Source organism: Janthinobacterium sp. SUN120 (assembly GCF_030397735.1).
In the GTDB taxonomy this organism is placed as follows: Bacteria; Pseudomonadota; Gammaproteobacteria; order Burkholderiales; family Burkholderiaceae_D; genus Janthinobacterium; species Janthinobacterium kumbetense.
In genome coordinates, this window is record NZ_JAPUBW010000002.1 from 341,920 (window position 1) to 803,292 (window position 461,373).

Below are 461,373 nucleotides of genomic sequence, written 5' to 3' on the forward strand. Positions count from 1 at the left end.
GGCCGTCGATCTCCACCGTGTATTCCAGCGTGCCAGGCGCGGGCGATGGCTGGATCTGGAAGACGGTTTGCGCCGCCGTCGACGTGGCCGCCACGCCGCCCGCGCCCAGCGGCGCGATCCAGCCGGGAAAGCGCGCCACCACCTGCGGCGACAGGCTGATGCCCATGTCGGCCCAGGTGCGCGGCGCCAGCACGTCGCCGCGCCGCACCACCAGCGGTCCCATGGACGTCGTGACGAATTTCGCCACCAGGCCTTCCGGGCCGAAGAACTGGCCGATCTCCAGGTTGCTCGCCTCGATGCGCGCCGTGGGCGCAAACGGATATTTGTTCGCCAGCGATTTCTGGAACGGTTCATACACTTGCGCCGCCCAGGTCTTGTTGATATCGAGTTCGGCCGGCGCGACGATGACGGCAAAGGTCTGCATCAGCGGGCGCACGAGGATGGGACGGATCGCCTGCTTTTGCGCGTCGCTCATCCCCGTGAGCAGCTGCTCGTCGACCAGTTTCAGGGCGTCGGCCAGTTCGGAACCGCTGCCTTCCAGGGTCTGCTGCATGAACTGGCGCGCGCCCGGCCCCGGATCGCCCTGGTTCTTCAGCAGGTTCAAGCGGCTGCGCAGTTTCGACAGCGCTTCCAGGTAGGCGCGCATCAGGGACGCATTGTTGTCCCTGGCCGCCACCAGCTTGCCCACGCCGGCAAATTCGCGGCCCACGGGGCCCATGGGCTTGTCCAGCCGGGCCGGGTCGAGCTGCGCATTGAGACCGGGATTGGACGTCAGCTGCGACGGCGCGCGGCGCAGCACGGTTTCCTTGAACCAGGCGACGAGGCCCCGCTCGGCCTTGCGCAACTGGGCATTCTGCAGCGCCGGGTTGTCCCACGAGGTTTCCTCGTAAATCGTCGTCAGCAGTCTGGCGACCGGCGACGACTGCGGGTCGCCCAGGCGGTTCATCGCCTGCACGGCGCCGTCGAAGCCTTTCAGGTCGGCGACGGCGACGCCCTGCACGAATTTTTGCCACTCGCGCGCGTAGTCGGCCTTGTACATGGCCACCAGGTTTTTCTCTATCTGCTCCGGACTGCCTTCCAGGGTCAGGTCGTCGGTGGTGGCGCTTTTCAGCACCCAGTCGGCGCTTTGCAGCTCGCGGTTGGCGGCGTCGCGAAACGCGCCCTCGACGAACTTTTCCCACGCCTGGCGCGTAAAGGCGCCGGAGACGGCGTAGCTGCCCGCCAGCAGCGCCTGGTCCTGTTCGCCGACGATGCGCGCCACCGTCATGCCGGGAAAGCGCGTCGAGGCGCGCGCCTTGACATCCGCATACACGCGCTCGCGCGCCGGCATGCCGCGCACCACGCGGCGCAGGTTTTCGCGCGCCTGGTCGACCAGCGCCAGCTTCTGCTCGATGCGCGGCCAGGACGGGTCGCCGACCTGCGCCAGGTAAAACGTCAGCAGCCGTTCGGCGCTGCGTATCATCTGTTCGCGCGGCATGGCGCCCCGATTCCCCTCCAGCCAGCCGCGCCAGAAGCGCGTCAGCTGGTCGTTCAGGTGGCTGCTTTCCGCATGCGACTTATCGGCCAGCATCAGATAGGTTTTCAGCGCATTGTAGGCATCTTCCACGTTCGTCGCGCTGGCCGCCTGGTACTGCACGCTGCGCGCCGCGGCGGAAGGCGTGACGGAAGCGGCGGCCGGCGTCTGCGGGGTGCGCGCCGTGGGCTGCAACTGGTCGGCGCTGGCGTTCATTTCAAACAGCAGGGCTTCCAGCGCGCCCGCCACGGGGGTGAGCATGACCTGGCGCGCGCCGGAAAAGTACTCTTCGCGCAGCTTGCGTTCGAGCAAATCCCCCTGGTACAGGCCCAGGCGCAAGGACCAGGGCCGTTGCGTGCGGTACGCTTCCAGCTGCTCGATGCGGTCCTGCAATATCTCCAGCGCTTCCAGGCGCGACTGCAAGTCCAGGCGCCGCTCCTGCAGCTTCACCACTTTGTTCAGATCGGCCTCGACGTTGGCCACCAGTTGCCGGTTGCCCAGGTAGGACCAGCTCCAGCCGCCCAGGCAAGCGCCCAGCGACACGGTGGCGGCAAAGAACACGGCATATTTGAAGCGCAGCCTGGCGCGGTTGGCATAGTTGGCCACCAGGTGCTTGTCGGCAAAAATGACCTTGCGGAACAGCTCCAGCAGGAAATAGCCATGCTGGCGCGCGCCCGATGGCACCGTGGCCGGGGCCGGCGCGAAAGCCAGGTCGAAGCGGCGCGCCACCTGCTGCGAGGAAGCACTGACGGGCTCGCCCTCCTGCAGCGCGCTGGTAAAGTAAAAGCCGCGGAACACGGGCTGGAACTGGAACGGGTTTTCCTCGAACAGGGTGGCGATGAAGGCGCGCAGGGCCGGCTTGATGGCGGCGAATTCGAGCGGAAAGGTGAAGACGCCGGGCGCCATCGTCTTACGTTGCCGGTGCGCCATATTGGCCAGGCTCAGCTCCGTCAAGCCATCGTGCAATTCATCGAAACCCTGGTCGAAGAACGCCAGCAGGTCGGCCGTCGGCAACTTGCGCTGGTAAGGCATGGTGGCGCCCCAGACGCGTTCGCGCTCGCTGCGTTCGGCATCCGCGAAAAACTCCGTGAAGCCGGCGATCAAGTCCGCCTTGGTAAACACGATGTACAGGGGCGCGAACACTTCCAGGCGTTCGATGACGTCCTGCACGCGCTTGCGCAGGCTGCGCGCCAGTTGCATGCCGACATCGGGGTCGCCGCGCAGTTCGGCGATGCTGACGGCGATGAGGATGCCGTTGATGGGCGCCTTGCGCCGGTATTTTTTCAGCAGGTCGAGAAAGCCGAACCACTCGCCGCGGTGCTCGTCGACGACGGAGTAGCGTCCCGCCGTGTCGAGCACGATGCCGTCCGTGGTGAAAAACCAGTCGCAGTTGCGCGTGCCGCCCACGCCTTGCACGATCTTGCCGTCGGCGAAGGGAAATTGCAGTCCCGAATGCAGGATGGCGCTGCTCTTGCCGGCGGCCGGATTGCCGATGATCATGTACCACGGCAATTCATACAGGGCGGCGGCGCCCGACTTGATGCCCAGCTTGGATGTCTTGATGGTCTCGATGGCGGCCAGCATGCCCGTGCGCACGGCGCCCAGTTCGCCCTGCTGCGTGCTGCTGGCCGTCGACGCCGAGGCCGCCTGCGCGGCGGCGATCTCGGCCTCGTTGAGGATGGCCTGGCCCAGCGCCTGCGCATCGCGCCGCGCGCGGCGCCGGCGCCACAGCCACAGGCCCAGCCAGATGACAAAAGCCAGCAACAGCAAGGCCAGCGCCCAGATCAGCGCCACTTCCAGCACTTCGGCGCCCAGGTACAGGAATACGGCCAGCGCCACGAAGCCAAGGATGGTCAGATTGCGGCTGTCGGTGAGGAAATGCCAGATTCGTCGCAGCATGATGAGCCCAGGGTGAGGTCGCAAAGCAGGAGGAACGCCGCCGCGCAGCGAGGCGGAGTCGGCCCATGCTGACAGCAATGCGGCGCGCCTTTGTTGACATATGACAAGTACCAGGCGCCAGCGCGCGGCAGGCGCCGCTGTGTCCTTGACGCTGCGCAAGCAAGCTTGCAGCTGTGAAAATCCGGCCGCCGCGCGGCGCTAGAATGGCTGGCGCGGCTTACTTGCCCAGCACGCGCGGTTGCGGCAATTCCGTGTGGCCAAAATCCATCATGGTCCAGCGCCCGCCCCAGCGCAGGCCCACCGATTCGGCCGTCACGCCATATAAGCGGTAGCCGCGCATGGCCCAGGCATTTTTTTCAGAAATGATGAGCTTTCCTTCATGCATGAATGCGCAATCGGCTGCCAGGCCATACTGGTGATAGCTTTGAAACGCCCTCGCGTTCGTCACGTTCGGGCCGGCCGCCGCCAATTGATCCTGGCGCGCGGGACTGCGATAGCCTTCCAGCAAGACCATGTCGTAACCATGCACGTCCTTCATGATCTTGAAGACCAGCAGCAAACGCTGCGCGTAATCGTGGTCGAGCAATTGCCAGTTGCGGCTGGCGCCGCCCAGCAGCGGGCGCAGCTGCGTCACTTCCGCCGTGGAAAACAGCAACGGCGGCAAGGCCGGCGGCGGCACCAGCTGCTCGCCTTTCAGCAAGTCGTTGACCTGGTCATTGATGACGTGTTGCTGGTCGGCATAGCCGCGCAGGGCGATGCGGTCGCTGGACAGCCAGGCCAGCAGCGGCGGCACGATGACCAGCACGCTGCCCGCCAGGCTCAGCCAGCGGTGCCGCCACAGCAGTTGCCAGGCGCGCGCCATGCCCGAGCCCGTGTAGCGTTGCACGCGCTGCCACTGCGCGCCGCTGCCGCCCTTCAGGTGCTGCGCGCGCCGCTGCATGCGCCAGCCCAGGTTGACGAGCGTGTGCAGCACGATGGCGCGGCCGCCGGGAAACAGCAGCAGCCAGCAGGCAAAACAGGCCAGCAAGAAATACATCAGGACCAGGGCGACGAACATGGGGCGCTCCGTAAGGGGAATAGCCGGGGCCGGGCAGCGTGCTCGGCGGTATCGCTAGATCGTAGGCGTCCGCGGCCCGCATGAGCGCGGTTTACATCAAGGTCAGTCGAATTTGATCCACTGCGGAGGTGATATTTTGTCTTTACTGAAAACCGGGGATGGCCAGGCGCGCGGTCCCGACCTGCTGGGCAAGGCCGGCGCGGCTGGCGCGCGCATCGAAGGCAAGGGCATCCTGTCGCAGCTCGAACACGGCGTCGCCGCGCCCGCAGCCATGCCGGCCCTGCGCTGGCGTCCCGGCTGGCGGCATGGGGCCGTTGGCGCGCTGTGCCTGGCGGTACTGATCACGGCCGTGTTTGCCTACGACACGGAGGTCTTGCCGCGCCCCCGGCCCCGGCCGGCAGCGCCCGTCACGGCCATGGCGCCGCCCGCAGTGCCGGCGCCAACGGTGCCGCCACAGGCGGCGCAGGCGGCCACCATCGTCAATACGGCGGCACCGCCCTTGCCTGCGATGGCCGCCACGACAGCAAGCGCGCCGCGCAAGACGCCGCCGCCCGTGCGCCAGGCGGCCGCGCGGCCGCAGGGAGCGAGGCCCGCTGCCGCGCCCGGCGACAGCGACGTCGCCTTGCTGACGGCGATGGTGGCCCATGCGCACCGGCAAGAAGGCACGGCGGCGCCCGTGCGCGACGTGGTGCTGCGCAGGCAGAAACAGGAGCAGGAGCAGGAAACGGCGGAACTGTTACGGCGCTGCAAGCAGCTGGGCTTGATCGAAGGCATGCTGTGCCGCTCGCGCATCTGTTCGGGCCGCTGGGACAGCGATCCCGCCTGCCATTGAGGAACTCATGTGTGTCTCGGATGCGTGGCCGCGTCCATGCGGCCTTGCAAAAAACCTTCCATCAGCGCCAGCAATGCCTGCGGCTGCTCCTGGTGCGGCGTATGGCCGCACTGCTCGACCATGGCGGGCACGGCGTTGAGCGCCTGCGCCACGATCGTGTCGACCTGGGCCGCGCTGCCGTACTGGTCCTCGCTGCCCTGCACCACCAGCGCCGGGCATTCGACGGAAGGCAGCAGGTACTCGATGTTCCAGAACTGGAAACCATAGCTGAGCCAAGTATCCGACCAGGCCTTGAAGATGGTCTCCGTCTTGTCGCCATGGTATTTCGCCAGCGCGCGCAGCTTGCCCGCGCCAAACGCCGCGTCCGCCACGCGGATGCCCTCGAGCGTGATGCCCTCGACAAACACGTGCGCCGCTTCGGTGATGATGCCGCGCAAGCGGGGTGGTTGCTGCGCCGCATAGATCAGGGCGATGCTGCCGCCATCGGAATGGCCGACGAGAAAATGATCCTGTCCCGGCAGCAGTGCCGCCAGCACTTGCGGCAGCTCGCACAGCGCATAGTCGTGCAAATAATGGAGCTGCCGGCGCGCCGCCAGCGGCGACGACTGCCCATAGCCGTGGCGGTCGTACAGCAAGCCGCGGCACCCCGTCGCCTGGCATAGCTGCGCGGGAAAATCTTTCCACATCGCACAGCAACCGAGTCCCTCATGCAGGAATACCAGGCAGGGCTTGGCGGGGTCGCCTTCGATCAATTCGTAATAGATATCGGTTTCGGCACTCAGGTTCAGTATCGGCATGGGCTAGGCTCGCAACGGTTTCCGCATCGGCAGGTCGGCTGGGCCTATTGTGCCATTGTCCTGCGCGGCATGCGTGGCGCCCCGCAAAAATAGCCTGCGGGAAAAGATCTTGCCGTTTGCCTGCAAGGTGTTTGCGCCAGCACAAGCGAGCGCCGTTTTTCCGGTGGCGCCGCCCCCTTTTTGCCCGCGCGTTTGCCTAGAATAGCTTACTCCCACAGCATGGAGCAGGCGGCTACCTTATCAGCCAGGACGTGACACTGGCCGTCACGGCAACAGATAGGGCGTCTTGCCGCACGACGACAGGCGCGGCGTCCAAACTATCGATCAGGAGTACATCATGGAAATGAAAGTAGAACATCGCACCGGCAGCAACCTGGCACTGGAAGAAACCGAGCTGCCGATGGAACAGGAAGGCCAAAGCGCCAAAGGCGCGGCCGCGCAGGACTTGAACCTGAGTCCCGCCGCCTTCACCACCTACTACACGTGGACGGCCAACGGCGTGCATCCTTCGGTCAACTTCGCCAATGCCAACGTGAAAGCCAATTCGCGCGTCTTCCTCAACATCAGCGAATACGGCGCCACTGCCCAGGATCGTTTCATTGGCGCCGCCCGCATGGCCGTGTACAACATTGCGCCATACAACGGCGGCTTCCGGGCCTGGGTGGAAATCTCGTGGGGCAGCCCGCTCAAGGTGCGTTTCGACGTGTTTGTCGATCCCTGATCCGGGAAACACTGCGCGCCCCCTGCCACCAGCGGGCCGGCGTCGCGCACGCCGCTAACACGGCATGGCCAGCGTGAACGGAAACCGTGCGCGCATGACAAAAGGGCCACGTGTTGCCACGTGGCCCTTTTGTATTGCGTGTAAAACTGAATCAAGTAGCTCTTGCACTTACACTGCCGAGCACTGAACAGCTAATTTCCCTATATCACATAACTATTTTCGATTAACCGCGATTACTGTTCGATATTCAACGGCAGTTACGAAGCCTCGCATTTGAATAAACGCGGCGACCACCGCAATAACCAGGAACGAAAGTCGAGTTGACAAGGTAATTGTTCCGAGCAACCATGGGTTCGGAAACGCTTCCATGATTTTCGGGGCAGCAGTAACAGAGGCGACGATTTTGTCGACTATGAACAAGATGAACACTAGCATCGCGTTCAGGATCACTTCTGACTTTAAAGCCGCAAGCGCTTCCTGCGCAATCACATATTTCGGACGATCAACATCGTTCCTAAGGTCCGTTAGCTCTTTCGACATATTGTCGACATATGTAAATATTCCCCAGGACGCGGCCAACATCGTCGGCATCAAGAAGTTAAACGCAATAAAGACACCTTCGATTGCAGCATTGATTCGATCAACGGAGAAATAAATGGCAGCATGACTTAAAGAATAAACCACAAAAAAAACAAGCAAAAGCTTCCAAAACCCCGCACGACTCATTTTCCGACTTTCTGCACTATTTCCGCGATCATTTCGGCATCACTAACATAGCTATCGCGTGTCGATGGCACTTCAGAAAAACCAAGTTGATTTCCGTCGAAAGCCGTTCGCTCCTCCTGAACGTTTACCGCTATGGTATCAATATTATCCGAACTCGAATAGGTTTTTTTCCCGCCTTGTCGCCCTTCGGTCGTAAGAGCCCATGCACCTTCTCCTTCTTCAATGTATTCCAAATAATCCGCTACCGGCATTTTTGGTACTGTAAGGTCACCAGATTCGTTGTTTAATGTGATTACTACTTGATCCTGCTGGAAAAGATCTTTCATTGCAGCAAGTGCATCGCGAGCCCGAAGATTTGTTTCTAAGATGTTAGGAGAAATTAGTCTCAACTCCAGCTTATATATACGTTTGTGCTCAGCAACGATCTCCCAAAATTTCTCCTTCCGCGTACATGCCTCAACAAACGCTCGATGGTTGAAATTTGCCATAATAGGCTCGCGAAGTCCAGCCTGCAATGCGCGCATGGTTTGCTCTGGCGTACCAAACCGGTAGTCTTTACGAACAAAAATATACTGACCAATTACATCGAAGATCGTGAGAAGTGGAATCCAATCGTCTTCACGAGTTTCCACAATATCACCAGGGATTTTTTTTCCAACGTGAGCTTGCTTAAGTCTAGCGACCTTTCCAATAAAAAATCGCTCGCGTTCGATTGATGTATTAGGACTAGATTTGACCTCAACAAATCCCAAGAAACCATAATGCACGCCGTTGAGTTGAAATTCACGATCTCCCTGCAGGGCTACCAAAGCAGCTCGTCCTTTTACATTCGGCAATGGCTCCACCGTAATTGAGTGCTGCGGCTCTTCGACTAAGGAATAGCGTAGAACCAGAAAGTCTTTCTTGTCATCCATGTTCGAAATAGTTAGTTTAACAATCAAGTTTCAAACTATACATGATAGTTCTGGAGTGCAACAAAAAACATCACAAATTTCGTGAATGAATTCGAATCGTCCAGAGTTCAACGGCCAGTTAGCGCCCCAATAGAACTTCTCTCGTACCCTCGGAATAGCAGGCGCACAAGGGCGCTCCCGGCGCCCGGAAAACTAGTCCCGAAACGCAAAAAGCCCAACCGGTAAAGGCTGGGCTTTTCGATACTACTGATGTTCTGGCTCCCCGACCTGGACTCGAACCAGGGACCTGCGGATTAACAGTCCGTCGCTCTACCAACTGAGCTATCAGGGAAAGGAGGCCGAATTATATACGTCAAAATTTCCCATGTCCAGTCGTTACGACATGGTTGCTGCATGAGCAGCAAAACAGGCTACCGGCGAGCCAGCCTCGCCGGATGGCTGCGCCCGTCTGCGCGGTGCCACGCAAGATAGTAGAATAGCCAGGCCTTGCCGATATGGAAGGCGCACAACGGCATGCCGGCAACGGGGCGTCAACCACGCCGCCGCGCGGACATGCGCTTGCAAGCTCACCTTGCCCCTGGCTTACTGCTCTCACCCGACATGACAGAATCAAGCGCAACCCTGGTGGACAAACCCGGCAGCGGCGACAGCTCGGCGGAAATTGCCGAGCATATGGCGGCCGCCATCGTGGCGCGCCAATTGCCGCCCGGCACCCGGCTGCGTGAAGAAGCGCTGTGCCGGCTGTATGGCGTCAGCCGCACCAAGATCCGCGCCGCCCTGCTCATTCTTTCAAAAGATAAACTGATCCGCATGGTGCCCGACAAGGGCGCCTTCGTCAGCCAGCCGACCGAGGCGGAGGCGCGCGACATCTTTGCCGCGCGGCGCGTCATCGAAGCGGCCCTGGCGCGCGAATTCGTCGCGCGGGCCAAGCCTGCCGATTACCGGATGCTGGAGCGCCACCTGAAGGCGGAACGCCTGGCGCTGGCGCAAGCGACGCCGCTGCGTTCGCAACTGCTGGGCGACTTCCACGTCTTGCTGGCCGATATCGCCGGCAACGCCGTCCTGCGCGACATCGTGCGCGAACTGGTGGGCCGCAGCTCGCTCATCACCATGCTGTACCAGTCCGGCCACGCCGCCGCCTGCTCGTACGACGAACACGGCCGCTTTCTCGAGGCGGCGCGCAACGGCGACGCGGACCTGGCGGCGCGCCTGATGGTCGAGCACCTGTCGCACGTGGAAGCGGCCTTGCGCTTCGACGGCAGCGCCAGCGACGACAGGAAAGACCTGGTGGCCGCGCTGCTGATGTAGGCCCCGTCATCAAAAAAGGCCGCCCCTGCAGATGCATGGGCGGCCTTTTTGCGATTGCCGCTTTTTCGATAGCAGTACCGGACGCGCGGCTCCGGCCCTGCCCTCCCCGCTATTCGCCCAGGTAGATAAACTTGAACAGGAAGATGGCGGCGATGATGTAAGCCACCACGGACACTTGCTTGCCCTTGCCCGTCAACAGTTTCAATACCGCATAGGTGATGAAGCCGAACGCAACGCCGCTGGCCACGGAATACGTAAAGGGCATCATCAAGGCCGTGATGGCGGCAGGAATGCTTTCCGTGCTGTCATCCCAGTCGATGAAAGTCAGTTCGCGCAGCATCAGGCACGCCACGTACAGCAGCGCCGGCGCCGTCGCATACGGCGGCACCGTGTGCGCCAGCGGGGCGAAGAACAGGCTGCCCAGGAACAGCAATGCAACGGCCACGGCCGTCAAGCCCGTGCGGCCGCCCGCTTGCACGCCGGCAGCACTTTCCACGAAGGCCGTGGTGCTCGACGTACCCAGGCAGGCGCCTGCCGCGATCGCCGTGCTGTCGGCCAGCAAGGCCTTGTTCATGCGTTCCATCTTGCCGTCTTTTAACAAGCCGGCACGGTTGGCCACGCCCATCAGGGTGCCCGTCGCATCGAATAATTCCACCAGGAAAAATACCAGCACCACGTTGACGATGCCGATCGACAACGCGCCCATGATGTCGAGCTTGAACAAGGTCGGCTCGATAGCGGGCGGCGTCGAAACGATGCCGTTGAACTGGTTGCCGCCAAAGAAGAAGCTGGCAACGGTGATGGTGAGGATGCCGATCAGGATGGCGCCCGGCACTTTCAGGCGGTCCAGCGCGACGATGATGAAGAAGCCGAGGATGGCCAGGATGGGCGCCGCCTGGTGCAAGTCGCCCAGGGCGATGATGGTGGCCGGGTTCGACACCACCACGCCGGCGCTTTTCAGGGAAATGATCGCCAGGAACAGGCCGATACCGACGGTGATGGCCGTGCGCAGCGCGGGCGGGATGCTGTTGATGATCATCTCGCGCACCTTGAACAGGCTGACCAGGATGAACAGGCAGCCGGAAATGAAGACGGCACCCAGCGCCACTTCCCAGCTCATGCCCATGCCCTTGACCACCGTGTACGAGAAATACGCATTCAAGCCCATGCCCGGCGCCAGCGCGATCGGGTAGTTCGCGTACAGACCCATGATCAGGGTGCCGATGGCGGCCGCCAGGCAGGTGGCAACAAAAACGGAGTCTTTCGGCATGCCCGCGTCGCCGAGGATGGACGGGTTGACGAAGATGATGTAGGCCATCGTCAGGAACGTGGTCAGGCCGGCCAGCAGCTCCGTGCGCACATTGGTTCCGTTGTCCTTCAGTTTGAAATAGCGTTCCAGGAACTGCATGATTAACCCCTTGTTTTGGTAAAACCGGGCGCCTGCGTGTGGCCAGTGCGCCTCTTTTTATGACGAAATGACTACTTTCCCGCTGCGCCGGCCGGCTTGAAGGCCCACCAGCGGCTGCCCGCGAAATTCCAGACCAGCCCGATTCCCGTCGCCAGCACCTGCGCCAGCCAGTAATACCAGCCCAGCTGGTGTACCAGCAGCCACATCAGGCCCGTATTGATGCACCAGCCGATGCCCAGCAGGGTGAAATACTTGCTGGCCGCCTCGCCATGGCCCTTGTCGCTCTTGAACGTGAAAAAGTAATTGAGGAGGTAGTTGACGATGGAACCGAGGATGTAGCCGATGCCGGACGCGGCGGCGGCATTGATGCCGGCCCATTCCACGCCGCCCCACAGCACGCTGTATTGCACGGCCGTGCCGGAAGCGCCGACGGCGGCGAAACGCAAAAATTGGTGATGCAGGGAATGGGACATTGTCAATTTTCAAATAAGACGAAAACAATTGCCGGGATCGGGCCAGAATAAAAAATGGCTACGATTGCTCGTAACCATTTTTCAGCCTGCATTTTACTGCAAGTTGCGCCCAACGTTCATATTCGCCGCCGTTTCGACACTTATTCCTTGCGCTGGCGGCGCCGGCGCAGCAATACAAACAGCGCGATCAACAGCAAGATTCCCACGATGCCGCCCGGCAGCATGAACGGTTGTACCCGAGCCAGCACGGGTTTCTCGCCGCCGCTGCGCGCCTGCGCCACATACGCGGGCGTAACGGACACATCCGGGTTGCCATACTGCTTCAGCACGTAATTGGCGATCGAGGCGATCTGCTCGTCCGTCAAGGGTTGCACATACGAACGCTGGTCGAAACGGGGCATGAACGCTTCGTGCTCTTCCCCTTCGATCTTGCGCTCGACGCCGAACAGGATGGCCGAGACCAGGTTGGCCGGCGTGCTGCCGCCCGTCGCCGTGTTGTTGAACAGGGCGGGATAGGCCTGGCCCGTGCTGCCGGCGCCGCTGGCCGAATGGCAGCTGGCGCAATAGCCGGAAAACAGGATCGCGCCGCTGTTGAGCGAATGGCGCTCCGTGGAACTGGCCATGCCGCGCAGCAGCGGCTCTTCGCTGGCGGCGCTGCCATGGCTGAAGGCAGCTTGCGTCTGCCCCGGCGCGCGCACGGGCGGCACCGTGCGCAGCCAGGCCACGATGGCGGCCACGTCGTCGTCGCGCAAAAACTGCAGGCTGTTCTGGATGGCTTCGGCCATGCCGCCCGCCGCCTGCCCCTTGCCTTCCACGTGGCCCGTCTTCAGGTAAGCCGTGAGTTCCGCATCCGTCCACGCGCCGATGCCGCTGACCTTGTCGGACGTGATGTTCGGCGCATGCCAGGAACCGAGCGACGCGCCCGCCAGGGTCTGGCTGCCGATTTCCGCCATCAGCGCGTTGCGCGGCGTATGGCAGGCGCTGCAGTGCGCCAAGCCTTCGGCCAGGTAGGCGCCGCGATTGATCTGCGCGCTCTTCGTGGGGTCCGGCACGAAACGTTTATTGTCCAGGAACAAGGTATTCCAGCCCAGCATGGACAGGCGCACATTGAACGGGAATGGCAAGGCCGTCTGGCGCGCCGGAGCGTCGACGGGTTGAACAGCCTGCATGAAGTAGTAATACAGGTCGCCCACGTCCGCATCCGTCAACTGCGCATAGCTGGTGTAGGGCATGGCCGGATACAGATGGCTGCCATCGGCGCGCACGCCTTCGCGCAGCGCGCGCGCAAAGTCGGCTTCCGTGTAGTGGCCGATGCCGCCTTGTTTCGACGGCGTGATATTCGTCGCGTAGATCGTGCCCAGGGGCGAATCGATGGCGTAGCCGCCCGCGTACGGCTTGCCGCCCGCTGCCGTATGGCAAGCCATGCAGTCGGCCGCGATGGCCAGGTAGCGGCCCCGCTCGAGGCGCGCATCGGGCTTGGCGGCCACCGGCGCGGCCGGGCGGTCCGGCGTCAGCGTGACGGGCGGCGCCGAGGCAGGCACGGCAGCGATGACGCCGCCGGCCAGCAAGGCCAGGCCGAGAGCGAAGGACAGGCGGCGCATCATGCTGCCTCCCTTGCCAGGGTGCGGGCGATGTCGTCGGCCGCGCGCAAACCGAGCGCGGCCATGCTGAGGGTGGTGTTGACGACGCTGGCCGACGGCATGGCGCCGCCGCCCGGCAGCCACAGGTTGGCGTGATCGTGGGCGCGGCAATTGCCGTCGACCACGGAATCGGCGCGATTGGAACCCATGATGACGCCGCCCATGATGTGGTTATTCGCGTTCAGGCTGTCGGTGATATGGAATTCCACGGCGCCGAACAGCTTGCCGATGTGCTCCAACTGCGCATGCGCGGCCTTCGCGCCATCGCGCACATAGTCGCCCACGTCATAGTAGATGTCCGGGCAGGCCAGGCCCAGCGGGTCCTTGCGCGTCTTGCTCAAGGTCAAACGGTTGTGCGCTTCCGGCAGCGGCTCCAGGCTAATCGACAGGTCTACGCCGAACGCGGCGCGGCGGCGGATTTCATCGTCGAGGTCCTTGCCCACCAGGCCCAGCTTCAAGGATTGCTGGGTAGCAGGTCCAACGCGGGTGATATTGTTCAAGATCATCTTGTTAGCCGAATACTGCGCGCGGAAGGCGCCGTCGCGCGGACCCACCAGGCAGCTGCTCTGCGCGGGGCCGCGGCCCGTCCAGATCGGTTCATTGGCGAGGAAGGTACAGTGGAAACCCGAGTGGTCCATCATGTTGCGGCCCACCTGGTCGGAACTGTTGGCGATGCCGTTCGGATTGTTCTGGTTCGCCGCCAGCAGCAGCAAACGCGGTGTTTCGATGCCATTGCAGGCAATCACGAAGGCCTTGCCCGTCGCCATGTGCGACTGTTTTTTCGCGTCATACCAGTGCACGGCCGTCACGCGGTTGTTGTGGTCCGTGTCGATGCGGTAGACGACGGCCTCGGCCAGCACACCAGCGCCCTTCAGCTCGGCCCGCTCCACGTGGTGGATGCCGTTATACATGGCGCCGATGGGGCAGATCGGCTGGCAATTGTTATTGCCGCAGCAAGTCGGGCGTCCCTGCCACGGGCGCGTCGAGCGGCCTTGCGGAATCGGCACGGAACGGTAGCCGTGCGGGTTGACCACTTCGGCGAAGCGCTTGTCGCCATAGCCCCAGGGCACCATGTCCATCGGATACGGCGCGCTGCGCTCGCTGGGCGACTGCAGCGCGGGATCGTTGGGGCCGGCCACGCCCATTTCCTGCTCGGCGCGGCAATAGTACGGTTCCAGCTCATCGTAGGAGATGGCCCAGTCGCGCCCTACCCCGTAATCGCTTTTCATGCGCATGTCGGAAGGCAAATGGCGCCAGCACGATGCGGCCCAGTGCCAGGTCGTGCCGCCCACCGTGCGCAGATAGCCCTGCTGGAAACTGCTGCCGCTGGGGCCGGACAATTCCACATAGTTGTTTTTTGGGAAATACAGCGGCGCGGGCGCGTTGTCCGCCTGCGGATACAGGCCCTGGAAGTCGGAACCGACGCGATTCTCGAACGGCATGTTGCGCCAGTTTTCCACGGCTTGGCCCCGCTCGATGCGCAAGCCCGCTTCCAGCATGATCACGGAGTGACCCTGTGCGGCCAACTGGTCGGCCATCATGGCGCCGACGACGCCGGTCCCGACGATGACGACATCGGCGACGACGTCGCCATTACTCTTGAATTGGGGTGATTTCATTTTGCTTGCTTGCCTTTGGTTTCGGGAGTGCCGGTGGTGGCCGGGGCCGGTACGGGTTTTGGCGCCACGGGCGCGGAGACGCCCACGGCGGGCGGCGCCTTCAACCACCACAGGGGGCCGTAATTGCAGTAAGTCGGCACGACCTGGCCATCGGCCACCGTGCGGTACATCAAGGCTTCCGCATACGCGACGACGATGGACTTCGTGCCCTGCGCGGGATGGCCGGCGACGGTGCCCGTGTACCAGGCGGCAACGATGGCCAGCGCCAGCTCGCGCAGACCCGCATCGGCGGCGCTGGCGGCCGCCAGCAGGGCCTTGGCTTCCTGGCCCGTGACGAGCAGCGCACCCAGCTGCGGCAAGCGGTCGGCGAAGCCCGGCACGTTGGTGCGCATGGCTTGCTCGATGCGCGCCGCCGTCGCGGCGGACAGGTCGCGGTGGCCCGTGATCGTCTGCGACAAGGTGTAGAACAGCATGGTGGCGGGCGCCAGGCCGGTGGCCGGAGCGCTGGCCGGCGCCGACATGGCGGCGGACAGGGGATTGCTCCAGAAACCGGCCTGCGCCAGCAGGGCAGCCAGGCCGATCAGGGCGTGGCGGCGGCTGATGCGAGGACGGGATGAAACGGATGTTGCAGATGGTTCAGTGCCTGGATGGTTCATGAGACTCCCGCAAGACTTGTTATTTTATTGACTTCGATGATTGCGCTACATTGCATTTGCGCATAGATGGAACCGGTTCCATATTATCCTACAGAAGTAAATAGTCTGCCAATGTAGTACTACTACTGAGACACTGCCCTGGGCAATTCCGGCATGGATTCAGGCATTCTGCGCAGGCAAAACGCCAGTCCCGGCTGGCTGCCCAGGCGGTAATGGAAGTCGAGCACGCTGCCGCCGGCCAGGCTGGGCTTGCCGGGCAAGGCCAGGGGCAGGTTCAGGCTGCACTCATGGTCGCCCAGGACGATGTCGCCATGCACGCGGATGCGCGTCAGCAATCGCGGCGCCTGCTCCAGCACCTCGGGCAGGCGGATGCTGGCGGCCGGCAAACTGTCGCCCCCTTCATCCTGCCAGGCGCGCAAGGCGCCCGCATCGAGGGTAAACACGCGGCCCCAGTCGGTGCACGGCGCATCCGGCGCGCGCCGGTCCAGGCCCAGATGCACGGTGACGGCCGCCGGCAGCAGCGTCGCCGCGGGCGCTTGCGCATGCAGGTTGCGCAGGATGGCCACCTGCGGCTCCTTGCCCAGCGCCGTATTCATGGTTTCGCTGACGATCACGTCCGGCATGGCGCCGGCAGGAATGCGGCAAACGGCCGCGTCGGCACAAAGGTACTCGGCGACGTGGCTGTCCAGGCCCAGAACTGCGATCAGGTCGCGCGCATACGCCAGGGTCTCGGCATGCACGTCGAGGATGGAAAACTGCACCAACTGCGCATCCAGCACGGCCATCACCGGCAAGGCCAGCAGGGCGAACGGGCCGCAACCCGCATACAGCACCCGCACGGGCTGCCCGCCGCTCACGTCCAGGCGCTCGCGCACGGCCTGCGCCAGGCCCTGGATGAAGGCGGCGCTGCGGTACGGCTCGCGCGCGCACAGTCCCGCCTGCACGGGCGAGATGGCCCAGCCGCTGGGCAGAAAACTTTCGCCATCGCGCAAGCCGTCCTGCCGGTCCATGGCCAGGCGCGAATGGCGCTCGACGAGCTGGCGCAGCTGCACCGTTTCACCGACCAGGCTGGCCAGGGAGCGCTGCGGATCGCACAGCGCGGCCGCAATGGCGGCCAGTTCCGCGCGCGCCGAATTCACGCGCGACTCCACGGGCAAGGCGGGATAAAGACAGAATGCATGGCGGCCTCCTTGAAATGATTGCAAGTACGCGGAAAAATTGGCAGCATAGCAAATAAATACATGCCTGCTCATTTGCCGCCATCGCAACCACCTACCGGAGCACCGATGCACGCCTTGCCGCTTTCCGCCCTCGCCAGCCTGCCCGCCCCCTACCAGTTGCGCGTCCAGCGCGACGACGACGAGGGCTTTGCCGCCGCGCTGTACGGCTCCACGCGCGACGACTTGCGCCAGATGCCGGCCGCGCCCGCCGTCATCGAACAGCTGATCGCCATGCAGCAGCGCATGCAAAGCCACGGCTATCGCCAGGCGTATCCGCACGCCGTGTACCTGGTGCTGCAGCACGGCGACACGCCCATCGGACGCCTGATCCTGGAGCGCCGGAATCAGGTGCTGCACCTGGTCGACATCGCCATCCTGCCCGCCGCGCAAGGCCAGGGGGCCGGCAGCGCCGTGCTGCGCGGCCTGCAGGCGCAAGCCGCTGCGCAGCAATGGCAGATCCACCTTGCCGTCAACAAAAGCAACGCCGCCGCGCGCGCACTGTACCAGCGGCTGGGCTTTCGCCTGCGCGGGGAAAACGAGGTGCAGGAGCAACTGGAATGGAGCGCGCCATAGTGCCGGCGCAACATACCCCCAGCACCTGGCTGCAACTGCCGCTGCGCTTCGACGTGGCGCGCATGCAGGGTGACAGCGACCAGTTCGCCGCCGGCGAGTGGATCAGCCATTTCAACACGGGCGCCTATGACACGGGCTGGAGCTGCATACCGCTGCGCTCGCCCGGCGGAGCAGCCGGCGATATCATGCCCGTCAACGGCCCCGCCTATGCCGCCACGCCGCAACTGGCACGCTGCCCCTGCCTGCGCGAGGTGCTTGCCAGCTTCGCATGCGAGCTTCACGCCGCGCGCCTGATGGCGCTGGCGCCGGGCACCCTCATCCGCGAGCACCGCGACGCCGGCATGTCGCTGGCCGATGGCCTGGTCCGCATCCATATCCCCATCCACACCTCGCCGCAGGTGCTGTTTACCATCGATGGCGAGACCGTCCACTTCACGGCCGGGCACGCCTGGTACATGGATGCCAGCTGCCTGCACGCGGTGCACAACCGGGGCCCGACGCCGCGCATCCACCTCGTGCTCGACTGCATCGGCAATGCCTGGCTCGAAGCGCTGTTCGCCTCGGCCGGCTTCGTGCCGAAAGCGCCCCACAAGTATGGCGACCCCAGCATCAACGATGGCAATGTGCGGGCCGTCATCGCCCAGTTGCGGCTATCGCCCTCGCCCGCCAGCCTGGCGCTGGCCAGCGCGCTGGCTGCCCTGGCCGACGGGAACGCGCCGTGAGCGCCGCGCCAGGCCTGGCCCAGCAGGAGCGCTTGCTGGCCAGGGGCGAGACGGTGCCGTGGCACGAGGGCATGGACCTGCGCGGCTGGTATCCACTGTACGTGGAGCGGGGCGAAACATGGGCGGACGCCGCCATGTGCTGGCGCGAGCTGGGAAAAACACCCTTCAGCGACGCCTTCTTTGTCAATACCCTGACGCGCCAGCCGCACGGCGAGCGCCGCGTCTGCCGCACACCGCTGGCGGCGCTGGCGACGCTCGGCGATGGCCTGGCGCCCGACGCCTTCATCTTCCACGTCTCGCGCTGCGGCTCGACCCTGCTGAGCCAGCTGTTGGCGTCCTTGCCGCAATGCATAGTGATGTCCGAGCCGCCCATCATCGACTCGCTGCTGCGCCTGCATCACGACAGCGCCGACCCGGCCGCCAGCATCGCCCTGCTGCGCCAGGCCATCCTGGCCCTGGGCCAGCGCCGTTCCGGCGCACAGACGCACTTCTTCATCAAGTTCGACTGCTGGCACATCCACAGCCTGGACTTGCTGCGGCAAGCGTTTCCCGGCACGCCTTGCCTGTTCGTCTACCGCGAACCGCTGGCCGTGCTGGCCTCGCACCAGCGCCAGCGCGGCCCGCAGATGGTGCCCGGCATGCTGCACCCGGCACAGCTGCCGCTGCCCGCACACCAGCTGGCGCCGGGCGATCTCGATGGCTATACGGGCCTCGTGCTGGCCAGCCTGTTCGACGCCGCCCGGTCCCATGCGGCGGCAGGCCAGCTGCAGTTAATTAACTATAAGCAATTGCCCGACATCCTCTTCAGCGATGTATTGCCCCGCTTCGGCATCGCCGCCACAGCGGCGCAGTTGCAAGCGATGCGCGCGCAAGGAGGCGTGCATGCGAAGTACGGCACGGCTTACCACGGCGATCCGCCCGCGCCCGCGGCAAGCGGCCTGGCCGCCATCGCCGCGCAATTGCAAGCCGCTTATCTGGCGCTGGAAGCGTTGCGGCTGCATGCCGGGCAAGGTCAATGATTTTCATAAAAACAACTTTTTAACGAGGAGACATGTCGACGTACCCGCTGGAAACCATGCGATAAATTAGCTGTTCAACTGCGGCGCAGAATGCGCCGGTGCAAGCAACCTGAAACCGACCCTGACACCATGATAAAAAAAATGACATTGGCAGTGCTCTTGACCGCCCTGATTCCCTTCTACGCATGCAAGGCGCAAGCCACGGCGGCAGCGACACCCGCTTCCGCGGAAGTCACCACCACCCTGACACCCGATATTGGCGGCATCAAGCAAGTGGTGGAAATCAAGACGGACGACGCGAACAAGCCCGTGCTGCTGTTTTTATCCGGCGGCCCGGGAAGCTCCATGATCAAGGGGGCGGATGCCTTTACGAATCTCCTGAAAAGCAGATTTACGATTGTGCAATGGGACCAGCGGGATGCCGGAAAAACCTTGAAACTGAATCCCTCCCCCACGCAGCCGTCCGTCGGGCAGATGGAGCAGGACACGTATCAAGTCATCCAATTTCTGCGCAAGGAGTTAAAGCAGGACAAAATATACTTGCTGGGCAGTTCCTGGGGCAACGTCCTGGGCTTTGATATCGTCAAGCGTCACCCGGAACTGCTGCATGCCTATTTCGCGTCGAATCCGGTCGTGAGCCAGCTGGAAAGCGAGAAAGAATTGCTGCAAGCCTTGAAAGTGCATTTCAAGGACAATGCCGTCGCCAGCCAGGAGCTGAACAGCATCAGTTTTCCGTTTGCGAGTGACGAAAGCATGTTCTATTTAAGGAAATGGCTTTTCTACAAGGATGGCAAGGCATTTGCGACGAGCGAAGGTTTCAAGACGGGTTTTCTGCAATGGTCAAAGACCTGGTCGCCCGTCTGGAACGAGGTCATGAACATTGATTTGCCCAAGACCTTGAAGAGCGTCGACTGCCCCGTGTATTTCTTCGTCGGCAAAAACGATATCCAGACCTCGACCAGGATCACGCAAGCGTATTTCGACACCTTGAAGGCGCCAAGGAAGGGCTTGTTTTTCTTCGAGCATTCCGGGCATCAGATACACCAGGATGAACCGGTGCAATTTCAAGAAGCCATCATCAAGACCTTGGATGCGACTGCCAAGCCCTGATGCAACGCCCCATGACATGGGGCCCTTTTCGGGGGCCGACAGGCTGGCCGGCACACTGCTGGCCTAGTCGCCGGCAATGCTCGCCGCGGCCTTGCGGATCAGCGACGCCACGGCATGGGCTTGCGAAATGTAAATGGCATGGCTGCCGGCAACTTCGACCACCGTCGAGCCCGCCCGTTCCGACATCTGGCGCTGCATCGCCGGTGCAATCATCTGGTCCCCGGTCGCGACCAGGTACCAGCTGGGCTTGCTCCTCCACGCTGGCGCGCTGACCACGCCCGTCAAGGCAGCCATCCCCCAGGGCACTTGCGATGCCGCCATGAAGTTGGCCTTGTGCCTGGGGACATCGGCGGCGAAGGCGGCCGCAAATTTTTTCTGGTCGAGCAGCAGGAAGCCATCGTGCGGCGGCAAGATCGGCGGCACCGGCGCGCCAGGCGGGGCATTCTTCAGCAAGGAATCGACAGACTCCCCTTGATCCGGCACAAACGCCGCGATGTAGACCAATGCCTTGACCCTGGGATCGTTCCCCGCTTGCGTGACCACGGCGCCCCCGTACGAATGACCGACCAGGACCACGGGACCCGGTACTGCGGCGATGACCCGGCCCGTCGCGGCCACGTCGTCCGCCAGCGATAGCGTTGGGTTTTGCACAATGGCAACGTGACAGCCTTCGTCACGCAATGCCTGGTAAACGCCTTCCCAGCCGGACCCGTCGACAAAACCACCATGCACGAGCACGATCGTCGCCGGTCCGGCGCGTGCGATGTCATCCATGTCAGCCCCTCCCGGAAATTGCAAGCGATGACAGAGCCGCCAACGCCTTGTCTCTTCCAGCATAGCGCCAGATGCCTGGTGGTCCATGCGGTGGATCAAGAGCAGGCGACACGGGCGTCTGCGCCGGCCCAGAAACGCAAAAAGCCCAACCGGTGAAGGCTGGGCTTTCTGCTACTGCGTGTTCTGGCTCCCCGACCTGGACTCGAACCAGGGACCTGCGGATTAACAGTCCGTCGCTCTACCAACTGAGCTATCAGGGAAAAGAGGCCGCATTCTATAGGGGAAATTTTACGATGTCCAGATTTCCCCGAGAAAAATGTACATTTCCCGGCTGCGCCTTGCCCGTCGGTCAGCCGGGATGCCCTTGCGGGTAGTAGTCAAAGACCAGCACCCGGCCCAGCCATGGCTTGAGCTGCTCGACAAAGGCCAGGTGGGCCGCATGGGTCAGGTACCCGTCGCGGGCGGCGGCATCATCGAAGGTCAGGGTAAAGCAATCGGTAAAGCCGTCATCGAGGCCTTCCGGGCTGACGTTCGGCCCCCATTCGAATTGCCGCACGCCGGGAATGCGGTGTTTCAGCTGGGAAAACTCATAAACGAGCTCGGCGTGTTTGGCAGACGTGATGCCATCGAGAAAGTCGCACAGGACGATGTGGCGCAAGGCGGAGGTACAAGTCATGGGAAGGTGCTCCTGAAGTGATGCATTCAGGATAGCGCAAAACGCGATCACGCACAGGCCAGCCCCGCTGGCGGCGCCGGAAAACAAAAAAGGCCATGTTTTTCAACATGGCCTTCCGAATTCTGGCTCCCCGACCTGGACTCGAACCAGGGACCTGCGGATTAACAGTCCGTCGCTCTACCAACTGAGCTATCAGGGAAAAGAGGCCGTATTATATAGGCCAAACTTGGCGCTGTCCAGATTTCCATAGGGAAAATCTTATCTTGCCTCAAGTTGCGCACCGGCGGCGCAAAAACAAAAAAGGCCACGTTTTTCAACGTGGCCTTCCGAATTCTGGCTCCCCGACCTGGACTCGAACCAGGGACCTGCGGATTAACAGTCCGTCGCTCTACCAACTGAGCTATCAGGGAAAAGAGGCAATATTATATGTCGCTTGTTCCATATTTGCAAGACCGCTACTGCATCTTCACAAACATGGCCATCGCCGACTTTCTACCGCCATCAGCGCCGCACTTGCATGCAGCGCCGAAGAAGCAAGATCTTAAAGCACTTTGGCGATCGCGTCAATAACGATGTCGATATTGCGCGAATTCAATGCTGCCACGCAGATACGGCCCGTGTCGACGGCGTAGATCGATTGCTCGCGCAGCGACGCCACCTGCTCCTTGGTCAAGCCCGAGTACGAGAACATGCCGATTTGCTGGCGCACGAATTCGAAGTCGTGGCCTGGCGCCTTGGCTTTCAGTTTTTCCACGAAGGCGTTGCGCATTTCGCGGATGCGCACGCGCATGCCGGCCAGTTCCTCTTCCCACAGCTGGCGCAGTTCCGGCGTGGCCAGGACGGTGGCGACCACCTTGCCGCCGTGTACCGGCGGGTTCGAGTAGTTGGTGCGCACGACGCGCTTCAGTTGCGACAGCAGGCGTGCCGCTTCGTCGGCGCTGGCGGCGACGACGCTCAGGGCGCCCACGCGCTCGCCGTACAGCGAGAACGATTTCGAGAACGAGTTCGATACCAGCAGCGGGCCGCCCGCGTCGGCGAAGCGGCGCACCACGGCGCCGTCTTCGGCGATGCCGTTGGCGAAGCCTTGATAGGCCATGTCCAGGAACGGCACCAGGCCGCGCGAGGTCACCACGCTGATGATCTGATCCCACTGGGCCACGCTCAGGTCGGCGCCGGTCGGGTTGTGGCAGCAGGCGTGCAGCACGACGATGGAGCCGGCTGGCATGGCGTTCAGGCTGGCCAGCATGCCGTCGAAGTTCACGCCATGGGTGGCGGCATCGTAATACGTGTAGTTATTCACGACGAAACCGGCGTTCTCGAACAGCGCGCGGTGATTTTCCCAGCTTGGGTCGCTGATGTAGACCTGGGCACCCGGCGCGAAGCGCTGCAGGAAGTCGGCACCGATCTTCAACGCGCCCGTGCCGCCGATGGCTTGCACGGTCACGGCGCGGCGCTCTTGAATTACGGCGCTATCGGCGCCAAATACGAGTTCTTGCACAGCCTTGTCGTAGGCGGCGAGGCCTTCGATCGGCAGATAGGTGCGTGGGGCGGCCTGTTCGATCAGGATGGCTTCCGCCTTGCGTACGCAAGCTAACAGAGGCACTTTGCCGTTGTCGTCATAATAGACGCCGACGCCCAGATTGATTTTGGCGGGATTCTGGTCCGCGTTAAATGCTTCGGTGATGCCCAGGATCGGGTCGCGTGGGGCCATCTCGATGGCGCTAAACAGACTGGCAGAAACAGTTGGGTTCGTCATGATAAGATTGGATTCGATTGGAAGCAGGTTCACAGCGGAGTTGTAGACAGCGCCCCAAAATACAACGCCAGGGCCGCCAGCAGAGCACTATTCTAACAAAGGTCTGATTCACATGCCCGAATTATCTACCGCCAGCGAGGCGGAAAGCGCAATTATCTCTTTCCCGGACTCCCCCTTCAAGCTGCACCAGCCCTTCCCTCCGGCCGGCGATCAGCCCACGGCGATCGCCCAATTATCCGAGGGGATTGCCGACGGACTGGCCTTCCAGACCCTGCTGGGCGTGACCGGTTCGGGCAAGACCTATACCATGGCCAACGTCATCGCGCGCATGGGCCGGCCCGCCATCGTCTTCGCGCCGAACAAGACGCTGGCGGCGCAGCTGTACAGCGAGTTCCGCGACTTTTTCCCGCAAAACGCGGTCGAATACTTCGTCAGCTACTACGATTACTACCAGCCCGAAGCCTACGTGCCGCAGCGCGACCTGTTCATCGAAAAGGATTCGTCGATCAACGAACATATCGAGCAGATGCGCCTGTCGTGCACCAAGTCGCTGATGGAACGGCGCGACGTCATCATCGTCGCCACCGTCTCGGCCATCTACGGTATCGGTAACCCGAACGAATACCACCAGATGATTTTGACCCTGCGCGTCAAGGACAGGGTCGCGCAGCGCGACGTCATCGCGCGCCTGATCCAGATGCAGTACACGCGCAACGAAGTCGACTTCGGCCGCGGCACCTTCCGCGTGCGCGGCGACACCATCGACATCTTCCCCGCCGAGCATGCGGAACTGGCCGTGCGCCTGGAAATGTTCGACGACGAGATCGAATCGATCCAGCTGTTCGACCCGCTGACGGGCCGCGTACGGCAAAAGATCCCCCGCTTCACTGTGTATCCGGGTTCGCACTATGTGACGCCCCGCTCCACCGTGCTGCGCGCCGTGGAAACCATCAAGGACGAGCTGCGCGAGCGCCTCGAGTTCTTCCGCAAGGAAAATAAACTGATCGAGGAGCAGCGGCTGGAACAGCGCACGCGCTTCGACCTGGAAATGATGGCGGAAATCGGTTTCACCAAGGGTATCGAGAACTATTCGCGCCATTTGAGCGGCGCGCTGCCGGGCGAACCGCCGCCCACCCTGGTCGACTACCTGCCGCCCGACGCCTTGATGTTCCTCGACGAATCGCACGTGCTGACGGGCCAGCTGAGCGCCATGTACAACGGCGACCGCTCGCGCAAGACCAACCTGGTCGACTACGGCTTCCGCCTGCCGTCGGCGCTGGACAACCGGCCCTTGAAATTCGAGGAATTCGAGCAAAAGATGCGCCAGACCGTGTTCGTCTCGGCCACCCCGGCCGAATACGAAAAGACGCATTCCGACCAGGTGGTCGAGCAGGTGGTGCGCCCGACGGGCCTGGTCGACCCGCAGATCATCGTGCGCCCCGCCAGCAGCCAGGTGGACGACCTGATGTCGGAAATCGTCGAGCGCATCAAGAAGGATGAGCGCGTGCTGGTGACGACTTTGACCAAGCGCATGTCGGAGCAGTTGACGGAATACCTGGGCGACCATGGCATCAAGGTGCGCTACCTGCACAGCGACATCGAGACGGTGGAACGCGTGGAAATCCTGCGCGACCTGCGCCTGGGCACCTTCGACGTGCTGGTAGGGATCAACCTGCTGCGCGAGGGCCTGGACTTGCCGGAAGTGTCGCTGGTGGCCATCCTCGATGCGGACAAGGAAGGCTTCCTGCGCTCCGAGCGCAGCCTGATCCAGACCATCGGCCGCGCCGCGCGCAACCTGAACGGCACGGCGATTTTGTATGGCGACCGCATCACGGACTCCATGCGCCGCGCCATCGACGAGACGGAGCGCCGCCGCGCCAAGCAGATCGCCTTCAATACGGCCAACAACATCATCCCGATCGGCGTGAAGAAATCGATCCGCGAAATGATCGACGGCGTCTACAGTCCGCAGGAAGCGCGCGAAACCCTACAAGTGGCGCAGGAAGCGGCGAAGTTCGAAGCCATGAGCGAAAAGCAGGTCAGCAAGGAAATCAAGCGCCTGGAAAAACTGATGGTCGACCACGCCAAGAACCTGGAATTCGAAAAGGCGGCGCAGGTGCGCGACCAGCTGCACATCCTCAAGCAGCAACTGTTCGGCGCACCGGGCACCGACAACGTGGCGTCGATCCTGGGCAAGTAAATGTCACGCCATGCGTGGGGGCTGGCCGGTCGCGCATGCCATTGCGTCATGCAGCAACAGCGCCCCGCCTCGCCCCTTCAGGGATAACTGGGCCGGCGCATGTGGAACAGGCTGTCCGGTCCGATCTCGAAATAATCGGCCGGACCGCCGCCGCGCAATATCGGCGCGGCGGCGGCCGTGTCGTACACGCCATCGGTCAACAGGTGGCGCGCGATATGCACGCCCACCACTTCCCCCAGCACCAGCCAGCTGCCGACACCATCTCCCTTGACGCCTTGCAGTTCGATGATCTGCGTGCGCCGGCATTCGAAGGAGACGGGGCTTTCGGCCACGCGCGGCACGTTGACGAGGCGCGAGGCGGCCGGCGTCAGGCCGGCCAGCGCGAATTCGTCGACTTCGGGCGGCGCCGGCGCGCAGCTGGCATTCATCGCCTCGGCCAGCGGACGCGTCGCCAGGTTCCACACGAATTCGCCCGTTTGTTCGATATTGCGCAAGGTATCCTTGCGGCCAATGCTGGAAAATCCGATCAGCGGCGGATGGTAATTGAAGGCGTTGAAAAAGCTGTACGGCGCCAGGTTCAGCACGCCCTCGCCGCTGCGCGAGGCGATCCAGCCGATGGGCCGCGGCCCCACGATGGCGTTGAACGGGTCATGCGGCAAGCCATGGCCCTGTGCGGGTTCATAAAAGTGAATGGGGTCAAGCACGCGCGTTCCTAAAGTAGTCAGAGGCGCCCGGGATGGAACGCCTGGAACGACAGCTTACTGGAATTGCCGCCACCGCGTTGCCAGCCCGCAGCGCCAGGTGCGTTCGCGCACGCAGCATGATAATTGTATGGCGCGCCGCAGCACGCCTCGCTTATGATGGGGCAACTCAACCCCGATCATTGCGCCACCGCCCATGCCTACCCTCACGCTGCACCAGAAAGTGTTCTTGCTCCTCCTGAGCGTCGTCACCATCGGCTTCGGCTGGATACTGGCGCCCTATGCGGGCGCCATCTTCTGGGGCGTCGTCCTGGCGATCCTGTTCGCGCCCGTGTACCGCTGGCTACTGCGAAAAACCCGGGGCCGCGCCGGCGTGGCGTCGCTGCTCACCTTGCTGTTGATCATCGTCATCGTGATCCTGCCGCTGTCGCTCATTTCCGTGTCGCTGGTGAACCAGGCGGCCAGCGTCGTGGAAATGGTACGTTCGGGTGAAATCACGGTCGCCATGTTCTTCGATAAGATCATGGCGGTGCTGCCGCAATGGCTGATCAACTTGCTCGACCGCTTCAACCTGACCAGCCTGGCCAGCCTGCAGGACAAGCTGGCCGAGGGCGCCACGCAAGTGAGCCAGGTGGTGGCGGTGAAAGCCATCAATGTGGGTCTGTACACCTTCGAATTCCTCACCAGCTTGTGCATCATGCTGTACCTGCTGTTTTTCCTGATGCGCGATGGCTCGGCCCTGTCGGCCCGCATCAAGGGTGCCGTGCCGCTGAGCCGCAAATACAAGCAACGCCTGTTCACCAATTTCACCACGGTGATCCGCGCCACGGTGAAGGGCAACATCCTCGTGGCGATTGCCCAGGGCGCCCTCGGCGGCCTGGCATTCTGGTTCCTCGACGTGCCCGCGCCCCTGCTGTGGGCCGTGCTGATGGCCTTCCTGTCGCTGCTGCCGGCCGTCGGCGCCGCCCTCGTCTGGGCGCCCGTTGCCGTCTACTTCCTCGCCACGGGCGCCATCTGGCAAGGCGCGGGCCTGGCCGCCTTCGGCGTCTTCGTCATCGGCCTGGTCGACAACGTGCTGCGCCCCGTTTTGGTGGGCAAGGACACCAAGATGCCCGACTACGTGGTGCTGCTGTCGACCGTGGGCGGCATGGCCCTGTTCGGCCTGAACGGCTTTGTCATCGGCCCCGTGGTGGCGGCCCTGTTCATCGCCTCGTGGGATCTGTTCGTCTCGGCCAGCGAATTCCAGGCCGAGGATTGAAGCGTGGCAATCGGGAGCGTCAGCACCCCATCCGGCAAAAATAATGGCGACGGAAGCCGGCTTGCCGGCGGTGCCACTTGCGCTTCCAGAAACAGGCCGGAACAGCCTGGCGGCAGAGTGCCCGCCAGCGCTGACCAGGCTCGGCAACTATCCACATGAGATCGCATTTCCCATCATTTACCATGATGCAACAGTGTGTATTTAGCAACAGATGCAAAAATATAGTTTTTGACGCAGCAGGTGCCGCGGCGTAGTGTCGGTCGTCCCGACAACCACGTAATGAGGAGCCTCCCATGGCAAATCCACTGTGCTTAATGATGCCGGCGCTGCCCGGCACCAATCCGACCGCCATCGCCGCAACATTGCTGGAATACCAACCGAAGATCAATGCCGCCCTTACCACTATCGGTACCGTGCACTTTGCCCGCTTCACCCTGCTTGACCGCTCCCAGCCCAATCTGCTGCCCAACATTCAATCGGCGGGCACTTCCGATAGCCTGGTCATCGGCGTGATCACCGAGTATGACGGCAACTTCAACGACTACATCGAAGATTTCGTGGGCCAACTGGGCGAGGTATTCGACGCGCTGCTGCAATTTGTCGTGGGCGGCAAGGCGCTGATTCCTGTGGCTAACCATGTGGCTGCATTTGAAGCCTTCATCACGGCCAACGACGCCGCGCAGCACGTGCCCAATAACGGCCTGTACAGCGCCTATCCGCAGACCGTCCAGAAAATCATCGCCGCATTCCGAACCTGAGCCGAAAGCCACGCCGGGGCTGCGCAAGCGGCCCCACCACCCTGCCAGCCACAACCCCAGCCCCCGGAGACAGCATGGCCGATTCCACCATCGATTACGACGACGTGCAAGGCACGATCCTGCGCGGCTACCGCGTCAACCTGGCGCGCCATTTCATCTTCAGCATCACGGATGCGGCGCAGGCACGGCGCACCATCGCGGCCCTGCTCGACGGCAGCGACGGCTTGCCGTCCATTACCACGGCGCGGCACATCCACCCCAAGCCGCCCTGCTTCCTGAATCTCAGCTTTACCGCTCCCGGCCTGTCGGCGCTGGGCGTTGCCGCGACCGACCTCGCCACCTTTGACCAGGCATTTCAACGGGGCGCGGCCGATCCGGCCAGCGTCAATGCCGTGGGCGACGTGGGCGACAGCGCCCCCGAGCACTGGCTCGGCAACCTGGGGCCGGCTACCCAGCATGGCCAGGTGCATGCGCTGCTGAGCCTGTGGGTCAGCGAATCGACGGAAGTGCTGCAGGCGACCTCGGCCACACTACGCCGCGCCTTTGCCGCCGGCTGGCGCGAACTGTATGCGCACGACGGCGTGGCCCTGCCAGACAACCGCGTGCATTTCGGCTACCGCGACAGCATCGCCCAGCCGGACGTCGATGGCGCCCCGCAGCGCAAGCGCGAACACGACCCTGACCCGCTCAACAGCGTCAAGACGGGGGAATTCCTGCTCGGCTATCCGAATGAAAACGGCGGCACCTACGCGGTGCAGCCGCCGCAACTGTCCACCAATGGCAGTTATGCCGCCTTCCGCATCCTGGAGCAGGACGTGCCGCTATTCGACAGCATCCTGAGCCAGGGCGCGGCCAGTTCCGGGCTCTCGACCGAAATGGTGGCCGCCAAGATGTGCGGGCGCTGGCGCAACGGCAATCCGCTCGTGCTCAGGCCGGACGAGGCCGGGCCCGTGCTGCCGGACGCCAGCCTGAACCGCTTTCACTATGTCGATGCGCAGCCGGACCTCGATGACACGCTGGGCCTGAAATGCCCGATCGGCGCGCATATCCGGCGCAACAATCCGCGCGACGAAGCCGTCGTGGGCGCCCCCTCCCGCCACCACCGCATCGTGCGGCGCGCCATGCCCTACGGCAGCGAATATGATCCGGCAGCACCCATCGCGGAGCAGCGCGGCCTGGTCGGCTATTTCATCAATGCCAGCCTGCGCAATCAGTTCGAATTCCTGATGAAGCAATGGAATAATGACGATGCCTTCGTCAAATCGGCCGTCGGCCCGGCCGGTCCCGAGGCGGGCGATGCCACGTTCAACATCAGCGGCCAGGACGTGTTCCTGGGCATCAACGACCCGGCCGTCAGTTCCTTCACCTTGCCCGGCGTGGGCGCGAAGGGAAGCGGCAATACCGAACTGCAGCATTTCTCGCGCAGCGTCATCACGCGTGGCGGCGTGTATTGCTTCTTCCCCAGCATCACGGGATTGCGCTACCTGGCGAACCTCGGCTAGGCGGGCGCGCCACGCGGGCAAGCGGGAATGGCGCGTACCGCTTGCATTGATCCTGTCATTGCACTATCGTTGGCACACGCGCGAGTTGCCAACCTTTCACAATGACAGGAGTTCCCACCGTGTCGCTGATCCTCTACGGCCATCCCTTTTCCTCGTACACGCAGAAGGTACTCATCGCGCTGTACGAGAACGCCATCCCGTTCGCCTTCCGCTGCCTGGCGCAGGAGATGCCGGAAAACCTGCAGCAATGGCTCGAGCGCTGGCCACTGCGCAAGTTTCCGCTGCTGGTGGACGGCGAGCGCAACGTCGCCGAGACCAGCATCATCATCGAATACCTGCAACTGGCCCATCCCGGTCCGCTGCGCCTGCTGCCGGACGACCCGATGCAGGCGCTGGACGTGCGTTTTCTCGACCGCTACTTCGACCTGCACGTCATGACACCCGTGCAGCATGCCGTCGGCGCCGCCCTGACTGGCGATCCGGCAAAGACCCATGAAGGCCGCGCGTTTGCCGGCGAAAAGCTGGACCTGGCCTACGCCTGGCTGGAACAGCACCTGGACGGCAGGACGTGGGCCGCCGGCGACCGCTTCAGCCTGGCCGACTGCGCCGCCGCCCCCGCGCTGTTCTATGCGGACTGGACGCAGCCGATTCCCGCAACGCTGCCCCTGCTGCGCGCCTACCGCGCGCGCCTGCTGGCCCGTCCTTCGTTCGCCCGCGCGGTGGAGGAGGCACGTCCGTACCGCCACCTCTTCCCCCTGGGCGCGCCGCAGCGCGATTGACCCTGTTCAGGCAAACACGGGACGGAAAAAACTGCGCTCGTAGCTGACGATGCAGCGCGTCTCTTCCGCATAGCGAAAGGCGGCCTGGCATTCGGCGTCCTGCATCGAGTCGCTGCGGTATTGCTCGTACAGGGCCAGGCTGGGGAACGAAAACATGGCCAGCGCCACGTTGCTGGCGCCTTCGGACGGCAAAAAGTAGCCGTGATGCTGGCCACCGAAGCGTTCGACGAGCGGTATCCACAGCTTGCCGTAGGCTTCGAATTCCCGCAATTTATATGGGTCGATGATGTAACGCAGGTAACAAGTAATCATGCGGTTTCCTTGTGAAGATTCAGATCCGTCAGCATGCCGGACTCCCAGGAGCCGATGGCGGCCAGTGGCGTGCCAGGCAAGAAGTCCAGCGCGCAGGGATAGGCAATGGCGTGTTCGGCAAGCACGCCGAGTCCCGGCCAGCCGTAGAACAGCAGCTTGCCCTTGCCGATGCGGCCCAGCGCGCCGCCGTCGGGCAGCCAGCGCAAGGCGTCGCCCGTGCCGCCGCCCGCCTCCACGGCCACCGTGGCCAGCCGGCGGCCATCGTCCAGCGCATGCACGGACAGACACTCTTGGCCGTCAGCGTAATGCAGCACTGCCAGGAGCGTGCCATCGGGCGACGGCGCGCACGACGCCAGCTTCGGCAGCGACAGCACCACGCGGCCGGCGCCCGCCTGCAGCGGCCAGTCCCACACGCTGCAATAGTCGGGCGGCTGCACTTGCCCCTCTTCCACCGATTTGACGCCATGCAGGAGCAGCAAACGCCGTCCGCCATCGATAGCCCACATGCCGCGCAGCATCTCGCCCGGGTGCGCCTGCGTGAAGAGCACCTCGCCCGTTTGCGCGTCGCGCACCCGCAGGCGGCCATCCCAGCCGCCGTCGGCAAGATACTGCCCGCAAGGCGACCACGCGGGACCGCAGCCTTCGCCCTCCTTCTTGTTCTGTAAGTTCAGCAGCAACTGGCCAGCGAGGGCATCCACCACCACCATCTGGCCCGTCGTACTCTTGATGGCCAGCCGGCTGCCGTCGGGCGAAAAAGCCATGTCCGACATGTGCGCGATGAATTTGCCGCGCCACAGCTTCTGGCGCGCCGCCACGTCCCACAGGACCAGGTCGCGTCCCAGCACGGCCAGTCGCGTGCCATCGGGCGAAAAGCGCACGCCATAGCTGCAGCCCAGCTTCAGGGGCTTCAGCCTTGCCGTCATGGGCGCACCAGCCGGTACACGACGCTATCGAGGTCGTAATGGCGCTCCATGCCCACGTACTGCATGCCCAGGCGCGTCATGACCTTGATCGAGGCGGCATTGTCCGGGTGGGCCACGGCCACCACTTCGGGCGCGCCGACGACGTCGAAAGCATGCGCAACGATGGCATTGGCCGCCTCGCTGGCGTAGCCCTTGCCCCAGCCGGCCCGCGTCAGGCGCCAGCCGATTTCGTGCGGCTGCGCCTTGTCGCCGCCGATATGCTGCAGGCAGGCCAGCCCCACCAGCACCTCATCTTCGGTGCGGATCAAGGCCCACCACGAATAGCCCCACTCGACCCAGCGCCCCATGATGCGGGCAACGGCAGCACGTGTATGTTCCTCCGTCTCCGGCTGGCCCGCATTGAGGTAAGTCATCACTTCGGTATCCGAGTTCATGGCGTGCATGGCGTCGTAATGCTTCTCGGTGACGGGTTCGAGGCGCAGGCGCGCCGTGTGCAAGATGGTCATGGCATTTCCTTGGACGAAAAAAAAGACGATACACGATCGTCTTTTTTTAGCAAGAGTGCACGCACAATTACTTGCCTGCTTCGCCCTTCTTGATCCACGCCGCCAGCTGGTGCGGGCGCAGGCCGTCGTAGTCTTCGAACGGCTGGTGGATCCATGGATTGTGCGGCAATTCGTCCAGGAAGTAGTCGGGACGCACGACGGAGCAGCCTTTCAGCCAGATCACGGCCGATTTGACTTCGGTCACGTCAGGGAAGTTTTCCTTCAGGTGACGCGTGACTTTATCCAGGGTGACGCCGGAATCGGCCAGGTCGTCGACCAGCAGGATGCGGCCAGCCAGCGGGCCCTTGGTCATGGTCATGTACTTGGCGATATCGAGGTCGCCGCGCACCGTGCCCGCGTCTTCGCGGTAGGAGCTGGTCGACAGGATGGCCAGCGGCAAATCAAAAATGCGCGAGAACACGTCGCCGGGACGCACGCCGCCGCGCGCCAGGCACAGTACCTGGTCGAATTTCCAGCCCGATTCGTAGACCTTGAGCGCCAGGCGCTCGATCAGGCGGTGGTATTCTTCCCAGTTGACCCAGAGATGTTGATCGTTCGATTGTGGGGTAGTCATGATAGTGGAATCTTATTATTAGCGTGATTAAAAAAATCCGCCTTGCGGCGGATTGTGTCCAGCAGCTTACTCGAATGGGTGGCGCAGCACGATCGTTTCTTCACGATCCGGACCGGTCGAAACCATGTCCACCGGCACGCCGACCAGTTCTTCGATGCGCTTGATGTAAGCGCGGGCCGTTGCCGGCAGGGCCGCCAGCGATTTCGCGCCGACCGTGCTTTCCGTCCAGCCTGGCATCTCTTCGTACACCGGTACGCAACGGGCGGCTTCTTCAGCGCCCGATGGGAAGATGTCCGTGGCCACGCCGTCAATGGTGTAGCCGGTGCACAGTTTCAAGGTTTCGATACCGTCCAGCACGTCCAGCTTGGTCAGGCACATGCCCGTCACGCCGTTGATCTGCACGGAGCGGCGCAGTAAGGCGGCGTCGAACCAGCCGCAGCGACGGGCGCGGCCCGTCACGGTGCCGAATTCATGGCCGACTTGCGCCAGGTGGTGGCCGACGCCCGCATCCGTTGGCAGTTCCGAAGGGAACGGGCCGGAACCGACACGCGTCGTGTACGCCTTGGTGATGCCCATGATGTAGTGCAGCATGCCAGGACCGACGCCCGAACCGGCGGCGGCATTGCCGGCCACGCAGTTCGACGAGGTGACGAACGGATAGGTGCCGTGGTCGACGTCGAGCAGGGAACCTTGCGCGCCTTCGAACAGCAGGTTCGCGCCAGCCTTGTGCGCCTTGTACAGCGCGCTCGACACGTCGGTGACCATCGGACGCAGACGCGGCACATAGGCCAGCGCGTCGTCGAGGGTCTTCTGGTAATCGATGCGCGGAGCCTTCAGGTAGTGCTCCAGCACGAAGTTGTGATAATCGAGGTTTTCCGCCAGTTTTTCGGCGAAACGGGCTTCGTTCAGCAAGTCGGCGACGCGGATGGCGCGGCGCGCCACCTTGTCTTCGTAGGCCGGGCCGATGCCCTTGCCTGTGGTGCCGATCTTGGCCGCGCCGCGCGCAGCTTCGCGGGCCAGGTCGAGTGCCGAGTGGTAAGGCAGGATCACCGGTGCGGCGTCCGACACTTTCAGGCGCGAGGCGACTTCGACGCCGACGGCTTCGAGCTTGTCGATTTCGCGCAGCACGTCCGGCACGGAAACGACCACGCCGTTACCGATGTAGCAGGCGACGCCTGGGCGCATGATGCCCGACGGGATCAGCTGCAGCGCGGTTTTCACGCCGCCGATGACCAGCGTGTGGCCTGCATTGTGGCCGCCCTGGAAGCGCACCACACCCTGGGCGTGATCGGTCAACCAATCGACGATCTTGCCTTTACCTTCATCGCCCCATTGGGTGCCGATGACAACAACGTTCTTTGCCATAATTTTCTTTGACATCACTCAACCTAAGTTTTTAAGAATCCAGCTACTACCATTATCGGCAAGTACCAGCACGCGATCGCACTCGAACTCGTCTTGTTCATTACTGTGACCCGGCATACTCTGGATCACGACCTCGCCCGCCTTGCGCAACTCGGCGATTTTTTCCTTCAATTCTGGCGCGCTGCCCCACGGCGCGCGGATCGAATGCTTCCGTTCCGCGGTCGGCAACAGGCGCGCCAGTTCGCGCAAATCGAGCGAGAAGCCGGTCGCGGGACGAGCCCGGCCGAACGCTTCGCCGACGTGGTCATAACGGCCGCCGCGCGCAACCGCGTTCGGCAAGCCAGGTACATACAGCGCAAACATCGCGCCACTTTCATATTGGTAGCCGCGCAGGTCGGCCAGGTCGATCGCCACTTCGGCGCGGCCCAGCGCAGAGCCTGCCAGCGCGGCCAGTTCGGCCAGCGCCTTGAGCACGCCCGGCAGCGGCGGCAGCACTTCGCGCGCACGCGCCAGCACGTCGATATCGCCATACAGGTTCGGCAAGGCCAGCAGCGCATCGCGCGTCACGGCGTCGTAGCCGGCCGTCAGGGCGCGCAAGCCCGGCGCATCCTTCGCGCGCAGCAGGGTGTACAGCGCAGCCTCGTCGCGCACGGCAGCGGCGTCTTGCGCAATGATAGCGCGCAACAGGCCGACGTGCGACAAATCCAGGCGGACCGCGTCGAAACCGGCCAGTGCCAGCGAAGCGAGCGCCAGTTCCTGGATCTCGGCATCCGCTTCCAGGCCGGCGTGGCCATAGATCTCGGCGCCGATCTGCAGCGGTTCGCGGGTAGCGTGCAGGCCCGACGGACGGGTATGCAGCACGCTGCCGGCGTAGCACAGGCGGGTGACGGTGGCACGGTTGAGCAGGTGGGCGTCGATGCGCGCCACTTGCGTCGTCATGTCGGCGCGCAGGCCGAGCATGCGGCCCGACAGCTGGTCGACCAGTTTGAACGTGCGCAGGTCGGTATCCTTGCCAGCGCCAGTCATCAGCGATTCCAGATACTCGAGCAGCGGCGGCATGACCAGTTCATATCCGTACAGACGGAAATTATCCAGCATGAGGCGGCGCAGCTCTTCGATCTTGCGCGCTTCCGACGGCAGAACATCGGCAATATTTTCGGGCAAAAGCCAATTCGGCATGAGGGAGCGAGATACGGAAGAAAGTTGAAAAAATGCATCATGCGAGGCAGCGGCGGGCGCGCCAGGCAAGAGGCCGAACCTGATATTTTACGCGAAAACACGGGCCTTTAGGGATAAGTTGTCCGAAACGCTGCCGCACAGCCCTAAAAACACCGCATTTTACGCCTTCCCGCAACAGCATGCCGGGCACAAAAAAACGGGGCCGGCATTCACGCCGGCCCCGCTGCTGCCGCACCCGACCTTGCGGCCGGGAGCAGTCTCGATGCTGCCTTACTTCTTGGCCGGACCGGCTGCGCCGCCACCCTTGAAGTACTTGAAGAATTCCGAACTCGGATCGACCACCATCACGTCGCCCTTGTCCTTGAACGTGGCGCGGTAGGCTTCCAGGCTACGGTAGAACTTGTAGAACTCCGGATTCTTGCCAAACGCTTCCGCATAGATCTGCGACGCCTTGGCATCGCCCTCGCCGCGGATCTTCTCGGCTTCGCGATACGCTTCGGCCAGGATCACCGTGCGCTGCTTGTCGGCGTCGGCGCGGATTTTCTCGGAGTCAGCCGAACCGGTCGAACGCAGCTCATTGGCCACGCGCACGCGCTCGGACTTCATGCGCTCGTACACGGAGTTGTTGATCTGCTCGACGTAGTCGACGCGTTTCAGGCGCACGTCGACGATTTCCACGCCGATGGCCTTCGCTTCCGCCGAAACCTTCGCCAGGATCGCTTCCATCACCTTGCCGCGCTGGCCCGAGATCACTTCGCGCACGGTGCGCTTGGTGATTTCATCGTTCAGCGCCGCCTTGACGATTTGCGACATGCGGTTGCGGGCCGGCTTTTCATCGCCGCCAAAGCTGCGGAAATACAGCCGTGGATCGGCGATGCGCCATTTCACATACGCGTCGACGAGGATGTTCTTCTTCTCGGCCGTAATGAAGCGTTCCGGCTCCGGCGTATCCAGGGTCAGGATGCGCTTGTCCAGGTACAGCACGTTCTGGAACGGCGGCGGCAGCTTGAAATACAGGCCCGGCGTGCTGATGACTTCCTTGACTTCGCCGAGGGCGAAGACGACCGCATACTTACGCTGGTCGACCACGAACACGGTCGAGGACAAGAGCATGATCGCGATAAAGCCCGCGATCAGGGCGGCTACGATACGGTTCATTAGCGGCTCTCCCGTTCACGCGAAGAGCGGCTGTCGCGGCGCGTATTGACTTCTACTGTCGGCATGGCTTCCTGTGGCAAAACGGTATTGGCTGCGGGTGTCGCGGCAGCACGGGCGGCGGCAGCGGCAGCGTCGGTGGCAGCCGTCTGGGCGATCAGCTTGTCGAGCGGCAGGTACAGCAGATTGCTGCCCGTCTTCGCGTCGACCATGACCTTGCTGGCACTGCTGAACACTTGCTGCATCGTCTCGAGGTACATGCGGTCGCGCGTGACGACCGGCGCCTTCTGGTACTCGACCAGCACCTGCTTGAAGCGCGAGGCATTACCGGCGGCGTTCTCGGTCACCATCGCGCTGTACGCGGCAGCTTCCTCCATCAGGCGGAATGCGGCGCCGCGGGCTTTTGGAATGACGTCGTTGGCGTATGCCTGGCCTTCATTCTTCTGGCGTTCGCGGTCCTGGCCTGCCTTGACGGCATCGTCGAAGGCGGCTTGCACCTGCTCCGGCGGCTGCACGGCCTGCATCGTCACGTTGGTGATGACGGCGCCGACCTTGTAGCGGTCGAGGATCTGCTGCATCAGCTGCTGCGTATCGTACGCCACTTTTTCGCGGCCTTCATACAGCACGAAGTCCATCTTGCTGCGGCCGACCACTTCGCGGATCGCCGTTTCGGCGACCTGGCGCAAGGTATCTTCCTGGTCGCGCGTGTTGAACAGCCACGCGACGGGGTCTTTCAAGGTGTATTGCACCGCGAACTGGATGTCGATGATGTTTTCATCGTCCGTCAGCATCAGCGATTCGCTGGCCTGCTTGTTGCGCAGCGACTGGCGGTAACCCACTTCCACCGTGCGCACCTGCGACACGTTGACGGTTTCGTCAGTCTGGAACGGGTACGGCCAGCGCCAGTTGAAACCGGCCGGCGTGGTGTGGCTGTATTTGCCGAACGTGAGGACGACGCCGTTCTGGCCCTCTTGCACGATGAAGGCGCCGCTGGCAAGCCAGATGAAGACGGCGATCACGCCGACCACGCCGGCGGTGATGCCGGCACCCTTCATGTCGGGACGCGGACCACCGCCGCCACCGTTGTTATTGCCGCCGTTGTCGGGACGGTTCTTCTGTCCGAAAAAGGCGTTCAGGCGCTGATTGAAATCGCGCCACAACTGATCGAGGTCCGGCGGACCTTCGCCGGGCTTTTTGCCTTCTTGGGCTTTCTTGCCGTCGTCCTTGCGATTGCCCCAGCGGGGATCGTTCAGGGACAACTTCAAGCCTGTTTTTTTGAGTAGGGAGACAAGCATAACTATCGTGTTCCGACTTGGGAGTGGGTGGAAATCCTATCGTCCTCGCCAGGCTCTTCGTCCTGGTCCGGGGCGGCGCCATCGTGCTGGTCGTACTGACCGTCAAACTGATCTTCCTGCAGTGCTTCATCGCTCTGATACAGGTGGGCCGAACCGGGCGCCTTCCTGGCCATCTCGACAATCGCATCGCGCAGCAGGTCGAGCCCGCTGCCCTTCTGCGCACTGACGAACACGCGACTGATCGTAGCATATTCATCGCGCTCCACCGAAGGCTCCAGCCCGGCCGCATCGATCTTGTTCCACACGAGGATTTGCGGAATGTGATCGGCGCCGATCTCTTTCAAGACCAGGTTGACCTGCTCGATCTGCTCCATGCGCACCGGCGACGCGGCGTCGACGACGTGCAGCAGCAAATCGGCATGGATGGTTTCTTCGAGCGTGGCGCGGAAGGCCGCCACCAGCTGATGCGGCAATTCGCGCACGAAGCCGACCGTGTCGGAGATCACCACATTGCCCACTTCCTGGCCCAGGTAAACCCGGCGCGAGGTGGTGTCGAGGGTGGCGAACAACTGGTCGGCGACGTACACGCCGGCCTTGGTCACGGCATTGAACAGCGTCGACTTGCCGGCATTGGTATAGCCGACCAGGGACACGGAAAATGTGTGATTGCGGCCGCGCGCGCGGCGCTGCGTTTCGCGCTGCTTGTGCAGCTTTTCCAGGCGCGCGCGCAAGGCCTTGACGCGGTCGCCGATCAGCCGGCGGTCGGTCTCGAGCTGCGTCTCGCCGGGACCGCGCAAGCCGATACCGCCCTTTTGCCGCTCAAGGTGGGTCCAGCCGCGGATCAGGCGCGTGGCCAGATGCTGCAGCTGGGCCAGTTCGACTTGCAGCTTGCCCTCGTGGCTCTTGGCGCGCTGCGCGAAGATGTCGAGGATCAGGCTGGTACGGTCGAGCACGCGCACATTCAGGCGCTTTTCCAGATTGCGCTGCTGTGCTGGCGAGAGGGCGTGGTTGAAGATGACGATTTCCAGGCCATCGTTGACGACGACGTCGCCAATTTCATCGACCTTGCCGCTGCCGACGAAATACGCGGAATCCGGACTGGAACGCTTGGCCGTGATGGCGGAAATCGGGTCGGCGCCAGCCGAACGCGACAACAGCATGAGTTCCTCCATGCTGGCGGCGAAGTCGCTGTGACCGAAGTCAACCCCGACTAGTGCCGCGCGCATGATGGCAACTGATGAGTTGTGGCGGACGCCGACGCCGATGCAAACGCATCAGCGCCGCTGGCGCGGACGGGGGCGATGGAGGGTGAAAGGCGCTGGGCCGTCAAGCTCAACGCTTTACTCCGCTTCAGATTCAATATTGAGATTGACGGCACGGGCCGGCACCACTGTCGAGATGGCATGCTTGTACACCATCTGTGTCACCGTATTGCGCAGCAATACGACATATTGATCGAACGATTCGATATGGCCCTGCAATTTAATGCCATTGACCAGGTAGATCGAGACAGGAACATGCTCTTTGCGTAATGCATTGAGGAATGGGTCTTGTAACAGTTGCCCTTTGTTGCTCATAACAGCTCCGTTGTTTATGTTGTTGTGTAAGAATTGGAGGCGACTCGCTTGATTTCAAGTGCTCTCACACCTTTCAAAGAAAGAAAGATGCGTCATAGCTACTGTAACCTGTTTTCGCGATCGCTGTCGCGCATGGCGCATTAACACTTTATTATTTCCGTGCAAAAGCCATTGAATTGGCTGTCGGCGCCGCATTATCTCTGCGGCGCCTTAATATGCACTTAATTTTACTTGCTTGGCGTGCGTGCGAACGGGTTTTTACCCGTGCGCAATTCGATACGCAGCGGCGTGCCGACCAGCGCAAACGTATCGCGGAAATGTTTTTCCAGATAGCGTTTGTAAGGATCGCCGACGGCGTCGAGCGCATTGCCGTGAATGACGATCACAGGCGGGTTCATGCCGCCCTGGTGGGCATAACGCAGCTTCGGACGAATCGAGCCCTTGCGGCGCGGTTCCTGCTTCTCCACGGCCTCGATCAGGGCGCGCGTCAGCTTCGGCGTCGACAGGTCGCACATGGCGGCTGCATACGCGGCGTTGAGCGATTTCATCAACGGACCGATGTTGGTGCCCTTCAGCGCGGAAATGAAATGCATCTGCGCGAACGACAGGAAATCGAGCTTGCGGTCGATATCGATCTTGATTTCGTCGCGCTGGTGCGATTGCAAGCCATCCCATTTATTCACGGCCACGACCAGCGCGCGGCCCGATTCCAGGATAAAGCCGGCGATATGCGCATCCTGTTCGGAAATATCTTGCTGTGCGTCAAGCATCAGCACGACCACGTTGGCTTCGGAAATCGACTGCAGGGTTTTCACCACCGAGAATTTCTCGATCGCTTCAAACACCTTGCCGCGGCGGCGGATACCGGCCGTGTCGATCAAGGTGTATTGCTGGCCGTCGCGCTCGAACGGGATTTCGATCGAATCGCGCGTCGTGCCCGGCATGTCGAAGGCGATCACGCGCTCTTCACCCAGCAGGGTGTTGATCAAGGTCGACTTGCCCACGTTCGGACGGCCGACGAGGGCGATCTTGATGCCGCGGTCGGTCTTTTCCAGCTCTTCAGGCTCATCCGGACGCTGCGCGAACGCCAGGTCCAGCATCACTTCGACGAGGTCGTTGACGCCGTCGCCGTGCGCCGACGAGATCGCATACGGATCGCCCATGCCCAACTCATAGAATTCGGACACGACGGCCGTGTAGCGCATGCCTTCGCTTTTGTTGACCACCAGCAAGACCGGGCGGCCGCTCTTGCGCAGGAAGTCGACGATGGTCTTGTCATGCGGGGTCAGGCCCTGACGGCCGTCCACGATGAATACCACCACGTCGGCCTCGGCCACGGCCTGCTTGGTCTGCAGTGCCATCTGGTGCATGATGCCTTCCTTGGCGACGGGTTCGAAACCACCCGTATCGATGACCAGGAAGGGACGTTCGCCGACACGGCCTTCGCCATAGTGACGATCGCGCGTCAACCCAGGCAAATCCGCCACCAGCGCATCGCGCGAGCGAGTCAGACGATTGAATAAAGTCGATTTCCCAACATTGGGTCGACCTACTAGTGCAATTACCGGCTTCATTGTATTACTCGACCGCGAGAGCGGTCACTGTCCCTGATTGGGTTTGAAAAATCAAATTCGAACCGGCAACAACGGGAGCCGAAACAATCGGGCTACCGTCGGTGCTGACACGACCTATTAATGCGCCATCTTCCCGTGACAGGAAGTGGATATAACCTTGATAGTCGCCGACGGCGACGCTGCGGCCGTAGGAGGCCGGCGTCGACAGGCGGCGGCGCGCCAGCGCCTCATTCTTCCAGGCGCTCTGGCCGCCTTCGCGGCTGAACGCCACCACGGCGCCCTGGTCATCGGCAACAAACACGAAACGCTGGTCGACGGCCACGCCCACATCGGACGAGATCGGCTTGGTCCAGCGCGGCACGCCCGTGGCGGCATCGAAGCAGCCTGCCTTGCCCTGGTACGTGACGACGCACACTTCGCCTTCGAACGCCACCGGCGTGCCGGCGATGTCGGAGACGCGCTCCAGTTCGGTAGCGCCGCGCGGTTCGCTGACGACGATCTCCCAGCGTACCACACCGGTGGCCGCCGTCAGTGCCAGCAGCTTGCCGCCCGGCTGGGCCACGTAGATGTTCGCGCCGCCCAGCACCATGCCCGGCGCATTGCGCAAGGTCAAGGCCGGCGTGGCGCGCTGTACCGTCCACTTGCGCTCGCCCGTCTTGGCGTCGAAGCCGACGATGCGGTTGTCCACGCTGCGCACCACGACCACGCCCTGCCCCACGACGGGCGCCGTCAATACTTCGCTGGACGCCTGCGCCTTCCACAGTTGCTTGCCATCGGCATCGAACGCCAGTACGGCGCCCTTGGCGGCGCCCACGGCCACCAGCGCGCCATCGCTGCCGGCGCTGGAGGTGATGTCGCTGCCGGCCTTGATGCGCCACGTTTCACGGCCGCTGGCCGCATCCAGGCGCGCCAGCGCGCCATCGGCATTGACCACGTACAGGCTGTTGCCGGCCAGCGCAGGCGTAAACGCGTACACGCCGGCCTTGCCGATCGAATACTTCCAGGCGTCGCGTACGGCGATGCTCGATTTTAACTCGACCAGCTTGGCCGGTTCGACTTTCGGATCTTTCGAGGCGAACGGGTTCCAGGACGAGCAACCAGCCATCAGGGCCAACAGACTTGCAGCTACCAGCTTTTCAGTGACACGCATAAGTGTTATCCAACCTTTTTCTTGTACTTGTAAGGGCAAGGCCGGCGGCGCACAACGCCGCGCGGCCACGCCATCAGTGTTCCTGTCAGGCGGCAGCCTTGTCAGCCTTGGCCTTGTCTTCCGGTACCGTACCGCCGATCGCTTCCAGTTTGACCTGGATCAATTGACGGCCTGGATTGTTCTTGTCCGTCGCAGCCAGCGCGGCCAGGTAAGCCGTGCGCGCCTCGGCCAGCTTGTTTTGCGCCACGAGGACGTCGCCCTTGCGGTCGGCCACGGCGCCGGCAAATTGCGCCACGGAAGCCGTCGCCAGCACTTTCAGCGCTTCATCGTAGGCTTTTTCATCCAGCAGGACGCCGGCCAGGCGCAGCTTGGCGATGGATTTGTACTCTTCCGTGCCATGCTCGGCCACCCATTGCAGCTGGGTCTTGGCCGTTTTCAGGTCATTCGCGTCGAACGCCACCTTGGCAGCGGACAGGGCGCTCATCTGTGCATACGCCGTGCCGCTGAAACGCGATTGCATGTCGCCGGCCGCGCGCATCACCTTGGCCTTGTCCTTGGCGGCGATGGCGTTTTGCAGTTCGTCGTACAGCTGGCCCGCTTGCGCAGCCTGCGTGCGCTGGTAGTACTGCCAGCCGGCCCAGCCGCTGTAGCCTGCCAGCGCCACGATCAGGACCCAGGAGGTCAGATTGCCATTGCGCTGCCACCAGGCCTTGAGGGTTGCCAGTTGTTCTTGTTCTTCGTGATCGTATGCCATGGGTCGTCAGTTTTAATGAGTAGTTGATCGAGGGTAGAACGGTATTGCGTCAAATCAATGGTGATGATGCACGTGGCCGCCAGGACCGTGGTCATGGCCGCAATCGTGGTCGCCGATGATCTGGTCCACCACGTAGTCGACGACATCGTCGAACGGCACCGTGTTCTGTTGCGCACCGGCATCGGCTTCGCGCATGGCTTTCACCGTCGCAACGTTATTGGCGATTTCATCGTCGCCCATGATCACGGCAAACGCCGCGCCGCTGGCATCGGCCTTTTTCATTTGCGTCTTGAAGCTGCCGCCGCCGTTGCTCGCTGCGCAATGTAGCACAACGTCCAGGCCCGCATCGCGAATCCGCTCGGCCAGCACGAAGGCTTGCAAGCCCGCCTGCTCGCCCTGATGCACCAGGTAGACGTCGCACTGGGCCGGGGCTTCAGGCTCGGCTGCATCCTTCATCAGCAGCACCAGGCGTTCCACGCCCATGCCGAAACCGACGGCGGGCGTCGATTTGCCGCCGAACATTTCCACCATGCCGTCATAGCGGCCACCGGCGCAGACCGTGCCTTGCGCGCCCAGCTTGTCGCTGACCCACTCGAACACGGTGCGGTTGTAGTAATCGAGGCCGCGCACCAGGCGTGGATTGATGGTGAACGGAATGTTGTTGTGATTTAAGATCTTCTGCACGCCATGGAAGTGGGCCAGCGATTCTTCGCCCAGGTAGTCCAGCAGCTTCGGCGCACCATTGACCAGGTCCTGCATGGCAGGGTTCTTGGTGTCGAGGATGCGCAACGGATTGCTGTGCAGGCGGCGCTTGGCTTCTTCGTCGAGCAGCTCGCTGTGGCTTTCCAGGTAGGCGATCAGGTCGGCGCGGTGGCGCAGGCGCTCGGCCGCGTCGCCGATCGAATTCAGTTCCAGGCGGATGCCTTCCAGGCCCAGGTCATCCCACAGGCGGCGCGACAGCATGATGATTTCCGCGTCGATATCCGGGCCCGTGAAGCCGATGGCTTCCACGCCGAACTGGTGGAACTGGCGGTAGCGGCCTTTTTGCGGGCGCTCGTGGCGGAACATCTGGCCCTTGTACCACAGGCGTTTCGGGCCTTCGTAGACGAGATTGTGCTCGACCACGGCGCGCACCACGCCGGCCGTGCCTTCAGGGCGCAGGGTCAGGTTGTCGCCGTTCATCGAATCGGTGAACGAATACATTTCCTTTTCAACAATATCGGTCACGGCGCCGATGGCGCGCGCGAACAATTTCGTTTCTTCCACGATCGGCGTGCGGATTTGCTGGAAACCATAGCTTTGCAGCACGGATTGCGCCGTGTTTTCAAACAATTCCCACAGCGGGGCGTCCGCGGGTAGCACGTCATTCATGCCTTTCACCGCGGTAATTTTATCGAATTTCTTATTTTCGGACATAGTGTTCTTCTTTGCTTTTGATCGGATCAGGCTCAGGCTCAGGCTCAGACGGCAACCGTGTTTCCATAGTGACTCTTTACATAATTCAAGACGATGTCCTGGAATTCCTCGACGATGCGTTCGCCGCGCAGGGTGACGACTTTTTCGCCGTCGACAAACACGGGCGCGGCCGGCGACTCGCCCGTGCCGGGCAGGCTGATGCCGATGTTCGCATGCTTCGATTCGCCGGGACCGTTGACGATGCAGCCCATGACGGCCACGTTCATCGCTTCCACGCCCGGATACGACTTTTTCCACTCCGGCATCTGCTCGCGCAGATACGTCTGGATGTTGTCGGCCAGCTCCTGGAAGGTGGTCGACGTCGTGCGGCCGCAACCGGGACAGGCGATCACCATGGGCGCGAACTTGCGCAAGCCCATGGTTTGCAGGATTTCCTGGCCGACGATGACCTCGCGCGTGCGGTCGCCGCCCGGTTCCGGGGTAAGCGAAATGCGGATGGTGTCGCCGATGCCCTCTTGCAACAGCACGGCCAGGGCCGCCGTCGAAGCGACGATGCCCTTGCTGCCCATGCCCGCTTCCGTCAAGCCCAGGTGCAGCGGATAGTCGCAGCGCTGCGCCAGCTCGCGGTACACGGCGATCAGGTCCTGCACGCCAGAAACCTTGCACGACAGGATGATCTTGTCGCGCGCCAGGCCCAGCTCTTCGGCGCGCACGGCGTTTTCAATGGCCGACGTCACCAGCGCCTCATACATGACGGCTTGCGCCGGCCACGGTTCGACGCGGCCCGCGTTTTCATCCATGATGCGCGCGAGCAAGGCCTGGTCCAGGCTGCCCCAGTTCACGCCGATGCGCACCGGCTTGTCGTAACGGCAAGCCGCTTCGATCATTTGCGCGAATTGCGTGTCGCGCTTGGCGCCCTTGCCCACGTTGCCCGGATTGATGCGGTACTTCGACAGCGCGCGCGCGCAATCGGGGTAATCGTTGAGCAGGGTATGGCCGTTATAGTGAAAATCGCCCACCAGCGGCACGTCGATATCCATCTTGTCGAGCTGCTCGCGGATGTAGGGCACGGCCGCGGCCGCTTCCGGACGGTCCACCGTCAGGCGCACCAGTTCCGAACCGGCACGCGCCAGTTCCTTGATCTGGATCGCCGTGCCGATGGCGTCGGCCGTGTCCGTGTTCGTCATCGACTGCACCACCACGGGGGCGTCGCCGCCCACCCAGATCTGGCGCTGGCCGTGCGCGATCAGCACCTTGCGGCTGTCGCGCCGGCCGGATGGACCGGAGCCGATCGCTGTTTTCGAGGTAGCCATAATATTATCTTCTGAGTTTGCGTGAACGATTACTGCAATTATTTGATGCTGACACGGGAAATCGTGCCACCGGCAACGGTCGGCAAGTCCAGCTTGGCGCCGCGCAAAGTTGCCTGCACGACACCCGGCTTGCCCACCACCAAGGTGGCCGGACCGGTGATGTCGAACGTTTCCGTGCTGCCCGCCTTGACCATGCGCGAAATCAGCGGCGAGGTGCCGGGACGGCGAATTTCCACCCAGGAATCTTGCTCCACCTTCAGCACCAGCGCATTCGCGCCCACGGCGGCGGTAACGGCAGCCGCCGGCGGCGTGACGGCGGCCGTGGCCGCTGGCGTCACGGCTGGCGTCGTTGCCGGCGCAGCTGCTGGCGGCACGGCGGCGGCCGGCGCCGAAGCGATGGCGGAGGCCGGTGCGCCCGTCTGCGTATCGTTGCCTGGCGGCGGCGGCACGGAAATCAGGGGCACGGACGGCGACTGCACGGGCGTCAAATCCTGGCCCGGCTTGATCAGGGTCGTTTCCACGGGGCCCACTTCCGCATGCGCCGCTTCTTTCTCGACATGCGCGGACAGCAGGCTGGCCGGCACATAACCGAGCTTATAGGCACCAAAGGCGGCCGCCACGACGACAGCCACGGCGCCGGCGATCCAGAGGGGAGTCTGGTTCGACGAACGCTGCGTCATCGACGGGAAGCGCGATTCGGAAAACGTGGCGGAAATCTCGCGCCGCACGGGCGCGGCCGGGTCTTGCGCCGGCGCCGGATGGACTTCGATCATGGCCACCAGCGGCGCCGCGTCGAGGCGCACCACCTTGGCGTAGGCGCGCACGAAACCGCGCACCACGGCCACGTTCGGCAAGGCCGCCATGTCGCCCTCTTCCAGCGCGATCACCTGGCGCGGCGCCAGCTTGAGCTGGTCGGCCACCTGTTCCACCGGCCAGCCCAGCGCTTCGCGCTGCGCCTTCAACTGTGCGCCTGCCAACGCAAGATTGCCCTGGGGCTGCTGCTGAGGCGTTTCTGCCCACTCTGAATTCATTGGTATCCCTGTCTCACTCATCAAACGCCCCATTTTGATAAGCAGCATATTCGGGGGAGCCGGAATGGTGGTTGCGCAAATGCGCCCCCAGGCCAGCTTCCGCACCCGCATCCCCGAGCTTATGCTGCACCTTGATCCCGAGCCACAGCACATCGGCCGTCTGGCTCTCCATTGTTGCTATCCTGCCGAGCCGCTGCAAATAATAAGCCGCTTGCCGGTAGTCTTGCTGTTGGTAATACACGCGCACCAGGCCGGCGTTCGTCACTGCCACGTCCGGTGCGATGCGCACGGCGCGCATCAAATATGCGCCCGCACGCGGGTAATCGTTCAGGGCCAGGCTGCAAGCGCCCCCATTGTTGAGCGCTTTTTCCGGCGACACATACGCCGCATCGGCCAAGGCCGCATCGAAATACGCCAGCGATTGCGCGGCGCGTCCCGTCTGGCACAAAAACAGGCCGTAATTATTGCTCAACTCAGGATTGTGGGGCGCAAGGCGCAAAGCGTAAAGGAAATCTTTCTCAGCAGGCACAGTTTGCCGCTGGGCCGCAAGGATCAGGGCACGCACGCCATAGGCTTGCGCATCGTTCGGCGCCAGTTGCACGGCTTGTTCCGCTTCCGCCAGAGCCACGTCGAGCTGGCCTTGCGCATAATACGCGCTGGCCAGCTGCAAGCGCAGCGCGGCACGCTCCCGGGTACTCGCCAGCGTCTCCTGACGCAAGGCGGCGCCCGCATCGACGGGAGCGGAAGCACAGCCGACCAGCAGCACGGCCAGGCAAACAGCGGCCACAGCGAGCGAGCGTTGGTAAGCCATGCCTTCCCTCATCAGGAGCGGATTTCCACGATCTTGCCGAAATTGGCGCCAAATTTCTGTTGATACTCAGTCATCTTTTCCATGCGTTCCTGCACCCGCGTGCGGTCCTTGACTTCGCCGGCCAGCTGGCCGCAGGCCGCATCGATATCGTCGCCGCGCGTCTTGCGCACGGTGGTGATGATGCCGCCATCCATCAGCACCTGGGCAAAGGACTTGATGCGCGGGTTTTTCGAGCGGAACAGGCCCGACTCGGGGAAGGGATTGAACGGGATCAGGTTGAACTTGCAGTTCACGCCGAACTCGCGGTCTTGCACCAGCGCCAGCAGTTCGCGCGCGTGCTCGTCGCTGTCGTTGACACCGTCCAGCATGCAGTATTCGAACGTGATGAAATCGCGCGGGGCGAATTCCAGGTAGCGCTTGCAGGCCGCCATCAATTCCTTCAGCGGGTATTTCTTGTTCAGTGGAATCAAACCGTCGCGCAAGGCATCGTTCGAGGCGTGCAGCGAGACGGCCAGGGCCACCGGCACTTCCTGCGACAGCTTGTCCATCATCGGCACCACGCCCGACGTCGACAGGGTCACGCGGCGGCGCGACAGACCGTAGGCGTTGTCGTCGAGCATCAATTTCAGGGCCGTGACGGTCGGTTCAAAGTTCAGCAGGGGCTCGCCCATGCCCATCATCACCACGTTGGTGATCTGGCGCTCGCCTTTCGGGCCCGGTTCGATGCCCTTGGTGCGGCGCAATTCGAATTCCGCCATCCACAGCTGGCCGATGATCTCGCCCACGGACAGGTTGCGGTTGAAGCCTTGCTTGCCCGTCGAGCAGAAACGGCAGTTCACGGCGCAGCCGGCCTGGGTCGAGATGCACAGGGTGCCGCGGTTTTCTTCCGGAATGAACACGGTTTCCACGGCATTGCCATTGCCCACGTCGACCAGCCACTTGCGCGTACCGTCCGTCGACGTATGGTCGCTGATGATGGCCGGGGCGCGCACTTCGGCGCGCGTGGCCAGCTTGTCGCGCAGCGACTTGGCCAGGTCCGTCATGGCGTCGAAATCGGAAGCGCCGAACTGGTGTATCCAACGTTGCAATTGTTTCGCACGAAACGGTTTCTCTCCCAACTCGGCGCAGTAGGCGATGAGTTGCGCGGGATCAAGGTCCAGCAAGTTGGTGAGGGTCGTCGTATTCATGATCATGTCTATTCTAAAAATCCGTCCCCGCGCGCATCCGGAGCGAAAACTCCACAGCGCAGCGGGAACAGGGGGTGATAAGTTATTTCACAGATAACGCCAGGAAATAACGTTATCTAAGGCAATTAAGCCTTCAGTTCTGGGAAGAAGTAAGCGATTTCCACTTTAGCAGCTTCGACAGCGTCGGAACCGTGTACGGCGTTAGCGTCGATCGAATCGGCGAAATCGGCGCGGATCGTGCCTTTTTCTGCTTTCTTCGGATCGGTCGCGCCCATCAGGTCACGGTGGGCCAGAACGGCGTTTTCGCCTTCCAGGGCTTGGATCATGACTGGACCGGAAACCATGAAGTCGACCAGATCCTTGAAGAAGCCGCGTTCTTTGTGCGCTGCGTAGAAGCCTTCAGCTTGTTCGCGCGACAGTTGGGTCATGCGTGCTGCAACGATTTTCAGGCCAGCGTTTTCAAAACGGGAGTAGATTTGACCGATTACGTTTTTTGCAACTGCGTCTGGTTTGATGATCGACAGGGTGCGTTCGATTGCCATGTGTGAAAACTCCAATAAAAAGTAAGGTTTAAAACGGTAAATTGATAACTCAATCAACCTTTGATTTTACCATACTCCACCCCATATCACCCAGGCAGGCAGGGGGCATCTTGCCGCCCTGCCCCCGTTTAATGAAATCTTAAGCTGCTTTTTTGGCAAATTCCGGCCCTCATGCTATCCTTGGGCAAAGCAGTAATTTGAATTGACAACACGGAGGCACTATGAATCAGAACATGCAACGCACCTTTGACCTGTCGGGGGGCATGCAGCAAGTCCGCCATCAGGTCTTGCGCAACACTTACTGGCTGCTGGCGCTGTCCATGATCCCGACCGTGCTGGGCGCCTTCATCGGCGTGCAGATGCATTTGCCGATGCTGACCGGCGGCATGGGTTTCATCATCTTCATGGCCGTCGCATTCGGCTTCATGTACGCGATTGAAAAGACCAAGAACTCGGGCCTGGGCGTCGCCGTCCTGCTGGGCTTTACCTTCTTCATGGGCCTGATGCTCACGCCCATCCTGACGCGCACCCTGGGCTATTCGAACGGCGGCATGCTGATCATGACGGCATTCGGCGGTACGGCCACCATCCTGGCCGTGATGGCAACGATCGCCACGATCTCGAAGCGCGACTTCTCCGCCATGGGCAAGTGGCTGTTTGCTGGCGTGATCGTGCTGATCCTGGCATCGGTGGCGAACATCTTCCTGGGCCTGTCGGCACTGTCGATCGTGATCTCCATGGTCGCCATCGCCATCTTCTCGGCTTACATCCTGTATGACGTGCAGCAAATCATCAACGGCGGCGAGACCAACTACATCTCGGCCACCCTGCGCATCTACCTGGACGTGTACAACATCTTCACCAGCCTGCTCTCCTTGCTGGGCTTCGCCGGCGGCAGCCGCGACTAAGCGCTGCGCTTATGCGCATGAAAATAAAAGCCGACCCACGGGTCGGCTTTTTTACGTCTGTCGCATCTATTTGCCCCTTTCCGCCACCTCCAGCAGGCAGGCGCGGGCGCGGTCCAGGGTCGGGTTGTCGCGCTGGGCCGCGTACACGGCGTAGGCGGAATGCGAGAATTCGGGCGCATCGCGCACGCGGAACAGGAGGCCCGCATCGAGATAGGGTTGCGCGCTGCCGATGCGGAAATAGCTGGCACCGCCCACGTCCAGCAGGTAGACGAGCGCCAGCGGCCCCAGCGAGATCGAGATGGGCGGGCTGCTCAGCTCCGGATACGCGGCCTGGTGATTGGCGGCGAAACTGGGGCCCCAGTCCACGTACACATACGTATCGGCCTGCATCTGGCCGTCATCGCGCGTGGTCACCATCACCAGCTTTTCCTCGGCCAGCAATTCGCTGGCCAGGCCCGGACGCTGGGGCGGGTTGTACAGCACGGCCAGGTCGAGCGAGCCGTCGTGCACGGCGTCGAGCAGGCGCGCGGGACTGTCGACTTCCGCGCGCAGGGCGATCTCGGGGCAGTCGCGGCTCATGCGTATCAGCCAGTCGCCGAGCAGCGGCTGCCACAAGCTCAGCTCGCAGCCGATGCTGACGGCGTCGTCGCGCCCCGGCGGCAGGGCCACCTGGTGGCGCGCCCGCTCCCACACCTGCACCATGGTGGCCGCGTGGCGCATGAAGCGCTCGCCGGCCGGCGTCAGGCGCGCGCCCGCCTTGTTGCGCACGAACAATTGGCGCCCCAGCTGCTGCTCCAGGGTGCGGATGCGGGCGCTGACGGCCGTTTGCGTCACGTGCATGCGTTCGGCGGCCATGATGAAGCTGCCGCAGGAAGCCACTTCCAGGAAGGTACGCGCTTGATTGATATCCATCAATCCATCATATCAGTTGCCGCACATCTCAACTGACACGCTCATAGCCGCCCAACACGCCCTGCTTCGACAAGACCCATTGCCACAGCTGCAAGTCGCGCGCGCGGAAGGCGCCCGCGCAGGACAGCAGGTAGTATGACCACATGCGGTGGAAGCGTTCGCCCAGCTGGGCGGCAAAGCGGGGCCACGCCTGCTCGAAATTCGCATGCCAGGCCATCAGGGTCTTGTCGTAGTCGGCGCCGAAGTTGTGCAAGTCTTCGGCCACGAACAAATCGTCCATGGCGTCGCCGATCTGGCCCAGCGACGGCAAGTCGCCGTTCGGGAAGATGTATTTGTCGATCCACGGGTCGCACGTGGAATGGCGCTTGTTCTTGCCGATCGTGTGCAGCAGGAACAGGCCATCGTCTTCCAGGCAGCGGTGCGCCACTTCCATGAAGGTGCGGTGGTTCTTGTGGCCCACGTGTTCGAACATGCCGATGCTGACGATGCGGTCGAATTTTTCATTGGTGTCGCGGTAATCCTGCAGGCGGAAGTCCAGGCGCTCGCCGCCCGGCATGCCGCGCGCATACGCGGCCTGCTCTTTCGAAATCGTCACACCTACGCACTGCACCTGGTATTTCTCCGCCGCATAGCGCATGAAACTGCCCCAGCCGCAGCCGATGTCGAGCACGCGCATGCCCGGTTCCAGCCCGAGCTTGCGGCAGATCAAATCGAGCTTCGCTTCCTGCGCCTCGGCCAGGTTGCCGGCATCCTTCCAGTAGCCGCACGTATAGGTCATGCGCGGATCGAGCATGGCCGCATAGAAGGCATTGCCCAGGTCATAGTGTTCCTTGCCCACCATCCAGGCGCGGCGCTCCGTCTGCAGGTTGAACAGGCGCGCGTACAGGGCGTGAAAGGCCAGGCGCATGGGGCGCACATCGTCGGCCACCCTGGCGCGCAGCAAATGGCAAAAGAATTCATCGAGCTGCTGCGCATCCCAGTCGCCGTCCATGTACGCTTCACCCAGGCCCAGGTTGCCGCTGGCGAAGGCGCGCTCCGGCACGCCCGGTTTGCGCAGCTGCATGTCCCAGGCGGCGCGGCCATTCAAATGGATGTCGGCCTTCGCCAGCAATTCGGCCGCTTCGCGCGTCAGCCGCGTGTCCACGGTGATTTTCGGTGTTTGCTGCAACTGCATTGCTGCTTGTGTCGTGTGCTGCGTGTTCATGCCCTGCCGCCTCCAGATGGTTGTCGGTGCTGGCGCGCGCCGGCAAACCCCATCAGCGGTCCGGCGCCGCGCCAGCCATAAAATTATCCGCCCGCCATCGCCATCTGGATAATGAAACATCATGGTCATTCATATCAAAATAATTGCTGCAAAATGATTTGAATCAATTATTTTGTGGAAATATTTTATACAAGTATGGCCCCGTAACATGCAAAAAGCCGCCCGTAAGGCGGCTGTTCGCGGCAGGTTCGCGCCAAGTGGCGCCACGATCAAAAGTCGTGATTCGATGGATACTTGCTGTAAAAATCGTTATCCCATTTGAAATTGGTAAACGCCACCGTCATCGATACGTCGAGCGCTTCGACGAAATGCCAGCAGCCAACGGGCAGGAACAGGATCTCGCCCGGCGCCAGCACGCATTCGCGCACTTGCACGTCGGCCATCAGCGGATAGCGACGCAGGTCGATGTCGCGCCCGTCGACGGGCGTAAAGCAGTGGCGCTGGTTGTACACGCGCGCCACCTCGCAGGCGGCCATGATGCGCAGGCGCTTGCGCCCCTTGACCTGGGCCATGAAGTTGTTCGTCAGGTCGTGGTGGAATGGCGTCACCGTGCCGGCCGGGCCAAACCACAGGAAACCCGTGGGAGCCCCACCCTGCTCCAGGTATTCGGGCAGCTGGCCGATATCGTCCCACAGCTCGCGCAAGGCTTGGCGGTTCTGCGAATTGTTATTCGCCGTCATGTAGAAATCGTTGGTCGCACCGCTGCTCTCGACCAGGCTGGCGTACTCGCCGAACGCCATCTTGCGCTTGTGCGCCACGCTGTTCATTTCATACTGGGCATCCGCTTCGCGGCCGAACTGCACTTCCACTTCGCGCTGCGCGTAATGCTCGCGGAAATACGCGGGACTCCATTTCGCTATGGCGGGCCAGTCGTCCATCATGCCCGTGATGATGACGGGCTGGTTGGTGGAATAGTATTCGTCCAGGAATTCCTGCGCGGACAGCTTGTCGCGGCGCGGAATCTCGGGGGTGCGCAGGTGGTTCAGCTTGCGCTGGATGTCGATCACCCAGTCGCGCTTGGCCAGGCGGTTCGACAGGCGCACGGCGCCCGCCAGGTAGGGACTCTGCAGCGCCAGCTCCACTTCGCGGCGCGCCAGGGGCTCCGCGATGCCGGCCTGCTGCAGCACCGGCATCAGCGCCGACGGATGGCTGCCCAGCATGAGGTTTTCCGCGATCCAGCTGCGCCACTCGCGGCTCAGCTCCTGTTCCTGCTGCTGCTCCTGTTGCTGCTTCTGCTTGACTCCGAATGTCGATACCGCCGCCATCGCCCGCCTCCCGTGTTTTTATATGAATAGGCGGCCGGACAGCATGGCTATCCGGCCGCGTCTTACGCTACATCAACATTACCGCACTTTCCATACCTCGGTTGCCAGCACGCCATTCGCGTCGCCATCGAGTTCCCACGAGAACGCGCCGCGCAAGCCCTGGTCCTTGACGTATTTCACCTTGGTGCCGATGACGGTCGGATCGTCATAGCTCCACCACTGGCCGCCCGCCCCCGTGTACAGGTACAGCTGCTTGGTCACGGGATGGTAGTAGCGCGTGCCGGCCTTGGCGACGAGGATTTTGTAGTCCTCGATGCCCGACTCGTAGGTGCCTGGCGCCGTGCCCGTGGCCGCCTGGTACAGGCCATCGCCATTCGGTCCCGGCGCCACGCCCGTCCAACCGCGGCCATAGAACGGTATGCCCAGCAGCAGCTTGTCGCGCGGCACGCCGGCGGCAATCATGTACTGCACCGCCTTGTCGCCCACGTATTCGCGCGCCATGCCTGTCGACGGATCGGCAGGGTCGGCAAACAGCTGGGCGTTGAAGTTGGTGCTGTTTTCCCAGCCGCCGTGGAAGTCGTAGGTCATCAGGTTGATCCAATCCATGTACTGCGAGTACAGGGCCGGTTCCGTGTTGTCGATCTTGTCCTTGCCGGCACCGACCGCGGCCGTCAACAGGTAGCGCTTGCCGTTGGCTGCGCCGAGCGCATCGAGCTGGGCACGGAATTCCGCCATCAGCAAGGTGAAATTGCGCTTGTCGTTGGGGCTGACCGTGTTGTACGGCTGGCCGCCGCCGACCGGATATTCCCAGTCGATGTCGATGCCGTCAAAGATATTCGCCGCCGCGCCCACGCCGCCGCGACCGCCCTGCACCGGCAAGTTGCCCTTGATGTAGATGTCGATGCACGAGCGCACCATCTGCTTGCGCAGCGCATCCGTGGCGGAACCGACGGAGAAGTTCTTCGACCAGCTCCAGCCGCCCAGCGAGATGAACAGTTTCAAGTTCGGGTGCGCCGCCTTGAGCTTTCTCAACTGCAGGAAGTTGCCCGACAAGGGAGCATCCCAAGGAATCGCCTGGCCATCGACGGTGCGTTTCGGCGTGCGGATGTAGTCGGCCTCGGCATCGCCGCCCGTGCCCGCATCCGGCGAATTCGGATTCGTCGCGCCCGGCTCCGTCTTGGTGATCATGGCGCATTCATAGCCGCCGTTTTTCGGATAGATATTGCCGAAAGCGTAGTTGATGAAGGTCAACTTGTCGGCCACGCCGCTGGTATGCACGTTCGCCACTTCATAGTCGCGGCCATACACGCCCCATTGGGCGAAATAGGAACCGACTTCGCGGCCCGTTGGCGTCGGGGTCGGCGTCGGCGTTGGCGTTGGCGTTGGCGTCGGAGTAGGTGTCGGCGTAGGCGTTGGGGTCGGCGTCGGAGTAGGCGTTGGCGTCGGGGTAGGCGTGGTGCTGCAGATCTCCAGGCTGGTCCACGGCTTGCCCGTGCCGGCGGCGCCGCTGCTGGTCGACGGATTATCGCCCTGCGTCCAGTAATTGGCGCGGTAATTCGTGCCCGCATAGCTGACGGTGGCGCCCGCGCTGTAGGCCGTGCCGGCCACCCACGCCAGCGCGCACGTGCCGCCGGTTGGCGTTGGCGTCGGGGTGGGCGTTGGATTTGGCGTAGGCGCCGGTGTCGGCGTTGGTGTGGGCGTCGGGGTCGGCGTTGGTGTCGGAGTAGGAGTTGGCGTGGTGCCGCCATCGCACGTGCCGCCTGCGCTCCACAGGCTAGGCGTGGCGACGGGGTTCCAACCCGAGCCCACGTGATCGGTCTGCGTTACCAGGGCCGTATAGTTGGCGCCCAGGTAGGTGACCACCGTGCCTGCGTTATACGTGCCGCCCTCTTGCCACGGCACGCACGCGACCACCGTGCTGGCCGCCAGCAATTGCGAACCGGCCGGCGCGCCGGCGTCACCACCGCCGCCGCAGGCCGCCAGCACGCCACCGCTGGCCAGACATACCATCATGTTCCTGATCGTTTTCTTGAGTATTAAATTTTCCACGTTGTCTCCTGTTCAGGTTTGCGGAAATACCACTCTGCTTCAATGAAAAAGCTACCCTGTGATTTTGTTTTTTGCAGTTGCAAGAACAGCATGCTGCTGAAAAAATAGGCGGTCAAGTGGTTTTGAAGTGGCCTCAAAGTGGGCAATACCACTTTACACAGAAAGCATAACGGCGGAGACGGACGGCGCGTTGTCCTACTGGACAAGCAAAAAAAGGCAGAGGAAGGATGAAAAAAGACGCTGGATCGGGAAAAGACAGACCAGTTTTATAACACGCTGTAAGTGGTATTGCTGTGGAGTCAGGAGAAAAGGCAGAATTTGTGTAAGCGCCCTGAATAGCCTCGGCGCGCCTGAAAAACGTTCAGAGCAAGGCGCCTTGCCGAAGACAGTACGAATAGTACGGCTAGGCAAGGCAACGCAGCTATGGACGTTTTATCAGGTGTGCCCTCAGATCAAATCAAAGACCGCCATCGATTCCACGTGCGAAGTATGCGGGAACATGTTCACCACGCCCGCCTTGCTCAGCACATAACCCGCTTCCAGCGCCAGGATGCCGGCGTCGCGCGCCAGGGTCGACGGGCTGCACGACACATACACGATGCGTTTCGGCAGCAGGTCCGGACGCACTTGCGACAGGCCGACCAGCGCCTGGCACAGGGCCATGGCGCCATCGCGCGGCGGGTCGACGAGGATGCGGTCGAACTTGCCCAGCGCGATCAGGTCGTCTGTCGTCACTTCGAACAGGTTGCGCGTGGAGAACGAGGTTTTTTCCGCCAGGCCATTGGCCAGCGCGTTTTCCAGCGCCCGCTCCGTCAAGGTGGTGCTGCCTTCGATGCCCACCACTTCGCTGCCTTGCGTGGCCAGCGGCAAGGTGAAATTGCCCAGGCCGCAGAACAGGTCGGCCACGCGGTCCGTCGGCTGCACTTCCAGCAAACGCAGGGCTTTCGATACCAGCACGCGGTTGATGTGGTGGTTCACCTGGGTAAAATCGACGGGCTTGAACGGCATCTTGACGCCGAATTCCGGCAGCAGGTAGTGCAATTGCTTGTCCAGCGGATAGAACGGCACGGCCGTTTCCGGGCCTTTCACCTGCAGCCACCATTGCACGCCGTATTCGTCGGCAAAGGCCTTCAATTTCGTTTCGTCATCCGCCGTCAACGGCGCCATGATGCGCAAGACCATGGCGGTGACGTCTTCGCCCACGGCCAGCTCGATCTGCGGCATCTGGTCGAAGATCGATAGCGAAGCAATCAATCCACGCAGCGGCAGCAGCATGGCGGAGATGTGCGGCGGCAAAATTTCACAGCTATCCATGTCGGCCACGAACGCCGATTTCTTTTCATGGAAGCCCACCAGCACGGCGTCTTTCTTCTTGACGTGGCGCACGGACAGGCGCGCGCGGTAGCGGTAACCCCACGTCGGGCCATACATGGGGCGCATGATGCTTTGCGGACGCACCTTGCCGATATGCCACAAGTTGTCTTCCAGCACGCGCTGCTTGATCGCCACCTGCGCCGACGGCTCCAGGTGCTGCATCGAGCAGCCGCCGCAATTGTCGAAATGCTTGCATTTGGGCGTCACGCGCATGGACGATTCGCGGTGCAGCGCCGTCATGCGGGCCATTTCCCAGTTCTTCTTTTTCTTGAACGTCACAAAGCTGACGCGCTCGCCCGGCAACGCGCCTTCGACAAACACGACCTTGCCCGGCGAGCCGTCTTCGTTCTCAATATGGCCAACGCCACGGGCGTCCATGTCGAGCGATTTGATTTCGATGATATTTTCTTGCATAGCGATCAATAGGTAAGAGTGGGCCAGGACGCAGGGCCGCGCTGGAACTTGAAAGAATGGGGGAAAGGTCAGGCGCCGCGAGCGGGGCGTATGATAGCAGATCGCGACAGGCAAAAGCCGCTCAAGCCCTCACCGGGCAACAAGCCTGAGAAAATGCGCGGGGCAAGGCGCGTGGCCGAAGACAGTACGCCAGTACGGCGAGGCCATGCAACGCCGCCATGGGCGTTTTATCAGACTTGCTACAGTAGGGAGTCGCGCACCACGCCGCGTGCGGCCATAGCCCGTTTGAGCTTGATCAAGGCTTCCTGCTGGATCTGGCGCACCCGCTCGCGCGTCACGCCCATTTCCTCGGCCAGGGTTTCCAGGGTGGCGGGGTCGTCGTTGTCGAGGCCGAAACGGCGCATGATGACCACCCGCTGCTTGTCGGGCAGCTTGGTCAGCCAGTCGCGCACCAGCACCGTCATTTCATGGTGTTCCGCGCGCGCGTCGGGGCTGTCTTCGCTGGCGCCGGGCAACATGTCCATCAGCGACGATTGCGGGTCGTTGTCGAGCGGCGCGTCCAGCGACGTGGCGTGCTCGGACAGGGCCAGGATATCCTGCACCTCTTCCACGGGACGACCCACCAGATGGGCGATGTCTTCCGCGGTGGCATCCTTGCCGTCGTGGTGCTGGGCTTCCAGGTGGTACTTGCCGCGCAGAATTTGATTCAGTTCGCGCACCATGTGCACGGGCAGGCGCACCGTGCGCGCCTGGTTCATGATGGCGCGCTCGATGCTCTGGCGTATCCACCAGGTGGCGTAGGTAGAGAAACGGAAACCGCGCTCGGGCTCGAACTTGTCGATGGCCCGCATCAGGCCGATGTTGCCTTCCTCGATCATGTCGAGCAAGACCACGCCCCGGTTGATGTAATGCTTGGCGATCGACACGACCAGACGCAGGTTGTGCTCGATCATGGTTTGCCGGGCTTCGAAATTGCCCTGCTTGGCGAGGGTGGCGTAATGCACCTCTTGCGCCGCCGTCAGCAGGGGCCGCGTGCCGATCTGGTTCAGATAGTGCTGGGTGGTATCGGTCGACAGCTCGGCCGCCAGCACTTTTTTCAATTCGTCAACACTTTCGACCAGCACGCTGACGCTGGCCACCTCGCCGCCCTCGCCCGCGTCGACGGCGTCGATGCCGTCAAGTTCGCCGGCATCGTCCGTCACGACTTCGTCTGCCCCGTCTTCCGGCAGTTCCGGGTCATCGTCCAGCTGGTCGTGCGGCGCGTGTGTCATTGCTTTACCTAACGGTTAGGCAGGAATTTCGAAGGGTCGACAGGCTTGCCCTGCTGGCGAATTTCAAAGTGCAGCTTCACGCGGTCGGCATCGGAATCGCCCATTTCGGCGATGGCCTGGCCTTTGTTGACGTTCTGCCCTTCCTTCACCAGGATGCTGCGGTTATGCGCATACGCCGACAATAAACTATTACTGTGCTTCACGATGACAAGATTACCATAACCACGGATTCCGCTCCCGGCATACATGACTTTTCCCGCGCCGGCGGCCACCACTTGCTGGCCCGCCTTGCCGGCGATATCGACGCCCTTGTTCTTGCCTTCGTCGAAAGTGCCGATGACCTTGCCTTCGGACGGCCACATCCAGCTGATCTTGTCGTCGCCGGGCGCCGATGCCGCAGGGGCTGCCGCGGCGGCGGCCGGTGCGGCGGCGACGGTTGCCGCCGGGGCTGGCGCAGGCTTGGCGTCGCCCGTGCCGCCATCGGCGCGCAATTCGGCCAGGGTGGCGTCGGAATACGCGCGCTTCTCGCCGCGCGGGCCCGTTTTCTTCGGTACGACAGGCGCGGCAGGCTTGACTTCCGTCGCTGGCGGCATGACGATGGCCGACGTTTGCGCGCCGCCCGTGTCGCCATTCGGCGGCAACACGCGCAGCACCTGGTCGACCTTGATGTCGTTCGGGTTGCTCAAGTCATTCCAGGCCACCAGGTCGCGGTAATTCTGCCCGTGCTCGAGGGCGATGCGCAACAGGGTGTCGCCACGCTTGACCGTGTAATAGGCCGGATCGCGGTCGCGCGGATCGCTGGCAGCGGCGCTGCTGCTCGAGGGGTGGCGCTCGACGACGGGCGCCTGGACGCCCGTCGTGCCGCAACCGCTCAACAGCGCGGCCAAGGTGATGCCACATAGAAGTATGTTACTTTTCTTAATCATTCGCATGTATTTATATGTCCTGCTTGCTAGCTGATCCGGGGATCATATGGTGCCCGGGCGCAAAGGTACGAAATGGCAATCTTCCAGGGTTTGGCTAGTCCATTCCATTTTCCCCACCCGGGTAATGAGTTGTAAGTGTTGCAATTTAGCCCCCACCGGCGCAACCAGACGCCCGCCGGGCGCCAGCTGTTCCAGCAGGGCTTGCGGGACTTCCAGGCCGGCTGCGGCAAGGATGATCCCGTCGAAGGGCGCCGCCTGCGGCAGGCCAAGCATACCATCTCCGTACTGCAAGCGCAGATTCGACACGCGCAGCGGGCGCAAATTGGCCTTCGCCAGCTCGTGCAGGGGCCGGATGCGCTCGATCGAATACACCTCTTTTGCCACCAGCGACAGCACCGCCGCCTGGTAGCCGCAGCCCGTGCCGATTTCCAGCACGCGCTGCAACGCCCCGCCCTGGCGCATCACTTCGATCATGCGCGCCACGATGTACGGCTGCGAGATGGTCTGGTGGTGGCCGATGGGCAGCGAGGCGTCGATATACGCCTGCGACGCCAGCGCCTCGTCCATGAACATGTGGCGCGGCACGGCTTGCATGGCGTCCAGCACCGCCTGGTCCTTGACGCCCTGTTTCGCGATGCGCGCCACCATGGCCCGGCGCACGGCCTCCGAAACGAGCGGATTTTGCCGCGGCGGCGACACCGCCGCCGGCTGCGCCCGCTCATTGGCGATGGCCTGGGCCCGCGACGGCGCGATGGCCGCGTGCGCGCCATACGGCTGCGCAACGCCGCGCGCCGCGCTCTGCGCCGCATTCTGCGTGGCAGTCTGCGGCGTGGCGATCCTGGACTGGGCCAGCGACTGCCCCCCGCCCTGCCTGGCGGGCTTGCCGGCCAGCGAATCGAGGGACAGGGGGAAGGTGCGCGGCTTATCGGTCATGGTTGTCGGTCATCGTGAGCGGTCATGCCAGGCCTTTTGCCAGTGCATCGAGTTGGGTGGTATGGGTGAGGTCGATCTGCAGCGGCGTGATCGACACTTGCCCATGTTCAACAGCATGGAAGTCCGTGCCCGGACCGCCTTCCTTGGCGGCGCCGGCGGGGCCGATCCAGAAGATTTCACGGCCGCGGGGATCGAGCGCGCGGATCACGGGTTCGGCCGAATGGCGCTTGCCCAGGCGCGTGGCCACCACGCCTTGCATTTGCTCGTAAGGAATGGCGGGGATGTTCACGTTCAGCAGATACGGTTTCTGCAGGGCGTCAAACTGGCGCTCGACGATTTCCCTCGCCACGCGGGCGGCCGCGTCCAGGTTGGCCCAGCCAAACTGCGACTGGGAAAAGGCGATGGCGGGAATACCGAACAAAAAGCCTTCCGTGGCGGCGGCCACGGTGCCCGAATACAGGGTATCGTCGCCCATGTTGGGGCCGTTGTTGATGCCCGAGACCACCAAATCGGGGCGCTCGATCAGCATGCCCGTCAGCGCCACGTGCACGCAGTCGGTGGGCGTGCCGTTGACAAAATAAAAGCCGTTGGCGGCCTTGTGCACGGACAAGGGCCGGTCCAGGGACAGCGAATTGGACGCGCCCGAACGGTTGCTGTCGGGCGCCACCACGACGATGTCGGCAATAGGGGCGAGCGCGTCGGCCAGGGCCGCCAGGCCAGGCGCCAGGTAGCCGTCGTCGTTACTGATAAGAATTCTCATAACGAGATTTTACCTGAAGCAATGCCAACACTGCGCGTACCGCACGCCGATAGACAGCATTATTTGTGCCGCCGCGCGGACATGGCGCGCCGCATCAGCGCTGCTCGATGCGCGCCTCGGACAGCGCCCCTTCCAGCGCCTGCACTTCATCCTCCTGCAAGGCCAGCAAGGCATTCAAATCGCCTTGCAATTTGTACATTCTTTTCAGCTGCGCCATGCCGCGCCTGCGCAGCTTGCCCGGCACGCCCGGACGCAGCAGGCAAGACTTCAAATGTTCGGCCAGTTCGCCCGCCTGCGCATACTGTTCGCGCTCGATCATGCCTTGCAGCATAGAAATCATGCTGGCCAGGGTCTCCGGCTCGGCCCCTTCATGCCCGTTGGCGCGGCCGGCCAGGATGGTTTCCTGCAAATGCCGCGCGCCGTCCAGCACGCTGTCCGCATGTCCCGTGACGGGTGCGTTCAAGAGCCGGTCACTGCCGCTGAGCACGGCGTCTTCCAGCAGGCGCGCCGCCGCGCTGTCGCCCTGCTGCTGCAAGGTGCCGGCCAGTTGCGTCTTGCTGTGCAAGGTATCGAGGTGGTCTTCACCCAGCAGGCGCGCATGCACTTCCAGCACCTGCTCCTGCACGCTGCGCGCCGCATCGAGTTCACCGCGCCGCAGCAGCGCCTCGGCCAGCTTGCGCTGGCTCATCAGGGTTTCCGGATGATCGAGCCCGTGCGTGCGCTCGCGCGCCGCCACCTGGTCTTCGTGCAATTGGCGCGCGCCGGCCCAGTCGCCCTGCCCGGCGACGATGTCGGCCAGCAAATCGCGCGTGGACAGGGTGGCCGCATGGTCGCTGCCCAGGCGCCGCTCCTGCGCCTGCAGCACGGCAGCGAACAGGCGCCGCGCCCCTTCCAGGTCGCCTTCGCGCCCCAGCGCCTGCGCCAGGGCCAGCTTGCTGCGCAAGGTATCGCCATGCTCGGCGCCAAACAGGCGTTCGCGCGCAGCCACCACCGTGGCCAGCACTTGCTGCGCCTGCGCCAGCCGGCCCATGCGCAGCAAGGTGGCGGCGCGGCCATCCATCGCTTCCAGGGTCAGCGGATGCTCGCCGCCCAGCTGGCGCGCATAGCTTGCCAGCACCGTGTCCTGCAGCAGCAGCGCCGCCGCCAGTTCGCCCTGCAGCAACAGGGTTTTCGCCAGGCAGGCCCGGGCGGCCAGGGTGTCGGGATGTTCGCTGCCCAGCACGCGTTCGCGCACGTCGAGCACGTCCTCTTCCAGGAAGCGGGCTTCCTCGAGCTTGCCCAGCTGGCGCAGCAGGCGCGCCATGCCGCTCTTGCACGCCAGGCTGTCGGGATGCTCCTCGCCCAGCAGGCGCACGCGGATCTCGACGCTCTGGCGGAAGGCATCGAGCGCCTGCCCGCTGCGCCCATCCTTGCGATACAGCTCGCCCAGGCGCGCCAGGTCGCGCGCCAGCGGCAGAGCCACGGCGCGGCCCGGTTCGGCCTGCAAGGCCTGGCGCGCTTCGCTGATGGCGCCCAGCAAGGCGATTTCACGGCTCGATTGCCATGGGAAGTAGCCGCCCGTCAGCCAGTGCAAAAAGGCTTCGAAGGTGCGCGTGAGGGAAAAGCGGTCGCCACCCTGATCGATGCGCACGGCCAATTGCTCGCCATAGGCAAATGTTTTCGTCTGCTGCAGCTGGACTTCGTCGAAATAACTGTCGAGGGCGATCTGCGGCAAGCCGTAGGAAGTGCGCAGCAGGCGCTCGAACATGGGCTGGAAACCGGCGATGCCCTTGTGCGCGTCGCCGCGGCGCCATTCGGCCCGCTGCGCCCCGTCGCCCATTTCTATGCGCGAGGGCAAGGGGTACACGAGCAGCGGTCGCTGTTCGTCTTCATGGCTGCGGCGGTACTCGATGGCCCGCGTGACGAGCGCGTCGACGCCTTCCAGGCTTTGCCGGTTCGGCGTGAAGACCACCACCAGCTTTTTCGGCAGCAAGGTGGTGCAGATGCCGGCGCTGTCCGTGCGGCCCGTGCGCGAATCGACCAGCACGTAACGGAAATGCTGGGCCAGGGTATCGGCGAAGCAGCGGAACAGGGCCGGACAGCTGTCGAACAGCTGATCCCAGCGCATCTGCGCCAGGCGCTCGCTGTAGCTGGCGTCGAAGCGCCCCGCGCGCATCAGGTACAGCGGACTGCCCTGGTCGACGCGCACCACGTACTGCTGCCAGTCGATGGCGTCGAGTACGCGCTGGGCCAGCGCCGCATCCTCGCGCCCCCCATCTTCCCGGCCCCTGGCCTGCGCGCCGGCGCGCGCGCCCGCCGTTTCCAGGCTGATGCGCTCGAGCTGCTGGCGGCACGCCTCGAAGAACTCGAGCACGCCCGGTCGCTCCTCGTGCTGTTCGAAATAATGGTGCAGGCCCGGCGCTTCCATGTCCCAGTCCAGCATCAGCACGGGCACGCTGGCGTTTTCGCGGCGCGCCAGCAACACGGCGATGTTCGACAGGGCCATGGTGCGGCCGGTACCGCCCTTGTAGGAGTAGAAGGTGACGACTTCGCCAGGGGCGCTCAAAGGCGGCAGGGAGAGGCGTTGGCATTCCATGACAGGACCTTTTACGTGATTAACGTGGAAAGTGGGGAGGCGGAATGGCGCGCCATTCCGGCGGAATAGCGGGCAACACGAAACGGCTGCAATCGTGGCCGGGCGGTGTTGACCGCTTGAGCAAGTGGTAATGCGTGGCGATGCGCTGCACGATGCGTTCGATGTCGGGCAGGTATTGCGGATTTGATTTCAGGTCGCCGCTGGCCAGGGTATAGCCGGAAAAATCCACGTACAGGCCCGATTCCGTGATTTGCGGCGGCAAGCCGTCCGGATGGCGCGTCATGATGATGGGAATGATCAGGTGGCTGGGCAAGTCGTACCAGGCGCGCCGCTCCTGCTCGATCAGCTGCATGGCGGCAAATTCGCGCCGCGTGTAGCCGTGCGCTTCATATTTGGGCGTGTACAGCATGATCATGCACACGCTCTGGCACATGGCGCGCGCCACGCGCAAGTCGATATCGTCGCCGCCCCCCAGCTGTTCGCTGTCGATGAACAGGACTTCCTCGCGGTCCAGGTGCGGTTCCAGATAGCAAGCCAACGCCTCGATGAGGTCATTCTTGAACTTGTTCATGAACGCATATTGGCCGTGCGCGTAGCTCAAGAAACAGCCGTAGCGGATCTCCATGGCATCCCCCTGTTCCCCGTGCGGCCCTGCCATCGCCGCGCCTTGACCCTGCAAGGCATGAGCTCACTGTAGACCGCTCGGCAACAAGCCTGTTTGCGCTGGCGCAAAGATGTGTCTGGCGTCCTGGACATGAGGAAAAATGCCAGAAACTGGCGCGATCGCGCCGATTTCTGGCATACCAGGCGCGCAAGCGGGCGCCGCGCGAAAAACGCTACTCGCTTGATAACAAAGGGAAATATGCCGGCGCGCGGATGGCGCCGGCAGGCAGGACTTAAGCGAGGACTTAAGCGCCCTTGGCGGGCAGGTTGCGGAAGAACTCCACCACTTCGGCCGTGTCGCGCGTGCGCTTGAACGGCGGCAGGCTTTGCCAGATGCGCTTGCCGTACGGCTTGGAAATGAGGCGCGGATCGCAGATCATCAGCACGCCCCGGTCGCCCTCGTCACGGATCAGCCGGCCCGCGCCCTGCTTCAGGTTGATGATGGCTTCCGGCAGCGAATGGTGCATGAAACCGTTCTTGCCCTGCTTTTCCATCACTTCGATGCGCGCCGCCAGCACCGGATCGTCGGGCGGCGCGAACGGCAGCTTGTCGATGATCACGAGCGACAGCGCGTCGCCGCGCACGTCGACGCCTTCCCAGAAGCTCTGGCTGCCGATCAGCACGCCATTGCCGGCCGCGCGGAACTGGTCCAGCAATTCCGTGCGGCCCTTTTCTCCCTGCACGAACAGGGGGAAGTTCAAACCGCGCTGCTTGAATTCGTCGGCCAGGCGCTCGGCCGCGCGCTTGACGGCGCGCAAGGTGGTGCACAGGAAGAAGGTGCGCCCGCCCGCCGCCTCGATGATGGGCAAGGCGCAGTCGATGACGGCATCCGTGTAGCCCAGCGAATTCGGTTGCGGCAGGTTTTGCGGCACGAACAGCAAGCCTTGCTGGCCATAGTCGAACGGCGACGGCCACGTATGCGACGGTTCGCCCGTCAAGCCCATCTGTTCAGAAAAATGCTTGAAGTCGTTTTTCACGGCCAGGGTGGCGGACGTGAAAATCCAGCTGCGCGGCGTGCCTTCGCGCTGGTTATTGAAGATCGGCGCGATCGACAATGGCGTTTTATGCAATTGCAGGGAGCTGGAAAACGCTTCCACCCAGAACACGGCTTCCTCGCCGGCCGCAACCTTGGCTTTCGGATCGAACTTCCAGCCGCTCAGCTGCTGCGCCAGTTCGACGCCGCGCACGCGGCACTGCTCCAGCGTTTCCGCCCGTTCCGCCTGGGTTTCCAGCACGGCGACCATGCCGTCAAGTTCGTCCTTGAGGGTGTCGAGCGCGGGGAAAAAGTCGCTCGACGGGGCGATCTGCGGCAAGGACAGGCGCACGATATCCTGCGGGAAGGTCAGGCGCAGGTCGCGCGCCGCCTTTTCCACCACCGTGACGGTCTTGGCCCAGTCGATGCCGCGCGCATGCGCGAGGCCTTCGGCCAGGACGTCGCGGCACAGTTCCAGGATTTGCGACGTCGACACTGTATTGCCAAAGAACAAAGTGGCCGTATCGGGCAGCTGGTGCGCCTCATCGAAGATGATGGTGTTGGCCGAGGGCAGCAATTCCGCCACGCCCGTATCCTTCAGGGCCACGTCGGCAAAGAACAAGTGATGGTTGACCACCACCACGTCGGCCTGCTGGGCTTCCTTGCGGGCCTTCATGACGAAGCAATCCTGGTAATACTGGCACTCGGCGCCCATGCAGGTGTCGCGCGTGGACGTCACCAGGTTCCAGATCATGGCGTTTTCCGGCACCTTGGTCAGCTCGGCCTTGTCGCCCGAGCTGGTCATCTTGATGAAGCGCGAAATTTCGCGCAGGTGGCCCACGTCGTCGCGCGACGTCATGCGCCCGTTCTGCAGGGTGCGTTCCAGGTGATAGTGGCAGACGTAGTTCGAGCGGCCCTTCAGCAAGGCGACGGACACAGGCGCCTGCAGCGCGGCGCGCACGGTGGGGATATCGCGCAGGAATAGCTGATCCTGCAAGTTTTTGGTACCGGTGGACACAATGGTCTTGCCGCCCCACATCAGGGCCGGCACCAGGTAGGCGAAGGTCTTGCCGGTGCCCGTGCCCGCCTCGGCGATCAGGGTCGTCTGGCTGTCGATGGCGCTGGCGATGGCTTTCGCCATTTCCGTTTGCGATCGGCGCGGCTTGTAGCTGCCCACGGCCGGACCGAGCGGGCCGCCGGCGCCAAACAGGCGCTCGATGTCGGCATCATGCTTGCCAGGCGGCGCCTGGAGCTCGGCGGGCAGACTGGCTGGCAGATCGGCAGGCTGGCCATCTGGGCTTGCGGGCAATAAATTGTGATCGGTCAAAATATACTTAGGTGAAGGCTGGACTGGACGCTACTGGCGCCCCTCAGGCGGGAACGTCGGGCACCAACTGCATTTTCAGCAAGGTGATGTGATCCTTCAATTGCAATTTGCGTTTTTTCAGGCGGCGCAGTTGCAGCTCGTCATGGTGGCCATCGAGTATCAGCAACTCGATGACGGCATCGAGGTCGCGGTGTTCCACGTTGAGTTCAATCAGGCGCCGCTCTATTTGCTGTGCATCGCTCATGTGTTGCGTTCCAGGCAGTGTTGGTAACGGTGTTGGGAAACCGGCGCGCGCAGCGTACGCAGGCAGCCAGTGGGCGTAGTTTAACCTGCCGCGCGGCTTAGGGCACGCCCTTTCCGGCCTCCCCCCTGCGCGGCGGTGTTATTTGGCCGGCGGCACAGGCACAGCAGCGGCCGGCGTGCTGGCAGCGGCGGCCGCCTTGGCAGCCTTGGCCTGCGCTTCGGCCTGGCGCTCGGCCAGGCGTTGCGCCACCCGTTTCTGGCGCGCCACGGCGTCAGCCTGCTTGCGGGCATAGGCTGCTTCGCGGGCGGCGCGGCGCGGGGCATCGGCAGCGTCGGCGGCAGCCTGTTTCGCCACCTTCGCCGCGTGCTCAGCCTCGCGCTCGGCCACGCTCTTGCCTTCCGGCTTGGGCGGCGCCGGCTCGGGCGCGACCACTTTCACGGGCTTGGGCAAGGCCGCGGCACGCTGCTCGGCATCCAGGCGCGCACTTTCCTGCGTCCGGGCCAGGTCGATATCGCGCAGGCGCACGGACTCGGCGCGCTTGAAGTAATTCGCTTCCGCTTCGACGGCGCGCAGGCGCACGAGGATCAGGCGGCGCTTTTCCTTGGCCTTGTCCAGGCAGTTATTCACGAAAAACTTGTCGTAGCACTCCAGTTCGCGCGCGGCAAACTCATCTTCTGCCGCCGCGCGCTCGCTGGCGACCAGCTTCAGCTTGGCGTCCGCCTCGTCCACCGACAAGGTGGCAGGCACCTGCGGCGCGCCGACCTCATCCAACGCCGCGGCACCCTGGTGCGCGCAGGCGGACAACGTCAGGACCAGGCCCAGCGCCGCACCCAGCTTGTATAGTGTATTTGCCATCATGTTCCTTATCCCTGCCTCAAACGATCGCGTCGGCCGCGCCGCGCTGTTCTTTTTCCATGTATTCGCGCGATTGCATCTCGATGATACGCGAAACGGTACGGTGAAACTCGTTGGCCAGCATGCCGTTCGTGTACAGCTCATCAGGCGCCACTTCGGCCGACATGATCAGCTTGACCTTCTGGTCATAAAACACGTCGATCAGCCAGGTAAAGCGGCGCGCTTCGGACGACTGCGCCGCCGACATGGCCGGTATGCCGGACAATATTACCGTATGGAAGCGGCTGGCGATTTCCAGGTAATCATTCTGCGAGCGGGGACCGCCGCACAGGGTGGCGAAATCGAACCAGATGATGCCGCCGGCGCGGCGCAGGCAATGGATTTCGCGGCTCTCGATGCGGATGCGCGCGTCTTCGTCTGCCGTCTCGGCGATGCGCGTGTAAGCGTCGCGCAAAGCCTTGTCGGTCTCGGCGCCCAGCGGCGTGTAGTAACTTTCCACCTGTTCCAGCGCTCGGCCGCGGTAATCGACGCCCGCGTCAACGTTCATCACGTCGAGCTTGTCCTTAAGCAGCGCGATGGTCGGCAGCATGCGGTCACGGTGCAGGCCGTCCGGATACAGCAGGTCCGGGTCGTAATTCGAGGTCATGATGAAGGACACGCCGTTGGCGAACAGGGCCGACAGCAGGTTGTACAGGATCATCGCATCGGCGATGTCGGAGACGTGGAATTCATCGAAGCAGATCAAACGGTATTTCTTGGCGATGCGCTTGGCCACCTCGTCGAGCGGGTCGGCCACGCCTTTCAATTCATCGAGCTGCTGGTGCACGCCGCGCATGAATTCGTGGAAGTGCAGGCGCGTCTTGCGCACCAGGGGCACGACCGAGTAAAAACTGTCCATCAGGAACGATTTGCCGCGCCCCACCCCACCCCACATGTACACGCCTTTCGGCACGGCAGGACGGTTCAGCAGGCGCTTGAAGGTGCTCGAGCGCTGGCCCTTGTAGGCCACCCACTCGTCATAGCACAGCTGCAGGCGGTCGACCGCGCGCCGCTGGGCGGCATCGGCCTTGAAATCACGCTTCTGCAGCGCATGCTGGTAAAACTCTTCTACGTTCATGGGATTCGCTTTAACGCACAGGGGCGCCGGCGGAAAAAATCCGCGAGCGCCCCCGTAGGACTAACTACAATTAAAAGTTCAACGTGCGCTTGTCAACCGCCAGTGCCGCTTCCTTGGTCGCTTCCGACAGGGATGGGTGAGCGTGGCAAATGCGCGCGATGTCTTCGGCCGAAGCCTTGAATTCCATCGCCACGACGGCTTCGGAAATCAGTTCGGACGCCATCGGGCCGACGATGTGCACGCCGAGGATTTCATCGGTGGTCGCATCGGCCAGGAATTTCACCATGCCCGAGGTGTCGCCCAGCGCGCGCGCACGGCCGTTGGCCATGAACGGGAAGGTACCGGCCTTGTAGGCGATGCCTTCCGCCTTCAGGGTTTGCTCGGTCTTGCCGACCCACGCGATTTCCGGCGAGGTGTAGATCACCCAGGGAATCGTGTTGAAGTTGGTGTGACCGTGCTGGCCGGCGATACGCTCGGCCACGGCAACGCCTTCTTCTTCCGCCTTGTGCGCCAGCATCGGGCCGCGCACGACGTCGCCCACTGCCCACACGTTCGGCAGGTTGGTCTTGCAGTCGCCGTCGACGGCGATGAAGCCGCGTTCGTCCAGCTGCAGGCCGACCTTGTCGGCACCCAGGCCATTCGTGTTCGGCGTACGGCCGATCGAGATGATCAGCTTGTCGAACACGGCTTTTTGCGCTTCGCCCTTGGCGTCCACGAATTCCACGGTGACGTCTTTCTTGCCTGGCGTGATCGCACCGATCTTGCAACCGAGGTTGATCTTCAAACCTTGCTTGGTGAACAGCTTCGACGCTTCCTTGGCGATCTGCTCGTCGACAGCGCCCAGGAAGACCGGCAGGCCTTCCAGCACGGTGACGTCGGAACCCAGGCGGCGCCAGACGCTGCCCATTTCCAGGCCGATCACGCCGGCACCGATGACGCCCAGCTTGGCTGGTACGGCGTCGATGGCCAGTGCGCCCGTGTTCGACAGGATCAGTTTCTCGTCGAAGGGTGCGCCCGGCAGTTCGCGCGCGTTCGAACCCGTGGCGATGACCACGTGCTTGGCCGTCAGGGTTTCGTTGGCTTCGCCCGTCACGCTGATGTCATACGTGCCAGCGGCGGCGGCAGCGAAAGCGGCACGGCCGTGGAAGAAGGCGATCTTGTTCTTCTTGAACAGGTACAGGATGCCGTCGTTGTTTTGCTTGACGACGGTGTCTTTGCGCTTGAGCATCTGGCCCAGGTTCAGCTTCAGGCCGGCGACGTCGATGCCGTGCTCGGCGAAGCTGTGGCCCGCGTGTTCGAAATGCTCGGACGATTGCAGCAGCGCTTTCGACGGGATGCAGCCGACGTTGGTGCAGGTACCGCCAGGCGCGGCGCCGCCCTTGGCGTTCGACCACTCGTCGACGCAAGCGACGGAAAAGCCCAGCTGCGCTGCGCGGATGGCGGCGATGTAGCCGCCAGGACCCGCACCGATGACAACTACGTCAAATTGTTTAGTACTCATGTTTTGTTATTCCAATCTCTTCGTCTGGTACGAAAATCCACAATAGAAGGTAAATCACCACGCCGAAGCCGAAGGTCAATGTAAACAGGACGAAGACGAGGCGCCAGATCCACGCTTCCATGCCGGAAGCGCGACCCAGGCCGCCGCAGACGCCGCCGAGCCAGCGGTCGTTGCGCGACCGGCGCAGGCGGTTGAATTCCTGCACCAGGTCGTTCGCGGGGCCGGAAGCGGCGCCGGACGCGTTGTCCGGCTTGTCCAGGTTGATATTGCTCAGGAGCTTGGCTTTCGCTTGCGCGAATTCCGCGTCGCTCAGGGCACCTGCCAGGTGCAACTCGTGCAGACGCTTGATTTCTTCAGAGACGTTCATGGGAATCCTCTTTCATTGAGATCAGCCAGCTGCGTCTTCTGGCAAGGGGTATCAGCTACATTTCCCCGGCGGCTACGCCGGGGGACTACAGTGCTTACAGGTCCAGCAGCAGGCGTGCAGGATCTTCCAGCGCTTCTTTCATCGCCACCAGGCCCAGGACGGCTTCGCGGCCGTCGATGATGCGGTGGTCGTAGGACATGGCCAGGTAGTTCATCGGACGTACCACGATCTGGCCGTTTTCGACAACCGCGCGGTCCTTGGTCGCATGCACGCCCAGGATGGCCGATTGCGGCGGGTTGATGATCGGGGTCGACAGCATGGAGCCGAAGGTGCCGCCGTTCGAGATCGAGAACGTGCCGCCCGTCAGGTCGTCCAGGGTCAGCTTGCCTTCCTTGGCTTTCGCGCCGAATTCACCGATTTTTTTCTCGATGTCGGCGATCGACAGCTGGTCCGCGTTGCGGATGATAGGCACGACCAGGCCGCGTGGCGAACCGACAGCGATGCCGATGTCGAAGTAGCCGTGGTAGACGATGTCGTTGCCGTCAACGGAGGCATTGATGATCGGGTATTTTTTCAGCGCGGCGACGGCGGCCTTGACGAAGAAGGACATGAAGCCCAGCTTGACGCCGTGCTCTTTCTCGAACTTGTCCTTGTACTTGTTGCGCAGGTCGATGACCGGCTGCATGTTCACTTCATTGAACGTGGTCAGGATGGCGTTCGTCGATTGCGATTGCAGCAGGCGCTCGGCGATACGTGCGCGCAGGCGGCTCATCGGCACGCGCTCTTCAGGGCGGTCGCCCAGGCTGGCGGCCGACGGCGTGGCAACTTGCTGCAGCGCTGGCTTGGCAGCGGCTGGCGCCAGTGGCGCAACAGCTGGCTTGGCGGAAGCGGCCAGGGCGTCGCCCTTGGTCACGCGGCCGTCTTTGCCCGAACCGGCGACGTCGCCAGCGGACAGGCCTTTTTCGGACAGGATCTTGGCGGCGGCAGGCATGGCGACATCGCCTTTGGTCGCAGCGGCTGGCGCGGACGCGGTAGCGGCGTCTTGCGCGGCGGCAGCCAGGGCTGGTGCAGGCACGGCCGACACTTCCATCGGGCTGACCTTGGCCGAGCCGTCGGTGTCGATGATGGCGATGACTTCGCCGGCGACGACGGTAGCGCCGTCAGCCTTGATAATTTGAACGATCACGCCAGCGGCTGGCGCCGGCAGTTCCAGCACCACTTTATCGGTTTCGATATCGATCATGTTTTCGTCGCGCGCAACTGCTTCGCCGACTTTCTTGTGCCATGCCAGCAGGGTCGCTTCTGCAACCGATTCCGACAACTGGGGAACTTTGACTTCGATTTGTGCCATGTAAAACTCCGTTTATTTTGTTATTGCGGCGCCGCCCCTGCGTAGCAAGGGCGGCGCTCCGTCACGATGTATGCGAACAGGCGCCATGCATACGCACGGCCCCCGTCATCCTGCCACTTACTTGGTCAGGATAAAACCCTTCAGCTTCGAGAATGCCGTTTCCAGCAGATCTTTTTGCTGGGCGTAGTGCTTGTCATAGTAACCGACAGCAGGCGACGCCGAAGCAGGACGGCCGGCGTAAGCCAGACGCTGACCCGATTCCAGGCCTTCGAAGATGTTGTGCTGGATCTGGAACCAGGCGCCCTGGTTTTGCGGCTCGTCCTGCGCCCAGACGACTTCGACCAGGTTCGGGAACTTCTTCAGTTCAGCAGCGAACGACTTGTGCGGGAACGGATACAGCTGTTCCAGGCGCACGATGGCCGTGTCGGTCTGGCCGCGGGTCTTGCGTGCGTTGACCAGGTCGTAGTAGACCTTGCCCGAGCAGGCGACCACGCGCTTGACTTTCTTGGCGTCGATTTTGTCGTCGACTTCGCCGATGACGGTCTGGAAACCGCCTTTGGCCAGGTCGGTCAGCGGCGAACCGGCATCCTTGTTGCGCAACAGCGACTTCGGCGTCAGGATGACCAGCGGCTTGCGGAACTGGCGCACCATCTGGCGGCGCAGCAAATGGAAGATCTGCGAAGCCGTCGTCGGCTGCACCACTTGCATGTTGTTGTCTGCGCACAGCTGCAGGAAACGCTCTGGACGCGCGGACGAGTGCTCAGGACCCTGGCCTTCGTAACCGTGCGGCAGCATCATGACCAGGCCGGAAGCGCGGCCCCACTTCACTTCGCCGGAGCTGATGAATTGGTCGATGACCACTTGCGCGCCGTTGGCGAAGTCGCCGAACTGGGCTTCCCAGATCGTCAGCGTGTTCGGTTCAGCGGTCGAGTAGCCGTATTCGAAGGCCAGTACGGCTTCTTCGGACAGCACCGAGTCGATGACGGTGAACGGCGCCTGGTTGTCCGACACGTTTTGCAGCGGAATGTAGGTGCCTGCATCCCAACGCTCGCGGTTTTGGTCATGCAAGACGGCGTGGCGGTGCACGAAGGTGCCGCGACCGGCGTCCTGGCCCGTCAGGCGGATGGCGTAGCCGGACGATACCAGCGAAGCGTAGGCCAGGTGTTCGCCCATGCCCCAGTCCAGGTTCATTTCGCCACGGCCCATGGTGCCGCGGTCGCCCAGTACTTTTTCAACCAGCGAGTGGACCTTGAAGTCTTCCGGCACGGTGGTGATGCGGGTGGCCAGGCGTTTCAATTCCGTCATCGGCACGGCGGTGTCGGCCGAATCGGTCCATTTCTTGTTCAGGAACGGCAGCCAGTCGACGGCGTACTTGTTCTTGAAGTTCGAGATGACCGGATCGACGGTATGCTTGCCGGCGTCCATGGCGTCGCGGAAAGCGGCCACCATCTTGTCGCCGCCATCGGCAGGGATCACGCCTTGCGCTACCAGCTTGTCCGCGTACAGCTTGCGGGTGCCTGGATGCTGGCCGATCTTCTTGTACATCAGCGGTTGCGTCAGTGCCGGCGTATCCTGCTCGTTGTGGCCCAGCTTGCGGTAGCAGATGATGTCGAGGACGATGTCCTTCTTGAATTCCATGCGGTAGTCGAGCGCGATCTGCGTCGCCAGCACCACGGCTTCCGGATCATCGGCGTTGATGTGCAGGACCGGTGCTTCGATCATCTTGACGACGTCCGAGCAGTACAGGGTCGAGCGGGCATCGCGCGGATCCGAGGTGGTGAAACCGATCTGGTTGTTGATCACGATATGCACCGTGCCGCCCGTATGGTAGCCACGGGTTTGCGCCAGATTCAGCGTTTCCATGACCACACCCTGGCCGGCGAAAGCAGCATCGCCGTGCACCAGGATAGGCAGCACTTGCGCGCCCTGCGCGTCGCCGCGGCGATCCATGCGGGCCTTGACGGAACCTTCGACCACAGGGTTGACGATTTCCAGGTGCGACGGGTTGAACGCCAGCGACAGGTGAACTGGGCCGCCTGCGGTGGAGATGTCCGACGAGAAGCCTTGATGGTATTTCACGTCGCCGGCAGGCAGGTCGTCGCCATGCTTGCCTTCGAATTCTTCGAACAGTTCCTGCGGCGCCTTGCCCAGGGTGTTCACCAGCACGTTCAGGCGGCCGCGGTGGGCCATGCCGATCACGATTTCCTGCACGCCTTTTTCGCCGGCGCGCTGGATGGTTTCATCCATCGAGGCGATGAAGGTTTCGCCGCCTTCCAGGGAGAAGCGCTTCTGGCCCACGTAGCGGGTGTGCAGATAGCGTTCCAGGCCTTCAGCCGCGGTCAGGCGGTCGAGGATGTGGATTTTTTTCTCTGGGGTGAAATTCGGGGTGGAGCGGATCGCTTCCAGTTTCTCTTGCAGCCAGCGCTTTTCGGCCGGGTCGGAGATGTACATGAATTCGGCGCCGATCGAGCGCGTGTAGGTATCGCGCAGATAGTTCAGCAGATCGCGCAGGGTGGCGGTCTCGGGGCCAAAATAGGTATTGCTGATGTTGAACACGGTGTCCATGTCCGCGTCGGTGAAACCGTAGAAGCTCGGCTCGAGCTCAGGGATCATCGGACGTTCCTGGCGTTGCAGCGGATCCAGGTTGGCCCAGTGCGAACCGAGGTAGCGGTAAGCGGCGATCAGCTGCGTGGCGGCGACGCGCTTGCGGCCCATTTCAGCATCGAAGGAAGCGGTCACGGTGCGGATCGGACCAGCTTTTGCGCGCTCGGCGAACGAGGCGACGACGGAGGCATGCGCCACGTCAGGCTTGTTGGTGCCATCGACGGCAGGCACGTGCTGCATCGCGTCGAAGTAGGAACGCCAGTTATCGGGTACCGAGCCTGGGTTGTTCAGATACGCCTCGTACAGGTCTTCCACGTACGGAGCATTCCCACCGAACAGGTAGGAGTTGGTCGTTAATTGCTGCATATATTGCTCACCTTTCTTCGCGCTTCGCGAGGAATTAGCGGGTTAATCTAACCTTCCGCGACACGGCCTGACCGGTTAGCGGATTGCACATCAAGTTGTGGGGAAGGGCTTTTTTATTGCACCAGCATTCTGCATACCGTCATTTAGAATAGCACGCGGTATTGTAACGCAACAACCGCTAGTTGAATTTTATTTGGCAAGCAAATGTAAGCTGTGTTGTTGATTTTCCCGGGCTTGCAAGCCTGTCACTATTGCGCTTACGGCACATCGGCGGCCCTGCCGGCGTGCCGCTTGCGTCCAACTGGTCTGCCCGGCAACGGCGCCGCCGCGATGGCCGCCAGCCAATCGGGATCGCCGGCAAACCACTCCACCAGGAAGTCGAGCATGGTGCGCAGCAAGGGCGACATGTGCTGTCGCGAGGTGTAGATGCCGTAGATGCCCATGTCCTGCGGCTGATACGCGGGCAGGAGCTCCACCAGCTGCCCGCTGGCGATCAGCGGCGCGGCCGAATAGCGCGGCTGCATGGCGATGCCCGCCCCCGCCACCGTGGCCACCAGCAGGACCAGCGACTCATTCGCCGACAGGCGGCCGCTGACGGGGACAGTGAGCGCTTCCCCGTCGTGCGTGAACTGCCACAGGCTCTTGCCGAAATACGTGTACGTCAGGCAGTTATGCAAGGCCAGGTCTTCCGCCCGGCGCGGCGTGCCGTGCGCCGCCAGGTACGATGGTGCGGCGCACACCACCGAAGCGCAGCTGGCCAGCTGGCGCGTAATCAGGTTCGGCTCGAGCGCGTTCGTGATGCGGATCGCCAGGTCGATGCGCTGCTCCACCAGATTGACGGCGCGGTTCTCCATCTGCAGGTCGACGGCGGCGCGCGGGTAGCGCCGCAGGTAAGCGGTCACTGCGCCGGCCAGCGCCGTCTGCGCCAGCGATTGCGAGCAGGTGATGCGCAGCAAGCCGTGCGGCGTGTCGAGGCCCTCGGGCGAGGTGACGGCCATGGCGCCGGCCACTTCCAGCATCTGCCGGCAGCGCGCCAGGGTGGCCTCGCCCGCATCCGTCAGGCTCAAACGGCGCGTGGTGCGATGCAGCAAGCGCGCCCCCGCCCACTGCTCCATCTCGGCCAGGTAGCGCGTCACCATGGCGCGCGACATGTCGAGCGCGTCGCTGGCGGCCACCATGCTGCCACGCTCGGCGATGGCGACAAATACTTGTGCGGCGGTGATGCGGTCCATGCGGGTACTCCCTTGATTCATCCGATTCATGCAACTAAGTATTGCAATCTACCCTATTTCCCGTGTCTGGTCGAAAGGATAATATGCAAGAGAGTATCTAATATTGAAAGAATAATATGCTTGCACGCGCCGCCCTCCCCTTTCACCCCTCCCGCACGCTGGAGACCTTCCAACTGGATGTGCTGGGCCGCGCACCGTCCACCTCGCTGCTGCTGAGCGGCGTGGCGGACGCCATCCTCGTCAATACCCAGTTCCTGCGCGACGATGCGGCGCAGTTAGCGCACACCATCGCCGCCAGCGGCAAGCGCCTGACCACCATCTATATCAGCGCGGCCGAACCGCAAGCCTATTTCGGCCTGGGCGTGCTGCAGCAAGCTTTTCCGCAAGCCCATATCCTCGCCAGCGGCGCCACGGTCGAGGCGATACGCCGCCAGGCCGGCGCCAGGGTCGCCCACTGGGGCGGCATCCTCAAGCACAATGCGCCACACCGCATCGTCCTGCCGCAACCCTATGACGGCGACAGCCTGCAGCTGGAGGGCCGGCAGGTCGCCCTGCGCCAGCTGGAAGCGGCCTTGAACTGAGGCTGGACCAGCGCTCTTACAAGGCGGCCAGGAAGCGTTCATACTCTTGCGCGCTGCGCGCCAGCCGCCCGGCATAACCCGTTTCCTTCGGCCCGTCTTCCGCACCATAGAAGGCAAAGAAGCGGCGGTTGTCGGCGCCGATATACGCCAGGGTGACATCGAACGGCGCCAGCAGCTGCGCCAGGGTGACGTTCCACTTGCCTTCCGGCGTGAAGTCTTCCTGGCGGATGCCTGCCGTGACGGCCAGCGCCACCTTGCGGCCCTTGAAGGCGTCGCCGCCCGTGCCGTAGGCCCAGCCATACGCCAGCACGTCATCGAGCCACCGCTTCAGCAAGGGCGGACAGTTAAACCAGTACACGGGGAACTGCAAGACCACATTGGCGTGCGCCTCCACCAGCGCCTGCTCCCGCGCCACATCGATATTTCCATCCGGATAAGCCCGGTGCACATCGTGGAGGGTGTAGCGCTCAGGATACTGCGCCAGCTCCTGCAGCCAGCGCTTGTTGGCGACCGATGTATCGATCGAGGGATGGAAGACGATAACGAGGGTTTTCTTCATGCTGCTTTCCTGAATATGGGATGAATGCACCGGACCCGCATGCACAGAAAAGCAGGCAAACCGGTACCCTGCCCCAAGGCGCGCAGCACATGGCCGCGCGCCTGCAGGGGCAAAAACAGCATAACCATAGCGAGTACTTTTCACAAGTACGCACATTGACTACCTATACAGCATAAAAGGTAAGTTACTTGACTCTAGAAATCCCCTTTACCAGGCGTACTTGGATCAGGCAGGCTGGTGCCGTTCACCCCACTCGCACAAAGTATGCAGCACGGGGATCAGCGAGGCGCCCTTGCTTGAGAGGGAATATTCCACCTTGGGCGGTACTTGCGGATATTCCTTGCGCACGATCAGCGCATCGGCTTCGAGTTCCTTCAGGACGACGCTGAGGGTCTTGAAGGCGATGCCGCCGAGATGCCGCTTGAGTTCGTTATGCCGCAGCACCGTGTTTTCCGCCAGCGCGTACAGGATCAGCATCTTGTACTTGCCGCCGATCAGCGACAAGGTATAGCCAAATGCCGTATCGCCCAAGGCCACGCCGCTGGGGGCGCATGTTTCGTCATTCATCGCGTTATGTTTTCTGTTGAAGCCAGGCCTGAGCATACCAGCCCGGCTTGCGGCCGGCGGTGCGGACAGGCATAAAAAAAGCGAGCCGCAAGGCTCGCTTTTGTGCGCCGGGCCGCAAGGCCCGGCAAGAACAATACGCGGTAACTTAAGCGCGCTTGTCCAGTGGCAATACTTCGCGCGTGGTCGAACCGACGAACAGCTGGCGCGGACGGCCAATTTTTTGCTCTGGGTCGGCGATCATTTCGTTCCACTGGGCGATCCAACCGATCGTACGGGCCATGGCGAAGATACCGGTGAACAGCGATACCGGGATGCCCAGTGCGGATTGCACGATGCCCGAGTAGAAGTCGACGTTCGGGTACAGTTTGCGCGAAACGAAGTATTCGTCGTTCAGTGCAATCTTTTCCAGTTCCATCGCCAGCTTGAACAGCGGGTCGTCTTGCAGACCCAGCTCTTGCAGCACTTCGTAGCAGGTTTCACGCATCAGCTTGGCGCGTGGATCGAAGTTCTTGTACACGCGGTGACCAAAGCCCATCAGCTTGACGCCGGAGTTCTTGTCCTTGACTTGCGCGATGAAGGCAGGGATGTTCTCGACGGTGCCGATTTCTTTCAGCATGTTCAGCGCCGCTTCGTTGGCGCCGCCGTGGGCAGGGCCCCACAGGCAGGCGATACCGGCAGCGATACAGGCGAACGGGTTGGCGCCCGACGAACCGGCCAGACGGACAGTCGAAGTCGATGCGTTTTGCTCGTGGTCCGCGTGCAGGATCAGGATGCGGTCCAGAGCGCGCACCAGCACGTCGTTGACCTTGTACTCTTCGCACGGGTTGGCGAACATCATGTGCATGAAGTTGGCGCTGTACGACAGGTCGTTGCGTGGGTACACGAACGGCTGGCCGACCGAGTACTTGTAGGTCATGGCGACCAGGGTAGGCATCTTGGCGATCAGGCGGATGGCCGACACTTCGCGGTGACGCGGGTCGTTGATGTCCAGCGAGTCATGGTAGAACGATGCCAGCGCGCCGACGGTGCCCACCAGGACCGACATCGGATGCGCGTCGCGGCGGAAGCCACGGAAGAAGAATTGCATCTGTTCGTGCACCATCGTGTGCTTGGTGACGGTGTCGACGAACTTGGCTTTCTGCGCTGCGTTCGGCAGTTCGCCGTTCAGCAGCAGGTAGCACGATTCCATGAAGTCGGCGTTGACGGCCAACTGTTCGATCGGGTAACCACGGTACAGCAGCTCGCCCTTGTCGCCGTCGATGTAGGTGATCGACGAGTTGCAGGCGGCCGTCGACATAAAGCCTGGGTCGTAGGTGAACTTGCCGCTACCGGCGTACAGTTTGCGGATGTCGATGACGTCCGGGCCAACCGTGCCTTTGTAGATTGGAAATTCAAGCGATGGGCTGCCATCGGAGAACGACAGGGTAGCTTTTGTGTCAGAGATATTCATGGGCTCTTCCTTCTCGGGAGTGAGTCGAAATTAAAATCAAAAATTCTGGCTGCAATTCGCACCGCAATTCGGCAGTGCTACAGCGCGCCACTCGCACCGTTTGCAATATATCGCCCAGGCGTCTAGGCAATGCGCAGTCGTTGCAGCAGTGCGCGCACATGCGGCAGATCGACTTCGCCTTCCGGCTCTTTACGGGCCAGTACCAGATCCATTAACGCATTGTCCGACAAATCCAGCAAACGCGTCAGCGCGTCAACTTCTTCATCGGTCAATTCGGTTTCATACGCATCGAGAAAACGGGTCAGGATAATGTCGTTTTCCAGCAGGCCACGGCGTGAACGCCAGCGCAGGCGGGCGCGGTTGGCCGGGTCGGCCTGATGCGAGGACAAAATTGATTCTGTCATTTGGTTTACCACTTTACGTGTGCCTTGCGGCACGGTGCTGCTTTGCAGGCGCCGCCTGCAGGCAAGAGAGGATACCCTCTTCCCGCAAACGGCGCCCGGCGGACGCGATCAGGGTGATCAGATCGCGCGGCGGACCATCAATTCCTTGATCTTGCCGATCGCCTTGTTCGGGTTCAACCCTTTCGGGCAGACGTCGACGCAGTTCATGATCGAATGGCAGCGGAACAGGCGGTACGGGTCTTCCAGGTTGTCCAGACGCGCGCCGGTGGCTTCGTCGCGCGAGTCGGCGATGAAGCGGTAGGCTTGCAGCAGGCCGGCCGGGCCGACGAATTTGTCCGGATTCCACCAGAACGACGGGCACGACGTGGAGCAGCATGCGCACAGGATGCACTCGTACAGGCCATCGAGTTCTTCGCGCTGTTCCGGCGACTGCAGGCGCTCTTTTTCAGGCGGGATCGAATCGTTGATCAGGAAAGGCTTGATCGAATCGTACTGCTTGAAAAATTGCGTCATGTCGACGATCAGGTCGCGGATGACTGGCAGACCTGGCAACGGACGCAGCACGATAGGCTCCGACAGTTCGTTCAGATTGGTCGTGCATGCCAGGCCGTTCTTGCCGTTGATGTTCATCGCGTCCGAACCGCACACGCCTTCGCGGCACGAGCGGCGCAGGGCCAGCGAGTCATCGACGTCCGCCTTGATGCGCTGCAGTGCGTCGAGCAGCATCTTGTCGGTGTCTTTCAGTTCGACCGTCAGGTCTTGCATGTACGGCTTGGCATCCTGGTCAGGATCGTAGCGGTAGATTTTGAATTTGAGAGTGCGTGCCATGGTATAGCCTTAGAAAGTACGTGGTTTCGGTTTGAAGGTATCAACCGTCAGCGGCTTGGTCACGACTGGCTTGTATTCCAGTCGGTTGCCTTCCGAATACCACAGAGTGTGCTTCATCCAGTTGTCGTCGTCACGTTGCGGATGGTCATCCTGGGCGTGGGCGCCGCGCGATTCCTTGCGGGCAGCTGCCGAAACGATGGTTGCTTTCGCCGTTTCGATCAGGTTGTCCAGCTCCAACGCTTCCACGCGGGCCGTGTTGAAGACCATCGATTTATCCTTGAAGGAGACGTGCTTGCGGCGCTCGTCAAGCTTCATGATTTCTTCGACGCCCTTGTTCAGCATCTCGTCGGTACGGAACACGCCACAGTACTTCTGCATCGTTGCGCGGATGTCGTTCGCCACGCCCTGCACGGTTTCCGTGCCGGTCGAGTTTTCCAGGCGCGCCAGGCGGCCCATGGCGAAATCGGCAGCGTCGGCTGGCAAAGGCTTGTTTTCCTTGGCTTTCAGGCCGCTGTTAACGATGTGGTTGCCGGCCGCGCGGCCGAAGACCACCAGGTCGAGCAGCGAGTTCGTGCCCAGGCGGTTGGCGCCGTGCACCGAGACGCAGGCGCATTCGCCGATCGCGTACAGACCGTTGACAACCTTGGCCGAATTATCCGGGCCGGTCGGGGTGACGACCTGGCCGTGGATGTTCGTCGGGATGCCGCCCATCTGGTAGTGAATCGTCGGCACGACAGGAATCGGTTCCTTGGTGGCGTCGACGTTGGCGAACTTGTGGCCGATTTCCAGGATCGACGGCAGGCGCTTGGCGATGGTGTCGGCGCCGATATGGCGCAGGTCCAGCATCACGTGGTCCTTGTTCGGACCGCAGCCGCGGCCTTCCTTGATTTCCTGGTCCATCGAACGCGAGACGAAGTCGCGCGGCGCCAGATCCTTCAGGGTCGGCGCATAGCGCTCCATGAAGCGTTCGCCTTCGCTATTGATCAGGATGCCGCCTTCGCCGCGCACGCCTTCAGTGATCAATACGCCCGCGCCGGCCACGCCGGTCGGGTGGAACTGCCAGAATTCCATGTCTTGCAGCGGCAGGCCGGCGCGTGCCGCCATGCCCATGCCGTCACCCGTGTTAATGAAGGCGTTGGTCGACGCGGCGAAGATGCGGCCTGCGCCACCCGTTGCCATGACCGTCGTTTTTGCTTCCAGGATCATGCATTCGCCGGTTTCCATTTCCAGCGCGACAACACCGATCACGTCGCCTTCGGCGTCACGGATCAGGTCGAGCGCCATCCATTCGACGAAGAAGTGCGTACGGGCGCGCACGTTGCGCTGGTACAGGGTGTGCAACAGGGCGTGACCGGTACGGTCGGCTGCCGCGCAAGCGCGCTGCACCGGCTTTTCACCGAAGTGGGCCGTGTGGCCGCCGAATGGACGCTGGTAGATGGTGCCGTCAGGGTTGCGGTCGAATGGCATGCCGAAGTGTTCCAGCTCGTACACGACTTTCGGTGCTTCGCGGCACATGAATTCGATGGCATCCTGGTCGCCCAGATAGTCGCCACCCTTGACGGTGTCGAACATGTGCCAGAACCAGTTGTCTTCGGCCATGTTGCCGAGCGACGCGCCGATACCGCCCTGCGCCGCAACGGTGTGCGAGCGGGTCGGGAAAACTTTCGACAGAACTGCGACGTTCAGACCGGCTTCCGCCAGTTGCAACGACGCGCGCATGCCGGAACCGCCGGCGCCAACGATTACCGCATCAAAGCGGCGGGTAGGGATTGCAGATTTATATGCTGCCACGATTACACACTCCAGAGTATCTGTACCGTCCAGCCGGCACAAGCGATCAACCACAGCATGGTGGCAATTTGCAGGGTCAGACGGAGGCCAGCGCTTTTCACGTAGTCCATCCAGATGTCGCGTACGCCGACCCATGCGTGGTAGAACAGGGCGACGAAGGTCACCAGGCTGAACAATTTAAACCACTGCTGTGCGAACAGACCAGCCCAGCCTTCATAGCTGAAGTTGCTGCCGGTCAGGAAAGAAATAAGCAGGATGGCAACATAGGCCACCATGACGATGGCGGTAACGCGTTGCGCCAGCCAGTCGCGCAAGCCGTAATGGGCACCGACGACGAGGCGTTTCGGTCCGATATTATTGTCTGCCATGTTTAAAATACTCCAAACAGTTTCAAAGCGACCAAAGCCGTCAGCACCAGGCTCACGACCAGTACGGAGGACGCGGTCTTGCGTGCCGAATCTTTTTCGATGGCAACGTGCACGTCCATGAACAGGTGGCGGATGCCGGCGCAGAAGTGGTGCAGGAAGGCCCAGACCAGACCCAGGGTGATCAGCTTGACGAACCAGTGCGAGGCGATGCCCTGGAAGTAGGCATACGACATTTCGGAACGCAGGCTCAGTTCCAGCATGTACAGGATGCACGGCAGCAAGGCGAAAATGATGAAACCGCTGATGCGATGCAGGATCGAGACGATGGCGCCGACAGCCATGCGGTAGTTCGACAATTCGGTAACATGAATGTTACGGAATTGCGGCCGTTCTTTTTTTGGTACTTCTCTTACGGCTTCAGACATAACAAAAACCTCCCCTTTGAATTTCAACTAAATATTGAAGCCGCGATTTTCGCCGATTTTCGCAACCCATACCAATATCTATTGTTACATATAACCAAAATGGTTTTTTACTACAAAATACCGCGCTACTTTCCGTAGTTCACGTAATTTAATTACAGAATCGCTGGCAAAACACGGCCCGCCGGGGCGGGCCATGCTGTCGCTGCGCTTTCCGTTGTCTCCGTTGCCCGCCTTGCGGCAGGCATCTTGCAAGCGATGCACTTCAGCCTTGCTGCTTGTTCGGACGCCCGCGGGCGCCCCGCCGCTTCAGCTGAGTTCATTCTGATAATGATGACGACTGGTCAGGTACAAGCCCCGGCGCAGTTCGACCGGCTTGTCGCCGTAGGTAAACGACACGCGCTCGGAACTGAGCAAGGGCGTGCCGAGGTCGATATTTAACAATTGCGCGGCGCCCGCGTCGGCGCACACGGCGCGGATCTGTTCGGACGCGCGGATCATGCGCGTGCCGAATTCCGTTTCGAACAGGCCATACATGGGACCCTTGTATTCCACTAGGCGCTCGGCCGTCAGACCCTTGAAGATCAGGCCAGGCAACCACAATTCCTCGACGATGGTCGGCACGCCGTCGAAATACTGCACGCGCTTGATGAAGATGACGGCGTCGCCGGACTTCAAGTCCATCAGGCGCGCCACGTCGGCCGGCGCGCGCACGCGCTTGACCTCAATAAACTTGCTTTCGGGATAATGCGGCACGCCTTCGTCCGGCACCAGGCGCAGGAAGCGGAAATGCGCGCGCGCCTCATGGTGGGTGGAAACAAAGGTGCCCTTGCCCTGGCGGCGCATGACGAGATTCTCGGCGGCCAGTTCATCGATGGCCTTGCGCACCGTGCCCTGGCTGACCTTGAAACGGCCCGCCAGCTCGACTTCGCTGGGAATCAGTTCGCCCGGCTTCCATTCGCCCGATTGCAGGCTCTGCGTGATGAGCGCCTTGATCTGCTGGTACAGGGGACTGAAGGTGGGCGAGGCATTCGCGGCAGGCGCTGGCACGGCGGCGGTGGCAGTGGTATTGACGCTGGCAACAGGGGCGGCGGCGGTGCTGGCCGCTGCGGCAACAGGCGTGGCCGGGGTGCCCGCGGTCGGACTGACCGCCCCGCTTGCAGCAGTGGCATTGTTGGTCAGATTGGACGAGGCGGAATTCATAGTCCGACATTTCAACACAAATCACTGCCCGCGTCCAGTAAAACACACGCAGTTATCTGTCTTATATAAGACATAAGATATGATTGACAGATAGAGATCGGAGGCCTAAACTGCCCTCGATAAAACTTGTGAGCCAGCGTTTTATGTTGTCGGCCAGCCACTCTGGCCTCGTGCAGCACAAGCGTGACGGCAGCGTACACCAGCAATTCGGTGGCGCGGGCCGGTTTTGGTATCATTATAGTTTTTCCGGATAAGCGTAAGCCCAGCTTCAAGCCCGTTTTCTTTCCCATTTTTGGAGATTCATCATGGCTAAAACCCCAATGCGTGTTGCAGTGACCGGCGCCGCCGGCCAGATCGGCTACGCCCTGTTGTTCCGCATCGCCAATGGCGACATGCTCGGCAAAGACCAGCCTGTCATCTTGCAACTGCTTGAAATCCCGGACGAAAAAGCCCAGAAGGCGCTCAAGGGCGTGATGATGGAAATCGACGACTGCGCATTCCCGCTGCTGACGGAAATGACCGCCCATTCCAATCCGCTGACCGCCTTCAAGGATGTCGACGTGGCCGTACTGGTTGGCGCGCGTCCACGCGGCCCAGGCATGGAACGCAAGGACCTGCTGGAAGCGAACGCCCAGATCTTCACCGTACAAGGCAAGGCGCTCGACGCCGTCGCTTCGCGCAATGTCAAAGTACTGGTGGTCGGCAACCCAGCTAACACCAACGCCTACATCGCCATGAAATCGGCGCCATCGCTGCCAGCGAAAAACTTCACCGCCATGCTGCGCCTGGACCACAACCGCGCGCTGTCACAAGTGGCTGCCAAGACCGGCACCGCCGTGAAAGACATCGAAAAGCTGACCGTGTGGGGCAACCACTCGCCAACGATGTACGCCGACTACCGTTTCGCCACCGTGAACGGCAAGGCTGTCAAGGACCTGATCAACGACCAGGAATGGAACGCCAACACCTTCCTGCCAACCGTCGGCAAGCGCGGCGCGGCCATCATCGAAGCGCGCGGCCTGTCGTCGGCAGCGTCGGCAGCGAACGCCGCCATCGACCACATCCATGATTGGATGCTGGGCACCGCCGGCAAGTGGACTACCATGGGCGTTCCTTCGGATGGCTCGTATGGCATTCCTGAAGGCACCGTATTCGGCTTCCCGGTCACCACCGACAACGGTGAGTACACCATCGTTCAAGGTCTGGAAATCGATGCATTCTCGCAAGAGCGCATCAACCTGACCCTGAAAGAACTGACCGAAGAGCGCGAAGGCGTGAAACACCTGCTGGCCTAAGTCCAGTATTGGCGGCGCGGCCTGAGCGCCGCCCGCCAAGAAGGCCGCCCGCGACATTCGCGGCGCGGCTGTTTTCTCAAGTAGTTTTTACCTGCAGAAATGCCTTAAGCATGCACCCTTCCGAGGTTTTATTCCAAGGCAAACGCCAGCCGCTGTTGCTCGCCGCTTGCGACCACTACGCCGGCTCTGAAAAGCTGATGCGTAAATCGATTGCTTTGCAACAAGAGCTTGGCCCCCTGTTCGACATCACGTTCGACTGCGAAGACGGCGCCAGCGCCGGCAATGAAGAATCCCACGCCCACATGATCGCCGGCCTGCTGGCCAGCGACGAGAACCAGTTCAACCGCATCGGTGTGCGCGTGCACGACGTCGACAGCCCGTTTTTCGCGCGCGACGTGGAAATCATCTGCAGCGCCGCGTCCCGCCTGGCCTATATCGCCGTACCCAAGGTGGGCGGCGTGCAGGATGCCATGCTGGCCATCGACCTGATCAACCTGCACGCGCGCCGCGCCGGCCGCGACAACCTGCCCGTGCATATCCTGATCGAGACGCATGGCGCGCTGCGCGACGCCTATGCGATCGCCGCCCTGCCCCAGGTCGAATGCCTGTCCTTCGGCATCATGGATTTCGTTTCGGCCCACTACGGCGCCATTCCCGCCGCCGCCATGCGCACGCCGGGCCAGTTCACGCATCCGCTGGTGGTGCGCGCCAAGCTCGAAGTGGCCGCCGCCTGCCACGCGCACGGCAAGGTGCCGTCGCATAACGTGACGACGGACGTGCGCGATTCGGCCGTGGTGGCAAATGACGCCCAGCGCGCGACAGCCGAGTTCGGCTACACGCGCATGTGGAGCATCCACCCGGACCAGATCAAGCCCATCATCAAGGCCTTCACGCCGCGCCTGTCCGAAGTCAACGAAGCCAGCAATATCCTCAATGAAGCGCTGCGCGCCAACTGGGGACCGATTGCGCAAAATGGCCGCTTGCACGACCGCGCCAGCTACCGATATTATTGGACCGTTTTGCAACGCGCCAAACTGGCAGGCCTCGGCCTGCCCGAGGCGGCCGCTGCATTACTCAACGCCCCCTCTTCCAGCACCACTGAAAACTGACAGGAATTACACGATGTCCCTCTCCAAATTAGCCATTGCCTGCAGCGTCGCGCTGGGCGCCATGACCCTCACGCTGGCGCCGGCCAGCTTCGCCGCCACGGATACCAAGGAGCCGGCAAAAGCCAAGGCCGTCAAGGCCAAGCCGAAAGCCAAGGCCACCAAGGCCAAAGCTGCCGCCAAGGAAGCGCATCCGCTCGCCATGTCGGTGGTCGACAAGGAAGAATCCGATGAGCCGGACACCGCCGGCTCCGCTTCCACCGATTTCAATTGTGAACTTGGTAATAAAATTACCATCTACACCAATGCGACTGACGACAAACACATCGCCCTGCGCTGGAAGAAGCGCCTGCACCGCCTGAGCCGCGTGGGCACCACCACCGGCGCCAACCGCTTCGAGAACCGTTTATATGGTCTCGTCTGGATCGGCATCCCGGCCAAAGGCATGCTGCTCGATTCCAAGCAGGGCCGCCAGCTGGCCAATGAATGCAAGGATGCGGAGCAAGCCAAGCCAGCGGCAGTGGTGGAAGCCGCGCCATCGCTGGGCGTGCTGCCGGCAACCGGCGGCTGATGTGAGCAGCAAGGGCCTCTTCGGGGGCTCAGTCATGTTTTGTAATTTGAATAATCAATAAATAGACGATACCCAACAAGGAGAGGTCATGTCCCGCAACACTCTGAACACGCTCAAGGACTTTAATATTTCGGATAGCAAGAAGGGCAAGCTGTACTCCCTGCCTGCGCTGGAAAAAAGCCTGGGCATCAATGTCTCCCGCCTGCCAGTGTCGATTCGTATCGTGCTCGAATCGGTATTGCGCAACTGCGACGGCAAAAAAGTCACCGAAGAACACGTCAAGCAATTGGCGAGCTGGGGCCCGACCGCCGAGCGCACCGACGAGATCCCGTTCGTAGTGGCGCGCGTCGTGCTGCAAGACTTCACCGGCGTGCCGCTGCTGGCCGACCTGGCAGCGATGCGCAACGTGGCCGCCAAGATGGGCATCAACGCGAAGAAAATCGAACCGCTGGTGCCGGTCGACCTGGTGGTCGACCACTCGGTGACCATCGATCACTACCGCGAAAAGAAAGCGCTGGACCTGAACATGAAACTGGAATTCTCGCGTAACAACGAGCGTTACCAGTTCATGAAATGGGGCATGCAAGCCTTCGACACCTTCGGCGTCGTGCCACCAGGCTTCGGCATCGTCCACCAGGTCAACCTGGAATACCTGGCGCGCGGCGTGCACCACGCAGGCAAGAAAGCCGGCGACGTGTACTACCCTGACACCCTGGTCGGCACCGACTCGCACACCACCATGATCAACGGCATCGGCGTGGTCGGCTGGGGCGTGGGCGGCATCGAGGCGGAAGCCGGCATGCTGGGCCAACCGGTCTACTTCCTGACGCCAGACGTCATCGGCGTGAACCTGTCGGGCGCGCTGCGCGAAGGCTGTACCGCCACCGACCTGGTGCTGACCATCACCGAATTGCTGCGCAAAGAGAAAGTCGTCGGCAAGTTCGTCGAATTCTTCGGCGAAGGCACGGAATCGCTGACCTTGACCGACCGCGCCACGATCGCCAACATGGCCCCGGAATACGGCGCGACCATGGGCTTCTTCCCTGTCGACGAAGCCACCATCGATTACTTCAAGGGCACCGGCCGCAGCAAGGCTGAAATCGCCGCGTTCGAAGGCTACTTCAAGGCGCAAAACCTGTTCGGCGTGCCAAAAGCGGGCGACATCGACTACACCCGCGTGGTGGAACTGAACCTGGCGTCGGTCGCTCCGTCGCTGGCCGGCCCGAAACGCCCGCAAGACCGTATCGAAATCGGCAACGTCAAGGCGAACTTCGCCGAGCTGTTCGCCAAGCCAACGACCGAAAACGGCTTCAACAAGAACCCGGCCGACCTGGCTGCCGTGTACGAAACGACGAACGGCGTAAAAGTGTCGAACGGCGACGTGCTGATCGCCGCGATCACCTCGTGCACCAACACCTCGAACCCGAGCGTGATGCTGGCTGCCGGCCTGCTGGCCAAGAAAGCCGTGGAAGCCGGCCTGAAAGTTGCTCCGCACATCAAGACATCGCTGGCCCCTGGCTCGCGCGTCGTGACCGAGTACCTGACGGCCGCCGGCCTGCTGCCATACCTGGAAAAACTGGGCTTCGGCGTGACCGCCTACGGCTGCACCACCTGTATCGGCAATGCGGGCGACCTGACGCCCGAGCTGAACGCTGCCATCGCCACGCACGACATCGTCGCGTCGGCCGTGCTGTCGGGCAACCGTAACTTCGAAGCGCGTATTCACCCGAACATCCGTTCGAACTTCCTCGCTTCGCCACCGCTGGTCGTCGCTTACGCCATCGCCGGCAACATGACGCGCGACCTGATGACGGAACCGGTCGGCAAGGGCAAGGGCGGCAAGGACATCTACCTGGGCGACATCTGGCCGACCTCGGCTGAAGTCTCGGCCATGATGAAGTTCGCCATGAACGCCAAAGTGTTCAAGGACAACTACGCGGACGTCAAGGGCGCGCCAGGCAAGCTGTGGGAGAAAGTCACCACCGTGTCCGGTCAAGTCTACAACTGGCCGAAATCGACCTACATCGCGGAACCACCGTTCTTCGACAACTTCTCGATGACGCCAGCGGCAGTGGCCACCGGCATCGAAGGCGCGCGCGCACTGGGCGTGTTCGGCGATTCCATCACCACCGACCACATCTCGCCAGCCGGCTCGATCCAGGAAAACGGTCCTGCAGGCAAGTGGCTGAAGGAAAACGGCGTCCTGAAAGCGGACTTCAACTCCTACGGCTCGCGTCGCGGCAACCATGAAATCATGATGCGCGGCACGTTCGCCAACGTGCGCATCAAGAACCGCATGATCCCTGCGAAAGCGGACGGTTCGGCGGTCGAAGGCGGCATCACGATCCACCAGCCTTCCGGCGAAGAAATGTCGATCTACGACGCAGCGATGAAATATGTTGCTGAAGGCACGCCAACCATGGTCTTCGGCGGCGAAGAGTACGGCACGGGCTCGTCGCGCGACTGGGCAGCCAAGGGCACCCAGCTGCTGGGCGTGAAAGCCGTGATCACCCGTTCGTTCGAGCGTATTCACCGCTCGAACCTGGTGGGCATGGGCGTGCTGCCGCTGCAATTCATCGGCGACGACAGCGTGCAAACGCTGGGCATCACCGGCAAGGAAACCTTCGACCTGAAAGGCCTCGAAGGCGAAATCAAGCCACAGCAACTGGCTACCCTGGTGATCCACCGCGCCGACGGCTCGAGCCAGGAAGTCAAAGTCCTGCTGCGCATCGATACGCCGATCGAAGTCGATTACTACAAGCATGGCGGTATCCTGCCATTCGTACTGCGTCAACTGCTGGCCGAGTAATCAGCCCAGCTGTGAGGTAAGATAAAAGCGCCGGTTCCGACCGGCGCTTTTTTTCGTCCCGGCACCCCGTTTTTCCTTGAAATTCAGACTATTGGCATGATCTAAGGACAGCTTACGTATTGCGTGCGGCTGAATCCTCTACAATACGGTTATAAGGGTTTATCATTGTTTGACTGATCCATTTTTTTCACTTTCCGAGACTCTTATCCCGCTATGCGTCGTCCTTCCAAAGATTCATCCCACAAACTGACTGCCGACAGCCAGCGCCTGGTCACCTTTGCCCAGGCGATCGTACAGGCAGCCAGCCGTCTCGAAGAGCGGTCCTGGGAACACAGCCTGGATACGCAGCTCCAGAAATTACTCAAAACCGGCCACCAGGACACCATCGACAACACCCTGGGCAGCCTGTTCAAGGAAGACTTGAACGCCTACGACGTGCTGATGGACTGCGTTGAAGCCGTCAGCGAATCGACCGTCGTCACGCATGAAGACGTGCGCTACGACGCCCTGCTGGTGGCCGTGCCCATCCTCGCGTGGACGCGCTTTTCCATCGCCTCCGGCCCCATGGCCGGCGACGCGCACGGCGTATTGTCCGCGCATTTCGCCGCCCACCTGCTGGCCGATGGCACGAAAATGGCCATGGCGCCGACCCTGTATTCGATCGACCAGTTGCCGCGCAGCCACGTCGAAACCTATGCCAAGACGCAGAAGCTGGCACTGGCCGCCCTGAAAGGCACGGCCGTCAAGCCCTCGAGCAAAGAGGCGGAAACGGCGCCCTTCCTGGCCGATACGCGCTACCTGCTGGTGGCCGTGGTGGCCCCAAGCGGCGCCCCCCTGTTCCGCTGGCAGACGCCGGCCAGCCAGCCCGACTTCATCAAGGAGCGCAGCGCCGCCCTGGAACAATGGCGCGCGCAGGCGACGCCGACGATTGCCCGCCTGCTGCCGGGCTGCGGCCTGGAACTGCTGCTGCCGGAAGCGTACTACGTGGCCTGCCGCGAAGCGGACAAGCTGATACGCCCCGTCTCCGTGCGCGCCGCCGTGCACTACCTGACGCACACGCTGGCCATCGAGCCGTCGGAACTGCGCGCCGTCATCGCCGGTTTCGGCGAGGAAGCGGCCGATGGCCAGGTGGACGAGTACCGCATCGCCTTCACCCTGCGCCAGGCGCCGGATGTCATCTACGGCATCGTCTGGCCTTTGTACGGCCAGGAAGACGAGGATGGCACGCCGATCGAAGGCCTGATCCAGGTCGGCATCGCCGCGCTGGACAAGCAAAAGACGCCCGTCGATGAAATTATCGAGCATCTGAACGCCGCCGGCGTGACGCAGATCAAACGCCACGCGGAACGTTTTGTCGGCGAATACTGCGACGATTGCGGCGCGCCCCTGTTTGCCGACCCGGTGGGCGAGTTGGCGCATGCGGAAATGCCGGAAGATACGCCGCAAGGTACCGAGCATTTTCATTAATTGATGCAGCATGGGGCCGGAAGTTTTCTTCCGGCCTTTTTTTCGCCCCGACCGCCGATGCCTTCCAGCCCAGTCTCGCTCTCTCCCCTGCGGCCAGCATTGCTGGCGCTATCGTTTCCCATACTGGCAATGTTGCTGGCGAGCGCATTCATCGCCATGCGCGTCATGGGCACGCTGGGTCCGTTGGGTTTGTTCTGGATGCTGCCGCTGAGTTTTTGCGTGATGGCGGCCTTGCCATGGATCTTGCTGTCGCCGCACGGGCGCCGCAGCATCGGCCTGCAAGCGCCCTCCGGCAAGGCGCCGTATGCGCTGGCCTTGATCTGCGGCGCGGCAGCCGCGCTCCTGTGCTTTGCCCTGGGCATGCTGCTGTATGGCGCCACGCCGGACAACTGGTTTGTCAGCATAGCGGCCAGCTTTCGCCGCACGGCGCCCACGGCGGGGCTGAGCATCTGGATGCTGCACCTGATGATCACCGTGCCGGCTTGCATCTTCAGCCCGATCGGCGAGGAAATCTTCTTTCGGGGCGTGCTGCAAAAGGCGCTGGAGGAAAAACTGTCCGTGCGCAGCAGCACCTGCGTGGAAGCAGGACTGTTCGGCCTGGCACACCTGTGCCATCATGGCTTGAGCATGACGGCTGCCGGCCTGTCGCTGAATGCGGCCTCGGCGGCGGGGTGGGTGACGCTGATGTTTGCGACAGCCTGCCTGTTCGCATGGTTACGGCGCCGCCATGCTTCGCTATGGCCAGCGATGGCGGCGCACGCGGCATTCAATCTGACGATGAATGCCGTGATTTTCCAATTTCTGTGGCCAACATTACCACTGTGAAAACGGATGGCGGATCAGGTTGGCGTTGTAGTAGCGCGCATCGCCCGACACTTCCGCGCCGATCCAGTCGGGTTTCTCGAACGGCTGATCTTCCGAGGCCAGTTCGATCTCCGCCACCACCAGGCCCGCATTGGCGCCCAGAAACTCGTCGACTTCCCACACCATGCCCGCGTGTTCGATGCGGTGGCGAACCTTTTCGATCAGCGGCTGTTCGCACAGGCTGTCGAGCAGTTCGGCCGCGTCGGCCAGCGGAATCGGATACTCCCACTCGCCGCGCGTCGCGCCCACGTTCGCCCCCTTGATGGTCAGCATCGCCTGCTCGCCTTCGATGCGCACGCGCACCACGCGCTCGCGCGCGGACGACAAATACCCCTGGCGCAGCAGGACCGACTGGCCCAGGCCGCGCCAGGCGTCGCCGGCAAGCAGAAATTTACGCTCGATTTCGATACCCATGAACAACGCCGTTCAATCCAGCGACAGCAGGATAGGCTGCAGCATGGCCGCGCCCAGGGCCGCGCTGCGCGCGCCGTTCCAGCCGACGGCCGGATCCGGCAAGTCGGCGTTTTCCTTGAACGGCATTTCCAGGGTCAGCGCCAGGCAGCCGAAGTGGTGGCCGACGTACTTCGATGCCAGGGTCAGCATGTCCGACTTGTACTTGCTGGCGGCATAGCCGAACTTGTCCTGGAAGTCCGGACTGGCCTGCTTGTAGCGCTCGATGAAGGCTTTCTGGTGCGCCGCTTGCGCCGGCGTGAAGTTTTCCAACATTTCATTGCCGGCCACAAAGTTGTACGGCAGCGCTTCATCGCCGTGGATGTCGAAGAACATGTCGACGCCCGTTTCGTGTATCTTGTTTTTCACGCACAGCACTTCCGGGCTGGACTCCAGCGATGGCGTCATCCATTCACGGTTCAGGTTGGCGCCTGCCGCATTCGTGCGCAGGTTGCCGCGGATGGAGCCATCCGGGTTCATGTTCGGCACGATGTGGAACACGGCGCGCTGCAAGAGCTTGCGCGCGATCGGGTTGGCGTCGTCCAGCAGCGAGTCGATCAAGCCTTCGACGAACCATTCGGCCATCGATTCGCCCGGATGCTGGCGCGCGATGACCCAGATTTTCTTTTCCGCCTGCGGATTGCCGATGGTAACCATGTTCATGTCGCGGCCGTCGACCGTGCTGCCCAGGTCGGACACGCGCGCCAGCGGATGCTCGGCCACTTCGCCCAGCAGGCGCAGATGGCGTTCCCACGAATACGGCTCGAAATAGGCGTAGTACACGCTGTCGAGTTCCGGCGTGTGCGAAATCGTCATGACCTGGCCGTCGAACGAGGTCGGCACGCGGAACCAGTTTTCGCTGTCGTAGCTAGCCACGGCCTGGTAGTCTTCATAGCCGGCCGGATAGGTGGCCTGGCCCGCGTTCAGGAAGCGCATCGTGCATGCCTGGCCGCGCGCGCCCTGCAGGCGGAAGTGGAACCACTGGTGGATGTCGGCGTGGCTATCCTTGCGCAAGTTCAGGTCGATGGCGCCGGCACTGGTGGCGCTCACCACGTCGATGGCGCCCGAGTCGAAGTTCTGGCTGATTTTAATGGTCATGTAATGATCCCGTCCGAATGTAAGTGTTCCGGCGTTGCCTCGTGGGCTGGCGCCGTTGCGCTAAAAAACGCAGTGTAAGCTATCCCGCTATTTTCCGCCCTTTGGCACCGTTCGCAAAGCCTAGCCCGGCGTTTTATGCACCAATCCGGGGCATCGATGGAAAAGTGCCGGGCAAAAGCGCGAAAAATCGGTCAGCTGTTGCATCTACCGGACAAAAAACTGCTTTGTAACAACGGCTGACACATTGGCGCCCGGTCGCCCCCCTATAATTCTTGCTTTCATAGAGTCGCCAGGAAAGAGTCGTGGACAAGAAGTTAACTAACATCCAGGAAAGAAAGTTACGCGAGGCTCAGGCGCGGCGCGAGCACATCATCGACGTCGTCAAAGATCTCATCAAGAAGGGCGGCGCGCGCGCCGTCTCCATCCGCAAGGTAGCCGAGGCGGCCGGTTTTTCCACCACCGTCGTGTACGCCCTGTTCCGCGACAAGGCCACCCTGATCGCCCAGGCCATGGACAAGGATTTGCTGGAACTGGTGCGCGCCATGCGCACGGCGTGCGCCACCAGCGATGATCCGTGGCAGCGCATCGCCCTGGTCGGCCGCGCCTACATCGAGTACGGCTTCCAGCATCCGGACGAGTATTCGCTGATCTTCATGGAATTGCGGCCGCACGCGGAAATCGACGCCGTCGAAGTCGAACACGGCAATATCGAGCAGGATCCGTACGCCTATGCGCTGCACCTGTTTACCGAACTGGCGCAAGCGGGCCAGGTGCGCCAGGACGAGCCGGCGCTGCACACGATGACGCAAGTCTTCTGGCAATCGCTGCACGGCCTCGTGTCGCTGCGCATCGTCATGGATGCGGGCGACCCGTGGACGCCGCACCCGGAAATGAATGCGCATATCGACGACTTGCTGGCTGTCGTCACGGCAGGCATCCGTCTGCGCTTTGCACCGGCTTCCTGACGTTTGATCCAGCACAAACCGTCCCGACAGAAAAGGCGGACAGTGGAGTGAAGCCGCCTGCGCTGGTGCAGCGCGGCTCGTGCGAAGGAGGGCGAGATGAACGAGGCCTATGCCACGGACCGGCTTGACAAACAGCAAAGCGCGCACAATGCTGTCCGTATGGAAGCGCGGCTGACAAAACTGGAAGCGGACCGGGAACACGACCGGCAATGGTTCAAGACGCTCGAGCAGCGTCTTGGCGACGGCCTCGACAATGTACGCACGGAGTTGCGCAACGAATCGCAGTTGCTGCGCGCCGACCTGACGCAGTTTCGCGGCGACTTGCGCGGCGACTGCCACGCCTTGCGCACGGAACTGGGGGACATCCGAAAGCACATGCACACCCACTTCCTGTGGTTCATGGGCATACAGGCCACCACCACGTTTGCCCTGCTGGGCCTGGGCGCCAAGGCGCTGCATATGTACTGAGGAAAAGCAACAAGGCAGGCGCGGTGCCGCACCGCCCTGCCTGTCTTGAGGTTAGCGAAGCTGCTACGCTGCCAGCATGCTCTGCGTTTCCTGGTAGCGCGTGTGCCACGACAGCGCCTGCTCCAGGATGTGCGGCGTATGGCCGCCGCGCTGGCATGCCGCGTCGTAATAGGCACGCAGTTGCGCGCGGTAGTCTGGGTGCGTGCAGCGTTCGATGATCAGCGGCGCCCGTTCGCGCGGCGCCAGGCCGCGCAAGTCCGCGTAGCCCCACTCCGTCACCAGCACGTCGACGTCATGCTCCGTATGGTCGACATGCGAGACCATCGGCACGACGCTGGAAATGCGCCCGCCCTTGGCCGCCGATTTCGATACGAACATCGACACTTGCCCATTGCGCGCAAAGTCGCCCGAGCCGCCGATGCCGTTCATCATGTGCGTGCCGCACACGTGCGTGGAATTGACATTGCCGTAGATATCAAACTCGAGCGCCGTGTTCAGGGCGATGATGCCCAGGCGGCGCACGATCTCGGGATGGTTGCTGATCTCTTGCGGGCGCAGCACGATCTTCGAGCGGTAATGGTCGATATTGTCCATCAGCTTCTGGTGCACGGCGGCCGACAGGGTGATCGACGAGGCCGATGCAAACGCCAGCTGGCCCGAGTCGAGCAGCTCGATGGCGCTGTCCTGCAGCACTTCCGAATACATCGTCATATTGCGGAAAGGCGAGCCGATCAGACCATGCAGCACGGCGTTGGCGATGGTGCCGATGCCCGCCTGCAGGGGCAACAATTCCGGGCCCATGCGCCCGGCCGCCACTTCGCCTTGCAGGAAGGCGATCACGTGGCCGGCGATCGCTTGCGTTTCCGCATCGGGCGGCAAGGCGTTCGACGGGCTGTCGGGACTGTCCGTGATGACGATGGCGGCGATGCGGGCCGGGTCGATGGCGATGGCCGTGCTGCCCAGGCGCTGGTCGACGCGCGTGAGGGGAATCGGTTCGCGCCCCGGCAGGGTTTGCGGAATATAAATGTCGTGCAAGCCTTCCAGCGCCAGCGGCGTGGACAGGTTGATTTCAATAATGACTTGGGTGGCCTGCTGGGCAAACGCGGCGGAGTTACCCACCGACATGGTCGGGATGATGGCGCCGGCCGCCGTAATGGCGGTGGCCTCGATGACGGCGATATCGACGGCCGCCAGGTTGCCCGAGCGCAGCTGCTCGGCCGTTTCCGACAGATGCTGGTCGATGAACATGACTTCACCGTTGTTGATCTTGCCGCGCAGCACAGGGTCGACCTGGAACGGCATGCGGCGCGCCAGCACGCCCGCTTCGGCCATCAGGCCGTCGCTGCCATTGCCCAGCGAAGCGCCCGTGATCAGGGTCAGGCTCAACGGGTCTTGCAGGGCGCGTTCGGCCAGCGCGCGCGGCAGAGCCTTGGCGTCGCCGGCACGGGTAAAGCCGCTCATGCCGACACGCATGCCGTTGTGGAACAATTTGGCTGCCTCATCGGCGCTCATGATTTTGCTGAGCAAGCCTGGGTGGCGGATACGGTCCTCGTACATCGTGATGCTCCTGATATTCTTAATATTCTCAAACTGGATGGCTGTCATACACCAACCCCATAAGTGGATTCAGTATAAAATCCCGCTTACATGCATGGCATGAATTAATTTCGTCACATCCAGTCGATATTTTCATGCCCCGCCAACGCCGAGCCCCTCTTGGATATCCGTTCCCTGCGCTATTTCGTCGAAACCGTGCGCCTGTCGAGCTTTACGCAGGCGGCGGAATCGCTGCACCTGACACAGTCCACCATCAGCAAGATGGTGCGCCAGCTGGAAGACGAGGTGGGCGCACAATTGCTCGTGCGCGACGGGCGCAAGCTGACCCTGACGGACACGGGCCGCATCGTCTACCAGCACGGCCAGGAAATGCTGGCCAATATGCGCCAGCTGACGCTGGAGGTGCGCGACACCCAGGCCTTGCAGCGCGGCAGCCTGACGGTCGGCATCCCGCCCATGATCAACGTGCTGTTCACGCCCGTATTGAAAGCCTTCCGCGCGCGCCACCCGAACATCAGCCTGACCCTGCAGGAAGACACGGGCCAGCAGATCGAGCGCCAGGTGGCGGCCGGCGAGCTGGAAATCGGCATGACGGTGCTGCCGGCCGACCCGGAACTCGATCTCGTGGCCGTGGAAGTGGCCAACTACCCGATCTGGGCCCTGGCCGAGCCGGGCACATTCCAGAAGCAGCGCACGACACTGCCCTTCAAGGCGCTGGCCGACTTGCCGCTGGTGTTATTAAAGGATGATTTCGCGCTCACGCGCAGCCTGCGCCAGCATTTCGCGCAAGCGGGCTTCACGCCGACCATCGCCGCGCAGAGCGGGCAATGGGACTGGCTGGTGGCGATGGCCTCGGCCGGCCTGGGCGTGGCCCTGCTGCCCGAGCCGTTCATCCACCGCCTAGCCGGCGAACGGCTGGAGGCGGTGCGCATCGTCGAGCCGGAGGTGGCGTGGCAGGTGGCGCACGTCTGGAGCGGGCGCTACCTGTCGCATGCGGCGCGCGCCTGGCTCGAGGTATGCCAGGACGTGCTGGGCACGCCGTTCGCGCACTGACGTAAAAAAGGGTGGCCGAGGCCACCCTTTTGATTGATCGCGCCACCTTGCTTACTTGGCGGCGTCGTCCTTGTACATGCTGGCGTACTTCCAGCCGAAGTACAGAATGAAGGTGTAGCACAGGGCCGGCACGAGGAAGGACAGCTGCAAATTGATGTGGTCGGCCAGGAAGCCCTGGATGAACGGCACGATGGCGCCGCCGACGATGGCCATGCACAGGATGCCCGAACCTTGACCCGTCTGCGCGCCCAGCTTGTTCAGGGCCATGCTGAAGATGGTCGGGAACATGATGGAGTTAAACAGGCCCACGGCGATCAATGCCCACATGGCCGTGTGACCGCTGGAGAACACGGCGACGAGGATCAGCGCAATGACGACGGCGGCGTTGAAGGCCAAGGTCTTGCCCGGGCTGACATAGCGCATCACGGCAAAGCCGACGAAGCGGCCCAGCATGGCGCCACCCCAGTAATAGCTGACGAAATACGCGGCGTCGGCGTGGCTCAGGCCAGCGATATGGCTCTCGCCCAGGAAGTTGATCAGGAAACTGCCGATGCTCACTTCACCGCCCACATACAGGAAGATGGCCAGCGCGCCCAGCACCAGATGGCGGTGCGACCAGATCGAGACCTTGTGGCCATCCTGCGCCACGGCGGCCGCATCGTCGGCATGCGAAATCTTCGGCAATTTCGCCAGCGCGAACAGCACGGCCAGGATCACCAGGGTCGCAGCCAGCACCAGGTACGGGCCTTGCACGGAAGCGGCTTCCTTGGCGCGGTAAGCCAGTTGCTCGGCTGCCGGCAGCAGGTCGAACTGCTGCACCGTCAGCACGGTGCCCGACAAAATCAGCATGCCGCCCAAGGCCGGCGCCACGGTGGTGCCCAGCGCGTTGAACGCCTGCGTCAGGGTCAGGCGGCTCGACGCCGTCTGCGGGTCGCCCAGTTCCGTCACGTACGGATTGGCCGCCACCTGCAGCACGGTGATGCCCGCCGCCAGGATGAAGAAGGACAGCAGGAACAGCGCATAGCTGCCGGTGGACGCCGGGTAGAACATGGCGCAGCCGGCGGCCGCGATCAGCAGCCCGGCGACGACGCCGCGCTGGTAGCCGATTTTCTTGATCAGCATGCCGGCCGGCAGCGAAACGATGGCGTAGGCGCCGAAGAAGCAGAACTGCACCAGCATCGCCTGGACATACGTCAAGGTGTAGATCGAGCGCAGATGGGGAATCAGCACATCATTGAGCGAGGTCAGCAGTCCCCACATGAAAAACAGCACCGTGACAATGATCAGGGCGCCTGTATTGTTTTGCGTGCCGGCCCGTGCGGACGGTACGCCCTGGCCTTGCTTTACATATTCCATACCTTCTCCATTTTTCAATTCCAAGTTGATCGCGCCAGGCATGGAAGCGTTTCCACCCGGGCAGCACCAGGACGCGCAAGCGCCACGCAGATATCAGCGTGGGCCATGACTGCTATCAGCAATACGGGGCAGGCATGGCATCTCGCGCGTGCGGCCGACCGTTTCTCGTCAGAACGATGTCTTGTGGGCGCGGCACGCCTGCGGGCTGCGTCTGAAAACAACATCCTGGACAAAAACGTCTTGTAGTAAAACTACAATCCTGCGCCGGCATTATGCCTTAAAGCCCCGTATTGCGCAGCTTTCGCGACCATTATTTGAAAAATGAATAGCTGACATTTGAAATCAAAAGTAGCCTTATAACTTGGAATCGCTATACTTATATTGCAGTGCAGCACAACGCGGCACGCCACTCAAGGAGTCTGCCATGTCTACCGCATTTACCTACCACACCACGCAAAACAGCAATATCGTCGCCACCCTCGTCCACGCCGCCAAGCGCGTGGGCGCCTGGCTGAACCAAAGCAGCGACCGCCGCGAACGCGCTTATGAAGAAGCCTACCTGGCTGAATCGACCGACCGCTACGATCTGGAATACCGCATGCGCGAACTGGCCCGTGCCAACCCGCAGCCAAGCTGGATGAGCGGCCTGAGCCGTTAATGTCCTGAACCGGAAGCAAGCAGTACCAGCAAGACCATTACCAGACCCATCCTGCTCGCCTCGCGCTTGAGCACGGGATGGGTATGCGGCAACAGGCGGCCGCCCGGCACGACACCGGGAAGCGTCACCATGTTGCAGTGCATCAGGTCATTTTCATGACCATCTGCACGTTTTACTATCAATTCATCTAGTTTTACTACGTACTTCTACGGATCGCTCAATGCGGGATCATGCCCGTGAACACGTACGCCTGCAGCATGGTGATGATGCCGATGATGACGGCAAACAGCAGACTGTGCTTCAAGGTAAAGCGGAACAGGTCCGATTCCTTGCCCACCAGGCCAGTCGCGGCGCAGGCGACGGCGATCGACTGGGGCGAAATCATCTTGCCCGTCACGCCGCCCGTCGTATTGGCCGCCACCAGCAAGGTGTCGGACACGCCGATCTGGTGCGCCGTCGTGTTTTGCAGGGAGCAGAACAAGGCATTCGACGACGTATCGGACCCCGTCAGGAACACCCCCAGCCAGCCCAGGAACGGCGAGAAGAACGGGAAGGCGGCGCCGCTGCCGGCCAGCAGCAGGGCCAGGGTGGACGACATGCCCGAATAGTTGGCCACGAAGGCAAACGCCAGCACCAAGCCGATCGACAGCACGGGACGGCGCAATTCCACGAGCGTTTCGACAAAGGCCTTGATGCCATCGCGCGGCTTCATGCGCAGCATCCACATCGACAGCACGGCCGTCAGCAAGATCGCCGTGCCCACGGCCGACAGCAGGTCGAGCTTGAAGACGGCGTCATACGCTTTCGGCTCCGCCACGATGGGCATCGTCTTGATCACCAGTTTATCGAGGTAAGGCACGTGGATCTTGACGACCAGGCTGGATAACGCTCCGCCGGCGGCGAACAGGGACTTGAAGCCGGGCAGGCTCCAGACGGTGACGATGGCCGTCAGCAGGCCGAACGGCGCCCAGGCGCGCGCCGTCTGCACCAGCGTGTAGGGCGAGGCAGCGCGGCTGCCGCTGCCGCGCAAGTCCGCATTGCCTGCCCCGCCGCCAAAACCGGACAGCGCGGCGGCGCCGCCACCGACGGCGTTGACCACCTTGGCATTCTTCGGCTGCCACACTTTCAGGAACAGGGTCAGCGACACCAGGCTGACGAGGGCCGAGGTGATGTCCGGCAGCTCCGGCCCGATATGGTTCGACGTGAAGTACTGGGTGACGGCAAAGCTGGCGCCCGTCACCAGGGCGGCCGGCCACACTTCGCGCACGCCGCGCACGCCATCCATCATGAAGACCAGCCAGAAAGGCACGGCCAGCGACAGCAGCGGCAACTGGCGGCCCGCCATCGCGCCGATCAGGAACGGGTCGATGCCCGTCACCTGGCCCGCCACGATGATGGGGATGCCCATGGCGCCAAAGGCCACGGGCGCCGTATTGGCGATCAGGCACAGGCCCGCCGCATACAGCGGGTTGAAGCCCAGGCCCACCAGCAGCGCCGAGGTGATCGCCACGGGCGCGCCGAAACCGGCCGCCCCTTCCAGGAAGGCGCCGAAGGCAAAGCCGATCAAGAGCACCTGCAGGCGCTGGTCGTCCGTGACCGACAGCACCGAGGCGCGGATGATCTCGATCTGCCCCGTTTTCACGACGATCTTGTACAGGAAGACGGCCGTGACGATGATCCAGGCGATCGGCCACAAACCATACGCAAAACCATAGCCGGCCGCCGCCAGCGCCTGCGGCACGGGCATGCCGTACGCAAAAATCGCCACGGCCAGCGCCAGCGCCAGGGTGACGGCGGCCGCCACGTGGCCCTTGATGCGCAGCGCGGCCAGGGCGATGAAGAAGAAAATGATGGGAACGGCTGCCGCCAGGGACGACAGCCACAGGCTGCCGAGCGGTGTATAAAGTTGGGTCCAGGTTTGCATGTCGGGTCTCCTCCGGTGGATGCGGGTTGATTGAAAAAACGGCTTTTGATGTAATTGTGTGTAGCGTGTTTTTTGCGGTGCTTCGGTGCTGCCGGGCCGGGCTATTCCTCCTGCCCGCGCGCATTGAGCAAGTCGGCCAGGCTGCGCGGCGCCGGCGTCAACGGCTTGCGGTGCTGCGTCCAGCCCAGCTGCTTGCCCGGCGTCAGTGCGCGCAGCCGCGTGGCGGCCCAGCGGAACAGGCGATAACTGATTGGGCGCGCGAAGGCGCCGCTCCAGAAACGCCAGACCAGGCTTTCGCCGCGGCTGAACTTGGCCCCCTGGCCGCGCAGCGGATGGCTGACTTCCTCGTTCGGATTGCGGTTCGCCTCCGTGCGCAGGCGCACCAGCAGTTGCGGAATCGGGATGCGCACGGGGCACACTTCGCCGCAGGCGCCGCACAGGCTCGACGCGGTGGCCAGGTCGGCCGTCGCAGCCAGTCCCAGCAAGTGGGGCGAGATGATCTTGCCGATCGGCCCCGGATACGTGGTGCCGTAGGCGTGGCCGCCGATGCGCGTGTAGACGGGGCAATGATTCATGCAGGCGCCGCAGCGTATGCATTGCAGGGTGGCGCGCAGCTGCTCGTCGGCGTAGGCCTGGCTGCGGCCGTTGTCGAGCAAGACCAGGTGCACTTCGCGCGGCCCATCCTGTTCACCGGCGCGGCGCGGGCCGGAAATCAGGTTGAAATACGTGGTGATGGCCTGCCCCGTGGCCGAGCGCGTCAGCAAGCTGGCCAGCGGCACGATATGTTCGAGCTTGGCCACCACCTTTTCCATGCCCATGATGGCGATGTGCACGTCCGGCACGGATGTCGTCAGCCGGCCATTGCCCTCGTTTTCCACCAGCCACAGGGTGCCCGTGTCGGCCGCCGCGAAGTTCACGCCCGACAGGCCGATGTCAGCTTCGACGAAGGCCTGGCGCAACGCGCGCCGCCCCGTCTGGATCAGGCTGTCGACGTCTTCCGTGTAGGGCGCGTCGGGAATGTGCTCGGCGAACAGGCCGGCGATATCGGCCTTGGTCTTGTGAATCGCCGGCATGACGATGTGCGACGGTTTTTCGCCGGCCAGCTGCACGATGTACTCGCCCATGTCCGACTCCAGGCAGGTCATGCCGCGCGCTTCCAGGTAGTGATTGAGCTCGATTTCCTCGCTGGCCATCGACTTGCCCTTGATGAAGCGCGTCGCCTTGGCCTTTTGCGCGATGGCGTGGATGATGGCGTTGGCCTGCTCGCCATCCTCGGCCCAGTGCACCTGCACGCCGGCCGCCGTCAGCCTGTCTTCCAGCTGCACCAGCAAGTCGGGCAGGCGCGCCAGCGCGTGCCGGCGCACGGCTTCGCCTAGGTCGCGCAAGCGTTCCAGCTCGTCGCCGTCGGGGAACTGCGCCGTGCGCTTGTCCTGCAAAAAATCCATGGCGCCGCGAAAGCTCTGGCGCAGCTTCGGGTCGTCCAGCGCGGCGCGGGCGCGCGCATGGAAGTCCGCCGGTTTGACGAATTGCAGTGGCTTGGCGTTCATGGCTGGCCTCCTTCACGGGCTGGCAAGTCATCGACGATCAGCACCCACAGCCAGCGCGGGCCATGCGCGCCATAGGCGAGGGTTTGCTGGATGTCGGACGTTTTCGAGGGACCCGACACCAGCACCAGGTTCGATGGCATGCCGTCCGCCCAGCGTTCGGCGCGCGCCGCCGCATGCAAGTCCGCATGCAGGGTGCTCGCATACACGAGGCAAATGTGCAGCGGCGGCGCCAGCGACACCGTGCGCGGCGTGGCCGCGTCGGGCGCGATGACCAGCGTGCCCGACGCGGCGATGCCGGAACGGGCGACGGTAAAACCCGCGTCGACAGTGTCGAACAACTCGCCCTTCCACTGCACCAGCGGACGGTCAAAAGACAGCGCCTCGACGCCGTCCGGCAAGGCGGCCCGCAAGGCCTGCCCTTCGGCGCTGCCGATATCGAGCAGCACACGGCGCGCGCCGTGTGCTTCCAGGCGCTGCGCCAGCAGGGCAGGCCAGGCATCGCCGCGCACGCAATCGACTTCCGCATGCGCGGCCTGCAGGGCGGCCTGCAGGGCGGCGATCCGGCCCCGTGGCGACAGCGGCGCTTGTGCGCGGCGCGCCAGGTAGTGCTGGTCGATGGCCGTATCGATGACGTCCACCGCCTCGGGCATGGACGGCGCCGCGGCGCGCAGGCGTCCCAGCATGCGTTCGCGGGCAGTCAGGGCGGCGCTCATGCTTCGCCTCCCGTGCGGCGCCACAAAAAGCTGGCCAGGTGTTCGACGGGCAGCGGCGCGCCCTGGTGTTGCGCGGCATGGCCGATATTGAGCAGGCAGCCGCAATCGGCCGAGACGAGCCGGTCGCAGCCCGTGGCGCAGGCCGAGGCGATCTTGTCGCTGACCATGGCGCCGGAAATATCCGGGTGCTTCAGTGAAAACGTGCCGCCGAAGCCGCAGCATTCCGATTCGCGCTGGTGTTCGATGCGCGTCACGCCGGGCAAGGCGTCGACCAGTGCCACGCCGTGCACCCGCGCGCCCATTTCGCGGCGCGCGCCGCACGAGGTGTGCAGCACCACGCTTTCCTGCGCCTGCCCTGCGCCTGCCAGACCGGCCACATCGAGTTGCAGCACGCAGACGAGAAATTCGCTCAGTTCATACACGCGTTCGGCAAGTTCGGCCGCCTTGGGGCCGGCGACGGGGTCGTCCTGGAACAGTTGCGGCCAGTGGTGGCGCATCATGCCGGCGCAGGAGCCGGACGGCACGATCACGGGCCAGGGCTGCGCGAACAGGTCGAGCTGGGCGCGGGCCACGGCACGCGCCTGTTCCGGGTTGCCGCTGCTGTAGGCGGGCTGGCCGCAGCAGCTCTGGCCGCGCGGATAATGCACCAGCAAGCCTTCCCGCTCCAGCAGGCGCACCGCGTCGAGCCCCGCCTGCGGCACGAACAGGTCGACCAGGCAGGTGGCGAACAGGTACACCTGGAGCGGTGCGGGTGGATAGCGGCGTGGCTGGCGCGGATCTGGCTGCATGAGTGTGTCTCCCCGGCGCTCTGTGTGTTGCTGCGGCGCCGCTGTGTGTTGTTAAGAATGACTGGTTCACGCATAATTCCAGCTTCCGCAAGCCACTTCAAATTGCTCGGACCACTTTAAAACAACACCGGAAGACATCGATGGCGACAGGCATGCAAACGCGGGGCAGGGTCGAGATGGTGATGCGCCGGCTGGAAACCGCCCTGCTGGACGGCAGCTTGCCGGCGGGCGCGCAGTTGCCGGCCGAGCGCCTGCTGGCGCAGCAATATGCCGTCTCGCGCAACACCGTGCGCGAAGCGGTGCAGCGGCTGGCGGCGCGGGGACTGGTGCGCAGCCGGCGCGGCGCCGGCGTGTTCGTGACGGATCAGCTGCGCACGGGCATGGCGTCGCCGTGGAGCCAGCTGGTGGCCGACCACCCCGCCCTGCGCGACGACATCCTGGAATTTCGCCGCGTGCTGGAAGGGGCGACGGCCTACTTTGCGGCGCAGCGGGCCAGCGGGGACGAGCGCGCGCAAATCATGGCCCTGCTGGCCGAACTGGAACAGGCGCGCGCCAGCGACGACAAGCACGGCGAGGCGCAGGCCGATGCGCGCCTGCATGAAGTCATCGCGCAAGCGTCGCACAACACCATGTTCCTGCACTTGCACACCAGCATCATCGGCATGCTGCGCGACCACATCACCATCAATGGCACGGGCTTGCGCCAGCAGGACGAGGCCACTTCGCTGCAACTGCTGTCGCAGCACCGCACGCTGTGCGAGGCCATCTGCGCCAGCCAGCCCGAAGAGGCGCGCACGGCCATGCAAGGCCACATCGATTTCGTGCGCACGCGCGTCACCAGCGACGAATAAGGGTCACTGGTAGGACCAATCTGATATACAGCATGGTGGGGCAACGCGTCGTGGCTTGTCGCAGGGCCGGGCAAGAATGGGGTCCCGATTCGCTATCCGACAGGTTTCCATGCATTTGCATCATGCAATTGACGATATCCGCAAGCCGGCGCCGCTTCCCTTGCTGGCGCTGCATGCCGGCGCCAGCGCCGCCTTTGCCGCCGCGCTGCTGCCGCCCGCCGGCTGGCCGCTGGCCCTGGCGTGCTGCCTGCTCATCCTGGCCATGCTGCTGCGGGCCGTGCGCGCACCTGCCGCACAGCTTGGCCGCGCCGCCTCCGGCACCGCGCTGCTGGCGCTGGACCTGCTCGTGTTCCTGCTCTGCTATGCCTTGCGCGAGGCCGACGCCGATTGGCATGCGACCGCCTTTTGCATCCTGCTCGCCGCACCCTATGCCGGCATCACGCGGCACCTGCTGGGCGGCGCCGGCCTGGCCATTGCGGCGAGCCTGGCCTGGCTGGGCCTGCAGGATGACGTTCAGGCCGGCAACGCCGCCACCTTGCTGCTGCTCAACCTGACCGGCCTCTGCGCCGGCCATGGCCAGCAGAGCCAGCACCGCGCGCACGCACTGCAACACGCCGTCCTCGCTGAACAGGCCGTGCGCGACCACCTGACCGGCTGCTACAACCGCCGCTACCTCGACGAGCACTTGCTGGGCGCCGAACTGGCGCGCTCACAACGCCATGGCCTGTGCCTGACGGCCATCCTGTGCGATCTCGACCACTTCAAGCGCATCAACGACGCCCACGGCCACGCCGCGGGCGATGCCGTGCTGCGCACCTTTGCCGGCCTGCTCGGCAACGCCACGCGCCGCGGCATCGACAGCGTGGTGCGCCACGGCGGCGAGGAGTTCCTGCTGATCCTGCCCGAAACGGACCTGGCTGGCGGCGTGCGCCTGGCCGAACGCCTGCGCGACGGCCTGGCGCAGCACATCGGCACGACGGCCAGCTTCGGCGTCGCCTCCCTCGCGTGTGCGCCCGGCAGCCGGGCGCCCGGCGCCGCCGCCCTGGTCGCTGCTGCCGACCGCCTGCTGTACCAGGCCAAGCACGCGGGGCGCAATTGCGTCAGGGCAGCCAGGCTGGATACCCTGTAATTGCCATCGAATCAATGTTACCATTCGTTAACTTGTGTACTTATCAGTACACATCCTGCCACTGAATAGAACGGAATCATCATGTCTGCACCCGCGCCCCGCCCCTCCACCATCATGCGCCAATGGCAAATGCTGCGCCTGATACCGCAGGCGCCACGCACCATCACCGTCGCCCAATTGCACGACAAGCTCAAGGCCATCGACTTCGCCATCGGCGTGCGCACGATCCAGCGCGACTTGCTGGACCTGGCCGAGATTTTCCCGCTGACCAATCCAGCCGACAGCAAGCCGTTTGGCTGGTGCTGGATGGAAAATGCGGCGCGCATGGACATGCCGGGCCTGTCGACGCCTGCCGCGCTGACCCTGGCCCTGATGGAACAGCACATGCGCCATGCGTTGCCGCCATCCACCCTGGACAGCATGCAGCCATATTTCAGCGCGGCACGCCAGACCCTGAACGCGGCCAGCGAGCGTGCCAACGCGTCCGCCTGGCTGAGCAAGATACGCGTCATCGCCCCCATGCAGCGGCTGCTGGCGCCCGACATCGACGAAGCTTGCCAGCGCACCGTGTATGAAGCGCTGATGCAGAACCGCCAGCTCAAGCTGAGCTACAAGAAGCGCGACAATGACAACCTCGTCAGCTATGACGCCGTCCATCCGCTGGCCATCGTGCAGCGGGGCCAGTTGCTCTACCTGGTATGCCTGTTCGCCGACTACCACGACGTGCGCACCCTGGTCCTGCACCGCGTGCAACAGGCGGAAATGCTCTTCCTTGCCGCGCGCGCGCAGCCAGGCTTCGACATCGATGCGTATATCGCCTCCGGCGCCATGGGTATCCGCGAGGGCGAACCGCTGCAGCTTGAAGCCGTGTTTGCCCGCCGCAGCGGCGAGCACCTGTACGAGACGCCGCTGAGCGCGGACCAGCAATTGCAGGAACGCGCCGACGGTTCGCTGCACCTGACCGCCACCGTGCCCAGCACGCGCGAACTGCAATGGTGGCTGCTGGGCCTGGGCGATGGCGTGGAAGTGCTGGCGCCCGCCGCGCTGCGCGAACAGATGAGAAGCACCATCGCCAGCATGGCCAGCCGCTACGCCGCCTGACGATGGCCCCCGGCGGCGGCGAAAACTGCTACCATCGCGCGCCGCCACTCCTTTCGTCCGCCCATGACCGTCCTTAGCCACACTCATCCGCTGGTACTGCAGCTGGAAAACGACTTGCTGCCCCTGTTTCGCGCCGCCCTGCCGTCACTGGCGGCCGCCGCGCCGCAGGTGCTCGCTTCCGTCTTCGCCTTTTCCAGCGGCACGACCAGCGCCTTCCAGGATTATCATTTCGGCATTTCCTGCCTGCTCGCAGACGTGCCCGAGGATGCGCCGGAAGAAGTCGCGCTGCTGGTCAGCGTCACGGGACTCGACGCCGGCGCCCGGCTCAGCGCACAGGTCGTCTGGGGCCAGCCCTCGGGCCGGCTGGAAATGCAGGCCGGGCTGGACGCCGACAGCCTGCAAGCCTTGCATGCGGCCCTGCCAGGCTTGCTGGCCGGCTTGCAACAGGCCGCCAGCCGGGGCAGGCCGGAAATGTGACAGGAGCATGAAAAAGTGCCAGGAAACAACAACTTACGATTTCCGTAGCGCAACTTTATTGACTTCCACTAGCCCTAGCCCCTATCCTTTCAGTTACGTTTGGTGAGAATGTGTGCATGTTCAGACGAACATGCAAACGGCCTCGCCTTGCCTTCACAAAAGTCCATTCCGCATTTTTATTGCAACCATCAGGGCAACGCGCCTGGACGGCCGCTGCCGGCAAATACGGAGCTGACTGCCATGCCATCGCACCACCGTTTCCCCGGATCATCCTTGCTGGGCTGCGCCTTCCTGCTGGCGGCCGCCCTGCCCGTGCAGGCCCAGACCACGGACAGCACTGGCGCCACCTTCAGCGCCAATGCCAGCCTCACTTCGCAATACATTTCGCGCGGCTTCCGCCAGACCTGGGGCAAGCCGGCCCTGCAGGCGGGCGTCGACTACGCGCACCCGAGCGGCTGGTCGCTGGGCACCTGGGCTTCCACCGTCAGCGACCGCTATATCCAGGATGCAAGCGTCGAATGGGACCTGTACGGCGGCTACGGCGGCACGGCGGGCGAGCTGGGTTACAGCGTGCTCGCGTATTACTACAAGTATCCGGGCGCCGTGTACCGCGCCACAGGCGTCAGGTACGACTATGGCGAACTGTCGCTGGGCCTGACCTACCGCATGCTGTACGCCAAATACAACCATACCGTCACGCGCGACTTCTTCGGCATCACGCATGCGCGCGGCACGGGTTACCTGGACGTGGGCGCGAATGTCGACCTGGGCAATGCCTGGACCTTGAACCTGCACGCTGGCAATGGCCGCGTGGCGGGCACGGGCAATGCCATGTGGAACTGGCGCGATGCCAAGGTGGGCGTCACGCGGGCCTTCGACGGCGGCTGGAGCCTGAGTGGCGCCGTGACGCGCGCCTGGGGCGCCACCGACGCCTACGACCATTACACGCTGGGCATCCCGAATGCGGCCGGCCAGTTCGACACCTCGAACCCGGCCGCGGCCACCTTCGTGCTGGCCGTCAGCAAGACTTTCTAGGCGCGCTACCCGCGACGCCCGAGACACCGATACCCCTCCCCATCAAGGAACAGCCTCATGCAACTATCACTGAACAGTAAAATCTGCGTCGCCGCCACAGCGCTCGCCATCCTCAGCCTCGGCGTCACGGCGGCCGTGATCGGCTACAAGAGCAGCGCCAGCGCCGAGGCGGCTGCTTTGGAACTGGCGCGCACGTCGGCACGCGAAGTGGCCGGTGCGCTGCAGGCGCGCATCGCCAGCAACCTGTCGAGCGTTTCCAGCCTGGCCGGCGCCATGCGCGGCACCAAGGGCGCGAATTTGCCCCTGCAGCGCGACCAGATCAATGAACTGACCAAGGCGACGTTGACCAGCTCGGAAGACTTGCTGGGCTCGGCCGTGACGTGGGAGCCGAATGCGCTCGACGGCAAGGATGCGGAGTTTGCCAACCAGAAACCGAACTACGACGCCAGCGGCCGCTTCATGCCCTACTGGACACGGGGCGCCGGCGGCAAGCTGCAAGTCGAACCCATCGTCTTCGACCCGAAAGCGGGCGCCAACGACTGGTACGACGTGCCCAAGCGCACCGGCAAGACTTACTTTACGGAACCGTATATCTATCCCGTCGACGGCAAGGATGTGCTGATGGCTTCGCTGGTGGCGCCCATCATGATCGACGGCAGCTTCAAGGGCACGGCCAGCGCCGACTTCATGCTCACGCGCCTGGCGAAAATCCTCGCCGACCTGAAAGTGATCGAGGGCGGCAAGCTGGCCCTGATCTCGAACGGCGGCCTGTACGCCAGCCACCCCGAACCTGCACGGCTGGGCAAGAAGGCGGACGACGTGCCGGCCGCCGGCCTGGAAAAGGTACGCCAGGGCCAGGCGTATGAATACGAAGACGACAAGGGCTACATCCACTTGCTGCAGCCGCTGCAGATCCACCCCGACATCGCGCCGTGGAGCGTGGAACTGAATTTCCCGAAAAGCGTGGCCACCGCCTCGGCGCGCGACCTGATGGTCTACACGCTGATCGTTGCCCTGCTGTGCGCGGCAGCCACGGCTGGCATTTTGATTCTCGTCGTCAACCAGCTGACGCGCCCCCTGCGCACCCTGGGCCGCACCATGACGGACCTGTCCAGCGGCGACGCCGACCTGCGTGTCAAGCTGGAAGTCAAGGGCACCGACGAGCTGGCCGTCATCGGCAAGGGTTTCAACGCCTTCGTCGAAAAGATCCACGCCGTGCTGCTGCAAGTGCAAGCCAGTGCCGACAACGTGGCGCGCGCCAGCGCGGAAATTGCGCAAGGCAATAACGACCTGTCGGCCCGCACGGAACAGCAAGCCAGCTCGCTGGAAGAGACGGCCGCCTCCGTGGAAGAACTGACGGGCACCGTCAAGGAAAATGCCGACCATGCGCGCCAGGCGAATCAACTGGCTGCTTCCGCATCGAGTGTGGCACAGAAGAGCGGCGAAGTGGTCGGCAAAGTCATAGAAACCATGACGTCGATCAATGACTCGTCGAACAAGATTGTCGACATCATCAGCGTCATCGACGGCATCGCCTTCCAGACGAATATCCTGGCGCTGAACGCGGCCGTGGAAGCGGCGCGCGCGGGCGAACAGGGCCGCGGTTTTGCCGTCGTCGCCACGGAAGTGCGCAACCTGGCGCAGCGCTCCGCCGCGGCGGCCAAGGAAATCAAGCTGCTGATCGACGATTCCGTGGGCAAGGTGGCCGCCGGAAGCAAGCTCGTCGATGAAGCAGGTGCCACCATGGAGCAAGTGGTCGACAGCGTGCGCAAGGTCACCGCCATCATGGCCGACATCAGCGTCGCCACCACCGAGCAAAGCGACGGCATCGCCCAGGTCAACCAGGCGCTGGCGCAGATGGATGGCGTAACGCAGCAAAACGCGGCCCTCGTCGAGGAAGCGGCAGCGGCCGCCGAAAGCCTGCAAGACCAGGCCAGCCATCTGGCCGAGGTGGTCAGCGTGTTCAAGCTGGGTGAGCAGGCGCGCCAGGCAACATCGACAGCAACGCCGGCTGCAGCGCCCGCAGCGCCGCGCGCCGTGACGCCCAAGACAGCCGCGCCAGCCAAACGCCTGAGTGTTGCCAAGCCGCAAGCAGTACAGCATGCGCCGGCCAAGGCGCCGGCAGGCGATGACTGGGAAGAGTTTTAAACCGGCCATTTCCGGCGGCAGCCGGCGCCAGATTCAGGCGCCGGCACGAATTTTATAAACGGCCATATCAATACCTGCCTCGCGCCGGATTCGGCGCGGCACCCGCCTGTTTCTCCTCGACGCCATTGAATGGCCGCACCTGAGATTACCTTCCTTTATTTCCCGCCACGTCAGCACCAGGAAAATGGTCAACCGCTCCTGCCGGAATTTATCCGATGACCATTTTCAATGCAGGCATTGCGGCCAATTTCAGATTTCAGAAAAATAAGATACGCATGTACTTTATAATATCGCCGCGTATACGGCACGCTTCCAGCCGGTTGAAGATTTACAGGAATCACGGATGAAAAAAGTATTGGCTTTATTAATGGTATCGGGCACAGTGGTATTGACTGGTTGCGGTGGTGGCGGAAACAGTAGTGCTAATGGTAATGCTAACGGTAGTGCTAACGGCAATGCAGACGTAGCGGTCCCGCCAGTGGTGGTAGCGCCCCCGCCAGTGGTGGTCGCACCTCCGCCTCCTCCCGCACTGGCCGCCTATGTTGGCACCTGGACACCCGCTTGTAACGACTCTTTCCGCCAGCGCCTCGTCGTCGCCCTCAAGAACGATGGCAGCGGCGCCCTGGAAATATCGACCTACGATGAAACCTTCAGCACTGCCGATTGCAGCGGCCCCGTGCAATTTACGGAAACCACGAGTGAAAAGATTACCGCGACGCCGGATGGCGCAGGCAATATCCAGCTCAAACTGACGGCGGACAGCCCTGCCTCGGACATCCGCATCGACAAGGTCGTATCGTCGCTGCCAGCCCACACCATCCAGATTACGGGCCCGGCCGTCACCACGGTGCTGGTCAATGGCAAACCCAATTGGCGCATCACCGATGGCAGTGGCGACACCACGGACATCCCGGATACCGGCATACAACAGGCAGTAAGTGACAACGGCGGCTTTTATTTGCGCGGTAATGAATTGTTTACCGTGATGCAAAAAGACGGTGCTTATGTGCTCGATATGCACTATGTAAAACAATAAATCAGTCAGTAATCAGCCAATAATCAGCCATTGCGCCGCGTGAGCGGCGCAATGCGCACCAGTTACACCACATCCTCCCTTCAGTCCCGCAAACCATTTCAGCGCATTGCCGCGACATGATCCAAATCAAGTCAGCGATAGATTCGGTGAGAATTCCTTCCTATTAATAATCCTATAATCAGGCCGCGTTGACGGCACGCACCACTGCCGGATAAAAAGGACTCTGAATGAAAAAATTATTGGCAGTATTGGTCGGCTCGGCCGCGGCACTCCTGACCGGCTGCGGTGGCGGCGGTGGGGGTAGTTCGGCGCAGCAGCTTGCCGGCGATTCCGGTTCCACCTCGCCACTGGCCGCATATCTCGGCACGTGGCAATCGGCGTGCGACGATCACGACCGTCAAGTGCTCGTCATCGCGCTCAAGAGCGACGGCAGCGGTTCGCTGGAACTGACGCCGACCGGCGAAACCTACTTCAAGGCCGATTGCACCGGCCCCGTGGTCGCGACGGACGGCATGAGCGCGAAAATCACCGGCAAGTCGGACGGTACAACCGACATGCCGATCAAGCTGGCGGAAAATGCCGCGGCAACGAACTTGCGCGTCGACAAGGTCACCTCGTCGGTGCCGGCCTATACTTTCCAGCGCAGCGGCGCCACCGTGCAATATGTATTGCGCGATGGCAAGCAGCAATGGTGCGTCAAGGTGGACAATGGCGAATCTTGCATGTGGGATGAAGGCATGCAGGCGGCGCTGAGCGTCCCCGGCGGCCTGTCCTTGCGCGGCAACGACCTGTACTCGGTGGTGCTGGACCCGAAAAAGGGCGTGTATGTCCTGGACGTGCACTACGTGAAAAAATAAGCGCCTGATCAGCTGCGGGGCCGCCCGGCCCCGCAGTTGCCATGGCGCATCTTCTCGCCCGCCGCTTCATGGACTCGCAAGCGTGAACGGGAGTCTGTGTAAAATCAAACAGACATTGCAAAAATAAAAAGCTATCCTGTAGAAAAACAGGAGCTTGCCATGTCACACCATGCCTTTCCCCTGCCCTCCCACGCTGCACTGGATGCCCTGCTGCAGCCCCAGGACAGCGCTTTCCACCCGATCGAAGGCTTGCGGCGCTTGCGCGACGCGGGACTGGACCAGCTGCCCCTGCCCGGCCACGGCGCCACCCTGCAGCGCTGGCAAATGCTGGCCGCCATCGCCGCCGTCGACCTCTCCCTGCTCAAGCTGTATGAAGGTCATACCGATGCGCTCGCCATCCTGGCGGAAATCGGCGGCTCCGCCATGCCGGCCGGCAGCAGCTGGGGCGTCTGGTGCGCGGACCTGCCGGGCGCGCGCGTCCGCTTGCGGCAGACGGCCGAGGGCCGCCATGTACTCGACGGACGCAAGGCCTGGTGTGCCGGGGCACAGGGCCTCAGCCATGCTTTGGTCAGCTGCTGGAACGACGCAGGCCAGGCTTGCCTGACGTCGGTGCCCCTGTCGCAGCCCGGCGTGCACCTCACGGACGAAGGCTGGCAAGCCATCGGCATGCATGCCTGCGCCAGCGTCGACGTGACTTTTTCTGCCGCGCGCGCCTTTCCCGTGGGCGCGCCGGGCGCCTATCTGCAGCGGCCCGGCTTCTGGCATGGCAGCGCGGGCATCGCGGCCGCCTGGTATGGCGCGGCCTGCGCCGTCGCCAGCCACCTGCATGCACGCGCGCAACACGCCGCCCCCGACCCCGTCCGCCTGGCGCAGCTGGGACAAATCGATTGCGTCTTGCGCGCCACCGGCGCCCTGCTGCGCGAAGGCGCCGCCGAAATCGACCAGCACCCGCAACGCGACGCCATGGGACTGGCCCTGCGCCTGCGCCTGGCAACGGAAGACGCCGCCACCCTGGTCTTGCACCTGGCCACGCGGGCGCTGGGCGCAGCCCCCCTGTGCCGCGATGCCCGTTTCGCCCGCCTGGCTGCCGACCTGCCCGTGTTCCTGCGCCAGAGCCACGCGGAGCGCGACCAGGCCGTGCTGGGCGGCATCGTCGCCGGCGCAGAAGACCATCCTTGGTCGCTGTGACAAAAAAAATCGCCGGACCGGATGGACTCCGGGCCGGCGATCAGGGCTAGCCTGAAGGCTGACTGATTACTTGAGCGGCATGGCGATACCGAACATCACCGACTGGGTACGTCCGCTATCGATGTTCAGATTGCTGTTGTAGTCCAGCGTGATGGTCATGCCGTTCGACAGCAGCAGCTTGACACCCAGGCCCGCCGTCCAGTTGCCCGTCTGCTGCGGCACCGTGCGGATCACGTACACGGGACCGTCAGCCACCAGGTCGGCATACGCCAGGCGCGCATCATCGGCGCCCTGGAACTGGTGGCGGTACTCGAGCCGCGCACGCGGGAACCACGTGCCCAGACCACCGACATAGATACCCTCGGCCCGCACGCCCAGCGCGCCGATGCGCGAACGCACCGTCTGCTTGAAGTAGCTCAGGGCGTTGATGCCCGCCGCCTTCTCCGTGTACGGATCGAGCTTGGCCGACATCAGTTCCACGCGGCCATACGGCGACCACATCCAGGTTTCCTGACGCATCTCGATACCGCCCACCAACGCGCCGAACACTTGCTTGCCGTCGCGTTCGCCCGTGGCGAAACCGCTGCCATCGGTCAAATAGCGCGACGCGTCGTATTGCAGGGTGCCGTAGCCGAGCACGCCGTCAAGGAAAACGCCCTTGCTCGGACGCAGGCTGCCATACACGGCCGCCACGGCGCTATCGGCCGTGCTGCGGCTGCCGTTCTGGCCCACATCGCTGCGGTCATGGCTGAAACCGGCACCCACGCCCAGGGTCGCCAGGTCGCTCAAGCGGTAATCGCCACCCACGCTCACGCCATTCGTGCGGAAGCGGAAGCCCGTGTCGCGGCCATTCACATAGTGCTGGCCGAAATCGACCGCGCCACCGAGCCACAGCGACAACGCCTGTTTCTGCGTGTCCGGCTTTTGCGGCATGTCCGGCAAGCCATTCGTTGCCTGGCTGACATCCGTGCCGCCCACCGCCTTATCGCTGCTGAAACCGGCATCGGGCTGGCGCAGGGACGCCTTGCGCATGAACGGTTTCACGGCCGTGCCGAACACGCGGTCCGCTTCCTGCTCTTGCCAGCGCGCCAGCGCCGCCGTCGGATTGCCGCTGTCGTTCGGCGGCGTCAGGCTCAGGCCAAAGTTCGACCGTCCCCAGCCATCGCCATGCAGGCTTTCCAGGCGCTGCGTGAAGTTCGACAGCTGCGCCGTGGCGAAGCGCCGCGCCGCATCGGCTTGCGCCGCTTGCAAGCCGATCACTTCCGGATCGAGCGACGGGTCGCGCCGCGCCGTGACGGTGACGTTGACCACGCCCGGCTTCGAGGTGGCAAAGGCATTGCTCAGGGTGTAGCTGACGACGGCCGCGCCGGCAAACTTGCCCGAAGCCGCAAAGCTCAGCTGGTACGACGGCTTGCCGGCCGTGCCCACGTCGCGCACCACCACCTTGCCCGCCTCGGCCGGCGCCACGCTCAGCACATTGGCCGCCGTGAACGGGCCGCCCGTGGCGCCCGCCGTCAGGTCGACCGTCACCGTCAGGCCCGCCACCACCGTAGCGCTCTGGCTGACCACCTGCGGCATCGGATTGACGCTGATGGTCGCTTTCACCGGCGCCGAGGTGCCGAACACGTTCGACACGGTGTAGCCGATGCTGATGTCGCCGCTGGTGTTGATGCCTGGCGTGTAGACGATGTCCATGCCATTGACGACTGCCGTGCCGCTGGCCGGCTGCGTGGTGATGGCCACGGCCGTGAACGGGCCGCCGGTGGCGCCCTGCGTCACCTGCAGGGTCACCGGTGTGCCGGCCAATACCGTCGCCGTCTTGGCGACAGGCACCGGCACCGGCTGCGGCGCCACCGTCACGCTGACCGTGGCCGGCGCGGAGGTGCCGCCTGGACCCGTCGCCGTGTAGCTGAAGCTGTCAGGACCGAAGTAGTTGGCATTCGGCACATACGTCACCTTGAAACTTGCGCCGACGGCGGCGCGCGCCATGCGCGCCGAGGCACCGCTCGAGACCACCGTGACGCGCCCGTGCTGCGGCGGCGTGACGATGGTCACGTCCGTGATCGGGCTGCCATCCGTGGAAGCGATGGTCAGGCTCACTTCCTGGTTGGCCGAGGTGGTCGCCGTTTCATTGGGCACCGGCGGCGGCGCCTGGTTCACCTGCAGGGTCAGCGCTTGCTGCACCGTGAACTGGTGCGCGTCCTTCGCCTGCAAGGTGAAGGCGAAGCTGCCCGCCACGGTCGGCGTGCCGCTGACGATGCCGGTCGCCGCATCGAGCGCCAGGCCGGCCGGCAAGGCGCCGCTGCTCAGGGAGTACACGTAGGGCGCAACGCCGCCGGCCGCCGTGAATGGCTGGCTATACGCGTCGCCCGCGCGGATCGCCGCCAGGCTGGCCGGCGTCAGGGTCAGGGTGGGAGCAGCTACCGTCAGCGTGTAGTTTTTGCTGAGGCTGAATGGTGCCCCCACGCCCGTGCTGCTGTCGGTGACCTTGATGCTGAACGGGAAACTGCCCGCCGCATTCGTCGTGCCGGACAGCACGCCCGTAGCCGTATTCAGGCTCAGGCCCACGGGCAAGGTGCCGACCACGGCATAGCTGTACGGCGCCGTGCCGCCCGTCCCCGCCAGGGTCGTGCTGTAGGCCGCTTCCGCCGTCGGATTGGGCAAACTGGCCGGGTTCAGCGTCAGTACCGCCGAAGCGACGGACAGCGTGTAGCTCTTCGCTCCCGTGAATTGACGCGAATCCGTCACTTGTACCACCAGCGCAAAATCGCCAGCCGCCGTGGGCGTGCCGCTCAATACGCCGCTGGCGTTCGAGCTCATGCCGGCAGGCAGGCTGCCCGTGATCGCGAACGTGTACGGACCGACACCGCCGCTGGCCGTCAGTTGCTGGCTGTACGCGGTGGCAACGGTTGCCGCCGGCAAACTGGCCGGGGTGACGCCGATGGCCGAGGTCACGGTCAAGGTATACGTTTGCGTCGCCTGGGCATTGACCCCAGCGACCGCGGCTTGCGTCGCGGTGATGGTGCTGGTGCCGGCGCTGACGGCAGTGATGACGCCGGTGCCGCTGACAGTCGCCACGCCCGCGTTCGAGCTGGCATAGCTCAAGGCGCCATAACTGCCGCCCGCCAGGCTGGATGTCGCCGCATTGCTGAAGTTATTGCCCAATGGAACGGATGCCGCGGTCGGTGTCGCAAACGTGATGACACCGGTCGGGATATACGTAAATTGGTCCGCCGCGCCGCTGGCGCTGGTGCCGCCAACCGTGGTCACCTTCACGTCCACCACGCCCAGGCTGCCCGATGGACTCGTGGCCGTGATCTGCGTGGCGCCGTTGACGACAAAGCTGCCGGCATTGGCGCCGCCGAATCGCACTGCCGTGGCACCTGTAAAGCCGGTACCGGTGATGACCACGCTGGTGCCGCCGGCGATGGGGCCGAAGGCAGGTGAAATGCCGCTGACTGCCGGCGCCACCACATACGTGAACTGGTCCGCCGCGCTGGTGGCGCTCGTGCCACCGACGGTGGTGACGCGCACGTCCACCGTGCCGGCGCCAGCTGGCGCCGTGGCCGTGATCTGCGTGGCGCTATTGACGGTGAAACTCGTCGCCGCCGCACCGCCAAACGTCACTGCCGTCGCGCCGCCAAGGCCCGCGCCGCTGATAACGACATTGCTGCCGCCCGTCGTTGGACCGGAGGCCGGGGAAATACCGCTCACCACCGGCGCCCCCACATACGTGAACTGGTCGTTCGCGCTGGTGGCGCTGGTGCCACCGATGGTGGTGACGCGCACGTCCACCGTGCCCGTGCCGGCTGGCGCCGTGGCCGTGATCTGCGTGGCGCTGTTGACCGTGAAGCCCGTCGCCGCCGTGGCGCCGAAGGTCACCGCCGTCGCGCCACTGAAATTCGTGCCGCTGATGGTAACCGTAGTGCCGCCAGTAGCCGGGCCGGACGTGGGCGAAATGCTGCTCACCACCGGTGCGGCCACGTACGTAAATTGATCCGCCGCGCTGGTGGCGCTGGTGCCGCCGACCGTCGTCACGCGCACGTCCACCGTGCCGGAACCTGCAGGGGCCGTGGCCGTGATCTGCGTGGCACTGTTGACGGTAAAGCCCGTCGCTGCCGTACCGCCGAACGTCACCGCCGTCGCGCTGCCAAAACCCGTGCCGCTGATGGTGACCGTGGTGCTGCCCGCGGCGGGACCGGCCGTGGGCGAAATGCTGCTCACCACTGGTGCGCCCACATACGTGAACTGATCGTTCACGCTGGTGGCACTGGTGCCGCCGGTGGTGGTGACGCGCACGTCCACCGTGCCGGAACCGGCTGGCGCCGTCGCCGTGATCTGCGTGGCGCTGTTGACAGTAAAGCCGGAGGCGGCCGAGCCACCGAACGTCACTGCCGTCGCGCTACTGAAATTCGTGCCGCTGATGGTAACCGTGGTGCCGCCGGCAGCCGCGCCGGCCGTGGGTGAAATGCTGCTCACCACCGGTGCGCCCACATACGTGAACTGGTCATTCGCGCTGGTGGCGCTGGTGCCGCCGATGGTGGTGACGTGCACGTCCACCGTGCCCGTGCCGGCTGGCGCCGTCGCCGTAATCTGCGTGGCGCTGTTGACGGTAAAGCCCGTTGCTGCCGTACCGCCGAACGTCACCGCCGTCGCGCCACTGAAATTCGTGCCGCTGATGGTGACCGTGGTGCCGCCGGTAGCCGGACCGGCCGTGGGCGAAATGCTGCTCACCGCCGGTGCTGCCACGTACGTAAATTGGTCCGCAGGGCCGGTGGCGCTGGTGCCGCCTATGGTGGTGACGCGCACGTCCACCGTGCCCGTGCCGGCTGGCGCCGTCGCCGTGATCTGCGTGGCGCTGTTGACGGTAAAGCCCGTCGCTGCCGTGCCGCCGAACGTCACTGCCGTCGCACTGCCAAAACCCGTGCCGCTGATGGTGACCGTGGTGCCGCCAACAGCCGGGCCGGAGGTCGGCGAAATGCTGCTCACCACCGGTGCGCCCACATAGGTGAACTGGTCGTTCGCGCTGGTGGCGCTGGTGCCGCCGGCCGTCGTCACGCGCACGTCTACCGTGCCCGTGCCGGCTGGTGCCGTCGCCGTGATCTGCGTGGCGCTGTTGACGGTAAAGCCGGAGGCGGCCGAGCCACCGAACGTCACCGCCGTCGCGCCACTGAAATTCGTGCCGCTGATGGTGACCGTGGTACCGCCAGCAGCCGGGCCGGAGGTGGGCGAAATGCTGCTCACCACCGGTGCCGCCACGTACGTAAATTGGTCCGCCGCGCTGGTGGCGCTGGTGCCGCCGACGGTGGTGATGCGCACGTCCACCGTGCCCGCGCCGGCTGGCGCCGTCGCCGTGATCTGCGTGGCGCTATTGACCGTAAAGCCCGTCGCTGCCGTGGCGCCGAAGGTCACCGCCGTCGCGCCACTGAAATTCGTGCCGCTGATGATGACCGTGGTGCCGCCGGCAGCCGGGCCGGCCGTGGGCGAAATGCTGCTCACCACCGGTACAACCACATAGGTAAATTGGTCCGCTGCGCTGGTGGCGCTAGTGCCGCCGACCGTCGTCACGCGCACGTCCACCGTGCCGGAACCGGCTGGCGCCGTGGCCGTGATCTGCGTGGCGCTGTTGACGGTAAAGCCAATCGCTGCCGTGCCGCCAAAGGTCACCGCCGTCGCGCCACTGAAATTCGTGCCGCTGATGGTGACCGTGCTACCGCCTGCGATGGGGCCAGCAGTAGGCGACAGGCTCGTCACCGTCGGCACCGCCACGTAGGTAAATTGATCAGCCGCGCTGGTGGCGCTGGTGCCGCCCGACGTGGTCACGCGCACATCCACCGTGCCCGTGCCGGCTGGCGCCGTCGCCGTGATCTGCGTGGCGCTGTTGACCGTAAAGCCGATGGCGGCAGTAGCGCCGAATCTCACCGCCGTCGCGCCACTGAAATTCGTGCCGCTGATGGTGACCGTGGAGCCGCCAACAGCCGGGCCGGAAGTGGGCGAAATGCTGCTCACCACCGGTGCTGCCACGTAGGTGAATTGATCCGCCGCGCTGGTGGCGCTGGTGCCGCCGACCGTCGTGATGCGCACGTCCACCGTGCCCGTGCCGGCTGGCGCCGTCGCCGTGATCTGCGTGGCGCTGTTGACCGTGTAGCCGGTCGCCGCCGTGGCGCCGAAGGTCACCGCCGTCGTGGTGGAAAAGTTCGTGCCACTGATGACGACCGTGGCGCCGCCGCCTGCCGGCCCCGCAGTAGGCGAAATGCTCGTCACTGTTGGCAACGCCACAAAGGTGTACTGGTCGTTCGCGCTGGTGGCGCTGGTGCCGCCGGCTGTCGTGACGCGCACATCCACCGTGCCCGTGCCGGCTGGCGCCGTCGCCGTGATCTGCGTGGCGCTGTTGACCGTGTAGCCGGTCGCCGCCGTGGCGCCAAAGGTCACTGCCGTCGCGCCGGTAAAGTTCGAGCCGTTGATGGTGACCGTGGTACCGCCACCGCCTGGGCCCGCCGTCGGCGAAATACTGGTGATCGCTGGCGCCGGAACATAGGTGAACTGGTTTGACGGATCGGCGGCGTTGGTGCCGCCTGGCGTCGTGACGAATACGTTCACGACACCGGTGCCGGCTGGCGACGTGGCGGTGATGGTCGTGGAATTGAGCACGGTAACGCTGAGGCCATTGTTGCTGCCGAATTTGAGCGCCGTAGCGCCGGTAAAGCCGGTACCGGTAATGGTGACGGCGGTGCCGCCGCTAACCGGACCGAGCGCCGGCGATACGCCGGTGATGGCAGGCGGCGGCTGGGCGTTGATCACCAGGGAATAGCTTCTGGACGTGTTGTATGGTCCATTGCCGCCCGTGCTGTCCGTCGATTTCATCACAAAGTTGTAGGTGCCCAAAGCACCGGGCGTACCCGAGAGCAAGCCGCTGCCCGACAGGGTGATGCCCGCCGGCAGGCTGCCCGATTCCACCACATACGCAAAGGGCCCGGTGCCATTCGCGGTCGACATCTGCTGGCTGTAGGGCACCGACAATCCGCCTGCCGCCAGCACCGTGGGCGTGATGGACAGGGTGGGCACGGCGATCGACACGGAGTAATTCTTGGTGACCGTCAGCGGCGTGCCTGAGGTCGAGTCGGTCACCTTGATGCCGAACACATAGGCGCCGGTCGCCGTCACGGTGCCGGAAATCACGCCGGTCGACGACACAGTGATGCCAGGTGGCAACGCACCAGAGACAAGCGCGTAGTTGTAAGGCGCGACACCGCCGGTCGACGACATCGCCTGGCTGTACGCCACGCCGATCACGGGCGCCGATATGCTGCCCGGTGTCACGGTGAAGGCAGCCGCAGGGGGCAGGACGGTCACCGTAAAAGTCACCGCCTTGCTGTCTTCATCCCACAGGACAAAGCTGTCGGACAGCGCTCCGTCGCCATTATTGATGTAGGTCGCAATACCGGTACCGTTATTGACGAGACCAGTAATCGTGCCGTGCAAGGCAGTCGCGCCATTGTCCGTCAGGCCAAATGAGCTACACAGCGACAAATCGATGACATAGGAGTCGCCTGATGCGACGGTAAAACTCCTCTGATTGGGAATACATTTCGTGCTCGGATCGCCGTTGGCTGCCTGCGCCGGGCCTGCGCCAAGCGCCAGCATCAGCAGGCACAGCGCAACGCAGCAATGCAGGAAACGGCCAAACGCTGATGCCAGGCCTACCCGGCGAGCCGCTGCCGGCCTTCGAGTTCCTACGACAAAAGCAAGGAACAAAAAATGTGCCGGACGGGCGACGATATCGTTGCAAATACGCAACATGATTTCTCCAATACAGAGTTTTTTAGTCAAAAAGAACCATGGATTCAGGCTGCAAGCGATCCCCATTCAGGGCCCTTCCATAGAGCCAACAGATGTTGACGCTTGCCATACGACAACGTATGCTACCTCGAGTTTTCAATAAAGTAACTATAACAAAAAGGGTTTTTCAAAAAACAATATTGATTGCAAATGGAAAATATTATTTCCTTAACATTCAATAACATTCCAACAGCGGGAGAACGATGATGGCTGAAGTGTATTTGGGACAAATCATGATGAGCGGATTTGCGTTTGCACCGCGTGGATTTGCAGCATGTAACGGGCAATTGCTGCCAATTACGCAGAATCAGGCGCTGTTTGCCCTGTTGGGTACCTTTTACGGGGGGAACGGCACGACCAACTTTGCGTTGCCAAATTTACAAGGCAGCACCCCTGTCGGCTCGGGCAGTTCGGTGGACGCTTCCTGGCAACCAGTCCCCTACCAAGTGGGCGCTCGTAACGGCGCGGAAGCTATCACTTTGACACTGAGTCAGATTCCACCGCATACGCACGCGGCCAATGCGCTGACCACGCCAGGCACCACCAAGAATCCGACCAACACCCTGTATGGCGGCAGCGGCACGGAAGCCATCTATGGCACGGCAGGCCCGCAAGTGCCCTTGAACAACCTGGTCTTGGCCCAGACAGGCGGCAGCCTGCCGCATAACAATATGCAGCCATTCCAGGTACTCAATTTCAATATCGCCCTGAACGGCGTCTTCCCATCGCGCAACTAACATGCCAGCCACTTCCCACGGAGCAAAGTCATGACTACACCTTATGTCGGCGAGATCCGCCTGTTTTCCTTTCCCCGCATACCGCAAGGCTGGTTCGCCTGCGACGGCAGCCTGAAGTCCATCGCCAATAACGAGGTGCTATATACGCTGCTGGGCACTACCTATGGCGGCGACGGCGTCAATACATTCGGTGTACCCGACCTGCGCGGCCAGGTGCCCTTGCATCAGGGCACCGGCCCTAGCCTGACACCCCGGGTCATGGGGCAAAAAGGGGGCAGCGAAACGGTGACCTTGCTGCCAACCCAGATGCCTGCGCATACGCACGTCTTCAGTGCGATCAGCACACTGGCGACGAGCAACACGCCAGGGACCAGCGCACAACTGGCGGCACCGGTCAATAACGACAAGATGTACACGAGCAGCCTGGCTGGCCTCACGACCTATGACATGGCGCCCGCAGCAACGGGCACTGCAGGCAGCAGCTTGCCGCATGACAACACCATGCCCACCCTGACCGCCTCGTTTTGCATCGCATGGGCAGGCATTTTCCCATCCCAGCAATAACAGCCAGCACGCAAGCGCAGCCCATAAAATCGATCAGGAGAACCTACCGTGACATCACCATATCTTGGCGAAATACAAGTCTTTGGCTTCAATTTCACACCTGCCGGGTGGGCAAGCTGTAATGGCGCCACCCTGCAGATCAGGCAATTCAGCGCCCTGTTTTCATTAATCGGCACGCAATATGGCGGCGATGGGGTCAACACCTTCCAGTTGCCCAACTTCACCGGACGCGCGCCCTGCAGCCAGGGCCAGGGGCCAGGCTTGACGCAGCGTGTGATGGGCGAAACGTTCGGCAGCAATACCGTCCAGCTGAATATCACGGAGATTCCCAACCACACCCATCAACTGACCTTGAGCCGCCAGACCAATGCCACCCTGCAGCGCAACGTGCCGCAAAATGGCGATGGCCTGACCAGCATCACGGGCACGAACGCGTTCGTGCCCGCGGCAACGCCGAACGTCACCTTGTCGCCACTGACCATCGGCAGCGCGGGTGGCGGCCAGGCGCATGAAAATCGCCAGCCCTTGCTGGCGGTAAATTTCTGCATCGCCCTGCAGGGCGAGTTTCCCGCGTTTGATTGAAACTTGAACGCTCCGGGCAGGCGGCGCCATCTGGCTCCCGCCTGACCCTGCCTGCCCCGCATCAGCGGCATTCTCAGTTGAACACGGCCTGATACAGAAAGCCGTGGTTGTCACGCGCCACCGGCACCAGGAAGATACCCACCTCGCCAAACGCATCATGCTGCAGCTGAAAGATTTTCTGGCTGAAGAGGATGGGGGAACTGTTATGGAATAACAAGCTGAACGGCGCCCGCAACAGGCCTTCCAGTGTGGCCGACGGCAGCGGGCGCGCTTCCTTCAGGATGAAAGCGGCATTCCCGTCGCCGACCGCGATAAACGTGTCGTTGACGCGCGCGGCAAAGTGTTCCAGGGTCAATACATTCATCATTGCAGGCATTCCATTTCATGGGCTGTGTGATTGAAGCAATGATTTATTCTAATGGAAGCATTGCTGCTTTTACACAGTTTTTGACATGAACGCCGTCACCACCGCACTCGGCGGCAATGCGGCGGCCAGGGTCATCCGTCCCGGCCGCCTGTGAGTGCCTGCCACGCGGCATTCTCCGCCTACCGCATCGCCTCTTCCAGCCCCGGCGCAAACCCGGCGCCGTGCTTGACCTGCGCGGTGGACGCCTTCAGCGTGGCGCCGATCGGCTCGGCGCGGCCCGCCAGGCATTGCCCCAGGAAGTTTTCCGTCACCGCATTGAAGGCAATGTTGTTCACGGGCCGGGCAAAGCCATGGCCTTCGTCGGGGAACAGCACGTAGGTGACGGGAATATTCTTCGCCGCCATGGCCGCCACGATCTGGTCCGATTCCGCCACGTTGACGCGCGGGTCGTTCGCGCCCTGGCCGATCAGCAGCGGGCGCTGGATGTTCTGCGCAAAGTTCAGCGGCGAGCGTTCCTTCAGCAGCGCCTTGCCCTCTTCCGTGGTCGGGTCGCCCATGCGCTTGTAGAACTGCTGCTTGCCCGCTTCCCAGTACGGCGGAATGGTTTGCAGCAAGGTAAACAGGTTCGACGGGCCGACGATGTCAACGCCGCAGGCAAACGTCGTCGGCGTAAACGCCATGCCGGCCAGGGTGGCGTAGCCGCCATACGAGCCGCCCATGATGGCCACCCTGTCGGCTGTCGTCACGCCGCTCTTCACCGCCCATTGCACTGCGTCGAGCAAGTCGTCATGCATCTTGCGGCCCCACTGCAGGTCGCCGGCCGAGATGAATTGCTTGCCGAAGCCCGTCGAGCCCCGGTAATTCACGGACAGCACCGCATAGCCGCGGTTGGCCAGCCATTGATGGTAGCTGTTATAGCCATAGGTATCGCGCGCCCACGGGCCGCCATGCACCAGCAGGACCATCGGCACCGCCTGCGACGGCACGCCGCCGGCGCCCGCCTTCGATGCCTGCGGCAAGGTCAGATAGGAGACCAGGGTCAGGCCGTCGCGCGCCTTGATTTGCTGCGGATACATGGGCACCAATGGCGCGCCTTCCAGCTCGGGCCGCGTGACATACAGCTGCGTGAGCTTTTTGCTCTTGCGGTCGTACAGCCAGCTCGATGCCGGCGCCGTGACGGCATCGACGCCCACCAGCCATTTGTCATCGGCGTCCGTGCGCGACGTCACGTTGAACTGGCCCTTGGCATGCTTCTTCAGGAAGGCCAGGTCGGCCTTCAGGTCATCCGTCAGCGGCAGGTATTCGTGCTGCAGATAGTCAACGGAATACGCCTGCACCTTGCCTGTGCGCGTGTCGTACAGTGCGTCGGAAATGTCGGCCCGCGGGTCTTGCGCCACCACCGTGGTCTTGCCGCTGGCCACGTCCTGCGCCAGCAGCGCCGAGGTATTGCGGCCGCGCGAATCGGTCCAGTACAGGGTCTTGCCGTCGACCGTAAAGGCCAGCGGCGCCGTCGTCTGCGAATCTTCCAGACCCACTTCCGCCAGCGGCGTGCTCTCGACCTTGCCGTCCGTGATGCGGAAATACTGCATGCCGCCGTCGGCGCGCGCCTTGCTGGCGATGCGCAGATTGAGCAGTTCATCGGCCAGATAGCCGCCGTAGCCGTCGTTCTGCGCCACCAGGGTCAGCTTGCCGCTGGCCAGGTCCAGGCTATACACGTCATGCCAGCGCGCATCACGGTTATTGATGCCGATCAAGATACGGTCCTTCACCTTGCTGCTGATCTGGATCACCCGCACGCGGGTCTTCTCGAACGGCGTGTAACTGACCTGCTTGCCGCTCACGACATTCACGCCGTACAGCAGGAAATTTTCATCGCCGCCCTTGTCCTGGATAAACAGCAGGGTTTTCGAATCGGGCGACCAGAAGCTGCTGCGGATGGGCCGCACCTTTTCTTCCGTCAGCGGGCGCGCCTGCGCCGGATTGCTGGCCGGCGCCACCCACACATTGAGCACGCCGTCGCGCGGCGCGATCCACGACAGCCACTTGCCATCCGGGCTGAGGCGCCCGCCGGATTTGCTGGGATTGCCAAACAGCTTGGCCCGCTCGATCAGCGGCGTGTCATTGGCAGGGGCTTGGGCGTGCGCCGGCAGTGCGCTGGCGAACAAGAGGACAGGCAGGACATAGCGAATCATGGACACCTCATGGTTGATGAATGAAGGGAAACTTCACACGTGCATGTGCCAGCACATCATAGGCCAAAGCAGTATTGCCAGGTTGACTACGCGACAGGGGACGAAAATCGGGGGACAGGAGGGTGGAAACGGGAGATGAAAAGCACAGCAGATGATGCATGCTGTCATGGCGACGGCGCGCAAAAAGAAAAAGGCCACTCCGAAGAGTGGCCTAAGTCCTTGAATCTAATGGTCGGGGCGAGAAGATTCGAACTTCCGACCCCATGCACCCCATGCATGTACGCTACCAGGCTGCGCTACGCCCCGACGAGGTGGGAATTATAGCAGAGGCTTTTAGGTTTTTGCCATGCTTTGCGCATGATTCATATCGAACTGCGCAAACTTTTTTGCATGGCCCTGGCAAGCGGCCTATTCGTTCAGCAGCAGCGCCGTCAGGACGATGCGGAAGCCCGCGATCAGCGGCTCGACTTTCACGTCCGGATTGTGAATGAAGCGCACGGGCAAGCCCTGGTAAATGGCGACGAGGGCATTCAGGCGGCCTTCCAGCATCTCTTCATCGGCCGGCAAGCCGCGCTTGATGCGCGCATCGCGGATGATGGAGAGAAACAACTGGCGCGAACGCTGGTCCGAGCATTGCAGCATGTCGGCGATCACCGGATTGCGCGATGCTTCGGCGAAGATTTCCAGCGGCATCATCCACGTTTTCGGGTCCAGCGCTTCGAGCACGTGCTCGCCCGCATTGTCGATCACGGCCTGCAGCGGGTCTTCGCGCTGCGCCAGGTCCTGCATCAGGTTCGACACCCGCTCCGTATTCTGCATGACGAAGGCGGCGATGATCGCATCCTTGCTGTCAAAATAATTATAGATATGGCCCGCGCTCATGCCGGCCGCTTTCGAGATCTCGGCCATGCTGGCGCCGTGGAAGCCGCGGCGGCTGAAACAGCTTTCGGCCGCATCGAGCACCTGCTTGCGCCGCGTGTTGGCGCGCTCGGGATCCGGATGCTTCTTTTCAACTTGGTTCATGATTTTCCAGTAGCGCGCCGGCCCTGCCCTTGCGGGCAAGGCCGGCGTCGGCGTCCCCGTGATTATTGGACGCCGCCAGCCGCCGCAACGGCTGTCTGCTCAGGCTGCCAACCGCCGCCCAGCACCTTGTACAAGGTCACCAGGTTGGTCGATTTGGCCAGGCGCGCCGTGATCAGGCTTTGCTGCGCCGTGTACAGCGCGCGCTGGGCCACCAGGGCGTTCAGGTAGGACTCGGCGCCCTGCTTGTAGCGCGCGTCGTGGATGGTGTAGCTCTTCGTCGACGCCTCGACCAGCGAGACCTGCGATTGCAGGCGCTCGTCGATGGTGCCCCGCTGGGCCAGCGCATCGGACACTTCGCGGAAGGCGACCTGGATCGCCTTTTCGTATTGCGCCACGGAAATTTCACGCTGCACCTTGGCGATATCGAGGTTGGCGCGGTTCACGCCGCCATCGAAGATCGGCAAGCTGATCTGCGGAATGAAACTCCACGTGCCGCTGCCCGCCTTGAACAGGCCCGACAGGTTGTCGCTCAGCGAACCGGCCGTGGCCGTCAGCGAAATGCGCGGGAAGAACGCCGCGCGCGCCGCGCCGATGTTGGCGTTGGCAGCGCGCAAGGTGCGCTCGGCCGCCAGCACGTCGGGACGGCGTTGCAGCACGTCCGACGGCACGCCGGACGGGATGTCCGCCAGGGCCGTCACGGCGCCGAACTCGCCTTGCGGCAGCAGGTCGGCCGGCACGGGGCCGCCCACCAGCAGGACGAGCGCGTTTTGATCCAGCGCAACCTGGCTCGTGTAAACCGCCACGTCGGAACGGGCCGACTCGACGCTGGTCTGGGCATCGTACTTGTCCAGGCCGGAAGTCGCACCGGCACTGAAGCGGCGCACGGCCAGGTCATACGACGACTGCTGGCTCTTCAGGGTGTCCTGCGCCACGCGCAGGCGCTGCTGGTCGGCCACCAGGTTCAGATAGGTGCTGGCCACTTCGGCCACCAGGCTGATCTGCTGTGCGCGGCGGGCTTCTTCCGTGCCCAGGTATTGCTCCAGCGCACTGTCGGACAGGCTGCGCACGCGGCCGAAGAAGTCCAGCTCGTAAGCCGACACGCCCAGGTTCGCCGTGTACTGGCGGTTGATGGACGCTTCGCCGTTGGCGCTGGCGTTCTTCGGCACGCGGCTGGCCGTCTGGCCGCCGGACGCCGACAGGGTCGGGATCAGCGCGGCGCGTTCGATGCCGTAGGTGGCGCGCGCCTTCTCGATGTTCAGGATCGAGACGCGCAGGTCGCGGTTGTTGGCCAGCGCCAGTTCCAGTACCTGGCGCAGGCGCGCATCGGCAAAGAACTCGCGCCAGGCGACGTCCGCCACCGGCTTGGCGTCGGCGGCGGCCGTGTCGGCCTTGTAGGAAGGGCCCGTCGGCCACGCCGTGGGCGCCGGCGCTGCCGGACGCTCGTACGTGGGAGCCAGGCTGCAACCGGCCAGCAAGGCCAGTGCCGCCATGGAGAGTAGCGTTTTTTTCATATTAATGCGCATCCTTAGAAAGCGTGACGGCTGGCGAGCCAGGCGTCGCCGGCGTGGCGGGCGCGTCCGGCTTCGAGAAGAAGCCGCGCACCAGCACGAAGAACACCGGCACGAAGAAGATACCGAGGAACGTGGCCGTCAACATACCGCCCAGCACGCCGATACCGATGGCGTTCTGGCTGCCGGAACCGGCGCCGCTGGATATGGCCAGTGGCAACACGCCCAAGCCGAAGGCAATCGAGGTCATCAGAATCGGACGCAGACGCAGACGCACCGCATGCAAGGTCGCGTCCAGCAGCGACATGCCCGATTCCTGCATTTCCTTGGCGAATTCGACGATCAGAATCGCATTCTTCGCCGACAGGCCCACCACCGTGAGCAAGCCCACCTGGAAGTACACGTCGTTCGACAGGCCGAACATCCACGTACCGAGCACGGCACCGATCACGCCCAGCGGTACCACCAGCAGCACGGAGAATGGAATCGACCAGCTTTCATACAGCGCGGCCAGGCACAGGAACACGATCAACAGCGACAGCGCGTACAGCTGCGGCGTCTGCGAACCGGATTCGCGCTCTTCCAGCGACACACCGGTCCAGCTGAAGCCGATGCCAGGCGGCAGCTTGGCCACCATTTCTTCCATCGCGTTCATGGCGGCGCCCGTGCTTTGGCCCGGCGCCGGCGTACCCAGGATCTCTACCGACGGCAAGCCGTTGTAGCGTTCCAGGCGTGGCGACGCGTAAATCCACTTGCCGGTAGCGAAGGCCGAGAACGGCACCATCTGGCCAGCGGTATTGCGCACGAACCACTTGTTCAAGTCTTCCGGCAGCATGCGCGAACTCGCGTCACCCTGGATGAACACTTTCTTCACGCGGCCACGGTCGAGGAAGTCGTTCACATATGAACTACCCCAGCCGACGCTCAGCACGCGGTTGATTTCCGAGATCTGCAAGCCCAGCGCGGTCGCTTTCTGCTGGTCGATGTCGATCTTGTACTGCGGCGTATCTTCCTGGCCGTTCGGGCGCACGCCCACCATGGCCGGATTCTGCGACGCCATGCCCAGCAGCTGGTTACGCGCCGCCATCAGGGCGTCATGGCCGACACCGCCGATATCCTGCAGCTGCATGTCGAAACCGGTGGCGTTACCCAGTTCCAGCACGGCAGGCGGTGCAAACGTAAACACCATCGCATCCTTGATCTGCAACAACTTGCCCATGGCACGACCGGCCACGGCCGGCGCTTTTTGCGCCACGTCCTTGCGCAGCGACCAGTCTTTCAGGCGCACGAAGGCGATACCCGTATTCTGGCCGTTACCGCCGAAGCTGAAACCGGCCACGGCAAACACGGAAGCGACGTTGTCTTTCTCGCTGTTCATGAAGTGGTCTTCGACCTGTTCGATCACTTTCAGGGTGCGCTCTTGCGTGGCGCCCGTCGGCAATTGAATCTGCGTAAACAGGATGCCCTGGTCTTCTTCCGGCAGGAAGGAGGTCGGCAGGCGCATGAAGATGAACACCAGGCCGGCCAGCAACAGCACATACAACAGCATCGAACGGGCGCGGTGGCGGATCATGCTGCCGACCAGGCCCTGGTACTTGTTGCTGCTGCTATCGAAGCTGCGGTTGAACCAGCCGAAGAAGCCCTTGTTCGTCGCATGATGGCCTTTTTCGACCGGTTTCAGCAAGGTGGCGCACAGGGCTGGCGTAAACACCAGCGCGACGACGACGGACAGCACCATCGACGAGACGATCGTGATCGAGAACTGGCGGTAAATCACACCCGTCGAACCGCCGAAGAAGGCCATCGGCACGAACACGGCCGACAGCACCATGGCGATACCGACCAGCGCGCCCGTGATCTGCGTCATGGACTTGCGCGTCGCTTCCAGCGGCGACAAGCCCTCTTCGCTCATCACGCGCTCGACGTTTTCCACCACCACGATGGCATCGTCGACCAGCAAACCGATGGCCAGCACCATGGCGAACATGGTCAGCGTATTGATCGAATAGCCAAACGCGTTCAGGATGCCGAAGGTACCCAGCAACACGACCGGCACGGCCATGGTCGGGATCAGGGTGGCGCGGAAGTTCTGCAGGAACAGATACATCACCAGGAACACCAGGATCACCGCTTCGACCAGGGTCTTGACCACTTCTTCGATGGACAGTTTCACGAACGGGGTCGTGTCGAACGCCACCTGGTAGCTCATGCCTTCAGGGAATTGCTTGCTCAGGTTGCCCAGCATGGCTTTCGCCGCATTGGCCGTATCGAGCGCATTGGCGCCCGTCGCCAGCTTGATCGCCACGCCGGTTGCCGCATGGCCGTTGTAGCGGGCCACGGTATTGTAGTTCTCGCGGCCCAGTTCCATGCTGGCCACATCCTTCAGGTACACCATGGCGCCGTTGGTCGTGGTTTTCAGCAAGATGGCGCCGAACTGCTCCACCGTTTGCAGACGGCTTTGCGCCGACACGGTCGCGTTCAGCTGCTGGCCCTTGATGGACGGCGTGCCGCCCAGCTCACCGGCCGACACTTCCGCATTCTGCGCCTGCACGGCCGTGATCACGTCCGCCGGGGTCAGGTTAAAGCTTTGCAGCTTGGCCGGATTGAGCCAGATACGCATGGCGTACTGCGAACCGAACAATGTCACGTCGCCCACGCCGGGCACGCGGCTCAGCGGATCGACGACGTTGGCGGCCACATAGTCGCTCAAGTCGGTCTGGTCCATCTTGCCGTTTTCGGAAATGAAGCCGAACACCATCAGGAAGTTCTTCGTCGCTTTCGACACGACCAAGCCTTGCTGCGTGACAGCCGTCGGCAGCAGTGGCGTGGCCAGCTGCAGCTTGTTCTGTACCTGCACCTGGGCGATGTCGGGATTGGTGCCGCTGGTAAACGTCAGCGTGATGCTGATGCCGCCAGTGGCATCGCTCGACGAAGCCATGTAGCGCAAGCCGTCGATACCCTTCATCTTTTGTTCGATGACCTGGGTAACGGCGTCTTCCACGGTCTTGGCGGAGGCGCCAGGATAGGAGCCGCTGATCGAAATCGACGGCGGAGCAATGCTCGGGTACTGCGCGATCGGCAGGCTGAGGATCGAAATCACGCCGGCAAGCATGATGACGATCGCGACCACCCAGGCAAAAATCGGGCGGTCAATGAAAAAACGGGCCATTAATATTCTCCTGAATTAGTGGGCGCTGGCAGCCGATGCTGCGGCAGAGGCGGCAGCGGCAGGCGCGTCAGCGGCCTTGGCCGGTACGGCAACGGCTGGTGCGCCTGGCTTGACTTTTTGCAAGCCTTCCACGATCACGCGATCGCCTGCGGCCAGGCCGGACGTCACCAGCCAGTTGGTGCCGACGGTGCCGCTGGTGGTCAGAACGCGTTGCTCGACCTTGTTTTCCTTGTTCAGGATCAAGGCGGTTGCCTGGCCCTTCTGGTTGCGCGTCACGCCCACTTGCGGCACGGTGATGGCTTTTTCATCGACGCCCGTTTCCAGCTGGGCACGTACGTACATGCCTGGCAGCAATTCGCCTTTCGGGTTCGGGAACAGCGCGCGCAAGATCACGTTGCCGGTGGTCGGATCGACCGTCACGCCAGCGAACTGCAGCTTGCCCGGTTCGCTGTACTTGCTGCCATCCGGCAAGATCAGGTCGACCTTGGCCTGACCTTCGCCCACTTTTTTCAGCGAGCCGTCGGCCATCTGGCGTTTCAGGCGCAGCAGGTCCGTGCTCGACTGGGTCACGTCGACATAGATGGGATCGAGTTGCTGCACGGTGGTCAGCGCGTCGGCCTGGCCCGCCGTGACCAGCGCGCCGGCCGTCACGCTCGAGCGGCTGGTGCGGCCGCTGATCGGCGCCGTCACGGTGCTGTATTTCAGGTTGATGTTCGCCGTTTCCAGCGCCGCGGTGGCGGACTCGACGTCTGCCTTGGCTTGCTCGAACGCAGCGACGGCATCGTCGTATTCCTGGCGGCTCACGCCTTCGATGGCGACCAGTTCCTTGTAGCGCGAGGCTTTCGGACCGGCCGTCAGCAAGTTGGCCTTGGCTTTCGACAGCGCGGCCTTGGCTGAATTATAGGCAGCCTGGTAGGTGGCGGGGTCGATCTGATACAGGGCCGTGCCCGCTTTCACATCGCTGCCTTCGACGAACAGGCGCTTCTGGATCAAGCCGCCGACTTGCGGGCGCACATCGGCGACCTGGTAGGCATTCGTACGGCCGGGCAATTCGGCGCTCATCGGCAACGCGGCCGGATTAACAGTAAACACGACCACCTGTGGCGCTTGCTGCGCGTGAGGTGCTTCCTGTTTTTTACTGCAGCCGGCCATGATTACAGTGGCGCACAGAACGGCAATAGCGCCGCTCGTACGCGGCGACGTCAAGGAAAATGTTGGTTGCATCTTGGACTTTCTGAAAAAGAAGCTGGCTAGTGTCGTTAGAAATGACTAAATTTATTAACGCAGATCAAAGAATGAACGATCATTCTAAAATCGTCAAGCATCGTTACAATTGAAACATAGTAACTTTCAAGCGAATTAAATTATCAATGAGGCAATTAAATGAAGGCAGCAACAGCGTCGGCACACCCGCCAATTCGAATGGGAAGCGGGCGGGCGGCGGCAAAACGGCAAAGCGGGAAAGTTGGATTGAATGATTACTGTAGCAGGGTAATGCGTTTTTTGCTGAGACCGTGATCGCGTACGCAACACTGCCTTGCGCGCCCCCGCCCTGCCACGATGAATATTTACCAATGGTATCGAAAAGACATGTCGCGCCGGACGCGCTAGTATAGTGATCACGGCGTGGCAAAGCGGGGGCGCAACGATGACGGCACAGGCGCGAAACACAGGGCAGCACGATGGCGCGAACGGCCCGGACGCGCCGCCACTGCTGTCGACGGGCGTCGCCGGCCTCGACGCCATACTCACCGGCGGCATGCTGGCCGAGCGCCTGTACCTGGTCGAAGGCGCCCCCGGCACGGGCAAGACCACCCTGGCGCTGCAATTTCTGGCCGAAGGCGCGCGCAGCGGCGTGCCCGTGCTGTATATCGCCCTGGCGGAATCCGCGATCGAGCTGCGCGGTGCGGCCCTGTCGCATGGCTGGGACCTGGCCGGCATCGCCATCGAAGAAGTGGCGCCCGGCGACGATATCCTCGACCCCGAGCGCCAGTACACCATCTTCCACCCGTCGGAAATCGAACTGGCCTCGACCAACCAGCGCATCCTCGCCGCCATCGAAAAGCACCGCCCTGTCCGTCTCGTGCTCGATTCGCTGTCCGAACTGCAGCTGCTGGCGGAAAATCCTCTGCGCTACCGGCGCCAGGTCGTGGCGTTGAAACAATACCTGGCCAGCCGGCACTGCACCACCCTGCTGATCGATGACCGTTCCGCGCTGGACGACGGCTTGCAAGTGCGTAGCGTGGCGCACTGCGTGATTTCGCTGGAGCTGCAAAACCAGGCCTACGGCAATGACCGGCGCCGCGTGCGGGTGGTGAAATACCGGGGCGTGCCGTTTCGCAGCGGCACACACGACTACAAGATCGCCCATGACGGCCTGGTCGTCTTTCCCCGCCTGGTGGCGGCCGACACGCGCCGCGATGGCGACCATCGGCGCCTGTCGAGCGGCGTGCCCGAACTCGACACCATGACAGGGGGCGGCCTGGAAGAAGGCATGAGCACGCTCATTTCCGGCCCGGCCGGCAGCGGCAAGTCCACCCTGGCGGCGCAATTCGTGCACGCGGCCATAACGCGCGGCGAACCGTGCGCCATGTTCCTGTTCGAGGAAGCGCGCAGCAAGCTGCTGAACCGGGCCGACAACGTGGGCATGCGCCTGCAGCCGGCACTCGATTCCGGCCTGTTGAGTGTGCAGCAAGTCGATCCGGCCGAGCTGACACCGGGAGAATTCGCCCAGGCCGTGGTCGACGCGGCAGAACGGGGCGCCCAGGTCATCGTCATCGATAGCCTGAACGGCTACATGCATGCCGTGCCCGACGAGCGCTTCCAGAGCACCTACCTGCACGAACTGCTCAATTACCTGGGCCAGCGCGGCGTGGCCACCCTGCTCGTCGGCGTGCAGCAGAACATGCTGGGCACAGCGATGACCACCTCGGCCGACGCCAGCTACCTGGCCGACGGCGTCATCATGCTGCGCTATTACGAAACGGAGGGCGAGGTGCGGCAAGCCATTTCCGTCTTCAAGAAGCGCGGCAGCGCGCACGAGCGCAGCATCCGCCGCTTCGAGATCAGCCCGCAGGGCATCCGCATCGGCCCGGCCCTGGCCGGCTTTCACGGCATCCTGTCGGGCTTGCCCACCATCGGCGGCACGCCCTTCCCCTAGGAGTTGCCATGGAGCAGCGTATCCTGATCTACGCGCCTGGCGGCCAGGACGCCGCCCTGGCCGCCAGGGTGCTCGCCGGCGAGGCCATCGCCAGCCACGCCTGCCGCTCCGCCGGCGAACTGGCCGAACAGCTGGCGCTGGGCGCCGGCGGCGTGCTGACGGTGGACGAATCCTTGCCTGCAGGCGTGTACGCCGTGCTTGACGCCTACGCCCGCCAGCAACCGGACTGGTCCGATTTGCCCATCATCCTGCTGACGCACGCGGGCCTCGATTCCCTGCCTTTGCGGCAAGCCGTCGCCACCCTGGGCAACCTGACCCTGCTGGAGCGCCCCGTACACATATTGACCCTGATCACCTCGGCCCACGCCATGCTGCGCGCACGCCAGCGCCAGTACCAGGTGCGCGAGACGCAGCGGCGCAAGGATGAATTCCTCGCCAGCCTCGGGCATGAACTGCGCAATCCGCTGGCGCCCATCAAGACCTCGGTGGCCCTGCTCAAGCACCTGTATCCCGCATCGGAGCAGGTCTGCAAGGTCAGCGGCGTAATCGAGCGCCAGGTAACGCACCTGACGCGGCTGGTGGATGACTTGCTCAACGTGGCGCGCATCACCAGCGGCAAGGTACTGCTGCAGCGAGAAAATATTGAATTACAGCAAGTACTCGACCATGTGATCGAACTGTGCCAGCCCGCGGCCGACAGCCGGCACATCAGCATCACGCAGGTGCTGCCGCCGCATGCCGTGACCTTGCACGCCGACTATGCCAGGGTGGTGCAGATCTTTGCCAATATCGTGTCGAATGCCGTGAAGTTCACGCCGGAAGGCGGCCACATCCACATGACGGCGCGCCTGACGCAAGGCTTGCTGCAGGTGACGGTCGAAGACAATGGCATCGGCATCGAGCCGGATGCCATCCCGCGCATCTTTTCCATGTTTGAACAGGGGCGCACGGTAGAAGGCCAGATGGCCAGCGGCCTGGGCATTGGCCTGAGCCTGGCGCGCCAATTTACCGAGATGCATGGCGGCAACATCGAAGCGTACAGCGACGGCCCCGGCCGCGGCAGCCGCTTCATCGTCACCTTGCCCGCCAGCGCCGGCGACGCCCAGGCAGCCGCCCCGGCCATGCCGGCGGCCGCCCGCAGCGAGACGCCCGCCGGCGCTGGCCAACCCGTGCAAGTGCTGGTGGTGGACGACAACCTCGATGCGGCCGATGCCTTGCAAAGCCTGTTCCAGCTCGAGGGCTATGCCGCCAGTGTCGCGTATGGCGGCGCGCAAGCCCTGGCGGCCGTCGACAGGTCGTGGCCGCAACTGGTCGTGATGGACCTGGGCATGCCGGACATGGATGGTTATGAGGCGGCGCGCCAGATGCGCCAGCGTGCGCAGGGGCGCGAGGTGCTGCTGATCGCCCTGACGGGTTGGGGAGAGGCGCGCTCACGCACGGAACAAGCCGGTTTCGACCATCACCTGACGAAACCGGTGGACTTCGCCGCCATTGCCGCCCTGCTGGAACAGCGCCTGGCGCGGCGAACGGGGACCGCTACGCGGACAAAATAGCGTTTATTTCCACTTGCCGCGCAATTCCTGCACCTTTTGCTGCAGCAATTCCGGCGTGGCGGCCTCGGGCGCCACGGGCATGCCCACGGCCAGCGACAGGCGCGAGCGCAAGCCTGCCTTGAAGGCGCGCTCGAACAAATGGCCATTGCGATGGCTCAACAGATGTCCCCACAAGCCGCGCAGCGCCAGTGGAATCACGGGCACCTTGCTGCGCTCAACGATCTTCGCGATGCCGCCCTTGAATTCGCTGATCTGGCCCGTGCGCGTCAGCTTGCCTTCGGGGAAGATGCACACCAGCTCGCCCTCGTGCAGCGCTTGCGCGATATCAATGAAGGCCTTTTCCATGAGGAAAGGATCTTCCTTGGCCGGCGCGATGGGAATCGCCTTGGCCGTGCGGAAAATCCAGCCCATCAGCGGCATCTTGAAGATGCGGTGGTCCATGACGAAACGGATGGGCCGAGGGCTGGCCGCCATGATGACGATGGCGTCCACATAGCTGACGTGGTTACACACCAGCACGGCCGCCCCTTCCGTCGGGATGCGCTCGCCATCGACGACTTTCACGCGGTGCACGGTCTGTATCAGTATCCACGCGAGGAAGCGCATGAGGAATTCCGGCACCAGCGAGAAGATGTAGGCCGCCACCAGCGCGTTCAGGATGGCCGTGACGAGGAACAACTGCGGAATCGTAAACCCCTGGCCCAGCAGCACGATGGCCACGCCGGCGGCCGCCACCATGAACAGGGCGTTCAGGATATTCATGCCGGCGATCGTGCGCGAAATGTGTTTCGGGTCGCAGCGCGTCTGGATCAGGGCGAACAGGGGCACGATGAAAAAGCCGCCGAAGACGCCGATCATGACGATGTCGAGCAAGATGCGCGGCACGCCGGCCTGGCTGACAAAGGCCAGCGCATCGACCACTTGCGTATTCGCATACGCATTGCTGGCGAAATACAGGTCGATGCCGAACAGCGACAGGCCGATGGAACCGAACGGCACCAGGCCAATTTCGATCTTGTGGCCGGACAAACGCTCGCACAGCAGGGAACCCGTGCCGATGCCGACGGAAAACACGGTCAGCAACAGCACGAACACGCTGTGGTCGCCATGCAGGAAATCCTTCGAATACACGGGGAACTGCGCCAGGATCAGCGCGCCATAGAACCAGAACCAGGAGTTGCCCAGCATGGCCAGGAAGACGGGACGGTTCTTGCGCGAAAAATTCAGGTTGCGGAACGATTCGGCGACGAAATTCAGGCTCACCTTCAAGTCCGGCTCGGGTGCCGGCGTGCGCGGCACGCGGTAGCTGGCGATGAGGCCGAAGACGGCCACGGCAATCGTCGCGCCCGCCACCAGTTCCACGCCCAGCGGCTTGTGCACGATCAACACGGCGCCGAGGATTTCGCCCAATAAAATGCCGACAAAGGTACCCATCTCGATCAGGCCATTGCCGCCGACCAGTTCCTCGGGTTTGAGCTGCTGCGGCAGGTAGGCATACTTGACGGGGCCGAACAGGGTCGAATGCACGCCCATGCCCACGACGGCGGCCACCAGCAGCCACAGGGTATGCGTCATCCAGCCCGCGGCGGCCACGGCCATGATGGCCAGTTCCATCCATTTCACGAAACGGGCCAGGCCCGCCTTTTCGAACTTGTCGGCCAGCTGGCCCGCCGTGGCTGAAAACACGACATAGGGCAGGATGAACAGGCCGGGAATCAGGTTGGTGATGGTGGACGGGTCGAGCGTGGTCCAGCTCAGCGCATCGTAGGCGAGGATCACCATCAAGGCCGTCTTGAACAGATTGTCGTTGAAGGCGCCAAAGAACTGGGTCCAGAAGAAGGGCCCGAAACGGCGCTGCGACAATAAGGAAAACTGGCTGCTTTGACTCATGGCATGGGGAACTGGCAATTAAGGAATTGCTAAAATACAGCACTATCTTGCGCACGACAATCTGAATGTCGACATCTTGCTTGACATCAATATGAAAAGCCCGCTCCGGCCCCATGCTTGCCTTGCCGCCGCACGCACTTCCTGGCACTTGCCCTGACACAACAGAAATCGCTTGTTTCTTGATAATAAGGTAATGTGCGCATACATCGGGCGCCTTCGCCCTGCCCTTTCAGGAAAGCTGCCCCATGTTTGGATTGATCACGCTGTTCATCCTTGGCTTGCTGATTACCGCCTTCGTGCTGGTGCTGCAGTACCGCCGCAGAGTGGCGGATCTGGAATTGCTGACGGCGCGCCTGCGCAAGGAAGTCGACGGCATCCAGCAGCGCCTGCGGACGCTGGAAGGCCAGGGCGAAGCGCCTGCTGCCGTTCCCGTCGTAGAGAGCGCTGCGCCGCTGCCGGTACCAGTACCGGCGCCTGTTGCGGTTGCCCCGCCAGTGCCTGCGCCGCCTGCCGCCCCCGTGCCGCAAGCGGCCGCGAGCGAGCCCGTCGCACTGGCAAAGGCTGCGCCAGCCGCCCCATCCGCACCAGCACCATCGGCTCCGCCGCCCCCCGCCAAGCTCTCCCCTGCCGTCCCGAATACCCCGTCCTGGATCGCGCACCCGGACGGCCTCGTTGCCAAGGCGAAAAACTGGCTATTCACGGGCAACCTGGTGGCCAAGCTGGGCTTGCTGATCCTCTTCCTCGGCGTCAGCTTCCTGCTCAAGTACGTGTCGGCCCAGGTCACGCTGCCCATCGAGCTGCGCCTGGCCGGCATCGCGCTGGCCGATATTGCCCTGCTGGCCTGGGCCTGGCGCATCCGCCTCAGCCGTCCAGGCATCAGCCTGCCGCTGCAGGGCACGGCGCTGGCGATATTGATGCTGGTCACGTTTGGCGCCTTCCGTCTGTATGAACTGATCCCGGCCGGCCTGGCGTTTGCCGTGCTGTTCGTGCTGACGGCGTTCACGTGCCTGCTGGCCGTGCTGCAAAACGCCGTCTGGCTGGCCGTGTTCGGCATCGTCGGCGGCTTTGCCGTGCCCCTGCTGGTATCTACTGGCAGCGGCAACCATATCGGCCTGTTCAGTTATTACGCGCTGCTCAATGCGGGCGTCTTCGCCATCGCCCTGAAACGCGCCTGGCGCGTGCTGAATGTCCTGAGCTTTGGCTTTACCTTTGTCGTTGCCACCACCTGGGGCCTGCTGCGCTACTCGCCCGAGCACTACCTGTCGACGCAGCTGTTCCTGATCCTGTTCGTGCTGTTCTATATCGGCATCGCGATCGCCTACTGCGCGCGCCAGGCGCCGCGCCTCAAGCATTACGTGGATGGCACCCTCGTCTTCGGCACGCCGCTGGCGGCGATGGGCCTGCAATACGGCCTCGTCCGGCACTTTGACTTTGGCCTGGCGTTTTCCGCGCTGCTTGCCGGCCTGTGCTACACGGGACTGGCCGTGGCGCTGTGGCGCCGCGCAGGTTTCAAACTGCTGGCCGAAGCCTTCCTCGCGCTGGGCATCGTCTTCGGCACCCTGGCCATCCCGTTCGCCCTCGACGGCCGCTGGACGTCCGCCGCCTGGGCGCTGGAAGGCGCGGGCATCGTCTGGGTCGGCTTGCGCCAGCGCCAGACGCTGGCCTGGGCCTTTGGCTTGCTGGTGCAGGGGGCCGCCTGGCTTGCCTTCCTCGGCGCCATGCAGGGACTCGATACGGCGGCGGCCTTGCAGGCCAACATCTGGCTCGGCTGCGCGCTGCTGGCCGCCGCCGCGCTGGTGATGGCCTTCAACTTCCGCCACCACGGCAGCCACTTGCATCCGGAGTTCATGAGCAGCCTGTCCGTGCTGTTCCTGACGGCCGCCACGGTCTGGCTGCTGGGCGGCATCTGGAGCGAAATCCTGCTGCGCACGGATGCCGCCACGCAACTGAACCTGCTGACCGTCAGCGCGCTGGCTGTGGCAGCCCTGCTGGTGGCGCTGGCGCGGCGCGAACAATGGCATGCGCCGCGCGCGCTGCTGCTGGCCGTGCAGGTCCTGGCCGGCATGGTCATGCTCAGCCGCGCCAGCTGGGCCTGGGACCAGCATCCGGCCAGCCTGTTCGGCGGCTCCTTCCTCAGCGCCCTGCTGCTGGGCGCCGCCGCCTTTGCCAGCGCCCGTTTCCTTGCGCTGCGCGCGCGCGGCGGCGACGAGCTGCTGGCCCTGGTGGCGCGCCCCCTGCTGGCCTGGAGCGGCTTGCTGTGGTTTGCCGCCATCCTCGTGCCCTTCACCAGCTGGCTGCTGCGCCTGATCGACGGCAACCTGGAGCTGCAAGCGCACGCGGGCGAACACTGGCTGGCGCTGTACCTGATCGCCGTCTGCGTCACGACGCCCGCGTTCGCCCTCCTGGCGCGGCGCCTCGATTGGCCGCAGCTGCGCTGGATCAGCGCGGCCGCCTGGATTGGCCTGGGCTTGTGGAGCGCCAACCTGCTGCTGGCGCTGTACCTGCGCGACTACCTGCCGACCGGCTTGAGCTGGCTGGCCCTGGCCAGCGCCCTGGCGGCAGGAGAATACCTGCTGCTGGCCTGGCCGCAAGCGGGCCGGCAATTCGACGCGCGCGCGCTGCGTTTCCTGCATACGCTGCGCACGGCCGCGCCATGGTTGATGCTGTGGCCGCTTGGCGCCATCCAGGTCAGCGCCTGGCTGGCGCAGCATGAAGGCAGCGTCAGCCCTGCCTGGTCCCGCTACTTGCCGGCCTGGGCCATGATGCTGGTGCTGGCCGGGCTGATCCGCCGCTGCCGCGCTGGCGCCTGGCCGGTGGCGCCGATTGCGGCGTGGTACCAGCGTTATCTGATACCGCTGGCGGCGGCATGGTCGCTGCTGTTGATCGCCGCGTGGAACGTCTTCGACGACGGCGCCATGGCACCGCTGCCGTACTTGCCATTGCTCAATCCGCTGGACCTGAGCACGGGTTTTGCCGTCCTGCTGGCCGTTGCCAGCTACCGCTTGTTGCCGGCGGGCCAGATGCCGCTGCCCGCCGTATGGCAGGCGCGCTTGCCCGTCCTGGCCGCGTGCCTGCTGTATGGCTGGTTCAACCTGATGCTGCTGCGCACGGTGTCGCAGTACCTGGGCGTGCCCTACACATTTGACGCCATGCTGGCCTCGCAGTTCGTGCAAGCGATGCTGTCGCTGGTGTGGAGCGTGACGGCCCTGCTGCTGATGCGCCACGCGGCGCGCCAGCAGCGGCGCCAGCAATGGAGCCTGGGCGCCGTGCTGCTGGGCCTGGTCGTCCTGAAACTGTTCCTGATCGACCTGTCCAACGTGGGCGGCATCGAGCGCATCGTCTCCTTCGTGGGCGTCGGCTTGCTGATGGTCTTGATCGGCTACCTGGCGCCCTTCCCCAAGGCTGCCGCGCCCGCTTCAGCCGAACCGCAACAAGGAGCCGCATGAAGCCCTCATTGATCTGCTGCAGCCTGCTGGTGGCAGGCGCCGCGCTGGCCGCGCCCGGCCAGGACCGGCCACAGGACTATGCCTGGAGCATGCCCGTGCAGGTGCCGGCCGGCGCCGGCATCGTCCAGCTGATATTGCCCAGGGACGTCTACCTGCACGCCAGCTCGGCCAGCCTGGCCGACCTGCGCCTGTTCGACGCGGACGGCAAGCGCCTGGCCTACGCCATCGGCGCGCCGCCCGCGCAATCGGCCACGCAACGGACTGCCATTCCCGCCCGCATTTTCCCCGTGACGGGCGCGCCGGCAACTGGCGATGGCTTGCAAGGCATCGATATCCGCACGGCGGACGATGGCCGTTTGCTGTCGGTCAGCACGCGCGCCGGCACGGCAGCGACCACGGCGGCGCTGCAGGCGCTGATCCTCGACCTGGGCAAGCAAACGCAAGACAAGCGCATCGCCGCCTTGCGCTTCACGCCGCCGGCCCGCACGGACAATTACAGTGCGCAAGTGCTGCTGGAAGTGAGCGATGACCTGAAGCAATGGGACGCCATCGGCACCACCACCCTGAATTGGCTCAGCAACAGCGACACGCAGACCCTGGCCAACGACAACATCGCCTTTGCGCCGCGCGCCTTCCGCTATGCGCGCCTGAGCTGGCAAGCGGGCGAACCGCTGGCCTTTGCGGCGATCACGGCGCAAGCCGTCAGCGAAACGGAGATCGCTCCAGCGCGCGCCTCCATCGTGCTGCAAGGCTTGCCCGGCAAGCAGGCAAATGAATGGCGCTACGCCACGCCCCTCGCCATTCCCGCCGACAGCATCGCCCTGCAATTGACGCGCAACAATGTGGTGCTGCCCGTGACCCTGGGCGTGTATCGCCAGAACAGCTATATTCCCCGGCACCGGCTGCACCTGCGCCACCAGGCGCGTCCCGCGCAAGGTGCGTATTTCGATCCCCTGCTGAGCACGACGTTTTACCGCATCGGCCTCGATGGCAAGGAGCGGATCTCGGGCGACCTGGCCATGCCCGTGACGCAAACGGGTGAATGGGTGCTGCAGACGGCCACGGAACTCCAGCTCGACGCCAGCGATGCGCCCGCCCTGCGCCTGGGCTGGGCACCGGCCACCGTCGTTTTCCTGGCCAGCGGCAAGCCGCCTTATCAACTGGCATTCGGCAACAGCAACGCCGCCGCCGTGGCGCAACCGCTGTCGCAGGTGGCGCCCGGCTTCAAGACGGACGAATTGCTGGCACTCAAGACGGCCAGCGCCGGCCCGCTCCACCCCAACGGGGGCGCGGCGGCACCCGCACGCGCCACAAAAGACGGGGCACCGTGGCGCCTGGCCGCATTGTGGGGCGCACTGCTGCTGGGCGTGGGCGTGCTGGGCTTCTTTGCCTGGCGCTTGCTGACGCAAATGAAACAGGAACAACAGGAACAAACGGAGCTGCAGAAATCAGGCCAACAGCAAACGGGCCAGCAATAAATGAGCCCGCAAGCAGTGGGCCGGCAAGCAATGGAGGATGGCGCAAACAAGCGCGGCCAACGGCCAGACTAGCGGCCAGAAAAACCAGGCGCCACGAATGGCTTTATTGTGGCGTACTGACTTATTGACCTGCTGGCTTCACTGCTTGCTGGCTGGCTTACAGGCTTGCTTGCTTGCTGGCTGGCGGTTGGCTGGCTGGCTGGCTTACAGGCTAGCAGGCTTGCTTATCGACCGGCTTGTACGCTTACTGCCGCAGCAACGCCTTGAACGTCTGCGGCATCCAGGGACGCGCCGCCAGCATGAAGCTGATGGCCAGACGCTCATCGCCGGGCAGGCGCGCGTCTTCCTGGTGTTGCTGCGAAAATTCCACCGCCACTTGCTTCAGGCGTTCCAGCAAGGCCGCCGTGGATTTTTTCGACAGCATCACGTTCACCAGGCGCAACAATTCCGTTTCGCCATCGAATTGGGAATTCAAATAGTCACCATAGGCTTCCTTTTTGAAATACGTATGGATGGGACCGTTCGGTATCCACGCAAACGTACGCGCGACCAGCAGTTTGACCCGGTTATTCGGCAGCAGTTCCAGAAAACCGATCTTGTCGAGGCGCAGCAGGTATTTCACGGCTTGCGCCTCGCTGATGTCGTAGATGGCGACGATCTGTTCCAGCGGCAGCAGGTTCAGGGCAGAGACAGCCACCACGAACAGCCGGGTGTCCTCGATGATTTCCTTTTCCTGCGCATATGTCAGTCCCGTGATCAGGGTGGGCGCGGCCTGGGCAGACTGCACGGCCAGCGCCAGCTGCTGGAAATCGCTGCCGATGGCCACCAGGATCTGGTCCAGACGCTGCAAGGTAAATTGCTTCTGCGAAAACATCCGCTTGACGCTGGCTTCGGATACGCCGATGCGCTGGGCCAGCTCGGCATACGTGACGGCGCGCGCTTTCAACAGACGTTTCAAGGCTTCGATCAAGGCGTGGGTTTGCGGCATGCATTTCCTTTATAAAAATGGCATCGGTTCTGGCGGCAAAAAAGTAGCGCAATACGCTACCTGCGGTATGCCTGCCCGCTACGAGTAGCGTTTTCATTGACCAATTGCCCACAGTCTACAATGATGGCGTTGCCACTTGGCACACTTGAAGGAGAAACACATGAAACGCCTGCTGCCCCTCTGCCTGTCCCTGTCGCTGTTGACGCTCTCCATGGCCGCTCCCGGCCTGGTTCACGCCGCCGCCTCGGAGAACCTGTCGAAAGGCTCGCAAAACCTCAGCCAGGGTTCCGCCATCGTCGTCGCCGGCTCCATGTCGATGCTGGTCGCCTCCGGCCAGGTGGTGGTCGCCAGCGTGGAAACGGTGGGCGAAGGCATCGTCATCGTGCTGAAAGGCGCGTCCGAAGCGGGCGGCGCTTCCATCCAGATGAGCACGCAAGCGGCCAAGGGCCTGTCGCTGGCGGCCGGCACCGTGGTCAACGTGGTGGCGCTGTCCACCGGCCACATGCTGGTTCTATCCGGCAAGGCCATCGCCTTTATCCCGAACGAACTGGGCAAGGCGCTGCTGCACCACTCCAAAGTGTAACCACCAATGAAGAACGGAAATCCCATGAAACATCTGCTCGCCACCGCCCTGCTGTGCGCCGCCACCATGGCGCCGCTGGCCCAGGCCGCCAATTCCGACACCACCAACGCATCCGACAACGCCAGCATGGCGTCGGCCATCGTGCTCGTCGGCTCCATGTCGGTGCTGGCCGCCGCCGGTGAAATCGTCATCGACAAGGTGGAAGACGTGGCCGACGGCAGCGTCCTCGTGCTGAAGAGTGCAGCCAGGGGCGCCTCGCAGGCGGCCACGGCCTCCGTCAAACTGAGCCAGAAAGCCGCGCAAGGTCTGTCGCTGGCGGCCGGCACGGCCATACAGGTAGTGGCCGTCTCGACGGGCCACATGCTGGTACTGTCGGGCAAGGCCATCGCCTATGTGCCGGATGCGGCCGGCAATGCCATCCTCCACCATTCGAAAGCGTGAACCCATGAAACGCCTGACTGTCATGATCATCAGTCTGGCCCTGGCCGGCGCCGCCCATGCGGGACGCTCGTGCGAGGAAAAGCCAACGGATGCGACCACCCTCGTCAAATCGATGGACCTGGCGCAAAAGACCCTGCAGGCGCTCGATGGTACGGGCGCGCAAGTGGCGCTGGTGGCACGCGCCGGGCAAGACCTGTCGAAGTACAATTTGCGCTATTCGCACATGGCGCTGGCCTGGCGCGACCACCCGAAGGGCCGCTGGCTGGTGGTGCATGAACTCAATGAATGCGGCACGGCGCAATCGTCGCTGTACAACGAAGGCTTGGGTAATTTCTTCATGGATGACGTATTCATGTATGAAAGCCTGATCCTGATTCCCGGCCAGGATACGCAGCAGCAGCTGGTGCGACTGTTGACGTCGAACACGCCCAAGCGCCTGCATGAGGCGCACTACAATATGCTGGCCTATCCGTTTTCCACCAAGTACCAGAACTCGAACCAGTGGGTGCTGGAAACCCTGGCCGCCGCCAGCAATGAGCCGGGCAAGATCGAAACGCGCGCCGAAGCGCAAGGCTGGCTGCGCAGCGCCAGCTACGCGCCGCAAACGCTCAGCATACCGGCCGCCACGCGCCTGGGCGCGCGCATGTTCCGCGCCAATATCGCCTTCGACGATCACCCGTTCGAGCGCCGCATGACGCGCCAGATCGACGTCGTCACGGTGGACTCCATCGTGCGCTTCATGCGCCAGCGCGAACCGCAGGTGCAGGAAATCGTCGTACGGGGAAATTAAGGGCGCGGCAGCAGGCGAAACAGCGGTCCGATCAGCAATACCAGCACTACCATGCGCGCCACGTGGAAAGCCGTGACGATGGGGACGCCCAGATGCAGGGCCTTGGCCGTCAGCGACATTTCCGCGATGCCGCCGGGCGAGGTGGCCAGGACGGCCGTGCCGGGATGGATGCCCAGCCAGTGCGACAGGCCCAGTCCGAAGGCGGCCGCCAGCAGCAACATCAGGACGCTGCACAGAGCCACGCCGGCCAGGTAGCGGGGAGCAGCATGCAGGAAGGCGGGAGTGAAGCGCGTGCCCAGGGCGATGCCGATGAACAGCTGGCCCGCGCGTATCATCCATTCGGGCAGGCGCGACAGATGGATGCCGCAGGCCGTCAGCAGCAGCGCGGCCAGCAGCGGGCCGATGACCCACGCGTTGGGCAGCCGGCCCCGTTTTAATGCGAGGGCCGCCAGCACCGTGATGCCGACCAGCAGCGCCAGCCCGCCATAGTCGACCAGCGCGGCGCCCGGCACGAAAGTCTCATGCCCTTCTGCCAGGCCATGGCTGCCCCAGTAGCGCACGCCGAACGGAATCGTCGCCACCACCAGCATCATGCGCAGGCTGTGCGCGGCGGCCACCTTGCCCACGTCGGCGCCATGGCGCTCGCTCTGCACCGCCATCTCGGATGCGCCACCCACGGCCATGGCAAAGAAGGCGGTGGCATGGTCGACGCCGGAGAGGCGCCGCAGCAGCATGGCGCCGGACGCGCCCAGCGCCAGCGCGAACAGCACGGCGCCGGCGATCCATGGCGTATAGACGGTGAGCACGGCCAGCACGGGCGCCGTGAAATACAGACCCAAGGCCGTGCCGATGGCCCACTGTCCCGCTTCCCGCACGCGCACGGGGCAAGCCAGTTCGCGCCCCGCCAGGCGCAGCGCGGCCGTGGCAAACAGGGGGCCGATCATCCACGGCAGCGGCGTGTGCAGCCACAGGCAGATGGCGGTGCCCAGCAAACCCGTGGCCAGCGCTGCGCCGACTGCGCGCCAGCGCGGCCACCACGGCACCGTTAAAACACCCAGAGCTTATCGGCCGGCATGTGCAGCCAGTACTTGCCCGCCTCGAGCTTGTGGCGAGAATACGCGCGCAAGCTGATGTTCTCGGCGCCGCCGCGCTCGAACAGACACTCCCAGCGGTCGCCCAGATACATGCACGTCAGCAGCGGCAGTTCGATGGCGTTGTCGACCTGCGTGGCGCTGATCTTCACTTCCTCGACGCGGATCATGGTCGTCACTTCCGTGCCCGCGTTGGCGCCGCGCGCCACGCCCTGCATGGGCGCGCCATCGACCAGCAGGCGCACCTGCTTGCCTTCGCGCTGCACGACCTTGCCGGGCAGGCGGTTGTTACTGCCCATGAATTCCGCCGTGAACAGGGTGTCCGGCGTTTCATACATGCTTTGCGGCGTACCCTGCTGCTCGATCTTGCCGTTATTGAGCAGCAGGATACGGTCGGAAATGGCCATCGCCTCGCCCTGGTCATGCGTCACCATCAGGGCCGACAGGCCCAGGCGCACGATCAGTTCGCGCAGGAAGGCGCGCGCTTCCTCGCGCAGCTTGGCGTCCAGGTTCGACAGCGGTTCATCGAGCAGGATCACGGGCGGGTTGTACACCAGCGCGCGGGCGATCGCCACGCGCTGCTGCTGGCCGCCGGACAGCTGGTGCGGATAGCGCTCGCCCAGATGTCCGAGTCCCAGCTGCGTCAGCACTTCCTTGATGCGTGCGGCGATTTCCGTGCTGCCCATCTTGCGCAATTTGAGGCCGTAGGCGACGTTGTCGAACACGGTCTTGTGCGGCCACAGCGCGTACGACTGGAACACCAGTCCCAGGTTGCGATGCTCGGCCGGCATCTCGAAATGCTTCGCGCCGTCGAAGACATTGCGCTCGCCGATCTGGATGGTGCCCGCCTTCGGGCTTTCCAGCCCGGCGACGGCGCGCAGCAAGGTGGTCTTGCCGCTGCCCGAAGGCCCCAGCAGCGCGACCACTTCACCTTTTTGCAGGTGCATCGAGACACCTTTCAGGATCTGGTTGGCAGATGCGCCCGTGCCGTAGTCCAGGTACAGCTCATTGACGGTCAATTCATTCATGATGTGGTCTCAGTCTATTCTTAGTTATGCAGCTCAGTTATGTAACTTCACGCCAAAGCGCAGCGCGATGCCCAGGCCGATGGCCACCAGGGTGATATTGATGAAGGACAGCGCCGCCACCAGGTCGGTCGAACCGCCCGCCCACAGCGACACCAGCATGGCGCCGATCACTTCCGTGCCCGGCGAGAGCAGGTATACGCCCGTCGAATATTCGCGCTCGAAGATCAGGAACACCATCAGCCAGGCGCCCAGCAAGCCGTATTTGATCAGCGGCAGGGTCACGTCGCGCGTCACCTGGCCACGGCTGGCGCCGACGGCGCGCGCCGCCTCTTCCAGCTCCGGTCCCACCTGCAGCAGCGCCGTGGAAATGAGGCGCATGCCGTAAGCCATCCACACCACTGAATACGCGAGCCACAGGGCGAAGATCGTCGAGCGCACTTCGCGCAGCACAGGAATCACATGGCCGCTCAGCCACAGGGCCACGCCGTTGTCCATGCCTTTCAATATGCCGTCGAGCCAGGCCGGCACGAACAGGAACACCCACAGGAACGACAGGCCGGCCAAGAGGCCTGGCACGGCGCGCGGCACCAGCACGCTGTAATCGAGCAGGCGCGTGATGCCGTCCTGCTTGCGGTGCATGGCCAGCGCGATGAAGCTGTAGCAGCCCACGGCCAGCGCGCCGCCGACGACGCCGATCAGGATGGTGTTGACGATGCCGCGCACCAGCGAAGGCTGGTCGAAAATATCGCGGAAATGCTGCAACGTCAGCACGTCGGCCAGGTGCACGCCCTCGCCCCAGTACTGCACGAAGGAGCGCAGCACGATGCCTGTCAACGGCAGGATGATGGTGAAGACCAGCCAGCCGGCCAGCAAGGCAAACGCCAGCCACTTCCAGCGGCCCAGCGGCATGGCCTTGCTGCGCGCGCCCTTGCCCTTGATCGACACGTATTTGTTGGCGGATTTGAGCAGCCAGCGCTGTATCATCACCAGCGGCATGGTCACCATCACCAGGCAGACGGCGACGGCGGCCATCAGGTGGTACGACGGCGTGCCCAGTTTGTTCGTCAGCTTGTACAGATAGGTCGGCAGCACCAGGTGGCCTTCCGGATCGCCGAGCACCAGCACCAGGCCGAACACTTCGAAGCCGAGGAAGAACACCAGCACGCCCGCATACGCCAGCGCAGGCATGATCATCGGCAGCGACACATTGAGCATCACCTGGATCGGCGAAGCGCCGGCCACGCGGGCCGCTTCTTCCACGTCCGAGCCCAGGCTTTTCAGGGCCGACGAGGCATACAGGTAGACGTGCGGCACGTGCGTCAGGCCGGCGATGATGACAATGCTGGTGAAGGAATAAATATTCCAGGGCACGAAGCCCAGCAGCTCCTTGGCCCAGATCGAGTAGAAGCCCACGGGTCCCATCGAGACGACGTAGCCAAAGCCCATCACCATCGGCGAGACAAAGATCGGCACCAGCAGCATGGGCGCAACCCAGCCGCGGCCCGGCAAATCCGTGCGCACCATCAGGAAGGCCAGCATGCCGCCCAGCGGCACGGCGATGACGGTCAGGCCGAAGGCCAGCATCAGGCCATTCTTAAAGGCCATGGCGAAATCGGGATCATCGAAGATGAAACGGTAGGAATCAAAGCCGAATTCGCGCACCGGCATGAAGAAGGGCGCGTTCAAAAAGCTCTGGTAAAAAATCAGGAACAGCGGCAGGAAAATGGCGACCAGGGTAATCGCCACGACCACGCCGCGCGGCCAGTTCAGGCGCGACAAGGGAGAGCGCGACCGTGCAGGCAGCGGCAAGATAGCAGTTTGCATGATGAATCCAATGAATGAAGGGTACGGCATCCGTCCGCGGGCACGCGCCTGCGGACGGCCAGGACGGCGTTATTTCTTGCCGGCTGTTTCTTTCCATTGCTTCAAGAAGGCCATGCGCTTGGCTGGCCCCAGGAATTGCAGGATGATCGGGTGCACGGGAATCGGCTTGACGTTGGCCGTACCGATTTCCTTGATCAGCTCCGCCGAGGTGGTCTCGCCCGTGACGTCGGCGCGGATGGCGAACAGCTTGGCGCCGTTGGCGATGATGGTCTGGCCGCGGTGCGACAGGATGTAATCGAGCCACAGCTTGCTGGCGTTGACGTTCTTCGCATTCTTGTTAATGAACTGCACGCGCGACAGGATCAGGGTGTAATCCTTGGGCAGCACCACGCCGATCGACGGGTCGGTCTTGGCGCGCACCAGCGCGTAAGAGCCCAGCACGTTGTAGCCGATCAGGTTTTCACCGGACGAGATACGCTCCATCATGGTGCCCGTCGACGACTGCACGCGCACCTTGGCCGTGCCGAACGCGTTTTGCAGTGCCAGGAATTGCGGGTATTCCTTGGCATCCTGCGCCATGAACATGAAGCCTACGCCCGATTTTTCGATGTCGTAGGTGGTGACCTTGTCCTTGAACTTCGGCGTGGCGATCAGCTTGACGAAATCGTCGTGGTTCTTCGGCACTTCCTTCGGGTCGAGCAAACGCTTGTTATAGACGATGGCGGCCGGCTCGAACGTAGTGCCGTAGGCCTGGTCGTCCCACATGGCCCAGCCGGGAATCTTGGCCGCTTCGACCGACTTATATTTCAGGGCGTAGCCATCCGAGGCCAGGCGCATCTGCAAGTCCATCGCCGAAGACCACATCACGTCGGCCGTGTTGCCGCCGGCGGCCACTTCGGAAATGAAGCGGTTATACACTTCGGTGGAATTCATGTCGTTGTATTCGACCGAGATGCCTGGATACAGGGCGCTGAAGTCCTTGATCAGCGGCGCGGCGGCCTTGCTGTCGGTGGCGCTGTAGATCACCACCTTGCCTTCCTTCTTGGCCGCGTCGATGATCTTCTGGTAGTCGGCCGGATAACCTGCCGGTACCTGGGCGAAAGCGGCGCCGGCCAGGCTGGCAAACGCGGTGGCAAGGGCGGCTTGAAGCAGGGTCTTGGTTTGCATGGGGTTGTCTCCGTCTATGAATAGGTTTTTTATTTAATGGGATGTCGATCAGCGCATCAGGCCAAGCTCATTTGCCTGCCTGGCATACTCGTCGACCGCCTTCCTGACATACGCCGTCAGCTTCGGCCCCGTCAGGGCGAATGGATACAGGCCAGCCTGCGCGCGCCATTCCGCGAACTGCGGCGTGGCCATGACACGGTCAAAGGTGGCCACCCAGCGCTGGTAGTCCGCCTCCGGTACCTGGGGCCCCATCCACACGCCGCGGATGATGGGCCAGACCACGTCGACGCCTTGCTCGCGCGCCGTCGGCACGCCGGCCAGCACGCCGGGCAGGCGCTTCTCCGACAGCACGGCCAGCACGCGCGCGTGGTTGGCGCTGGCGTTCAGGGTGGCTTCGGACGTGTCGCCCGAAACCACCTGCACATAATCGGCCTGCATCGCCGTAAACACTTCGCCGCCGCCTTCGAGCGCGACAAAACGCAGCACTTTCGGATCGATGCCGGCGTGGCGCGCCACCAGCGCCATCTTCAACCAGTCCTGGCTGCCGATGGTGCCGGAGACGCCGATCAGCACCTTGTCCGGATGCTGCCGCAATGCCGCGATCAGGTCGCCCAGCGTCTTGTAGGGCGAATCGCTGCGCACGGCGATCATGCCGTAGTCGGCGCCCAGCGCCGCCACCCAGCGCACGTCGCCCGCCTTGGCATTGCCGAACTTGCCCTGCGCCAGATTCAGCAGCGAACCGCCCGAAAAGGCCACCAGGGTGTTCGGCTCCGCGCGGCGGCGCTGCGACCCCATCGAGTGCCAGGCCACGGCGCCGATGCCGCCGGGCAGATAACTGATGCGCATCGGCGCCATGGCGGCTGCCGCGCCCTCCTGCGCCAGGCCTTTTTTCGCCAGCTTGCAGGTCAGGTCCATGGCGCCGCCCGGCTTGGACGGCACCACGCACTCGGCCGGCGCCGACGCCTGCGCCCCCGCGAGGGCGGGCAGCAGGCACAGCAAGGACAGGAACAGGGAGCGCAGCATCGTCATGCCTTAGAAGCGGTGCTGGATGCCGGCGATCAGGCCGCGCTGCGTGTCGCCGAAACCGGCATCATCACGCGACAAGCTGACCAGCTGGTTGTGCTTGGCCTTGGCGTAGGCGCCGGCCACGTACAGGTCGGTGCGCTTGGACAGCGCATAGCGCACGCGCGCCACGTACATGATCGGATCGGCATTGAGGTTGGCGGCCACGTTTTTCACGTCCTGGTAGTAGATCACGCCCGTCAGGGTGATCACCGGCGTGGTCTTGTAGCTGACACCGCCCCAGTACAGGGTGCCGCGCACGTCGGCCTTGCCGGAGGCAGCCGGATCGAGCTTGTAGTCGCGCGCCGCCGCCTGCACTTTCCACGGGCCGTCGTCATACATGGCGCCCAGGTGGTACACGGTGGTCTTGTCGCGCGCGCCGCCGGCGATGGCATTGCCGTTCACCTGCTCATATGTGGCCAGCAGGCTGACAGGACCGGTCTTGTAGGTGACGGCCGTGGACAGCTTGGCGCTGTCCGAGTTGCCCGTCGACTGCTCGCCGAAGCCGTACGATGCGCCGTAGCTGAAGTCGCCCGTCTTGCCCGAGTACTTGACCATGTTGTCGAAGGCCGTCGTCATGCCGTACTTGCTCGGACCAGTCGCGTTGGCCGAAGTGGCCCACGAATAGAACGGCGCATAGGCCATCGGATCGAACGGCAGCACGAAGTCATACACGGTGGTGAACGAACGGCCCAGCACGACGCGGCCAAACGCGCCTTCCAGGCCCACATTGGCCTGGCGCTTGAACAGCGCACCGTCGGCCGCGCCCGTGTCGACCAGGATGCCGCCTTCCAGATTGAAGACAGCTTTCAGGCCGCCGCCCAGGTCTTCGCTGCCCAGGATGCCCCAGCGCGAGGTGTTCATGCCGCCCGAGCTCACTTGCGTCATCGAGCTTTTGTTCGGACCGGCGTTGCTGGTGGTGCTGACGCCGGCGTCCAGGCGGCCGTACAGCGTGACGTTCGATTGTGCCTGGGCGCTGCCAGCGGCGGCCAGGACAGCCAAAGCGGCCAGCGAGTATGCGGTCTTCTTCATGTAGAGTATCTCCCTTAGATATAGTTATTAGTGATATGCCTGATCAATTTCATGAATCAGGATCACACTATATGAGCGCGATCCTTTCAATTCGCTTTCAGACTGACAGGTGTCGCCAGCCAGCCACAAAGGGGACAAACATATTCATCGCCGCCCCTGTCGGCGCGGCGCCGGCAGGCTTACACTGCATCCATTTCAACGAATGGCGGAGACCATGCGCATATTATTAGTGGAAGACCATCTGGAGCTGTCGCACTGGCTGGCAAAGGCCCTGCGCGACGCGCACCTGACGGTGGAGACCGCCCACAACGGCGCCGATGCCGACGCCCTGCTGCACACGCAGGAATACTCGCTGGTGCTGCTCGACCTGACCCTGCCGAAGATGGATGGCCTGGACGTGCTGCGCCGCCTGCGCGCGCGCGGCGGCACGCGCGGCAAGACTCCCGTCATGATACTCACGGCGCGCGGCGGCCTGGATGAAAAAGTGCAGGGCCTGAACCTGGGCGCCGACGACTACATGGCCAAGCCGTTCGAACTGGCCGAACTGGAAGCGCGCGTGAAAGCCCTGCTGCGCCGCAGCCAGGGCAATGAAGCCCTCGTGCATGCCTGCGGCGCCCTCAGTTTCGACACCGTCACGCGCATGTTCAGCTATGCCGGCGCCCCGTTTCCCCTGACGCCGCGCGAACACGCCGTGCTCGAAGCGCTGATCACGCGCTCGGGGCGCGCCGTGTCGAAGGAAAAACTGTTCGACGAAGTCTTTGCGCTGGCCGACGACGCCAACCTGGACGCCATCGAACTGTATATCCACCGCGTGCGCAAGAAGCTGGAAAGCGGCGTGGAAAGCGGCTCGCCCGACGGCGCCGTCATCACCACCCTGCGCGGCATCGGCTACCTGCTGCAGCCGCGCAGCGCCATGGCGCCGGCCGCGCCGAAATGACGGTGCGCGCCCCACGCCCGCCCCTGCTCGAACGCCTGCGCCGGCGCTGGGCGCAGGGCCGGCCGCTGGGCAGCCTGCGCAGCCAGCTGCTGCGCTGGCTGCTCATCCCCCTGGTGATGCTGGTGCTGCTCGACGCCGTCTTTGTCTACCGCAACGCGCTCGACGCGGCCGACATGGCCTACGACCGTTCCTTGCTGGCGTCGACGCGGGCGCTGGCCGAGCGCGTCTCCATCGTGGGCGGCAAGGTGGTGGCCGAAGTACCCTACGTGGCGCTCGACAGCTTCGAAACCGACACCCTGGGCCGCATCTACTACAAGGTGACGGGCATCAATGGCGAACTGGTGTCGGGCTATGGCGACTTGCCGCCCGTGCCGAAAAACGTGCCGCGCTCGCAGAATTATCCTGCCCTGGTGCGCTTCTACCACGCCGACTACCACGGCAAGCCGATCCGCATCGCCGCCCTGCTGCAACCCGTGTACGACGACTCGATGCGCGGCATCGCCCTGATCCAGGTGGCCGAGACGCTGGACGCGCGGCGCGGCCTGTCGAACCAGATCCTGTTCGACACCCTGAGCTGGCAGGCGGCGATGATACTGGTGATGGGCGCCCTCGTGTGGTTTGCCGTGCGCCTGGTGCTGCGCCCGCTGATGCGCTTGAAAACGGAGGTCGAGACGCGCACCCTGTCCGACCTGTCCGACGTCGACCCCACGCTGGTACACAAGGAAATGCGCCCTCTGGTGAGCGCCATGAACGGCTCCATGTCGCGCCTGCAGCAGCTGATCGCCAGCCAGCGCCGCTTCATCGCCGACGCCTCGCACCAGTTGCGCACGCCGCTGACGGTGCTGAAAACCCAGGCCGAACTGGCCATGCGCGAGTGCGACCGCCAGGCGGGCGCGCCGCCGGACATCGCCGCCTTGCGCGACATCGTGCGCTCGATCGCCGCCACCACCGATTCGACCGTGCTGCTGGCCAACCGCCTCCTGACCCTGGCGCGCATCGAGCATGGCAGCGACAGCCTGGCGATGGACACCGTCCCCTTGCGCAACGTGGCGCAGCAGGTGGGACTGGAAATGGCCATGGCCGCCGTCGGCAGGCAAATCGACCTGTCGCTGGAAGCGCCCGACGAAGCGCCCGTGCATGGCCAGGCCCTGCTGCTGCATGAACTGGTGGCCAACCTGGTCGACAACGCCCTGCGCTACACGCCGCAGGGCGGCAGCGTGATCCTGCGCGTGCGCGCGGCGCAAACGGAGAACGGCCAGGAACACGGCGCCGTGCTGGAGGTGGAAGACAGCGGCAAGGGCATCCCGCCGGCCGAGCGCGAACGCGTATTCACGCCGTTCTACCGCGTCGGTACGGCGCTCGAGAGCAATCCAGGCGGCGCGGGGCTAGGTTTAGCCATCGTACGCGACATCGCCGCCCTGCACGGCGCGCGGCTGGAACTGGCGACGGCGGAAAATGGCCACGGATTGAAAGTCAGCGTGCATTTCGGCGTGGCCGCATGATGGCCTGCATAGATAGTCATTCGACACGAATCGTTGCCCAAAAACAACACGTAGTTTATTTCTAATATTTTTTAAATAATTGCCTTACATAAACATATTCATCCCTATACAATTCGGCTCCCATTAAGCGGCGAGACGGTCTCTCCGCATTAATTACCTAGGATTAATATGAAAAAGCAATTGTTTGCAGCAGTCGTAAGCGCCGCCCTGGCATTCCCATTGTTCGCCCAAGCTGAAGGTTTCTACGCTGGTGCCAACGTCGGTCGTTCGGAATTGAAATTGAACGTCGATGGCCAAGGTTCGGAAAAAGATCACAAAACCGGCTACAAAGCCTACGCTGGTTACGATTTCACGCCCAACTTCGGCGCAGAAGCTGGCTACGTCAATTTTGGCAAAGTGAAACTGTATGGGGAAGATGCATCGGCTAACCTGGAAAGCAGCGCGTTTTACGTGGCAGCCACCGGCACCCTGCCATTGAATGAACAATTTTCGCTGTTCGGCAAAGCCGGTGTAACGCAAAATCGTGCAAAACCCAGTAACAATAAAGACTTCTTTGATTTCGATGGTTCCAAAAACAAGACCGCAGCCGTCTTTGGCATCGGCGCTGCTTACCACTTCGATAAAAAATTGTCGCTGGTAGCGGAATACGAGAACTTCGGTAAAGTATTCAGCGTGGATGGCGGCAATATGAAAGCCGACCTGCTGTCGATCGGCCTGCGCTACAAGTTCTGATTCGCGCTCGCGCGCATCAACATCCAGCCGTTGTAACGGCTGATAAGAAACCGGCTGCACAGCCGGTTTTTTTATGCGCGCATGGCGTGCCACGGGCGCCGATGTTAAGATCGCGCCCTGAGATTTTAATGAAGGCCCACTGCCATGATGACCAAAGAAGACGTAAGCGAACTGTTCGCCAATATCGCCGAGAACGCGCCCTGGGACTTGTCCCAGCCGCTGCTGTGGGGCTATTACTTCACAAACCCCACTTCCGAACCGCTGGAGCAGGCCGCCACCGTGCTGGCGCTGCAGGGCTACCGCCCCGTGGAACTGTACCAGCCGGAACTCGACGATCCGGCGGCACCGCCCGTGTGGGTGCTGCACGTGGAAAAGGCCGAAGTGCATGGCGTCGACAGTCTGCACGCGCGCAATGGCGAACTGATGGCGTTTGCCCAGGAAAACCAGCTGGCCAGCTATGACGGCATGGATGTGGGTCCCGTCGGCGCGCCCGACGTGCCGCAGCATTAAGATAGTCATCGGATGAAAAAACGGCGCCCGCGGGCGCCGTTTTGCATAGATCGCCTGAAAACGCTCAGCTGAGGTTTTCCAGGCGGATCTTGGTGACCGTACCCACCACGCTATTTAACGCTTCCATCTTCTCGATGGCGGCCGTGACATTCTTTTCCTGCGTCTGGTGCGTCAGCATGATGATGTCCGTATGCGTCTCGCCTTCGGCCGGCTCTTTTTGCAGCATGGCGTCGATCGAGATGCTGCGTTCGGCCAGGATGCGCGTCAGGTCGGCCAGCACGCCCGGCTGGTCGGCCACGTGCATGCGCAGGTAGTAGCTGGTGGTGATTTCCGACATCGGCAAGATAGCGATATCGGTCATCGCGTTCGGCTGGAACGCCAGGTGCGGCACGCGGTGTTCCGGGTCGGCCGTGGCCAGGCGGGTGATGTCGACCAGGTCGGCGATCACCGACGACGCGGTCGGCTCGGCGCCCGCGCCGCGGCCCGAGTACAGGCTGGCGCCGACGGCGTCGCCATGCACCAGCACCGCGTTCATGGCGCCTTCCACGTTGGCGATCAGGCGCTTGGCCGGGATCAGGGTCGGATGCACGCGCAGCTCGATGCCTTCCACGCCATTGACGGTGGCGCGCTTGGTGATGCCCAGCAGCTTGATGCGGTAGCCCAGCTGCTCGGCGTAGCGGATGTCGACGGCATTGAGGTTGCTGATGCCTTCCACGTAGGCCTTGTCGAACTGCACCGGGATGCCGAAGGCGATGGCCGACATGATGGTGGCCTTGTGCGCGGCGTCGACGCCTTCGATGTCGAAGGTGGGGTCGGCTTCCGCGTAGCCCAGTTCCTGCGCCTGTTTCAGCACGGTGGCGAAATCGAGGCCCTTGTCGCGCATCTCGGACAGGATGAAATTGGTGGTGCCGTTGATGATGCCGGCGATCCATTCGATGCGGTTGGCCGTCAAGCCTTCGCGCAACGCCTTGATGATGGGGATGCCGCCGGCGACGGCCGCTTCGAAGGCCACCATCACGCCCTTGTCCTGGGCGGCGGCGAAGATTTCATTACCGTGCACGGCCAGCAGGGCCTTGTTGGCCGTGACCACGTGCTTGCCGTTGGCAATGGCCTGCATCACCAGGGTTTTCGACAGGTCGTAGCCGCCGATCAGTTCGACGACGATGTCGATCTCGGGATCGTTGACGATCAGGTAGGGGTCATTGACGACCTTGCAGCCGCCGGCGACGAGCGCTTCGGCGCGCGCCACGTCGCGCACGGCGACGGCGACGACTTCAATGCCGCGGCCCGCGCGGCGCTTGATTTCTTCCTGGTTGCGTTTCAGGACGCTGAACGTGCCGTAACCGACATTGCCCAGGCCCAGCAGGCCGATCTTGATGGATTTCATAGTGTGCTTGACTGCTCATAAGTGGCGCCCCCTTGGGCGGCGCCAGGTTGATCGGTATTGCTACTGTCTGGCTCAGCCCCGGCTGTGGCGCTTGCGGTAACCTTCGAGGAAGCGCGCAATGCGGCCCATGGCCTCGGTCAGGTCATCGGAATTGGGCAGGAAGACGACGCGGAAATGGTCAGGCGCGATCCAGTTGAAGCCCGTGCCCTGCACGATCAGGACCTTCGCTTCGGCCAGTAATTCATAGGCAAACTGCTGGTCGTCGGCGATCGGGTAGATCTCCGGGTCCAGACGCGGGAACATGTACAGCGCGGCCTTCGGCTTGACACAGGTGACGCCCGGAATATCGGTCAGCAGCTTGTGCGCCAGGTCGCGCTGTTTCAACAGGCGCCCGCCGGGCCCTACCAGGTCTTGTATGCTCTGGTAGCCGCCTAACGCCGTCTGGATGGCAAACTGCCCCGGCGCGTTGGCGCATAGCCGCATCGAGGCCAGCATGTTGAGGCCCTCGATGTAATCTTTTGCGTGGCGCTTTTCGCCCGAGACCACCATCCAGCCGGAACGGTAGCCGCAGGAGCGGTAATTCTTCGACAAGCCGTTCATGGTGATGAACAGCACGTCGTCGGCCAGCGAGGCGATCGACACGTGCTCGGCTTCGTCGTACAGCACCTTGTCGTAGATCTCGTCGGCGAAAATGATCAGTTGGTGCTGGCGCGCCAGTTCCACGATCTGCAGCAGCACTTCCACCGGATACAGCGCGCCCGTGGGATTGTTCGGGTTGATGACGACGATAGCCTTGGTGTGCGGCGTGATCTTACGGCGCATGTCCTCGATGTCGGGATACCACTCGTTCTGCTCGTCGCACACATAATGCACGGGATTGCCGCCCGACAGGCTGACGGCGGCCGTCCACAGCGGGTAATCGGGCGCCGGCACCAGCACTTCGTCGCCGCTGTTGAGCAGGGCGTTCATCGACATGACGATCAGTTCGGAAGCGCCATTGCCCAAATAAATGTCATCGATGGTGACGCCGGCGATGTTCTTGCCCTGCGTATAGTGCATGACGGCCTTGCGCGGCGCGAACATGCCTTTCGAATCCGTATAGCCGGCGGCATTTTGCAGGTTGAGCATCATGTCGCGCACGATCTCGTCCGGCGGATCGAAGCCGAATACGGCCAGGTTGCCGATATTGAGCTTGGTGATCTTGTGGCCTTCTTCTTCCATTTGCCTGGATTTTTCCAGGACCGGGCCGCGGATGTCGTAGCAGACATCCGCCAATTTATTCGATTTCTGAATCGGTCGCAAAATAAATCCCTGTCGTGATGCGGCGCGGTAAGCAGAACTTGCAGCATGATAGCCGCGCCAGAACTATGAACCCGTGAAACTGCGATGCGAAAGACTGCAAGGCGAAAACAACCATTCTCGCCGAAAACAGGCCATTTTATCAAATTAAACATGGCCAACCCCAGCATTTGACGCCGATTCTGCCACGCCGGCACCTCCGGAGGGCAATCCGGCACGCGCCATCTTCATCTTCCCTTAATCTGGCAGCATTACCATGGCGCAAGCAGGCAGTCCCACTGTGGCGCCGAAGATTGCAATTTGGAAAGGATATTGCTTTTCAGTCGCTCTTTTCTGTCATTTATGGCATGCTTACGCCCTTGGCCGCGGCACGCAGTTTGGCCGCGCGCGCACCGATCAACCGACACGACCAGCCCCCGATATCGCCATGAAACTCCATGCCAGCAGCACCCAACAATACCAGACTGTCACCGGCTATGACGAAAACGGCGTCGAGATCAATGCCCAGCCCTACAACTACAGCCTGATCGTCATGCCGGAAATGCCCCCGCGGGCGTGGGAAGTGGACAGTTTCGAGCAATTGAACGAGGCGCATTTCGCGCAAATCCTGGCCGATGCGCCCGACGTGGTCATCCTCGGCACGGGCGAGCGCCAGCGCTTCGTGCATCCGAAACTGACGGCCGCGCTGACCATGCGCCGCATCGGCGTCGAATGCATGGATAGCCAGGCTGCCTGCCGCACCTACAATATCCTCATGGGCGAAGGCCGCAAGGTCACGCTGGCACTGATCCTGGCCCCGGCCGCGGGCAAGGCCGCATGAAAATCAATGTCAACGAACTGCACTCGTCGCGGGTGCTGATGTGGTCCCTGCTGGGCATCTTCATCGTCGTCACCCTGTATGCGCTGGGCGTGCGTACCCTGGTACCGCCCGACGAGGGCCGCTACGCCGAGATGGCGCGCGAAATGTTCGTCACGGGCGACTGGATCACCACGCGCCTGAACGGCATCAAGTACTTTGAAAAGCCGCCGCTGCAAACCTGGATGAATGCGCTGACCTTCGCCGCCTTCGGCCTGGGCGAATGGCAGGCGCGCCTGTGGACTGGCCTGTGCGGCATCATCGGCGTGTGCATGACGGCTTACGCGGGCAAGAAAGTGTTCGGCCCGCGCGTGGGCCTGTATGCGGGCCTGGTGCTGGCATCGAGCCTGTTCTGGCTCGCTTCCGGCCAGATCAATTCGCTGGACATGGGCCTGTCGGGCATGATGACCCTCACCCTGGGCAGCCTGCTGATCGCCCAGCGCGACGACGCCACGGAGATCGAGCGGCGCAACTGGATGCTGGCCTGCTGGGCCGCCATGGCGCTGGCCGTGCTGGCCAAGGGCCTGATCGGCATCGTGCTGCCGGGCGCCGTGCTGGTGCTGTATTCGCTGTGTGCGCGCGACTGGCGCATCTGGACGCGGCTGCACCTGGTCAAGGGCTTGCTGCTGTTCTTTGCCATCGCCACGCCGTGGTTCGTGCTGGTCGCCCTGCGCAATCCGGAACAGCCGCATTTCTTCTTCATCCACGAGCATTTCCAGCGCTTCCTGATGAAGGGCCACAAGCGCGAAGGTGCCTGGTATTACTTCCTGGTGCTGCTCATTCCCGGCATCCTGCCATGGATAGGCGTGCTGCCGCAAAGCCTGGCCGCCGCCTTCAAGCGCCAGGAAGGCGCCTTCCAGCCCCGCTTGATGCTGCTCGTCTGGGCCGTCTTCATTTTCTTCTTCTTCAGCTATTCGACTTCGAAGCTGCCTGGCTACATCGTGCCCATCTTCCCGGCGCTGGCCCTGCTGGTGGCGCTGTACCTGGAATCGGCCTCGCGCCGCCAGCGCCTGTTCGCCGCCGGCCTGCTGTGCGTGCTGGGCGCGGCCATCCTGATCGGCGGACCGATCGCCTTCAGCAAGGCCAGCGCGCGCGATGCGGAAGCCCTGGTCGCGCTGAAGGGCTACCAGCCATGGCTGATGGCGGCCGGCTTCTTCGCCCTGGCCGGCGGCGCCCTGGCCTTGCTGCATGCGCGCCAGTTGCGCCGTGACATGACGGTGCTGACCATCGCCGGCGCCGGCTTCCTGGCCACGCACTGCATCCTGGCCGGCTCCGAACTGTATGGCCAGAACCGCGCAGGCACCGACATGCTGCCGCAGATCCAGGCCGAACTGACAGCCGATACCAAGCTCTATTCGGTCGGCATCTACGAACAATCGCTGACGTATTACCTGCAGCGGCCCGTGATCCTCGTCGATTACTGGGATGAGTTTACGTTTGGCCTGAAACAGCAGCCCGAACTGTCCATCCCGAACATCGAGCCTTTCATCACGCAATGGACGAACGATGCCAATGCCGGCGTGCACGACATGGCGATTATCAGCCTGTACCGCTACAAGGAATTGCAGGGGCGTGGCGTGCCCATGCGTGTGATTGCCGAAGATGCACGCCGCATGGTCGTTGCCAACAAGTAAATATTTAAAGGGGCGCGAGGCTGCACGGATCGCGCCCCCGGCCAGCTTGCCCCGCCCCTGCATCAGCAGGATTTTTCACCGCTGAAAGGCTGCGCCGCCATACTGACGATATAAAATAGCCATGCCTGCCGGCGCCTTTTGACGGCACTGGCAGCCTCGGCGATGCCGATACCCTGACACAATACAGATCCAAGAACTGCGCCCCATGACTTCTACCCTGCCCTTTTTGCCCTTTTCCAAACCCACCATCGATGAAGCGACCATCGCCGCCGTCGGCGAAGTGCTGCGCTCGGGCTGGATCACCAGCGGCCCGAAAGTGCAGGCCTTCGAAGCCCAGCTGTCCGAGTATTTCGGCGGGCGCCCCGTGCGCACCTTCAATTCGGGCACGTGCACCATGGAAATCGCGCTGCGCATCGCTGGCATAGGCCCCGGCGACGAAGTCATCACCACGCCCGTGTCGTGGGTCGCGACGGCCAACGTCATCATCGAAGTGGGCGCCACGCCCGTGTTCGCCGACATCGATCCCGTCACGCGGAATATCGACCTCGACAAACTGGAAGCGGCCATCACCCCGCGTACCAAGGCCATCATCCCCGTCTACCTGTCCGGCTTGCCCGTCGACATGGACCGCCTGTACGCGATTGCTGAAAAGTACAATTTAAGGGTCGTGGAAGACGCTGCACAAGCGTTCGGCTCCACGTGGAAGGGCAAGCGCATCGGCGCGTTTGGCGACTTCGTCTCGTTCAGCTTTCAGGCCAATAAGAACATCACCACGGGCGAAGGCGGCTGCCTCGTCCTCAACAACCTGGAAGAAGCCAAGCTGGCCGAGAAGTACCGGCTGCAGGGCGTGACGCGCAGCGGCGTCGACGGCATCGACGTCGATGTACTGGGCGGCAAGTACAACATGAGCGACATCATGGCCGCCATCGGCCTGGGCCAGTTTGCCAATATCGAGGCCATCACGACCCACCGCCGCGCGCTGGCACGCCACTATTTCGCGCAATTCGGCAGCGACTTCGAAGCGCTGAGCGGCGCCCAGCTGCCCGTGCAGGACTTTGAAAACAGCAACTGGCATTTGTTCCAGATCATCCTGCCTGACAATGGACCCGGCACGCGCGCCGCCTTCATGCAGCAAATGGCGCAGCAAAACGTGGGAACGGGCTATCATTACGCACCGATCCACCTGTTTACCATGTACCGCGAACGCGGCTTTACCGAGGGCATGTTCCCCGTCTCGGAAAAGATCGGCCGCCTGACCGTGACCTTGCCGATGTTCTACGCCATGACGACACAGGACGTGGAACGCGCCGTCGCCACCGTCAAATCCATTCTCATCAAATGAGCAGCGCGCCGATGAAACCTGAACTGTCCATTATCATTCCGATCTACAACGAGCAAGATGGCCTGGCCAGCCTGTTCGCCCGCCTGTATCCGGCCCTCGACGCCCTCCAGACGAGCTACGAGATCATTTTCATCAACGATGGCAGCCGCGACAATTCGGTACCCATCCTGGCGGAACAGTTCCGTCAGCGCCCGGACGTCACGCGCGTAATCTTGTTCAACGGCAATTATGGCCAGCACATGGCCATCCTGGCCGGCTTCGAGGCATCGCGCGGACAGATCATGATCACGCTCGACGCCGACCTGCAGAACCCGCCCGAGGAAATCGGCAACCTGGTGGCGAAGATGCGCGAAGGCTACGATTATGTGGGCTCGATCCGGCGCAAACGGCAAGATTCCGCCTGGCGCACGCTGGCCTCGAAGATGATGAACCGCCTGCGCGAAAAAATCACGAATATCAAGATCACCGACCAGGGCAACATGCTGCGCGCGTATGGCCGCAACGTGATCGACCTCGTCAACCAATGCGCCGAAGTCAATACCTTCGTGCCGGCACTGGCCTACACATTTGCCCGCAAGCCGACGGAAATCATCGTCGAACACGAGGAACGGGCGGCCGGCGAATCGAAATACTCGCTGTACAGCCTGATCCGCCTCAATTTCGACCTGGTCACGGGCTTTTCGCTGATTCCGCTGCAAATCTTTTCCATGCTGGGCATGGCGCTGTCGCTGGGCTCGGCATTGCTGGTGGTCTTCCTGCTGGTACGCCGCTTCCTGCTGGGCGCGGAAGCCGAAGGCGTGTTCACCCTGTTCGCCATCGCCTTCTTCTTCATGGGCGTGATCCTGTTCGGCATCGGCTTGGTGGGCGAATACGTGGGACGCATCTTCCAGCAAGTGCGCGCCCGTCCCCGCTACGTGGTGCAAACCATCTTGCAGGACGGCATGACACAGGCGGAAGCCGAGGCGCCATCGTATGTGCGCCTGGAAAAGCGCCAGGTGGGCCGCTGATGGGCGCCCCGCGCGCCGTCGTCTTCGGCTACCACAATGTAGGCGTGCGCTGCATCAAGGTGCTGCTGGCCGGCGGCGTCGACATCGCCCTCGTCGTCACGCACGAAGACAGCCCCACGGAAAACCTGTGGTTCGAATCCGTCGCCAGCCTGTGCCAGGCGGAAGGCATTCCGTACATCACGCCATCGGACGCCCGCGCGCCCGAGTTGCTGGCGCAGGTGCAGGCGGCAACACCGGACATGCTGTTCAGTTTTTACTACCGCCACATGTTGCCGGCTAGCATCTTGGAAGTCGCACCCGCCTACAATATGCACGGCTCGCTGCTGCCGGCGTTCCGCGGCCGCGCGCCCGTCAACTGGGCCGTGTTGCATGGCGCCCCGCAAACGGGTGCCACCCTGCATGAAATGACGGTCAAGCCCGATGCCGGCGCCATCGTCGCGCAAACGGCCGTGCCCATCCTGCCCGACGACACGGCCTTCGAAGTCTTCGGCAAGGTCACCGTGGCGGCGGAACAAACCCTGTGGAACGTGCTGCCGGCTTTGCTGGACGGCACGGCGCCGCGCCAGCTCAACGATTTGCGCCAGGGCGGCTATTTTGGCGGCCGCAAGCCCGAAGATGGCAGGATAGACTGGAAGTTACCCGCGCAGCAGGTTTACAACCTGCACCGGGCCGTCGCGCCCCCCTATCCCGGCGCCTTCACCGAAGTCAATGATGTCATTTACATTATCGAAAAAGCCCGTTTGAGCAAGCTTTCCGCAGGAAGTTTGCCACCGGGCTTGGCGGTAGTGGATAATTGCATCTTTGGCGTCTGCGGAGACGGCCGCATGCTGGCCATTTCCGCGCTGAGGGCTGCCGGGGAGCCGATTTCGGCTCAACAATTGCAAGCAAGTCTGACCACCCGCGTCAGCACACACTGATTTAACTCAAGAGAATCTCACATGAAAAAAGTCCTCATCTTAGGCGTCAACGGCTTCATCGGCCACCACCTGTCCAAACGCATCCTGGAAACCACCGACTGGCATGTCTACGGCATGGACATGAACACGGACCGCATCACGGAATTGCTGGAAGATGACAACTACAAGTCGCGCATGCACTTCTTCGAAGGCGACATCACGATCAACAAGGAATGGGTCGAATACCACGTCAAGAAATGCGACGTCATCCTGCCCCTGGTCGCCATCGCCACGCCTTCGACCTACGTCAAGCAGCCGCTGCGCGTCTTCGAACTGGACTTCGAAGCCAACCTGCCGATCGTGCGCTCGGCCGCCAAGTACGGCAAGCACCTGGTCTTCCCGTCGACCTCGGAAGTGTATGGCATGTGCCATGACGAGGAATTCGACCCGGAAAACTCGGAACTGATCTGCGGCCCGATCAACAAGCCGCGCTGGATCTATTCGAACGCCAAGCAGCTGATGGACCGCGTCATCTGGGGCTACGGCATGGAAGGCTTGAACTTCACCCTGTTCCGTCCGTTCAACTGGATCGGCGCCGGCCTGGACTCGATCCACACGCCAAAAGAAGGTTCCTCGCGCGTGGTGACGCAATTCTTCGGCCACATCGTGCGCGGCGAGAACATCTCGCTGGTCGATGGCGGCGCGCAGAAACGTGCATTCACCTACATCGACGACGGCATCGATGCGCTGATCCGCATCATCGCCAACAAGAACGGCATCGCCAGCGGCAAGATCTACAACATTGGCAATCCGACCAATAACTATTCGATCCGCGACCTGGCCGGCATGATGCTGACCCTGGCCGCCGAATACCCGGAATACGCCGAAGGCGCGAAACACGTGAAAATCGTGGAAACGACCTCGGGCGCCTACTACGGCGCCGGCTACCAGGACGTGCAAAACCGCGTGCCGAAAATCACGAATACCTGCGAAGAGCTGGGCTGGGCGCCGACCACCACCATGGCCGATTCCCTGCGCAACATTTTCGACGCCTACCGCAGCCAGGTAGCCCAAGCCAAAGCACTGATGGATTAATGTTGAGCAAGCCGTTCCTGACCCTGAAAATCGACGTCGATACCTATCGCGGCACCCGTGAAGGCATGGGCAATCTGGTGCGCATGCTGGCCGCGCACCAGGCCAAGGCCACCTTTCTGTTCTCGCTGGGCCCCGACCACACGGGCTGGGCCCTGCGGCGCGCCTTGAAGCCCGGCTTTTTCAGCAAGGTATCGCGCACCTCGGTGGTCGAGCACTACGGCTTGAAAACATTGATGTACGGCACTTTGCTGCCGGGACCCGATATCGGCAAGCAATGCGCGGCGCAATTGCGCGCCGTGCGCGATGCCGGTTTCGAGTGCGGCATCCACACCTGGGATCACACCCTGTGGCAAGACAACGTGGCCAAGCGCAACGCCGCCTGGACCATCAACATGATGCGCAAGGCCGCCAACCGCTACGAACAAGTGTTTGGAACAAAGCCGCACACGCACGGCGCGGCCGGCTGGCAAATGAATGTCAGCGCCTTTGTCGAACACGACACGGCCGGCTACCGCTTTGCCTCCGATGGCCGCGCCATGCTCGACGCGCGCGGCGCCATGGTGCATCCAAGCAATGGCCCGCACCGCGTGCGCAACGGCAACACGATCCTGCAATGCGTGCAATTGCCCACCACCCTGCCCACCCTGGATGAATTGCTGGGCTGCGAAATCGACGGTAAGCTGATCACCACCGGCAATGTTGCGGCGCATATCCTGTCATTGACGGCCGACAATCCGCGCGATCACGTATATACCTTGCATGCGGAACTTGAAGGACAGAAACTCGCCCCCATTTTCGAACAACTGCTGGCTGGCTGGAAAGCCCAGGGCTACCAGTTTGCAGCGATGGGCGATTATTATGAAAAGATAAAAAATACGGACTTGCCCGTTTGTCCCGTCACCTGGGATGAGTTGCCAGGCCGTTCGGGACGCCTGATTGTGCAGGGCAAAGCGGCCTGAATGCTGTATTGTTGCACCTGGATGCGTTGCCAGATTAAAAACAGCGCTGATGATCACCGTTCAGGAGAGAACCTGTGGCTGATAGCCAATCCCTCGTTAGCATACCCGACTTTAGCGCCGCGATGACCAGCGGCAAGACCTTTCAGTTGCTGGGCCGCCCGGCCAAGGCCACGGTGCTGTTTTTTTATCCGAAGGACAACACCCCTGGTTGCACCACGGAAAACATCGCCTTTCGCGATGCGTATTCGCAATTCGTCGCTGCCGACGTGGAAATCTACGGCATCAGCCGCGATTCCCTGCGTTCGCACGAAAGCTTCAAAGCCAAGCTGGAGCTGCCATTCGAGCTCATTTCCGACCCGGACGAAGCCGTTTGCCTGCTGTTTAACGTCATGAAGATGAAACAGATGTACGGCAAGACGGTCCGTGGCGTCGAGCGCAGTACGTTTGTGATTGACGCCCAGGGCCGATTGGTGAAAGAATGGAGAGGCGTGAAGGTCGCAACTCACGTGGAAGAAGTGCTGGAATTCGTAGCGCATCTGAATTGATCGTCCATTTTGATCCAATGCGCGTTGCCGGCTTCCAGCGAGCTTAGTTCAACCGCAGTTCAGTTCACGGTACCTATCGCCATTTTGAGTCAACGAAGCGCCTCCATCCACTCCGCCAGGCGGGCCTGCAGCCCGCCGATGGCGTCCATGACCGGCCATGCTGCCGGCCTTCCGGCAGTTACTCGTCCTGTAGCATTGTTGTTCCCCCGCATCCACCCCATGAGAAGTGCCGCCAGAAGCTGGCTGCCCATGGGCGATTCATTCCAGAAATTTTTTGATTGAGATCCTGATGCCACTGCCAAAATTACCGAGCAAGCCAGCCACCATCCTGGCCACCCAAGATTACCCAACCGCAGGCGCAGCGCGCCCGGCCACCAAAACCCCGGCAGCCAAGAAAGTGGCTGCACCGATCATTGAAGCGGCGATCGCCGAAGTTGCCAAGCCAGTCCGCAATGCGGCCACGAAGATCAAGCAAGTGGCGGCCCTGATGGTCGCCAAGCCGGTACAGGCGCCCGCACCGGCGCCAGTGACCGCAGCCCCTGCTCCTGCCGCGAAAACCAAGCCGGCAGCCAAGGGCAAGGTCACGCCGCTGAAATCCGTCAAGCAAGTCGAGCAGCCGCATCCGGCCAAGCACAAGGCGGTCGAAGTCCAGCTCAAGTCGTCCGCCAGCCGCGCCGCCGATCAGCGCGGCATCAGCAAGCTGTTCGTGCTCGACACGAACGTGCTGATGCACGATCCATCGTCGCTGTTCCGCTTCGAGGAACACGATGTGTACCTGCCGATGATGACCCTGGAAGAGCTGGACAACCATAAAAAGGGCATGACGGAAGTGGCGCGCAATGCGCGCCAGGTCTCGCGCACCTTGGACGCCCTGATCAGCAACACGGATGACGACGCCATCGAGCACGGCATCCTGCTGTCCAAGCTGGGCAACAAGGATGCCAAGGGCCGTCTGTTCTTCCAGACGCGCCTGCAAAGCGCCGACCTGCCGGCTGGCTTGCCAGTAGGCAAGGCCGACAACCAGATCCTGGCCGTCGTGCGCTCGCTCGAGTCGGAACAGGATGGCCGTCCCGTCGTGCTGGTGTCGAAAGACATCAACATGCGCATCAAGGCGCGCGCCCTGGGCTTGCCAGCCGAAGATTACTTCAACGACCATGTGCTGGAAGACACGGACTTGCTGTACTCGGGCATCGTGCAATTGCCGGACGACTTCTGGAACAAGCACGGCAAGGACATGGAATCGTGGCAGGAAAGCAAGAACGGCTACAGCTCCACCTTCTACCGCGTGACGGGCCCGTTCATTCCATCGTTGCTGGTCAACCAGTTCATCTACCTGGAACCGAAAAACGGCGAAACGCCGTTCTATGGCCAGGTGAAACAGATCAACGGCAAGACGGCCGTGCTGCAAACCCTGCGCGACTTCAGCCACACGAAGAACAATGTATGGGGCGTGACGGCGCGCAACCGCGAGCAGAATTTCGCGCTGAACTTGCTGATGAATCCGGAATGCGACTTCGTCACCCTGCTGGGCCAGGCCGGCACCGGCAAGACCCTGCTGGCCCTGGCCGCCGGCCTGGCGCAGGTGCTGGAAACCAAGCTCTACAATGAAATCATCGTCACCCGCGTGACGGTGCCGGTGGGCGAAGACATCGGTTTCCTGCCAGGCACGGAAGAGGAAAAGATGTCGCCATGGATGGGCGCCTTCGACGACAACCTGGAAGTGCTGAACAAGTCCGACTCCGATGGCGGCGAATGGGGCCGTGCTGCAACGCAAGACCTGATCCGCTCGCGCATCAAGATCAAGTCGCTCAACTTCATGCGCGGCCGCACCTTCGTCAACAAGTTCCTCATCATTGATGAAGCGCAAAACTTGACGCCGAAACAAGTCAAGACCCTCGTCACGCGCGCCGGTCCCGGTACGAAGATCCTGTGCCTGGGCAACATCGCACAGATCGACACGCCGTACCTGACGGAAGGCTCGAGCGGCCTGACCTACGTGGTCGACCGCTTCAAGGGCTGGACCCACAGCGGCCACGTCACCCTGGCGCGCGGCGAACGCTCGCGCCTGGCCGATCACGCCAGCGAAGTGCTGTAAGTGGTAGCGGGCGGCGCGAGCTGCCCAGTCATTCGAAAGCCCCGGCTGCAGCGATGCAACCGGGGCTTTTTTACGTTTGCAGCGCCTGGCGGCCGCCCCGCACGGCCATGCGCCCCGCGCAGCGGACTATCTCCAGGATTTCAAGCGATGCTTTTCTAGACTCGAAAATAGACACGCCACACAATCATTGTTCGGTAAACCGCCAGACGGTCAATCCATACAGCGAGCCCAGATTGTCCATTTCCTCGTTCTGTTGATAACGACGCAGTTCCGGCACCACATCCAGCGACTGCCATAACCCGGCCTTGGGACAGGGATCGCCAGCCTTGGCGCGCAGCTCGTGGGGTGCCATTGGGTCGGCGCCTTCGGGTGCGTAATCCTTTCTTGCCTGCCTGGCGAAATCAACCAGATCCTTGGGATAGAACTGCGCGCTGGCATAACTGCTGTCGTCGATGTCGAGTAGAAAGGTGATGGCTGCGGCTTCCCAGGACCAATAGCCCCAGAAGGAAATATCCCGCGTATGCGCATCGTAATAAGGCTCGCGCCGGCTGGCGTGGTACCAATCTTCCAAATACTCGGCCATCAAAGCAGGACGATCTTTTTCCGATGCTGAAAAAATTTTCAACGTCTTAAAATATGGCAAATGTCGTAAACAAGAGTCGGGTGGTTCCGGTCTGTTACTGACAAAGAACCCAAGCATCCGCTCCAGCATCCCATCTTTTTGATAATTATTAAAATCAATGATTGGCACTAAAAGTGGAATTTTATTACTCCAACCCAATAAAATACCAAAACACATCATCCTATTTACGCGCTCAAAATCTTTTCCAGGCAATTCGAAATGTGGAAAACCCTTATCAGTTTCTGATGTTTGCCGAGAATCATAAATATTATTATACTTAGCATAGGATTCCCAATAATTCAGCACTTCTGGATAAAAACCTCTTATTTCTTTAATTTCAATTCCAGCACTATACTGAACAGAGAGGAAATCTATTGCATCCCAAGACCGTCTTCGGCTGGCTATCATAAGTCTAACAGGTTCAATTTTACTCAGATGAGTTTGACTTTTATTTAGACTCTCGCCCACAACATCAAAAGTCTCCACTATATCCTCATACTTTTCCTTATAAATATCATATGATAATAATTTCTCTCTTTTCTTCTCAAAAAAATCGCTGAGCTCAATAATTTTTCTCATAAATTAAATCCACGTTTTATTTGTTCATGATATTATCTGGAATATTCAATATCAACTGTATTGCATGCTTACTCCCGTTTGATTTTTTGTGCTGCGCCAATTGCCTTCCAGTTACCAAACAAATCCAGCGCTCATAAGGATGCCTACAATTTTTATCAGATGCTTGGTATTTCTCATATTTCCTTATCAGCCTTTTAATAACCATACCTTGCGCTGTTAGATTTTCTTTTTCAAGAGCATCGACAATCCAGGTGTGACTCATCTGGGCAGCCAGCTTTGTTTCACGATTGGCTTTGTTCAGTCCGCTTCTTATGCTACCCGTATTCCCAGAACGTCCCACATTTACGATCTTATCGGCATACTCATCGCGCCCATCATTATCAAATATATTAGGTCTTTTATTTTTCAGAGGATTGGCAGCCTCATCTTCTCGCAATGCATTAAATTTTTCCCTCATTTCATGAGGCAACGCATTGATCAAGCTAAAGGAATCAAAGATGCTTGACTTTGTTTCACCAACTACAAATGGTTGTATTAAATTCAGGGGATTTGACCACAGGTGATCAAGGCCGTTGTGCGACATGCTGTGTTCTTCAGTTAGGACACCCCCATTATTGGCTTTATGAAAAGAAATATGCTTGTTTTTCACCGAGTAGTCAGTAATGTGTTCCGCAGGCACCCCGCTACGCCAATTTTTCTTTTTCTCGCCTTTTTTCTTGGTATTAACCTTGGTGGTATTCGGCGTGGCCTTGTTTTCCTTCGCGTCCTTGTTTTTCTTCGCCAGCAGTTTCTTGTCGGCCCCTGCGGCGACCTTTCCTTCTTTCTTGGCAACGGTCGTGGCCACGTCCTGTCCCTCTTGCCGCACGACCTTGCCCGAGGTCGTCCCTAGCGCGGCCGTGGTGTGGGGAAGTTCATTTCCCATCATCTTCGCGTGCACTTTTTTCAGGTCGGCAAACGCATCGTCGATCATGCGCGGCCCCTGCTTCTGCAATGCCTTGAGTTCGCCGATGAGCTGCCTGATTTCCGGGCCGCCGGCCATGGCTTTAATCACCCAGCTGTCGATGCCGTCGATGAAGGTCTCGATGGCACTGTTGAACAGGCCTCTGCTATCCTTGCTCAGCGCGCCCCAATCGATCTTGCGCATGAATTTTTCAACGTTGCCGCGCAGGGTGGGCGACACCGCTTCAAGCACGCGGCCGAAATGGCTGCCTTGCTTCATGAGTTTAAAGCCCACTTTCAGACTGTCGCCCACTGCCGGCACGCAGCCGACCAAGGTGATCACCAGTTCCACCCAGCCGCCCACCGCCGCCGGCGACCTGGAAATCTGGATCACGCCAAGGATCAGATCGCGCGCATCCATAGCCTGGCCGACGCCCGGAATCACGCCGAGGATGCCAGTGACGATGATGTGCGATGGCGAGGACCCTGCACCTGTCACCAGTTCGGCCAGCCAGCCGCCGATACCGTCGTCGGCTTCACGCAAGGCGCGTCCGGCTGGCGAAACGATATTACTCATGCCTGACCCTCGCCATTGTCGTGCCGTTCACGATAATTTTTTTCAGCTTCCCTGTCTTCAGGCGTCTCTTCATCGGCATAGCGGTAATCGTCATAGTGGAAATCGTATTCCAGCGTAGTGCTCCCCGCGCCGGGCGGTCGCTCAGCGGCCATTTCGGCTAATTCATCAGGAAAATAGTTATCTTTATAATATGCATCTTCCTGCGCCAGATACTTTTCGAGGACGGCTTGCGCCTCTTCATCGGTACGCGGTTTGGCGCCGATCACCTGATTGGTTTTTTGTTTCTTGCGCGGTTCGGCGTCCCGTTCATCCTCGCCGTACAGCACCACCGCACCGCTGTTCGGAATATCGTCCAGGCGGGCAAAGCCATGCGCATCCAGCTTGCCTTCCATCGTGACGCCATTGGCAAACAGGAGCCTGTACGGTGCGCCAACCATGGGTTGCAGATCGTCCCAGCGGTAATTCAGTTCCAGGAAATTTTTAGCCTGGCCGGCCTGCGGCAGATAGGGCAGCTTCGCTGTGCTGCTCGCCGGCCCTGTCAACTCCTTCATGCTGGCCTTGAACTCCATCTTGCCCGGCCCGTGGATCTCGATATTGCCGCCTTCGAGTTTGATGCAGGCGTCCTGCACCGTCATCAACACGTGCTGCTTGGCCGCGATGGCGACGCTTTTGGCGGTGCTCGTCACAGTGACCGCCTTGTCGGCGGTCAGGCGCGTTTCGCCGGACTGGCTCTGGCTGCTGACCTTTCCGCTGGCGGCATGCAGCCTGATGCCGGTTTCCTGGTTCGGCTTGCCGGCGTCGCTGGCCTTGCCGTAGGTGAACAGGCTGATGCCGGACTGTACAGCGTAGAAATAGTTGCCTTGCGCGCCAAAGTTGATGTCCTGGCCGGCCACGATGCTGGCGTTATTTCCGGCGCTGAAGATGGCATGGGCCGGCGTGGTAGCGGCGATACCAGCCGGGCTGGACAGTTGCAACAGCGGCGCGCTGTAGGCGATGGCCTGTGCCTCGCCGCTGCTGTCGGTGGCCTTGAGCACGTCTATGCTGTGCCGCATTTGCTGCAGCGCAGGCAAGGCGTCCGGCGACGCTTCAGCCTGCTCATGCTCGTCCTTCAGGGCGGCGTTGTGTTTTTGCGCCGTTTGCGCCAACGTCACTTGCAGCGCCAGGCTGTGTGCGATTTGCGCCACCGCCTCGCTTGCATCCATCAGGCTGCCGCCGCTGCGCTGATGCGTCGACAGCAACAAACCTTGTCCGGCGCGCAGCGTGGCGCTGTGCTCGGTCTTCAGTTCGGCGCCAAAACCTGCCGGCGCCAGGCGCTGGTTGTCCGTCTGGTGCCGCAAATGCCCCAGATTCAGTTCTGCCGTACCCTGGTGCGCGGCGGCGTGGCGTTGCAGCGACAGGCGAGACTGGCCGGGGCTGTCATCGAACACCAGCTGGCTGTAGGCGCCGCTGCCCAGGCCGCTGCTGCTCATCGTTTGCGACTTGATGCCGGATAAGGCCGCCGGATGGGCGTGGCCAGCCGCGATGCCGGGAAACCAGGCCGGGGCGTTGCCGGTCGCTACGCCAGCGCCTTGGACCACCCGGTTTTGCTGCGCGTCCGGCTGGCCCTGGCCGTTATAGACCGTGCCGATGACGACCGGACGATCGATGTTTCCTTCTAAAAAATCAATCACCACTTCCTGGCCGACGCGGGGCACGGCATGGCCGCCCCAGTTGGCGCCCGCCATAGACGCCAACGTCGTTGCCACACGCACCCAGGTACCGGCGCTGTCATCGCCGGGCGCGCCGGTATGGCTATCGGCATGCGGGTGTGGCAGGCGGCTGTGGCTGAGCGTGCCCCGCTGCCAGTGAAATTGCACCTTGATGCGATGGTCGCGATCAGTATGGATCACGGCGCCGGGAGGCCCGACCACGATCGCCGTCTGCTGCCCTGCCACGGTCGGGCGCGGATGCAGCAGACGACCGTGCTGGTCTGCGCCTGTGGCGCGATAAGGAACACTGCGGCGGATCGCATCGATGCGGTTACGGTAGAGGGGCCGCTCGGCGATGCCCGCCACTTGGTGCAGGCTGCTATCCTGCTCCTTGCCGATCGCCATGGCCAGCGGACAGGTGCTGAGTCTCTCCGTGATGCTGGCCTGCAAGTCGGCACTCAGGTTGTTGTGCATCAAATGGACCGTGCGCACGATCAAAAAATGGCGTTCGTCGTCGCCGGCCGCGTCGAACAGCGCATGGCCGTGCAAGCTGAAAGTGGTGCCGGGCGACAGCGTGCGCATGGTGCCGGCGCCGACGTGGACCTCCTTGCCGGCCTGTAGCGCTTGCAACTGCCTGACGGCGATGCGCTGCCCCTGTTCGCGCGACGCGTAAGCATAAGCGCCCGGCGCGTCACGGCTGAGCAAGGTCGTGCCGGATGCGTCGCCATGGGCGGCGACCGGGCACTGATCCAGTGAACGGTAATCCCAACTGCCCATTTCGATGGCATTGGTTTGCTGGCGCCACTCGGTGCGCCAGCGGTCGATGCTGTCGACCTTCATCACGGCGCCCGGCTGGGTAAAGTTGACGGCGGACTGGACATTTGGTGGAAACGCACCATTGTGGTCCGCGATGACCAGCGTGTGGCGGCCCAGGGACGGGCTGCTGGCGTCGCCCGTATGCTCAAAATAGTAAAACAGGCCCTCTTCCAGCATCAGCCGTTCGGCAAACGCCAGGTCGCTTTCCTGGTACTGGGTGGTCAGGCTGCGTGGTGAATACACGGCGCGCTCGGCAATATCGAAGCGCCATGCGGGTGCCAGCTTGCCTTGACCCTGGTACGCGGCAAAGAGCGCGTCGAGGATATCGCACACGGTCAGGTCCTGGAACACGCGGCTATCCCGGCCGCGCGCCAGGAACGCTGTCCACGGCTGCACGGCCAGCTGATAACGCGCCAGGCCACCATTCGCGCCAACCCGTTCGACGGCGGTAATGTGGCCGTGAAACGGGCGCCAGTCGTCGGTGCTGGTGGCGGTCAATAACTCAAGCAGAACGGGCTGACCGATCAGTGCGCGCAGAGAGATGGAGGCATCGGTGGACAGGGCCGCTATCTGAAACGCGAACCCTTGGCTGAGCCCTTCCTCGCCGCGCACACATTCGGCCAGCAAGTGGTTCTCGCCCAATGGCGTGGTCAACCGCAGCAATCTGGTGGCTTGCGTGAAGCCCGCAAGCGGCGAAGTGAGCATCGGATACTCCCAATTGGCGGTCTCCCGTCTGAAAATTACTAAATATGCATCCTTATTAAAGACATTACACCTCAGAATTATTTTTCTAGCAAGAGTGATTCAATTGAAATCCGCGCTGCCAGACGGGGTAGTCGGCCTCGCCCGCACACGGCTTTGCGCTGGTGTTCGCCCTGTTCTCGTTGAAACTGTGCGCCTTCAACCTGCTGCCGTTTGCCGGCTTGAACGGGGGACAGGTGCTGCTGGCCATCGCGCGCGGCGGCAAGCCCTTTGTGGCGTGGGAAGAGGCGGCGGCAAAATGGCTGTTGCTGCCGGGGCTGGCGATCTTGCTGGCGTGGCTGGCGGCGTTTGCCTGGCATGGCTGGAAAAGCATGGGGATGTAGTCGGCTGGCGCTATTCTTTTTTGCCGACCTGTCGTATGCTCGCACCACTATCCCATCCAATAAACGCGACCGGCCAAGGAGAGCGCATTTTCTCATTCGACACCTGCGGTACGCAGCTGGCCCTGTGGGCAATCGGTGCCTACCAGCGCTATCTGTCGCCCCATAAAGGGTTTTCCTGCGCCTACCGCGTGCTCACGGGACGCGACAGCTGCTCCGTGTATGGCCACAGGGTCATCGCCCGCCATGGCTTGCGGCCGGGACTGTCCCTGCTGCGGCGCCGCTTGCACAGCTGCAGCGCACACCACCGCCTGCACCAGGCCCAGCACGCCAGGGGCCGCAGCGCGCGCCATCGGGCGCAGGCAGGGTATTGCGATCTGCCGGTCCCCGATTGCGGCGACTGTGCCTGCGACTGCGCCGATATCGCCAACCTGGCCGATTGCACCTGGTTAGGCCGCAGCAAGAACCCGAAGTGGTTCCGCAACGACTATGCAGCCAGTGCCGCATTGAAACGACAGCAAGAGGAACACCGCAAGAAGCTGCGGCAAGGGCGGGATGCGGGCAACTGAAATTCATACATTCACTTACAAATGAAATATTCATTCATGAAATGAATAATATCCATTATCACTGTGAATTGGCGGGAAGCGGGACGACGGCCTATACTCATGCCGTCTCCCCTACACTGCGTCCCATGCACACCCAGCTCAGCCCGCACACACTGCGGGCTTTTTGTTCCCGGCATTTGCCACTTTGCCATTCCACACAATGGTTTTTCAATAACAAGAACAAGGCACGGCTTTCACCGCCAGCCCAGCACCCGACAGGGAGCCCATCATGATCGTGCGCGAGCGTCCTTCGGCGCTGCGGCTGTTCCTGGTGGTGCGCGGCTCCGTCCTGCCGCGCATCCGCACCACGCTCATCGTCAATACCCTGATCGCCACCCTCGTCACGTGGTGCCACGGCACCTTGTTCGACCACAAGGTCATCCTTACCACCATCCCGTTTACCCTGATCGGCTTGCCGCTGGCCATCTTCCTGGGCTTTCGCAACACGGCCGCCTACGACCGCTACTGGGAAGCACGCAAGCTGTGGGGCGAACTGGTCTTGCGCAGCCGGAATTTCTCGCGCCAGTGCCAGACGATGATACGCGGCGACATCCCTGCCCACGCCAGGCTTGGCCTGGAGGACGTGCGCGTGCGCATGATTTACCGCACCATCGCCTTTTGCCACGCGCTGCGCCACCAGCTGCGCGACACGCGCGGACCAGCCGACTTGCAGCCGCTGCTGCGTCCGGCCGAATGGGAAGCGGCTTGCCAGGCCACGAACCCGTCCGACTACCTGATGCTGCAGATGGGCCACGACCTGGCCGACTGCGTCCGGCAAGGCCGCATCGACAGCATCCTTGCCACGCAAATCGATAACACGGTCTCGGCCATGGTGGGCGCGGGCGCTTCTTGCGAACGCATCCGCAGCACGCCGATTCCCTTCTCGTATTCGCTGCTGCTGCACCGCACGGCCTATCTGTACTGCTTCCTGCTGCCTTTCGGCCTCGTCGATTCGCTGGGTTTCATGACGCCATTCGTCGTCGCCATCGTCGCCTACACCTTCTTTGGCCTCGATGCGCTGGGCGACGAGATCGAGGAACCGTTCGGCGAAGACGCCAACGATCTGCCGCTGTCGGCCATGTGCCGCGCCATCGAAATCAGCTTGCGCGAATCCGTGCAGGATGAAAACGTGCCGCCGCCCATGCAAGCCGTCGATTTCCTGCTGAATTGATCCACATGCCAGCTTTCCCCTTGACCTTACCATCGGGGGAAGGCTTACAGTGGCAGCACTTAATCATTCAAGGAGTGCTTGCCATGTATCAGTTACAAGTTGAAAACATGAGCTGCGGCCATTGCGTCGGCTCGGTCACGAAAGCGGTGCAAGGCGTCGATCCGCAAGCCCAGGTGCAGATCGACCTGGCCAGCAAGCGCGTCACGGTGGAGTCACCGGCCGAACTGGGTGCCATCAGCGCGGCCATCGTGGAGGCGGGCTACCCCGTTACCAGCGCGCAATAAACAGCAAGGACACGACAGCCGGCCAATGCGCCGGCTGTTTTTGTTTATCCGTCCAGTTCAGGGTAATGGCGGAAGATGCCTTCTTCATTGAACGGGATCCTGCGCTTCGACTTCAGGTAACGGGCAATATTCGGCCGCGCCGCCACGGCGTCATGCAGGTCAGACAAGGCAGGATATTCGGGCGCCAGGCGCGCCATGGCTTGCGGAAACGCATAGTGCAAACCGGCCAACATCTGGAACAGCGACAGGTCGCCATACGTGAGTCTTGCACCCACCAGATACTGGCCGCGGCTGCGATTATTCAGCAGGACCTGGGTGAAATAATCGAGGAATTTGGGCAAGCGTGTTGCGCGGAAATCCGCACTGCGCAGCATGGCCGCCTGCTGTTGCTCTTCGTAATACTGATTCATCGACAGCGGATGGTGCGTGTCGTGCACTTCCGTCAGCCAGTCGGCCATCGTCAGTTGCAGCTGGTTCAGCCACAAACGGCCGCTTTCCGCGCGGGGCGCCAGGCCCAGGCGCCGGCCCAGGTACACCAGGATATTCGTGGTCTGGCCGATCAGCATGTCGCCGTCGCGCAGCACGGGCGGCGCGTAGGCGGCCTGAAGCGTGCTGTCGCCATCGAGGCAGGCCAGCATGGCTGGCATGCCCTGCCCCGCGCGTTCAGGCAGGCGGGCGATATCGCGGTAATCGGCGCCCGCCTCTTCCAGCGCCAGGCGGATGAATTCTCCGCGTCCCTGTATCGTGGGCCAGTAGTACAGTTCATAGACCATACACACCTCCGTTGATTTACATCAATGGCAACAGGCTTTCGCTTCCGTGTCACCGGCCAGTCCCAGGCTTTGCAGGATGGGGCAATCGGGCTTGTCGTCGCCGTGGCACGATTGCGCCAGGTGGGCCAGGGTATCGCGCATTTCCGTCAGTTCGGCGATGCGCTGATTCAAGTCCGCCACGTGGGCCAGGGCGATGCCTTTCACGTCCGCGCTGGCGCGCTGGTCGTTTTGCCACAGCGACAGCAGTTCGCGGATCTGTTCCAGCGAAAAACCCAGGCCCCGCGCGCGTTTGATGAAACGCAAGGCGTGCAAATCGTTCGGCGTGTAGATGCGGTAACCGGCGTCGCTGCGCGCGCTGGGTTTTAGTAAGGTAATGCTTTCGTAATAGCGTATCATTTTTGCCGATACGCCCGTCTCGCTTGCCGCCTGGCCGATATTCATCCTTATTGCTCCTTGGTATGCACGCTACCTGTATGACTGCGGGCTTTCCAGCGGCGCAGCAACAGGGCATTGCTGATCACGCTGACGGAACTGAAGGCCATCGCCGCGCCCGCCACCATGGGGTTGAGCAAGCCGAAGGCGGCCAGCGGAATGCCGATCAGGTTATAAATGAAGGCCCAGAACAGATTCTGCCGTATCTTGCTGTAGGTGCGGCGCGAGATATCGATGGCGTCCGCCACCAGGGCCGGATCGCCGCGCATCAGGGTGATGCCGGCCGCATGCATGGCCACATCGGTCCCCGTCGACATGGCGATCCCCACGTCGGCGGCCGCCAGCGCGGGCGCATCGTTGATGCCGTCGCCCACCATGGCCACTTTCGCGCCCTCGCCTTTCAGTGCGACAATTTTAGCGGTTTTATCGGCCGGCAGCATTTTCGCCGCCACCGTGTCGATGCCCAGCAGCTTGCCGACGGTGTCCGCGCTGCCTTGATTGTCCCCCGTCAACATCACCGTGCGGATGCCCAGGCTGTGCAGATGGGCAATGGCCGCCTGCGCGTTCGGCTTGACCTGGTCGCTGAAGGCGAACAGGCCCAGCAGTTCCGATCCCGCAGCCAGCCACGAAATCGTGTTGCCCGTGGCTTCCAGGGACAAGGCCTGCTCCGCCAGCGGCGTCATGTCTACATGCAACTCCTGCATCAGCCGCGTGCTGCCCAGTTTCAACTCCAGGCCATCGACCTGGGCCGCCAGGCCGCGCCCCGGCAAAGCCGACAGGCCAGTGGCTGGCAAGGGTTCGAGGTGGCGCGCGGCCGCCGCATCGAGCACGGCCGTAGCCAAGCTGTGCTCGCTGCCGCGCTGGATGCTGGCCGCCAGTTGCAGCAGCCGGGCATCGTCGATGCCATGCGCATGCAGGGCCGCCAGCGCAGGTTTACCCACCGTCAGGGTGCCCGTCTTGTCGAACACGACGGTATTGACGGCGTGCGCCACTTCCAGCGCTTCCGCATCCTTGATCAGGATGCCGTAACGGGCAGCGACGCCCGTGCCGGCCATGATGGCCGTCGGCGTGGCCAGGCCCAGCGCGCACGGGCAGGCGATCACCAGCACGGCCACGGCATTGATGATGGCGTTTTCCAGCTCGCCCGTGGCGAACCACCAGCCCAGCATGGTCAGCAGCGCCAGCACCAGCACCACGGGAACAAAGATGGCGCTGACCTTGTCCACCAGGTGCTGGATCGGCGCCTTGGCCGCCTGCGCATCTTCCACCAGACGGATGATGCGCGACAAAGTCGTCTCGCCACCCACGGCTTGCGTGCGCACCAGCAATAAACCATCCGCATTGATGGCGCCGCCCGTGACCTTGTCGCCCGGATGCTTATCGACCGGCAAACTTTCGCCCGTGATCAGCGATTCGTTGATCTGGCTGGCGCCTTCCACCACCACACCATCGACGGCCACCCGCTCGCCGGGACGGATGACCACCAGGTCCCCCACTTTGACTTGTTCCACGGGCAAGTCGATTTCCACGCCGTCGCGGCGCACGCGGGCCGATTCCGGACGCAGCACTTGCAGCGCGCGAATGGCAGAGGCCGTCTGGCGCTTGGCGCGGCTTTCCAGCCATTTGCCCAGCAGCACCAGGGTGATGACGACGGCCGACGCTTCGAAATACAGGTGCGGCAGCATCTCGCCCGCCGTCAGCCACTGGTAGACGGACAAGCCATATGCGGCGCTCGTGCCCAGCGCCACCAGCAAGTCCATGTTGCCGCTGCCGGCGCGGGCCGCCTTCCAGCCCGCCTTGTAGAAACGCGCGCCAAAGTAAAACTGCACGGGCGTGGCCAGCGCGCATTGCAGCCAGCCGGGCAGCATCAGATGGATGCCGGCCCACTCCAGCAGCATGGGCAGCATCAAGGGGAAAGCCAGCACGGCCGCGAACGCCACTTTCAAGCCGTCGCGGTTGGGCGCGGCAAGGGGCGCGCTGGCCCGGCTGGCGGCGGGCACGGTGGCTTCATAGCCGGCCTTGTCGATGGCGGCGATCAGGGTGGCCGCATCGGCCTCGCCCGTCACCTTGATGCGCGCGCTTTCCGTGGCCAGGTTGACGCTGGCGGCCAGCACGCCCGGCACCTTCAGCAAGGCTTTTTCCACCCGCCCCACGCAAGAGGCGCACGTCATGCCGGCGACGTTCAGGTCGATTTCGCGCTGCGCCACGCTGTAGCCAGCCTTTTCCACGGCCGCCTGCAAGGTGGCCAGGGGAATCGGCGTGCTGGACGTGACCTTGGCCACTTCGGTGGCCAGGTTGACGCTGGCCTGGGTCACGCCGGGCACGGCGGTCAAGGCCTTTTCCACGCGGCCCACGCACGAGGCGCAGCTCATGCCTTCGATGGCCAGCGCCTGCGCATGGGCGGCGGAGGGAGGAGGAGAACTGGAATTGGCGGGAGCGAGTGCGGCCTGGTTCATGGCAGATCCTGTGCGAAAGAGTAACGAATACGGACAGGATCTGCTATCCCATGATGGGAAGGTCAAGCCCTATTTGCACGGTGTGCCGGGCTTGTTTGACGACGCTTAACGCACGACGCAATCGATGGCGGCCGGCTTGCTGCCGCCTGCCGCGCTGCCCGGGCCCGATGACGACGATGAAAAGACCGGCGGCGGCGTGAACGGGATGCCGGGATTGACAGGCAGCATCACGGGCGGCTGCTTGAAGCTGGGCGTAAAACCAAACTGGCCGGCGGCAAAATTCTGCGTCCCGGCAGGATTGGTCACGTGAATCAAGCCATCGAGCACCTGGACATACAGGCCCGGCGCCCTCGCCCCCCCGCCTGGTGTAGGTACCGTCGGCACCGCCTGCGCCGAGGCCGGCACATAGGTAGCAACAAACGTCGTGCCGCGGATGCCGATGGTGGCGGCCGGCGTCTTCATCTCGAAACGCTCCTTGTTGCGCTTGCCCAGCAATCCCGTGACGGAACGCAAGCCGCCCTTGAGCAAACTGAAGATGGCATGGTCGCCGTCAGGCTGCTCGGCCGTGTAGCTGAATTGCTCGATGACGAAACTGGTATTCGGCTTCAGGGTGATTTCGCTATTGTCGATCAGCTTGATCAAGGCATAGGTTTCCTTTTCCGTCAGCAAGGTGTCTCCCTGCTCGACTTCGGACTTGATGGCCAGGATTTTCACCTTGCCATCCGCCTTCTTGGCCATCAAGGGACCACTCAACTGCATCACCGTGCCCGCCACCTGTCCCGCCCAGGCGTGCGCGCCCACGCACATCAGGGCCAGCCACAGCAAGGCCTTAATTGCAGTACATTTTTTTTGCGGCATCATCGTATTTGTATCCTGTGGGTTTATCTGTGGCATCGGCAACATCCTTGCTGTCTTTCTTCTTGTCATCATCCTTGGCTGGCGACGCAGAAGCGAGCGGGGCGTTGGCACGGTCGGCCTGCTTGATGATACGCAAGGCTTCATCGATGGCTGCGCTGGCGCTGGCATCGATGGCGGGCCTGTCGACGGTCGTGGCAGGCAGGAAGATGGCGTCCGCCATATTCACCGTGCCATTCGGCGCCAGCAAACTGACGTTGGCGCGCTGGCGGTTGATGCGCACGCCCGAGTCGCCCGTGATGCTGCCCGCTTTCGCCAGCACGCTCATGTTTGCCGCAGCCGGCAAGGCGAAGCTTGCCGTGTCCGCAAAGCGCACATTGCCCCCCGCGCTGGCGCTGAAATTGCCGCCGCCGAGGACCTGCGCATTGCCTTCGATACGAATGTCGCCGCCGGCCGCCAGGCTGATGTCGCGCGCCGCTGCCAGCTGCGCGCCATTGCCCAGCAGCACATCCGTGCTGGCATTGAGCGCAATGTCCTTGCCCTCGATCTTGCCGTTGACGGTGACGGGGCTGTGCGCCGTCACGCTGACGTTGCCGCCATTCGCATTGATGTTGCCGGCCATGACACCGCCCGTGTTGTCGATGGCGATATTGCCCGCGCCCGTGGCCAAGGTTCCCAGGACCAGGGTGCCCGGCGCCGAGGTATTGTTCAGCGCAATGCCGCCCCCTGCGCTATTGCTGGCGGTAAAACTGCCCACCTGGTTGCCCGCATGGCCCAGCACGATGCCATCGCGCGCCTGCGCAGCCAGGCTGCCGGCGAGCAAGGCACCATCCTGGCCGATGGCGCCGTTCAAGGCGCTCAGTTTCACCTCATTGGCCGCCAGGCTGGCGAAGCGCACATCTCCCGCCGCTTGCGTGATGGCCAACTGGCCCGCCAGCCGGATGGCGCCGGCCGTCTGATTAAAACTGTTGGCGACGAGCAAGTTACCGTTGCCGCTCAGCACACCGCCGCCTTGCGCATAACGGTCCGCCGACAGGCTGCCGTTCAGCAGCAAGCTGCCGCCGTTGATTTCCAGGCCGGCCAGGCCGCCCAGCACGGAGAGGTCCAGCGCGCTTTCACCGAGCGTCAGGCTGCCGCCCGTCAACAGCAAGCCCGACGCCGAATGCAGGTTTTTCAGGATGGTGCTGCCGGCCGCCGCGCTGTAGGTGACGATGCCCTTGCTGTTGCTGAAGTCGACGGCCAGCACGTTCGCGCCTTCCGGCACCACGCCACCATCCCAGTTGGCGGCGTCGCTCCACAAGCCGCTGCCGCTGCCGACCCAGGTTGACAATTGTTTTTGCGCAATCGTTGCCTGCGCCGTGCCGCCCGTCGTTTCCAGTGTGTAATTGCCCGCATCGGCGCCCGCCAGGCGGAAGCCGCTGGCTGTCACCAGCTTGCCCGCGCCCACATTCTTGTCGGCAAAGCTGCCGCTGCCGCCCACCACGCTGACCATATCCTGGCCCAGCACGCCGTTCGCCGACGCGCTGACGGCCGCATTCGTGGTGCCGTCATACACCTTGCCGGCTGCGCTCAGGCTGGCCAGGGTCAGGCTGGCGGGTGTAATGCTGGCCAGCAAGCCTGTCGGCAAGACGATAAAGTAATTGCCCGCATCGGCGCCCGTCAGCGCCGCGCCACTGAGCTCCACCGCCTTGGCCACGCCCACGTTCTTGTCCGCAAAGTTGGCCGCTGCCGAGGCCACCAAGCTGTCGCCGGCGAGACGGTCATCGCCCAGAACCAGGCTGGCGCCCGTCGTGCCATCGTAGACCTTGTTACCTGCCACGCCGGACAGGTTCAGCGCGCGCGCACCGATGTCGGCCGTGGTGCTTCCTGCATTGGCGCTCAGCACATAGTTTCCTGCATCCACGCCATCGAGTCCCACATTCGTGACAGTGACGGTTTTTCTCGCACCAGCGTTCTTGTTGTCAAATGAGCCATTTCCGCTCACGCTCAAGGCGTCGCCCTGGGCGCGGTCGTCGCCAAAGCCGACTTGCGCGGCCGTCGTGCCGTCATAGGTCTTGTTGACGCCGTTAAAGCTCACGTGCAAGGTACGCGCGCCGATGTCGGCCGTGGTGCTGCCTGCATTCGCGCTCAGCACATAGTTGCCCGCATCCGCACCATCGAGCCCCACGTTCGTCACGGTGACGGTTTTTCCCGCACCCGCGTTCTTGTTGCCAAAGGCGGCGCTGCCCGCCACCGTCAGGCTGTCTCCGCTGATCCGGTCGTCGCCAAAGCCGACTTGCGCGGCCGTCGTGCCGTCATAGGTCTTGTTGACGCCGTTAAAGCTCACGTGCAAGGTACGCGCGCCGATATCGGCCGTGGTGCTGCCGGAATGGGCGCTCAGCACATAGTTGCCCGCATCCACGCCATCGAGGCCCACATTCGTGACAGTGACGGTTTTTCCCGCACCCGCGTTCTTGTTGCCAAACGAGCCATTACCGCTCACGCTCAAGGCGTCGCCCTGGATGCGGTCGTCGCCGAAGCCGACTTGCGCGGCCGTCGTGCCGTCATACGTCTTGTTGATGCCGTTAAAGCTCACGTTCAGGACGCGCGCCGTGATATCGGCCGTCGTGCTGCCCGTGTAATCGTTGAGCACATAGTTGCCCGCATCGGCGCCCGTCAGGTGACCCGTCGCCACCTGGTAGTCGACGCTCTTGCCGCTGCCCACGTTCTTGTCGCGGAAGCTGCCCAGCAAACCGGCCATGCCGACCTGGTCGCCCGCCACCATGCCTTCAAAATAGCCATCCAGGGCCGCTTGCAGCGTGCCGTCGTAGACGCGGCTGTGCGCGCCCGTGACGCCATAGTTGAGCACGCGCGCCGTGATGGCTGCCGTGCCGTCCGCCGTCGTCGCGGCCAGGCTGTAGTTGCCCAGCTCATTGCCGTCCAGGGTCAGGCCACTGGCGTGCACGGCCTTGCTGCCGCCCGCATTCTTGTCGAGGAAGGCGGCGCTGCCGCTGATGCGGATATTGTCGCCCGTTACCACATTGCCCAGCACGAAGGTGGCGCCGTCATAGCCCAGGTTGCCGTCATATACCTTGCCATTGCCGCCGATGCCGACCGTCAGGATGCGCGGCGTGATGGCATAGGTGGTCGTGCCGCCCAGGGTGATGTCGTACTTGGTCGACCACAGCCCCGTCAGGCCGTAGGTACCCACATTGCGTGCATTGCTCCCGTAGCCGAGGCTGCCATTCACGCCTGCGTCGCCGTCGAGCAGTCCCACGTAACCTATCGTGCCCAGGAAGGCGGCCAGCTGGCCGTCGTAGACCTTGCCGCTGGCATTGTCCGTGACATGCACTTGCAGCGGTTTCAGGAGCGCCTTCAGCATCGGCGTCGTATAGCCATCGTAGATGCGCCAGACGCTGCTGAAATTGAAATCGTTGAAGCTGCCCTGCTGCTGCATCTGCGCCGTGGTACGGCCGCTGGCGCCGCCCTGGTCCATCAGGATGCCAGCCGTCTCATAGTTCCAGAAACCGAACGCGATGCCCGCGCCCACATCGGCGCGGCCCACCAGGCCGCCCACCGTACCGCCCGCAAAGCCGCTGCCGGCCACGGCACCGCTGCTGTAGACGTGGCTGGCGCTGCTGCCCGCCACGCTCCAGCCGATCAGCCCGCCCAGGTTTGCGCGGGGCACCGCCACGTCGCCATCGGCCGACACGCCGACGGCACCGGTGGCGTAGGCGTCGCTGATGCTGCCGCCATTGCGTCCCGCCAGGCCACCGATATTGGCCGCGCCGCGGGCGGCGCCCGTGGCGTAGGATTGCGAAATGGCGCCGTCATTGTTCCCCACCAGGCCGCCGACCTTGTCGCGCGCTCCCGTCACGTCGCCCGTGGCGTAGGCGGCATCGATACTGGCGCCGGCCAGGTTTGCCCCCACCAGCCCGCCAATGCTGCCGCCATTGGCCGCATTGATGCCCGCGACGTTGCCGCTGGCGCTGGCATTGCGCAGCGTGCCGCCGTTGCTGCCGACCAGACCGCCGACGGCACTGGCGCCGCTGACCACGGCGCTGCTGCGCACCGTGTCCAGCGTCCCGCCGATATTCAGGCCGACCAGCGCGCCGACATTGTTCACCCCCGCCACGCTGCCATTTTGCAGGGCCAGGTTGCGTACCGTCCCCCCCTGCACCTTGCCGAACAGGCCTACGCCTGAGCTGACGGTCGGGTTCAGGGCATTGATGTACAGACCGTTGATGACAAAACCGCCTCCGTCGAACATGCCCGCATACCCTGCGCCATCGCCGCCGGCGATGGGCGCAAAACCGGCGCCCTGGTTCCAGCTGGTCGTGCCGCTGGCGTCGATATTGCCCATCAGCCGATAGTTGTTGCCCAGCCCCAGGCTGCCGATGCCTTGCAAGCCGTAGATATCGACGATCTGGTAAGGCGCGGCCGTGCTGCCGTCGCCGCCGCTCACGCGCAGGAAGCTGGCGCCCGGCGCAATGGCGAAGCGGCTGGCCGAGAAAGCGGCCAGGCTAGGCGCATTTTGCATCCACGCGCCGCCGTCGAGGGCAAACAGGCCGCCTACCGTGACGGCGCCCGTGGCCGTGATGGGGGAAGCTGAATTGAGGCGCAGGTCGCCCGCAAGATTGATCGCATTCGAGATGCGCATGCCGCCCGTGTTGCTGCCGTCGCCGATGGTCAGCGAGGATGCCGAGATGCCGCCCAGTTCGGCCGCGTCCAGGCCCAGGGCGCCGCCGGACTTGCTGCCCAGGTCGATGAGGCGCGAGCTGCTCAGGGGCTTGATCGCCACGCTGGCGCGCCCGCCGCTGCCGCCGAAATTCAGGGTGCCGCCGAGGCTGATGCTGTCGGCCTGCAAGGTCACCGTCTGGCCGGCGGCGCCGCTGCCCGTCAGCCTTGCGCCGCCGCCCGTCAGGTTGATTTCGCCGCCCGAGAAATTGGCGCGCAGGGACAGGTTGCCGCTGCCGACGCTGACCACGCCACTGCCCGCCACGCTGGCGCCGGACAGCGACACGCTGCCGCCGTTCGTCGTGATCGGCGCGTTAAGGTGGATATTCGCGCCGGGACCATACGCGCCGCCGCTGCTGGCGTCGTTGGCCGACAAGGTCACATTGCCGCCGTTGGTGCTGATGGCCGCATACACATTGATCGTCTCGCCCGCCGTGGCGCTCAGGCCGATGCCGGGATTGAGCATATTGACGGCGCTGCTGAAATTAATGCGGTGCTGGGCCTGCAAGGTCACGTTGCTGTTGGCGTTGGAAATCACGTCGGCGCCGATGCTGGTGCTGCTGGAGGGCTGACCTTCGGCAAACTCGTCCACGTCACCGAGGCTGCCGCCGCCGCCTTGCACCACATCGATATCGTAGGGGTCGAGTAGCCAGCTGCCGCGCTTGCCGCGGCGTGCGCTCGTATCGACGCGGATGCCGCCCACGGCCAGGGAATGGCCCGAGGTTTCCACGAAACCGCCGTCGCCTCCTTGCGCGCCGCCGCGCGCGGAAATGCTGCCGTGCACCTGCGCCGATTCATTGCCCCAGGCGATGACCTTGCCGCCGTTGCCGCTGTCGATGGCATCGACCTTGACGCTGGCATCCTTGCCGACGAGCACTTGCCGCGCATTCTGCACGGCCGCGTTCTTGCCCTGATAGTCGCCGCCCAGCAAGACCGTGCCGCCGCCCGTGGCGCCGCTGGCGTCGATCGCCGCATTGCCCAGCAAGCCCACCTGCTCGCCCAGCACCTGGATGTCGCCGCCCTTGCCTGCCGCGCCCGTGGCGCTGGTCACGCTGCCCCCTTCGAGCAGCGCCTTGCCGCTGGCCTTGAGGATGATCCTGCCATTGTCGCCGACGACGGCGCTGTTCGCGTTGAGCACGCCGCGCTGGCTGACCAGTGCGCCGGCCATGCCGATGCTGCCGCCCTGGGCGATGATCTGGCCCAGGTTCAGCGCCTGGTCGGCGGGCGCCGACACCAGCACGCGCAATTGCGGATTGCCGGGGTCGGCCAGCTGCACGCTGCGCCCGGCCGCCAGGATCACTTCGCCGTTCGGCGCCGTGATGAGGCCCGTGTTTTCCACGTTCGGTGCGATCAGCAGCACTTGTCCGCCCTTGCCCGCGTTGATGGTGCCCGCATTGCCGACGGCACCGGCCACGCCGCCCGCCGTGAACTGGCGCTTGCCGGCCAGGAAATCCTCGTTCGTCATGCCCAGGCTGGACGCCACCAGTCCATTCACGTCCACTTTCGCGCCCTGGCCGAAGACGATGCCGTTCGGATTGATCAGGAACACCTTGCCGTTCGATTCGAGCGCGCCCAGGATCTTGCTGGGGTCTTGTCCCGTGATGCGGTTGAGTACGGCGCTATTGCCGTTTTGCTGGATGAAGCGCGTGATTTCGCCCGCATGGATGGAAAAGCTCTGCCAGTTGATGATGGTGTTGGGCGTGTTCGTGATCGAGAACACATTGCCCTGCTGGTTGAACGTCGCCTGTCCATGGACCACCTGCGGCAAGGCGGGGTTGGCCTGCGCCGCGCCGAAGCAGCCGGCCAGCAGCAGCGCCAGCGCCGTGCGGCGCAGGGGTAGCGCACGAGGTGAAGAAAATAATGGCGTCAGGATGAAAACGGAGGCGTGCTGGGCATGGTTTTGCATGGTGTTCATCCTGATACTAGTAGGCCAAGGCGAGGCGGAAATGCAGGCGGTTGGCATCGCGCTGTCCCGTGTCGCCGCCATTGACGACATGGGCGTAATCGAGTTGCAGATTGGCATAACGGCTCAGCAGCAAACGCAGGCCGAGTCCGCCGCTGGCTATGCCTTGCGAAGCGCTTTCGCCGGGCAGCGCATGGTTACGGCGCAGCCAGGCCGTGTCATAGAAGGCCAGCGCGCGGCATTGATAACCGAGGGCCTGGCCGCACCAGTTCGGCGTGTACAGCTCCAGGTTCAGGCTGGCGCCCGAGTCATTCGATACCTCGCGCTCGGCAAAGCCGCGCACGGACGCGGCGCCGCCGGCGCCGAACTGCTCGCCCGGCACCAGCGCGTCCGGCGTGACTTGCGCATTGACGAGCGCGCGCCATTGCCAGTCGCCGGCCAGCACGCGTCCCGAGCTGGCGCTCAGGCGCACCGTGTTGTAGGCGGCCTTCGCATGCGCGCGCACGCGGTCGAAATCGGCTTGCACGCCATGCTTGCCGCCAGGAATGTTATGCGCGAACGTGACGGCCACGCTGGTCTCGCCCGTGGGCAAGGTCCAGTTGCCGATGTAGCTGACGCTGAGCGGGTGCACGGTGACGTCGGCGCCCAGCTCCATGCCGAACAGTTGCACGCTGTTGCGATACGCCTTGTAATCGATGCCGTACACGAGCTTGGGTTCGAAATCGCCGCTGCGGGCAAAGTTCTGGTTGTAGCGGATGCCGGCCATGCTGCCCTGGCCGCTGACGGCCAGGTCGAAGATGCCGGCCGAAACGCTGCCCGAATCGACGTTCGAATAGCTGGCGAAAAAATCCATCGAGTCGCCCAGCGCATACAGCGGCAAGTGGTAGCCGGCGCCATACACGCCCACCTTGTCCGGCTTTTCCAGGCTGCTCGTATATTGCAGGCTGGCCACATGGTCGCGGCCGAACAGGTTGGCATGCTGCAGCACCACGCCCACGTGCGTCTTGCCCGTTTGCGCATTGCCCGTATTGTCCACGTTGAGCATGGCTTTCCAGGGCTGCTCATCGGCCACCGTGACGATGGCGTCGATGGCGCCCGCCGGCTCGTCGGCCTGCAGGCGCACTTCGATCTTGCGCGCCGGATTTTCGTTGGCCAGCTTCAGGCTTTGCGACAGGGCCGGCAAGTTCGGCGTCTCGCCTTCGCGCAGCGCCGGCAAGGCGCGCCGCACGTTGGCCTCGTCGACATGGGTATTGCCGCTGATGGCGAGCTTGCCCAGCGGTGTTTGCAGCACGCTCAGGCGCACCACGCCCCGTTCCAGTTCCTGTTCCGGCAGTTGCACCTGGACGGCGCTGTAACCGCGCTCGCGGTAAGCCGCCTCCAGCGCCTCGACGGCGCGCGCGATGTCGGAAAAATCGCGCTGCACTCCCGTAAAGGGCGCCAGCAGGGCTTGCACCTGCGCCGACGTGAGCAGGGTATTGCCCTGGACGTCGAAGCGGCGGATCTCGAAGCGCGGCACGCCATCTTCCTGCAGGGCAGGAGCAGCGTCATCCATGGAAACGGCAGCGCCGGCGGCGCCGACGGCGAACAGCAGCGCGGAACCCGCAAGCAGGTGCACCAAACGATATGTCATGTGAAGGATTTCTTGTGTAACCGGACAAGCGCGCGGCCCGCAGGCGCCAGCGTGTCCGGCAATGGATTGAAGACAAATTTTAGACGGCTTTTTGTTTCCAGTCAGAAATTTCTAACATTTCTCCCCGTTTTTTATCGCAACGCAACAAACAGTGCGCGCACAGTGATAAAAATGCCGCAATAACGGGCATTTTCCGGCGCGCTGGCCGCCTTATTTACTGTGCAATTCTGTCACGCCATCCCAGTCGGCTGGCGGCGGCAGGCTGCGATAGCGCTCCAGGCGCGCCGCGTACAGCCGGTACAAGCCGTCATCGGGAAAGTCCGCCTGCAAGCGGGCCAGCTGCGCGCCGGCCGCCGCCCAGTCGCGCGCGCGCAACAAGGCCAGCACCGCGTGCCAGCGTTCCACCTGCGCCAGTTCCGCGGCCGTAGCATCAGCCAGCAAGCCGCGCGGCTCGAAGATGGCCACGGCTTCCTGCTTGCCCTGCACTCTGACCCGATCCAGCTCGCGGTACAGGAATTCGACGGCGGCCGCGCGCGTGGCCTCGCCCACCACGATGCCCACGCCATACAGCTTGCTGGCGCCTTCCAGGCGCGCGGCCAGGTTGACGCTGTCGCCCATGACGGTATAGGCGCGACGGATACGCGAACCCATGTCGCCCACATGCATGGGTCCCGTATTGAGGCCGATGCCGATGCGCAGCGCCGGCCAGCCGCGCGCGCAAAACTGCTGGTTCAGCCGCGCCGCGCTGCCCTGCATCAGCAGGGCGCTGGCCACGGCCCGGCTGGCGTGATCGGCAAAGGCGACGGGCGCACCCCAGAACGCCATCACGGCGTCGCCGATGTATTTGTCGAGGGTGCCGCCATGGCTGTCGCGGATATCTTCCGACATGGCCGTCAGGTATTCGTTGATGTATTCGCGCAGCGCGGCCGGCGCCAGCTGCTCGGAAATGGCCGTGAAACCGCGCACGTCGGCAAACAGCACCGTCAGTTCGCGGTTCTCCCCCTCCATGGTGTAGCGCTGCGGATCGTCGGCCATCTCGGCCACCAGCTCGGGCGCCACATATTCGCCGAAACGGGCCACCAGCGCGCGTCCCTTGCGCACCTCGAAAAAATAGCCCCACGCCAGGTTGGCGATGAACAGCGCCACGATCAGCAACAACAGCACGGCGCCGCCCAGCACCAGGTCGTGCACGGCGTACAGGTACAGATTGATGGCGATGACGGCCGCCAGCGCGCCCACGGTCGCCAGCATCACGCCGGCCGGCGGTAGCATGGCCAGGGCGCCCGCCAGCAGCAAGCCAAACAGCACGATCTGCACCAGTTCGAGCGCCAGCGCATAGTCGGGCCGCGCCTTGAAGCGCCCGTCGAGCATGGACTTGATCAGGTTGGCATGCACTTCCACCCCCGGATACTCGGCATTCACGGGCGTGGCGCGGATATCGTTCAAGCCGGGCGCCGTGGTCCCCACCAGCACGAGGGCGCCCTTGAGCAGCGCGGGCGGCACCGCGCCGGCCAGCACGTCGGACGCCGAGACGTAACGGAAGGCGCCGCCATCGGGGCCGCCCGCGCCGCGGTACTGCACCGTGGTGGTCAAGGCTTCGCCCACGGGGATCGCCAGCGCGCCGCGCGGCGTAAACAGCATGATGTGTTCGAGTCCGCCGCTGGCCAGTTCGCGCGCCGACAGGGTATCGGCCGTGCCAGTGAAACGGGGGGCGATGGCGCGCGCCTGCAGGTAGGCGGCCACCGTGGCCAGCGATAGCGACGGATAATAGCCGTCGCCGATGCGCTGCAACAGGGTCGAGGAACGCACCACGCCATCGGCATCGGTCAGCGCCGTGAAGATGCCCGCACCCTGCGCGGCCGCCTGCAGGGGCGCGATATTGGCTTCGTAGCCGCGCGCCACGTAGGCCGTGACGCTGCGCCCGTTCAAATCGGCGACGGTAAAAGCCGGCTTGGGCAGCACGCCCTTTCGTTGCTGCTCCGACACGCTGTAGCCGAGCACCACGGGCTGGCCGCGCATGGCCTCGGCAAACAGGCCATCGTAATCCATCGCCGGGCGCAGTTTTTCCAGCTGCGCCGGCAAGCCGGCCACGCCCGCCAGTTCGCCCCGCGCCAGGCCCTGCAGCACGGCGTAGCCGGAACTGGTGTCCGCTTCGGGAAACGAGATATCGAAGCCCAGCGCGGCCACGCCGTAATGGCCGGTGAGCTGGCGCACCAGGCGCGCCTGGATATCGCGGCTCCACGGGAAGCGGCCCACCCGGGCCAGACTTTGCTCGTCGATGTCGACGATGACGATGCGGCGGTCCAGCTGCGGCGTCTCGGCACGCATGCGCCAGTCGCCCAGCATGGCGTCGAGCCGCGCGACAGTATCGTTGCCGGCCAGGCACAGGACGGCCGCCGCCAAGGTCAGCAGTATGCCCAGCAGCGACCGCGCCCCATGCTTGCGCAAGGCCAGCGACAGCTTCAAGGGGTATAGCCCGGAATGGCCGCCTCGTCAACGGCATCGATCTGGCTCGGATGCATGTGCTTTTCAGCGAAGGTCAGATAGACCTTGCTGCGGATGAAAACGTCGAACAGCTCCGGGTCGATATGCCCGTTCAGGCTGAAATTGCCAAGGATGCGCAGGGATTCGGACAGCGGCTTGCCCTTTTTGTAGGGCCGGTCGCGCGCCGTCAGCGCCTCGAAAATATCGGCAATCGCCATCAGCCGCGCCGGCACCGACATCTGCTCTTTCGTCAGCCCGCGCGGATAGCCCTTGCCATCCATGCGCTCGTGGTGGCCGGCCGCGTATTCCGGCACCTTCTGCAGGTGCTTGGGCCACGGCAGCGCTTCGAGCATGCGGATCGACACGCTGATATGGTTGTTGACGATGGCCCGCTCGGCCGCCGTCAGGGTGCCGGCGCGGATGGTCAGGTTTTCCGTCTCATCGGCGTCGAGGAAATCGCGCAGTTCGCCATCGGCCGCGCGCCAGCGGCGCCTGGCGATCTGCCGCACGCGCTCCTGGTCGGCCGGCGCCATGCTCTCGCCGCCGACGTTGACCGTGCGAATGAAGTCGCGCTCTGCGCGCAACGCCGCCTGCTCCTGCGCCAGCGCGCGGGCGATGGCGTCCTTTTGCTGCGGCTGCGCCGCCTGCTGGCGCAAGGCCGCGATCTCGGCGTCGCGCAGCAGCACTTCGTAGCGCGTGTCGATCAGGGCGATGCGATCAAAAATGGTTTCCAGCTTGGTGGCCTTGTCGACCACGTGCACGGGCGTGGTGATCTTGCCGCAGTCATGCAGCAGCCCGGCCAGCCACAGCTGCTTGCGCTCGTTGTCGCTGAGCCGGAAATCGGCCAGCGGCCCCGTTTGCGTGGCGTGCGCGGCGTCCGCCAGCAGCATCGTCAGCTCGGGCACGAACTGGCAGTGGCGACCCGTGTACGGCGACTTTTCATCGATGCCGATATTGATCAGGGTAACGAGCGATTCGAGCAGCTCTTCCAGCTGCGAAATGAGCAATTGATTCGTCAGCGCCACGCCTGCCTGGGCGGCCAGCGCCTCGATGAAGCGCTGGTCGGTGGAGGAAAAGGCGCGCACCTGGCCCGTCTCGCCATCCTTGGCATTGACCAGTTGCAGTACGCCGATCAGGTCGCCCTCGTGGTCGCTCATGGGCACCGTCAGGATCGATTGCGTGTGGTAACCGTGGTGGCGGTCGAACTCGCGCATGCCGGAAAAATTGAAGCCCTCGTCGCGATACACGTCGGCGATATTCACGCTGCGGCGCAGGTTCGCCGCATACGCGGCCACCGACGCCAGGTTCGGCTGGCCGACATCGTCAAACAGGGGCACGCCAGGCAAGCCCATGTCGGCGCCCTGCGCGATGCCCAGGCTGTCGTTGACGCTGATGTCGAACGCCAGCTGGCGGCCCCCGGCCATGGGCCGGTACAGGGTGGCGCCATCGGCGCCGCTCATGCTTTTTGCCAGCAGCACGATGCGCTGCAACAGCGCGCCGATATCGTGCCCTTCGCCGCCCAGGCCATGGCCAAGCGCGACACTGAGTTCGGTCAATTGCTCCAGTCTGTGGGCGATTTTCTCAGGGTGCAACTGAGGCATGTTGGTGGCAATCAGGTAATGGGCAAGCAAAAAAGGGGAAGTCGGCAAGCGCCAGTGTAACGGCCACCCTGCGCACTGTACATTACTTAGTTGCAACAAATTGAAATAACTTGCCGTATTGCAACACGCATAAATGTTGCCGCTAATCTCATTAATTAGAATAGAATCAACAATAATTACACCGTAACAAGGTACTGAATGAAATTCACGTTCAGGGGCGTGCGCGGCTCCATCCCCTCTCCCGGCCCGCGCACGGCGCGCTATGGCGGCAACACCACGTGCATCGAAGTACGCACCGACAACGATAGCCTGATCATCCTCGATGCGGGCAGCGGCATCTTCTCGCTGGCGCAGCAACTGCCGCCGGGCGAGCCCGTCGACGCGCACGTCTTCATCACGCACAGCCACTGGGACCACATCCACGGCCTGCCCATGTTTTCGCCCCTGTTCGTGGCCGGCAACCGCATGCGCCTGCATGGCGCCTTTGACGCCATCAGCGGGCGCGGCATCGAGCACGTGATGGCGGTGCAGCTGCAAGGCAGCTATTTTCCTGTCAGCGAAGCGGCCATGGCGGCCAGCATCGAGTACCGCACCCTGGCGCCCGGCGAAGCCGTCGAGGTGGATGGCGCGCGCGTGCGCGGCGCGGAAATGAACCACCCAGTCGTCAATCTCGGCTACCGCATCGACTGCGGCGGCGCCGCGCTGTTTTTCAGCGGCGACCATGAACCGTTCTACAACCTGCATCCGCCCGGCCATGCCGAGCACGCGGCCTGCGCGGCGCGCAATGCGCAGCGCCAGGCCGGCATCGATGCGCTAGTCGCCGGCGTCGATGCGCTGATCATGGATTGCTCGTACACGCGCGAGGAATACCCGGGAAAGCAGGGCTGGGGCCACGGCACCTTCGACGCCGCCTTCGACCTCGCCCTGCGCTGCGGCGCGCGGCGCCTGTACTGCACCCACCACGAACCGACCCGCAGCGACGAGCAGCTGGAAGCCGTGTTTGCCGACGTGATGGGGCGCTACAGCAGCCGCCTCAATGGCCTGCAAGTGTTCCTTGCCTACGAGGGGCTGACGGTGGAACTGGCCGGCGCATAAAAAAAGGGAGCCGCGAGGCTCCCTTTTTACTGGCGTTGGCTATCCATTACATGATGTGGTGGCCAATCCACCACGCGACTGCTGCGACGAAGGCCGACGCGGGAATCGTGAAGATCCAGGCCCAGACGATATTGCCCGCCACGCCCCAGCGTACGGCCGACATTTTTTGCGACGAGCCGACGCCGACGATGGCGCCCGTGATGGTGTGCGTGGTCGACACGGGAATGCCCAGCGCCGTCGAGACGAACAGGGTGATCGCGCCGCCCGTTTCGGCGCAGAAGCCGCCGACCGGTTTCAACTTGGTGATCTTCTGACCCATGGTCTTGACGATGCGCCAGCCACCGAACAGGGTGCCGAAGCTGATGGCCGTGTAGCACGAAATGATGACCCACATCGGCGGCATGGCATCGGCCGCGCTCGAGTAGCCGGCGGCGATCAGCAGCATCCAGATGATGCCGATGGTTTTTTGCGCATCGTTGCCGCCGTGGCCCAGGCTGTAGGCGGCGGCCGATACCAGCTGCAGGCGGCGGAACCACTTGTCGACCTTGCGCGGCGTCGAACGCACGAAGATCCACGACACGAGCAGCATCATGATGGAACCGAATACAAAGCCCAGCACCGGTGCGATCACGATGAAGGCCACCGTTTTCCACAGACCGGCCGCGACCAGCGCGCCCGTGCCGGACTTGGCGACGGCGGCGCCCACCAGGCCGCCGATCAGCGCGTGCGAGGACGACGAAGGAATCCCGTAGTACCAGGTAAACAAATTCCAGAAGATGGCGCCCATCAGCGCGCCGAAGATCACGTACTGGTCGATCACCGCCGGGTCGATTGTTCCCTTTCCCACCGTGGCGGCCACGGTCAGCTGGTGGAACACGAAGATGGCGACGAAGTTGAACGTGGCGGCCATGGCAACCGCGGTCTGCGGTTTCAATACGCCCGTCGAGACCACCGTGGCGATCGCGTTGGCGGCATCGTGGAAGCCGTTCATGAAGTCAAACAGCAGTGCGAGGACGATCAACAGGCCTAGCACGTAGATGCTGATTTGTATGGTCATTGTAGTTTCTTTTCTGATTCTGGTTCAGGACAGGCCCAACGCTTACGCGTTTTCGACGATGATGCCTTCGATAATATTGGACACATCTTCGCAACGGTCGGTCACGGTTTCCAGAATTTCGTAGATCGCTTTCAGCTTGATCAGGTTGCGCACGTCCGGCTCGTCGCGGAACAGCTTGGACATGGCGGCGCGCATCACGTGGTCGGCGTCCGATTCCAGGCGGTCGATCTCTTCGCAGATGGCGACGATCTTGCGCGAGTTGTCCATGTTGTGCAGCATGGCGACGGCGTCGCGCACTTTTTCGGTACAGGCCAGTACCAGTTCGGCCAAGCGCTTGGCTTCCGGCGTGACGGCCTTCAGGTCGTACAGCGAGACGGTTTGCGCCGCATCTTCCAGCAGGTCGAGGATATCGTCCTGGCGCGTGATCAGCTGATGGATGTCATCGCGGTCGATCGGCGTGATGAAGGTCTTGTGCAGCATTTCCACGGTGGCGTAGGTGACTTTGTCCGCCTGTTTCTCGATGCTTTCGATCGCATGCACGCGGTTTTCCAGGTCATCGAAATTGGTCATCAGGCCGAGCATCTCTTTGGCGCCCTTGACGCACAATTCCGCGTGCTGGTTAAACAATTCAAAAAACTTGCCCTCAGTGGGCATCAAGCGTCCAAACATGTCATTCTCCGTTAAGCATTGAGTCGTGTTATTTACTACAGAAAGCCGCCCCTTTTGATGAAGGGGCGGCCAATGGAATATCAGTGCTGCTGTGTTAGTCGCCTTGGTAAAGCGCCAGGCCACCACTGTAATTGCCAAATTTGGTGTACTGCCCCATGAAGGTGAGGCGGATGCTGCCGATTGGACCGTTACGTTGTTTACCGATGATGATTTCGGCCGTTCCCTTGTCCGGCGAGTCGGGGTTATACACCTCGTCGCGGTAAATGAACAGGATCACGTCGGCATCCTGCTCAATAGCGCCCGATTCGCGCAAGTCGGACATGACAGGACGTTTGTTCGGGCGTTGCTCCAGCGAGCGGTTCAGCTGGGACAGCGCAATCACGGGGCAACCGAGTTCTTTCGCCAGGCCTTTCAAGCCCCGTGAAATCTCGGAAATCTCCGTGGCGCGGTTGTCGCCCGGCGTATTGGCCGACATCAGCTGCAAGTAATCGACGATGATCAGGCCCAGCTTGCCGCATTGACGCGACAAACGGCGCGATCGGGCGCGCAACTCGATGGAATTCAAGGCCGGCGTTTCATCGATGTACAACTGCGCGTCGTTCATCTTCTGGATCGCATTCGTCAGGCGCGGCCAGTCTTCGTCGTTCAGGCGGCCCGTGCGCAGGCGATGCTGGTCGAGCTGTCCGACGGAGCCGAGCATACGCATGGCCAGCTGGGCGCCGCCCATCTCCATCGAGAACACGGCCACGGGCAAGCCGCTGTCGATGGCCACGTTTTCGCCGATGTTGACGGAAAACGCCGTCTTGCCCATCGACGGACGGCCCGCCACGATCACCAGGTCGCCCGGCTGCAGACCGGAAGTCATGCGGTCGAGGTCGATGAAACCGGTGGGCACGCCCGTGATTTCACTCTGGTTGTCGCGGCTGTACAGTTCGTCGATGCGCTCGACTACCTGCGTCAGCAAGGGCTGGATGGCGGTCCAGCCCTGGGCGCCGCGCGCGCCCTCTTCGGCGATGGCGAAAATCTTCGATTCGGCCTCGTCAAGCATCTGCTTGACTTCCTTGCCCTGCGGGCTGAAAGCCGTGCCGGAGATATCGTCGGCGACGGTAATGAGTTTACGCAGCACGCCGCGGTCGCGCACGATCTCGGCGTAGCGCCGGATGTTCGCGGCCGATGGCGTGTTTTGCGCCATGGCGTTCAGGTAAGCGAGTCCGCCCACATCATCGGCCTTGCCGAGCTGGGTCAGGGTTTCAAAAACAGTAATGACATCGGCTGGCTTGGAAGCGTTAACCATCTTGACGATTTGCTCGAAGATGATGCGATGGTCATAGCGATAGAAATCCTCCGCATGCATGAAGTCGGCGATGCGGTCATATGCGGCATTGTCGCGCAGCAGACCACCGATAACGGATTGTTCTGCTTCGATCGAATGCGGCGGAATACGGAGGGAATCCAGTTGCGGATCAGAGGGGGCGTTCATGGCGCGAATTATACCCGCTTCGGCGTGCTGGCAAAAATAAAGGGCTGAAATTGAGCGAAAAAAAGGCCACAAAAAAGCCGGGCGAACCCGGCTTTTCATAGTGCTTTACAGTACGGTAGCGCTTGCGGGCCAGGCCCGCAGACGATTACGCGTTCGCGTCTGGAACGACAGCGATAACAACTTCCACAACCACGTCGGTATGCAGAGCAACCGAAACGTTGTGCTCGCCAACGATCTTCAGCGGGCCGGTAGGCATGCGGATTTGTGCTTTTTCAACAGCAAAACCTTGCTTGGTCAGCGCTTCAGCGATGTCGAAGTTGGTGACGGAACCGAACAGACGGCCATCAACACCAGCTTTTTGAGCAACTTGAACGGTCAGGCCGCTCAGTTTTTCGCCCTGGGCTTGCGATGCGGCCAGTTTAGCGGCAGCAGCTTTTTCCAGTTCGGCGCGCTTGACTTCGAATTCAGCCACAGCGGTTGCCGTAGCACGACGTGCCAGGCGTTGCGGGATCAGGAAGTTACGTGCGTAACCGTCTTTGACTTTGACGACTTCGCCGAGGTTACCGACGTTAACAACTTTTTCTAACAGAATGATTTGCATAGTTCTTCTCCAGGAATATCTGACCGATTAAGCGTGGTGCAGATCGGTGTATGGCAGCAGCGCGAGGAAGCGAGCGCGCTTGATTGCGGTGTCAACTTGGCGCTGGTAATGCGCTTTGGTACCGGTCAGGCGTGCTGGCATGATCTTGCCGTTTTCTTGGACGAAGTCTTTCAGCGTGTCGACGTCTTTGTAGTCGACTTGCTCAACGTGAGCTGCGGTGAAGCGGCAGAACTTCTTGCGTTTGAACAACGGGTTTTGCTGTTTGCGTTTTTCTTTAAGCTTGAGCTTATTTTTGTCGAACTTTTTACCGAATGCCATGTCAGGCTCCTGTATCTAAAATGCGCTAGTCAGAATTGACTGCACTAAAATCAATGATGTGAAACACCAAACTCTTGCTGTTGCGGCTCTTCCTGGCCAGGAAACCCGTGAACTGATACACCCCGCCCAAGCTTGCCTGGCTGAACCGGCCTGAGATTTCGCCAGCGGCTAGCGCGGCAACATCAAACTCGGTCAAACGGGCAATTCCTGCTTCCATCTGCTGCGAACTGTGTTGCAATACTGCATTCACAATCGGCAGCCCTGCCGGGGTATAGCGCAATATTTCGCGCTCGGCAATGATGGCGGTTACTTGTAGCTGGTTCAGCGCACGATCCTGGTCAAGAATTAAGCTGCTGCTGCGGCTGGAGCGGCTGCTGGTGCTTCGGTGCGGTGGCTTTTGGCCGCGTCTTCGCGTTGTACCGATTTCATCATCGGCGAAGGAGCTGTTTCAGCTTTCTTCATTTTAACGGTCAGGTGACGCAACACGGCATCATTGAATTTGAATGCTGTTTCCAACTCGACCAGGGTCTCGTTGTCGCATTCGATGTTCAGGCAGATGTAGTGTGCTTTAGGCAGCTTTTGGATCGAGTAAGCCATTTGACGGCGACCCCAATCTTCCACGCGGTGAACCGAACCGCCGCGGGTGGTTACGCTGGCTTTGTAGCGTTCGATCATCGCGGGCACTTGCTCGCTTTGGTCCGGATGGACGATAAAGACTATTTCATAATGACGCATGCAAACTCCTTCAGGTCGGATTGATAATCGCCCACCCCGGCGTCAAGACGGGTGTGGGAAGGTCAGCCGAAGATTATAACCGCCTTTTGCAAACGTTTCAATCATTCCTTCCACATGGGCCCGAAAAGCCCGCGCGCCACTGTGCCTTCCGCCCGTGGACAAGTATTTCTTGCGAAATTCGCCCAAAACACGGAAATCCCCTTGCATAGTGGGCGATACTGTACAAAAATACAGACTGTTCATATAGACAGCATTTTAGTATGCACCCACCGCTCATGATCAAGCTGACAGCACGACAAGAACAAATCCTGAACCTGATCAAGGACGCGATTGAAAACACGGGCTTCCCTCCCACCCGTGCCGAAATCGCCAATGAACTGGGTTTCAAATCGGCCAACGCGGCCGAAGAGCATTTGCAGGCCCTGGCCCGCAAGGGCGCGATCGAGATTTCGCCCGGCACCTCGCGCGGCATCCGCCTGATCGGCGCAGCCGCCGAAGCGCTGCCGTCGAGGGTGCCGGCAGCGCTGCTGATGTCGCTGCCCCTGATCGGCCGGGTAGCGGCCGGTTCGCCCATCCTGGCGCAGGAAAACCTGGAAGCGAGCTACAACGTCGACCCGGCCCTGTTTTCGGCCAAGCCCGACTTCCTGCTGAAGGTGCGCGGCTGGTCCATGCGCGACGCCGGCATCATGGATGGCGATTTGTTGGCTGTCAAGAAGGTCGACAGCGCCAAGAATGGCCAGATCGTCGTGGCCCGCATCGGCGACGAAGTGACCGTCAAGCGCTACAAGAAGACGGGTTCCGTCATCGAATTGCTACCGGAAAACCCGGACTTCAAGGTGATTACCGTGTCGCCGGAAGATGAGTTTGCACTGGAAGGGCTGGCTGTCGGCCTGATGCGCAGCTGGCATTAAATCACTGCAGCTAAAGAAAGGGCCGCAACAGCATGACTGTTGCGGCCCTTTCTACATACTGCGCGGCTGTTTAGGCGTCCAGCGCATTTTTGAAGTCATCCAGTAAATCGGCCTCATCCTCGATACCGACGGAGACGCGGATCAGGGATTCGGCGATGCCCATGCTGGCGCGCCGCTCGGCACCCATCTCATAGAAAATCGTGTGGGCGACGGGAATGACCAGGGTGCGCGTGTCGCCGAGATTGCTCGCTGGAATGGCAAGATTGAGACGGTTGAGGAAATCGAAGCAATCGATGCCGTCCTTTAATTCAAAGCTGAACAGCGAGCCATAGCTGCGGAACAAGTCCGTCGCCAGCGCGTGCTGCGGGTGCGACGCCAAACCCGGGTAATGCACGGCCGCCACTCTCGGGTCCGCCTGCAGCATGGTGGCCAGCGCCAGGGCGTTCGAACAGGTGCGGTCCATGCGCAAGGCCATGGTTTCCGCGCCGACGGCGATATGGTGCGCCGCTTCCGGCCCCAGGGACGCGCCGAAGTCGCGCAAGGCCTTGGCGCGGATTTGCGCGATGCCCCACTGTGCGGGCGCCGCCTTCTTGTAATTCTCGAAGATGTTCGGATACTGCGTCCAGTCGAACACGCCCGTGTCCGTCAAGCTGCCGCCCAGCGCATTGCCGTGGCCGCCGATGGATTTCGTCAAGGCATTGACCACCAGGCCCGCGCCCACGGCTTTCGGACGGAACAGGTATGGCGTCGTCATCGTATTGTCGACAATGTACAAGATGCCCTTCTCGCGGCACAAGTCGCCGATTTTCTTCAGGTCGGCGATCTGCGTGCGCGGATTGGCAATAGTTTCCACGAAAACAATCCGCGTGGCCGGCGTGATGGCGGCAGCCACATTGGCCACGTCGGTGGCGTCGACGAACGACACGGCGATGCCCTGCCCCGTCACCGTTTGCCACAGGCTGTTGGTGTTGCCAAACAAAAAGGCCGACGATACGACATGGTCGCCCGCGCGCAGCAAGGATTGCACCACGGCACCGATGGCGCCCATGCCGGTGGCGAAGCACAGGGTCGCCACGCCGTCTTCCATCTTGTTGACCTTGTCTTCCAGCGCGGAAACGGTCGGATTGCCCTGACGGCCATAGCGGAAACCCGGTTCCTTGCCCTGGAACACGGAAGCGAGCTGGCGCGCATCGGCGTAACCAAAGGCAACGGAAGTGTGCACGGGCTTGTGCAGGGAGCCATGTTCGATGCCCTTGCGGCGGTCGTTATGCAGGATGGTGGTGGTAAAGCCGTAGTTTTTTTTATCGTTCATGATCGCGGAGAAAAAAATGCCCGGCATCGGCCGGGCAGCTTACTTATGCTTCTGTTGTCGCCAGGTTCAGGTTCAGCTGGGAACGCGGCGTATCTTCGGGCGCTGCCGCCTTCGGATGGTGACGCGCATATTCCAGGCGGTCCAGGTATTCCTGCGATACGTCGCCCGTCACGTACACGCCATCGAAGCACGAAGCCTCGAAGTTGGTCAGAGCCGGGTTGACGTCGGCGATAGCCTGTTTCAGCGCGCCGATATCCTGGTACACGAGGTAATCGGCCGTGATTTCACGGCACACTTCTTCCGTCGTGCGGCCGTAGGCGATCAGTTCGTCGCGCGTCGGCATGTCGATGCCGTACACGTTCGGGTAAATCACCGGTGGCGCGGCCGAAGCGAAGATGACCTTCGTCGCGCCCGCTTCGCGCGCCATCTGCACGATTTCACGGCTGGTGGTGCCGCGCACGATGGAATCGTCGACCAGCAGCACCACTTTATCCTTGAATTCGGACGGAATCGCGTTGAGCTTCTGGCGCACGGACTTCTTGCGCGCCGCCTGGCCCGGCATGATGAAGGTGCGGCCGATGTAGCGGTTCTTGATGAAGCCTTCGCGGTATTCGATGTTCAGCGCCATGGCCAGCTGGATGGCAGCCGGACGCGAGGAATCGGGAATCGGCATGACCACGTCGATATGCACGCCAGGCAATTCGGCGCGGATCTTTTCAGCCAGGTACTCGCCCATTTTCAGGCGCGTAGCGTACACGGAGGCGCCGTCGATGACGGAATCGGGACGGGCCAGGTAGACGAACTCGAATACGCACGGGTTCAGGCTGGCATTGTCGGCGCACTGGGCGCTGTGCAATTGCTTGTCAGCATCGATGAAGACGGCTTCGCCGGGACCGATATCGCGCACGAAGCGGAAGCCCATGCCTTCCAGGGCCACGGATTCGGAAGCGATCAGGTATTCGGGACCCTGTTCCGTTTCATTGATGCCCAGGCACAGCGGACGGATGCCATGCGGGTCGCGGAAGGCCAGCAAGCCCACGCCGGCGATTTGCGCGACGGCAGCGTAGCCGCCCTTGACGCGGCGGTTCAGCACGGTAACGGCCTTGAAGATGGCTTCCGGGTCCAGGTTCAGGCCCGTCGTCGCTTCCTGGATTTCATGCGCCAGCACGTTGAGCAGCACTTCCGAATCGGAATCGGTATTGATGTGGCGGCGGTCGTTCTTGAACATTTCCAGCTTCAACTGTTCCCAGTTGGTCAGGTTGCCATTGTGCGCCAGGGTGATGCCGAACGGCGCATTCACATAGAACGGCTGTGCTTCCTCTTCGCTCGACGAACCGGCCGTCGGGTAGCGGCAATGGCCGATGCCCGTCGTGCCTTGCAGCGAACGCATGTTGCGCGTACGGAAGACGTCACGCACGAGCCCATTGGCCTTGTGCATGGAAAACATACTGCTGTGATTGGTCGCAATCCCTGCCGCGTCCTGACCGCGATGTTGCAGGAGCAACAATGCATCATAGAGCAATTGATTGACAGGTTGATGGGAAACGACGCCGACGATGCCACACATGGTGTGCTCCTAAACTGTGCTACTGATTTTAAAAAAATTCAAAATTTCACATGCTGCGCGTAAGCGGCAGGCAGATAAGGCTTGATGGCTCGCGCGCCCTGCTCCGCGAGCGGGCTGAGCTGCGCGTTTTTCCAGAATGGCTGCTGCGGTATGGACGTCATGCCACACAAGATGACGGCGGTCAGCACGATCACAAGGCCCCGCGCCACGCCGAACAGGCTGCCCAGGGTGCGGTCGGCCAGGCTCAGGCCCGTCACCTTGACCAGCGCGTCGACCGTCATGGACAGCAATCCCATCAAAATACGCACACCGATGAACAGCACCACGAAAGCCAGCAACAAACGGATGGCTTCGCCCGGCACGGCTTCCGGAAGGAATTTCGCCAGGGTGGCGCCATAGGCATTGGCAATGACGAAAGCCACGACCCAGCTGACCAATGACAATATTTCCTTGACCAGGCCGCGCATCATGCTGATCAGCACGGACGTCACCAGCACGAACAGCACCAGGTAATCGAAGATCGTCACGCCCGTTCAGCCTTGCAACATCACGCCGGTACCAGGCTGCCGCCCAAGCCCAGCTTTTGCAGCTTGGCGCGGGTCTTTTCGGCGTCTTCGCGGCTGCCGAACGGCCCCACGCGCACGCGGATACGTTCGCCCGCCGGGCTGGAGACTTTCTGCGTGTACGACTTGATGCCCGCCTCTCGCAGCTTGTCCTGCAATTCGTCAACCTTGTCCTGCGTCGCCAGCGCCGCCACCTGCACCACGAACTTGCCGCTGCCGGCGTCGTGCGCCTTGTCCTGCACCTTCTCTTGTGGCTTGTCCTGCGGCTTGCCTTCCAGGATGGCCAGCGCGCGCGCGGCATCGTCGGCCGATTGCGCCGGCTTGGCAGGCTTAGTCTCGGGCTTGGTTTCCGGTTTTACTTCATGCTTGGGTTCCGGCTTGGACTCGTGTTTCGGCTCGGCCTTGGGTTCCGGCTTGGTTTCGTGCTTCGGTTCCGGTTTTGGCTCCACCTTGACCGGCTTGGGCTCAGGTTTCGGTTCCACGTAGGCTGGCTTGACCGGCGCAGGCTGGACGGCGGCCAGCACGGGTGCCGGTGCCTGCGTCGGCTTGGCCGCAGGCGGCAGCGGCGCGTCGACGATTTCCTCGGACTGGTCCAGGCCATTCGATGCGGCCCGGGCCGGAACGGCCGGCACGGGTGCCGGTGCAGGCGCTACGGCCTTTTCCTTCGACGGAATATCGATGGCGATATCGTTGAACGGCGCCTTCGGCTCGGAATCGAGCAGCATCGGCAAGCCGACAGCCACGCCCAGGGCCAGGGCAATCGCCCCGACCAAGCGACGGCGTGCGCGCTTTTTTTCAGGCAAGACCGGATCCGGCGCTTCCTTGCCGCCACGGCGCGATCCGCCGCCACCGGAGGTGTTGGCGGCGCGTTTGCGGGTCGGCGACTGTGCTTCGCCAGGGACATAAAAGCCGCTGTCTTCGCCAGAGGATTCTTGCTTGTTTTTAAACAGTTTCGAGAACAAGCCCATGCGTGATTTTCAGTCGAGTGCGTTTCAGTGAAGTGAGGATTTTCGGGCCTTCATCACGCCGGCAACGGTGAGGAAAGAACCAAAGACCACAATTCTATCATTCTCACCGGCCCGGCTCATTGCATTTGCAAAAGCTTGTGCCGGATCATCGAAAATAGATACAGTATGCTCGTTGCTGTCGGGCTTATCTTCCAGCATGATCTGCACCTTGGCGGCCAGCTCGGAAGCCGTGGCCGCGCGCGGCGAAGGCAAGCCCGTCAGGCACCAGTGGTCGACGTGTTCGCTCATCGCGGCCAATACGCCATCGATATCCTTGTCCAGCATGGAGCCGAACACGGCATAGGTGTACGGGTGGAAACCCATATTGCCCAGGTTCTGGTTCAGCGCCGACGCCGCGTGGGGGTTATGCGCTACATCAAGGATCACGCTGGGGCGGCCAGGCAAGACCTGGAAGCGGCCCGGCAGCTCCACCGTCACGAGGCCCGTGCGCACTTCCTGCGCGCCCACGGGCAGTTTCAGCTTCAGCACTTCCAGCGCGGCCAGCACGGCCGTCGCGTTGAGGATCTGGTTGGCGCCGCGCAAGCTTGGATACGCGAGCGAATTGCGGCGCTGCTCGCGTCCGCCGTAGTTCCACTGCTGCTTGTCGCCCGAATAATTGAAATCGCGGCCCATCAGCCACAGGTCGGCGCCGATGGCCTCGGCATGGTCGATCAGGGATTGCGGCGGCACGGGATCGCTGCAGATGGCCGCCTTGCCCGGGCGGAAGATGCCCGCCTTTTCAAAGCCGATCGCTTCGCGCGTGTCGCCCAGGTAATCCGTGTGGTCGATATCGACGCTGGTGACGATGGCCACGTCCGCATCGATCACGTTGACGGCGTCGAGGCGCCCGCCCAGGCCCACTTCCAGGATGGCCACGTCCAGCTTGGCCTGCGACAGCAGGTGCAGGATGGCCAGGGTGGTGAATTCGAAATACGTGAGCGGCGTGTCGCCCCGCACGGCCTCGACGGCATTGAAGCTGGCGACGATCTGTTCGTCGCTGGCCATCTCGCCCAGCACGCGGGCGCGTTCGTTAAAATCGAGAAAGTGCGGCTTGATGTACAGCCCCACTTTGTAGCCGGCACGCAACAGCACGGATTCCAGCATGGCGCAGGTGGAACCCTTGCCATTCGTGCCCGCCACCATGATCACGGGGCAAGTAAACGCTAGCTGCATGCGCGCCTTGACGGCTTGCACGCGGTCCAGGCCCATGTTGATCTGGGTTTCCGAATGGCGGGTTTCCAGCATGGCGAGCCAGTCCGGCAAGGTGGTGGGGAGCTTGTGCATGGGAGACTTCTTGATGAGGAGACAGTACGCGAGGCGCGGAGATGGTGTGGCGTGGCAACCGGGCGTGTCCTGCGGACACCGCCCGGCCTGTTACGTTGGCGTTACGCCAAGACTTCGACGGCCTGGTTTTGCAACAAGGCCAGCAGACGGGCGATTTCTTCGCGCATCTTGCGGCGGTCGACGATCATGTCGACGGCGCCCTTGGTGACGAGAAACTCGGCGCGCTGGAAGCCTTCCGGCAGTTTTTCGCGCACGGTGTTTTCAATCACGCGGGGGCCGGCAAAGCCGATCAGCGCTTTCGGTTCGGCGATGACCACGTCGCCCATGAAGGCGAACGAGGCGGACACGCCGCCCATGGTCGGGTCGGTCAGCACGCTGATGAATGGCAATTTCTTTTCCGACAACTTGGTCAGCATGGCCGTGGTTTTCGCCATCTGCATCAGGGACAGCAAGCCTTCCTGCATGCGCGCGCCACCGGTGGCGGTGATGCAAATGAACGGCACTTTCTGTTCCAGCGCGATTTGCGCGCCGCGCACGAAGCGCTCGCCCACGACGGAGCCCATGGAGCCGCCCATGAATTCGAACTCGAAGCACGCCACGACAACCGGCAGGCTCATGATGGCGCCGCCCATGACGACCATCGCATCCGTCTCGCCCGTCGCTTCCATGGCGGATTTCAGGCGGTCCGGGTATTTCTTGCTATCCTTGAACTTCAAGGTATCGACAGGCAGGATTTCCTGGCCGATTTCATAGCGGCCGCCAGCGTCGAGCAGGCTGTCGAGGCGCTCACGCGCGCGGATGCGCATGTGGTGATCGCATTTCGGGCACACGTGCAAATTCGATTCCAGGTCCGTACGGTACAGCACGGCTTCGCACGACGGGCATTTGACCCACAGGCCTTCCGGCATGGTCTTGCGCGCGGCAGCATCAGAACGCTGTATGCGCGGTGGCAGCAGTTTTTCCAACCAACTCATATTTTCTCCTTGGGCCCTTGTAGGGGTAGCGTCGGTGGACGCCCCCGGCAGACGGTAAACGGCGACGCCCCGCAGGGCGCCACCAAAAATTTTATCTATTGCACAATAACAGGCAAATCAGTGGCCGAAGTGTAGCCGTTTATCGCCGGGCTGTCGAACTTTGCCGCCAACGCATATTGCGTAAACGGCAAGCTTGCTCAGGCGTCCAGTTCGGCGCGGATGCCTGCCGTAAAGCTGCGCACGGCGTCGACGGCGCCGCCTTCCGGGGCATTTTCAATCTCCTGGATGATGCGGCTGCCGATCACGACGGCGTCGGCCACCTTGGCAACGGCCTTGGCCGTGGCCCCATCGCGGATGCCGAAGCCCACGCCGATAGGCAATTTTACATGCTGGCGGATGGCCGCGAGGCGCTCTGCCACCTGTTCCGTATCAATGTTGCCAGCACCCGTGACGCCTTTCAGCGACACATAATAGCTGAAGCCGCCGCCAACCTTGGCCACTTGCGCGATGCGCTCTTCGGTCGAGGTGGGCGCCAGGAGAAAAATCAGGTCGAGGCCCGCTGCGCGCATGGCGGCCGCGAATTCCTCGCACTCTTCCGGCGGATAGTCGACGACGATGGCGCCATCGGCGCCGGCCGCTTGCGCTGCATCAATAAATGCGGCGCTGCCGATGCGTTCGATGGGATTCGCATAGCCCATCAGCACCACGGGCGTCGTCTGGTTCGTTTCGCGGAATTGGCGCACATAGCCGAACACGTCGTGGATGCCGACGTTGAATTTCAAGGCCCGCTCGCAGGCGCGCTGGATGACGGGGCCTTCGGCCATGGGGTCGGAAAACGGCACGCCCAGTTCCAGCACGTCGGCGCCGCCCTCGACGAGCGCGTGCATCAGGGGCACGGTGGCGTCGGGGCCGGGGTCGCCGGCGGTAATGAAGGTGACCAGGGCGGTCTTGTTGTTGGATTTTAAGTTGGCAAAGGTGGCGGAGATACGGGACATGGCGAGCTTTCGTGTTATCGGTGAGAGATGTCGGATGGCGCGCTATGCGCTCATCCGACCTGCGCGGGATTTTTCAGCTGTTTAGCTGAAATTGAGTCCCATGCGTTCCGCCACGGTATGCATGTCCTTGTCGCCGCGGCCCGACAGGTTGGCCAGTACAATTTTATCTTTCGGCAAGGTGGCAGCCAGCTTGGCCGCGTAAGCCAGCGCGTGCGACGATTCCAGGGCCGGGATGATGCCTTCGATATGGCAGCAATCGTGGAACGCCTGCAGCGCCTCCTCATCCGTGATCGACACGTACTGCGCGCGGCCCGAGTCTTTCAGCCACGCATGTTCCGGGCCTACGCCGGGATAGTCGAGGCCGGCCGAGACGGAATGCGTCTCGATGATCTGGCCATTTTCATCCTGCAGCAGGTAGGTGCGGTTGCCGTGCAGCACGCCCGGAAAACCGGCCGTCAGCGAGGCCGAGTGCTTGCCCGTGTCCAGGCCTTCGCCGGCCGCTTCCACGCCGATCAGCTTGACGTCTTTCTGGTCGATATACGGGTAAAAGATACCCATGGCGTTCGAGCCGCCGCCGATGCAGGCCAGCACGTAGTCGGGCTGGCGGCCCGTCATTTCCGGCATCTGCACCAGACATTCCTCGCCGATCACGGACTGGAAGTCGCGCACCATCATCGGATACGGGTGGGGGCCGGCCACGGTGCCGATGATATAAAAGGTGTTTTCGATATTCGTGACCCAGTCGCGCATGGCTTCGTTCAGCGCATCCTTGAGGGTCTTGGAGCCGGATTCGACGGGCACGACGGTGGCACCCAGCAATTTCATGCGGTACACGTTCTGCGCCTGGCGCTTGACGTCTTCGCTGCCCATGTAGACCACGCATTCGAGGCCGAAGCGGGCGCAGATGGTGGCCGTGGCCACGCCGTGCTGGCCGGCGCCCGTCTCGGCGATGATGCGCGGCTTGCCCATGCGCTTGGCCAGCAGGGCCTGGCCGATGACGTTATTGATCTTGTGCGCGCCCGTGTGGTTCAAGTCTTCGCGCTTGAAATAGATTTGCGCGCCGCCCGCCATCTCGGACCAGCGCTTGGCGTGGTAGATCGGCGATGGGCGCCCGACGAAATGCTTCAGCTCGTAGCGGAATTCTTCGAGGAATTCCGGATCGACGCTGTAGCGGGCGTAGGCTTCCTTCAGCTCGGCCAGCGCATGCGTGAGCGTTTCGGCAACGAAGGAACCGCCGTACGGGCCGAAGTGGCCGCGCAGGTCGGGAAACGGGTAATCGGTGGCGTGGAACAATGCGGCGGCTGCGCCGGGCGCGGTGGTGTGGTCATTCATGGTTGTTTCCTCTGGCAATGATGGCATCGGCATCCTGCACCGCGGCGATGAACGCGCGGACACGGGACGCGTCCTTGATGCCCTTGGACGCTTCGACACCACTGCTGATGTCGACGGCGTAAGGGCGCACGCGCACCACTGCGTCAGTCGCGTTTTGTACGCTCAAGCCACCACTTAAAACGACCCGAGGCGCGAGTTCTTTTGGAATGAGGGACCAATCAAATACCTTTCCTGCACCACCGTAGGCATCCACATAGGTATCGAGCAAGAGACTCGAAAACAAGGGACTGGCGGCGCGATAGCGCTGTTCGTATTCTAGCAAATCTTCAAAGGAGGTGTCGGGTTTGACGCGGAACACTTGCGTAAACGGCGTATTCACGGCGCCAGCCAGCGCGGCGCTGTGTTCGGGCGTCTCGTCGCCATGAAATTGCAACAGAGACAATGGCGCCACGGCCTTTGTTGCCTGCACTTCTTCCAGCGTGGCATTGACGAACAGGCCGACCGTCGTCACGTACGGCGGCATGGCCGCGATCAGGCTGGCTGCATGCTCGGGCGTGACATAGCGGGGGCTTTTCGGATAAAACACGAAACCGATGGCGTCGGCGCCCGCCGCCACGACAGCCTGGATGTCTTCGGCGCGGGTCAGGCCGCAGATCTTGATGCGTGTGCGAGGCATGGCTATCCTTTATTGATGCAGATCAAAACCAGGGCAAGGCGCTGCTGCTGTCTTGCGGCAAGGCCCATTTCGGATCGTAATCGATCTGCGCCAGGTACAAGCCGTCCGGCATGAACGTGGGCGCAGCCGCATGACGATCCTTGCTTTCAAGCAAGTGCCCGAGCCAGTCCGGTTTTTCGCGTCCCGTACCGATGTAGACGAGCGAACCGACCAGGTTGCGCACCATGTGGTGCAGGAAGGCATTGGCTGTAATCGTAAAAATCACGCAATCGCCGCGCCGCTCGATGCGGATGTCATGCATCAGCTTGACAGGCGACTTGGCCTGGCATTGCGCGGCACGGAAGGCCGTGAAATCGTGCCAGCCCAGCAGCGGCTGCACAGCCTGGCGCATCAGTTCCACGTCCAGCGGACGGAAAAAGAAACCGGCACGGCCTTCCACCAGCGGCGAACGGGTAGCGTTGTTGTACAACACATAATGATAGGTACGCGCGCGCGCGCTGAAACGGGCGTGGAAGAAGTCATTGACCGTCGGATCGCCTTCGAGTTCCTTGGCCCAGCGCACGGCGATGGATTTCGGCAGGAAGGCGTTGACGCCGCGCACCCACGAGTGCACGTCGCGGTTCAATTCCGTATCGAAATGTACGACTTGCTCGAGCGCATGCACGCCCGTGTCCGTGCGGCCGGCGCAGGTGGTGGCCAGGCGTACGCGGGCAAACTGTTCCAGCGCGTTTTCCAGCTGGTCCTGCACCGTCTGCCCGTCTTCCTGCTTCTGGTATCCGTGCCAGGCCGTGCCGTCGTACTGCAGGCCGAGGACGATACGCTTCAATGGCGTTGCTGTCGTAATATTTTGCATCGAAGCATTATACCGGCGCAGCAGCCTGCCGCGCCGGCGGGTATTGCTAACTGAGCAGGGCGCGCATCGTGTTAGCTTTTTTCACCTGCTCTTCGCTGCCACCCTTGATGACTTCATCGATCAGCTCGCGCGCGCCTTCCTTGTCGCCGATTTCCTGGTAAGCGATCGCCAGGTCCAGCTTGGTATCCATTTCCATGTGGATGGCCGACAAGGGGTCGTCCACGCCCACGCTGGCCGTCTTGCCATCGTTGAGGTCCAGGTCGATGCCGGACAGGTCGAATTCCTGCGCCGGCGGTATGGCTTCCGGCAAGGTGGCCGGCGTTTGCGCATCGTCAAACAGGCTGTCGATGGAAGGCTCGGCCGCCGCCACCGGCGCGGCAGCGGGCGCGACAGGCTCGTCGAGGTCGAAATGGGCCAGGTCGACATCCTTCAGCGGATCAGGCAACGGCGTCAAGCCGGCACCCACGCCGTTCACGGGACCGGCTGGCGGCTCCAGGTCCAGGCCGAAATCCATGCTGGCGTCATAGTGCACATCGTGCGCATCCTGCGCGGCAGAAACAGGCTTGCTGTCCGGCCCCGGCATGACGATCGGGTCGCTGGTGGAAACAGGCTCGAAATCGAGGCTGTCGAGGTCAAAATCGAGCGGATCGCGCGCATCGCGGGCCGCCACGGAGGACACCGGTTCGGCCGGCGCCAAGTCGGCCAGCGGCGCAGGAGTAGACAAATCGTCCGGCAAGTCCATGCTCTGGCCATGCAAGTCGTCGCCGGCAGCCTTGCTCAGACTGACGACGGCGTCGTCTTCCGTATCGCCATACAGGGGATTGGAAGGGTCGAGCGCCAGGCCCAGCGCGGCCGCCTGCGGCCACTCTTCGCCCTGGCCGCGCGTCAGGCTGTACAGCTCGCTGGCCTGGTCTTCAAACGCGCGCACGTCGTTGCGGGCCGAATAGATTTCCAGCAACTTCAAGCGGGCGGCATGGCGCTCGGGGTGGATGCGCAAGGCTTCCTTGAGGATATCTTCCGCCTGGCCATCGCGGCCGTAAGCGATATACACGTCCGCTTCGGCGACCGGGTCCGTTTCATTCGCGTCGAGCATGCTGGCGCCCGCTGCGGCGGCCACGCCGGCAGCGGCGGCGCCCGTGCCGAACAGGTGGTTGCTCGCTTCGGACTGCTGGTCTTCCGGCGCCAGGCCGGCCGGCGGCGCCACTGGCGCTTCCGGCTCGAACACGGGGGCGATATCTTCGGCGGGCGGCGGCGTCTCCTTGCGGCGGCGCGCGATCACCAGCGCGGCCACGGCGGCCAGCAGCGCGGCCAGGCCGATGCCGATGGCGCCCAGGTGGTCGCTGATCTTGTCGGCGAAGGTCGGTTCCAGCGGCGATGGCTTTTTCACCAGCGGCACCGGTTTCGCCTTCGGCACGGGCGGCTGGGCTTCGGCAGGTGCGCTGGCGACGGCGCTGGCCGATGCGTTTACCGCTGCGCTGGCAGCGGCCTCGGCCGGCTTGGAGGGCGCCGGGGCGCTCTTGTCGGCCATGGCCTTGCTCTTGACCGCCATCAACTTTTCCAGGTCGCTGACGTTCTTTTCCAGTTCCTTGACGCGGGCGGCCGCTTCATCGACCTGCTTCGCCTTGGCGATCTTGTCTTCTTCGCTGGCAACGGCGCTCTTGCCGGCCGACTTGGCTGCCGGCTCCGCCTTCGACAATTTCAGCTTGTCTTGCGACTCGCTCACGGCCGTCGGTTTTTCCTGCACCTTGGTCGGGCCGATCTTGCCGGCCGTGCTTTGCGTCGCTTGCACGGCCTTGGCCGGCTTGCTTTGCGACACCTGGCCAGCGAGCTTGTTGCGGTAGGCGTCGAAATCGATGGCGTGCGCCGTCACGATGCCCTTCGCTTCAGCCGCGCCGGTGGCGCGCACGGTATCTGCACCCGGCACGGCCAGGATGCGCCCGGCCTGCATGCGGTTCATGTTCTCGCCCTTGAAGGCGTCGGGATTGGCGCGGTACAGGGCGACGAGCATCATGTCGAGCGACACGCCCGATGGCTTCAGTTCGCTGGCGATGCGGCTCAGGGTGTCGCCCGCCTTGACCTTGTATTCGCCTGCCGCCTTTTTCGACGCCGGCGGTGCCGTATCGGCAGCAGCCGGCTTGGCCTTGCCTGGCTCGACCGGCGCCGTCACCTGCGCGCCGCGCGTCTGGCGCGCTTCGGGCGTGTCGAGCACGAACGCATATTCGCGCACCTGGCGGCCGCTCTTGCTGCTCAGCTCCAGCAGCAGGTCGACCATGGGTTCGGCCACCGGTTGCGCCGAGCTGATGCGGATGAAGGACTTGCCGTTGCGGTTTTCCACGGCAAACGTCAACGCGTTCAGGGCGGGATTGAATTCCACGTTGGCCTGGCGGTAGGCGTCCGGCGGCGCCAGCTTGGCCAGCAGGCTCGAAGCCTCGCCTGGCTTGACGGCCGATAATTCGACCTCGGCGCGCAGCGGCTGGCCGGCGGCGGACAGCACCGTGATCTTGCCCAGCTCGGCTGCGGATACCGCCGGTGACAATAACACCGCACAGGCGACAGCGCTGCTGAGTGTTTTAATGGCAAGGGAGGCGACCCGGGGACGAGTGTGTACAGGCATAGTTGGCGGCATCTTAGTTGACATGGGAAAACTGTTACTTTTCCAGAGGTATCAACATATCATCATGCCCAGAGCTATGCAAGCTCCGCATGGTTGAGCCTTGACGGGCTCAGGACGAAAAAAAAGCCGGGAAAACAGCCCCGGCTTGATCTGGATCAGCAATTAATTGCCGTTATGCGTCCAACAAAATACGCAGCATGCGGCGCAGCGGCTCGGCCGCGCCCCACAGCAATTGGTCGCCCACGGTGAACGCGGACAGGTATTCGCCGCCCATGCTCATCTTGCGCACGCGGCCGACGGGAATCGTCAGGCTGCCCGTGACGGCGGCCGGCGACAGGTCGCGCACGGACGCTTCGCGCGTGTTCGGCACGAATTTCACCCATTGGTTGTTGCTGGCGATGATGTCGTTGATTTCATCGAGCGGCACGTCTTTTTTCAGCTTGATGGTCAAGGCTTGCGAATGGCAGCGCATGGCGCCGATGCGCACGCACAGGCCGTCGACCGGGATTTCCTTCGTGCCGAAATCGATGCCGCGGCCCAGGATCTTGTTCGTTTCCGCGCCGGCCTTCCACTCTTCCTTCGACTGGCCGTTGCCCAGGTCCTTGTCGATCCACGGGATCAGGTTGCCGGCCAGCGGCGCGCCGAATTGCTTGATTTCATCCGGGGAATAGCCGTGCTGGGTGGCCAGCACCTGGCGGTCGATTTCCAGGATGGCGGAAGCGGGGTTGTCCAGCAGCGCCTTGACGGAACCGTTGATGGTGCCGAATTGCGTCAGCAGTTCGCGCATGTGCTGCGCGCCGCCGCCCGATGCTGCCTGGTACGTCATCGACGTCATCCAGTCGATCAAATCGTGCTGGAACAGGCCGCCCAGACCCATCATCATGCACGACACGGTGCAATTGCCGCCGATGTAGTTCTTGACGCCCTTGCCCAACGCATCCTTGATGACGTGCAGGTTGACGGGATCGAGCACGATGACGGCGTCTTTTTCCATGCGCAAGGTCGAGGCCGCATCGATCCAGTAGCCATTCCAGCCCGCTGCGCGCAGCTGCGGGAAGACGGCGCTCGTGTAGTCGCCGCCCTGGCAGGAAATGATGATGTCGCACTTGGACAGTTCGGCGATGTTGTTGGCATCCTTGAGGATGGTTTCATTCTTCGCCATGGCCGGCGCCGCGCCGCCCGTGTTCGAGGTGGTGAAAAACACCGGTTCGATGTGGGCGAAATCGCCCTCTTCCTGCATGCGCTGCATCAGGACCGAACCGACCATACCGCGCCAACCTACCAAGCCAACTAATTTCATTACCATTCCTCAAGATGAGACGGCGACTGCCGTCATTAGACTATTTTATCCCAGTGCTTTTACAACTGCATCACCCATGGCCTCGGTACCGACCAAAGTCGTGCCCGCTTCATGGATGTCGGCCGTGCGCAAGCCCTGCGCCAGCACCTGCTTCACGGCCGTTTCGATGCGGTTTGCCTGCTCTTCGCGGTTCAGCGAATAGCGCAACATCATGGCGGCCGACAAGATCGTCGCCAGCGGATTGGCGATGCCCTTGCCCGCGATATCGGGCGCCGAGCCGTGCGATGGCTCGTACAGACCCTTGTTGTTGGCGTCCAGCGAGGCCGACGGCAGCATGCCGATCGAACCCGTCAGCATGGCGGCCGCGTCCGACAAGATGTCGCCGAACATGTTCCCGGTCACCATGACGTCGAATTTCTTCGGCGCCCGCACCAGCTGCATGGCCGCGTTATCGACATACATATGATCGAGCGCAACATCCGGGTATTCCTTGTGCACGTCGATGACGATGTCTTTCCAGAACTGGAACGTTTCCAGCACGTTCGCCTTGTCCACGCTGGTGAGGCGCTTGTCGCGCTTTTGCGCTGCCTGGAAAGCCACGTGGGCGATGCGGCGGATTTCGCCTTCCGCATAGCGCATGGTGTCGAATCCTTCGCGCTGGCCCTTGAACGGACCGTCCGGGCACTCGCGCACGCCGCGGGGCTGGCCAAAATAAATGTCGCCCGTCAATTCGCGGATGATCAAAATGTCCAGGCCGGACACCACTTCCGGTTTCAGGGTCGAGGCACCCGCCAGTTCCGGATACAGGATCGCCGGACGCAGGTTGGCGAACAGGCCCAGGTTCTTGCGCAAGCCCAGAATCGCCTGCTCGGGACGGAACTGGCGCTCCAGCATATCGTATTTGTAGTCGCCCACGGCGCCAAACAGCACGGCATCGGCTGCCTTCGCCAGGGCCAGGGTGCCTTCCGGCAGCGGGTGGCCATGGGCCGCATAGCCGGCGCCGCCCACGGGCGCGCTTTCCAGCTCGAACGATTCGCCCAGCACATTCAAGACCTTGACGGCTTGCGCGACGATTTCAGGACCGATGCCGTCGCCGGGTAAGATTGCAATTTTCATATTTTTATCGATTAGATGACGTTGGCGAGCCAAGGCTGATTGTTCAAATGACGCTCTTCGAAGGCGCGGATATCGTCCGCGTGGCGCAGGGTCAGGCCGATATCGTCGAGCCCATTCATCAGGCAATATTTGCGGAAGGCATCGATCTCGAACGGATACGATACGGAACCATTGCTGGTGCGCACGCATTGCTGCTCCAGGTCCACCACCAGCTTGAAGCCGGGGAAAGCCTTGACTTCATTGAACAGGTGCTCGACCTGGCTTTCCGACAACACGATGGGCAGCAAGCCGTTCTTGTAGCAGTTATTGAAGAAGATGTCGGCGAACGAGGGCGCGATGATGGCGCGGAAGCCATATTGATCGAGCGCCCACGGCGCGTGTTCGCGCGAGGAACCGCAGCCGAAATTCTTGCGCGTCAGCAAGATCGAGGCGCCCTGGTAGCGCGGCTCGTTGAGCACGAACTCCGGGTTCAGCGGACGGCGGCTGTTGTCCTGGCCCGGTTCGCCATGGTCGAGGTAGCGCCATTCGTCGAACAGGTTGGGGCCGAAACCGCTGCGGTGGATCGATTTCAGGAATTGCTTCGGGATAATCGCGTCGGTGTCGACGTTGGCGCGGTCCAGCGGGGCGACCAGGCCTTCGTAAATCGTAAATTTATCCATGCTGTTTCTACTCGGTAAGACGCGCGGCGCAGGGCGCCGGCACGTCGCGGTTTATTTTCCGCCGGCGCCAGTGACAACCTGGCCGACTTTCTGCACATCGCGGCCGATGCCGGAGACGGTGTTGCAGCCAGACAAGATGACGGTGGCGATGAGGAGGGCGAAGAGTTTTTTCATGATGATTTCTTGATAGTAAGTAAGGGACTGGGAACGCTAGTGTAAACCAGCGGCACCAGTCCCTGCCGTCATCGCAAGCCCCGCACGTCGACAAAGTGGCCGGCGATACCCGCCGCGGCCGCCATCGCGGGCGACACCAGGTGGGTACGCCCGCCCTGCCCTTGCCGGCCTTCGAAGTTGCGGTTCGACGTGGACGCGCAGCGTTCGCCCGGCTCCAGGCGGTCCGCATTCATGGCCAGGCACATGGAACAGCCCGGCTCGCGCCATTCGAAACCGGCATCCTTGAAGATGCGGTCGAGTCCCTCGCGCTCCGCCTGATCCTTGACCAGGCCGGAACCGGGCACCACCAGCGCCAGCGAGACGTTCGAGGCGCGGTACTTGCCGCGCACCACGGCCGCTGCCGCGCGCAAATCCTCGATGCGCGAATTGGTGCAGGAACCGATGAAGACCTTGTCGATGCGGATATCTTCGATGGCCGTGTTCGGCTTGAGGTTCATGTAGACGAGCGCCTTTTCCATCGCATCGCGCTTGACGCTGTCTTTTTCCTGGTCGGGGTCCGGCACGCGGCCATCGACGCCGATCACCATCTCGGGCGACGTGCCCCAGGTCACTTGCGGCACGATGTCTTGCGCGTTGAGGGTGACGACGAGGTCGAAGCGGGCGCCCGGGTCCGAATGCAGGGTGCGCCAATAGGCCACGGCGCGTTCCCAGTGCGGGCCGGCCGGCGAAAACGGGCGGCCCTTGACGTAATTGATGGTGGTGTCGTCCACGCCGATGATGCCGGCGCGCGCGCCCGCCTCGATGGCCATGTTGCACACCGTCATGCGGCCTTCCATCGACAGGGCGCGGATCGCCGAGCCGCCGAACTCGATACAGTAGCCCGTGCCGCCGGCCGTGCCGATCTTGCCGATGATGGCCAGCACGATATCTTTCGCCGTCACGCCGGCAGGCAAGGCGCCGTCGACCTGCACCAGCATGGATTTGGATTTCTTTTGCAGCAAGGTCTGCGTGGCCAGCACGTGCTCGACTTCGGACGTGCCGATGCCGTGCGCCAGCGCGCCGAACGCGCCGTGCGTGGACGTGTGCGAATCGCCGCAGACGACCGTCATGCCGGGCAGGGTCGCGCCCTGCTCGGGGCCGATCACATGCACGATACCCTGACGCTTGTCGTTCATGTTGAAGTAGGTCAAGCCATAGTGCCGGGCGTTCTTGTCCAGGGTTTCCACCTGCAGGCGCGAGACCGGGTCGGCAATGCCGTCGACCCGGCTGGTGGTGGGCACGTTATGGTCGGCCACGGCCAGGTTGGCGGAAATGCGCCACGGCTGGCGGCCCGCCACGCTGAGGCCATCGAAGGCTTGCGGGCTGGTGACTTCGTGCAGCAGGTGCCGGTCGATGTACAGAATTGTCGTGCCATCATCTTCGGCCCGAACAACGTGGGATTCCCAAAGTTTGTCGTAAAGCGTCTTCATCATGATTTATGCAGCGTTGCCACAGCCTGTTTAAGTGATCAAGTGATACCAAGTCATACGGTGATCCACAAGGATTATGCCATATATCGGGGAATACAGAACCCAAACAGGCAAAAGCGTGGGATTGGCGATACAAAGTTTGGCCACATTGTTGGATATGAGCTGGAAATTGCCGATATCGGCATATTGGCGGCATACCGGCCCCATCCGCAGGCGGGCTGCCGAACGAGCCACGGCGCCACCCGAAATGGATATTTTTTCCTCAATCTTTCGTGTATTGTATTTCGACAATAATGACCGGCGCACACGCGCCGGCCCACCTGGAGACCTCGATGAAACTGAACTTGTTGGCACTGGCCGCCCTCACCCTGGCCGCCAGCCATGCGGCGGCTACTACGCCGGGAGACACCTGCGTGCAGGACTTGCGCGCCATAGCACCCTTCCTGCTGGAAAACGACACGGGCGCGCGCCAGCACCTGGAGCAAAAGGGCCAGGCATATTTCGACCTGGCGCTGGCCACGGCCACCACGGCGGCGGCCAGCGCGGCCGACGGCAAGGCCTGCGATGCAATACTGGAAAACTATGCACGCATGTGGCGCAAGGGCCACCTGCATATCAAGCCAGGCAGCGCGCTCGACATCGCCAAACCGGCGCCGGCGCGCCCCGCCGCGCCAGGACAGGCAGCGCTAACGAAGGAGCCGGCGCTGCAGATATTATCGGACTCGACCGTACTCCTGACCTTGCCCAGCTTTCACGGCAGCTACCGCGCCGCCGTGGCCAAGCTGCTCGACACGCACCGCACGGCACTGGCGGCGCGTCCCAACTGGATCCTCGACGTGCGCCGCAACGGCGGCGGCAGCGACAGCACGTATGCGCCGCTGTTGTCCTGGATCAGTTCGGACGAAATAGTCACGATGGGCGCCGAATGGCTGTCCACGCCAGCCAATATCGACGGCCAGGAAAAAGTCTGCGCGCTGCTGGCGCCCGGCGACCAGGCGTGCGCCGCCTTTGCGACCCAGGCCGTGACGCAGATGCGCACCGTCAAGCCGGGCCAATACGCGCCGCAGCAAAGCAGCGGCACCGTCAGCTATACGCGCGTGGAAACGCCGGAGCCACGCCGGCCGGCGCGCGTGGCGGTGCTGGTCGACCGCGACTGCGCCAGTTCCTGCGAAGAATTTCTGCTGGCGGCGCGGCAAAGTTTTCATGTGAAATTGATCGGACGCAACAGTTACGGCGCGCTCGATTATTCGAACATGCGCCTGCACATCCTGCCGTCGGGCCAGCGCCACCTGCAATACGCTACCTCCCGCTCTGCCCGCTTGCCGCAGCTGCAGGTGGACCTGGGCGGCATCATGCCCGACATCTATTTGCCGCCGCCGAAGGACGAGGCGGGCCGCGCCCAGGAAATCGTGCGCGTGCAGCGCTGGCTGGAAGGCGGAACTTTGCGCCCGGACAACATTTGACGCCGCTGGCGCCATAAAAAAGCCCGCTACACATAGCGGGCTTTTTTATGAGTAAAGCAATACTTACGACGCCTGACAAAACCGTCGCGAGCGGAAGGGAGAGGTGGCTAAGAAGCGCAACCGTACTCTGGTACGGTGAGCATCGCAGGCCGCCTACACCGACGCGCAGCAGGTTTGGTCAGGTATCCTCAGGCCGCCAGACGCACGCTGCTGCGGCAACCGTCCATCAGGAACGACAGGCCGACGACCAGCACCAGCTCGCCTTCGGCCGAGCGGGCCGTGCCCGTGATGCCTTCCACGGTGATGGCCGTCATCGGCTTGATCACGAGGTCGGCCGTGCCATCGACGGCTTCCACGGCGAGAATGTACGGCTGTGGCGCAGCGACAACAATGCCGACGCGCTCGCTGCACGATTCGTAGCCCAGCGAGCCGGCCAGCGACCGCACGGGCAATGGACGGCCCTGGTCTTTCAGCACGGGCGCGCCGCCCACTTCCATGAAGGTTTCCGGCAATTCGACGACGCGCTGCACCACGGCCATCGGCAGCGCCAGCGCGGCGCCCGAGGTCGACACGAGCATGGTCGGCACGATCGACAGCTCGATCGGCAGGCGGATGGCAAATTTCGTGCCCTTGCCCAGCGCCGATTCGATGTGGATGGCGCCGCGGTTTTTCTCCACGGCCGTTTTCACCACGTCCATGCCGACGCCGCGCCCGGAAACGCTGGACGCGACTTCCTTGGTCGAGAAGCCCGGCAGGAACACCAGCTGGAAGCATTCATCGTTGCTCAACTGCGCGTTTTCGCTGATCAAGCCCTTTTGCTGGGCCTTGCTGCGCAGGAAGGCCGGGTCCATGCCCTTGCCGTCATCCTGCAGCACGATCATGACACTGTTGGCTTCCTGCCATGCCTTCAGTGAAATATACGATTTGGCGGGCTTGCCGGCAGCCAGGCGCGCTTCCGGCGATTCGACGCCATGGTCGAGCGAGTTGCGCAGCATGTGCACGAGCGGATCGTACAGGCTGTCGACCACCACGCGGTCGACTTCCGTCTCCGCGCCTTCGATGGTCAGTTCGACATCCTTGCCCAGATCCTTGGCCAGTTCGCGCACCAGGCGCGGGAATTTCTGGAACAGGCGGCCGACGGGCTGCATGCGCGTGGCCAGGGTGGCCCGCTGCAGTTCCGTCGAGTAACGCGAAGCGCGTTCCAGGGTTTCCGCCAGGGTCGCCATCAAGGTGGCGGCCTGGCCTTCGAATTTGAATTGCAGCAAACGCTCGAGCAGCACGGCAGCCTGGTTGGCGGCCTGCACGGATTCGCCGGCCACTTCCAGCAATGCGTCGAGCTTGACGGCGTCGACGCGGATGCTGTCTTCCTTGACGGGCGCGGCATGGCGCACTTCCGGACGCTCTTCGCGGCGTTCGGCGCCATCCCAGGCCTTGGCGGCCGGTTTGGCAGCGGCGGCAGCGGCCGGCGCGGCGGCCACGACGGCAGGCGCTGCGGCGACGGCGGACACCGGTGCGGCAGCGACGCGGCTGCCCTCGGGCACGACGGCGTTATACATGCCTTCCCAGTCCAGGCCATCGGCGCTGGCAGTGGCCGCGACAGCGGCAGGCGCGGCTGCAAGCACTTCAGCGACCTCGGCAACAGGCGCGGCCGCTTCCGCCACCACGGCGGCGGCAGGCGCAGGCGCGTCCATGCCCTTGCCTTCGATGGCGTTCGTCAGGATGTGTTCCAGCTCTTCCGGCATGGCCGGCAAGCTTTCCGGCGCGGCGCCGTTCGCCAGCTCCGTCAGCTGGTCGGCCACGAAACCGGACGCTTGCAGCGCCGCCTCGATGGCGATCGGCGTCACGGGCGCGGCGCCCGTGCGCAAGGCGTCGAACAGATTTTCCGTCAGGTGGCAGGCCGCCACCAGCGCAGGCAGGCCCATGAAGCCGGCGCCACCCTTGATGGTGTGGAAGGAACGAAACACGGCATTCAGTGTTTCCTTGTTGTCAGGATCACGCTCGAGGCGCAATAAGTGCTCTTCAACATTAACCGCAAGATCCATCGCCTCAACGACGAAATCCTTGAGCATATCGTCCATTAGAATCCCAAATCCGCAAGAAGGTCGTCTACATTATCCTGGTCCAGCGCCACCGACGGCACGGACGGGCCCTGCATCAGCGGCACCGGCTTTTGCGCCAGTTTTTCGCGCACCTCGGCCGGCGCGTTGTCGCGCAGCAGCTGAGCCAGCTCGTTTTCCACCGTCTTGGTGATGTTGACCACTTTTTTGATCAGCTGGCCCGTGATGTCTTGGAAGTCCTGGGCCATCATGATTTCCAGCAAGCGGGCTTTTTCCGCTTCCGTCGCTTCGGCAACGGCTTGCGCGAACTGGCGCGAATCGCCGGCCAGGGCCTTGAATTCTTCCAGGCTCAGCTTGCCGTCGAACAGCGCCGTCCAGCGGCCGTCCATGTCCTTGGCTTTCTTTGACAGCACGTCCTGTGCCGGCATGCCTTCGTCGAGCGTGTTCAAGACCTTGTTGGCGGCCTGTTCCGTCAGGGTGGCGACATATTCCAGGCGGTCCTGGGCGTCGACGATCTGCGACGACGCTTCCGTCAACGCCTTGTCGTAGCCCAGTTCGCGCAGCGAATCGTGCAGCAGGCGCACGATGCCGCCCAAGCGCTCGAACATCGGCTTGTCGGACTGGTCGACCGGGTCGGCCGCTTCGCCAGGCGCGTCGGCGCCGGCCACGGGGGTCGCTTCCGCTGCGGCTGGCGCGGCAGCCACCGGCGCCGCTGCGGCTGCCGGTACGGCGGCGCTGGCCGACACGGAGTCGAACAGCGCGTCAAAATCGTCATCCGCGATCACGGCGGGAGCGGGCGCGGCGGCAGGCGCCGGCGTGGCTGCGGCCGCGCTTTGCGCGGATACTTCATCGAATAATGCATCGAAATCATCAGCGGCGTTGGTCATATCCCTGCTTCTCCATAATTTGTCAAAATTCCGCCTGAACTGTGCGTTTTACAGACTGATACCCACAATTTCTCGATTAAGATGATTTGAGGCAATACCGCTGCGATGGTGCGAGTGTAGCAGGGCGCCGCCCTGTTGGTAAATCTCAAAACGCGCTTCCTGGTGCAAAGCGGGTCCGCAAGAGCTTTTCCGCCAGGAAATAAGTGTTCCTGCTGTTGTATTTTGAAATACTACCATTGGCGTGCGTGCAAGACCACGCGCGACACAAGAAATCCTGCTCTCAAGCGCCTGCGCAACGGCGCCAGGCGGACCCTGCCGCAGCTAAACACGATCTTTCTGCCAATGTTGTCTATACTGAAGGTGCAGTAGTATTGATAATTATCAAGTCTTTACATGAATACAATGCTGCCGCGACGTCTACAATAAGAGGCGTTGCGCGCGCTGAGTCACTGCCAAAGGACCTGCCATGTATAAGAAAATTCTGATCGCCACGGACGGCTCCACCGTCTCCAACTTGACGGCCTGTGCCGGCGTTGCCTTTGCCGAACAAATGCACGCCGACATCCTTGCCGTGTACGTGGCGCCCGAGTACCAGTACCCGGTGTACATCGAAATCATTCCGCCGAGCTATCCCAGCGAAGAGGAATACCGCGTCGCCATGCGCAAGGCGGGCGCCGACCACTGGCAACCCGTGCTCGACGCGGCTGCCAAGCGGGGCTTGCAAGCGACGGGATTGACGGCCTTTTCCGACAGCCCCGCCCTGAAAATCGTGGAAGTGGCGCAATTGCAGCAATGCGACCTGATTTTCATGGGTTCGCATGGCCGCAGCGGCTGGGGTCAGCTGCTGCTGGGCAGCGTGACCAACAAGGTGCTGTCGCACTCGAAATTGCCCGTGCTGGTACACAGGCTGATCAAGGAACCCCCGACAAAATAAGGGGTCACATGGCCACGGGGGCCGCCGCACCGGCACATCGCAAGAAAAGGCACAGTGCGGCCGCTTCGGTTAAAATGACAACGTTTCTCGTTTCTCAACATTTGATTGTCCTGTGACGGACAGAGCAGATTACACGCCACCAGATTGCCCGCCTATGATACGTATTGTGATTGCCGACGACCACACCATCATGCGTGAAGGATTGAAGCGCATCCTTGACGGCGCGCCGGATATCGACATCGTGGGTGAAGCCATCGACGGTTTTGAAGTACTCAACCATGTGCGCCAGGGCGGCTTCGACCTGTTGCTGCTCGACCTGTCGATGCCGGGCCGCAGCGGCGTCGACCTGATCCGGCAAATCCGCAGCGAGGCGCCCAAGCTGTCCATCCTGATCCTCACCATGCACGAGGAAGAGCAATATGCGGTGCGCGCCATCCGCGCCGGCGCGCAAGGCTATCTGACCAAGGAAAGCGCGGGCACCCAGCTCGTGGGCGCCATCCACAAGGTGGCGTCGGGACGTCCCTACATCAGCGCCGAGGTGGCGGAGCAGCTCGTGCTCAACATCATGATGCCGAATGAAAGCTTGCTGCATAAACAGTTGTCGGACCGCGAATTCGAAGTCTTTTCCCTGCTGGTGGCAGGCAAGTCGATCACGGAAATTGCCAACAACCTGCATCTGAGCGTCAAGACGGTGAGTACGCACAAGACGCGCATCATGCAAAAGATGGGCATGAGTTCGCTGTCTGAAATGGTGCAGTATGCCGTGGCGCACCGCCTGCTCTCCCCCTTCAAGACCTGAATACGGCGGCGCGCGCCCGCGCGTCGACTGTAGGAACAATCCTACTTCATCTACCACAGCTCCTACTGCCATATTCAGCCACTGCTGATATTAATTGCATACGCTTGTTGGCATACTGAAACCAGTAATCAAGTTGCTGGAAAGTTATTTCATCACACAGCAAGTCTTCAGCGAATTGAGCATTACCTGCCCGAACGCGCGCCGCCGGCCCACGCCTGCCCGCCGTCCCGTGCACCCCGTCATTCAACTCTGAACTACCTGTCACCAGGAGATGAACATGCTGTCCACGCAAATGCCCGACACCCGCGCCGCCTCACCATCGCTGGCCCCCTCCGCTCCGATGGAAGCGGGACGCCAGCGCCAGGGCCGGCTCTGGTCGAACCTGAAGGAGGTGTGCGACCTGCTGCATATCTCCAGCGCCTGCACCATCGCCGCCGACGAACTGCTGTTCCAGCACGTGCAATTCAAGACGGGCCAGCGCGTGCATACGATCGGCCAGCCGTTCGACACCCTGTACATCGTCAATTCGGGCTTCCTGAAAACCGTGCTCATCGATGAATTCGGCAATGAGCAGGTGCTCAGCTTTCCCATGAAGGGCGACATGCTGGGCGTCGACGGTATCCACTCGCGCCACTATTCCTCGGAAGCGGTGGCCCTGTCCGACTGCGACCTGATCCTGCTGCCGTTCAAGAAACTCACGGCGCTGGGTCGTGTCCACCTGGAACTGGAAAATGTCATGTACGGCGTGATGAGCCGCGAACTGGTGCGCGAGCAAGCCATGATCGGCATGCTGGGCGCCCTCAGCGCCGAAGCCCGCGTGGCGCGCTTCCTCGTCTCGCTGGCCGACCGCTTTGCGCAGATGGGCTATTCGAGCAAGCTGTTCAACCTGCGCATGACGCGCCATGAAATCGGCAGCTACCTGGGCCTGACCCTGGAAACGGTCAGCCGCACCCTTTCCGCCTTCAATGAAATCGGCCTGATCACGGTTGACCAACGCACCATCGGCATCAAGGATCCGGACGCCCTGAAAACCCTGCGCCGCCTGCCGCCGTCGCGTTCGCGCGCCAAGCAGCTGGCCGCCGCCAAGCTCAAGGCCGATACCACCGCGGCCGCCAGCGCCTCGGCGCAATTGCTGGCCACTATCTAGCCTCATCCCGATTTCCTCAAGCTTGGCACAGGCTTGACCCGGCCAAGGCGCACTGCCTTGCCGGGTCTTTTTTGCTGCCGCCCCCTTCCGCGCCGCGCCAGCGGCCGCCTTTGCGCAGCACTCGCTCCCACGCTGCCGTCCCACCGTAAAAAAGCGCGGATTCCGCACAAATAAGCCTTGCTTTTCGGGCCACATTCAACAATAATGCAAATACGAATCATTCTCAACTGAGACAAAGAAAGCCCAACATGCAAAGCTCAAAACCAGCCTTGATCCAGGATGCCGCTACCGCCCACGTCCGTCCTCCCGTCAGCATGGCCCAGCCGGCGCGCCGCATCACCAGCGAAGCGCTGCTGCAGCAGGGCCGCGAAGTGGAGATTGAGCACAGCGGCAAGATCTATCGCCTGCGCGTCACCCAATTGAACAAGCTGATCCTGACTGCCTGAAGCAGCACGGCAGCCAGTCACCACACTCGCCAGCCAGTCGCGCCCCGTGCGCGCAGCCAGCCAAACCACCGCACAGGAGTGTTTGATGGCGAACGACCGACCTTCCCCGATGTTTCCTCCTCCGCAAGGCCAACAGCCTGAACTGCTGCTGTCGGCCGTGCTGCACCTGATGTCGCACTACCATGCGGGCAGTCCCTGCGAGAAACTGGCGGGTGTCATCGAACGCCATCTGCAAGTGCTGTCAAACTCGCCCGGCCTGGGCCCCGTGCTGCAAGCGACCTGCCAGCAACTGTCGCAGCAATGGGCCGCCCTGGTGGCGCTGCACCGGCCCGCGCCTCCCAGGACCAGCTGGCTTGAGCGCGTGGCACGCATGCTGAGCGCCAAGCGCCCCGCCTCGCCCCTGCCGCAATAATTTCTTTTCCATCCCCATCGTCCAACAGGATATCGCCATGTGTGACAAAGACCAGTCCCTGCCCGTCATCAGCAATTGTTCCAGCGGCGGGGCCGAACCGGCCGCGCTCGCTTCCCGCCGCCGCCGGCTGTGGGAACTGTCGCATACCTGTCATTGCCCGCTGGTCGGCGTGGGCTTGCCTCTGGGATACTTGCGCAAGCTGGTGGGCAAGATGACGGGCGGGCGCGTGCTGGCCGACGATTACGAAGTGCACGTGGGCGCCGTGACGGAATGCGGCGCGCGCAACCGCCTGTCCGAAGCGCTGCAAAAGGAACTCGAACGCCGCTACGCCCCCGTGATCCTGCGCTTTCGCGGCGCCAAGACGACGGAGCAAGTGGCCGAACTGTGGCGCACGGCCGTCGCCAACGGCGACGTGTCGGGCGCTTTCTGGGCCGGCCTGACGCACCCGCGCTGCGACGCCGAGCTGGAAGAGCAGATGTGCAGAGACTTGCACATGATCCAGCACCAGGCCGGCGCCTGCGTGCGCGCCGACATGGGCAAGTTTACGGCCTTGCAGGAAGAAAATGCGCGCCTGACGCACGAACTGGCCAAGCTGCAACAGCGCAGCCAGGCCGCACTGATGGAAAAAACGGGCGAACTGGAACGCCAAGAAGCCGTGCTGCTGCGCACGCGTGCCGAGGCGATCGGCAAGGACAGCGTGATCGACGGTTTGCGCGCGGAACTGGCGCAATTGCAGGCGGCCATCCCGGCGCTGGAATCGCGCACGCGCCTGGTCGAACGCCTGGCGCAAATGGATGAGCGCGAAAAGGAATTGCGCCAGCAAATCGCGGATTTGAAGCAAGCCCAGCCTCGTCCGGGCACGGCCGTGCCGCCACCGGCGCCGAAGCTGGAAGTGCCGACGGGCGGCAAGCTGAAAATGCCGATCCGCCTCGTCGATCAAAGCGTCCTGTGCGTGGGCGGACGCAGCGGCAATGTCGCCACCTACCGCGCCCTGATCGAGCGGGTCGGCGCGCAATTCGCCCACCACGACGGCGGCCTGGAAGACAATGCCAACCTGCTCGATTCGAGCCTGGCGGCGGCCGACCTGGTGATTTGCCAGACGGGCTGCATCAGCCACAGCGCCTACTGGCGCGTGAAGGATTATTGCAAGCGCACGGGCAAGCGCTGCGTCTTCATCGACAACCCCAGCATCTCCAGCCTGGCACGGGGCTTGCAGGAAGTCAGTGGCGAGATGGAGCCGGCCGCGCTGGACGCCGCCGACTAAACCTAGGCCTGCAACTCGCGCGCGATCGCCTCGCGCAAGAGCGCATCATCGACCGTGGTGTCGGGCGCGAAACGCCCCACCACCTTGCCGTCCTTGCTGATCAAAAACTTCTCGAAATTCCACAGTACGTCGCCGGGCTGCTCCTGCGTGATGCCGTAGCCGGCCAGCTTGGCGCGGAAATCGCTGCCCGGCTTTTCCTGCGCCCGCGGCTGCTCCTGCACCAGGCGCTGGTACAGCGGATGCTGGCCCGGTCCCTTGACGACGATCTTTTCAAACATGGGAAATTGCACGCCGAAGGTGCCGCGGCAAAAGTCGGCGATCTCGGCATTGCTGCCCGGCTCCTGCGCGCCGAATTCATTCGCGGGAAAACCGGCCACCACCAGGCCCTCGGCCTGCTTGTCGGCGTAGAGCTTTTCCAGTCCTTCGTACTGCGGCGTCAAGCCGCAGGCGGAGGCGACATTGACCACCAGCACGACCTTGCCGCGATAGGCATCCAGGCTGCTGGGTTCGCCATTGATGCGGCGCAAGGGAATGTCGTAAATACTGTCGCTCATGATGTATCTCCTCGGCGGATAAAACAATCATGATAGCCGTGTGTGCGCGAACGCGCTGGCGGCGTCAACAACTCAGTAGACGTCGCGCCGGTAGCGACCTTCCGCTGCCAGCGCGTCGAGCGCGGGCCGTCCCAGCATCTCTTGCAGGGCCTGGTCGACGCCGCCCGCCATGCCGGCCAGGCTGCCGCAAATATAGATGGCCGCGCCCTGCTGCAGCCACAATTTGATTTCATCGGCATTGCCGCGCAAGCGGTCCTGCACATAGGTTCGCTCCGCCTGGTCGCGCGAAAACGCCAGGTCCAGGCGCGGCAAGTCGCCGCTGGCATGCCAGTGCTCAATTTCCTCGCGATAATGGAAATCATGGGCCGCATTGCGTTCGCCAAAGATCAGCCAATTGCGCCGCTGCCCTGCCAGCACGCGGCTTTTCAAATGGCCGCGCAAGCCGGCGATGCCGCTGCCGTTGCCAATTAAAATCAGGGGGCGCTGGGCATTGTCTTCCAGGCGGAAACGCCGGTGCTGGCGCAAGCGCAGTTGCACCACGTCGCCGACAGCGGCCTGCGCCGTGAGCCAGCCCGAGGCCAGGCCCAGGCTGCCGTCGGGATGCGCATGCTGGCGCACCAGCAAGTGCACGCCGCCGTCGCGCGGAATCGAGGCGATCGAATATTCGCGCGGTTGCGCAGGATCAAGCGGCGCGGCCACCTGCACCAGGTCGCCCGACTGCCAGTCAGGCAGGTTGCCCGCCACGGGCGCCAGTTCCACGTGATAGATGGGGCCGCCGGCGCTGCCGGGATTGAGCAACTGCCGACGCGTCAGGCGCCAGTCGCCAAAGGCGGGCGCGCTCCAGTCGGGCGCGTCGCTGGTGCCGGCCAGGTGGCTCAGGTGCTGGAACCATTGCTCGATGGTGGCGCTGGCGCTGCGGTCGACTTCGATGCGCTCGAACAGGCGCGAGGCGCCCTGCTCCGCCAGCCAGGCATCGAGCGCGCGGCCGAAGCCGCAGAACTGGCCATAGCTGCGGTCGCCCAGGGCCAGCACGGCGTAGTGCAATTGCGGCAGCGCCAGTTCGCCCGTCATCAAACGGCCCATGAAGGCGGCCGCATTGTCGGGCGCATCGCCTTCGCCATACGTGCTGACCAAAAACAAGGCCCGTTCCGCTTGTTGCAGATCAATGGCCGTGAGGTCGGCCAGCGCGCACAGGCGCACGGGAATGCCGGCCAGTTGCAGGCTCTGCGCCGTTTGCGTGGCCAGTTCCTCGGCATTGCCCGTCTGGCTCGCATACGCCACCAGCCAGGCGGGACTGTTGGCCAGCGCCGCCTTCGCGGCGTCGGACGCGCGGCGCTTGGCGCGCGCGCGCAGCCAGGGCGCCAGGCACACGCCCGCATAACTGAGGGACAGGGCGGCCAGCAAGGCCAGCCGCGTCGTATCGTGCGTAAAAATCATGGAATCAATCGTTCATTCGTCGAGCATGGCCAGCATGTGGCTGCTCAGCGTTTCATGGTAGCCATCGCCGTCGCGCTGCAGGAAGCGCGCGGCCAGGCCCTGCTCTTCGGCCAGCGCCATGCCGGCTTCCGGGCCCAGCACCGTCAAGGCCGTCGACCAGGCATCGGCCGCCATGCATTCGGCGTGCACGACGGTGACGGAAGCGAGTTGATTGGCAATCGGCATGCCGCTGCGCGGATCGATGGTGTGCGAGAAACGCACCGTGCCATCCTCGAAGAAACGCCGGTAATCGCCCGACGTCGCCACGGACAAGCCGTGCAGCGCCAGCAGCATTTCCGGCGGATGCTGCGCATTATCGGCAACGCCATCGACCTGTTCCAGCATCACCCACCACGGCTGGCCGTCGGGCTTGCTGCCGGCGCCGCGCAGCTCGCCACCCACTTCGACCAGGTAATGGTGGATGCCCTGGCTGTCCAGGTAGCGGGCCAGGCGGTCCACGCCATAGCCCTTGGCCACGGCGGACAAATCCAGCTGCAAGCCGCCCGGCTGGCGCGCGCGGCGGGCCGGCAAGTCCAGTTCCAGGCGGCGGCGCTGGCGCTGCGCCAGCAGCAGCGCCACGGTATCGTCTTTCGGCGGCAGGAAGCCGGGCTCATCGTAGCGGTTGCGGGGGCCGAAGCCCCACAGGTTGACGAGGGCACCGGCGCACGGGTCATACGCGCCGCCGGACGCCTGCGACACGTGCATGGCAAAGCCCAGCACCTCGCAAAAGGCGGCGGGCAGGCTGTGCCAGCTGCCGGGCTCGGCCCGGTTGAAGCGGCCCAGGTCCGAGTCCTCGTCCCAGTGGCTCATTTGCGCTACAACAAGATCCAGCTGCTGCTGCAAGCCCTGCTGCAGGTCGGCGCTGCCCGCGCGTCCCGGCATGGCGGGCTCCAGCAAGCGCACCGACCAGCTGGTGCCCATCGACAGGCCGCGCAAGTCCCGGATCGCGGCGCCGGGCGGCGCGACCTGATCGGAAATATGCTGCGGCAGCAGGACCCGGCGCATCGGCGCTCTCGCTCGCGAAGATGCCGCCGCTTACTGCGGCAGCACTTCCACGGAAGCCGCGTAGGTGGCGCGGCGCTCCGGCATCACGGGCGGCTGGCCGGCCACGGCTGGCGCGGCCGCTGGCCAGGTGCTGCTCAGATAATACATGCCGGCGGCCGGCACGGTGAACGTGATCTCGCCCTTGGCATCCGTGCTCTGGCGGATTTCACCGAGCACGCCACGATAGCGCACGCCGCCTGGCACCAGGCTGAACGCCTGGTTCGCCGCCGGCTTGCCATCGATCAAGAAACGCCAGGTGGCTTTCTCGCCCGCGCGCAAGTCGTTCGGGTGCGTCACCGGCACGAATTCCAGGCCCACGCCCGTCGGCTTGAACACTTCCGTGCTGGTTTCGCCATTGCTGAAGAAAGTTTCCAGACGCGCTGCCGTGCGCGTGATTTTCACGTCTTTCGCATCGGCCGGCACGTCTTTCTTGAAAGTTTCCTCGTTGCCGCGGAAACGCTTCTGCTCGCCGTTCACGGTGTAGCTGCCCATCACGTTTTGCGACACGATGGCCGCCTTGTACGTGCCCGGCTTTTCCATTTTCACGTCGAAGACGCTGCGCAAACGGCCCGTCAGCGTATTTGCTGGCGCGACCTTGGCACCGTCCGGGCCGATGACTTGTAGCGCGTCCAGGCGCAGCGGCTGGTGGTCGATCTCGAACAGGCCGTCGGAGACGGCGGCATCCACCGTCACCCAGGCGTCCTTGCTTTCCACCATCGTGCTCGATGGCACCATCCAGCCGCGGTGGGCGTGGGCGTTCATGGCCAGGCCAGCCAGGGCCAGGGCGATCAGGGGTTTGTTGAATTGCTTGAACATGGGGTGCGCCTTATGGTTTGAGTTGGACGACGACATTACCGAGTTCTTCCTTGCCTTTGGCTGGCACGGACTGGGCCGATTTCAGCGGCCACTGGAACGGCACGCGCACCAGTTCGCGTCCGCCCGCTTCGCGCGCCGCTTCCACCACCACCTGGTATTCGCCGGCCGGCAACTTGTCGAGCAAGACCTTGGCGCCAGGGAAGGTCAAGGTATGTTCGCCTGGCGCACGCGTGGCGCCGCTGACGCCGTCAACCGGCATGGCCAGGTCGCGGCCGCTCTTGCGCCACCATTGGCGCATGTCCTTCAGCCACTTCTCACCGACCTTGTCTTTCTTTTTCACGTCATACAGCACGGCCAGGTTGCCAACCACCTTCTGGTCCGCCGTTTCCAGCCACGCCGCCACGTAGGGACGGTGGTATTCCGCCACGTTCAATTGCGGGAGTTCAAGCTTGAGAGACAGGTCGGCCGCCATCGCCGACGTACCGATCAGGGGAAGGCCAAGCGCCAGGGTGTAGCGTAATTTCATGGTGTGCCTGTAAAAAAGTAAGAGTAAAAACGATCAGTGAATAAACAGCAAGGCGATCGCGCAGGGTATCAAGATACCGAGGCCAACCATCGGCCAGGTAAATGGCCGGTTGGCCGCGTGGAACTTCAAAATCAATAAGCCCGTCAGGCAAAACACGATGCAGGCGCCGGCAAAGATGTCGATGAACCAACTCCACGCCACGCCCGTGTTGCGGCCCTTGTGGACATCGTTGAGCCAGGACACCCAGCCCCGGTCCGTCAATTCGTATTCGGCGGCCCCGTCTTCCAGGCCGATGCGCACCCAGGCGTCGCCACCCGCCCTGGGCAGCGGCAGGTAGACTTCGTCGATCGACCATTCGGCGGGACGGCCGCCCGCATTGAGCGACCACTGCTGCTTGAGCCAGGCTTCGGCGTCGGCCGGCATGGGCGCATTGGCGCCATCGTGCTTGGCGGCATACGCGGCCAGTTGCGTGACGAGGGGTGCCGGCAACGCCGCCTTCTGGCGCGTGACCGCCGGCTTGGCTTCGATCTGGCCGGCGTGGTTCAAGGTGATGCCGGTAATGGCGAACAGAAACATGCCCAGCAGGCAAAGCGCTGAGCTGATCCAGTGCCATTGATGCAAGTTCTTCAGCCAGACGGCGCGGCTGGCGTTGTTCTTGGCCTTGTCTGCTGCGCCCGCATTACCCATCGAGCGCTCCCGGCAAGGAGCGGGCCAGGTGGCGCGACAAGTCAGTGTGCTTCATTCCCATCCTTCAATCAAAGTTCATGCCTCATTTTCAAACAAATGATAATGATTATCATTTATTAAGTCAATACATGGGGCGCCCCGCCGGGCCAGCGTTTTGTAACAGCTTTGAAACATGGCGCGAGGCAGGCAGTCGCCATTACGTAAGCTGCCGTACAGAGCCGCCTGCCGCGCCCGCCTATGCTGTTGTTCAGGACAACCATCAAGGGAGCACCCATGCAAGCATATTCCAGCGAACAACTGGCCAGTATCGCGGCCAGGATCAAGGACATCAAATTCGGCATGCTGACCACCAGCGATGACATGCGCACCCTCACCAGCCGGCCACTGACGCAGCAGCAGGTGGACAGCGAAGGGCACATCTGGTTCTTTGTCTCGGACGAGGCCGCCTACACGCGCGACTTGCTGAACAATCCGCAAGTCAACGTCAGCTTTGCCGATACGGGCGACAGCCTGTATGTGTCCGTCTGCGGTCACGCGCAGTTGCTGAAGGACCGCGCCAAGGCGGAAGAATTGTGGAACCCGCTGCTAAAAGCCTGGTTCCCGGGCGGTGTCGACGATCCGAAGCTGTCGCTGATCAAGGTAACGATACAGTCAGCCGAATACTGGGATAGCGGCGCCAGCAAGATGATGCAATTCTATGAAATGGCCAAGGCCGCCATCACGGGCGAACCGCCAAAGGATCTGGGCGAACACGGACGGGTCGACCTGTAGCCGGAGCCGGGTCGCCAGTCTTACTCGCGCCGGCAAGCAGGCGACGTTGTCCGCGCGCAAGGGGAAACGGCCAGCCGCCGTGCGCGAACACGCCCGGTGGCTGGTCCTGCGGAAATTGTCAGACAGTCAGGAAGGGAGGCTCAGACGCCCGTACTGCCCGTGGTGTCGGGCGCATCGTCGGCGCTCTGCCGGCTCTGCCCGGCGGAGCCGGACTGGTGATGCGGCAAGCGGTCGGCGCGCCGTACTTCGCCGATGGAAAACAGATCGTCGCCGATATCGAGACCTTGCTCACTATCGACCAGTACAAAGTTTTCGGCCGAGTCGGCCGTGCTTTGCTTGCTGCCCGCCGTGGATGGCGTGCCGCCCTGGCTATTGCCCGGTTGCGGCGTATTCGCGTTGCCCATTATCTTCTCCCTGATCATCAATGCGAGTTGACTGCGCGGCGATTGCCAGGCGATTGCACCTTGCCAGCGCAGCTATTTCATCATAGTCCATGCCTGCTGCATTGCATCAAAATTTTGCGGCGACCGGACAGATGCGGCCATGGCCAGCGGCGTGCCTGCCGCTGACCATGGTCACCGCTACCGCTCATTACCACTTGCTGCTACTTGTTGCGCGAACCCGCGGAACCCGAACCCGACCCCGCGCCGCCGCTTTGCTTGTTGCCACTGTCGCGGTTGCCCTCCTGGTTCATGCTGGCATTGTCGCGCGTGCCGCTGGAGCTGGAGGCGCTTTGCCGGCTGGCATCGTTCTTGTGGCTTTGGCTGCCTGCGCGGCGCGCCTCTTCCGACGTGAATTCATGCGCCGTGCCCTTTTCATGCGCGGCACGTCCCCCTTCGCTGGCGATTTCGCGCTGCTGGGCGGGGTCCATGGAAGCGAAACCCCGTTTGCTGGTATCGCTTTGCTTGTTGCCGCTGCCGCTGCTACTGCTGCTACTGGTTTTACTACCTTGCTGTTTATTGTCGCTCGATGTGGCCATGATGATCTCCTTGATCGATGGAATCAGAAACAGTGCAAACCATGCAATTCTTTCCCCTCGCATGGCAAGGGAACCGTCATCTTAGTGCGCGCATGGGGTGCAAGAAATAGGAGGATGCCAAGAGCGCATGTAGGATGAGTCCCGCCCGTGGTGGCGTAGTTACTTTCAGTTTTCCACCAAAAGTACCAGACACTCAGCAGTTAGCGGGGTGAGCGCCGCACGCGCCGTGCGCAAGGCAGCACACGCGGCCAGCCGCCAGGGCGGCTGGAGAACGGCGGCATCGGAACTTGCCGCGCATCGCCTCGGGCGCGCGGCCGCGGGACGCCAGCGGCGAGGAATTCAGGAAGCGAAGAGGATGGCCCAGAACAGCATCAGCAAGCCGGCAATCGATACGCACCACACGAGCGTGCGCACGACGGGCACGCCAAACGCATACAGGGGCAAATACAGCACGCGCGCGGCCAGGTACAGGGCGGCGCCATACAGGGTCAGCGCGCTTTCCTGCGCCGTCACGTGGACGATCAGCACGGCGGCGGCGAACAGGGGCAGGGTTTCGAACAGGTTCGCCTGGGCCCGCTGCAAGCGGCCCGTGATCTTGCCTACGGGCGGGCCTTCGCCATCGCGCGCGCTCACGTTATACGCCGTGCCCGTCTCGCGCGTGCGAAACAGCGCGGGCAGCAGGATTTGCACCAGCGCCAGCACGAGGGTACAGGCCAGCATCGTCAGTTCAGGAGTCATGCCTTACCTCTGCAGGGTGGGACAGGCTGGCCGTGCCGGCGCATGCCCGTCAGGGTTGGTCGAGTGCCGCTTGCAACTCCATCAAATCATAGGGCTTGCGCAAGACGCTGGCGGAAAAGCCCAGCTCATCCATCGATTCCTTGCCATAGCCGGTGGAAAAGATGATGCGCATGTCCGGCTTGTCGCGCAGCACCATGCGTGCCAGCGCGATGCCGGACATGCCGGGCAGGCTGACATCCGTAAACAGGATATCGAAGTCTTGCTCGTTGAGCAACTCCCACGCCGCCTCGCCATCGGACACGCCGCTGACCGTGTGGCCCAGCATGCCCACCAGCTCGCACACCATCAGCTGGGAATCGAGATTGTCTTCCACCACGAGTATCTTCATCGAAGTCGGCATGTCCCCCTGCGGCACCAAGGCATGGCCCGTCAAGTCCAGTCCGGGCGTGCCGCCTCCCAGCACGCTGGCCGCCGTGCTGCCGCTTGCCAGCGTGCCGGCCACGGGCGCGCCGGACCGTTCGAACTGGCGCGCGCGCATTTGCTGCTGGCGGTTGGCCAGCACATGGCGCAGCTTGCGCGCCAGCTCTTCGCGCCGGTATGGCTTGCTGAGCAACTCCACCCCCGCATCGAGCCGGCCTTCGTGCACGATGACATCCTGCGCATAGCCCGAGGTAAACAAGACGGCGATATCGGGCTGCAACTCGCGCGCCTGGCGCGCCATCTCCGTGCTGCTGACGGGACCGGGCATGATCACGTCCGTAAACAGCACATCGATCTGCGCACCGCTGTGCAGCACGGCCAGCGCGCTTTCGCCATCCTCGGCCTTGAGCACCTTGTAGCCGAGCGCGCCCAGCATGTCGACCACGGTGGTGCGCACGCCCACGTCGTCTTCCACCACCAGCACCGTTTCCGTGCCGCCCGTGACGACGCCGCTCAATTCCAGTTCCTCGTCCGCTTCGGCCATCAGGGATCGGGGCAAATAGATTTTGACTCCCGTGCCCACGCCAGGTTCACTGTAGATGCGGATATGGCCGCGGCTTTGCGTGACAAAGCCGTACGCCATCGACAAGCCCAGGCCCGTGCCCGCGCCTTCCGGCTTGGTCGTGAAGAACGGTTCGAAGGCGCGCTGCAGCACGGGCCCGCTCATGCCGCGGCCCGTATCGGTCACCGACAGCATCACGTACTGGCCCGCCGGCACGTCGACCAGGTTGTGCACATACTGTTCGTCGAGCACGACGTTGCCCAGTTCGATGGTCAGCTTGCCCACGCCATCCATGGCGTCGCGCGCATTGATGGCCAGGTTGAGGATGACGTTCTCGATCTGGCTGCGGTCGACCAGGGTATTCCACAGTCCGCCGCCGCCCACCAGCACGATGTCGATCGCTTCGCCCAGGGCGCGCCGCAGCAACGCATCCATGTTGCGCACCACGCGCGTCAGGTCGGCCACCACCGGTTGCAAGGGCTGGCGCCGCGCAAACGCCAGCAGGTGCGACGACAGCTTGGCACCCCGCTCGACGGCGGCAATCGCCGTGTCCAGGCGCTGGCGCATGAGGCCATCCGTGCCCGCCAGGTGCTGCAACAAATGCAAATTACCGGAAATGATTTGCAGCACATTATTGAAATCGTGCGCGATGCCGCCCGTCAACTGGCCCACGGCTTCCATCTTTTGCGCCTGGCGCAAGGCGTCTTCGGCCTTGGTGCGCTCATTCACTTCCTGTTCGACCCGGTGCTCCAGCGTTTCGTTCAATTCATGCAGCGCTTTTTCCACGCGGCGCCGGTCCGTGATGTCCGTCTTGACGGCGATCAAGGAACGCGTATGACCCTGCTCATCGACCAGGCGACTGACATTGCTCGACACCCACACTTGCGAACCATCGGGCTTCAGGTAGCGCTTTTCCAGCGAGAACGATTCGCCCGTTTCCACCAGGCGCTGGAACAGCACGCCGTTGCCAGGCACGTCCGCCGGATGCATGATGTCGTTCATGTTTAGGCTCAGCAGTTCTTCGGCGGAACGTCCCAGCATGCGGCACAGGGCGCCGTTGACACGCTGAAAACGGCCATCGAGGCCCAGCTCGGACAAGCCCACGGAAGCCTGGCCGAAAATGGCCGCCATGCGCTCCTGGCTGGCGTTGAGTTCATCCTCGATCTGGCGCCGCTCCGTCACGTCGAACGACACGCCCACGTAGCGGCGCTGGCCCGGCACGCGGCCGGCCACTACCTCGCCCTGGCGCGCGATCCAGCGCAGCGCGCCATCGGCGGGACGGCGGATGCGGTATTCCACGTATTCGAGGGGATTGGGCGCCAGATCCAGCTTGCTCGGTCCGACCTTTTGCTGGTCGCGCGCATCGACCAGGCTCACCAGCAGGCGTTCCGTCACTTCCGTCTCGTCGGCAATGCCCCACAGGCGGCGGAAGGTGGGCGACACCAGCATCGCGCCCGTCTCGGGGAACCACTCGAAGGTGCCGATGCCGCCCGCCTGCTGGGCCAGGCGCAAACGCTCCTCGCCTTCCATGCGCTCGGTGACGTCGATGCCTTCGACGAGGATGCCCGTGACCGCGCCCTCGTCATCCTTGATGGGCTGGTAGACGAAATCGATGTGGCGCTGGCCCGTCTGCCCGTCCGCCGTCTGCAAATCCACTTTGACCTGGCGCCCTTCGTAAGGTTCGCCCGTGCGATAGACCTGGTCGAGCAGCGCGATGAAACCTTGCGCCTTGACTTCGGGCAAGGCCACTTCGACTGTCTTGCCCAGCAGCTCAAGTTCGGGGCGTCCCACCAGGCGCAGATAATGTTCATTCGCCAATTCGAACACGTGCTGCGGCCCGCGCAGCATGGCCATGAAGCTGGGCGCCTGCTGGAACAGGGCGCGCAGCAGCGCACGTTCCTCGCCCAGGCGGCGGTTGGCCGCGCGCACGGCCTCGCTCTCGGCTTGCAAGGTGGTGTTGAGCTCGCCCAGTTCGGCCGTAGCCAGTTTCAGCTGGCGCCCCTCCTCCATGCGCGCCGTCAATTCCAGCGCCGTGCACAGCACGCCATCGACCTGGCCGCCGGCGCCATGCACGGGCGTGTAAAACAGGTCGAAGCAGACATCCGCGTGCTGTCCGCCGCGCAACAGCGGCAGGCAGCATTCGCGGTGCACCTGCGTCTCGCCGCGCAATCCCGCGTCGAGGATGCGCGCGTTCCAATCCCAGATTTCGGGCCAGACGGCCGGCACCGTGCCGCCCAGCGCCGCCGGATGGCGCGCCCCGGCGATCTGGATGTAGTCGTCGTTGTAAATCATCACATGCTGCGGGCCCCACATCAGCACCATCGCCATCGGCGAATTGAGCACGATGTCGACGCTGGTACGCAAATTGGCGGGCCAGCCATCGAGGTCGCCCAGGCCGGTGGCGGACCAGTCGCGCTGGCGCACCAGCTCGCCCATGCTGCCGCCGCCGCGCGGCCAGGCTGGCGCGCTCATGTGGCCAATCCCGCTTGCACGCGCACCTGGCACTGGCGCGGAATGCGCACCGTCGCCAGCGTGCCCTGCGCGTCCGTCGAACTGAGCTCGACCGTGCCGCCATGGGCCTTGACGAACATGTTCACCGTGTACAAACCCAGCCCCAGGCCCTGCCCCGTCCTGCGCTTTTCGCCCGCCTGCTGGAACGGCTCGAACAGGGTCGGCAGCAAGGCGGCGGGAATGACGCCGCGATTGGCGATGCGCAATTCAATGCTGTCGGCGTCGCGTCCGTCCAGGGCCAGCTGCACCGGCGCGCCCGCCTCGCCATGCGTGAGGGCGTTGCATAGCAGATTCGAGATGACTTGCGACAGCAAGCCCGCGTCGCATTGCCCGTGCAGCTCGCCAACACTGCTGAGCTCGACAAGGGGCGCCTGGCCGGCCGTCTCGAATTCCTCGACGATGGCACGCGCCAGCGCCAGGTAATCGTGCGTGCTGCTGCGCAACTCCATCGTGCCGGAACGGATGCGCGCCAGGTCCAGCAACTGGTCGACCATGCGCGCCATGCGCTTGGCGCTGCTTTCGATGCGCTGCGCCGTGACGATCACCTTCGGGTGGTCGCTCATCATCGGCAACAGCATGGCGCCGTTCATCACCACCGACAGGGGCGTGCGCAAGTCGTGGCCCAGCACGGCCGTGAACAGTTCATTCAGGTGCAGCGCATGCTTGAGCTCGTCGAGCTGGGCCGACAACTCGCGTTTCTGCTGGTACAGCTGGACCAGCACGGCCACCTTGCTTTGCAAGGCTTTCACGTCGATGGGTTTGTACAGGAAATCGACGGCGCCCGCCTCGTAGCCACGGAAACTGTAGCTCGGTTCGCGCGACGCGGCCGTGAGAAAAATCAAGGGAATGCTGCGCGTGCGCTCGCTGCCGCGTATCAGCTCGGCCAGCTCGAAACCATCCATCTGCGGCATCTGCACGTCGATCAGGGCCAGCGCCACGTCATGCGTCAACAGTAATTCCAGCGCCTCGGCGCCCGAGCCGGCCTTCAGGATGACAATACCGGGCCGCGCCAGCACGGCTTCGGCGGCGACCAGGTTTTGCGCGATGTCGTCAACGACGAGGATATGGATAGGGGCGGTCACGGAATCATCTTCAGGCATCGCAACGGCAAGATGCCATCGTGTTTCGATATGGACATAAACATTGTTTCAATTCTCACATATATTACACGCACTACACCATTCCCATTCACTTGTGTTCACCATCGCCGAGCAAGGCCAGGCTGGCAGCCATCTGCGGCAAATCGAGCACGCGGTCGGCGCCGGCCCGCTTGAGCGCGGCGGCCGGCATGATGCCACAACTGGCCAGCTGCGGGTCTTGCACCCAGGCACTACCGCCCAACTGCCGCACGCGCGCCAGACCCGCCGCGCCGTCGGCCGAGGCGCCCGTCAGGATGATGGCCAGCATGGCGCGCCGGTACGCCTGGGCGGCCGTCTCCAGCAGGACGTCGATGGACGGACGCGAAAAATACACGGGCGCTTCCTGCGACAGGGAAAAGCTGCCATCGGGTTCGACTTGCAAATGGTAATCGGGCGGCGCGAAATACACGGTGCCGCCCTGCAAGGGTTCCTTGTCCTGCGCTTCGCGCAAGGGCAGCTGGCAACGTTCCGCATACAGCTGCGGCAACTGGCTCGAACGGCCCGGCGCCAGGTGCAGCACCACGACCACGGCCGCGCGGCAGGTGGCGGGCAAGGCGCGCAGCACGATGCCCAGCGCTTCCACGCCGCCGGCCGAGGCGCCGATGGCGATCAGGCGCAGGCCGGCAGGCGGTGGCGCGACGTCGCAGGTCGGCAACATGTCAGGCACGCTGGAAGATGCGTTCAGCCGGGCTCAGCTCATTGAAGCTGGCCGCATGGCGGCTGAAATGCAGGCTTTCCTTCATGCCCAGGCCCAGGAAGCCCCGGTTCACCAGCGCTTCGTGGAACAGACCCAGGCTGCGGTCTTGCAAGTCTTTATTGAAATAAATCATGACGTTACGGCAGGAAACCATGTGCACCTCCGAAAACACGCTGTCCGTCGCCAGGCTGTGGTCGGCGAAGACGAACTGGCGCCGCAAGCGCCGCTCAAAGATGGCGCCCTTGTAGGCGGCCGTGTAATAGTCGGACAGCGAGCGCTTGCCGCCCGCCAACTGGTAATTCTCGCTGAACTGGGCAATGCGCTCGATCGGATAGATGCCCGCTTCGGCGGCGGCCAGCGCTTCCACATTGATGTCGGTCGCGTAAATCATGCTACGTTCAAGCAAGCCTTCCTCTTCCAGCAAGATGGCCAGCGACCATACCTCTTCGCCGCTGCTGCAACCGGCCACCCAAATCTTGATGGAAGGATAGGTGTGCAGGATGGGCACGACTTTTTCGCGCAAGGCGCGGAAATACGCAGGATCGCGGAACATCTCGCTCACTTGCACCGTGAAAAACTGCAGCATCTGCGCGAACATGGCCGGCTCGTGCAAGATGCGGTCCTGCAACTGCGACAGACTGGCGCAGCCGAAGCGCTCCATGGCCTGGCGCATGCGCCGGCGCAGCGACGCCACCGAATAATCGCGGAAATCGTGCTGATACCTCAACAAGATTCCCTCAAGCAACAATTTCAGTTCTATATCGAAAATATCGTCATCTAACAACATCCACCTCATCGGATACCTGAGCGTTGAACACAGTGCAACACACACCATGCAGTCACTGCCAAATGCTAGCAGATCGCCGGCGATTATCCCGCAAGGAAAGTGTCAGTTAGGTACGCTGGCGTACACTGCGCCATCTTTTTCAGGCATCCACGCCCTTCATGCCTTCCTCCGTATAACGCGCGCCCGCCGCCATGCCCAAGGGAAAGGCGGCATTCATCGCCGCCAGTTCCGCGCCGTCCAGCCGCACGGCCAGCGCGCCCAGGTTGTCGTGCAAATACGCGATGCGCTTGGTGCCGGGAATGGGAATGAGGTCGTCGCCTTGCGCCAGCAGCCAGGCCAGCGCCAGCTGGGCCGGCGTGCAGCCTTTTGCGCGCGCGAGGTCCCGGACCTGCGCGACGATGGCCTGGTTGCGCGCCAGGTTGTCGGATGAAAAACGGGGATTGAACTGGCGGAAATCCCCCGCGTCGAGGCTGGCCGCATCGGCGATGGCGCCCGTCAGGAAACCGCGCCCCAGCGGGCTGTAGGCAAAGAAGCTGGCGCCCACGTCGCGGCAGGCGGCCAGCACGCCCTGCTCCGGTTCGCGCGTCCACAGCGAGTATTCGCTCTGCACGGCCGCCACGGGGCAAAGCGCCGCCGCGCGCCGCAAGGTGGCCGCGCTCACTTCGCACAGGCCCACGGCGCGGATCTTGCCCTCTTGCCGTAGCTGCGCCAGCGCGCCCATCGATTCCTCCAGCGGCGTCTCCAGGTTCAGGCGGTGCAGGTAGAACAGGTCGATGGCCTCCACGCCCAGGCGCGCCAGCGACGCTTCGCACGCCTGGCGGATGGTGGCGGGGGAATTGTCGACGCGGCGCGCATAACTGCCCGCCTCGCGCGCCAGGCCGCACTTGGTGGCGACCAGGGCCTGGCCGCGATGGCTGGCCAAAAAGCGCCCCAGCAATTGCTCGTTGTGGCCGAAGCCGTAGGCGTCGGCCGTGTCGAACAGGGTCACGCCTGCCGCCAGGGCCGCTTCAAGGGTAGCCAGCGATTGCGCCTCGTCCGTGGCGCCATAAAATTCCGACATGCCCATGCAGCCCAGGCCCAATGCCGAGCTGGTCAAGCCGCTATTGCCGATGCGTCGTCGTTGCATGCTGCTCTCCTCACGTGTTGACTCGATGCAGCCAGTCTAGGCCGGGCCGGCCGGCGGGGGAATGCGCGATTTCGTGATACCTTTCTGGTATGAGAGCCCTCGATACCCATGCCTTGAGCCTGTTTTGCGCCGTCGCCCGCTGCCTGAACTTCCGCCAGGCGGCGGAGCAATTGCACATGACCCAGCCGCCCCTGTCGCGCGCCATCAAGGCACTGGAAGAGCGGCTGGGCGCGCGATTGTTCGAACGCGACACGCAGGGCGTGGCCTTGACGCAGGCGGGGCATACCTTGCTGCCGCAGGCGCTGCACATCCTCGATTTGCTTGATATTGCGCAAACGTCGCTGCGGCAAGACAGCGCGCCCGCGCGCCTGCGCCTGGGCTTGACCAGTTCCGTGGCGGCCGGCCTGTTCCGGCCCTTGCTGGCGGCGCTGGAAGGACAACTGGGCAGTATCCGCCTGGAACTGACGGCGGCCCCCTCGCCGCGCCTGGTGGCCGGCGTGCGCAAGGGCCAGCTCGATGCGGCCTTGCTGGCCTTGCCCAGCGCCACCTTCGAGCTGACCGTGCAGCCGCTGGCGCACCAGCCCATGATGCTGGCCCTGCCCGCCGGGCACCGGCTGGCGAAAAAGCGCAAGCTCAGCCTGTTTGACATCGCCCAGGAATCCGTCTACTGGTTCGAACGGGCGCGCCAGCCCGCCTTCTTCGACCATTGCCAGCAGGTATTTCGCCGGCATGGTTTCGCGCCGATTTTCCTGCGCGAAGCGCCCGACCACCATGTGCTGCTCGGCGACGTGGCTGCCGGCAAGGGCATGGCGCTGCTGGCCGACTCGTTCCGCGCGCTGCGCCTGGCTGGCGTGGCCTACCGGCCATTGGTGGAGGGCGAGGAATTGGCGGCCGGCATCGGCCTGGCCTGGCGGGACGACCACGGCCATGCGGCCCTGCCCCTGCTGCGCCAGCTGGCGCAAGAACATCTGAAAAAGTGAAGGCCGCGCACGGATGCGCCAGACGCGCTACCATGGCGCCTTCCCCATTTTTCAGCGCCACCACGACCATGACGTTTACCATCAGCGACGCCGCCTACGGCACAGATACCCCCGCAGCCAAGCACGCCATGTATGCGGACCTGCGTTCGCAGCTGCAAGGCTTGCTGGCCGGCGAGAGCGATTTCATCGCCAATACGGCCAACTTCAGTTCGCTGGTCTTCAATACGATGCCGGGCCTCAACTGGGCCGGCTTTTACTTCCTGAAAGGCGAGGAACTGGTGCTGGGTCCATTCCAGGGCAAGCCAGCCTGCATCCGCATCAAGAAGGGGCGCGGCGTGTGCGGCACCACCGTGGTCGAAGGCAAGTCCATCGTCGTGCAGGATGTGCACGCGTTTCCTGGCCACATCGCCTGCGACGTCAATTCCCGCTCGGAACTGGTGGTGCCCGTGTTTGCGCAAGGTCAAATCATCGGCGTGTTCGACCTCGACAGCCCCTTGCCCGGCCGCTTCGACGACGTCGACGCGCAAGGCGTCGAATCGCTGGTGCGCGTGCTGGAAGAAACTATCGTCGCCGGGTAACTAAGTAATTAGTTGCCCGCCTTGACGGCGATGAATTCGCCCTTGCCGACCGTCGCCAGGCACGCCGTGTAGCGGCTGTCGGCGCGGATGGCGTCGATAAAACCGGCCATGTCCGCGTAGTGCGAACTGGCGTTGTCGACCACCAGCACGCCGCCCGCCGCCAGCACGCGGTCCAGCTGCGGCCACCAGGACTCATATTGCTGGCGCGCGGAATCGAGGAAGATGAAATCGTAGGCACCGTCAGCCGCATCGCGCAGCACGTCGCCCGCGTCCGCCAGCAACTGGCCAATCACGCCTTGCAGTTGCGCGCGCACAAAGTTGGCATGCGCCATGTCAAACTTGTCCTGCGCCTTTTCCACCGTCACCACGCTGCCGCCCAGCGGCTGTACCGCGCGCGCCAGCCACAGGGTGGAATAGCCGTTCGAGGTGCCGATTTCCAGCACCCGCCGCGCACCGCGCGCGTGCACCAGCACGGCCAGCAATTCTCCCGTGTCGCGCGTGATATTGAGCATGCGGCTGGCACGCTCCGTATGCGCCGCGTCATTGGTGTTACCGAATGCTTCGAGTTCGCTTAATAAGGTATCGAGGGTATCGATGCTGTGCATGCCGCCTCCTTGCGCAAAACATCAGCATAGCAAAAATACTACGCTTGTGCGCGCTTCAATGGGCGTTTCAGGTACTGCACCATCACCACGCCCAGCAGGGTCACGCCGCCGCCGATCACATCGTAGCTGTGCAAGGTTTCACCGAGGAACAGCATGGCGATGATTACCGTAAACACGGGCAGCAGATTCATCAAGGTCGTGGCACGGCTCGGACCCAGCTTGGCCAGGCCATGCATCCACAAGAACGGCGCGATGATGGACGCGGGGATGCCGGCAAACAGCACCAGCGGCAAGCCGGCGCCGGTGACGGGCGGCGCGGACTGGCTCAGGTAATACACGAACAGCACGGGCACGGCGCACCACACCTGGATCAGCAGGGAGTGCCAGTTATTCAGGGGAATCTTCCAGCGCTTGAGCAGCACGCCATAGCCCGCATACGACAGGCACGCCAGCAGCATCAGGGCGTCGCCCACGGCCGCGCCATGGGCGATCAGGGCGGCCGGGTCGCCATGGCTGAGCAAGTAGCCGAGTCCCAGCAGCGACACGAAGCCGCCGAACACGCCGCCCACGGTGGGCGCCTCGCCTAGCAGCAAGACGGACAGGCCCACGGCCAGCAGCGGCATCAGCGAAGCGAGGATGCCCATATTGGTGGCCGTCGTCGTTTGCGCCGCGATGTACGCGAGGCACTGGTACATGACCATGCCCAACATGCCCAGCACAAACAGTTTCCCAAGATACGGTTTCACCACGGCCCGCTGCTTCCACACTGGACGCGCGAACACCAGCGCCAGCAGCACTCCGGCCAACAGCCAGCGGTAGAACGAGATGGCGGCCGGATCGATCACGCCCACGGCCATCTTGCTGACGATGGTATTGATGGCCCAGATCAGCACGGCGATCACGGGAAACAGATAATGCTTGGCTTTCATGCAGGAACTCCACTATTCAACGGGCACCATTTTCGCATGGTCCGATTCCATGGATATAATGCATATCGGACAAACGATGCAAAGAACAGGACAAAACAGGAGATCCGATGGCCAGCAACCAGCACTTTCCCGCCGTTTCCGACGCCCTGCCCTACCCCGTGTACTTTCGCCTCGACGACTATCACGCGCACCAGCAATTCGATTACCAGAGCCATCCGTGGGGCCAGCTCACGTATTGTTCCACGGGCGTGATGGAAATCATGGTGGCGGGCCAGCGCTATCTGTCGCCGCCCCAGTACGCCGTGTGGATACCGCCCGAGACCTTGCACGACGGCTATATCCGCCAGGATGTCGTGTTTCACTCCGCCTACATCGACGCCAGCCTGTGCGCGCAGCTGCCGGCGCAGCCGTGCGCGCTGGTGCTCAGTCCACTGCTCAAGGCCATCCTCGGCGACTTTGCCGAACGGGGCGTCACCACGCCCGCCACGGCAGCCGACCAGCGCCTGGCGCAAGTGCTGGTCGACCAGTTGCAGCTGGCGCCGTGCAGCCGCAACTATTTGCCCGGCAGCGACGAACCCGTCATCGCGGCGCTGCTGGCCGCCCTGCAGCTTGATCCCGGCAGTAACCGCTCACTGGCTGAGTGGGCCGCGCAATTGCATGTGACCGAGCGCACGCTGGCCCGGCGCTGCCAGCGCGAATTGGGCATGCCGTTCGGCGAATGGCGCCAGCGCCAGCGCTTCCTGGCCGCCCTGCCCCTGCTGGAACAGGGAGCAACCGTGCAGGCGATCGCGCTGGAACTGGGCTACAGCACGGCCTCCGCCTTCATCGCCATGTTCCGCCGTCAAGGCGGCGGCACGCCGGACCAGTTCCGCCGCGGCCTGCGCTGAAAAGGGAGCCAGGGGTAGCCGCCTTGTCATATGGAGATGCTAAAATTCAAACATCTTTCCAGAGAGCAAAAGGACGCGCATGAACCCCAGCACCGACACGGCCACCGATACCCAAGGCAGCGAGGACATGCCCCAGGCATCAGCAACGGCCGTGACGGCGCCTGCGCCCATCAAGCTCGACAAGGAAGACATGCCCACGGTGCTGGGCAAACTGCGCACCCTGGTGCAGGACAAGACGCGCTTCGAGCCGCACGACATCACGCCGCTGGCCGAGGAAGACGTGCTGCAGGATTTTTCGCTGCAAGCCAATTACGCGCTCGAGGCACGCTTCGAGCAGCGCGTCATCAATGGCTATTTCGCGCCGGCGGGCAATGACTGCCGCTGTGGCTCGCACGAAGTGGGAGCACTCGCTCACGCGCAGGAAAAGGAGCGGCTGCGCCGCGCGGCGGGCAAGCTCGACAATGCCTTGCGCCAGGCGGGCCAGGCCTACAACGGCGTCGAGGCGGGCGTCTACCTGCCGCACGCCGTCAAGTACTGGCACCTCGATACCTGCAGCAACTGTTCCGGCAAAGGCCGCATCGGCTGCCACACCTGTTATGGCGCGACGACGGAAACGTGCTGGAATTGCCACGGCGGGCGCACCGTCAGCTGCGACGCGTATGGCTGCTACGGCAGCGGCAAGGTGTCGTGCTCGTATTGCAGCGGCAGCGGCACGGTGTCCGAGCAAGTCACCGATTACGTCACGGTGCAAGTGCCCACTACCACCTACAGCAACGGCAGCTCGCACACCAGCTACCACAGCGAAACGCGCACGCAATACCGCACGGAATATCGCTCTTGCTACCATTGCAGCTTCGGCAAGGTCAGCTGCAACACGTGCCACGGTTCCGGCAACATCAATTGCGGCACCTGCCGCGCCAGCGGCAAGGTTACTTGCCGCACGTGCAGCGGCGTGGGCGACTTGCGCTGCAACCCCTGCGACGGTTCCGGCAAGGTGGGCAAGGCGGCCTGGGTCGACGTGCACGTGGCGCCCGGCTACAGCGTCAGCCTGCCCAAGCAGGCGCCGGACGACGCGCGCCGCATCCGCGACAAGGAGAGCGTGCACTCACTGGCAGCCATCTCCAGCAGCCTGGCCCTGGCGAAAGTGAGCATTTACAATGAAGACCAGCCGCAGGAAGTCGACGCCCTGTATGGCGGCAAGCTGCGCATCGTGCGCCTCGATGCATCGTGCAACGCGGAAAAACATCACCTGGTGGCGTACGGCACGGACTTGCGCTGGCTGACGCTCGATGACATCGTGGAAAAGCTGCTGCGCGGTGACCTCAAGGCGCTCAGCGATGCGCTGGCCGGCAGCGCCGACGACGGCCTGTTCTCGGCCCACGTGCAAGGTTTATTGACGCCGCTGCGCGACGTGGCCGCCTCGGAACTGAATGCGGACGTGATCGAGTCCGTCCTCAGCGGCGACGCGGACCACGCGCACGTCGACGTCGTTTCCGCCGACTATGCGCAGAACGTGCGCACCTGCGTGCTGGGCGCCCTGCGCCAGGTCTACACGCGGCTGGCCAAGCAGTTCTGGTGGAAAAGCGCGCTGGCCGCGCTGGCCGCCGCCATCGCCGCCTGGTTCTTCGCCGGCCGCGGTGCCGCTGCCGTGGCCGGGCTGCTCGTCACGGGCGCCGGTTACTGGCTGTTCAACCGCAAGGTCAAGACGGTACTCAGCGAGGCGCTGGGCGGCGAACGGCAGGCCGAACGGGCCATGGGCATCGCCGGCAAGGGCCGCCGCAACCAGCTGGCGCAAGTGCTGATCCTCGCCCCCGCCAGCCTGGCCGTACTGGCCGCCAGCTATGGCTTGCCCGTGCGCGTGCGCCCGGTTTCCGCGCCGCCGCAAACGGCCATGGCGTCGGTGCCCGTCGCGCCCCATGCGCCGGCCGCCGTGCCGCAGGACGCGAGCAGCGCCAAGGCCGTCAAGCTGTATGAAAATGGCGACAAGGCGCAGGCGCTGGCCATGCTGGAAAGCCTGGTCGGCAAGGGCGACGCCGGCGCGTATGGCCTGTATGGCTGGATGCTGCTGATGGGCGAAGGCAAGCCCGGCCCAATCACCGCACCAACGGCGCAGCAGCGCGAAGCGCGCCAGGTGGCCGCCAAGCCCCTGATCGGCAAGGGACTGGTGAAGAACGACAGCTATGCGCTGACGGCGAAGGGCGTGATGCTGGCCGAAGGCTGGCAGGAGCCGCGCAACATGGCGCGCGGCCTGGACCTGCTGAAACAGGCCGCAAACAAGGGCAATGCGCAAGCCATGCACTTATTGGGCCTGTACCACGTGCGCGGCTACCAGATTCCCGTCAACCACAAGGAAGCGCGCAAATGGTTCACCCTGGCCGCCGACAAGGGCAGCGCGGGCGACATCTACAACCTGGGCCTGATGGACTGGGAAGGCGCGGGCCTGAAACGCCCGGACCGCGCCAGCGCCATGCAGCGCTGGAAGATCGCCGCCGCCATGGGCGAGGAGCGCGCGATCAAGGCGGTAGCCCAGGGACAGCCTTAAGCGGCGGTTGCGGCCAGCGCCTGCAGGGCCATCGGGTTCGGCGTCGGCTCGCCGACCTTGGTCAGCAGGTTGCGGTCCGTGTGGTGGAACGGTTCATCCTTGCCGCGGATCAACATGACCGTGTCCTCGTCATAGCCCCACGTGCCATCGGCGTGGATATCGACCTTGATGCGGTATTCGACGGTGGTGAATGCGTGTTCGAGGAAGGGGTTCGAGCAGATGCCGTACGCCGTCGAATCGCGCTTGGCCACCAGTTCGAAACTGGTGGCGTCCGCTGTCGTCGTGCCGGACGCCATGGCGATCTGGCCGCGCGGGATGGCCAGGGTCTGGATCACGGCGCCCGTGGCCGGTTCCCACAGCCAGTAGCCCACCTGCTCATGATACGTTTTGACCTGATCCGGCTTGGTGATGTGGATGTAGTAGCGCAAGCCGTAGAACAGTTGCGGGCCGTTGGTGACGGGGTCGATCGGCTGCAGCTCGATGCGCTCGACGAAGGCCTGCTTGCGCGGACCGTCGGCCTTCGGCTTGACGTCCAGGCCGCGCGTGCCCGTCCAGATGCCGGCCATGCCGGTCAGGGGACCGAGGTTGTTCAGGGTGTGCACGTCGGCGGACGGCTCGGTGTAGATATCTTCGGGAAAATCGCTCATGCGGAAGTCTTCAAAATGGGGCAACAGTGCTTGCCGCCATTGTAAGACGCGCGCCCGCCGGCGGCAAAGCGCCAGCCGTCAGGGAAACTGCGTAGTGTGGCGCTCGATGAACAGCAGGGCCGCGGCAGCCAGCGCCGGGCGCCTCGTTTCAAACACGTCTGCATCGCGCGCTTGCAGCAGGTTGGCGGCCACCTCGGGCAGGTCCAGTGCACCGCCGATGAACGCCGCCACCGCGTCGATATTCGCGTACAGGGCGCTGTCGAAGCCTTCCCAGTCCACATAGGCCAGCCACTCGGCCAGCATCACCACGCCGGCGACGGGCGGCGCCAGGGCCGCGATGCGCTCCAGACGCAGCACGCTGTCGCTGCGGATATCTTCGTGCTGCAGCACGGCCAGCGCCACGTGCTGCAGCGCGTCTTCCGGATCGCGCCGGTACTTGTTCAGCAGGCGCTGCGTGAGCGTAAAACGTTCGATATCGATGCCGCGCAGCGCGGCCGCCACGTCGTCGTCATGCAGCGCCAGGTGGCGCGCCGCGCAAGCGACATCCACGCCCGCTTTCGCGGCGACGATATCGGTGAGCTGCCGCCGGCGCGCGTCATCCATGCTTACACCAGCGGGTCGGTCGAGCCGGTCAGGGTGAAAATCTCGAAACCCGTTTCCGTCACGGCCAGCGAGTGCTCGAACTGCGCCGACAGCGAACGGTCTTTCGTCACCGTCGTCCATTTGTCCGGCAAGACCTTGACCTGGTAGCTGCCCACGTTGAGCATCGGTTCGATCGTGAAGATCATGCCCGGTTCGAGCACGATGCCCGTGCCGGCGCGGCCATAGTGCAGCACTTGCGGCGTGTCGTGGAACACCTGGCCCACGCCGTGGCCGCAGAAGTCGCGCACGGAGGAAAAGCCCTGCGCCTTGGCCACCGCCTCGATGGCGGCGCCCACGTCGCCCAGGGTGGCGCCCGGACGCACGGTGTGGATGCCGGCCATCATGGCCTCATACGCCGTGTTGACGAGGCGGTTGGCCAGGATGGAGACGGCGCCCACCTTGAAGGTGCGGCTGGTGTCGCCGAACCAGCCCTGGAACTTCGGCGTCACGTCGATATTGAGGATGTCGCCCACTTTCAGGATCTTGGTCTCGGACGGGATGCCGTGCGTGACCACGTGATTGACGGAGATGCAGCTGGCGTGCTTGTAGCCGTGGTAATCGATGGTGCCGGGGATGGCGCCGGCGGCGCGCATGAATTCTTCGCACAGGGCGTCGAGTTTGGCCGTCGAGACGCCAGGCTTGACGAAGGGCGCGATGTAGTCGAGCGTGTCGGCGGCGATGCGGCCGGCCGCGCGCATGCCGATGAAGCCTTCTTCGTCGTGCAGGGGGATTTTCTTGCCGTGTTCAAGCTGGGTGGAATAGCGCATGGTTTTCTTCTTGGTTAGTGTGTGGTGTGGGCGGCCCAGCCGCGCACGGCGTCGTGCGAGGCGCGCAGCATGGCGTCGACGCTGGCGGGGATCGGCCGCTCCTGGGTCAGGTAAGGCTTGACGACGGCCACGGGGGCGTCGATCAGCACGAATTTGAGCAGCATGTGATCCAGGTCAAGCTCCGTGGTGGCGGGCATGGCTTCAGCGCAGCGGACAAAGCAGGCATCGAGTGCCGCTTGCTCCTCTTCGACGGCGGCCAGCAATTCCTCGCTGAGGCCACTGCTGAAATCGGGGCTGTCCGCGCATTGCAGCAGGAAGCGTGCATACACGGGCTTGCGCCGGCACCAGTCCAGCAAGCCGTGCACGCCGGCCCACGTATCGCCGCCCAGCCAGCGGCTGGCCACTTCCTCGCGGAAGTCGCTCTTCACGCGCAGCCAGGCGCGCGCCAGGATGGCGTTGCGCGAATCGAAGCGGTGATACACGGAGCCGATGGGCGCACCGGCCTTGACGGCGATGGCGGCCATCGAGACGGCGCCCACGCCGCACTGGGCGGCGACGGCGATCGCGCTGTCGATGAAGTTGTTTTCGTTGAATTTGGCTAGTCTGACCATTCAAATAGAATACAGATTCTATTTGAATCCGTCAAGCGGCCCCGTTCGCTGAAAAACGCGTCCAACGCGACTTGCCTTGCTGCCTTACAATGGTATGCACGAACCGCTACAAGGAGAATCCGCTTGCTTACGCCCCCCTTCATCGCCTCCTCCCGCTTCGATGATCCACGCCTGGCTTTGGCCCAAGTGCAAGCCATTTACCGCAGCAGCATCGAACACTTGCGCGATGCGCTGCAGCGATTTGTCGCCGGCGAAGACATGCACGAACGGGTGCGCGCCTGCTACCCCTTCGTGCGCATCCAGACGGACACCGTGGCGCGCGCCGACTCGCCGCTGGCCTACGGCTTCGTCGCCGGTCCCGGCGTGTTCGAGACCACCCTGACGCGCCCCGACCTGTTCGGCGACTATTACCTCGACCAGTTCACGCTGCTGCTGAAAAACCATAACAGCGGCCAGAAGGTGCACCTGGAAGTGGGCGTGAGCGCCCAGCCCATCCCCGTGCATTTCTCGTTCGCCGAGCATGACCATATCGAAGGCAATATGGATGCGGGCCGCCGCCTGGCCATGCGCGACCTGTTCGACCTGCCCGACCTGTCGGCCATGGACGACGGCATCGCCAACGGCACGCACGAACCGGCGCATGGCGAAGCGCAACCGCTGTCGCTGTTCACGGGGCCGCGCGTGGATTACTCGCTGCAGCGCCTGCGCCACTACAGCGGCACCTCGCCGCAGCATTTCCAGAACTTCGTCCTGTTTACCAATTACCAGTTCTACATCGACGAATTCATCCGCCTGGGCCACGCCCTGATGGACCGCGCACCCGACGCCGCCGCGCCCTCGGACGACGACGGCTACGTCGCCTTCGTCGAACCGGGCAACGTGGTCACGCGCCGGGTGGGACAGACGGTGGAAAGCGAGGATGCGCTGGGCGCCGCCCCGCCGCGCCTGCCGCAGATGCCCGCCTACCACCTGCTGCGCGCAGACGGCAGCGGCATCACCATGGTCAATATCGGCGTGGGACCGGCGAATGCGAAGACCATCACCGACCATATCGCCGTGCTGCGCCCGCACGCCTGGCTGATGCTGGGCCATTGCGCGGGCCTGCGCACCACGCAAAGCCTGGGCGACTACGTGCTGGCGCATGCGTATGTGCGCGAAGACCATGTGCTCGACGAAGACTTGCCGCTGTGGGTGCCGATCCCGCCGCTGGCGGAAATCCAGCAGGCGCTGCAAACGGCGGTGGCGGAGATCACCCAGCTGACAGGGCATGATCTGAAACACATCATGCGCACGGGGACCGTGGCCAGCACGGACAACCGCAACTGGGAACTGCTGCCGCAGCGTACGCCGGAGCGCCGTTTCAGCCAGAGCCGCGCCATCGCGCTGGACATGGAAAGCGCGACGATCGCCGCCAACGGCTTCCGCTTCCGCGTCCCGTACGGCACCCTGCTGTGCGTGAGCGACAAGCCGCTGCACGGCGAAATCAAGCTGCCCGGCATGGCCAACCACTTCTACCGCGAACGCGTCGACCAGCACCTGCGCATCGGCATCCGCGCCGTGGAACTGCTGCGCCGCCAGGGCGTGGACCGGCTGCATAGCCGCAAATTGCGCAGCTTTGCGGAAGTGGCCTTCCAATAAAAAAAACGGCGCCTTCAAGGCGCCGTTTTTTATTGTTGCATCGCTTACAGGAAGCGGTCGAGGATCTTGCGCGTCGTCTTGTCGATATTGAACATGTCGCGGATCAAAAAGTGAATGCCGTGGTTGTCGGCGATCAAGAGCGACGCGGCGCCGATGCGGCGGATGTCTTCCTCGCCCTTCAGCACGAACTGCGTCTCGCCCCGGTCCGTGTCGACGTACCAGGTGCACGGCGTGGCGAAACTGGAGACGCTTTTCACGCGCGCGATCTCGGGCATGAATTCGCGCCCTTCCAGCTCTTCCTGCAGCAGGCTGCGCGCCGGCTCGGGCAAGGTGTCGACATGGTCGATCCACGCCACTTCCTTGCCATTGCCCAGCACCAGCGAAATGCCTTCGTTGGGCGACTGGATGGGAAAGGCGCGCACGGGCGCCACGCCTTCAAAGACCTGGCCATCCGCATCCGTCATCACCAGCTTGCCGAAGGTGTCGCGGTGTAATGTAAAAGTTGTACTGGCCATGCTTATTCCTTGTCATCCAGGGCGAGTTCGTTGTTGCGCGCCTGTGCTTCGTAGAGGCGGAAATAGGCGCCCTCTTTCGCCATCAATTCATCGTGGCTGCCCACTTCGACGACCTGGCCGCGGTCCAGCACCACCAGGCGGTCGGCGCGGTGCAAGGTCGACAGCCTGTGCGCGATGGCGATCGTCGTGCGGCCCTGCACCAGGTTGTCCAGCGCCTTCTGGATTTCTTTTTCCGTTTCCGAGTCCACCGACGATGTCGCTTCATCCATGATCAGGATGCGTGGGTCGATCAGCAGCGCGCGGGCGATGGAGATGCGCTGGCGTTCGCCGCCGGACAGGCCCTGTCCACGCTCGCCCACCATCGAATCGTAGCCTTGCGGCAGGCGCAGGATGAATTCGTGCGCATGCGCGGCGCGCGCGGCGGCGATGATTTCCTGGCGCGTCGCGTGCGGCTTGCCGTAGGCGATATTTTCCGCGATGGTGCCGAAGAACAGGAACGGCTCCTGCAGCACCAGGCCGATATTGCGGCGGTAGTCGGAGACGGCGAACGAGCGGATATCGACGCCGTCGAGCAAGATCGCCCCTTCCGAGACGTCGTAGAAACGGCAGATCAGGTTGACCAGGGTGCTCTTGCCCGAACCGCTGTGGCCCACCAGGCCGATCATCTCGCCCGCCTTGATGTTCAGGGTGATGCCGCGGTTGACGGCGCGGTTGCCGTAACGGAAACCGACTTCGCGCAAATCGATGCGTCCTTCGATTTTATCCAGTTTCACCGGTTGCGCCGGCTCCGGCACGCTCGACACGTGGTCGAGGATGTCGAAGATGCGCTTGGCGGCGGACGCCGATTTCTGCGTCACGGAGACGATGCGGCTCATGGAATCGAGGCGGCCATAGAAGCGCGTGCTGTAGGCGATGAAGGCGGTCAGCACGCCGACGGTGATTTCGCCGCGCGACAGCTGCCAGATGCCGAAGCACCAGATGACCAGCAAGCCCATCTCCGTCAGGAAGGAGACGGTGGGCGAGAACAGCGACCAGACCTTGTTCAACTTGTCGTTGACGGCCAGGTTGTGCGCATTGGCGTCGCGGAAGCGGGCCGCTTCGCGTTTTTCCTGCGCAAACGCCTTGACCACGCGGATGCCGGGAATCGTATCGGCCAGCACGTTGGTCACTTCGCTCCACACGCGGTCGATCTTTTCAAAGCCCGTGCGCAGGCGGTCGCGCACCAGGTGGATCATCCAGGCGATGAAGGGCAGCGGCGCCAGAGTCATGATGGCCAGCCACGGGTTCATCGACCACAAAATGACACCGGTCATGATAATCATCAACACGTCGGACGCGAAATCGAGCAAATGCAGCGACAGGAAGACGCAGATGCGGTCGCTGCCGCTGCCGATGCGCGCCATCAGGTCGCCCGTGCGCTTGCCGCCAAAGAATTCCAGCGACAGTTTCATCAGATGTTCATACGTGGCCGAGCGCAAATCGGCGCCCATGCGTTCGGACACCAGGGCCAGCACATACGTCTTGCCCCAGCCTAGCAGCCAGGCCAGCAGGGCCGAACCGAGCAAGCCGCTCATGTAGTACACCACCAGCCACGGGTCGATATGCTTGCCGTTCTGATACGGGATCAGCACATTGTCCATCAGCGGCGCCGTCAGGTAGGGCGGAATCATGTGCGCGGCCGTACTCAGCAGCATCAGCAGGAAGCCCAGGGCCAACTGGCCGCGGTAGGGGTGGGCGAAGCGCCACAGGCGGAACAGGGTCCAGGTCGATGGCGGCGTGTACAGCACCTTGGCGCAGATCGGGCATTCTTCCTGCTCCGGCTCCAGCGGGGCCTTGCAGCTAGGACACACTTCCTGCTCCGCTTCCAGCACGGGCTGGCCCGTCAGGTGGCTGTCGAGGCGCTCGACGAACTGTTCCAGCACGCGGATGGCGTGCAGGTTCTGGCCCAAAGTGAAGCGCCACGAAGCCAGGCGGCCGTGGTCGTCGAACAGTTCCAGGTGGCCGACACCGGCGTGGTCATGGTGCGTCAGGCGCAATCCAGGACGGAAAGACCAGCTTTTCCAGGCAGTATCGCCCGGCGAACGGGCCAGTAAACGCTTCTCGGTGACAACAATTATGCCTTTTGTGAAACGTAATCGCGCATCGAGGTCAACCTCAACGCTACTTAAAACGTTCTCCCCTGGAGAAAGGTTGCTCTCGACTTCCGCCAGCCAGTGTTCAGGCAGCGAGGTGAGGGGAATAGTTGTTGCAGGAACACTCAGTTCAGTTGTCATCGTAAAGCATACTCCGGCTCGAGGCCAAGCCCTTCAGGGCGGGATTTGGGGGATGGGGCAGACGCCCGATCAATGTTTGTGTACTGCGCGATGGCGAGGTGGATGCACCAGTGGCAATTTCCTGTATTGTATCGAATGGATGCCTGCCGGTAAGGAATGATGGCAAAACGGCGCAAAAAAAATGCGCGGCTGTCGCAGGAAGTGCCAGGCAGGCGCGGCGCTTTTGCAACGCGGCCGCGATACGGGAGCAAGTATACAACAGCCCGCTGTTGCGCAAATGCTCCAGCTTAGCCCAGAGTCGGTATCTTTATAACAAGTATGGCAACAATTAGTAACAATTAGAATGACAACACCAGCAGAATACGAGAAGCAAACGCGACAAGAGGCCTCTAAAAGTGGCACACTGCGCATACCCGGGATAAAGAACCAAGCACGAGCCTGAAAAGACTCTGTAGAGCCAACATAAAGTATCTGGCGCCCAGACGCCTGGCTTGTTATCAAGAAACCACTTACATGATCAAGAAGAAGAACATCGAATTTGCCCGCGTCACCCACTTGCGCGGCCCCAACATCTGGACTTACCGCCCGGTGATTGAAGCCTGGGTCGACATCGGCGAACTGGAAGACTATCCATCCAATACCCTGCCCGGCCTGTACGAACGCCTGGTGGCGTGGCTGCCCGGCATGATCGAGCACCGCTGCGGCGTGGGCGAACGGGGCGGCTTTTTCGAGCGCCTGCGCGAAGGCACGTGGTCGGCCCACATCCTCGAACACGTGGTACTGGAGCTGCAAAACCTGGCAGGCATGCGCACGGGCTTTGGCCAGACGCGCTCGACCAGCCAGCGCGGCGTCTACAAGATGGCCTTCCGCACGCGCGAAGAGCACGTGGGCCGCGCCGCCCTGGCCGCCGCGCGCGAACTGCTGATGGCCGCCATCAACGATGAAGCCTACGACCTGGAAGCGGCCCTGGCGCCCCTGCGCGACATGGTCGATTCGCGCTGCCTGGGCCCGAGCACGGCCAGCATCGTCGATGCCGCCACCGAGCGCCGCATCCCTTCCTTGCGCCTGAACGACGGCAACCTGGTGCAGCTGGGCCACGGCGCCGCGCAGCGCCGCATCTGGACGGCCGAAACGGACCGCACCAGCGCGATTGCCGAAGGCATCGCCAGCGACAAAGATCTGACCAAATTCCTGCTCAAATCGTGCGGCGTGCGCGTGCCCGAGGGCAGCCTGGTGCGTAGCGCCGAAGCGGCCTGGGAAGAAGCGCAGGACATCGGCGTGCCCGTCGTCGTCAAGCCGTATGACGGCAACCATGGCCGCGGCGTGTCGCTCAACCTGATGACGGAAGCGGACGTGAAGGCAGCCTACGACCTGGCCGCGCGCAAGGGCGACAGCTCAGCCGTGCTGGTGGAAAGCTTCATCACGGGCGACGAACACCGCCTGCTCGTCGTCGGCAACAAGCTGATCGCGGCCGCCAAGGGCGAATCACTGTGGGTCGACGGCGACGGCGTTTCCACCGTGCTGGAACTGGTGAACACGCAGATCAATACCGACCCGCGCCGCGGCGAAGGCGAGGATTTCCCATTGGGTACCGTCAAGCCGCATGAATCGGGCGAAATCGTGCTGGAACTGCAGCGCCAGGGCATGACCGCCCTGTCCGTGCCGCAGGCGGGCCAGAAAGTGCTGATCCAACCGAACGGCAACGTGGCCATCGACGTCACGGACGACGTGCATCCGTCCGTCGTGCATGCGGCCCTGCTGGCCGCGCGCGTGGTTGGCCTGGATATCGCCGGCATCGACCTGGTCACCACCGACATCACGCGTCCGCTGGAAGAACAGCGCGGCGCCATCATCGAAGTCAATGCCAGCCCCGGCCTGCTGGCGCACATCAAGCCGGGCGTAGGCCAGCCCCGCCCTGTCGGCGCGGCCATCGTCGACCACCTGTTCGCCGCCGAGGAAACGGGCCGCATTCCGCTGATCGGCGTGACGGGCACGCGCGGCGCCAGCCTGATCGTGCGCATGCTGTGCAAGCTGCTCAACCTGTCGGGCCTGCACACGGGCGCCGTCTGCAGCGAAGGCATGTACCTGGACCAGCGCCGCGTCGTCAGCAGCGATTGCGTGAACTGGGATGCGGGCCAGCGCCTGCTGCTCAACCGCACCGTGCAGACGGCCCTGTTCGAAAGCAATCCGCGCATGATCCTGGCCGAAGGCCTGGCCTACGACAAGTGCCAGATCGGCGTCGTCACGGACATGGGCAGCCTCGATAGCGTCAAGGAGTTCGACGTGCTGGACGAAGCGGGCCTGTACAAGGCCGTGCGCAGCCAGGTCGACGTGGTGGTGCCGACGGGCGTGGCCGTGCTGAACGCCGCCAACGCGCACGTGCTGGAACTGGCCGAGCTATGCGACGGCAGCGTGACGCTGTATGCGCAGGATGGCAGCCTGGCCGCCATCGCGGCGCAACTGGCCGCCGGCCAGCGCGCCGTGTTCGTGCGCGGCAACCACATCGTGCTGGCCGAAGGCGGCATCGAAACGGTCCTGCTGTGCCTGGACCTGCTGAAACCGGCCACGGCCGGCAATGTCGACAGCGTGCTGGCCGTCGCGGCCGCCGCCTGGGCCCTGAACCTGCCCGTCGACCTGATTTGCGCAGGTCTGCGCACCTTCGACGCCGCCCCCGGCTGCATCGGCAACTAAGGCAAAGCAGCACTCAAGCCCGGCCAGCACGGCCGGGCCCACAAGAACACAACAGGATTACGGTTTAATTATGGAAGTATCTCGCGTACGGGCCTTGCGGGGCCCTAACCTCTGGAGCCACGACACCGCCGTGGAAGCCATTGTTTCCTGCACCACGCAGGAACTCGACATCGCCCAGCTGCCCGGCTTCGAAGCCCGCCTGCGCGCGCTCTTCCCGCAACTGAGCCCGCTGCAACCGCTGGGCAACTACAACGCCGCGCCGATGGCGCAGGTGCTGGAACTGGCGGCGCTGGGCCTGCAGGCGCAAGCCGGCTGCCCCGTCACCTTCAGCCGCACCACGCCGACCCTGGAAACGGGCATCTTCCAGGTCGTCGTCGAATACTCGGAAGAAGCCGTTGGCCGCCTGGCCCTGGAACTGGCGCAGCAGCTGTGCCAGGCGGCCCTGGCCGATGCGCCGTTCGACCTGGCCGGCGCCCTGCACCAGTTGCAGGAACTCGATGAAGACGTGCGCCTGGGCCCCTCGACGGGCGCCATCGTCAACGCCGCCGTGGCCCGCAACATCCCGTTCCGCCGCTTGACCGAAGGCAGCCTGGTGACGTTCGGCTGGGGCAGCAAGCAGCGCAAGATCCAGGCCGCCGAAATGGACGGCACCAGCGCCATCGCGGAAGCCATCGCGCAAGACAAGGAACTGACGAAAAAACTGCTCGATTCTGCCGGCGTGCCGGTACCGCACGGCCGTGTCGCCATCGATGCGGACGACGCCTGGGCCGCCGCCTGCGAGATCGGCCTGCCCGTCGTCGTCAAGCCGAAGGATGGCAACCAGGGCAAAGGCGTGACCGTCAACGTCACCACGCGCGAACAGCTGACGGCCGGCTTCCTCGCGGCGCAGGAATTCCGCGACGATATCCTCGTCGAGCGCTACCTGCCGGGCCACGATTTCCGCTTGCTCGTCATCGGCAACAAGATGGTGGCGGCGGCCCGCCGCGACCCGCCGCAAGTTGTGGGCGACGGTCAGCACACGGTGCGCGAACTGGTCGACCAGGTCAACCTGGACCCGCGCCGCGGCAGCGGCCACGCCACCTCACTGACGAAAATCCGCTTCGACGACATCGCCCTGGCCAGCCTTGCCAAGCAGGGCTACGTGGCCGAATCCGTGCCGCCCGTGGGCCAGCGCGTGATCTTGCGCAATAACGCCAACCTGTCAACGGGCGGCTCGGCCACCGACGTCACCGTCGACGTGCACCCGGAAGTGGCGGCGCGCGCCGTCGCGGCCGCGCACATGGTGGGCCTGGACATCTGCGGCGTCGACGTCGTCTCCGAAAGCATTTTGAAACCGCTGGAAGAGCAGAACGCCGGCATCGTGGAAGTGAACGCCGCGCCGGGCTTGCGCATGCACCTGGCGCCGTCGTTCGGCAAGCCGCGCCCAGTGGGCGAAGCCATCATCGCCGCCATGTTCGCCGAAGGCGACGATGGCCGCATCCCCGTCGTTGCCGTCACCGGCACCAACGGCAAGACCACCACCGTGCGCCTGATCGCCCACCTGCTGACGGCTTCCGGCCTGCGCACGGGCATGACGAACACGGATGGCGTGTACATCGAAGGGCGCCAAATCGACAGCGGCGACTGCAGCGGCCCGCGCAGCGCGCGCAACGTGCTGCTGCACCCGGACGTGGACGCGGCCGTGTTCGAGACGGCGCGCGGCGGCATGCTGCGCGAAGGCCTGGCCTTCGACCGCTGCCAGGTCGCCGTGGTGACGAATATCGGCGCGGGCGACCACCTGGGCCTGAACTACATCACCACCGTGGAAGACCTGGCGGTCCTGAAACGCGTGATCGTGCAGAACGTGGCCGACAGCGGCGTGGCCGTGCTGAACGCCACCGACCCTGCGGTGGCGCGCATGGCCAAGAATTGCAGTGGCACGGTGACCTTCTTCGCCGCCGACAAGACGCATCCCGTGATGGCCACGCACCGCGCGCAAGGCAACCGCGTGGTGTACGTGGAAGACGGCAAGCTGGTCGCGGCGCAAGGCAACGAGCGCCACGAAATCGCCCTGTCGCAAGTGCCGATCACGCGCAACGGCGCCATCGGCTTCCAGGTCGACAACGTCATGGCGTCGCTGGCCGCCGCCTGGGCCGTGGGCCTGGACTGGAAAACCATCGCGCTGGGCCTGAAAACCTTCGCCAATGAAGCCGACAATGCGCCGGGCCGCTTCAACGTCTTCGATTATAAGGGCGCCACCCTGATCGCCGACTACGGTCACAATCCGGACGCCATCCTGGCGCTGGTGCAGGCCGTGGAAAGCATGCCGGCCAAGCGCCGCTCGGTGGTCATCAGCGGCGCCGGCGACCGCCGCGACGAAGACATCCGCCAGCAGACGGAAATCCTCGGCGCCGCGTTTGACGACGTGCTGCTGTACCAGGACCAGTGCCAGCGCGGCCGCGCCGACGGCGAAGTGGTGGCATTGCTGCGCCAGGGCCTGGACGGCGCCAAGCGCACCAGCCATATCGATGAAATCAACGGCGAATTCGTCGCCATCGACAAGGCCCTGGCACGCCTCGGCGAAGGCGATTTGTGCCTGATCCTGATCGACCAGGTGGAAGAAGCGCTGGCGCACATTGCCAAGCGCGTCGCCGAAGCCTGAGCGCTGTAACAGTGCACACAAGGGCGGCCTGCGGGCCGCCTTTTTTTATCCTCCACCGTCTCCCGCCGCGCACCTGCATGGTGCAAAAGTCCCCTTGCAAGCTTGTAAATTCAGGCATGAAAATTGCTCATAAGAAAACATAAATGGGCTGACGAGAAGGTGGGGCACGCATGGTGGGCAGAATCTCGCGCATGATCGGGAAATTGACGGTGGGGCGCAAACTGGCGCTGATCTATTTGCTCGACCTGTCCGCCGTGATCTTCATTTCCGGCATCCTCATCAACGAAAAATACATCGCCATCGATTTCTCGCGCAAGGAGATGGCGGGCAATGACTACATTGCCACGATCCGCGATGCGCTGCTGCCCCTGGCGCGCAGCACGGCGCAGCCGGGCGCGCAGGCAGCGGCCGTGGAACAGGCCGAAAGCCGCTTCGGCGCCGGCATGCGCAGCGCCGAACTGAATGCGCAATTTGCCGCCCTGCTGCGCCAGGCCGGCAGCATTTCCGCTGCGCCGGACGACAGCATCGCGCCCTCGCCCGCCTTCGTGGCCGGGCGCGCACTGCTCACGCGCGTGGGCAACCAATCGAACCTGATCCTCGACCCGGACCTGGACAGCTACTACACGATGTCGCTGGTGATCCTGCGCTTCCCCGAACTGCTGGAAGTGATCAACAGCACGCGCGCCCTGGCCCTGCAACTGGCGACGGCCGAAGGCGCGCAGCGCCAGCGCCTGCAGACCCAGTTCCTGATACTGGAGGGACGCATGGACGCCACCATGGCCGGCATCGGCAGCGACTACACGGAGGCGTTCGCGGCCAGCACGCCGCTGCTGCGCCAGCACCTGGATGGCTCGCGCGCGGCCCTGCGGCAAGCCGTGGCGCAGTTACGCGCCAGTACCCAGGCGCTGGCCGGCGCGCAAGCCAACCCCGCAGGCACGCAGGAACTGCTGCGCCGCGATGCGGTGGCCGCCGCGGCCCTGCAGCGTGCCTGGCGCGCGGCGGAAGGCCAATTGCACCGTCTGATCCAGCTGCGCGTGGACGGCTTCTTCACGCGCATGTGGCTGCACCTGGGCACGGCCGTACTGCTGCTGGTGATGATACTGGGCCTGGTGTTTTTCGTCGCGCGCCAGATCGCCCTGCCCATCCGCCGCCTGGCGCGCGTGGCGCAGGAAGTGCGCGAAACGGGCGACCATAGCCTGCGCGCCGTCTGGGACAGCGAGGATGAAACGGGCCGCCTGGTCCGCGCCTTCAATACCATGCTGCAGCAGCTCGACTTCCAGCGCATGGCGCAGCAGGAGCTGGTGGCGCGCGCCAGCGCGGCCGATGCGCAGCGCCAGCTGGTCGACGCCATTCCCATTCCGCTGATGGTCACCTCGATCCCGCATCACCAGGTGCTGCACGCGAACCAGGCCGCGCACGCGTGGCAGGGCGGCCTGGAACTGGACCCGTGGGTGGGCGGCATGCATCCGCAAGCCCGTTCGCGCTTCTTCCAGCGCTTGAGCGACCTGGGCGCCGTCGATGAATTCGAGGTGTGCTGGAGCGGCGGCGGCACGCCCACCTGGGCCTTGATTTCCGCGCGCCTGATCGACTACCAGGGCCAGCGCGCCGTGCTGTCGACCTTCACGCCGATCAACAAGATGAAGCTGATGGAGTCGCGCCTGGAACTGTGGGCCAAGGTATTCGAGGCATCGGCCGAAAGCCTGATCGTGATGGACGCCGGCATGCGCATCATCACCGTCAACCAGGCCTTCCGCCGCCATTCGCTGTACGACATGGTGGAGCTGATCGGCAAGCGCCCGGCCTTCCTGCTCGCGCCGGAGAACCCGCCCGAGCAGCTCGACAGCCTGCGCCAGACCCTGGCGCGGCGCGGCTACTGGCAGGGCGAAATCCGGGTGCAGCGCAAGTCGCTGGAAAGCTATCCCGCCTGGCTGGTGATGAACGCCGTGCGCGACCTCGACGGCGTCACCACGCATTTCATCGCCAGCTCGCTCGACATCAGCGAACGCAAGGCCAGCGAGCGGCAGATCGAGCACATGGCCCACCACGATGCGCTGACGGGACTGGCGAACCGCCACGTGTCGAAAGTGCGCCTGGCGGCCGCCATCGCGCAGGCGCGCCGCAGCGGCGAAAAGGTGGGCGTGCTGTTCGTCGACCTGGACCGCTTCAAGCACGTCAACGACGCGCTGGGCCACCACGTGGGCGACGCGCTGCTGCAATCGGTCTCAAAGCGCCTGCTGCAGCTGGTGCGCGAAGGCGATACCGTCAGCCGCCTGGGCGGCGATGAATTCGTCGTCATCCTCAACGGCGTCGGCGATGCCGCATCCATCGCCGCCCTGCTCGACACGCGGCTGATACCGGCCATGCGTGAGCCGCACCAGGTGGAAGGCAACGAGCTGTATGTCTCGTGCAGCGTGGGCGTGGCCATCTACCCGGACCACGGCGGCGACATGGATACCCTGATGCGCCACGCCGATGCGGCCATGTACCAGGCCAAGAGCGGCGGGCGCGATCACGCGCGCATGTTCACGCCGCAGATGCTGGAACAGCAGCTGCAGCAGCTGCACCTGGAAAGCGATCTGCGCCACGCCATCGAGCGACAGGAACTGGTGCTGTACTACCAGCCGCGCATCGATGCGAAAAGCAGCCGCCTGAATGGCGTGGAAAGCCTGATCCGCTGGCTGCACCCGCAGCACGGCCTGATCGCGCCCGACAGCTTCATTCCCGCCGCCGAGGAATCGGGCCTGATCGTCGCCATCGGCGCGTGGGTCATCCGCGAGGCGTGCCGCCAGCAGCTGGCCTGGCGCGAGGCGGGCGCGGGCGACATCGCCGTGTCGATCAACCTGTCGGCCATCCAGCTGAAAAGCGGCGGCCTGGTGGCCACCTTGCGCGAGGTGCTGCGCGAGTTTCCCGTCACGCCGGGACAGATCGAATTCGAACTGACGGAATCGATCCTGATGGACAACGTGGACGACACCATCGCCACCCTGCACGCCATCAAGGCGCTGGGTTTCGCGCTGTCGATCGACGATTTCGGCACCGGCTATTCGAGTCTGAACTACCTGTGCCGCTTCCCGCTCGACAAGCTGAAAATCGACATGAGCTTCGTGCAGGACATCCACGGCTCGCCGCAAAACCTGGCGGTGACGAAAACCATCATCGGCCTTGGCCATACCCTGGGCTTGACGGTGACCGCCGAGGGCGTGGAAAGCGCGGCCGATGCGGACGTGCTGCGCCACGCCGGCTGCGATGAATTGCAGGGCTACTACTTTGCCCGCCCCATGCCGCAAGCGCACTTCATGGCCTGGCTGGCGCACAGCGCCGCGCCCTGCGCCGCCTGACACCTGCTGTGGAGCGTCCGCAACGCGCCCGCGCCAGGTTCGACAACGCGCGGCGCGCCGCCAGGGCGCATGAATGCAGCAGGGATACCGGAATTGGTATTGACATCGCAAAAGAAGTCATTTGTGGGGCAAAGTCATTCCCACCTACCATGTTTCTGAGCAAGTTCCAGCTCTGGCGGCGACTGCCGCGGCGTTCTCAACATAACTAAAATACAGGTGGAGACAAGATGAAGCAATCGATGGCAACGGGCACCCGCACGCCCAAGCAAAACACACGGCTGACCTTGAAGGCCACGGTGGCCGCCCTGGCCGGCGCCGGCCTGCTGAGCAGCGCGTCCGTCTGGGCGCAACAGGCGCCCGTCGTGGAAGCGGTGGAAACGGTAGAAACGGTGGAAACGGCAGCACCGGCGCCAGCCGACAATGCCGGCATCGCCGTCGTCGCCGTCACGGGCGTGCGCAGGGCGGCACAGAGCGCGCAAACGATCAAGAAGAACAACGACCAGGTGGTCGACTCCATCGTCGCCGATGAAATCGGCAAATTCCCGGACAAGAACGTGGCCGAAATCCTCGGCCGCGTGACGGGCGTGCAAATCCGCCGCGAAGGCGGCGAAGCGGGTTCCGTCATCATCCGCGGCCTGCCCGGCGTGGTGACCCTGCTCAACGGCCGTGAAATGTTCACCTCCGTGGGCCGCAGCCTGTACCTGGCCGACATCCCGACGGCCATGCTGCAGCGCGTGGACGTGTACAAATCGCAGGGCGCGGACATGGTCGAAGGCGGCACGGCCGGCGTGATCGACGTGCGCACCAACCGCCCGTTCGACTTCAAGGGCTTCACGGCGTCGGGCAACGTGCGCGCCGAGCACCGCGACAAGTCCGGCTCGACGGACCCGAACGTCAGCGGCATGGTCTCGAACCGCTGGAAGACCGCATACGGCGAATTCGGCGCCCTGCTCGGCCTGTCCTACCAGCGCAGCAAATACTATGACGAGACGATCTGGAACGCCGAACCCGTCAAGCGCCCCGACGCGGGCAACATCACGGGTCCCGATTCCGTCGGCATGATCCCCACCGTGGGCGACCGCAAGCGCTACGCGGCGAATGCCGCCTTCCAGTGGCGCCCGAACTCGCAGGTGGAAGTGTATGCGGAAGGCATGTCGACCCTGATCAAGCACGCGTTCGACAGCCAGTTCTTCGTCGGTTCCCTGCCCTGGGGCCAGAACCCGGACATCACCCTGATCCCCGGCACCAATCAGGCGGCCACGGTGGGCAAGATCGACGGCCCCTGGTCGCCGTTCACGCTCGGTTCGACCCAGGCGCGGCGCGACCGCTCGATCGGTTCGCAAGGCGCCATCGGCGCGCGCTGGGACATCACGCCGCAGCTGCGCGCCACGACGGAACTGGCGCGCACGGTCAGCAACTTCGAGCGCGAATTTCCCATCCTCGACTTCCTCGCCCATCCGACCAGCGTGATCGGCAGCACGAACGTCAACGGCGGCGCACAGATCAGCTACCCCGGCTACAACATGCTGGCCCCGAAGAACTACACGCTGCTCGGCTTCTACGATAACCACAGCCACGACGAAGGCAGCTCGACCGACTGGCGCGGCGACGTCACCTACGACATGGACAGCACGGGCTTCTTCCGTGAATTCTCGGGCGGCGTGCGCCTGGCCAAGCGCAAGGCCGAATCGATCCGCGAAAAGAACGTGCAAGGCGGACTGACGTCGATCATGACCGCGGACGCCCTGCCCGGCCTGGCATGCACCTCACACAAGAACACGGGCAACTTCGGCCTGCGAAGCTGGCTCACGCCGTGCCGCGACTACATGCTCAACAACACGGACACCTTGCGCCAGTTGTTTACGGGCAGCAGCGAACGCAGCCCGGACGATCCGATGACCCACTTCAAGGATGTGGAAAAAACCAACGCCGTCTACGGCAAGGCGCGCATCGGTTTTGATCTGGCGCAAGTGCCGGTCGATGGCACCGTGGGCGTGCGCGTGGTGCAGACCAAACAGGACTTGCAAGGCAATTCCTCGCAAGACGGCATCGTCACGCCCGTGCGCGTGAAAACGTCCGATACAGACGTACTGCCCAGCCTGACCCTGAAAGCCATGCTGCGCCAGGACCTGGTCGCCCGCTTGACGGCCGGCAAGGCGGTGCAGCGCCCGAACTTCGCCGACTTCAACCCCGGCGTGACCCTGGGCAAGAGCCTGGAAATGGTACGTCCGACGGGCAGCGGCGGCAATCCCGACCTGAAACCCGTGGAAGGCAAGAACCTCGATGCGGCGCTGGAATGGTATTTCGCGCAGACGGGTTCCGTCACGGCCACCGTATTCCGCCACAATTTCAAGAATTACATCCTGTCCGGTTCGGCTAAGGAAACGTATGACGGCATCGAGTACGACATCACGCGTCCGCGCAACACCTCGAAGGGCCATCTGCAAGGCGTGGAAATGGCTTACCAGCAGTTCTACGACAAGTTGCCAGGCTGGATGAGCGGCCTGGGCCTGCAGGCGAACGCCACCTATATGACGGGCGAGCTGGAAGAATTGAATGGCAGCGCGCATCCGTTCACGGGCATGTCGAAATGGTCGGCCAACATCGTCGGCCTGTACGAACAGGGACCGTGGTCGGCGCGCCTGGCCTACAGCTGGCGCGACAAGTACGTCGACGACTACAACTACCGCGGCAAGGGCATCCACCTGACCGTGGCGCCCACCAAGACCCTGGACGCGTCGGTCTCGTACAAGCTCAACCCGAATACCACGGTGACGCTGGACGCAAACAACCTGCTCGACTCGACCTACCGCGACTATCACGACACGCCGGACTATGTGCGCGATGTGCGGCGCTATGACAAGGTTGTAGGTATATCAGTCCGCTGGAGCTACTAGCCCGTCCCCCACCCTTTCTTCCTTCAAGGGTTTTCAGCGCCAGCCGGCAACGGTTGGCGTTTTTTTTGCCTTGTGGAATCTATCCGACAGTGGAATTGATCTGGCGCAAAGTGGTGGCGCCGGGGCGCTTTTATGCTGGCAGCTTGACTAGCGAACCCGGCGGGGGACAGCATGCGCAATGCACGGCCCATCGACACACAATTATTCCAACCCGACATCCCGGTACGGCTCGACATGCGCACGGCGGCGCTGGTCGAGCATGCGCTGGCCTTGCAGGAAATGGCCGGCACGGGCGCCGCCGCCCTGTTCCTGCACTGCCACGACGTGCCGCTGCCCACCGCCCTGCGCGTGCTGACGACGGGACCGCGCCGCAAACCGGCCGGGCCGCACCTGTTTGCCCGCCTGCGTCCACGCACGGCCGCCCGGGTGCAAGGCGCGCCGCTACCAGCGCGCTGACGAATCCTGTACCATCGCCGCAACCTATCAACTGAGGCACGGCGATGCAGGCAGCGACACCCCACGATTCCTATGCGGCACTGATGGACCTGATCAAGGCGCGCCATGCGCAGCTGAGCCCGCAATTCCAGGCCGGCGCCCGCTACCTGGCCGACCATCCGGACGAAGTGGCCGTCTCGTCGATGCGCAGCATCGCCGCGCGCGCGCAGGTGCAATCGGCCGCCCTCGTGCGCCTGGCGCAGCAGCTGGGCTTTGCCGGCTGGCCCGAACTCAAGGCCATCTTCGTCGAACGCCTGCGCGCGGGACCAAGCGGCTACGCGGCAAAAGCCGGCGCGCTGGCCGGCAAAGAGGGAAAAGAGCGCGACCTGGTCACCGAAGTGTTCACGGTGCAGCAGCGCAACCTGGCCGCCACGGAAAGCACCAACCACGCGGCCCTGGACGGGGCCGCCAATCTGCTGCAGGCGGCGCCCCGCGTGCACGTAGCCGGCTTTCGCGCCGCCCACCCGATCGCCTACACCCTGCACTACCTGTACCGGCTGCTGCGCCCCAGCGTACAGCTGCTGAGCGGCCAGGGCGGCACCCTGGAAATGGACTTGCGCGCCCTGCAGGCGGACGAAGCCGTCGTCGTCGTCAGCTTCGCGCCGTATTCGAGCGAAGCGCTGCTGGTGGCGCAGGCGGCGCGCCAGGCCGGCTGCCGGGTGGTCGCCATCAGCGACAGCGCCATGTCGCCGCTGGCCCTGCAGGCCGACGCCAGCATCGTCATCGCCGTCGACAGCCCCTCGTTCTTCCCCTCCATCGTGGCCGGCGTCGCGGCCGTCGAAAGCCTGGTGGAACTGCTGGTGGCGCGCGCGGGGCCGGCTGCGGTCACGGCCATCGGCGCGGCGGAACAGCAATTGCGGGCGCTGGGCGCCTACGCAAAAACATCAAATGATGTAAATTAAAAACAAATACATCAAACGTTGCAATATGACGTGACGCATCCTATAATCGGCCATCTCCCCTTGCCGATAAGAAAGCGACGCCATGAGCCATGTCTTCCACCGCAGCCTGACCGCCAGCTATCCCATCGCCACGGGCGGCGACGGCCCTTACCTGATCGATGCGGACGGCAAGCGCTACCTGGACGCCTGCGGCGGCGCGGCCGTCTCCTGCCTCGGCCATTCGGATGCGGCCGTGATCGCCGCCGTGCAACGGCAGGTTGCCAGCATGGCGTATGCGCACAGCTCCTTCTTTACCACCGAGCCAATGGAGCAGCTGGCCGATTTCCTCGTCGCCCGCGCGCCAGCCGGCATCGACAGCGTGTATTTCGTCTCGGGCGGTTCGGAAGCGGTGGAAAGCGCGCTGAAAATGGCGCGCCAGTATTTCGTCGAACGGGGCCAGCCGCAGCGCCGCCACGTCATCGCGCGCCGCCAGAGCTATCACGGCAACACCCTGGGCGCGCTGGCCACGGGCGGCAACGCTTGGCGCCGCCAGCAGTTCGAGCCGCTGCTGATCGACGTCACCCACGTGTCTCCCTGCTACGCCTGGCGCGACCAGGCAGCCTATGAAACGGACAGCGACTACGTGGCGCGCCTGGGCCAGGAGCTGGAAGAGCATATCGCCGCACTGGGCGCGGACAAGGTCATGGCCTTCATCGCCGAACCCGTCGTCGGCGCCACGGCTGGCGCCCTGCCCGCCGTCGCCAGCTACTTCCAGCGCATGCGCGCCATTTGCCAGCGCCACGGCATCCTCCTGATCCTCGACGAAGTCATGTGCGGCATGGGGCGCACGGGCAGCCTGTTCGCCTGCGAGCAGGAAGGCGTCACGGCTGACCTCATCTGCATCGCCAAGGGCCTGGGCGCCGGCTACCAGCCCATCGGCGCCGTGATGGTGTCGCAAGACATCCGCGACACGATCCGCGCCGGCACGGGTTTCTTCCAGCACGGCCACACGTATATCGGCCACGCCACGGCCTGCGCCGCCGCGCTGGCCGTGCAGCAGCAGATCGAGGAACGCGATCTGCTGGCCAACGTGCGCGCCATGGGCGCCTTGCTGCAAGAGCGGCTGCATGCGCGTTTCGACGGCCATGCGCACGTGGGCGACATCCGCGGCCGCGGCCTGTTCCTGGGCCTGGAACTGGTGCAGGACCGCGCCACCAAGCAGCCGTTCGACCCGGCCCGCCGCCTGCACGCACGCATCAAGGCGCACGCCATGCAGAACGGGCTGATGTGCTATCCCATGGGCGGCACCATCGACGGCCTGCACGGCGACCACATCCTGCTGGCGCCGCCCTACATCATCGACGCCAGCCATGTCGACGAGATCGTCGACAAGCTGGGCACGGCCATAGACACGAGCGTGACCTAAGCGCGCCCGCTGTTGCCGACGGTAGACATCAGGCTGGCGCCGCAGCTGGTCTTGTGACCGTCAAACGCCACGGGCACGCCGTCGATCAGCACCTGCGGATCGCCCTCGGCGATCACGCAGCGTACGTGGCCCTTGATCGGGCAAACGCAAGGGTCGCCCTTGCGCGCCACGGCCACGCCCAGCACGGTACTCTTCGGCGCCGCGCCCACCACCTTGCCGCCATGGCTGGTGGGGTCGTTCAAGCGGATCACGCCACGCATGCTCTTCTCCCCGGATGTATCAAGCGTCTCATTGCGAAAACCCCTGGTAATACTCAGGCGCATCGTGGCGCAAGCCCCACCACGGCAAGTACGCATGGTTGCCGCCACGCGCGCGGAACCAGGGCTTGTCGGGCCGGATCGGCCGCACGACGGCAGGCGGCGCCACCACCAGCGCCACGGGCGCCGACAGGTCGCTGGTGCCGGCCACCAGCACGGGCTTGCCAAAGTGATGCGCATAGGCAATGCCCAGCGCCACGTTCGTCAAAGCAGTGCCCGCGCCCGTCTCGCCCAGCACGGCAGTCAGATTGAAGCTTTGCTTGAGAAGGTCGAATTCCGGCAATTGCAGGGTAAGCGTCTGCGCCAGCGCGCCCAGCCGTGCTGAAGAGTCCTCGTGTGTATTGCCCGCATCATGGATCAGATAGCCAATCTCCGTATCCTGCCTGTTGGCCTTCGCTGCCGCCTCCTCGATGGCCGCCGTCCACGCCTGCACCAGGCGCGGCGGTTCGCCCTTTTTGACGTCAAAATCCGCCGCCTGTTTCGTACTCGGATAGCCGAGCCACGCCAGCGGCGCCCGCTCCGTTTTAAAGTCGGGACCGGCAAGCACCAGCAGCACCAGGTTTTCGTTGATTTGCCGGTCCAGAGGTCGGCTAGGCGCATCCCAGTTCATGGCCCAGACGGTTTCCTTGGGATGGCTTTGCAGGTAATCGAGCGCGGCAGCCAAGGAGGTAAAGCCAGCGTTGGGGCCGCCCATGGTGACGCGGACGTCGGGAAGCGTAGCGCGCGTCCAGAGTGTCGGGAAGTTTGGGTTGCCAATGGTAAAGATGCGGCGCACATAGTCTTGCACGAAAGCGCCGGCATCCGTCGGGTCGAGTTTTCCGTCAGGGATGGCGTATTCGATATGGATGCCAGCCAGCTCGCGCCAGCGTGATTTGTTTTCAGCAAAGTGAACGTTGTAGAAGTACTCTGGATCGGAGTAGTACACGTCATGAATTAAATTGAAAGTCTTCTCTATGTATTTTTCATGGTAACCATCGAACGTTTCAGAACCATCATTTCCAACCGCGACAGAAGCAATACTTTGCAGACGGGTATATTTCTCGGGTTTTTCCCTGACCATCTCATCGTCCGGATTCGGCTGCACCAGTCCCATAGTCCACAGCAATTGCCATTGCGTGGGGTAATCCCGACGCTGCAGGGGATTCAGCCATTGCAGCCCCACCACCTGCGCCATCAACGGGCCGCTGCGTGGCACCGTCGCTTCCTGCAAGGGCGCCGTCGCGCACGCGCCAAGCAAAAGCGACATGAGAACACCGATCAGCGCCCTCATTGCGAAAACCCCTGGTAATACTCAGGCGCATCGTGGCGCAAGCCCCACCACGGCAAATACGCATGGTTGCCGCCGCGCGCGCGGAACCACGGCTTGTCGGGCCGGATCGGCCGCACGACAGCGGGCGGCGCCACCACCAGCGCCACGGGCGCCGACAGGTCGCTGGTGCCGGCCACCAGCACGGGCTTGCCAAAGTGATGCGCATAGGCGATGCCCAGCGCCACGTTTGTCAGGGCCGTACCCGCGCCCGTCTCGCCCAGCACGGCGGTCAGATTGAAGCTTTGCTTGAGGAAATCGAATTCCGGCAATTGCAGGGTAAGCGTCTGCGCCAGCGCGCCCAGCCGTGCTGAAGAGTCCTTGTGCGTATTGCCCGCATCATGGATGAGATAGCCAATCTCCGTATCCTGCCTGTTGGCCTTCGCCGCCGCCTCCTCGATGGCCGCCGTCCACGCCTGCACCAGGCGCGGCGGTTCGCCCTTTTTGACGTCAAAATCCGCCGCCTGTTTCGTGCTCGGATAGCCGAGCCACGCCAACGGCGCCCGCTCCGTCTTAAAGTCGGGACCGGCCAGCACCAGCAGCACCAGGTTTTCGTTGATCTGCCGGTCCAGGGGCCGGCTGGGCGCATCCCAGCTCATGGCCCAGACGGTTTCCTTGGGGTGGCTTTGCAGGTAGTCGAGCGCGGCGGCCAAGGAGGTAAAACCGGCGTTAGGGCCGCCCATGGTGACGCGAACTTCGGGCAGGATGGAGCGGGTCCACAGTGTAGGGAAGTTTGGGTTGCCGATGGTAAAGGTGCGGCGCACATAGTCTTGCACGAAAGCACCAGCATCTACCGGGTCGAGTTTTCCTTCAGGGATAGCATATTCGATATGGATGCCGGCCAGCTCACGCCAGCGTGATCTGTCTTCAGCAGAATGGACGTTGTAAAAATACTCGGGGTCGGAATAATAAATATCATGGAACAAATTAAATACTTTCCGAATGTACTTACGATGATATCCATCAAACGTTTCCGCACCGTCACTTCCCCCTGCGACTGGTGAAATAGCCTGCAAGCTGGAATACTTTTTCGGATTTTCTTTGACCATATCGTCGCCTGGATTCGGCTGCACCAGTCCCATAGTCCACAGTAGTTGCCATTGCGTGGGGTAATCCCGACGCTGCAGCGGATTCAACCATTGCACAGCGACGACCTGTGCCATATAGCGGCGTTTGTCAGTGTCAGGTACCTCGGTAACAGCATTTTCCGACGCAGGCGGCGATGAACGAAGACGTACACAGGCCGTCAGGGAAATCAACGCCAGAAAAACCATCAAAGCATAAATAAAAAAGGATTTCGTCATATTGAATTCTCCATTTTTAAGACACTGCAATGTCACCCATGGGCGCACTCTCCTGACGTTGGCTTGACGGCAGGTGGTGGATTTTCACGCTTATCGACTATCAAACTAGGCATACTGGCCGGTCCGCCTTCGCTACCTGCCCAAACGGTTATCTTTAATTCATCAATGGTGGCACTTGCGAAATATTGCTCAAAAGTCTTTGCAAAATCGGGCTCGTCCACCCACTCCAACAACCTCCAATCCGCCGCCACCCGCAACTTGCGCAACTGCTCAGCCTTGATGCGGCACACGCCCACCGCCACGTCATACGCAAGCGCCCGCTCCGCGTGCATGGCGTTGGTCAGGATGGAGGAATGGTCGGTGGCGTACGCGCCCGCATGGCTGGACATCATTTCGCCGATGCGCGTGCTGCGCCATTGCTGGTAGTCGGCGTCTGGCGTGGCGTTGGGCATTTCCTGCTGCACTTTTTTGCCCGCAGGACTTTTCCCTTCCCGTACAGCCTGGGCGCGTATCACCGCGCGCTGCTCGAACCGCAAACGCGCCTCGTCGTCGGCCGTGCCCTTCGCGCTGTCCACGCGTTTGGCCTCGTCTTTTCCCGCCTGCCCCTGCAGGCCGCCGGGCGGGATGGCATGATCGGCAAGGTAATCGTCGCCGGCAGTACGCTGTTTTCCGGCCTGACGCGATTCGCCGGGCGGATCATAGCCTTCGTCGAATTCCTCGCTGGTCTGGCCAAAGCGCAAGGACTGCGGCGTGAAGGGCTGCAACAAGTCGGGCGCGTTCAGTTCGATTTTCCAATCCTTGTGGGGAGAGGCATTGCAGGGGCTGCGAGCCAGGCCCGTCATCACGATGAACAGGGGCGCAAACCCGACAGTCAGGATGGTGGACAAGCGGCTCTCCTGGCTGGCCTCGACGCCCTGCTTGACGGAATAAGACGCATATTTCTGTGCCGGAAACCAGAAATCGTTGCCGCCCGGCGCAGGCTTGCGCCAGTGATCGGTCCAGTAGTGATAGCTGCCTTGCTTGCCCACCTCGAAACCCTGGGCAAACACGCGCTGCACGCACACGCCTGCCGCGTCGGTGGCGGCCAGCTCGCCGCCGTCCTTGCTGTCCCTGGCCAGCGAGCCCGACAGGCCGCGCCAGCCGATGCCCTCGATGGCCACGGACGACACCACCACGTCGTGCGGATTGCAATAGATGGTCACCCGGCCATATGATGACTTCTTGCCGCCGCGCGCGGCGCCGGCAATCCCGTATCGTTCACGATCTTTGGCGGCGGAAAAACCGTGCTGCAAGTTGGCCATGCAGCGGTCGATTTCCTCGTCTGTCTGCAGTTCGCCCAGGGTGGCGCGCTGGCGGATGATGGCAAAGAAGTTTTTCAAGGTATCCAGGCGCGCCTGCACCGTCACCCTGCCCGTGCTGCCGTCCGCCGCGCGCAGATTGCCGGCTACCCAGTTCTCGGCGCTATTGCGTTTCGCCAAACTGTACGGAGAATTGCAGATGACATAGTTATCGGCCACGCAAGGAACGCCATCCACCTTGGGCAGGCGGGCGCCGAGAAAGGCGGCCGCCATCGCCACCATCGTGCCCTGGCTGTGGCACACGATGGTGACCGGCACGTCGGCCTGCTGCTGGCGGATGGCTTCGGCCAGCCTGGCCAGGCGATAGGCGGCCAGCACGAAATACGGGCGCGGCGGGCAACTGTACACTTGCCGCTCCGAAAAGGGATTCATGTGCTGGATCTTGTTCCACAAAAACAAATCCTCGCTCAGCCCCTCCTTCCACAGGTCGGCCAGCGCGCTGCAGCCATTGGCAAACGGGCCGCCGCCCCAGTAATCCTGTTCGTTCAGGTAGATGCCCTTGCCGTATTTCTGCAGTTCTTCGCCGGAAGCCTTGTAGCCCCAGCGAAAGCGGAGCACGGGAGAAAACGTGCCGGCATCGCGGATCAGGGTATCGGCCGACATCTCCGGATGGAGAAAGCCTTCCGCCGTGATCTCGGCGCCATAATTGACCGCCTTCAGTTCGCCGCCTTCCACGCCACGGTGCTGCAGGTGATGACAGGAACGCTTGAGGCGCTCGTTGAGGCCGTTGCACAGGCCTTCTTCCGCGGCCGCGTACCACTCGCCGTCGGAATTGACGCCGTGCACGAAGATGATGATGCCGGGCAGCGGCAACTGTTGCAGCGTGTCCCGGTCGCTGCTCTGGAAATTGGCGTTGCAGGAAAACTGGCCGAGGATATCGATTTTGGGATCGTCGCACAGCGGCGGGCGGGGATCGAACTGCATGGCGTGTCTCCTATGTCGGGGTTCAGGAACGGCGGCGGAAGAAGAATCCCTTCAGCCGCTGCAGGTGGTCGGTCGCCACCTTCGGCCCGCGCCCATCGGCATCGCTGACGCCCGTCAACGGGCTGTCGCCTTCGCGCTCGATGTGCACTTCCACGCCTTCGACGGGCAAGCCGTCGGTGGGACGCAGCAAGCGCGGCACGCGGCCCAAGTCGCCTTCGCCGAAGGTGGGCAGTTCGCCTTTCATGCTGGCCGGACCGCTCCAGTGGTGGCCGTCGGTCTTCACCGTCAACGCGCCCGGCCCGCCCAGCTCCACGGCGCCGCCGGACAGTTTCAGGTAGGCGCCGCCCGCCGTCATGAAGGTGATTTCGTCCTGCGCCACGCCGACCAGGCGCGTGCCCGCCGTCAGGCGGATGTCCTTGGCGGCGTCCGCCTGCAACAAGTCGTGCTGGCTTTGCAGCAAGAACTTGCCGAAGTGGGCCACCTGCACGATGCCATCCTGGTGCGCGAACAGGGAAATGCCCTTGCCCGCGTTGACGTTGCAGCGCTGGGCCGCGCTCAGCTGCAGATGCTGTTGTGCCACCAGGTCGATATTCGCGCCCGCATTGCCGGCGATGGTCCTGGGCGTGCTCAGCGCCACGCCCTCGGGCGCCGCGATGCTGACGGCGGGCTGGTCGGCGGCAATGGCGGCCCCCAGCGCCTTGCTGCCGGCCGCGTCCAGCGCCAGCGCCTGGTACTGGGCGGCAAACTCGCCCAGGGACGTGAACAATTCCAGGCATTCCTTCATCACGGCGGCATGCTCGCTGCTGTCGAGCTGCTTGCCGCTGGCGCCCAGCTGTTTCCAGGCCGAAATCAGCAGCGAGCGGGCCGTGCGCACGCTGCCGCTGGCGTCGCTGCGCAATTCAAAGCCGTCGCCGCGCTGCCGCCCTGCCCCGTCGCTGCGCGGCTCGGTCAGGTAGCCGAGGTTCAGTTGCGAGGCCGCCTGGTCGCTGGCCAGCTGTGCGCTGATCTGCGACGGCGTGTCGTCAAAGCACAGCTGATTGCCGCGCCCGCCCCGCACTTCGCGGCTGCGCATGCCGGACAGGTAGCGGTTGCCGGGCAAGGCGCCGCGCGCGCTCAAGCCCGGCGGCGCGCCCACGGCGTTGTACAGCTGGCCGACGATGATGGGCCGGTCCGGGTCGCCGCCGAGAAAATCGATCAGCACTTCCGCGCCAATGCGCGGCAAGGTCAGCGTGCCGCATTGCCTGCCGTTGCCCGGTCCATTGCCCGTCCAGCTCGATGCCACGCGCACCCAGGCCGAATCGCGCTCCGTATCGGACGCGCCGCTGCCGTTGGCATGCGCGTGGTCCGGCGCGCGCGTGGCGCCAAAACGCACCTTGACCCGTCCCAGCGCATCGCAATGCACCTCTTCGCCGGCAGGCCCCGCGACCAGCGCGCTTTGCAGGCGCACGACGGGAAAATCGCTGCGCGGGTCAAAGGCAGGGACGATGGCAATGCCGCGCCGCACGCAAGTAAAACGGTTGTGGTAACGCAAGACCGCCCGGCCATCGGCACCCGCCCCTTGCGGCTGGCCAGCGTCACACTGCCAGCCGCTCTGCGCAAACAGGCGCTCGACACGGGCGTCCAGACCTGTCGGCAAGTTATTGCTGGCCGCCACGCTCAAGGCCGTGATGACGAAACTGCGCTCGGCCACCGGGTGGCTGTCGATGTCCGCATGCCCTTCCAGGCTGAACCACTGGCCCGCGCAAAAGTCGCGCACGCAGCCTTCTCCCTGGAAACACTTGCTGTCCAAATCGTGACGCGCCATCGCCAGCTGGCCCAGTTGCCGCAAGTCGTCATTGCTGGCGGCGGCCAGCGGCGGCTCCACGATATAGTCGTCGAGACTGGCTGCGAAGCGATTGCCATTGCTGCCCTGATCCACGCCGCCCTGCGACTGCGTTGCCATGAACTGCGGGCTGTGCGGGTGACCATCGTCCCAGCTGTAGCGCTCGGACTTTCCCGGCTGCAAGCGGCGCACGGCGCTCCAGGCCGTCACGGCATCCCTTTCCTCGGTGGCGTCATCGCGGTGATAGCGCACCGTGCCGGCCGCGTTGTGCGCCAGGCGGCTGGCGTCGTCGAACAGCAGCAGGGTATGCACGGGCGTGGTGGCGGCGTTCGAACTGGCCGGCGCTCCCGCCTGGAAGCACCAGGCGATGCCGCGTCGCCGGAGCAGGCGGCGGATAAAGGCGGCATCGGATTCATTGTGCTGCATCGTGAATTCGCGCGCGGGCAAGCTGCGCGCCGCCAGCGCCCCGTCAATGGCGAGATCCAGGCTGGCCGCGAGCAAGCTATTGCCCTGTCGCCACTCATCAAACAGAAGCTGCACGATCTGCAATTCATGCTTGTTGCGGAACACGCGCGTATTGATGCGTTTCTCCATCAAGGCCAGGCCGTCGCGCAGCACCAGCTGATAGGTGGCCAGGCCGCCATCGCTCTGCCCCGCGCACGCTTCGGCGACGATGCCGCACACCTTGCGTAGCTGTCCCTGGTCGTTCACGATCTGTAGCTCGGCCGGCACGGCGATGAACTGCTTCAGCGGCAGCTGTGCCTCCGTGGCCACGCACAGGATGCGGTATTCCAGACCGCCGCAGATGGCCTCGCTGCCGCTGATGCGCTGCGGCAGCAAGACATCGTCATTGACGCCCTGCGGGTAGGCGAGGCGCAGCCGCAAGGCGCGATTGCCTGCTGTCAAGACCTTGTCCACGGCCAGCCATTGCGCGAAGTCTTCCATGGTTTTCTTCCTTCCAACAGTCAGCGGGGTCCATCATTCACGGCGGTCTCAGGCGGAGCCATCGAATCGCAGGTCGTAATGCATGTCATCACGGTCACGGGCCGACAACTTGCCGGCCAGAAAGGCATCCTCCGCCAGGCAGGCGCCCCTGCCCAGGACGCAGCCACGCACGTCTTCGCGCCGCAAGACCAGGCGGATCTCGAAGCTCACGCCAGGCAAGCCGAACAGCACCAGCATCTGGCGCAGGGCCAGCGCGCCTGGCCGGCCGGGCAAGAAATCCTCGTAGGCGCGGCGGCTTAGCGGCCCCAGCACCAGGCGCACGCGCAAGTCGGCGCGCCGGCAGCGTTCGCCCAGCATGGCCCCCTGCCCCAGCCGGGCATGGGCGGCGGCCAGCAAGGTGCGCTCCTGCGCTGCGCGCCGGAACCAGGCGCCGACAAAACGCTGCAAACGCACGGGCACGCCGAAATACTCGGCCAGCACCGCCTGCATCACATCGGCCGACACGGGCCGGTGGCGCAGCAAGGCCGCGTAATGGGCCAGCACATGCGCAGGCAAACCATCTTCCTGCCTGGCTACCTCGGCAGGCCAGGCGCCCGCCAACGCCAGCTGCAGGGGAAGGAATTCGCCGCCGTCGGCGTCCTGCTGGCATTCGATGCGATAGCGGGCCCAGGCCTGGTAAAACAGGGTCAGCACCCGGTGCGACAGCGCATCGAGCCAGTCGCGGGGAGCACCGTCGCCCGTCTGCCGCTCATGGCGGACCAGCGTTTCCGTGTAATGCAGCGGCAAGCTGCCATGCACGCCCAAAAAACCCAGCATGGCCGCCTGCACATGCACCTGCGTCTCGCCGTCCGCCTGCGGCTCCAGCCACAGTTGTTCGATTTCCCCTGGAGCAAACGACAGCGAGGCACTGCCATGCAGACGCAGGCAATCGCGAAACACTTGCTCCTGTGAAATGCCTTGCTGCATCATCCAGGCACACAACAAACGCACGGCCTGAAAGAAACCGGTGCCGGACGGATCGGCCAGCAGGCGCGCGACTACGCCAGCGTCTGGTTTCCATTGCGTGGCAGGCAGCACAGCAACTCCTTTCCATTCTTCTGCGACAAGACGATCAGGCGGGTAAACGAACCCAGGTGCACGTACAGCCCGAGAAAGCGTTCGATGACCTGGGCAAACGCATGCAAGCCGCTGCCGACAAAGGCTTCCTCGTCGACGGACAGCAGGACGTCGATGCCGAAGACCAGGCTGCCGCCCGCCTCGTCGTGCAGCCAGGTGCTGGCGGCGCGCTGGCGCAGTCCGGTCATGCCCGCGATCTGGCGCGCGGCACTGGCCGAACCGGGCAAGTTGTACAACTCGAGTATCTGCTTGAAGAGCGGCAAGCCCTGCTCGCTCAGCGACTGATGATTCAGGGACAATTGCGCGATCAGCCGCCAGTGCGACGCCGCACCCGCAGGGAAGCGACAGGGCGCGCCGGGCTTGCGCAGCAGGCGCACCGGCAAGGCGCTGGCCGCGCCGTCATGGTGCAAGTCGCCTGCGGCATGGCCGAACACCAGGCGGCTGGGCAAGTCGCGGTTGCTGCAGGTGAGCATGATGGACACCGTTTGCGTCGTGTCGTGCAGCGGCTGCATGGCGCCGTCGACAAAGGAGATGCGCATGTCATAGCCGGGATGGCTCAGCGCCATATCCTCGTCGCGCCGCGTCACCCAATAACGCCCCTGGCGCCCGCCCGCCTCGCCATGGAGCATCGAATAAAACGGGTGAAACGTGTCCAGCGCGGCGCCTTGCTCCGCTTCACCGAGAACCTGCACACTGTCGACGCTGTGGATGTCGTAGCAATGCGCCTGCCTGACCGACGGCAGCAGCACATAATCGGCGCTCGCGTGCGTCAGGCGGATGGGATTGGCGGCCTGGCGGAACAGGTTGACGACAGGCGTGCACCCCGGCACCAGATGCCTTGCGGACAGGGGCCGCAAGATGCGTGCGATATCCGCGTCGGCCTGCACGTCGGCCAGCAGCAAGTGCACGGTGCAACGCCGGCAGGCCGGCGGCAACAATGGGCGCAGCGCGGCCAGGTCGAGGTCGACGAAATTGAATTTATCCGGAAAGGCAAACCATTCGCCCAACAGAAGGTAAGCGGGATGCGAGGCGGCCCTGGCCGGTATCAATGCGTCCTCGGCGGCAAAGCCGACCGGATGCACAGGCACCGCGTCCAGCGCCTGCCACGCGCCATCGACTTCCACATAGGCGCGGCGGGCACGCAGGAACAGGCTGTCGCGCAGGGTGGCGCAGAACGCAGGTTCGCCGTCGAGGAACAGGCGCAGCATCGGCAGCGCCAGCCCGTCCAGCGTGGACGTGGCGCCCGCCGCTTCGAGCGTGATGCTGATCGCCGCCCCCAGATCCGGCGTCAGGCGCACCGCGGGCGGCGCCGCCACGATGGATTGGAAGCGCACGTCGGACAGGCGCAGCGGCGCCACGACGACATCGTAGGTGGTGGTGAACTTGCAGGTGACGCCCTGATGCTCGGCAGCATGCATGACCGTGCCGCGCGGGATGGTGGCCAGCTCGGTCACCGTCGCCGCGTCGTTATCGATGCGCGCAATGGCGCAGGCGGGAAACGGGCGCAAATAATGGGGGAAGTTCACTTCCAGCAAGGTTTCGCTGAAGGCGCCGAAGCCGTCGGCCAGGCGCTTGGCCGTGCGCGCGTTGAACATGGCAAACGCCTGCAGCATGCGTGCCAGGTGCGGGTCGCCCATGTCGCCGCTCAGGATGCCCAGTGCGCCGGCGATGGCCGGATAGCGTCGGGCAAACGCCTGATTGTGCGCATGCAAGGTGCCCAGTTCGCGCTCGTAGTATTGCAGCAACTCGTCCATGCCCGCCCCCATCGCCTGATCGGCACATGCCGGTATAGCCCCGTCTGCATTATTGATGAAGCGGGAGGGAGGAAAATTGAGTTTGAACAAGATTGCGCGCATGCGTCAGCAAGGAGTGCCTTCCTGGCGCAGGTAAAGCAGCTTTTGTTCACTCCTTGTCAATATTAATTGACTTATTCGAAACAATCGTTTTAAATCAGGAAGTTACTCAAAATCAATCATCTTGAGCATTCCAACATCGCATTGACCCTTTTCAATGCTGGATGTCCACGTTGATGCACTCTGAAGCCAAGGTATATGGAACTGCTCGACTCCCTGCGTCAGACCCCGCCGCAAGACGACACGATCAGCGGGCACTATGAAGTGCGCCGCTTGCTGGGCGAAGGCGGTTTCGGCCATGTGTTCGAAGCCTGGGATGCCAAGCTGTGCCGTAGCGTGGCGCTCAAGCGCCTGAAACCGCAAGCCGACGTGCTGCATCCGGAAAAACTCATCAATGAAGCACGCCTGGCCGCCTCGCTCAGGCATGCGGCCTTCGTGCGCATCTTCGCCATCGAGGGCCAGGGCACGAGCCAATCCATCGTCATGGAACTGGTCGAAGGCCAGACCTTGGGGCAGTTCATGCACAGCGGCAAGGCCGACTTGCAGGGGGCGCTCGACATCGCCTACCAGATCGCCGACGCCATGGACGAGGCGCACGCCATGGACCTCGTCCACGGCGACCTGAAACCGTCGAACCTGATGCTGGAGGCGGACAGCAAGGTGCGCATCCTCGACTTCGGCCTGGCGCGCCACATCGACCCGCAAGCGACTCAAACGACCACCCTGTGCGACTTGCAGGGCACCATCGCCTACATGGCGCCCGAACGCCTGATGGGCCGCCTGCCCGACACGCGCGGCGACGTGTATGCCTTGGGCGCCATGCTGTACGAAATGCTGGCCGGCCAGCGCCACTTCGCCCACCTGAACGGCCTGGCCCTGGCCGCCGCCCACATGCAGGCGACGGAACCGTGGCCCGACCTGCCCGACTCCGTCCCGCCCGCCATCAATGCCCTCGTGCGCGCAATGACGGCGCACGACCCGGCCGAACGGCCGCGCACCATGCGCGACGTGCGCGAGGCGCTAGGGGCGCAGCGCGGCGAGCCGCCCACCCTGGCCACGCCCCTTGCCGACGAGATGCCTGCGAAGGAAGAACCGCCCGCCAGCGTCTCCATCCGCCTGCCCTTGCCTAGAAAACGCACATTAAAACTGGCCGCCGGGGCTATGCTGCTGGCACTTGCGGCATGGCAACTACCCAGGTCGCTGTCCACGGAACCTCGGGATGCCGCATATTCAGAAATCCAGGCCATGCAGAATGGCATGGAAAAACTCCGTCTATTCGATCACCAGGCCAGTCAACAACAGGCGATTGACTTGTTCAACAAAGTGCTGGAACACAATCCACGCAATGCAGCGGCGGCGGCCGGACTATCGTTGGCATATAGCCTACGTTATGTCGGTGATGGCCGGGATCCGACTTGGTTGCAACGCGCCGACGCGAGTGCACAGCAAGCCTTAGCTGTGGATGGCCAACTAGCCTTGGCGCATGTGGCCCAGGCATGGGTCTTGGAATTCCAAGGCAAACGCGTGACGGCATTACAGGCCGCGACGACGGCATTGAATCTGGATCCGCAAAACTTGCTGGGACTGTACGGCAAGATACGCAATCTAATTTATATGAAGCAGTTCGAACAAGCACTTCCACTGCTCGAAAACGCTACTAGTATTTATCCGCGGGAGAGATTATTCAGTTTGCAGCGAGGCATCATGCAGTTCCAGCAGGGTAACTACAAAAAAGCTGAACAGTCGTTCCGATACAGCATTCAACTGGATCCGCAGGCGGCAAACTCGTATGCCTACCTAAATGCGGCCCTGCTCCGCCAGGATCGCGGCGATGAGGCGCTGCGTGTATTGCAGCAGGGTTTGCAGATCCAACCGCACTGGGAGCTTTACACCAACTTGGGCACTTCGCTGTTTGCCCGTGGAGACTATATCGGTGCCGCCAATGCATTTGAAGATGCCGTTTCCAGCAGCAAAGGCAGCCCTGGAAATTATCTGCTCTGGGCTAACTTGGCAGATGCACAAAGGTGGATTCCAGCCCAAAAGGAAAAATCGCGGCGCTCCTACCAACGTGCAATTGATTTGCTGGCACCTCTATTAGAGGCAGCCCCGGATGAAATCACCTATAACTCGCGCATGGCGCTATACAGCGCGTATACCGGAGCACGTGAACAAGCACTGGCGATCATGCGAAAGGCGATCGCCTTGGCACCTGATACAGCCGATGTGCAGTTTCGTGCTGCAATGACACACGAACTCCTTGGAAACCGTGAACAAGCCTTAGCTGCGCTACGTCTTGCCGACAAGCGAGGCTATCCACTCAATCTGATTGAATCAGAACCGGAACTTTTAAACCTGCGACGAGATCCTCAGTACTTCAACTTCCTAACTGAAAGAGATAGTAAAAAATGACGCCTGTAAGCCCTTGGATGAAGTTATCCGTGCATTTTGATGCAGACCAGATCACCAATCAGCTCGACTACAGCTTCACCTCCTGTGACGGCACAGCAGACCCACGCCACGGCCCCTACATGGGCGGCGTGCACTTCCAGAAAGGCCAGCATGTGTACCTGGATGTCACTTGCTGCGGCTCCAGCGAGAGCGGCTTCACCTCATTCCAAATTGTCGACTGCTGCATTATCACCGTACCGCAACTGACGCAGATCGGCCCGAAAGTACCAACCATTTATTCGCCGCCATCGCCATTTTTGCAAGCTGTAGGCGCTACTTATCATTTGCCGCTGGACTTCGAGATCCAGCAGTTGTTGGGCGAACCCGATCAGACACCTCTGCACCGCATCCGCCAGGAGTGGAAACACAATTTGGACGTAGGCTATGCAGCAGGCCGTTGGGAATTGTCGTTCGTCATGACGGTACGCATCATGCGCGGCGAGGACGTCCAACCGGAACTACGCGTCTTCTCCTTCGATCCGGAAAGCTCGGTCGGCGGCTCTTCTGGCATGTAAGAACATTGGTGCGCAAATCCGTAGCGCACTTCCTCCTTCCATTGCCGCTGCATGCTTCCTGATACAGGCAATGGAAGGTACTCTACCGTCCCTGCACAATGCCCGCGCCACAGTCCCTTTGTTGATCATGAGCGGCTGTATCCATGGCAGATATTGCTCCAAGCCCTCACCCACTGCCCTATCGCTTGCGCCAACACTAGCACTCTAGATAGGAAGCAGCGTACCTCCGGTCGATGCGGCTTTTTCACACCCGCACGCAATACGCCGCCCCACCCGCCGAAAGCGGTAAAATGACGGCCTTAACCCAAGCTGCGCCCACTGGCGCGGCCTGGCACGCACACAGCACCACCCACAGCCCGGCAGGCACGCATTTTACGGCCGCCGGACCAACGACAAAGAACACATGACCACCGTCCCCAAAGAAATCAACGCCGCCGCGGCAAAGAAGAATTCCGCTGAAAAGCTTACGCCAATGATGCAACAATATCTTGGTATTAAAGAAAACCACCCGACGATGCTGGTCTTCTACCGCATGGGCGATTTCTACGAACTGTTTTTCGAAGATGCGGAAAAAGCCTCGCGCCTGCTGGGCATTACCCTGACGGCGCGCGGCGTGGCCAGCGGCAACCCGATTAAAATGTGCGGCGTGCCGTTTCATTCGCTCGATGGTTACCTGGCCAAGCTGGTCAAGCTGGGTGAGTCGGTGGCCATTTGCGAACAGATCGGCGATCCGGCCACCAGCAAGGGCCCCGTCGAGCGCAAGGTCATGCGCGTCGTCACGCCTGGCACCCTGACGGATGCGGACTTGCTGCCCGAGAAGGCCGAGCGCCCGCTGCTGGCCATGTGCAGCATCACGCAGCGCAAGACGGTCACCACGGGCCTGGCCTGGCTGTCGCTGGCCAGCGGAGCGCTGAAACTGATGGAGTTTTCCGGCGACAGCGCCACCGTGGCCGTGCGCCTGCAGCAGGAATTGGAACGCATCGTGCCGGCCGAAATCTTGAGCGGCGACAACGGCAACCTGTTCGACGACTACGCAGGCACGCACATCAACCGCGTGCCGGACTGGCATTTCGACGTGGTCGGCGGCCACAAGGCCCTGCTCGACCAATTGGGCGTGGCGACCCTGACGGGTTTTGGCGCCGATGGCCTCGGCGCCGCGTTCGGCGCGGCCGGCGCGCTGCTGCGCTATGCGCAATCGACGCAGGGGCGCGGCTTGCAGCACGTGCGCTCGTTGATCACGGAAACGGAAAGCGAATTCATCGGCCTGGATGCGGCCACGCGCCGCAACCTGGAATTGACGGAAACCATCCGCGGCCAGGAATCGCCGACGCTGTTTTCCCTGCTGGATCATTGCCGCACGGCCATGGGTTCGCGCATGCTGCGCCACTGGCTGCACCATGCGCGGCGCGACCAGAACGTGGCCCGCGCGCGCCATGAAGCGATCGCCGCGCTGGCGCAAAGCGAAGCGGCGGGGCCATTGGCCGCCACCCTGGCGCAAGTGCCCGACATCGAACGCATCACCACGCGCATCGCCCTGCTGTCGGCCCGTCCGCGCGACCTGGCCGCCCTGCGCGACGGCTTGCTGCAACTGCCGGCCCTGCGCGGCGACGTGGTGCGCTGTTATGGCCATGGCCAGGGCGGCGAAAGCGGCTTGCTGGCCGCCATCCACGGAGCGCTGGCCACGCCGACGGCCTGCCTGGACTTGCTGGTGCGCGCCGTGGCGCAGGAACCGGCCGCCATGGTGCGCGACGGCGGCGTCTTTGCCACCGGTTTCGACGCGGAACTCGATGAATTGCGCGCGCTGTCGGAAAACGCGGGCCAGTTCCTGCTCGACCTGGAAACGCGCGAACGCGCACGCACGGGCATCGCCAACCTGCGCGTCGAATACAACAAGGTGCATGGCTTCTACATCGAAGTCACGCACGGCCAGACGGACAAGGTGCCGGACGACTACCGCCGCCGCCAGACCCTGAAAAACGCCGAGCGCTACATCACGCCCGAACTGAAAGTGTTCGAAGACAAGGCCCTGTCGGCGCAAGACAAGGCGCTGGTGCGCGAAAAGATGCTGTACGACCTGCTGCTGGCCGAGCTGGCGCCGCACATCGGCACCCTGCAGACGATTGCGCAAGGCCTGGCCCAGCTCGATACCCTGAATGCGCTGACGGAACATGCGCAACAGCACAACTGGGCCGCGCCGCAACTGGTCGACGAGCCGTGCATCAACATCGTCGAAGGCCGCCACCCCGTGGTGGAAAAGCAGATCGAACGCTTCATCGCCAACGATTGCCGCTTCGTCAACGAGCGCCGGCTGCTCTTGATCACCGGCCCGAACATGGGCGGTAAATCGACCTTCATGCGCCAGGTGGCCTTGATCACCCTGCTGGCCTACGTGGGCAGCTACGTGCCGGCCGCGTCCGCCACCATCGGCCCCATCGACCGCATCTTCACGCGCATCGGCGCCACCGACGACCTGGCGGGCGGACGCTCGACCTTCATGGTGGAAATGACGGAATCGGCCGCCATCCTGAACGGCGCCACCGAGCATTCCTTGGTACTGATGGATGAAGTGGGCCGCGGCACCTCCACCTTCGACGGCCTGGCCCTGGCGTGGGCCATCGCGCGCCATTTGATCGACACCAGCCGTAGTTTCACCCTGTTTGCCACACATTACTTTGAGCTGACGCAATTGCCGGACAGTCACCCGAGCGCCGCCAACGTGCATTTGTCCGCCGTCGAGCACAAGGACAGCATCGTCTTCCTGCACGCCGTGCAAGCCGGTCCCGCCTCGCAAAGCTATGGCTTGCAGGTGGCGCAACTGGCCGGCGTGCCGCAGCCCGTGATCAAGGCAGCGCGCAAGCACCTGGCGCGCCTGGAAGCGCAGGCGCTCGACGCCACGCCGCAACGCGACCTGTTCGCGCTGCCCTCCGCCGATCCGTATGCGCAAGAGGAAGAAGAGGAAGCCGCGGCGCCGCTGGCCGCGCTGAACGCGGCGCAGCAAGCCTTGCTCGACGCCATCGCCGACCTCGATCCCGATGCGCTCACGCCGCGCGACGCGCTGGAACAGCTGTATCAATTGAAACGGCTGGCCGCCGCATGACCTGCCGGCGCAGCTCGATACGCCTGCTGGCCGCCGGCTTGCTCGCTGCCAGCCTGCCATGGCAAGCGGCGGTGGCGGCCCCCGCCGACCAGGCCGGCTTCGAGTTTGCCGTACTGGGCCATTCCTTCAACGCGGGGCCGGACGATGGCCCCCTGAAAAAAGCCATCGCCGACACGAGCGCCTTCAATGCGTCGTTCGTCGTGGCCACCGGCATCAAGGCCGCCAGCGAATCGTGCAGCGACAAGCTGTATGGCCAGCGCAAGGACTTGCTCGACGCCAGCGGCCCGCCGCTGATCGTCTCGCTGTCGGCAAGCGACTGGGCCAACTGCCGCAATTCGCGCGGCAGGGTCAACGCCATCGAACGCCTGAACCGCTTGCGCGACGTGTATTTCGCCGATGACCAGAGCCTGGGCCAGCACAAGCTGACCCTGTCGCGACTGTCATCGACGGCAAAATTCCGCAGCTATGCGGAAAATGCCCACTGGGAATACGGCGGCGTGCTGTTTGCCACCGTGAATCTGCCCGCGAATAACAACCATTTCCTGCCGGAAGCGGGACGCAACAGCGAATTCGAAGACCGCCTGGTCGCCAACCGTTCCTGGCTACAACGCCTGTTCGCCATGGCGCAGCGCAAGCAGCTCGACGGCATCGTGCTGTTTTCCGATGGCGACGTGGGCGTGCTGGACGAAGACGACAATTCGCTGCTGCCCAGCTTCAGTTCGAAACAGGATGGCTTTGCCGGACCGCGCAAGCAGATCCGCACTTTGGCCAAGAAGTTCAGCGGCAAGGTGTTATTGGTCGATACGCAGCGCGATGGCGACGCGGATGGCAAGGAGGGAAAAAGTAAAAAGGCCGCAGCCAGGGCAGGCGGGCCGAAAATCAGCTGGAAAGGCAACCTGGGCCACGTCAGCATCGACAACGACTGGTCCGCCATCGCCGTCCGGCCCGGCAAGACCCCATTCTTTGAGGTACGTCAACGCGCCACGCGGCCATCGACGCAAGCGCGAACCAAGGCGTCGACGCTGCGCCGATAAAATAAAGGCCGGCACGCAGCCAGCCTTTATCTAACAAACAACAGACGTCACGACGCCTGACAAAACCGTAGCGAGCGGCAGTGATTTGTGGCCGAGAAGCGCAACCGTACTCTAGTACGGTGAGCATCGCCGGCCGCAAAGCGCGCCGCGCAGTAGGTTTGGTCAGGTGTTAATGAATAGGGTGGGTGCGGAAGTGATCGCCCTCTTCGCCTTCGCCTTCATCATCTTCATCGCCATGGTCATGGCCGTGTGCGCCATGCACGTGGCCATGGGCGATTTCTTCTTCGGTGGCTTCGCGCACGTCGGCGACGGTCAGCGAGAAGCGCAGCGCGATGCCGGCCAGTGGATGGTTGCCGTCCAGCACGACCTTGTCGTCGGCGATATCGGTGACCGTGAAGATCATCGCTTCTTCATCCGGTGAATCGCTTTCCGGCATGCCTTCGAACTGCATGCCCACTTCCAGCGGCTCAGGCAGGCGATTGCGCGGCTCGACCTTCACCAGGGCGGGATCGTATTCACCGAAAGCATCATCCGGTTCGATCTGGATCGTGTTGGAATAGCCAACTTCCTTGCCGTCGAGCTCTTCTTCGATCTTCGGCAGGGTGTTTTCATAATCACCGTGCAGGTAGACCATCGGCTGACGGCCGTCTTCGATCAGATTGTCTTGCGCGTCTGACAGTTTGTAGTTGACAGTCACGACCGTATTTTTGGCAATCTTCATTATGCTTCCTTTCATTGTATAAGCTGGCAAATTATACCTTCACGCCGCCAACGGCAGGCGCATTCCTGCATTTCCGGTTGTTATAATGGGCGCATGAAAACATTAACTCTCCTCGGCGATATCACGCCGGCGCAATTCCTGCGCGACTACTGGCATAAAAAACCCTTGTTGATCCGTCAAGCCGTGCCTGGCTTCAAGGCGCTGTTCGATTTCAAGGCCCTGGCCGAGCTGGCTACCCTCGATCACGTCGAATCGCGCCTGGTCAGCCATGCGGACGGCCACTGGAACATGCAGCAAGGCCCTTTGACCAGCCTGCCTTCGCTGAAACAGAAGGAATGGACCCTGCTGGTGCAGGGCGCCAACCTGCACAGCGCCAAGGCTGACGCCCTGCTGCGCCAGTTCCGCTTCCTGCCGGACGCGCGCCTGGACGACCTGATGGTCAGCTTCGCCACCGATGGCGGCGGCGTGGGCCCGCATTTCGATTCCTATGACGTATTCCTGCTGCAAGGCCAGGGCAAGCGCCACTGGCGCATCGGCGCACAGAAAGACCTGAGCCTGATCGACGGCTTGCCGCTGAAAATCCTCAGCAACTTCACGCCCGATGAAGAATTCACGCTGGAACCGGGCGACATGCTGTATCTGCCGCCCCACTACGCGCACGACGGCGTGGCCATCGGCGATTGCCAGACGTATTCGATCGGCTTCCGCTCGCCCACGTTCCAGGAGCTGGGCGAAGCGTTCCTGCAATTCATGGCCGACTCGATCGACTTGCCAGGCATTTACAGCGATCCGGACTTGAAAGCGTCGGGCAAACCGGCGGAAATCCCCCGTGAAATGCTCAGCACCATCGCAGAAGAAATGAACAAGGTGCGCTTCACGGAAGAAGACGTGACCATTTTCCTCGGTGAACACCTGTCGGAACCGAAACACAATGTATTTTTCACGCCGCTGTCCAAGCCGCTGACGGTAGGCCGCTTCGCGGACGCCGCACAGAAAAAGGGGGTCGTGTTGTCGCGCAAGACCCTGATGCTGTATCGTGGCAAGAATGTCTTCATCAATGGCGAATCGTTTGCCATTGGCAAGGCCGATAAAGCGGCCCTGGAAACCCTGGCCAACGAACGCGCCCTCGATGGCGCCGCCGTGGCCCAGGCTTCCGATGACGTGATGGATGCGTTATATACGTGGTATCAGGATGGCTGGCTCGAACTGGCTTGAATGGGGGCGGCGTAGCAAAGTGGTATTACAGTAGGTAAAATAACAGCATCTGCGTTAGCGCAATAAAACATATTATTTTTATATCGTTTTGTCGCGCTTTCGCAAATCGCTTACACTTGCTTGCAATTTGCTTCGGCAAATATTGCGATATCACAAAATAGTTGCGAATTTGCCTCTTGCTCCTATTGCGACGCACCAAAAATCGCTATAATATTCGGTTAGGAAGTTTCCGTTGTCTGGCAGGCACCACCTGGTACGAAAAGCCTTCGAAGACGACCTAACGAGCGATAATTACCGGTAATTATTCATCGCAACAATATTGATTTATTTTTTGAAATAATTAAGGAAAACAAATGAAAAAATCCCTGCTGATCGCCTCCCTGATGGTTGTTGCTCTGGCTGCTTGCAGCAAAAAAGAAGAAGCTCCTGCACCAGCACCAGTAGTTGAAACCCCAGCACCAGCACCAGCAGTTGAAGCTGCTCCAGCTGCTGCTGCTGACGCTGCTGCTTCGGCCGCTACCGACGCTGCTGCTGCTGCTTCGGCTGCCGCTTCGGCCGCTACCGACGCTGCTTCGGCTGCTTCGGCTGCTGCATCGGCTGCTAAGTAATTTAGCACCCTGCACTAGGAAAAGCCGACCTTCGGGTCGGCTTTTTTGCGTCCGGCGTTTTATCCGCAGGATATAAGGCCGGACGCAGGCAATAAAAAAGGCTGCGCCGGTTTCCCGGATCAGCCTTTTTTATTGCGCGGCAGGTTGCGATACCCGCCGCGAATACACCGTTTACTTCAGCTGCTCGTTCAGCAAGCCCAGGATCTTCTCGGCCACTGGCGAGACGTCGGGCTGGCCTTCGTTGCTGAGAATGCTGACCAGGCTGGTCGAGCCATTGCCGGCCTTGACCAGGACGCGGTAGCGCTGCGCTTCCTTGTCCTTGTCGGACGACGAACCCCAGCTGAACAGTTTCGAGAAGAAACCATCCTTCTTGACCGCGTCCGGATCGACGTAACGCACGAAATACGTGCCTTGCGTGCGGTCGCGGTCTTCCACGGTGAAGCCGACGCGGTCCAGCGCCAGGCCGACACGGCGCCAGGCGCGGTCGAAACCTTCATCGACTTCGATGGCGCGCGCTGGCGTGGCGGCGTCGCCCACCAGCTTGGCGTGCAGCGGCTGCACGATGGCGCCATCAACGGCTGTCTTCGCTTGTGCTTCATCGCTGGCCGCGCCCAGGCGCGTCATCAGCTTGGCCAGGAATTGCGCTTCCAGGCCCGGATCGTTGGGACGCGCGGTCCAGGTGGTGGTTTCCTTGTCGCGGCCCGTGACGACCTCTTCCACGCCACGGTGGCTGATGTAGATCTCGGTCGAACCATCAGCCAGACGCTCCACGCGGGTACGGAACTTGTCTTTTTCACCAGTCGAGTACATCGAATCGAAGGCCTTGCCGATGGTGTTGCGGATAAAGTCTTGCGGCAGCTTGGCGCGGTTCTCGTTCCACTCGGTTTCCATGATGCCAGCCGTAGGCTGGTCGATGGCGACGGTAAAGCCCGAATCTTCCCAGAATTGCTTGAGTTGCGGCCACAGCACTTCAGGCGACTGCTTGACGACCAGCCAGCGCTGGTTGCCCGCGCGCTCGACCTTCACGCCACCGGCCGTGACGGGCACGACACCCACCACGCCGTCGGCGCCCACGATGACGGGCGTGCCGGCCGTGGCGTTGCGCTGCGCGTTGTAGCCGGAAGCCGTGGCCACGCCGTTTTTCGAATCCGGCAAGGAATAACGGTTGTCCTGCTGCAATTGCGTCAGGTCAGGCGGCACGTCCAGGGTGCTGGCTTTCTTGACCGACTTGTAGTCGACCTTGTCGCCGCCGACTACCGAACTGATCATGCCGCAGCCCGCGAGGCTGGCTGCGACGGCGCCGATGACGATGCCGCGGACGGCGATGGTGGCAGGCGCCGGTTTGGTTTTCTTGCAATTAGTCATGTCGTAACTGGATAAGAAGCTAAGTAGCAGCTGGAATCAGGAAAGGTCCGGACTGGTCAAGCCCGGGCTTGAAGTTCGGCTTAAGACAGGATGCCAGCGTCGCGCAAGGCATCGCGCACGGTGGCATGGCAATTTTCAGCCAGCGGCACCAGTGGCAAGCGTATGCCGGCTGGCATCAGGCCCATTTCGGCCAGCGCCCATTTGACGGGCACCGGGTTGGGCTCGACAAACAATTTCTGGTGCAAAGGGAACACTTTGTTATTGATGGCAATCGCCGTGGCGCGCTCGCCCGCCATGGCTGCCACGCACAGTTCGTGCATGGCGCGCGGCGCAACGTTGGCCGTCACGGAAATGTTGCCGTGGCCGCCGCAGAACATCAGCGCCATGGCCGTCGGATCGTCGCCCGAGTACACGGCGAAGTCCGCTGGAACCAGGCGCAGCAGGTCGATGCCGCGGCCGATATTGCCGGTCGCATCTTTCACGCCGACGATATTCGGGATGGCGGACAGGCGCACGATGGTCTCGTTGCTCATGTCGGCAACCGTGCGGCCAGGCACGTTGTACAGGATGACGGGAATGTCGACGGCTTCGGCGATGGCCTTGAAGTGCTGGTACATGCCTTCCTGGGTAGGACGGTTGTAGTACGGCACCACTTGCAAGACAGCATCGGCGCCCGCTTCTTTCGCGTAGCGCGTCAGTTTGATGGCCTCGGCCGTGGAGTTGCCTCCGGCGCCGGCGATGATAGGAATGCGTCCCTTGGCATGTTCGACGGTCAACTGGATCAGTTCGCAGTGTTCTTCCACGCTGACTGTTGCCGATTCGCCCGTCGTGCCAACGATGACGATGCCGTCCGTACCCTCGGCGATATGCCAGTCGATCAGCTTGCGCAGACCTGGAAAGTCCAGACTGCCGTCTGCGTGCATCGGGGTGACGATTGCTACAATGCTGCCCTTGATCATAGTAAGTTTATAGCGCCGATAAATAAAACAACGATTGTAGCGGATAGCCCGCGCCTGTGGTGCATTCTGACATAGTATGGCCGCTCAAAACGTCGGCAGCAGGGCTGCCAACCGTGGAAAATCCGGCCGGACGGCGCAAATTCGTTGCACCAGAGCAGCTTTTGGCTGTTCCACGCGCCCATCCTCATACGCTACCACACGCAAGCCGTGCTGCACCGCCCAGGTCAGCATTTCGCCTTCCTTCAGCAGGAATTTCGGATTCGACGGCTTGCCGAACTGCTCATTGCCCTCGGCAAACGTTTCATACAGCAGCACGCCATCGGGCGCCAGGCTGGCCACCATGGCTTCCAGCAGCGGCCGGTGCAGATAATTGGTGACGACGATGCCGGCAAAGCGGCCGGGAGCGAAAGGCCACACGGCGCCCGGCGCTTCCAGGTCCACCAGCGAAGTGGTGATGCCCGTGCCAGCCGCCTTTTCCAGCATTTCCGGATCATGGTCGAGCGCGATCACGGGGTGGCCCAGGCTTACCAGGTGGCGCGCGTGGCGGCCTGCGCCGCAGGCCAGGTCCAGCACCTCGCCGCCCGGGATCAGGGGCGCCCAGCGACGCAGCCAGCCGGAAATCGCTTCGGTTTCTAATATTGGTTCAGTTACTTGCATCGGTACTTCCATCAATTATGTGCGTACATCCAGTTGCGGGCATCAAGTCAATATCGCCGTCAGGGGCGTGACCAGGGTGACAAAAATGCCGATGACAAATTCGATCGCCGCCAGCAAGGCGCGGTTCAAGATGCCCGTGTACATCAGCAGCACCAGGGCGCCGAAGACATACAGGCTGTAGCGCTCGATGCTGGCGTAAGGGCGCGCCAGCTGCATCGGCAGCAAGCCCGTCATGATGCGTCCGCCATCGAGGGGCGGCACGGGAATCAGGTTAAAGACGAACATGGCCGCATTCACGCTGACGCCGGCGCCCGCCATCTTGCGGAAAAACATGCCCATTTCCGTCGGCGGCAGGACGCTGAGCACGACAAAAGCGATCATCCAGCCCAGGCCCATGACGAAATTGGCGCCAGGCCCGGCAAACGCCACCCAGGCCATCTGCTTCTTCGGATTGCGCAGGCGGCTGAAATCGACGGGCACCGGCTTGGCATAGCCGAACGGCACCTGGATCGTGAAATACAGCATCAAGGGCAGCAAGATCGTGCCGAAAGGGTCGATATGCCGCATGGGATTGAGGCTCAGCCTGCCCTCGTTCGAGGCTGTGGGGTCGCCGAAATAGCGGGCCGCGTAGCCGTGCGCCGCCTCATGCAGGGAAATGGCAAACAGCACCGGCACCAGGTAGACCGCAACGGTCTGGACTATCGTATTGAAATCGCTCATGACCGCGATTCTACCAGAGGCGAACTAGGCTCTTTCTTACGTTGTCATTAAGAACAGGTGAAGACCGGCGCCAGCACGGGCGTGCGATGCCGCCTACAAACCCAGCACGGCCGGGTCGCCCCGTCCCACGCGCACCACTTCCGGCTCCGGCCCCGTCAGGTCGATCACGGTGCTGGGACCATGCGCGCAGACGCCGCCGTCGACGATCAGGTCGACCAGTTTTTCCAGCCGTTCGCGGATCGTGTCGGCATCCGTCAGGCTGTCTTCGTCGCCCGGCAAGGTCAGGGTTGCACCCAGCAGGGGCTGGCCCAGCTCTTCCAGCAGGCATTGCACGATGCGGTGCTGCGGCACGCGCAGGCCGATGGTCTTGCGCGAAGGATGACTGAGGCGGCGCGGCACTTCCTTCGTCGCTTCCAGGATGAACGTGTAGGCGCCGGGTGTGGCCGCCTTGAGCAGGCGGAACTGGCGGTTGTCCACCCGGGCGTACACGCCCAGCTCGCTCAAGTCGCGGCACAGCAAGGTCAAATGGTGCTTTTCATCCACGCCACGGATGCGGCGCAGGCGCTCGACGGCGCCCTTGTCGTCGAGCTGGCACACCAGCGCGTAGCAGGAGTCGGTGGGCAAGGCCACCACGCCGCCGGACTGGATGATCTGCGCCGCCTGCTTGATCAGGCGCAATTGCGGATTGTCGGGGTGAATATGAAAAAATTGACTCATGTGTAAGCGTTCTGGCGAACCAGCTTGTTAAGTTGGCATTATTGTACGCTGCGCAGCGCGGCGATGCGTTGTTCCAGCGGCGGATGGGTGGCGAACAGCGCGCCCCAGCCGCCATTGCCGCCGCTGATGCCCAGCGCCTGCATCGATTGCGGCAACTCGCCCGGCGGCACGCCGCCCAGGCGGGCCAGCGCATGCATCATCGGCGTGGGGCTGCCCAGCAGCTTGGCGGAACCGGCGTCGGCGCGGAATTCGCGCTGGCGCGAGAACCAGGCCACGATGATGGAAGCGAGCAAGCCGAAGATCACTTCGCACACCATCACGGTCACAAAGTAACCGATGCCGCGTCCGCCGCCTTCGCGGTTGTTATTTTTCAACAGGACATTGTCGACAAAGAAACCCACCACGCGGGCCATGAAGACGACGAAGGTATTCACCACGCCCTGGATCAGGGTCAAGGTGACCATGTCGCCATTCGCCACGTGGGCGATCTCGTGGCCCAGCACGGCTTCCACTTCATCGCGGTTCATGCTTTGCAGCAAGCCCGTGGACACGGCCACCAGCGCCGAATTCTTGAAGGCGCCCGTGGCGAACGCATTCGCGTCGCCTTCGTACACGGCCACTTCCGGCATGCCGATGCCGGCCCGCTCGGACAGCGCGCGCACGGTGTTGACCAGCCACAACTCCGTCGACGACGTCGGATTGTCGATCACGCGCGCACCCGTGCTCCACTTGGCCATGGGTTTGCTGATCAACAGCGAAAAGATCGAGCCCGTGAAGCCCACCACCAGCGAAAACACCAGCAGGCTGCCCAGGTTCAGGGTACTGCCGCGCGCCGGATTGCCCACGCCCAGCAAACTGAGCACGAGCGACAGCACCAGCATCACGGCCAGGTTGGTTGCAATAAACAGGACGATACGTTTCATGGACGATGGCTCCGGATGACTATGTATAACAAGAATAACAAAAAGATATGCACGCTAACGCAGATTTCAAGCAGCGACACGACGGCGCATCGGCAGCCAGGAAAATCGTCGCGAGCGGCAGTGATTTGTGGCCGAGAAGCGCAACCGTACTGGAGTACGGTGAGCATCGCCGGCCGCAAAGCGCGCCGCGCAGCAGATTTGCCTGGCTGTCAGCTAAAACCAGTCGTGCCAGATTGGCGTGACATTCGATGGCAATGGCGGCAACATGGCAAAATCCACGCGCGACTCGCCCGGCGCATGGAAATCCGTGCCGCGCGAGGCGAGGAAGCCGTAGGCGTTGGCCAGCTGCGCGTATTCCGGATACTGGTCCGGGCTGTGGCTGCCCGTGACGACTTCGATGGCCACGCCGCCGAGTTGCTTGAATTCATCGAACAGCACGCCTTGCGCCATGTCGCTGAAGCGGTAGCGGCCCGGATGGGCGATGACGGCCACGCCGCCCGCGCCGCGGATCCAGCCGACCGCTTCGGCCAGGGTGGCCCAGCGGTGCTCGACGTAGCCCGGCTTGCCTTCCGACAGGTATTTCTTGAACACGTCGGGAATGTTCGCGCATTTCCCCGTTTCCACGATGTAACGGGCAAAGTGCGTGCGCGACATCAGGTCCGGGTTGCCCACGAATTTCAAGGCCCCTTCATAGGCGTCGGGGATGCCGGCCAGGTCCAGCTGGCGGGCGATTTCGCGGCCGCGCGCGTCGCGTCCCGAACGCGTGCGGTGCAAGCCCTGCACGAGACCCGGATTGTTTTCATCGACTTGCAAGCCGACGATGTGCACGGTTTCGCCGGCCCACGTAATGGAAATTTCCACGCCGGCCACGAAGCGCATGCCCAGGTCCAGCGCGGCCGTGCGCGCAGCGGCGACGCCGGACACTTCATCGTGGTCCGTCAGCGCCCACACGTCCACGCCCGCCTTGCGCGCGTAAGCGGCCACGGCGGCCGGTGACAGCACGCCGTCGGAGATATTCGAATGACAATGCAGGTCGACTTTAAGCATGTGAAAACAATACCCTGCACGGGCTCAGCATGGAAGAAGTTTTCATTGTACGCTGCTTGGCCAATCGCGCTGCAGCGTTCCCGACACACATCAGGCCAAAAACGCTTCCACCAGCCGCGCCAGTGCCTGCGGCTGATCATGATGCAGCATGTGGCCCGCATCCGCCATCATCTCGCAGCGCACATCCTTGATGCAGGCCAAACGCCGGTCGATTTCGATGCGCGCCTGTTCCTTTGGCCCCATCCATTGCCACATATTCGTGTCATCGGCCTCCACCCACAGCACGGGCGCCGTGATGCGGCGCCAGCACGCCATCACTTCTTCCACCTGGTACAGGATGGGATTGACCCGCTTGTGCTGCGGATCGCCCAGGATATCCCACTCGCCCGCCTCGTTGCGCGCCGACCAGTGTTCGGCCAGGAAAGCGGCGCGCTCGTCCGGCAGGCGCGGATTGGTCTTTTGCAGGCGCTCAGCCACGGCGCGCTGCGAAGGATAGCTGCGCATGGCGGGCGGCTCGCGCAATTCGTCCAGCCACTTGGCGTAGCGGCCCGGCGCCTGCTCCGGCTGCGTTGCCATCATGCCGAAGCCTTCCAGGTTGATGAAGCGGCTGATGCGCTCCGGGCGCACGCCCGCGTACAGACCGGCCACGTTGGCACCCATGCTGTGGCCCAGCAGGTTGACGGGCGCGTCCGGCGAATAATGCAGCAGCATGGCGTCCAGGTCGGCCAGGTAGTCGGGGAACCAGTAGGTGTCCGATTGCGTGTAGTCGCTGAGGCCAAAGCCGCGCCAGTCGGGCGCGATCACGTGCCAGTCGCCCTGCAACTCGTCGACGACGAACTGGAACGAGGCGGCCACGTCCATCCAGCCGTGCACCATGAACAGGATGGGCGCGCCTTCGCGGCCCCAATGGCGCACATGCGTACGGGCGCCGCGGATGTTGATGAATTCGGAACGGGAAAGTTTCATGGGTTTCATCGGATGCCTGCCTTGAAAGTGGCGCAGATGGCGCCACATGCTGTGTCTGTAGATAGGGCGCACATAAAAGTACGACCGTTCGATAATTATACCGGATTAGCGGCCGGCGCTCGGACTTGCCCTGCAACAGCGTAAAATAGCGCAAAACTTCCGCGTCCGGCCGTGCCCGGCGCTTCCACCACCGCCACAGGCTAACGATGACACTCTACCAATTGGGCGCCGATGCGCCGCTGATTGATGCTTCCGCTTTTGTTGCCGACACGGCCAACGTGATCGGCAAGGTGACCCTGGAAGCGAATACGTCCGTATGGTTCGGCGCCACGATCCGCGGCGACAACGAACGCATCACCGTGGGCGCCAACAGCAATGTGCAGGAAGGCGCCGTGCTGCACACGGACCCGGGCTACCCGCTGGACATCGGCCGGAACGTGACCATCGGCCACCAGGCGATGCTGCATGGCTGCACGATCGGCGATGGCGCCCTGGTCGGCATCCAGGCCGTGATCCTGAACGGCGCGAAGATCGGCAAGAACTGCCTGGTCGGCGCGGGCGCGCTGGTCACGGAAGGCAAGGAATTTCCCGACAATATGCTGATCATCGGCTCACCGGCGAAAGCCGTGCGGGCCCTGACGGCAGACGATATCACCAGGCTACAAGGCAACGCCGTGAACTATGTGCAACGCGGCCAGCTATTTAATACGCAACTCAAGAAGATTGGATAAGAGAATGACGACTGAAACCACGGGCGCAATCAGCGCAGCCGTTAGCGGCCAGGATACCCTGCAAAAATTTATTTTCGACAACGCCGCCGTGCGCGGCCAGTTCATCGACGTTTCGACCACGTGGCAGGAAGTGGTGTCGCGCCACGCCTACCCGACGGCCGTGAAAAAAGTGCTGGGCGAAATGGTGGCCGCCGCCGCCCTGCTGTCGGCCAACCTGAAATTCAACGGTTCCATCATCATGCAAATCCATGGCGACGGCCCCGTGCGCCTGATGGTGGTCGAGTGCGACTCCGACCTGCGCCTGCGCGCCACGGCCAAGCTGGACCCGGACGCCACCATTCCCGACGTGGCGACCGTGCCGCAATTGCTCAACGCCACGGGCAAGGGCCGCTTCATCATCACCCTGGATCCGGCCGACAAGGTGCCGGGCCAGCAACCGTACCAGGGCATCGTGCCGCTGGACGGCGATGACATGGCCACCGTGATCGAAAACTACATGTTGCGCTCGGAACAGCTGGACACCCGCTTGTGGCTGGCCACGGACGACAGCGTCTCGCGCGGCCTGCTGCTGCAAAAGCTGCCCCACCATGGCGGCAAGGCCGAAGCGACGCCCGTCTCGGAAGAAGACGCGCTGGACACGTGGAACCGCGCAGTGATGCTGGCGTCGACCCTGAAAGAGGCGGAAATCCTGTCGACGGACATCGATACCCTGATGCAGCGCCTGTTCTGGGAAGAAACGATCCGCGTCTTCGACCCGCTGCACCCGAGCTTCCATTGCACTTGCACGCGCGAAAAAGTGGGCAATATGCTCAAGATGCTGGGCGAGGAAGAAGTCAACAGCACCCTGGAAGAAGTGGGCCAGGTGGGCGTGAACTGCGATTTCTGCGGCCAGCACTATGAATTCGACAAGGTCGATTGCGCGCAGCTGTTCATCACGGATGCGCCGGCCGAAGTCTTGATTCCCCCCGCGGCAAGTATTAACTAATTGTAATAATCCCCGCGCCGCCCCTCAGGCGGCGCAATTGTTTCTGCTGTCATCTTCCCGTCATCAGTTCGTCATCAGCCCGTCACGCGCCGCCGTTACGCTGCGCAGCTTGTATTACTTCCAATACTTTCCACAGGCTGATGATGAATACCCACTTGACGCTGGCTCTGCGCCGCCATTCCTTCCATGTGTTGCTGGGCGCTTGCGCCGCTGGCCTCTCCTTGCCGGCCCTGGCGCAAACGGCCGTCGCCGCCGCCGTGGCGTCCGCCGCCACCGACATGGCCGCCGCCCCCGCCGCCGATGACAATGCTCCGATGGCCACCGTGGAGATTTCCTCGCGCAAGACGCGCTCTTCCGTCGCCCTGAGCAAGAATGAAATCCAGAAAATCCTGCCCGGCACGAATCCGTTAAAGGCCCTGCAAACCTTGCCTGGCGTCAGCTTCCAGACGGCCGACCCATGGGGCAACAACGAGCAAAACCTGTCGCTGTTCGTGCATGGTTTTTCTGGACAGCAACTGGGCTACACCATGGACGGCGTGCCGCTGGGCGACCAGCAATACGGCAACTACAACGGCCTGTCGCCGCAGCGCGCCGTGATCAGCGAAAACGTGCGCAGCGTCGTGCTGTCCTCGGGCGCGGGCGACCTGGCCACGGCGTCGACCAGCAACCTGGGCGGCACCATCGAAACCTATTCCAGCGACCCGCTGGCCACACAGGGCGCCAGCGTGCAGCAAACGGTGGGCAGCCACCGCACGTCGCGCACGTTTGCCCGCTATGACACGGGCGCCTTCGGCGATGGCAGCAGCGCCTATTTTTCCATCCTGCACCATGAAGCGCGCGCCTGGGACTTCGATGCGCGCCAGGGCGGCGACCAGCTCAACGCAAAATACGTCAACCGCAGCGAGGCGGGCAAGCTGACCCTGTTCTTCAATTACTCGGACAAGATCGAGCCGAACGAAGACAGCACCGTGCACGTGGCGGGCGAGACGAGCGCGCCATACACGCGCCCCTTCCTGTATCCGGACTTCAAGGCGGCCCTGAATTACCTGTCGCCGACGGGCGCCACGCCTGCCACGGACGGCAACAATTACCGCAACTACTACAGCGATGCGCAGCGCACCGACTACCTGGCCTACGCCAAGTTCGACGCCAACTTGTCCGAAGGCATGACGTGGTCGAACCAGGTGTATTACCACAAGGATGACGGCGCGGGCGTGGTGGCCGGCCCCATCGGCGTGGCAGGCTTGCCGGGCCTGTTCAGCGTGTACTACCCGAAGCAGAACCTGAAACAGGTGTTCGGCAACTCGGGCTACGCCGTGCGCACGACGGAATACGACATCAAGCGGGGCGGCTTCCTTTCCACCCTGCGCAAGGAAATCGGCAATCACCAGCTGGAAGCGGGCCTGTGGCTGGAACAGAACCGCTCGTCCGCCTACCGCCGCTGGTATGCGCTGGACGTCAACAACCCGACGTCGCCGTACGACCGTCCCAGCAATCCTTTGATCACGCAGTACGGCAGCGAGATCGACAACAAGGTGGTGCAGCTGCACTTGCAGGATGAATGGCGCATCCGTCCCGATATCGCCCTGCAAGCCGGTTTCAAGTCCAGCCTGCAATTTGCCGATGGCCAATTCCCCGTGCAGCCGGCCAAGGGCGCCATCGCCGGCGGCTCGACGGCCTTGCCGGTCGGCACCATCAACACGAAAAAATGGTTCTTGCCGCAAGTAGGCGCGCGCTGGGATTTCACGCCGCAAGACCAGTTGTACTTCAATATCCAGAAAAACATGCGCCAGTTCGTCACCTATGGCGGCGGCGGCGCTTCGCCCTGGAGCTTGTCGAGCCAGGCCGCGTTTGATTTGTTCAAGCGCGACGCCAAACCGGAAACGGCCCTCACCTATGAAGTGGGCGTGCGCGGCAGCCACCCATTGAGCCTGGGCGCCATCACGGCCATCGATGGCCAGGTCAACGTCTACCACGTCGATTTCAGCAACCGTTTGCTGCAGATCAGCCCAACGCCCGTGATTTCCTCCATCATTGGCGGCAACCCCGTGCTGGCCAACGTGGGCAGCGTGCGCACGGACGGCATCGATATCGCGGGCACCGTGCACTTCGGCAACAATTTCTCGTTCTACAATGCCCTGTCATACAACCGCTCGCAGTACGCGGACAATTACAACAATGGCGCCGCGCTGGTCTTGACGGCGGGCAAGAACGTGCCGGGCTCGCCTGAATGGCTGAACAAGTTCGTCGCTTCCGCCACGTTTGGCGACATCGAAGTGCAACTGACGGGAGACTATGTGGGCAAGCGCTACGCGACATACACCAACGATCTGTCCGTGCCCAGCTATTTCCTGATGGGCCTGGGCGTGTCGGGCAAGCTGCCGGCCATGGCCAGCTGGCTGAAAAACCCGCGCTGGAGAGTCAACGTCAGCAACCTGGCCAACCGCGAAGGTTCCTTGAACGTGGTGGTGGGCGCGGCCGACAAGACGTACAACACCTTCCCCATCGCCCCGCGCCAGGGCTTCCTCACCTTGACGGCAGACTTCTGATGCGTACGCCTATCCTTCCGCAACGGCACTTTTCGCGCCGCAGCTTCGTCCAGGCGGCCGTCGGCGGCCTGGCGCTGGCCGCCGCGCCCGGCTTTGCCGCGGGCCTGCTGGAAACAAAGCCAAGCCGTCCGCTCGTCTTCGCCCACCGGGGCGCCAGCGCCCTGCGTCCCGAGCATACCTTGGCCTCCTACGCCAAGGCCATCCTCGACGGCGCCGACTACGTCGAGCCGGACCTGGTCGCCACGCGCGACGGCATTCTCGTGGCGCGCCACGAAAGCAATCTGATCGACACCACCGACGTGGCGCGCCGTCCCGAGTTTGCGAGCCGGCGCGGCAAGAAGATGGTCGACGGCGAATGGCACGAAGGCTGGTTCGTCGACGACTTCACCCTGGCGGAACTGAAAACCCTGCGCGCCATCGAACGGCTGCCGAAAGTACGCACCGGCAACACCTTGTACGATGGACAATTCCAGATTCCGACCTGGGAAGAAATCATCGATTTTGTTGCAGCGCAATCAGCCGCCAGCGGACGCGTCATCGGCCTCGTGCCGGAGCTGAAAAGCTCGACCTATTTCCGCGATGCGGGCCTGGCGCTGGAAGACCGTTTCCTGTCGACCCTGCTGGCGCACGAGTACACGCGCCGCGCGCCCATCGAAATCCAGTCCTTCGAAGTGGCCAATTTGAAATACTTGCGCGAGAAGCTGGGACGGCGCGCCAACGTACGCCTGATGCAGCTGGTGGTGGGCGGCGATATCCGCCCGATGGACGTGGCCAAGGCGGGCGGCAAGCTGACGTTCGGGCAGATGACGACGCCGGCCGGCCTGCGCGACATCGCCGCCTACGCGGACGTGGTGGCGCCGCCAACGCGAGGAATCATCCCGCTGGGCGCCGACCAGCGCCTGGCCAAGCCCTCTTCCATCGTCGACGATGCGCACCAGGCGGGCTTGCTGCTGCACACGTGGACCTTCCGTCCGGAAAACCGCTTCCTGGCGGCCGACTTCCGCGACGGCAATGGCGAGAATGCGCGCAACGAAGCGGGATCCGTGGCGGAAATGCGGCGCTACATCGAGACGGGACTCGACGGCTTTTTCAGCGACGATCCGGGTTTGGGACGCATCGCCGCAGGATAAACATTTCGTAACAAATTCATTTTCAGGGCGTGGCCGATGGCTACGCCCTTATTATGCGTTTCTTGAATTTCTGAAATTGGAATTTGAAATTGGACGCATATCGCAAACTCCATTATTGTGCAATGCAACAACAGACCATTCATGGAGGGCATATGTCCACTTTTACCAACACCTACAGCAACGACAACGACAATTACTTCAGCAACCTGGGCCGCGCCACGCGCGCCTTCCTGGGCGCCCTGCTCGCTTCCAAGCCGTACAGCGAACTGGCGCAGAAGGAAGTCATCGCCAGCAGCGTCAGCGATGAAGAGCAACGCTATGTGCGTCCAAGCAAGCGCGATTTCGCCCTGCTGAACTCGGAAGCGAACCGCTACGAAAAGCTGATGCCGAATCTGGCCGCAGAACTGCGCTTCCTGGCTTCGCGCGGTTAAAAAACGTTCATGGCGACGTTGCCTGCGCCTTGCCGTACGTTCGGCTGGGCGCCTGGCCCTGGACGTTTTTACCTAACTAAATATTAACAAGGAAATTTTATGATGTTTCTCGAAACCGTACTGGTAAGTGTGGCCGTCGTGGTCACCGGCATCCATTTTTACCTGATCACGACCGGCAAGGCCCGTTTCTGATCAGCAAGCAGCAAGACAGCACCATGCCGCGCCATGCGTGTGCAGCAGTACAAGGTAATAAGTACAAGGAAGTAAAGTGATATGTCAGCCTGGCAATCGGTCCAGGCTGGCAAGCGGGAAGTAGTACTGTCTTAATGTGGCGCCGCGGCGTCCACCGGTGTTTCCAGCAGTGGCGGGGTCTGGCCCTTGCGCACGATCTGCACGAAAATCTCATTCTGTTTGACCATGCCCAGCTCGTAGCGGGCACGCTCTTCGACGGCGCCCGTACCATCCTTCAGGTCGCGCACTTCGGATTCGAGCTTGGCGTTGCGCGCCTTCAATTCCATGTTCTTCTTGTTGGCCACAGCCACTTGGGCTTCCATGTCGGCAACACGCAGCCAGCCGCCTTTACCCAGCCAGAGGGGAAATTGTATCAACAGCAGCAGGGCTGCCAGGGCGAGCGTAATGAGGCGCATGGGGCATTCAGTTAAAAAACCGGCCGGAACATCTCCGGCCGGCCAGTGGGTTTTACATCAGCTTACTTCAGATTATAGAACGCATCGCGGCCAGGGTAGCTGGCGATGTCGCCCAGGTCTTCCTCGATACGCAGCAGCTGGTTGTACTTGGCCATGCGGTCCGAACGCGACATCGAGCCGGTCTTGATCTGCAGGGCGTTCGTGGCAACGGCGATATCGGCGATGGTCGAGTCTTCCGTTTCGCCCGAGCGGTGCGAAATGACGGCCGTGTAGCCGGCGCGCTTGGCCATTTCGATGGCGGCGAAGGTTTCCGTCAAGGTGCCGATCTGGTTGATCTTGATCAAGATCGAGTTGGCGATGCCTTTCGAGATGCCTTCTTTCAGGATCTTGGTGTTGGTGACATACAGGTCGTCGCCGACCAGTTGCACTTTCTTGCCCAGTTCTGCCGTCAGAATCGCCCAGCCGTCCCAGTCGCCTTCGTGCATCGCGTCTTCGATCGAAATGATCGGGTACTTGTCGCACCAGGTCGCCAGCAGGTTGGTGAACTCGGTGGCCGTCAGGCTCAGGCCTTCGCCTTCCATTTCGTACTTGCCGTTCTTGTAGAACTCGGACGCGGCGCAATCGAGGCCGATAGCGATCTGCGTGCCTGGCTCGTAGCCCGCTTCTTCGATGGCCTGGATGATCAGCTTGATGGCTTCTTCATGGTTGGCCAGCGATGGCGCGAAACCGCCTTCGTCGCCCACGTTGGTGTTCAGGCCCTTCTTGTGCAGGATCTTTTTCAGCGTGTGGAACACTTCCGCGCCGTAGCGGACGGCTTCCTTGAACGACGGGGCGCCCACGGGAATGATCATGAATTCCTGGATATCCAGGTTGTTGTCGGCGTGTGCGCCGCCGTTGATGACGTTCATCATCGGCACTGGCATCTGCATGGCGCCCGAACCGCCGAAATAGCGGTACAGCGGCAAGCCGGCTTCTTCGGCGGCAGCCTTGGCGACAGCCATCGAGACGGCCAGGATGGCGTTGGCGCCCAGGCGCGATTTGTTTTCCGTGCCGTCCAGGTCGATCAGGGTACGGTCCAGGAAAGCCTGTTCATTGGCGTCCAGGCCCATGATGGCTTCGGAGATTTCGGTGTTGATGTTCTCGCATGCTTGCAGCACGCCCTTGCCGAAGTAGCGCTTGGCGTCGCCATCGCGCAATTCCACGGCTTCGCGCGAACCGGTCGAGGCACCCGACGGTACGGCTGCACGGCCCATCACGCCCGATTCCAACAACACATCGCATTCGACGGTCGGGTTACCGCGCGAGTCCAGGATTTCGCGGCCGATAATATCAACAATAGCACTCATGTCATTCTCCAAAGTTAAGCTTAACAGGGGGCTGCACACTGCGTTCTGATGCGCAATTGCACAAAGGGGGCAAAGAAACTCCCGGCGGGAACGATCTGGCCGGGAGCTGTCTTACGGGTAATACTGTCGCGATCGACCGCGTTATTCCGCAGCGGCGTTGGCTTCTTTGTGCGCCAGCGCTGCCTTGATGAACGACGTAAACAACGGATGGCCGGTGCGTGGCGTCGACTTGAACTCGGGATGGTATTGCACGCCCATATACCAAGGGTGGGAATTTTCACCCGTGCGCGGCAATTCCATGATTTCGCACAAATCTTCGCTCGGCGTGCGGGCCGACACGATCAGGCCAGCCGATTCGACACGGGCCAGGTAGTGATTATTGGCTTCGTAGCGATGACGGTGACGCTCGGTCACCACGCTGCCGTAGATCTCGGCGGCGAGGGTGCCCGGATTGACGGCGCAGGTCTGCGCGCCCAGGCGCATGGTACCGCCCAGGTCCGAGTTTTCATCGCGCAACTCGACTTTACCATCGTGGTTTTGCCACTCATTGATCAGTGCAACAACAGGTTGATCCGTATCAAGGTCGAACTCGGTCGAATTCGCGTTCGGCATGCCAGCCTTGTTGCGTGCGTATTCGATCAGGGCCACTTGCATGCCCAGGCAGATGCCCAGGTAAGGGATCTTGTTTTCACGGGCAAACTGGGCCGCCTTGATCTTGCCTTCCACGCCGCGCTTGCCGAAGCCGCCCGGTACCAGGATGGCGTCGTACTTGGCCAGGTTGTCGCAACCGGTCGTTTCGATTTCTTCCGAATCGATGTACTCGATGTTGACGCGGCTTTCCGTGTGGATGCCGGCGTGGCGCAGCGCTTCGATCAGCGACTTGTACGACTCGGTCAGCTCGACATACTTGCCGACCATGCCGACGGTCACTTCCGCCTTCGGGTGCTCCATCGTGTAGATCAACTTGCTCCAGATCGACAGGTCGGCCGGTGCAGGATCGAGGTCCAGCGCGTCGCAGATGATCTTGTCGAGGCCCTGGTCGTGCAGCATTTGCGGCACTTTGTAGATGGTGTCGACGTCCCACACGGAAATGACGGCGTCTTCCTCGATGTTCGAGAACAGCGAGATTTTCGCGCGCTCGTCTTCCGGGATGGCGCGGTCGGCGCGGCACAGCAGCGCATTCGGCAAGATGCCGATTTCGCGCAGCTTTTGCACCGAGTGCTGGGTCGGCTTGGTTTTCAGTTCACCGGCCGAGGCGATGTAAGGCACCAGGGTCAGGTGGACGAAGGCCGTGTTCTTGCGGCCGGCGCGCAGGCTCAGCTGGCGTGCCGCTTCCAGGAATGGCAAGGATTCGATATCGCCGACGGTGCCGCCGATTTCGCACAGGGCCACGTCGTAGCCTTCGGCGCCACGGCGGATGTAATCCTGGATTTCATTGGTGATATGCGGAATCACCTGCACGGTCTTGCCCAGATATTCGCCCCGGCGTTCCTTGCGGATCACCGATTCATAGATCTGGCCAGTGGTGAAGTTATTCACCTTTTTCATGCGGGTGGAAATGAAGCGCTCGTAGTGACCGAGGTCGAGGTCGGTTTCGGCCCCGTCATCGGTGACGAATACTTCACCGTGTTGCATAGGGCTCATCGTGCCAGGATCGACGTTGATATACGGGTCGAGCTTGAGCATGGTGACTTTAAGGCCGCGCGATTCGAGGATCGCGGCGAGGGAGGCGGCGGCAATCCCTTTTCCAAGGGAAGACACAACGCCACCAGTGACGAAGACAAATTTGGTCATTGCAGATGGTGCCGAACGGCACGTGCGGGAAATTGAAATTATACACTAAAGCCCGCCTGCGTCGCTCCCCGCGCACGGAAATTTGCGCCAAATACCGACTATCCCTCCCCCTCCTGCTGTCTACGCGCAACAAAATTACCCAATAACAATAATTGAAATATTTCCAATTCCATATGTTGTGTGGGCGAGCGAACAGACCCTGCCGCGCCCCGGCGGCAGACTGGGATTTTTCAACAGGAGGTCCATCATGAGCTACGAAGAACGCGACGCCTACGGCATGTATGTCAACCGCGGCCACAAAGGCCCCGGCCCTGAACTGATGGGCGCCGACACCCTGATCGGCGACCATGTGCACAATGCCAAGGATGAACACCTGGGCGAAATCAAGGAAATCATGCTCGACATGCGCAGCGGCAAGATCGCCTACGCCGTCATGTCGCACGGCGGCGTCTTCACCATCGGCGAAAAGCTGTTCGCCGTGCCGTGGGAAGCGCTGCTGCTCGACACCGTCAACAAGCGCTTCACCCTCAACGTCGACAAGGAACGCATCGAAAACGCCCCCGGCTTCGACACGGATAACTGGCCGAACATGGCGGACAGCGCTTGGGCGACGTCGATCCATAGCTATTATGGAACGACGCCGCGCGAGTATTAATTAAGCCAAGGCGCGGGGCTTGGGCCTGCTTTAAAAGCGGTACTCCAGCCCTGCCACATACGTCCTGCCCCGCGCCGTACTCAGCGGCGTATTCTCCTGCGACTGCGACGGCATCGAGTTCAGGCGGTTCAGCGCTTCCGAGAAATCCTTGTTCATGGCGTTTTGCACGGACAGGCGCAGGAACAGGTTCTTGCTGACCTGGTAGCTCGCATACAGGTCGATCACGGCCGGGATCTTCGGATTGTCGGCCTTGAGCACTTCCCCTGTCGCTTCATCGGCGTCATTGTCCGGCGACAGGCGGCGGTTCGAGCCCGTGTGCTTGAGGATGGCGCCCACTTCCAGCTTGTTGTCCAGCAGGCGCGTGCCCACGTCGAGGTTGTAGTACACGCTGGGCAGTTCGCTGATGTCGGCCGCGCCAAACCAGGCGCTGGCGATCGACGTGGGCTGGCGCGTCGTTTCGCGCGTGTACGACAGGCGCGCATACGCCGGCCCCAGGTGATATTGCGCTTCCAGTTCCCAGCCGCGTGTATACACGGGCGTGGCCGAGTTGATGTAGATATACATATTGGTCACGTATTCATCCACATTCTGCCAGTCCTTGGCGATCACTTCCGCGATATTGCACTTGCGCCCGCTGTCGCACACGAGGAAGGACTGGCTGGTGATATAGCCGTCGATCTTGCTCTTGAAATACAGGGCCTTGAAATTCAGCGCATCGTTAGCACTCAGCAAGCCATGCAGGCTGGAATTGAAACCCAGCTGGTAGGTGCTGGCCCGCTCGCCCTTCAGGAAGGGGTTCATCGAGGCCCCGCCGTCATTCGAGAAAAACACTTCCTGCGGATTCGGCCCGCGCATGGTGCGCTCGGCGCTGGCAAACGGCTGGAACCACGGCGTCACTTGCGCGGAAACGAGCAGCGAGGGATTGATGCCATGCTCCTTCAACGCAATATTGCTTGCCCCTTGCGGGAAGCACTGCACGCGCAAGTCGCAGGCGGGCTTGTGACCCGTCAAATCAAAGTGCGTGTAGTTGAGGCCCGCATTGACTTGAACAATGCCGCGGTTGTATTGCAGGCCCGCATACAGGCTGTTGATCTTTTGCACGCCCTCTGGGCCGAACGTATTGTTTTCGATCGATTGCTGGTTCGCATCCGGGTTGTCCGGATCGTCGACCAGGCTTTCCACGTGCTTGCTGTATTTATTGCGCATCAGCTTGCCGCCGATGGTCACCAGCGCATCGCCGCCCGCCAGCCTGAAGCTGCTGGTGTTGTTGATGTCGACCGCGTCGGCGCGGTTGGCCGCATTCGTATTGATGAAATTGGTCAGCGCCTCGGGCATGTATTTCTGGTTGCCGCGGCTGCTGCTGGCCACCACATTGAGGTCGATCAACTCGGAAAATGGCGTGTAGTGATATTTTACGTAGTAGTCATCGCTGTGGATGTCGCGGCGCGTAAACGTGCTGCGGTAATCGCGCGCCGACAGTTCCAGCGCATGGAAGTCGCTCAATTTGAGGTCCAGCTTGAGCAATTGCGACTTGGGCTTTTGCTTGTAATAGCGGTTGTAGCCGAAACCGAATTCCTCGCTGTTGACGCCCTTCGCATTCTTGTAGTTGTTGCCGATCACGCTCGCGCTGGTGGCGGCCATGAAGCCCACGCTGCCGCCATCGAAGGCGGGGTTTTTCATGGCCACGGCCAGCATGGCGCTGCGTCCCACGCCGTTATTGCCGGTCCACATCTTCGTGCGCGCCCCCGTCTTTTCCCCGGCGAAGACGACGTCATCGACGCCGATGGTGCGGAAATTGGCGCTGCCGGCCAGCGCATTGACGCCGTCGCCGCCGACGACATTGCCACGCGACACATCCACGCCGATGATGAAATTCGGGTCGATCAGCGCGCCGAACTGGCTGCTGGGCACGCCGCCGTGCGACACGGACGACGGCGCGCTGCCATAGTAATTCTGGCTCACGCCATCGACCATCATGTTGACGCGCCCCAGGCCCGACAAGCCGCGGATGTTGACGCTGACGGCGCCCTGCGCCGGATCGATCTGGGTAAACGTGCCCGGCATGCTGCGCACGATCTGGTCCACGGGCTGCAAGCGCGTATCGGCCCCGCGCGCGCTGACGGCGCCCGGTTTTTCCAGCGCCTGCCGTTCCGCAGGCACCGTTTCACCCGATACATTCAGCGGCGAAAATTCCACCTTGCCACTGTCTTGCGCCTGTTGCGCCCATGCCTGCTGCGCGAGCAAGGCCATGCAGATGCCCACGGCCTGCGTCATTGTCTTGATATGCATACACCCTCGATTTGTTATGTTATTGAAAAATATGAAATTCAGCTGGCGTCGAGCTTGAACGACACGGGCAAGGTCACAGTCACCGTGCCTTGGCGCAATACGTTGTCGGGCGGCGCCGGCAGCGGCTGCGCGCGCTGCAGCACTTGCAAGGCTTCCCGGTCGAGCAGCACCGTGCCCGACGACGTGACCAGTTCGCTGGCCAGCAATTTGCCGTCGCGGTCCACCTGGAAGCGCACCCAGGCGGCGCCAGCCCGCTTGCGCTGGCGCGCATCGCCCGGATAGCGCTTGAAGTGCGCCAGGTGGCCAAGCACCTGGCTTTGCCAGCTGGCCGGCGCCGCGCTGGTCGATGGCGTGTCGCTGTTGAACGGCGCCGCCTGCGGACCGCGCACGGCGGCCGGCGCCGGCGTGGCGCTGCTGCTGGCCTGCGCGGGCACGGACGCGTCCTTCGCGGCATCCTTGCCCGGCTCCGCCGACGGACTGGCCGCCGCCTTTTCCTCTTTTTCCGCCGCGACGATCTCCGGCGCGGCGGCGCGCGCCAGCACCGGCAGCGCCTCTTGCTTGATTGCACTCTTTGGCGGCCGGGCGGCGCTGGACGCGGCCGACTGGCGCGCGCCCAGGGCGTGCGCCACCTGCGTCTCCGGCGACATCGCTTGCGCGGCAAACACCACCATCACGCTGGCCGCCGGATTGGCGGGCGCCACGGCGACGGGCTGCCAGCCGGCCCACAGCAGCAGCGCCAGCGCAGCGGCCACCACCAGCGACGTGGCAATACCCCAGCTCAATAAGGGGCGCGGCGCCAGCCCGGACTGCGGACTCACCCGCCCTCCCGGCCGACCAGGCCCACTTTCAGATAGCCGGCCTGGCGCAGGGCATCCATCACGCCCAGCACGTCTTCATACGCGGCTTGCTTGTCGGCCTGAAAAAACAGCGTGCGCTGGCGGTCGCCGCCCGTTTGCGCATCGAGCAGGCCGCCCAGCTGCTCGCGCGCCACGGGAGACTCGCCCAGGTACAGGCTGCGGTCCGCCTTCAGCGACACGAACAACGGTTTCTCGGGACGGGGTTCGGGCTTGGCCGTGGCGGCCGGCAAGTCGATTTTCAAGTCGACCGTGGCCAGCGGCGAGACGACCATGAAGATGATCAACAGCACCAGCATCACGTCGATGAAGGGCGTGACATTGATCTCGCTCAACTCCGGCATGTCGGCCGTGTCGTCGTCCGGGGAGGGAAACAGGGAAGCCATGGCTCAGGCCTGCTGGCGCGTGTCGAGGTCGCGGCTCAGCATCAGCAGCACTTGCGCGGAAGCGGCGCGCAGCTGCGCCTTGTACTGGTTGATGCCACGGCTCAAGACGTTATAGATGACGACGGCGGGGATCGCCGCCACCAGGCCCAGGGCGGTGGCCAGCAAGGCTTCCGCGATGCCCGGCGCCACGGTGGCCAGGTTCGTGCTCTGGCTGACGGCGATGCCGATAAAACTGTTCATGATGCCCCACACGGTGCCGAACAGGCCGACGAACGGCGCCACGGCGCCTATGCTGGCCAGCAAGCCGATGCCTTGCGTCATGGCGCGCACCTGCTGCGCAATGAACTGTTCCTGGCGAAAGCCGGCCCGCTCCTTCAGTGCCGCCGCCGGCGCGCTGGCGTGCGACAGACTCAGTTCTTGCTGTACATCAGCGAGCAACTGTTGCGCCAGCGAAATGGCGCCTGCGCCCTCCACTTTGACGGCCGCGTCCGGCAAGGAAGTGGCCGTCTTCAGCATGGCGACGGCATGCGCCGCCTCGCGCCGGGCTTGCAGCAAACTGGCGCCCTTCACCAGCAAGACCACCCAGGTGGCCAGCGCGGCGACCAGCAAACCGATGAGCACGCTTTTGACGACCTGGTCGGCGGCGAAAAACATGCCCAGCGGCGACATGTCATGGGGTAAGGCGGACGCTTGCGCGGTGGCATGCAACAGGGAAAGAACGACACCGCAGCTGGCGGCTTTGATACGGAACAAGGGGATACGCATGAGAACTTTGACAGGTAACAGGCATGGCTGCGCCAACGGCGCGCACGCGCATGCAAAAAAATCGGACGAACTACCTGGCTGCTATGGGGGAGCTTGCTGGGGGAGAGTGCCGGGCAGAACGCCCGGCGGCGATACAAGAAATTACTTGGCGCTGGCGACGGCGGGCGTTACGGGTGTGAACCAGACGAAATCCGCCTGCGGCGCCAGCACCGTGGCGCCCTGCTGTGCCAGGACCAGCACCAGCGGCGCCGGGCCGCCCGTCAAGTCCTGCACGTGCAGCGGCACGCCCAGGTCCTTGTGCGCATGGTAGGCGCCGGCGATCAGCACGGCCGGCGCGGGCGCGGCCAGCAGGCGCTCGGCCATGCGGCGGTCGCGCTGCTGCTGTACCGACAGCATGGCGGCCAGGCGCGGCTCGTCGATCTGGTTGTCATGCATGACGCGGATGATGTCTTTCAGTTTCTCATGCACCTTGCCGTCGTTGGCCAGGTTCGAATGCTTGCCCTGCACGGCCGGCTTGTCGATAAACAATTGCTTGATTTCGCTGCGGTCCAGGTTGGCCGACCAGACGGGATACGGCGCGCGCATCACGGTCATCACCAGGTCGCCATATTGCGCCCACTTCCAGCTGGGCTGCCACGCCAGCAGCTCGGCCACGTGCTCGGGACGCACGACGGGGTCCGTCTGCAGCCACGGCTTGACCTTGTCCACCTTGGCTTGCTGGTCCGGATTCAGCATTTCCAGCAGCACGCTGCCTTGCGGACGCTGGCCCTGCAATTGCTGCAGCAGCCATTGCTCGATCTGGTGATGGCTGAGCTGGTCATGCTGCTCGCCCACGATGACCCGGGGCGCGGCGGCCAGCTGGGCCAGCAATTGCTCGGCGCTCAAACGCTGGCCGCTGCGCAGGTCGACGATTTCGCCCAGCTGGCGCACGTCTTGCGCTGCGGATGTCGCGGCGGCGGCGGTGGCAGCGTCAGTCGCTGGCGCCACGCTGCTGCAGGCGCTTAGCGCCAGCACGCAGGCGGGCAGGACTGCGGTGAAGGACAGGGGGAATTTCATGGCATGGCCTTTCGGGGTCTGAGCTGCGGGTCAAACTGTTGCAAAATAGGTATAGGCGGGCATTCTAATAGAAATGATTCTCATTTACAACCAAAGCGCGGCAAACCATGCAGGTTTTTTTACAACTGGCAAAAAATCAATATGGTGCTTCGGTGAAATCCCCGGGCGCGGAGTAGAATAAAAAAAAACGGAGGACTTGCGTGAATCAAACTGACCAGTTGGCGGTACTGAAAAAACCGCTGCCCGCATCCCTTGCTGCCGTACTTTCCCTGATCTTTGCCGACCGCTTTTCCATGACGCAAGCCATGCGCGCACACCATGGCCGCGACGAGTCGAGCTATCCCCCCATGCTGCCGGACGCCGTCATTTTCGCCCATTCCACCGAGGAAGTTGCGGCCGCCGTCAAGCTGTGCAGCGCACACGACGTGCCCGTCATCGCCTACGGCAGCGGCACTTCTCTGGAAGGCCACGTACTGGCCCTGCATGGCGGCGTGACGATTGATCTGTCGCAAATGAACCAGATGGTAGCCGTGCATAGTGAAGACTTGACGGCCACCGTGCAGGCGGGCGTGACGCGCAAGCAACTGAACGAAGAGCTCCGCGACACGGGCCTGTTCTTCCCCATCGACCCAGGCGCCAATGCCTCGCTGGGCGGCATGGCGGCCACGCGCGCCTCGGGCACGAACGCCGTGCGCTACGACACCATGCGCGAAAACGTGCTGGCCCTGACGGTGGTGACGGCCGACGGCCGCATCATCAAGACGGGAACCAGGGCAAAGAAATCGTCGGCCGGCTACGACCTGACGCGCCTGTTCGTCGGCAGCGAAGGCACCCTGGGCATCATCACGGAAGTGACGGTGAAACTGTATCCGCTGCCGGAAGCGATCTCGGCGGCCGTGTGCTCGTTCCCCGGCACGGGCGAGGCCGTCAGCGCCGTGATCCAGACCATCCAGATGGGTATTCCCGTGGCGCGCGTCGAGTTTCTCGATGAAAACGGCGTGAAGGCCATCAACGCCTACGACAAGATGGCCTTGCCGGAAAAACCCTTGCTGCTGTTTGAATTCCACGGCACGCCGGCCAGCGTGGCCGAGCAGGCGCAGCTGGTGCAAGCCATCACGGCGGAACACGGCGCCAGCGATTTCGAGTGGGCCAGCCGCCCCGAAGACCGCTCGCGCCTGTGGGCCGCGCGCCACAACGCATACTTTGCCCTGCTGCAGATGCGCCCCGGCAGCCGCGCCATTTCCACCGATTGCTGCGTACCCATTTCGCGCCTGGCCGAATGCATCCTCGCCACCCAGGCCGATTGCGAAGCGCAAGGCCTCGTCTACGCCATCATCGGCCACGTGGGCGACGGCAACTTCCACGTGCAGATGCTGGTCGACCCGGACGATCCAAACGACATCGCCCGCGCGGAAAAGGTCAACGGCGACATGGTCACGCGCGCCATCGGCATGGATGGCACGTGCACGGGAGAACACGGCGTGGGCATGCACAAGATGGCCTTTCTCGTGGAAGAGCATGGCGAAGGCGCCATCGACACCATGCGCGCCCTCAAGCATGCGCTGGACCCGAAGAACATCATGAATCCGGGCAAGATCGTGCGCTGGTAGTTACAGGTCCATGCGCATCGGCACGAAGGCGATGCCGCCCGTCTCCACCTTCGGCCCCGTGGCGACAAAGCCCAGGCTTTCGTACAAGGGCAAGGCATAGGCCGAGGAATTGACGGTAAACGCCGTGACCTTCCCCCTGGCCAGCGAGGCATCGCGGGCAGCCTGCCACAGGCGGCGCGCCATGCCGCGCCGGTGCAGCGCGCGCGGCACGAACATGTGAAACAGGTGCGTGTTGTCGCGCATGGCCACCACACCGGCCAGTTCGCCATCGATATGCGCCAGCTGGTAATGATAGTTGGATAGCGACAGGTAACTTTCGATGGCCGGCTGGCGGCAATGTTCGATGAACTTTTCCGCCCCCGCGCCATCGGGATGCAGGGTCAAAAAGGGCATCAGGTCGTCGATCAGGGCGACGATGGCGGGCGCATCGGCGACCAGGGCGGGGCGCAGTGTCGGTTCGGGCAAAGTAGTCATATGATAATCATGCCACCGCCTGGCCGACATTGACAAGCATCAACAGAAATCGCGGCTGCTGGTCCTCAAACGCCCCAGCAGATGCGACATGTCGACCAGGCGCTTGGCCACCAGGTTGCGCACCAGCCCCTCGCGCTGCCACACGCCGTACACGCCCAGCAGCGGCGCGCTCAGCACTTCGCGGCGCTGGCTTTCCACCAGGTCGGGCCAGACGATGACGTTGACCGTGCCCGTCTCGTCTTCCAGGGTCATGAAGATGACGCCCTTGGCCGTGCCCGGACGCTGGCGCACGGTGACGATGCCGCAGGCGCGCGCCAGCTGGCCATCCGTGTAGCTGGCCAGCGCGGATGCCGGCAGAAAACGCTGCTCCAGCAATTGCCTGCGCAGCAGCGCCAGCGGGTGGCGGCCCAGGGTCAGGCCTTGCGCGCGGTAGTCGCTGACGATGCTCTCGCCTTCCGTGGGCGCGGCCAGCACGGGCAAGTCTTCCTCTGGCGTGGTGACGCGCAGCAAATCCCTGTCGGGCACGGCGCCGGCCGCCTGCCACAGCGCCGCGCGCCGGTGCCCGGCCAGCGCGTGCAGCGCGTTGCCTGCCGCCAAGACCTGCAAGTCATGACGGTCCAGGCCGCCACGCCGCGCCAGGTCGGCCACATCGACAAAGGCGGCGATGGCGCGCGCATCCTCGATGCGCCGGGCCGCCTCGGCGCGCATGCCGAACAGGCTGTTCAAGCCCAGGCGCACGGCGGGCGCGGGGTCCTGCCCTGCTTCCAATGCCGCCTCCCAGCCGCTGACGGTCACGTCGACGGGCAGCACTGGCACGCCATGCCGGCGCGCATCCTGCACCAGTTGCGAGGGGCTGTAAAAACCCATGGGCTGGCTGTTGAGCAAGGCGCACAGGAAGGCGGCCGGTTCGTGGCATTTCAGCCAGGAACTGGCATACGTCAGCAGCGCGAAACTGGCCGCGTGCGACTCGGGAAAACCGTATTCGCCAAAGCCTTCGATCTGGCTGAAGATGGCCTCGGCAAACTCCTTGCCGTAACCATTCTCCACCATGGCATTGACGATGCGGTCATGGTAATTGTTCATGCCGCCCTTGCGTTTCCAGGCCGCCATGGCCCGCCGCAGCTGGTCCGCTTCGCCAGGCGTGAAACCGGCCGCGATGATGGCCACCTGCATCACTTGCTCCTGGAAAATGGGAATGCCCAGGGTGCGCCCCAGCGCCTTTTCCAGGCCCTTCGGATAATCGATTGGCTCCTTTTTCTGGCGCCGCTGCAGATACGGATGCACCATGCCGCCCTGGATGGGGCCGGGGCGCACGAGCGCCACCTCGATGACGAGGTCATAGAATTCACGGGGACGCAAGCGGGGCAGCATGCTCATCTGCGCGCGCGACTCGATCTGGAACACGCCGATGGTGTCGGCCTGGCACATCATGTCGTAGGTGGCAGGGTCTTCCGCCGGAATATCCTGCAGGCGGAGTGGCTCGCCGCGCCGCGCACCGACCAATTCCAGGGCGCGGCGCAGGGCCGACAGCATGCCCAGCGCCAGCACGTCGACCTTCATCAAACCCAGCTCTTCCAGGTCGTTCTTGTCCCACTCGATGACGCTGCGTTCGGCCATGGCCGCGTTTTCAATCGGCACCAGGCGTGACAGCTTTCCTTGCGCAATCACAAAGCCGCCCGGATGCTGCGACAAATGGCGGGGAAAGCCCAGCAACTGCTGCGCCAGGCCAGCCCACTGCTGCGACAATGCCGCTTCCGGGTCCAGCCCGCATTCGGCCAGGCGCTCCAGCAGATCGCGCTTGCCGTCGAACCAGCGGTGCGCCTTGGCCACTTTTTCCACGATGGCCAGGTCGATCCCCAGCGCCCGGCCGCTGTCGCGCAAGGCGCTTTTCGGACGGTAACTGATCACCACGGCCGCCAGCGCGGCCCGCTCGCGCCCATACTTGCCGTAGATATATTGAATCACTTCTTCGCGCCGCTGGTGCTCGAAGTCGACGTCGATGTCGGGCGGCTCGTTGCGCTCGCGCGACATGAAGCGCCCGACCAGCGAATTGCCGCGCGCCGGATCCACTTCCGTGATGTGCAGGCAATAGCAGACGGCCGAATTGGCGGCCGAGCCCCTGCCCTGGCACAGGATGTCTTGCGAGCGGGCAAAGCGCACGATGTCGTACACGGTCAAAAAGTACGCTTCATACGACAGCTCCGCGATCAGTTCCAGCTCCTGTTCGACCTGCTGCTGCACGTTGGCCGGTATGCCCAGCGGAAAACGGATGCGCGCACCCGCATACGTTTCTTCGCGCAGATACGTCGCCGGCGTGTGGCCGTGCGGCACCAGCTCGTCGGGATAGTCATAGCGCAAGCTGTCGAGCGAGAATGTGCACAGGTCCGCGATGCGCAGGGTTTCCGCCAGCGCCTGCGGCGGATACACATTGGCCAGGCGCAAGCGCGCGCGCAGATGCTGCTCCGCGTTTTGCGCCAGCGCATAGCCGCACTCGCCCACGGGCTTGCCCACGCGGATCGCGCACAGGGTGTCGAGCAGCGGCTTGCGCGAACGCACGTGCATGCACACATGGCCGACGGCCACCATGGACAAGCCCAGCACCTGCGCGGCGTCCTGCACGGCGCTGCGGTGCGCGTCATCCTGCGCCCGCTGCAGCAGGTTCAAGCCTATCCAGCTGCGCTCGCCGCCAAAGGTGGATAGCATCCACGCCCCCTGCGCGCGCAGCGTCCCGGGCTGGGCCGGATAGCCAGGCAGCAAGATCATCAAACAGCCGGGCAGCCCTTGCAAATGGGCAAACTGCGCCGACGGCGCGGCGAAATCGTCGGGCGTCAACAGATAGCGGCCCTTGGCCGCCCGCGTGCGCGCCATGGTGATCAGTTCCGACAGGTTGCCGTAACCGTCGGCATCGCGCACCAGCGCCAGCAGGGACGGCCCCGGACTGCCGTCGGCCTGCGTCAAGTGAAAATGCGCGCCGATAATCAGGGGAAAATCAGCCCGCTTGGCCGTCGCATGCGCGCGCACGACACCCGCCAGCGAGCACTCGTCGGTAATGGCCAGCGCCCGGTAAGCAAGCTGGACAGAGCGCGCCACCAGTTCTTCCGCATGCGAGGCCCCATGCAGGAAGCTGAAATTACTCAGGCAGTACAACTCAGCATACTCGGGTAAGACTGCGCTCCCCATGATCTACCTCAATACTGTATATAAACACAGTATATTATACTCATCTGAAAACGGCCATCTCAGTTATGCTGAGGTTTTACCTTGCACAGTGCCCGCCATGATCGTCCACTCATTAAAATGTTTCGGCGCCGCCCCCGGTGGCGGCAATGCGACGCTGGTCGTGGAAAACGACCACGCCAGCGAAACGCAGCGCCAGGCCTTTGCCCGCGAACGCCAGGTCAGCGCCTGCGTCTTCCTCGACCGGCAAGCGGACGGCGCGGAGGGATGCCTCGTGCTCGACTATTTTTATCCGCACACGCGCAGTCCCCTGTGCCTGCACGCCACCCTGGCGGCCGCGCATGTGCTGCTGGCGGCGCCCGGCGCGCCGGCGGCGCTGACGGTGACGACCGCCATGCACGGGCAAGCCTTGCAGCTGGTACGCCGCGCGGAGGGATTGTTCATCGGCCTGGCGCCGCAGCCGGCGCCTGCCGTCCTGGTGGAAAAGTATGTGCCGTCCGAGCTGATGGGCCAGCACATGCACTTGCTGTCGCCGCCCGTCGTCGCGTCCGTCGGCAGCCCGAAGCTGCTGCTGGAAGTGGCCGACCGCACCACCCTGCGCGCGCTGCGGCCGAACCTGGAATTGATCGCCGACTGGAGCGCCTTGCACAAGGTCAGCGGCTGCTATGCGTATTGCCGCACGGGCGAGCACGAATATGAGGGGCGCAACTTCAACCACCTCGATCCGGCGCTGGAAGACAGCGCCACGGGCGTGGCGGCGGGCGCGCTGGCAGCACACTTGCAGCAGTCGCTGCGCCTGCATCAGGGCCACGTGACGCAGCAACCCTGTCTGATCGAAGTGCAGTACGACGTGCAGACAATCTGGGTGGGCGGCATGGTGCAACGCAGCACCTGAATGGGGCATGCCGCACCAGCACAAGGCAAGCCAGGCAGTGGCCAAAAGATAATCAACCAGGAAACAACAGTTACAGCAAATTTGTAATAACAAAACAAAGTATCGCTGGTGAATGCCGAAAAGATGGCACTAGAATCAAGTCACGAATCTTGCTCATCAGCCACTTGGAGATACTGCGTGCCCACCCTCACCACCTTGCGTCAAGCCATCCTCATCAGCCTGTACGGCAGCGCCGCCCTGGCCGTTTTCAGTCCTGCCGCCATGGCGCAGAACACGGAAGCGGCCGCCACGGAAGGCCCCGTGCAAACGGTCAGCGTGGTCGGCTCGCGCCGGGTCGCCAGTTCCGCCACGGATACCATGGTGCCGGTCGATATCATTCCCATTTCCAAGGTGGCCGAGCAAGGCGGCCAGTTTGATCTGGCGCAATCGCTGCAATACATCTCGCCCTCGTTCAACTCCACGCGCCAGACGGGCGCCGACGGGGCCGACCTGATCGATTCAGCCGCCCTGCGCGGCCTCGGTTCCGACCAAACCCTCGTGCTGGTGAACGGCAAGCGGCGCCACACGACGGCGCTCGTCAACCTGTTCGGCGCGCGCAACCGCGGCAACACGGGCACGGACATGAATGCGATTCCCTTGTTGGCGATCAAGAACGTGCAAGTGCTGCGCGACGGCGCCGCCGCCCAGTACGGCTCGGACGCCATTGCCGGCGTGATCGACATCGAACTGAAGAAAAGCCTCGGCTGCGAAGCCGTGGCCGGCTACAGCCAGTATTCCGCAGGCGACGGCAAGAATTACATGACCTCCGCCTATTGCGGCATCGCGCTGGGCGACAAGGGTACCCTGGCCATCACGGGCGAATACCTGGACCGGGGCCGCTCGAACCGGGCCGATGCGGACAGCATGCGTATCATCGGCGACACCAAGTCCAAGAACAAGACCCTGTACGTGAATGGCGACTACGCCACCAGCCCCACGGGCAAGCTGTACTTCACGGCTGGCGCGCAGACGCGCGACGCGTCCAGCGCCGCATTCGGCCGGGGCGGCATCGGCAGCGACGACATTCCATCGCGCAATTCGGCCGCCATGTACCCGGATGGTTTCGTGCCTTTCATCAATGGCAAGATCGACGACCAGTACGCCACCATCGGCCACCGCAGCCAGATCGGCGAATGGCATGCTGATTTTTCGCAAACCTATGGCTACAACAAGATGCGCTACGACATCAGCAATACGCTGAATGCCTCCATCGCCAACCTCGACCTGATGAACGGCGGCAAGGGTGTCAGCCCCAGCCGTTTCGACGCGGGCGGCTTCTCGTTCCAGCAGCTGACCAGCAACGCCGACTTCAGCCGCTACTACGACACGGTGATGCGCGGCATGAACGTGGCCTTCGGCGCCGAGTACCGCAGCGAGGAATACAAGATCATGGCCGGCGAACCGGGCTCCTACAACGACGCCGACGGCGTGGGCGTGGGCGGCAATGCGGGCAGCCAGGGCTTTCCCGGCTTCCAGCCCGGCGACGCCACCAAGGCCAAGCGCCACAGCATCGCCGCGTATGGCGACGTGGAACTGGACTGGACGGAGCGCCTGAAAACCCAGGCGGCCCTGCGCTATGAGAAATTCAGCGATTTCGGCTCCACCGTGACGGGCAAGCTGGCCGCCAGCTATAAAGTGGCGCCCAACGTGCTGCTGCGCGGTTCGGCCAGCACGGGTTTCCGCGCGCCATCGTTACAGCAAGTGTATTTCTCGTCCACCTTCACCGACTTCATCGGCGGCGTGCCCACCGACGTGGTGCTGGCGCCGAATGGCGGCGCCGTCGCCAACGCGGCCGGCATTCCGAAGTTGAAAGAGGAAAAGTCGACCAGCTTTACCTTCGGCACCACCTGGACGCCAACGCAAGCCATTTCCGTGACGGCCGACTTGTACAACATCAAGATCAAGGACCGCATCGTGCTGTCGGGCCGCTTCAATGCCGACAACTACCCGGACCTGGCCGCGCGCCTGGCCCTCCTGGGCGTGGGCGAGGCGCAATTCTTCGTCAACTCCATCGACACGCGCACGCGCGGGCTGGACCTGACGGCGTCGCACAAGGGAGAATTGGCCGGCAACCGCCTGAACACCTTCCTGGCCTTGAATTTGAGCAAGACGGAAGTGACGAAGGTCAAGACGCCGGATTCGCTGAAAGGCTATGAAGACGTGCTGCTGTCCGAGCGCGAACGCCTGTTCATCGAACAGGGCGGTCCGCGCGCGAAAGCCACCCTGGGCTTCGACTACATCACGGGCAAGCTGGAATCGGACTTGCGCATCATTTATTTTGGCCCGCAAACCCTGGGCACCTTCAGCGGCACGGCCGAAGGCGTGCCGAATGCCCGTTACGCGGCCAAGACGTCCGCCGACCTGAGCTTCACCTACAGCATCAGCAAGAATACCAAGCTGACCTTTGGCGGCAACAACATCTTCAACGTCAAGCCCACCACGCAAAACGCGGACGAGACGGACAACGGCTTCAAATACGACAGCGTGCAGTTCGGCCTGAACGGCGCCTCCTACTTCGGGCGGCTGTGGGTGAAGTTCTGATCACTCTGCCCGCCTGAAGAAACAGCGGCTGCGCCAGCATGGGCAGCCGCTGTTTTTTTAGTTAAGCCGAACAGTTCAGCATCCACTGCACCCCGAACTGGTCCGTCAATTTACCGTAATAATCGCCCCATACCTGGATGGCGAGCGGTGTCGTCACCACGCCTTGATACGCCAGCTTGTCAAAAAGCTGTTTCGTTAACTGCCTGTCATGCATTTGCAAAATATGTGCGGACCCTCGCATGGGCTCTGCATCGTCATTATCAGAAGCAAAGAACAACACGCCTGGTCCTTCAAATCGGGCATGCATGATTTTCCCGCGCATGGCTTCATGACGGAGCGGCATGCCATCCACGCCAAAGCGCAAGACATCGCTTATCTTGCCCAGCCCGCATTGCGTGTAGAACGCCAAGGCTTGTTCGCAAGTGGTAGTAAAGAAAAGATAATTGGATAATTGCATCAGCTCATCCTTGCATCAGGTTAGGCAAAGCGAAAGTGACGGAGCGGTCGCTGGCAGGAGATCCAGATGCGATCAACCGTCCAGCAGTGGCTGCAGGCAGCCCCCATGGAGGATAGCCAATTATCCATCCGAAAAACTCATGCATTGTCACGAAAACACCGGTGACCGCCGATGGACGCTGCCCCCACACACACGAATATCGCTTCAACGCCCCTGCTGCTCCAGTTTTCGCACAAAGTCACTTTTCCGGCCATCCCACAGGCATTTCCGGCATCGGCCTGCCTCGAACACGTGCTCGCACCGTGGCAAGCCATAGATGACCGAGGCGCATTCCGGGCACAGGCTGGCCATGCCTTCGGCGTCGTCACGGTATCGGCTGCCGCATTCGTCACAGGTTTTCACAGTTCACTTTCACAGCTCATACACTCCCATACTCCAGTACCGGCTGCCTTGCCTGTTACGGGCAAGCCAACCCAAGGCCTGCAACTCCTTGCCGATCAATCGATTCATGATGCCATGCCCGACCAGCAGCACGGGCCCCCTGGCGGCGAGCGCAACCAGACGCTCGGCGGCGGCCCTGGCGCGCTGCCGGGTTATCTGCAACGAGTCCGATCCGCGCGCATAACCGAACAACCAGAGCAGGCGAAAAATCGCTGCCCAGGCTTCAGCCGGCAGCCAAGGGGCCTTCCAGAGCGCAAAGGGCAACCCTGCGTCAGAGAACATCGCCTCTTGCATGAATGGCAAGTCACCCAATGCCCTGGCCGATGAGCATGCCCTCGGTGCCGTGCTGGCCACGATGGTCGACGCGGAAAGCGCTGCCGCAGCGCACTGCGCAGGGATGCCACCTTCTTTGATGATCGATTGATTGTAGAGATTAATCCACTGTCCCATTTGCAGCGGCGCTATCCAGCGCCCTTTGGCGAGTCGGGGCTCGCCGTGTCTCATTAATGTTATTCGCATGTCCAGTCAGATCGCCTCGCACATTTATCCGTCCGCTTCATGGGGGAACCTGCCCCTTGCCTGCCCTGCCGGCCTGGTCTTGCGGCTCCCCGCCAGCACGGCCGCCGCGAACAATCTTTGCCCTGCGGCGGAAAGCACGGATAATAGCGGCTAACTCATAAGCACAGTATTGGATTACCTCATGGAAATTAAAGTCAACTTTCTCGACAAGCTGCGTCTCGAAGCCAAGTTCGACGATTTTACGGTCATCGCCGACCAGCCCATCCGCTATAAAGGCGATGGTTCGGCGCCCGGCCCGTTCGATTACTTTTTGGCATCATCGGCACTGTGCGCGGCCTACTTCGTGAAGTTGTATTGCGATACGCGCAATATTTCCACTGAAAATATCCGCCTGTCGCAAAACAATATTGTCGATCCTGAAAACCGCTACCAGCAGATTTTCAAGATCCAAGTCGAGTTGCCGGCCGATATCTCGGACAAGGACCGCCAGGGCATCCTGCGCTCGATCGACCGTTGCACGGTGAAAAAAGTGGTGCAGGCGGGACCGGAGTTCGTCATTGAAGAAGTGGAGAACCTGGACGCCGATGCCCAGGCCTTGCTGGCCCTGAATCCCGCCCCTGGCGCAAGCACCTATATCGTCGGCAAGGACTTGCCGCTGGAACAGACCATCGCCAATATGTCCAGCCTGCTGGCGGGCCTGGGCATCAAGATTGAAATCGCTTCGTGGCGCAACATCATTCCCAACGTGTGGTCGCTGCACATCCGCGATGCGCATTCGCCCATGTGTTTCACCAACGGCAAGGGCGCAACCAAGGAAAGCGCGCTGGCGTCGGCCCTGGGCGAATATATCGAACGCCTCAGCAACAACCATTTCTACGCCGGTTCGTTCTGGGGCGAAGACATCGCCAACGCGGATTTTGTCCATTACCCGAACGAGCGCTGGTTCAAGCCGGGCCGCAAGGATGCGCTGCCGAAAGAGATTCTCGACGCCTACTGCCGCGACATCTACGATGCCGATGGCGAGCTGCGCGGCTCGCACCTGATCGACACCAACTCCGGCAACGCGGAGCGCGGCATCTGCTCGCTGCCGTATGTGCGCCAGTCCGACGGCGAGACCGTGTATTTCCCATCGAACCTGATTGAAAACTTGTACGTCAGCAATGGCATGAGCGCCGGCAACACCCTCGTCGAAGCGCAGGTGCAATGCCTGTCGGAAATTTTCGAACGGGCCGTCAAGCGCGAAATCATCGAAGGCGAAATCGCCCTGCCCGACGTGCCGCAGGACGTGCTGGCGAAATATCCGGGCATCCTGGCCGGCATCGCCGGCCTGGAAGAACAGGGTTTCCCCGTGCTGGTGAAAGATGCGTCGCTGGGCGGCGTGTATCCGGTGATGTGCGTCACCCTGATGAACCCGCGCACGGGCGGCGTGTTTGCCTCGTTCGGCGCGCACCCGAGCCTGGAAGTGGCGCTGGAGCGCAGCCTGACGGAATTGCTGCAGGGCCGCAGCTTCGAAGGCCTCAACGACTTGCCGCAGCCGACGTTTGCCAGCGAAGCCGTCACCGAGCCGAACAACTTCGTCGAGCACTTCATCGATTCCAGCGGCATCGTCTCGTGGCGCTTCTTCAGCGCCAAGGCCGATTACGATTTTGTCGAGTGGGATTTTTCCGGCCACGGCGAAAACTCGAATGCCGAGGAAGCGGCAACCCTGTTCGGCATCCTCGCCGGCATGGGCAAGGAAGTCTACACGGCCGTATATGACCAGCTGGGCGCCACCGCCTGCCGCATCCTCGTGCCCGGTTATTCCGAGGTGTACCCGGTCGAGGATTTGATCTGGGACAATACCAACAAGGCGCTGCTGTTCCGCGCCGATATCCTGAACCTGCACCGCCTGGACGATGCCAGCCTGGAAGACTTGCTCGACCGCCTGGAAAACAGCGAGCTCGACGAGTACGGCGACATCGCCACCCTGATCGGCATCGAGTTTGACGAAAACACGGTGTGGGGCCAGCTGACGACCCTGGAATTGAAGCTGCTGATACAGCTCGTCCTGCAGCAATTCGAGGAAGCGAAAGAGCTGGTGGAAACCTTCCTGCAGTACAACGACAACACGCTCGAACGCAAACTGTTCTATCAAGCCTTGAACGTGGTGCTGGAAGTGGAACTCGATGACGAGCTGGAGCTGGACGATTACGTCGTCAATTTCCGCCGCATGTTTGGCGACGCCCGCATGGATGCGGTGCTGGGCTCGGTGGACGGCAGCGTGCGTTTCTTCGGCCTGACCCCGACCAGCATGCAACTGGAAGGCCTCGACCGGCACCAGCGCCTGATCGACAGCTTCAAGAAATTGCACACGGCGCGCGCCAAGGCGGCCAAGCGCTAGGACGACAAACCGGGGCCTTCGCGCCCCGGCGCAGGAATCAACCCCGCGCGACCGCATGGAAAAGAGACCATGGCCACACTGGAATTCTGGTTCGACTTCGGCAGCAACTACAGCTACCTGAGCGCCATGCGCATCGATGCGCTGGCGCATGAAAAGAAGGTGCAAGTAATCTGGAAACCCTTCCTGCTGGGCGTCGTCTTCAAGGCGCTGGGCTGGGAAACGTCGCCGTTCGTCTTGCAAAAAATCAAGGGCGACTACACGTGGCGCGACATGGCGCGCCAGTGCGAAAAGTATGCATTGCCATGGCAGCAACCGAGTTCCTTTCCCCGCGCGGCCCTGCTGCCCATGCGCGTGGCCCTGGTCGGCGCGGACCAGGGCTGGATCGCCCCGTTTGCGCGCCGCATGATGACGATGAATTTCGCCGAAAACCGCGACATCGACAACTTCGAAGCCGTCAGCGAAGCCTTGGAAGGGCTGGGCCTCGATGCGCGCGCCATCGTGGCGCTGGCTTTGACACAGGACAACAAGCTGCGCCTGCGCCGCCAGACTGAGCAGGCGCAAGCGTTGAAGCTGTTCGGCGCGCCCAGCTTCCTCAGCGGCGGCGAACTCTTCTGGGGCAACGACCGGCTCGAGGATGCGCTGGCGCATGCCGCCGCCCTCCCTTCACGATAATCAGCCGGTCAGCGCCGCGATCTCCTTCTGCATGTTTTCAATGGCCCGTTCGTTGTACTGGTTGGCAAAGTATGCATCGCCGAACAGCTGGCCCGCCTGCGCCTTGCCGCACAAATGCTGCAGCGCCAGCCCCCGCTGCTCGTTGAAGCGCACGGGGTCCACGTGCGCGTATTCGCGGCCGATGGCTTGCGTGTAGGCTTGGTACACCTCGTCATCCTGGCCCAGGATGGCCAGGTCGGCGCTGAGCATGGCGTCTTTCAGCGGGTGGCTGATGCCCGGTCCCTGGAAATGGTCGGTGACGCGTATCAATTGCGCCACATCAAGGTTGTCGCCCGCATCGAGGCCGCTGGCCAGCCACAGCTGGGCGCTCGCCTCTTCGCTCGAATACAGGGCATCGTCGTCGTGGCTGTAGACGGCGTCGTGGAACCAGAACGCTTTCTTGACCAGCGCGCTGTCGCGCTTGGGCGCATAGGTATTGTCGGCCCACACGCGGATTTCGGACAGGCCGTGCACCAAGTGGTCGAGGTTGTGATAGTGGCGGTCCGCGCCGCCATACGCCTGCGGCCCCGTCAGGTGGGCGAACCAGTGATCCGCCAGCGCGATGTCCGCTTGCGAGGCTGTCGCGTAATTCCACAGCGCTTCCCACTCCTTGCGCAGGCAGTCGAGTATCCACGCCTGGTAGGCCGGGCCGGGGACGAATTTCTTCATGGTCCAGTTCCAGCCCACGGGGCCTTCCAGCGCCTTGACGAAGCTGGAGCTGACGGAGCCGAGGTCGCGCGGCGGCATGACGAAGATGGTCTTGGCGCCCTGCAGCACGTCCACATTCGTTTGCTGGATCAGGTTTTCATAGTCGAAATCGGCCGTCGTGCGGATGCCGCGGATCAGGTAGTCGCAGCCATGCTTTTTCGCCGCGCGCGCCGTGTAGTCGCCCTTGACGATGACCACCTGCACATTGTCCCAGCCGCATTCGCGCGCGCTCTGTTCGATGATGCGCTTGCGGTCTTCGGCGGGAAACTGCGGCTTCTTGGCGGGGTTTTGCGACAGGAACACGATCACCTCGTCGGCGAGCGAACGCGCTTCGCCGATCACCCACATGTGGCCGTTGGTGATGGGGTCGAGGGTTCCTGAAAATCCGATCTTCTGCATGCTGCGCTCCGTGGTCTGGTTCTGCTTGTTTCGCAGACAATATAGGGCCACGGCGCGCGCGTCAATGCAACATGCCAAAGATCATGGTCAAAATGCTCTTTTCGCGGCTTGCGGGAATTCCACGCGCACGCACAGGCCGCCCAGGCGCTCGGATTTGTCCAGCACCAGGCGCGCGCCGTGACGTTCGGCGATGGCCTTGATAATGGCCAGCCCCAGGCCGCTGCCGTTGGCGTCCGTGCCGGGCACGCGGTAGAAGCGGCTGAAGACGCGCTCGCGCTCCTCGGGCGGGATGCCGGGGCCGCTGTCTTCCACCGATAACGTCACGCCGACGGGACTGGCGCGCAGGTCGATGTCGACCGTGCCGCCCTGCGGCGTGTACTTGATGGCGTTGTCGACCAGGTTGCGCAGCATGATGTTGAGCGCATCGGCCTGGCCCGCCACCTTGGCCGGGTCCATGTGATGCAGGCCCAGGTCGATCTTGCGCGCCTGCGCGATGCCGGCCATGTCGCCCAGCGCGCGCTTGACGACATCGTTCAAGTCCACCGCCTGCAGCTGGTCGCCGCTGGCGGCGCTCGCTTCCTGGCGCGCCAGCACCAGCAGCTGCTCGACCAGGCGCGTGGCCCGCTCGATGCCGGCGCTCACGCGGGAAATCGCCAGGCTGCGTTTTTCTTCCGATTCGGCCCGTTCCAGGCTCAATACCTGCAGTTTCAGGGCCGCCAGCGGCGTGCGCAATTCATGCGCGGCGTCGGCAACGAAATGCTGCTGCGCGTCGAACGCCGTTTTTACACGCCCGAACAGCAAATTCAGTTCATGCACGAGGGGGCGCACTTCGTCGGGCAAGCCCGCTTCCGAGACGGGAGACAGATCGTCCGCCTGGCGCGCCGCCACCTGCTTGCGCACGCGCGAGACGGGCGCCAGCGAACCGCTGACGACCCACCAGACGACCAGCATCAAAATAGGCGCCATCAGCGCGATGGGCCCCACCGTGCGCAGGGCCAGGCTGCCGGCCATGCGCTTCCTGACGGCCATGTCCTGGGCGATCTGCACGGTCTGGGAACTGGTTTGCACGGAAAAGATGCGGTACGTCGTGCCGTTGGCTTTCACGTTGGAAAAGCCCAGCACGGCGCGCTGCGGCAATTCCGCGCGCGTGATCGAGCGGAACACCTGCACGCCGTCCGGCGTCCACACCTGCACCACCATGTCGTTGTTGACGGGGTCGGCCGGCAAGGCTTGCGCATGGTTGGCCAGCGGCGCGCCGGAGCGCAGCGACAGGGCCATCTGCTGCATGTGGTAATCGAAGATCTGGTCGGCGTCGTACAGGGCGCTGCGGTAGGCGATCGAGGCTTGCGCCAGGGCCGCCATGATGATGGCCGCCAGCAAAAACCACAGCAGGCGGCCGCGCAGCGAATGCGTCACCGTGACCTTCATCCTCATGCCTTGGGCACCATGTAGCCGAGGCCGCGCACGTTCTGGATCAGGTCGCTGCCCAGTTTCTTGCGCAAGCCATGGATATACACTTCCACGGCATTGCTGTTGACTTCATCCTTCCAGCTGTACAGTTTTTCTTCCAGCTGCGCGCGCGACAGCACGATGCCGGGGCGGGCGATCAAGGCTTCCAGCACGGCCCATTCGCGCGCCGACAGGTTGACCGGGTGGCCCTCGGCGATCACTTCGCGCGTCAGCGGATTGATGGAGACGCCCTGGTGTTCGAAGATCGGTTCCGGCCGCCCCGAGGCGCGCCGCAGCAGGGCGCGTATGCGCGCCAGCAATTCGTCGAGGTCATACGGCTTCAAGACGTAATCGTCGGCGCCCGCGTCCAGGCCCGCGATGCGCTGCTCGATGGCGTCGCGCGCCGTGGCCACCAGCACAGGCGTGTCGAGCTTGCGCAAGCGCATCGAGCGCAGCACGTCGAGGCCATCCTTGCGGGGCAAGCCCAGGTCCAGCAGCACCAGGTCGTAGGTTTGCGTCTGCAGGGCCGTATCGGCCATGTCGCCATCCTTGACCCAATCCACCGCGTAATGCTCGGCGCGCAGCAAATCGAGCACCACCTCGCCGATCATCGTATCGTCTTCTACCAGCAATAAGCGCATGCCCTACTCCTTCATCTTGACTGTTTTATCGACCTTGCATCCTGCGCCAGATCAACCGAGGCGCACGGGAATGAAGATCTTATCGGGGCCGCGCTGTATCAGCAAGGCCACCGACTTCGCGGATTTTTCCACCACGTCGCGCACCTGCTCGACCGTGTTGACGGGACGGCCATTCACCGACAATAGCACGTCGCCCGGCTGCACTCCGGCATTCGCGGCGGCGCCGCCCGCATCTTCCACCAGCAGGCCGGCGCTGATGCCCGCCTCGCGTTTTTCATCCGATTGTAACGGACGCAGGGCCAGGCCCAGCTTTACCTTGCCGGCGGCGCTGTCGCTCTTCGCCACTTCGGCCACCTTGTCGGCCGCATTGCCCAGGGTTGCCGTCAGGCTGACGATCTTGCCGTCACGCCAGACATCCATGCTGATCTTGTCGCCTGGCAAAGACGTGCCCACCAGCGCCGGCAAGTCGGCCGAGCCGATGATGCGCTGGCCATTCACCTTGCGCACCACGTCGCCCGATTTCAGGCCTGCCTTGTCGGCCGGGCTGCCCCGCTCCACGTTGGCCACCAGCGCGCCTTCCGGCGTGGCCAGCTTGAACGAGTCGGCAAAGCCCTGGTTGACTTCCTGCACCGTCACGCCCAGCTTGGCGTGGCTGGCCTTGCCCGTGGCGACGATCTGGTCCTTGATGCGGCCGGCCAGGTCGATGGGGATGGCGAACGACAAGCCCTGGAAGCCGCCCGTCTGGCTATAGATCTGCGAATTGATGCCGACCACTTCGCCGCGCGTGTTGAACAGGGGGCCGCCCGAGTTGCCGGGGTTCACCGCCACGTCCGTCTGGATGAACGGTACATTGCTGTCGTCCGGCAAGGAACGGCCCTTGGCGCTGACGACGCCAGCCGTCACCGTGCTATCGAAACCATAAGGAGAACCGATGGCCAGCACCCATTCGCCCACTTTCAAGTCGCTGGAATGACCGAGCGGCACGATGGGCAGGTTGTTGGCGTCGATCTTCAGCACGGCGATGTCCGTCTTCGGATCCGTGCCCAGCACCTTGGCGCGGAATTCGCGGCGGTCGTTCAGCTTGACGGTCACTTCGCGCGCATCGCGCACCACGTGGGCATTCGTCATGATGATGCCGTCGGGGCTGACGATGAAGCCGGAACCGAGGCCGTGCGTGGGCACGTCGCGGCCGCCGCGCTGCCCGCCTTGCGGCCCCTGGAAGCGGCGGAAGAATTCGAGGAAGGGGTCGTTGCCGAAGTCGTCATTGCCGGCCTGGGCCGATGGGTCGTAGGCCACCTTGGTGCTGCCCGTGACGCTGATATTGACGACGGCCGGGCTGTTGCGCGCGGCGATCTGGCTAAAGTCGGGCAAGGCCACCAGCGGCGCGCTTGCTGCAGGCGCCACGGCGGCGGCCACGGGTGCGGCGGGAGTGCCTGCGGTGGCATTCGCGCCGGCATTGTTCTGATGCATCACCATGGCGCCACCGGCGCCCAGCACACCGATCGCGGCCAGCGCGGCTACGGTGCGTTTGATTTTCAGCGATGCGGTATTCGTTTGCTGTTCCATGAATTGCTCCTCATTCAATGAGATTTTGATGTATGCAATAGTGGGCCACGAGTCTTAGGCGGTGCTTAACATTTTTCCATTTGGAAACAGGCATTTGCGCCTTTAAGCGGGGTTTAATCTTGCGTGGCATGGGCAACCAATGGAAGCCCTGAATACGGCCCGAACGGGCTCCGGACGTGACACTGGCCGGATTGACCGGCCAGTATTTTACTGCATGGGGAAGCGCTGTTCCCTCCCGCCGATGCCGGCGCGTGGCGCCGAAATCAGCTCAACTCATCAGGCTGCCTGGCGCTGTTCCAGCGCGCTGACGGTGGCGCCAGTGGTGGTGCCGATCTCGATCTTGCGCGGCTTCAGCGCTTCCGGCACTTCGCGCACCAGGTCGATGGTCAGCATGCCGTTTTCAAACGTGGCGCCCGTCACCTTCACGTGGTTGGCCAGCTGGAAGCGCTGTTCGAAATCGCGGGCAGCGATGCCGCGGTGCAAGAACGTGCGCTCGACGCCATCTTTCTGCTTGCGGCCCGTGACGTGCAGGGAATCGCGTTCCGTGATGATGTCGATCTCTTCGCGCGAGAAGCCCGCCAATGCCATCACGATGCGGTACTTGTCTTCCGATACGAGTTCGATGTTGTAAGGCGGGTAGCTGGGCTGCGCATCGGCGCGCTGTTCGTTGAGCAATTGCGCCAGGCGGTCGAAGCCGATGGCGGAACGGTACAGGGGAGCAAGGTCAAAAGTACGCATGATAAATATCCTTTTCATTAAAGCGATAAGAGGGGCGGACCTCACCATGAGCATCCGCCTGTTACCGATATACGGCCTGCCAACGCCCTTTCAAGGCCTTGAAATTGGCGAAAAACACCCCAGACGGCAAAGAATTTGTAAGAAATTTTTACATGCCCCATCCAGGGATGGGTTGCATGACACCCCTCATGCAGGGCCGGCTTTTGGTGTATGCTGGCGGCATGAACAATGACACCGACATCCAGCTCAGCGGCCCCTTCAAGGCCACCGACGGCTCCGGCCGTGCCCACGACATCAAGGCCATCCGCATCTTCGACGAAGGCTACGGCATCATCGACGTCTACGTCGATTTCGCCGCCCCGCTCGAAGCGGGCGCCTACAAGGACAAGACCCTGGTCGGCCACATCCTGGCCCGCCTGCGCAGCCTTGGCTACGTAGGCCCCGACTTCGGCCATGGCGACCTGGGCTTGCAAGACAAGAAACTGATCGTCCTGGAAGCGCCCGAGGAATTTTCCGCCTTTGCCGTGAGCAAGGGCTGGAAGGATCTTTCGGCGGAGTTTGACGAAGACTGATCCTCTTTCTCCCCATCTGCGCCGTACCCGCGACTTGCCGGTACGGCGTTTTTCATGGGCGACAACTTAGTTCAGCTTAGTTCAAATAACGCGCGCTCCAGGCGGCGATGACGTTGGCGACATAGGCCGCGTCATCGCGCCCCGTCAACAGATGGTCGGCATCGTCGAGCGAAACGAAGCTTTTCGGGTGCTTGGCCGCCGTAAATATCTCCATCGCGTTCGACAGGCTGACCGTCGTGTCATTCGGCGCATGCATCACCAGCAGGGCGCGGCGCAGGCCGGTGATGTGGGTCTTCAGGCTGTGGCTGCCCGCGTCGTCGACGAATTGCTGGCGGATGCGGAAGGGCCGCCCTTCCAGCTGCACCAGCGCTTCGCCTTCGGCGGCGATTTGCTCCAGGTGCTCGCTGAACATGCGCGTCACGTACGCGGGCGTGCTGGGCGCGGCCAGGGTGGCGATGGCGGTGGCTTCCGGCACTTGCGACGCGGCGGCCAGCACGGCGGCGCCGCCCAGGCTATGGCCGATCAGCAATTGCGGTGCGGCATGTTTTGCCCGCAGGAAATCGGCAGCGGCAACCAGGTCGTCCACGTTCGACGAAAAATTGGTGGCGGCGAACTCGCCTTCGCTGGCGCCCAGCCCCGTAAAATCGAAGCGCAGCACGGCGATGCCGTGTTCCGTGAGACCTTGCGCGATGCGCCGCGCGGCCAGCACGTCCTTGCCGCAAGTAAAACAGTGGGCGAACAGCGCATAGGCGCGGATGGCGCCGTCGGGCGCATCGAGCCGCGCCGCCAGCACATGGCCGTGCGCGCCGGGAAAGTCTTGCCGGGTGGATTTCATTGTCTCAGATCAAAGCTGCCGCGCAGGGCGGCCGATGGCGCATTGTAGCGCCGCCCGGCCGCCGCCGCAGTCGGCTCGCCTCAATCACGCTTGGGAATATCCACGCCCCTGGCAACGGCTGGCCTGGCCAGGAAGGCGTCCAGCGCGCGCTGCACGTTCGGGAAGTTGGCAAAGCCGACGAGGTCGCCCGCGCCATAGAATCCCACCAGGCAGCGCACCCACGGGAAGATGGCGATGTCGGCAATCGTATACTGGCTCCCCATGATCCAGTCGCGGCCCTGCAGGCGCTGCTCGAGCACGCCCAGCAGGCGCTTCGCTTCGCCGATATAGCGTTCCAGCGGCCGCTTGTCCTCGTAATCCTTGCCGGCGAATTTGTGGAAGAAGCCCACCTGGCCAAACATGGGGCCGATACCGCCCATCTGGAACATCAGCCATTGGATCGTTTCATAGCGCAAGCCCGCGTCCTGCGGGATGAACTTGCCCGTTTTCTCGGCCAGGTACAGCAGGATGGCGCCCGACTCGAACAGGGCCAGCGGCTTGCCATCGGGACCGTCCGGGTCGAGGATGGCGGGAATCTTGTTGTTCGGATTGAGGGACAGGAAGGCGGGCGACAGCTGGTCGTTTTGCTCGAAGCTGACCAGGTGCGGCTCGTACGCCAGGCCCAGCTCTTCCAGCAGGATGGAGACCTTGATGCCGTTCGGCGTCGGCAGCGAGTATAGCTGCAAGCGCTCGGGATGCCGGGCAGGCCATTTTTGGGTGATGGGGAAGTCGGAGAGTTGGGACATGGAAATCCTTTTGAGGTGTATGACGTGGCACAAGCAGGCAAGTATAGCCAAGCATGACAGTTTCAGCAGGACAACGCATTCAGCCAAACAAGCCATGCAAAAACCAGCGCGGCGCGGCATCTTCTCCGCTGCCGACGATGCGTTCGCGGTAGACCCAGTAATGGGCGTGATCGAGTCCTTCGGCAATGAAATAATCGCGCGCCTGCGACTGCCCCCACCAGCCCGCCTCAATGCGTTCGGCGACGGACACCATTTTCAACGGCGAGCCATAAAACGGCCGGTGTTCGCGCATCAGGAGGGCGATGGGCTGGGCCAGCAGCCAGCCGGGACGGGGCATGCCGGACAAGCCGGGCGGCAAGTCCGGCTGCGCGTTTTGTGCGCCTGGCCTGGCCGGCAGCGGCAGCCACTGGTTGGCCGCCTCGGGGCGGTAATCAGCGCGCGGCGCCGCCTGCAAGACATTGTCCGTGCCAAGACGCGCCACCAGCAATTCCAGCAAGCGCTGGCGCTCCTGCGGCGTGCCGCCCGGCTCGGGAAACAGGGTGTCGCTGGGCGGCGCCATCGGCTGCACCTGCAGCGCTTCCAGGGTGAGGCCGATCACGGGCGCCTCCAGCACCAGCTGCGCCAGGCGTTCCTTGAGCAAGCGCAATAAATGCTCGTCGCGCCAGACGGCCTCGCCCAGGGCCAGGTCGATGACGGTGGGTGGGCGCGCCACCCTGCCCCGCTCGTGCGCCAGCAGCAATTGGATGCGTTCGACGGCGAATTGCCGCGCGCACAACCAGCCCGTCATTTGCTGCAGCAGACGGCGCGCGCCGAACAGCAGCGCTTCCGCGTGCTCCACGCGGTCGAACAATTCCAGGCTGGCGCAAAACGTGGGCGGCGCTTCGAGCCACAGGTACAGTTCCGTGCCGTGGCCATGCGCATCGTCGAGCATGTCGAGCAAGGCCCCGCCGCAGCGGCGCTGCAAGCCGGGCCGCGGCAAATGGCGCAACTGCCCCAGGGTGCGGCAGCCGATGCCGTCCAGCCATTCCAGCCAGGGGCGCGCGGGCGGCAGCAAGGCGCATGGCAAGCCGTCGAGGCGGCGCACCAGGCTCGCCATGCCCAGCACGCGGCCCCGGCGCGTCCCGGCGCGCGCCAGCAGCCAGGCGCCGCGCGCCGTGGGGGCGCACGACAGCTGGGCCGTGTAGCCCAGCGCGCGCAAGCTGGCCGCAATCTGCCGGCACAGGGCGCGCACGCCGCCGAACAGGCGCAGGCTGGCGCCCGCATCGACGAGCAGGGTCGCTTCCTCGCCCTGCGCCACCAGCGGCGAATATTGCAGCAGCGCCAGCGCCACCGCTTGCAGGGCCTGCGCTTCCCGTTCCAAAGAGCGCTCGTGCAGGCGCGCCTGCGGCGCCAGCATCAGCGCGCCCGCGCGGCGCATGCCCGGCCGGATGCCCGCCGCCCGCGCCAGCGGCGACACGGCCATCACTTGCTCCTGCTCCAGCACGACGCCGAGAAGGTCAGCCGACCAGCGCGGGCAAAACACTTCGAGCGGGAGCCGGGGCAGGTACAGGCCGATCCAGAGTCGCATGGCGTAGCAGTAATGAAGGAGGTTGCAGGGGCAGGAACAGGGGCGCGTCGCGCTGCGGTCCCCGGCGCTTGATGAAGCCGATCTCGATGCCGCCGGCGGCCGGGCGCACGGACAGGCGCAACGGCGCCGGCGACGCATCCTGCGCGCCATGCAAGGGGCGCAGCATGCAGAACAGGGTGTTGCCGGACTGCGCGGCCAGGTGCAGGCGGCGCAGGCTGTCGGCGCGCACGTGCGGCTGCCAGAACAGCAAGGCGCCGCACGTGCCGCTGCGCAAGATGTTTTCCGCCGCCCACAGGGCATCCTTGCTGCCGGCGCTCTTGAGCCACAGCAGTTGCGACGGGGCCAGCCCATGCGCGGCCAGGGCCAGCGCCTGCGGCGGGTGGGGCGGCTGCAGCAGCACGATGGGCAAGCCCGGCAGCTGCGCCAGCGCGGGCGCCAGCAGCCGCACTTCGCCGCTGCCCGGCTGCTGCACCAGCAGATCGATGAGGCTGCCGCAGGGCCAGCCGCCGCCGGGCAGCTGCGCGGACAGGGCGGCAAAGCCCGTGTCCAGGCAGCGCGTGGCGCCCTGCCCCAGCTGCGATGCGCGCCACAGGGACGGGTGCAAGGCTTCCGGCGAGGCCATCAATTGGGAATGTTGCATAATTGAATATGAATATGAAGATGAATACTGTATGCATATACAGTACTATCCAGTCCCCCTTTTGGCAAGGCATATCTGCGCATCCCCATCCGGGGGCCGTCCCGCGACGTCCGAAAAACACCGTTTTTCACATCGATTGCTGTACCATAAGCACTCTCCTTACCGCTCGGCAATGCACCGGGCGGCTTCCTCCGTCCATAAGGAAACGCATTTGACCACCATCCAACTCATCAGCGCCATCGTCTTCGGCCTCGCGCTCATCCACACCTTCGCCGCCAAGTCGTTTGAAACATTATCGCGGCGCCATCCCCGCCATGCGGGCTTGCTGCACTTGCTGGGCGAAGTGGAAGTCGTGTTCGGCTTCTGGGCCTTTATTTTGATCATCATCATGGCCTTTGTCTCGGGCGGCGATGCGGCCATCGAGTATGCCGAGTCGCGCCATTACACGGAGCCGCTGTTCGTCTTTGTCGTCATGGTGGTGGCCGCCTCGCGCCCCGTGCTCGACGCCGTGCAGCGCCTGTTGAAGGGCGTGGCGCGCGTGATGCCGCTGCGCACGGAACTGGCCCTCGTCTGGCTGGGCCTGGCGCTCGTGCCCCTGACGGGCTCCCTGATCACGGAACCGGCCGCCATGACCCTGGCCGCGCTGATGCTGGCGCCGCAAATCTTCCGCCCGGGCATCCCTGAATGGCTGAAATACGGCGCGCTGGGTGTGCTCTTCGTCAACGTTTCCATCGGCGGCACCCTCACCTCGTACGCGGCGCCGCCCGTGCTGATGGTGGCCACCACGTGGAACTGGGACAGCGCCTACATGGCCACCCATTTCGGCTGGAAGGCCGCCATCGCCGTGCTGGTCAACGCCACGGGCGTGAGCATATTGCTGCGCAAATATCTGCACAGCAACACCTCCGACATCAAGCCGAAGGCTGGCGAAGTGGAAGCACCGAAAGTGCCGCTGGCCGTCAGCCTGGTGCACATGATCGTGCTGGCCGGCGTCGTCACCCTGGCGCACCATCCCGTGCTGTTCATCGGCCTGTTCCTGTTCTTCCTCGGCTTCGTGCAGGCGTATGAGCGCTATCAAAGCCCGCTGATCCTCAAGGAAGGCTTGCTGGTCGGCTTCTTCCTGGGCGGCCTGGTGGTGCTGGGCGGCATGCAGCAATGGTGGCTGCAGCCCATCGTTTCGAGCCTGAAACCGCTGGCCCTGTTCTTCGGCGCCCTGGGCTTGACGGCGATTACCGACAATGCGGCCCTCACCTACCTCGGTTCGCTGATCGTCGGCATGACGGACGAAGCGAAATACATGCTGATGGCCGGCGCCGTGGCCGGTGGCGGCCTGACCGTCATCGCCAATGCGCCGAACCCGGCCGGCGTGGCCCTGCTGCGCCGCGGCTTCAAGGATGAATCGATCGGCGCCGTCGGCCTGCTGGCGGGCGCCCTGCTGCCGACGGCCGTGGCGGGCCTGGCCTTCCTGGCCCTGTAAGACACTACACGGGGCGGCTACCGGCCGCCCCCACTCCCCTCACCTTCCCCTCAGTTACCTTCCTCAGTTTCCTTCATACACGAGGAAATGCAGCCGGTCATAGAACAGGCTGTAGGCATAGTCAAACGTGCCCACGCTGCGAAAACCCTTGTGCAGATACACTTGCAGCGCTTCGCTCTTTTCCCACACCGTCAAGGTGATGCGCGCGCAGCCCTTGCGGCTGGACAGGTCGCGGATTTCGTGGAACATCTGCCTGAATAAACCCTGGCCCCGGTATTTTTCGTCGATGGCCAAGCTGCTGACGAAACAGTCGTCGGCGCGCGCATGCGCGAGCACGAAGGCGTCATACGCATCGTCGAGCGCCTTCATGTCATCGCGGTAATACGAGACGGCGCCGCAAGCCTGGAACTCGTCCATCGTCGCGGCCGTGAAAAAGCCGATGAAGCGCCCGTCCTCGTCATGCAGGCCGTGGATATGCGCCAGGTAAGGGTCGATGTTCTGCCGCCGCTGCAATTCGACGAACTGCAGATTGAGTTTATTGCCGAACGAACAGTATTCCAGGTAGCTGGTGGCAAACAGCAATTTGGCCATGCGGTTCTTCGCCTCGTCGCCCAGCAGTTCTCCCGGCACCAGCGTGAGCGGCGCATGCGACAGCAAGCCCGCCTGAGCCTGAACTTCGTCGCCGGACGGGGCGGCATCGCCGGCGGCCGGCATGCGGCTGCCGTGGCGGCCCACGGTGGGGCGCCAAAAGTTGCCGGCGGCAATATGCTGCGAACGATGGGCCAGCAGGTAACGGCAAAAAACGTCATTCACGCGATCGAGCTGCGGATCGTCCGACAGCACCGAGTAATAGTGGAAATGCTCGATATCCGCCCGCAATTGGGCAGCATACGCCATGCGCGGCACTTCCTCGATATCGAACACGTCGACGATATTGGGCAAGATCAAAGGATCGTCGAGTTGCCAGCCGATTTCGTCGAGCCGCGCCACGCAGCGCGCATACGCGCGCCGTTCCTCGTCGCTCAAGGGGATGTGCATGTCGGTAATGATATCGTCCAGCAAGCGCATGCCGCGGATGCCACCCGCCACCGCTTCCCGCGCGCCGTCATACAGCACGCAATAGCGCTGGTAAAACTCGGCATGGCTGAGCACGGTCACGCCCAGGTTTTTCTTCCATTCGGCATAGAACTGGCCGAACAGCCGCGCCTCGAATTGCGGGCAGGAACGGGGAATCTGCTGGCCGATATCCGCATACGCGCGGTTCACATTGCGCTGGATCACGCGCAGCGCCGCATCGTTCTTCTTGGCGATCAGCATGCCCGTTTCATCGAGAAACAAATTCATCCAGCTGACATGCCGGCGCTCTTCGCTGTCATCATCCTTGCGCTGGAAATAATCGGGCACTTCCGGCTTCATCAGGAAAATCGTCGCCGGATTGTGCGGGATCGTATCCACATCCATATACAGGCCGCCGTACTCGCACATGATGAGGATGCGGAAATAATCGGACAAGGTGGCGAAGTAGCGCTGCGTATGCAGGGTATCGAGGATATCGAAGCGGGCCGGCGCGAAGTCCAGCGCCAGCGCGCGCAGCGAATTGATATGCAGGGTCGTGCCGCCGATGTCGTAGCGGCCTATCGTGTAGCGCCCGGCGCCGCCCGTGGGGCTGAAGCGCTCGTCATCGCGCAACTGCTGCGCGTCCCACACCCACAGGATGGAAACATACGGCGCGCCGCCGTTGCAGCGCACGTCGTCGAGCGCCGCGCCCCACTGCTGGACCGCCTCGCAGGCGATGGCCGGCAAGGGTCCGCCCATCCAGATGCGGTGCAGGTAACGCTCGTCCTCGCCGAGCGCGCGCGTGGGAATGCAGCTGAGCGAGGAACAGCTTGCCGCATTGAAATGGTTGAAGTTCAGGGCGACGAAGCTGCGCAGGGCGGCGATGCCCGCCTGGTGCTCCGCGGCCAATTGCTCCAGGTCGCTGCCGGCCGGCCGGACATCGGCCAGGGTGATGTAATCGAGTTTCAGCCGGTTGATGCGAAACTCGTATTCCAGGTTGAAAATCTTTGCTTGATCGTGTTTCGAGGCCAGGTCATCTATTTTCATGGGCGCACCATTTTCCGCAGGAGAGTGTCAATAAACGTCGCAGGAGGTAAAACAAGGTCGACAACATGCGCATCGTTGCGCCATCAGTGCCGGGCGAGCAGCACCTCCCTTTCCCGGCGTCCCGCCATGCCCCGTGTGAACAGCAGCAGGCAGGCCGTGATGACCACGATGACGGGGATATTCAGCAATGCATACGTTTCCAACGCATAGCCGAAGCGCTGGCACAGCACGTTGTACAGCTGCAGCCAGGCGGACAGATAAATGCAGTACAGCAAGCTCATGGCGGCCGTCGTCAAGGTCATCGATTCCTTGCTGGCCGTGAGCGCGCTGCGGATCAGGGCCCCGTTGAACAGGCCGAAGCCGATGGAATAGACAAACATGCAGGCCGCAAACACGTCGACGTGGTGGCGGCCCGCGCCGGCGCCCAGCATGCCGGCGGCCGCGATCAGCCCGCCCAGGCGCAGCAGGGACACGAGGGGGAAATCCTGGCGCAGGCGCTGGATGGCGATGCTGCTGAGAACGAAACCGGACAAGATCACGCATTGCAGGGCGATATACGTGGCGTAGGAGGCGCCCATTTCCTGCAGCACGAAGAGGGGCGAAAAGCCGATCCAGGCCGTCAGGGGCACGGTGGCCAGCCCCGCCGTGAACATGCCGAACATGAAGCGCCGATTGCTGAAAATGGCGCCATAGCTGCGCGCGATGGCAGCCAAGTCCAGCCGAGCGACCGGCGCCGGCGTGCGCGGCATGGTCTTGAACAGGCCCAGCAAGGACAGCAGCGCCAGCAGGCCGGAGAGGAAAAACACGTAGCGCCAGTCCAGCCGGCTGATGATGGCGCTGCCGAGGATGGGACCGGCCAGGGGCGCGAGGATGGTGGTGCTCGACAGAATGCTGCTCAGCTTGACGGCCGCCATGTCGTCGAACAGTTCATGGATCATGGCATAGCCGACGAAGATGAAGCAGCAGCCCATGCCCTGGATGAAACGCGCGACGAGAAATTGCTCGATCGAAGCGGTCAATGGCACGGCCAAGGTGGCCAGCAGGAACAAGGTATTGCCGGTCAACACGAGCTTGCGCTTGCCGATGGCGTCGGCCAGGGGCCCCAGGAATATCTGCAGGGAACTGCCGCCCAGCAGATACAGGCTCAGGGACAAGGGGACGAATTTCGCCTCCGCCTGGAACTCGCCGACGATGCCCAGCATCGCCGGCATGATCATGTCGTTCGACAGATAGATATTCAGTTCAAAGACGAGGAAAAACGCAAAAAACCACAGCAACTGCTTGGACTTGATGGACATGGCGCGTTCCGTAACGTGGGTGGCTGCCGTCAGTGCGTACCGGCTGTCGGGGCATGGGACGGCGGACACGACTTCACTGAAAACGTGTACCAATTGTATACCAGTTAGTATTTTTAGCGCCTGTTTTTGTGATTTTTAAATACCGCAGCAATACCACTTGAGAAAAATCCCTGCTACTGCGGCATTGGAAATCGGCACTGGAAAGGGCGCGGCCAGCGTGCCGGCGCGCGGCAGCGGCCCTGCGAGGAAGGGAAGAACGATGCGTACCAGTGCCTGCGCACCGTTGCGGCGCGCGGCACGGCGGCTTATCGGCGGCGGTGGCTGGCGAAGAAATCGAGCAGCATCTTGCTGGCGTCGGGCTTGGCCTTGTCGTTGAACGGCAGGCTGGCGTCGCCGCCGCTCCAGGCGTGCTCGAGGTGCTCGACCTGCGCCACGCGCAGCAACACCTGCTTGCCCACCTGATAATCGTGCAGCCCATACGCATGGGCCGGATTGCGCCCGCCCGCCGCGCCGCCAGGCAGGCGCTGCGCCGTCACCACGGTATCGACCGGCAAGCGGTTGACGCGCACGCTCTGGCGCACCAGCTGCGTCTGGTTAATGGGCCGCACCACCTTGTCGGCCAGCCCTTGCAGCAGGATGATGGGCAGGCGGGGAAACGCGGGCTGGCGCGCCAGCACTTCATCGATGGCCGCGTCGGCGCGGGCGGCCGCGCCATGCTGCATCACGCCCAGCGCGCCGATCAGGTTATGCCCGGCGCCAAACACGGGCCCGGAATGCAGGCCCAGCGCGGCAAACAGCTGCGGATGGTTCAGGGCCACGATATGCGCCATGCCGGCGCCGGCGGAAATGCCGCAGATATAGATGCGCGCGCGGTCGATCGCATAACGGGCCGCTACCTGCTCGATGGCGCCGACGATCAGGCGCACGTCGCCGCCGCCGTCCTGCGTCAGCTTGTCGTACCACTTCCAGCAGCGGCGCGCATGCGAGCGCAGCGACTGCTGCGGATACAGCACGGCATAGCCCTTGCGCTCGGCCAGGCGGTTCATGCGCGTGCCTTCGGCAAACTGCGTGGCGCTCTGCTCGCAGCCGTGCAGCATCACCAGCAGCGGCCGGCCCCGGCTGCGCATGGCGGCGCTCGGCGCCTTCTCGGGCAGGTACAGGAAATATGGCAGGCGCCGGCCCGGCAACTGCCCCAGTTCCGGCAAGGGCGCATAGTGGGCGGCCAGCCACTTGCCCGGCGGGGGCGCCGTTCGCTTGCGCACGCGCGGGGGCGACAGGGGCGTGGCGAAGGGTGCCAGGGCGGGCAGCGCGTCGCTGGCGGGCCTGGCGCGCGGCTTGTGGCTCGCCTGCGTGGTCTTGGCCACGACCTTGCTGCGGGCTTTGGCCTTGGGCTTGGCCGGCACGGGCCCGAACAGCACCTTGGCCAGCTTGCTGGCCGTGCGCTGCTGCGCCTTACCGGCGCGCAGCAGCCCGCGCAGCCATTTGGTGGCGGGCTTTACCATGGCAAGCGGCGCGCATGGCGTGGTGGAGCGTACCGCAAGTTCATCCCACTGCATCGTTGCATCGTCAGCATGTGCGGCCTCCTCCGTAGAATGCATAGAGTACCGCAATTGTCTGGCAACACCGTACGTTTGCACACGGATAAAAGTGCCGCTGGCACGATTGAGGCAGATCAAGCGCGACCTCGTGCGCATGCTTAATCTGGATGTTCGATCCGCACTTCACCAGAGGAGAGAACACCATGAGCTATCTGGACCGCGACATCCTGGGCATGTACCGCAACCACGACGGCCCGGGGCCGGCACTGATGGGGGCAGATACCCTGCTCGGCGACGATGTCTACAATCACAACGACGAGGAGCTGGGCGACATCAAGGAAATCATGCTCGACATGCGCACGGGCCAGATCGCCTATGCCGTGCTGTCCTTCGGCGGCATCCTGGGCATGGGCGACAAGCTGTTTGCCGTACCCTGGGAACGCCTGACCCTGGATACCGTCAACAAGCGCTTCCTGCTCGACGTGGACAAAGACCTGCTGAAAGACGCCCCCGGCTTCGACAAGAACAACTGGCCCGACATGGGCAGCGAAGCGTGGAACCAGCAGATGGAAGCCTTCTATGGCAGCGGCACGCGCTACGGCAGCGGCGCCATGGCAGGCAGCCGCATGCCATCGGGCAGCGACCTGCGCGGCAGCGCCAGCCTGCAATCGGGCAGCGAAGGCAGCATGTCCGGCACCTCCATGAGCGGCAGCCGCGCCGGCACGGGCAGCAGCCAGGGCGACCTGGGCTCGCGTTCGGCGCTCGGCGATGACAAGATGGATAAGCGTAGTTGACGAGAAAGGTCTTAAGTAGCGCAGAGTACGCGGCGCTTCGCCTCGGCGGCTCTGCTAATCCGGCAGAAAACGCTTCAGAATTTAGCGAACAAGCGACTATAGCCGCCCATCGTTAGTGTCACGGTGCCTCTAGAAACCGTAGCGAGCAAGCTCAATATTGCGTTGAGTAGCGCAACCGTACTCTAGTACGGTGAGCAACGCCGACGCAATAGTGAGTTGCGCAGTAGGTTTATAGAGGTACTATCACCGCTGCATCGACTCCCATACCTTTTGCAGGCGCTTGGCCGAAACAGGCATCGGCGTGCGCAATTCCTGCGCGAACAGCGACACGCGCAGCTCTTCCAGCATCCAGCGGAAGTCGACCAGTTTCGGGTCCGTGTTCTTGCCAGCCTGGCGGTCCTTGGCCTGGCGCAAATACGGCGCGGCCGCCGATTGCCACTCGGCCATCAACTTGGTGTCGCGCGCTGGGTCGGCGCGCAGCTTTTCCAGGCGCACGTTGATCGCTTTTAAGTAACGGGGGAAGTGCGCCAGCTGCGTGTACTCGTTTTCCGTCAGGAAACGCTTATGCACGAGTCCCTGCAACTGCGACTGGATATCGGTGGCCGCCGCCGCAGGAATATTCTGCAGGCGCTTGGGCAAGCCGTGGAATTCCGTCAGTACTTGCGACAGCAAACGGGCGATTTCATTGACCAGCAAGACCAGGCGCGACTTGCCCTCCGCCTGGCGCTTGGCGAACGAGGCGGCGTCCAGCGGCAGCGGATCTTGCAGGCAAGCAATATCGAGCGCCTTGTTGATGATTTGCTCGCGCAACTCTTCCTGCGAACCGAGGGCCATGAATTGCATGCCCATCTGCTGCAAACCGGGGATGCTTTTCTCGACGTACTTGATCTGCTCCTTCATCTGCAGCGCGAACAGGCGACGCAACCCCACCTTGTGCGTGCGGGCGGCCACCGTCGGGTCATCGAACACTTCCAAGTCGCAATGCGTGCCCTTGTCGACCAGCGCGGGGAAGCCGATCAGGGTCAGCTTGCCTTGCACGATTTCGAGCAACTCCGGCAATTCGCCAAAGGTCCAGCCCGTCAAGCCCATGTGCTGCGAAACGGTGGCATTGCCTGACGCCGGCGCCGCAGCAGCGGCAGCGCCTTTGGCCGGCGCACCGCCCTTGCCTGCCGCCGCGTTGGCGCCCTGCGCCTGCGCCTGCAGCCGCGACGCCACTTGCGCGCCCGCCACCTTGGCACCGGGCGTACCCGTGCCGGACACGCCCGACACTTCGGCCAGTTTCTGGAAACTCTGGCGCGCCTGGCCGCCGAATTCCGCCTGCAAAGTGGCCAGGTTGCGGCCCATGTCCAGCTGGCGGCCGTGCTCGTCGATCACCTTGAAATTCATAAAGTGATGGGCAGGCAAGGTTTCCGGCTTGAAATCCGTCGTCAGCACATTGATCGTGATCTGCGTGCGGATGTCGAGGATGATGGCGTCTACAAGATCGCCGCGGCCAAACACGCCCGCTGCATGCACGCGCTCGCAGAACTTGGCCGCGTAATCGGGCAGCGGCACGCAGTGGCGACGCAGCTTTTGCGGCAGCGATTTGAGCAGCAGATGCACTTTTTCCTTCAGCATGCCCGGCACCAGCCATTCGCAGCGTTCGCGCGGCAACTGGTTCAAGGCATACAGGGGTACCGACAACGTCACGCCATCGCGCACGCTGCCCGGCTCGAAATGGTACGTGAGGCCCATTTCCAGGCCCGTCACGGACATGGTTTTCGGGAACAGGTCGGTGGTCACGCCGGCCGCCTCGTGGCGCATCAGCTCTTCGCGGTTCAGGTACAGCAGCTTCGGATTCTCGCGTATGGCCTCTTTATGCCATTTCTCGAAACCGGCGCCATTGCACACGTCCGCCGGCAGCAATTTGTCGTAGAAGGCGGCGATCAGTTCATCGTCGACCAGCACGTCCAGGCGGCGCGATTTGTGCTCGAGGTTTTCGATGTCCTTGATCAGTTTATGATTGTGCGCAAAGAACGGCGCGCGCGTGTCGAAGTCGCCGCCCACGAGGGCGTCGCGGATGAAGATTTCGCGCGCTTCCGGCAAGTTGAAATTGCCGTAATTGATGCGGCGCTGGCTGTACACCACCAGGCCATACAGAGTAGCCCGTTCGGACGCCGTCACCTGCGCCGAGCGTTTTTCCCAGCGCGGCTCGCCCCACGATTTCTTCAGCAGGTGCTCGCCCACCTTTTCCAGCCATTCGGGCTGGATCTGCGCCACGCAGCGCGCGTACAAACGCGTCGTGTCGACCAGCTCGGCCGCCATGATCCACTTGCCCGGCTTTTTCAGCAGCGAGGAACCAGGCCAGATATGGAACTTGATGCCGCGCGCGCCCAGGTAGCCCGCGCCCGGCTCGTCCTCGCCCTTGAAGCCGATATTGCCCAGCAAGCCAGTCAGCAAGGCCATGTGCAGATTATCATAGGTGGCGGGTGCTTCGTTCAGGCGCCAGCCCTGTTCCTTGACGATGGTCAACAACTGCGAGTGCACGTCGCGCCATTCGCGCAAGCGCATCTGCGACAGGAAATTCGTGCGGCAATTGTCTTGCAGCTGGCGGTTGGTTTTCTTGTGCTCGATGGCGGATTCGAACCAGCGCCAGATTTTCAGATAGCTGAGGAATTCCGACTTTTCATCGGCAAACTTCTTATGTGCCTCGTCGGCCGCCTGCTGATGCTCCATCGGGCGGTCGCGCGGGTCTTGCACGGACAGGGCCGAGGCGACGATCAGCACTTCCGTCAGGCAGGCGTTGTCGAGCGCGGCCAGGATCATGCGGCCCACGCGCGGGTCCAGCGGCAGCTTGGCCAGCTTGTTACCCAGCGGCGTGAGTTTATTGACTTCATCGACGGCGCCCAGCTCCTGCAGCAGCTGATAGCCGTCGGCCACCGCGCGTGCCAGCGGCGGCTCGATGAAGGGGAAGGTTTCCACGTCCGTCAGGTGCAATGACTTCATGCGCAGGATGACGGCCGCCAGCGAGGAACGCAGGATTTCCGGTTCCGTGAATTTCGGGCGCAGCAGATAATCCTGCTCTTCGTACAGGCGGATGCAGACGCCGTCGGCCACGCGGCCGCAACGCCCGGCGCGCTGGTTGGCGGCCGACTGGGCGATCGGCTCAACCTGCAGCTGCTCGACCTTGTTGCGGTAGCTGTAGCGCTTCACCCGCGCCAGGCCCGCGTCGACCACGTAGCGGATGCCGGGCACCGTCAGCGAGGTTTCCGCCACGTTGGTGGCCAGCACGATGCGGCGCGCATTGCTGGTCTTGAACACGCGCTCCTGCTCTTCGGCCGACAGGCGGGCAAACAGCGGTAAAATCTCCACGTGCGGCGGATGGTGCTTGCGCAGCGCTTCGGCACAGTCGCGGATTTCGCGCTCGCCCGGCAAGAACACCAGCACGTCGCCCGAACCGATGCGGCACAGCTCTTCCACGCCATCGACGACGGCATCCATCAAGTCGCGCTTTTCGCGCGCGGCAGCCGTGCGCTGGCCCGGCTTGTCCGCATTCGCGCCGGCACCCGGCATGGCCACCTGTTCGCGCTCCACGGGGCGGTAGCGCACTTCCACCTGGTACAAACGGCCCGACACTTCGATCACGGGCGCCGGCTTTTCCGGCGTGCCGAAATGGCGCGCAAAGCGTTCCGCATCGATGGTCGCCGACGTGATGATGATCTTTAAATCCGGCCGGCGCGGCAGCAACTGCTTCAGATAGCCGAGCAGGAAATCGATGTTCAGGCTGCGTTCGTGCGCTTCATCGATGATGATGGTGTCGTAATTTTTCAACAACGGGTCGGTCTGCGTCTCGGCCAGCAAGATACCGTCCGTCATCAGCTTGACGGACGCGCCCTTCGTCAAGGTGTCGGCAAAGCGCACCTTGAAACCCACGGTTTCGCCCAGCGGCGTGCCCAGTTCCTGCGCGATGCGCTTGGCCGTCGATGAGGCGGCGATGCGGCGCGGCTGCGTGTGGCCGATCAAGCCCTTCTGGCCGCGTCCCAGTTCCAGGCAAATCTTCGGCAATTGGGTCGTCTTGCCGGAACCCGTCTCGCCCGAGACGATGATCACCTGGTTTTCCATCAAGGCCTTGGCGATTTCTTCGCGCCGGCCCGAGACGGGCAAGTCTTCCGGATACGTGATCGGCGGCAGCGGGTTGCGGAAAGCCTTTTCCGCTTCGCGCGCGGCACGGGCCGCATCGCGGGCTTCGCGGCTTTCCTGCCCCTCGCGCGGCGGACGCGCGGCCTGGGGCTTGCCCTCTCCCGATCGCTGCTGCTGTTGCTGTTTTTGCTGTTCCGCGCGCGGCGCTTGCTGCCTTTGCTGGCTCACGGGCGGGCGCTGGCGGCCCTGCGCAGGCGCGGAAACATCCCCGCTGGCGGGCACATTTGCAACGGTGGAAGGAGGGGAAGACTTATTGCTGGCTGAAGACATTGTTTTTTACAGGTATTTTAAGCGCGCACATCGCGCAGCGAATTATAATGCGCTTAATGGAAAACCCTACCCAATTCGTCCAATGGCTGCGCTCAGTCGCGCCCTACATCCACGCCTTTCGCGGCAAGACCTTCGTGGTCGCCTTCCCCGGTGAACTCGTCAGCGCCGGGGCGCTGCAGGTGCTGGCCCATGATTTGTCCTTGCTGCATGCGCTGGACATCAATGTCACCGTCGTCTACGGCTCGCGGCCGCAGGTGGCGGAACAACTGGCCTTGCGTAACGTCGAAGGCCGCTTCCACAACGGCGTGCGCATCACGGATATCGCCGCGCTGGAATGCGCGAAGGAAGCCGCCGGCGAGCTGCGCCTCGATATCGAGGCCGCGTTCAGCCAGGGCTTGCCGAACACGCCCATGTCGCATGCGGCCATCCGTATCATTTCCGGCAACTTCATCACGGCGCGCCCGCTGGGCGTGATCGATGGCGTGGACCTGGAACTGACGGGCATCACGCGCAAGGTCGACGCCGAAACCATCCATTCCATCCTCGGTTCGGACGGCCTGGTGCTGCTGTCGCCGCTGGGCTTTTCGCCCACCGGTGAAGCGTTCAACCTGACCATGGAAGACGTGGCCTGCAGCGCCGCCATCGCCCTGCACGCAGACAAGCTGATTTTCATTACGGAAACACCGATGATGGAAGACGCGACGGGCGTGGAAATCCGCGAACTGTCGTCGCACCAGGCCGAAGCCGTGCTGATGGCCGGCTTCTTGCCCGATGCCACGGCGTTTTATTTGAAACATTGCGTCAAAGCATGCCACAACGGCGTCGAGCGCTCGCACATCGTGCCGTTCTCGATGGACGGTTCCGCCCTGCTGGAATTGTTTACCCATGATGGCGTGGGCACCATGATCAGCCATGAAAACCTGGAAAGCTTGCGCCAGGCCACTATCGAAGACGTGGGCGGCATCATCAAACTGATCGAGCCGCTGGAAGCGGACGGCACTTTGGTGAAGCGGGGCCGCGAGCTGATCGAGCGCGAAATCGATTATTTCTCCGTCATCGAGCATGATGGCGTGATCTTCGGCTGCGCCGCCCTGTACCCGTTCCCCGCGCAAAAGATGGCAGAAATGGCATGTTTGACGGTGAACCCGGAAGTGCAAGCCCAAGGCGATGGCGAGCGCATCCTGAAACACATGGAAAACCGCGCGCGCGCCGCCGGCCTGAACAAGCTGTTCGTGCTGACCACGCGCACCTCGCACTGGTTCAAGAAACGGGGCTTCGTGCCGGCCACGGTCGACGATTTGCCGAAGGACCGCCAGCATATGTATAACTGGCAACGTAAATCCCAGGTGCTGATCAAGACACTGTAAAACTGAAAAAGCCCGGCATGCCGGGCTTTTTCTTTACTGAAACATCATTACTGAAACACCATTACTTGATGTTCAGCGGGGCAAACGACTTGACCAGGTCGTCGAGCGCCTTCAATTGCGCCAGGAACGGCTCCAGTTGGTCCAGCGGCAAGGCGCTGGGGCCGTCGCAGCGGGCGTTGTCAGGGTCGGGATGGGCTTCCAGGAACAGACCGGCGATGCCGACAGCCAGGCCGGCGCGGGCCAGGTCCGCCACTTGCTGGCGGCGGCCGCCCGAAGCGGCGCCGCCGGGGTCGCGTTGCTGCAGCGCATGCGTGACGTCGAAGATGATCGGCAAGTCGTCGCACGTCTTCTTCATGACGCCAAAGCCCAGCATGTCGACCACCAGGTTGTCGTAGCCGAGGCAGGTACCGCGGTCGCACAGGATCAATTGATCGTTGCCCGCTTCCTTGAATTTCTCGACGATATTGGCCATCTGGCCAGGACTGAGGAATTGCGGCTTCTTGATGTTGATGACTTTACCGGTTTTCGCCAGGGCCACGACGAGGTCCGTCTGGCGCGCCAGGAAGGCGGGCAATTGCAGCACGTCCACCACTTCGGCCACCTGCTGCGCCTGCCATGGTTCATGCACGTCGGTAATCACGGGCACGCCGAACGCCGCCTTCACGTCCTGGAAGATGCGCATGCCTTCTTCCAGGCCCGGACCGCGGTAGGAATGAATCGATGAACGGTTGGCCTTGTCGAAACTGGCCTTGAACACATATGGAATGCCCAGTTTTTGCGTGACGCGCACGTATTCTTCGCAAGCGCGCATGGCGAGATCGCGCGATTCGAGCACGTTGATGCCGCCAAACAGCGCAAAGCTGCCTGTATTGCTGACATCGATGCCATGGACTTTCACTGAGGTCATAGGGATTCCATATTGGTTAATTGCTACTACTTGGTTGGAAGAGGCGCCGCCAGCGGCTGGCGCGATAAGGCATCTTACTAGCTAGGGCGGCGCAGATCAAATTTGATCCAGCGCAAGGGCGCGGCAAACGGCTTGTCGCCAGGCCGCGACGGCCCCGCGAGGGCAGGCGCAAAGTGCCTTATAATCACGCTTTATCTCTACACTGATTCAGGAGCACAGATGGCCCGCACGATCCACTGCATCAAACTCAACAAGGAAGCCGAAGGACTGGATTTCCCGCCGTACCCGGGCGAACTGGGCAAGAAGATTTACGAATCCGTGTCGAAGGAAGCGTGGGCTGCCTGGCTCAAGCACCAGACCATGCTGGTCAATGAAAACCGCCTGAACCTGGCCGACGCGCGCGCCCGCAAATACCTGGCCACGCAGATGGAAAAGCATTTCTTCGGCGATGGCGCCGATGCGGCCATGGGTTACGTTCCACCTACGGAATAAGCTGTATCGCTTGCCCGTGACCACGTCACGGGCAGTTTCACCTTCGTTTCACGCCGTTCCCCTCCGTTTCACGGCACCGCCTCCCCGTTTCGTCGCAAGCCGCTCGCCGCCCACGCCGCCGGCTGGCACAGTACGTCCATCGACAACCTCACACCAAGGCGGACACCATGTTGCAGCAAATCTTCAGCCACACTCCCCTCTACGTCTGGGCCATCCTGGGCTTTCTCGTCTACCGCGGCGTGCTGGCCAGCCGCGCCCGCGAAGTGACCTTGCGCAAGCTGTGCATCATTCCGCTCGTCATGCTGGCCCTGTCGCTGAGCGGCGTGCATGGCAGTTTCGGCTTGGCCGGCGTGGCGCCGTTCGCCTGGGTCGCCGGCGCCCTGGCCGGCGCGGCGCTGGCATGGTCGCTGACCAAGACAGACACCATCGTGGCCATTCCCCAGCGGGGCAGCGTGCAGCGCCCCGGCAGCTGGGTACCCATGATCTTGATGATGAGCATTTTCTGCATGAAATATGCAGTCGCCGTGACCCTGGCCATCGCCCCCGCCTATGCCCATGCGGCCAGCTTCATCGTACCTGTCTGCCTCGCCTATGGCTGCTTCAGCGGCATCTTCCTCGGCGGCTTGCTGCGCACCGTGGCCGTGTACCGCCAGGCACACATGACAAGCGGCCCGCAAGGGGCCGCCGTTTAACACATCTATGCCGGCGAACGCCGGCTATCATCTTAGTACGCCAGGGTACGCACGCCTTCCGGCATGCCCAGCAGGCAAACGTTGGCGCCGCGCACGGCGAACAGGCCGACAGCGATGACGCCGACGATCTGGTTGATCTGCTGTTCCAGCGCCACCGGGTCGGCAATTTTCAAGCCCAGCACGTCGATGATCTCGCCGCCGTTATCCGTAATGAACGCTTCGGTAGTGCCTGCCTTCAGGCGCAGGCGGGGCGTGCCGCCCAGCGCGGCCAGCTGGCGCGAGACGGCAGCGCGCGCCATCGGCACCACTTCCACCGGCAGCGGGAAGGCGCCCAGGGTTTCCACCAGCTTGGAGCCGTCGGCGATGCAGACGAACTGTTTGGATACGGAAGCAACGATCTTTTCACGCGTCAATGCCGCGCCGCCGCCCTTGATCATGGCGCCGCTGGCCGTGATTTCATCGGCGCCGTCGATGTAGACGGCGATCGACTCGACATCGTTCAAGTCGAAGACGGGAATGCCATGGCCGGCCAGGCGCGCGGCCGTCGCTTCGGACGACGCAACCGTGCCCTTGATGCTGTCCTTGATCTTGGCCAGTTCATCGATGAAGAAATTGGCGGTGGAACCGGTGCCGACGCCGATGATTTCACCTGTTACTACGTAGTCGATGGCGGCGCGGGCTACGGCTTGCTTCAATTCGTCTTGGGTCATGGCATTCAGGCTAAAGTGAGGAATGGCGCTATTTTAACGGATTGCCAGCCCGGCCAGCCGGACATCATGACCGACAACGCGCCTCGATACAACAGGCAAGCGCGAAAACCTTGCCCTAAGGCAATTGCGCGTCCATTTACACTCTATGCCCTTTAAAATATGCGAAAATGGCACGATTGACCGATATGACGTTTCAGGAATAGCACATGAATCACAGTAAACAGGTACTTGTTGTCGATGACAGCCGGGTTTCACGTTTGATGTCGCATCAGTTCATCCTCAGCAAACATGCCGACTGGCAAGTGATTGAGGCGGCGACGGGTGAGGAAGCCCTGGAAAAAGTCAAGACCGCCACCCCTGTGCTGATACTACTGGATGTCAACATGCCCGGCATGGGCGGCATCGCGGCGGCGGAACAATTGCGCGCGCTGTGCCCGCAGACGCACATCATTCTCGTCACGGCCAATGTGCAGAACGCCACCCGCAACCGCGCCAGCGAATTGGGCGTCGGCTTCATGGAAAAACCGATCACGGAAACGCGCATCCACCAGCTGATCGAATCACTGGGACTGTGAGCATGGTCAATCTTTCCGAACTCGAGAATGATGCCCTGGTAGAGATATTCAACATCGGGGTGGGCCATGCGGCGGCGGCCATGAGCGAGATCGTGAATGAAGAAGTCACCATGTCGGTGCCGTCGATCACCTTCCTGAACCGTGCCGACGCGGCCGCCTTGCTGGGCAGCAAGAAGGATGGCGAACGCATCTGCGGCGTCAGCCAGCATTACGATGGCGCTTTCGCCACCGAAGCCATCCTGATGTTTCCCGAGGACAAGAGCCTGGAAATCGTGCGCCTGATGGTGGGCGACGCCATGCCGCTGCAGGAACTGACGGAGATGGAACAGGAGGCGATGAGCGAGATCGGCAACATCATCCTCAACTCCTGCGTCGGAACCCTGGCCAACCTGTTCGACAGCGAACTGCATGGCTCGCTGCCCCTGTACCACGTGGGCACCAGTGCAGAAATCCTGTCCTCGTTCGGCGGCCAGGATGACGAAGCCGTCGTGCTGATGCTGCATATCGACTTCGTGCTGTCCAAGCACCAGATCCATGGCTATGTGGCATTCGTGCTCGACCTGTCCGCCCTGCACGACCTGAAACAGCAGGTCAGCCGCTACCTGGCCAAGGTCCTGGGACAGGCGTGACGATCATGCCGGATGCATTACATCGACTCGCCCTGCTCGAGAGCATACTCGGCGCCGTGAACCTGGGCGCCATCGTGCTCGATGAAGAGCACCGCATCGTGCTGTGGAACAGCTGGATGGCGCGCCACTCGGCCCGCCAGGCCGACGCCGTGCTGGGCCAGGATTTCTTCGCCGTCTTCCCGGAAATGCGGCACAAGCGCATCGATTCGGCCATCACCCAGGCCCTGCGCGACAATTTCCAGTCGCTGCTGTCGCAAACCCTGCACAAGGCGCCGTTTGCGCTGTACACGCATGGCGCGGCCACGGGCGGCAACGACGGCGAGGAACGCATGCAGCAAGCCATCGCCGTCACACCGATCAATTTACCCGATTCGCCGCGCCACTGCCTGATCCAGATCAATGACGTCACCATCGCCGTGGGACGCGAAAAGCTGCTGCGCGAACAGACCATGGTCTTGCGTTCGCAAACCTTTTCCGACGGCTTGACGGGCATCGCCAACCGCCGCCACTTCGACGTGGCGATCGAGAAGGAAGTGCGGCGCGCCATGCGCACCAGCAGCCCGCTGTCGCTGCTGATGATCGACATCGACCATTTCAAGGATTACAACGACCATTACGGCCATCAGCAGGGCGATGATTGCCTGATCCGCGTGGCGGCCGAGCTGGCCGCCATGCTGCAGCGCCCCACCGACTTGCTGGCCCGCTATGGCGGCGAAGAGTTTGCCGCCATCCTGCCCGATACGGACGCGGCGCAGGCGCTGCGCATGGCCGAGGCGATCCGCCAGCATGCGGCCGACCTGCGCATTCCGCATGCCAAGACGGGCAATGAAGTCAAGCACATCACGGTCAGCATCGGCATCGCCACGCAGTACCCGCAGCAGCCGCTGGCCATCTCCGCCCTGATCGGCGCCGCCGACCGCGCCTTGTACCAGGCCAAGGGCGCCGGGCGCAACCGCGTGATGGCGCAGCCGCTATAAAAAAAGCAACGCAGGACAAATGATTCCAGTAGACATCTTTACGGCGTGTGCGTAGACTCGTCACTGATTGCAGCAACAATAACAAGAATTTATCTGTGGTATCTATCCCTGCGCATGGCCCACCCATGCGGGACATGGCCAGGAGCGCTTGTGAATCTCGATCCTCCCCTCATATCCGGCTTGCCGGGTGCCGGCATGGATACGACCATGGTGAACGGCATGCGCCTGCTGCTGTCGAGCGCTACCTTGCTGACCCTGTTCATCGACCCCGAAAGCGCCGGCAAGCTGAGCAAGATCACCTGGCTGATCTTTTCCGCCTACACCATGCACAGCCTGCTGCTCTATTTGCTGACCCTGCTGGGCCTCAGCCTGCCGCAGGATATCTTGCTGTACTGGCTGGACGTGGCCTGGTATGCGCTGATCGTGTTTTCCACCAGCAGCCACAACAATTTATTCTTCCTGTTCTTTTTCTTTGCCATCCTGACCTCGTCGTTCCAGCGGGGCTTCGAAGAAGGCGCGCGCGTCACCCTGGCCTCAGCCGGCCTGTTTGCCGCCACCGCCCTGTTCGGCGAAACGGATGCGGAACTGTCGCGCCTGCTATTGCGCACCACCTTCCTGCTGGCGCTCGGCTACATGATCGCCTACTGGGGCGGCTCGGCCATCACCCAGCGCAGCCACCTGGCGCTGCTGCGCGATGTCAGCCAGCTGTCCAATCCGCGCTTCGGCGTCGACCAGACCATCACCTCGGTGCTGGAAAAAACCCGCAGTTATTTCAACGGCCGCAGTTGCCTGCTGATCATGCAGGACAAGGGCACGCGGGTCTGGTCGCTGCGCAGCGTAATTCATACGGGCACGGGCGTCGTGCATACGAGTTCGATCCTCAGCGACGACGCGGCCAGTCCCCTGCTCGCTTTCCCGTACGACAAGATCGCCCTGTACAACCAGCCCGCCGGCCGCTGGCTGCCATGGTCAGGCGGCGCGCGCATGCTCGAGCCCGACAGCGGGCGCTGGCTGCGGCACGACGACGCGGCAGGCGGCCGCTTGGCCGAACTGCTCGAAGCGCACGCCTTCATCAGCGCGCCGCTGCCTTTGCGCAATGGCAAAGGGCGCATCTTCATCGTGTCCGCCACCAGCATGAGCAAGACGGACGCCCTGTTTCTCAGTCATATCGGCGCGCAGGCGTTCCCCGTCATTGAAAACATCGATCTGCTCGACCGTCTGGCATCGCAGGCGGCCTCGCGCGAGCGCGAAAAGATCGCGCGCGACTTGCATGACACGGCCGTGCAGCCGTATATCGGCTTGCGCCATGGCCTGGCCGCCCTGCGCAACGAAGCCACGCCGGGCAACCCGCTGCTGCCCGAGCTGGAAAAGCTGATCATCATGTCGGGCCAGGTGATCACCGACCTGCGCAGCTATGCGCGCACGTTCAAGAATGGGCAAGTGCAAAGCGAGCCGGAACTGCTGGTCGCGCTGCGCCGCCAGGCCACGCAGATCCGCGAATTCTATGGCATCGACATCGCCCTGCATATCGAAGGCGACCTGCACATCAACGACCGCCTGGCGGCCGAAGTGTTCCAGATCGTCAACGAAGGCATGAGCAATATCCGCAAGCATACGTCGGCGCGCCATGGCGCCGTCAAGCTGACCTGCGTGCAGGGCGCGTTGCACATCAGCATCGACAACGAATGCGCCGCCGCGCACGTCCCCGACTTCCTGCCCGACTCGCTGGCCGAGCGCGCCGCCGCCCTGGGCGGCACCGCCCGCGTCACGCATGGCATGCTGGGCAACACCTCCGTGCAGATCGAGATCCCCATATGAATGACTTACGCCACATCCCTCCGGCCGGCCATGTCATCAGCGTCATGCTGGTGGACGATCACAAGACCATGCTGTGGGGCCTGGAGCGGCTGATCGGCGGCGAGCACTCGGGCATGCGCGTGGTCGCCACGGCCTCCGACAGCGCCGAGGCGCTGGAGCAGGCGAAGGCGCTGCAACCGGATGTGATCGTGCTGGACCTGGACCTGGGCGGCATCAGCTCGCTGGCCATCCTGCCCGCGCTGGCGCAGTGCGGCAGCACGCGCGTGCTGGTGCTGACGGCCAGCCACGACCAGGCCATCCTGGACCAGACGGTACTGAAAGGCGCGCGCGGCATCGTCAGCAAGGACGCGCCGGCGGAAATGGTCTTGAAAGCCATCGAAAAGGTGTACCAGGGCGAACTGTGGCTGGAACACGCGATGCTGGGACGCATGCTCACGCAGCTGACCCAGCCCGGCGGCGGGTCGGCGCAAGCCATCGCCGTCGCCAGCCTGACCCTCAAGGAAAGAAAGATCATCGCCGCGCTGGTGCACGGCAGCGGCACGCCGGCCAAGCTGCTGGCGGACCAGCTGTTCATCTCCGAACACACCTTGCGCAATCACCTGACGTCGATCTACCGCAAGCTGGGCGTGTACAACCGCCTGGAACTGTACGCCTACGCCACCAAGCACCAGCTGGGCCAATTGCCGCCCGGCGCCTGACGCCGTTCCCCCTGCCCGGCCACTGCACGGCCGCGCACGCCCTTCCCCGCCACCTCCCTGCGCCAGCCACCGGCATGGCCTCCCTTCGCCCCTGCACGCCAAACTCGACCATGACAATTGTCACGGAAAAAACAAGCAGTTCCTCCTCGCAATAAAAGGATGTTCTTCTGATGTAGATCAAGGTGCCGACTTCTATAGTGGATTTACCGGAGTGCAAATCACCGCGCGGCCCACCACAACACGGAGCACAGCATGCGCTTTGACAAGTTTCTTCCGACAGCCCTGATCACCTATTTACAGGGCAAGGAAAAGGCTGCGTTCTACCGCTATGCACTTGTGGCGGCCCTCATGGCGGTGGTCTGCATCATCGGACTGCTGGCACTGGGCGAAAGTCCATGAGTGCGCCAGGAAGCAACGCTGCCATGCCGTTTTACCCACCGCTGTACCTTAACCACCACCAGGAGTTGTCATGAACCTCATCAAAAACTTTATCCGCGAAGAAGATGGCGTCACCGCAATCGAGTATGGCCTGATCGCTGCCCTGATTGCCGTAGTGATCATCGCTGCCGTCACCATCGTCGGCACGCAGCTGAAAAAAACGTTCAGCACCATCGGCACCAAGCTCACCTCCGCCAATACCGCTGCCGCCTGAACACGGTACTCCGGGCTGGCACGTCGCCAGTCCGGTTACCGCCAGGTCAACGCCACAGGCAAGTTTCCCCCTGCTCACCTATCAGAGGCCCATCGTGAAAACTCTCTTCAGCCGTTTATCCGACGAGTCCGCCGTCACGGCGATCGAGTACGCGCTGCTGGCGGGCCTGATCGCGGCAGTGCTGGTGATCACGATCACCCTGCTCGGTGACCAGGTCAAGCTGCTGTTTGTCTACGTCAAGGACCAAGTGGTCCTGGCCCTGTCATGAATACCCTGCGCGCCTCGCTGCGCACCCACCGCGCCCTGCTGCTGATCGTGCTGCTGTATGCCGCCGCCGCCGCACTGCTGGCCGGCGGCCTGCCCAGCGCCTCGGACACCCTCAACGTACTGGCCGGCTTCCTCGTGGCCATCCTCACGGGCCCCGTCTTCATCCTGTGCGGCTACACCATCCATGTCATGGTGGTGAAACGCCCGCACCGCCTGTGCCACTATCTGTACCACGATCTGCGCCGCTACCTGAGCAACGAGCGCCTGCTGCACGCGCTGCCAGCCATGCTGCTGATCCCCATATTCGCCTCCAGCTTCACCGTCTTCAAGGCCGCCATCCCCCGCCTGCATCCGTACACCTGGGATGCCAGCCTGTCCGCCTGGGACATGGCGCTGCATGGCGGCAAGGCCCCATGGGAAAGGCTGCAGCCGCTGCTGGGCCACCCGCTCATCACGGGCCTGCTCAACTTCAGTTACCACTTCTGGTTCTTCCTGTTCTACGCCATCCTGTACTGGCTCATCCTCGATACCCGCCGGCCGCTGCTGCGCATGCAGTTCCTGCTCAGCTTTGCGCTGACCTGGATCGCCCTGGGCAGCATCCTGGCCGTGCTGTTTGCCTCGGTCGGCCCCTGCTACTACGGCCACCTGCACGCCAGCGACCCGTATGCGCCGCTGATGGCCTACCTGCATGACGCCAACCAGCACGTCCCCGTGTGGGCCCTGCAAGTGCAGGACATGCTGTGGCAAGGCTATCAAAGCAAGGGCACGAACGGCGAACTGGGCATCTCCGCCATGCCCAGCATGCATGTGGCCACGGCCGTGCTGATGGCGATCATGGGCTGGAAAGTGAGCCGCGCCGCCGGGCTCGCCCTGTCCGCCTTCGCCGTGCTGATCCTGCTCGGCTCCATCCACCTGGGCTGGCACTATGCGCTCGACGGTTATGTGGGTGCGGCCGGCGCGGCGCTGGTGTGGCACCTGGTGGGACGCATGCTGGGCAGCCAGGCCGCAGCCCCCGCCATGAACCTGGCCACGGCGCCCTGTCTGAGCAAGGGAGGACTGACATCATGAGCGCCCGCCTGCCCATGCTGCTGTGCCTGGCCGTGCTGGCCACCCTGCTTGCCGCCGCGCTGTGGCACGACCTGCGCACGCGCCGCATCCCCAACCTGCTGGTGCTGTGGGGTACGCTGGCTGGGCTGATCCTGAACAGCTTCGTGCCATCCGGCGACGGCCTGTTCGACGCCTCCTTCGGCGGCCTGGGCCTGCTGCAGGCGCTGGCCGGCGCCGGCGCCGGACTGGCCCTGCTGCTGCCCATGTACCTGCTGCGCGCCCTCGGCGCCGGCGACGTCAAATTGATGGCCATGTGCGGCGCCTTCCTCGGCCCCGATGCGGTGCTGGAAGCGGCCCTGCTGACCTTCCTGTGCGGCGGCGTGCTGGCCCTGGCCGCCGCGCTGGCAGGCCGCCGCCTGCGCCTGGTGCTGCGCAACACCTATCACATGATGCTGGGCGCGCTGCTGCACAGCCTTGCCGGCGGCGCCGCCACGATCGCCGAACCGCCGCCAGCCACCGGCAAGCTGGCCTACGCCTTCGCCATTGCCAGCGGCACCGCGCTGCAGGTGTTCCTGCAATACCACCATCTGTGGAGCCTGCGCTGAAACGCGCCGCTCCGACGACCAGCCACCACAGGACCCGACCATGCACACCCTCGCCACCCTCTGCCACTCGCGCCACGCCAGCCTGTTCACCAGCATCGCCATGGCTTGCCTGTGGACCTTCTTCGCCAGTGCCCACGTGGTGGGCTACCTGCACGGCGGCGACTGGAGCTATTTGCTGTTCTGCGCCGCCGAAACCCTCGCCGCCCTGTTCTTCATCGTGCGCTCGGCCCCCGTCAGCGTCTCCACCGATGCGGGCGACTGGCTGCTGGCCATCGGCGCCACCTTCGCCCCCTTCCTGCTCTCGCCCGCCGACATGGCCATCTGGCCCGGCGCGCGCTACCTGCTGGCCCTCGGCAGCCTGCTGCAGATCGCCGGCCTGCTGTCGCTGAACCGCAGCTTCGGCCTGGTGGCGGCGCAGCGGGAGATCAAGACGGGCGGCGCCTACCGCGTGGTGCGCCATCCGCTGTATGCCAGCTACCTGATTTCCCTGAGCGGCTACCTGCTGGCCAATACCTCGCCCATGAACGGCGTCGTGTACGTGCTGGCCATGCTGATGCTGGTGGCGCGTTTGCTGCGCGAAGAGCGCTTCCTGTCCACCGACGTGCGCTACCGCGTCTACATGCGGCAGGTGAAGTACCGCCTGCTGCCCTTCATCTTCTGACAACCGGCCACCCAAGCAAGAGGAGTACCTATCATGCCTGACACCTATCCAGAACGCAGCGACGGCGGCGGCATCGAGCCGGCGGCCAAGCGCGCGCCACGCACGGTCGAGGAAACGGGATTGCCCTTCCTGTTCCTGGTCGAACTGCTGGTCAAGATACTCTTCCTGCGCGGCCAGATCGGCCTGCCAGCCCTGTCGACGCACGTGAAACTGGGCGCCGGCGTACTCGAACCGCTGCTGACCTTCATGCGCGCCGAAAAGCTGTGCGAGGCACGCCGCAACGGCGGCAGCGGCACCGACGCCGACCTGTATTACCTGCTGGGCGACCAGGGCCGCCTGCGCGCCGCCGAATACATGCGCCGCAATGCCTACAGCGGTCCCGCCCCCGTCACCCTGGCCGACTACAGCAACCAGGTGCTGGCGCAAAGCGTGGCGGACATGCAGGTCACCCGCGACGACGTGCAGCGCGAATTTCGCGACGTGGTGGCCAGTTCGGCCGTGCTCGACCAGCTGGGCGCGGCCATGAATTCCGGGCGCGCCCTGTTCTTCCACGGCCCCGCCGGCAGCGGCAAGAGCTACCTGGCCGAGCGCCTGAACGGCCTGCTCAGCGGCGCCATCGCCCTGCCCCATGCCGTGATGGTCGACGGCGAAGTGCTGCCCTTCCTCGACCCCATGCTGCACACCCTGTCGCACGGCGGCTCCGTGCCGCCCGACCCGCGCTGGGTGCGCGCCGAGCGTCCCGCCGTGCTGACGGGCGGCGAGCTGACGCTCGACATGCTGGACCTGCAATTCGACCAGGGTAACCGCCTGTACCAGGCGCCGCCGCACCTGAAGGCCAATAACGGCATCTTCATCATCGACGACCTGGGCCGCCAGCGCTGCTCGCCCGTGGAGCTGATGAACCGCTGGATCGTGCCGATGGCGCGGCATATCGATTACCTGTCGCTGCACACGGGCTACAAATTCCCAGTACCCTTCGACGTCATCGTCGTGTTCTCGTCGAACCTGGCGCCGCAGCACCTGGCCGACGACTCCTTCCTGCGCCGCATCGGCTACAAGATCCACGTGGGCCCCCTGAGCGCCTACCACTACCTGGCCGTGTTCCGCAGCACCTGCGCCCAGCTGGGCATCAATTTCGACGAAGCCTCCTACACCTACCTGCTGCACCTGCACAGCCAATACCAGCGGCCCTTGCTGGCCTGCTATCCGCGCGACATCCTGGCGCAGGTGTGCGACCAGGCGCGCTATGAAGACCACGCAGCGCAGCTGAATCCGGAAGTGCTGCTGTGGGCATGGAAAAACTATTTCGGCAGCGATGACGACCTTGCAAGCACACATAACGGACCGGCAGCGGTCCAGCACAAAGGGGAAGCAAAATGAGAAACGCACGCGCTCTGACGATGATGGCCATTGCGGTCATCCTGGCGTTCGCCGCGGTCATCGTGGCCGCGCGCTGGATCAATGCCCAAGCCTCGGGCAACATCAACAAGGTGGCCGTGGCCCAGGTCGACATCAGCCTGGGCGCGCGCCTCACGCCCGACATGGTCCGCATGGTGGACTGGCCATCGAACGCGCTGCCGCCGGGCGCCGTCAACGATCCGAAACTGCTGGAAACGCGCGTCACGCGCACCAGCATCCAGCACGGCGAACCGATCATGGAAGGCAAGCTGGCGCCTCCCGGCACGCAAGGCGGCCTGTCGGCCGTCGTCGCCGAGGGCAAGCGCGCCATGACCGTGCGCGTCAACGATGTGGTGGGCGTGGCCGGCTTCGCCCTGCCCGGCAACTTCGTCGACATCCTCGTCAACACCCAGGGCGAAGGGGCGCGCAAGACACCGGACCGCGATCCGAACATTTCCAAGATCGTGCTCGAACGCATCCTCGTGCTGGCCATCGCCCAGGAATCGAGCCGCGACGACACCAAGCCCAAGGTGGTCAACGCCGTGACCCTGGAGCTGACGCCGGAGCAGGCGGAAAAACTCGACCTGGCGCGCAGCGTAGGCACCCTATCGCTGGTGCTGCGCAACCAGGTCGAGGACAAGCCCGTCAACACGGAAGGCGCCACCAAGTCCAGTTTGCTCGATGAAAAAGTCGCCATGGCAGCCCCCGCCGCCATGGTGCAAGCCAAGCCGCTCCCCCGCCGCCGTCCTGCCGCAGCAGCTGCGCCACAGGCCGGTCCACGCGTCGATGTCATCAAGGGGCTGGAACGCAGCTCCCAACAATTCTAACCTGCACCAGAGGAGCCTAGCCATGAGTACATATCGCACAGCAAGCGGCATCCGGGGCCTGCGCCTGGCGCTTGCCATCGCCGCCATCGGCGCCCTGGCGCCCCGGGCGCACGCCGAGCCAGTCGCCGCCACGACCGCTACCGCCGCCGCTGCTGAAACGGGCGCCGCCAGGAGCAGCCGGGCCGCCGTCCGTCCCAAGTCCACGCCGCCGCAAAGCGAATCGCGCGCCGGCCGCACCGAGATGGCGCCGCAAATGAGTCTGGCCGAAGGCAAATCGACCCTGGTGCGCCTGCCGTTCGCCGCCAGCCGCATGTCCGTCGGCGATCCGCGCATCGCCGACGTGATCCTGCTCAACCCCACCGAGGTGTACCTGCTGGGACGCTCCGTCGGCACCACCAACCTGATCCTGTGGAACAAGAGCAATGACGCCACCATCATCGACCTGGCCGTCGGCATCGACAGCAGCAGCCTGCAGGCACGCATGGCCGAGCTGCTGCCGAACGAAAAGATCCACGTCACGGTGGCAGGCGACACGCTGATCCTGTCGGGCATGGTCAGCGATGTCGTCAAGGCCGACCAGGCCCTGTCGCTGGCCAACGCCTATGTGCAGCGCAGCACCCGCAGCGGCGGCGCCACCTCCGGCGCAGCGCCGGCCGCAGGCGCCGCCGCTCCAGCCCCTGCGCCCGATGCGGGCATGCCGCGCGTGATCAACCTGCTGTCGATCGCCGCGCCGCAGCAGGTAATGCTGGAAGTGAAGGTGGCCGAGGTGTCGAAGGTGCTGGTCGACCAGCTAGGCGCCAGCCTGGGCATCAACAAGACCATCGGCAGCTGGTCGTATTCGCTGCTGTCCAGCCTGCTCAGCAACAATCCCAGCGGCTTGAGCGGCGCCAGCAAGAACAACTTCTTCAACCTCGACGCGCAAAAACGCGATGGCCTGATCAAGGTGCTGGCCGAACCGAACATCATGGCCATCAGCGGGCAGGAGGCGAGCTTCCTGGCCGGCGGCAAAATCTTCATCCCCGTCAGCCAGACCAACAATGGCGGCGTGCCCACCATCACGCTGGAAGAGAAGGAATTCGGCGTGGCCGTGAAATTCACGCCCACCGTGCTCGAAGGGGGACGCATCAACCTGAAGGTGGCGCCGGAAGTGTCGGACCTGAACAAGGACGGCATCGGCATCACCGCCACCGGCATCTCGGCCACCGCCGTCCTGCCTTCGTTTACGACGCGGCGCGCCACCACCACGGTGCAGCTGTTCGACGGCCAGAGCTTCGCCATCGGCGGCTTGATCAAGAACAACGTGACCAGCAATATCAAAGCCTTGCCGGGCCTGGGCGAAGTGCCCGTGCTGGGTGCCCTGTTCCGCAGCACGGACTTCCAGACGGACCGTTCGGAACTGGTCTTCATCATCACGCCGCACCTGGTCAAGCCGCTGCCGGCCGACTACAAGCTGCCCACCGACGGCTACATCCAGCCGACGCGCGGCGACATGTTCATGCAGGGAAAAATGGAAGGCAGCGCCCCTGCGCCCGCCCCCGCAGCGCCAGCAGCGCCCATGCAGCCGCAAGCGGCCGCGCCCCAGCCTGCCGCCGGCTTCGACCTCAAATAGGAGAACACCATGAAAACCGCTCATTGCCTGCCTTGCGCCGCCCTGCTGTCGTTGCTGTCGCTGCTGGCCGGCTGCACCGCCACCACCACGCCCGTGCTCGATTCGCACTTCGGCGAATCGGTGGCCCTGCTCAAGGCCCAGCAGATCATGTATCCGGACGCCTACCGCAATACCAACCCCGTCAGCGGCATCGACGGCAAGGCCGGCGCCAGCGCCTACCAGCGCTACCAGAAATCGTTTGCGGCGCCGGACCCGCAACCGAATGTGTTCACCATCGGCGTGGGCGGACGCCAGTAGGCGCCAGTCCCGCGATGCACTTCCCCCAGGCCACCAGGAGACAGCCATGAACACCGCATTCCGCAGGTACGATAAGCAGCAAGGCGCGATCGCCATCGTGCTGGGGCTGACCCTGGTGGTACTGTTTGCCATGGGCGGCCTGGTGCTGGACCTGGGCCACCTGTACATCGCCAAGACGGAGCTGCAGAACGGCGCCGACAGCTCGGCGCTGGCAGGCGCCGTGGAGCTCAATCAAAGCGCCACCGGCATCGACAACGCGCAGACGAAGGCCATCGCCATCGCGCAAAAGAACCGCTACGATTTTTCCACCACCCTGACCATCACGGCCGCCAACATCAGCTTCGGCCCCAGCCCGGACGGGCCATGGTCGTCCGGCGCCAGCGCCCGCACCAGCCCCCAGGGCCAGACCTTCATCCGCGTCGACACGGGCAGCAAGACCTTCGCCACCTACCTGATGGGCATCGCCGGCATCGCCAGCACCAGCACCTCGGGCGTGGCCGTGGCGGGCCGCTTCGTCAACGACGTCACGCCGATCGGCGTGTGCGCCGTCGATCCGGCCAACAAGACGGCGCAATACACGTATCCGGCCGCGCCGGCCGGCACGGGCCTGACGGAACTGCTGGAATTCGGCTTTCGCCGCGGCGTCACCTACAACCTGTTCGGCCTCAATCCGCTGGGCGGCTCGTCCGATCCCTACCTGATCAACCCCGTCGACGCCCCCCCTGGCGCCTGCGACGCGTCGCATTCCAGCGCCAATTCCACCGCGCCGTTCATGTGCACGGGCAGCAGCGCCGTCGTCAGCAGCGGCTCGGGCAAGGTCTACACGAACACGGGCTTGAGCGCCGGCAAGATCGCAGCCGCCCTCAATTCGCGCTTCGACGATTATTCCTCGCCTTCCGTGTGCGACCCCGCCACGGCGCCACCCGATACCAACATCAAGGAATATCCATGCAAGGGCGGCGGATCGCCCTGCGTCGCCAGCGCCGCCAACTCGCCGCCCACCGGCTGGATGGAACCGGGCGCCAGCACCTTGCCCAGCCAGCAATCGGTCAGCCTGTCCGGCAACAAGCCGAACTACCGCCTGCCGCCGACCTTCACGACACCCGTGACGGCGGCCCAGGCGCAGTTCGCCGGCTACGGCGTGCTGTGGTCCTACGGCCCCGCCTACCAAAGCAACGGCGCCACCCCGGCCAAGGCCGGCACGGCCTACAGCGTCGCGGACGCCAATGCCAATCCCATGTACAGCACGGCCAAGGCGAACTACTTCGACACGGCCAGCTACCCCGTCAGTCCCGGTGCAAGCTTTCCTGCCAGTACGCCGCCTTCGCCGTACAACCAGACCAGCGGCCCCACGTTCCAGGCGCCCTCGGCAGCCCATCCGGGCCGCAACAACCGGCGCATCCTCAACGTGGTGCTGGTCGACTGCCGCACGGCGCCCGTGGGACCGGCTTCGTGCGGCTCCATGGATGCCGTGGGCATCGGCAAATTCTTCATGACGATGAAGGCCGATTTCAGCGGCGGTGCGCGCCTCGACGTCGAGTTCGCGGGCCTGATCGAGCCCGTGCCGAATTCCGAAATCAAACTCTACAAGTGAGGCGGCCATGCGCATCCCCCTTTCCCCCCTCAGGCAGCGCGGCGGCGCCGCCGTCGAATTCGGCATCGTGCTGGCCCTGCTGGTCACCCTGCTGGCCGGTATCTTCGGCTTCGGCCGCGCCTTCTGGTACTACGACGCGCTGACCAAGGCCACGCGCGACGCGGCGCGCAACATGTCCGTCAAGGCCAAGGCGAGCATCTCCTCGCAGGGCGTGCCGGCGGCCAGGCAGACGGTGGTCGATGCGGCCGTCAGCGCCGGCATCAGCGGCTTCACCACGGCCAACGTGACGGTTACCTGCCTGGACGCGAGCTTCAACGACAGCAGCTGCACCGATGGCACGGCGCCGGGCGGCATCCGCGTCGAAGTCGTCAACTACACGCTGTCGGTGGGCCAGTACCTGCCCTTCGTCATCGGCGCGGCCAGCAGCTATGCCACGCCGCTGTCGCCGCGCACCACCATGCGCTACATGCTGTAAGGAGAACGCCATGCGCCACCGCTTTCCGCTTGCACCCCGGGCCGGCCGCCAGCACGGCGCCGCCGCCGTCGAATTCGCCCTGGTGGCGCTGCTGTTTTTCACCCTGCTGTTCGGCATCCTCGAATTTGGCCGCATGCTGTACCTGTACAACACGGTGCAGGAAGTGAGCCGCCGCGCCGCGCGCGAAGCGGTGGTGCGCTGGATCGACCAGACCGACGCCGTCAAGACGCTGGCCCTGTTCGGCGGCACGGCCCTGCCGGCCGCCCCGGAACTGACAGCCGCCAACATCACCATCAGCTACCTGAACAAGAGCGGCGCCGAAGTGACCTCGCCGCCCACCGATCCCGGCGACAACCTGTCGGCCTGCGGCGACAACACGCGCACGGCCAGCTGCATCGACAGCGTGCGCGTATCGATCGACAACGTCAGCTATACGCCGATGGTCAGCCTGTTCGGTTTTCTCAATATCGCCGTGCCCGCCTCGGTGGTGGTCATGCACGCCGAAAGCCTGGGCTTCCAGATCAACTGAACGCCTTTACCAGGAGTACCACGTGAATATCGTCATCGTCTCAAAAAATGAAGCCCAGCTCAAGCGGCTCACCCGCCTGCTGCGCGAACGCAGCGCGGCCGACCGCGTCGCGCTGCTGGCGAGCATACCGGATGTCTTCGACAACGGCGTCACGCCGGACTTGCTGCTGCTGGAGCAGGAGCAGACGGGCGAGGCGGAGCTGGAACAGCTGGAACTGCTGGGCGGGCGCCATCCGAACCTGGCCATCATCGTGCAATGTACGCAGCAAAATCCGCAATTCCTGCTGCGCTCGATGCGCGCCGGCGTGCGCGAAGTGCTGCAACCGGACGACGACGCAGCCCTGTGCGCCGCCTTGCGCCGCATCGAGGAAAAACTGCAAAAACAGGTCACGCGCAAGGGCCAGGTACTGGCCTTCGTCTCGTGCAAGGGCGGCAGCGGCGCCACCTTTATCGCCGCCAACCTCGGCTACGCGCTGGCCGCCGGCGAACAGCGCAAGGTGGCGCTGTTCGACCTGAACCTGCAGTTCGGCGACGCCGCCCTGTTCGTCTCGGACCACAAGCCGGCCACCACCCTGTCGCAGCTGTCGCAGCAGATCGTGCGCCTCGACGCTTCGCTGCTCAGCGCCAGCATGATCCAGATCACGCCCGCCTACAGCGTGCTGGCAGCCGCCGACGATCCCGCCCATGCGGCCGATGTCGAAGCCGACCATATCGACCGTCTGCTGACCCTGGCGCGCAGCCAGTACGACTACATCCTGCTCGACGTGGGACGCGGCCTCGACCCCGTCAGCGTGCGCGCGCTGGACCGGGCCGACCTGATCTTCCCCGTGCTGCAGGCAACGCTGCCCTATGTGCGCGACGGCAAGCGCCTGCTCGACGTGTTCCGCGGCCTGGGCTACCGCGAAGACAAGATCCGCCTGATCCTGAACCGCTATGCCAGCAGCGACAACATCCGCGTGGCCGACCTGGAAGCGGCGTATGGCAAGCATGTCTACAAATCCATCCCCAACCACTACGAGGCGGTAGCGGCCTCCGTCAGCCAGGGCGTGCCCATCCTCAAGCTGGCATCGCACAATCCCGTCTCGCGCGCCCTGCAGGAACTGGCCGCCAGCCTGGCCGGCGAGACCCCGCCCGCCGCGCAAGGCTGGGTTTCGCGGCTGCTGGCGCGCGCTTGATTCCCTACAGCGCGCCTGATACCCCCTATTTACCGGAGACCGACCATGACTGCCGAAAAACTCACCCTGCGGGACCGACTGGGCTATGCCCAGGATGACGCCAGCCTGAATGACGATGCCGCGCACCAAGGCGCATCGAGCCAGAGCTACCAGCAACTCAAGCACCGCACCCACCAGGCGCTGCTTGACCGCGTCGACCTGGAGGGCATGCAGCGCCTGTCGCGCGAACAGATCCGCGAAGAACTGAAAATCCTCGTCAGCGACGTGCTCACGGAAGACAATGTGGTGATCAACGAGCTGGAACGGCGCTCGCTGATCCGCGACATCCAGGACGAGGTGCTCGGCTTCGGCCCGCTCGAACCGCTGCTGGCCGATCCCGGCGTGTCCGATATCCTCGTCAACACCTACCGCCAGGTGTATGTCGAACGCCATGGCCGCCTGGAGCTGAGCGACGTCTGCTTCACCGACGACGCCCACCTGATGAAAATCATCGACAAGATCGTCTCGCGCGTGGGCCGCCGCATCGATGAATCGAGCCCCATGGTCGATGCGCGCCTGCCCGACGGTTCGCGCGTCAACGCCATCATCCCGCCGCTGGCCATCGACGGCCCCGTGATGTCGATCCGCCGCTTCTCGGCCCAGCCCCTGCGCTTGGCCGACCTGATGCTCAAGCACAGCCTGACGGAGGAAATGAGCACCACCCTGCAGGCGCTGGGCAAGGCCAAGGTCAACATCCTGATCTCGGGCGGCACGGGCAGCGGCAAGACCACCATGCTCAATGCGATTTCCGGCTTCATCAGCACGGCCGAACGCATCGTCACCATCGAGGACGCGGCCGAACTGCAGATGCAGCAACCGCACGTGGTGCGCCTGGAAACGCGGCCCGCGAACATCGAGGGCAAGGGCGAAGTGACGCAGCGGGCGCTGGTGCGCAACGCGCTGCGCATGCGTCCCGACCGCATCATCCTGGGCGAGGTGCGCGGCGCCGAGGCGCTCGACATGCTGGGCGCCATGAACACGGGCCACGAAGGCTCGATGGCCACCATCCACGCGAACACCCCGCGCGACGCGCTGACGCGGCTGGAAAACATGATCAGCATGGCCTCGGCGGGCCTGCCCGTGAAAGCCATGCGCCAGCAGATCAGTTCCGCCATCAGCGTGGTGGTGCAGGTGGCGCGCCTGACGGACGGCAAGCGCAAGATCATTTCGATCCAGGAGATCACGGGCATGGAAGGCGAGATGATCACCATGCAGGAAATCTTCACCTTCCGCCAGACGGGCATCGGCGAGGACGGCACGGTGCAGGGGCATTTCCATGCCAGCGGCGTGCGGCCGCATTTCCTGGAACGCCTGCGCGCCTTCGGCATCAGCCTGCCGGAAACCCTGTTCGATCCCGCCCGCCAGTACCATTAAGGGGAGCATCATGGACTATCTCTATTACGTATTCGCCATCCTCACCTTCATCGCCGTGGTGCTGCTGATCGAGGGCCTGTACCTGGCGTGGAACACGTCGCGCGGACCGGAAGCGGAACGGGTCGCGCGCCGCCTGCGCATCATGTCGGCCGGCGCGCATGGCGACGCGGGCAGTTCGATGATCAAGAAGCGCCTGCTGAGCGACACCCCGGCCCTGCAGCGCGTGCTGCTCAGCGTGCCCCGCGTGCATGCGCTCGACCGCCTGCTGGAACAGTCGGGCCTGAGCTGGAGCGTGGCCAGCTTCGCCGGCGTGATGCTGGCCTCGGCCAGCGCGGCGTTTTTGCTGCTCAGCTACTTCGCCGTGCCGTGGCTGCTGCGCCTGCCCCTGGTGGCCGGCGCGGCCCTGCTGCCGCTGCTGGTGGTCTTGCGCGCCAAGGCCAAGCGCCTGCAGCGCATCGAGCAGCAATTGCCCGATGCGCTGGACCTGATGGCGCGCGCCCTGCGCGCCGGCCACGCCTTTCCCACCGCCCTGAAAATGGTCGGCGATGAAATGAACGCGCCGCTGGCCGTGGAATTTCGCGCCACCTTCGACGAAGTCAATTTCGGCATCGCCATGCAGGATGCCCTGATGAACCTGGCCACGCGCGTGCCCAGCACGGACTTGCGCTACTTCGTCATCGCCGTGCTGATCCAACGCGAAACGGGCGGCAACCTGGCCGAACTGCTCGACAGCATCAGCCGCATCATCCGCGAGCGCATCAAGCTGCTGGGACAGGTGCGCGTGCTGTCGGCCGAAGGCCGGCTGTCGGCCTGGATCCTGTCGCTGCTGCCGTTCGGCGCGGCGGCCATGATCCACCTGACCAATCCGCAGTTCCTGGAAATGCTGTTCGTCGACCCGGGCGGACGCAAGATGCTCGTCGGCGCCCTGCTGCTGATGGTGTGCGGCGTCCTGGTCATGCGCAGTATCATCCGCATCCGTGTCTGAGCCCGCAAGGAGAATCCTCATGAACCCCGTCCATTTCGCCTTCCTCGCCCTGCTTTTCATTGCCGTCTTCGGCACCGTGCTGGTGGCCATGCGCAGCTTTGCACCCGATCCCTTGCGCCAGCGCATGGACAACGCCACCGGCAAGAGCGCGGCGGCGCCTGGCGCCTCATCGGCGCCCAGCCCCTGGCTGGCGCGCATGGTGCGCCTGAGCGGCCCCCTGGCCAAACTGTCGCTTCCCGACCAGGGCTGGGAAGGCTCCGTGATGCGCCGGCGCTTCATGAATGCCGGCTTGCGCCAGGCGTCGGCGCCCATCCTGTTCTTTTCCGCCAAGACCATGCTGGCCATCGGCCTGCCCCTGCTGCTGTTCCTGGGACTGAGCGCCTCTGGCAGCCAGATGGCGGGCAAGGCATTGCTGTTCTGGCTGCTGATCGTCGCCGCCATCGGCTACTACCTGCCTAATATTGTCCTGGCGCAAATGATCAAGCGGCGCCAGCGCGATATCTTTGAAAGCTTTCCCGATGCGCTGGACTTGATGACGGTGTGCGTGGAAGCGGGCCTGGCCATGGATGCGGCGCTGGCCAGGGTAGCGTCCGAAATCGCGCTGAAAAGCACCGTGCTGGCCGAGGAACTCCACCTGGTGATGCTGGAACTACGCGCCGGCAACACCAAGGAGCGGGCGCTGCGCAACCTGGCCCTGCGCACGGGCGTCGAGGATGTCGACGCGCTGGTGGCCATGCTGATCCAGGCAGAGCGCTTCGGCACCAGCATCGCCGCCTCGCTGCGCGTGCAGTCGGACCAGCTGCGCACCAAGCGCCGCCAGATGGCCGAGGAAGAAGCGGCGAAGATCGCCCTCAAGCTGCTGTTCCCGCTGATCTTTTTCATCTTCCCGTCGCTGCTGGTCGTCCTGATGGGACCAGCCTTCCTGCAAATTTACCGCGTGCTCCTGCCCAGCATGGGCAGCGGCAACTGACCGGAGAACCGCCATGTCACAGCACACCACCCTGATGCTCATGCTCGCCTGCGCCGGCCTGCTGCCCGCCTGCGGCCACCTGCCCGGCCCGGCCAGCCAGGGCAGTCACGCTGCGCCGCCCCAGGCGCGCATCGATGACAGCGCCGCCACCCGCACCACCGCGTTCTGCAAGCTGGGCAAGCGCCTGCAGGAACTGGGCGATCAGCGCGCGGCGCTGGCGGCGTACCACGAAGCCCTGCTGCTTGATCCCGACTCGGCCGATGCGCGCAATGGCGCCGCCGTGCTGCACGCGCAGCTGGGCCAGCTGGAAACGGCCCGTACCATGCTGCAGGCGCTAGCGCAGGAGGCGCCGACGGCAAGGACCTACAACAACCTCGGCTACGTGCTGTACCTGCAGGGCGATTACGCGCAGGCGGCAAGCGTGCTGCGCCAGTCGCTGCAGCTCGACAACGGCCAGCAGCCGGCGCGCGCCAACCTGGAGCTGGCCATCGCGGCGCTGGCGCGCAGCATCGGCACGGTCGATGTGGCCGATGCGGGCGATTCCGCCACGCAGTCCCTCGCGCCCGACTTGGCGCCAGCGGCGCCTGCCAGCCGCCTGCAACTGACGCAATTGCAGCCGAATATCTTCGCGCTGAGCTGGCGCGATGCTCCCGTGGCGGCGCGCGCCGCCTTGCCCGCTCCGGCAAAAACGGTGGCGCCGGCGGCGCCGCTGCCACGGCTGGAAGTCATCAACGGCAATGGCGAAACGGGGATGGCGGCGCGCATGCGCGGCATGCTGGGCGGCATGGGCATCAGCGTGCTGCGGCTAGGCAACCAGCGGCCATACGGCGTCCAGGCCAGCAGCATCGTCTACCGGCCCGGCCATGCCCAGGCGGCCGCCACCCTCGCCCTCGCCTTGGGCGGCATGCCGCAGCTGCAAGCGTCTGATGACAGCGGCATCGGCACGGGCGCCGACCTGCGTTTATTGCTGGGCAAGGATGCGGCGGCCAGCCTGCGCGCACCGGATGCGCGCCTGGCATCGAACACGGTACCGTGACGGCGGCATCAGCGCGGCAGCAGGCGGCGGTCGGCGGGATCGAGCAGGAAGCCCTGCAGGATCTCCTGCAGTTGCGGCAGCTTCGCCACGTAGGCGGAGATGCCCAGCTGGCGCGCGCCGAAGTAGTGGGCGATGAGGTCGCCCTGCTGTTCCATGTTGAAGTCGGACAGGACGCCGCCCGCCTGCGCGTCGTAGCGGTAGGCGCGCTGCCGGATGTAGCCGCCGCACAGCGCCAGCAACACGCCATGCAGCAGCACGCTGTAGCCGAGCTGGTATTGCCACACATGCACCATCTCGTGGATGAAGAACAGCTTGCCGCCATTGCCTTCGCGGGAAAAATCGTCGCGGTACTGGGCCGGCATGAAGTGCAGGCTGCCGCGCGGCGTCATCGCCGTGTTCTGGTCCTGCAAGCCGAACGGTAAAAAGGAGCCGCGCACGACGCGCACGCGTGCGTAGTCGATGGCGCCCTGGAAGACGCTGCGGGCCATGGCGGTTTCACCGATGGTGAGGGGACGGCGCAAGACGCGCATAACAAGAGGAGAAGAAAGCGCGACAGGCATGCAAGCCTGCCGCATTATCAAAGCGTCAAGTTCGTGACAGAAGCGTAGCGAGCGGCAGCGATTTGTGGCCAAGAAGCGCAACCGTGCTGGAGCACGGTGAGCATCGCAGGCCGCAAAGGGCGACGCGCAGTAGCTTATGTCAGGTACGACTAAACCGAGCGCAGGCCGCTGGCTGCCTTGGCGATTTCCGTGATGCGGTCCCAGTTACCGGCCGCGATCGCGTCTTTCGGCGTCAGCCACGAACCACCCACGCAGGCAACGTTCTTGCACGCCAGGAACTGCGATGCCGTCTCTTGCGAGATGCCGCCCGTCGGGCAGAACGTGATGTCCGGCAGCGGGCCGTAGATGGCGTTGAGCATGCCGATGCCGCCCGCCGGCACGGCCGGGAACAGTTTCAGCTGCTGGAAGCCGTTTTCGCGCGCCGCCATCACTTCGCCGGGCGTCATCACGCCTGGCAGCAAGGGCAAGCCGCTGCTTTTCGCCGCCGCCACCAGCGCGGACGTCAGGCCTGGCGAGACGCCGAAGACGGCACCCGCGTCGCGCGCCTGCGCGAATTCCTCGGGACGGGTCAGGGTACCGACGCCGACGATGGCGCCCGGCACGGCCGACATGGCGCGGATCGCTTCCAGGCCGTGCTTGGTGCGCAGGGTCACTTCCAGCACGCGGATGCCGCCCGCCACCAGCGCGCGCGCCAGCGGTACGGCGTGTTCAGGATCGTCGATCGCAATCACGGGGATCACGCTCGAGGTGCGCATAATTTCCAGTAGTGTCATGGTCATCTCTTATTTCCTAGCCAAAAAGTCTTCATCGGAACCCGGTACGGTATCACCGACATTGTCGGCGTCGTGCAAGGCGACGGTGGTGGGAATCGGCGACGGCAGGCCGAAGGTGGTGGCACCCTCTTCCGCCGCGCTGACGGTGGAACGGAACATGGAAAACAGCTCGCGGCCCATGCCGATGTGGTTCGGCGACAGGTCGGCAGTGACCAGCGAACGGGCATGCCAGACGTCGGCCGGCACCAGCGCTTCCAATACGCCGGTAAACGCGTCGAGGCGGATGATGTCGCCGTCGCGCACGAGGCCCAGCGGGCCGCCGGCGAGGATTTCAGGCGAGACGTGGATGGCGGCCGGCACCTTGCCCGACGCGCCCGACATGCGGCCATCGGTGACCAGCGCCACGTGGCGGCCCGCATCCTGCAGGTTGGCCAGCGCCGGCGTCAGCGCATGCAGTTCCGGCATGCCGTTGGCGCGCGGGCCCTGGAAGCGCAGCACGGCGACGAAGTCGCGGTCCAGCGATCCCGCCTTGTAGGCGGCCATGAAATCTTCCTGCGAATTGAACACCAGCGCAGGCGCTTCCACCGTGCGGTGCTGCGGCTTGACTGCCGACACTTTCATCACGGCGCGGCCCAGGTTACCCGCGACCAATACCATGCCGCCGTCCGGCGCGAACGGGTTCGAAGCCGGGCGCAGCACGCTTTCGTCGGCGCTGGCAGCCGGCGCGTCTTTCCAGAAGACCTTGCCGTCTTCGCCCAGGAACGGCTCCATGCAGTGCGCGCGCAAGCCATGGCCCAGGATGGTGTTGACGTCTTCGTGCAGCAAGCCCGCGTCCAGCAGTTCGCGGATCAGGTAACCCGTGCCGCCGGCCGCGTGGAAATGGTTCACGTCGGCGTCGCCGTTCGGGTAGATGCGCGTGAGCATCGGCACGATGGCCGACAGCTCGTTGAAATCGTTCCAGTCGATGACGATGCCGGCCGCCTTGGCGATGGCCACCAGGTGCAAGGTATGGTTGGTCGAACCGCCCGTGGCCAGCAAGCCCACGACGGCGTTGACGATACATTTCTCGTCGACAATATGGCCGACCGGCAAGTAATTGGCGCTTTGCGCCGTGATGACGGCGGCACGCTGGGCGGCAGCGGCGGTCAGCGCATCGCGCAGCGGCGTGTTCGGCGTGATGAAGGCGGCGCCCGGCAAGTGCAGGCCCATCACTTCCATCAGCATCTGGTTGCTGTTCGCCGTACCGTAAAAGGTACAGGTGCCGGCGCCGTGGTAGGCTTTCGACTCGCCTTCGAGCAAGTCTTCGCGCGTGGCCTTGCCTTGCGCATACAGCTGGCGCACCTTGGCTTTTTCCTGGTTCGACAGGCCCGACGTCATCGGACCGGCCGGCACGAACACGGCCGGCAAGTGGCCGAAGTGCAGCGCGCCGATCAACAGGCCCGGCACGATCTTGTCGCACACGCCCAGGTACAGGGCCGAGTCGAACATATTGTGCGACAGCGCCACGGCCGTCGACATGGCGATGGTGTCGCGCGAGAACAGCGACAGTTCCATGCCCGGCTGGCCTTGCGTCACGCCATCACACATGGCAGGCACGCCGCCGGCAAACTGGGCTACGGCGCCCACTTCGCGCACGGCTTGCTTGATAATCTGCGGGAAGCCTTCAAACGGCTGGTGCGCCGACAGCATGTCGTTGTACGAGGAAACGATCGCCACGGACGGCTTCTTGTATTCCTTCAGCGACAGCTTGTCGTTGGCGGGAAAGGCGGCAAAGCCGTGCGCCAGGTTGGTGCACGACAGAGCGCCGCGCTGCACGCCCTGGATGCGGGCGGCATCCAGATGCGCCAGATAGGCGCCGCGCGATGGCCGGCTGCGCGCGATGATGCGCGCTGTTACGGATTCGACTACTGGATGCAGCGCCATATGGATTTCCTTAAAAATGAGTATTTCGTGAAATTTTACTACAAAATGACGAAGAAGAAGCACTCTTGCGTGGGCCAACAACACAAATAAGCCACGGATTGCGGCGTATCAAAGCAAACCCAGTCAATATCGCGTATCAGCACCGGCCCCCCCTTCTCTTGTATACCACTGGCGCAATCGCTAAAAAAAGCACAACAAAATCAGCGTCACATCACAAACTGTAGTGAAATTACGTTTTTCTGATGTATTATTCTCACATCAACGCCGGATCCGCAGTTCGCCACCCCGAACGCGCCGCGCTCCTTTCAACCGAGACAAGCACCCAAGCCGACCGCCATGCGCCAGCCAGCACCTACTCCTGCCATCACCGCCACCGCCAGTTTCCAGTCCCTGCAAGCGCACAGCGCCAGCCTGCGCGACGTGCATCTGCGCCAGCTGTTCGCGGCCGACCCCGCGCGCTTTGCCAGCATGACGGTGGATGCGGCCGGCCTGCTGCTCGATTACTCGAAGAACCGGGTCGACGCCACCGCCATGGGCCTGCTGATGGAACTGGCCCGCGAACGCGGCGTGGAAGCGCAGCGCGAAGCCATGTTCACTGGCGAGAAAATCAATCTTACCGAACATCGGGCCGTTCTGCATACCGCCTTGCGCGCGCCACGCGGCACGAAGCTGGTGGTCGATGGCCAGGATATCGATGCCGACGTGCAAGATGTGCTGCAACGCGTCAAGGCGTTTACGGACAAGGTGCGCAATGGCAGCTGGCTCGGCTACACGGGCAAGCCGATTTGCGACATCGTCAACATCGGCATCGGCGGCTCGGACCTGGGCCCGAAAATGGCGTGCCTGGCGCTGCGCTCCTACGCCAACCCGGGCCTGGAAATGCACTTTGTTTCCAACGTCGACGGGCACGACATGGAAGCAACCCTGTCGAAAGTCGACCCGGAAACGACGCTGTTCATCGTCGCGTCGAAAACCTTCGTTACGGCTGAAACCATGCTCAACGCCAACACGGCGCGCGCCTGGTTCCTGCTCGAAGGCGAAGAAAGCGACTTGGCCAAGCATTTTGTGGCCGTCTCGACCAACACGCAAGCCATCGTCGACTTCGGCATTTCGCCGGACAACATGTTCCCGTTCTGGGACTGGGTCGGCGGCCGCTATTCCGTCTGGTCGTCGATCGGCCTGGCCGTGGCACTGTCCGTCGGCTTTGAATACTTCAGCGATTTCCTCGCCGGCGCGCATGCGATGGATCAACACTTCCGCCAGGCCCCGCTGGAGCAGAACATGCCCGTGGTGCTGGCCATGGTGGGTTTCTGGAACCGCCAGTTCCTCGATTGCGGCTCCGTTTCCATCGCGCCTTACCACCAGGACTTGAGCCGCTTTGCTGCCTATCTGCAACAGTTGGACATGGAAAGCAACGGCAAGCGCGTCACCAAGGATGGCGTGCCCGTCGACGTACCGACCGGCCCCGTCATCTGGGGCGATTGCGGCACGAATGCGCAGCACGCGTATTTCCAGCTGCTGCACCAGGGCACCGACATCACGCCCATCGACTTCATCGCCGCCCTGCGCGCCACGCACGATTTGCCGGGCCATCACGACGCCCTGCTGGCAAACTGCTTCGCCCAGTCGGAAGCCTTCATGAAGGGCAAGACGGGTGAGGAAGTGCGCCAGGACTTGCAGGCGCAAGGCTTGCCGGACAGCGAGATCGAAGCGCTGGTGCCGCACAAGACGTTCCCCGGCAACCGCCCCAGCAACACCATTTTGATGGACCAGCTGACCCCGACCACCCTGGGCGCCCTGATCGCGCTGTACGAACACAAGACCTTCGTGCAGGGCGTCTTGTGGAATGTCAACAGTTTTGATCAGTGGGGCGTGGAACTGGGCAAGGTGCTGGCCAAGAAAATCCAGGCCGAACTGACGGGCGAAGCCCGTCCCGACCATCACGACAGCTCGACCAATGGCTTGATTGCCCTGGCGAAAGCCGCCAAGGCGGCGTATTAACTTAATTGAGGTTTATGAATATTTACGAGATCAAAGTAGTCAGCGACAAAGCCATGCAAGTGGGCGAATGCCCGCTATGGCATGGCAAGGAAGCGGCCCTGTACTGGGTCGACATCGATGGCCGCGCCGTGCACCGCTTGCACCCCGCCAGCGGCAAGCATGAACAGTGGAGCATGCCGACGGAACCGTCGGCGCTGGCCATCAACGCGGGCGGCGGCCTGGTCGTGGCCTTGCGCAGCGGCTTTGCCCACCTCGACACGAAGACGGGCAGCCTGGCGGAAATCGCCCCGGCGCCGTTCGACATGGCCACCACGCGCTTCAACGATGGCAAGGTCGACCCTGCCGGACGCTTCTGGGTCGGCACGATTTTCGAGCCGCGCAACGCCGATGCGGCAGAAATGTTCGTGCTGGAAAAGGGCCATGTGCGCAAGGTCTGGTCGGGCGGCATGACCGTATCGAATGGCCTGGGATTTTCCCCGGACAAGCGCACCATGTACCACTCTGATACCACCACGCACCGCATCGACCGCTTCGATTTCGACGCGGCGAGTGGAGCCATTTCCGCGCCGCAACCATTCCAGCGTTTTTCCACGGACAAGAAAGCCTTTGATTACGGCGGGCGTCCCGACGGCGCGGCCGTCGACAGCGAAGGCAATTACTGGTCGGCCATGTTTGAAGGCGGCAAGATCTTGCGCTTCGCCCCCGATGGCCATCTGCTGGGCGAAATCGCCGTGCCCGTGCGCTGCCCCACCATGGTGACGTTTGGCGGCCCGGACCTGCGCACCCTGTACATCACCAGCGCCAGCCATAACCGCTCGGCCGAGGAAATTGCCAGCCACCCTTTGAGCGGCCACGTGCTGTCCGTGCGCGTGGACGTGGCAGGCCAGCCGGAACACCTGTATCAGGCGTAATCGTTTGCCCGCATAAAAAAAGCGCCGGACCCTCGCGGGTACCGGCGCTTTTTCACATGCGAGCGCGCAAATCAGCGCGCCAGCACTTTACGGATCGTCTCCGCCAGTTCAGCCGCCACAAACTTGGCGACATAACCATCGGCGCCCACGCCCTTGACGTGGTCTTCGTTGGTAGAGCCCGTCAGCGACGAGTGGATCACCACAGGGATGTTGGCGAAGCGGCCATCGTTCTTGATGTTGCGCGTCAGGGTAAAGCCATCCATTTCCGGCATTTCCAGGTCGGTCAGCACCAGCGCGACCTTGTCTTTCGCCGTCTTGCCTTCCGTGGCGGCCTGGGCCGAGATCGCCTGCAGGCGCTCCCACGCTTCCTTGCCCGTCTTGGTCATGATGAAAGGCACGCCCATCGCTTCGAGGCCCTTCTCGATCAGCGAGCGGGCCAGCGAGGAATCGTCGGCCGCGAGGATCACGGCGCCGGCCGGCAAGCGCACTTGCGGGCCGATGCTGTTCTCGTCCACATCCGGGTCACCCGACGGCAGCACGTTGCGCAGGATTTGTTCCACATCAAGCACTTGGGCCAGACGCGTCTTGTCCGTGTCGCCATCGAGGCGCGCGATGCTGGTGACGAGGCCGCCGCCGACGCTCGATTCGGCCGACAGCACCTGATTCCATTCCAGGCGCACGATTTCATCGACCTCTTCCACGGCAAACGCCTGTGTCGAGCGGGCAAATTCGGTCACCATCAGGATCTTCAAACCATTACTCTTGCAGCCGACCGCCATCGGCAAGTCGATCACGGGCACGATCTGGCCACGGATGTTGACCACACCCAGCATGTGGGGGTGCGAACCGGCTACGGCCGTGATGGCCGGCATTTCCATAATTTCACGGACTTTGAACACATTGATGCCGAATAGTTCGCGGCTGGTCGAGTGATCACTGGTGCCCAGCTTGAACAGGAACAGTTCGAATTTATTATTGCCTGTCAGGCTGGTGCGTTCATCGACATCTTGCTGCATTGAATTCATTGTGTCCCCTTGAGCCGTCTTGTAAAGTTAAGTCGCCTGCCCTGATGCTGCGGACAGTGCGGACTGCACGTCGCATGGACGTCGGATGGCGGGTTCGGGGCATGGCCGGCGCTAGCGGTGCAGTGTATATCGTACAATTTCTTACAACCAATAGTTGCTATCGATTCGAGCTTGAATTATACGGTTTTTTACTTTCTTCAAAGCTACTTTACGCTGCCAACAGCGATCCTGACAGTATTTCTTGATTTGCTTGTTGCTACAGCGCAAATGATGATGGAGAGAATCGAAAATTTCCCTGGCAACCATGGTTGCTTTGAAAAGCCAATGCAAAGCAGGACGCTGCGCCGGCGCCGGTGAACGGCATATAATGGCCATGCCGGCATCGCTGGCATGCATACCGGGCAAAATGGCGACGGCAGCGGAGGGAATGTAGTAAAATTTCTTGCAATTGCCTGTTCTACGTAGTAAATTTACACCATCGATTATAGTAGCGACAGACTGGCACTTCCGGTCGGCTTCCTCCCCGCTCCGGCCCTTTTACTTTTGCGACGACACTCACTTATGGCACTTACCGATTTTGACCTGGTCCTGTTTGGCGGCAGCGGCGATTTAGCAATGCGCAAGTTGTTGCCTGCAATGTATGCGCGCGACGTCGCGAACGATTTGCCGCCGACGGCGCGCATCATCTGTGTGGGCCGCCAGGACAGCGGCCAGGATGCTTTCCTGAAAATGGTAGAGACCAACTCGCGTCCCCACATCAAGGCCAGCACCCTGAATGCCGCCACCTGGAGCAAGTTCTGCGCGCGCATCGTGTATGTGTCGCTCAACGCCAGCGATGCGGCCACGTACGCGCCGCTGGTCGAAGCGCTGCGCGGCGATGCCGACCTGACGCGCGTGTACTACCTGGCGACGCCGCCGCATTTGTTCGCCCTCATCTGCGACAATCTGGAAGACAACGGCCTGGTGACGCCGAATTCGCGCGTGGTCCTGGAAAAGCCGCTGGGCCGCGACCTGGCCAGCGCCAAGCAGATCAATGCCGAAGTGGGCAAGGTCTTCCAGGAATCGCAGATCTACCGCATCGACCATTACCTGGGCAAGGAAACCGTGCAGAACTTGCTGGCCCTGCGCTTCGGCAACATCCTGTTCGAACCGCTGTGGCGCCGCGAATGGATTTCCGACGTGCAGATCACCATCGCCGAAAAGCTGGGCGTGGGCAACCGCATGGGTTACTACGACACCTCGGGCGCGCTGCGCGACATGCTGCAAAACCACTTGCTGCAACTGCTGTGCATCGTCGCCATGGAGCCGCCGACCTCGATCGCGCCGGACGCCGTGCGCGATGAAAAACTGCAAGTGTTGCGCTCGCTGAAAAAATTCACGCCCACTACCCTGGCGCAGAACATCGTGCGCGGCCAGTACCGCGCCGGCCACGTCGATGGCGCCACCGTGCCGAGCTACCGCGACGAGCCGGACGCGCCGGAACACTCGCGCACCGAAACCTTCGTTGCGCTGAAGGCGGAAATCGACACCTGGCGCTGGGCCGGCGTGCCGTTCTACCTGCGCACGGGCAAGCGCATGGCCGACAGCCTGGCCGAGATCGTCGTGCGCTTCAAGCAGATTCCGCACTCGATCTTCAACCAGCCGACGTCCAGCTTCCAGCCGAACTGTCTGGTGATCCGCTTGCAGCCGGACGAAGGCTTGCGCATGAACCTGATGGCGAAAACCCCGGGCGACGGCATGCGTCTGAAACCGGCGGAACTGGAACTCGATTTCCGCGAATCGTTCAAGACCCCGCGCATGGATGCCTACGAGCGCCTGCTGCTCGACGTCCTGCGCGGCCAGCTGACCCTGTTCATGCGCGGCGACGAACTGGAAGCGGCGTGGGAATGGGTCGAACCGATTCTCGACAACTGGGAACAGAACGACAGCGCGCCGATTCCCTACACGGCCGGCACCTGGGGCCCCGCGGCCGCCAGCGCCCTGATCGGCCGCGATGGCTTGCAGTGGCGTGAAGAGGCGCTTCCTGAAGACTAGTTTGGAAGCGCAAGGAGTCTGGCCTTGCAAGGCCAGACCGTTACGCAGGCGTGGAGCGGTGCTCCACGAAACCCCTGCTCCCCCCTGCCAGAAGACTAGTTTGGCAACGCAAGGAGCCTGCCCATGCATGGACAGGCCGTTACGCAGGCGCGGAGCGGTGCTCCGCGAAACCCCTGCTTCACCGCTTCCCGAAAACAGAAGACTAATTTAATGCTGCTTGATTCCATCCGCACCCAGCTCGATTCGCTCTCCAAGTCGGAGAAGAAGGTCGCCTTGGCCGTGCTTGACCAGCCTAACCAGACGGTCAGCCAGAACATCACGGCGCTGGCGAAAAGCGCGCAGGTGTCGGAACCGACCGTGGTGCGCTTTTGCCGCACCCTGGGCTACGACGGCTGGCATGAATTCAAGCTGAAGCTGGCGCAGGGCCTGGCCCTGGCCATGCCGGGCGCGAACGAGCAACCGGCGCAGGACGACCTGGCTGCCGACCTGGTGAATAAAATCTGCAGCCGCTCGATCAACACCCTGCTCGACCTGCGCAACAATCTGAACCCGGAAGCGATCCAGCGCGCGCTCGACATCCTGTCGCGCGCCAGCAAGATCGAATTCTATGGCCAGGGCACGTCGGGCATCGTGGCGGCCGACGCGCAGCACAAGTTCTTCCGCTCGGGCGTGCCGACGGTGGCTTACAGCGACCCGAACATCCACAGCATCGCCGCAGCCCTGCTGCGCGGCGGCGACTGCCTGGTGGCGATCTCGCAGCGCGGCAACAGCCCCGCCTTGGTCCGCTCCGTGAAACTGGCGCGCCGCGGCGGCGCCGACGTCGTCGTTCTGGCCCCATCCGGCACGCCGCTGGCCGACCTGGCGACCGTCCTGATCCCGATCGATCTGGTCTTCAACACCGACCCCTACACCCCGATTTCCGCCCGCCTGGCCTACCTGGTGGTGATCGACGTACTGGCCGTGGGCCTGGCCCTGCAACGGGGACCGGAGTTCCGCAAGAAGATGCAGAACGCGCAGAAGGCGCTGCAGGAATTCGACATGCAGTTCGACTCCTTCATCGGCTGATCCCCCCATCGGCTCCAGCCTCGCTGGAGCCTCTGCTTTGCGCGACAGGCATCAAGGCGTATTAATTTCACAACTTCTTTCATCTCAACAGTTCCGTCAAAAAAACGGTCCTTGTCAGATGGATTAATTTTGTCAACAGAATAGCTTTCAGCTAAAAAAGCAGTCATGGGTTTCCTTCCAGACTTTGGATGAGTTTTCTTTGGAATTCAATAATTTCTTGAGTCTCCTTTATATCTTCAACTGACAAAATATTGATGTCACGTAACAACACCCTTTCCAACGTAAGTAAGGTCGCTTTTTCCCTCTTCAATTTTTGTCTGCGACGCTCATCCCGATACTCCTTCGTCGGCACCGGATACCCCTTGATTTTTCCCGGCCACTCCGGCCGGCTCGGTCCGTAAAGCGACGCCACGGCACCCACGCTGCCATCTTCATAGACGATCAGCCAGATATCACCTCCCTTCCCATCCGGATACGGTGGAACACTGACCGTCTCGCGATGAAAGGTCGGATCCGGGGACAACTGATAGACCACCACCACCTTCAAATCCGCATGCCACTTTTCCGGCACGCTGAAACAGCATATCGATCCGCCCTGCCCGTATGGACGGATCGAATCGCCACCGCCGCCACTGTTGGGATTGCCGGGATTTTCAACCGCGATGTAATCGACTTCGCGCGGAGAATAATTCAGCGCCTGAATGCTCGCGGCCATGGCGATGCCGGGTAAACACGCGGCCAGCAAGAGGCCTCCCCATAGTTGCCTCTTGAGTAAGGTATTCATGATTTCATCCCTATGCATCAATGCCAAGACTCAGAGCGCGTACCTTGGCGCCATTGCTAACGGTCAGTTGCGCATCCAGTTTGCATTGCCAAACGTCACTGCCATGCGTATCTTTACCACCGGGAAATGCACGATACAAGCGCGCCACATTGCTATGAGAATGAAATGCCATATCCCGTTTCATATTATTATTGGTGCCGTCGAAAAAGAAGTCGAAAAACAGATTGACATCACATGACGAAGGGAAACCTGGAAGTGGGCACTCACGATCCATTGCAAAACCGCTAAGAACTTGTTTTTCATTTTTCGCATTAAAAAAGCAATGAAATCAGAAGGGTCATTTTTTATGACTGGATAAATATCAACCAAAAAAAGCAGTCATTTATCATTTTCCTCAAGAAAATTAATAAGCTTTTTACTATATTCAATTGCCCCCTTCAATCTCATCAACTCTACAGGAGTTAGGTCGCTCACATCGCCATCTAATGCATTCTCCATAGAATGTAGAACAGCCTTTTCTCTTTTTATCTTTTCCTTGCGGCGTTCATCCCGATACTCCTTCGTCGGCACCGGATACCCCTTGATTTTTCCAGGCCACTCCGGCCGGCTCGGTCCGTAATGCGACGCCACGGCGCCCACGCTGCCATCTTCATAGACGATCAGCCAGATATCACCTCCCTTCCCATCCGGATACGGTGGAATGCTGACCGTCTCGCGATGAAAGGTCGGGTCCGGGGACAACTGATAGACCACCACCACCTTCAACTCCGCATGCCACTTTTCCGGCACGCTGAAACAGCATATCGATCCGCCCTGCCCGTATGGACGGATCGAATCGCCACCGCCGCCGCTGTTGGGATTGCCAGGATTTTCAACCGCGATGTAATCGACTTCGCGCGGAGAATAATTCAGCGCCTGGATGCTCGCGGCCATGGCGAGGCCGGGGAAACACGCGGCCAGCAAGAGGCCTCGCCAGCAATGGTGCTTGAGTAAGGTATTCATGATTTCATCCCTATGCATCAATGCCAAGACTCAGCGCGCGTACCTTGACGCCATTGCTAACGGTCAGTTGCGCATCCAGTTTGCATTGCCAAACGTCACTGCCATGCGTATCTTTACCACCGGGAAATGCACGATACAAGCGCGCCACATTGCTGTGCGAGTGAAACGGCACATCCCGCTCCATATTATTGTTGGTGCCGTCGAAGAAGAAGCCGAAAAATAGATTCGCATCGCATGAGGGAGGAAATCCTATGGAAGGGTATTCTCTTTTTTCAGTAATTTTTTCAATTTTTGACAGTTCTTTTTGCCTGTCAAAAAACTGAATTAAACACGATGGGACATTTTTATTAGCGGGATAAATATCAGCAAAAAAATGCCGTCATGGCTTTATATCCTCAAGATATTTTATAAGACTTTTCTTTCGCTCAATTGAATCTTTAATACCAATAATCTGATCATTTGACAACGCACTAGTATCCTCTGTCAAACCCTTCTCCATAGCGTTCAACCAAGCCTTTTCTCTTTTTATCTTTTCCTTTCGACGCTCATCCCGATACTCCTTCGTCGGTACCGGATACCCCTTGATTTTTCCCGGCCACTCCGGCCTGCTCGGTCCGTAAAGCGACACCACGGCGCCCACGCTGCCATCTTCATAGACAATCAGCCAGATATCACCTCCCTTCCCATCCGGATACGGCGGAACACTGACCGTTTCGCGATGCAGGGTCGGGTCTGGGGAGAACTGATAGACCACCACCACCTTCAAATCCGCATGCCACTTTTCCGGCACGCTGAAACAGCATATCGATCCGCCCTGCCCGTATGGACGGATCGAATCGCCACCGCCGCCGCTGTTGGTATTGCCAGGATTTTCAACCGCGATGTAATCGACTTCGCGCGAAGAATAATTCAGCGCCTGAATGCTCGCGGCCATGGCGATACCGGGTAAGCATGCGGCCAGCAAAAGACCTCGCCATAGTTGGCTCTTGAGTAACGTATTCATGGTTATATTCCTATGCATAAATGGCCAAGAATCAGCGCGCGTGCCTTGACGCCCTTACTAACGTTCAGTTGCGTATCCAGTTTTCATAGCCAAACGTCACTGCCATGCGTATCTTCATCGCCAGGAAATGCACGATACAAGCGCGCCACATTGCTGTGCGAGTGAAACGCCACATCTTGCTCCATATTATTGTTGGTGCCGTCGAAGAAGAGGCTGAAAAACAGATTGACATCACATGGGGAAGGGAATCCGGGAAGTGGGCACTCACGCTTCTTCATAAGTTCTATAATTTCATCCTTTTCATTAATTCCGTCAAAAAAAATGGTCCTTGTCAGATGGATCAGCTTTATCAACAGAATAGCTTTCGGCTAAAAAATCTGTCATCGCACATCCCCCTCTAAACTCTGGACAATTTTTTTTTGAAAATCAATAATTTCTTTTTTTTCTTTTATCTTTTCGCCTGACAAGGTATGAAAATCACGCAACAATCTTTTTTCCAAAAAATCGAGTGTATTTCTCTCTCTCTTTAGTTTATCCTTGCGGCGTTCATCCCGATACTCCTTCGTCGGCACCGGATACCCCTTGATTTTTCCCGGCCACTCCGGCCGGCTCGGTCCGTAAAGCGACACCACGGCTCCCACGCTGCCATCTTCATAGACAATCAGCCAGATATCACCTCCCTTCCCATCCGGATACGGTGGAATGCTGACCGTCTCGCGATGAAAGGTCGGGTCCGGGGACAACTGATAGACCACCACCACCTTCAAATCCGCATGCCACTTCTCCGGCACGCTGAAACAGCATATCGATCCGCCCTGCCCGTATGGACGGATCGAATCGCCACCGCCGCCGCTGTTGGTATTGCCGGGATTTTCAACCGCGATGTAGTCGACTTCGCGCGAAGAATAATTCAGCGCCTGAATGCTCGCGGCCATGGCGACGCCGGGTAAACATGCAGCCAGCAAGAGGCCTCGCCAGCAATGGTGCTTGAGTAAGGTATTCATGATTTCATCCCTATGCATCAATGCCAAGACTCAGCGCGCGTACCTTGGCGCCATTGCTAACGGTCAGTTGCGCATCCAGTTTGCATTGCCAAACGTCACTGCCATGCGTATCTTCATCGCCAGGAAATGCACGATACAAGCGCGCCACATTGCTGTGCGAGTGAAACGGCACATCCCGTTCCATATTATTGTTGGTGCCGTCAAAAAAGAAACCAAAAATTGGATTCGCATCGCATCTAGGGGAAAGCCTGGGGTGGGAAATTCCCTTTTTTGACTAAATCACCTAATATTTTCAGTTCTGTCTCGTCATCAAAAAACTTAGATGAATCTGCTGACTCATTTTTTCAGCAGAATAACTAGCGGCAAAAAATTCAGTCATGGATGCATTCCCTCAAGGCTCTGAATGAGTTTCTTCTTATATTCAATTACATCCTTTAATTCATCAATTTCAGTGGCCGTCATCTTATTACTATTACGTTCCAATCCTTTTTCCATAGTATCTAACCATTTTCTTTCCAATTCTATTTTTGCCTTACGACGCTGTGCCTGATACTCCTTCGTCGGTACCGGATACCCCTTGATTTTTCCCGGCCACTCCGGCCGGCTCGGTCCGTAATGTGACGCCACGGCTCCCACGCTGCCATCTTCATAGACAATCAGCCAGATATCACCTCCCTTCCCATCCGGATACGGTGGAATGCTGACCGTCTCGCGATGAAAGGTCGGGTCCGGGGACAACTGATAGACCACCACCACCTTCAAATCCGCATGCCACTTCTCCGGCACGCTGAAACAGCATATCGATCCGCCCTGCCCGTATGGACGGATCGAATCGCCACCGCCGCCGCTGTTGGGATTGCCGGGATTTTCAACCGCGATGTAGTCGACTTCGCGCGAAGAATAATTCAGCGCCTGAATGCTCGCGGCCATGGCGACGCCGGGTAAACATGCAGCCAGCAAGAGGCCTCGCCAGCAATGGTGCTTGAGCAACGTCGTCATGATGTCATCGCTATCTATAAAATCGCCAAATGAATCTACCCGGCTCCAGCGGCGCTGAAATCACGCTCTATGCGAGCGCCTCGATCCGCGTTGCATAGCGCTGCTGCGCCAGGTAAATCTCTTCATCGGCTTTGGCTTGCGCAATATCCTGTGTTAAGTTTTCACTCCACACGAATTTTTCGGGTGTTTCTTCCGCCTGGATGCCGGCCGTCGGCATGCGTTGCAGTTCCTTCTCGTGCACGCTTTTCCGGAAAAAGCCGCTTTGCGGGTAGTAGCCACGGCGCAAGATATAGCCGCCACCCTCGCGACGCGTATAGGTTTGCGTGGTGATCACCGCACTGCGCATGTCGGCGCTGTCGGCATCCGTACGGATCGGATAGGGAGTGCCGTACTGCGCTTCCTTGACCAGCGTCTCCTCTTCCGGCGTCAATGCTTCGCCATTCTTCTGTTTCAGTTGCGCGGCTTCGGTCTTCCGGCTCAGTTCATACGCGCGTTTATAAAAGCCTTCTTCAGGCGGTTTATCGGCGAACGAGGCGAGCTTGGCCCGCTTGTCGTATTCCGTCACTTCGCCCGCCATATAGAATCCGGCCAGGGAATCGTGTACATAGTCGTCAAAAAAACGCATCACTTCGGGCGGCAGTGGTTTGGGGTGATCGAATATGTCGAGCGCCCAAGCTTCCCAGTCATCCAGCGGTGTATGATTTTGCGCGCGATAGTATTGCCAGTGATTGATGCGCGCAATATCCCGGGCGCTGAACGGTTTATCCTCATCGCCATGACGAAAGGCTTTGCGTGCGCGCAGCGCTTCCAGATCGCCTGCCAGCAAACGGTTGTAGGAACCCAGATCCTCCCGCTCTTGCGCGTTGGCCGCCTTGAAGCTGGCCGTGGCTTCCAGGGTCTTGACGCGCACGGCGCGCCAGCGGTAATACAGCTCCATATGCTTGCTCAGCAAGGCGCCTTGCTTGTTAAGCTCGGCGGTATATGCTTCCCATGCCTTGGCAAGCTCTTGACTGACCTGAAAATCATCTCGGTCCGTTGCCTCCAGTTCGCTAAACGGTATCAAAGGCACTCCCTTGAGGCGCGCCTCCTTGAACATATGCGCCAGCGGGATTTGCGACAACAAGGCTGCTTGTCCGCCGCGTCCCTTTCCCTGCTCGCCCGGACCATAGCCGCCTCCCACGTCGGAGTGCACGCCAGGAAAATACACTTCCTCGATTTTCCCTTCCAGGCGTGTAACGGGGAAATTCATGCGCTGCTCATGCGTGGCAATGCAATGCAGGCCTGCCTGAACGCAGCGAGGCAGCGGCTTGAGCAATTCATTGGCCCAGGCCCAATGGCCATCGAACATCGCGCCAGGCGCGATCGTGGTTTTCGCGACAGACGCCGAACTGCCCACGGTTGCCACCGTGTCGAATACGCCAAGAAAATCGATGCTGGCGAGGATGCCGGCAAACTCCTGCACCTTACCTTCGCGTGGCGTGAGCAAATCGGCAAACAGCTGGCAAAACGCCACCGCCTCGGCGGCGCCCCGCGAAAAACCGAATACGGACAGGGTCAGCGATGGAATATGCGGTTTCGGCTGTGCCGCGATCGCGGCTTTTAACTTTTCGATATGCTCAGCGAACCAGTCCGAGTGTGTCATGAAGCGTTCCCTGCCGGTTAAGGGATGCGGTACCTTTTTGTGGCCTACGGCATTATCATAAGTACGTGCGAACTCGCCGGCTTGATCATCTTTATATAATGGATTTCCTTTTCCATCAATAATTGCATGCAATGAATTTATAACCTGCAACAGCCCCCATATAATGCGCGGCTGCCCCCCTTTGGCAAATGCCTTCCCTTCGTCCGATTCAGTCAACTCACCGATTTCCTTAAATGGCGTTCCCACGCCAGGAATATAATATCGAAAATAACCGGCATCCCTCTTATCAGATGGAAAACTCGAAAATAGCCGTGCCACATTGCTATGACTGGCGCTATTGGCGTCAACTACAGCATTACTTATAGGAATAGGCTTCTTTGTTTTAGGGTCGAGCACGCCCGTTCTAACCCCATTTCTATCGCGTTCCAAGTTATTATTGGTTCCATCAAAGAAAAGCCCAACCCTCACTGGAATACTGCACGGCGCGCCATCTTTATTAGCACATGCCTCCTTCGCAATTTTTGATTGTTCTTTCGTCGACGGGTTCAAAAAAAAATCGACGGGAAACGGTGCGGAATTGGGAGTTTCGCTGATCATAATATCAAGGAATATTGGCAGGTTTTCCGGAATGAAAAATAGGATGATTTTTACTATGGCCGTCCACATTTGACACAACCACTCTCACCTCGTCATTGGAAAAAAAATGCATATAGATATCTCCTGGCCTATCATATTTCTCCACTTCCACCATTTTTTCTTTAATAATATGTTTTAGTCCATCCGGCATATCCCACCGCACCCGAACCATCATTCCCGGATACCACACTCTCGGGATAGAGGCGCAACAGATTTCTGCTCCCCCCGCCCCCCATCTGGCCATATCCGCACCTCCGGCCCCATCCACCGACGCGGAGTAAATGAAATTCCCGGTATGATTCACAATACCCACCTGCGCTGTCGCGGTAGGACTTGGGCCAGCTTGCTCAGCCTGCCTGGCCTTAAACGCGCAGCCGCTCAGCAGCAAGGCCGCACCAAGATAAATAATCCATTTCATCATTTGCACCTTATAAAAAATGCTACGCCATTTTTCATTTTACTGCCACATATGACAATAGAAAACATAGAACTCCCACGCGTCGCAAATGGTTTAAGAAAAACCAGGAAAATGTGCAAGAGTGGAGTTTCATTGATCGCAATAAACCTCTAAGGATTGATATTTCCCGGCTTTCCATAGTGACGTATTGGATGAGCAGTGCTATATCCGGGATAAACTGAAACCACAACCCTAACTTCGTCGTTTGGAAAAAAATGGATATAAATACTTCCTGTTTCATCGTATTTTTCCACTTCCACCATTTTTTCTTTGACAATATGCGTATGTTCTTCTGGCATATCCCACCGCACCAGAACCATCATTCCCGGATACCACACTCTCGGGATAGAGGCGCAACAGATTTCTGCCCCCCCCGCCCCCCATCTGGCCATATTGGCTCCTCCCGCCCCATCCACTGACGCGGAATAAATATACTTCCCCGTATGGTTGACAATACCCACCTGCGCCGTCGCGGTAGGACTTGGGCCAACTTGCTCAGCCTGCCTGGCCTTGAGGGCGCAGCCGCTCAGCAGCAAGGCCGTGCCAAGATACATAATCCATTTCATGATTTTCCTTTTATAAAAATAGGCAGTTGAAGGAACAAGGCTAGGCAGCCGAGCGCGCCTGCCAGAAATCGTCGGGCAGCGTGTCGAGTTCGGACAGGTAATTCGCCCCCTGGCGCGTCCGCCGCAACAGGCTGGCCATCGCAGGATGCAAGGTGAAATCATCGGCCAGCATCAAGGCCAGGGCGCTGAAATGCTGACGCTGGCCTGCCGCCTCGATGCCGCTGGCGCTTGCCACTAGTAAATGACGCGCCACGCGCGCGTGGCACTGGGCCGGGGTGCCGGAATGAAACAGGTCCGGCTGTACATCATGCAGATTGGCCAGGATGGCGTCGGCTTCGGCGATATTCACCAAGGCGGCAAAGGCGGCGTCACTGAGTGGAAATTTGTCAAACTCCGCCGGGACGGGACTGGGCTGCGCCTCGCCCTGCCAACTGATCAGGGAACCATCGCGCTGCACCGACCACCAGCGGTAGATGGGGCTCAGCAAATGCGCATATTGGGTTTGCGTCAAGGCCGCCAGCAAGGCCGGCAATGTGCGGCTATCGGCCCAGCGCACAGGCCATTCGACGGTGTCTGGCGTGATGGCAATCAAATAGGGGCGCAGATGCTGCTCCAGCCGGTCGATATCGAGCGTGCTGGCGATGATGCTGAGCATGGGCTTGCCCGCGCACAGCGAGAACAGGCGCTGCAGCCACTCGGCCTGCTCGCTGCTTGCCTGTGGCGCCGCCATTAAATGCGGTGCAGCACTCTTGAAGTTTTGCAGCGAGGTGTGCGCATACAGCGACTGGCGCCGCAAGCGGCTCGGGTAGCGCTTGGTGAAAAACTCCTCTTCGCAGGCGCCGTCCAGCAGCGCCAGCAAGTGCAAGGGCTGGCCGCCGTTCGCCACCGCCGCTTCCGCACGCAAGGCTTGCACTTGCTGCGCGATCTGCGCTGGAACCGCAGGGTCAGGAAGATCGATGGCAAAGTACATCAGGATTCCTTTTCTAGGCTGCCGTGGGCGCGACAAACGGGCTGCCGCTACGCAACGCCGCCAGCAGGCACGCCTTGCAGACGCTGGCAGGCAGCGCCGGCAATGGATAAGCGAGCCGTTCCGGCCCGATAAAACTCTTCTTGCCGGCATGCACCGTGATCTTGCCCGGACACTGCACGGTGATGTTGCCGCCCTCGATCGTGATGTTCGCCCCGCCCGCCGTCGACAGGCGGATGCTTTTCGCCGCCGCCCAGTCGATGTGCGCGGTGGCACTGACGATGTTGACTTCCTCACGCGCCTGCACGTTGAGCACGTCGGCCTGCGCCTGCAGGTCGATGGCCTGTTTGGCGGCAATCAATTGCAGGCCGATATTGTTCTCGCCCGCCTTGACCACCCCGGCCAGGACGCCGATGGCCTGCCCGCTGTGCACGCGCAACTGGCCGCCGCCGACGAACTGAGTGTCCAGACCGCTCATCAAGGAGGTGGTTTCGCCGTTCGCCAGCTGGATATCCTGGCCCGCCAGCACGCCCAGGCCGGCGCGGGCGGCAATGGCGATGATGGCGTCGCTGCTGTGCGGCAACTTGTCATCGCCGGGGCTGGTCGGCTTGCCCGCCGCGTCGCGCCTGGCGGCGGCCGTATCGTCCTGGCTCAGCATGCCGGAGACGCTCGTCAAAAACGCCGGCAAGGGCGACGCCTTTTCGTCGAGCAGGCTGGCATTCGCCTTGGCCGGCCCCAGGTGGCTGGCATACGCGACCGTCTTGTGCGTGACGGCGGCGTCGCTGAAGGTTGCGCCCAGCTTGGCCGCCTGCTTGAGCAAGACCATGCCCGGTGCATTGTCGCCGGCCGGATCGCGCGCCTGCGCGTCGTGGTTGACGAGGTAGCTGGAAATCAGGAGCCCGGCGCCGGCCCGCACGGCGCCGTAAGCGTCGGTGCGCAGCTCGGCGCCCGTGCCGCGCAGGCTGCCCCGGTAATTGTCGGCCGCATGGATCAGGTGGCCAAGATTGAGTTCGCTTGCCGCATGGCTGCTCTTGAGCTGGATGCGCCCCTGCTGGTCGGTATCGTCGAACAGCAACTGGTTGTAGCCGGCGGCGCCGAATTCCTTGCTGCGGATACCCCATTGCGCCGCGCCGTTGCGGTGGCCGGCGCTGCCGCCGGCCGCGCCATGCCAGACCGGGCTGTTGCCGCCGGCCACGTTGCCCTGCGCCGACGGCGCATGGTCGCGCGCCGGTTCGAAGACACTGGCATCCGCGGGCTTGTCCGTGATGCCGCCCGGCGAGGGCGCGACGCCGCCCTCGCCCTGCCCGTTGTACAGGGCGCCGACGATGATGGGGCGGTCGATATCGTTTTCCAGGAATTGCACCAGCACTTCCTGGCCGATGCGCGGCAGGAACTGGCTGCCCATGCCGCCGCCTGCCGAGCGCTGCGCCACGCGTACCCAGCAGGTGGCGCCGCCCTCCTGCTGCCAGTGAAAACGGATGCGCACCCGGCCCAGCTTGTCGCAATGGATCTCGCTGCCGCCGCTGGCGCTGGCGCTGGCGCTGCCGTCGGCGCCGACGACGATGGCGCTCTGGCTGCCGCGGGCCGTCGGTGCCGGATGGTGGCGCGCGTCGTTGTCGCCATGCACAGGACGCCATGGCGTCGCCGCGGCGATCATCTCGATGCAGTTGGCGTAACCGCTGGCTTGCGCCTGCGCAATCGCGGCGGCAAAGTCGGCAAAGCCGTCGCCCAGCCCGGGCATGGCTTCGTCCAGCAGCTCGGGCACTGGGCCGAACAGCTCAGCCAGCGCCTGGGAGGCGGGCGCCGGCAGGTTGTTGATGCCGATGCTGGCCACCCGGAGCACGACATAGTCGGACGCGGCGCCATCGGCCTGCGGCAACGGTCCCTGCGTCAGGGTAAACCGCGTGCCGGCGCGCAAGGTGCGTACCGTCGAGCGCGCCTGCCACAACTGGGCGCGCGCTTCGCGGGCCTGCATCTGCAACGCGACATAGTGCTGTGCCTGCGCGCCATTTGCATACCAGTACTGGCCCGGCGTATCGTAGCTTTCCAGCACCGGCGCATGCTTGCCGCCGATGGCCATATTCGTCGGCACGCTGGCGGCGACCACCTTCTTCGCCTTGTAATCGTAGCTCAGCACGCTGCTCAGCCCGACGTGCAGGCTGCGCCGCGCGCACAACGCCTGCACGCTGTCGCTCGCTTCGCCGGCCCTGGCGCCATGAAAGCGCAAGCCGCCGCCTTGCGCGCTGCTGGCATCCTCGGGCGTGGCGCAGGGCTGGCTGCTGTCGGCGAACAAAATCAGTGTGTGCTCGTCGAAGCGCCAGGCGATGCCCTCTTCCGTCAGCAGCCGGCGCACGAAATCGAAGTCCGATTCCCGGTACTGGCAGCAATAGCTGCGCTCTCCCGCCTGCTCCATGCACTGCGCCACCTCGTCGCTCCATTGCCACAGGGCAAGCGGCGCATAGGCTTGCAATACCTCGTCGACGATGGCCGTCACGCTCCGATCTTGCCAGACGCGGCTGTTACGCACTTGCGTCAGCAACCACAGCCAGGGCGTGATGCGCAGCCGGTAGCGCGCCAGGCCGCCATTGCTGCCCAGCATGGCCGCTGCGCTGATATAGCCGGAAAACTGTGTGCGCGTGCCGTCGGCCAGGCTGATTTGCAGGCTGGCCGGCTGTCCCAGCAAGGAGGCCAGCGCAACATCGGCATTCGTGGACAAGGCGATAATCTCGCGCACGCCAAGCTCCTGCAGCCGTTCATCGGCGGCAAAGGCTTCGACCAGCAAACCGCTGTCCTGGCCATCGTCGCCGATGGCCAATGCATACAGGCGCGTCGCGCCATTGAAGGCGGCTACCGCGCTAACGATATCTTGTGTCAAAGGATGCTCTTCATCTGGAAAGTGGCATCGCACATTACTTGTCAAAACAATGTGCAAAATAAACAAGTCCAGGCAATTATGCGCGAGTTCTTAAAAAAGCAAGATTCAATTGAACAAGGAGTGCGCGGGCAAGACAATAGTCGCTGCTTCGGGCAAGGGATTCGGTACAATACTCCGGCAAGCCCATTCACTCTTTCCCGTGCAGCCATGAACCAACTCGAACAACTGAAGCAATTTACTACCGTGGTGGCCGACACCGGCGACTTCCAATCGATCCAGGCTTACACGCCGCGCGATGCGACGACGAATCCGTCGCTGATCCTGAAGGCCGTGCAAAAGGATGAATACAAGCCGCTGCTGAAGAAGGCCGTGCGCGACCATCCGAATGCCTCCACCGCGGAAATCATCGACCGCCTGCTGATCGCCTTTGGCGTGGAAATCCTGCAAACCATTCCCGGCCGCGTCTCCACCGAAGTCGATGCGCGCCTGTCGTTCGACACGGAAGGCACGGTGGCCAAGGGCCGCGACCTGATCGCCCTGTATTCGAACGCGGGGATTGCCCGCGAACGCGTGCTGATCAAGATCGCCTCCACCTGGGAAGGCATCCGCGCCGCCGCCATTCTGGAAAAGGAAGGCATCCGCTGCAACATGACCCTGCTGTTCTCGCTGGCCCAGGCCATCGCCTGCGCCGAAGCGGGCGCGCAACTCATTTCGCCGTTCGTCGGCCGCATCTACGACTGGTACAAGAAATCGACGGGCATCGACTACATGGGCGCGGAAGACCCGGGCGTGCAGTCGGTCCGCCGCATCTACAACTACTACCGCAAGTTCGGCTACAAGACCGAGGTGATGGGCGCGAGCTTCCGCAATACGTCGCAAATCCTCGAACTGGCCGGCTGCGACCTGCTCACCATCAGCCCCGACCTGCTGCAAAAGCTGGCCGACAGCGATGCGCCGGTGGAGCGCAAGCTGAGCGCCGAAGCGGCGCCATCGACCAACATCGTGCAAATGTCGCTGAACGAAGAAGCTTTCCGCTTCATGATGAATGAAGACGCGATGGCGACGGAAAAACTGGCCGAAGGCATCCGCGCCTTCTGCGTCGACTCCGGCAAGCTGAAACAGATGATCGCGGCACTGCGCTAATCGCGATAATTACGACGGACGAAAAAAAAGCGGCGCCGTGCAGTGCACGGATGCCGCTTTTTCATGCCCGCGCGATCAGGAGCAGCGGAATGTCGCCATGCCCTGGTAATTGGCGCCATTCGCCAGCTGCGCCTTGTAAGCGGCAATCAGCAGATAACGGCCAGCGCCGCCGTCGCCCAGCATCAGCTGCGCTCCCGTACCACTCGACAGATAGTTGCCGGTGATGCTGCTGGACGCCGCCGAGCCCATGCTGGTGGAAGCCGTTACTTTGCCCGTGCTGCCGCCGGCGCTGGCGTCGATGGACAGCGCCACCTTGGCACCGGAGGCATCGAACGAGACGCTGGCCGTGCCGCTGGCCGTGCCGAAGTAAGCGCTCGACGAGACGCTGTTGCCGCCCGTATAGCTCGGCGCCGTGAACGCGCCCGCATCGCAGGTCAACGTGCCAGTCGCTGGCAGTGCGGCGAGCACGTTATAGGCGACGTAATGTGCGCTGGCATTGTTGCCGGTCAAGGTCGTGGCACCGGAACTATAGCTGAACGCGCCCTTGAACCAGCGGCCCTGCGCAAAGGCGGCGTCACCGCTGATTTCACGCGTCACGGACGGGTTGCCCGTCAGGAAAATGCCGCCGATAGTGCTCAAGGCACCGGAGGCATCCTGTACCACCAGGCTGGCCTTGCCACTGCTCTGCAAGCCGATCGACGTAAAGATGAAACGGCTGTTGTCGCCATTGACGAAACGGGCGCTGACGGTGCCCGTGTTTTCGCCAGTGGCCGTCGGCGTGACAGGTACCACTGGCGGCGCAACAGGCACCACTGGCGGGGCAACAGGTGCCACAGGCGTCACGGGTGGATTCACGGCGACTACCGGGTCAGTTGGGGAGGACGAGCCGCCACCGCCACAGGCAACGAGAGAGCCGGCGATCAGGGTCAAAACAAAAGCGTGATTCAGTTGCATACGATTCCGATAAAAAAGCAAGACATAAGGAATCCTTGGCACATGCCAAAAATTCAACGTCCAATATTATGCAACATTTCTCAAGAGAATGGTTGCCTTAAAGAAATTTATTAATACTAACAATGTGACTATAACGAGCGCGACTGTGTCGTGACGCCACGCTGGCGGTAAAATAGCTGGCCATACGCCGTCAACAACTACGCATGCAATCACCGATCACCATCCGCCTGGGCCGCCGCGCCCGCGCACGCATTGCCGACAACGGCTTGCGCGCGCTTGACGTCGCCATCGTCCCTGCCGCCGCGGGCGGGCCGAAAGGCTTGATCCTGCACCAGTTCGATTGCTGGCTGTTCGGCGACTTCCTGGCGCAAGCGCCGCGCCCGCGCCACTTCGTCGGCGCCTCGATCGGCGCCTGGCGCATGGCCGCCGCCGTATTTCCCGACCCGGTGGCAGCGCAGCGCCGCCTGGTGCGCGAATACGTGGGCCAGCGCTACCCCGACAAACCCGATGCGGCACACGTCAGCCGCACCTGCCGCGCCCTGCTCGACGCCGTCCTCGATGGCCAGGATGCGCAGCTGCTGCAGCACGCGCAGCACAGCCTGTCCGTGCTGGCCGTGCGCGGCATCGGCGCGCTGGCGCAGCCGGGCAAATGGCGCGACCGGCGCGGCTTTCTGCTGGCGGCCGCCGGCAATGCCGTGGCGCGCGCGCGCCTGGCCGCGTCGCTGGAGCGCGCGGTGTTCCATGCAGGGCCGGACGGCGCCAGCTGGCTGCGCTCGCGCTTCGACGCCTTTCAGTCCCATTTCGTGCCGCTGGCGCAAGACAACCTGCGCGACGCGCTGCTGGCCTCCGGCTCCATCCCGCTGGTGCTCGACGCGGTCACGGACATCGCCGGCGCGCCGCCGGGGCGCTACTGGGATGGCGGCCTGGTCGACTACCATCTGCACCTGCCCTACCAGCGCGAACCGGACCTGGTGCTGTACCCGCATTTTGCCGACCATATCGTGCCGGGCTGGCTGGACAAGGCCATGCCCTGGCGCCGCGCGCGCAGCGGCGATAGCGCGCTCGACAACATGATCCTCGTCTCGCCCTCGCCCGCCTTCGTGGCCAGCCTGCCCAACGGCAAGCTGCCGGACCGGCGCGACTTCGCCCATTACGGGCAAGACCACGCGGCGCGCATGCGCGACTGGCGCCGCGCCATCGCGGAAAGCGAGCGCATGGCGGCCGCCTTCGCACGCTGGGCCGAGCAGCCGGACCTGCGCCAGGCGCTCGATCTGTAGCACGGGCGAGACTGCAACAGGCGCCAAAACAAGCGCGCTTTTCCCTCGCCTATTGGTCACTTATCAGTGCATACTATGTCGCACAGGCAACCTTCAATCCCTCTGCGACAGGAGTTCCGACCATGCACGCCCTCTCCCACCTTCGTATCGGCACGCGCCTGGCTGCAGGCTTCGCGCTGGTGCTGCTGCTGTCCGTGATCTCCACCTCGTACGCGCTGTACAGCGCCCACGTGAATGCCGAAGCGACGCGGCAAATGATGGAAAAGCCGCTGGCTAAGGAACGCCTCGTATCGGACTGGTACGTGCTGATTTACTCGGCCATCGCACGCACCTCGATGATCGCCAGGAGCACCGATGAAACCCTGTCGAACGTGTTTGCCGACACCATCGCCGACAGCACGAAACAGGGCAGCGAACTGCTGAAGAAAATCGAGGCGCTGCTCGACAGCGATGCAGAAAAAGCCATCTTCAAGTCGTCCATCGCCGAGCGCGTCAAATACCAGGATGCCAAGACCCTGGTCATGAATGCGCGCAAGGCGGGCAATGCGGCGCAGGCGGAAAGCACCTACCGCGACAGCTTTGCGCCGGCCGCCACCAATTACCAGAACAACGTCAAGGCCCTGCTGGCGCAGCAGCGCCAGGCCATCGACGCCACGGCGCAAGCCATCGAGGCAGCCAACGAACGCAGCTTCACCCTGCTGCTGACCTTGTGCGCGCTGGTGGTGGCCCTGGGCAGCGTCTGCGCCTGGCTGATCACGCGTTCGATCACGCAACCGTTGAAGGCCGCCGTGAAGGTGGCTGAAACGGTGGCGGACGGCGACTTGCGCACGCATTTCGGCACGCCTGCCAGCGATGAAATCGGCGACCTGATGCGCGCGCTGCACGGCATGAACGAGGCACTGCGCAAGGTGGTGTCGGAAGTGCAGACGGGCACCAATGCGATTGCCACGGCGTCGGGCGAAATCGCCGCCGGCAACCAGGATTTGTCGGCGCGCACGGAACAGCAGGCCAGTTCGCTGGAAGAGACGGCGTCGTCGATGGAAGAACTGACCAGCACCGTGAAGCAGAATGCGGACAATGCGCGCCAGGCCAACCAGATGGCGGTGGCCGCTTCCGGCGTGGCCGAACGGGGCGGCAGCATCGTCAGCCAGGTGGTCGACACCATGGGCGCCATCGATACGGCATCGACAAAAATCGTCGACATCATCGGCGTCATCGACGGCATCGCCTTCCAGACGAATATCCTGGCCTTGAACGCGGCCGTCGAAGCGGCCCGGGCCGGTGAACAGGGACGCGGCTTTGCCGTCGTCGCCACGGAAGTACGCAGCCTGGCGCAGCGCTCGGCGGCGGCGGCGCGCGAAATCAAGACCCTGATCGGCGACTCGGTGGAGCAGGTCAACAACGGCACGCGGCTGGTGCAGCAGGCCGGCAACACCATGGGCGAAGTGGTCGACAGCGTGCGCAGGGTCACCGACATCATGGCCGAGATCACTGCCGCCAGCGCCGAGCAAAGCATGGGCATCGACCAGGTCAACCAGGCCATCGCGCAGATGGACCAGGTGACGCAGCAAAATGCGGCCCTGGTGGAGGAAGCGGCGGCCGCCGCCGAAAGCATGCAGGACCAGGCGGCGCGCCTGGCGCAAGTGGCGGCCGGCTTCCAGCTCGAACACATGGCCGCGGCGGCGGCGGTACGCGCCGCGCGGCCGGCCGCCGCCCAACTGGCCAAGCCGGCGGCCAGGAGCACACCCGTCAGGCAGCCAGGCAGCGCGGCCAGGAGTGCACCTCCTGCACACAAGCCCCAGGCGCAGGTGGCGGGCGAGCAGGATTGGGAAGAGTTTTAAGGCTGACGGCGGCGCCAGTCAAAAGGGTTTGACAGCGCCCTGGCGCGCGAGGATACTTGTTTCAGGTGGCATGGCGCACCACCGGCAGCAATACGTGTTGCGCCTGACATCGTTCTGCGGGAGCACGAACATGAAATGTATCCGCCGCGTCAGCGCACAGCTGCGCCTGGGCTTCCTGTCCCCCTTGCTGCTATGTGCAGCCATTGCCGGCTGCGCCACGACACCCGCCACCCCGCCTCCGCCCGACCTGTTCAACGATGCCAGCTTTGCCGCACCCGCCGTGCCGGTCGCCCCGCAACAGGCGTTCGCCATGAGCGAGACCATGCGGTACTACCTGCGTGTCGATGTCGCGCGCGAGGCACGCAACAAGAATCCCCGCCGCGCGCTGGCCGAGGCCCTGCGCAACAGGTCCGGGCTGCAGCTGGAATACGATGCCGCCATGACGCGCACGGCGGCCGAGGCGTTCGACGCGCGCAGCGGCAATTGCCTGTCGCTGGTGTTAATGACGGCCGCGCTGGCCAAGGAAATGGGGCTCGATGTGCACTACCAGCTGGTCCTGGGAGAGGAAAGCTGGAGCCGCAGCGGCGGCATGTATTTCGTTGCCGGCCATGTCAATCTCGCGCTGGAACGCCGTACCGTCAGCAATACCGTCGGCTACGACGCCGATGCCATCCTGCTCATCGACTTCCTGCCAGGCGAAGACCTCGCCGGCCAGCGCACGCAGCAAATCAGCGAGGCGACCATCCTGGCCATGTATCTCAACAATCGCGCCGCCGAAACCATGGCCAGCGGCGAGCTCGATCAAGCCTACTGGTATGCGCGCGCCGCCATCCTGCAAGACCCCACGTTTGCGGGCGCCTTCAATACGCTGGGCATCATCCAGCTGCGCCACGGCGACACCGAACCGGCGCGGCGCACGCTCGCTTACGCACTGGAACGCTCGCCATCGAACACCGTGCTGCTGTCCAACCTGGCGCAGGCACTCGACGGCCTGGGACGCGCGGGCGAAGCGCAGCTGCTGCGGCGCAAATTGCTGGCCCTGCAGCCAGAGCCGCCCTTCCACTTCTTCAACCTGGGCCAGCGCGCCATGGAAAACGCCGACTACCAGGAAGCGGCGCGCCTGTTCAAGCGCGAAATCGCACGCGACCCCTACTACCATGAATTCCACTTCTGGCTGGCGCAGGCATATGCGCGCATGGGCCAGCTGGCGCAGGCCGGACGCCAGCTGGAACTGGCGATGGACAACAGCACCACGCGCAGCGAACACGGCCTGTACGCGGCCAAGCTGCAGCGCCTGCGCGCCGCCAGCGCGCATTAGCAGGCGTCATAAGGCAGTCAGTCTTCCAGGAACATCTGCTGCAGGTCGTTCAGGAAGGACAATCCCAGCGCCGTCGGACGGATGACCTGGTGGTCGCGGTACAGCAAGCCTTTGGCTTCGGCCGCGTTCAGCGGCTGCTCGATGGCGTTGAGGGCCAGGCCCGTGCGCTCGGCGAACAGGTTCGGCGAAAATCCCTGCGTCAGGCGCAGGGTATTGAGCATGAATTCAAACCCCATTTCCTCGCGCGCCAGTTCGCGCTCTTCCTGCACCGGCTTACCGGCCAATACCGCGTCCATGTAGGCGCGCGGCTGCTTGTAGCGGGCCTGGCGCAGCACGCGGTGCGGAAACGAAATCTTCGAGTGGGCGCCTGCGCCGATGCCCAGGTAGTCGCCGAATTCCCAGTAATTGCGGTTGTGCTTTGCCTGCCGGCCCGGCTGCGCGTAGGCCGACACTTCGTAGCGGCCATAGCCCGCCTGCGCCGCGCGCGCGGCCACCATGTCGGCGATATCGGCGCTCTCGTCGTCGTCCGGCAGCACGGGCGGATACTTGGCGAACAGCGTGTTCGGCTCCAAAGTCAGGTGGTACAGCGACAGGTGCGGCGGCGCGAACGACAGCGCCGTTTCCAGGTCCTGCTGCGCCTCGGCCAGGGTTTGCGTGGGCAGCGCATACATCAGGTCGAGATTGAAATTGTCGAAGTTCGCGTGCGCGATCTCCACCGCGCGGCGCGCTTCGTTGTCGTCATGGATGCGGCCCAGCGCCTGCAGGTGGCGGCCGTTGAAACTCTGGATGCCGATCGACAGGCGGTTGATGCCGCTGGCCCGGTAGGACTTGAATTTTTCCGCTTCGAAGGTGCCAGGATTGGCTTCCATGGTGATTTCGCAATCGGGCTCCAGAGGCAGCAAGGTGCGCACGTCCGACATCAGACGGTCCAGGCCCGCCGCCGACATCAGGCTGGGTGTGCCGCCGCCGATGAAGATAGTGTGGATCTTGCGGCCCCAGATCAGCGGCAGCGCCATTTCCAGGTCCAGGCGCAGGGCCGCCAGGTATTCGGCTTCCGGCAAGTCGCCGCGCACCTCGTGCGAATTGAAGTCGCAATACGGGCATTTCTTCACGCACCACGGGAAATGGATGTACAGCGACAGCGGCGGCAAAGCCGTCAGGTTCAGCGCGCCCGGCTGCAGGTATTTCAGGGCCGCCCCGGCCGCGCCGGAAATGCCTTCCTGCGGTGCGGGAGCGGTATGGGGCTTGGCTGCCGACTTGGCAACGGCGCCCACCAGTTTGATCGGGATCATCGCAGCTTTTCCACCAGCGCGCGCAGGGCCTGGCCACGGTGCGACAGCGCGTTCTTTTCATCGGACGTCAGTTCGGCCGCGCACTTGCCCAGCGCGGGAATGAAGAAGTGCGGATCGTAGCCGAAGCCGCCGTTGCCGCGCGGCGCGGCAATCATCTCGCCATTCCAGCGGCCGTCGGCGATCACCGGCTGCGGGTCGTCCGCATGGCGCACGTACACCAGCACGCAATAGTAGTACGCGGACTTGTCGGCATGCGCCTCCAGGTCGGCGATCAGCTTGGCGCTGTTGGCAGCATCCGATTTCGGCTCGCCGGCATAGCGGGCCGAATACACGCCGGGCGCGCCACCGAGCGCATTGACGCACACGCCGGAATCGTCGGCCAGCGCCGGCAAGCCCGTCAGGCGCGACGCGTGGCGCGCCTTTTGCAGGGCGTTTTCAACGAAGGTGTGGAATGGTTCGTCGCTTTCCGGCACGGCGTACTCGCCCTGGGCGTGGACGGAAAAACCGATGGTCGAGAGCAGCTCGTTGAATTCCTTGAGCTTGCCGGCGTTGTTGGAGGCGAGGATGAGGCGTTGGGTCATGTCAGTAGTCCGGTTGAAGTGCCGACATTGTAAACCTTTTGCGTCCCCCTCACCTCGCCCCGAAGCTGTCGCAAGAAGCGGCAGCTGTGGGCTTTTTGCCCGGCGCGGCGGGCCAGCGGATGTAAATCTGTGTAAAGATCAGATCCCCAATGCCTGCTTCTGCAGGGCAATCAGGTCGGCGATGCCGCCCTGCGCCAGGTCCAGCAGGCGGTTCATGCCGGCGCGGTCAAAGGCGGCGCCTTCGGCCGTGCCCTGCACTTCGATGAAGTGGCCCGCTTCCGTCATCACCACGTTCATGTCCGTGTCGCAGCCCGAGTCTTCCACGTAGTCCAGGTCCAGCACCGGCATGCCCTGGTAGACGCCCACCGAGATGGCGGCGACAAAGCTTTTCACGGGAATGGCGGCGATCGCGCCGCGCGCCTGCAGCTGGGAAAACGCGTCATACGCGGCCACCATCGCGCCCGTGATCGACGCCGTACGCGTGCCGCCATCGGCCTGGATCACGTCGCAATCGAGGTGCAGCGTGCGTTCGCCGAACGCCTGCAAATCAAAGGCGGCGCGCAGCGAGCGGCCGATCAGGCGCTGGATTTCCTGCGTGCGGCCGGACTGCTTGCCGCGCGCCGCCTCGCGGTCCATGCGCGTGTGCGTCGAGCGGGGCAGCATGCCGTATTCGGCCGTCAACCAGCCCTGACCCTTGCCTTTCAGGAAACCCGGCACCTTGTCTTCGATGCTGGCGGTGCAGATGACCTTGGTGTCGCCGCACTCGATCAGCACCGAGCCTTCGGCATGCTTGGTGTACTGGCGGGTGATGCGGATGGCGCGCAGCGCGTCGACGGCGCGGCCGCTCGGGCGGGATTCAAATGTCATGAGATGTCCTGTGTGATTGGGGTTGCGGCAGCGATTTTACCACCGCGCGTCCGTCTATTTGCAGTCATGCAACAGCGCAAGACGCAATGGCAGGCGGCGCACACATGATCCCTACAATCCTGCCCCACCAAACACAATTTTCTTTACAATGCCGTAAAACGCACACTATTCAGCAATTTTCAGGCCATCAGACCATGCGGTTCTGTTTTTGCGGCGCGGGCGGTATTGCCTGCGCTGGCTGATTAAGTGTATAAGTGACTGTATACAAGACCAAATCGGGGAATCCTTTGAGCATTTCAAGCATGACAGGCTACGCGGTTGCCACCAGCGAAGGTGCTGCAGGCACACTGACAATTGAAATCAAGAGCGTCAACTCACGCTTTCTCGACCTGCAATTCCGGATCAACGACGATCTGCGGGCCCTGGAGCCTGACTTGCGCGCCGCCGTCATGTCCGCCATCACGCGCGGCAAAGTCGAGGTACGCCTGAGCTTTGGCCGCAAGGCCGCCACAAACGGCACGCAGGCACTGAACCTGCCCCTGCTGACCGAACTGGCGCGCCTGCAAAACGAAGTGGGCCAGCATTTTGTCTCCGCCCCCGTCATGACGGTGGCCGAACTGCTGCGCTGGCCTGGCGTCATCGAAGAAGCGCAAGTGGGACAGGAATCCCTGCAGGCGGATGTGGGCGCGCTGACCAAACGCACCGTGGCCGCCTTCGTCGACAGCCGCAAGCGCGAAGGCGCCGCGCTCGAAGCGGTGCTGGTGTCGCGCATCGAAGCGATGGAAGCCATCGTCAAGCGCATCACGCCCCTGATTCCGCAAGTGGTGGCGGCCTTCCAGCAAAAAGCCATCGAGCGCATGCAGGACGCGCTGGGCCTGGCCAGCCAGGGCTCGAATTCGGCCCTGTCGCGCCAGGACGCCATGGAACGCATCCGCCAGGAAGTCATCCTGTACGGCATCCGCATCGACGTATCGGAAGAACTGGCGCGCCTGTCGGCCCACCTGGGCGAAACGCGCCACATCCTCACCAAGGGCGGGCAAGTGGGCAAGCGCCTCGACTTCATGATGCAGGAACTGAACCGCGAAGCCAACACGCTGGGCGCCAAGGCATCCGTCAAGGAACTGGCCGACGCCTCGATGGACTTGAAACTGCTGATCGAGCAGATGCGCGAACAGGTGCAGAACCTGGAATAAACCCCGTCAGGCCAGGCGCGCTCCGGCGCGCCCCTGGTCGCTGGCGGCGATGACGACGCAGGCGACAAACAGCACGATGCTGTATTCCACGCCACCGGCGCCATGCTCGCCCACGAACCAGCCCTTGGCCGCATGCACGATGGCGATGCCGCCGATGCAGATCACCATCAGCCCGGCCGCCGCCCAGCGCGTGTATTTGCCGACGATGAGCAAACTGCCGCAAACGATCTCGACGACGGTAATCGCCCACACCACGGCCAGGCCGTAAATAAACCCCTTGTCTTCCAGGAAACCGGCAAAGCGGGGAATGGTGCCATTAGCGATGCGCGTGATGGCGTGCGCCATGAACATCACGGCGATGGCCACGCGCAACAACAACATGGCCTGGGCGGAACTGAGAAACGGGAAATTCTTCATGCGCGCATCCTGTCAGTAGAATAGTTATTGAGAAAAAACCATCCAAATTAGATAACTATTTCCTCAGGATAACAAGCAAAATATGCACAAGCGGGGCGGCGAGGCGCATCGCGGGGCTGGCTCGCCGCCTTGCCTCTTGGTAAAATACCGAATTGGGCGGCACCCACGCAAGCGCAAACGCCGCCATCACACGCAAATGGAAAGATCCGCATGAGCCACCCTACCGCCTTCTCCGGCAGCCTGTTCGTGGTCGCCGCGCCCTCGGGCGCCGGCAAATCGACACTGGTCAATGCATTGCTGGCGCAAGAGCCCGGCATCAAATTGTCGATCTCGACCACCACGCGCGCCCCCCGTCCGGGCGAGCAGCATGGCCGCGAGTACTATTTCACGACGGCGGAAGACTTCGTCGCGCGCGCCGAACAGGGCGAATTCCTGGAATGGGCGGAAGTGCATGGCAATTACTACGGCACTTCGCGCATCATGGTGGAGCAGCAAATGCTGGCCGGCACCGATATCCTGCTGGAAATCGACTGGCAGGGCGCGCGCCAGGTGCGCAAGCAATTCCCCCGCGCGGCCGGCATCTTCATCCTGCCGCCATCGATCGATGCGCTGGAAGAACGCTTGAACAAGCGCGGCCAGGACGAGCCGCACGTGATCACGCGCCGCCTGCTGGCGGCCGGCGGCGAAATCGCACACGCTCCCGAGTTCGAGTATGTTATTATCAATGAAGAGTTTACGGTCGCTTTGTCCGAACTGAGCGCGATCGTGAGAGCGGCCCGTTGCCGGTTTGCGCAACAAGCGGCCCGCAACGCATCGCTATTCGCCCAGCTGGGCCTGCACGCAGAGTAATTCGCCTGCACGCCAGTTCACACAGCACCACGCAAAAATTTTAGGAGTTACTATGGCCCGTATCACAATCGAAGATTGCCTGAAGCAGATCCCTAACCGTTTCCAGCTGACCCTGGCTGCGACTTATCGCGCACGTCAGTTGCTGCAAGGCCACACCCCTAAGGTGGAAGCCAAGGACAAGCCTACCGTTGTTGCACTGCGTGAAATCGCTGCCGGTAAAGTCGGCATCGAAATGCTGAAAAAGGTCCCGATGTAAGTGGGAACCCGCGTGCCGGAACAGTGCTGACCCCTGGTTCTACCGTATCCTTTATTCACACTGTGAAGCAACGCGACGTTTTATGAGTCTGACCCCAGCCGACACGACTTCCGCAGCATTGCCGCCCCTGGCCTCGCGCCAGGCGGCAAAATCGCAGGGCGCAACCACGCCCGGCGTCGGCACGTCCGGCAGCAACATCCCCGCAGTACCGCCAGCGCCCGCCCTGGGCGTGGCCTCCGTCAGCCACCTGGCCGACAAGCTGGCCGAATACCTGTCTCCCGCCGACCTGAAGAAAGTCAAGGAAGCCTACCGCTTCTCCGACGAAATGCACCTGGGCCAGATGCGCCGTTCGGGCGAGCCGTATATCTCGCATCCGATCGCCGTCGCGGAAATCTGCGCCGACTGGAAGCTCGACGCGCAAGCCATCATGGCCGCCCTGCTGCACGACGTCATGGAAGACCAGGACGTCAAGAAGGAAGAATTGATCGAGCGCTTCGGCGCGCCCGTGGCGCACCTGGTCGACGGCCTGTCGAAGCTGGAAAAGATCGAATTCCAGAGCCAGATCGAAGCGCAAGCGGAAAACTTCCGCAAGATGCTGCTGGCCATGGCGTCCGACGTGCGCGTGATCCTGATCAAGCTGGCCGACCGCCTGCACAATATGCGCACCCTGGACTTCATGACGGCGGCGAAAAAACGCCGCATCGCCAGCGAGACCATGGAAGTGTACGTGCCGATCGCGCACCGCCTCGGCCTGAACAACATCTACCACGAGCTGCAGGACCTGTCGTTCTCGCACCTGTATCCGATGCGCTACCGCACCCTGGCGAAAGCCGTCAAGGCGGCGCGCGGCAACCGGCGCGAAGTGGTCAACAAGATCATGGAAGCCGTAAAAAGCACCTTGTCCATGGCCGAGCTCGATGCCGACGTCACGGGCCGCGAAAAGACCCTGTACGACATCTATAAGAAGATGCGCAGCAAGCACTTGTCGTTCTCGCAAGTGCTGGACGTGTACGGCTTCCGCGTGGTGGTGGGCAGTTTTGCCGACTGTTACGTGACCCTGGGCACCCTGCACAGCCTGTACAAGCCCATGCCGGGCAAGTTCAAGGATTACATCGCGATCCGCAAGCTGAACGGCTACCAGTCGCTGCACACGACCGTCATCGGCCCCTACGGCACGCCCGTCGAATTCCAGATCCGCACGCAGGAAATGCACCGCACGGCCGAATCGGGCGTGGCGGCGCACTGGCTGTACAAGAGCGGCGAATCGAACCCGTCCGACCTGCAGCAGCGCACGCATGCCTGGCTGCAATCCTTGCTCGACATCCAGCAGCAGACGGGCGACTCGGCCGAATTCCTCGAACACGTCAAGGTCGACCTGTTCCCCGATTCCGTCTACGTGTTTACGCCGAAGTCGAAGATCATCGCCCTGCCGCGCGGCGCCACGGCCATCGACTTCGCCTATTCGATCCATACGGGCATCGGCGACCAGACCGTGGCCGTCAAGATCAACAACGAAACTTCGCCCCTGCGCACCGAGCTGCACAACGGCGACATCGTGGAAATCATCACCGATTCCTCGTCGCGCCCCAGCCCGACCTGGCTGTCGTTCGTGCGCACCGGCAAGGCCCGCTCGGCCATCCGCCACCATTTGCGCACGATCAACCTGCCCGAATCGATCGCCCTGGGCCAGCAACTGCTGTCGCAGGCGCTGCACGCCCTGAACATCGACGCCGACCTGCAGGCGCCGCTGGTCGAACGCCTGCTCAACGAATCGAGCGCCAATTCCATGGACGAGCTGTATGCGGACATCGGCATCGGCAAGCGCATGGCCACCCTGGTGGCGCGCCACATTTTTGGCCTGATCGGCGGCGAAGCGGCCAGCATGCCGGTGGAACACAATAGCGGCAGCGAACTCGACCCCGTCACCATCTGCGGCAGCGAAGGCGTCTCCGTGCAGCTGGCGCCGTGCTGCCTGCCGATTCCCGGCGACCAGATCATCGGCCAGCTGCGCCGCGACCAGGGCTTGCTCGTGCACACGAGCGACTGCTCGCAAGCGAAGCGCCAGCGCGCCAAGGAACCGGACCGCTGGATCGCCGTGCGCTGGGGAACGGAACTGAACCGCCGCTTCGACTGCCGCATCAAGGTGCTGATCAACAGCGAACGGGGCATCTTGGCGAGAGTCGCCGCCGAAATCGGCGAATCCGACGCCAACATCATCTACGTGGGCATGGACGAAGACAAGGACAACGTCCTCGACCAGCTGCGCTTCACCGTGCAAGTCAAGGACCGCGTCCACCTGGCCGCCCTGCTGCGCAATGTGCGCCGGGTCGCCGGAGTCAATCGGATATTGCGCGAGCGCAACTAGAAAACGGCTGGCCAGATTCTCTGCCCAGCCGTTTTTTCATGCGGAACACATCAGTTCAAGCCTCCCCCGGCGCCGGATACGTCACTTCCAGCAATTCCAGTTCCTGCTCGCCCAGCGGCGTGTTGAGGGTGATCACGTCGCCTTCGCGCGCCTTGGTGATGGTGCGGGCCATGGGCGAGACCCAGCTGATCTTGCCGTTCAAGGGGTCGAATTCATCGATGCCGACGATGGTGATGGTGTGCGTTTCGCCGTCGCTCGTGCGGTAGGTGACCGTGGCGCCGAAAAACACCTGGTCGTTGCCATGGTGCACGCTGGGGTCGACGATGGCGGCCAGATCCATGCGTTTCGTCAGGAAGCGGATGCGGCGGTCGATTTCGCGCAGGCGCCGCTTGCCGTAGATATAGTCGCCATTTTCCGAGCGGTCGCCATTCGACGCCGCCCAATGGACGATGCGCACCACTTCCGGACGGTCGACGTCGATCAGCTGCAGCAGCTCATCCTTGATGCGCTGGTAACCGGCCGGCGTGATGTAGTTCTTGGCGCCGGCGGGAATGGCCAGCGCCAGCGCGGCCGCTTCTTCATCGTCGTCGTTGTCGGATTCTTTTACAAAGGCTTTATTCATCTGTCTATTGTAGCCCCGCCAGGGAGCCTCGGGCACACGGGATGCGGGGGCAAACAGGCTTTTTTGACGTATCATCGTGGCAATCGCGGCAAACCTGCGCCGCACACGGAGACGGATGAAAAAATTCTACAGAGTCAGGCGCTGGCTGTTTGCGCCGCTGGTCTACCTGGCCGCCATCTTCCTGCTGATCGAGGAATGGCTGTGGGCGACGGGCGCGCGCATCATGCAGGTGGTGGCGCAATTTCCGCCCCTGCATGCGCTGGAAGCGTGGATCAAGCGCCTGCCGCCGTACTGGGCGCTGGCCATCTTCGTGCTGCCGGCCGTGCTGCTGTTCCCCGTCAAGCTGCTGGCCCTGCTGGCCATCGCGCGCGGCCATGCCTTTTCCGGCATCGGCGTGATCGTCATCGCCAAGCTGGGCGGCGCGGCCGCCGTGGCGCGTCTGTACAACCTGACGCGCCCCACCCTGCTCAGTTTGCCATGGTTTGCCCGCTGGCATGGCCTGTTCATGGAAACCAAGGACCGCTGGATCGCCCGCCTGCGCGCCACGCGCCCCTGGCGCCGCGTCAGCCGCCTGTCGGCCGCGCTGGGCCGCGCCCGCCGTGCCTGGTGGCAACGCTTGCGCAAGGGCACGCCAGGACGCCATAATTCGCGCCCGGCCAGGGTGCTGCGCCGCTTCGCCGCCTTCTGGCGCGCCCGCCGCTGATGAAGAAAGGCCACTCCATGCACGACACTCCCCGCCTGGCCCCCGCCATGCGCGCGGCGGCGCCGGAAATCTACCTGTACGACGCGGCCAGCTTGCAATTGCTGGACGCCAACGATGCCGCCTGCGACAACTTGCAATATGCGCGCAAGGAATTGCTGGCGATGACGCCCTTCACCCTGGCGCCGCAGCTTGACGCGCAGCAACTGGCCGCCGTGCTGGCGACCCTGGACGACAGCATCGGTGCACAAGCCCTGCTGCACGTGCAGCAGCGTCGCCGCGATGGCAGCCTGTATTCGCTCAGCCTGCACCTGTCGCGCGCCAGCCGCCACGGACGCGCCCTGCTGCTGGCCGAAGGCGAAGACTTGCGCACGCCGCAGGCGACGGCAGCCGCCCTGGCGCAGGTGCAGTCGCGCTTCAACGCCATCGTCTCGAATACGCCGGGTCTCGTGTACCAGTTCTGCCTGCATGCGGATGGGCGCGCCGCCTTCCCCTACCTGAGCGATGGCTGCCAGGCCCTGCTGGGCTTGGGGCCGGCGCAGCTGCACGCGCGCCCGGAACTGTTTTACCGGTTGATCCTCGCCGACGACCGCGCCTCGTACCTGGAATCGATGCAAGCGTCGAAAAACGCCTTGTGGAGCTGGAACTGGGAAGGCCGCATCTGGATCGATGCCTGGAAGGATGTCAAATGGATCAACCTGCGCTCCACGCCGCGCGCGCTGGCCGACGGCACGGTGCAGTGGGAAGGCATCATGACGAATATCACGGAAAGCCGGCTGGAACAGAGCGAAGTGCGCCAGTCGCGCGCCCGCCTAGCCGAGCTGACGGCGCATATCGACAAGGTCAAGGAACACGAACGCACGCGCCTGGCGCGCGAATTGCACGATGACCTGGGCGGCAATTTGACGGCGATCAAGATGGCGCTGGCCATGCTGGCGCGCCGCCTGCCGCCGGACGACCAGCAACTGCAGGAAAAGGCCGACTATGTCGATGCCCTGGTCGACCGCAGCATCGACGCCGTGCACCGCATTTCGCTGGACTTGCGCCCCTCCATGCTGGACCTGGGCCTGGTCGCCGCGCTGGACTGGCAAGTGAAGGAATTCGCGCGCCAGGCCGGCATCGAATGCCTGTTCATTTCGAACCGCCAGCACATCGAACTGGAGCTGGACCAGGCGACCAGCCTGTTCCGCATCGCCCAGGAGGCGCTGACGAATATCGCCAAGCATGCGCAGGCGAGCAAGGTCAGCGTGCGCCTGGCCCGGCAGCGCCAGCATATCAGCCTGTCGATCGCCGACAATGGCGTCGGCATGCGCCTGTCCGACCGCGCCAAGCCGCAATCGTTCGGCATCCGCGGCATGGCCGAACGGGCCAGCGCGCTGGGCGGCACCCTGAGCCTGATGGACGGGCCGGACGGCGGCACCATCCTGAGCATAAAAATCCGGCTGACCACGCCGCGAGAGGCGATAATAGCGGCTGCAGCCAGTGCGCCCGCGCACAGCGGGCCGCCACCAGAAGCGGCCAGTGGGTGAATTAGATAGGAAACAACGCAGTCATGAAAGAAAAAGCCACTATCCGGGTATTCATCGCCGACGATCACGCGATCGTGCGCGAGGGCTTGAAGCAAATCCTCGCCGATACGAAGGACATCATCGTGGCCGGCGAGGCCGAAAATGGCCACGACGCCATCAAACTGTTCCGCGGCTCGAAATGCCAGGTGTTGCTGCTCGACATCTCCCTGCCCGACCGCAGCGGCATCGAGGTGCTCAAGCAGATCAAGAAGGAAAAGCCGGAACTGGCCGTGCTGATGCTCTCCATGCACCGCGAGGACCAGTACGCCATCCGTTCGCTCAAGGCGGGCGCGGCCGGCTACCTGACGAAACAGAGCGCGCCGCGCGAACTGGTCACGGCCATCCGCCAGGTGGCGCAAGGCTTGAAATACATCAGCGCCTCGCTGGCGCAGGAACTGGCCAATACGGTGGGCGACGACCACGAAACGGCCTTGCACGACACCTTGTCGGACCGCGAATACCAGACCCTGGTCATGATCGCCTCGGGCAAGGCCGTGGGCGCCATCGCCGAAGAGCTGAAACTGTCCGTGAAAACCGTCAGCGAATACCGCGCCCGCCTGCTCGTCAAGATGAAACTCAAGAACAGCGCCGAACTGACGCATTACGCCATCCGCAACCAACTGGTGGATTGACGGCAAAGCGGCATGCCCGCTGGCATCGGGCGAATTGACAGGACTTCTCCTTGCTTCTCGCACAATAAGTTCTTTGCCAACTCGCATATCATGAGGATAATTAGAAATATCTAAAAAGGCTGTGCCTACATGTCCAGTAAATTGCCAACTTCACCAGCAAGCGCTCCCGCCGGCGCCACGCATACCGCCGCCGCTGCGGCGATGAACCCTGCCGATATCGCCCGCGAAGCGTTTCGCCGCCTGGCCACGCGCCGCATCGCCCCGACGCCGAGCGCCTACCGCGATATCTACAATGAAATCGCCGGCATCAGCGAACCGGCGGAGACGCCCGGCGCACCTGCCGCCGTGCTGGCCGCCAGCGCACCCACGGAGAGCGGCGCGGAAAACGTCCTGACGCAGTTTGCCGCCAAGATGAGCGAATCGGCGGGCGAACTGGGCGATTTTGGCCGGCGTTTCCAGCGCGCCCTGAAAGCGCGCGACTGGGACAGCTACGCGCGTACCCTGGCGCAACTGGCGGAAAAACAGGTGAAGAAAGGCGGCGGCATCGAATTGCCGCCCCTGCCGGACGGCGAACAGACGCGCACCCTGCGCGAGTTGCTCAGCCGCACCCTGGGCTTTGCCGTCGCCACCTTGCTGACGGGCACGCCCGCGCTGGTGGAAGAGGCCGAATCGCTGGGCGCGGCCATCAAGCTGGCCCACACGGAAGAAGCGCTGAACGAAGCGGCGCTGCGCCTGAAACAGCTGTGCTACCAGATCGAGCTGAAGAGCGGCGACACGGCCGAGCAGCAGGAATTGCTGCTGCGCCTGTTCAAGTTACTGCTGGACAACGTCAGCCAGTTGCTCGACGACGACAGCTGGCTGCGAGGCCAGGTCGATGCCGTGCAAAACCTGATCGCCGGCCCGCTCGACCAGCGCGCGCTGGAAGACGCCACGCGCAGCCTGAAGGAAGTCATCTACAAGCAAGGCCAGCTCAAGCACAGCCTGTCCGACGTCAAGCTGACGGTCAAGAACATGATGATGACCTTCATCGACCGCCTGGGGCAAGTGGCGGCCAGCACGGGCGACTTCCATGAAAAGATCGGCGGCTATTCGGAAAAGATCAGCCAGGCAGAAAATATCAGCGAACTGAACAGCGTTCTCGACGAAGTCTTGCGCGAAACGCGCATGGTGCAGAACGAAGCCTTGCGCGCACGCGACAAGATGGTGCTGGCGCGCCAGGAAGTGCAGGACGCGGAACAGCGCATCCACACCCTGGAAGCCAAGCTCCAGCATATGAGCGAACTGGTGCGGGAAGACCAGCTGACGGGCAGCCTGAACCGCCGTGGCCTGGACGACGTGTTCGAACGCGAGACGGCCCGCTCCGACCGCCGCGGCACCCCGCTGTGCATCGCCATGCTGGACCTGGACGATTTCAAGCGCCTGAACGACACCTACGGCCACCTGGCCGGCGATGCCGCCTTGAAACACCTGGTGAAGATCGTCAAGGAAACCCTGCGCTCGATGGACGTCATCGCCCGCTTCGGCGGCGAGGAATTCCTCATCCTGCTGCCGGAAACCACGGTCGAGGCGGCCTCGTCGACGATGACGCGCTTGCAGCGCGAGCTGACCCGGCATTTCTTCCTGCACGACAACGAAAAAGTCTTGATCACCTTTTCCGCCGGCGTGGCCCTGCGCCTGCCCAACGAAGACCAGGCCGAGCTGGTCAAGCGCGCCGACCGCGCCATGTACCAGGCCAAGCAGACGGGCAAGAACCGCGTGGTGGTGGCCGACTAAGCCCGGTCCGCTTCACGCCATGCCGTCCCGCCACCCGGCCGGACGGCATTTTTCATGGCAAAAACAATAACATTCATCGCCTTCCCGCCTTCCGCCGGCGTCCGCGCGATATGAAAATAAAACTATTTTTACCCTCAAGTTTCTTTAAATCATGTCGTCTAGCGCGCGGCCGGCGGCAAACTGAAGGGCTAAAAATTAAAATTTAAAGCACTTTTCGCCATAAATTTTCCCGCAGAGCAACCGTTACCCTAAACAACAGCGGCTTGATTGTCCCGGAACAGCGGGGCAGGCCAAAGTGACTAGCACATAGCGCAATGTAGTACCTGTTTGGAGAATTATCATGGCTGCAGTAATTAATACCAACATCTCGTCCCTGAATTCGCAACGCAACCTGTCGACCTCGCAGTCGGCCCTGAGCACCTCGCTGCAACGCCTGTCCTCCGGCATGCGCATCAACAGCGCCAAGGATGACGCCGCTGGTCTGGCAATTTCCGACCGCATGACGTCGCAAATCCGCGGCATGACCCAAGCCACCCGCAATGCAAACGACGGCGTCTCGCTGGCCCAAACGGCTGAAGGCGCGTTGGCAAGCTCGGGCGACATCCTGCAACGTATCCGCGAACTGGCCGTGCAATCGTCGAACGCCACCAACTCGGCCAGCGACCGCCAGGCGCTGCAAACAGAGGTAGGCCAGCTGGGTTCGGAACTGAACCGCATCGCCACCACGACTTCGTTCAACGGCCAGGCGCTGCTGGACGGCACCATGGGTACGGCCAACTTCCAGGTCGGCGCAGATGCCAATCAGCTGATTTCCGCCAGCGGCGCGAACTTCCTGACCAGTACCTACGGCAATAACCGCGTGGAAAATGATGCGACCGCCGTCCTCGCCACCTCGGCAACGGCAACGGCAGGTTCGGTGGTCGTCGCCGGCGCACGCGGCACCTCCACCGTCACCACCAAAGCCAACGACAGCGCGCAAGCCATCGCCGCCAGCGTCAACAAGGTTAGCGCCGACACGGGCGTCACGGCAACGGCAAAAACCGCCACCAGCCTGAAACTCGGTTCCACCGAAGCGTACTCGTTCACCCTGGTGGGCGACAATACGGCCACCGGCAAGGAAGCGCAGATTTCCTTCTCGGTGGGCGCAGGCCAGTCGGCTTCGGACTATGCGGCAGGCATCAATGCAATCAATGCGCAAACGTCGAAAACCGGCATCACCGCCGAATACGATGCATCGACCAGCAGCATGAAACTGACGCATGCTGACGGCGCCGACATTGCCATCAAAAACACGGCAGCTGCCGGTAACACGGTGTTCAATATCGACTCCTACAAGGCCGACAAAACCTTGACGGGTTCGGCGTTCGACGCAAAAGCCAATAACGCGGTCGCCGTCGCCAACGGCACCGTTACCTACGATGCGCCGGGCAGCTTTGCCATCACCGACACGTCGGGCTTGAAAGCCACGAACAAGACATCGGACTTAAAATCGGTGGCTTCGCTGGACGTGACGTCGTTTGACGGCGCCCAGTTGGCACTGAAAATTGCCGATGCAGCACTGGCAACGGTGAACGGCCAACGCGCCCAGTACGGTGCTTTGCAATCGCGCTTCTCGTCGGCGATTTCCAACCTGCAATCGACCACGGAAAACCTGTCCGCATCGCGCAGCCGCATCGTCGATACCGACTTTGCATCGGAAACGGCCAACATGACCCGCGGCCAGATCCTGCAACAAGCTGGTACGGCCATGCTGGCACAAGCAAACTCGCTGCCAAACGGCGTCCTGAGCCTGCTGCGTGGCTAATCCCTGATTAGTAGCGCAACAGCGTAGGACTCTGATTCCCCTGCCGGATTTTTTCGGCCGGGGAATTTTCACTAGGAGAGCACCATGACTATCGACACGATAGCGGCCGCCTCCGCGGCCAGGATAGACAAGAGTTATGTGTCTGCGGACACGTCACCGGCGCGCCCGGCAGCGCCACGCGCCGCCACGGAAACCGACAAGGTTGCACCACAGCAAGCCAGCAAGGAACCCAGCCGCGAGCAGCTCGACAAGGCGGTATCGGAGCTGAACCAGTCGTCGCAGATGAAGACGCAAGGCCTGGAATTTTCCGTCGATGAAGACAGCCAGCGCACGGTCGTCAAGGTCATCGACCAGGAAACCAAGGAAGTACTGCGCCAGATTCCCACCCGGGAAGCGCTGGAATTGGCCAAGACCTTTGACTCGGCCAAGGGTTCGCTGATCCGCCAAAGCGCCTGATGATGGCATGGCACACGGACATGCGACATCGCGGCAGCAGGCATCAGCATGACCACGGGGTTCGGTAGCCTGGCTATCCGGCCCCGTTTTTTATTGCAACTCGTGCAATATTTTCCTATCTCTTCCCCGCTTTTTTGCTCCCGCTGAAAACAGCGCGGTAAATCCCCCTCTCAAGTCCTGATTGATTCTGCCGATAACAGCTTATATTAGCGTTTTCCTAGGAGTATTCAGTGGCCATCACACCTACCCTTTCATCCATAGGCATCGGCGCCGGCGCCAGCGGCCTGGATGTGAATGCCATCATCGACAAGCTGATGACGGCCGAAGCCGCGCCGCTGGGTACCTTTGACAAGAAAACGGCCTCGTACCAGGCCAAGCTCAGCGCGCTGGGCACGCTGAGCGGCGCCGTCAGCACTTTCCAGGGCTCGTTGTCAGCGCTCACCAACTCAAGCAACTTCCGCGCCGTCAGCGCCACGCCGTCCGATCCACTGGTGCTATCGGCCAGTGCCGGCGCCAAGGCCGTCGCCGGCAGCTATAACATCAATGTTTCCCAGCTGGCCCAGGCGCAGACGCTGACGTCGGGCGGCATGGCCAGCAAACTGTCGACCATCGGCAGCGGCGCCAAGACCACGATTTCCTTCCAGCTGGGCTCACTCGCCGGCGGCACCTTTGGCGTAACGGGCACGACACTGAGCGGCAGCACCCTGCTCACGGGCGTAAGCAACGGCTCGCTGATCATCAATGGCACGGCCATTCCGACGGACGCCAGCACCAAGAGCGCACGCGCGCTGGCGGACGCCATCAACGCCAAGAGCAGCACCACGGGTGTGACAGCCACGGCCCAGCCGACGGCCAGCAACGCCACCATGTTCAACGGTTTCGGCAATATCGAAACGGGCGCGGACGGCACCTACTCGCTGTCGATAGGCGGCATCGAGATCGTGACCCAGGGTAACGGCGTCGCCGCAGGCGCCGGCATTACGGCCGCGTCGCTCGACACGACGCTCGAAGGCCCGAATGCCGTCTCGAATGCACTGGCCGCCGCGAATATTACCGTCACCGGCAAGGCCGCCGACGGCACCCTGAAATTTACGCGCGCCGACGGCTCCAACCTCAACATCGAGGAAGTGGTGACGGGTTCGGTCAAGGGCGGCATCGGCCATGCATCGAACTCGGTCAATGACGGCTCGAACGTAACGATTGCCAGTTCGATTACCCTGGCCTCGGGCAACGCCAGTCCCATCGTCGTCGGGGGGAGCAATCCTGCCGCAGCAGGGCTGACCGCGGGCACGGGCGGCAGCTACATGAACACGAACTTTACCCAGGATGGCACGCAGGCGACGGGTTCGGTGGTGATCGATTCCACCAACAACAGCTTGCAAGGCATACGCGACGCCATCAATAACGCCGGCCTGGGCGTCACCGCCAGCATCGTTTCCGATGGCACGGACAAACCGTATCACCTGGTGCTCAGTTCGACCAAGACAGGCGCCAATTCGGCCATGAAGATTTCGCTCAGCGGCAGCGATGGCCAGCCCGCCGACAGCGCCCTGAACGACTTGCTGTCGTACGATGCGGGTGGCACGCAAAACCTCAAGCAGAACAGCGCGGCGCAAAACACCATGTTCAGCGTCAACGGCATCGCCATCACCAGCAGTTCGAACAACGTCGATACGGCGATCGAAGGCGTCACCTTGGGCATTACCAAGATAGGCACGTCCAGCCTGTCGGTGGCCAAGGATACAACGACGGTCAAGACCAGCATCACCGCCTTCGTCAAGGCCTACAACGAGCTGAACACTTCGATCGGCAAGATGACAGCCTACAATCCCGAAACCAAGACGGGAGGCATCTTGCTGGGAGATTCGACCGTTCAATCGATACAAAGCCAGTTGCGCCGGCAGCTGGGCGCACCGATTACCGGCTTGAGCAGCGGCATGAGCAATATGAGCCAGGTGGGTATTTCATTCCAAAAAGATGGCAGCCTGGCCTTGGATTCCAGCAAGCTTGACAAAGCCATCAGTACAAATTTCAATGATATCGCCGGTCTGTTTTCAGCCATCGGCAAGGCCAGCGACAGCAACGTCGCCTTCACCAGTTCGACGGCCGCCACGAAGCCCGGCACCTATGATCTGAGCATCACGACCATGGCCAGCCAGGGTTCGCTCACGTCCGACGGCGTGCTGGCAGCCAGCACCACGATTGCCAGCGACACTACCTGGAATATCACCCTCAACGATACGGATCCCAGCTCCGCCAAGAATACGGCCCAGGTGTCGATACCGGCGGGCACCTATACTCCGGCGCAGATGGCATCGCTGATACAATCGTCGATCAACGGGGTGAAGGCTTTTTCGGACATTGGTTCAACGGTCTCCGCGTCGATCGACGGCACCGGCAAACTGGTCCTGGTGTCGAGCCGCTATGGCTCGGTATCGAATCTGGCCTTGAGTAACGGCAAGGGGACCGGTATCGAGACCCTGTTTGGCGCCGCCAAGCCCGTCAAGGGCGCGGACGTAGCCGGTACTCTGGGAGGGCAACCGGTCGTCGGCTCCGGCCAGAGCCTGACGGGCGCACCCGGTTCGCCAGCGGAAGGCTTGAAAATTGAAGTGACCGGCGGCACCACCGGTTCGCGCGGCACGGTCAGTTTCTCGCAAGGCTATGCCTATCAGTTGAACAACCTGGCCACGTCCTTCCTCGGCACAAAAGGCATGATCACCGGACGCACGAGCGGCATCAACGAAACCCTGAAGTCGATAGCGGCGCAACGCGACAAGTTCAGCGAGAAGCTGACCGACATCGAGGCGCGCTACCGCGCGCAATACTCGCGCCTGGATGTGTCCCTGAATAAATTGCAGGGCATGCAAACTTATTTGACCCAGCAGCTGGCCGCCATCGCCGCCAACCGTTAAGCCCATTCATCAGGAGAATTACATGTTTGGAACCCAACAACGCGGCGTCAACGCCTATGCCAAGGTCGGTCTGGAAACGGGCATCGTCTCAGCCTCGCCGCACAAGCTGATCGTGATGCTGTACGACGGCGCCCTGGTGGCCGTGCTCAGCGCGCAGATGCACATGAAATCGGGCAATGTGCCGGAAAAAGGCAAGTCCATCTCGAAAGCCATCCAGATCATCGACAATGGCTTGCGCGCCAGCCTGGACAAGGAAGCGGGCGGCCAGATCGCCGAAGGCCTCGACGCCCTGTATGAATACATGAGTGCGCGCCTGCTGACGGCCAACCTGCACAACGATATTACCCTGCTGGAAGAAGTGCAGCGCCTGCTGACCGACTTGCGCGAAACCTGGAACGCCATCGGCGCCACCCCCGCCGCCATGCCTGGCGCCGATCTGAAACGTATGCCCAGCCTTGCGAGCGCCTGACCCATGATGACGAATCAAGAAGTCCTGACCACCTACGAAGCCATGCAGACCCTGACGGGCCAGATGGTGACCGCCGCCACCAACGCCGACTGGGATGCGCTGGAAGCGCTGGAACAGCGCATCAGCGCACATGTGGCCGCGCTGAAGGCGAATGAAGAAAAAGTCGTGCTGGAAAGCGCTGGCCGCCAGCGCAAGGTCGCCCTGATCAAGCAGATCCTGGAAGACGACCGCAAGATCCGCGACCTCACCATGCCGTGGATGGCGCAATTGTCCAAGCTGATCAGCAGCACCGGCACCGAGCGGCGCCTGGCCAACGCCTACGGCGCGTAAGCGCCCACGGGGCAAGGTCCGCTATCATGTTGCCGAAGATGGATGCAATCGGCATGACGCCCTTGACCCCGATCAAGGGCACTCGCCCGGCCGACACCGTCGCCGACCCGCGCCAGGCCGAGTTCCAGCGCTCGCTGCAGGGACTCATCGGCAAATCCATGCAGGGACAGGTGCTGGCCCGCATGGGCGACGGCAGCTTTCTCGTGCGCGTGGCCGGTACGCCGGCCCGCATGCAGCTGCCCGCCGGCGCCCAGCCCGGCACGGAAATCCCGCTGACCTTGATCGGCATCAATCCCCGCCCCTCTTTTCAAATCGGCAACAACCGCGACCAGCCCGCCAGCGCCCTGCTGACGTATGCGGACGCGGAAGCCGAGCCGGACGCCGCTGAAACGCGCGGCCCCCAGCCCGGCGCCGCCCAGGCGGGCACGCGCGCCAGCAGCACGGCCGCCACCCTGCTCAGCCGCGCACCCCTGACGCCGGCCAATCTGTTGCCCGCCCTGGCGGGCGACACGCCCGCGCCCGAGCTGAGCACCACCGCGCGCGCCATCAGCACCGTGCTCAGCCAGGCGGAAAGCGTGCCCGGCGCGCCCCTGTCCCTGGTCGGCAAGACGCCGCTGATGACCACGCCGGGCGCAGCTCCGGCCCAGGTGGCGCAAAAACTGCAGGAGGCGGTGGGCAGCAGCGGCCTGTTCTATGAATCGCATGTAGCCGAATGGGCCGAAGGCAAGCGGCCGCTGGCGTCGCTGCTGCTGGAGCCGCAGATGCAGAAGGCGGCACAGGGCGACGCGGCCAGGACGGGGACCGACCTTGCCTCGGCACAACTGATCAATTTGCAGCTGCATACGCACGAACAGGCGCGCGTGCAGTGGCAGGGCGAAGCGTGGCCCGGCCAGAAGATGCAGTGGGATATCAGCAAGGATGCGCCGGAAGGACAGCAGCACGATGGGCGCGACGGCGACGGGGAAGCGACGGCCTGGCGCAGCAACGTGCGCTTCCAGTTTCCCCTGCTGGGCGACCTGGCCGCGCACGTGGTCTTGCAGGGCGGCCGCGTGGCCATCCAGCTGCAAGCAGGCAGCGAAGGCAGCGCCGACACCTTGCGCCAGCATGCGGCGGCGCTGGAAGCGTCGCTAGCCGCGGCCGGCTGGCCATTGACGTCGCTGACGATCGCCGGCAAGCCGGACGCCGCCGGGCCAGCGGAAGCGGACGATGCTTGACGACACCAAGCGCAAGGTGCCGCAGACGGCCGTCGCGCTGGCCTACCAGAGTAGCGCGCCCGCCCCCAAGGTGGTGGCCAAGGGCAGCGGCCTGATCGCGGACCAGATCATCAGCACGGCGCGCGAACACGGCGTCTTCGTGCATGAATCGAAGGAATTGGTGGCGTTGCTGATGGATGTCGACCTGGACCGCCAGATTCCGCCCGGCCTGTATCGGGCGATTGCGGAACTGCTGGCCTGGTTATATCATATTGAATCTGCGAATGGCGGGCCCATCCCGCCGCCGCCCGACACCAGCATCAACCTCACCGATACATAGACAGGCATCAATGCAAGCACATATTATGGATTCCGGCCTCGAAAACTGGCATGATTTTGAAGTGGAATCGCGGCGGGAAATCATCGCCTTGCTGCGCAGCATAGGCGAAAAGAACCAGCTGATCCGCATGCTGATCCACGGTGAATCCGATGTGTGCGTCACGTCCATCCTGGAAGTCGATGCCGACCACGATAGCGTCATCCTCGACCGTTCCGTGAATGCCGACCAGAACCGGCGCATGGTGGCCGCCAAGGGCATTTCGTTTGAAACCTCGCTCGACAAGATCCGCATCCTGTTTGCCAGCGCCCTGGTGGAAGAGTGCAATTACGGCGGTACGCCCGCCTTGAAAATTGCTATTCCAGAAACACTGATCCGCTTGCAGCGGCGCGAGTATTACCGCATGACTACGCCCGTGAGCAATCCCGTGCGCGTGGCGATTCCCCTGCCGCCCTCGCTGGGCGGCGCCGACACCCTGTTCCCGCTGGCCGACATCAGCTGCGGCGGCATCGCCATCCTCGACAATAAACTGATGCTGGGCGAAACCATCGGCCGGGACTATCCCGGCTGCCGCATCGACTTGCCCGACGTCGGCATCGTCACCGCGACTTTGCAAATTCGCAACTCGCTGGACATGACCTTGCTGAACAATAAGCTGAACCGCCGACTCGGCTGCCAATTCGTCGACCTGCCGCGCAGCATGCTGGCGCACGTGCAGCGCTATATCACGCGCCTCGAACGAGAACGGAATGCGCGCATGGCTGGGCTGGGCTGATAACCCAAAACGAAAGCTGGAGTCAGACCCGGCGGGTCTGACCCCGGAATCTGCCGTTGGGATAGCTAAAACTCAAACTTGCATGTTCATGATCTCATGATATGCAGAAACTAATTTATTCCGCACCTGCACCGTCGCCTGGAATTCGATGCTCGACTTTTGCATCGACACCATCACGTCCGACAGGCTGACCTTTTCGTCGCCCATGGTAAAGCGCTGGCCCAGCGCGGACGAGGCTTTTTGCGCGCCGCTCACGGAGTCGAGCGCGCTCTTGAAGGCATCGGCAAAATTCACCTTCGCCGCCGGCATCTCGGTCTGGATCGCCGGTATTTTCGCCTCCGGCCGCGTGGCCGCCGACTTCAGTTGCGCGATCATCGCCTCGATCCTGCTGCTATCGATACCGCCTGTTTTCACTTTGCCTCCCGATTCTGGTGTGCTTCGTAACTGTTCCATGCCTGTTGCACCCAGAGAACAAAACCCTGGCTTGCAAGGCAACGACGGGTACAATAACTTCCGTCACATGTTGCCAGGGTTCCACAATACCAGCGCCAACGCCAGCCGCTCGGCCGAGCAGGCGGCAAAAGCGCCTTCTATTTGGACGATTGAAGCGCGTGACAGTGGCGGATAATTCTGCATATCGCCCAATCCTCCCGAGGAAGCGGCCCCCACGCACCACCCAATACACGTAAATACACCGCCCTGGAAGGCAATCATGGCTGTAGCCGAAGAAATCGATGTGAACCGCATACCGCCGGAACCGGCGCCTGCCCGCTCGCCCGTGGAGTCCGTACAAGCGTTCGCCAAGACGCCGATGGGCAAGAATTTCCTGCGCGGCCTGGGCGTGGCGGCACTGGTCGCCATCGGCGTGGCCCTGTACATGTGGAACCAGCCGCCCGAATACAAGGTCCTGTTTTCCAACTACACGGACCGCGACGGCGGCGCCATCACCGCATCGCTGGACCAGCTGGGCATCAAGCACAAGTTTTCCGAAGGCGGCGGCGCCATTCTCGTGCCATCCGAGCAAGTCCACGACGCGCGCCTGAAACTGGCCGCGCAAGGCTTGCCGAAAGGCGGCAACGTGGGTTTCGAGCTGATGGAAAACCAGAAGCTGGGCGTGTCGCAATTCCTGGAACAGGTCAATTTCCAGCGCGCACTGGAAGGCGAACTGGCGAAATCGATCGAGTCGGTGTCCGCCGTCGATACGGCGCGCGTCCACCTGGCCCTGCCCAAACCATCCGTCTTCGTGCGCGAACAGCAAAAACCGACGGCTTCCGTGCTGCTGAACCTGCACCCGGGCCGCGGCCTGGACCAGCTGCAGGTGAGCGCCATCGTGCACCTGGTGGCGTCCAGCGTACCGGAATTGCTGCCAATCAATGTCACCGTGGTCGACCAGGCCGGCACCCTGCTGTCGAACCAGGAAAAGGACAAGGACCGCGCCAACGGCATCAAGAGCCTGGACCCGAACCAGCTGAAGTACGTGCAGCAATTGCAGCAAAGCGTGATCAAGCAGGTCGAATCGATCCTGCTGCCCATCGTCGGCGAAGGCAATGTGCGCGCCGAAGCGACGGCCGATGTTGATTTTTCGCAAAGCGAGCAGGCGGCCGAAACCTACAAGCCGAACTCGCCGCCGGAAGCGTCCACCATCCGCAGCCAGCAGACGAGCGAATCGACGGGTGCCGGCAATGCCAACCCGTCCGGCGTGCCGGGCGCGCTGTCGAACCAGCCGCCAGGCGTGGCCACGGCGCCATTGACGGCCGAGGCGCCAGGCGCCCCGGGCGGCGCGCCGACGGCGCCGACGCAGAAGGAATCGACGACGAATTATGAAGTCGACAAGACCGTGCGCTACGAACAGAAATCCATGGGCGGCCTGCGCCGCCTGTCGGTGGCCGTCGTCGTCAACTACCGCCGCAGCTTCGACAAGGATGGCAAGGTCACGGTCAAGCCGATTTCCCCAGCAGAAATGATCCAGATCAATAACCTGGTCAAGGAAGCGATGGGCTACAACAAGGAGCGCGGCGACAGTTTCAGCGTGGCCAACTCGCCCTTCGACGGCATCGACCGCGCGCCGGAAGGCAAGCTGGAGTGGTGGCGCGACCCGGCCAACTTGCCGCTGGCCAAGGAACTGGCAAAATTCCTCATCACGGCCCTGATCCTGCTGTATATCTTCATCAAGATCGTGCGCCCGATGCTGCGCCCGGTCATGCGCAAGATCGACGATTTCGGCGCCCCGCCGCCCGTCATCGAGCCGGAACTGAGCAAGGACGGCGAAGAAAACGAAGTCCTGCTCAGCGAAGCGGAGCTGGAAGAACTGGAAGAAGATACGGCCCGCGGTTATCGCGAAAACCTGGCGATGGCCCGGAAACTGGCGCAGGAAGACCCGCGCGTCGTGGCCAACGTAATCAAAGCATGGATAGGTAATAATGACTGAGACAACGGGACTGCAAAAAGCATCGATCCTGATGCTGGCACTGGGCGAGAGCGAAGCGGCCGAGGTCATGAAATTCCTCGGGCCGCGCGAAGTGCTGAAACTGGGCGCCGCCATGGCCACCATGAAGGGCATCGCGCACGACCAGGTGGTCGAGGTGCTCGACGACTTCCGCGCGCAGACGGAACTCAATTCCACCGTCGGCCTCGATTCGGACGAATACATCCGCCAGGTGCTGACCAAGGCGCTGGGCGACGACAAGGCATCCGTGCTGCTGTCGCGCATCCTGGGCGGCAAGGACGCGTCCGGCATCGAATCGCTGAAGTGGATGGATTCGCAATCCGTGTCCGAGCTGATCCGCAACGAACACCCGCAGATCATCGCCACCATCCTCGTCCACCTGGAACGCGACCAGGCCTGCGAAATCCTCGGCCACTTTACCGACCGCCTGCGCAACGACGTGGTCTTGCGCATCGCCACCCTGGACGGCGTACAGCCGGCCGCCTTGCGCGAACTCAACGACGTGCTGACGAAACTGCTGTCCGGTAACGAAAACATCAAGAAATCGTCGCTGGGCGGCGTGCGCGCGGCGGCCGAGATCCTGAACTTCATGAGCGGCGAGCAAGAAGGCTCCGTCATGGACAATATCAAGAATTACGACAATGACATGGCGCAAAAGATCATGGACGAAATGTTCGTGTTCGACAACGTGATCGATATCGACGACCGCGGCATCCAGCTGCTGCTGCGCGAAGTGCAGTCGGAAATGCTGATCATCGCCCTGAAAGGCGCCTCGCAAGAGCTGCGCGACAAGATCTTCAAGAACATGTCGCAGCGCGCCGGCGAGATGATGCGCGAAGACCTGGAATCGAAAGGCCCCGTGCGCCTGTCGGAAGTGGAATCGCAGCAGAAACAGATCCTGCAGATCGTGCGCCGCCTGGCGGACGAGGGGCAGATTGTCTTAGGCGGAAAAGGCGAGGATTCGTTTGTCTAGTTTAATTCCCAAAGAGCAGCAAACCGCGTACCAGCGCTGGGAAATGACCTCGTTTGGCGACGAGCGTCCCAGCGTGGTGGCGGCACGCAAGCTGCTGGAACCGGACCCCGAGCCCGAAATCGATCCGGAAGCCGATCCCTACGGCGAGCTGCACCAGGAAGAACTGGCCCCGCCGCTGGAATACCCGACGCAGGAAGAACTCGACGCCATCCGCGAGGAAGCGCGCGCCACGGCCTTCGACGAAGGCCGCGCGGCCGGCTATGCGGAAGGCCATGCGGCCGGGCATGCCGACGGCCATGCCCAGTCGTATGCGGAAGGCAAGGCGGCGTCCGCCGTGGAACTGGCGCACCTGCAAACCATCGCCGTCGACTTCGGCACGGCCGTGCACCAGGCCGACGAGCTGATTGCCAATGACGTGATGGAACTGGCCTTGCAGCTGGCCAAGGGCATGCTGAAGACGGCCCTGCCCGTGCGCCCCGAGCTGATGCTGCCGATGGTGCGCGAAGCCATCGAATACTTGCCTGTACTACAACAACCAGCCTTGCTGATGCTCAACCCCGACGATGCGCAAGTGGTGCGCGACGGCATCGGCGATGAGCTCGACAAGGGCGGCTGGCGCGTCATCGAAGACCCGTCCGTGGAACGTGGCGGTTGCAAGATCGACACGGCCAGCAACCAGATCGATGCGCAAACGTCCACCCGCTGGCACCGCCTGACGCATGCGCTGGGCAAAGACCTGGACTGGCTGGCGCCGTGAGCGAGCCCGTCAAAGGCCCTGCTGCCCATGCGGCGCGCTGGCGCGCCTACCTGAGCGACTGTACGGCCGTGGTCGGCTTTGTCGAACCGATGCAGATTTCAGGCCGCGTCACGCGCGTGGCCGGCCTGGTGATGGAAGCCGTGGGCCTGCGCCTGGCCGTCGGCGCCGCCTGCACCGTGCCGCTGCCGAATGGCGGCCGGGTCGAGGCGGAAGTGGTCGGCTTTGAAGGCGAACGCCTGTTTTTGATGCCGCAAAGCGACGTCGAAGGCATCGTGCCCGGCACGCGCGTGTTTTCCGTCGAACCGGCCATTCCCCGTCCCGGCAGCGTGGCGCACCCGCGCCGCCGCCCCAGCGACCGCGCGCGCCACCTGCCCGTGGGTCCGCAACTGCTGGGCCGCGTGCTCGACGGCGCGGGCCGCCCGCTCGACCAGCTGGGCCCGCTGCACACGACGGACAGCGCCCCCATCAATGTACGCCCCGCCAATCCCCTGGGCCGCGCGCCCATCGTCGACACGCTCGACGTGGGCGTGCGCTCGATCAACGCCATGCTGACCGTGGGCCGTGGCCAGCGCATGGGCCTGTTCGCCGGTTCCGGCGTGGGCAAGAGCGTGCTGCTGGGCATGATGGCCCGCTACACGGAGGCGGACGTGATCGTCGTCGGCCTGATCGGCGAACGGGGACGCGAAGTAAAAGAATTCATCGAGCAGATCCTGGGCCCCGAAGGCCTGGCCCGCTCCGTCGTCGTGGCCGCGCCGGCCGACACGCCGCCGCTGATGCGCCTGCAAGGGGCAGCGTATGCGACGGCGATTGCCGAACACTTCCGCGACCAGGGGCAAAACGTGCTGCTGATCATGGATTCGCTGACCCGCTACGCCATGGCGCAGCGCGAAATCGCCCTGGCCATCGGCGAACCGCCCGCCACCAAGGGCTATCCGCCGTCCGTCTTCGCCAAGCTGCCCGTGCTGGTGGAGCGGGCCGGCAATGGCGAGGAAGGCGGCGGCTCGATCACGGCCTTCTACACCGTGCTGACCGAGGGCGACGACCAGCAAGACCCGATCGCCGACTCGGCGCGCGCGATTCTCGATGGCCATATCGTGCTGAACCGGCGCCTGGCCGAAGCGGGCCATTATCCCGCCATCGACATCGAGCAATCGATTTCGCGCGCCGCCCACTCGATTACCACGCACGAACACCAGCAGCAGGCACGCAAGCTGAAACAGCTGTATTCGCGCTATGAACGCAGCCGCGACCTGATCAGCGTGGGCGCCTACAGCGCCGGCACCGACCCCGTGCTGGACCAGGCCATCGCCCTGCATGAAAAGATCGAGGCGTTTTTGCAACAGCAAATCACGGAGCGGGTCAGCATGGACGAGAGCTTGGGGCAACTTACCGCTCTATTCGACTGATTAGGGCTTGCATAGCGGGAATATAATCAGCCATGGCTTCTCCTTCCCAACTTGCAACCCTGATCGACCTTGCCCAGCGCGAAACGGATGACTGCGCCAAGCGCCTGGGCGCGGCCCTGAAAGCGCTCGACGATTGCCGCCAGAAGCTCGACATGCTGTCCGGCTACCGCGACGACTACGCCAAGCGCTTCGAGACAAGCATGAGCAGCGGCATTACGCCCATGGCTTACCGCAACTTCCAGGCCTTCATGGTCAAGCTTGACAGCGCCATCCTGGGCCAGCAGCAGGTAGTCGAGCATGCGCAGGCGCGCAGCGACAATGAAAAGATGCGCTGGCAGCTGGCCGAACGCAAGCGCATGTCGTACACCACCCTGAACAACCGGGCGCAGGAACAGGCGCTGAAGCTGGAAAACAAGCGCGACCAGAAAACAATGGATGAGCACGCGGCGCGACAAGCCTATTACAAACGCTAAGCAACACTGAGGCAGCATCATGCAAACCCAGCCAACACCGATTTCCCAGATTATCTCGCCGAACGCCACGCCGGGCGCCGCCAACCGCAGCCAGCCGTCCGCCAGCGGCACGGCGGGCGACTTCCAGCGCACCCTGAACCGCCAGATCGAGCAACGCCAGGCCAGCCGCAATATGGCGCAGGCGCAAGTACAAGCGCCTGTGCCGGCGGCCCGTCCCGCCAGCCCTGCGGCCACACCGGCCCAGGCGCCAGCGAGCGAAGCGAAGCCGGCGCCAACGGGTACCGAACAGGCGGCCAGCAGCGAACAGCCGCCAGCGCAGTCCAGCGAGGCGGCCGCGCCCGCCACCGACAACAACACCAGCGCCCCGGCCGAGGCCAGCGTACCCGCCGCCCCCGCTACCGCGACAGTCGCGCCGCCAGCCGATCCGGCCGCCGAGATGCTGGCCCTGGTGGGCAGCATCCAGCTGGCCATCCAGCCGCCGGCGGCAGCCGCCAAGGCCGTGCCGGAACTGCCCGCCCGCGCCAGCGTCAAGGCCGACGGCAAGAACCCGGCCACAGGGCCCTTGCTGGCAGCGGGCCAGGGCAGCGGCAAGGCAGCCGCCACCGCCGCCGCGCAAACGGACAGCGGCGACTTTGCCGCCAGCCTGGGCCAAGCCCAGGGCAAGACGGCCGCCACACCGGGCGCCAGCGTGCCAACCGGCAAGGCCGAACCTGGCAAGCTGGCCATCGACGCCCAGCTGGCAGCCACCGCCAAGGCGGGCGCCGCCGTGGCCGAACCGATCATCAAGGAAACACCTGCCGACCTGAGCCGCCTGGCGGCCCAGTTGCAGCCGGGTGCGCTGCAGCAGGCCGCGGCCGCCGTGGCCGTGCCGGCCGACAAGCTGACGGGCCGGGTCGGCACGCCGGCCTGGGACCAGCAGTTGGGACAGAAAGTCGTGTGGATGGCGGCCGGCGGCGACCAGAGCGCCACCCTGACCTTGAATCCGCCCGACCTGGGACCTGTGCAAGTGGTACTGACAGTCACCAATGACCAGGCCGATGCCGCCTTCATGTCGGCCCAGCCGGAAGTACGCCAGGCGCTGGAAGCGGCCATGCCGCGCCTGCGCGAGATGATGAGCGAAGCGGGCATCGCCTTTGGCAGCGCCACCGTCTCGGCCGGCACGCCGGAACAGCAGGACCAGGGTAACCGGGAAGCATCCGGCGGACGCCGTGGCAATGGCCAGGGCGGCGGCGTAGCGGGCGGCGAGATCGCCATCGCGCCAGCGGCAGGCGGACGCAGCCGGCCCAGCCTGAGTGCCGTGGATACCTTTGCCTGAGGACAATTCGTCGTCCGTCAGCCGCTGGCGCGCCCCCTGACGTAACTTTTCGTCTAAAAACAGCGAGTTGAGGGCGCTTCCGCCCTCTTTTCACTGCATCCTTCTGCGCAGAATTTGCCGATAATGACATAATGGCGTCGTGATCCACTTCCATGCACTCGAGTACCATTGAAAGCAAATCCAAAAATGAAAGCAGATCCGAAAGCAGATGCAGGCCTGGCTCCCGCCGGCGCCTCGAAAAAGAAGCTTCTGATCATCGTGCTGGCCTCGGTGCTGGTGGCTGGCAGTATCGGTGGCGGTGCCGCCTGGTATTTCCTGCATGGCAAGGCCGATAAAGAAGAATCGGCGCCCAGCAAGAAAAAACATGCCGCTTCCAAGGCAGGTCCGCCCGTCTTCGTGCCCATCGATGCCTTCACCGTCAACTTGCAGCCGGAAAATGGCGAGCAATACCTGCAAATCGCGTTTACCTTGCAGGCCAGCAGCCCGGAAGAAATGGACTTGATCAAGGTCAACATGCCGAAAGTGCGCAGCCGTTTATTGCTGCTGCTGTCCGGCAAGAAGGCGTCCGAACTCAATACCGTGGAAGGCAAGCAGCAACTGGCGGCCGAAATCATCAATCAGGTGAACCAGCCGTTCGAGGACAAAGGGCCGGAGCAGGACGTGACGGACGTATTATTTACCGCATTCATCATTCAATAAGCAGCCATGGCCGATAATTTCCTCTCCCAGGAAGAAGTCGATGCCCTTCTGAAGGGCGTCAACGGAGACCAGGACGACGCGCAGGCGCCGGAAGATGTCACGGGAGTTCGTACCTACAACCTGGCAACCCAGGAGCGCATCGTGCGCGGCCGGATGCCAACGTTGGAAATTATCAACGAGCGTTTCGCCCGTCTGCTGCGCGTGGGCCTGTTCAACTTCCTGCGCCGCAGCGCCGAAGTGTCCGTCGGTTCCGTGCGCGTGTCGAAATACAGCGAGTTCATCCGTAACCTGGTGGTGCCGACCAACCTGAATTTGGTGCACATGAAGCCGCTGCGCGGCACAGCCCTGATGGTCTTCGATCCGGGCCTCGTGTTCTTGCTGGTCGACAATCTGTTCGGCGGCGACGGACGCTTCCATACGCGCGTCGAAGGGCGCGACTTTACGCAGACGGAGCAGCGCATCATCCTGCGCATCCTCGACATCGTCTTCGAGGCCTACACCAAGTCGTGGGAGCCGGTCTTCCCCGTCGAGTTCGAATATATCCGTTCAGAAATGAACACGCAGTTCGCCAATATCGCCACGCCGAACGAAGTGGTGGTGGCGTCCACGTTTACGGTGGAATTGGGCTCCGTTTCAGGACAAATCCACTTCTGCATGCCGTATTCGATGATCGAGCCGATCCGCGATTCGCTGACCTCCAGCCTGCAGGGCGAGGCGCTGGAAGTGGACAAGCGCTGGATCCGCCTGATGACGCAGCAGATCCAGATCGCCGAAGTCGAGCTGGTCGCTTCGCTGGGCACGGCGCGCGTGTCGTTCGATGAAATCCTGAACATGAAGGTGGGCGACATCATCCCCCTGAATATTCCCGAACTGATCGCCGCCACCGTCGACGGCGTGCCCGTGATGGATTGCACGTACGGCGTGTTGAACGGACAATATGCGCTGAAGGTTGAAAAGTTGCTGGCTAACGCCGATAACATGAACAATCATTAAAAAATACCCGGGCCGCTGCGGCCCGCATCTGTACAACAGGAGAAACACATGTCTGACAACCAAGACGACCAAAGCGCGGAAGACGATTGGGGCGCGGCCATTGCCGAGCAGGCCAAGGCGGAAGCCGAAGCGCTGCAAAACCAGGCCGCCAATACGGCCAGCGCGGCCAGCGCCGCCGTGTTCAAGGACTTTTCCAAGCAGGCATCGAAGTCGGAAACGCACAACGATATCGATTTCATCCTCGATATCCCCGTGCAGCTGACGGTCGAGCTGGGCCGCACCAAGATCGCCATCAAGAACCTGCTGCAACTGGCACAGGGTTCCGTGGTCGAGCTCGACGGCCTGGCCGGCGAACCGATGGACGTGCTGGTGAACGGCTGCCTGATCGCCCAGGGCGAAGTGGTGGTGGTGAATGACAAGTTCGGCATCCGCCTGACGGACATCATCACGCCTTCCGAACGCATCCGAAAATTGAATAAATGAAGCCTGGCCTGTTGATTTCCACTGTGCTGCCTCTCCTGGCGGCATGCAGCATCGCGCACGCCGAACCGGCAACCGCCTCGGCACCGCCGGCCAGCGCCGCCAGCGCTTCCGTCGCGGCGGCCAGCGAGACACCGCCAGCCGCCACGGCGCCGGCAGCAGCAGCTGCAACGGCGGTGCCGGCCTCCGCGCCTGCCGCCGCCCTGCCCGCCATGCCGCCCGGCGCGCCGATGACGATGGCGCCGACCAGCTCGGCCGGCAGCTTGCTGCAAACCATCTTCGCACTCGTGTTCGTGCTGGCCCTCCTGATCGGCCTGGCCTGGTTCATGAAGCGCTATGGCCCCAAGGTCATGGGCGGCAACAGCAAGATGCGCGTCGTCAGCTCGCTCAACCTGGGCGGACGCGAACGCATCGTCCTCGTCGAAGTGGCCGACCAGTGGATCGTCGTCGGCGCCTCGCCCGGCAGGATCAACGCGCTGGCCACCATGCCGCGCCAGGAAGGCGACTTGCCGCAACTGGCCACGGCGCAAAACGGCCCCGCGGCCGCCAATTTTTCCGAGTGGCTGAAACAGACCATCGAAAAACGCAATGGGAAATAAGCAGCAGATGGCGTGGTCCACCTTGAAGACTCCCCTGACCTGGCTGCTGGCGGCCGCCGCCCTGGCCTTGCCGCTGTGGGCCATGGCCCAGCCGGGCATCCCGGCCTTCAACAGCACGCCGGCCCCGGGCGGAGGCCAGAATTACTCGTTGCCGGTGCAGACGCTCATCCTGATGACGTCGCTCACCTTCCTGCCGGCGGCCCTCCTGATGATGACCTGCTTTACGCGCATCATCATCGTGCTGTCCCTGCTGCGCCAGGCCATCGGCACGCAATCGGCGCCGCCGAACCAGGTGCTGGTGGGGCTGGCCCTGTTCCTGACCCTGTTCGTCATGGGGCCCGTGTTCGACAAGATTTATACGGATGCGTATCTTCCTTATCAGGAAAACAAGATCACCATGCAGCAGGCGATGGACAAGGGCGTCGATCCCCTGAAAACCTTCATGCTCAAGCAGACACGCCAGGCCGACCTGGCCCTGTTTGCCAAGATGTCGCGCTCGCCGGCCCTGCAAGGTCCGGAAGACGTGCCGCTGCGCATCCTCGTGCCCGCTTTCGTCACCAGCGAACTGAAAACGGCGTTCCAGATCGGCTTTGCCATCTTCATCCCGTTCCTGATCATCGACATGGTGGTCGCCAGCGTGCTGATGTCGATGGGGATGATGATGATGTCGCCGGCAACGATTTCGCTGCCGTTCAAGCTGATGCTGTTCGTGCTGGTCGATGGCTGGCAGCTACTGCTGGGCTCGCTGTCTCAGAGTTTTTACTAGGGGAAATACGATGACACCCGAAAGCGTCATGACCCTGGGCCGCCATGCGATGGAAATCACCCTCATGGTGGCCGCGCCCATGCTGCTCGTCGCCCTCATCATCGGCTTGATCGTGAGTATTTTCCAGGCGGCAACGCAAATCAACGAGGCGACCCTGTCCTTCATCCCCAAGCTGGTCGGCATTTTCGTCGCCCTCGTCGTGGCAGGCCCCTGGATGCTGTCCGTCATGCTCGACTACATGCGCCAGGTCTTCACGGGCATCCCGAACCTGGTGGGCTAGTGCCGCGCTTGTTGCCATGCTGACCCTGTCCAGCATCGAACTCAATACCTGGATCGCAGCACTGCTGTGGCCGCTTAGCCGCATCCTCGGCCTGATCGCGGCCGCCCCCCTGTTCGGCAACGCGGCCGTGCCGGCCACCGTGAAGGTGAGCCTGGGCGCCCTGCTGGCCATGATCATCGCCCCCACCGTGCCGGCCTTGCCTGCCGTCAACCCGATGTCCTTGCCCGGTTTATTGATCCTCACGCAGGAGATGCTGGTGGGCCTGGCCATGGGCTTTTCCATCCGCATCGTGTTTTCCGCCATCGAAATGGCCGGCGAAATCAGCAGTCTCACCATGGGCCTGGGCTTCGCCTCGTTTTTCGACCCGCAAACCAAGGGCAGGTCTTCCGCCATCAGCCAGTTCCTCGTCATGCTGGCCACCTTGATGTTTTTGACAGTCAATGGCCACCTGGTCTTGCTGGCGGCGCTGGCGGAAAGCTTCGTCAGCCTGCCGATTTCATCGAGTCCCATCAGCGGCGGCGGCTTCCAGCAATTGGCGGCGTGGGGTGGGGAAATTTTCCGTTCCGGCCTGCAAATTTCGCTGCCCATCATCGCCGCCCTGCTGCTGACCAACGTGGCACTGGGCATCTTGACGCGGGCCGCGCCGCAGCTGAACATCTTCGGTATCGGTTTTCCCGTCACCCTGGGCGTGGGCTTGCTGGTGATCAGCATGGTCCTGCCCTACCTGGCCACGCCCTTCCAGAACATGTTCCTGCGCGGCATAGAAACAGCGCGCCTGCTGCCGCGCGGCTTCGCCACGCGCGACCGGCCGCGGCCGCCCGCGCCGCCGAATCCCTTGCGTCCCCCGGCGCCGGCCGCGCCGGCGCGTTAACTCACCGCGGGTCGCTGCTCAGCGCCGCATGTCGACGTTCAGGCGCAACTGGTGATGCTTGACCAGGTAGCGCACGCCGACCAGCGCCGCCGCCAGGCCCGACAAGGCGGCTATGCCCAGCGCCCAGCGCGGGCCGAAGGTGTCGGCCACCCAGCCCACGATGGGCGCGCCCAGCGGCGTGCCGCCCGCCGAGATGGCCAGCACGATGGCCATCACCCGGCCCCGCATGGCGGGCGCTGTCGACAGTTGCACGCTGCTGTTGACGCTGGTGGTAAACGTTTGCGCGGCAATACCGATGACTACCAGCATCATGCCGAACAGCCAGTAATTGGGCATCACGGCGGCCAGCGCGCAAGCCAGGCCGAACAGCGCAGCGGCGCCCAGCAGCAAGGCCAGCGTGGGCTGGCCGCGCCCGGCCGCCAGCAGGGCGCCGGCCACGGAGCCGCAAGCCATCACGGAACTGAGCACGCCATACTGGCCCGCGCCCGCATGAAAGGCCGTCACGGACATGGTCGACAGGAAGATGGGGAAATTCAGGCCGAAGGTGCCGATCAGGAACAGCATCAGCAAAATGGCCATCAGGTCGGGCCGCTGGCGCACGTAGCGGAAACCGTCGCCCAGGCTGGCCCGCGTAGCCTTCAGGCGCGGCGCGCGGCGCAGCAATTCCACGCGCAGCAGCAACAGCGAACCGATCACGGCGGCAAACGAGACGGCGTTGATGATGAAGACCCAGCCGCTGCCGACGCTGCTGATCAGCAAGCCGGCCACGGCCGGGCCCAGCATGCGCGCCGCATTGAACGAGGTGGAATTGAGCGCCACGGCATTCGTCAAGTCTTCCTCGCCGACGATTTCGGCCACAAAAGTCTGGCGCACGGGCGAATCGAAGGCCGTCACGCAGCCCAGCAGGAAAGCAAACACATACACGTGCCACAGTTGCACGAGGCCGCTGATGCACAGCAAACCCAGGCCCAGCGCCAGCAAGCCCATGGCCGCCTGCGTACACAACAGCAATTTCCTGCGGTCGAGCAAGTCGGCCGCCATGCCCGTCAGGGGCAGCAACAGCAGTTGCGGGCCGAATTGCAAGGCCATGACGATGCCGACGGCGCTGGCATTGTGCTGCGTCAATTCGCTCAGCACCAGCCAATCCTGCGCCGTGCGCTGCATCCAGGTGCCGATATTCGACACGAGGGCGCCGCCGGCCCAGATACGGTAATTGGGTATGCGTAGCGAACGGAATGTGTTGTTCATCTGGGCGTGCGGGCTCCTTGCCGGGGTCGTGGTGGAAAATTCAGCGGATCACTCCGCCAAGCGTTTGAGTAATGCCACCGCCTGGTTCAGTTCGGTGACTTCGTCCGGCGTGAGCCGGGTTTCAATGGTGCGCGCCAGCCAGTCTTCGCGCGCGGCGCGGCTGGCTGCGATCCAGGCGCGGCAGTTGTCCGTCAGGGTCAATATCGTTTGCCGGCCATCAAGCGGGTCGGGCGACCCCGTCACCATCCGCGCCTCGGTCAGCGCCAGCACGGTGGCGGCCATCGACTGGGGCCGCATGCCTTCGGCGCGCGCCAGGCTGCTGGCCGTGGCGGGGCCGTCGCGTTCAAGACGGCTGAGCACGGATGCCTGCGACATGCTGACATCGCCCAGGTGCGCCTCTTCGCGCAGGCGGCGGCGCAGCTTGCCGACCAGGATGCGCAATTCGCCGGCCAGTTGCAGAACTTGTTCGTGGTCTTCTTGCGGGGTGGTCATGGCAGTCATGTAGTGGATCAACGGCCTCCACTATAGCAGATATGCAGGTAGACTGCACAGTTTGCCTGTATATCTTGCCAGAACGGCCATCTTGCGGACGTAAAAAAGCCGGGGCGGGAGATGTCCTCCCTGCCCCGGCTTGCCGGTTATCCGATGCGGGCCGCTTAGCTGATGTAATTGAACAGCGACAGGCCCGAGATCGAGGTAAACGACTTCTGCGCCGCCTGCAGGGTGATCTGTTGCTGGCTGAACAGGGAAATCGCCTTCACCATGTCCAGGTCCTGCAAGCCCGACAGGGTGCTCGCATATTGCAGGTCGAGGTCGTCGCCGGCGCTGTCGAGCGTGTCGAGTTCCTTCAGGCGCGAACCGACTTCCGCGCGCACCGACAGCACGTTGTCGTAAGCCGTATCGAGGATGTCGTGCGCCGCGTTCAGACCGGCCGTCAGGCGCGCCTGTCCCGCGTCGCCCGAGGCCGGCTGGCCCAGCACACCGATCAGGTTGGTAATCGTGCTAAAGATCGATTCCTTGCTGCTGGGCTCCAGGGTGAATTTGTCCAGGTCGGCCGGCTTGCCCGCGACATTGACTTGCTGGCCGTCAAAGTTGATGGCATCGCCCGACTTGTAGGCCACCGGCACGGCCGGATTCGGGATGGTCTGGCCCAGGGTCACGTCCGTCACGGTATAGGTCGTGACGGCGGCGGTGCCCGTGCCCGTCACCTGGAAATCGATCGAGTACTTGTGCCCCGTCAACTTGGTGGGATCGGTGACGGTGCCGCCGGAAATGATGCCGGCGCCGCCGCGCGTGAAGTTGCCCGGATCGGCCGCCGTGGTGAACTTGCCGTTGCCCGTCAAATTATTCTCGAACACGGCCGCGCCCGAATCGCTGGTGGCCAGGTAGCGGGCCGAGCCCACTTGCAGTTCGCGCTGCCCCTGGTCACCTGCGTAGGTGGCGCCGCCCGGCGTCTGGCTGAACGGTTGCGTCGTCGACTTGTAGCCGCCGAACAGGTAGCCGCCCGCGTTGTCGGACGTGTTGGCGATGCCCAGCAGATCCGTCAAACGCCCCTGCAGTTCCGTGGCCAGGCTCTGGCGGTCGACATCCTTCAAGGCCGGATTACCGGCTTTGAGCACCAGTTCCTGCACGTCGGCAAGCAGCGAGGTGGTGCTGGCCAGGGCCAGCTCTTCCTGCGAGAGGAAATTCTTGGCGTTCGAGCGGTTCGTCACGAATTGCGTGTTGATCGTTTGCGACTGCGTCACTTCCAGCGCGCGCGCCGAGGCGATCGGGTCGTCGGCCGGCGTCAGGTTGCGGCGATTCGCCGACAGCTGCATCTGACTACGGTTCAACGCGCCCTGCAGGTTGTTCAGCTGCGTGCTGCCCGCGTCATAGATCATTTTTGTACTGATGCGCATGATGCTGCCCTTCCTGATGGCGGCGGGGCGCTAGGCGCCGCCGCTTGAATAATTAACGTCCGAGGCCGATGACCACGTCGAACAGGGTGCTGGCGATCTGCATGACCTTGCCGCAAGCCTGGTAGGCTTGCTGGTAGCGCAGCAGATTGGCCGCCTCTTCATCGAGGTTGACGCCGGAGACGGCTTGCTGCTGCGTGCTGGTTTGTTGCAACAACGCAAGACTGGCCAGTCCGCTGACTTGTACTTCGCGCGTCTTGTTGCCGACAAAACTGACGGTTTCCGCGTACGAACCCTGGAACGTGGCCTTGCCGCCGTCGAGAATGTTTTTCGTCTGCAAGCCCGCCAGCAGGGAGGCATTGCGGTTGTCGCCCACGCCGCCCGAGTTCGGCCCGATGGTGAATTTATCGCCCTGCGCGGGCGCCCCCGTCATGTTGACGTTGATGCCGCCAAAGCTGAAGCTGTCGCCTTCCGTGTACGGGATGTTCGCCGTCCCGGCCGGATACGTGGTGGTGGCGCCATTCAAGCCTTTCACGGTCACGGCCTGGCCCGCAGGGAAACCCGACAGCGAAGTGGTCGCCTTGTCGTACGTCAAGGTGACGGGGCCCGTCAAGGCGTTGCCTGGCGTCAAATACGCCTTGTCCACGCTACCTGCGCCCAGCTTGCCGCTACCCGTGTTGCTGACGGGCGCAGCCGTGACGATGGGCGCGCCGGCGGCCAGCTTGTTGCGGTCGGTAATCGCCACGGCCAGGTCGGAAGCGCCGTGCGCCGTCGGCCTGACCATGAAGTTGTCGCCTTCGGCGGCCGCGCCCGAGATCGAGAAATCCACGCCGTCGATGGTTTGCGGCACGGTTTGCGGATACGGGTTGATGGTCGTTTTCGCGCCGTCGCTCTGGCGCGTCACCACATAATTGGAGCCGTCATACTTGACGGCATAATCGCTGGCCGTCAGCTTGGTCGGATCGCTGACCTTGGCCGACAGAACGGTCGTGCTGGTCGCATTGTTGCGGTAGTCGGCGCCGATGACGGGATCGGGCAACTTGAAGAAGTCGGTCCCCATGTCGCCATTCAAGTCCTGGCCCAGCTTGTGCTGCTCATTGAAGGTGGACGCCAGTGCGATGGCGACCTTGCCCAGCGAATTCTGGATGCGGTCCAGGCTGCCGCTGCGGAATTCCAGCAAGCCGCCCAGCGCGCCGCCGCTGAGGGAGCTTTCCGACAGTTTGCTGACGCTCGAGCCCGTCACATAGCCGATGTCCAGGCGGTTCGGGTCCGTCGGCGACGGTGTGGTGGCCAGTTCAAAGTTCTTGTCGCCCACCACCAGCGGCTGGCCCGAGCCGATCGAAACGGTAATCGAGTTGCCGGCGCCAGGCTGAACAGTTGCCTTGACGTATTTGTTCAGTTCCGTGATCAACTGGTCGCGCTGGTCCAGCAAATCGTTGGGCTGATTGCTTTCATTCACGGTCAGGTTGGTAATCGAGGTATTCAGTTCCGCGATCTGCTTGGCGTAGGAATTGATCACCTTGACGTTCGACGTGATCTGCGAATTGACGCCGTCGCCGATCTCCGTCAGGCGCGCGCTGAGGCCCTGGAAACGGGCCGTCAGCGAGTTTGCGCTCGACAACAATGCCTGGCGCGACGAGACGGACGAGGGATTCGAGCTGAAATCCTGCACGCCCTTGAAGAAATCGGCCATCGCCGGCGACAGCCCGGCCGTCGGGTCCGCCAGCATATTGTCGATCTGGGTGATCTGCGTGTAATACGCGTCGAGCGAACTGGTGGCCGACTGCGCGGCATTCACCTGGGCCGCCATGAAACCGTCGTACTGGCGCTTGACTTGCGATACCTCGGTACCATTGCCAACAAAGCCATAACCGGCATTGTTGAACTGCGCCGTCTGCTGCAGCACCACCTGGCGGTTGTAACCGTCCACGTTGGCATTGGTGATGTTATGCCCGGTCGTCGACAGGCCCACCTGCGCTGCAAGCAAACCGCTCTTACCGATGCTGAGTAGATTCGAAGTCATGGTGTCTTATTGGTTACCGTCAAAAGTATTTACGGCAGCCGCGGCGAAAACTTGAAGCGCGCGGCTTGCACGGGGGCAAGGCGGGGCGTCAGCCGACCAGAGAATTTTTAATGATTTTTGTCAATTTGGCAGCGTAATTCGGGTCCGTCGCATAACCGGCTTTCTGCAATCCCTGGGCGAAGGTGCTGGCGTCGCCCGCGCTGGCCAGGACTTTTTCGTAGCGTTTGTTGTTGGTAATCAACTGCGCATAATCCTTGAAGCTGTCGGCATAGCTGTCATAGGCGCGGAATTTTTCCACCTTGCGCTGCGCCTTGCCATTCACGTATTCCGTGGTGACGGCTTCCGTGACCTTGCCCTTCCAGTCGCTGGAAGCCTTGATGCCGAACAGGTTGTGGCTGCTGCTGCCGTCGCGGCTGATGATTTCGCGCTTGCCCCAGCCCGTTTCCAGCGCCGCCTGGCCCAGCATGAACTTGGCCGGGATGCCCGTGGCGCGGCTGGCTTCTTCCGCATGCACGCCCAGCTTTTCCTGGAAGGCGCGCACGTGCGGCGCCTGCGTGGCGTTGGCCTTGTCGCTCAGAGTCTTGCCGCTGGCGGCGGCGCTGCCGGCCCCCTCGGCGAGGGCGCCCTGCTGCTGGCGGAAGGCGGCCAGCGCCTGCGCCATGCTCGAGGAACGGGGCGACGGCGCTTCGGCGCCATCGGCGGCCAGCGCCTGGTTCGACGACGACAATTGGCGGATCAGCACGTCCGCCAGGCCCGTGCCCCGCTTGGCCAGGTTCTGGCTCGTCTGCTGGTCCAGCATCGAGGTGTACATCTTGCTTTGCTGGCTATCCATGATGCCGTCCTGCGGCGTGGCTTCGCGCATGCTTTTCATCATCATGTTGATGAACATGGCTTCGAATTGCGTGGCCGCCTCTTTCAGGGCGGCGGGGTCCTTCGCCTTGGCGGACTGGCGCAAGCCATCCATGCCTTTCACGTCATAGGCGGCGGTATTGCTGAGGTCGGTTTGACTGATCATGGCGTGTCCATCAAATGATTTCAAGTTCGGCGCGCAGCGAACCGGCCGCCTTCATCGCCTGCAGGATGGCCAGCAAATCTTGCGGCGAAGCGCCGATGGCGTTGAGGGCCTTGACCACGTCGGACAGCGAGGCGCCGCCCTTGACCAGCATCACCTTGCCCGGTTCCTTCTTGATATCGATCTGCGCCGTCTGCGTGACCACCGTGCGCCCGCCCGACAAGGGCGCCGGCTGGCTCACTTGCGGCTCGACATTGATGGTGACGGACAGGTTGCCGTGCGAAATGGCGCACGTTTCCAGGGTCACGGACTGGTTCATCACGACGGAACCGGTGCGCGCATTCATGATGACCTTGGCCGCCAGGCGGGCCGGGTTGACTTCGATGCTTTCCAGCTGGCCCAAAAAGGACACGCGCTGGTCGCTGCCGCTCGGCGACTGCACCTGGATCACGCGGCCGTCGAGCGCGGCGGCCGTGCCGGCGCCGTAGCGGCTGTTGATGGCGTCGACCACGCGGCTGGCGGTGGCGAAATCGGTGGCGTTCAATTCCAGGCGGATAGTGTTGTTGGCGCCCAGCGCCGAAGGCACGGTGCGCTCGACGGTCGCGCCGCCCGAGATGCGGCCCACGCTCAGGTGATTGATGACGACGGAACTGCCGGCCGCCTGCGCGCCCACGCCGCCCACCAGCACGTTGCCTTGCGCCATGCCGTACACCTGACCATCGGCCCCCTTCAGGGGCGTCATCAATAAAGTGCCGCCGCGCAAGCTTTTCGCATTGCCCATCGACGACACCGTCACGTCGAGCAACTGGCCCGGCTGGGCAAACGCCGGCAAGGCCGTCGTCACCATCACGGCGGCCACGTTTTTCAGCTGCAAACTAGTGCCTTGCGGCAAGTTGATGCCCTGCTGCTGCAGCATCGCCGCCACGCTCTGGATGGTGAACGGGGTTTGCGTGGTCTGGTCGCCGCTGCCGTCGAGGCCGACGACGAGGCCATAGCCCATCAGCTGATTCTGGCGCACGCCGGCGATGCTGGCCAGGTCCTTGATGCGCTCGGCTTGCGCCACGGGCGCCAGCAGGGAGATGGCCAGGCCGAAAATGGCGAGAAAGCGGGGAAAGGTCGACGTTGCCATGATCAGAACGGCAACAGGCTGAGGAAGAAGCGCGACGCCATCGACGCCATTTCGGCGCGGTCGATCTGGCTGTTGGTGCGGTATTCGACGCGCGCTTCGGCCACCTGGGTCGAGGGCACGACATTGCCCGTGCCGATGGTGTCCGGATTGACCATGCCCGAGAAGCGGATGAATTCCGTGCCCTTGTTCATGGCAATCTGTTTTTCGCCCGCGACGATCAAGTTTCCGTTTGGCAATACCTCGATCACCGTCACGCCGATGGTGCCGGAAAACGTGTTGCTGGCGGACTGGTTGTCGCCATCGGCAAATTTCGTCGCGCCATTCGCCGCCACGGTGCCGCCGAAACGGCCCTGGGCGAAGCCGGGCGTGGAAAAGCCCACGCTGCCGGACTTGTTGCCGGAACTGGCGCCCGCCTTGACGGCATTCGTGCGCTCGGTGATGGCGATCGTCATCGTGTCGCCCACGTGGCGCGCGCGGCGGTCTTCGAAGGCGGGACGGTAGGTCGACGGCTGGTAGATGGAACCGTTGTTGACGACCACGGGTTCCGGCATCGGCGCGCGCGTGGTGGTGGGATATTGCACGATGGACGTAGGCGTGATGGCGCAGCCGGACAGCAGGACTGCAGAGAACAAAGCGATGATGGGGTATTGCATGGCGAACCTCCGCTGCCATCCGGCGGCGGATGGCATGACGACTATGAAAATTAAAGTTGCGACAATTTCTGCAGCATTTGATCGGATGTGGTGATGGCCTTGCTGTTGATCTCGTAGGCGCGCTGCGTCTGGATCATGTTGACCATTTCCTCGGCCACGTTGACGTTCGACGTCTCGATATAGCCCTGCATCAGCACGCCGGCGCCGTTCGTACCCGGGGTGTTGGTTTGCGCCACGCCGGAGGCGCCCGTTTCCATGTACAGGTTTTCGCCCTTCGATTCCAGGCCGGCGGGATTGACGAAGGTGGTCAGTTGCAGCGAGCCGATTTGCGATGGCGCAACAGTGTCAGGCAAGGTGACGGAGACGGTGCCGTCGCGCGCCACGGTCAGGCTCAGCGCATTGGTCGGCACGGTGATAGCGGGCTGGATGACGAACCCTTCGGACGTCACCAGCTGGCCGTTGGCGTCCGTCTGGAACGAACCGTCGCGCGTGTAGGCGGTGGCGCCGTCCGGCATCAGCACCTGGAAGAAACCGGTACCGTTGACCATCACGTCGCGCGAATTGCCCGAGGCCTGGGGATTGCCCTGCGTATGGATGCGTTCGGTCGCCACGGTGCGTACGCCCGTGCCGATCTGCAAGCCCGATGGCAGCTGGGTCTGCTGCGACGATTGCGCGCCCGGCTGGCGCACATTTTGATACAGCAAGTCTTCAAACACGGCGCGCGACTTCTTGAAGCCGGTGGTGCTGACGTTGGCCAGGTTATTGGCGATCACGTCCATCTGCGTTTGCTGCGCTTCCAGGCCGGTCTTGGCAATCCAAAGGGAACGAATCATGATATTTCTCCAATAACAGCGCTAACCAGCCCTGTAGACTATTTCTATGCGACCATTATGCGGTGGCCCCCATCAATTCAAAGCGAGGATCTGGGTGGCTTTCGCCGCGTTATTCTCGGCATTCTTCAACAAGCTCATTTGCGTTTCGAACTGGCGCGCCAGGGCGATCATGCTGACCATCGAGTCGACGGGACTGACATTGCTGCCTTCCAGCGCACCGGTGGTCAGCTTGACGGCCTGGTCGGCCTGCGCCACCGTGCCATCCTTCAGGCGGAACAGACCGTCGTCGCCGCGCACCAGTTGCTGCTCGGGCGGGTTGACCAGCTTGATGCGACCCAACACCGTCGAGGGGCCGGGCGGCACGTCCGTGGAAATCGTGCCCACCGTGCCGTCGCTGGCGATGGCCACCGTCACGCCGGGCGGAATCGCCATGGGGCCCGTATCGCCCTGCACCATCAGCCCGCCCTGCGTTTGCAGCATGCCGTTTTCATTCAGTTTCAGGGCGCCGTTGCGCGTGTAGGCTTCGGAACCGTCGGCCGACTGCACCGCAATCCAGCCGCCATTTTCCACGGCCACGTCGAGCGCGCGGCCCGTGTGCTGCATGGGACCTTGCGTGAAATCGGAACCGACCGTCGAATCGACGACGAAGGCGCGCGTCGGCATCATGCCGTCGGCCACCACGGGCACGGCGCGGAACGAGTCGAGCTGGGCACGGAAACCCGTGCTGGTGGCGTTCGCCAGGTTGTTCGCCGTGGTCGCCTGCTTGTCGAGGATGTGCTTGGCGCCCGAGCCGGCGGTGTAGATGAGACGGTCCATGTGTTTTCTCCGTGCAAAACGAAAGCCGGGAGCAGTCCGAAAGAACCGCTCCCCTTACTCTTAACGCAGGTTGACTAAGGTTTGCAGGACGGAATCCTGCGTCTTGATGGTCTGCGCATTCGCCTGGTAAGCGCGCTGGGCCGTGATCATGTTGACCAGCTCCGCCGTCAGGTCGACGTTCGACACTTCCACCGCCGAGGCGCGCAAGTTGCCCAGGGTGCCAGTCTTCGGCTCGCCCGTGATGGGCTTGCCCGAGGCCGAGCTTTCCACCCAGGCGTTGTTGCCCAGCGGCTCCAGGCCGTTCGGGTTGGTAAAGTTGCTCAACACCACTTGGCCCAGGGCGCGCGTCTTGCCATTGTTGTACTGGCCCTGGATGACGCCGTCGTCACCGACGATGAATTGGCTCAGCTGGCCCGCCTTGTAGCCGTCCGCTTCCGTTTTCTTTTCCGCCGTGGTGGTGCCCAGCTGGGTCGACCTGGTGAAATCGACCTGGACCGACAGGGTCGCATTCGCGCCCGTGGCCGGGAAGATCGGCAGGTTGACGGTGACGGGCAAGGTTTGCGGCGGCGTCAGGGCCAGCATGGCGGCCCGGTCCAGGCTGCCGACCGTGTTGAAGACCAGGGAACCGGTCTTGACGGCCGGCACCACGGTCACGTTGCGGATGGCCTCGTCGATCTGGTCGGGCGTGCGGCTCGAGTTGACGCCGTTCGGCACTGCGCTGCCGTAGGTGGCGGCGATGGCGGCCAGTTGCGCTGGCGTGGCGCCTGCAGCGGCGGCAGCGGCCGAGACGGCGGCACCGACCGCATTGCCATAGGCGACGGCGGCGGCCGTCACGTTGGCCGGCACCAGCGGCACGGCCGTGGCGGCGGCCTGGTAGGCGGCGCGCGCGGCCAGCGAAGCTGGGTCCGTCTGCAGGGCGGCCGCGACCTTCATGCTGGTCACTTCCGTGCCGTCAATGGCCGAGTAGACATCCCAGGTATTGGTGCCCGTCTTGACATAGAAATTCGCCATGTTGTGGGAATTGCCCAGCGAATCGAAGACTTCGACAGGGAACTGCTTGTGGTACGAGGTGTCGTCCGTCGACTTGAACGGCACCGTGGTCGGCATGGCCGTGTTCGAATTGAGGTTGACTTGCGTGTCGACCTTGGTCGTTGCCTGGGGCTTCATGTCCGACTGGTCGATCTGCAGGGGCACGACGGCGCCGGCGACGATCTTGCCGTTGACGTCGGCCGGATAGCCGGTCAGCTGCGCCAGCTGGGCGTTGACGATGAAACCGCTCTTGTCGACCTGGAACTGGCCATTGCGCGAATACTGGATGGCGCCATTCACGCTGGTACGGAAGAAACCGCCGCCATTGATGGCGATGTCGAGGGGATTTTGCGACGTTTCCAGGTTACCCTGGTTAAATTGCTGGGCGATTTGCGAGACCGACACGCCGATCCCCGCCTGGTTGCCGCCCACGCCATACAGCGAGTTGGCATAAATGTCGGCGAACTGGGCCTGCGACTGCTTGAAACCCACGGTCGACGAGTTGGCGATGTTGTTGCCGATGACGTCCAGCGATTTGGCGGCGCCATTCAAGCCGCTCAGGCCTTGTTGGAAAGACATTGTGTTCTCCTGGTAGAAATTAGGGGTAGAGGGTCACGCTAAGGGGAAGCGGCTTACAGAATCTGTTTCACGTCGGCCATGGTGATGCTGCCCACGCCCGGCACATTCAATTTCACGCCATTGGCGCCCGTCGACACGCTGGCGACCGAACCGAACATCAGCGCCGTTGCATCCTTGAGCTTGGTGCCGCCGCGCGTCGCTTCCACGGCGAAGGTGTAGGCGCCGTCGGCCAGCACGACCGGCTTGCCATCCTTGTCGAGGTCGGCGGTGGAACCGTTCCAGCCCAGCGGCAAGGTGCCCGCCGGCTGGGCGCCCAGGTCGATGGAATGGACTTCCTTGCCATCCTTGTAGATGACGACCTTGACCTTGTCGGCGGCCGTGGCCAGGTCCACGCCCAGCAGCGCGGCGCTCTTGCTCAGGTTGATGTCCTTGCCCGCCGTCAAGACGCCATGGCCGATGATGTTGGCCGCCTGCATCGATTCGGCTTGCTGGTAGCTGGCTTTCAAGCTTTCCACGGTGGTATTGAGCTTGTTGACGCCCGTCACCGTCGACAGCTGGGCCAGCTGGCTGGTCAGCTGTGCATTGTCCAGCGGATTCATCGGATCCTGGTTTTTCAGCTGGGTAACCAGCAGGGTGAGGAATTTGTTCGTTTCCGCTTCGACACTGCCTGCCTCGGCCGTCGTCTTCTTCGGATTCATCGTCGCCATCAGGTCGGTGACTTTGGAGGTGTTCGTATCGATGATTGCCATAATGATCAGTCAGCCTTACTGGCCGAGGGTGAGGGTTTTCAGGAGCAGCGACTTGGCCGCGTTCATGGTTTCCACGTTGGTCTGGTACGAGCGCGAAGCCGACAGCATGTTGACCATTTCGTCGACCGTATTCACGTTGGGCATGGTGACGTAGCCCTTCTCGTCGGCCAGCGGGTTCTTCGGGTCGTAGACCAGCTTCATCGGCGACGGGTCTTCGATCACCTTCTGTACCTTGACGGCCGTGGCGCCGTTGGCCATGGGCACGGCTTCGAACACCACCTGCTTGGCGCGGTAGGCTTCGCCCGTGGCGCTGGTGGCGCTGTCGGCATTGGCCAGGTTGCTGGCCACCGTGTTCAGGCGCTGCGCCTGGGCGCTCATGGCCGAACCGGAAACATTGAAGATATTAAATAGCGACATGATTATTGTCCTCCCTGGATGGCCGTCAGCATGCCCTTGATCTGTGAATTGAGGAACGTCACGGCCGCCTCGTAGCGGATGGCATTGTCGGCAAACGCATTGCGCTCGAGATCCATGTCGACCGTATTGCCGTCGACGGCGCCCTGGGCCGGCGCGCGGTACAGCAGCGGCGTGCCGTCGGCCAGGGTCTCGACCTTGCCGCCACCGGGTGCGCCCGCAGCTGCGGCCACGCCCTTGCCCGGCATATGCTGCGGCGCCGTGCCCTTCAGGGCCGGCGGCACGCCATCCTTGCGCGCCATCGCCCCCTTCAGGGCGGCGGCGAAATCGACGTCGCGCGCCTTGTAGTTAGGCGTGTCGGCATTGGCGATATTCGAGGCGAGCAATTCCTGGCGCGTCGAGCGCAGGCTCAGCGCCGTCTCGTTGAAGCGCATGTAATCGTCGAGTTTCCCTATCATGTCAGGCTCCGGAAAGATCTGCCACTGGCGCCCGAGATGGCGGAAGGATGGCGGATTAGTGATGACAGGAAACATAGTAAGGTGCCCACCAGCAAGACCATCGCCGGATCAGACCGTACTTTTACCCCTTAATCGGCGCTTCGATCGGGGCGGCGCGCACTATCATGGCACTATTCCAGAGGCCTATCACCATGAAAACACCGCTCGCTTTCTTCTTTGCTTTTGCCGCCCTGCCACTGCTGGCGCAGGCGCAAAACGCCGGCCGGCAAACGCCGGAAGCGCTGCGCAACAGCGTGGAACAATTCCTGCAAGTGCAAAGCAACGGCTTGCCCGGCAAGGTGACGGTCACCGTCGGCGCCGTCGATCCGCGCCTGAACCTGGCTGCCTGCCCCGCACCGCAGGCGTTCATGGCGCCGGGCGCGCGCGCCTGGGGCAAGACCACCGTCGGCGTGCGCTGCACGGCGCCCTCCAGCTGGACCATTTACTTACAAGCGAACGTGGCCGTCGTCGGCGACTACGTGGCCAGCGCCGTGCCGCTGGCGCAAGGGCAAGCCATCGACGCCAGCCAACTGGTGACGATGCAGGGCGACCTGGCCGCATTGCCGGCAGGCATCGCCACCGACATGGCCCAGGTCGTGGGCGCCAGCACGAATATTTCCTTGCCGCCAGGCACGCCGATGCGCCTCGACACCCTGCGCCGCAAGCCGGTGGTGATGCAAGGCCAGCTGGTGCGCGTGGTTTCGAGTGGTAACGGTTTCCAGGTGGCATCAGAAGGACGCGCCATCGGCAGCGCCGGCGATGGCCAGACGGTGCAGGTACGCACGCAGAGCGGCCAGCAGATCAGCGGCGTGGCGCGGGCTGGCGGCCTGGTGGAGGTGGCGTTTTAAACACGGATGGACAGCGATATTGTGGTCTGGCGCACTAAAGTTTCGGCAAAAGGTGCCGATAATGACACATATCCCGGAGTTTTTTGACTTCGACCAGACGAGGATCACGCTGTGAAAATTACCGATAACACCATTAAAAGCAATCCCGGCCTGCCGGTGGCGCCCGCGAGTACTTCCGGCGCCCGGAATGCCGAGAAAGCCCAGGCAACACCGACAACGTCGGACAATGTACGCCTGTCGCCGCAAGGACAGGCATTAGCGGCCAGTGCAACTGCCGGCAGCGGCGCCGTGTTCGACACGAAAAAAGTCGAACGCATCAAGCTCGCGATCGCCGACGGCCAGTTCCAGGTCAACTCAGAAAAAGTGGCGGACGGTCTCCTCGACACGGTCAAGGACTTGCTGCACTCACGAAATAGATAGGTTCCCTCATGCAATCAGTGACTCCGTTTTCCAGCCTGCGCGACGAGCAACAGCTCATGACCACATTGCTGGCATTGATGAAAGAAGAACAGCGGCATCTGGTTGCGGCTGACATCGATGCAATCACGGAGCTCACGGCGCGCAAGACGGCACTGGTAGGACAATTGAGCCAGCTGGCGGCGCAACGCCACCAGGCGCTGGCGGCAGCCGGTTTCACGGCGGCCGAAGCGGGCATGGAAGACTGGCTGGTCGGCGCCAATGAAGCCGACGCGGCGCCCCTGTGGAAAGCCCTGCTCGAGACGACGCGCGAAGCCAAGGAGCAAAACCGCCTGAACAGCCTGCTCGTCAACAAGCACATGCTGCACACGCAAGGCGCCCTGAACGCCATGCGCCCCCCGGCCCAGAGCGGCAATTTCTACGGCCCCAGCGGCCAACCGACGACGAACACGGCCAGCCGGCGCGTCGTCATCGGCTGATTTCCCCTAGTTAACAGCAATCCGCCGGCAAGGCGCAGCGGCCTTGCCCTTCAACCGTGTGCGGCACGCCCCGCATGCTGGCGGTATTTCGCCACGATGGCTTGCGCCCTGGCGCTGGCGGCCGCCTGCTGCTCCGGCGTCAATTCCGCCTGCAGCCAGTGCCAGTATTCGTCCTGGTAGGGATTGGTGACGCCGGGCGCGAGGATGTCGTCGTAGACCTGGCGCAGCGCCAGCAGGTAGCCATACGCTTGCGGCGCATCTTTCTGCACCACCTCGCCATCGCGCAGATACGCCATCATCAGAGTCGACACGCTGGTCAGCTCCGCCTCGTCCGCCTGCGCCGTCAGCTGGGCGATCGCTTGCCGCTTCCACGCCTGCACCAGCGGATCGTCGGGACGGTTGCGCAGCGCGCTGCGGTCGCCGAACGGCCCTTCCGACAGGAAGATAGTCGCCGCGCCGGGCACGCCCGCCCTGGCGGCAGTCGCCAGGTAGCCGAGGCGCTCCTCGCGCTGGCGCTGCGTCAGGCCCGCGCACAGCTGCTGCTGGGCGGCTTTTTCCTGCGCCGTCATCTCGCGCCCCAGCTCGAATTCCAGCCCCGGCAAGCGCCTTTCTTTCTCAAATGAAATGCAGTCGTCGAGCAGATTGTAGGCCGCATACGCGTCTTCCGGCTTGCCGCTGGCCGCCAGGCGCGCGAGCTGCTGCGCCAGGGTGACGGGCATCGGCGCGGCATCGGCGACCGGGCTGGCATCGATACTCAGATACGATTCCAGGCTGCGTCCCGCTGGCGCACCAGGGGCGGAGGTGGCAGCGTCCGGCGCGCCGCCGTCGGGAGCGGGCCAGTACGCGAGCGCCAGCGCTGCCGCGATGGCGGCGGCGATGGCCATGCCGGTGAATTTGACGTTCATGGTGAGGAAGCGCGTGGATGGGAAACGCACGTTACCACAGGCGCGCGGCGGCGGGCCGCACGCCTCCGCACGCTCAGCCGCCGGCCTTTTTCGGCTGGTGGCCCAGCTTGGCCAGCGCGGCCAGGATGGCGTCGACATGGTCGCCCTGCACTTCGATCACGCCATCCTTGACGGTGCCGCCCGAGCCGCACTGCGTGCGCAACTGCTTGCCCAGCAGGGCCAGCGCGATGGCGTCCAGCGGCAAGCCCTTGACCACGGTGACGCTCTTGCCGCCGCGGCCCTTGGTCTGGCGCGAGACGCGCACCACGCCATCGCCCGCAGGCGCAGCCTTCGCTTGCGCCTTGCACGCGCACTGCGCCAGCGGCTGGCGGCAGGCGGGACACATGCGGCCCGTTTCAGTGGAATAGACGAGACCGCCCAGGGAGCTGCTTTTCATGAGGGAACGATAAAAGAGGAAGAAAGCGCGATTGTACCAAGCGGCGGCCCGCAGTTGACGAGCGTCAATTGGCCGGCGCAGGCGCCGCGGGCGCCGTCGGCACTTCCGTCACCGTTTCGGGGATGCCCGACAAAATCGTCACGGCGACCCGGCGGTTGCGCGCGCGCCCTTCCGGCGTGGCGTTCGGCGCCACGGGGATATTGTCGGCGTGGCCCACGGCCGTCAGGCGCGACGCCTTGACGCCGCTGGCGATGAACAGGCGCACCACGGCGCTGGCGCGCGCGGCCGACAATTCCCAGTTCGAGGCAAAGGTCGAATTGCTGATCGGCTGCACATCCGTATGCCCTTCCACCTGCACGTCGTGCGTGTCGTCCTTGAGCAGCACGGCCACGGCGCGCAAGGCTTGGTCCGATTCCGCCGTCAAGCCCGCCGCGCCCGGGTCGAACAGCACGCTGGCATTGATTTCCACGCTCACGCCGCGGCTCGTCTGCGTGACCCGCACCTTGCCTTCCTTGACCAGCGGCGCCAGGGTCGACGTCAAGTCCTGCGCCAGGCGCGTCATGTGTTCGCGCTCGCGGCGGATGGCTTCCGTGCGGCGTTTCAGGGCGGGGTTCGGCAACGGGATCGCCTGCGGCGCTTCCATGATGATGGGCGGTGCGCCCTTTTCCAGGCTGAAGGCCTGGCCGATGGCATTCTGGAAGACACGGTATTTGCCTTCGTTGACTTGCGAAATCGCATACATGACGACGAAGAAGGCGAACAGCAGGGTGATGAAGTCGGCGTACGAGATCAGCCAGCGGTCCTGGTTATCCGGTTCCTCGTCATACTTCCTGCGCGCGCGCCGCATCATGGTCAATGCTCGTGCAAGAGGCTGGACACGCGCTCTTCGATGATGCGCGTATGGTCGCCCGTGGCGATGTCGTACAGCACGGCGGCCGTGATTTCATACTGCACCACGCGGCGCGAAACGATGGCCTTGAGTTTATTGGCCACCGGCAGGAACAGCAGATTGGCCAGGCCCACGCCATAGATGGTCGAGACGAACGCCACGGCGATGCCGCCGCCCAGCTTGCTGGGGTCGGTGAGGTTTTCCATCACATGGATCAGGCCCAGCACGGCGCCCAGGATGCCGATGGTGGGCGAATAGCCGGCCGCCGATTCCCACACCTTGACGGCCTGGCGCTCGGCCATTTCGTAGGCGGAGATTTCCACGTCGAGCAACTGGCGCAGCTTGTCGGGCGCGATGCCGTCGACGATCATGCGCAAACCCTTGGCGTTGAAGCGGTCGGCCGTGTTTTCCATCAGGCGCTCGAGCGCCAGCGGGCCGTCGCGGCGCGCCGTCAGGCTCCATTGCCCGATGTCGCGCGCCAGCGCGGCGCGCGTGTCGGACGGCGGCAGGAACACCCAGCGCAGCATTTCCAGGCCGCGGACAAAAGTGCGCAGCCGCGTCTGCAGCAGCACGGCGCCGAAGGTGCCGACGATGACGATGGCAAAGGCGGCCGGCTGCAGCAGGGAGGCCATCTTGCCGCCTTCCAGTGCCTGGCCGACCAGCAGGCCGGCCAGCGCCAGCGCCAGCCCGATTACGCTGGACCAGTCCACGCCAGCTCCCTCAAGGTTGCGCGCAGGCGCGCGACGGCCTGGGTATGCAGCTGCGAGACGCGCGATTCGGATACGCCCATCACCGCGCCGATCTCCTTCAGGTTCAGCTCTTCTTCGTAATACAGGCCCATGAGTATTTTCTCGCGTGGCGGCAGCGCGTCGATGGCATCGATCACGGATTGCCGGAAATCGGTATCGAGCAGGGAACGCAAGGGGTCGCTGTCCTCGTCCACGCAGTGGCGGTCGAGGAAGCTGTCATTGCCGTCCGGGTCATGAAAGTCTTCGTAGTACACGAGCTGGTGGCCGCCGCCGTCGCCCAGCATTTCCTGGTAGTCGGCCAGCGACATTTTCAGCAGCTTCGCCACTTCCGACTCCGTCGGCGGATGGCCGAGGCGCTGCTGCAGGGTGCTCATCGCCTCTTCGATCTTACGCATGTTCTGGCGCATGCTGCGCGGCAGCCAGTCGCTGGTGCGCAATTCGTCGAGCATGGCGCCGCGGATGCGCAGCACGGCATACGTCTCGAACTGCGCGCCATGCGTCTCTTCATAGCGCGTAATGGCATCGAGCAGGCCGATCATGCCGGCCTGGATCAGGTCATCGACCTCGACCGAAGGCGGCAATTTCGCCTTCATATGGTGCGCCAGACGCTTCACCAGCGGAATGTGCTCCGTCAGCAAATAGTCCTTGTTCGATTTCCCTTTGACCGTGTACATAGGCTGCTTATTGTTTTCTCATCTTATCTGGTGCTGCGGTTCGATTCAGGCGCTGAACTGGTGCGGGCTCCCCGTCTGGTACAAGGTGCCGCCAAGCACCGGCGCCGCCGAACGGGCCAGCCGCTCGGCCAGTCCGCGAAACGCCACCGACGCTCCCGCCAGCGGAAACGCATCGACCACGCTGCGGCCCAGCCGCGCCGCGCGGTGCAGATACTCGTCGGCAGGCACGGAACCCATCGAAGTCAGCTTCACGGCCAGGTAGCGGCTCGCCGCCTGCGCCATATTATCGTATACCACTTTTGCTTCGGATTCGGAAGCGCCGGTGACGAGAATGCCGAACGGACGGCGTCCCAGTTCCTGGCTCAGGCGCTTGATCAGGCAGTACGCCGCCTTGATCGAGGTGGCGCTGGTCGAGACTTGCACGACGATATCCGACGATGCCATCAGCGGCACGGGGAAGCACGCGCCCTCGTCCGCCACGACGCCGTCGACCAGCACGATGCCGCTCTGGCGCGCCAGCACCTCGAACGTCTTGCCAAGGCGGCGCAGTTCATCCTCGCCCGCATAATCCATGCTGTCCATCAAATGGTTGCGCGCGCCGAGGCTGGCCACGCCGAAGCCTTGCGGCACCTGGTGGATGACCTGGTTCAAGCCGCACTGCTGGCGCGCCACGTCACGCAGGCTGGCGCCGTGCGCCAGTCCCAGGCGCGATGCCACGCCATCGCTGCCGCCGCTGGCGTCGAGCAGCAGCACGTCATTGCCGCCGTAGACGAGCGACGCGCCCAGGTTGACCAGCATGGCGCCCTTGTCGTCCTGCGGCGTGGCCGAGAGGAACGTCATGACGCGCGGCTGCGGGCCGGCCAGCATGCGGCGCAAGCCTTCGGCCTGGTCAAAATCGAAATTAGCCAAGGTGCACCCCGCGCGCTTCATTGTTGCGGGCGGCCGCCTGCGCCATCAGCAGCGGCAGTTCGGCGTCGGAAAACTGCGTGGCCGCCGCATCGCGCTTGAGCTTGAAGGCACGGTCGATCAGGTAGCCGCGGTCGGCCAGGTACAGGTCTTCCGGCACGCGCTGGCCGTTCGACACATAAAACAGGTTCAGCTTCTGGCGGATCACCACGTCGAGCACATTGCCGATCGAGGCCGCTTCATCGAGCTTGGTCATGATGCAGCCGGCCAGGCCGCTGCCCTGATACGCGCGCACCACTTCATTCAACGTTTCCTGCGTGGCCGTGGAGTTCAGGCACAGCAGGCGCTTCACGTCGGCGCCGGCGCCCGACAGCATGGCCACCTGTTCCGTCACCATCTGGTCGCGCTGGCTCACGCCCACCGTATCGATCAGCACCGTGTGCTTGTTCTTCAATTCTTTCAGGGCGATGCGCAAGTCCGCCTCGTCCTTCACCGAATGCACCATCACGCCGAGGATCTTGCCGTAGATGCGCAGCTGTTCGTGCGCGCCGATACGGTAGGCATCCGTGGTGATCAGGGCCAGCTTTTCCGGGCCGTGGCGCATCACGCAGCGGGCCGCCAGCTTGGCCGTGCTGGTGGTCTTGCCGACGCCCGTCGGGCCCACCAGGGCAAATACGCCGCCCTGCTCCAGCATGGCGTCTTCATTGGCCACAGTATTCAGGTTACGGCTGAGGACCGTCTTGATCCAGCGCATGCTTTGCGCGCCGTCGAGGCCGGCCGGCAGCTTGTCGATCAGGTAGCGCGCCAGGCTGGCCGAGAAGCCGGCCGCCAGCATTTCGCGCAGCACGACGGCTTTTTGCGGCTCGCGCTGCTGCGTCGAACCCCACGAGATTTCCGCCAGCTGGGTTTCCATCATGCCGCGCATGGCGCGGATTTCATTCATCATGCCGCTCATCTCGGCGGCGGCGTTTTCCTTGACGTGCGCCAGCGCGCTGGCCATCATCTGCTGCATGCGGGCCATGTCCACTGGCTCGGAGGCAGCCTGGCGCGGCGCGGCAGGACGTGGCGCGGCCGGGCGCTGGGCCGGGGCGGCCGGACGCTGCGGCGTGGCGAACTGGGTCTGCAACTGGGGACGGGGCTGGGCCATTTCGGAGGCGGCCGGCGGCGAGGCCAGCGAAGCGGCGTCGTCATTGGCCAGCGCGAGGATTTCCACCACGCCATCGGCCTGGCGGTTCGACAGGATCACGGCGTCGGGGCCCAGCGCTTCGCGCACCTTGCGCAGCGCATCGCGCGACGAGGCGCCCGTAAATTTCTTCACATTCATGACCGGCCTCCCAGGGCGGGGGTGGCGCAATATTGGCTGAACTGTGTGACCATCGTCGACTCCTGTTGCTTGAGTGCTGTCTTCCACATGGACACAGATCACCCGGACAGTTTCCATTATTAGCGATGCTTACAGGAAATGATCGAAGGAACAGGACGGGAAAGTACCCGTTATTCAGTTTGCCGAGAGGAAATTGATGTTTATTTGACCAAAAGCAAGCACCGGGAGTCCGTCCCGCAGGAACCAACCCCGATGCCGCTTATCACAACTACTGCGCGCCCACCAGCGCCGTGACGCGGATGGTCTTGGTTTCCGGCACTTCCGCATGCGACAGCACTTTGAGCTGCGGCAAGGCGCGGCGCAGGAAACGCGACAGCAAGGCGCGCAGCGGCGCCGGCACCAGCAGCACGGGCGTCAGGCCCAGCGCTTCCTGTTGCTGGGCAGCCAGGCCCGCCTGGTGCGCGATGGTGTCGGCCAGGCCCGGCTCGATGCCGGCGCCGTCGCCGCCATTGCCCATCGCCTGCATCAGCAGCCGCTCCAGGCGGCTGTCGAGGGTCATCACGGACAGTTCGGCCGAGCCGGGGAACAATTGCTGCACGATGGCGCGGCCCAGGGCCACGCGCACCAGCGCCGTCAGGTCGTTCGGGTCTTGCGTGCTGACCGTATGCTCGGCCAGGGTTTCGATGATGGTGCGCATGTCGCGGATGTGCACGCCCTCGGCCAGCAGGTTCTGCAGCACCTTTTGCAAGGTCGACAGGGACAGCATCTTCGGCACCAGGTCTTCCACCAGGCGCGGCGACTCCTTGCCCAGGTGGTCGAGCAGCGATTGCACTTCCGCGCGGCCCAGCAGCTCGGAAGCGTGCGAGGTGATCAGGTGGTTCAGGTGCGTGGCCACCACCGTCCCCGCGTCGACCACCGTATAGCCCATCGACTGGGCCTGGTCGCGCAGGCTGGCGTCGATCCAGGTGGCGGGCAGGCCGAAGGCGGGGTCGTTCGTGGCCAGGCCGGGCAAGGTGCCGCTGGCCATGCCGGGATTAATCGCCAGGAACTGGCCATTGAACGCTTCGCCCACGCCCACTTCCACGCCCTTCAGGGTGATGCGGTAGGCGGACGGTTTCAATTCCAGGTTGTCGCGGATATGCACGGGCGGCGCCAGGAAACCCACTTCCTGGGCAAATTTCTTGCGGATGCCCTTGATGCGTTTGAGCAATTCGCCGCCCTGCGTCTTGTCGACCAGGGGGATCAAACGGTAGCCCACTTCCAGGCCCAGGGTATCGACGGGCATGATGTCTTGCCAGCTGGCTTCTTCCTGCTCGGGCGCCACGGTTGCTTGCGGCACTTCGGCCGGCTTTTCGGCCGCCGCTTTTTCCTGCGTGCGTTTCTTGCTGATCAGATAGGCGGAGCCGGCCAGCAGGGACGCCAGCAGGATGAAGACCATGTTCGGCATGCCGGGAATCAAGCCCATGCCGCCGATGATGCCGGCGGTGATATATAACACTTGCGGTTTCGCAAACAATTGCCCCACCAGCTGGGTGCCGATGTCCTGTTCGCTGGCCACGCGCGAGACGACGATACCGGCCGCCGTGGAAATGATCAGCGAAGGAATCTGCGCCACCAGGCCGTCACCGATGGCCAGCAAGGTATAGTTCTTCAGCGCATCGGCAAAGCCCATGTCGTGCTGCAGCAAGCCCACCAGCAAACCGCCGACGATATTGATGACGGTGACCATGATGCCGGCGATGGCGTCGCCGCGCACGTATTTGCTGGCGCCGTCCATGGCGCCGTAGAACTCCGCTTCCTGCGCCACTTCCGTGCGGCGGCGGCGCGCTTCGTCTTCGCCGATCAGGCCCGCGTTCAGGTCGGCATCGATGGCCATCTGTTTACCAGGCATGGCGTCCAGCGCGAAACGGGCGCCCACCTCGGCGATACGGCCCGCACCCTTGGTCACGACGGTAAAGTTGATGATCGTCAAAATGATAAACACGACGATACCGACCGTGTAGTTGCCGCCAATCAAGAAGTGACCGAACGCCTCGATCACCTTACCGGCCGCGTCGGCGCCCGTATGGCCTTCCGTCAACACCACGCGCGTGGACGCCACGTTCAGCGACAGGCGCAGCATGGTCGACACGAGCAG

At 63.0% G+C, this 461,373-nt stretch carries 403 protein-coding genes, 5 tRNA genes and 1 pseudogene (2 of these 409 cut by a window edge); 172 read left to right on the forward strand and 237 right to left on the reverse strand.

Going from position 1 to position 461,373, the window contains the following annotated elements; all coding sequences use genetic code 11:
- Together tssM and O0879_RS11290 are read right to left on the reverse strand one after the other, a co-directional pair.
- Positions 1-3,412, reverse strand: partial view of a type VI secretion system membrane subunit TssM gene (gene tssM, locus O0879_RS11285; protein WP_289916470.1) — the 5' portion only. 446 nt of this gene lie to the left of the window's left edge; 3,412 of the gene's 3,858 nt are visible here — the first part of the coding sequence; its start codon is at positions 3,410-3,412; its stop codon lies off the left edge, out of view.
- Between the two features lie 217 nt (positions 3,413-3,629).
- The gene (locus O0879_RS11290; protein WP_289916471.1) at positions 3,630-4,469 is read right to left on the reverse strand and encodes a M15 family metallopeptidase; all 840 of its coding nucleotides are present in this window, start codon (positions 4,467-4,469) and stop codon (positions 3,630-3,632) included.
- A 136-nt stretch (positions 4,470-4,605) separates the two neighbouring features.
- Between O0879_RS11290 and O0879_RS11295 the strand changes: the two genes are divergently transcribed.
- Positions 4,606-5,301: a hypothetical protein gene (locus tag O0879_RS11295; protein ID WP_289916473.1), complete on the forward strand. Its 696-nt coding sequence runs from the start codon at positions 4,606-4,608 to the stop codon at positions 5,299-5,301.
- A 5-nt stretch (positions 5,302-5,306) separates the two neighbouring features.
- On the opposite strand, the gene O0879_RS11300 is transcribed toward O0879_RS11295, so the two are convergent.
- A complete protein-coding gene (locus tag O0879_RS11300) occupies positions 5,307-6,098 on the reverse strand; it encodes an alpha/beta hydrolase (RefSeq protein WP_099667114.1) in 792 nt (263 codons plus the stop codon).
- Positions 6,099-6,435: 337 nt separating this feature from the next.
- Between O0879_RS11300 and O0879_RS11305 the strand changes: the two genes are divergently transcribed.
- Positions 6,436-6,819 carry a hypothetical protein gene (locus tag O0879_RS11305; protein ID WP_251351372.1) on the forward strand — a complete coding sequence of 128 codons (384 nt, stop codon included), beginning with the start codon at positions 6,436-6,438 and terminating at the stop codon, positions 6,817-6,819.
- Positions 6,820-7,032: 213 nt separating this feature from the next.
- Here O0879_RS11305 and O0879_RS11310 read toward each other — a convergent pair whose 3' ends face one another.
- From O0879_RS11310 to O0879_RS11320, 3 genes are all read right to left on the reverse strand, one after another.
- Positions 7,033-7,545, reverse strand: a complete 513-nt coding sequence (locus tag O0879_RS11310) for a hypothetical protein (protein WP_289916475.1) — start codon at positions 7,543-7,545, stop codon at positions 7,033-7,035.
- Entirely contained in the window at positions 7,542-8,459 is a 918-nt protein-coding gene (locus O0879_RS11315; protein WP_289916476.1) for a hypothetical protein, read from the reverse strand. Before O0879_RS11315 ends, O0879_RS11310 begins: the two co-directional genes overlap by 4 nt.
- A 255-nt stretch (positions 8,460-8,714) precedes the next feature.
- Positions 8,715-8,790: transfer RNA gene (locus O0879_RS11320), tRNA-Asn, on the reverse strand.
- A 269-nt stretch (positions 8,791-9,059) separates the two neighbouring features.
- On the opposite strand from O0879_RS11320, the gene O0879_RS11325 reads away from it, so the two are divergent.
- Positions 9,060-9,767, forward strand: a complete 708-nt coding sequence (locus tag O0879_RS11325; RefSeq protein ID WP_099667112.1) for a GntR family transcriptional regulator — start codon at positions 9,060-9,062, stop codon at positions 9,765-9,767.
- Between the two features lie 109 nt (positions 9,768-9,876).
- Here the strand turns inward: O0879_RS11325 and O0879_RS11330 are convergent, their stop codons facing one another.
- The 6 genes from O0879_RS11330 to O0879_RS11355 all read right to left on the reverse strand — a co-directional run bounded on the left by O0879_RS11330 (position 9,877) and on the right by O0879_RS11355 (position 16,702).
- Positions 9,877-11,175: an NCS2 family permease gene (locus O0879_RS11330; RefSeq protein WP_092606241.1), complete on the reverse strand. Its 1,299-nt coding sequence runs from the start codon at positions 11,173-11,175 to the stop codon at positions 9,877-9,879.
- A 71-nt stretch (positions 11,176-11,246) separates the two neighbouring features.
- The gene (locus tag O0879_RS11335) at positions 11,247-11,648 is read right to left on the reverse strand and encodes a GtrA family protein (RefSeq protein ID WP_289916478.1); all 402 of its coding nucleotides are present in this window, start codon (positions 11,646-11,648) and stop codon (positions 11,247-11,249) included.
- Positions 11,649-11,788: 140 nt separating this feature from the next.
- Positions 11,789-13,252 (reverse strand): c-type cytochrome, encoded by a 1,464-nt coding sequence (locus O0879_RS11340; protein ID WP_289916479.1) that lies wholly within the window; start codon positions 13,250-13,252, stop codon positions 11,789-11,791.
- Positions 13,249-14,907 carry a GMC family oxidoreductase gene (locus tag O0879_RS11345; RefSeq protein WP_099667110.1) on the reverse strand — a complete coding sequence of 553 codons (1,659 nt, stop codon included), beginning with the start codon at positions 14,905-14,907 and terminating at the stop codon, positions 13,249-13,251. Before O0879_RS11345 ends, O0879_RS11340 begins: the two co-directional genes overlap by 4 nt.
- Positions 14,904-15,563, reverse strand: coding sequence for a sugar dehydrogenase complex small subunit (locus O0879_RS11350; RefSeq protein WP_289916482.1), 660 nt, complete (start codon positions 15,561-15,563; stop codon positions 14,904-14,906). The genes O0879_RS11345 and O0879_RS11350 overlap by 4 nt, the downstream gene beginning before the upstream one ends.
- Before the next feature lie 122 nt (positions 15,564-15,685).
- The gene (locus O0879_RS11355) at positions 15,686-16,702 is read right to left on the reverse strand and encodes a hypothetical protein (protein WP_289916485.1); all 1,017 of its coding nucleotides are present in this window, start codon (positions 16,700-16,702) and stop codon (positions 15,686-15,688) included.
- Positions 16,703-16,849: 147 nt separating this feature from the next.
- On the opposite strand from O0879_RS11355, the gene O0879_RS11360 reads away from it, so the two are divergent.
- From O0879_RS11360 to O0879_RS11375, 4 genes are all read left to right on the forward strand, one after another.
- Entirely contained in the window at positions 16,850-17,356 is a 507-nt protein-coding gene (locus tag O0879_RS11360; RefSeq protein WP_289916487.1) for a GNAT family N-acetyltransferase, read from the forward strand.
- A complete protein-coding gene (locus O0879_RS11365) occupies positions 17,341-18,078 on the forward strand; it encodes an aspartyl/asparaginyl beta-hydroxylase domain-containing protein (protein ID WP_289916489.1) in 738 nt (245 codons plus the stop codon). Before O0879_RS11360 ends, O0879_RS11365 begins: the two co-directional genes overlap by 16 nt.
- The gene (locus O0879_RS11370; protein WP_289916491.1) at positions 18,075-19,097 is read left to right on the forward strand and encodes a sulfotransferase; all 1,023 of its coding nucleotides are present in this window, start codon (positions 18,075-18,077) and stop codon (positions 19,095-19,097) included. The genes O0879_RS11365 and O0879_RS11370 overlap by 4 nt, the downstream gene beginning before the upstream one ends.
- Positions 19,098-19,238: 141 nt before the next feature.
- A complete protein-coding gene (locus tag O0879_RS11375) occupies positions 19,239-20,207 on the forward strand; it encodes an alpha/beta hydrolase (RefSeq protein ID WP_289916493.1) in 969 nt (322 codons plus the stop codon).
- A gap of 63 nt (positions 20,208-20,270) precedes the next feature.
- Here O0879_RS11375 and O0879_RS11380 read toward each other — a convergent pair whose 3' ends face one another.
- The 6 genes from O0879_RS11380 to O0879_RS11405 all read right to left on the reverse strand — a co-directional run bounded on the left by O0879_RS11380 (position 20,271) and on the right by O0879_RS11405 (position 23,413).
- The gene (locus O0879_RS11380) at positions 20,271-20,981 is read right to left on the reverse strand and encodes an alpha/beta hydrolase (protein WP_289916494.1); all 711 of its coding nucleotides are present in this window, start codon (positions 20,979-20,981) and stop codon (positions 20,271-20,273) included.
- 184 nt (positions 20,982-21,165) lie between these two features.
- A tRNA-Asn gene (locus O0879_RS11385) sits at positions 21,166-21,241 on the reverse strand.
- 89 nt (positions 21,242-21,330) lie between these two features.
- Positions 21,331-21,657: a Dabb family protein gene (locus O0879_RS11390; RefSeq protein WP_289916496.1), complete on the reverse strand. Its 327-nt coding sequence runs from the start codon at positions 21,655-21,657 to the stop codon at positions 21,331-21,333.
- A 123-nt stretch (positions 21,658-21,780) separates the two neighbouring features.
- Positions 21,781-21,856: transfer RNA gene (locus O0879_RS11395), tRNA-Asn, on the reverse strand.
- Positions 21,857-21,991: 135 nt separating this feature from the next.
- Positions 21,992-22,067 (reverse strand) — tRNA-Asn (locus O0879_RS11400).
- Between the two features lie 131 nt (positions 22,068-22,198).
- Positions 22,199-23,413, reverse strand: a complete 1,215-nt coding sequence (locus tag O0879_RS11405) for an amino acid aminotransferase (protein ID WP_180278725.1) — start codon at positions 23,411-23,413, stop codon at positions 22,199-22,201.
- A gap of 112 nt (positions 23,414-23,525) precedes the next feature.
- On the opposite strand from O0879_RS11405, the gene uvrB reads away from it, so the two are divergent.
- Positions 23,526-25,613, forward strand: a complete 2,088-nt coding sequence (gene uvrB, locus O0879_RS11410; RefSeq protein ID WP_099667101.1) for an excinuclease ABC subunit UvrB — start codon at positions 23,526-23,528, stop codon at positions 25,611-25,613.
- A 77-nt stretch (positions 25,614-25,690) separates the two neighbouring features.
- Here uvrB and O0879_RS11415 read toward each other — a convergent pair whose 3' ends face one another.
- The gene (locus O0879_RS11415; protein WP_289898499.1) at positions 25,691-26,317 is read right to left on the reverse strand and encodes a flavin reductase family protein; all 627 of its coding nucleotides are present in this window, start codon (positions 26,315-26,317) and stop codon (positions 25,691-25,693) included.
- A gap of 193 nt (positions 26,318-26,510) precedes the next feature.
- Here O0879_RS11415 and O0879_RS11420 point away from each other — a divergent pair, with 193 nt between their 5' ends.
- The 4 genes from O0879_RS11420 (at position 26,511) to O0879_RS11435 (ending at position 30,611) form a co-directional block, all read left to right on the forward strand.
- A complete protein-coding gene (locus O0879_RS11420; RefSeq protein WP_099667099.1) occupies positions 26,511-27,572 on the forward strand; it encodes an AI-2E family transporter in 1,062 nt (353 codons plus the stop codon).
- A gap of 293 nt (positions 27,573-27,865) precedes the next feature.
- Positions 27,866-28,330, forward strand: coding sequence for a hypothetical protein (locus O0879_RS11425; protein WP_289916498.1), 465 nt, complete (start codon positions 27,866-27,868; stop codon positions 28,328-28,330).
- Positions 28,331-28,404: 74 nt separating this feature from the next.
- Positions 28,405-29,832 carry a hypothetical protein gene (locus O0879_RS11430; RefSeq protein ID WP_289916501.1) on the forward strand — a complete coding sequence of 476 codons (1,428 nt, stop codon included), beginning with the start codon at positions 28,405-28,407 and terminating at the stop codon, positions 29,830-29,832.
- A gap of 119 nt (positions 29,833-29,951) precedes the next feature.
- Positions 29,952-30,611 carry a glutathione S-transferase family protein gene (locus O0879_RS11435; protein ID WP_289916503.1) on the forward strand — a complete coding sequence of 220 codons (660 nt, stop codon included), beginning with the start codon at positions 29,952-29,954 and terminating at the stop codon, positions 30,609-30,611.
- A 6-nt stretch (positions 30,612-30,617) separates the two neighbouring features.
- Here the strand turns inward: O0879_RS11435 and O0879_RS11440 are convergent, their stop codons facing one another.
- The 19 genes from O0879_RS11440 to ndk form a co-directional block, all read right to left on the reverse strand.
- On the reverse strand, positions 30,618-30,923 hold the full coding sequence (locus O0879_RS11440; RefSeq protein WP_034752016.1) for an NIPSNAP family protein: 306 nt from the start codon (positions 30,921-30,923) through the stop codon (positions 30,618-30,620).
- On the reverse strand, positions 30,920-31,846 hold the full coding sequence (locus tag O0879_RS11445; protein WP_289916504.1) for a hypothetical protein: 927 nt from the start codon (positions 31,844-31,846) through the stop codon (positions 30,920-30,922). The genes O0879_RS11440 and O0879_RS11445 overlap by 4 nt, the downstream gene beginning before the upstream one ends.
- Complete coding sequence (locus tag O0879_RS11450; protein ID WP_289916506.1) at positions 31,843-32,352, reverse strand: GNAT family N-acetyltransferase; 510 nt, start codon at positions 32,350-32,352, stop codon at positions 31,843-31,845. Before O0879_RS11450 ends, O0879_RS11445 begins: the two co-directional genes overlap by 4 nt.
- Positions 32,353-32,419: 67 nt before the next feature.
- Positions 32,420-32,965, reverse strand: a complete 546-nt coding sequence (locus O0879_RS11455) for a phosphoribosyltransferase family protein (protein WP_034752020.1) — start codon at positions 32,963-32,965, stop codon at positions 32,420-32,422.
- A gap of 66 nt (positions 32,966-33,031) precedes the next feature.
- Complete coding sequence (locus tag O0879_RS11460; RefSeq protein ID WP_086147765.1) at positions 33,032-34,345, reverse strand: adenylosuccinate synthase; 1,314 nt, start codon at positions 34,343-34,345, stop codon at positions 33,032-33,034.
- A 3-nt stretch (positions 34,346-34,348) separates the two neighbouring features.
- Positions 34,349-35,509, reverse strand: a complete 1,161-nt coding sequence (locus O0879_RS11465; protein ID WP_099667092.1) for an ATP phosphoribosyltransferase regulatory subunit — start codon at positions 35,507-35,509, stop codon at positions 34,349-34,351.
- Positions 35,510-35,779: 270 nt separating this feature from the next.
- The gene (gene hflC, locus O0879_RS11470; protein WP_099667091.1) at positions 35,780-36,667 is read right to left on the reverse strand and encodes a protease modulator HflC; all 888 of its coding nucleotides are present in this window, start codon (positions 36,665-36,667) and stop codon (positions 35,780-35,782) included.
- Positions 36,667-37,959 carry an FtsH protease activity modulator HflK gene (gene hflK / locus O0879_RS11475; protein ID WP_070254060.1) on the reverse strand — a complete coding sequence of 431 codons (1,293 nt, stop codon included), beginning with the start codon at positions 37,957-37,959 and terminating at the stop codon, positions 36,667-36,669. Before hflK ends, hflC begins: the two co-directional genes overlap by 1 nt.
- A gap of 2 nt (positions 37,960-37,961) precedes the next feature.
- On the reverse strand, positions 37,962-39,185 hold the full coding sequence (gene hflX, locus O0879_RS11480) for a GTPase HflX (RefSeq protein ID WP_289916509.1): 1,224 nt from the start codon (positions 39,183-39,185) through the stop codon (positions 37,962-37,964).
- A gap of 114 nt (positions 39,186-39,299) precedes the next feature.
- Complete coding sequence (gene hfq / locus O0879_RS11485; RefSeq protein ID WP_008450615.1) at positions 39,300-39,536, reverse strand: RNA chaperone Hfq; 237 nt, start codon at positions 39,534-39,536, stop codon at positions 39,300-39,302.
- A 227-nt stretch (positions 39,537-39,763) separates the two neighbouring features.
- On the reverse strand, positions 39,764-41,110 hold the full coding sequence (gene der / locus O0879_RS11490) for a ribosome biogenesis GTPase Der (RefSeq protein ID WP_070221915.1): 1,347 nt from the start codon (positions 41,108-41,110) through the stop codon (positions 39,764-39,766).
- Positions 41,111-41,114: 4 nt separating this feature from the next.
- Entirely contained in the window at positions 41,115-42,260 is a 1,146-nt protein-coding gene (gene bamB / locus O0879_RS11495; protein ID WP_099667089.1) for an outer membrane protein assembly factor BamB, read from the reverse strand.
- Positions 42,261-42,345: 85 nt separating this feature from the next.
- Positions 42,346-43,014: a tetratricopeptide repeat protein gene (locus O0879_RS11500; RefSeq protein WP_289916512.1), complete on the reverse strand. Its 669-nt coding sequence runs from the start codon at positions 43,012-43,014 to the stop codon at positions 42,346-42,348.
- 54 nt (positions 43,015-43,068) lie between these two features.
- Positions 43,069-44,430, reverse strand: coding sequence for a histidine--tRNA ligase (hisS, locus tag O0879_RS11505; protein WP_099667087.1), 1,362 nt, complete (start codon positions 44,428-44,430; stop codon positions 43,069-43,071).
- Between the two features lie 44 nt (positions 44,431-44,474).
- On the reverse strand, positions 44,475-45,743 hold the full coding sequence (gene ispG, locus O0879_RS11510; protein ID WP_289916514.1) for a flavodoxin-dependent (E)-4-hydroxy-3-methylbut-2-enyl-diphosphate synthase: 1,269 nt from the start codon (positions 45,741-45,743) through the stop codon (positions 44,475-44,477).
- A gap of 38 nt (positions 45,744-45,781) precedes the next feature.
- A complete protein-coding gene (locus O0879_RS11515; RefSeq protein ID WP_354670185.1) occupies positions 45,782-46,720 on the reverse strand; it encodes a helix-turn-helix domain-containing protein in 939 nt (312 codons plus the stop codon).
- 67 nt (positions 46,721-46,787) lie between these two features.
- Positions 46,788-47,585: a type IV pilus biogenesis/stability protein PilW gene (gene pilW / locus O0879_RS11520; protein WP_289916520.1), complete on the reverse strand. Its 798-nt coding sequence runs from the start codon at positions 47,583-47,585 to the stop codon at positions 46,788-46,790.
- 11 nt (positions 47,586-47,596) lie between these two features.
- Complete coding sequence (gene rlmN, locus O0879_RS11525) at positions 47,597-48,772, reverse strand: 23S rRNA (adenine(2503)-C(2))-methyltransferase RlmN (protein ID WP_289904161.1); 1,176 nt, start codon at positions 48,770-48,772, stop codon at positions 47,597-47,599.
- 125 nt (positions 48,773-48,897) lie between these two features.
- On the reverse strand, positions 48,898-49,314 hold the full coding sequence (ndk, locus tag O0879_RS11530; RefSeq protein ID WP_034752036.1) for a nucleoside-diphosphate kinase: 417 nt from the start codon (positions 49,312-49,314) through the stop codon (positions 48,898-48,900).
- A gap of 221 nt (positions 49,315-49,535) precedes the next feature.
- Between ndk and O0879_RS11535 the strand changes: the two genes are divergently transcribed.
- A complete protein-coding gene (locus O0879_RS11535) occupies positions 49,536-50,222 on the forward strand; it encodes a Bax inhibitor-1/YccA family protein (RefSeq protein WP_289916522.1) in 687 nt (228 codons plus the stop codon).
- A gap of 66 nt (positions 50,223-50,288) precedes the next feature.
- Here the strand turns inward: O0879_RS11535 and O0879_RS11540 are convergent, their stop codons facing one another.
- The 20 genes from O0879_RS11540 to O0879_RS11635 form a co-directional block, all read right to left on the reverse strand.
- Complete coding sequence (locus O0879_RS11540) at positions 50,289-51,134, reverse strand: LysR family transcriptional regulator (protein ID WP_251350505.1); 846 nt, start codon at positions 51,132-51,134, stop codon at positions 50,289-50,291.
- A gap of 28 nt (positions 51,135-51,162) precedes the next feature.
- Entirely contained in the window at positions 51,163-52,308 is a 1,146-nt protein-coding gene (gene cfa, locus O0879_RS11545) for a cyclopropane fatty acyl phospholipid synthase (RefSeq protein WP_289917860.1), read from the reverse strand.
- Positions 52,309-52,607: 299 nt separating this feature from the next.
- Positions 52,608-53,663 carry a cupin-like domain-containing protein gene (locus O0879_RS11550; protein ID WP_289916526.1) on the reverse strand — a complete coding sequence of 352 codons (1,056 nt, stop codon included), beginning with the start codon at positions 53,661-53,663 and terminating at the stop codon, positions 52,608-52,610.
- Between the two features lie 78 nt (positions 53,664-53,741).
- On the reverse strand, positions 53,742-55,712 hold the full coding sequence (locus O0879_RS11555; RefSeq protein ID WP_289916528.1) for a glycosyl hydrolase family 18 protein: 1,971 nt from the start codon (positions 55,710-55,712) through the stop codon (positions 53,742-53,744).
- 447 nt (positions 55,713-56,159) lie between these two features.
- Positions 56,160-57,500, reverse strand: coding sequence for a 23S rRNA (uracil(1939)-C(5))-methyltransferase RlmD (gene rlmD, locus O0879_RS11560; RefSeq protein ID WP_099667081.1), 1,341 nt, complete (start codon positions 57,498-57,500; stop codon positions 56,160-56,162).
- A gap of 239 nt (positions 57,501-57,739) precedes the next feature.
- A complete protein-coding gene (gene rpoS, locus O0879_RS11565; RefSeq protein ID WP_077407335.1) occupies positions 57,740-58,771 on the reverse strand; it encodes an RNA polymerase sigma factor RpoS in 1,032 nt (343 codons plus the stop codon).
- Positions 58,772-58,779: 8 nt separating this feature from the next.
- Positions 58,780-59,697 (reverse strand): peptidoglycan DD-metalloendopeptidase family protein, encoded by a 918-nt coding sequence (locus O0879_RS11570; RefSeq protein ID WP_289904153.1) that lies wholly within the window; start codon positions 59,695-59,697, stop codon positions 58,780-58,782.
- Positions 59,698-59,739: 42 nt separating this feature from the next.
- Positions 59,740-60,630, reverse strand: a complete 891-nt coding sequence (locus O0879_RS11575; RefSeq protein ID WP_289916532.1) for a protein-L-isoaspartate(D-aspartate) O-methyltransferase — start codon at positions 60,628-60,630, stop codon at positions 59,740-59,742.
- Positions 60,631-60,652: 22 nt separating this feature from the next.
- The gene (gene surE, locus O0879_RS11580) at positions 60,653-61,390 is read right to left on the reverse strand and encodes a 5'/3'-nucleotidase SurE (RefSeq protein ID WP_289910939.1); all 738 of its coding nucleotides are present in this window, start codon (positions 61,388-61,390) and stop codon (positions 60,653-60,655) included.
- A gap of 94 nt (positions 61,391-61,484) precedes the next feature.
- Positions 61,485-63,965, reverse strand: coding sequence for a tetratricopeptide repeat protein (locus O0879_RS11585; protein ID WP_289916534.1), 2,481 nt, complete (start codon positions 63,963-63,965; stop codon positions 61,485-61,487).
- A gap of 19 nt (positions 63,966-63,984) precedes the next feature.
- Entirely contained in the window at positions 63,985-64,590 is a 606-nt protein-coding gene (locus O0879_RS11590; protein ID WP_289917862.1) for a toll/interleukin-1 receptor domain-containing protein, read from the reverse strand.
- 283 nt (positions 64,591-64,873) lie between these two features.
- A complete protein-coding gene (locus O0879_RS11595; RefSeq protein ID WP_289904820.1) occupies positions 64,874-66,877 on the reverse strand; it encodes an ATP-dependent DNA helicase in 2,004 nt (667 codons plus the stop codon).
- 94 nt (positions 66,878-66,971) lie between these two features.
- A complete protein-coding gene (locus O0879_RS11600) occupies positions 66,972-67,172 on the reverse strand; it encodes a DUF465 domain-containing protein (RefSeq protein WP_034752051.1) in 201 nt (66 codons plus the stop codon).
- Positions 67,173-67,310: 138 nt separating this feature from the next.
- Positions 67,311-68,027 (reverse strand): hypothetical protein, encoded by a 717-nt coding sequence (locus O0879_RS11605; RefSeq protein WP_289916536.1) that lies wholly within the window; start codon positions 68,025-68,027, stop codon positions 67,311-67,313.
- A 19-nt stretch (positions 68,028-68,046) separates the two neighbouring features.
- Positions 68,047-69,144 carry a cell division protein ZapE gene (gene zapE, locus O0879_RS11610; protein WP_099667077.1) on the reverse strand — a complete coding sequence of 366 codons (1,098 nt, stop codon included), beginning with the start codon at positions 69,142-69,144 and terminating at the stop codon, positions 68,047-68,049.
- 70 nt (positions 69,145-69,214) lie between these two features.
- Complete coding sequence (gene lpdA, locus O0879_RS11615; RefSeq protein WP_034752057.1) at positions 69,215-70,645, reverse strand: dihydrolipoyl dehydrogenase; 1,431 nt, start codon at positions 70,643-70,645, stop codon at positions 69,215-69,217.
- On the reverse strand, positions 70,635-71,012 hold the full coding sequence (locus tag O0879_RS11620) for a PspC domain-containing protein (protein WP_077407361.1): 378 nt from the start codon (positions 71,010-71,012) through the stop codon (positions 70,635-70,637). Before O0879_RS11620 ends, lpdA begins: the two co-directional genes overlap by 11 nt.
- 94 nt (positions 71,013-71,106) lie before the next feature.
- On the reverse strand, positions 71,107-72,363 hold the full coding sequence (odhB, locus tag O0879_RS11625) for a 2-oxoglutarate dehydrogenase complex dihydrolipoyllysine-residue succinyltransferase (RefSeq protein WP_230542174.1): 1,257 nt from the start codon (positions 72,361-72,363) through the stop codon (positions 71,107-71,109).
- A gap of 117 nt (positions 72,364-72,480) precedes the next feature.
- Complete coding sequence (locus O0879_RS11630) at positions 72,481-75,333, reverse strand: 2-oxoglutarate dehydrogenase E1 component (RefSeq protein ID WP_034789088.1); 2,853 nt, start codon at positions 75,331-75,333, stop codon at positions 72,481-72,483.
- A gap of 257 nt (positions 75,334-75,590) precedes the next feature.
- The gene (locus O0879_RS11635; RefSeq protein ID WP_289916538.1) at positions 75,591-76,565 is read right to left on the reverse strand and encodes a LysR family transcriptional regulator; all 975 of its coding nucleotides are present in this window, start codon (positions 76,563-76,565) and stop codon (positions 75,591-75,593) included.
- 116 nt (positions 76,566-76,681) lie between these two features.
- Here O0879_RS11635 and O0879_RS11640 point away from each other — a divergent pair, with 116 nt between their 5' ends.
- Positions 76,682-77,146 carry a hypothetical protein gene (locus O0879_RS11640; protein WP_289910946.1) on the forward strand — a complete coding sequence of 155 codons (465 nt, stop codon included), beginning with the start codon at positions 76,682-76,684 and terminating at the stop codon, positions 77,144-77,146.
- 16 nt (positions 77,147-77,162) lie between these two features.
- Here the strand turns inward: O0879_RS11640 and O0879_RS11645 are convergent, their stop codons facing one another.
- From O0879_RS11645 to O0879_RS11685, 9 genes are all read right to left on the reverse strand, one after another.
- Positions 77,163-77,705, reverse strand: a complete 543-nt coding sequence (locus O0879_RS11645) for an NAD(P)H-dependent oxidoreductase (protein WP_289916540.1) — start codon at positions 77,703-77,705, stop codon at positions 77,163-77,165.
- A 225-nt stretch (positions 77,706-77,930) separates the two neighbouring features.
- The gene (locus O0879_RS11650; RefSeq protein ID WP_099667071.1) at positions 77,931-78,272 is read right to left on the reverse strand and encodes a helix-turn-helix domain-containing protein; all 342 of its coding nucleotides are present in this window, start codon (positions 78,270-78,272) and stop codon (positions 77,931-77,933) included.
- Between the two features lie 145 nt (positions 78,273-78,417).
- Positions 78,418-79,722 carry a citrate synthase gene (gene gltA / locus O0879_RS11655; protein WP_099667070.1) on the reverse strand — a complete coding sequence of 435 codons (1,305 nt, stop codon included), beginning with the start codon at positions 79,720-79,722 and terminating at the stop codon, positions 78,418-78,420.
- 122 nt (positions 79,723-79,844) lie between these two features.
- Positions 79,845-80,126: a succinate dehydrogenase assembly factor 2 gene (locus tag O0879_RS11660; RefSeq protein WP_034752073.1), complete on the reverse strand. Its 282-nt coding sequence runs from the start codon at positions 80,124-80,126 to the stop codon at positions 79,845-79,847.
- A 117-nt stretch (positions 80,127-80,243) separates the two neighbouring features.
- Entirely contained in the window at positions 80,244-80,954 is a 711-nt protein-coding gene (locus O0879_RS11665) for a succinate dehydrogenase iron-sulfur subunit (RefSeq protein WP_034752075.1), read from the reverse strand.
- Between the two features lie 9 nt (positions 80,955-80,963).
- Positions 80,964-82,745 (reverse strand): succinate dehydrogenase flavoprotein subunit, encoded by a 1,782-nt coding sequence (gene sdhA, locus O0879_RS11670; RefSeq protein WP_099667069.1) that lies wholly within the window; start codon positions 82,743-82,745, stop codon positions 80,964-80,966.
- Between the two features lie 2 nt (positions 82,746-82,747).
- On the reverse strand, positions 82,748-83,113 hold the full coding sequence (sdhD, locus tag O0879_RS11675) for a succinate dehydrogenase, hydrophobic membrane anchor protein (RefSeq protein ID WP_034752078.1): 366 nt from the start codon (positions 83,111-83,113) through the stop codon (positions 82,748-82,750).
- 2 nt (positions 83,114-83,115) lie between these two features.
- Positions 83,116-83,538, reverse strand: a complete 423-nt coding sequence (gene sdhC, locus O0879_RS11680; RefSeq protein WP_034752080.1) for a succinate dehydrogenase, cytochrome b556 subunit — start codon at positions 83,536-83,538, stop codon at positions 83,116-83,118.
- A gap of 306 nt (positions 83,539-83,844) precedes the next feature.
- Positions 83,845-84,738 (reverse strand): GntR family transcriptional regulator, encoded by an 894-nt coding sequence (locus tag O0879_RS11685; RefSeq protein ID WP_289916544.1) that lies wholly within the window; start codon positions 84,736-84,738, stop codon positions 83,845-83,847.
- A 305-nt stretch (positions 84,739-85,043) separates the two neighbouring features.
- On the opposite strand from O0879_RS11685, the gene O0879_RS11690 reads away from it, so the two are divergent.
- The 6 genes from O0879_RS11690 to O0879_RS11715 all read left to right on the forward strand — a co-directional run bounded on the left by O0879_RS11690 (position 85,044) and on the right by O0879_RS11715 (position 92,811).
- Positions 85,044-86,033, forward strand: coding sequence for a malate dehydrogenase (locus O0879_RS11690; protein WP_289916547.1), 990 nt, complete (start codon positions 85,044-85,046; stop codon positions 86,031-86,033).
- Between the two features lie 110 nt (positions 86,034-86,143).
- Positions 86,144-87,142 (forward strand): aldolase/citrate lyase family protein, encoded by a 999-nt coding sequence (locus O0879_RS11695; protein ID WP_289916548.1) that lies wholly within the window; start codon positions 86,144-86,146, stop codon positions 87,140-87,142.
- A 13-nt stretch (positions 87,143-87,155) separates the two neighbouring features.
- The gene (locus O0879_RS11700) at positions 87,156-87,710 is read left to right on the forward strand and encodes a hypothetical protein (protein WP_099667066.1); all 555 of its coding nucleotides are present in this window, start codon (positions 87,156-87,158) and stop codon (positions 87,708-87,710) included.
- 88 nt (positions 87,711-87,798) lie between these two features.
- Positions 87,799-90,519, forward strand: a complete 2,721-nt coding sequence (acnA, locus tag O0879_RS11705) for an aconitate hydratase AcnA (RefSeq protein ID WP_099667065.1) — start codon at positions 87,799-87,801, stop codon at positions 90,517-90,519.
- A 213-nt stretch (positions 90,520-90,732) separates the two neighbouring features.
- Positions 90,733-91,986: a DUF2863 family protein gene (locus O0879_RS11710; protein ID WP_289916550.1), complete on the forward strand. Its 1,254-nt coding sequence runs from the start codon at positions 90,733-90,735 to the stop codon at positions 91,984-91,986.
- A 57-nt stretch (positions 91,987-92,043) separates the two neighbouring features.
- Positions 92,044-92,811 (forward strand): CPBP family intramembrane glutamic endopeptidase, encoded by a 768-nt coding sequence (locus O0879_RS11715; protein WP_289916553.1) that lies wholly within the window; start codon positions 92,044-92,046, stop codon positions 92,809-92,811.
- Here the strand turns inward: O0879_RS11715 and O0879_RS11720 are convergent.
- On the reverse strand, positions 92,800-93,264 hold the full coding sequence (locus O0879_RS11720; protein ID WP_289916556.1) for a CYTH domain-containing protein: 465 nt from the start codon (positions 93,262-93,264) through the stop codon (positions 92,800-92,802). The two genes, O0879_RS11715 and O0879_RS11720, sit on opposite strands and share 12 nt — an antisense overlap.
- Positions 93,265-93,276: 12 nt before the next feature.
- Positions 93,277-94,398 (reverse strand): M14-type cytosolic carboxypeptidase, encoded by a 1,122-nt coding sequence (locus tag O0879_RS11725; RefSeq protein WP_251350487.1) that lies wholly within the window; start codon positions 94,396-94,398, stop codon positions 93,277-93,279.
- A 302-nt stretch (positions 94,399-94,700) separates the two neighbouring features.
- Between O0879_RS11725 and O0879_RS11730 the strand changes: the two genes are divergently transcribed.
- Complete coding sequence (locus O0879_RS11730) at positions 94,701-95,363, forward strand: TetR/AcrR family transcriptional regulator (protein ID WP_289916558.1); 663 nt, start codon at positions 94,701-94,703, stop codon at positions 95,361-95,363.
- Between the two features lie 96 nt (positions 95,364-95,459).
- Positions 95,460-95,831 (forward strand): hypothetical protein, encoded by a 372-nt coding sequence (locus tag O0879_RS11735; protein WP_289916561.1) that lies wholly within the window; start codon positions 95,460-95,462, stop codon positions 95,829-95,831.
- A 63-nt stretch (positions 95,832-95,894) separates the two neighbouring features.
- Here O0879_RS11735 and O0879_RS11740 read toward each other — a convergent pair whose 3' ends face one another.
- Positions 95,895-97,388, reverse strand: coding sequence for an acetyl-CoA hydrolase/transferase family protein (locus tag O0879_RS11740; protein WP_289916563.1), 1,494 nt, complete (start codon positions 97,386-97,388; stop codon positions 95,895-95,897).
- A 159-nt stretch (positions 97,389-97,547) separates the two neighbouring features.
- Between O0879_RS11740 and O0879_RS11745 the strand changes: the two genes are divergently transcribed.
- Positions 97,548-98,441 carry a LysR substrate-binding domain-containing protein gene (locus tag O0879_RS11745; protein WP_289916566.1) on the forward strand — a complete coding sequence of 298 codons (894 nt, stop codon included), beginning with the start codon at positions 97,548-97,550 and terminating at the stop codon, positions 98,439-98,441.
- A gap of 51 nt (positions 98,442-98,492) precedes the next feature.
- On the opposite strand, the gene fucP is transcribed toward O0879_RS11745, so the two are convergent.
- Positions 98,493-99,797, reverse strand: coding sequence for an L-fucose:H+ symporter permease (gene fucP / locus O0879_RS11750; protein WP_092607048.1), 1,305 nt, complete (start codon positions 99,795-99,797; stop codon positions 98,493-98,495).
- 424 nt (positions 99,798-100,221) lie between these two features.
- On the opposite strand from fucP, the gene O0879_RS11755 reads away from it, so the two are divergent.
- A complete protein-coding gene (locus O0879_RS11755) occupies positions 100,222-100,455 on the forward strand; it encodes a DUF3563 family protein (protein ID WP_080698581.1) in 234 nt (77 codons plus the stop codon).
- Positions 100,456-100,672: 217 nt separating this feature from the next.
- Here O0879_RS11755 and O0879_RS11760 read toward each other — a convergent pair whose 3' ends face one another.
- From O0879_RS11760 to O0879_RS11775, 4 genes are all read right to left on the reverse strand, one after another.
- Positions 100,673-102,379: a lactate permease LctP family transporter gene (locus O0879_RS11760; RefSeq protein WP_289916569.1), complete on the reverse strand. Its 1,707-nt coding sequence runs from the start codon at positions 102,377-102,379 to the stop codon at positions 100,673-100,675.
- A 101-nt stretch (positions 102,380-102,480) separates the two neighbouring features.
- A complete protein-coding gene (locus O0879_RS11765; protein ID WP_289916570.1) occupies positions 102,481-103,926 on the reverse strand; it encodes a LutB/LldF family L-lactate oxidation iron-sulfur protein in 1,446 nt (481 codons plus the stop codon).
- Positions 103,923-104,639 carry an LUD domain-containing protein gene (locus O0879_RS11770; protein ID WP_289916573.1) on the reverse strand — a complete coding sequence of 239 codons (717 nt, stop codon included), beginning with the start codon at positions 104,637-104,639 and terminating at the stop codon, positions 103,923-103,925. Before O0879_RS11770 ends, O0879_RS11765 begins: the two co-directional genes overlap by 4 nt.
- Positions 104,636-105,427 carry a (Fe-S)-binding protein gene (locus tag O0879_RS11775; protein WP_289910961.1) on the reverse strand — a complete coding sequence of 264 codons (792 nt, stop codon included), beginning with the start codon at positions 105,425-105,427 and terminating at the stop codon, positions 104,636-104,638. The genes O0879_RS11770 and O0879_RS11775 overlap by 4 nt, the downstream gene beginning before the upstream one ends.
- Before the next feature lie 152 nt (positions 105,428-105,579).
- On the opposite strand from O0879_RS11775, the gene O0879_RS11780 reads away from it, so the two are divergent.
- The 9 genes from O0879_RS11780 to O0879_RS11820 all read left to right on the forward strand — a co-directional run bounded on the left by O0879_RS11780 (position 105,580) and on the right by O0879_RS11820 (position 115,249).
- Positions 105,580-106,278, forward strand: coding sequence for a FadR/GntR family transcriptional regulator (locus O0879_RS11780; protein ID WP_289916575.1), 699 nt, complete (start codon positions 105,580-105,582; stop codon positions 106,276-106,278).
- A 109-nt stretch (positions 106,279-106,387) separates the two neighbouring features.
- Entirely contained in the window at positions 106,388-107,407 is a 1,020-nt protein-coding gene (locus O0879_RS11785) for a GGDEF domain-containing protein (RefSeq protein ID WP_289916577.1), read from the forward strand.
- Positions 107,408-107,488: 81 nt separating this feature from the next.
- On the forward strand, positions 107,489-108,508 hold the full coding sequence (locus O0879_RS11790; RefSeq protein WP_289910965.1) for a WYL domain-containing protein: 1,020 nt from the start codon (positions 107,489-107,491) through the stop codon (positions 108,506-108,508).
- A 63-nt stretch (positions 108,509-108,571) separates the two neighbouring features.
- Complete coding sequence (locus tag O0879_RS11795) at positions 108,572-108,985, forward strand: hypothetical protein (RefSeq protein WP_289916579.1); 414 nt, start codon at positions 108,572-108,574, stop codon at positions 108,983-108,985.
- Positions 108,986-109,225: 240 nt separating this feature from the next.
- A complete protein-coding gene (locus O0879_RS11800; protein WP_289916581.1) occupies positions 109,226-110,020 on the forward strand; it encodes a TorF family putative porin in 795 nt (264 codons plus the stop codon).
- Between the two features lie 57 nt (positions 110,021-110,077).
- Positions 110,078-112,168, forward strand: a complete 2,091-nt coding sequence (locus O0879_RS11805; RefSeq protein ID WP_289916585.1) for a methyl-accepting chemotaxis protein — start codon at positions 110,078-110,080, stop codon at positions 112,166-112,168.
- Positions 112,169-112,511: 343 nt separating this feature from the next.
- On the forward strand, positions 112,512-113,204 hold the full coding sequence (locus tag O0879_RS11810) for a hypothetical protein (protein ID WP_289916586.1): 693 nt from the start codon (positions 112,512-112,514) through the stop codon (positions 113,202-113,204).
- A gap of 227 nt (positions 113,205-113,431) precedes the next feature.
- Positions 113,432-114,061, forward strand: a complete 630-nt coding sequence (locus O0879_RS11815; RefSeq protein WP_289916588.1) for a hypothetical protein — start codon at positions 113,432-113,434, stop codon at positions 114,059-114,061.
- Between the two features lie 159 nt (positions 114,062-114,220).
- Positions 114,221-115,249: an acyl-CoA dehydrogenase gene (locus O0879_RS11820; RefSeq protein ID WP_289916591.1), complete on the forward strand. Its 1,029-nt coding sequence runs from the start codon at positions 114,221-114,223 to the stop codon at positions 115,247-115,249.
- A 66-nt stretch (positions 115,250-115,315) separates the two neighbouring features.
- Here the strand turns inward: O0879_RS11820 and O0879_RS11825 are convergent, their stop codons facing one another.
- Entirely contained in the window at positions 115,316-122,731 is a 7,416-nt protein-coding gene (locus O0879_RS11825) for an IPT/TIG domain-containing protein (protein ID WP_289916594.1), read from the reverse strand.
- Between the two features lie 593 nt (positions 122,732-123,324).
- Here O0879_RS11825 and O0879_RS11830 point away from each other — a divergent pair.
- The 4 genes and pseudogenes from O0879_RS11830 to O0879_RS11845 form a co-directional block, all read left to right on the forward strand.
- Positions 123,325-123,471 (forward strand): annotated as a pseudogene (locus O0879_RS11830) (phage tail protein); the annotation flags it as partial.
- 96 nt (positions 123,472-123,567) lie between these two features.
- Positions 123,568-123,825: a hypothetical protein gene (locus O0879_RS11835; protein WP_257219084.1), complete on the forward strand. Its 258-nt coding sequence runs from the start codon at positions 123,568-123,570 to the stop codon at positions 123,823-123,825.
- 30 nt (positions 123,826-123,855) lie between these two features.
- On the forward strand, positions 123,856-124,389 hold the full coding sequence (locus O0879_RS11840) for a tail fiber protein (RefSeq protein WP_289916597.1): 534 nt from the start codon (positions 123,856-123,858) through the stop codon (positions 124,387-124,389).
- A gap of 48 nt (positions 124,390-124,437) precedes the next feature.
- Complete coding sequence (locus O0879_RS11845) at positions 124,438-124,971, forward strand: tail fiber protein (protein ID WP_099667045.1); 534 nt, start codon at positions 124,438-124,440, stop codon at positions 124,969-124,971.
- 73 nt (positions 124,972-125,044) lie between these two features.
- Here O0879_RS11845 and O0879_RS11850 read toward each other — a convergent pair whose 3' ends face one another.
- The 7 genes from O0879_RS11850 to O0879_RS11880 all read right to left on the reverse strand — a co-directional run bounded on the left by O0879_RS11850 (position 125,045) and on the right by O0879_RS11880 (position 134,322).
- The gene (locus O0879_RS11850; protein WP_257218898.1) at positions 125,045-125,338 is read right to left on the reverse strand and encodes a hypothetical protein; all 294 of its coding nucleotides are present in this window, start codon (positions 125,336-125,338) and stop codon (positions 125,045-125,047) included.
- A 179-nt stretch (positions 125,339-125,517) separates the two neighbouring features.
- A complete protein-coding gene (locus O0879_RS11855; RefSeq protein ID WP_289916601.1) occupies positions 125,518-127,530 on the reverse strand; it encodes a S9 family peptidase in 2,013 nt (670 codons plus the stop codon).
- Between the two features lie 229 nt (positions 127,531-127,759).
- A tRNA-Pro gene (locus O0879_RS11860) sits at positions 127,760-127,836 on the reverse strand.
- Between the two features lie 102 nt (positions 127,837-127,938).
- The gene (locus O0879_RS11865; RefSeq protein WP_289916603.1) at positions 127,939-128,553 is read right to left on the reverse strand and encodes a TetR/AcrR family transcriptional regulator; all 615 of its coding nucleotides are present in this window, start codon (positions 128,551-128,553) and stop codon (positions 127,939-127,941) included.
- Positions 128,554-128,615: 62 nt separating this feature from the next.
- Positions 128,616-130,064, reverse strand: coding sequence for an AdeC/AdeK/OprM family multidrug efflux complex outer membrane factor (adeC, locus tag O0879_RS11870; protein WP_251350465.1), 1,449 nt, complete (start codon positions 130,062-130,064; stop codon positions 128,616-128,618).
- A gap of 1 nt (position 130,065) precedes the next feature.
- On the reverse strand, positions 130,066-133,230 hold the full coding sequence (locus tag O0879_RS11875) for an efflux RND transporter permease subunit (protein ID WP_289916605.1): 3,165 nt from the start codon (positions 133,228-133,230) through the stop codon (positions 130,066-130,068).
- A gap of 15 nt (positions 133,231-133,245) precedes the next feature.
- A complete protein-coding gene (locus tag O0879_RS11880) occupies positions 133,246-134,322 on the reverse strand; it encodes an efflux RND transporter periplasmic adaptor subunit (RefSeq protein ID WP_289916607.1) in 1,077 nt (358 codons plus the stop codon).
- Between the two features lie 556 nt (positions 134,323-134,878).
- Here O0879_RS11880 and O0879_RS11885 point away from each other — a divergent pair.
- Together O0879_RS11885 and O0879_RS11890 are read left to right on the forward strand one after the other, a co-directional pair.
- The gene (locus O0879_RS11885; RefSeq protein ID WP_289916609.1) at positions 134,879-136,390 is read left to right on the forward strand and encodes an ATPase domain-containing protein; all 1,512 of its coding nucleotides are present in this window, start codon (positions 134,879-134,881) and stop codon (positions 136,388-136,390) included.
- A gap of 8 nt (positions 136,391-136,398) precedes the next feature.
- Positions 136,399-137,943 carry an ATP-binding protein gene (locus tag O0879_RS11890; RefSeq protein ID WP_289916612.1) on the forward strand — a complete coding sequence of 515 codons (1,545 nt, stop codon included), beginning with the start codon at positions 136,399-136,401 and terminating at the stop codon, positions 137,941-137,943.
- Between the two features lie 3 nt (positions 137,944-137,946).
- On the opposite strand, the gene O0879_RS11895 is transcribed toward O0879_RS11890, so the two are convergent.
- Complete coding sequence (locus O0879_RS11895) at positions 137,947-139,833, reverse strand: MFS transporter (protein ID WP_251350461.1); 1,887 nt, start codon at positions 139,831-139,833, stop codon at positions 137,947-137,949.
- 245 nt (positions 139,834-140,078) lie between these two features.
- Here O0879_RS11895 and O0879_RS11900 point away from each other — a divergent pair, with 245 nt between their 5' ends.
- Both O0879_RS11900 and O0879_RS11905 read left to right on the forward strand, forming a co-directional pair.
- Positions 140,079-143,279 (forward strand): DUF2339 domain-containing protein, encoded by a 3,201-nt coding sequence (locus tag O0879_RS11900; RefSeq protein WP_289916613.1) that lies wholly within the window; start codon positions 140,079-140,081, stop codon positions 143,277-143,279.
- On the forward strand, positions 143,276-144,757 hold the full coding sequence (locus tag O0879_RS11905) for a DUF3999 family protein (protein ID WP_289916614.1): 1,482 nt from the start codon (positions 143,276-143,278) through the stop codon (positions 144,755-144,757). The genes O0879_RS11900 and O0879_RS11905 overlap by 4 nt, the downstream gene beginning before the upstream one ends.
- A 244-nt stretch (positions 144,758-145,001) precedes the next feature.
- Here the strand turns inward: O0879_RS11905 and O0879_RS11910 are convergent, their stop codons facing one another.
- Complete coding sequence (locus tag O0879_RS11910) at positions 145,002-145,745, reverse strand: helix-turn-helix domain-containing protein (protein WP_077407465.1); 744 nt, start codon at positions 145,743-145,745, stop codon at positions 145,002-145,004.
- Positions 145,746-145,905: 160 nt separating this feature from the next.
- Between O0879_RS11910 and O0879_RS11915 the strand changes: the two genes are divergently transcribed.
- The 3 genes from O0879_RS11915 to O0879_RS11925 are packed head-to-tail and all read left to right on the forward strand — an operon-like array spanning position 145,906 to position 147,559.
- Positions 145,906-146,328, forward strand: coding sequence for a hypothetical protein (locus O0879_RS11915; RefSeq protein WP_099667029.1), 423 nt, complete (start codon positions 145,906-145,908; stop codon positions 146,326-146,328).
- A gap of 24 nt (positions 146,329-146,352) precedes the next feature.
- Positions 146,353-146,769, forward strand: coding sequence for a hypothetical protein (locus tag O0879_RS11920; RefSeq protein WP_251350457.1), 417 nt, complete (start codon positions 146,353-146,355; stop codon positions 146,767-146,769).
- Positions 146,770-146,773: 4 nt separating this feature from the next.
- Positions 146,774-147,559, forward strand: a complete 786-nt coding sequence (locus O0879_RS11925) for a DUF2145 domain-containing protein (RefSeq protein WP_289916617.1) — start codon at positions 146,774-146,776, stop codon at positions 147,557-147,559.
- On the opposite strand, the gene O0879_RS11930 is transcribed toward O0879_RS11925, so the two are convergent.
- The 6 genes from O0879_RS11930 to O0879_RS11955 form a co-directional block, all read right to left on the reverse strand.
- A complete protein-coding gene (locus tag O0879_RS11930; RefSeq protein WP_289916620.1) occupies positions 147,556-148,602 on the reverse strand; it encodes an AbrB family transcriptional regulator in 1,047 nt (348 codons plus the stop codon). The genes O0879_RS11925 and O0879_RS11930 overlap by 4 nt on opposite strands.
- Before the next feature lie 2 nt (positions 148,603-148,604).
- Positions 148,605-149,678 carry an ABC transporter ATP-binding protein gene (locus O0879_RS11935; protein ID WP_289916622.1) on the reverse strand — a complete coding sequence of 358 codons (1,074 nt, stop codon included), beginning with the start codon at positions 149,676-149,678 and terminating at the stop codon, positions 148,605-148,607.
- A gap of 33 nt (positions 149,679-149,711) precedes the next feature.
- On the reverse strand, positions 149,712-151,502 hold the full coding sequence (locus O0879_RS11940) for an iron ABC transporter permease (protein WP_289916624.1): 1,791 nt from the start codon (positions 151,500-151,502) through the stop codon (positions 149,712-149,714).
- 69 nt (positions 151,503-151,571) lie between these two features.
- A complete protein-coding gene (locus O0879_RS11945; RefSeq protein ID WP_099667024.1) occupies positions 151,572-152,669 on the reverse strand; it encodes an ABC transporter substrate-binding protein in 1,098 nt (365 codons plus the stop codon).
- A gap of 48 nt (positions 152,670-152,717) precedes the next feature.
- The gene (locus O0879_RS11950; protein ID WP_251350455.1) at positions 152,718-153,698 is read right to left on the reverse strand and encodes a tripartite tricarboxylate transporter substrate-binding protein; all 981 of its coding nucleotides are present in this window, start codon (positions 153,696-153,698) and stop codon (positions 152,718-152,720) included.
- Between the two features lie 3 nt (positions 153,699-153,701).
- Positions 153,702-154,763 (reverse strand): porin, encoded by a 1,062-nt coding sequence (locus O0879_RS11955; RefSeq protein ID WP_099667023.1) that lies wholly within the window; start codon positions 154,761-154,763, stop codon positions 153,702-153,704.
- Between the two features lie 214 nt (positions 154,764-154,977).
- On the opposite strand from O0879_RS11955, the gene O0879_RS11960 reads away from it, so the two are divergent.
- The 4 genes from O0879_RS11960 (at position 154,978) to O0879_RS11975 (ending at position 158,444) form a co-directional block, all read left to right on the forward strand.
- Positions 154,978-155,700 carry a response regulator gene (locus tag O0879_RS11960; protein WP_251350454.1) on the forward strand — a complete coding sequence of 241 codons (723 nt, stop codon included), beginning with the start codon at positions 154,978-154,980 and terminating at the stop codon, positions 155,698-155,700.
- Between the two features lie 2 nt (positions 155,701-155,702).
- Positions 155,703-157,202 carry a sensor histidine kinase gene (locus tag O0879_RS11965; protein WP_289916626.1) on the forward strand — a complete coding sequence of 500 codons (1,500 nt, stop codon included), beginning with the start codon at positions 155,703-155,705 and terminating at the stop codon, positions 157,200-157,202.
- A gap of 168 nt (positions 157,203-157,370) precedes the next feature.
- Positions 157,371-157,934: a porin gene (locus O0879_RS11970; protein ID WP_289916628.1), complete on the forward strand. Its 564-nt coding sequence runs from the start codon at positions 157,371-157,373 to the stop codon at positions 157,932-157,934.
- Positions 157,935-158,078: 144 nt separating this feature from the next.
- Positions 158,079-158,444, forward strand: coding sequence for a ribonuclease E inhibitor RraB (locus O0879_RS11975; protein ID WP_077407485.1), 366 nt, complete (start codon positions 158,079-158,081; stop codon positions 158,442-158,444).
- 64 nt (positions 158,445-158,508) lie between these two features.
- On the opposite strand, the gene O0879_RS11980 is transcribed toward O0879_RS11975, so the two are convergent.
- Together O0879_RS11980 and O0879_RS11985 are read right to left on the reverse strand one after the other, a co-directional pair.
- Positions 158,509-159,831, reverse strand: coding sequence for a homoserine dehydrogenase (locus O0879_RS11980; RefSeq protein ID WP_251350452.1), 1,323 nt, complete (start codon positions 159,829-159,831; stop codon positions 158,509-158,511).
- Between the two features lie 72 nt (positions 159,832-159,903).
- Positions 159,904-161,133 (reverse strand): pyridoxal phosphate-dependent aminotransferase, encoded by a 1,230-nt coding sequence (locus tag O0879_RS11985; RefSeq protein WP_099667018.1) that lies wholly within the window; start codon positions 161,131-161,133, stop codon positions 159,904-159,906.
- Between the two features lie 424 nt (positions 161,134-161,557).
- Between O0879_RS11985 and O0879_RS11990 the strand changes: the two genes are divergently transcribed.
- The 9 genes from O0879_RS11990 (at position 161,558) to O0879_RS12030 (ending at position 171,559) form a co-directional block, all read left to right on the forward strand.
- The gene (locus O0879_RS11990; protein WP_070260554.1) at positions 161,558-161,950 is read left to right on the forward strand and encodes an Mth938-like domain-containing protein; all 393 of its coding nucleotides are present in this window, start codon (positions 161,558-161,560) and stop codon (positions 161,948-161,950) included.
- Positions 161,947-163,620, forward strand: a complete 1,674-nt coding sequence (locus O0879_RS11995) for a glycosyltransferase family 39 protein (RefSeq protein WP_251350451.1) — start codon at positions 161,947-161,949, stop codon at positions 163,618-163,620. Before O0879_RS11990 ends, O0879_RS11995 begins: the two co-directional genes overlap by 4 nt.
- A 205-nt stretch (positions 163,621-163,825) precedes the next feature.
- Positions 163,826-164,962 carry a DegT/DnrJ/EryC1/StrS aminotransferase family protein gene (locus O0879_RS12000; protein ID WP_289916630.1) on the forward strand — a complete coding sequence of 379 codons (1,137 nt, stop codon included), beginning with the start codon at positions 163,826-163,828 and terminating at the stop codon, positions 164,960-164,962.
- An 11-nt stretch (positions 164,963-164,973) separates the two neighbouring features.
- Positions 164,974-165,969 (forward strand): glycosyltransferase, encoded by a 996-nt coding sequence (locus O0879_RS12005; protein WP_251350449.1) that lies wholly within the window; start codon positions 164,974-164,976, stop codon positions 165,967-165,969.
- Positions 165,969-166,886, forward strand: a complete 918-nt coding sequence (locus O0879_RS12010) for a formyltransferase (protein WP_251350448.1) — start codon at positions 165,969-165,971, stop codon at positions 166,884-166,886. Before O0879_RS12005 ends, O0879_RS12010 begins: the two co-directional genes overlap by 1 nt.
- 21 nt (positions 166,887-166,907) lie before the next feature.
- On the forward strand, positions 166,908-167,960 hold the full coding sequence (locus O0879_RS12015) for a bifunctional UDP-4-keto-pentose/UDP-xylose synthase (protein WP_070290550.1): 1,053 nt from the start codon (positions 166,908-166,910) through the stop codon (positions 167,958-167,960).
- On the forward strand, positions 167,960-168,919 hold the full coding sequence (locus O0879_RS12020) for a polysaccharide deacetylase family protein (protein WP_077407497.1): 960 nt from the start codon (positions 167,960-167,962) through the stop codon (positions 168,917-168,919). The genes O0879_RS12015 and O0879_RS12020 overlap by 1 nt, the downstream gene beginning before the upstream one ends.
- Before the next feature lie 74 nt (positions 168,920-168,993).
- The gene (locus O0879_RS12025; RefSeq protein WP_289916633.1) at positions 168,994-169,464 is read left to right on the forward strand and encodes a peroxiredoxin; all 471 of its coding nucleotides are present in this window, start codon (positions 168,994-168,996) and stop codon (positions 169,462-169,464) included.
- A gap of 289 nt (positions 169,465-169,753) precedes the next feature.
- Positions 169,754-171,559, forward strand: coding sequence for a PhoH family protein (locus tag O0879_RS12030; RefSeq protein ID WP_289916634.1), 1,806 nt, complete (start codon positions 169,754-169,756; stop codon positions 171,557-171,559).
- 184 nt (positions 171,560-171,743) lie between these two features.
- Here O0879_RS12030 and O0879_RS12035 read toward each other — a convergent pair whose 3' ends face one another.
- From O0879_RS12035 to tssI, 3 genes are read right to left on the reverse strand one after another with little or no spacing between them, the layout of a single operon-like run.
- On the reverse strand, positions 171,744-172,760 hold the full coding sequence (locus O0879_RS12035; RefSeq protein WP_289916636.1) for a PoNe immunity protein domain-containing protein: 1,017 nt from the start codon (positions 172,758-172,760) through the stop codon (positions 171,744-171,746).
- 16 nt (positions 172,761-172,776) lie between these two features.
- Complete coding sequence (locus tag O0879_RS12040) at positions 172,777-174,276, reverse strand: hypothetical protein (protein ID WP_289916638.1); 1,500 nt, start codon at positions 174,274-174,276, stop codon at positions 172,777-172,779.
- Positions 174,273-177,485, reverse strand: a complete 3,213-nt coding sequence (tssI, locus tag O0879_RS12045) for a type VI secretion system Vgr family protein (protein WP_289916640.1) — start codon at positions 177,483-177,485, stop codon at positions 174,273-174,275. Before tssI ends, O0879_RS12040 begins: the two co-directional genes overlap by 4 nt.
- A gap of 161 nt (positions 177,486-177,646) precedes the next feature.
- Between tssI and O0879_RS12050 the strand changes: the two genes are divergently transcribed.
- From O0879_RS12050 to O0879_RS12065, 4 genes are all read left to right on the forward strand, one after another.
- Positions 177,647-177,865 (forward strand): hypothetical protein, encoded by a 219-nt coding sequence (locus O0879_RS12050; RefSeq protein WP_289916641.1) that lies wholly within the window; start codon positions 177,647-177,649, stop codon positions 177,863-177,865.
- A gap of 35 nt (positions 177,866-177,900) precedes the next feature.
- Entirely contained in the window at positions 177,901-178,431 is a 531-nt protein-coding gene (gene yidD, locus O0879_RS12055) for a membrane protein insertion efficiency factor YidD (protein WP_289916643.1), read from the forward strand.
- 268 nt (positions 178,432-178,699) lie between these two features.
- Positions 178,700-179,641, forward strand: a complete 942-nt coding sequence (locus O0879_RS12060) for a bestrophin family protein (protein ID WP_289916645.1) — start codon at positions 178,700-178,702, stop codon at positions 179,639-179,641.
- A gap of 83 nt (positions 179,642-179,724) precedes the next feature.
- Positions 179,725-179,925, forward strand: coding sequence for a heavy-metal-associated domain-containing protein (locus O0879_RS12065; protein WP_077407505.1), 201 nt, complete (start codon positions 179,725-179,727; stop codon positions 179,923-179,925).
- A 44-nt stretch (positions 179,926-179,969) separates the two neighbouring features.
- Here the strand turns inward: O0879_RS12065 and O0879_RS12070 are convergent, their stop codons facing one another.
- The 8 genes from O0879_RS12070 to O0879_RS12105 all read right to left on the reverse strand — a co-directional run bounded on the left by O0879_RS12070 (position 179,970) and on the right by O0879_RS12105 (position 196,775).
- Complete coding sequence (locus O0879_RS12070) at positions 179,970-180,698, reverse strand: glutathione S-transferase (RefSeq protein WP_289916646.1); 729 nt, start codon at positions 180,696-180,698, stop codon at positions 179,970-179,972.
- 21 nt (positions 180,699-180,719) lie between these two features.
- On the reverse strand, positions 180,720-181,139 hold the full coding sequence (cueR, locus tag O0879_RS12075; RefSeq protein WP_289916648.1) for a Cu(I)-responsive transcriptional regulator: 420 nt from the start codon (positions 181,137-181,139) through the stop codon (positions 180,720-180,722).
- Between the two features lie 2 nt (positions 181,140-181,141).
- Positions 181,142-183,586, reverse strand: coding sequence for a heavy metal translocating P-type ATPase (locus tag O0879_RS12080; RefSeq protein ID WP_289916651.1), 2,445 nt, complete (start codon positions 183,584-183,586; stop codon positions 181,142-181,144).
- 105 nt (positions 183,587-183,691) lie between these two features.
- Entirely contained in the window at positions 183,692-184,447 is a 756-nt protein-coding gene (locus tag O0879_RS12085) for a FecR family protein (protein ID WP_289916653.1), read from the reverse strand.
- A complete protein-coding gene (locus tag O0879_RS12090; protein WP_289916654.1) occupies positions 184,416-191,063 on the reverse strand; it encodes a YDG domain-containing protein in 6,648 nt (2,215 codons plus the stop codon). Before O0879_RS12090 ends, O0879_RS12085 begins: the two co-directional genes overlap by 32 nt.
- A gap of 16 nt (positions 191,064-191,079) precedes the next feature.
- Positions 191,080-192,690 carry a ShlB/FhaC/HecB family hemolysin secretion/activation protein gene (locus tag O0879_RS12095; protein ID WP_289916656.1) on the reverse strand — a complete coding sequence of 537 codons (1,611 nt, stop codon included), beginning with the start codon at positions 192,688-192,690 and terminating at the stop codon, positions 191,080-191,082.
- A 210-nt stretch (positions 192,691-192,900) separates the two neighbouring features.
- On the reverse strand, positions 192,901-195,156 hold the full coding sequence (locus O0879_RS12100; RefSeq protein WP_289916657.1) for an adenylate/guanylate cyclase domain-containing protein: 2,256 nt from the start codon (positions 195,154-195,156) through the stop codon (positions 192,901-192,903).
- Entirely contained in the window at positions 195,153-196,775 is a 1,623-nt protein-coding gene (locus O0879_RS12105) for an HD family phosphohydrolase (RefSeq protein ID WP_289916658.1), read from the reverse strand. The genes O0879_RS12100 and O0879_RS12105 overlap by 4 nt, the downstream gene beginning before the upstream one ends.
- Positions 196,776-196,973: 198 nt before the next feature.
- Here O0879_RS12105 and O0879_RS12110 point away from each other — a divergent pair, with 198 nt between their 5' ends.
- Positions 196,974-197,870: an MBL fold metallo-hydrolase gene (locus O0879_RS12110; RefSeq protein ID WP_289916659.1), complete on the forward strand. Its 897-nt coding sequence runs from the start codon at positions 196,974-196,976 to the stop codon at positions 197,868-197,870.
- 46 nt (positions 197,871-197,916) lie between these two features.
- Here the strand turns inward: O0879_RS12110 and O0879_RS12115 are convergent, their stop codons facing one another.
- The 7 genes from O0879_RS12115 to rpsF all read right to left on the reverse strand — a co-directional run bounded on the left by O0879_RS12115 (position 197,917) and on the right by rpsF (position 202,730).
- On the reverse strand, positions 197,917-198,927 hold the full coding sequence (locus O0879_RS12115) for an inorganic phosphate transporter (protein WP_034783457.1): 1,011 nt from the start codon (positions 198,925-198,927) through the stop codon (positions 197,917-197,919).
- A 42-nt stretch (positions 198,928-198,969) separates the two neighbouring features.
- The gene (locus O0879_RS12120) at positions 198,970-199,596 is read right to left on the reverse strand and encodes a DUF47 domain-containing protein (RefSeq protein WP_010400015.1); all 627 of its coding nucleotides are present in this window, start codon (positions 199,594-199,596) and stop codon (positions 198,970-198,972) included.
- Between the two features lie 94 nt (positions 199,597-199,690).
- Complete coding sequence (locus O0879_RS12125; protein ID WP_034750488.1) at positions 199,691-201,076, reverse strand: replicative DNA helicase; 1,386 nt, start codon at positions 201,074-201,076, stop codon at positions 199,691-199,693.
- 145 nt (positions 201,077-201,221) lie between these two features.
- Positions 201,222-201,677 (reverse strand): 50S ribosomal protein L9, encoded by a 456-nt coding sequence (gene rplI, locus O0879_RS12130; protein ID WP_034783456.1) that lies wholly within the window; start codon positions 201,675-201,677, stop codon positions 201,222-201,224.
- Between the two features lie 27 nt (positions 201,678-201,704).
- Entirely contained in the window at positions 201,705-201,995 is a 291-nt protein-coding gene (rpsR, locus tag O0879_RS12135) for a 30S ribosomal protein S18 (protein ID WP_010400024.1), read from the reverse strand.
- A gap of 25 nt (positions 201,996-202,020) precedes the next feature.
- Positions 202,021-202,320, reverse strand: coding sequence for a primosomal replication protein N (gene priB / locus O0879_RS12140; RefSeq protein WP_034783455.1), 300 nt, complete (start codon positions 202,318-202,320; stop codon positions 202,021-202,023).
- A gap of 20 nt (positions 202,321-202,340) precedes the next feature.
- The gene (rpsF, locus tag O0879_RS12145; RefSeq protein WP_034750499.1) at positions 202,341-202,730 is read right to left on the reverse strand and encodes a 30S ribosomal protein S6; all 390 of its coding nucleotides are present in this window, start codon (positions 202,728-202,730) and stop codon (positions 202,341-202,343) included.
- A gap of 275 nt (positions 202,731-203,005) precedes the next feature.
- On the opposite strand from rpsF, the gene lexA reads away from it, so the two are divergent.
- On the forward strand, positions 203,006-203,641 hold the full coding sequence (gene lexA, locus O0879_RS12150; protein ID WP_289917864.1) for a transcriptional repressor LexA: 636 nt from the start codon (positions 203,006-203,008) through the stop codon (positions 203,639-203,641).
- A gap of 70 nt (positions 203,642-203,711) precedes the next feature.
- Here the strand turns inward: lexA and O0879_RS12155 are convergent, their stop codons facing one another.
- The 16 genes from O0879_RS12155 to leuC all read right to left on the reverse strand — a co-directional run bounded on the left by O0879_RS12155 (position 203,712) and on the right by leuC (position 221,539).
- Positions 203,712-204,953 (reverse strand): cystathionine gamma-synthase family protein, encoded by a 1,242-nt coding sequence (locus O0879_RS12155; RefSeq protein ID WP_289916660.1) that lies wholly within the window; start codon positions 204,951-204,953, stop codon positions 203,712-203,714.
- A 43-nt stretch (positions 204,954-204,996) separates the two neighbouring features.
- Entirely contained in the window at positions 204,997-206,520 is a 1,524-nt protein-coding gene (gene purF / locus O0879_RS12160) for an amidophosphoribosyltransferase (protein ID WP_034783451.1), read from the reverse strand.
- A gap of 38 nt (positions 206,521-206,558) precedes the next feature.
- On the reverse strand, positions 206,559-207,047 hold the full coding sequence (locus O0879_RS12165; protein WP_251350435.1) for a CvpA family protein: 489 nt from the start codon (positions 207,045-207,047) through the stop codon (positions 206,559-206,561).
- Positions 207,048-207,067: 20 nt separating this feature from the next.
- Entirely contained in the window at positions 207,068-208,051 is a 984-nt protein-coding gene (locus tag O0879_RS12170) for an SPOR domain-containing protein (RefSeq protein WP_289916661.1), read from the reverse strand.
- A 24-nt stretch (positions 208,052-208,075) separates the two neighbouring features.
- On the reverse strand, positions 208,076-209,374 hold the full coding sequence (gene folC / locus O0879_RS12175; protein ID WP_289916662.1) for a bifunctional tetrahydrofolate synthase/dihydrofolate synthase: 1,299 nt from the start codon (positions 209,372-209,374) through the stop codon (positions 208,076-208,078).
- Between the two features lie 101 nt (positions 209,375-209,475).
- Positions 209,476-210,348, reverse strand: a complete 873-nt coding sequence (accD, locus tag O0879_RS12180; RefSeq protein ID WP_010400390.1) for an acetyl-CoA carboxylase, carboxyltransferase subunit beta — start codon at positions 210,346-210,348, stop codon at positions 209,476-209,478.
- 197 nt (positions 210,349-210,545) lie between these two features.
- Entirely contained in the window at positions 210,546-211,343 is a 798-nt protein-coding gene (gene trpA / locus O0879_RS12185; RefSeq protein ID WP_289916663.1) for a tryptophan synthase subunit alpha, read from the reverse strand.
- An 81-nt stretch (positions 211,344-211,424) separates the two neighbouring features.
- Positions 211,425-212,675 carry a tryptophan synthase subunit beta gene (gene trpB, locus O0879_RS12190; protein WP_289916664.1) on the reverse strand — a complete coding sequence of 417 codons (1,251 nt, stop codon included), beginning with the start codon at positions 212,673-212,675 and terminating at the stop codon, positions 211,425-211,427.
- Positions 212,668-213,351 carry a phosphoribosylanthranilate isomerase gene (locus O0879_RS12195; RefSeq protein WP_289916665.1) on the reverse strand — a complete coding sequence of 228 codons (684 nt, stop codon included), beginning with the start codon at positions 213,349-213,351 and terminating at the stop codon, positions 212,668-212,670. The genes trpB and O0879_RS12195 overlap by 8 nt, the downstream gene beginning before the upstream one ends.
- A 22-nt stretch (positions 213,352-213,373) precedes the next feature.
- Positions 213,374-214,177, reverse strand: coding sequence for a tRNA pseudouridine(38-40) synthase TruA (gene truA, locus O0879_RS12200; RefSeq protein WP_070260513.1), 804 nt, complete (start codon positions 214,175-214,177; stop codon positions 213,374-213,376).
- Between the two features lie 73 nt (positions 214,178-214,250).
- Positions 214,251-216,746, reverse strand: a complete 2,496-nt coding sequence (locus tag O0879_RS12205) for a FimV/HubP family polar landmark protein (RefSeq protein ID WP_289916666.1) — start codon at positions 216,744-216,746, stop codon at positions 214,251-214,253.
- 244 nt (positions 216,747-216,990) lie between these two features.
- Positions 216,991-218,118, reverse strand: a complete 1,128-nt coding sequence (gene asd, locus O0879_RS12210) for an aspartate-semialdehyde dehydrogenase (RefSeq protein ID WP_071653756.1) — start codon at positions 218,116-218,118, stop codon at positions 216,991-216,993.
- Between the two features lie 45 nt (positions 218,119-218,163).
- Complete coding sequence (gene leuB, locus O0879_RS12215) at positions 218,164-219,234, reverse strand: 3-isopropylmalate dehydrogenase (RefSeq protein ID WP_289916667.1); 1,071 nt, start codon at positions 219,232-219,234, stop codon at positions 218,164-218,166.
- Positions 219,235-219,245: 11 nt separating this feature from the next.
- Entirely contained in the window at positions 219,246-219,893 is a 648-nt protein-coding gene (leuD, locus tag O0879_RS12220) for a 3-isopropylmalate dehydratase small subunit (RefSeq protein ID WP_251350427.1), read from the reverse strand.
- 51 nt (positions 219,894-219,944) lie between these two features.
- A complete protein-coding gene (locus tag O0879_RS12225) occupies positions 219,945-220,067 on the reverse strand; it encodes an entericidin A/B family lipoprotein (protein WP_010400408.1) in 123 nt (40 codons plus the stop codon).
- 68 nt (positions 220,068-220,135) lie between these two features.
- On the reverse strand, positions 220,136-221,539 hold the full coding sequence (gene leuC, locus O0879_RS12230) for a 3-isopropylmalate dehydratase large subunit (RefSeq protein ID WP_289904070.1): 1,404 nt from the start codon (positions 221,537-221,539) through the stop codon (positions 220,136-220,138).
- Positions 221,540-221,868: 329 nt separating this feature from the next.
- On the opposite strand from leuC, the gene O0879_RS12235 reads away from it, so the two are divergent.
- Positions 221,869-222,999, forward strand: coding sequence for a S41 family peptidase (locus O0879_RS12235; RefSeq protein WP_289916669.1), 1,131 nt, complete (start codon positions 221,869-221,871; stop codon positions 222,997-222,999).
- 188 nt (positions 223,000-223,187) lie between these two features.
- Here O0879_RS12235 and O0879_RS12240 read toward each other — a convergent pair whose 3' ends face one another.
- Together O0879_RS12240 and O0879_RS12245 are read right to left on the reverse strand one after the other, a co-directional pair.
- On the reverse strand, positions 223,188-225,077 hold the full coding sequence (locus O0879_RS12240) for a chemotaxis protein CheA (protein WP_289916670.1): 1,890 nt from the start codon (positions 225,075-225,077) through the stop codon (positions 223,188-223,190).
- Positions 225,077-225,943, reverse strand: a complete 867-nt coding sequence (locus O0879_RS12245) for a protein phosphatase CheZ (RefSeq protein ID WP_289916673.1) — start codon at positions 225,941-225,943, stop codon at positions 225,077-225,079. Before O0879_RS12245 ends, O0879_RS12240 begins: the two co-directional genes overlap by 1 nt.
- A gap of 466 nt (positions 225,944-226,409) precedes the next feature.
- On the opposite strand from O0879_RS12245, the gene O0879_RS12250 reads away from it, so the two are divergent.
- From O0879_RS12250 to O0879_RS12275, 6 genes are all read left to right on the forward strand, one after another.
- A complete protein-coding gene (locus O0879_RS12250; RefSeq protein ID WP_099666987.1) occupies positions 226,410-226,877 on the forward strand; it encodes a universal stress protein in 468 nt (155 codons plus the stop codon).
- Between the two features lie 154 nt (positions 226,878-227,031).
- The gene (locus O0879_RS12255; RefSeq protein ID WP_034783426.1) at positions 227,032-227,676 is read left to right on the forward strand and encodes a response regulator transcription factor; all 645 of its coding nucleotides are present in this window, start codon (positions 227,032-227,034) and stop codon (positions 227,674-227,676) included.
- Positions 227,677-228,016: 340 nt separating this feature from the next.
- Positions 228,017-228,823, forward strand: a complete 807-nt coding sequence (locus O0879_RS12260) for a helix-turn-helix domain-containing protein (RefSeq protein ID WP_035821063.1) — start codon at positions 228,017-228,019, stop codon at positions 228,821-228,823.
- Between the two features lie 248 nt (positions 228,824-229,071).
- Entirely contained in the window at positions 229,072-229,269 is a 198-nt protein-coding gene (locus tag O0879_RS12265) for a hemin uptake protein HemP (RefSeq protein ID WP_034750559.1), read from the forward strand.
- Between the two features lie 85 nt (positions 229,270-229,354).
- On the forward strand, positions 229,355-229,681 hold the full coding sequence (locus O0879_RS12270) for a hypothetical protein (protein ID WP_289916675.1): 327 nt from the start codon (positions 229,355-229,357) through the stop codon (positions 229,679-229,681).
- A 37-nt stretch (positions 229,682-229,718) separates the two neighbouring features.
- Positions 229,719-230,945: a DUF2325 domain-containing protein gene (locus O0879_RS12275; RefSeq protein WP_289904064.1), complete on the forward strand. Its 1,227-nt coding sequence runs from the start codon at positions 229,719-229,721 to the stop codon at positions 230,943-230,945.
- Between the two features lie 2 nt (positions 230,946-230,947).
- On the opposite strand, the gene O0879_RS12280 is transcribed toward O0879_RS12275, so the two are convergent.
- The 6 genes from O0879_RS12280 to O0879_RS12305 all read right to left on the reverse strand — a co-directional run bounded on the left by O0879_RS12280 (position 230,948) and on the right by O0879_RS12305 (position 236,048).
- Positions 230,948-231,499 (reverse strand): glutathione peroxidase, encoded by a 552-nt coding sequence (locus O0879_RS12280; RefSeq protein WP_289916677.1) that lies wholly within the window; start codon positions 231,497-231,499, stop codon positions 230,948-230,950.
- A gap of 72 nt (positions 231,500-231,571) precedes the next feature.
- Complete coding sequence (locus O0879_RS12285; RefSeq protein WP_289916678.1) at positions 231,572-232,936, reverse strand: sulfite reductase subunit alpha; 1,365 nt, start codon at positions 232,934-232,936, stop codon at positions 231,572-231,574.
- A gap of 12 nt (positions 232,937-232,948) precedes the next feature.
- A complete protein-coding gene (locus O0879_RS12290) occupies positions 232,949-233,980 on the reverse strand; it encodes an FAD:protein FMN transferase (RefSeq protein WP_289916682.1) in 1,032 nt (343 codons plus the stop codon).
- A gap of 30 nt (positions 233,981-234,010) precedes the next feature.
- Entirely contained in the window at positions 234,011-234,835 is an 825-nt protein-coding gene (locus tag O0879_RS12295) for a DUF4198 domain-containing protein (RefSeq protein WP_099666981.1), read from the reverse strand.
- 10 nt (positions 234,836-234,845) lie between these two features.
- Entirely contained in the window at positions 234,846-235,361 is a 516-nt protein-coding gene (locus O0879_RS12300; protein ID WP_289916683.1) for a DUF2271 domain-containing protein, read from the reverse strand.
- A gap of 33 nt (positions 235,362-235,394) precedes the next feature.
- A complete protein-coding gene (locus O0879_RS12305; protein ID WP_251350418.1) occupies positions 235,395-236,048 on the reverse strand; it encodes a PepSY-associated TM helix domain-containing protein in 654 nt (217 codons plus the stop codon).
- A gap of 273 nt (positions 236,049-236,321) precedes the next feature.
- Between O0879_RS12305 and O0879_RS12310 the strand changes: the two genes are divergently transcribed.
- Complete coding sequence (locus tag O0879_RS12310) at positions 236,322-236,819, forward strand: pyridoxamine 5'-phosphate oxidase family protein (RefSeq protein ID WP_289916684.1); 498 nt, start codon at positions 236,322-236,324, stop codon at positions 236,817-236,819.
- A 140-nt stretch (positions 236,820-236,959) separates the two neighbouring features.
- Here O0879_RS12310 and O0879_RS12315 read toward each other — a convergent pair whose 3' ends face one another.
- The 8 genes from O0879_RS12315 to O0879_RS12350 form a co-directional block, all read right to left on the reverse strand.
- Entirely contained in the window at positions 236,960-237,223 is a 264-nt protein-coding gene (locus tag O0879_RS12315; protein WP_077407571.1) for a hypothetical protein, read from the reverse strand.
- Positions 237,224-237,423: 200 nt separating this feature from the next.
- Positions 237,424-237,798, reverse strand: coding sequence for a KGG domain-containing protein (locus tag O0879_RS12320; RefSeq protein WP_289916685.1), 375 nt, complete (start codon positions 237,796-237,798; stop codon positions 237,424-237,426).
- A gap of 339 nt (positions 237,799-238,137) precedes the next feature.
- A complete protein-coding gene (locus tag O0879_RS12325) occupies positions 238,138-238,536 on the reverse strand; it encodes an MAPEG family protein (RefSeq protein WP_289916686.1) in 399 nt (132 codons plus the stop codon).
- A gap of 49 nt (positions 238,537-238,585) precedes the next feature.
- Complete coding sequence (locus tag O0879_RS12330) at positions 238,586-241,990, reverse strand: PAS domain S-box protein (protein ID WP_289916687.1); 3,405 nt, start codon at positions 241,988-241,990, stop codon at positions 238,586-238,588.
- Positions 241,987-243,111: a hybrid sensor histidine kinase/response regulator gene (locus O0879_RS12335; RefSeq protein ID WP_099668411.1), complete on the reverse strand. Its 1,125-nt coding sequence runs from the start codon at positions 243,109-243,111 to the stop codon at positions 241,987-241,989. Before O0879_RS12335 ends, O0879_RS12330 begins: the two co-directional genes overlap by 4 nt.
- 106 nt (positions 243,112-243,217) lie before the next feature.
- Complete coding sequence (locus tag O0879_RS12340) at positions 243,218-243,826, reverse strand: chemotaxis protein CheB (RefSeq protein WP_289916688.1); 609 nt, start codon at positions 243,824-243,826, stop codon at positions 243,218-243,220.
- A 1-nt stretch (position 243,827) separates the two neighbouring features.
- On the reverse strand, positions 243,828-244,661 hold the full coding sequence (locus O0879_RS12345; protein WP_034783398.1) for a CheR family methyltransferase: 834 nt from the start codon (positions 244,659-244,661) through the stop codon (positions 243,828-243,830).
- 130 nt (positions 244,662-244,791) lie between these two features.
- Positions 244,792-245,778 (reverse strand): aldo/keto reductase, encoded by a 987-nt coding sequence (locus tag O0879_RS12350; RefSeq protein ID WP_289916689.1) that lies wholly within the window; start codon positions 245,776-245,778, stop codon positions 244,792-244,794.
- An 89-nt stretch (positions 245,779-245,867) separates the two neighbouring features.
- Here O0879_RS12350 and O0879_RS12355 point away from each other — a divergent pair, with 89 nt between their 5' ends.
- Both O0879_RS12355 and O0879_RS12360 read left to right on the forward strand, forming a co-directional pair.
- The gene (locus tag O0879_RS12355; RefSeq protein WP_289916690.1) at positions 245,868-246,758 is read left to right on the forward strand and encodes a LysR family transcriptional regulator; all 891 of its coding nucleotides are present in this window, start codon (positions 245,868-245,870) and stop codon (positions 246,756-246,758) included.
- Positions 246,759-246,886: 128 nt separating this feature from the next.
- Positions 246,887-247,336, forward strand: a complete 450-nt coding sequence (locus O0879_RS12360) for a GAF domain-containing protein (protein ID WP_289904818.1) — start codon at positions 246,887-246,889, stop codon at positions 247,334-247,336.
- An 8-nt stretch (positions 247,337-247,344) separates the two neighbouring features.
- Here the strand turns inward: O0879_RS12360 and O0879_RS12365 are convergent, their stop codons facing one another.
- Together O0879_RS12365 and O0879_RS12370 are read right to left on the reverse strand one after the other, a co-directional pair.
- Positions 247,345-247,941 (reverse strand): class I SAM-dependent methyltransferase, encoded by a 597-nt coding sequence (locus tag O0879_RS12365; protein ID WP_180278714.1) that lies wholly within the window; start codon positions 247,939-247,941, stop codon positions 247,345-247,347.
- A gap of 38 nt (positions 247,942-247,979) precedes the next feature.
- Entirely contained in the window at positions 247,980-248,870 is an 891-nt protein-coding gene (locus O0879_RS12370; RefSeq protein ID WP_289904053.1) for a DMT family transporter, read from the reverse strand.
- Between the two features lie 107 nt (positions 248,871-248,977).
- Here O0879_RS12370 and O0879_RS12375 point away from each other — a divergent pair, with 107 nt between their 5' ends.
- Both O0879_RS12375 and O0879_RS12380 read left to right on the forward strand, forming a co-directional pair.
- Entirely contained in the window at positions 248,978-249,757 is a 780-nt protein-coding gene (locus tag O0879_RS12375) for a helix-turn-helix transcriptional regulator (protein ID WP_289898580.1), read from the forward strand.
- Between the two features lie 79 nt (positions 249,758-249,836).
- Positions 249,837-252,299: a hypothetical protein gene (locus tag O0879_RS12380; protein ID WP_289916692.1), complete on the forward strand. Its 2,463-nt coding sequence runs from the start codon at positions 249,837-249,839 to the stop codon at positions 252,297-252,299.
- Here O0879_RS12380 and O0879_RS12385 read toward each other — a convergent pair.
- The 4 genes from O0879_RS12385 to O0879_RS12400 all read right to left on the reverse strand — a co-directional run bounded on the left by O0879_RS12385 (position 252,296) and on the right by O0879_RS12400 (position 254,966).
- The gene (locus tag O0879_RS12385; protein ID WP_289904051.1) at positions 252,296-252,946 is read right to left on the reverse strand and encodes a heme-binding beta-barrel domain-containing protein; all 651 of its coding nucleotides are present in this window, start codon (positions 252,944-252,946) and stop codon (positions 252,296-252,298) included. The genes O0879_RS12380 and O0879_RS12385 overlap by 4 nt on opposite strands.
- A 78-nt stretch (positions 252,947-253,024) precedes the next feature.
- A complete protein-coding gene (locus tag O0879_RS12390) occupies positions 253,025-253,549 on the reverse strand; it encodes a hypothetical protein (RefSeq protein WP_289916694.1) in 525 nt (174 codons plus the stop codon).
- 2 nt (positions 253,550-253,551) lie between these two features.
- Positions 253,552-254,355, reverse strand: coding sequence for a type I methionyl aminopeptidase (gene map / locus O0879_RS12395; protein ID WP_099666967.1), 804 nt, complete (start codon positions 254,353-254,355; stop codon positions 253,552-253,554).
- A gap of 14 nt (positions 254,356-254,369) precedes the next feature.
- Positions 254,370-254,966, reverse strand: coding sequence for a TetR/AcrR family transcriptional regulator (locus O0879_RS12400; RefSeq protein ID WP_034783384.1), 597 nt, complete (start codon positions 254,964-254,966; stop codon positions 254,370-254,372).
- A gap of 123 nt (positions 254,967-255,089) precedes the next feature.
- Between O0879_RS12400 and O0879_RS12405 the strand changes: the two genes are divergently transcribed.
- Positions 255,090-256,604 carry an AMP nucleosidase gene (locus tag O0879_RS12405; RefSeq protein WP_289916697.1) on the forward strand — a complete coding sequence of 505 codons (1,515 nt, stop codon included), beginning with the start codon at positions 255,090-255,092 and terminating at the stop codon, positions 256,602-256,604.
- A gap of 44 nt (positions 256,605-256,648) precedes the next feature.
- Here O0879_RS12405 and O0879_RS12410 read toward each other — a convergent pair whose 3' ends face one another.
- Together O0879_RS12410 and O0879_RS12415 are read right to left on the reverse strand one after the other, a co-directional pair.
- Positions 256,649-257,119, reverse strand: coding sequence for a DUF1854 domain-containing protein (locus O0879_RS12410; protein WP_289916698.1), 471 nt, complete (start codon positions 257,117-257,119; stop codon positions 256,649-256,651).
- A gap of 2 nt (positions 257,120-257,121) precedes the next feature.
- Positions 257,122-259,392, reverse strand: coding sequence for an ABC transporter ATP-binding protein (locus tag O0879_RS12415; RefSeq protein ID WP_251350402.1), 2,271 nt, complete (start codon positions 259,390-259,392; stop codon positions 257,122-257,124).
- Between the two features lie 513 nt (positions 259,393-259,905).
- On the opposite strand from O0879_RS12415, the gene cphA (O0879_RS12420) reads away from it, so the two are divergent.
- The 7 genes from cphA (O0879_RS12420) (at position 259,906) to O0879_RS12450 (ending at position 273,761) form a co-directional block, all read left to right on the forward strand.
- Entirely contained in the window at positions 259,906-262,083 is a 2,178-nt protein-coding gene (gene cphA, locus O0879_RS12420) for a cyanophycin synthetase (protein WP_289898584.1), read from the forward strand.
- 70 nt (positions 262,084-262,153) lie between these two features.
- The gene (cphA, locus tag O0879_RS12425) at positions 262,154-264,724 is read left to right on the forward strand and encodes a cyanophycin synthetase (protein ID WP_289916700.1); all 2,571 of its coding nucleotides are present in this window, start codon (positions 262,154-262,156) and stop codon (positions 264,722-264,724) included.
- A gap of 191 nt (positions 264,725-264,915) precedes the next feature.
- Positions 264,916-268,062: an EAL domain-containing protein gene (locus O0879_RS12430; RefSeq protein WP_289916702.1), complete on the forward strand. Its 3,147-nt coding sequence runs from the start codon at positions 264,916-264,918 to the stop codon at positions 268,060-268,062.
- 227 nt (positions 268,063-268,289) lie between these two features.
- Positions 268,290-270,959: a TonB-dependent receptor gene (locus tag O0879_RS12435; protein ID WP_289916704.1), complete on the forward strand. Its 2,670-nt coding sequence runs from the start codon at positions 268,290-268,292 to the stop codon at positions 270,957-270,959.
- Between the two features lie 171 nt (positions 270,960-271,130).
- Positions 271,131-271,415, forward strand: coding sequence for a hypothetical protein (locus O0879_RS12440; RefSeq protein ID WP_077407612.1), 285 nt, complete (start codon positions 271,131-271,133; stop codon positions 271,413-271,415).
- A 44-nt stretch (positions 271,416-271,459) separates the two neighbouring features.
- Positions 271,460-272,356, forward strand: coding sequence for a MurR/RpiR family transcriptional regulator (locus O0879_RS12445; RefSeq protein ID WP_289916706.1), 897 nt, complete (start codon positions 271,460-271,462; stop codon positions 272,354-272,356).
- An 82-nt stretch (positions 272,357-272,438) separates the two neighbouring features.
- Positions 272,439-273,761 (forward strand): aspartate aminotransferase family protein, encoded by a 1,323-nt coding sequence (locus tag O0879_RS12450; protein WP_289916708.1) that lies wholly within the window; start codon positions 272,439-272,441, stop codon positions 273,759-273,761.
- Here the strand turns inward: O0879_RS12450 and O0879_RS12455 are convergent.
- From O0879_RS12455 to tssF, 7 genes are read right to left on the reverse strand one after another with little or no spacing between them, the layout of a single operon-like run.
- Positions 273,758-274,021, reverse strand: coding sequence for a PAAR domain-containing protein (locus O0879_RS12455; protein WP_289904035.1), 264 nt, complete (start codon positions 274,019-274,021; stop codon positions 273,758-273,760). The genes O0879_RS12450 and O0879_RS12455 overlap by 4 nt on opposite strands.
- Before the next feature lie 28 nt (positions 274,022-274,049).
- Positions 274,050-275,348 carry a hypothetical protein gene (locus O0879_RS12460; protein WP_289916709.1) on the reverse strand — a complete coding sequence of 433 codons (1,299 nt, stop codon included), beginning with the start codon at positions 275,346-275,348 and terminating at the stop codon, positions 274,050-274,052.
- On the reverse strand, positions 275,345-276,688 hold the full coding sequence (locus O0879_RS12465) for a hypothetical protein (protein ID WP_289916712.1): 1,344 nt from the start codon (positions 276,686-276,688) through the stop codon (positions 275,345-275,347). The genes O0879_RS12460 and O0879_RS12465 overlap by 4 nt, the downstream gene beginning before the upstream one ends.
- Positions 276,689-276,720: 32 nt before the next feature.
- On the reverse strand, positions 276,721-278,970 hold the full coding sequence (locus tag O0879_RS12470; protein WP_289916714.1) for a hypothetical protein: 2,250 nt from the start codon (positions 278,968-278,970) through the stop codon (positions 276,721-276,723).
- A 22-nt stretch (positions 278,971-278,992) separates the two neighbouring features.
- The gene (locus O0879_RS12475) at positions 278,993-281,737 is read right to left on the reverse strand and encodes a type VI secretion system Vgr family protein (RefSeq protein WP_289916716.1); all 2,745 of its coding nucleotides are present in this window, start codon (positions 281,735-281,737) and stop codon (positions 278,993-278,995) included.
- 48 nt (positions 281,738-281,785) lie between these two features.
- Positions 281,786-282,814, reverse strand: coding sequence for a type VI secretion system baseplate subunit TssG (gene tssG, locus O0879_RS12480; RefSeq protein ID WP_289916717.1), 1,029 nt, complete (start codon positions 282,812-282,814; stop codon positions 281,786-281,788).
- Positions 282,775-284,607: a type VI secretion system baseplate subunit TssF gene (gene tssF / locus O0879_RS12485; protein WP_289916719.1), complete on the reverse strand. Its 1,833-nt coding sequence runs from the start codon at positions 284,605-284,607 to the stop codon at positions 282,775-282,777. The genes tssG and tssF overlap by 40 nt, the downstream gene beginning before the upstream one ends.
- Before the next feature lie 297 nt (positions 284,608-284,904).
- On the opposite strand from tssF, the gene O0879_RS12490 reads away from it, so the two are divergent.
- The 4 genes from O0879_RS12490 (at position 284,905) to O0879_RS12505 (ending at position 291,800) form a co-directional block, all read left to right on the forward strand.
- Positions 284,905-287,115, forward strand: coding sequence for a serine/threonine-protein kinase (locus tag O0879_RS12490; RefSeq protein WP_289916721.1), 2,211 nt, complete (start codon positions 284,905-284,907; stop codon positions 287,113-287,115).
- Entirely contained in the window at positions 287,112-287,669 is a 558-nt protein-coding gene (locus tag O0879_RS12495; RefSeq protein ID WP_289916723.1) for a hypothetical protein, read from the forward strand. Before O0879_RS12490 ends, O0879_RS12495 begins: the two co-directional genes overlap by 4 nt.
- Before the next feature lie 403 nt (positions 287,670-288,072).
- A complete protein-coding gene (gene mutS, locus O0879_RS12500) occupies positions 288,073-290,766 on the forward strand; it encodes a DNA mismatch repair protein MutS (RefSeq protein ID WP_289916725.1) in 2,694 nt (897 codons plus the stop codon).
- Positions 290,763-291,800 (forward strand): hypothetical protein, encoded by a 1,038-nt coding sequence (locus tag O0879_RS12505; RefSeq protein WP_289904012.1) that lies wholly within the window; start codon positions 290,763-290,765, stop codon positions 291,798-291,800. Before mutS ends, O0879_RS12505 begins: the two co-directional genes overlap by 4 nt.
- A gap of 169 nt (positions 291,801-291,969) precedes the next feature.
- Here the strand turns inward: O0879_RS12505 and O0879_RS12510 are convergent, their stop codons facing one another.
- Positions 291,970-292,521, reverse strand: a complete 552-nt coding sequence (locus tag O0879_RS12510) for a peptidylprolyl isomerase (RefSeq protein ID WP_099666953.1) — start codon at positions 292,519-292,521, stop codon at positions 291,970-291,972.
- A 93-nt stretch (positions 292,522-292,614) separates the two neighbouring features.
- Here O0879_RS12510 and O0879_RS12515 point away from each other — a divergent pair, with 93 nt between their 5' ends.
- Both O0879_RS12515 and O0879_RS12520 read left to right on the forward strand, forming a co-directional pair.
- Positions 292,615-293,736, forward strand: coding sequence for a cupin domain-containing protein (locus O0879_RS12515; protein WP_251350385.1), 1,122 nt, complete (start codon positions 292,615-292,617; stop codon positions 293,734-293,736).
- A 353-nt stretch (positions 293,737-294,089) separates the two neighbouring features.
- Complete coding sequence (locus tag O0879_RS12520; RefSeq protein WP_034783358.1) at positions 294,090-294,344, forward strand: hypothetical protein; 255 nt, start codon at positions 294,090-294,092, stop codon at positions 294,342-294,344.
- 171 nt (positions 294,345-294,515) lie between these two features.
- Here O0879_RS12520 and bamC read toward each other — a convergent pair whose 3' ends face one another.
- From bamC to O0879_RS12560, 8 genes are all read right to left on the reverse strand, one after another.
- Entirely contained in the window at positions 294,516-295,709 is a 1,194-nt protein-coding gene (gene bamC / locus O0879_RS12525) for an outer membrane protein assembly factor BamC (protein WP_251350384.1), read from the reverse strand.
- Between the two features lie 80 nt (positions 295,710-295,789).
- A complete protein-coding gene (gene dapA / locus O0879_RS12530) occupies positions 295,790-296,668 on the reverse strand; it encodes a 4-hydroxy-tetrahydrodipicolinate synthase (RefSeq protein WP_099666950.1) in 879 nt (292 codons plus the stop codon).
- An 84-nt stretch (positions 296,669-296,752) separates the two neighbouring features.
- Entirely contained in the window at positions 296,753-297,325 is a 573-nt protein-coding gene (locus O0879_RS12535) for a class I SAM-dependent methyltransferase (protein WP_099666949.1), read from the reverse strand.
- Between the two features lie 42 nt (positions 297,326-297,367).
- Positions 297,368-298,045 (reverse strand): site-2 protease family protein, encoded by a 678-nt coding sequence (locus O0879_RS12540; RefSeq protein ID WP_289911080.1) that lies wholly within the window; start codon positions 298,043-298,045, stop codon positions 297,368-297,370.
- 93 nt (positions 298,046-298,138) lie between these two features.
- Positions 298,139-298,762 (reverse strand): L-threonylcarbamoyladenylate synthase, encoded by a 624-nt coding sequence (locus O0879_RS12545; RefSeq protein ID WP_077407642.1) that lies wholly within the window; start codon positions 298,760-298,762, stop codon positions 298,139-298,141.
- Positions 298,763-298,800: 38 nt separating this feature from the next.
- The gene (gene htpX / locus O0879_RS12550) at positions 298,801-299,685 is read right to left on the reverse strand and encodes a protease HtpX (protein ID WP_099666947.1); all 885 of its coding nucleotides are present in this window, start codon (positions 299,683-299,685) and stop codon (positions 298,801-298,803) included.
- 213 nt (positions 299,686-299,898) lie between these two features.
- Positions 299,899-300,732 (reverse strand): 3',5'-nucleoside bisphosphate phosphatase, encoded by an 834-nt coding sequence (locus tag O0879_RS12555; RefSeq protein WP_099666946.1) that lies wholly within the window; start codon positions 300,730-300,732, stop codon positions 299,899-299,901.
- Between the two features lie 90 nt (positions 300,733-300,822).
- Positions 300,823-301,698 carry an alpha/beta hydrolase gene (locus O0879_RS12560; RefSeq protein WP_251350382.1) on the reverse strand — a complete coding sequence of 292 codons (876 nt, stop codon included), beginning with the start codon at positions 301,696-301,698 and terminating at the stop codon, positions 300,823-300,825.
- A gap of 206 nt (positions 301,699-301,904) precedes the next feature.
- Here O0879_RS12560 and O0879_RS12565 point away from each other — a divergent pair, with 206 nt between their 5' ends.
- The 5 genes from O0879_RS12565 (at position 301,905) to O0879_RS12585 (ending at position 307,524) form a co-directional block, all read left to right on the forward strand.
- Entirely contained in the window at positions 301,905-302,429 is a 525-nt protein-coding gene (locus O0879_RS12565; RefSeq protein ID WP_070260363.1) for a gamma carbonic anhydrase family protein, read from the forward strand.
- A 4-nt stretch (positions 302,430-302,433) separates the two neighbouring features.
- Positions 302,434-303,414: an Hsp33 family molecular chaperone HslO gene (hslO, locus tag O0879_RS12570; RefSeq protein WP_099666943.1), complete on the forward strand. Its 981-nt coding sequence runs from the start codon at positions 302,434-302,436 to the stop codon at positions 303,412-303,414.
- A 140-nt stretch (positions 303,415-303,554) separates the two neighbouring features.
- Positions 303,555-305,963, forward strand: a complete 2,409-nt coding sequence (locus tag O0879_RS12575) for a TonB-dependent receptor (protein WP_289916727.1) — start codon at positions 303,555-303,557, stop codon at positions 305,961-305,963.
- A complete protein-coding gene (locus O0879_RS12580; protein WP_099666942.1) occupies positions 305,963-307,093 on the forward strand; it encodes a glycerophosphodiester phosphodiesterase in 1,131 nt (376 codons plus the stop codon). The genes O0879_RS12575 and O0879_RS12580 overlap by 1 nt, the downstream gene beginning before the upstream one ends.
- 152 nt (positions 307,094-307,245) lie before the next feature.
- Complete coding sequence (locus O0879_RS12585) at positions 307,246-307,524, forward strand: hypothetical protein (RefSeq protein ID WP_099666941.1); 279 nt, start codon at positions 307,246-307,248, stop codon at positions 307,522-307,524.
- A gap of 323 nt (positions 307,525-307,847) precedes the next feature.
- Here O0879_RS12585 and ftsB read toward each other — a convergent pair whose 3' ends face one another.
- From ftsB to O0879_RS12600, 3 genes are all read right to left on the reverse strand, one after another.
- Positions 307,848-308,171, reverse strand: a complete 324-nt coding sequence (ftsB, locus tag O0879_RS12590) for a cell division protein FtsB (protein ID WP_035821182.1) — start codon at positions 308,169-308,171, stop codon at positions 307,848-307,850.
- Positions 308,172-308,233: 62 nt separating this feature from the next.
- Complete coding sequence (eno, locus tag O0879_RS12595; protein WP_034750709.1) at positions 308,234-309,517, reverse strand: phosphopyruvate hydratase; 1,284 nt, start codon at positions 309,515-309,517, stop codon at positions 308,234-308,236.
- Positions 309,518-309,658: 141 nt separating this feature from the next.
- The gene (locus O0879_RS12600; protein WP_099666940.1) at positions 309,659-311,311 is read right to left on the reverse strand and encodes a CTP synthase; all 1,653 of its coding nucleotides are present in this window, start codon (positions 311,309-311,311) and stop codon (positions 309,659-309,661) included.
- Positions 311,312-311,558: 247 nt separating this feature from the next.
- Between O0879_RS12600 and O0879_RS12605 the strand changes: the two genes are divergently transcribed.
- Positions 311,559-311,966, forward strand: a complete 408-nt coding sequence (locus O0879_RS12605; RefSeq protein ID WP_251350379.1) for a PRC-barrel domain-containing protein — start codon at positions 311,559-311,561, stop codon at positions 311,964-311,966.
- 30 nt (positions 311,967-311,996) lie between these two features.
- Here O0879_RS12605 and O0879_RS12610 read toward each other — a convergent pair whose 3' ends face one another.
- From O0879_RS12610 to O0879_RS12630, 5 genes are all read right to left on the reverse strand, one after another.
- The gene (locus O0879_RS12610) at positions 311,997-314,255 is read right to left on the reverse strand and encodes a TonB-dependent receptor (RefSeq protein WP_289916735.1); all 2,259 of its coding nucleotides are present in this window, start codon (positions 314,253-314,255) and stop codon (positions 311,997-311,999) included.
- A gap of 38 nt (positions 314,256-314,293) precedes the next feature.
- A complete protein-coding gene (locus O0879_RS12615) occupies positions 314,294-315,073 on the reverse strand; it encodes a TonB family protein (protein ID WP_289916737.1) in 780 nt (259 codons plus the stop codon).
- Positions 315,070-315,495 carry a TonB system transport protein ExbD gene (gene exbD / locus O0879_RS12620; RefSeq protein WP_289916739.1) on the reverse strand — a complete coding sequence of 142 codons (426 nt, stop codon included), beginning with the start codon at positions 315,493-315,495 and terminating at the stop codon, positions 315,070-315,072. Before exbD ends, O0879_RS12615 begins: the two co-directional genes overlap by 4 nt.
- 3 nt (positions 315,496-315,498) lie before the next feature.
- Complete coding sequence (exbB, locus tag O0879_RS12625) at positions 315,499-316,248, reverse strand: tonB-system energizer ExbB (RefSeq protein WP_289916742.1); 750 nt, start codon at positions 316,246-316,248, stop codon at positions 315,499-315,501.
- Positions 316,249-316,401: 153 nt separating this feature from the next.
- Positions 316,402-317,316, reverse strand: a complete 915-nt coding sequence (locus O0879_RS12630; RefSeq protein WP_289916744.1) for a ChaN family lipoprotein — start codon at positions 317,314-317,316, stop codon at positions 316,402-316,404.
- Between the two features lie 293 nt (positions 317,317-317,609).
- Between O0879_RS12630 and O0879_RS12635 the strand changes: the two genes are divergently transcribed.
- On the forward strand, positions 317,610-318,926 hold the full coding sequence (locus O0879_RS12635; protein WP_289917866.1) for an FAD-linked oxidase C-terminal domain-containing protein: 1,317 nt from the start codon (positions 317,610-317,612) through the stop codon (positions 318,924-318,926).
- Here O0879_RS12635 and O0879_RS12640 read toward each other — a convergent pair whose 3' ends face one another.
- Together O0879_RS12640 and O0879_RS12645 are read right to left on the reverse strand one after the other, a co-directional pair.
- Positions 318,927-319,400: a GNAT family N-acetyltransferase gene (locus tag O0879_RS12640; protein WP_289916746.1), complete on the reverse strand. Its 474-nt coding sequence runs from the start codon at positions 319,398-319,400 to the stop codon at positions 318,927-318,929. It abuts the gene before it with no gap.
- A 39-nt stretch (positions 319,401-319,439) separates the two neighbouring features.
- Positions 319,440-322,580, reverse strand: a complete 3,141-nt coding sequence (locus O0879_RS12645; RefSeq protein WP_289916748.1) for an error-prone DNA polymerase — start codon at positions 322,578-322,580, stop codon at positions 319,440-319,442.
- A 97-nt stretch (positions 322,581-322,677) separates the two neighbouring features.
- Here O0879_RS12645 and O0879_RS12650 point away from each other — a divergent pair, with 97 nt between their 5' ends.
- Both O0879_RS12650 and O0879_RS12655 read left to right on the forward strand, forming a co-directional pair.
- Complete coding sequence (locus O0879_RS12650) at positions 322,678-323,472, forward strand: PhzF family phenazine biosynthesis protein (protein ID WP_289916750.1); 795 nt, start codon at positions 322,678-322,680, stop codon at positions 323,470-323,472.
- A gap of 177 nt (positions 323,473-323,649) precedes the next feature.
- Complete coding sequence (locus O0879_RS12655) at positions 323,650-326,052, forward strand: TonB-dependent receptor (protein ID WP_289911105.1); 2,403 nt, start codon at positions 323,650-323,652, stop codon at positions 326,050-326,052.
- Between the two features lie 61 nt (positions 326,053-326,113).
- Here O0879_RS12655 and O0879_RS12660 read toward each other — a convergent pair whose 3' ends face one another.
- Together O0879_RS12660 and O0879_RS12665 are read right to left on the reverse strand one after the other, a co-directional pair.
- Positions 326,114-326,509, reverse strand: coding sequence for a glyoxalase/bleomycin resistance/extradiol dioxygenase family protein (locus O0879_RS12660; RefSeq protein WP_251350369.1), 396 nt, complete (start codon positions 326,507-326,509; stop codon positions 326,114-326,116).
- Between the two features lie 411 nt (positions 326,510-326,920).
- Positions 326,921-327,454: a histidine phosphatase family protein gene (locus O0879_RS12665; RefSeq protein WP_289916752.1), complete on the reverse strand. Its 534-nt coding sequence runs from the start codon at positions 327,452-327,454 to the stop codon at positions 326,921-326,923.
- 196 nt (positions 327,455-327,650) lie between these two features.
- Here O0879_RS12665 and O0879_RS12670 point away from each other — a divergent pair, with 196 nt between their 5' ends.
- Together O0879_RS12670 and O0879_RS12675 are read left to right on the forward strand one after the other, a co-directional pair.
- Positions 327,651-329,849, forward strand: coding sequence for an OsmC domain/YcaO domain-containing protein (locus O0879_RS12670; RefSeq protein WP_289916753.1), 2,199 nt, complete (start codon positions 327,651-327,653; stop codon positions 329,847-329,849).
- Between the two features lie 69 nt (positions 329,850-329,918).
- Entirely contained in the window at positions 329,919-330,521 is a 603-nt protein-coding gene (locus O0879_RS12675; RefSeq protein WP_289916755.1) for a 2-hydroxychromene-2-carboxylate isomerase, read from the forward strand.
- Here O0879_RS12675 and coaD read toward each other — a convergent pair whose 3' ends face one another.
- The 5 genes from coaD to O0879_RS12700 form a co-directional block, all read right to left on the reverse strand.
- Positions 330,522-331,667, reverse strand: coding sequence for a pantetheine-phosphate adenylyltransferase (gene coaD / locus O0879_RS12680; protein WP_289916757.1), 1,146 nt, complete (start codon positions 331,665-331,667; stop codon positions 330,522-330,524).
- Positions 331,668-331,754: 87 nt separating this feature from the next.
- Positions 331,755-333,095 (reverse strand): ATP-binding protein, encoded by a 1,341-nt coding sequence (locus tag O0879_RS12685; protein ID WP_289911481.1) that lies wholly within the window; start codon positions 333,093-333,095, stop codon positions 331,755-331,757.
- 2 nt (positions 333,096-333,097) lie between these two features.
- The gene (locus O0879_RS12690; protein ID WP_034783312.1) at positions 333,098-333,757 is read right to left on the reverse strand and encodes a response regulator transcription factor; all 660 of its coding nucleotides are present in this window, start codon (positions 333,755-333,757) and stop codon (positions 333,098-333,100) included.
- 51 nt (positions 333,758-333,808) lie between these two features.
- Entirely contained in the window at positions 333,809-335,323 is a 1,515-nt protein-coding gene (locus tag O0879_RS12695; RefSeq protein WP_099668404.1) for a Do family serine endopeptidase, read from the reverse strand.
- A gap of 276 nt (positions 335,324-335,599) precedes the next feature.
- Entirely contained in the window at positions 335,600-336,061 is a 462-nt protein-coding gene (locus tag O0879_RS12700) for an Hsp20 family protein (RefSeq protein ID WP_099666924.1), read from the reverse strand.
- Positions 336,062-336,282: 221 nt separating this feature from the next.
- On the opposite strand from O0879_RS12700, the gene O0879_RS12705 reads away from it, so the two are divergent.
- Positions 336,283-336,633, forward strand: coding sequence for a hypothetical protein (locus tag O0879_RS12705; protein WP_034783462.1), 351 nt, complete (start codon positions 336,283-336,285; stop codon positions 336,631-336,633).
- A 76-nt stretch (positions 336,634-336,709) separates the two neighbouring features.
- On the opposite strand, the gene O0879_RS12710 is transcribed toward O0879_RS12705, so the two are convergent.
- The 4 genes from O0879_RS12710 to imuA all read right to left on the reverse strand — a co-directional run bounded on the left by O0879_RS12710 (position 336,710) and on the right by imuA (position 340,460).
- Positions 336,710-337,468: an alpha/beta hydrolase gene (locus tag O0879_RS12710; protein ID WP_099666923.1), complete on the reverse strand. Its 759-nt coding sequence runs from the start codon at positions 337,466-337,468 to the stop codon at positions 336,710-336,712.
- An 80-nt stretch (positions 337,469-337,548) separates the two neighbouring features.
- On the reverse strand, positions 337,549-338,253 hold the full coding sequence (locus tag O0879_RS12715) for a glutathione S-transferase N-terminal domain-containing protein (protein WP_251350362.1): 705 nt from the start codon (positions 338,251-338,253) through the stop codon (positions 337,549-337,551).
- Between the two features lie 79 nt (positions 338,254-338,332).
- Positions 338,333-339,820, reverse strand: a complete 1,488-nt coding sequence (locus O0879_RS12720) for a DNA polymerase Y family protein (RefSeq protein ID WP_289916763.1) — start codon at positions 339,818-339,820, stop codon at positions 338,333-338,335.
- Positions 339,750-340,460 (reverse strand): translesion DNA synthesis-associated protein ImuA, encoded by a 711-nt coding sequence (imuA, locus tag O0879_RS12725; RefSeq protein ID WP_289898615.1) that lies wholly within the window; start codon positions 340,458-340,460, stop codon positions 339,750-339,752. Before imuA ends, O0879_RS12720 begins: the two co-directional genes overlap by 71 nt.
- A 211-nt stretch (positions 340,461-340,671) precedes the next feature.
- On the opposite strand from imuA, the gene O0879_RS12730 reads away from it, so the two are divergent.
- Entirely contained in the window at positions 340,672-341,937 is a 1,266-nt protein-coding gene (locus tag O0879_RS12730; RefSeq protein WP_099666919.1) for a putative Na+/H+ antiporter, read from the forward strand.
- Positions 341,938-342,000: 63 nt separating this feature from the next.
- Here the strand turns inward: O0879_RS12730 and O0879_RS12735 are convergent, their stop codons facing one another.
- The 3 genes from O0879_RS12735 to O0879_RS12745 form a co-directional block, all read right to left on the reverse strand.
- Positions 342,001-344,040, reverse strand: a complete 2,040-nt coding sequence (locus O0879_RS12735; RefSeq protein ID WP_289916764.1) for a GNAT family N-acetyltransferase — start codon at positions 344,038-344,040, stop codon at positions 342,001-342,003.
- A gap of 83 nt (positions 344,041-344,123) precedes the next feature.
- On the reverse strand, positions 344,124-345,338 hold the full coding sequence (locus O0879_RS12740; RefSeq protein WP_289916765.1) for an MFS transporter: 1,215 nt from the start codon (positions 345,336-345,338) through the stop codon (positions 344,124-344,126).
- A gap of 305 nt (positions 345,339-345,643) precedes the next feature.
- Positions 345,644-346,840, reverse strand: coding sequence for a PHB depolymerase family esterase (locus tag O0879_RS12745; RefSeq protein ID WP_289916766.1), 1,197 nt, complete (start codon positions 346,838-346,840; stop codon positions 345,644-345,646).
- A gap of 239 nt (positions 346,841-347,079) precedes the next feature.
- On the opposite strand from O0879_RS12745, the gene O0879_RS12750 reads away from it, so the two are divergent.
- Entirely contained in the window at positions 347,080-347,670 is a 591-nt protein-coding gene (locus O0879_RS12750; protein WP_289916767.1) for a PRC-barrel domain-containing protein, read from the forward strand.
- Positions 347,671-347,913: 243 nt separating this feature from the next.
- Here the strand turns inward: O0879_RS12750 and hrpA are convergent, their stop codons facing one another.
- A complete protein-coding gene (gene hrpA, locus O0879_RS12755; protein WP_289916768.1) occupies positions 347,914-352,119 on the reverse strand; it encodes an ATP-dependent RNA helicase HrpA in 4,206 nt (1,401 codons plus the stop codon).
- Between the two features lie 56 nt (positions 352,120-352,175).
- Between hrpA and argA the strand changes: the two genes are divergently transcribed.
- Positions 352,176-353,486, forward strand: a complete 1,311-nt coding sequence (gene argA / locus O0879_RS12760; RefSeq protein ID WP_046685875.1) for an amino-acid N-acetyltransferase — start codon at positions 352,176-352,178, stop codon at positions 353,484-353,486.
- A gap of 61 nt (positions 353,487-353,547) precedes the next feature.
- On the opposite strand, the gene kdsA is transcribed toward argA, so the two are convergent.
- Positions 353,548-354,393 carry a 3-deoxy-8-phosphooctulonate synthase gene (gene kdsA / locus O0879_RS12765; protein ID WP_034750794.1) on the reverse strand — a complete coding sequence of 282 codons (846 nt, stop codon included), beginning with the start codon at positions 354,391-354,393 and terminating at the stop codon, positions 353,548-353,550.
- Between the two features lie 219 nt (positions 354,394-354,612).
- Between kdsA and O0879_RS12770 the strand changes: the two genes are divergently transcribed.
- Both O0879_RS12770 and O0879_RS12775 read left to right on the forward strand, forming a co-directional pair.
- The gene (locus O0879_RS12770; protein ID WP_034750797.1) at positions 354,613-354,885 is read left to right on the forward strand and encodes an oxidative damage protection protein; all 273 of its coding nucleotides are present in this window, start codon (positions 354,613-354,615) and stop codon (positions 354,883-354,885) included.
- A gap of 122 nt (positions 354,886-355,007) precedes the next feature.
- Positions 355,008-355,577 carry a DUF6622 family protein gene (locus O0879_RS12775; RefSeq protein WP_354670191.1) on the forward strand — a complete coding sequence of 190 codons (570 nt, stop codon included), beginning with the start codon at positions 355,008-355,010 and terminating at the stop codon, positions 355,575-355,577.
- A gap of 32 nt (positions 355,578-355,609) precedes the next feature.
- Here the strand turns inward: O0879_RS12775 and rpiA are convergent, their stop codons facing one another.
- Positions 355,610-356,287: a ribose-5-phosphate isomerase RpiA gene (gene rpiA / locus O0879_RS12780; protein WP_289916770.1), complete on the reverse strand. Its 678-nt coding sequence runs from the start codon at positions 356,285-356,287 to the stop codon at positions 355,610-355,612.
- 206 nt (positions 356,288-356,493) lie between these two features.
- Between rpiA and O0879_RS12785 the strand changes: the two genes are divergently transcribed.
- The 23 genes from O0879_RS12785 to O0879_RS12895 all read left to right on the forward strand — a co-directional run bounded on the left by O0879_RS12785 (position 356,494) and on the right by O0879_RS12895 (position 376,523).
- Complete coding sequence (locus O0879_RS12785) at positions 356,494-356,862, forward strand: response regulator (RefSeq protein ID WP_077407710.1); 369 nt, start codon at positions 356,494-356,496, stop codon at positions 356,860-356,862.
- Between the two features lie 2 nt (positions 356,863-356,864).
- A complete protein-coding gene (locus O0879_RS12790) occupies positions 356,865-357,491 on the forward strand; it encodes a chemotaxis protein CheC (RefSeq protein ID WP_034786994.1) in 627 nt (208 codons plus the stop codon).
- Positions 357,492-357,496: 5 nt separating this feature from the next.
- Positions 357,497-358,468, forward strand: a complete 972-nt coding sequence (locus O0879_RS12795) for a diguanylate cyclase (RefSeq protein ID WP_289916771.1) — start codon at positions 357,497-357,499, stop codon at positions 358,466-358,468.
- 150 nt (positions 358,469-358,618) lie between these two features.
- On the forward strand, positions 358,619-360,286 hold the full coding sequence (locus tag O0879_RS12800) for a histidine kinase (RefSeq protein WP_180278712.1): 1,668 nt from the start codon (positions 358,619-358,621) through the stop codon (positions 360,284-360,286).
- On the forward strand, positions 360,283-360,984 hold the full coding sequence (locus O0879_RS12805) for a response regulator transcription factor (RefSeq protein ID WP_251350351.1): 702 nt from the start codon (positions 360,283-360,285) through the stop codon (positions 360,982-360,984). Before O0879_RS12800 ends, O0879_RS12805 begins: the two co-directional genes overlap by 4 nt.
- Before the next feature lie 252 nt (positions 360,985-361,236).
- The gene (locus O0879_RS12810) at positions 361,237-361,383 is read left to right on the forward strand and encodes a hypothetical protein (RefSeq protein WP_158300249.1); all 147 of its coding nucleotides are present in this window, start codon (positions 361,237-361,239) and stop codon (positions 361,381-361,383) included.
- A 70-nt stretch (positions 361,384-361,453) separates the two neighbouring features.
- Positions 361,454-361,636 (forward strand): Flp family type IVb pilin, encoded by a 183-nt coding sequence (locus O0879_RS12815; RefSeq protein WP_035821247.1) that lies wholly within the window; start codon positions 361,454-361,456, stop codon positions 361,634-361,636.
- A gap of 94 nt (positions 361,637-361,730) precedes the next feature.
- Positions 361,731-361,904, forward strand: a complete 174-nt coding sequence (locus O0879_RS12820) for a Flp family type IVb pilin (RefSeq protein ID WP_077407717.1) — start codon at positions 361,731-361,733, stop codon at positions 361,902-361,904.
- Positions 361,901-362,971 (forward strand): phosphatase PAP2 family protein, encoded by a 1,071-nt coding sequence (locus tag O0879_RS12825; RefSeq protein ID WP_251350350.1) that lies wholly within the window; start codon positions 361,901-361,903, stop codon positions 362,969-362,971. Before O0879_RS12820 ends, O0879_RS12825 begins: the two co-directional genes overlap by 4 nt.
- Entirely contained in the window at positions 362,968-363,555 is a 588-nt protein-coding gene (locus O0879_RS12830) for an A24 family peptidase (RefSeq protein ID WP_289916774.1), read from the forward strand. Before O0879_RS12825 ends, O0879_RS12830 begins: the two co-directional genes overlap by 4 nt.
- A 40-nt stretch (positions 363,556-363,595) precedes the next feature.
- Entirely contained in the window at positions 363,596-364,216 is a 621-nt protein-coding gene (locus tag O0879_RS12835) for a methyltransferase (RefSeq protein ID WP_289916776.1), read from the forward strand.
- Between the two features lie 33 nt (positions 364,217-364,249).
- Positions 364,250-365,596: an ATP-binding protein gene (locus tag O0879_RS12840; protein ID WP_180278711.1), complete on the forward strand. Its 1,347-nt coding sequence runs from the start codon at positions 364,250-364,252 to the stop codon at positions 365,594-365,596.
- On the forward strand, positions 365,593-366,441 hold the full coding sequence (gene cpaB / locus O0879_RS12845) for a Flp pilus assembly protein CpaB (RefSeq protein WP_099666909.1): 849 nt from the start codon (positions 365,593-365,595) through the stop codon (positions 366,439-366,441). The genes O0879_RS12840 and cpaB overlap by 4 nt, the downstream gene beginning before the upstream one ends.
- Before the next feature lie 22 nt (positions 366,442-366,463).
- Positions 366,464-368,050 (forward strand): type II and III secretion system protein family protein, encoded by a 1,587-nt coding sequence (locus O0879_RS12850; protein WP_099666908.1) that lies wholly within the window; start codon positions 366,464-366,466, stop codon positions 368,048-368,050.
- A gap of 9 nt (positions 368,051-368,059) precedes the next feature.
- Positions 368,060-368,347 (forward strand): pilus assembly protein, encoded by a 288-nt coding sequence (locus tag O0879_RS12855; protein WP_289903962.1) that lies wholly within the window; start codon positions 368,060-368,062, stop codon positions 368,345-368,347.
- Between the two features lie 46 nt (positions 368,348-368,393).
- Positions 368,394-369,941 (forward strand): Tad domain-containing protein, encoded by a 1,548-nt coding sequence (locus tag O0879_RS12860; RefSeq protein WP_289916779.1) that lies wholly within the window; start codon positions 368,394-368,396, stop codon positions 369,939-369,941.
- Between the two features lie 7 nt (positions 369,942-369,948).
- Positions 369,949-370,416 (forward strand): TadE family protein, encoded by a 468-nt coding sequence (locus O0879_RS12865; protein WP_099666905.1) that lies wholly within the window; start codon positions 369,949-369,951, stop codon positions 370,414-370,416.
- Positions 370,417-370,426: 10 nt separating this feature from the next.
- On the forward strand, positions 370,427-370,945 hold the full coding sequence (locus O0879_RS12870; protein WP_289916780.1) for a TadE family protein: 519 nt from the start codon (positions 370,427-370,429) through the stop codon (positions 370,943-370,945).
- A 22-nt stretch (positions 370,946-370,967) separates the two neighbouring features.
- Positions 370,968-372,119 (forward strand): AAA family ATPase, encoded by a 1,152-nt coding sequence (locus O0879_RS12875; RefSeq protein WP_289911138.1) that lies wholly within the window; start codon positions 370,968-370,970, stop codon positions 372,117-372,119.
- A 45-nt stretch (positions 372,120-372,164) separates the two neighbouring features.
- Positions 372,165-373,532, forward strand: a complete 1,368-nt coding sequence (locus tag O0879_RS12880) for a CpaF family protein (RefSeq protein ID WP_099379045.1) — start codon at positions 372,165-372,167, stop codon at positions 373,530-373,532.
- Positions 373,533-373,542: 10 nt separating this feature from the next.
- Positions 373,543-374,517, forward strand: a complete 975-nt coding sequence (locus O0879_RS12885; RefSeq protein ID WP_289916782.1) for a type II secretion system F family protein — start codon at positions 373,543-373,545, stop codon at positions 374,515-374,517.
- A gap of 19 nt (positions 374,518-374,536) precedes the next feature.
- Positions 374,537-375,487, forward strand: coding sequence for a type II secretion system F family protein (locus O0879_RS12890; protein WP_099666901.1), 951 nt, complete (start codon positions 374,537-374,539; stop codon positions 375,485-375,487).
- A gap of 13 nt (positions 375,488-375,500) precedes the next feature.
- The gene (locus tag O0879_RS12895; RefSeq protein WP_289916783.1) at positions 375,501-376,523 is read left to right on the forward strand and encodes a LytR C-terminal domain-containing protein; all 1,023 of its coding nucleotides are present in this window, start codon (positions 375,501-375,503) and stop codon (positions 376,521-376,523) included.
- An 8-nt stretch (positions 376,524-376,531) separates the two neighbouring features.
- Here the strand turns inward: O0879_RS12895 and O0879_RS12900 are convergent, their stop codons facing one another.
- The 3 genes from O0879_RS12900 to edd all read right to left on the reverse strand — a co-directional run bounded on the left by O0879_RS12900 (position 376,532) and on the right by edd (position 379,779).
- A complete protein-coding gene (locus tag O0879_RS12900) occupies positions 376,532-377,044 on the reverse strand; it encodes a Rhs element Vgr protein (RefSeq protein WP_289916785.1) in 513 nt (170 codons plus the stop codon).
- A gap of 188 nt (positions 377,045-377,232) precedes the next feature.
- A complete protein-coding gene (gene eda / locus O0879_RS12905; RefSeq protein WP_289903953.1) occupies positions 377,233-377,862 on the reverse strand; it encodes a bifunctional 4-hydroxy-2-oxoglutarate aldolase/2-dehydro-3-deoxy-phosphogluconate aldolase in 630 nt (209 codons plus the stop codon).
- A gap of 3 nt (positions 377,863-377,865) precedes the next feature.
- Positions 377,866-379,779 (reverse strand): phosphogluconate dehydratase, encoded by a 1,914-nt coding sequence (gene edd / locus O0879_RS12910; protein ID WP_289916787.1) that lies wholly within the window; start codon positions 379,777-379,779, stop codon positions 377,866-377,868.
- 336 nt (positions 379,780-380,115) lie between these two features.
- Between edd and pgi the strand changes: the two genes are divergently transcribed.
- Positions 380,116-381,780 carry a glucose-6-phosphate isomerase gene (pgi, locus tag O0879_RS12915; protein ID WP_289916789.1) on the forward strand — a complete coding sequence of 555 codons (1,665 nt, stop codon included), beginning with the start codon at positions 380,116-380,118 and terminating at the stop codon, positions 381,778-381,780.
- A gap of 14 nt (positions 381,781-381,794) precedes the next feature.
- A complete protein-coding gene (locus tag O0879_RS12920; protein WP_289916790.1) occupies positions 381,795-382,691 on the forward strand; it encodes an SMP-30/gluconolactonase/LRE family protein in 897 nt (298 codons plus the stop codon).
- A 71-nt stretch (positions 382,692-382,762) separates the two neighbouring features.
- Here the strand turns inward: O0879_RS12920 and O0879_RS12925 are convergent, their stop codons facing one another.
- Positions 382,763-383,716 (reverse strand): chemotaxis protein, encoded by a 954-nt coding sequence (locus tag O0879_RS12925; protein ID WP_070281275.1) that lies wholly within the window; start codon positions 383,714-383,716, stop codon positions 382,763-382,765.
- Between the two features lie 561 nt (positions 383,717-384,277).
- Between O0879_RS12925 and zwf the strand changes: the two genes are divergently transcribed.
- Entirely contained in the window at positions 384,278-385,750 is a 1,473-nt protein-coding gene (zwf, locus tag O0879_RS12930; RefSeq protein ID WP_034750861.1) for a glucose-6-phosphate dehydrogenase, read from the forward strand.
- 210 nt (positions 385,751-385,960) lie between these two features.
- The gene (locus O0879_RS12935) at positions 385,961-386,815 is read left to right on the forward strand and encodes an SIS domain-containing protein (protein WP_034750862.1); all 855 of its coding nucleotides are present in this window, start codon (positions 385,961-385,963) and stop codon (positions 386,813-386,815) included.
- 163 nt (positions 386,816-386,978) lie between these two features.
- Here O0879_RS12935 and O0879_RS12940 read toward each other — a convergent pair whose 3' ends face one another.
- Positions 386,979-387,599, reverse strand: coding sequence for a DUF3304 domain-containing protein (locus tag O0879_RS12940; RefSeq protein WP_289916792.1), 621 nt, complete (start codon positions 387,597-387,599; stop codon positions 386,979-386,981).
- Here O0879_RS12940 and O0879_RS12945 point away from each other — a divergent pair.
- A complete protein-coding gene (locus O0879_RS12945; protein ID WP_289916794.1) occupies positions 387,598-387,837 on the forward strand; it encodes a hypothetical protein in 240 nt (79 codons plus the stop codon). The genes O0879_RS12940 and O0879_RS12945 overlap by 2 nt on opposite strands.
- Before the next feature lie 140 nt (positions 387,838-387,977).
- Here O0879_RS12945 and O0879_RS12950 read toward each other — a convergent pair whose 3' ends face one another.
- Complete coding sequence (locus O0879_RS12950) at positions 387,978-388,601, reverse strand: DUF3304 domain-containing protein (RefSeq protein WP_289916796.1); 624 nt, start codon at positions 388,599-388,601, stop codon at positions 387,978-387,980.
- On the opposite strand from O0879_RS12950, the gene O0879_RS12955 reads away from it, so the two are divergent.
- The gene (locus O0879_RS12955) at positions 388,600-388,824 is read left to right on the forward strand and encodes a hypothetical protein (RefSeq protein ID WP_289916800.1); all 225 of its coding nucleotides are present in this window, start codon (positions 388,600-388,602) and stop codon (positions 388,822-388,824) included. The genes O0879_RS12950 and O0879_RS12955 overlap by 2 nt on opposite strands.
- 156 nt (positions 388,825-388,980) lie before the next feature.
- Here O0879_RS12955 and O0879_RS12960 read toward each other — a convergent pair whose 3' ends face one another.
- From O0879_RS12960 to O0879_RS12970, 3 genes are all read right to left on the reverse strand, one after another.
- Positions 388,981-389,604 carry a DUF3304 domain-containing protein gene (locus tag O0879_RS12960; protein ID WP_289916803.1) on the reverse strand — a complete coding sequence of 208 codons (624 nt, stop codon included), beginning with the start codon at positions 389,602-389,604 and terminating at the stop codon, positions 388,981-388,983.
- An 83-nt stretch (positions 389,605-389,687) separates the two neighbouring features.
- Positions 389,688-389,957, reverse strand: coding sequence for a DUF2235 domain-containing protein (locus O0879_RS12965; RefSeq protein WP_289916805.1), 270 nt, complete (start codon positions 389,955-389,957; stop codon positions 389,688-389,690).
- A 27-nt stretch (positions 389,958-389,984) separates the two neighbouring features.
- Entirely contained in the window at positions 389,985-390,608 is a 624-nt protein-coding gene (locus O0879_RS12970; protein WP_289916806.1) for a DUF3304 domain-containing protein, read from the reverse strand.
- Between O0879_RS12970 and O0879_RS12975 the strand changes: the two genes are divergently transcribed.
- On the forward strand, positions 390,607-390,882 hold the full coding sequence (locus tag O0879_RS12975; protein ID WP_289916808.1) for a hypothetical protein: 276 nt from the start codon (positions 390,607-390,609) through the stop codon (positions 390,880-390,882). The genes O0879_RS12970 and O0879_RS12975 overlap by 2 nt on opposite strands.
- A gap of 101 nt (positions 390,883-390,983) precedes the next feature.
- On the opposite strand, the gene O0879_RS12980 is transcribed toward O0879_RS12975, so the two are convergent.
- From O0879_RS12980 to O0879_RS13005, 6 genes are all read right to left on the reverse strand, one after another.
- Positions 390,984-391,607: a DUF3304 domain-containing protein gene (locus O0879_RS12980; protein WP_289916809.1), complete on the reverse strand. Its 624-nt coding sequence runs from the start codon at positions 391,605-391,607 to the stop codon at positions 390,984-390,986.
- Between the two features lie 67 nt (positions 391,608-391,674).
- Positions 391,675-393,915, reverse strand: coding sequence for a DUF2235 domain-containing protein (locus O0879_RS12985; RefSeq protein ID WP_289916811.1), 2,241 nt, complete (start codon positions 393,913-393,915; stop codon positions 391,675-391,677).
- The gene (locus O0879_RS12990) at positions 393,851-394,306 is read right to left on the reverse strand and encodes a DUF3304 domain-containing protein (RefSeq protein WP_289916813.1); all 456 of its coding nucleotides are present in this window, start codon (positions 394,304-394,306) and stop codon (positions 393,851-393,853) included. The genes O0879_RS12985 and O0879_RS12990 overlap by 65 nt, the downstream gene beginning before the upstream one ends.
- Before the next feature lie 146 nt (positions 394,307-394,452).
- Positions 394,453-394,908, reverse strand: a complete 456-nt coding sequence (locus O0879_RS12995) for a DUF3304 domain-containing protein (RefSeq protein WP_289911161.1) — start codon at positions 394,906-394,908, stop codon at positions 394,453-394,455.
- A gap of 40 nt (positions 394,909-394,948) precedes the next feature.
- Complete coding sequence (locus O0879_RS13000; protein WP_289916814.1) at positions 394,949-395,878, reverse strand: DUF4123 domain-containing protein; 930 nt, start codon at positions 395,876-395,878, stop codon at positions 394,949-394,951.
- 13 nt (positions 395,879-395,891) lie between these two features.
- Entirely contained in the window at positions 395,892-398,750 is a 2,859-nt protein-coding gene (locus O0879_RS13005) for a type VI secretion system Vgr family protein (protein ID WP_289916817.1), read from the reverse strand.
- Between the two features lie 207 nt (positions 398,751-398,957).
- On the opposite strand from O0879_RS13005, the gene tal reads away from it, so the two are divergent.
- A complete protein-coding gene (gene tal, locus O0879_RS13010; RefSeq protein ID WP_289916819.1) occupies positions 398,958-399,893 on the forward strand; it encodes a transaldolase in 936 nt (311 codons plus the stop codon).
- 75 nt (positions 399,894-399,968) lie between these two features.
- On the opposite strand, the gene O0879_RS13015 is transcribed toward tal, so the two are convergent.
- Positions 399,969-400,847, reverse strand: coding sequence for a hypothetical protein (locus O0879_RS13015; RefSeq protein WP_289916821.1), 879 nt, complete (start codon positions 400,845-400,847; stop codon positions 399,969-399,971).
- Between the two features lie 203 nt (positions 400,848-401,050).
- Between O0879_RS13015 and O0879_RS13020 the strand changes: the two genes are divergently transcribed.
- From O0879_RS13020 to O0879_RS13030, 3 genes are all read left to right on the forward strand, one after another.
- Complete coding sequence (locus tag O0879_RS13020) at positions 401,051-402,124, forward strand: patatin-like phospholipase family protein (RefSeq protein ID WP_289916823.1); 1,074 nt, start codon at positions 401,051-401,053, stop codon at positions 402,122-402,124.
- A gap of 122 nt (positions 402,125-402,246) precedes the next feature.
- Positions 402,247-403,965 carry a methyl-accepting chemotaxis protein gene (locus O0879_RS13025; RefSeq protein WP_289916825.1) on the forward strand — a complete coding sequence of 573 codons (1,719 nt, stop codon included), beginning with the start codon at positions 402,247-402,249 and terminating at the stop codon, positions 403,963-403,965.
- A gap of 130 nt (positions 403,966-404,095) precedes the next feature.
- On the forward strand, positions 404,096-405,283 hold the full coding sequence (locus O0879_RS13030) for a tetratricopeptide repeat protein (protein WP_289916827.1): 1,188 nt from the start codon (positions 404,096-404,098) through the stop codon (positions 405,281-405,283).
- A 17-nt stretch (positions 405,284-405,300) separates the two neighbouring features.
- Here O0879_RS13030 and hemW read toward each other — a convergent pair whose 3' ends face one another.
- The 3 genes from hemW to rph form a co-directional block, all read right to left on the reverse strand.
- Complete coding sequence (hemW, locus tag O0879_RS13035; RefSeq protein WP_289916828.1) at positions 405,301-406,575, reverse strand: radical SAM family heme chaperone HemW; 1,275 nt, start codon at positions 406,573-406,575, stop codon at positions 405,301-405,303.
- Entirely contained in the window at positions 406,572-407,156 is a 585-nt protein-coding gene (gene rdgB, locus O0879_RS13040) for an RdgB/HAM1 family non-canonical purine NTP pyrophosphatase (RefSeq protein WP_099666881.1), read from the reverse strand. The genes hemW and rdgB overlap by 4 nt, the downstream gene beginning before the upstream one ends.
- 138 nt (positions 407,157-407,294) lie before the next feature.
- Positions 407,295-408,023, reverse strand: coding sequence for a ribonuclease PH (gene rph / locus O0879_RS13045; protein ID WP_034787067.1), 729 nt, complete (start codon positions 408,021-408,023; stop codon positions 407,295-407,297).
- Between the two features lie 302 nt (positions 408,024-408,325).
- Between rph and O0879_RS13050 the strand changes: the two genes are divergently transcribed.
- Positions 408,326-409,216: a YicC/YloC family endoribonuclease gene (locus O0879_RS13050; protein WP_289903925.1), complete on the forward strand. Its 891-nt coding sequence runs from the start codon at positions 408,326-408,328 to the stop codon at positions 409,214-409,216.
- 6 nt (positions 409,217-409,222) lie between these two features.
- Here O0879_RS13050 and O0879_RS13055 read toward each other — a convergent pair whose 3' ends face one another.
- On the reverse strand, positions 409,223-409,633 hold the full coding sequence (locus O0879_RS13055; RefSeq protein ID WP_251350732.1) for a DoxX family protein: 411 nt from the start codon (positions 409,631-409,633) through the stop codon (positions 409,223-409,225).
- A gap of 210 nt (positions 409,634-409,843) precedes the next feature.
- Between O0879_RS13055 and gmk the strand changes: the two genes are divergently transcribed.
- The 3 genes from gmk to O0879_RS13070 all read left to right on the forward strand — a co-directional run bounded on the left by gmk (position 409,844) and on the right by O0879_RS13070 (position 413,103).
- The gene (gene gmk, locus O0879_RS13060) at positions 409,844-410,482 is read left to right on the forward strand and encodes a guanylate kinase (RefSeq protein WP_099666877.1); all 639 of its coding nucleotides are present in this window, start codon (positions 409,844-409,846) and stop codon (positions 410,480-410,482) included.
- 52 nt (positions 410,483-410,534) lie between these two features.
- A complete protein-coding gene (rpoZ, locus tag O0879_RS13065) occupies positions 410,535-410,738 on the forward strand; it encodes a DNA-directed RNA polymerase subunit omega (protein ID WP_010400723.1) in 204 nt (67 codons plus the stop codon).
- Between the two features lie 82 nt (positions 410,739-410,820).
- The gene (locus tag O0879_RS13070) at positions 410,821-413,103 is read left to right on the forward strand and encodes a bifunctional (p)ppGpp synthetase/guanosine-3',5'-bis(diphosphate) 3'-pyrophosphohydrolase (RefSeq protein ID WP_099666876.1); all 2,283 of its coding nucleotides are present in this window, start codon (positions 410,821-410,823) and stop codon (positions 413,101-413,103) included.
- Between the two features lie 55 nt (positions 413,104-413,158).
- Here the strand turns inward: O0879_RS13070 and greB are convergent, their stop codons facing one another.
- Positions 413,159-413,725: a transcription elongation factor GreB gene (gene greB / locus O0879_RS13075; protein ID WP_289916830.1), complete on the reverse strand. Its 567-nt coding sequence runs from the start codon at positions 413,723-413,725 to the stop codon at positions 413,159-413,161.
- A gap of 115 nt (positions 413,726-413,840) precedes the next feature.
- On the opposite strand from greB, the gene O0879_RS13080 reads away from it, so the two are divergent.
- From O0879_RS13080 to O0879_RS13135, 12 genes are all read left to right on the forward strand, one after another.
- Positions 413,841-414,428, forward strand: coding sequence for a hypothetical protein (locus O0879_RS13080; protein WP_289916832.1), 588 nt, complete (start codon positions 413,841-413,843; stop codon positions 414,426-414,428).
- Between the two features lie 17 nt (positions 414,429-414,445).
- The gene (locus O0879_RS13085; RefSeq protein ID WP_289916835.1) at positions 414,446-415,954 is read left to right on the forward strand and encodes a PAS domain-containing sensor histidine kinase; all 1,509 of its coding nucleotides are present in this window, start codon (positions 414,446-414,448) and stop codon (positions 415,952-415,954) included.
- Positions 415,955-415,977: 23 nt separating this feature from the next.
- Positions 415,978-416,625, forward strand: coding sequence for a response regulator transcription factor (locus tag O0879_RS13090; protein ID WP_077407788.1), 648 nt, complete (start codon positions 415,978-415,980; stop codon positions 416,623-416,625).
- A gap of 201 nt (positions 416,626-416,826) precedes the next feature.
- The gene (locus O0879_RS13095) at positions 416,827-418,398 is read left to right on the forward strand and encodes a GGDEF domain-containing protein (RefSeq protein ID WP_077407790.1); all 1,572 of its coding nucleotides are present in this window, start codon (positions 416,827-416,829) and stop codon (positions 418,396-418,398) included.
- A 340-nt stretch (positions 418,399-418,738) separates the two neighbouring features.
- The gene (locus O0879_RS13100) at positions 418,739-420,202 is read left to right on the forward strand and encodes a flagellin (protein ID WP_289898647.1); all 1,464 of its coding nucleotides are present in this window, start codon (positions 418,739-418,741) and stop codon (positions 420,200-420,202) included.
- An 84-nt stretch (positions 420,203-420,286) separates the two neighbouring features.
- Complete coding sequence (locus O0879_RS13105; RefSeq protein WP_251350725.1) at positions 420,287-420,658, forward strand: flagellar protein FlaG; 372 nt, start codon at positions 420,287-420,289, stop codon at positions 420,656-420,658.
- A gap of 230 nt (positions 420,659-420,888) precedes the next feature.
- Positions 420,889-423,570 (forward strand): flagellar filament capping protein FliD, encoded by a 2,682-nt coding sequence (gene fliD, locus O0879_RS13110; RefSeq protein WP_289911184.1) that lies wholly within the window; start codon positions 420,889-420,891, stop codon positions 423,568-423,570.
- Between the two features lie 22 nt (positions 423,571-423,592).
- Positions 423,593-424,039: a flagellar export chaperone FliS gene (gene fliS / locus O0879_RS13115; protein WP_077407797.1), complete on the forward strand. Its 447-nt coding sequence runs from the start codon at positions 423,593-423,595 to the stop codon at positions 424,037-424,039.
- 3 nt (positions 424,040-424,042) lie between these two features.
- On the forward strand, positions 424,043-424,369 hold the full coding sequence (locus O0879_RS13120; protein WP_035821340.1) for a flagellar protein FliT: 327 nt from the start codon (positions 424,043-424,045) through the stop codon (positions 424,367-424,369).
- A gap of 53 nt (positions 424,370-424,422) precedes the next feature.
- The gene (locus O0879_RS13125) at positions 424,423-425,583 is read left to right on the forward strand and encodes a flagellar hook-length control protein FliK (RefSeq protein ID WP_289916837.1); all 1,161 of its coding nucleotides are present in this window, start codon (positions 424,423-424,425) and stop codon (positions 425,581-425,583) included.
- Positions 425,576-425,902: an EscU/YscU/HrcU family type III secretion system export apparatus switch protein gene (locus tag O0879_RS13130; RefSeq protein ID WP_289916839.1), complete on the forward strand. Its 327-nt coding sequence runs from the start codon at positions 425,576-425,578 to the stop codon at positions 425,900-425,902. The genes O0879_RS13125 and O0879_RS13130 overlap by 8 nt, the downstream gene beginning before the upstream one ends.
- A gap of 25 nt (positions 425,903-425,927) precedes the next feature.
- Positions 425,928-426,674 carry a flagellar brake protein gene (locus O0879_RS13135; RefSeq protein ID WP_099666871.1) on the forward strand — a complete coding sequence of 249 codons (747 nt, stop codon included), beginning with the start codon at positions 425,928-425,930 and terminating at the stop codon, positions 426,672-426,674.
- 72 nt (positions 426,675-426,746) lie between these two features.
- On the opposite strand, the gene fliE is transcribed toward O0879_RS13135, so the two are convergent.
- Positions 426,747-427,049, reverse strand: coding sequence for a flagellar hook-basal body complex protein FliE (gene fliE, locus O0879_RS13140; RefSeq protein WP_230539976.1), 303 nt, complete (start codon positions 427,047-427,049; stop codon positions 426,747-426,749).
- A gap of 337 nt (positions 427,050-427,386) precedes the next feature.
- Between fliE and fliF the strand changes: the two genes are divergently transcribed.
- The 13 genes from fliF (at position 427,387) to fliR (ending at position 438,732) form a co-directional block, all read left to right on the forward strand.
- The gene (gene fliF, locus O0879_RS13145) at positions 427,387-429,102 is read left to right on the forward strand and encodes a flagellar basal-body MS-ring/collar protein FliF (protein WP_251350721.1); all 1,716 of its coding nucleotides are present in this window, start codon (positions 427,387-427,389) and stop codon (positions 429,100-429,102) included.
- Positions 429,095-430,093 carry a flagellar motor switch protein FliG gene (gene fliG / locus O0879_RS13150; RefSeq protein WP_077407811.1) on the forward strand — a complete coding sequence of 333 codons (999 nt, stop codon included), beginning with the start codon at positions 429,095-429,097 and terminating at the stop codon, positions 430,091-430,093. The genes fliF and fliG overlap by 8 nt, the downstream gene beginning before the upstream one ends.
- 43 nt (positions 430,094-430,136) lie before the next feature.
- The gene (locus tag O0879_RS13155) at positions 430,137-430,850 is read left to right on the forward strand and encodes a flagellar assembly protein FliH (protein ID WP_099666869.1); all 714 of its coding nucleotides are present in this window, start codon (positions 430,137-430,139) and stop codon (positions 430,848-430,850) included.
- Positions 430,851-430,939: 89 nt separating this feature from the next.
- Positions 430,940-432,256 (forward strand): flagellar protein export ATPase FliI, encoded by a 1,317-nt coding sequence (gene fliI / locus O0879_RS13160; protein WP_233516143.1) that lies wholly within the window; start codon positions 430,940-430,942, stop codon positions 432,254-432,256.
- A gap of 32 nt (positions 432,257-432,288) precedes the next feature.
- Positions 432,289-432,729, forward strand: coding sequence for a flagellar export protein FliJ (gene fliJ, locus O0879_RS13165; RefSeq protein ID WP_289916841.1), 441 nt, complete (start codon positions 432,289-432,291; stop codon positions 432,727-432,729).
- Between the two features lie 19 nt (positions 432,730-432,748).
- Entirely contained in the window at positions 432,749-434,044 is a 1,296-nt protein-coding gene (locus O0879_RS13170) for a flagellar hook-length control protein FliK (RefSeq protein ID WP_289916844.1), read from the forward strand.
- 186 nt (positions 434,045-434,230) lie between these two features.
- Positions 434,231-434,743, forward strand: coding sequence for a flagellar basal body-associated protein FliL (fliL, locus tag O0879_RS13175; RefSeq protein WP_099666868.1), 513 nt, complete (start codon positions 434,231-434,233; stop codon positions 434,741-434,743).
- A 6-nt stretch (positions 434,744-434,749) separates the two neighbouring features.
- Positions 434,750-435,736 (forward strand): flagellar motor switch protein FliM, encoded by a 987-nt coding sequence (gene fliM / locus O0879_RS13180; protein WP_034754035.1) that lies wholly within the window; start codon positions 434,750-434,752, stop codon positions 435,734-435,736.
- A 48-nt stretch (positions 435,737-435,784) separates the two neighbouring features.
- Positions 435,785-436,219, forward strand: a complete 435-nt coding sequence (gene fliN, locus O0879_RS13185; protein ID WP_034754038.1) for a flagellar motor switch protein FliN — start codon at positions 435,785-435,787, stop codon at positions 436,217-436,219.
- A complete protein-coding gene (gene fliO / locus O0879_RS13190) occupies positions 436,216-436,815 on the forward strand; it encodes a flagellar biosynthetic protein FliO (protein WP_289911188.1) in 600 nt (199 codons plus the stop codon). The genes fliN and fliO overlap by 4 nt, the downstream gene beginning before the upstream one ends.
- A gap of 82 nt (positions 436,816-436,897) precedes the next feature.
- Entirely contained in the window at positions 436,898-437,581 is a 684-nt protein-coding gene (gene fliP, locus O0879_RS13195) for a flagellar type III secretion system pore protein FliP (RefSeq protein WP_233516144.1), read from the forward strand.
- 10 nt (positions 437,582-437,591) lie between these two features.
- Positions 437,592-437,861 carry a flagellar biosynthesis protein FliQ gene (gene fliQ, locus O0879_RS13200; protein WP_035821365.1) on the forward strand — a complete coding sequence of 90 codons (270 nt, stop codon included), beginning with the start codon at positions 437,592-437,594 and terminating at the stop codon, positions 437,859-437,861.
- Between the two features lie 16 nt (positions 437,862-437,877).
- A complete protein-coding gene (gene fliR / locus O0879_RS13205; protein ID WP_289916845.1) occupies positions 437,878-438,732 on the forward strand; it encodes a flagellar biosynthetic protein FliR in 855 nt (284 codons plus the stop codon).
- A gap of 18 nt (positions 438,733-438,750) precedes the next feature.
- On the opposite strand, the gene O0879_RS13210 is transcribed toward fliR, so the two are convergent.
- From O0879_RS13210 to flgB, 13 genes are all read right to left on the reverse strand, one after another.
- Entirely contained in the window at positions 438,751-439,980 is a 1,230-nt protein-coding gene (locus O0879_RS13210) for an MFS transporter (RefSeq protein WP_289916847.1), read from the reverse strand.
- A 48-nt stretch (positions 439,981-440,028) separates the two neighbouring features.
- Positions 440,029-440,472, reverse strand: a complete 444-nt coding sequence (locus O0879_RS13215) for a MarR family transcriptional regulator (protein WP_289916849.1) — start codon at positions 440,470-440,472, stop codon at positions 440,029-440,031.
- Between the two features lie 164 nt (positions 440,473-440,636).
- Positions 440,637-441,878: a flagellar hook-associated protein FlgL gene (gene flgL / locus O0879_RS13220; protein ID WP_180278709.1), complete on the reverse strand. Its 1,242-nt coding sequence runs from the start codon at positions 441,876-441,878 to the stop codon at positions 440,637-440,639.
- A gap of 52 nt (positions 441,879-441,930) precedes the next feature.
- The gene (gene flgK / locus O0879_RS13225; protein WP_099666860.1) at positions 441,931-443,898 is read right to left on the reverse strand and encodes a flagellar hook-associated protein FlgK; all 1,968 of its coding nucleotides are present in this window, start codon (positions 443,896-443,898) and stop codon (positions 441,931-441,933) included.
- Between the two features lie 88 nt (positions 443,899-443,986).
- A complete protein-coding gene (gene flgJ, locus O0879_RS13230; RefSeq protein WP_289898654.1) occupies positions 443,987-444,913 on the reverse strand; it encodes a flagellar assembly peptidoglycan hydrolase FlgJ in 927 nt (308 codons plus the stop codon).
- A 10-nt stretch (positions 444,914-444,923) separates the two neighbouring features.
- On the reverse strand, positions 444,924-446,039 hold the full coding sequence (locus O0879_RS13235) for a flagellar basal body P-ring protein FlgI (RefSeq protein WP_099666858.1): 1,116 nt from the start codon (positions 446,037-446,039) through the stop codon (positions 444,924-444,926).
- A gap of 2 nt (positions 446,040-446,041) precedes the next feature.
- Positions 446,042-446,692, reverse strand: coding sequence for a flagellar basal body L-ring protein FlgH (locus O0879_RS13240; RefSeq protein WP_099377950.1), 651 nt, complete (start codon positions 446,690-446,692; stop codon positions 446,042-446,044).
- Between the two features lie 50 nt (positions 446,693-446,742).
- On the reverse strand, positions 446,743-447,525 hold the full coding sequence (flgG, locus tag O0879_RS13245) for a flagellar basal-body rod protein FlgG (RefSeq protein ID WP_034754070.1): 783 nt from the start codon (positions 447,523-447,525) through the stop codon (positions 446,743-446,745).
- 72 nt (positions 447,526-447,597) lie between these two features.
- Positions 447,598-448,341 carry a flagellar basal body rod protein FlgF gene (locus O0879_RS13250; protein ID WP_070253727.1) on the reverse strand — a complete coding sequence of 248 codons (744 nt, stop codon included), beginning with the start codon at positions 448,339-448,341 and terminating at the stop codon, positions 447,598-447,600.
- Positions 448,342-448,401: 60 nt separating this feature from the next.
- A complete protein-coding gene (locus O0879_RS13255) occupies positions 448,402-449,949 on the reverse strand; it encodes a flagellar hook protein FlgE (protein WP_099666857.1) in 1,548 nt (515 codons plus the stop codon).
- Between the two features lie 53 nt (positions 449,950-450,002).
- Positions 450,003-450,698 (reverse strand): flagellar hook assembly protein FlgD, encoded by a 696-nt coding sequence (locus O0879_RS13260; RefSeq protein WP_099666856.1) that lies wholly within the window; start codon positions 450,696-450,698, stop codon positions 450,003-450,005.
- Positions 450,699-450,713: 15 nt separating this feature from the next.
- On the reverse strand, positions 450,714-451,115 hold the full coding sequence (flgC, locus tag O0879_RS13265; RefSeq protein WP_071075845.1) for a flagellar basal body rod protein FlgC: 402 nt from the start codon (positions 451,113-451,115) through the stop codon (positions 450,714-450,716).
- Positions 451,116-451,117: 2 nt separating this feature from the next.
- The gene (gene flgB, locus O0879_RS13270; protein ID WP_099666855.1) at positions 451,118-451,570 is read right to left on the reverse strand and encodes a flagellar basal body rod protein FlgB; all 453 of its coding nucleotides are present in this window, start codon (positions 451,568-451,570) and stop codon (positions 451,118-451,120) included.
- Positions 451,571-451,761: 191 nt separating this feature from the next.
- On the opposite strand from flgB, the gene flgA reads away from it, so the two are divergent.
- The 3 genes from flgA (at position 451,762) to O0879_RS13285 (ending at position 453,353) form a co-directional block, all read left to right on the forward strand.
- Positions 451,762-452,457, forward strand: a complete 696-nt coding sequence (flgA, locus tag O0879_RS13275) for a flagellar basal body P-ring formation chaperone FlgA (protein ID WP_099666854.1) — start codon at positions 451,762-451,764, stop codon at positions 452,455-452,457.
- Positions 452,458-452,568: 111 nt separating this feature from the next.
- The gene (flgM, locus tag O0879_RS13280) at positions 452,569-452,877 is read left to right on the forward strand and encodes a flagellar biosynthesis anti-sigma factor FlgM (protein WP_034787161.1); all 309 of its coding nucleotides are present in this window, start codon (positions 452,569-452,571) and stop codon (positions 452,875-452,877) included.
- Between the two features lie 8 nt (positions 452,878-452,885).
- Entirely contained in the window at positions 452,886-453,353 is a 468-nt protein-coding gene (locus O0879_RS13285) for a flagellar protein FlgN (RefSeq protein ID WP_099666853.1), read from the forward strand.
- A 50-nt stretch (positions 453,354-453,403) separates the two neighbouring features.
- Here the strand turns inward: O0879_RS13285 and O0879_RS13290 are convergent, their stop codons facing one another.
- The 8 genes from O0879_RS13290 to flhA all read right to left on the reverse strand — a co-directional run.
- Positions 453,404-454,288 carry a hypothetical protein gene (locus O0879_RS13290; protein ID WP_289916851.1) on the reverse strand — a complete coding sequence of 295 codons (885 nt, stop codon included), beginning with the start codon at positions 454,286-454,288 and terminating at the stop codon, positions 453,404-453,406.
- A gap of 43 nt (positions 454,289-454,331) precedes the next feature.
- A complete protein-coding gene (locus tag O0879_RS13295; protein ID WP_289903901.1) occupies positions 454,332-454,694 on the reverse strand; it encodes a translation initiation factor Sui1 in 363 nt (120 codons plus the stop codon).
- A 64-nt stretch (positions 454,695-454,758) separates the two neighbouring features.
- A complete protein-coding gene (gene motD, locus O0879_RS13300) occupies positions 454,759-455,541 on the reverse strand; it encodes a flagellar motor protein MotD (protein ID WP_289917868.1) in 783 nt (260 codons plus the stop codon).
- A gap of 5 nt (positions 455,542-455,546) precedes the next feature.
- Positions 455,547-456,293 (reverse strand): flagellar motor protein, encoded by a 747-nt coding sequence (locus O0879_RS13305; RefSeq protein WP_099666849.1) that lies wholly within the window; start codon positions 456,291-456,293, stop codon positions 455,547-455,549.
- The gene (locus O0879_RS13310) at positions 456,275-457,006 is read right to left on the reverse strand and encodes an RNA polymerase sigma factor FliA (RefSeq protein ID WP_077407859.1); all 732 of its coding nucleotides are present in this window, start codon (positions 457,004-457,006) and stop codon (positions 456,275-456,277) included. The genes O0879_RS13305 and O0879_RS13310 overlap by 19 nt, the downstream gene beginning before the upstream one ends.
- Positions 457,007-457,051: 45 nt before the next feature.
- On the reverse strand, positions 457,052-457,915 hold the full coding sequence (locus O0879_RS13315) for an antiactivator of flagellar biosynthesis FleN protein (RefSeq protein ID WP_099666848.1): 864 nt from the start codon (positions 457,913-457,915) through the stop codon (positions 457,052-457,054).
- The gene (gene flhF, locus O0879_RS13320; protein WP_034785293.1) at positions 457,908-459,236 is read right to left on the reverse strand and encodes a flagellar biosynthesis protein FlhF; all 1,329 of its coding nucleotides are present in this window, start codon (positions 459,234-459,236) and stop codon (positions 457,908-457,910) included. Before flhF ends, O0879_RS13315 begins: the two co-directional genes overlap by 8 nt.
- Positions 459,237-459,504: 268 nt before the next feature.
- A protein-coding gene (gene flhA, locus O0879_RS13325; RefSeq protein WP_289916852.1) for a flagellar biosynthesis protein FlhA crosses the window boundary here: on the reverse strand, positions 459,505-461,373 show its 3' portion. 228 nt of this gene lie beyond the right edge of the window; the window shows 1,869 of its 2,097 coding nt (coding positions 229-2,097); its start codon lies beyond the right edge, outside the window; it ends in the stop codon at positions 459,505-459,507.

Bases quoted from the DNA above. Each gene is read 5' to 3' on its own strand.
- O0879_RS11290 (WP_289916471.1), bottom strand. From the start codon at position 4,469: ATGTTCGTCGCCCTGGTCCTGATGTATTTCTTGCTGGCCTGTTTTGCC.
- O0879_RS11300 (WP_099667114.1), bottom strand. From the start codon at position 6,098: ATGCCGATACTGAACCTGAGTGCCGAAACCGATATCTATTACGAATTG.
- O0879_RS11305 (WP_251351372.1), top strand. From the start codon at position 6,436: ATGGAAATGAAAGTAGAACATCGCACCGGCAGCAACCTGGCACTGGAA.
- O0879_RS11310 (WP_289916475.1), bottom strand. From the start codon at position 7,545: ATGAGTCGTGCGGGGTTTTGGAAGCTTTTGCTTGTTTTTTTTGTGGTT.
- O0879_RS11315 (WP_289916476.1), bottom strand. From the start codon at position 8,459: ATGGATGACAAGAAAGACTTTCTGGTTCTACGCTATTCCTTAGTCGAA.
- O0879_RS11325 (WP_099667112.1), top strand. From the start codon at position 9,060: ATGACAGAATCAAGCGCAACCCTGGTGGACAAACCCGGCAGCGGCGAC.
- O0879_RS11330 (WP_092606241.1), bottom strand. From the start codon at position 11,175: ATGCAGTTCCTGGAACGCTATTTCAAACTGAAGGACAACGGAACCAAT.
- O0879_RS11335 (WP_289916478.1), bottom strand. From the start codon at position 11,648: ATGTCCCATTCCCTGCATCACCAATTTTTGCGTTTCGCCGCCGTCGGC.
- O0879_RS11340 (WP_289916479.1), bottom strand. From the start codon at position 13,252: ATGATGCGCCGCCTGTCCTTCGCTCTCGGCCTGGCCTTGCTGGCCGGC.
- O0879_RS11345 (WP_099667110.1), bottom strand. From the start codon at position 14,907: ATGAAATCACCCCAATTCAAGAGTAATGGCGACGTCGTCGCCGATGTC.
- O0879_RS11350 (WP_289916482.1), bottom strand. From the start codon at position 15,563: ATGAACCATCCAGGCACTGAACCATCTGCAACATCCGTTTCATCCCGT.
- O0879_RS11360 (WP_289916487.1), top strand. From the start codon at position 16,850: ATGCACGCCTTGCCGCTTTCCGCCCTCGCCAGCCTGCCCGCCCCCTAC.
- O0879_RS11365 (WP_289916489.1), top strand. From the start codon at position 17,341: ATGGAGCGCGCCATAGTGCCGGCGCAACATACCCCCAGCACCTGGCTG.
- O0879_RS11375 (WP_289916493.1), top strand. From the start codon at position 19,239: ATGACATTGGCAGTGCTCTTGACCGCCCTGATTCCCTTCTACGCATGC.
- O0879_RS11380 (WP_289916494.1), bottom strand. From the start codon at position 20,981: ATGGATGACATCGCACGCGCCGGACCGGCGACGATCGTGCTCGTGCAT.
- O0879_RS11390 (WP_289916496.1), bottom strand. From the start codon at position 21,657: ATGACTTGTACCTCCGCCTTGCGCCACATCGTCCTGTGCGACTTTCTC.
- O0879_RS11405 (WP_180278725.1), bottom strand. From the start codon at position 23,413: ATGACGAACCCAACTGTTTCTGCCAGTCTGTTTAGCGCCATCGAGATG.
- uvrB (WP_099667101.1), top strand. From the start codon at position 23,526: ATGCCCGAATTATCTACCGCCAGCGAGGCGGAAAGCGCAATTATCTCT.
- O0879_RS11420 (WP_099667099.1), top strand. From the start codon at position 26,511: ATGCCTACCCTCACGCTGCACCAGAAAGTGTTCTTGCTCCTCCTGAGC.
- O0879_RS11425 (WP_289916498.1), top strand. From the start codon at position 27,866: ATGGCAAATCCACTGTGCTTAATGATGCCGGCGCTGCCCGGCACCAAT.
- O0879_RS11430 (WP_289916501.1), top strand. From the start codon at position 28,405: ATGGCCGATTCCACCATCGATTACGACGACGTGCAAGGCACGATCCTG.
- O0879_RS11440 (WP_034752016.1), bottom strand. From the start codon at position 30,923: ATGATTACTTGTTACCTGCGTTACATCATCGACCCATATAAATTGCGG.
- O0879_RS11445 (WP_289916504.1), bottom strand. From the start codon at position 31,846: ATGACGGCAAGGCTGAAGCCCCTGAAGCTGGGCTGCAGCTATGGCGTG.
- O0879_RS11450 (WP_289916506.1), bottom strand. From the start codon at position 32,352: ATGACCATCTTGCACACGGCGCGCCTGCGCCTCGAACCCGTCACCGAG.
- O0879_RS11455 (WP_034752020.1), bottom strand. From the start codon at position 32,965: ATGACTACCCCACAATCGAACGATCAACATCTCTGGGTCAACTGGGAA.
- O0879_RS11460 (WP_086147765.1), bottom strand. From the start codon at position 34,345: ATGTCAAAGAAAATTATGGCAAAGAACGTTGTTGTCATCGGCACCCAA.
- O0879_RS11465 (WP_099667092.1), bottom strand. From the start codon at position 35,509: ATGCCGAATTGGCTTTTGCCCGAAAATATTGCCGATGTTCTGCCGTCG.
- hflC (WP_099667091.1), bottom strand. From the start codon at position 36,667: ATGAACCGTATCGTAGCCGCCCTGATCGCGGGCTTTATCGCGATCATG.
- hflK (WP_070254060.1), bottom strand. From the start codon at position 37,959: ATGCTTGTCTCCCTACTCAAAAAAACAGGCTTGAAGTTGTCCCTGAAC.
- hflX (WP_289916509.1), bottom strand. From the start codon at position 39,185: ATGCGCGCGGCACTAGTCGGGGTTGACTTCGGTCACAGCGACTTCGCC.
- hfq (WP_008450615.1), bottom strand. From the start codon at position 39,536: ATGAGCAACAAAGGGCAACTGTTACAAGACCCATTCCTCAATGCATTA.
- der (WP_070221915.1), bottom strand. From the start codon at position 41,110: ATGAAGCCGGTAATTGCACTAGTAGGTCGACCCAATGTTGGGAAATCG.
- bamB (WP_099667089.1), bottom strand. From the start codon at position 42,260: ATGCGTGTCACTGAAAAGCTGGTAGCTGCAAGTCTGTTGGCCCTGATG.
- O0879_RS11500 (WP_289916512.1), bottom strand. From the start codon at position 43,014: ATGGCATACGATCACGAAGAACAAGAACAACTGGCAACCCTCAAGGCC.
- hisS (WP_099667087.1), bottom strand. From the start codon at position 44,430: ATGTCCGAAAATAAGAAATTCGATAAAATTACCGCGGTGAAAGGCATG.
- ispG (WP_289916514.1), bottom strand. From the start codon at position 45,743: ATGGCTACCTCGAAAACAGCGATCGGCTCCGGTCCATCCGGCCGGCGC.
- pilW (WP_289916520.1), bottom strand. From the start codon at position 47,585: ATGGCTTACCAACGCTCGCTCGCTGTGGCCGCTGTTTGCCTGGCCGTG.
- rlmN (WP_289904161.1), bottom strand. From the start codon at position 48,772: ATGAATACGACGACCCTCACCAACTTGCTGGACCTTGATCCCGCGCAA.
- ndk (WP_034752036.1), bottom strand. From the start codon at position 49,314: ATGGCAATCGAACGCACCCTGTCGATCATCAAACCAGACGCAGTTGCA.
- O0879_RS11535 (WP_289916522.1), top strand. From the start codon at position 49,536: ATGAATCAGAACATGCAACGCACCTTTGACCTGTCGGGGGGCATGCAG.
- O0879_RS11540 (WP_251350505.1), bottom strand. From the start codon at position 51,134: ATGGATATCAATCAAGCGCGTACCTTCCTGGAAGTGGCTTCCTGCGGC.
- cfa (WP_289917860.1), bottom strand. From the start codon at position 52,308: ATGCAGTTGCAGCAAACACCGAAAATCACCGTGGACACGCGGCTGACG.
- O0879_RS11550 (WP_289916526.1), bottom strand. From the start codon at position 53,663: ATGGCGGCGGTATCGACATTCGGAGTCAAGCAGAAGCAGCAACAGGAG.
- rlmD (WP_099667081.1), bottom strand. From the start codon at position 57,500: ATGCAAGAAAATATCATCGAAATCAAATCGCTCGACATGGACGCCCGT.
- rpoS (WP_077407335.1), bottom strand. From the start codon at position 58,771: ATGACACACGCGCCGCACGACCAGCTGGACGATGACCCGGAACTGCCG.
- O0879_RS11570 (WP_289904153.1), bottom strand. From the start codon at position 59,697: ATGATTAAGAAAAGTAACATACTTCTATGTGGCATCACCTTGGCCGCG.
- O0879_RS11575 (WP_289916532.1), bottom strand. From the start codon at position 60,630: ATGACCGATAAGCCGCGCACCTTCCCCCTGTCCCTCGATTCGCTGGCC.
- surE (WP_289910939.1), bottom strand. From the start codon at position 61,390: ATGAGAATTCTTATCAGTAACGACGACGGCTACCTGGCGCCTGGCCTG.
- O0879_RS11585 (WP_289916534.1), bottom strand. From the start codon at position 63,965: ATGGAATGCCAACGCCTCTCCCTGCCGCCTTTGAGCGCCCCTGGCGAA.
- O0879_RS11590 (WP_289917862.1), bottom strand. From the start codon at position 64,590: ATGGAGATCCGCTACGGCTGTTTCTTGAGCTACGCGCACGGCCAATAT.
- O0879_RS11600 (WP_034752051.1), bottom strand. From the start codon at position 67,172: ATGAGCGATGCACAGCAAATAGAGCGGCGCCTGATTGAACTCAACGTG.
- O0879_RS11605 (WP_289916536.1), bottom strand. From the start codon at position 68,027: ATGGCAAATACACTATACAAGCTGGGTGCGGCGCTGGGCCTGGTCCTG.
- zapE (WP_099667077.1), bottom strand. From the start codon at position 69,144: ATGAACGTAGAAGAGTTTTACCAGCATGCGCTGCAGAAGCGTGATTTC.
- lpdA (WP_034752057.1), bottom strand. From the start codon at position 70,645: ATGAGTACTAAACAATTTGACGTAGTTGTCATCGGTGCGGGTCCTGGC.
- O0879_RS11620 (WP_077407361.1), bottom strand. From the start codon at position 71,012: ATGAACGTCTCTGAAGAAATCAAGCGTCTGCACGAGTTGCACCTGGCA.
- odhB (WP_230542174.1), bottom strand. From the start codon at position 72,363: ATGGCACAAATCGAAGTCAAAGTTCCCCAGTTGTCGGAATCGGTTGCA.
- O0879_RS11630 (WP_034789088.1), bottom strand. From the start codon at position 75,333: ATGCAGCAATTAACGACCAACTCCTACCTGTTCGGTGGGAATGCTCCG.
- O0879_RS11635 (WP_289916538.1), bottom strand. From the start codon at position 76,565: ATGGACCGCATCACCGCCGCACAAGTATTTGTCGCCATCGCCGAGCGT.
- O0879_RS11640 (WP_289910946.1), top strand. From the start codon at position 76,682: ATGCTTGCACGCGCCGCCCTCCCCTTTCACCCCTCCCGCACGCTGGAG.
- O0879_RS11645 (WP_289916540.1), bottom strand. From the start codon at position 77,705: ATGAAGAAAACCCTCGTTATCGTCTTCCATCCCTCGATCGATACATCG.
- O0879_RS11650 (WP_099667071.1), bottom strand. From the start codon at position 78,272: ATGAATGACGAAACATGCGCCCCCAGCGGCGTGGCCTTGGGCGATACG.
- gltA (WP_099667070.1), bottom strand. From the start codon at position 79,722: ATGAATATCTCTGACACAAAAGCTACCCTGTCGTTCTCCGATGGCAGC.
- O0879_RS11660 (WP_034752073.1), bottom strand. From the start codon at position 80,126: ATGACAGAATCAATTTTGTCCTCGCATCAGGCCGACCCGGCCAACCGC.
- O0879_RS11665 (WP_034752075.1), bottom strand. From the start codon at position 80,954: ATGGCACGCACTCTCAAATTCAAAATCTACCGCTACGATCCTGACCAG.
- sdhD (WP_034752078.1), bottom strand. From the start codon at position 83,113: ATGGCAGACAATAATATCGGACCGAAACGCCTCGTCGTCGGTGCCCAT.
- sdhC (WP_034752080.1), bottom strand. From the start codon at position 83,538: ATGTCTGAAGCCGTAAGAGAAGTACCAAAAAAAGAACGGCCGCAATTC.
- O0879_RS11685 (WP_289916544.1), bottom strand. From the start codon at position 84,738: ATGAATTCCGCCTCGTCCAATCTGACCAACAATGCCACTGCTGCAAGC.
- O0879_RS11690 (WP_289916547.1), top strand. From the start codon at position 85,044: ATGGCTAAAACCCCAATGCGTGTTGCAGTGACCGGCGCCGCCGGCCAG.
- O0879_RS11695 (WP_289916548.1), top strand. From the start codon at position 86,144: ATGCACCCTTCCGAGGTTTTATTCCAAGGCAAACGCCAGCCGCTGTTG.
- O0879_RS11700 (WP_099667066.1), top strand. From the start codon at position 87,156: ATGTCCCTCTCCAAATTAGCCATTGCCTGCAGCGTCGCGCTGGGCGCC.
- acnA (WP_099667065.1), top strand. From the start codon at position 87,799: ATGTCCCGCAACACTCTGAACACGCTCAAGGACTTTAATATTTCGGAT.
- O0879_RS11710 (WP_289916550.1), top strand. From the start codon at position 90,733: ATGCGTCGTCCTTCCAAAGATTCATCCCACAAACTGACTGCCGACAGC.
- O0879_RS11715 (WP_289916553.1), top strand. From the start codon at position 92,044: ATGCCTTCCAGCCCAGTCTCGCTCTCTCCCCTGCGGCCAGCATTGCTG.
- O0879_RS11720 (WP_289916556.1), bottom strand. From the start codon at position 93,264: ATGGGTATCGAAATCGAGCGTAAATTTCTGCTTGCCGGCGACGCCTGG.
- O0879_RS11725 (WP_251350487.1), bottom strand. From the start codon at position 94,398: ATGACCATTAAAATCAGCCAGAACTTCGACTCGGGCGCCATCGACGTG.
- O0879_RS11735 (WP_289916561.1), top strand. From the start codon at position 95,460: ATGAACGAGGCCTATGCCACGGACCGGCTTGACAAACAGCAAAGCGCG.
- O0879_RS11740 (WP_289916563.1), bottom strand. From the start codon at position 97,388: ATGTACGAGGACCGTATCCGCCACCCAGGCTTGCTCAGCAAAATCATG.
- fucP (WP_092607048.1), bottom strand. From the start codon at position 99,797: ATGGAATATGTAAAGCAAGGCCAGGGCGTACCGTCCGCACGGGCCGGC.
- O0879_RS11755 (WP_080698581.1), top strand. From the start codon at position 100,222: ATGTCTACCGCATTTACCTACCACACCACGCAAAACAGCAATATCGTC.
- O0879_RS11760 (WP_289916569.1), bottom strand. From the start codon at position 102,379: ATGCAAACCTGGACCCAACTTTATACACCGCTCGGCAGCCTGTGGCTG.
- O0879_RS11765 (WP_289916570.1), bottom strand. From the start codon at position 103,926: ATGAACGCCAAGCCACTGCAATTCGTCAAACCGGCGGACTTCCATGCG.
- O0879_RS11770 (WP_289916573.1), bottom strand. From the start codon at position 104,639: ATGAGCGCCGCCCTGACTGCCCGCGAACGCATGCTGGGACGCCTGCGC.
- O0879_RS11775 (WP_289910961.1), bottom strand. From the start codon at position 105,427: ATGCAGCCAGATCCGCGCCAGCCACGCCGCTATCCACCCGCACCGCTC.
- O0879_RS11780 (WP_289916575.1), top strand. From the start codon at position 105,580: ATGCAAACGCGGGGCAGGGTCGAGATGGTGATGCGCCGGCTGGAAACC.
- O0879_RS11785 (WP_289916577.1), top strand. From the start codon at position 106,388: ATGCATTTGCATCATGCAATTGACGATATCCGCAAGCCGGCGCCGCTT.
- O0879_RS11790 (WP_289910965.1), top strand. From the start codon at position 107,489: ATGTCTGCACCCGCGCCCCGCCCCTCCACCATCATGCGCCAATGGCAA.
- O0879_RS11795 (WP_289916579.1), top strand. From the start codon at position 108,572: ATGACCGTCCTTAGCCACACTCATCCGCTGGTACTGCAGCTGGAAAAC.
- O0879_RS11800 (WP_289916581.1), top strand. From the start codon at position 109,226: ATGCCATCGCACCACCGTTTCCCCGGATCATCCTTGCTGGGCTGCGCC.
- O0879_RS11805 (WP_289916585.1), top strand. From the start codon at position 110,078: ATGCAACTATCACTGAACAGTAAAATCTGCGTCGCCGCCACAGCGCTC.
- O0879_RS11810 (WP_289916586.1), top strand. From the start codon at position 112,512: ATGAAAAAAGTATTGGCTTTATTAATGGTATCGGGCACAGTGGTATTG.
- O0879_RS11815 (WP_289916588.1), top strand. From the start codon at position 113,432: ATGAAAAAATTATTGGCAGTATTGGTCGGCTCGGCCGCGGCACTCCTG.
- O0879_RS11820 (WP_289916591.1), top strand. From the start codon at position 114,221: ATGTCACACCATGCCTTTCCCCTGCCCTCCCACGCTGCACTGGATGCC.
- O0879_RS11840 (WP_289916597.1), top strand. From the start codon at position 123,856: ATGACTACACCTTATGTCGGCGAGATCCGCCTGTTTTCCTTTCCCCGC.
- O0879_RS11850 (WP_257218898.1), bottom strand. From the start codon at position 125,338: ATGATGAATGTATTGACCCTGGAACACTTTGCCGCGCGCGTCAACGAC.
- O0879_RS11855 (WP_289916601.1), bottom strand. From the start codon at position 127,530: ATGATTCGCTATGTCCTGCCTGTCCTCTTGTTCGCCAGCGCACTGCCG.
- O0879_RS11865 (WP_289916603.1), bottom strand. From the start codon at position 128,553: ATGAACCAAGTTGAAAAGAAGCATCCGGATCCCGAGCGCGCCAACACG.
- adeC (WP_251350465.1), bottom strand. From the start codon at position 130,064: ATGAAAAAAACGCTACTCTCCATGGCGGCACTGGCCTTGCTGGCCGGT.
- O0879_RS11875 (WP_289916605.1), bottom strand. From the start codon at position 133,230: ATGGCCCGTTTTTTCATTGACCGCCCGATTTTTGCCTGGGTGGTCGCG.
- O0879_RS11885 (WP_289916609.1), top strand. From the start codon at position 134,879: ATGACGGCACAGGCGCGAAACACAGGGCAGCACGATGGCGCGAACGGC.
- O0879_RS11890 (WP_289916612.1), top strand. From the start codon at position 136,399: ATGGAGCAGCGTATCCTGATCTACGCGCCTGGCGGCCAGGACGCCGCC.
- O0879_RS11895 (WP_251350461.1), bottom strand. From the start codon at position 139,833: ATGAGTCAAAGCAGCCAGTTTTCCTTATTGTCGCAGCGCCGTTTCGGG.
- O0879_RS11900 (WP_289916613.1), top strand. From the start codon at position 140,079: ATGTTTGGATTGATCACGCTGTTCATCCTTGGCTTGCTGATTACCGCC.
- O0879_RS11905 (WP_289916614.1), top strand. From the start codon at position 143,276: ATGAAGCCCTCATTGATCTGCTGCAGCCTGCTGGTGGCAGGCGCCGCG.
- O0879_RS11910 (WP_077407465.1), bottom strand. From the start codon at position 145,745: ATGCCGCAAACCCACGCCTTGATCGAAGCCTTGAAACGTCTGTTGAAA.
- O0879_RS11915 (WP_099667029.1), top strand. From the start codon at position 145,906: ATGAAACGCCTGCTGCCCCTCTGCCTGTCCCTGTCGCTGTTGACGCTC.
- O0879_RS11920 (WP_251350457.1), top strand. From the start codon at position 146,353: ATGAAACATCTGCTCGCCACCGCCCTGCTGTGCGCCGCCACCATGGCG.
- O0879_RS11925 (WP_289916617.1), top strand. From the start codon at position 146,774: ATGAAACGCCTGACTGTCATGATCATCAGTCTGGCCCTGGCCGGCGCC.
- O0879_RS11935 (WP_289916622.1), bottom strand. From the start codon at position 149,678: ATGAATGAATTGACCGTCAATGAGCTGTACCTGGACTACGGCACGGGC.
- O0879_RS11940 (WP_289916624.1), bottom strand. From the start codon at position 151,502: ATGCAAACTGCTATCTTGCCGCTGCCTGCACGGTCGCGCTCTCCCTTG.
- O0879_RS11945 (WP_099667024.1), bottom strand. From the start codon at position 152,669: ATGCAAACCAAGACCCTGCTTCAAGCCGCCCTTGCCACCGCGTTTGCC.
- O0879_RS11950 (WP_251350455.1), bottom strand. From the start codon at position 153,698: ATGACGATGCTGCGCTCCCTGTTCCTGTCCTTGCTGTGCCTGCTGCCC.
- O0879_RS11955 (WP_099667023.1), bottom strand. From the start codon at position 154,763: ATGAAGAAGACCGCATACTCGCTGGCCGCTTTGGCTGTCCTGGCCGCC.
- O0879_RS11960 (WP_251350454.1), top strand. From the start codon at position 154,978: ATGCGCATATTATTAGTGGAAGACCATCTGGAGCTGTCGCACTGGCTG.
- O0879_RS11970 (WP_289916628.1), top strand. From the start codon at position 157,371: ATGAAAAAGCAATTGTTTGCAGCAGTCGTAAGCGCCGCCCTGGCATTC.
- O0879_RS11975 (WP_077407485.1), top strand. From the start codon at position 158,079: ATGATGACCAAAGAAGACGTAAGCGAACTGTTCGCCAATATCGCCGAG.
- O0879_RS11980 (WP_251350452.1), bottom strand. From the start codon at position 159,831: ATGAAATCCATCAAGATCGGCCTGCTGGGCCTGGGCAATGTCGGTTAC.
- O0879_RS11990 (WP_070260554.1), top strand. From the start codon at position 161,558: ATGAAACTCCATGCCAGCAGCACCCAACAATACCAGACTGTCACCGGC.
- O0879_RS11995 (WP_251350451.1), top strand. From the start codon at position 161,947: ATGAAAATCAATGTCAACGAACTGCACTCGTCGCGGGTGCTGATGTGG.
- O0879_RS12000 (WP_289916630.1), top strand. From the start codon at position 163,826: ATGACTTCTACCCTGCCCTTTTTGCCCTTTTCCAAACCCACCATCGAT.
- O0879_RS12005 (WP_251350449.1), top strand. From the start codon at position 164,974: ATGAAACCTGAACTGTCCATTATCATTCCGATCTACAACGAGCAAGAT.
- O0879_RS12010 (WP_251350448.1), top strand. From the start codon at position 165,969: ATGGGCGCCCCGCGCGCCGTCGTCTTCGGCTACCACAATGTAGGCGTG.
- O0879_RS12015 (WP_070290550.1), top strand. From the start codon at position 166,908: ATGAAAAAAGTCCTCATCTTAGGCGTCAACGGCTTCATCGGCCACCAC.
- O0879_RS12020 (WP_077407497.1), top strand. From the start codon at position 167,960: ATGTTGAGCAAGCCGTTCCTGACCCTGAAAATCGACGTCGATACCTAT.
- O0879_RS12030 (WP_289916634.1), top strand. From the start codon at position 169,754: ATGCCACTGCCAAAATTACCGAGCAAGCCAGCCACCATCCTGGCCACC.
- O0879_RS12035 (WP_289916636.1), bottom strand. From the start codon at position 172,760: ATGAGAAAAATTATTGAGCTCAGCGATTTTTTTGAGAAGAAAAGAGAG.
- O0879_RS12040 (WP_289916638.1), bottom strand. From the start codon at position 174,276: ATGAGTAATATCGTTTCGCCAGCCGGACGCGCCTTGCGTGAAGCCGAC.
- tssI (WP_289916640.1), bottom strand. From the start codon at position 177,485: ATGCTCACTTCGCCGCTTGCGGGCTTCACGCAAGCCACCAGATTGCTG.
- yidD (WP_289916643.1), top strand. From the start codon at position 177,901: ATGCTCGCACCACTATCCCATCCAATAAACGCGACCGGCCAAGGAGAG.
- O0879_RS12060 (WP_289916645.1), top strand. From the start codon at position 178,700: ATGATCGTGCGCGAGCGTCCTTCGGCGCTGCGGCTGTTCCTGGTGGTG.
- O0879_RS12065 (WP_077407505.1), top strand. From the start codon at position 179,725: ATGTATCAGTTACAAGTTGAAAACATGAGCTGCGGCCATTGCGTCGGC.
- O0879_RS12070 (WP_289916646.1), bottom strand. From the start codon at position 180,698: ATGGTCTATGAACTGTACTACTGGCCCACGATACAGGGACGCGGAGAA.
- cueR (WP_289916648.1), bottom strand. From the start codon at position 181,139: ATGAATATCGGCCAGGCGGCAAGCGAGACGGGCGTATCGGCAAAAATG.
- O0879_RS12080 (WP_289916651.1), bottom strand. From the start codon at position 183,586: ATGAACCAGGCCGCACTCGCTCCCGCCAATTCCAGTTCTCCTCCTCCC.
- O0879_RS12085 (WP_289916653.1), bottom strand. From the start codon at position 184,447: ATGATGCCGCAAAAAAAATGTACTGCAATTAAGGCCTTGCTGTGGCTG.
- O0879_RS12090 (WP_289916654.1), bottom strand. From the start codon at position 191,063: ATGCAAAACCATGCCCAGCACGCCTCCGTTTTCATCCTGACGCCATTA.
- O0879_RS12095 (WP_289916656.1), bottom strand. From the start codon at position 192,690: ATGACATATCGTTTGGTGCACCTGCTTGCGGGTTCCGCGCTGCTGTTC.
- O0879_RS12105 (WP_289916658.1), bottom strand. From the start codon at position 196,775: ATGCCTCAGTTGCACCCTGAGAAAATCGCCCACAGACTGGAGCAATTG.
- O0879_RS12110 (WP_289916659.1), top strand. From the start codon at position 196,974: ATGAAATTCACGTTCAGGGGCGTGCGCGGCTCCATCCCCTCTCCCGGC.
- O0879_RS12115 (WP_034783457.1), bottom strand. From the start codon at position 198,927: ATGACCATACAAATCAGCATCTACGTGCTAGGCCTGTTGATCGTCCTC.
- O0879_RS12120 (WP_010400015.1), bottom strand. From the start codon at position 199,596: ATGTTTGGACGCTTGATGCCCACTGAGGGCAAGTTTTTTGAATTGTTT.
- O0879_RS12125 (WP_034750488.1), bottom strand. From the start codon at position 201,076: ATGAACGCCCCCTCTGATCCGCAACTGGATTCCCTCCGTATTCCGCCG.
- rplI (WP_034783456.1), bottom strand. From the start codon at position 201,677: ATGCAAATCATTCTGTTAGAAAAAGTTGTTAACGTCGGTAACCTCGGC.
- rpsR (WP_010400024.1), bottom strand. From the start codon at position 201,995: ATGGCATTCGGTAAAAAGTTCGACAAAAATAAGCTCAAGCTTAAAGAA.
- rpsF (WP_034750499.1), bottom strand. From the start codon at position 202,730: ATGCGTCATTATGAAATAGTCTTTATCGTCCATCCGGACCAAAGCGAG.
- lexA (WP_289917864.1), top strand. From the start codon at position 203,006: ATGATCAAGCTGACAGCACGACAAGAACAAATCCTGAACCTGATCAAG.
- O0879_RS12155 (WP_289916660.1), bottom strand. From the start codon at position 204,953: ATGAACGATAAAAAAAACTACGGCTTTACCACCACCATCCTGCATAAC.
- purF (WP_034783451.1), bottom strand. From the start codon at position 206,520: ATGTGTGGCATCGTCGGCGTCGTTTCCCATCAACCTGTCAATCAATTG.
- O0879_RS12170 (WP_289916661.1), bottom strand. From the start codon at position 208,051: ATGGGCTTGTTCTCGAAACTGTTTAAAAACAAGCAAGAATCCTCTGGC.
- folC (WP_289916662.1), bottom strand. From the start codon at position 209,374: ATGCACAAGCTCCCCACCACCTTGCCGGACTGGCTCGCCATGCTGGAA.
- accD (WP_010400390.1), bottom strand. From the start codon at position 210,348: ATGAGTTGGTTGGAAAAACTGCTGCCACCGCGCATACAGCGTTCTGAT.
- trpA (WP_289916663.1), bottom strand. From the start codon at position 211,343: ATGTCCCGTATCTCCGCCACCTTTGCCAACTTAAAATCCAACAACAAG.
- trpB (WP_289916664.1), bottom strand. From the start codon at position 212,675: ATGAATGACCACACCACCGCGCCCGGCGCAGCCGCCGCATTGTTCCAC.
- O0879_RS12195 (WP_289916665.1), bottom strand. From the start codon at position 213,351: ATGCCTCGCACACGCATCAAGATCTGCGGCCTGACCCGCGCCGAAGAC.
- asd (WP_071653756.1), bottom strand. From the start codon at position 218,118: ATGAAATTAGTTGGCTTGGTAGGTTGGCGCGGTATGGTCGGTTCGGTC.
- leuB (WP_289916667.1), bottom strand. From the start codon at position 219,234: ATGAAAATTGCAATCTTACCCGGCGACGGCATCGGTCCTGAAATCGTC.
- leuD (WP_251350427.1), bottom strand. From the start codon at position 219,893: ATGGATAAATTTACGATTTACGAAGGCCTGGTCGCCCCGCTGGACCGC.
- O0879_RS12225 (WP_010400408.1), bottom strand. From the start codon at position 220,067: ATGAAAAAACTCTTCGCCCTCCTCATCGCCACCGTCATCTTGTCTGGC.
- leuC (WP_289904070.1), bottom strand. From the start codon at position 221,539: ATGATGAAGACGCTTTACGACAAACTTTGGGAATCCCACGTTGTTCGG.
- O0879_RS12235 (WP_289916669.1), top strand. From the start codon at position 221,869: ATGAAACTGAACTTGTTGGCACTGGCCGCCCTCACCCTGGCCGCCAGC.
- O0879_RS12240 (WP_289916670.1), bottom strand. From the start codon at position 225,077: ATGGACGATATGCTCAAGGATTTCGTCGTTGAGGCGATGGATCTTGCG.
- O0879_RS12245 (WP_289916673.1), bottom strand. From the start codon at position 225,943: ATGACCAACGCCGCTGATGATTTCGATGCATTATTCGATGAAGTATCC.
- O0879_RS12250 (WP_099666987.1), top strand. From the start codon at position 226,410: ATGTATAAGAAAATTCTGATCGCCACGGACGGCTCCACCGTCTCCAAC.
- O0879_RS12255 (WP_034783426.1), top strand. From the start codon at position 227,032: ATGATACGTATTGTGATTGCCGACGACCACACCATCATGCGTGAAGGA.
- O0879_RS12260 (WP_035821063.1), top strand. From the start codon at position 228,017: ATGGAAGCGGGACGCCAGCGCCAGGGCCGGCTCTGGTCGAACCTGAAG.
- O0879_RS12265 (WP_034750559.1), top strand. From the start codon at position 229,072: ATGCAAAGCTCAAAACCAGCCTTGATCCAGGATGCCGCTACCGCCCAC.
- O0879_RS12270 (WP_289916675.1), top strand. From the start codon at position 229,355: ATGGCGAACGACCGACCTTCCCCGATGTTTCCTCCTCCGCAAGGCCAA.
- O0879_RS12275 (WP_289904064.1), top strand. From the start codon at position 229,719: ATGTGTGACAAAGACCAGTCCCTGCCCGTCATCAGCAATTGTTCCAGC.
- O0879_RS12280 (WP_289916677.1), bottom strand. From the start codon at position 231,499: ATGAGCGACAGTATTTACGACATTCCCTTGCGCCGCATCAATGGCGAA.
- O0879_RS12285 (WP_289916678.1), bottom strand. From the start codon at position 232,936: ATGATTTTTACGCACGATACGACGCGGCTGGCCTTGCTGGCCGCCCTG.
- O0879_RS12290 (WP_289916682.1), bottom strand. From the start codon at position 233,980: ATGCGCCGGGTCCTGCTGCCGCAGCATATTTCCGATCAGGTCGCGCCG.
- O0879_RS12295 (WP_099666981.1), bottom strand. From the start codon at position 234,835: ATGTTCAAGCAATTCAACAAACCCCTGATCGCCCTGGCCCTGGCTGGC.
- O0879_RS12300 (WP_289916683.1), bottom strand. From the start codon at position 235,361: ATGAAATTACGCTACACCCTGGCGCTTGGCCTTCCCCTGATCGGTACG.
- O0879_RS12305 (WP_251350418.1), bottom strand. From the start codon at position 236,048: ATGGGTAATGCGGGCGCAGCAGACAAGGCCAAGAACAACGCCAGCCGC.
- O0879_RS12310 (WP_289916684.1), top strand. From the start codon at position 236,322: ATGCAAGCATATTCCAGCGAACAACTGGCCAGTATCGCGGCCAGGATC.
- O0879_RS12315 (WP_077407571.1), bottom strand. From the start codon at position 237,223: ATGGGCAACGCGAATACGCCGCAACCGGGCAATAGCCAGGGCGGCACG.
- O0879_RS12320 (WP_289916685.1), bottom strand. From the start codon at position 237,798: ATGGCCACATCGAGCGACAATAAACAGCAAGGTAGTAAAACCAGTAGC.
- O0879_RS12325 (WP_289916686.1), bottom strand. From the start codon at position 238,536: ATGACTCCTGAACTGACGATGCTGGCCTGTACCCTCGTGCTGGCGCTG.
- O0879_RS12330 (WP_289916687.1), bottom strand. From the start codon at position 241,990: ATGAGCGCGCCAGCCTGGCCGCGCGGCGGCGGCAGCATGGGCGAGCTG.
- O0879_RS12340 (WP_289916688.1), bottom strand. From the start codon at position 243,826: ATGTTGCCGACCTGCGACGTCGCGCCACCGCCTGCCGGCCTGCGCCTG.
- O0879_RS12345 (WP_034783398.1), bottom strand. From the start codon at position 244,661: ATGAGGTGGATGTTGTTAGATGACGATATTTTCGATATAGAACTGAAA.
- O0879_RS12350 (WP_289916689.1), bottom strand. From the start codon at position 245,778: ATGCAACGACGACGCATCGGCAATAGCGGCTTGACCAGCTCGGCATTG.
- O0879_RS12355 (WP_289916690.1), top strand. From the start codon at position 245,868: ATGAGAGCCCTCGATACCCATGCCTTGAGCCTGTTTTGCGCCGTCGCC.
- O0879_RS12360 (WP_289904818.1), top strand. From the start codon at position 246,887: ATGTATGCGGACCTGCGTTCGCAGCTGCAAGGCTTGCTGGCCGGCGAG.
- O0879_RS12365 (WP_180278714.1), bottom strand. From the start codon at position 247,941: ATGCACAGCATCGATACCCTCGATACCTTATTAAGCGAACTCGAAGCA.
- O0879_RS12370 (WP_289904053.1), bottom strand. From the start codon at position 248,870: ATGAAAGCCAAGCATTATCTGTTTCCCGTGATCGCCGTGCTGATCTGG.
- O0879_RS12375 (WP_289898580.1), top strand. From the start codon at position 248,978: ATGGCCAGCAACCAGCACTTTCCCGCCGTTTCCGACGCCCTGCCCTAC.
- O0879_RS12380 (WP_289916692.1), top strand. From the start codon at position 249,837: ATGAACCCCAGCACCGACACGGCCACCGATACCCAAGGCAGCGAGGAC.
- O0879_RS12385 (WP_289904051.1), bottom strand. From the start codon at position 252,946: ATGAGCGATTTTCCCGAAGATATCTACACCGAGCCGTCCGCCGACGTG.
- O0879_RS12390 (WP_289916694.1), bottom strand. From the start codon at position 253,549: ATGGATGACGCGCGCCGGCGGCAGCTCACCGATATCGTCGCCGCGAAA.
- map (WP_099666967.1), bottom strand. From the start codon at position 254,355: ATGCGCTATTCCACCCAGCTTGAACACGGCAAGAAAATCCCCCTGCAC.
- O0879_RS12400 (WP_034783384.1), bottom strand. From the start codon at position 254,966: ATGGTCAGACTAGCCAAATTCAACGAAAACAACTTCATCGACAGCGCG.
- O0879_RS12410 (WP_289916698.1), bottom strand. From the start codon at position 257,119: ATGGCCAGTACAACTTTTACATTACACCGCGACACCTTCGGCAAGCTG.
- O0879_RS12415 (WP_251350402.1), bottom strand. From the start codon at position 259,392: ATGACAACTGAACTGAGTGTTCCTGCAACAACTATTCCCCTCACCTCG.
- cphA (WP_289898584.1), top strand. From the start codon at position 259,906: ATGATCAAGAAGAAGAACATCGAATTTGCCCGCGTCACCCACTTGCGC.
- cphA (WP_289916700.1), top strand. From the start codon at position 262,154: ATGGAAGTATCTCGCGTACGGGCCTTGCGGGGCCCTAACCTCTGGAGC.
- O0879_RS12430 (WP_289916702.1), top strand. From the start codon at position 264,916: ATGATCGGGAAATTGACGGTGGGGCGCAAACTGGCGCTGATCTATTTG.
- O0879_RS12435 (WP_289916704.1), top strand. From the start codon at position 268,290: ATGAAGCAATCGATGGCAACGGGCACCCGCACGCCCAAGCAAAACACA.
- O0879_RS12440 (WP_077407612.1), top strand. From the start codon at position 271,131: ATGCGCAATGCACGGCCCATCGACACACAATTATTCCAACCCGACATC.
- O0879_RS12445 (WP_289916706.1), top strand. From the start codon at position 271,460: ATGCAGGCAGCGACACCCCACGATTCCTATGCGGCACTGATGGACCTG.
- O0879_RS12450 (WP_289916708.1), top strand. From the start codon at position 272,439: ATGAGCCATGTCTTCCACCGCAGCCTGACCGCCAGCTATCCCATCGCC.
- O0879_RS12455 (WP_289904035.1), bottom strand. From the start codon at position 274,021: ATGCGTGGCGTGATCCGCTTGAACGACCCCACCAGCCATGGCGGCAAG.
- O0879_RS12460 (WP_289916709.1), bottom strand. From the start codon at position 275,348: ATGAGGGCGCTGATCGGTGTTCTCATGTCGCTTTTGCTTGGCGCGTGC.
- O0879_RS12465 (WP_289916712.1), bottom strand. From the start codon at position 276,688: ATGACGAAATCCTTTTTTATTTATGCTTTGATGGTTTTTCTGGCGTTG.
- O0879_RS12470 (WP_289916714.1), bottom strand. From the start codon at position 278,970: ATGCAGTTCGATCCCCGCCCGCCGCTGTGCGACGATCCCAAAATCGAT.
- O0879_RS12475 (WP_289916716.1), bottom strand. From the start codon at position 281,737: ATGGAAGACTTCGCGCAATGGCTGGCCGTGGACAAGGTCTTGACAGCA.
- tssF (WP_289916719.1), bottom strand. From the start codon at position 284,607: ATGGACGAGTTGCTGCAATACTACGAGCGCGAACTGGGCACCTTGCAT.
- O0879_RS12490 (WP_289916721.1), top strand. From the start codon at position 284,905: ATGGAACTGCTCGACTCCCTGCGTCAGACCCCGCCGCAAGACGACACG.
- O0879_RS12495 (WP_289916723.1), top strand. From the start codon at position 287,112: ATGACGCCTGTAAGCCCTTGGATGAAGTTATCCGTGCATTTTGATGCA.
- mutS (WP_289916725.1), top strand. From the start codon at position 288,073: ATGACCACCGTCCCCAAAGAAATCAACGCCGCCGCGGCAAAGAAGAAT.
- O0879_RS12505 (WP_289904012.1), top strand. From the start codon at position 290,763: ATGACCTGCCGGCGCAGCTCGATACGCCTGCTGGCCGCCGGCTTGCTC.
- O0879_RS12510 (WP_099666953.1), bottom strand. From the start codon at position 292,521: ATGAAGATTGCCAAAAATACGGTCGTGACTGTCAACTACAAACTGTCA.
- O0879_RS12515 (WP_251350385.1), top strand. From the start codon at position 292,615: ATGAAAACATTAACTCTCCTCGGCGATATCACGCCGGCGCAATTCCTG.
- O0879_RS12520 (WP_034783358.1), top strand. From the start codon at position 294,090: ATGAAAAAATCCCTGCTGATCGCCTCCCTGATGGTTGTTGCTCTGGCT.
- bamC (WP_251350384.1), bottom strand. From the start codon at position 295,709: ATGACTAATTGCAAGAAAACCAAACCGGCGCCTGCCACCATCGCCGTC.
- dapA (WP_099666950.1), bottom strand. From the start codon at position 296,668: ATGATCAAGGGCAGCATTGTAGCAATCGTCACCCCGATGCACGCAGAC.
- O0879_RS12535 (WP_099666949.1), bottom strand. From the start codon at position 297,325: ATGCAAGTAACTGAACCAATATTAGAAACCGAAGCGATTTCCGGCTGG.
- O0879_RS12540 (WP_289911080.1), bottom strand. From the start codon at position 298,045: ATGAGCGATTTCAATACGATAGTCCAGACCGTTGCGGTCTACCTGGTG.
- O0879_RS12545 (WP_077407642.1), bottom strand. From the start codon at position 298,762: ATGAGTCAATTTTTTCATATTCACCCCGACAATCCGCAATTGCGCCTG.
- htpX (WP_099666947.1), bottom strand. From the start codon at position 299,685: ATGAAACGTATCGTCCTGTTTATTGCAACCAACCTGGCCGTGATGCTG.
- O0879_RS12555 (WP_099666946.1), bottom strand. From the start codon at position 300,732: ATGCTTAAAGTCGACCTGCATTGTCATTCGAATATCTCCGACGGCGTG.
- O0879_RS12560 (WP_251350382.1), bottom strand. From the start codon at position 301,698: ATGAAACTTTCCCGTTCCGAATTCATCAACATCCGCGGCGCCCGTACG.
- O0879_RS12565 (WP_070260363.1), top strand. From the start codon at position 301,905: ATGACACTCTACCAATTGGGCGCCGATGCGCCGCTGATTGATGCTTCC.
- hslO (WP_099666943.1), top strand. From the start codon at position 302,434: ATGACGACTGAAACCACGGGCGCAATCAGCGCAGCCGTTAGCGGCCAG.
- O0879_RS12575 (WP_289916727.1), top strand. From the start codon at position 303,555: ATGATGAATACCCACTTGACGCTGGCTCTGCGCCGCCATTCCTTCCAT.
- O0879_RS12580 (WP_099666942.1), top strand. From the start codon at position 305,963: ATGCGTACGCCTATCCTTCCGCAACGGCACTTTTCGCGCCGCAGCTTC.
- O0879_RS12585 (WP_099666941.1), top strand. From the start codon at position 307,246: ATGTCCACTTTTACCAACACCTACAGCAACGACAACGACAATTACTTC.
- ftsB (WP_035821182.1), bottom strand. From the start codon at position 308,171: ATGCGCCTCATTACGCTCGCCCTGGCAGCCCTGCTGCTGTTGATACAA.
- eno (WP_034750709.1), bottom strand. From the start codon at position 309,517: ATGAGTGCTATTGTTGATATTATCGGCCGCGAAATCCTGGACTCGCGC.
- O0879_RS12600 (WP_099666940.1), bottom strand. From the start codon at position 311,311: ATGACCAAATTTGTCTTCGTCACTGGTGGCGTTGTGTCTTCCCTTGGA.
- O0879_RS12605 (WP_251350379.1), top strand. From the start codon at position 311,559: ATGAGCTACGAAGAACGCGACGCCTACGGCATGTATGTCAACCGCGGC.
- O0879_RS12610 (WP_289916735.1), bottom strand. From the start codon at position 314,255: ATGCATATCAAGACAATGACGCAGGCCGTGGGCATCTGCATGGCCTTG.
- exbD (WP_289916739.1), bottom strand. From the start codon at position 315,495: ATGGCTTCCCTGTTTCCCTCCCCGGACGACGACACGGCCGACATGCCG.
- O0879_RS12630 (WP_289916744.1), bottom strand. From the start codon at position 317,316: ATGAAATTCCCCCTGTCCTTCACCGCAGTCCTGCCCGCCTGCGTGCTG.
- O0879_RS12635 (WP_289917866.1), top strand. From the start codon at position 317,610: ATGACGCAAGCCATGCGCGCACACCATGGCCGCGACGAGTCGAGCTAT.
- O0879_RS12640 (WP_289916746.1), bottom strand. From the start codon at position 319,400: ATGACTACTTTGCCCGAACCGACACTGCGCCCCGCCCTGGTCGCCGAT.
- O0879_RS12645 (WP_289916748.1), bottom strand. From the start codon at position 322,580: ATGGGGAGCGCAGTCTTACCCGAGTATGCTGAGTTGTACTGCCTGAGT.
- O0879_RS12650 (WP_289916750.1), top strand. From the start codon at position 322,678: ATGATCGTCCACTCATTAAAATGTTTCGGCGCCGCCCCCGGTGGCGGC.
- O0879_RS12660 (WP_251350369.1), bottom strand. From the start codon at position 326,509: ATGCAATTATCCAATTATCTTTTCTTTACTACCACTTGCGAACAAGCC.
- O0879_RS12665 (WP_289916752.1), bottom strand. From the start codon at position 327,454: ATGAGACACGGCGAGCCCCGACTCGCCAAAGGGCGCTGGATAGCGCCG.
- O0879_RS12670 (WP_289916753.1), top strand. From the start codon at position 327,651: ATGGAAATTAAAGTCAACTTTCTCGACAAGCTGCGTCTCGAAGCCAAG.
- O0879_RS12675 (WP_289916755.1), top strand. From the start codon at position 329,919: ATGGCCACACTGGAATTCTGGTTCGACTTCGGCAGCAACTACAGCTAC.
- coaD (WP_289916757.1), bottom strand. From the start codon at position 331,667: ATGCAGAAGATCGGATTTTCAGGAACCCTCGACCCCATCACCAACGGC.
- O0879_RS12685 (WP_289911481.1), bottom strand. From the start codon at position 333,095: ATGAAGGTCACGGTGACGCATTCGCTGCGCGGCCGCCTGCTGTGGTTT.
- O0879_RS12690 (WP_034783312.1), bottom strand. From the start codon at position 333,757: ATGCGCTTATTGCTGGTAGAAGACGATACGATGATCGGCGAGGTGGTG.
- O0879_RS12695 (WP_099668404.1), bottom strand. From the start codon at position 335,323: ATGGAACAGCAAACGAATACCGCATCGCTGAAAATCAAACGCACCGTA.
- O0879_RS12700 (WP_099666924.1), bottom strand. From the start codon at position 336,061: ATGCGTACTTTTGACCTTGCTCCCCTGTACCGTTCCGCCATCGGCTTC.
- O0879_RS12705 (WP_034783462.1), top strand. From the start codon at position 336,283: ATGAACAATGACACCGACATCCAGCTCAGCGGCCCCTTCAAGGCCACC.
- O0879_RS12710 (WP_099666923.1), bottom strand. From the start codon at position 337,468: ATGAAATCCACCCGGCAAGACTTTCCCGGCGCGCACGGCCATGTGCTG.
- O0879_RS12715 (WP_251350362.1), bottom strand. From the start codon at position 338,253: ATGTCCCAACTCTCCGACTTCCCCATCACCCAAAAATGGCCTGCCCGG.
- O0879_RS12720 (WP_289916763.1), bottom strand. From the start codon at position 339,820: ATGCGACTCTGGATCGGCCTGTACCTGCCCCGGCTCCCGCTCGAAGTG.
- imuA (WP_289898615.1), bottom strand. From the start codon at position 340,460: ATGCAACATTCCCAATTGATGGCCTCGCCGGAAGCCTTGCACCCGTCC.
- O0879_RS12735 (WP_289916764.1), bottom strand. From the start codon at position 344,040: ATGAAAATAGATGACCTGGCCTCGAAACACGATCAAGCAAAGATTTTC.
- O0879_RS12740 (WP_289916765.1), bottom strand. From the start codon at position 345,338: ATGTCCATCAAGTCCAAGCAGTTGCTGTGGTTTTTTGCGTTTTTCCTC.
- O0879_RS12745 (WP_289916766.1), bottom strand. From the start codon at position 346,840: ATGGTAAAGCCCGCCACCAAATGGCTGCGCGGGCTGCTGCGCGCCGGT.
- O0879_RS12750 (WP_289916767.1), top strand. From the start codon at position 347,080: ATGAGCTATCTGGACCGCGACATCCTGGGCATGTACCGCAACCACGAC.
- hrpA (WP_289916768.1), bottom strand. From the start codon at position 352,119: ATGTCTTCAGCCAGCAATAAGTCTTCCCCTCCTTCCACCGTTGCAAAT.
- argA (WP_046685875.1), top strand. From the start codon at position 352,176: ATGGAAAACCCTACCCAATTCGTCCAATGGCTGCGCTCAGTCGCGCCC.
- kdsA (WP_034750794.1), bottom strand. From the start codon at position 354,393: ATGACCTCAGTGAAAGTCCATGGCATCGATGTCAGCAATACAGGCAGC.
- O0879_RS12770 (WP_034750797.1), top strand. From the start codon at position 354,613: ATGGCCCGCACGATCCACTGCATCAAACTCAACAAGGAAGCCGAAGGA.
- rpiA (WP_289916770.1), bottom strand. From the start codon at position 356,287: ATGACCCAAGACGAATTGAAGCAAGCCGTAGCCCGCGCCGCCATCGAC.
- O0879_RS12785 (WP_077407710.1), top strand. From the start codon at position 356,494: ATGAATCACAGTAAACAGGTACTTGTTGTCGATGACAGCCGGGTTTCA.
- O0879_RS12790 (WP_034786994.1), top strand. From the start codon at position 356,865: ATGGTCAATCTTTCCGAACTCGAGAATGATGCCCTGGTAGAGATATTC.
- O0879_RS12795 (WP_289916771.1), top strand. From the start codon at position 357,497: ATGCCGGATGCATTACATCGACTCGCCCTGCTCGAGAGCATACTCGGC.
- O0879_RS12805 (WP_251350351.1), top strand. From the start codon at position 360,283: ATGAATGACTTACGCCACATCCCTCCGGCCGGCCATGTCATCAGCGTC.
- O0879_RS12810 (WP_158300249.1), top strand. From the start codon at position 361,237: ATGCGCTTTGACAAGTTTCTTCCGACAGCCCTGATCACCTATTTACAG.
- O0879_RS12815 (WP_035821247.1), top strand. From the start codon at position 361,454: ATGAACCTCATCAAAAACTTTATCCGCGAAGAAGATGGCGTCACCGCA.
- O0879_RS12825 (WP_251350350.1), top strand. From the start codon at position 361,901: ATGAATACCCTGCGCGCCTCGCTGCGCACCCACCGCGCCCTGCTGCTG.
- O0879_RS12830 (WP_289916774.1), top strand. From the start codon at position 362,968: ATGAGCGCCCGCCTGCCCATGCTGCTGTGCCTGGCCGTGCTGGCCACC.
- O0879_RS12835 (WP_289916776.1), top strand. From the start codon at position 363,596: ATGCACACCCTCGCCACCCTCTGCCACTCGCGCCACGCCAGCCTGTTC.
- O0879_RS12840 (WP_180278711.1), top strand. From the start codon at position 364,250: ATGCCTGACACCTATCCAGAACGCAGCGACGGCGGCGGCATCGAGCCG.
- cpaB (WP_099666909.1), top strand. From the start codon at position 365,593: ATGAGAAACGCACGCGCTCTGACGATGATGGCCATTGCGGTCATCCTG.
- O0879_RS12850 (WP_099666908.1), top strand. From the start codon at position 366,464: ATGAGTACATATCGCACAGCAAGCGGCATCCGGGGCCTGCGCCTGGCG.
- O0879_RS12855 (WP_289903962.1), top strand. From the start codon at position 368,060: ATGAAAACCGCTCATTGCCTGCCTTGCGCCGCCCTGCTGTCGTTGCTG.
- O0879_RS12860 (WP_289916779.1), top strand. From the start codon at position 368,394: ATGAACACCGCATTCCGCAGGTACGATAAGCAGCAAGGCGCGATCGCC.
- O0879_RS12865 (WP_099666905.1), top strand. From the start codon at position 369,949: ATGCGCATCCCCCTTTCCCCCCTCAGGCAGCGCGGCGGCGCCGCCGTC.
- O0879_RS12870 (WP_289916780.1), top strand. From the start codon at position 370,427: ATGCGCCACCGCTTTCCGCTTGCACCCCGGGCCGGCCGCCAGCACGGC.
- O0879_RS12880 (WP_099379045.1), top strand. From the start codon at position 372,165: ATGACTGCCGAAAAACTCACCCTGCGGGACCGACTGGGCTATGCCCAG.
- O0879_RS12885 (WP_289916782.1), top strand. From the start codon at position 373,543: ATGGACTATCTCTATTACGTATTCGCCATCCTCACCTTCATCGCCGTG.
- O0879_RS12890 (WP_099666901.1), top strand. From the start codon at position 374,537: ATGAACCCCGTCCATTTCGCCTTCCTCGCCCTGCTTTTCATTGCCGTC.
- O0879_RS12895 (WP_289916783.1), top strand. From the start codon at position 375,501: ATGTCACAGCACACCACCCTGATGCTCATGCTCGCCTGCGCCGGCCTG.
- eda (WP_289903953.1), bottom strand. From the start codon at position 377,862: ATGACCATGACACTACTGGAAATTATGCGCACCTCGAGCGTGATCCCC.
- edd (WP_289916787.1), bottom strand. From the start codon at position 379,779: ATGGCGCTGCATCCAGTAGTCGAATCCGTAACAGCGCGCATCATCGCG.
- pgi (WP_289916789.1), top strand. From the start codon at position 380,116: ATGCGCCAGCCAGCACCTACTCCTGCCATCACCGCCACCGCCAGTTTC.
- O0879_RS12920 (WP_289916790.1), top strand. From the start codon at position 381,795: ATGAATATTTACGAGATCAAAGTAGTCAGCGACAAAGCCATGCAAGTG.
- O0879_RS12925 (WP_070281275.1), bottom strand. From the start codon at position 383,716: ATGAATTCAATGCAGCAAGATGTCGATGAACGCACCAGCCTGACAGGC.
- zwf (WP_034750861.1), top strand. From the start codon at position 384,278: ATGGCACTTACCGATTTTGACCTGGTCCTGTTTGGCGGCAGCGGCGAT.
- O0879_RS12935 (WP_034750862.1), top strand. From the start codon at position 385,961: ATGCTGCTTGATTCCATCCGCACCCAGCTCGATTCGCTCTCCAAGTCG.
- O0879_RS12945 (WP_289916794.1), top strand. From the start codon at position 387,598: ATGATTTCATCCCTATGCATCAATGCCAAGACTCAGAGCGCGTACCTT.
- O0879_RS12940 (WP_289916792.1), bottom strand. From the start codon at position 387,599: ATGAATACCTTACTCAAGAGGCAACTATGGGGAGGCCTCTTGCTGGCC.
- O0879_RS12955 (WP_289916800.1), top strand. From the start codon at position 388,600: ATGATTTCATCCCTATGCATCAATGCCAAGACTCAGCGCGCGTACCTT.
- O0879_RS12950 (WP_289916796.1), bottom strand. From the start codon at position 388,601: ATGAATACCTTACTCAAGCACCATTGCTGGCGAGGCCTCTTGCTGGCC.
- O0879_RS12960 (WP_289916803.1), bottom strand. From the start codon at position 389,604: ATGAATACGTTACTCAAGAGCCAACTATGGCGAGGTCTTTTGCTGGCC.
- O0879_RS12975 (WP_289916808.1), top strand. From the start codon at position 390,607: ATGATTTCATCCCTATGCATCAATGCCAAGACTCAGCGCGCGTACCTT.
- O0879_RS12970 (WP_289916806.1), bottom strand. From the start codon at position 390,608: ATGAATACCTTACTCAAGCACCATTGCTGGCGAGGCCTCTTGCTGGCT.
- O0879_RS12980 (WP_289916809.1), bottom strand. From the start codon at position 391,607: ATGACGACGTTGCTCAAGCACCATTGCTGGCGAGGCCTCTTGCTGGCT.
- O0879_RS12985 (WP_289916811.1), bottom strand. From the start codon at position 393,915: ATGTGGACGGCCATAGTAAAAATCATCCTATTTTTCATTCCGGAAAAC.
- O0879_RS12990 (WP_289916813.1), bottom strand. From the start codon at position 394,306: ATGATGAAATGGATTATTTATCTTGGTGCGGCCTTGCTGCTGAGCGGC.
- O0879_RS12995 (WP_289911161.1), bottom strand. From the start codon at position 394,908: ATGAAATGGATTATGTATCTTGGCACGGCCTTGCTGCTGAGCGGCTGC.
- O0879_RS13000 (WP_289916814.1), bottom strand. From the start codon at position 395,878: ATGTACTTTGCCATCGATCTTCCTGACCCTGCGGTTCCAGCGCAGATC.
- tal (WP_289916819.1), top strand. From the start codon at position 398,958: ATGAACCAACTCGAACAACTGAAGCAATTTACTACCGTGGTGGCCGAC.
- O0879_RS13015 (WP_289916821.1), bottom strand. From the start codon at position 400,847: ATGCAACTGAATCACGCTTTTGTTTTGACCCTGATCGCCGGCTCTCTC.
- O0879_RS13020 (WP_289916823.1), top strand. From the start codon at position 401,051: ATGCAATCACCGATCACCATCCGCCTGGGCCGCCGCGCCCGCGCACGC.
- O0879_RS13025 (WP_289916825.1), top strand. From the start codon at position 402,247: ATGCACGCCCTCTCCCACCTTCGTATCGGCACGCGCCTGGCTGCAGGC.
- O0879_RS13030 (WP_289916827.1), top strand. From the start codon at position 404,096: ATGAAATGTATCCGCCGCGTCAGCGCACAGCTGCGCCTGGGCTTCCTG.
- hemW (WP_289916828.1), bottom strand. From the start codon at position 406,575: ATGATCCCGATCAAACTGGTGGGCGCCGTTGCCAAGTCGGCAGCCAAG.
- rdgB (WP_099666881.1), bottom strand. From the start codon at position 407,156: ATGACCCAACGCCTCATCCTCGCCTCCAACAACGCCGGCAAGCTCAAG.
- rph (WP_034787067.1), bottom strand. From the start codon at position 408,023: ATGACATTTGAATCCCGCCCGAGCGGCCGCGCCGTCGACGCGCTGCGC.
- O0879_RS13050 (WP_289903925.1), top strand. From the start codon at position 408,326: ATGACAGGCTACGCGGTTGCCACCAGCGAAGGTGCTGCAGGCACACTG.
- O0879_RS13055 (WP_251350732.1), bottom strand. From the start codon at position 409,633: ATGAAGAATTTCCCGTTTCTCAGTTCCGCCCAGGCCATGTTGTTGTTG.
- gmk (WP_099666877.1), top strand. From the start codon at position 409,844: ATGAGCCACCCTACCGCCTTCTCCGGCAGCCTGTTCGTGGTCGCCGCG.
- rpoZ (WP_010400723.1), top strand. From the start codon at position 410,535: ATGGCCCGTATCACAATCGAAGATTGCCTGAAGCAGATCCCTAACCGT.
- O0879_RS13070 (WP_099666876.1), top strand. From the start codon at position 410,821: ATGAGTCTGACCCCAGCCGACACGACTTCCGCAGCATTGCCGCCCCTG.
- greB (WP_289916830.1), bottom strand. From the start codon at position 413,725: ATGAATAAAGCCTTTGTAAAAGAATCCGACAACGACGACGATGAAGAA.
- O0879_RS13080 (WP_289916832.1), top strand. From the start codon at position 413,841: ATGAAAAAATTCTACAGAGTCAGGCGCTGGCTGTTTGCGCCGCTGGTC.
- O0879_RS13085 (WP_289916835.1), top strand. From the start codon at position 414,446: ATGCACGACACTCCCCGCCTGGCCCCCGCCATGCGCGCGGCGGCGCCG.
- O0879_RS13090 (WP_077407788.1), top strand. From the start codon at position 415,978: ATGAAAGAAAAAGCCACTATCCGGGTATTCATCGCCGACGATCACGCG.
- O0879_RS13095 (WP_077407790.1), top strand. From the start codon at position 416,827: ATGAACCCTGCCGATATCGCCCGCGAAGCGTTTCGCCGCCTGGCCACG.
- O0879_RS13100 (WP_289898647.1), top strand. From the start codon at position 418,739: ATGGCTGCAGTAATTAATACCAACATCTCGTCCCTGAATTCGCAACGC.
- O0879_RS13105 (WP_251350725.1), top strand. From the start codon at position 420,287: ATGACTATCGACACGATAGCGGCCGCCTCCGCGGCCAGGATAGACAAG.
- fliS (WP_077407797.1), top strand. From the start codon at position 423,593: ATGTTTGGAACCCAACAACGCGGCGTCAACGCCTATGCCAAGGTCGGT.
- O0879_RS13120 (WP_035821340.1), top strand. From the start codon at position 424,043: ATGATGACGAATCAAGAAGTCCTGACCACCTACGAAGCCATGCAGACC.
- O0879_RS13125 (WP_289916837.1), top strand. From the start codon at position 424,423: ATGACGCCCTTGACCCCGATCAAGGGCACTCGCCCGGCCGACACCGTC.
- O0879_RS13130 (WP_289916839.1), top strand. From the start codon at position 425,576: ATGCTTGACGACACCAAGCGCAAGGTGCCGCAGACGGCCGTCGCGCTG.
- O0879_RS13135 (WP_099666871.1), top strand. From the start codon at position 425,928: ATGGATTCCGGCCTCGAAAACTGGCATGATTTTGAAGTGGAATCGCGG.
- fliE (WP_230539976.1), bottom strand. From the start codon at position 427,049: ATGATCGCGCAACTGAAGTCGGCGGCCACGCGGCCGGAGGCGAAAATA.
- fliF (WP_251350721.1), top strand. From the start codon at position 427,387: ATGGCTGTAGCCGAAGAAATCGATGTGAACCGCATACCGCCGGAACCG.
- fliG (WP_077407811.1), top strand. From the start codon at position 429,095: ATGACTGAGACAACGGGACTGCAAAAAGCATCGATCCTGATGCTGGCA.
- O0879_RS13155 (WP_099666869.1), top strand. From the start codon at position 430,137: ATGACCTCGTTTGGCGACGAGCGTCCCAGCGTGGTGGCGGCACGCAAG.
- fliI (WP_233516143.1), top strand. From the start codon at position 430,940: ATGCAGATTTCAGGCCGCGTCACGCGCGTGGCCGGCCTGGTGATGGAA.
- fliJ (WP_289916841.1), top strand. From the start codon at position 432,289: ATGGCTTCTCCTTCCCAACTTGCAACCCTGATCGACCTTGCCCAGCGC.
- O0879_RS13170 (WP_289916844.1), top strand. From the start codon at position 432,749: ATGCAAACCCAGCCAACACCGATTTCCCAGATTATCTCGCCGAACGCC.
- fliL (WP_099666868.1), top strand. From the start codon at position 434,231: ATGAAAGCAGATCCGAAAGCAGATGCAGGCCTGGCTCCCGCCGGCGCC.
- fliM (WP_034754035.1), top strand. From the start codon at position 434,750: ATGGCCGATAATTTCCTCTCCCAGGAAGAAGTCGATGCCCTTCTGAAG.
- fliN (WP_034754038.1), top strand. From the start codon at position 435,785: ATGTCTGACAACCAAGACGACCAAAGCGCGGAAGACGATTGGGGCGCG.
- fliO (WP_289911188.1), top strand. From the start codon at position 436,216: ATGAAGCCTGGCCTGTTGATTTCCACTGTGCTGCCTCTCCTGGCGGCA.
- fliP (WP_233516144.1), top strand. From the start codon at position 436,898: ATGGCCCAGCCGGGCATCCCGGCCTTCAACAGCACGCCGGCCCCGGGC.
- fliQ (WP_035821365.1), top strand. From the start codon at position 437,592: ATGACACCCGAAAGCGTCATGACCCTGGGCCGCCATGCGATGGAAATC.
- fliR (WP_289916845.1), top strand. From the start codon at position 437,878: ATGCTGACCCTGTCCAGCATCGAACTCAATACCTGGATCGCAGCACTG.
- O0879_RS13210 (WP_289916847.1), bottom strand. From the start codon at position 439,980: ATGAACAACACATTCCGTTCGCTACGCATACCCAATTACCGTATCTGG.
- O0879_RS13215 (WP_289916849.1), bottom strand. From the start codon at position 440,472: ATGACCACCCCGCAAGAAGACCACGAACAAGTTCTGCAACTGGCCGGC.
- flgL (WP_180278709.1), bottom strand. From the start codon at position 441,878: ATGCGCATCAGTACAAAAATGATCTATGACGCGGGCAGCACGCAGCTG.
- flgK (WP_099666860.1), bottom strand. From the start codon at position 443,898: ATGACTTCGAATCTACTCAGCATCGGTAAGAGCGGTTTGCTTGCAGCG.
- flgJ (WP_289898654.1), bottom strand. From the start codon at position 444,913: ATGATCAGTCAAACCGACCTCAGCAATACCGCCGCCTATGACGTGAAA.
- O0879_RS13235 (WP_099666858.1), bottom strand. From the start codon at position 446,039: ATGGCAACGTCGACCTTTCCCCGCTTTCTCGCCATTTTCGGCCTGGCC.
- O0879_RS13240 (WP_099377950.1), bottom strand. From the start codon at position 446,692: ATGCAATACCCCATCATCGCTTTGTTCTCTGCAGTCCTGCTGTCCGGC.
- flgG (WP_034754070.1), bottom strand. From the start codon at position 447,525: ATGATTCGTTCCCTTTGGATTGCCAAGACCGGCCTGGAAGCGCAGCAA.
- O0879_RS13250 (WP_070253727.1), bottom strand. From the start codon at position 448,341: ATGGACCGTCTCATCTACACCGCCGGCTCGGGCGCCAAGCACATCCTC.
- O0879_RS13255 (WP_099666857.1), bottom strand. From the start codon at position 449,949: ATGTCTTTCCAACAAGGCCTGAGCGGCTTGAATGGCGCCGCCAAATCG.
- O0879_RS13260 (WP_099666856.1), bottom strand. From the start codon at position 450,698: ATGGCAATCATCGATACGAACACCTCCAAAGTCACCGACCTGATGGCG.
- flgC (WP_071075845.1), bottom strand. From the start codon at position 451,115: ATGTCGCTATTTAATATCTTCAATGTTTCCGGTTCGGCCATGAGCGCC.
- flgB (WP_099666855.1), bottom strand. From the start codon at position 451,570: ATGATAGGGAAACTCGACGATTACATGCGCTTCAACGAGACGGCGCTG.
- flgA (WP_099666854.1), top strand. From the start codon at position 451,762: ATGAAAACACCGCTCGCTTTCTTCTTTGCTTTTGCCGCCCTGCCACTG.
- O0879_RS13285 (WP_099666853.1), top strand. From the start codon at position 452,886: ATGCAATCAGTGACTCCGTTTTCCAGCCTGCGCGACGAGCAACAGCTC.
- O0879_RS13295 (WP_289903901.1), bottom strand. From the start codon at position 454,694: ATGAAAAGCAGCTCCCTGGGCGGTCTCGTCTATTCCACTGAAACGGGC.
- motD (WP_289917868.1), bottom strand. From the start codon at position 455,541: ATGCGGCGCGCGCGCAGGAAGTATGACGAGGAACCGGATAACCAGGAC.
- O0879_RS13310 (WP_077407859.1), bottom strand. From the start codon at position 457,006: ATGTACACGGTCAAAGGGAAATCGAACAAGGACTATTTGCTGACGGAG.
- flhF (WP_034785293.1), bottom strand. From the start codon at position 459,236: ATGAATGTGAAGAAATTTACGGGCGCCTCGTCGCGCGATGCGCTGCGC.